Raw genomic sequence first — 385,155 nt, 5'->3', positions numbered from 1 at the left:
GGCCCCACAGTGCACTGGGCTATCGCCCGCCAGCGCCCGAAACCATCATACCAATGGATCGCAGGCCGACAATGCACTAACAATCAATTTGGACCAGTCAGATGAGGCTGCTCAGGGCACTCCTTTTGGGTAAGCCAGCGACATGGACATCGCGCTGATTATGAAAAACAGCGGCACCCCCATCGAAAAATAGTCGACACCCCAGTCTGTGTAATCGACACCAAGCGGATGAATTTTCACCGCGTGTACAAACACGACCGCAGACGCCGCGATACCGCGCAGTGAATCAAGGCCATGCGCCCTTTGATCTTTGAGATTGCCTGTCATGATCCACTCGAGATGCCGCGCCTGTGCTGCCAAATGACTTCGACAGCGGCGAATGCCAGCGATAGATGGTTGGCGCGCGATGGTAATCCGAATGACGGTTTCAAGGCGGAGACACGCTGGGGGATCGCTGCCCACGGGGCTGCGATCGTCCGCGGAATTTGGAGTTGGCAGACGTTGAACCGGCGGGCTCGTCCACTTGCAATGCATTTCCGGGGCCCGTAACAAAGCCGCAGGCAGGGATACGCGCTATACATCTGCAAAGATGCGTTTTTTCCCGCTATCCTGAATTTGCGGGCCACGGGTACAGGTAGACGCGATGAGACTTGTCATATCCACGATGAAAGACGAAGGGCCGTTCATCCTGGAATGGATTGCATACTATCTTTCGATCGGCTTCACCCGTTTTATCGTCAATTCGAACGATTGTTCCGATGGCACCGACGCGATCCTCCAGCGATGCCAGGAACTGGGGTTTCTGGCGCATATAGACAATCCCGGCCCGTGGGAATTTGGACCCCAGGCTTCAGCTTATGCAAACGCCATGGAACACCCCTGGTGCAAAGAAGCCGAATGGATATTGGTCTGCGACGTGGATGAATTTCTTGATATTCGCGTCGGCGACGGAACACTGGACGATTTGTTTCGTGCATTGCCGCATGCGGACGGATTTGCCGCAATCTGGCAGCTGTTCGGGCACAGCGGAATCGTCGAGTTCGAAGACAGGTTCGTTGTCGAGCAATTCACCCGTGCGGGCGAGCTTGGCGCCGTCAGTCCTCACAACTTGCGGGCGTTCAAATCGCTCTTTCGCAACAACGGATCGTATCGCACAATCAGCACGCATCGACCGCGCGGCCCGATACCCAACAAGGCGGATCGATTTGCCTGGGTCGACGGGGACGGTGATCCGTTGCCGCCGGCCATGCGAAGAAGAGGGTGGGCGTATTCGTCAACGGGCGCCGGGTTTGGGCGCAGGCTTTTTCGGATGAACCACTATGCGGTGAGGTCCGTGGAAAGCTATCTGATGAAGCGGTTGCGTGGGGATGTGAATACCTCGAGTTTTCATCCGAAGATGGAGGCAACAGGTCAGGCCTACTGGAAGCTGCATTGCTATAACGACATCGAAGAAACCTCGATCCTGTCCAAAGTTGCGCGACATCGAAAGGTTTATGAGAAACTGCGATCCGATCCTGTTCTGGGGCAATTGCATCATCAGGCAGTTGAATTTCACAAGGAACGTATCGCAAGCCTCAGAAAAACTGAGGTGGCGCAGGATTTCGTTGCAAAGTTCAGCCGCTTTCGCAGCGGGCGCTATGTCAAGGCGCTGGACCTCGGCGTGATGGAAGACGGCGATCTGTCCTTCAACGCCGAAATGTACAAGGACCCGGAAATCACATTTGCCCAGGTCGCGAAATGGACGCGGCTTGGCAAGATGTCCAAGCCCGAGAACTCCAGGCCATACAATTTCCCCTGGTTTGTTCGGCTCGACTCCCTCGAAACCTCGTTCGATTACGAAGAGGCCGCCGCGCAGCACGCGCAAATCACGGATGCCAAACAAGTTTCGGTGCCGTTTGATCCAAAGGATCCTGTCTACCTGCCTGCTGTCCCCCCGGAAGTTGAAAGAACAAAAGACCAGCGGCAGAGTTTTCTTCGATCGATCAGTGGCAAGAAGAACTGGGTGCTGATCGGACATGTTGAGACTGAAATCATCGAAGAAGTACTTGATCTGGACGCTGTCGAGAAATTGACGGTCATAGGACCGTGGGGGCTGTCTTGGGACGGTTTTACATGTCCGGATGCAACTCAGGATCCCGAGCTACAGGCGTTGGATCGCACGTTTTATGCATTGCTGGAATATTTCCGCGACCCCATTCTTGCCGGGCGATTGCATATCTACCGGGCGCTGCCCCCCTTGATGCTGAAGCTGTTTGAAGACGAAAGCGTCGGCGTCGTCATCATCCGCGGGGTGCGGGCAGAGCAGGTGATGACCCAGCTGTTGCGCCGTATCGACCGGGTTCTTGCCCCCGGGGGCAGTATCGCGTTCACATCCTATCGCCGTCACGGAGGCGGGTCGTATACGGGTATGAATGCGGCGATAAACAGTTTCCTCGGGCGCAATGCTGCACGATACCGGATAACCAGCTTGCAGCCACCGTGGCTTGGCATCGACAAGTTGCCACCGCTTGGCAAAAAGGACACATAGCTTCTGGTTCTTGAGGCTGTGGCGTGGTAGCCATGGCGCAATGAACAAAACGGGTTTTGAGTGAATGGGATACCCGTCTGCAAGTGAGGTCGAGATGTCGAACGAACCCAAGGTTATCGGTGTTGCGCCCGGCAGCCAGAAGAAACCGAAGGCTGACAAGGCGACCAAACGCAAAAACAGCAAAGAAGCAATCCGCCGAACATTCCTTTCGCGTTTGCCAAAGGGGGGCTTGGCTGTTGAAATCGGTGTCTGGCAGGGTGAGTTCTCTCCGACCATCTTGAAACTGATCGAGCCCAGTCAGCTTTTTCTGATCGACCCGTGGAAGCATATTGGTGTTGAGTCGCACACAACCGCGTTTGTGGGTCGGACCGAAGACGAAAAGATGGAGGCCATCTTCCAGAAGGTCGTAAAGACTTTCGAGGCCGAGATCGAAGAGGGCAAGGTCGGTATTATCCGCGATTTTTCGGTGCCTGCGTTGGAGCTTTTTGATCATGAAAGCATCTCGTTCGCCTATGTCGACGGAGACCATTCGTATGAAGGCGTGACCGCTGATCTGGCCGCTTTGTTTCCCAAGATCAAACCCGGTGGGATCATGGCATTCGACGACTACCACCGCCGCGGCTGGTGGGGCGACGGCGTGATCCGTGCGGTCAACGAGTTTCTGGGTCAGCACCCCCGAGAGTTGCGCATCCGCGCGATTGCCGGCGCGCAGATCGCCATCGAAAAAATTGTCCCGCAAGATGACAGCAAAGGTCAGAACAACTAGGCGGCGGGGATAAGTGGCAGCGATGGAAAAGCCTGAAAAAGTCCTCATCACCGCGATGAAGAACGAGGGTCCCTATATTCTGGAATGGGTGGCCCATCACAAAGTGCTGGGGTTTGACCGGATCATTGTCTACACCAATGATTGTACAGACGGCACCAACCAGATTCTGAGACGGTTGCAGGACTTGGGCCATGTGGAGTTTCACAGAAACCGGGTTGGAACCGGAGGCATTCACCGGTCTGCGCTGAGGCAGGCACGGCGTTTGCCGGTGGTGAAAGACGCAAAGTGGATATACGTCGGGGACGCGGATGAGTTCCTGAATATTCACGTTGGAAATCACAGAGTTGATGATCTGATCGAGGCAACGCCCGGCGTTGACGTCATCTCCATCCCCTGGAAGATTTTCTCGAACAGTGGTCGGCATGTTATGCGCGATACGCTGGTGACGCGGCAGTTCTTCGATTGTGAACTGGATTTCGAACAAGGCGGGGCAGGGCGCCGGTTTGTCAAATCCCTGTTCAGGCAGGGCGATTTCTATCTTCGTTTCGGGTTGCACAACCCGCACCCCCGTCCCGAACTTCAGACCGGCGTGTTCCGGTCCGTGCCCGGAGGGCACGCCACGGAACCTGCGCCCTTCGGCAACCATGTCTCGCCTCCGTTTGGTTTTGAAGTCGCACAGATCAACCACTATGCCGTCAGATCCACGCAGGCCTATCTGGCAAAGCGCAGCCGAGGTCGGGCAAATCATTCCTCGCAGACACTTGGAACCGAATATTGGGACCGTTGGAACCGTGGCGGTGCCAAGGATGAAACAATCCTGCGGTACAAGGACGAAGTGGATGCGGTGCTGGAAGAGTTTCGCGCTGACGACAGGCTTCGACGGCTACATAGAAGAGCGTTCCGCTGGCACAAGGCCCTGATCAACGATCTGCTGAAACTGCCAGAGTATGATGAGCTGTACCAGAAACTTCTTGAAAAACCGGCTGTGGATTTTGTCGCAAAGGACCGTGGCGTAAGGGAACGCCTGTCGGCCAGCGCGCCGTCTTCGACCGACGAAAACCGGACAGAGTCCTGACAAAACGGCCCCTGGAGAAATAGACGAATGGTTGCGGATCACTCTCTTCCGACGATTGGGATGCTGTGGATGGAAGGCAGCCTGAGCTTTCTGGAGCAGATGTGCATGCTGTCATTCGCCGAATGCGGTCACAGAGTCGTTTTGTTCCACTATGGGCAAGTCGACAACGTTCCGGATGGTATCGAACTGGTGTCGGCAAACGAAATCCACGAACCCAGGCAGTTCATCGTGAACAACCAGTTCAAGACGCCGGTGCCCCAATCCGATATCTTCAGATTGCACCTGATGAAGAAAACGGATTTTCTGTGGTGCGACACGGATGTTTTGGCGCTTGCCCCGATCCCAAGGGCCGATCATGTTTTTGGGTATTTCAACCGCGATACCATCTGCAATGCCGTTATGCGGTTGCCCTTCGACAGCCCCACGTTGAACGCGTATTCCGAATACTGCCAGGACCCCTATCCGATCCGCCCTTGGGTTGAAGGGGAGGAACGGAAAGAACTGGAACGCCTTAAACAGGCTGGAGAGTTGCCTCATGCGTCAGATCAGGAACACAGTGTCTACGGCCCCGGCGTCATGACATGGTTTCTGCGCCATTTCGACGAGTTGAAGCATGCCAGCCCCATACCGGTCTTTTATCCTTTGCCGTTCAGACGGGCAGGGCAGGCCAATGACATTCACGTCCGAGAGTTCAGGGACGCGTATATCAAAGAGGAAACGCTTGCCGTGCATCTGTGGGGGCGCCGGATGCGGTGGTGGATTGCAAACGGGATCAAACGGCATTCGTTTCTGGATCGACGTTTGCGGAACCTGGGTGTGAGACCGGGCGACGCGCCTTTGCCGCGCCACGGCCGTGGGGGCCTCAAACCGGTGGAGTTTCCGGCAAACCTGCCCACCTTGCGCGCTACGACCGAAGAAATCCACGACGCCACCGGCGGCGTTGTTTCCGTTGCTCTGCTCTCTGACAGGGAAGACTATCTCAAGGCGGCACAGGCTGATCTCGACGCAATTGCAGCTGACAATCTGTACGGTGCCAACACCCCGCCACGCGTCGGTTTTTCGCGCGGTTGGGAACACTATGGCAGTGATCCTGCTCGGCTGAATGCGCTTGGTATGTCTTTGTACAACTATGCGGATAGCCATCGGTCATTACCCGATCTGCGCGCGCCAAAGACATTCGCCGAAAAGCTGGTGGTCATGAAGCTGTTTGGCGAAGTCCCTGATGCGTTGATTTCTGACCGGTCCAAATACGTGGGCAGCGCCTCGGAACTGCTTGCCTGCCCACAGCGCATGTGGGAGGCGCACATTCCGGAATTGCCCGAAACACTCGACCTCGGGCCCGGCCAGTATTGGTTGAAAGGAACGATGAGCCATGGTCACAAGCTGGCCCTGTCGTTCCCGCTGGATGGCCCGCAGCGCGACGATGCCAACCAGAAACTGGCAGCGTGGCACAAGACAAAAACGCCCGAAGGGTTCTGGACAGGCGAATGGTGGCGCGCCACGCAAAAGCCCCTCTATTACATCGAAGAAGACTTGTCCGCCGGGGATCGACAGGCCGGCACCTGGAAATTCTGGGTAATCGCCGGACGCGTGCAGTTGGTGCAGGTTGACCGTGACCGGGGGCGAGGGCGCATCCAGATGCTCTATGATCGCGACTACAATTACCTTGCAGATGAGCTGTATTCACCAACCAGCAGCACTGTTGAACCCCGGCCCGAACGTTTTGAAGACATGATCCGGATCGCTGAAACCCTGGGGCAAGACCTTGAATGCGCAAGCGTAGAGCTTTTCCCGGTTGGTGACAGGATTTGCTTGGGTGACATCATGATGGCGCCGGTGTCGGGCAAGCACAAGATGCGGTCGGATGCGCTGGATCAGCGTCTGGGTGCTGCGTGGACCGGAACTCGGCTGTTTCCCGGCTGAGGCTGGACGATTCCCGGATCTTTCATGCCGCCGGAACAGGTGGCAGGGCCTATTCGACCGCGATTTCCTGGCGCAGTTTTCCAGTTGTTTTGTCAAAGATCAGAATGCGATTGTCATCGGTTGCGACGGCATACCAGTTTGCCCCGATGGTCAGGGCCTGCGCCCGGGCGCCGTCGGGCAGCGCGATCTGATCCGGCAAGGTCGGTGTGCGGTCCGATAGGCGGATGACAATCAGGGCGAATGTCACTAGAACCCCGCCAATCATCACCGCGGTCAACAGCATGACCATCCGCCGCAGCAATCGCAGTTGCGGAGTTTCCTGCGGTTCTTGAGGTTCGGAAGGGACAGTCATGGGCACCCGCCAGATTGAGTTTCAGATCGCGGCCGATCCGCCGCCTCGCCTTGATAAGGCGCTTTCCCGGGATGTGCCAGACGGGGAAAACCTGTCGCGCACCCGACTTGCGCGTCTGATCGAAGGGGGCGCGGTGCAGATCGACGGTGCCGAGATACGCGACCCCAAGGCCAAGGTGGCCGAAGGGGCACGGGTCACGATTGCCGTGGCCGAGGCCGAAGACAGCCATATCGGTCCCGAGGACATCCCGCTCGAGATCGTCTTCGAGGATGCGGACGTAATCATTGTCAACAAACCCGCAGGCATGGTCGTGCACCCTGCGCCGGGATCACCCAGCGGGACATTGGTGAATGCTTTGCTCCACCATTGCGGAGACGATCTGTCGGGCGTCGGCGGGGTGAAACGCCCCGGTATCGTGCATCGCATCGACAAGGAAACCAGCGGCCTTCTGGTGGTCGCAAAGTCAGACGCGGCGCATCACGGGCTGGCCGAGCAATTCGCGGCGCATAGCGTCGAACGGTATTACCGTGCGGTGTGTTACGGGGTGCCGGATGCCAACGATCCTCGGTTGCGCGGTGTCAAAGGGATCAGCTTTGAACCCGGCAACATCATGCGCGTCACGACGCAACTTGCGCGACACAAGACCGACCGTCAGAAACAGGCGGTTCTGTTCCATGGCGGGCGGCATGCCGTGACACGCGCACGCGTTGTCGAGACATTTGGTGTGCCGGCGGGTCTTGCCCTGATCGAATGCTGGCTTGAAACCGGCCGAACGCATCAGATCCGCGTTCATATGGCCCACGCAGGGCACGGGCTGGTGGGCGACCCGGTTTATGGCGGCAAGCGCAAGCTGTCCGCAAAAGCGTTCTCCGCCGCCGCCGCCGCTTTTGTAGGCGCTTTTCCCCGTCAGGCGCTTCATGCCGCCGTTTTGGGATTCGAGCACCCTGTCACCGGTGAATCCCTGCGGTTTGAGGCTGACTTGCCGCAAGATATGCAATGCCTTGTCGAACGTCTGCGCGCACCGCTGTCATAATAAGCAAACTCCTGTGAAAAAGGGCTTTTTACCTTTCCTTAACGTAAGATTAATTCCAGACTGTTAGCAGCACCTCTTGAATGGGAAGGGTTCCTTACCCATATCCTATGTTAAACATCTAAACATTTGTCGGAGGGACACAATAATGGCAAACTACGCAAATCTTCCCGCACCGACGCCCGAGGGCGGCCTGAATCGCTATATGCAGGAAATCCGCAAGTTTCCTCTGCTGGAGCCGGAAGAAGAATACATGCTGGCCAAACGCTGGGTCGAAGAGCAGGACACCGAAGCCGCGCACAAGATGGTGACGTCTCACCTGCGTCTGGCGGCCAAGATCGCCATGGGCTATCGCGGCTATGGTCTGCCGCAGGCCGAAGTGATTTCCGAGGCCAATGTGGGCCTGATGCAGGCGGTCAAACGGTTTGACCCTGAAAAAGGCTTCCGTCTGGCGACCTATGCCATGTGGTGGATACGTGCCTCGATCCAGGAATACATCCTGCGGTCCTGGTCTCTGGTGAAACTGGGCACAACCTCGGCGCAGAAAAAGCTGTTCTTCAATCTGCGCAAGGCCAAGGCCCGCATCGGTGCATTGGAAGAGGGCGACCTGCGCCCTGAAAACGTCAAGAAGATCGCCACTGATCTGGGTGTGACCGAAGAAGAAGTGATCAGCATGAACCGCCGGATGTCCGGTGGCGATGCGTCCCTGAACGCCACGGTCGGGTCCGAAGGCGAAGGCACCATGCAATGGCAGGACTGGCTTGAGGATGAGGATGCCGATCAGGCCGGTGATTACGAAGCACGCGATGAACTGGAAGCACGTCGGGAATTGCTGGCGGCGGCTTTGGATGTGCTAAATGATCGGGAAAAGGATATCTTGACCCAGCGCCGTCTGATGGATCAGCCTGTCACGCTCGAGGAGTTGAGCACTCAGTACAACGTAAGCCGAGAGCGCATTCGCCAGATCGAAGTGCGCGCGTTCGAGAAGCTGCAAAAGAAAATGCGGGATCTGGCGCGGGAAAAAGGCATGCTGGGCGTCAGCTAACAGTTGCGCCCCTGCTTGCCTCGCAGGAAGATTCTTTGCGTTCAAGCAATAACGGAAAACGCCCTCTGATGATCAGGGGGCGTTTTTTGCGAATGTTGGCGGAAACTGAATCAAAGCCCTAAATCAATGGCTGAAGGTCGAAAGCTGTGTTAGGAAAAGACGTGTTTTGTCTTTGATTTCGCAGCAGAACGAGCGCTGGTGCCCCCTCGGGAAGCGCGTAATTTGAAACAAGCCGAGTACGGAGGGTGCAATGCAAAGACCGGTTCAATTTGGTGTATTGGGTGCAGCGAAATTTGCGCGCGAATACATGGCCCCGGCGATACATGCCGCCAATGGCGCGCGCTTGGCCGCGCTGGCAACCTCGGATACCGCAAAGGTAGAACCGTTTCAGTCCTTTTGCCCGGATTTGCAAGTATTTGACAGCTATGATGCGTTGTTGGCAGACGCCGGAATCGACGCAATCTACATCCCGTTGCCCAACCATATGCATGCGGAATGGAGCCTTAAGGCTTTAAAGGCTGGCAAGCATGTTCTGTGCGAAAAGCCCATGACCATGAAGGCGGATGAATTCGACGCATTGATCCAAAAGCGAGACCAAAGCGGCCTGTTGGCCGCCGAGGCATACATGATCGTCCATCACCCTCAATGGCAGCTTGCAAGGAAACTGATCGCTGATGGTGCCATCGGCAATTTGGTACATGTGACCGGTGCATTCAGTTTCGACAATCGCTCTGACACTCGGAACATTCGAAACCGTGCGGAAACGGGCGGTGGAGGATTGCGTGACATCGGGGTCTACGTGATCGGTGGAGCACGCTTTGCAACCGGGCAAGAGCCTGTGTCGGTGCAATCCGCGATCCGTTGGCAGGATGATATCGACATCTTCACTGAAATACGCGCCCAGTTCCCCGGATTTACCTATTCCAGCTATGTGTCCATACGGATGCATCCCCATCAAGAGATGGTATTTCACGGCGAGAGCGGTTTGATCCGCCTGACGACCCCGTTCAATGCGCGTGTGTTCGGAGAGGCGCGGGTCGAGCTGCACCGGCCGGGGCTTGAAGTTCAGGTCACCCGCTTCCCCGGAGCAGACCATTACAAGTTGCAGGTCGAGGCCTTTTGCCGATCAATCAGGGATGGGGCGGAATATCCTTGCCCTTTGGAATTCTCACGCGGGACGCAAGAGGTGATTGATCGTGTATTCGAGGGCGCGGTTTCACTGTAACTTGCGTTGCGGCCAACGGCTCAGCTATCCTGAGTGTCACAGTTTCAGGAGATGACCGATGGCCGGAGGTTGGGCACGCGACGGCGCTGTAAGCGAACAGATCGAAGCGTCGATCTCAGATGAACTGGCGCGGATGCAGGCGCAAAAGCGGCCCCAGGGCGAAAGCCTGACCCATTGTGCCGAATGCGAGGAACCTATCCCGGAAAAGCGTCGCGTCGCGTTGCCGGGAGTAAAGCTCTGCCTGGATTGCCAGCAAGAGCGGGACGGCGCGTTCAAGGCGCGCGGCGGCGTCAATCGGCGTGGATCGAAAGACAGTCAGTTGAAGTGATCTTGGTATGGCCGCGATGAGCCCATTGTGTCGGATGCGCCACTGGTTATGAATGTCCGAAGTCGGGAACGCAAATAAGTCATATGAAGAATCTCATACTCTTCTTGTTTTGTTCAGTCGGAGTATTGATAACCTTGCCAATAGTTCTGGTTATGGTTTGGTGGAGTTGGATTCACTTTGTTCAAAGCCCGCGATTTGCTTCTACGTTCTTTGAGGACTTGCTAGATATCGAAGCCGTAGTCGAAAGCCGCAGGTGGCATTGGGGCAGTCATCCATGGGCTGACAACGTATTTGGTTGTTCCTATGCAATTGCAAGTATTTCAGGGAACGCTGCATCAACCCCACCAGCGAACTGGCACGCCGATTGGGTCGAAACACCAGTTGCCGTCCCTGAAGGTCGCCACGATATCCTTGGCGCATGCACCTATCTTTGGCCAGAAGAGCTCAACGCTCGACTAATCCGAGCGCATGACGAACCAGGTTCATATTATTCCTCCAACTCAGAGACTTTGTTGCTTTATTCACCCAAAGAGAGAATCGCCGCAAGTATACGCTTCGGGGATTAAGCCGCCATTGGAACAAGCATACCAAATGGCGGTAATGTCCCACGTAGCGGACGCTTGCATTCAACAGCCCCTTGGGCGCGACAGTGCCGAGGAAGGAGGATTTCCACAAGGCAGATGTCGCCACCCTCTGTTACGGGCGTCTCAGCCCTCCATCGCCTCCAGCTCGTCAATGAAGCCCGAGATCATCGACAGGCCCTTGTCCCAGAATTTCGGGTCGCTGGCATCTAGCCCGAACGGGGCCAGCAGTTCTTTGTGGTGCTTTGATCCACCTGCGCGCAGCATTTCGAAATACTTGTCCTCGAAACCTTCGGCGCCGCTTTCATAGACCGAGTATAGCGCGTTCACCAACCCGTCGCCGAAGGCATAGGCGTAAACGTAGAAGGGCGAATGAACAAAGTGCGGGATATAAGCCCAGAAGGTCTCGTACCCGTCCATGAATTCGAATGCCGGGCCAAGACTTTCGGCCTGAACGCTCATCCACAGGGCATTGATGTCGTCTGGGGTCAGCTCCCCCTCGCGGCGGGCGGCGTGCAGTTTGCATTCAAAGTCGTAGAAGGCGATCTGGCGGACCACCGTGTTGATCATGTCCTCGACCTTGCCGGCCAGCAGAACCTTGCGCTGTTCGGGCGTTTCGGCCTGGTCCAGCATCTTGCGGAAAGTTAGCATCTCGCCGAAGACGCTGGCGGTTTCGGCCAGCGTCAGCGGCGTCGAGGACAGCATCTCGCCCTGATCGGCAGCCAGCACCTGATGCACGCCGTGGCCCAGCTCGTGCGCAAGCGTCATCACGTCGCGCGGTTTGCCCAGATAGTTGAGCATCACGTAAGGATGCACCTCGGTCACGGTGGGATGCGCGAAGGCGCCCGGAGCCTTGCCGGGCTTCACCGCCGCGTCGATCCAGCCTTTCGAGAAGAACGGCGCCGCGATGTCGGCCATGCGGGGATCGAAGGCGGCGTAGGCTTCCATCACGGTTTTCTCGGCGTCCTCCCACGACACGGTGCGGGTGTCTTCCATCGGCAGCGGCGCGTTGCGGTCCCAGACCTGCATCACATCCAGCCCCAGCCACTTTCGCTTGAGATCATAGTACCGATGGCTGAGTTTGGGATAGGCGGCCACGACCGCCTCGCGCAGGGCTTCGACCACTTCGGGTTCGACATCGTTCGACAAGTGACGCCCTGTTTGCGCGGTCGGCATCTTGCGCCAGCGATCGACGATTTCTTTCTCTTTGGCCTGCGTGTTGTGGACACGGGCAAATGTTTTGATGTTCTCCTGAAACACGCGGGCCAGTTCGCGCGCCGCGGCCTCGCGCTTGGAGCGGTCCTGTTCGGTCAGCAGGTTCAGGGTGCCTTCGATGTTCAGTTCGTCGCCGTCCACCGTAAAGGTCAGTCCGGCGATGGTTTCGTCGAAAAGACGCTCCCACGCGTCGCCGACAACGCCCAGATCGTGCAGGAATTTTTCCAGCTCGTCAGACAGCTGATAGGGCTTCATCGCGCGGATGCGCCGGAACACGGGCTCGTATCGGGCAAGATCCGGGTTGGCAGCAAAATGCGCCCCAAGCACATCATCTTCGATCCGGTTGATCTCGAGCGTGAAAAACACCAGAGGCGTTGTGAACACGGTGATCTTTTCCTGCATGTCCGACAGGAACTTGGCCCGCTCTGCGTCGGTGGTCAGTTGGTAATAGCGCAGACCGGCAAAGGACATGATACGGCCTGCGACGGCGTTGATCTTTTCATTGCGCTGAACGCAGGCCAAAAGGGCCGCAGCGTCCAGCTCTGCCAGCTTGCCTTCATAGTCTGCCGCAAAGGCGGCACATTCGCCTTCCAGCCAGTCCAAGTCGCGCGCCAGTTCGGGCGCCTCTTCCGAGGCGTAGAGATCCGTCAGATCCCATTCGGGAAGATTGCCCAGATTGTCGGCACCGCCCATTGCGTTTGCGTCACGGACGGGAAAGGGAAGGTCGCGCATGGATCACCTTTTGTAGACTGCTTTGCAAACATCTAGGGTTGGCGCGCGCGGATCACAAGCGGCCAATCCCAAGGTGAAAAGGTTTACGTGGAAACCAGCTTGGACGCCCCATTTGATTGGTTGGCCCGGAAATGACTGGCAAGCTGGTCCAGAACCGGGCCCCGAACGTCCGGTGCTTCCATCAGCACCTCATGTTCACCGTTCGGGATTTCGATCAATGTACCATTCGGCCAATTGGCCATGCGCGCCCGTATGGCCTTGCGATCGACGATCTGTTCGTGGCTGCCCAGAAAAGTCAGACAGGGTGTCTTTGGGGCGGGCTGTTCCATCAACCATTCGCATTCGTCCAGCGACTCGCGCAGCCAGCGGTTGGAAGGGGCACCAAGAGCCAGTTCGGGATGCGCATTCAGCTGATTTTGCATCATCCGGTACATGTCCGGGTCGCGGGTCAGCATATTCCCGTCGAAAGGTTGCGACAGGACATAGCTTTCAAGCGTCGTGGTCGGGGGGGTGCGTTCGCCAAGGCCAAGCGCGGTGCCCCAATACGCTGTAACGCGGCTCAGAGGTTTCATGACCGGAGTGAAGAAAATTCCCCACATCGGGCCGGTGAACGCGCACGCGGCAAAGCACCCTTTTTCGATGACGGCACGCAACCCGATGGCACCGCCCATCGAATGCCCGACGACATACCACGGCTTGGGCAAATCCAGAGCGTTGGCAAGGTCCAGGGTTGACTGAACATCATATTGGTAATCGGTGAAATGATCGACATGGCCGATGCGTGGGTTGTCCAGCAACCGATCCGCAAGACCCTGACCGCGCCAGTCCACGGCCAGCATCGCAAAGCCGCGCTTCGCGAATTCACCGGCGGTACTGCCATATTTTTCGATATATTCGGTGCGTCCGGGGAACATCATGACGGTGCCATGTGCGCCATCATCCGGAAGCCAGTGACCCACGCGAATGCGTTTTTGGTCAGACATCGTCAACCAATGGGCCTTTCCACCGGCAGGTCCGCCGGCCACGTCTTCAAAAAAGGGGGCCGGCGACAACTCCATCAGGCCAGCACCGAGGCAAGCTTCATGGCAACACCCATGTCGCCGTCAATGCTCAGCTTTCCGGACATGAACGCGCCGGTCGGATTCAGCTCACCGCTGAGGATCTGTTCGAATGTCTCTGCATCAGCGCTCATGGTGACACTGGCCTCTTCATCGCTGACCCGCGCACCGTTTTCGTCCAGAACGATCGAACCCAGATCGGTGATGGCGAACTTGGCCGTGTCATCAAACGCGCCGCCATCAAGTTTTTCGTTCAGTGCGGCAGCCGCCTTTTCAAGAGTCTCGCTCATGCTTTTCCTCATATTGTTAGTGCGCCGTGAATGGACATCCCCGGTCGCAACGCTACACTGACTACTGTTATGAGCATTGCAATTCACAATCTCAAAGGTACCGTTGCGGCACTTTTTGTCCTAGTCACGTTTTCCACCAATTGTTTCGCGCAGCAGGCGGATTCACGGGACGAGGATGAGTTGCTGCAAAAACTGGCGCAGTCGACCCCGGAACAGGCAATTGCACTGGATCGGCAGTTGCAGGCGCTGTGGTCGCAATCGGGGTCTGCGTCGGCTGATCTGCTGCTGGAGCGGGGACGCGAGGCCTTGGATGAGGGCGACGTCGACGCTGCTCTGGATCATCTGACCGCGCTGACGGATCACGCGCCTGATTTTGCCGAAGGCTGGCATCTGCGCGCATCTGCCTTTTTCGGGGTCGAGCGATTTGGTATGGCGGCCGCCGATCTGGAACATGTGCTGACGCTGAATCCAAATCACTATGAGGCGATTTACGGTCTGGGTCTGATCTTTGAAGTTATCGGGGAACCTCGGAAAGCCTACGAGGCTTATTCTCGGGCGTTGTCTATACATCCTCATCACGAAGAAGTAACCAATGCCGTGAATCGGCTGAAGCCTCAGGTTGAAGGCAAGGCGCTGTAAGGCTCGGGGCAGGGGGCGAATGTGAGCGGGTCATCCCGAATCGTGGCCGTACTTGGCCCGACCAACACTGGTAAAACCCATTACGCTATCGAACGCATGCTGGGCCATCGGACCGGCGTGATCGGTCTGCCGCTGCGCCTGCTGGCGCGCGAGGTCTATGACAAGATCGTTGCGATCCGTGGGCCGTCGGTGGTGGCGCTGGTCACGGGTGAAGAACGGATCGTACCGCCCCGCGCCCAGTATTGGGTGTGCACGGTTGAGGCGATGCCGGAAGGCATGGGCGCTGATTTTGTTGCCATCGATGAGATCCAGCTCTGTGCCGATCCGGAACGGGGTCACGTCTTCACCGACCGTCTGCTTAGGTCTCGCGGCACGAACGAGACATTGTTCCTGGGCTCGGACACAATGCGTGGCCCGATTTCGGCGCTGGTCCCCCAGGCGCAGTTCGTGCGGCGAGAGCGGATGTCACAGCTGGTTTACTCGGGCTCCAGAAAGATCAGCCGGATGCCTGCGCGCAGCGCCATCGTGGGGTTCTCGGTTGAAAACGTCTATGCCATCGCCGAATTGCTGCGCCGCCAGAAAGGTGGTGCCGCGGTGGTCATGGGGGCGCTCAGCCCGCGGACCCGGAATGCACAGGTGGACCTGTATCAAAACGGCGAGGTTGATTACCTGGTTGCCACGGACGCTATCGGGATGGGGTTGAACCTGGATGTGAACCACGTTGCGTTTTCATCCCTGTCCAAATTCGATGGGCGCAGGATGCGTCCGCTTGCGCCGAACGAGCTGGCGCAGATCGCAGGCCGGGCAGGTCGCGGGATGTCGGATGGCACCTTCGGCGTAACCGGAGAGGCCCCGCCGCTGGACGAGGGCGTGGCACAGGCGATAATGGACAGCCGGTTTACGCCGATGAAAAAGCTGAACTGGCGGAACGCCGCCCTTCGGTTCGGCTCGATTGAAGCGCTGATCGACTCGCTTGAGGTCAGCCCGGATGATGAACACCTGATCAAGGCCCGCCCTGCTGATGACCTGAACGCGTTGAAATCGCTGTCGCAAGTGACCGAGGTTGTCGCCCGGGCAAGCGACGGCCCGTCCGTCCGGTTGCTGTGGGATGTGTGCAGAATCCCTGATTTTCGCGGTATCAGCCACGCGGAACACGCCAGCTTGCTGGAGGTGATCTATGGCCATCTGCATGAACGGGGATCTATTCCCGACGAGTTCATGGCGCGGCAGATCAGACGGATCGATCAGACCCACGGCGATATCGACGCTTTATCTAAAAGATTGGCATATATTCGCACGTGGACATATGTTGCGCAGCGGAAAGGGTGGGTTCGTGACGAATCACATTGGCGTGACGAAACCCGCACTGTAGAAGACAGACTGTCCGACGCTCTGCATGAGCGTCTCACGCAAAGATTTGTGGATCGGCGCACATCCGTTTTGTTGCGCCGGCTCAAACAGAAGGAGGCCCTTTTGGCCGAAGTAAATGACAAGGGTGAAGTGACCGTCGAAGGCGAATTCGTCGGTCGTCTGGAAGGGTTCCGGTTCATCCCGGACAAAAGCGCGCAGGGAACCGAGGCGAAAGCTCTGAAATCGGCGTCTCTGCAAGCACTCGCGCCGCAATTCCATCTGCGCGCCGATCGCTTCTACAACGCGCCCGATACTGAAATTGATTTCACTGATCAGGGTGGCCTGATGTGGGGTGAATACGCCGTTGGCAAGCTGGTTGCCGGGGCCGAACCTCTCAAACCCATGGTCGAAGTGTTTGTTGACGAAGCGGCTGGGCCGGATGTCGAGCAGAAAGTGCAGCGCCGTTTGCAGCACTTCATTGACCGCAAGGTGGCCGCTCTGTTCGAGCCGCTGCTGAACCTGTCCCGCGATGAGGAACTCAGTGGCCTTGCCAAAGGATTTGCTTTCCGCATGGTCGAAGCGCTGGGTATCCTGCCCCGCGCCCAGGTCGCACAAGAGGTCAAGGATCTTGATCAGGACGCCCGCGGTGCCTTGCGCAAGCATGGTATCCGGTTCGGCCAGTTCACCATTTTCATGCCGCTGCTGTTGAAACCGGCCCCCACGCGTCTGCGTCTCGTGCTTTGGGCGCTGTCCAGCGGGTTGCAGGAATTCCCCGAAGCGCCACCTCCGGGCCTGGTGACCGTGCCGGTCGCCAAGGATGCACCGCAGGGCTATGACACCATGTGTGGCTACCGCGATGCAGGCGAGCGTTCGATCCGTATCGACATGTTGGAACGTTTGGCGGACATGCTGCGCGCTGAAGACAGCCGCGGGGGATTCGAAGCCAAACCCGATATGCTGTCGATCACCGGTATGACCCTGGATCAGTTCGCAGACCTGATGCAGGGGCTGGGATACAAGGCGGAACGCGGCGAGCGGCCGAAAGTCAAACCTGCACCGGTCGAACAGCCGGCGGCAGCTGAAGCGGACAAACCGACCGCCGAAGAAGCCCCGGCAAGTGAAGTCGCGGCAGAAGAGGTCGCCGCACCCGCCGAGGCGGCAGCCGAGGCCACCGACGGCACCGAGGCGGCAGCCGAGGCTGGCGCGGACAGCCTTCCCGCAGAACCAGTGTCAGACGAACCCGAGGTTGAAGTGTTCTACACCTTCACCTGGGCCCGTCAGCGACAGCCCAACCGAGGCCCGCGCCGCGAGCAGGGGCAGGGCAAGGGCAAACCGCGCGGCAAACCGCAGGATGGCCGTGGCAAACCGCACGGCAAGAAGGGCGGCAAGCCTCAGGGCGCCAAGACCTTCTCGTCGCGGCCGCCGAAAAAGGAAAAGGCGATTGATCCTGACAACCCGTTTGCAGCCGCGCTGATGGGTTTGAAGGACGGCAACTGATCCGAAATGGCCGAGGCCAAGCTGCGGATTGACAAATGGTTGTGGCAGGCGCGGTTCTTCAAGACCCGCAGCCTGGCCGCCAAACAGGTCAGCGGCGGCCATGTCAGGTTGAACGGAAACCGGGTGCAAAAACCGGCGCAGGCCGTGGCCCCGGGCGACGTTCTGACCTTTCCTCAGGGCCGTATCGTCCGCGTTGTGCGCATCGAAAAAATCGGGGATCGCCGTGGTCCGGCCCCCGAAGCGCAAACGCTGTATTTCGATATGACCGAAAAACAGGACGTTCCGCCCAAAAATCCGGGGTTTGAGGGAAAAGGTCGCCCGACAAAGAAAGATCGCCGTTCACTTGATCTTTCTCGCACCGAAGATCGCTGATCATATCTTGAAGAGTAGGCCAGACTGAATTAGCTAAACGCTCAAACCGCAAACGGGAATCCGATCATGACCTATGTTGTCACCGAAAACTGTATCGCCTGCAAATATACCGACTGTGTCGAAGTATGTCCGGTGGACTGTTTCTATGAAGGTGAGAACACGTTGGTCATCCATCCCGACGAATGCATCGACTGCGGTGTTTGCGAACCGGAATGCCCGGCCGACGCGATCCGCCCCGATACTGAACCGGGCATGGATCAATGGGTCGAATTCAATCGCAAGTACTCGGAAATGTGGCCTGTGATCGTCACCAAGAAAGATCCGCTTCCCGATGCGGAAGAACGCGACGGTGAAGAAGGCAAGATGGAGAAGTATTTCTCGGAAGCACCGGGCGAGGGTGGTTGAACGATTCGCGCTCAAACCCCTGTTTGATGCGAAAAGAACGCGGCACAACCTGTTGAAAACAGGTTGAATATGAAGATTTACCGTAGGGTAAACTTTCGGGTGTCGTATTTTTGTGATATACTTGGTTCTTGTATGATGACCGAGATTGGGATGCGCTCCACAAGTATGCTCGCTTTGGAGATTTGAATTTGTGACAATATCGCCGCCTGTCGGGGCTGAAAAAGTCCCCGCATGTGGTGCTTTTGTTGTCTGTGTCCCGTCCGCAAGCAAGGAAAAAACTGAATGACAAAGTCGAAAAAGCTCGAGTTCCGCCCGAACGACTATGTTGTCTACCCCGCCCACGGCGTAGGCCAGATCATCTCGATCGAAGAACAGGAAGTCGCGGGATTCTCTCTGGAGCTGTTCGTCATCTCATTTGAGAAAGACAAGATGACTCTACGCGTGCCGACCAACAAGGTTACCGAATCCGGACTGCGGTCGCTCAGCTCGCCCGACGTGATCAGTCAGGCGATGAAAACGCTGAAGGGAAAGGCAAAGGTCAAACGCGCCATGTGGTCGCGCCGTGCTCAGGAATACGAACAGAAAATCAACTCGGGCGATCTGATCTCGATTGCGGAAGTGGTCCGCGATCTGCATCGCACGGACGACCAGCGCGAGCAGAGCTATTCCGAGCGTCAGCTGTACGAAGCTGCCCTGGAACGTCTGACCCGCGAGGTCGCGGCGGTTTCCGGCACCGGCGAAGTATCCGCTGCCAAACAGGTGGACGAAGTTCTGACCTCTCGCGCTGCCTGACAGCGAGTTCAATATGACAACAGGCCGCTCCACCATCGGGGCGGCCTTTTTCGTGGCTTGGTGAATTCCGCAAGTACCGCTAATTTCACTGTATATGCAGCAAGCTACAGGGCGGACATGAAGCAGGCAGTTAGATATCTGTATATCGGACATGACCCGATTTCGGTCTGGTTTCGGTACGCTCTGATCCTGTTCGATGTTGCGACAATCATTTTCTTTGTCGCAACGGCTCACGTCCCTCATGGTCCCGGCTTGGTCCTTGCAAGCCAGTTGATCGGTTTTTTGATTTTCTTGGACTTCTCTGCGCGGCTTTGGATTTCAAAGGATCGTTGGAAGCTGCTGCGCCAGATTTATACGCTGGCGGATATTGTCGTCATCGTCTCGCTGGTTCTGGATCCGTTCCTGACGGGCAACCTGGCTTTCCTGAGGATTCTGCGGGCCTTGCGCCTGATCCATTCATACCACCTGCTCAGGGACTTGCGACGCGACAGTACCTTTTTTCGCACCCATGAAGACGCGGTGATTGCAGCAATCAATCTGATGGTATTTGTCTTTGCCACCTCTACGGCGGTTTTGGTGTTCTTCATTCCGGAAGACGCCCAGACGCCTTACATAGACGCGCTGTATTTCACCATGGCCACCCTGACCACAACCGGGTTCGGCGACATCACGCTGAGCACCCCTTGGGGCAAGCTGTTCTCGGTGTTCATCATGGTCGTGGGTGTCGCGTTGTTTGTCCGTTTGGCGCAGGCGATATTCATGCCGCAGAAGGTACGTCACAAATGCCCAAGCTGCGGGTTGTATCGGCATGATCCCGATGCCGTGCATTGCAAGCATTGCGGTGGAACACTGCGGATCGAAACAGGCGGCGTGTCCTAGATCTGCGCGCTGATGGCAAGCAGAAACGCGATCTCGGCCAGTTGTTGCGATGCCCCAAGTATGTCCCCGGTCTGGCCGCCGATCTTCTTGCGCGCTGTCAGCGCCAAGATGGCAGCAACCGAGGCGGCAGAGAAGATGGCGGTGATCGCCGCACCCCCGCACAGGAAAACGGCGATTGGAGCGGCCAGGCCCAAGGACATGCTGACCGAAATCGCGCCGGGGGTTCCCACCGAATGGCTCAGCCCCGATTTTCTGGCGTTTGGCAGGGATGCCATCAAAACCGGCATCAAGGCGCGTGAGAACATGCAGGCTGCCAGAATCGCCCAAATCGACCCGGTTGCCAAAATCGCGGCAACTGCCGAAACCCGAGCAAGCTGAGAAAAAACCAAAGCGAGAACACCATAGGTTCCGATCTGGCTGTCTTTCATGATTTCAAGTCGACGTTCAGCGGTGAACCCGCCCCAGAGGCCGTCGAACGTATCGGCCAGACCGTCTTCGTGCATCGCGCCCGTCGTCATGATCAACGTTGCAACCAATAGGGCCGCGGCAACAAAAGGGGGCAGATGAAAGACCATTGCCAACCATCCGACCAGACAGGCAATCGCTCCGACGGCCAGCCCGGCGATGGGGAAGGCCCATGCCGCCTGTGCCTGCCGTTTGAACACAGGTTCGGGCAATCGGGGCAGAGGCAGGCGGGTCAACAGTACCAGAGCCAGCGGAATATCCCACAGGGAAAAGGGATTGGTGTCGTTTTTTTGCACGCCCGTGCCTTTCGGGGTCTTGTTGGATTCAATGCTTCGGTTAAACACACAGGACCACTCTGATGCAATGAGGCTTTCATGTTGCCTGAACTGAATGATTTGAACGCGTTCCGCGCTGCGCTTGCAGCGGCTCCGGGGCCGGATGCCACCGCGGCACAGGGCGCGGCAGAGCGAAACGGACAACTGACGAAACCCCCGGGTGCGCTGGGGCGACTTGAAGACTTGGCAATCTGGTACGCTGGATGGCGAGGAGATGCCCGGCCACAGATCACGGCGCCACAGGTCATCGTCTTTGCCGGAAACCACGGAGTCACCGCACAGGGGGTCTCGGCTTTTCCGTCGGAAGTGACCGTGCAAATGGTGATGAACTTCGAACATGGCGGTGCGGCGATCAACCAACTGGCCCGGGCGGCGGGTGCGGCGATGGATGTACACGCACTGGATCTGGACAACCCGACCGCAGATTTCACCCAGGCACCGGCCATGACGGAAGCCGAACTGCTGGATGCGCTGCGCACCGGCTGGCAGGCCGTGGACCCGCAGGCAGATCTTTTGGTCGTGGGCGAGATGGGCATTGGCAACACGACCCCGGCAGCCGCCATTGCCTGCGCGCTGTTCGGCGGTGACGCGGCCGATTGGACAGGTCGCGGGACAGGCGTCGATGATGCAGGGCTGACCAACAAGACCCGCGTTGTGGCCGAAGGTGTAGCGTTGCACAAGTCAGAGGACGGCCTTGAAATCCTGCGCTGCCTCGGAGGTCGTGAGATCGCGGCGATGGCAGGGGCGATTGCCGCCGCGCGGATATTGCGCATTCCTGTGATCCTTGACGGTTTTATCTGTACCGCCGCCGCTGCCTGCCTGTGGAGGCTGTCGGACACCGCGCTGGATCACGCCGTGGCCGGCCACCAAAGCGCCGAGGCCGCACACGGTGCCGTATTGGCGAAGCTGGGCAAGGAACCGCTGCTGAGTCTTGGTCTTCGGCTGGGCGAAGGGTCGGGCGGGGCACTGGCGATCAATATTCTCAAAAGCGCCGTGGCCTGCCATTCCGGTATGGCAACCTTTGCCGAGGCAGGAGTGTCTGACGGTTGATTCATTGCCTGACCCGGGCACAGGCTTGGGTCAGGCGGACTTCTTGGCGTGTTTTTCGGCCAGCTCCAGCAGCGCGGTTTCCAAATCTTTTTCCAGCTGCTGTGCACGCTCGATGTATTTCTTGTTTTCGGCAGTTGGCAGACCCGGGACCCATAGTTCGGCGAGATCGCGAACAGACATCCGGTCATGGTGATAAAAGGTCTGTTCCGCCTGTGCGGCCTCGTACTCACTTAGCCCGACATTCTCCAGAACATAGCGGCCTGCGCGCAATGAGCTGTCGAAAAGTTCCCGCACGATGTCGTTGGCGCCAGCCTGATAGAGCTCGTACACATGCGTCCGGTCGCGGGCGCGGGCGATGATGTGAAGGTCAGGGCGCTGCCGTCTGGCATACCCGACAAGCCGCGTGACTTGCTTGTGGTCATCCATGGCGGCGACAAGGACCGACGCTTTTTCCAACCCCGCAGCGCGCAGCAATTCAGGGCGTGTAGGATCGCCCAGAAACCCTTTGACGCCGAAACGGCGCATCAACTGAATGGTTTCGATATCATGGTCCAGTACAACCGTCTTGAACCCGCTGGCCCGCACCAGCCGGTTTACAATCTGCCCGAACCGACCAATCCCGGCGATGATGACGGGGCCTTTTTCGTCAATTTCGTCCGGCACAGGTTCTTTGGAAGTGTCGCCGATCTTTCGCGACAGAAGATCGTAGATGATAAACAGAAGCGGTGTGATCAGCATCGTCAAAGCGATGATCATCAGCAGTTTTTGGGACAGGTCGGGGGGGATGACATTCTGTTGCGTGGAAAATGCCAGCAGAACAAAACCAAACTCACCCGCTTGCGCCAAGCCCAAGGTAAACAGCCAGTGATCGCGCCCACGCAACTTGAAGGCCTTGCCCACAAGATACAGGATGATCCCTTTTGCAAGGATCAAAAGAAGCGCCAGACCGATCAGGTCAAGGGGATCATCAAAGAAATAGGCAACATCGATCCCGGCACCGACCGTGATGAAGAAAAGCCCAAGCAAAAGCCCTTTGAATGGCTCAAGGTCGCTTTCCATTTCATGTCTGAACTCGGAACTAGCCAGAACAACGCCCGCCAGGAAGGCGCCCAGGGCAGGGGAAAGCCCGACGAGGGTCATCAGGAAGGAAATCCCGACCACGATCATAAGCGCCAGGGCGGTATACATCTCGCGCAGGCGGGTCGCGTGGATGAAGCGAAACAGCGGGCGGGTCAGGTAGACACCGGCCAGAATGACAAACACCACTGCCCCGATCGTAACCAGCGTGACGGCCCAACCCGGCAGACCTTCGACCAGAGAAAGGCTGTGATGGTCCGCGCCGTGAAGTTCTCCGGCCCCGCGGTCAATCGAACCATCCGATTCGATATGAGGCATGGCCGGCAAGGCCAGAAGTGGAAGCAAGGCCAAGATCGGAATGACCGCTATGTCCTGCGTCAGCAGCACCGAAAACGTAGCTCGACCGCCATTTGTTCGCATCAGGCCCTTTTCCGAAAGAGTCTGAAGAACGATTGCCGTGGATGACAGCGACAAGGTCAGCCCTACGGCCAGGGCGACCGACCAAGGGTGGTTGGCGTACATTGCCACGGCAGCGATCGCAGCCGTCGACAACGCAACCTGCAACCCGCCCAACCCCAGCAACTTGTCGCGCATATCCCACAGGGCGCGTGGCTCCAGTTCCAGACCGATCAGGAACAGCATCATCACCACACCGAATTCGGCAACGTGTTGAAGGTTTTCCGTTTCCGCGCCGACAAGCCCAAGAACAGGTCCAATGATGATCCCGGCGGCCAGGTATCCAAGCACCGACCCCAGCCCCAGCCGTGCAGACAGGGGAACGGCGATGACCGCCGCTGCCAGATAGATCGAAGCCTGATATAGGAATACGTCCATAGGTGTCCTCTCGGGCCCGTTCAGGTGGGCAGGGGGGCGTCGCGTTTCAGTTGGTCCATTACGATCTGGCTATGGACCCTTGCAACGGCAGGATGCGGCAGGATGACCGAATGTAGCAAGCTGTTGAGCGCGGAAAGATCGTCACAATAGATGTGCAGCAGGTAATCTGCCTCTCCGGTCATCGTCCATGCGCTGGTAATTTCGGGGCGGGTGTCGACCATGCGGGCGAAGCTTGCAGATTGTTCAGGGCCATGAGTCCCCAGATGGACCTGAACAAAGCCTTGCACTTGCAGACCCAGTTTCAACGGGTCCAGCCGGGCGGCATACCCGGTGATGTACCCTTCGGCCTCAAGCCGCTGGCGGCGACGTCCTGCCTGACTGGGCGACAGGTTCAGCATTTCGCCCAGTTGGTGCGCGGTCAGGTGTGCGTCCTTTTGCAGGGCGGAAAGCAATCGCTTGTCGGTCGCGTCCAGCATGTGCGGAAAAATCCTGCCTTTGTTAACTTTTATGCGCGTTTTGCGCGCCTATCGGCAGTTTACACGAAAACAATGCGCAGAAACAGCGTCATAAAAGTCATATTTTTGAATCAGCAAAGAAATTCCTGTTTTCGAAGGAGACGCGCCATGGGTCCTTTCCCACACAACGCCCCGAAATCTGTTATCAACGAAGAAAACCCTGCCGGTACCGATGGGTTTGAATTCGTCGAGTTTGCCCATCCTGAACCGCAGGAGCTGCGTGATCTGTTCGCGAAGATGGGGTTTGATCTGGTGGCCCGCCACAAAGAAAAACCCGCCGTCGAGCTCTGGCAGCAAGGGGATGTCACCTATATCCTGAACGCGGATCCCGACAGCTTTGCCGCGAGGTTCGTGGAAGAGCACGGCCCTTGCGCGCCATCCATGGGGTGGCGCGTTGTTGACGCGCAAAAGGCCTATGACCATGCGGTGTCGAAAGGTGCAGAACCTTACGACGGCGCTGACAAAACCATGAATGTGCCTGCGATCAAGGGCATCGGCGGATCATTGATCTATTTCATCGATCAATATTACGACACATCGCCCTACAATCAGGAATTCGAGTGGATCAAGGAATCCAAACCACGGGGTGTGGGCTTCTTCTATCTCGATCACCTGACGCACAACGTCTACAAGGGCAACATGGACAAGTGGTTCAAGTTCTACGGCGACCTGTTCAACTTCCGTGAAATTCGTTTCTTTGACATTCAGGGCAAGTTCACCGGGTTGTACAGCCGGGCGCTGACGTCTCCTTGTGGTCGTATCCGCATCCCGATCAACGAAGACCGCGGTGAGACGGGGCAAATCGTGTCTTACCTGAAGAAATACAAAGGTGAAGGCATCCAGCATATTGCTGTCGGCAGTGACGATATTTACGCCTCGACCGATGCAATTGCGGAAAACGGTCTGAAATTCATGCCGGGCCCGAACAAGGCATATTACGAGATGTCCAAGACCCGTGTGGCCGGCCACGAGGAGCCGTTGGACCGGATGATGAAACACGGCATCCTGATCGATGGTGAAGGCGTTGTTGACGGTGGTGAGACCCGGATTCTGCTACAGATTTTCTCGAAAACCGTCATCGGACCGATCTTCTTCGAGTTCATTCAGCGCAAGGGCGACGACGGTTTCGGCGAGGGAAATTTCCAGGCGCTATTCGAATCCATCGAACGCGAACAGATCGAAAGCGGCGAGATTTCCGCAGCCTGATTGCAACGCACTGACACGCCGGGGGCAGTTCATCTGCCTTCGGCGCTTTCATGTGACGGTTGGTGCGTCAGAAGATCGATTGCCGGTTTTCAGCTGCGCGGCATCGCCAGGGTCACGTTGCGGCCCTTTTTCTGATATCGAAGCTCACTGTCGCTGATCGCGATCACTTTCCCGCCATCAAGGCGGTCTCCGACTTTCAGCTTTTTGTAACGCCCGCTGGGAAGCCGCACCAACGCGCGTCTGTTGGCTGGCGTTCCGTAGACCCCGATCAGGTTCAATCTGCGTAGGTTGATTGCGTTGTCGATCGTGGCTTGTCGTGCGACCGAGGCAGTCGAAGGGATTTTGGGTGCGACGGTTTTTGGTTGGAACGATCCTGCTTCATCGGATTTCTGATCCAATGCTGCTGTGGACCCAAGATTCGAACTGTTTGAAGCAGCTGATTTGGCAGGGGCCAATCCGGCAGGGCGGGATTTGGGGCGCGGGACTCTTACGACAGCCAAGGCCGTTGGTGCATCATCGACCTGTGGCTTGGTCTGAAGGCTTTCCGGGCGCGTTTTCGGTCGCTTGGATGCCAATTCCTCCAATGACCGGCCACCCAGTTGACCGCGCTCGAAATTCTCGACCAGATCAGCAGGGCGTGGCTTGGGCCGAATGCCTGCCAATCTGTCGTCGACCTCGTCGACCACCGGTTCTTCTTCGAAACGAACCGGAGTTTCAGGCGGAACCTTGGATGGGCGCCCCAGATAAACAACGATCCCTTCCGGATTCACTGTGCCTTCCGGTGTTGGCACGACCAAGCCGTTCTCATCCAGATCAAACCGAGTGCCCGCAATGTTGGGGGATAGGTCGGGTTCAAAAGGAGCGTCGGTGTCAAAACTGGGGTCGGGGGGCAAGGCTACTGCATCCTCGAACAGATCGGCGTTGTCGAGCGATGCCAGATACAATTCCTGCGGTTCAACAGTTTCTGGTGTTTCCGGTGCCGCTGGCGCTGTCGTGCTTATGCCCGTAACGGCCTCAACATCTCTTTGCGTCTCGGGGTCCTGAGCGACGGATTCCACCGCGGTAGGGGCTACTTTGAGGGCCTCCAGAATGGCTGCATCTGTGGCAGTCAGATCCGACTGCGTGCCGGTCTCGGTTTCTGAGGCCTCGTTCGCAGGCTCTTCGGCGTCATCGGTCGCAAGGTCCGGAACGACTTGTTGCGGGGTTTCCAGCGCAGCAGTGTCCAACTCTGGTTCAGGCAGGGGCTCTGCGGCCGGTTCAGAAGTCGAAACCGCAACCTGCGCCGGGCTCTGTTCCGCCTGATCCTGTTCAGTGTCGGACCCCGATGCCAGCCATACGCCAACAAGCCCACCAACGAGAAGCACAGCGGCAGAGACCGGAATGGCAGACCGGTTTACCCTTGAAGATGCATCAAGGCTGTTTGCTGTTTCCCGGGGTGCACGGAAAGCCTCGGGCGCGACGGTGCCGGCAATCGGATGGGTTGGCAGGCCGGAATCATCAGCCTGTTCAACTGCACCCGTTTCCACCGGAGATGGCTGGTTTTCCGGGCGTGACAGATCGGAAGCGACCGAGGTTTCGCGAAACAACGCCTCGCGCGGGAACGCGCCCTCTTTGTCTTCGGCAGTGAACGCCACCACCACAAAACCATGTTCCGAGGCAAAGGTCCGTGCTTCGGCCAGAGTTTCAACCGCCACGGCAGCAACATAGGTCGTGTCACCTTCGGTGTGACTGTCATAACTTAGTTCCGACAGGGCGTAAGGCGTGGCCTCAGTCAGAGCACTTTCGATACGTTCCGTCCGGCCTTCCGGCGGCAGCCCATCGGTCGAAAGCTTTAGAAACCGAACCTGATCTTCTGGCAGCACGAGCTTGCAGCTCAGATCATTTTCCAGCGCAAATGCCTTTTCCCGCAATGCCTTTATCTGTGCAGACAAGTCCGGAACATCCAGCGGAATTGTACCGATAACAAACCAGTCGTCATCGGAACGGTGGTGCAGTGTTATTCCGGTCGCAGAAAAAGACAGCGCAAAGGCGGGTTTCATATTCCGGAGGAACCATAATTATCAATGTCAATGCAAACGACTTTGCGTTTGCAGACCGACATTAAAGCAGGAACCCGCCGAGGGAAAGAAAAAGGCGGTATCCCCTCTTGTATCGCAAGGACCCGTCAACCCATCTAAAAGCAGAGTAATTTGGAGTGATAACCTTGAAGACATTCGCTTTTCTGGCCGCGATGATGGCGGCTACGGCTGCCGGGGCCGCTCATGCGGAAGAACGTCGCATCAACGTTGATGCAACCGGAACAGTGCAGATTGCGCCTGATATGGCGACGATAACCCTGGGCGTGACCAACGAAAACGCCGAAGCCTCGGCTGCGATGCAGGCGACGTCGGATGCCGTATCCAAAGTCCTGGCGCGTCTGACCGAGATGGGTATCGAAGATCGTGACGTCCAGACACGGGATCTGTCATTGTCCCCCGTCTGGTCGGGTCGTCATGGACAGAATGGGGAGACACCGGAAATCACCGGCTTTACTGCGTCCAATCGCGTGTTTGTGCGTGTGCGCGACCTGACCCAACTGGGGAAGATCATGGACGCGGTCATTCAGGACGGCGCCAATGATTTCGGGGGCTTGAGCTTTGGCGTGCAGGACCCCAAACCGATCGAGGCGCAGGCGCGTGCCAAGGCCGTTGGCGAAGCCACGGTCAAAGCACAGCAATTGGCGCAGGCAGCGGGCGTGACGCTTGGTCCGGTTCAGTCGATCTCGGAACAAACAGCTGGCATTCGTCCGATGGCAGAAATGCGCGCGCTGAGCATGGCGGATGCGGGTGGTGTTCCCGTCGCGGGAGGCGAGGTCTCGGTTTCCGTCAGTGTCTCGATGGAATTCGAGATTTCAGACTAAGATCTCGCTTTCGCACGGGCCATCAGCGGTTTGCGCTGCTGGCCCTTGTTGTCAAAATTGTCGGGCGCCAGCCAGGCTTCGAATGCATCGCGAATGCGCGGCCATTCAGTGTCGATGATCGCGTACCATGCCGTGTCCCTGTTGCGGCCTTTGTAGTGGTTCGCCTGCCGAAACACTCCTTCGAAAGTAAATCCCAGCCGTTCAGCGGCATTGCGTGACGGTGCATTCAGTGCGTCGCATTTCCACTCGTACCGGCGATAGCCAAGCTCGTCGAAAACCCGCTTCATCATGAGGTACATGACCTCGGTCGATTGCGGCTTGCGTTGCAGCAGCGGCGAAAAGTGGATGTGGCCGACTTCGATGGCACCCGCTGCGGGTTCGATCCGAAGATAAGAGGCCATGCCCACCGGCACTTCGTCCGCATCCAATACGGTATGAAACATCGGGTCCGCATCCATGCAGTTGGTGCGGGCCCAGTCTTCAAATTCCGGTTCGCTGTCAAACGGGCCATAGGGCAGGTATGTCCAGTTTCGGCCATCCCTGTCATTTGCAAACGCCCGAAAAAGCCCGGGCGCATGGCGATTCACATCCAGTGGCACGACAGAACAGTACCGGCCTTCCATCGGTGTATAAGGCGGTGTCGGGCGCGGAAAGTCACCCGACACCGGCAAACCGATGGGCTGGCCCAGTGCGTTTGTGGCGTGCCCGGCCATTGTCAGGCGCTGGCCTTGGCGAGGGCCTGATCTAGGTCCGCGATCAGGTCGTTCACGTCTTCGATGCCGATAGACACCCGCACGACACCCGGACCTGCACCGGCAGCCTCTTGCTGTTCCGGCGTTAGTTGACGGTGGGTGGTCGAGGCCGAATGGATGATCAACGAGCGGGCATCGCCCAGATTGGCCACATGGCTGAAAATCTCAAGAGCGTTGACCAGTTTGATACAGGCGTCATAACCGCCCTTCACCGCAAAGGTGAACAGTGCACCGGCGCCACGCGGATACTGTGATTTGACCCGGTCCTTGTAAGGTGATGACGGCAATCCCGCATAGGTGACGTATTCCACGCGGTCATCCGCTTCCAGCCACGCTGCGATTTTCTGGGCGTTTTCGACGTGACGCTCCATCCGCAGCGACAGTGTTTCGATCCCCATCAGCGTGTAATGGGCTGCCTGCGGGTTCATGGTCATGCCCAGATCACGCAGACCGATGGCAATGCCGTGGAAGGTGAAGGCCAGCGGGCCAAAGGTCTCGTGGAACTTCAGGCCGTGATAGGCAGGCTCGGGTTCGCTCAGTGACGGGAATTTGTCATTCGCGGACCAGTCGAACTTGCCAGAATCCACGATGCACCCGCCTGTGACGGTGCCGTTGCCGGTCAGGTACTTGGTGGTAGAATGCACAACCAGCGTTGCGCCGTGCTCGATCGGACGGCACAGGTAGGGCGTGGCCGAGGTGTTGTCGACAATAAGCGGGATGCCCGCCGCATCAGCAACATCCGCCAACGCACGGATATCAGACACATAACCGCCCGGATTGGCGATGGATTCGCAGAACACGGCGCGGGTGTTTTCGTCGATGGCATCCTTCACGGCGTCCAGATCATCGGTATCTACGAATTTGGCGGACCAGCCAAAGCGTTTGATCGTCTGGCTGAACTGCGTGACCGTGCCGCCATACAAACGGGTCGAGGCGACAACGTTGCAGCCGGGGCCCATCAGCGGAAACAGCGCCATGATCTGTGCCGCATGCCCGGACGAGCAGCACACCGCCCCGACGCCGCCTTCAAGCGTCGCCACGCGTTCCTGTAGAACGGCGACGGTTGGGTTGGTCAGGCGGGAATAGATAAAGCCCACCTCTTGCAGGTTGAACAGGGCCGCTGCGTGGTCCGCATCCCGGAACACATAGGCCGTGGTCTGATAAATCGGTGTCTGGCGTGCTCCGGTCGCCGGGTCGGGGCGGGCACCCGCATGAATTTGCAATGTGTCGAAACCGTAGGTCGGGCCGTCAGACATCGTGAAAATCTCCTGTTGGTATCTGTCTTGCGGAATCTGTAGGCCATTGCCCGCCTGCGCACAACGATCCTGTCAGCGCAGCCAGAGGCCTTTGCTTTTGATCGCGTTGCGCAGCGCCTGTTCCCGCCGCGGCAGATTGTCCTGATCAAAGAGCGCACGGATTTTTTCGCCTTTGCCCTGAAGAACCAGCTTTTTCAGCGGATCATACTGTTTGAGCACTTTTTTGACCTTGTTGGGGGCCACGACGGTTTCCAGCACATCGATCACGTGATCGCTTTCGCGTGCATAAAGCAAAGGGAACAGGCGATAGTGGCAGCTGACGGACCCATCCAGAAGCCCGTCCGGCAAAGCATCCCGCCCGCCGCCGAAAGAATGAATGACCAGCGGCAGGGCTGCCTGATCCAGCCATGGGTCAAGGTTCTGGCCCGTCAGTTCGGGAATGTTTTCATCCAGGATCGTTCTTGCGTAGTCCAGGTAACGTTCACCGAACATCCTGGGGCATTTGTAAAAGAAGTAACCTGCGTTGAAGTAAAGGTATCGCCGCCAGTAACCATCGGGTTGGTCCGGATCCACGGAGCTTTCGAAATCCAGCCCGAAGCGTGCATAAAGCGACCGCCAGATACCGTCAAAGCCGGGGCCGTACAGCGTCGGCTTTGGCCACGTGCCCTCGACCTTCAGTGAGGCTCCGGGGCGGTCGAAATCGAACGGAACGCTTGTGATGTCGCCAGTGATCAGCGTGTCCGTATCGAAGAACACAAAGGGTTCACCTTCCGGCAGAGCCAACAAAGCCTCGATCTTGTTGCCATAAGGGTAGCTTTCGCCAAAAACATGCGAGTCGAAGGGCAGGATTTCGGCATCCAACTGTTTCAGGGCTTTCAAAACGTCTTCGTCCTGGATGCTGGGGTTGTGGGTCCAGCGCGGGCCCGGGTTGGGTGTGGCGACAAACAGCCTGCCTTTGAACCCGGGCGAACAATGGCGAAGCGAGGCCGCGAACAACAGGGCCTCATATTGCAGGCGGTTGTTTTGCCCGACAACCGCGATGTTGAATTTCCGAGAACTTGCCTGCATCTATGCCCATTCCTGAAAGCTGCCGGACCCGGCACCCTTTGATCCGGGTTACAGCAAGCGGGGTGGGGCGTCAAAAGCCGAAAGTTTGATTTCTTGTTATCTATGGCATTCCTCTCATCGCGCCGAGGAAGGGCTGAGCAAGGTCATTTTGCGGTTTTTCCGAGGTTGACCCGGTTCATGTCGAAAGGTGAAATCGGTGGCGTGCGATGCTGACCGAACCTTGTTTGCCAATACCCGCACAGCCCTTTCCTGGGTAAATCCTGCCTTCGGACCCAATGATTCAACGCTTTTCGTGCTTAATCGCTAAGCGAAGTGCCCAAAAACATGGTTGTTTTTGCAAGGCTTTTTATTTTTTGACCATTTGGCAAATTTTACCAATTGATAAAAAAATTATTTGTGGCAAGCTGAAAGCATAACAAACATATCTACAGGGAGTAGAGTGATGGCACAGGGCCAGATGGCACCCGGTATCGTAGCCGGGCGGCTTTCAAGCGATGAGCTGACCTCGAATTTCACCGATCTGCATCCGCCACTTGCGCAGCATGAGGCCGCAGTAGCCGCAGATCGCTGTTATTTCTGCTATGACGCGCCATGCGTGACGGCCTGTCCAACGGATATCGATATCCCGTTGTTCATTCGCCAGATTCAAGCCGGTCAACCGCAATCAGCAGGGCGCACGATTCTGGAACAGAATATTCTGGGCGGAATGTGCGCTCGGGTCTGTCCAACCGAAACGCTGTGCGAAGAGGCCTGCGTTCGCGAAGCCGCCGAAGGCAAGCCGGTTGAGATCGGGCGCCTGCAACGTTTCGCCACCGATGAAATCATGGCCTCGGGTGTGCATCCGTTTGAACGTGCGCCTTCGACCGGCAAGACAGTTGCCGTTGTGGGGGCCGGGCCTGCGGGTCTGGCCTGTGCCCATCGGCTGGCGATGCTGGGCCATGACGTGGTGATCCATGAAAGCAAGCCCAAACCCGGCGGCCTGAATGAATATGGTATTGCAGCCTACAAATCGACCAACGATTTTGCTCAGGCCGAGGTGGACTGGCTGCTGAAAATCGGAGGGATTGCAATCGAGACCGGTTCGGTTTTGGGCGAAAGCATCTCGTTGGATGGGCTGGTCGAAAACTACGACGCGGTGTTTCTGTCCATTGGTCTTGCCGGTGTCAACGCCTTGCGTGCAGGCGGTGTCGACAAGGACGGTGTGCGGGCCGCGGTCGATTTCATATCGGACGTGCGGCAGGCCAGCGACCTTGCCGATCTGCCCGTTGGACGGAATGTGGTCGTCATCGGCGGGGGCATGACAGCTGTGGATGCCGCCGTGAAATCCAAGCTTCTGGGCGCCGAAAACGTCACGATTGCCTATCGCCGCGGCCGGGATGCCATGGGGGCCAGCCGGTACGAGCGGGACCTGGCAGCGTCGCATGGCGTTCGGATCATGACCAATGTTCAGCCGGTGGCCATCCACGGCAATGGTACCGCGACCGAGATCGAGCTGGAATATACATCCAGCCAGAACGGTCAGCTCATCGGCACCGGAGAAACGATCCGCTTGCCGGCCGATCAGGTTCTCAAGGCTATTGGGCAGACCTTGGAGGGCGCACCCGAAGGCCTGACGCTGGATGGCAACAAGATCGCCGTCAGCGGTGCTGGCCGAACCTCCTTGGCTGGTGTCTGGGCTGGTGGTGACTGCGCTGCGGGCGGTGAAGATCTGACCGTAACGGCCGTTGCCGAAGGTCGGGACGCGGCGATGGACATCCACGCAACGCTCGTTTCGTGATAGGGTGGGGTATTCACCCCATTCCTTTCGCTGCTGAGGTATTCCCATGTCCCAGATCGAACAAGCCGTTGCTCAACACTATACCACCGGTGCACTGACCGAACGCGTCCGCGCGGCGCTGAAGGCCAGCGGCATCGACCCGGATGCGGCCACGGTCGCTGATCTGAAGGCGGGGGATGAATTCCATACAGGCGGCGTTCTTGCGACCGACAACCTGTTTGCGCAACTTTCCCCGACCCATGCGACACGCGTCCTGGATATCGGATGCGGCATCGGAGGCACATCCCGGTACATAGTGGACAAATATGACTCAACGGTTACAGGGGTCGATCTGACGCCCGAGTTCGTGGAAACCGCAACTGCGCTCAGCGATTTGGTCGGGCATTCCGAAAAGACCAGCTTTCACGTTGGCAGTGCTCTGGACATGCCTGTGCCGGATGCCGGGTTCGACCTTGCCGTCATGATGCATGTGGGCATGAATATCGAAGACAAAGCGGGGCTGTTCGCTGAAGTGTCACGCGTACTGGCCACCGGTGGCACCTTTGCCCTGTTCGACGTCATGGGCGGAGAGGTGGATGAGCCGCTGGATTTTCCGCTTCCCTGGTCCACTTTGCCGGAAACCTCCTTTGTTCACGCGCCAGAGGTATACAAAGACGCCGCGGCTGCGGCCGGTCTTGAGCTGGTTGCCGAAACAGAACGCACCGCGTTTGCGATCCAGTTCTTCGAAGATGTGTTTGCCAAGATAGCCGAGACCGGACCAGCGCCGCTGGGGATCCACCTGATGATGGGCGAAACGGCGCCCGAAAAGTTCCAAAACTACGTCAAAAACCTCAAGGCCGGGCGTATTCGCCCGACCGAAATGATATTCAAAAAATCCGGCTGAGCCGGGAAGGGAGAAGCCATGGCCGATCTGACGACAAACTTTCTGGGCATTTCCAGCCCTAATCCCTACTGGCTGGCCTCTGCGCCGCCGACCGACAAGGAATACAACGTTCGCCGCGCCTTCGAGGCCGGATGGGGCGGTGTGGTTTGGAAAACGTTAGGGTCCGAGGGCCCTCCGGTCGTGAACGTGAACGGTCCGCGCTATGGAGCGATTTACGGCGCGGATCGGCGGTTGCTTGGCCTGAACAACATCGAGTTGATCACGGACCGGCCATTGGAAGTGAACCTTGAAGAAATGGCGCGGGTCAAAGCGGATTACCCGGATCGCGCGCTGATCGCTTCGATCATGGTGCCGTGCGAGGAAGAAGCATGGAAGGCCATTCTGCCACGCGTGGCAGAAACCGGTGCGGACGGGATCGAACTGAACTTCGGCTGCCCTCATGGGATGAGTGAACGTGGTATGGGCTCGGCCGTGGGGCAGGTTCCGGAATATATCGAGATGGTCACGCGCTGGTGCAAACAGTATTACGACCGTCCGGTCATCGTAAAGCTTACGCCGAACATCACTGACATCCGCAAACCGGCTGCGGCAGCCAGAAACGGTGGTGCGGATGCGGTGTCGCTGATCAACACCATCAATTCGATCACCAGCGTCAATCTGGACACGTTCAGCCCTGAACCGTCCATTGACGGCAAAGGCAGCCACGGTGGGTATTGTGGCCCCGCCGTCAAGCCCATTGCATTGTCGATGGTGTCCGAGATCGCGCGGGCCGACGCGACGCGGGGCCTGCCGATTTCCGGCATCGGCGGCGTCACCACATGGCGTGACGCGGCCGAGTTCATCTCGTTGGGTTGCGGCAACGTTCAGGTGTGCACCGCTGCGATGACCTATGGCTTCAAGATCATCGACGAACTGACGGCAGGGCTGTCGGAATGGATGGATGAGAAGGGTTATTCCAGCATAGATGAAGTGATCGGACGTGCGGTGCCCAATGTCACCGACTGGCAGTATCTGAACCTCAACTACGTCGCCAAGGCGAAGATCGATCAGGATCAGTGCATCAAGTGTGGCCGGTGTTATGCGGCCTGCGAAGACACCAGCCACCAGGCGATTTCCATGTCCGAGGACCGCGTCTTTGAGGTGATGGATGACGAATGCGTCGCCTGCAACCTATGCGTCGATGTTTGTCCGATCGAAGGCTGCATCGATATGGTGCCGATGGCAGCGGGCGAGGTTGATCCCAGGACCGGAAAAGAAGTTCAGCCAACCTATGCGAACTGGACGACGCATCCGAACAACCCGATGGCCAAGGCGGCCGAATGACGGGATTGCGACAGATCGTCAAGGGGCCGTTTTTTCGGCCCCTTTTTTCAGGGGCTCAGAAGTTTGCGGTACAACGTGTCAACAAAAGTTTCTGCACCCTCGAACGCATCTTCGTTGCCCAGAATTGCACGAACCTGAACATCGAAATCTGCATAGTGCTGCGTCAAGGCCCAGATCGAGAACACCAGGTGGTAGGGGTGCACCCGCGCGATTTTTCCTTGATCCATCCAGCCGGTAAGGATCGTGACCTTTTCGTCGACCAGTGTCTTGAGATCATTGGACAATGCATCGTGAATACGCGGCGCGCCCTGTACAAGCTCGTTGGCAAAAAGGCGGCTTTCCCGTGGTAGCTCCTGACTCATCTGCAACTTGCGCCGAATGTATGCCAGGATTTCCTCCATCGGATCGCCATTGGCGTCCAGATCATGCAGCGGAGCCAGCCAGGTATCCAGCAGGCCGGACAGCAATTCAGTATGGATCGCTTCTTTTGATGGGAAATAGTACAGCAGGTTCGGCTTGCTCAAACCTGCTTCTGCCGCGATCTGGTCTACGGTTGCGCCGCGAAACCCGTGGGCTGAAAACACGTTCAGAGCAGCCTCTAGAATCGCGGCGCGGTTCTTTTTCTGAATACGGGTTGGTGCGCGGTCTTTTGGCATGTTTTCAGCGTGTCTCTTTTTTCGTCGAACAGGTGCGGGACGTACTGAAAATTTCAGCTGAACCGCGCAAATTCTTGACTGATACCGAACCCGTGATAGCGTGAGTTTGACCATATGGTCAAATCAAGACATCAAAAGCGAGCCAACTCGCCAGCAAACAGGGAAGATGAACATGGCAGCTCCGGCGCAGAATCTCAGGATCAATGGCGACAGGTTGTGGGACAGCCTGATGGAGATGGCCAAGATCGGCCCGGGTGTCGCTGGTGGCAACAATCGCCAGACCTTGACGGATGAGGACGCGGAAGGCCGCGCCTTGTTCCAGAAATGGTGCGAGGAAGCAGGGTGCACCATGGGGCTTGACCAGATGGGCAACATGTTTGCCCGCCGCGAAGGCACTGACCCGGACGCGCTGCCGGTTTACGTGGGATCGCATCTGGATACGCAGCCGACAGGCGGTAAGTTTGACGGCGTGCTGGGTGTCCTGGGAGGGCTGGAACTGATCCGGACGCTGAACGACCTGGGGATCAAGACGAAACATCCGATCGTCGCCACCAACTGGACGAATGAAGAAGGCACGCGTTACGCGCCGGCGATGCTGTCTTCGGGCGTATTTGCCGGGATGCACACGCAAGACTGGGCATACAACCGCGAAGATGCTGAGGGCAAAAAGTTCGGGGATGAACTGAACCGGATCGGCTGGCGTGGTGATGAAGAGGTGGGCGCCCGCAAGATGCACGCGTTCTTTGAACTGCATATCGAACAGGGCCCGATCCTTGAAGCCGAAGGCAAGGATATCGGCGTCGTCACCCATGGTCAGGGGCTGAGTTGGACGCAGATCACGGTAACAGGCAAGGACGCGCATACCGGATCGACACCGATGCCGATGCGCAAGAATGCCGGGCTGGCCATGGCGCGGATCCTGGAGAAAGTCGACGAGATCGCATGGTCTCATGCTCCGCATGCGGTGGGCGCGGCGGGGCATATCGATGTCTACCCGAACTCACGCAATGTGATCCCGGGCAAGGTGGTGTTTACGGTCGATTTCCGCTCGCCCGAGCTGGAGGTGATCACCGACATGGAAAACCGCCTGCGGGTGGCTGCCGAGGACATCGTTGACGAAATGGGTCTTCAGATCGAATTCGAGAAAGTCGGCGGGTTCGATCCGGTGAAATTTGACGATGCTTGCGTATCGGCCGTGCGAAACGCAGCTGAACGGCTGGGCTATTCGCATACCGATATCATCTCGGGCGCGGGGCATGATGCCTGCTGGATCAACCGGGTTGCGCCGACCGCGATGATCATGTGCCCTTGTGTTGACGGGCTGAGCCACAATGAAGCCGAAGAAATCAGCAAGGAATGGGCCGCAGCCGGGGCGGATGTTCTGCTGCACGCCGTGGTCGAGACTGCCGAAATCGTGGAATAGGGGGCGCTGCCCCCGTCGCCCCGAGGGCGACTCCCCCGGGATATTTTTGGCCAGATGAAGCAAGCGGCGCAGACCGCATCAGGGAGTTCAAAATGAGTACTGTCATCAAAAACGGAACCGTTGTCACCGCGGATTTGACTTACAAGGCGGATGTATTGGTCGAGGGCGGCGTGATCACCGAAATCGGTATGAACCTGACGGGGGACAAGGAACTGGACGCAACCGGCTGTTTTGTGATGCCGGGCGGGATTGATCCTCATACCCATCTCGAAATGCCGTTCATGGGCACCTATTCCAGCGATGACTTTGAAAGCGGGACGCGGGCGGCCCTGGCGGGCGGCACCACCATGGTTGTCGATTTTGCACTTCCCAATCCGGGTGAAAGCCTGCTGGATGCGCTTAAACGTTGGGACAACAAGTCGACACGGGCCAATTGTGACTATTCGTTCCACATGGCGGTGACCTGGTGGGGGGAACAGGTGTTCGACGACATCAAAACCGTGATCGAGACGCGCGGTATCAACACCTTCAAGCATTTCATGGCCTACAAGGGCGCGCTGATGGTGAATGATGATGAGCTGTTCGCCTCGTTCAAGCGTCTTGCCGAGCTTGGCGGTACCGCCCTGGTGCATGCCGAGAATGGGGATGTGGTGGCAGAGCTGAGTGCCAAGCTGCTTGCCGAAGGCAATACCGGCCCCGAGGCACATGCGTATTCGCGCCCGCCGCAGGTGGAAGGCGAAGCCACCAACCGGGCGATCATGATCGCGGACATGGCGGGTGTCCCGCTGTATGTTGTACACACCTCGTGTGAAGAGGCGCATGAAGCCATCCGTCGGGCAAAAATGCAGGGTAAACGGGTGTGGGGAGAACCCCTGATCCAGCACCTGACATTGGACGAAAGTGAATATTTCAATCAGGATTGGGACCACGCGGCGCGACGGGTCATGAGCCCTCCGTTCCGCAACAAACAGCATCAGGACAGCCTGTGGAATGGCCTGCAATCGGGAACGCTGAGCGTGGTTGCAACTGATCATTGCGCCTTTACAACCGAACAGAAACGCTTTGGCGTCGGGGATTTCACCAAGATCCCAAACGGCACCGGCGGGCTGGAAGACCGGATGCCGATGCTGTGGACACATGGGGTCAACACTGGGCGTCTGACACCGAACGAATTCGTGGCTGTCACTTCAACAAACATTGCCAAGATATTGAATTGCTATCCTAAAAAGGGTGCGGTTCTGGTCGGGGCGGATGCTGATCTTGTTGTCTGGGATCCTGAGAAAAGCAAGACAATCAGCGCCGCGTCGCAGCAATCTTCGATCGACTACAATGTGTTCGAGGGCAAAGAGGTCAAAGGTCTGCCGCGCTTTATTCTGACGCGGGGTCAGGTGGCGGTGCATGACGGTGAAATCCGGACGCAGGAAGGTCATGGGGACTTTGTCGCGCGTGAGGCGAACACCACCGTCAACAAGGCGCTGAGCACCTGGAAAGAGCTGACCGCCCCAAGACCCGTCGAGCGGACAGGAATTCCGGCGACCGGTGTTTGATCAGTTGGGGCCGCTTTGCTGGCGGCCCTGACACCACTCTTTTCAAGGCAATAAAATGAACACTGAAAGCACGACCCAGCCCGTCATCGAGGCAAGGCAGCTGGACCTGACATTCCAGACCAATGATGGGCCAGTACACGCGCTTAAAGACGTGAACCTGACTATCGACAAGGGCGATTTCGTCAGTTTCATCGGGCCGTCCGGCTGTGGCAAAACCACCTTTCTGCGCTGTATTGCAGCCCTTGAGACACCTACGGGCGGGACGCTGACCGTCAATGGCATGACGCCTGATGAGGCGCGTCGAAAACGGGCGTACGGGTATGTCTTTCAGGCGGCGGGCCTATATCCCTGGCGTACCATTGCAAAGAACATAAAACTGCCTCTTGAGATCATGGGATACCGTGCTGCCGAACAGGATGAACGAGTGAGAAAGGTCCTGGAACTAGTTGATTTGGAAGGGTTTGGCGGCAAGTTTCCCTGGCAGTTGTCCGGTGGGATGCAGCAGAGGGCCAGTATTGCTCGGGCCCTTGCGTTCGACGCGGATATCCTGCTGATGGACGAGCCGTTCGGGGCGCTGGATGAGATTGTGCGGGACCATCTGAACGAGCAGCTTCTTGAGCTTTGGGCGCGAACGGAAAAGACGATCGGATTTGTGACGCATTCCATTCCCGAGGCGGTTTATCTGAGTACAAAGATCGTGGTGATGAGCCCACGGCCCGGGCGGATCGCCGATGTGATTGACAGCCCGCTGCCCAAGGAACGGCCGCTGGACATTCGCGACACTCCGGAATTCATCGAGGTCGCGCACCGTGTGCGCGAAGGTTTGCGGGGTGGGCATTCCAATGACGGCTGAGTTGAATGCGGATAAGATTCGGCGCGCGGCGCCAAACGATGTGCCAGCCTGCGCCAGGGTTGTTCATGACTGGGCCACGCAAACAAGCTGGATGCCCGACGAACTGCCGGTCGATGAACTGGCGAAACTGATCAGCGACGCATTCGACAACCGCGAAATGTGGGTCGCAGGTGATCCGGTCGATTGCTACATGTCAGTGGACCCGGCACAGAATAAAATCGGCGCGCTGTATTGCAGCCGGACGGGGCAGGGTATCGGCAAGCGCCTTGTCGACAAAGCAAAAGAGGGCCGAAATTTTCTCTGGCTGACGACGCACCGGCCCAATACGGCGGCGCAACGTTTTTATCGCCGTGAAGGGTTTGAAGTGACGGCCGAGGAACCCCCTGTGCCGCCGGATACCGTGCCCGTCTATCGGATGGAGTGGCGTGCATGAAGCAGGTCATCGCCGTATTCACAGTCATCGCCGCAATTGTTCTGTTCTGGTACGTGGCCTGTATTCCGATGAACATAAAGGGCGTGTTGACCGAACAGGAACGCGCGGGGGCCATCGTGCAGCCGCCATCCGCCAAGGACCGGCGGGACATGTCTGAGGTTGGTCTTGTTTTGAACAACACATTCGCCATCCCGGCCACGTGGGAACAGGACCGGCCTCGACTGCCGGCCCCGCATCAGGTCGCCGTGGAAATGTGGGAAACGACGGTCCAGAAAAAGATCACTTCGAAACGGTCGCTGATCTATCATGGCTGGGTCACGCTCAGCGCGACGATGCTGGGATTTGCGATTGGCACCGGCCTGGGGATCCTTCTGGCCGTGGGTATCGTGCATAGCCGCGTGATGGACCTGTCGGTCATGCCATGGGCCATTGTCAGTCAAACCATTCCGATCATCGCGCTGGCGCCGATGATCATTGTGGTGCTGTATTCCGTTGGTATTCAAGGGATCATTCCCAAGGCGATCATATCGGCCTATCTGAGTTTCTTTCCGGTTGTCGTCGGCATGGTCAAAGGATTGCGCAGTCCTGATGCGATGCAGCTGGATTTGTTGCGGACGTATAACGCCAGCCGGTCTCAGGGTTTCTGGAAGCTGCGCCTGCCGGCATCCATGCCGTATCTGTTCACCTCGCTGAAAATCGGGATCGCTGCGTCGCTGGTCGGTGCCATTGTTGGTGAGCTTCCGACAGGGGCTGTTGCCGGTCTGGGCGCGCGGTTGCTTGCTGGCAGCTATTACGGTCAGACGGTACAAATCTGGTCGGCCCTGTTCGCGGCAGCCATTCTGGCGGCGTGCCTGGTCGGGCTGCTGGGGCTGATTGAACGGGCCGTACTGAAACGAATGGGGATGGCGCAATGATACTGGTTTTCTGTGCTGTCCTGCTTTGGCTCTTTGGCTGGTGGTTGAACAGCCGGTTGGCCAGCGGGCCTTACGCCGACACCCGAATGGTGCGGCTTCTGGCCCCGCTGATCTTTGGCCTGACGGTCATCGGGATCTGGGAACTTCTGGTGCGCGGGCTTGAGGTTCCACTGGTCATCCTGCCTGCGCCATCGGTGATTGCGGTGCGGTTTGCGGACAGCCTTCCGATCCTGTGGGCTGACTTTGTGCAGACCATCATCAAGGGCGCGCTCAGCGGCTATGTCATCGGGTGCATTGCCGCCTTTCTGATGGCGATTGCCGTGGATCGCTGGGATTTCCTGCGCCTGGGCCTGTTGCCGGTCGGCAATTTCGTGGCCGCCCTGCCGATTGTCGGAACCGCCCCCATCCTGGTGATGTGGTTCGGGTTCGACTGGCACTCCAAGGCGGCGGTGGTGGTTGTGATGGTGTTCTTTCCGATGCTCGTGAACACCGTGGCCGGGCTACGTGAAGCCACCTCGATGCAACGCGATCTGATGGAGACCTATGCCGCAACCTATTGGCAGAGCTTTTTGAAGCTGCGACTGCCTGCGGCGATGCCCTTCATTTTCAACGGACTGAAGATTTCCACCACGCTGGCGCTGATCGGCGCTATCGTGGCCGAGTTCTTCGGCTCGCCGACACTTGGTATGGGGTTCCGGATCTCAACCAGTGTCGGGCAACTGTCGTTGGACATGGTCTGGGCCGAAATCGTTGTTGCGGCACTCGCAGGTACAGCCTTTTATGGTCTGGTGGCGGGGATCGAAAAAGTGGTGACCTTCTGGCACCCGTCACAGCGCGGATAAAACAAAGAAATCAACAGACCCCGTAATTGGGGCACAACAAGCAACTAGGAGAAATGAAGATGAACAAGCTACTCAGCGGGGCGGTTGCCGCCTTTGGTCTGGCAGCCAGTGCGGCGCTGGCGGCGGATGAGGTGACATTGCAACTGAAATGGGTCACGCAAGCACAATTCGCGGGCTATTACGTTGCCAAGGACAAGGGCTTTTATGAAGAAGAGGGGCTGGACGTCACCATTCTGCCCGGCGGGCCTGATATCGCTCCGACACAGGTGATTGCAGGCGGTGGCGCCGATGTCACCGTCGAATGGATGCCCGCCGCGCTTGCTGCCCGTGAAAAAGGGCTGCCGCTGGTGAATATCGCGCAACCTTTCAAAAGTTCTGGCATGATGCTGACCTGCTGGAAAGACGCCGGGATCTCGTCGCCCGAGGACCTCAAGAACCGCACGCTGGGTGTCTGGTTCTTTGGCAACGAGTTTCCCTTCATGAGCTGGATGAGCCAGTTGGGCATCAGCACCGATGGCAAAAGCGAAAACGGAGTGGAAGTTCTGAAGCAGGGCTTCAACGTCGACCCGTTGCTTCAGCGTCAGGCGGATTGCATCAGCACCATGACCTACAATGAATACTGGCAGGTCATCGATGCCGGTGTCAGCCCGGATGAGCTGGTGACCTTCAAATACGAAGACCAGGGCGTGGCAACGCTGGAAGACGGTCTCTATGTGCTGGAAGAGAACCTGAGCGATGCGGCTTTCGCCGACAAGATGGAGCGGTTCGTGCGCGCGTCGATGAAGGGCTGGAAATATGCCGAGGAGAACCCGGACGAAGCGGCGGAAATCGTTCTGGAAAACGATGCAACCGGTGCCCAGACGGAAGAGCACCAAAAGCGTATGATGGGTGAGATCGCCAAGTTGACCGCAGGGTCGAACGGCGCGCTGGACCCGGCTGATTTCGACCGCACCGTCAACACATTGCTGGCAGGCGGGTCTGATCCGGTTATTACCAAAAAGCCCGAAGGGGCCTGGACACATCAGATCACCGATGCTGCACTGAATTGATCTCAGCCTTTCCTTAGGGAATTGAAGCGCGGTCCCAAGCGGGGCCGCGTTTTTCATTCTAAATGCCGGATATGTGTCTGTACTCGACCTGAAATCAGAGTAGTATTTACCTGTAAACGAACGCATTTCATACGAAATGTGAACTTCACGGGATAAAATGCAGGGATTTGCATCAGAATTCAGCTCTGCCATCGCGCTGATCTTTGAGGGAGACTCAGAGCTTTGGGCGATTGTGCTGTTGTCCCTAAAAGTATCCGTGTTTGCGGTTCTGATTTCTGCCCTGATCGGCATGCCCGTCGGTGCCGCCCTGGCTGTGGCCAGGTTTCCGGGGCGGCGGATGCTGATCGTTCTGATGAATGCCCTGATGGGGTTCCCGCCCGTGGTCGTGGGGCTGCTGGTCTATCTGATGCTGTCCCGTTCCGGCCCGTTGGGTGTGCTAGAGCTTTTATATACCCCGACGGCCATGATCATTGCGCAGGTCGTGTTGGTCACTCCCATTATCGCGGCATTGACCAGGCAGGTGGTCGAAATGCTGGCCGAGGAATATTCTGAACAGCTGCGATCACTGGGCGTGTCGCGGCTGGCATCGGTTCCCGTGTTTCTCTGGGATGCGCGGCTGGCACTGGTTACGGCCTTGCTTGCGGGGTTTGGGCGCGCCATTGCCGAGGTCGGCGCGGTGATCATCGTGGGCGGCAACATCAATCATGTGACGCGCGTGATGACGACAACGATCGCGTTGGAGACGTCAAAGGGAAATCTGGCGCTGGCTCTGGCGCTGGGGGCAATCCTGATTGGGATCGCGGTGGCCGTGAACGCGATGGTCAGCGCGGTCAGCCTGCGGGCCGAACGGGAAGGGGTACGTCATGCGTGACCTGTTCTGCGACGCGGTGAATTGCCTGAAAGTCGAGAACCTGCAAATCCGCAGTAACGGCAAGGCGTTGTTGGACGTCTCGTCATTGGTTCTGGATGGGCCGGGGCCAACCTTGATTCTTGGCCCCAACGGTGCAGGCAAAAGCCTGTTGCTGCGCTGCCTGCACGGTTTGATCACGCCGGATCGGGGGCAGGTCGTCCAGGATGGAAAACCGCTGGGCGCGGCACAGAAAGCCCGCCAGGCGATGGTGTTTCAGAAACCGGTTCTGCTGCGTCGATCAGTTGCGGCAAACCTTGACTTCGTTCTCAAGCGTCAAGGCATGGGGCGAAGCGCCCGTAAGGCCCGTATCGCCGAATTGCTGGCCGAAGGCGGGCTGGACGGCAAGGCCAGACAACCCGCGCGGTCATTGTCCGGGGGAGAGGCGCAGCGATTGGCGATTCTCCGTGCGCTGGCGCTGGACCCCGAGACCTTGTTTCTGGACGAGCCCACCAGCGCGCTGGATCCAAGCGCGACCCAGATGATCGAACGAATGATATTGCGGGCATCGGCTCGGGCCGTGCGGATCGTAATGGTGACGCATGATATCGGTCAGGCACGTCGTTTGGCCTCGGACGTGGTCATGATGCAGGGCGGGCATGTCGTGGAACATGGTGTGGCAAAACAGGTTTTGGATTCACCCGAAAGCGATGCGTCGCGCCGCTATTTGGCGGGCGGATTGGTTACTTGAAACTGAGAAAGCGGAGAGAGTGATGTTCCGAAAAGCAATTCGGGCAGCGGCGGTGGCTTTGGGCCTGTTGACCAGCGCGGTTTCGGCGGAAGAGCCGTTTATTGTGGTGCAGTCGACCACGTCCACACAGAACTCGGGACTGTTGGAATACATCCTTCCGTGGTTCGAAGCCGATTCAGGTATCGATGTTCGTGTCGTGGCGGTTGGAACCGGTCAGGCCATTCGCAACGCCATCAACGGGGACGGGGATGTTCTTTTGGTTCACTCCAAACCGGCCGAGGAGAAATTTGTTGCTGACGGTTGGGGCGTAGAGCGGAAGGATCTGATGTACAATGATTTCGTTCTGGTCGGCCCCAAGTCTGACCCTGCCGGAATTCGCGGCGGTACCGATGTGTTGGCCGCGCTGTCGAAAATCGCCGAGGCCGAAGCGCCGTTTGCATCACGCGGTGACGACAGCGGAACACACAAGGCTGAACTGGGCTATTGGTCCGCGGCCGGGCTGGACCCTGCCGAGGCTTCGGGTGCGTGGTATCGCGAGACCGGATCTGGTATGGGGGCGACGCTGAACGTGGCCAGTGGAATGGATGCCTATACGCTGACGGATCGGGCCACGTGGCTGTCTTTTGGGAACCGCGGAAATCTTGAGGTATTGGTCGAAGGGGATCCACGCCTGTTCAATCAATACGGCGTGATTCTCGTGAGTCCCGACAAGCACGCGCATGTGCGCGCGGCGGCCGGCCAACGTTTCATCGACTGGCTGACGGGGCCGGACGGGCAGGAGGCGATTGCGTCGTTCAGGCTGGACGGGCAGCAGGTGTTCTTTCCGAACGCCGACTAAGCCGGCCTGCGGCGGGCGTATCCTTACAAGGTAAAAGGCGGGTGAGGGCTCAACCGCTGGCACCGTTGTGGTGTATCGTGCCCAGGCCCGACAGGTCGTAGCCACCGAATTCACGGGCCCTTTGCGCAAATTGATCCGAGCGCAGCAGCGTTATCAGTTTCTGCATTGGCGGATCAAAATATGACCTGCGCCAAATCGCCAGATCCAGCCTCTCGGAATGGGTGGGGACGAAACCCAGGTTGTAAAGCCCTGCCAAAGCCCCCAGCCCAAAGCCGGCCTCGGCCTTTTCGCCGTGAAGGGCGATGGCCAGTTCCTCTTCGGTGCGTGCGCAGCCGGGGGTTGCGTCCAGATCGTCTCGGCTCATGCCATGGGCTTCCAGCTGGCTATCGAACAGGTGTTGGCTGGCCGCACTGTCCTGACGCATGATCACGCGGCGCGATTTGAGATCCTTGAACGATTTGATATCCGATATGCCCGGGGCAAGAAGCAGCCCGCGCTTGCGCCGGGCGACTTCGTACAACACCACCGGCCCTTCGCCCAAGGCGTCCCGCAGGGATATTTCGTTGAACCCTCCGTCTTCGTGGATGTGCAACACGGCCGCCTGTGCGCTGCGTTCGCTCAGCCGTGTCAGCCCGTCAAAAGAGCCGTCGTAATAGGTGGCAAGCCCCGATCCGCTTTCACGCAGCGCCCAGTCCAACAGAGGATCATGGCTGCCTGCTACAATCGGAGGCAGAGGCGGTTCGGCCACCTGCGGACCGGATCGCGACGCGTTGAGCCAGGCAATGATTTCGGCCCGCGGGAACAGCAGTTTGCCCATGGCGCGAACACAGGGCACCTCGCCCGAAGAGGCAAGATCATAGGCTTTGCGCTCGCCGATGCGCAGCAGATCGGCCAGTTCGCGGGTGGTCAGGTATTGCGACATTCAGTCGAGGCGCACGGCAGAGCCGGACGTGGCGTCGGCGGCGGTGAAACCGATCCGATCCAGCACGGCAGGGGCTGCCACTGCAATGACGACCATCGCGGCGACCGCGGCAAGAAAAGCTTTCATGGTCTCCTCCAGTTCAGTTCCGGGCACCCGTTGCGCGGCGCAGAAAAGCAATAAGATCCTGACGATCCTGAGCTTGTGTAATTCGCTGCATCGGCATCTTGGACCCCGGAATGTAATGGTCAGGCCCTTCGTCGAAAAGAGCATTTATCGTTTCGTCATTCCAAATGATATCAGAGCCTTGCAGCGTATCCGAGTACAAATATCCCGGTAACGTGCCCGCGCGTCTGCCGAAAACCCCGTGCAAGGAGGGACCTGCGCGGCGTTGGCTGTCGGGTGTCAGGCTGTGACAGATCGAGCATTTCCGCGCGAATTGACGCTCACCATTGTCCATCTCGTCGGGGTTTTGCAGAAAACTCGGCTCGGCAGAAGCCATCTGTTGCCGGTCGGACAAGGTGGTGACTGGCCAACTGTACATGGCCTCGTCAATTCCGCCCGCATGGATGTTTTCACCATCGACCGAAAAGGCCAGGGCCCAGACTGGCCCCCGCAACGTTGCGCGAAAGTCCTGCGCGATGCGCCAGTCCGAGGTATCGATGACCATGATATAGCCTTCGCCGTCGCCCACGGCCAGAAACCGACGATCCGGGCTGAGCGCCATGGCAAGGATCGGGCGACGATCCAGAGTGAAATCGCGTTCTTCACCGGTGGAAAGGTCCAGTATTCGGGTCACTCCATCAACAGCACCGTAAGCGATCCAGTTGTCCTGTTCATTCAGGACCAATTCGTTGATGCCGAACCCGTGTTCGATGAGCCGGTTGATCTCTTGCCCGTTCGAGATGTCCCAAATGCGCAGCGACCCATCCATGCCTGCGGAATAAAGCCGTGTGCCGTCAGAAGAAAACACCACCGCGTTCACACCGCTTCCGGTCGGTCCAAGAGTTGTGGGCGCGGCTCCGTTCACGGGCCAAATCCCAATCGTTCCGTCCCAACTGGCGGTTGCGACGTGGGTCTTGGATGCTGCCAGACCCACGATCTTGCCCTGATGTCGCCCAACCACGTCGCCGCCGGGCCACTTGCGCAGGGTGAAATCATCTCCGGCCGAGTAGATGGCCGTGCCATTGAAGGCAACGGCGTTCACGGCGGCTTCGTGACCTTCCAGCCATTCGGGGGTCCGATCAGCCCAGAGCCCGACGGAATTGTCGAAACTGGCTGTTGCGATCCGCCCGTCCGGGGCTGTGGCGATTCCCATGATTGGGCCGCCGTGTCCCTTGAGCGTGAAGAATTCGGCCAAGGCGGGCAGAGGGATCAGCGCCAGGGCCAGAACCAGCCCCCGCATCTATTCAGCAGGCGAGGTGGCGGTCTTGCCAGCCTCTTTTTCCTGAACTTCCTCCAGCCACAAAGAGTGGTGTTCACGGGCCCATTGTTCTTCGACCTCGCCGGTGCCCATGGCGTCAAAGGCGCCCTCCATTCCAACGGAGCCGAGATAGATATGCGCCACGATGATCGCAATGAACACATAAGCAACCATCACGTGCCAGACTTGGGCATATTGCATTTCTTCCTGCGGCGACATCTGCTCCGGCAGGTTCAAGCCCATCATTTGTGGAATACCGGTCGCATTGGCGATCTGGAAGGTTTTGGCAAACAAGGGCATCTCGAATGGGAACAACAGCGACAGACCCGACAGGCTGATGGAGACGCCCAGCAGGATGCAGGCCCAGAATATGATCTTTTGTCCCGCGTTGAACTTCTTTGCCGGTGGGTGGCTGTTCTTGGTGAACAACCCGCCACCTGCGGCCAGCCATTTCAGATCGACGCGGTTGGGGATGTTATGGGCAATCCAGTTTACCGTGACGATGATCAGGCCCAGCATGAAGGCCCAAGCCAGATTGTTGTGCAACCACTTGCAGCCCTGTGCGAGGGCCGCAAAGCCCTCTTTCCCGAAAACCGGGATCAGGAAGTCGCGCCCATAAAGCGTCAGCAGGCCCGTGACGCCAAGGATCAGGAACGACCCGGCAAACAGCCAATGGCCGAACCGCTCGAATCCGTTGAAACGCGTGACCGTGCGGCCGGTTTTCTCACCATCGATGCGAATTTTGCCTCGGATCAGGAAAAATAACAGGATGATGCCCAGCATCCCGGCAACGATATAGGTGCCGTATTCGCGCAGCGGTCCGGTGCGGAAGGTCAGCCACCACATGCCGCCATCCTGAATCAGCACGCTGTCTGCCGGACCATGAGAAGACACCGTCACATCAGCCGAGCCATAGCGCAAAGCGCGATACACGTCACTGTCCGAGGCCACACCACGCGTGCCAAGCTGCCCCAGCAACCCCTCGGCATTGCCCTGACCAGTGTTCTCGGAACGATAGCTGTTGTCGACGGTTTCACCACGCTGCCGGGCGAGAATGTCTTCCAGCGTTGTCGCTCCGCCGGTCGAGGTGCGCTCATCTGCCGTGGGTTCAGAGGTCTCTTGCGCCCATGCGGCTCCGGTCAGAAAAATCGAAACCAGCAGATACTGGATCAGACGCATAGGGGTATCCTCCTGTGCAATTTCATATCAGCGGTCAAACCCGCCAATTTGCTGGTGAAAGACGGCGCCGACCGGTGCGAGCGCTTCGCGAAGATCATCCTTGGCCGGACCATACACGTCCAACCCTACTGGCGTCAGAAGGGCCAGAAACCGTTCAGCAAAACTGGCACCGAAATTCTGCATATGTATCATGGCATCTTCGGAACTGGCGTAGCGTTCATAGATATGAACAGCCGAACCGGTCATGTGCCATTCATAGCTTCTGGCGCCGGTCTCCTGCTGCGTGGCCGTGACCATTTCTGCCATAAGCGCTTCGAACTCATCCTTTTTATCCAGATCGAGGTCAAGCTTCAGCAGCCAGTAAACATCATTGGTCATGCGCGCCTCTCAAATTTGTTTGCTGTGACGTTGCAGGAAACGGATCCCCGATCACATCACTTGAAAAGCCCCCCGCAAAGGGCGGGAGGCTGCTTTGTCAAAAGCCGGATTTCAACCGTCCTTCTGGTCGTAGGCCGTGCCCCAGCCCCAGGCGCCCGAGCCGAAACCGCGCGCCACGACGCGTTCACGGTAAACTGCGGAAACCACGTCGCCGTCACCGGCGAGCAGGGCCTTGGTGGAACACATTTCGGCGCAGATGGGCAGCTTGCCCTCGGCGATCCGGTTGCGACCGTATTTGGCGAACTCTGCGGTCGAGTGCGTTTCCTCGGGGCCGCCGGCGCAGAAGGTACATTTGTCCATCTTGCCGCGCGATCCGAAGTTACCCGCCTGTGGATATTGCGGCGCGCCGAAGGGGCACGCATAGAAGCAATAGCCGCAGCCAATGCACAGGTCCTTGGAGTGCAGGACGACCCCTTCTTCGTTCTGATAGAAGCAGTCGACCGGGCACACCGCCATGCAGGGCGCATCCGAACAATGCATACAGGCGACCGAGATCGAGCGTTCGCCCGGGTTGCCGTCATTGATCGTCACCACCCTGCGGCGGTTGATGCCCCACGGCACCTCGTGTTCGTTCTTACACGCGGTTACGCAGGCGTTGCACTCGATGCAGCGTTCAGCGTCGCAGAGAAACTTTGCTCTAGCCATTTATCGTCCTCCTTACGCTGCCCAGATCTTGCAGAGAGTCGCCTTGGTCTCTTGCATCTGGGTCACTGAATCATAGCCATAGGTCTGGGCGGTGTTGGTGCTTTCACCCAGCACATAGGGGTCTGCACCTTTGGGGTATTTCTCCCTCAGGTCCTCGCCCTGGAAATGGCCGCCGAAGTGGAACGGCATGAAGGCCACGCCGGCACCGACCCTGTTGGTCAGCATCGCCATCACCTTGACCTTGCCGCCCTCGGGACCTTCGACCCAGACCTGTGATCCGTCTCGAATGCCAAGGTTGTTGGCATCGCGCGGGTTGATCTCGACGAACATGTCCTGCTGAAGCTCGGCCAGCCACGGATTCGACCGGGTTTCGTCACCGCCGCCTTCATATTCGACCAGACGACCAGACGTAAGGATTATCGGGTAATCCTTTGAAAAGTCGTTCTTCTGGATCGATGCATAAAGGGTGGGCAGGCGATAGGCCTGACGGTCCTCGTAGGTGGGATAGTCCGCCACCAGATCGCGCCGGTTGGTATAGAGTGGCTCGCGATGCAGTGGGATCGGATCCGGGAAGGTCCAGACAACCGCACGGGCCTTGGCGTTCCCGAAGGGCGCACAGCCATGTGCGATCGCGACCCGCTGGATACCACCGGACAGGTCGGTTTTCCAGTTGGTCTTTGGTCCGGCCACGGCGTCGATGGCCGCGCGTTCCTCGGCCGTCAGATCACCGTCCCAGCCAAGATCCATCAGCATCTGCATCGTAAACTCTGGATAGCCATCCTGAATTTCCGATCCAACGCTATAGACCCCTTCGGCCAGCAGGTTGTCGCCGTCGCGTTCCACGCCGAAACGGGCACGGAAGGTCAGGCCGCCTTCGGCCACCGGTTTGGACATGTCATAGAGGTTTGGTGTCCCCGTATGGCCCATTTCCGGTGTGCCCCAGCAGGGCCACGGTAGACCGTAATACTCGCCGTCGTTTGGTCCACCAATGGCTTGCAGCGTGGTTCTGTCGAACGTGTGCTGGTTGGCCATATGGCTTTTCAGACGTTCCGGCGACTGACCGGTATAGCCGATGGTCCAGAGGCCCGAGTTGAACTCACGCGTGATGCTTTCAACATTCGGGGTTTCGGGATCTTCCATCTCGATATTGCGGAAGAACCGGTCCGCCCAGCCGAATTTGTTGGCGAACTTGGCCATGATGACCTCGTCCGGCAGACTTTCGAACAGCGGATCGACCACCTTGTCGCGCCATTGCAGAGACCGGTTCGAGGCCGTGACAGAACCACGGGTTTCGAACTGCGTACAGGCGGGCAACAGGTAGACGCCATCGGTACGGTCATGCAGAACGGCGGAAACGGTGGGATACGGGTCGATCACGACCAGCATGTCCAGCTTTTCCATCGCCGTCTTCATTTCCGTCATCCGGGTCTGCGAGTTGGGCGCGTGGCCCCACAGAACCATGGCGCGGACATTGTTGTCCTGATCCATGTTGGCCGGGTCTTCCAGAACACCGTCGATCCAGCGGGAAACAGGAATGCCGCGCTCGTTCTGCAGCGGTTTGTCCTTGCCGTCCTTGTCCTTGATCGTGGCGAATTGACCGGCCAGCCATTCAGGTTCTTCGCCCCAGACACGGGCCCAGTGACCCCATGCGCCTGCGGACAGGCCATAATAGCCGGGCAGGGTATGGGAAAGAACACCAAGGTCCGTTGCGCCCTGAACGTTGTCATGACCGCGGAAGATGTTGGTGCCACCACCCGAGGTTCCCATGTTGCCCAGTGCAAGCTGAAGGACGCAATACGCGCGGGTGTTGTTGTTGCCGTTGGTGTGCTGCGTTCCGCCCATGCACCAGACAACCGTTCCGGGACGGTTGTTGGCCATCGTGCGGGCAACCCGCTTCAACTGCGACCCCGGAGTGCCGGTGACACGTTCCACCTCATCCGGGTTCCACTTGGCAACTTCTTCGCGGATCTGATCCATGCCCCAGACACGGGTGCGGATGAACTCTTTGTCTTCCCAACCGTTGTCGAAGATGTGCCAGAGGATACCCCAGATCAGCGCAACGTCCGTGCCGGGGCGGAAACGGACATATTCATCCGCGTGCGCCGCAGTGCGCGTAAAGCGCGGGTCGCAGACGATCAGCGGGGCGTTGTTCTGCTCTTTTGCGCGCAGAATATGCAGCAGCGAGACGGGATGCGCCTCGGCCGGGTTGCCGCCGATGATGAAGATCGCCTTGCTGTTGTGCATGTCGTTGTAGCTGTTGGTCATGGCGCCGTAGCCCCATGTATTCGCAACGCCCGCAACAGTGGTCGAGTGGCAGATCCGGGCCTGATGGTCCACGTTGTTCGTGCCCCAGTAGGCGGCGAACTTGCGGAACAGATAGGCCTGTTCGTTGTTGTGCTTGGCGGAACCCAGCCAGTACACGCTGTCAGGCCCGGATTCTTCGCGGATGCTCATCATGCCGTCGCCGATCTCGTTGATCGCCTCTTCCCAGCTGATGCGCTTCCACTCTCCGCCTTCCTTTTTCATCGGATATTTCAGGCGGCGCTCGCCATGGGCGTGCTCGCGAACGGCGGCACCCTTGGCGCAATGGGCGCCCAGGTTGAACGGACTGTCCCAGCCGGGCTCCTGCCCGATCCAGACGCCGTTCTGAACTTCGGCAACCACCGTGCAACCGACCGAACAATGCGTGCAGACGGACTTGATGTTCTCGACAGCCGTGTTGGCTGCGGTCTGGGCGCTGGCTGGCGTCACGGTTCCACCCGTGGCGCTGATCGCGGCAAGGCCGCCGATCGTCAGGCCCGATCCACGCAGGAATGCGCGGCGATCGACGGTTTTCTCGCCGACCTGGGACAGGATACTTGTCCGCTGGGGGCGTCTCGCAACCCCGTTGGTCTTTTTCCTAAGCATTTGTTTCCTCCCTTGCGCGCCGTGTATGCCACGGCTGGCTTGGTACTGCTGAAGCCGACGTCGGGGCCAATCGCAACCGTCAGTCGGGTGTGAAAACGTCCGATCCTAGAACCGGGTGCTTTCGATGTAGGCGCGTGTATGCGCGGTATCCTGGATGCGGGTATCGTCTGTCGGCGCTTCGGCCGCTTCGGCTTTCCCGGTCAGGCTGGCGGCGGCAACAGCAGCAGGCGCTGCGGTTCCGGCCAGTTTGAGGAAGTCGCGGCGTGTGGCGCCTTCTTCCTTGGTCTTGCTCATGGGCTCCTCCTGTCCCAATTGCGGTTTGGTGCCCACAGGGCACCGGCGATGTGCGGGCTACCCCGCTGTCATCCGGAACGCTTCGCGCTCGATCTCCATGAATACCCGACCGGCGGTGCCGACGGATGCATAGAGAACAGAGTTTTCAGCAGCTTCCAAATCCGAATAGAAATGTGCGGCCCATGGGCCGATATGTTTGCTCCAGAATGCTTTCTGGTCTTCAAGCGATGCCGGGCTGCCAAAACGCCCAACGATCATGCCTGCCATCATCTCCATCAATGAGGCGATGTTGTCCTCGGGCTCAAACACGTTCTGGGCGCGTGTGATCCCGCGCACCGCCATGTCATTGCGGAGCTGCGCCAGAGGTTTCTCGTTCAGAAAACCCGTGAGATAGAAGCTGGCATAGGGCAGCAATTCGCCCCGACCCAAACCGATGAACAATGCGTTGAATTCCCGTTCCGCGGCGGCGGGCTTGGTGACTTTTGCAACCCGCGCCATGGCTTGGATGGCCTGACCAAGATCAGTGTCATCCCCGCTAAGGCTCGCCATTTGATCCAGCAGCATCTGGTCGGGTGGACCGGCCAGCAGCAAGCCCAGAAAGTTGTAGAAATCCGCGCGCAGGCGATCCTCGGCTGAAACGTCCAGAGTGTGCGCGTCACTTGCGGTCATTCGGTCATCCTTCAAATTCAAATGTCATTCGACGTGGCGCCGGGGGAAGGTCGATTTCTTCCGGCTCGTCCGCGCGGGCGACGGAAACCGGTTCGGGCCCGGTATCGGGTTCGACCGGCTCGGCCTCGGGTTCAGCGCGCGTATCGGCTTCGCTTTCAGCAGCATCGTCTTTGGCCTCTTCCGCGTCGGCCGCCAGTGCTTCGATATGTGCCAGCATGCCCTTTCCAACCTGATAGGCGGTTTGCATGTTTTCGATCACGCAGGCCGCATCGGTGTAGTCCTCGCCGTAATCAACCAGCCCGTCGACATTGGCCAGAACCGGGTTCAGCCGCCACAGCCGACGCAAAGCCCGACGGCGCAGGCGATCAGGCACGGCCTTGGCCATGAAGCCCGAAACATCGTCGCCGGGTTGCAGGGTCTCTGGGTCGGGAAGGTTGAACTCGGCGAGGATCTCGGCGTCATCCTTTTCTTCCAGCTCCGCTTGCCGTTCTGCGATCGCCTGTTCTTCAAGCGCCAGTGCCTCGGCCTCGGCTTCGGCGTGAACGGCGGCCTTTCGGCGAGACCAGAAATCATCGGGCCGGTTCATTGCAGCGCCTTTCTCGGGGCGCGATACACGTCCGACGTCTGCCGGATACGAGCATCACCCTTGCCGTCTTCAACCAGATCTGTCCGCTTCTTGTCGCGGCGGCGCTTGACGAAAACTTCGTGCTGATGATGTTTCAGAGTAAAATCGCGAACCCAGGCAATCAGCCCTACAGTCATCGGGATCTTCTCGACAATTTCTTCACCGGTATCCGCGTAATCCTGCCCCTCGAACGGAGAGGCGGTGATCAGAACTGCATTCAGGGGAGTTTCGCCTTTCAGTTCGTCCCGCAGCACAAGGTACAGCGAAGGCTGCTCATCCGACAAATTGACCATGTAGGCTTCGGTTTCATCTGCCCAGAGCGTCAGGGGCAAGGTGGCCGCGTGATACTCGACGGCATCGCCTTCGCGGCGCAGTTCCTGCCAGTCGGCCGGCCCCGCGCCGGGTAAAAGGGCCACAGCGCGCCAGTTCCACCGGGCCCACCGTGTGACCCCGGGTGTCTTGCGCACGATGACGCCAACCGGCATTTCAGTCTGGCTTGCGGCCTTGGCCACTGGCTCCTCCCCGAAAGGCTCTCCCCTGCCTTTCCAAGTCCACTATGGTACACAAACTGGCTGTGTGCCAAGCCTAAGCTCTACGACTTTGGTCGTAGTCCAGGGTAGCAACTGCGTGAGCAGGTCCTGTGAATGCTTGTATTTCGTGGCATTTATTGCCGAAATTCAACCCTATGCAGGAAACGCGGCAAGGGGTTGAAGTTGCTTTCCCGGGGGTACAGCCTAGTGTGCATGGAACCGGGGCGGTTGCCCGAGGAGAGGATATGGCCACGAAACTACTGCTATGTGATTGCGCCGGAACACAGGCATTCGATCCGGACAAGATCGAAAGCGCCTGCGGCGTTGCCTGTTCCAGGTTGCATACCGCGCTTTGTACCGATGAGTTGCAGTCCGCCGCGGACTTGATGAAAGAAGGTGATACCGTCATCGCTTGTGCGCAAGAGCATGACGTTTTCAGGTCACTGGCCGAAGACCTGAATATCGACGTGCCCGGATTTGTCGATCTGCGCGATCGGGCCGGGTGGTCAGACCAAGGTGCGGATGCGACCCCCAAGATGGCGGCATTGGCGGCCGAGGCCGTTCTGGCGCAACCGGTCACACCCAGCGTGGATGTCTTCAGTGAAGGCACCTGTTTCATCATCGGGCCCGGTGCGGTGGCCTTTGATCTGGCAGAGCGTCTGGCGGATTCGTTGGCAGTGACCGTCATGACGACCGATTTGTCAGAGCCTCTCTCGCGCGCCTATGACGTGGTACGGGGGCGGCTGCGTTCGGTTTCCGGTGCGCTCGGTGGGTTTTCGTTGCGTCTGGACGCGCTTCAGCAGGTCGTGCCCGGTGGGCGCGGCGCGTTTGCTTGGACCGATCCAAAGGACGGTGCGCTTTCATCGTGTGACATTGTCATCGATCTGGCAGGAGAAACGCCCTTTGTTCAGGCCCCGGACAAGCGCGAAGGCTATCTGCGGGCTGATCCCAGGGATGCGGTTTCCGTGGAACGTCTGGCTTTTGAAGCCGCGCAATTGGTGGGGACATTCGAAAAGCCACTTTATGTGCGGGTGGAAGAAACCCTGTGTGCCCATTCCCGGGCCGAGCAGGTGGGCTGTACCAACTGTTTGGATATCTGCCCAACCGGTGCGATTTCCCCGGCGGGCGAGCATGTGGCGATTGACCCGATGGTATGTGCAGGCTGTGGTGCTTGCGCCGCGCTGTGCCCTTCAACGGCCATAACCTACGAAGACCCACCTGTTTCGGCGCTGTTGTCGCGGATGCATATTCTGGCCCGTACCTATCGACGGGCCGGCGGCACCGCGCCTCGGTTGCTTGTCCATGACGCCGACGGGGCCGAAATGATCCGGTTGGCGGCGCGTTTCGGGCGTGGATTACCTTCGGATGTGATTCCATTGGAATTGAACGTGATATCTGGCTTTGGCCATGCCGAGATGCTGGCGGCTCTGGCGCATGGGTTCGCGCGGGTGGTTGTGCTGTTGGCGCCGACGACTGAACGCGAGGCGTTGAACCGGGAGCTTGAATTGGCACATGCCATTGCTGGCCCCGAGGGTATAGGCCTGATTGACGAAACAGACCCCGATGCGATGTCCGATCTGCTGTACGGGCAGGCGGTGCCCCGGCCTTTGTCCGATCCGGTCTTGCCTATGGGCAATCGCCGGCAAATCGCGCGGCTGGCAGCACAGGCGCTGAACCCGCAGGCTGAATCGCCTTTGCCGCTGCCTGAAAATGCGCCTTACGGGGCGGTTGCAGTGAATACCGACAGCTGCACCCTGTGCCTCAGCTGTGTGTCGCTGTGCCCATCCGGTGCGTTGATCGACAATCCGGATATGCCGCAATTGAACTTCCAACAAGATGCCTGTCTGCAATGCGGGATGTGCAAGACCATATGCCCCGAGGATGCGATCACGCTTGTTCCACAACTTGATCTCAGCGATGCGGCCCTGTCACAGCAGGTTCTGAACGAAGAAGAACCTTTTGCCTGCGTGGAATGCGGGGCATTGTTCGGCGTGAAATCCACCGTTGAGCGGATCATGGAGAAGCTGTCGGGCACGCATCCGATGTTCGCGACGTCGGATCAGGCGCGGATGATCCAGATGTGTGACAATTGCCGGGTGAACGTGCAGTTCCAACAGCAAGACAATCCTTTCCAGTCAAAGCCCAAGCCTCGGGTCGTCACGACCGAGGATTACTATTCAGACAGAAAGGATCACTGAAGTTTCAGAGGTGCACCCAGATCCGCAGCGTCGATGCGCGATACGAACGCCAGGATCGCGTCAAGATCGTCCAATGTCATCTCAACCGGGTGAATAGGAGACGGGCGTTCGGGATCGAAAGGCGGTGTCAGACCGTCGATCTGTGTGAATGCGGGGTGGGGGTTCAGGGCGAAAAACGCTTCGAATCGCTGCGACCAGTCGGGCATTGCGCGCAGAACGGCGAAAGAGGGCGTCGACCCCAGGCCATTCATGCGGTTCCTTGGCCCGATGACATGACAGCGCCCGCAATGGGTCATCGAAAGTTCTTCGCCAAGTTGGGTGTCGCCTTCAACGATGTCACCGGACTCAACCACGGCAATATCAAAACTGGCAGAGTAGGGCCCTCCGTCTGCCGGGGCAAAGCTTTCCACCGTGCGCTTGCCGATATCCGATTTCAGCCATTCAAGAAAACGGGTCTGGCGGTCGTTGTCTTCGATACGCAGGTGATAGATCACGTTGTTGCGGGCAAAGACCGGATCACCGGGCGGCGCGGTTTCCAGCACCATGACCCCGGCGTCGTCTGCAATAACACGGATCCCGGTCTTGAGAGAGAAGCGAGGAAGGATATGTTGCAACAGGCCGGAGTCTTTAACCTCTGCCGGGGCCGCAAGGCCAATCGCCTCTTGTGACCAAGAGGGGGTGGCAGAGAGCGTCAGGCTCAGGCACAAGAGGACAAAGCGCATGGCTCAACGTAACTTCGCGGGGCGGGATGCGTCAAATGTACAGACAAAGACGGAGACACGTGCAATGAGCGGCGAGTCGATACGCACGCCCCTGTCAGCAGGGCGGATCAAGGGGAACAAGCATGAGTGTTCGTGACGCGGTTCTGGCGAACCTGAAAAAGATCACCGACCCGGTATCCGGGCAGGACATCGTAAGCGCAGGCATCGTGCGCGCCTTGAATGTGGAAGGCGACACGGTACGCTTCGTGCTTGAGGTCGACCCGAAATATGCGGAAAAGATGGAACCCGTCCGCGCCACGGCTGAAAAGGCCGCTCAGATGGTGGAAGGCGTGGCAAATGTTTCGGCCTTGATGACCGCGCATTCCGACAAGGCACCGCCGGATCTGAAACCGAAACCCAAGCCATCGCAAACCGGGCCGCAGGCAGTGCCGGGTGTGGATCGGATCATCGCCGTTGCCTCCGGCAAGGGTGGGGTTGGCAAATCCACCGTTTCGGCCAACCTTGCCTGCGCATTGGCTGCGGAAGGCCGGCGTGTAGGTCTGCTGGATGCGGATGTTTACGGGCCGTCGCAACCCCGGATGTTGGGTGTCTCGGGTCGTCCGGCCAGCCCTGACGGCAAGACAATCCTGCCGCTGCGCAACCACGGGGTCACCATGATGTCGATGGGTTTGATGACCAACGAAGGTCAGGCGGTTGTCTGGCGCGGGCCGATGCTGATGGGTGCGCTGCAACAAATGATGAGCCAGGTGCAATGGGGCGCGCTGGATGTTCTGATCGTCGATCTGCCGCCCGGCACCGGTGACGTGCAACTGACGCTGAGCCAGAAGTTCCAGGTGGATGGTGCCATTGTCGTTTCAACGCCGCAGGACGTGGCCCTGATTGATGCCCGAAAAGGGATCGACATGTTCAACCAGCTCAAGACACCCATTGTCGGGATGATCGAAAACATGTCCACGCATATCTGTTCGAACTGTGGGCACGAAGAACATGTTTTCGGTCATGGTGGTGTCAAGTCCGAGGCAGAGGCGCTGGGCGTGCCGCTGCTGGGTGAAATCCCCTTGCATCTGGACATCCGCGTCGCCGCCGACGGAGGCGCGCCCATCGTGGTCAGCAAACCTGACAGCCCGCAGGCCGAGGCATTCCGCAAGATCGCCCGCGACATGATCGCCAAAGGCAACGCATGAGCCAGCCGGTTTTCCCACCCTTGCTGACGGGCCACCCGGTTCAGGGTGGGGAAGACCCGTTCGAGCGCGCGCAGGCCATGGCTGCGCTAGGCTGTGATGCGGGGACGGTTGTCTACAATATTCAGGCGGATTTCCTGCGCGTGGCAATTGTTTTTGCCCCCGAGGTACCGTTGCAGGATGCCGTGGCGATGCTGCCGCTTTGTGCTGTGGGATTTCAGAACGCGCTGGGCGCTTTGGCCCCGCCAGAGGTTGCGGTGCATCTGGGTTGGGATGGTCTGATTTGCGTGAACGGGGCGCGGTGCGGCCGGTTCCGCGCGGCTGCGTCAACATCAATGCCCGAGGAAGAGCCGGACTGGCTGATCGTCGGTTGGGAGCTGACGCTGTTGCAAACAAGTGATGCGCCGGGTGAAACCCCTGATATCACCGCGCTGTACGATGAAGGCTGTGCCGAGGTTTCTGCAACGCAGTTGGTGGAAAGCTGGTCACGACACATGTTGACCTGGCTCAACCGTTGGCAGGAGGATGGCAACGCGTCCTTGCACGCCGAATGGATGGGCCTGCTGCGCGGCGTGGGCGAACCGCTGATCGACGGTGGCGTATTCCTTGGAACGGATGAACGTTTCGGGATGCTGATCCGCGACGGGGTCGATACGTATCTGCGCCCCCTGACTGACTTGTTGGAGAACCGAGAATGAAACTGGCCCGAGCGATCCATTTCGACGAAAGCGACATGAACGTGTTTCATTCCCCGGCGCGCACCGGAGAGTGGTGCGTTTCGGGCGGGTTTGAGTTTTCCAACTGGGGGCAGGGCGATATTGAAGGCAAGGCTCGACAGGCCTTTGCGAATGGCTGGCTGGGGTTGGAAACCTTTGGTCGGGTGACTTTTGTCGCCGTGACGCAGATCGAAGCCGCAGAGAAAAATCAGATTGCGCATAACCTGGCCGAACATTTTGTGCAGTTCTATGGCGCACCCTCGGTCGAGGCCGCATTGGGCGTTGCGCAAGCTGAAATCGACCACATGTTAGAGTTGTGCGAAGACCATCCGGCCAACACGTTGTTGACCGTCGCAAGGGAATTGACAGAGACAGGCGTTCACGAAGCCTTTCGCGTGATCACTCCTCAGGACGCGGAACTGGAGGCGTTGGCGGTTCACGGGTCGTTGGACGATTAGATCAGGTCGACAAACCCGCCGAACTGCCCGCGTTTGAAGATCAGCCCTTTGCCGGTGCGATACATGACCTGCTCTACCTGACCCACGATGATCAGATGATCCCCTGCGTCATGACGGGCATTAAGGCGGCAATCGAACCGGGCCAGACACTGGGCCAGATGTGGACGCCCGACCGTATCCTCGGTCCAGTTTGCATGTGAGAAATCCGCCCCATCGCGTGCAAACCGCAACGCCTGATCCTGCTGATCCTGCGCCATGACGTGGATAGAATAGAGATCACAGGTACTGAACGTATCAAATCGGAATGATTCCTTGGCCAGACACCACAGGACCAGTGGCGGATCCAATGAGACTGAGGCAAATGAATTCACCGTTATGGCACGCGGGCCCTTGTCGGATTGCGCGGTAATCACCGTGACACCGGTGCCAAAGCATCCCAGCGCTTCCCGAAAGGCGGGGCTTTGATCCGGGGTCGGTCTGAAGGTCTTTTCGGTCATTGCGCGCTTAATCCTTGGCCGCGCATCAGGTGCCATGCGTGGCCCGGATTGTCCATGAAAAGCTGACTGCCGGGTGCAATTTATGCCGTCAGTTCAGATCTTCCAGCAAACGACCATGTTTGCGGGTTTCCATGATCACCTCGCCAAAAGTCGTCAGGCCGCGTGCTTGCAGGATCGGCAGCATCTTGATCAATGCCTCGGCCGTGGCAACCGCGTCGCCCAGTGCGGTATGGCGCAACGTTTCGGGGATCGTGATTTCCAGCCGTTCACACAAGGCGTCCAGTGTGTGCGTATCGCTTGCCCCGAACAACACTGCGGACAGCAAAACCGTGTCGAGTATCGGATGATCCCACTCGACACCCATCCGTTTGGCATGGCGGCGCAGGAACGCCATGTCGAACGGGGCATTGTGCGCCACGATCACCGCGTCGCGCGAAAACTGATGGAATACGCGTCCGGCTTCGGCGATATCGGGCGCCCCCTGAACCATACGATCGCTGATCTTGTGTACTTTGGTCGAGGCCGGGGGAATCGGAATGCCGGGATCAACCAGCATGTCCAGATGCTCACCCTGAACGATTTTACCATTCAGAACGCGCACTGCGCCGATCTGCACGATCTCATCCTTGTGAGGTAGCAAACCGGTTGTTTCCGTGTCGAAAACCACGAAACACAGATCCGATAGGGGGCGGTTCTCGAACGCATCATCCCCCGGTGTATTGAGAAGTTCGAAATCATAGACCAGCGGGCGGGCATCGTCCGGTGACATATGTGTCGCGCTGTCTTCGAAGACAAGCATATATCCGGGTGCATCCCCCAAGGGTTTCATCCTGGCGGAATAGGTCTGCCGCCCGTCCACGCTGGACAGGGTGCAATAGACGTCCTTTCCGGTTTTGCACATCTTGGCATATGCGTCCGTCAGGCCGGTGGCTTCGAGATATTCGAAAAGAGATGCGTTCAGACGAGGATGCGCGATTTGTGCGAGAACCTCGGCGGCCTGCCCGTCGTACAGAACGATCTGATGTTTCGGACTGGCCAGCAGCATGGCCACAGGGATTTCCGTCAGCAGCGCGGTCAGGCGCTGTTTTTCGGCGGCCAGATGCGCGGTTTCGGCGGCCACGGCCTCGGCCGTGCGCATGGCGTTCGAGGCCAGTTGTTCTGCCAATCCCGCCGCTGCCGGGGCAAGATCACCCAGATACCGCGCGGCCTGCATGTCCAGGTCGGTGCTTACACCGGCATGTGCACGGGCACGCAGCTGGGCGGAAAGCCGTTCGATCGGTTTGGCGACGTTGTCGTCGAACAGCAGCCAAACACCCGCGACCAGTGCCAGAAATCCAAATCCGATCAGGATTTCGGCGAAGACGAAATCATTCAGCAGACCGGGGTTTCCCGCACGGGAATAGGTGATCCAGAGAGCGGTGGCGCTGATGGCAACCCCGCCCAGGGCGAGGAGGCAGAAGAACAGAAAGATCCTGAGCCTCAAACTCAATCCAGTCAGCATGATTACACCCCGCAAGTGGCTGCGATGACGGGGTCATTGGTTCCGGCTGCAATCCAGTCAGCGTTCACCAGACGCCCGTCCTCGGCAAATTCGGCACCATCCGCCAGGTTTGCGCGGCGGCCTTCTGCACAATTCACGGCCACCGGCAGTTTCGAAACCGGAGCCCAGCGGCCAAAGAAGTAAAGATCGACAAGCCGTTGTTCCGGAACGTTTTCGTTTGTGCGCACCGATACGGTGTCGATTGCGGCAAACCGGTCAACGAACGGCACCGCGTAGGTCCAGGGACGATAAAACGCGCGGCTTTCGACCTCTTGCACGATGGTCATCTCTTCCGGCAGTTGGTCGCGCGTGCGATCGTACCAGGAATATTCGCTGTTGATGGTCATCGCGATCATTCCAAGGCCGGCCGCAACCGGCGTTGTCCATTTTGGCAAACGCCCTCCGGTCAGCTTGTTCAGCAGAAGAACGATGCCGGCACATGCGACCCCTGCGAAAATCGTGCCGATCAGTTCCAGAAACATGTGGTCTCTCCGTTGGTCAGTCGCATGTCAGCCCAGCATTCCCTTGCCGTGGCCAACTGCCGATTGCATCGTTTTTACCACCACGAAAGCATCACGCAGATGACTTCGCTCAAAGTCCGACAATTCAGACGGTGGCAGGTAGTTGTCGGGCATCGCTCCGGATTTAACCAGCCGCACCTGATGCTCCAGCCGGGTTTCAGCGATCAGATCATAGGCGTCCAGCAAGTCACGCGCACCAGAAGGGCTGAGCACGCCACTGGCCTCGGCTGCTTTCAGGCGGGCGCGGGTGTTGGCTTCGGTCAGTTCGCCTTGCAGTGCGTAGATGCGCGCCAGATCGACGACGGGCACAACTCCGTTGTGTTTCAGATCCAGCGTATTGCGATGCTCGCCCGAGCGGATCGTCGCGAAACCGCGCAGCAGGCCCAGGGGGGGCGTGTGCTTCAGCGAGTTCGAAATCATGTGTGCGACGAAGATCGAGTTTGCCCTGGCCACTGCCAGAGTGTCCGCTTGCAGATCGCCAAACAACTCAAATGCACCGCCGATGGGGCGCAGGTCGAACATGACCGAGGCCAGCATTTGCGCCTCGGGGTTTGGCTTGGCAATCCAGCCTTTGAAATAGTCGCGCCAGACACGAACCGGCTGGCACCAGCGCGGATTGGTCGCCATCATGTCGCCGGGGCAGTAGAAGTACCCGCAGACGTCCAGCCCGTCAGAGACGAATTTGGCCAGTTTGGTGAAATAGGACATATCGGCGTCGGTGACGCTATCGTCCAGCATCAGGCAATTGTCCTGATCCGATACGCCGGTTTGTTCTTGCCGTCCCTGTGAGCCGCAGGCCAGCCACAAATAGGGTACAGGCGGCGGCCCCAGTTCAGATTCGGCCAATTTCAGCAGGCGGCGGGTAACCGTGTCTGCAATATCGGTGATCAGCCGCGTGACGATCTCGTGCCGGTTCCCGCCGGCAACCAACTGAACCAGCAACTGCGGAATTTCCGCCGTCACCCTCGCCATCTCTTCGGCACTGTCAGCCTTTGCGATCCGACCAACCAATTCGGCCGAGTTGACGGCCTGATAGTGGGTCAGATCGGTCTGCGTCACGATCCCGACCAGACGACCGCCTTCGGAAACCGGGATGTGGCCAATGCCGCGCTCCATCATGATATGCAGAACGTCCGAGCCGATATCGCTGGGCGACAGGGTTACGGGATTTGCAGTCATGATTTCGGAAATCCGTGTGGTTTCGGGCAACCCGTTGGCAACATATTTGCCCGAAATGTCCCGCAGGGTGGCGATACCTTTCAACTTCTCTCCATCTGTCACGCATAGCGACGAGATGTGTTTGTCGCGCATGATCTGTGCCGCTTCCTGAACTGTCGTGTCCGCAGGGCAGGTGGCGGGATCGCGCGCCATCAAAACGTCAATCGAACTGGTCGCAAGGCTTTGCGGGCCACTGCGATCTCCACGGGTTCGATTGAAGAATTTGGCAACGACGTCGTGGTTGTCGATCAAACTGCGCACCAAATCCGGTGGCAGAACCATCAGGACCGACGGCGTATGAGCACGGGCTTTGGTGGCGGCTTTGCCGTCTTTCAGCAGGCCCCTCTCGCCGAAGGAGTTGCGCAGCCCCAGATGAGAGACGATGGCCCCGTTCTCATCGGTAATCTCAACCTGTCCTTCGTAGATCAAGAAAACCCCGGGCAACTTGTGACCCAGCTCATAGACAGAAGCGTCCTCCTCAACTTCCCATACCTCGATCTGTTTGACGATCTGATCCAGGGCGTCGGAAGGCAACACGTCATAGGGGTGAACGGATTTCAGAAACCGGGCAATTTCATCATGGGACAGGGGCATGTGTTGTCTCCGGTGTTCTGGTTAAAAAATCCCGCCCAGTGGTGTGCCGGGCGGGAACAGTGGATCGAAAGACGCGGTCGAAGGCAAGAACCAACGACCGCATCAAGCTCACTTATTCTGAGCTGCGCCCGCACCACGGGGAATGCGCACACTTTCGACCAGATCTTTGATCTCCTGCGGGGTCTCTTTGGTCATACCGGCAACGACGTAAGCAACGCCGAAGTTGATCATTGCACCGATAGCGCCGAACGAAGTCGACTTGATCGGACCCAGCAGCGGGTCAGCATCGGTGAACGAGTTGGTGCCCGGAATGAACAGCCAGCCCTTGTGCAGGAAGATGTAGACCAAGGTCACAACCAGACCAGCCAGCATACCCGCAACCGCGCCGGTGTTGTTGATGCGGGTCGAGAAGATCCCCATCATCAGCGCCGGGAAGATCGAGGCCGCCGCCAGACCGAAGGCCAAAGCCACGGTTTGCGCCGCAAATCCGGGTGGGTTCAGACCAAGGTAGGTTGCAACAACGATGGCTACGGCCATTGCGATACGCGCAGCCAGCAGTTCACCCTTTTCAGAGATTTGCGGGTTGATCGCACCTTTGACAAGGTCGTGGGACACCGCTGACGAGATCGCCAGCAACAAGCCCGCAGCGGTTGACAGAGCAGCCGCAAGACCACCGGCAGCGACCAAACCGATCACCCAACCCGGCAGGTTGGCGATTTCGGGGTTGGCCAGAACCAGGATGTCACGGTTGAACTTGGTCAGCTCGTTACCGACCCAGCCTTTTTCTTCCGCAATGGTGGCCATCGCTTCGGACTTGTCGTTGTAGTACTGGATCTTGCCGTCGCCGTTCTTGTCTTCCCAATCCAGAAGACCGGTTTTCTGCCAGGTTTTCATCCAGTCATAGCGCGGATCGGTGTCGATTTCCTCGACTGAGACAGCGCCACCTTCGATGCCACCATTGGGCCACATCATGTCGGTGATGTTCAGACGCGCCATTGCGCCAACCGCAGGGGCGGTCAGGTACAGCAGAGCGATGAAGACCAGAGTCCAGCCAGCCGACCAGCGTGCGTCAGACACTTTCGGCACGGTGAAGAAGCGCATGATGACGTGCGGCAGACCCGCAGTACCGATCATCAGCGACAGCGTGAACAGCACCATGTTCAGCGTGTTCGAGTGGTGGGCTGTGTATTCATTGAAACCCAGCTCGGTCACGATGGCGTCCAGCTTGGTCAGAAGGGGCTCACCACCGGCGGTATCACCAAACAGACCCAGTGCAGGGATGGGCGTGCCGGTCAGCTGCAACGAGATGAAGATCGCCGGGATGGTGTAGGCCGTAATCAGCACGCAGTACTGAGCAACCTGGGTGTAGGTCACACCTTTCATCCCGCCAAACACCGCATAGGCAAAGACCACACATGCACCGATCAGCAGACCGGACGTGTTAGACACCTCGAGGAAGCGGCCAAAGGCCACACCCACACCGGTCATCTGACCGATCACGTAAGTCACCGACGCAACGATCAGGCAGATCACCGCAACGACACGCGCGGTCTGGCTGTAGAAACGGTCGCCGATGAATTCCGAGACGGTGTATTTGCCGAACTTACGCAGGTAGGGCGCAAGCAGCAGTGCCAGCAGCACATAGCCACCGGTCCACCCCATCAGGAAGGTCGAGTTGTCATAGCCGGTAAAGGCAATTAGGCCCGCCATCGAGATGAACGAGGCCGCAGACATCCAGTCTGCCGCTGTCGCCATACCGTTGGTGACCGGGTGAACGCCGCGACCGGCGGCGTAGAACTCCGATGTGGAACCCGCGCGGGCCCAGATCGCGATGCCGATGTATAGCGCGAATGATGCGCCAACAAACAGCAGGTTGATGGTAAACTGATCCATAGTCCCCGCTCTCCCTTATTGTTCGTCCACGCCGAATTCGGCGTCCAGCTTGTTCATGCGCCAGGCGTAGTTGAAGATCAGCACCAGAAACACCAGGATCGATCCCTGTTGTGCGAACCAAAAGCCCAGATCGGTTCCGCCTACGGCAATCCCCGACAGCAACGGACGCAGCAGAATGCCGAATCCAAACGACACCAGCGCCCAGATCGCGAGGCTGATGTAGATGAGGCGCAGGTTGGCCTGCCAATAGCCCTTGTCGGACTCGGCAGTCTGCGCGGAGTTTGTTGAATGATCCGCCATCGCGGGTTCCTCCTTCGCTTCCTCGTTGGACGGCCCGATGCCCACATCCTCCAGTGCGTCGGGCCGCTTCTCACTTGCGCCAGACGCCATGTGACGTCAGGCAAAACTCCTCCAGTCCGCCAAAGCGGTCTTTTGAAGTATTCTGTTTGGGATCAGAGCCTTGCGGCCCTAAATCCACCCCCTATTTCATGACTTCGTCAACGATCCCTTCAAGGTCATTGGCAATGTCTTCGATCCTGCCCATGGCGTTTGTACGCTGCAGCACGCCCTGACCGTCATAGTAGGCGATCAGTGGTGCCGTCTGCGCGTGGTACGCTGCAAGGCGCGAGGCCACCGTTTCGGCATTGTCGTCGGCGCGGCGCTTGAATTCGGTATGGCCACACTTGTCGCATTTGCCTTCTTCGGCAGGCTTCTTGAACTGGTCATGGTAGCCTTCACCACAGCCGGCGCAGGTGTAGCGGCCCGAAATACGGGTCACCATCTCCGCGTCTTCCACCTCAAGGCTGATCGCGGCGTTGATCTTCTGGTTGTTCGATGCCAGCAGGCTGTCCAGCGCTTCGGCCTGAACCGTCGTGCGCGGGAAACCGTCCAGAATGACGCCTTTGGCGCAATCCGGCTGTGCCATGCGGTCGCGCAAGATGGCGATGACGATCTCGTCGCTTACCAGATCGCCGGCTTCCATAACGGCTTTTGCCGCTTTGCCGGCTTCGGTTCCGGCCGCGACCGCTTCGCGCAGCAGGTCACCGGTGCTGAGTTGTACAAGTCCGAATTTCTCTTCCAGCATCCGGGCCTGTGTGCCCTTCCCGGCACCCGGAGGGCCGAGAAGGATGAGAACGGCGGGCGTGGTGATCGTGGCAGCGTCCATCATACCCTCACTTGTTCGCACGGTTTTCGATCAGGTCTTCGACCACCGACGGATCGGCCAGTGTCGAAATGTCGCCCAAGGATCCGAAATCGTTCTCGGCGATCTTGCGCAGGATACGGCGCATGATCTTGCCCGAGCGCGTTTTCGGCAGGCCGGGTGCCCACTGGATCACATCCGGGGATGCAATTGGACCGATCTCGGTGCGGACCCATGTGCGCAGCTCTTTCATCAACTCGTCCGAAGGCTCGCGATCATTCATCAACGTGACATAGCAATAGATGCCTTGCCCTTTGATTTCATGAGGGTATCCAACCACCGCAGCCTCGGCAACAGCAGCATGTGCAACCAGCGCGCTTTCCACCTCGGCCGTACCCATGCGGTGACCGGACACGTTGATCACGTCGTCTACACGACCGGTGATCCAATAGTCGCCATCTTCGTCGCGACGGCAGCCGTCACCCGTGAAATAGTAGCCTTTGTAATCCGAGAAATAGGTTTTCTCGAACCGCTCATGATCGCCCCAGACGGTGCGCATCTGGCCGGGCCAGCTGTCTTTGATACACAGAACGCCCTCGACACCGTTGCCTTCGATTTCGACACCGGATTGCGGGTCCAGAACCACCGGTTCGATGCCAAAGAACGGTTTCATGGCCGATCCGGGTTTCATCGCATGTGCACCGGGCAGCGGCGTCATCAGGTGGCCGCCGGTTTCGGTCTGCCACCAAGTATCGACGATGGGGCATTTGCCCTTGCCGACAACCTCGTTGTACCAGGTCCAGGCTTCGGGGTTGATCGGTTCACCCACGGTGCCCAGAATGCGAAGATCGCTGAGGTCGCATTTTTCGACAAACTCATTGCCCTGACCCATCAGAGCGCGGATCGCAGTGGGGGCGGTGTAGAATTGGTTGACCTTGTGCTTTTCGCAGACCTGCCAGAAGCGCGAGGCGTCGGGATAAGTGGGCACGCCTTCGAACATCAGCGTGGTTGCGCCATTGGCCAGCGGGCCATAGACGATATAGCTGTGCCCGGTGACCCAGCCCACGTCAGCGGTGCACCAGTACACGTCACCTTCGTGATAATCGAATGTGATCTCTTGCGTCATCGAGGCGTAAACAAGATACCCCCCCGTGGTGTGCACAACGCCCTTGGGCTGACCGGTCGAACCGGACGTGTAAAGAATGAACAAAGGATCTTCGGCGTTCATTTCGGCTGGGGCGCAGTAGTCGTCAGCCTCAAGCGCCATTTCGTTGTAGTCAAAGTCGCGACCGTCGATCCAGGTGGTCTGACCGCCGGTGCGCTTGACCACAAGGCATTTTACCGTGTCTTTGCAGTGCAGCAGGGCGGCGTCTGCGTTGGATTTCAGCGGCGTTTTGCGGCCGCCACGCGGCGCTTCATCCGCAGTGATCACAACCTTGGCGTCGCACCCGTTGATGCGCGCGGCCAGAGCATCGGGCGAGAAGCCCGCAAAAACGATGGAATGAATTGCGCCGATCCGCGCACAGGCCAGCATGGCGTAAGCGGCTTCGGGGATCATCGGCAAATAGATGACTACGCGATCGCCCTTGCGCACGCCAAGGGATTCCAGAATGTTGGCCATCCGGCAGGTGCGGCGGTGCAATTCTGCGTAAGAGATATGCTGGGCCGGGTCATTTGGATCATCCGGCTCCCAGATGATCGCGGTCTGGTCGCCGCGGGTTTTCAGATGACGATCCAGGCAGTTGGCCGACACATTCAACGTGCCATCGGCATACCAGTTGATCTTGACCGAGCCAAACTCGTAACTGACGTCCTTGACCTGGGTGAAGGGCTTGATCCAGTCGATGCGCTTGCCTTGCTCGCCCCAGAACGCGTCGGGGTCGCTGATTGAGGCTGCGTACATGTCAGCATACTTTGCCGCATCGACATGCGCACGAGCGACAGTTTCTGCGGATGGCGGATAAGTCTTGGCATCTGCCTGGGCAGCGGTGGTCATCTTTGAGGCTCCTCCCTCTGGACTGGATTGCTTTTGGATTTTTTGCCTGTCATTCAGGCGATGTCGATCCTGTTCCTCCCCAAGTTTGAATATTACCGCGTTCTGAAAATAAATAAATAAATTGGTGTAATCCTTGGATTTCTTTGTAAAGAAATTTTAACAATGCGGCCAAATCTGTAAAAAAATCGGCAAAAGAATCACTAAAATAGAACAAAAACAGTCACTTAAAGGTAACGAGAATTGAGGGCGCTGTGTGTCAATTGTGGTTGCAACGACAGGTGACCGCAAGGCTTCTGTCGTCTTGGGTCGTTTCTGGGGCTTATTCTGCAAAATACGCAAATCCCGGTTAGGGTTGGCACAATCGAATGTTGGCGCTAGCTTGATCGGCAAGCGCCTCGGTAGGGGGCGCACCTATGGGAGACGATACTATGAAAAAGATGTTGAGCGGTGCCGCAGTCGCCGCCCTTGGCGTTGCTTTTGTGACCGAAGCCGCGGCGACAGAATGGAACGCATCCGTCTGGGGCAAGCGCCGCGCCTTTACGGAACATGTTGAAAAGCTGGCCGAACTGGTCAGCGAAAAAACCGGTGGCGAATTCACAATCAATGTCAGCTATGGCGGGTTGTCCAAACCCAGGGAAAACCTGGACGGGATCGAAATCGGCGCCTTTGAGATGGCGCAGTTCTGTGCCGGCTATCACCGCGACAAGAACCGGGCGATCACCGTTTTGGAACTGCCGTTCCTGGGTGTGAACAACCTGCAGGAAGAAGTTGCGGTAAGCCATGCGGTATACGACCATCCGGCGGTCAAGGAAGAGATGGCGCAATGGAACGCCCGCATCATCATGACCTCGCCAATGCCGCAGTATAACCTTGTCGGAACGGGCGAGCCGCGGGATGAACTGGCTGAATTTGACGGAATGCGGGTCCGGGCGACCGGTGGCCTTGGTCAGGCCTTCGAGGCGGTCGGAGGGGTGCCGACATCGGTTCCGGCGACCGAAGCCTTCAATGCGATGGAATCGGGCGTCGTCGACACCGTGGCCTTTGCCCAGCACGCGCACCTGTCATTCGGAACGATCAACGAAGCGGACTGGTGGACCGCGAACCTGAATCCGGGAACGGTGAACTGCCCGGTTGTCGTCAACATCGATGCCTACGAGGCCCTGCCAGCCGAACATCGTGAAGCCCTGGACAGCTCGATTGACGAGGCGATCGATCACTACCTGGCGAATTACGGCGGCTTGCTCGAACAATGGGACAGTGTCCTGGAAGAAAAGGGTGTCCAGAAGGTCATGATCGACGACGCGGTAATTGAAGAGTTCCGCACAAAGGCCGCTGATCCGATCCGTGAAAAATGGATTGCGGACATGACCGCACAGGGCCTGCCGGCGCAGGACCTTTACGATCTTGTCCAGACGACGCTGAAGCAACAGCGCGGCGGCAACTGATCCACACGACCGGGTGCTTTCAAGGCGCCCGGCAACAAACAACAAGGAAACACCGGAATGGCAGGACAAGCCACGGTTCTGGTAGACGGCAGCCGTCTGAGCCAGTTGGATCAGCGTTTGCTCGTGCTCGAACGGTTTCTGGCACTGATCAGCGGATTGGCGGTTTTTTCACTGATGGTATTGGCCGTTGTGTCGGTCAGTGGTCGAAATGCGCTGAATGCTCCTTTGCCGGGCTACGTGGACTGGATCGAACAGGCGATGCCTCTCATCGCTTTTCTGGGCATTTCATATGTTCAGCGTGATGGGGGGCATATCCGGATGGATATCGTCATATCCCGCTTGCACGGTCGGGCTTTGTGGCTGTTCGAACTGCTCTCGGTGGTTCTGATCCTGATCCTGATGCTGGCTCTGGTTTGGGGCAGTTGGTCTCATTTCGACCGGTCCTTTGATTTTGGCGCCCCAATGTGGAGCCGGGACAGTTCGATCGACATCGGCATACCCTTGTGGCCGGCCAAGCTGCTGGCACCCGTTGCATTTTCCGTTCTCTGCCTGCGCCTTGCGCTGCAAGTCTGGGGGTATGGTCGGGCGTTCTGGCTGGGGCTGGGCGCTCCGGCGGCCGTTCCGTTGATACAGGATGCAGCGGCGCAGGCGGCGGCCGAGGCCGAACAGTTCGAAGGGCAGGACTGATAGATGGACACGATTGAGATTGGCCTCTGGGTCACTGGCGGCCTTCTGGTCCTTGTCGTGGCGGGCATGCGGGTTGCCTTTGCAGCCGGTTTGGCAGGGCTTGTCGGACTGGTTTGGATTTTCTGGGCCAAGTTCGGTTACGATCCGGAACGGTTTGGCAAGGCGCTGACAGTGGCGGTCAAGACCGCGGGGCAGGTGCCACATTCCAAGGTCGCGTCCCACACTCTCAGCCTGATTCCGACCTTTATCCTGATTGGATATCTGGCGTATTACGCGGGGCTTACCCGCGCTTTGTTCGAGGCCGCAAAACGCTGGGTCGCATGGGTGCCCGGCGGGTTGGCGGTTTCGACCGTTTTCGCCACGGCCGGCTTCGCTGCGGTGTCCGGAGCTTCGGTTGCGACGTCCGCCGTCTTCGCCCGTATCGCGATTCCGGAAATGCTGAAGGTGGGCTATAACAAACGCTTTGCAGCAGGTGTGGTTGCCGCGGGCGGGACGCTGGCCTCCCTGATCCCGCCTTCGGCCATTCTGGTGATCTACGCGATCATCGTCGAGCAGGATGTCGGGAAACTGCTGTTGGCGGGTTTCATTCCGGGTGCGTTTTCCGCAATCGTGTACGGCCTTCTGATCATTGGGATTGCAGTGATCTTCAAATCCGTTGGCCCGCCGGTCACGGGGTTTTCCTGGAAACAGCGCTTTGCAGCACTTCCCGGTGCCATTCCGATTGTCGCCGTCATTCTGATTATCATTTGCTTTGTCTATAACCCGTTTGGTGAAAAAGCATGGGGCACTCCGACGGAAGGCGGTGCCATTGGCGCCTTCATCGTATTCTGTTTCGCCTTGTTCCACGGAATGCGCTGGGCCGAGTTCAAATCCGCACTTTTGGAAACCGCCAAACTGACGGCGATGATTTTTTCGATCATCTGGGGCGTTCTGATCTATGTGCGGTTTCTTGGGTTCGCCGACCTTCCGGGTGCCTTCTCGGATTGGATTACGGGGCTCGAGATGTCGCCCATGATGATCCTGATCTGCATTCTGCTGGCATATGCGGTGTTGGGCATGTTCATGGACGCGATCGGGATGCTGCTTTTGACTTTGCCCGTCGTCTATCCAGCGGTAATGGCCTTGAATGGTGGTGAGACCGTCAGTGCCGCCGACAGCGCTTTTGGAATGTCCGGCCCGATGTGCGCGATCTGGTTTGGCATTCTGGTGGTCAAGATGGCCGAGTTTTGCCTGATTACACCGCCCATCGGGCTGAACTGCTTTGTCGTTGCCGGTGTGCGCCCGGACCTGAGCGTTCAAGATGTGTTCAAAGGCGTCACGCCCTTTTTCATCGCGGACGCCCTGACCATCGCGATGCTTGTGGCATTCCCGGGTATTGTCCTCTACCTGCCATCGCTTGCGGGATAGCTCGGAAGCGAGGCTCTGCCTCGCGCTCCGGGATATTTGTGGCCAGATGAAGTTCGGATCCCTTGCTTCATCTGGCTGAAAATATCCCGGGGGAGGCGCGCGCAGCGCGACGGGGGCAGAGCCCCCAAGATCGCGCGCTATCCAGCTCGCATCAACATTCCGAACAGATCGCGCGGATCGTCCGGGTCGGCCAACATGTCCAGAGGTTCAAAGAAGGTTGTGCCTTCAATCGCCTGTTTCACAAAGCGCAGGGCCGAGAAATCCTCGATGGCAAAGCCTACACTGTCGAACAAAGTGATCTGCCGCTCATCGATGCGCCCCTTGGCGGCGCCGGTGATGACCTGCCACATCTCGGTCACAGGGTGATCGGCGTCCAGCGCCTGAATTTCGCCTTCGATCCGGGTTTGTTCGGGGTACTCGACGAAGATGTCCGAACGAAACAGGATGTCGCGATGCAACTCGGTCTTGCCGGGGCAATCGCCTCCGATGGCGTTGATGTGCACGCCGGGCCCGACCATGTTGTCGGTCAGGATCGTTGCGTATTTCTTGTCTGCCGTGCAGGTGGTGATGATCTGGGCACCTTCAATGGCGTCTTCCGGCGTCTTGCAAGGGATGACGGTCAGGCCCTTGCCCTGCAAGTTCGCAGCGCATTTCGACGTGGCATTCGGATCGATATCATAAAGCCGAACGGTGTCGATCCCGCACATTGCCTTGAAGGCCAGGCACTGGAATTCGGACTGTGCGCCATTGCCGATCATGGCCATTGTCTTGGCATTTTTCGGGGCCAGATAGCGCCCGACCAGAGCCGAAGTCGCCGCCGTGCGCAGCGCGGTCAGCATTGTCATTTCGGTCAACAGCGTCGGATATCCGGTGTAGACATCCGCCAGCAGGCCGAATGCAGTAACGGTTTGCAGCCCTTCGGAGGTGTTCTTGGGATGGCCGTTTACGTATTTGAACCCGTACGCCTCGCCATCCGAAGTTGGCATCAGCTCAATCACGCCATGAGGAGAATGCGCCGGAATGCGAGGTGTCTTGTCGAAGCTTTCCCATCGTTTGAAATCGGCCTCGATCTGAGCGGCAATCTGCGTGATCATCTGTTCGACGCCAATGTGGTGTACCAGTCGCATCATGTTGTCGACGGAAACGAATGGTACCAGGGCCTTGTCTGAAGGTTGCATGGTGCTCTCCTATCGGCGGGCAAGGTGAACGCCTGCAATCATGCAGCGCACGGACCCACCGGCGGTTTCAATTGTTGGAACGGACAGCGGCAACGGTGTTGAACTGTCCTGGATTGTTGCGATTTGGTCTGGTGTGAGGGCGGCAAGTGCCCTGCTGGACAGGGCCAGAACCAACCCATCCCGTCCGGTCAGTTCAATGGCGTTGCCTGCGAACTCGGCAATTTGGTCGTGCGTCAGGTCAATGACCGTTCGACCGGATTCTTCCAGCCGATTGCGAACGGTCATGCGGCGGGCCGGGTCCGAAATCATGTCGAGGCAAATCAGGGCGTAATGCGTGCCGATACCCATCAAAACGTTGGTGTGATAAACGTCCCGGCCCTTGGCATCGCGGGCTTCGAAGGCGATTGGTTCATAGTTGAAATGTGTGCAAAACCGTTCCAACAGGACCGGATCGGCGCGATTGGACGTCACCGTGTAAGCGATGCGGGCCACATGATCCAACACCATCGCGCCGGTCCCTTCCAGGGCCAGGTTGTCTTGTTCCAGCCCGGAATAGTCGATGACATCCTGCACACGGTATTCCTGTTTGAGCAGTTCGATTACATCGGTCCGGCGTTCGCGTCTGCGCGATGGCACGAACATCGGGTAGATCGCCACATGGCCGCCGGGATGCGTCGAGAACCAGTTGTTTGGAAAAACGCTGTCAGGTGTGTTGAGGTCGCCGAAATCGTCAAACACATGAACAGTGACTCCGGCGTCGCGCAATTGCTGCACCGCCCGATCATGTTCATCCCTGGCCGCTTCCGACGTGGCCTGGGCGGATGCGGTGCTCAGCGTTTGAAAGGCATTGTCATCGCGTGTTTCCGGATTGGACGCAAAAGCGTGCGGCCGGATCATGACGGCGGCAGATGGCGCTTGAAGAGACAGCATCAGAAACTCCGGGTGGGACGGTCGAAGATACGGCGACCCATCAACGAGGCGGCCAGATCGACCATCAGTTTTGCGGTTCGGCCCCGGTCATCCAGAAACGGGTTCAATTCGACTAGGTCCAGCGAGCAGACAAGTCCGCTTTCATGCAGCAGTTCCATTACCAGGTGAGCTTCGCGCTCGGTTGCACCGCCGGGCACGGTCGTGCCGACCGCGGGGGCCACTGCCGGGTCGAGGAAATCGACATCCAAAGAAACATGTAGCAGAGCGTTTTCTGCCTTCACGCGATCAAGAAAGGCCAAAAGGGGGGCTTTGATACCGTTTTCATCAATGCTGCGCATATCCGCCAGCATGGCGCGGTCTTGCTCCAGCGCCGCCCGTTCCGCCGGGTCGACAGAACGCAATCCGATCATGCCGACGCGATCCGTCGGTATGACGGCCGGCAAAGGGGGGAAATCCTCGAATCCGGGTCTGCCGGTGAAATACGCCACCGGCGTGCCGTGCAGATTGCCGCTGCCGGTACTGTCCGGAGTGTGAAAGTCGCTGTGGGCGTCAAGCCATAGCACAAAGAGAGGGCGGTCGATCCGAGCGGCATGGGCGGCCATCCCGGCCACCGTACCCATGGACAGGGCGTGATCACCCCCCATGAAAATCGGAATGCCCTGACCCGCCGCGTCTTGCGCAGCTTTGCTGAGAGCGTGCGTCCACCCCACGCATTCGGGCAGGGCGAACAGGTGCGGGTGTTGGGGAATGTCGACGTTTTCGGCCTGCACGTCGCCCCAATCGTGAACGGTGTGACCAAGATCAGACAGCGCTTGATCCAACCCTGCCACGCGATACGCATCAGGTCCCATCCGGCATCCCTGACGACGCTTCCCGGCGTCCATTGGGGCGCCAACCAGTATGATATCCTTGATTTCCATGTGTTCATTTAGGCCGTCCGACTGTCTTGCGTGAAGTCGGCAAAATGCTCAAAATGGTCTCGGAAAATTCTTTATGAGAAAGCGCTATGGACGAATTGGACAATCGACTGCTCAATGCGTTGCAGCGGGATGCTCGGGCAAGCCTGTCAGAGCTGTCGGAAACACTGGGCGTGACCCGCACCACGGTCCGCAGCAGGTTGCAGCGGCTGAAACAGTCCGGTGAAATCGTCGGCTTTACCGTCCTGACGCGTCGCGATCTGGCGCAAAGCCCGGTGCGCGGGTTGATGATGCTCGAGATTGAGGGGCGCGGGACGGAACGCGTCATGGCCCGGATCGGTGCCATGCGTCAGGTGACGGCAGTTCATTCGACAAATGGCAGTTGGGATCTGATCGCCGAGATCAGTACGGAAACCCTGGCTGAACTGGATGAGGTTCTGTTTCAGATCCGAAGGATCGACGGCGTGACGCGTTCGGAAACGAACCTTTTGCTGTCAACACGCAAGGGGCGGCTCTAGCGCTTTGAGATAAAACCAAAATGTGCCAGAGTCCGTTGGCAGATGATGTCTGAATCGTCGACGGGCGGGTGAGCCGCGCGTGGTATCTGCGATCAGAAACTGGCAGGGACGTGCAGCATGACCAATGCGAAAAGTGACGGTGAACCTCTGGCCGTGCACTGGGCCGAAAAGCTTACGGCCATGTTGGAAAAACCCTGGCTGCGGATTGCAATACCGGTTCTTGTGACCGGGATCGCGCTGACGGTTCTGCATGATTTGTCGGCGCATGTGAAATGGTCAGATGTCCAGACCGATATCGCAACGACGTCGTGGAAACTGATGTTTTTCGCCTTGTGCTGGACCGCGTTCAGTTTCCTGTCGCTGTCGCTCTATGATGTGTTTGCCGTGCAAAGTGTAGCTGGCGGCAAAGTGCCATTGCCTGTTGCCGGAATGGCAGGGGCCAGCGGCTATGCCGTGTCGAACTGTCTGGGTTTTTCCTACATTACCGGAACTGCGATCCGGTATCGGATATATGCGTCGCTGGGATTGGATCTGGGGCGGGTGGCCGGGGTTATCGCGACATCCTGGGTCGCGTTCTGGATGGGGCTTGTTCTGGTTCTGGGTGTGTTGCTGACCGTGCATCCGGACGGAATTTCCAAAGTGATGCCTGTCAGCGAAACGGTGGAAACCGTCATCGGGCTGTGCCTATTGGGGGCATTGGTTGCGATGTTCATATGGTTGTCCAGCGGCGGCAGGCGGTTGGCCGTCGCCGGTATCGGGTTTGACTTGCCGGGTGGCAAACTGGCCAGCCTTCTGACACTGGCCGCCATCGGAGATCTGGTTGGCGCGTCCATGGCGCTCTATGTCCTGATGCCGGACGATCTGGGCGTTGGCTATCCCTATTTCTTCACGATCTACATCGCCGCCATCGCCGTTGGAATTCTCAGCCACGCACCGGGCGGGCTTGGGGTATTCGAAGCCACGCTGATCGCAGGGCTTGGGTTGTCGGGACGTTCGGATGTAATCGCAGCCTTGTTGCTGTATCGCGTCGTTTACACCTTCTTGCCGTTCGGTATCGCCAGCGTGTCCATTGCGATCGCGTCCGCACTGACGCAAAGGCACAGGATCGGTGGCGCCGCGACATGGGTCTATCGGGTCATCCGTCCCATTGTTCCGATGGTGGCAGCCGGGGTTGCGGCCGTGGCGGGGGTGGTCCTGCTGGTGTCCGGCGCATTGCCAGCGGGCACGCAGAACCTTGGCGTTCTGAGAGAGGTCTTGCCGCTGTCGTTTGTCGAGGCATCGCACCTTGCCGGCAGTGCTGTCGGCGTGCTGCTTTTGCTGGTGTCCCGCGGTTTGTTTCGAAAGCTCTACCGCGCATGGGTGGTGGCAATGTTGTTGATGGTGGCCGGGTTCTTTGCCTCGCTGGCAAAGGGGCTGGACACTCACGAAGCGCTGTCGATGCTGGGCACGATTGGCCTTCTGGCGATGTTCCGCGGGGCGTTTTATCGGGTCAGTGGCGCGTCGATCTTCAGGCTGAATATTCCTTGGTTGGTCAGTGTCGTGGCGCTGTTGGCGGTGATATTCTGGATCGGACTGTTCGCCTATTCCCATGTCGAGTACCAGAACGCCCTGTGGTGGGAGTTTGCCTGGAACGGTGACGCTTCGCGCTTTTTGCGCTCCAGCCTCATCGTGGCGGTGATCGTGGGCGTCGTGGCCGTGAACTCTCTGTTCGGGCGAGAGATTCCGACGCCTGTGCGCACGGAAATCCCCGAGGTCGTTGAACAGCTTGTGATGGAGTGCGAAGATACCGAATCCCAAATCTCGCTTACCGGTGACAAGCAGTTCCTCATCTCACCGGATCAGACCGCATTCATTGCGTATGCAGACACGGGCAACGCTCTGATCTCGAAGGGAGAGCCGGTTGGCGATGAAACGGCGGGGCGGCAGTTGATCTGGCAACTCAGGGAAATGGCGGACCGAGAAGGAAAACTGTGTGCCTTCTACAGTGTTTCAACCAAGTACCTGCCGACATTTCTGGATCTGGGCCTGTCGATCCTGAAGATTGGTGAGGTCGCGCGGGTTCCGCTCAAGGATTTCTCGCTGGACGGAAAGTCACGCAAGCGGTTCAGACAGGCCAGAAACCGGGCCGAGCGGGAGGGCTATGTATTCGAGATCATCCCGAAAGAAGACCTGGCCCCGGTTTTGCCGGAACTGCGCGCGATTTCAGACCATTGGCTGGCGCAAAAGGCGGGTGCCGAAAAGGGCTTTGCGTTGGGGGGCTTTGACGATCAGTACCTGTCATATTTCGATCATGCGGTTCTGCGTGACGGTAAGACAGGCAAGATCATGGCCTTTGCCAACCTGTTTCAGGGCGGCAACAAATCCGAACTGTCGCTGGATCTGATGCGCTATGAGCCTGACAGCCCGAGCTTTGTCATGGATGCGCTTTTTGCCGAGATGATGAACTGGGGATCGCAGCAGGGGTTCCACTGGTTCTCATTGGGTGCGGCGCCGTTCTCAGGCATCGAAAACCGTCAGCTTGCATCACTTTGGAACCGCATCGGCGGCTTTGTCTATGAACATGGTGAGCAGTTCTATCATTTTGAAGGTTTGCGCGCCTTCAAACAGAAATTCGATCCGGAATGGAGCCCCAACTATCTGGCTAGCCCCGGCGGGCTGGCTGCGCCCCGCATCCTTTACGAGGTCAATATTTTGATCTCGGGTGGGCTGCGCGGGTTGACCAAGTAGCGCCTAGTTCAGGCTGGCCCGGGTCGGGGTTTTTTCAAGCAGATCGCCCCAATCGGTGCGATAGGCCATTTCCGCCAGCACGGTTTCAGGCAGGAATTCCTGGTTTTGCCGGATCTGCCATCCGCCGCCCAGACCCTTGTAAACGGCAACCAGATTGCTGGACACCTGCTGCCGCGCTTCGATCAGATTTGCCTGCGACCGCAAAAGCGCGGTCTGCGTGTTCAGAATGCGAGAATAGCTGGCGATTCCGTCCCTGTACTGGCTTACGGCGATATCTGCGGCCTTGCGCGAAGCTTCGACGCTTTTCTGATAGAACCCAACCTGTTTTCGCGCTTGCGCATAGGCGACCATTGCGCTTTCCACCTCGGAATACGCGGTCAGAACGGTATTCTGATAATTGGCAATCAGCGCTTGATAGGCTGCATCCTGCGCACGGACGTTGTTTTTGATGCGGCCATAGTTGAGCACGTTCCAGACCACGCCGGCACTTGCCAGACCGGTGGAGCTGTTGCCGCTGAACAGATCGCGCCCTCCCGATGCCTGCAAACCGATCGCGCCCGACAGCACGAACTGAGGATACAGGTCAGCCATCGCGATACCCACCTGCGCCGATTGAGTCGCAGCAGCCAGTTCCGCCGCGCGGACATCCGGGCGGCGGCGCAGCAATTCTGCCGGCACCCCAACGGCCACATTTGTTCGCGCTGACGGGATACGGCCGGAATTCCCCAGCAGGTTGGTCATCCGGGACGGCGTGGCCCCCAGCAGCACGGCCAGCGCATTCTTGGTCTGTTGCAGGTCGCTTTCCAACTCGGGCACCAAGGCCTTGGTATTGTTGAGCAGGGCAGTGGATTCCTGAACATCCAGTTCGGTCGTGACCCCGTTGTTGAACCGCAGCTGGGTCAGGTCCGCCGATTCCTGCTGCAATTTGATGTTTTCCCGGGCGACCGCCAACGATTCCTGCAACGCGCGGATATTGACGTAGAGCGCGGCCACGTCGCCGGTCAGTGTCACCAATGCGTCATCATAGTTTGCGACCTGCAAAGCCAGATTCGACCGCGCCGCCTGCACGCCGCGCCGTTGTGCGCCCCAGACATCCAGCTCCCATTGGGCGTCGAACCCAACCTGAGACGTCGAGAATTCGGTATCCAGGGGGATGATCCGGTTGATATCGGCAACTGGCCCAAGATTGTCGCTGATTTGCCGCCGCTGCAAAGACGCGCCTATGGCCTGGGATTGCGGGTACAATTCGCCGAAAGCGATCCCCAACTGTGCCCGCGCTTGAAGCACCCGCGCTCCCGCGACCTGAAGCGTCAGGTTCTGGGCATAAGCTTTGGCAATCAGACGGTTGAGGGTCGGGTCATTGAATGTCTCCCACCATTTGACCACGGGTGCGCTGCGCGATGTCAGGCCGCTTTGGCCGACGCTGGGGCTGTTTACCTCGATCCATTGCTTGACGACCGGAGAGTTCGGGCGCACGAAATCGGGCCCCACGGGCGTGCAGGCCGCGAAAATGGCGGCGCAAAGTGCAGTTCCCATCAACCGGCGGAGTGTCATGGCGCGCATCCTCAAATATCCAGCGGTCGGATGAAGTTGGCGAAGGAATAGAGACGGATGTTGATGCGTCTCAGGAATTCAAAGCTTTTGCCCTGTCCGGTGTAGATCGCCACTGCGGCGTGGCCGCCGGCCGGGAAAGTGTGCCCTTCCGGGATATCGACGGTGATCTGCACGGCAATTCGACCGGGCAGTTTCGGCAGTTCAAAGCCGGGCAGGCGGCCTGAAGGGATCAGTTGCCCCTGGCGCGTGGCCCACCAGATCGCCTCGACCTTGCCCGTCAGGATTTCGCCCGGGTAAAGATCCAGCGCCACTTCGACCTCTTGCCCCGATTCCACGAATTTCAGGTTCTGCTGGCGAAAGGTCGCAAGAATATAGGGGCTGTCCTCGGTCACGAAACTGGCAATCGCGCCCAGTCGAACATCGCCGACGACCAGACCGGGGCGGGCTTGTTGCGATACGATCATGCCGTTTTCAGGCGCGTAGATTGTTGTGTTTTCAAGAAAATACTCAGCCTCGGCCAACTGCGCCCTTGCCTGGAGAATACCCGTGTTCACGCCGTCTATCTGGGACTCCACGGCCAGTTGCGCCTTTTCCAGATTTGCTTCGGCCTGTTTGACAGCAGCAAGGTCTTCGGTCACCTGCTCGTTCCAGCGGTCCAGTTCGTCTTGCCGCGCTCCGCCGGCGGGCACAAGGGTTTCGTACCGGGCTTGCTGAGTCTGCGCATAGGCCAGCTGCGCGTTTGCGCGTTCAACAGCTTCGGTCGACGCGATCACATCCTGTTCCAGAATCTTGGAATTCTGTTCAGCGGCGACCAATTGCGCCTGCGCATTGTCTACCGCCAGTGAAAATACTGTGTCATCAAAGCGGTAGAGTGGATCGCCCTTGGTGACCGGTGTGTTCGGTTCCACAAGAACTTCAGTCAGGATCGTCGGCTGTGTCAGTTTGGGAATGATCTGTATGGTCGAACGCACCACGTGGCTGTCGGCCGAGAAGGGCTGGAAGAACCGCAATGCGACCAGAAAAATCAGCAACAGGTGCGCGCCAACCCAAAAGGATACGATGCCCCAGGCGATGTTGAATTTCAGCAGTTCCAGCTTGAAGAAAATAAGCCAGACGAAAATGATGTAAAATAGCGTGATGCCAAGGGCGACAAACATGTTTTGTGACTTCCTCTGGCCTTAGCTTTGCTGCGGATCGTCTGTGTCCAGACGACCTTGATATTCAGGCCGGACATCACCACCCAGACGTTTGATTTCATCACGAATGGCGTCTTTTTCCTCGTCAGGGCCACGGCGAATGTCGACCGTAACGCCATCATGGAACGCCCACATGAAGGCATGGACCCAGGGCACCACGGCCAGAAATCCCATCCAGCCCATTATCTTTACGGCCTCGGCATGGGGATGGTTGCGCTTGATGGCGATCCGACCCGGAAGGCCCATGAGAAAGAGAAACAGTGCCATCACCGCCGCCAGAAGCAGGATCAATGCCACAAAAGTCAGATAGTCATAATAGCCAAGCGGCTGTCCCAGTAATCCCATGCTCGCGCCTCCTTTTGGGGAAGGTTACGGTATCTTCAGTTGCCGGCGTCCAATTCGTCAATCAACTTGTAGCTTGTCGGCGGGTCGGCGCAGATACCCGGCCCGCATTCCAACAAGGTCGAACCCGCGTTCAGCACCGCCAAAGCCAGCATGACGAAAAACGCGATCTTGGCCAGAGCATTTCCGCCGAACCTTGGTTCCTGACCAGACGGGTCGGCGTATTGGCGATCAAACAACAGCATGATCGACGTGCCCAGCAACACAAGGAAAAAGGCGATCCCGGCCCAGGTATAGTAGTGCAGGCCCAAAACAGGAGAGCCGTAGTGCCCGGTGCCGGGTACGATATGCAGAAGAATTTGGCGGATCGATACAGTGCCGCCATACAAGGCCGCAATCAGCACGATGGCATAGTGTTGCGGCCGTGGACCGTAGAGCAGGTTCAAACCAAGCCCCACACCGACGGCAACGAACCCAACACGTTGCAGCAGGCAAAGCGGGCAGGGCAGTTCATAGAGGACGAGCTGATAGAAAAACGCCAGGGCCAGTACAAGGCAGACGGCAAGCATACCGATCGCGTTGAGGGTGCGGGACAGTTCAGGTGTCATGACAAGCCCCTCAGAGTTGAATAGTCAGCGGTGTGGTGGCGTGGAATTTCAGCCAGTAGATACACATGGCCAACGTGACGAAAAACAAAGCGTTGCCAGCCTTGGTCAACTTGAAATAGTTCAGCCCCATCGTGGCGATAAACAACGAAAATAAAAGCGCAATCATGGCCCGGTCCTCCCCTCCCGTGCACAAATTCTTGTATTAAGGATAGTGTCAGGCCAAGTTCGATCTGGCAAGCCGCGCAACTCGCGCGGACGTTGTTATTTGCCCGCCTCTAGTCGCAGATGATGACATCTGTCTGCCACTCGCGACAGTGCTCTGGCAGCTTGCCGGGCAGGGGCAGGTCGCTATAGACCGTGTCAAGCTCGGCAATTGATCCTATCCGCGCCGGGGCCGAGCGTTGAAACTTCGAATGATCGGCAACCAGAAAAGTGCGGCGCGCCTTCTCGATGATGGCCTGGCTGACCTGAACCTCCTGAAAGTCGAAATCCAAAAGATCGCCATCCGTGTCCAGGGCCGAACATCCTATGACGGCGATGTCGAATTTGAACTGCCGGATGGCCGATACGGTCAGGTTGCCGATCAGCCCCCCGTCTGTCCGACGCAAAACGCCGCCGGCCATGATGATTTCGCACTCCGGGTTTTCGACAAGAATGTTTGCAACGTTCATGTTGTTGGTCACCACCAGCAGGTTCTTGTGGTTCAGCAACTGCCTTGCCACGGCCTCGGTCGAGGTTCCGATATTCATGAAAATTGATGCGCCATCCGGGATATCAGCTGCGCAGGTTTGAGCGATGCGGGTCTTGGCATCCGCGTTCAGCGCGCGGCGGTCCTCGTATCCGATATTTGAAACACCCGAGCGGAGAACAGCGCCCCCGTGAACCCGGTCCAGCTTGCCCGCATCTGCAAGTTCGGTCAGGTCGCGCCGGATCGTCTGAACGGTGACGCCAAAGCGTTCAGCCAGCCCCTCGACGGTAACGCGCCCTTCGGTGCTGGCGATTTCCAGAATGTCGGATTGGCGAAAGGACAAGGACATGGGCAGTTCCGGTGCAAAGGATTGATTTTCGTTTTTGTTCTTTTTGTCGATTTTGGCAAGCCAACTTGCTTGAAAATCATACCTGTGTTGCAAAAAGAAAATAAACGAACATAAACATTGACGAAGCGAAAGTCATTCTGGCTAATGCCCGCAACCGTGTCAGGCAGGGAATCAATGGATATGCAGTCAACGGACAACCAGATCACAGACCTTTTCATCATCGGTGGCGGGATCAATGGCTGTGGAATAGCGCGGGACGCCGCCGGGCGAGGTCTTTCGGTGACGCTGGCCGAGATGAACGATCTCGCTTCTGCCACGTCCTCTGCCTCGACCAAGTTGTTTCACGGCGGATTGCGGTATCTTGAGTACTTTGAAATTCGCCTGGTGCGTGAGGCCCTGATCGAGCGTGAAACCCTGCTGCGCGCGATGCCGCATATCAGCTGGCCCATGCGTTTTGTGCTGCCCTACCACAAGGATATGCGGTTTGATTCCGAAACGCCGACCTCGCGGTTGCTCAGCACGGTCATGCCGTGGATGCGCGGGCGGCGTCCGGCCTGGCTGATCCGGTTGGGCCTGTTCATGTATGACAATCTGGGCGGGCGCAAAATCCTGCCGGGCACGACGTCATTGAACCTGCGGTCAGCACCCGAGGGGGCCCCGTTGCAGGACAAGTTCGAAACAGCTTATGAATATTCCGACTGCTGGATCGAAGACTCGCGATTGGTGGTCCTGAATGCGCGTGACGCCGAGTCGCGCGGCGCGCAGATCATGGTCCGAACCGAAGTGACCTCGGCCGAGCGGGTCAGTGATCTTTGGGAAGTGTCCGTTCGGGATCGAAACAACGGTGAGACCCGTTTGGTCCGGGCCAAGATGCTGATCAATGCAGGTGGGCCCTGGGTGGGCGACATCATTCAATCTAAGATCCGCGTGAACTCTCGCGAGGGCGTGCGGCTTGTTCGGGGCAGTCATATCGTGACGCCCAGGCTTTACGATCACGACAAGTGTTATTTTTTCCAGGGCGAAGATGGCCGCATCATTTTCGCTATACCATACGAGCAGGATTTTACCTTGATTGGGACAACGGATCAGGATCATCCGGACCCGTCGACCAAACCGGTCTGCACCGAGGCCGAGCAGGATTACCTGTGCGCCTTCGCATCAAAGTACTTCAAAAAAAGCATAACGCGCGACGATGTCGTGTGGACCTATTCCGGCGTGCGGCCTCTTTATGATGACGGCGCAAGCAGTGCCACTGCTGCAACGCGGGATTACACGTTGAAAGTCGATGCGCAGGGCGGGGCGCCTGTTTTGAATGTGTTCGGCGGTAAGATCACGACCTATCGCAGGCTTGCAGAAAGCGCGCTTGAGAAGGTCGGTGAGTTTTTTCCGAACCTGCCCGGCCCCTGGACCGCTGGTGTCGCACTGCCGGGGGGGGATTTTCCGGTGGATGCCGTCGAAACCCTGAAAAGCGATCTTTTGGCGGCCTATCCCTTTTTGACCCAAAGCTGGGCTGCCCGCCTGATCAGAGCTTACGGGACCGAAGCAAGGGATGTTTTGGGTGATGCAAAACAGGTATCCGATCTGGGAGAGGATTTTGGCGCAACCCTGACAGCGAAAGAGGTCGCGTGGCTGATGGACAAGGAATATGCCCGTTCAGCCGAAGATGTGGTTTGGCGCCGCAACAAGCTGGGCTTGCGGCTGAGTGCCGAACAGATTTCGCGGATCGATCAATGGTTGTCCGAACGGTCCGCGGATAAGGGGTAGCCTGAAAACGCCTCGAGGCTGTCAGCGTATCTGCAAAAAAGCCCCATCAGTTCAGATGGGGCTTTCTGTGTTCAGGCGGCTTTTTCTGTAGGGTCGGGGTCGCTCTTGCTGCCCTTCAACCATTCCCGCATGCCTTGCATCAGGGCATAGAGCACGGGCACCACGATCACACCAACCAGTGTTGCGGCCAGCATCCCGCCGAACACCGCGACACCAATCGCCTTCTGGCTGGCGGCACCGGCTCCGTTCGCGGCCAGCAGGGGGACAACGCCAAGCAGGAAGGACAGCGCAGTCATCATTACAGCGCGAAAACGCTGATACGCAGCCTCTGCGGCGGCCTCTTTGATGGAAAGCCCCTTGGCGCGTTGCTCCATGGCGAACTCGACGATCAGAATACCGTTCTTCGAGGCCAGCCCGACAAGCATGATCATACCGATCTGCGTATAGAGGTTGATGTCACTGCCCACGATGGCCACGGCTGCCACGGCACCAAACAAAGCCACGACAACGGAAAGCAGGATTGAAACAGGCAAGGTCCAACTTTCGTACTGACCCACCAGGAACAAGTAACCGAACAGGATGGCAAGCCCGAGGATGATGATCACCAGACTGCCCGAAGCCAGCTGCTGCTGCGCTGTCCCCGTCCATTCGAACGCATAGCCCGGGGGCAGGGCGGTTGCGGATTCTTCGGTCATCACGCTGATTGCATCGCCGCTGGACAAGCCGGGTGCAGGGACCGCCGTCACCGTGGCCGACCGGAACAGGTTGTGGCGCTTCAGAAGGACCGGACCCAGCACGTTTTCAACGTCGATCAGTGTCCCCAGCGGCACCATGTCTCCGTTTTGAGAACGGACATAGAGGTTCGCGATATCTTCGACATTGTCCCGATAGGTCCCATCGGCCTGAATCATCACGCGATAGACACGGCCGAACAGGTTGAAGTCATTGACATAGTAAGACCCCAGCTGCGCCTGCATGGTCTGAAAAATCTCGGCGACCGAGACATTAAGCGTTTTGGCCTTTTCGCGGTCCAGATCAACGAACAGCTGCGGGACGTTGGCGCGGAAGGTTGTATAGGCCTGCCCGATCTCGGGTCTCTGATTGGCCGAATACACGAACGAACCCACGGCCGAGGCCAGATCCTGCGGTGTGCCACCGCCGGTTTGCTGAACTTCCATCTCGACACCGGCGGACATACCAAGGCCCTGGATGGGCGGTGGGTTGAAAGCAAGGACCGAAGCCGCTGATTCACCGTTCGCGATCGCCAGCACTTTGGCCAGAATGGCGTCCGCGCTCAGATCGTCTTCCTGCCGTTCGCTCCAGTTTTCGAGGTTGACGAAAATCGCAGCGCCGTTGGTGATCGTGCCGTTCAGCATCGAAAAACCGTTGACCAGAACCGTGCTCGCGACGCCCGGGATTTCACTTATCTGTTCATCCAGACGTGCGGTCACCGCCTCGGTCCGTTCCAATGTTGCGGCATCAGGCAACTGTACATCAACGAACAGATACCCGTTGTCTTCAAGCGGAATGAATCCGGCTGAGGTGTTGGACATGATTGTTCCGGTTCCCATGCCAAGCCCAACCACGATGGCCAGCGCAATGGCCGGAAAAACCAACAGCTTTCGTACAATGGCCACATAGCCGTTGCGTACGGTGCCGATGAAGTTTTCGAACATCGCAAGCACCCCTTTGGGAGGGCCGGACCGGGGGCGAAGAACCAAGCCGCACAGGGCAGGCGAAAGGGTCAGCGCGTTGATGGACGAGATTACGACAGCGGTCGAGATCGTGACCGCAAATTGTGAATACAACCGCCCCGAGATGCCGGGCATGAACGTCACCGGCACGAACACCGCCAAAAGAACCAGTGTGGTCGCGATGACCGGACCCGTGATCTGGCCCATGGCTTTTCGGGTCGCTTCAGCAGGGGGCAACCCTTCATCCGCAATGATGCGCTCCACGTTCTCGACGACGACGATGGCGTCATCCACCACGATACCGATGGCCAGCACCAAGGCGAACAGCGAGATGGTGTTCAGCGACATCCCGAACGCTAGCAGGAAGGCAAAAGTACCGATCAGGGATACCGGGATTGCCACGGCTGGAATGATCGTTGCGCGCCAACTTCCCAGGAACACGAACACAACCGAAATAACCAGAATGAAGGTCAGGATCAGGGTCGAGACCACGTCGTTCAAAGATGCCTCGACAAAGTCGGTCGTGTTGAAGGGGACATCATATTCGACATCCGTCGGAAAGGCGCGGGACAGCCGCGCCAATTCCGCCTGCACACGTTCCGAAACCGCCAAAGCGTTTGCACCGGGGGCCTGATAGATGCCGATGACCGTGGCTGGAACCGCCTGAAAATAGCCCGAAGCCGCATAATATTCTGCGCCAAGCTCTACCCGGGCGATGTCTTTGACGCGGACGATGGCACCGGCGTCACCTGTTCGGATCACGATGTCACCGAATTCCTCTGCGGATGTCAGGCGGCCTTTGGATTTGATCGTGTATTGAAACGTCTGCCCCTCGGGAACGGGTGGCGCACCGATCGAACCGGCGGACACTTCGATATTCTGTTCCCGGATCGCATTGATGACATCCCCCGGTGTGATGGACAGTGCCGCCATCTTGTCCGGATCCATCCAGATCCGCATGGCGTATTCAAGGTTGGTCAGAACATCGGCTTTGCCGACGCCCTGCACCCGCGCCAGCGCATCGCGCAGATTGATCGAGGCATAGTTCGACAGGAACACACTGTCATAGGTCCCATTGGGTGAGGTCAGAGTGACCAGCATCAGCATGTTGGTCGAAGATTTCTGTGTCACCACACCGGACGAAGTCACTTCGGCTGGCAGCGATGACATGGCCTGCGCCACCCGGTTTTGAACGTTGACCGATGCGATGTCGGGATCGGTGCCGACCTCAAAGGTCACATCCAGCGAATAGGACCCGTTGTCCGATGATCTGGACGTCATGTAAATCATGTCGTCCACACCGTTGACCTGCGCCTCAATCGGCGCGGCAACAGTGTTTTCAACGGTCTCGGCGTTTGCGCCTGTATAGGTGGTCGAGACGTTGACCACAGGCGGCGTGATATCGGGGAACTGCGCGACCGGCAGCACCAGGTATCCGATACCGCCCATGATGGTCAGCACCAGCGAAATGACGAGCGCCAGCTTGGGCCGGCTGATGAACAGGGCTGAGAACATCTGTTACTCTCCCGGTTGCTCAGAGGCGACGACTGCGTCAACAGCGACGCCGGGGCGAACCCGTTGCAGGCCCTCGACAATTACGCTTTCGCCTTCGCGCAGCCCGTCCAGCACAATAATCGCGGTTCCAACCGTGTCACCGGTGGTGATGTAACGCTGTTCAACCATCTGCTTGTCGTTGACGACCAGGACAAACTCGCCCCGCTGATCGCGCTGCAAGGCGGCTTGAGGCACCAGAACCTGCAAGGTCGGTTCCAGCGCTTCGATCTGCACATTCACAAAGGCGCCGTCCAGAATCAGCCGGTCCGCGTTGTCGAACTGGGCGCGAATGGTAATTGCGCCGGTCAATGGGTCGATACGGTTGTCAACGAATACAATTCTGCCGACTTCATCCATCTCGGTGCCGTTGGGCAGGATGACGTGCACGTTCGGGCTTTGCGGGCTTTCCGCCAGCGATGCCGAGTTTTCACCATAAGTCTGTAAGACTGAGGTGAAGAGCTTTTCGTTCAACGAGAAATTCACATATATGGGCGTCTCGCTGACGATATTGACCAGAGGAGGGTTGTTTGGCCCGACCACATCTCCGACGCTGGTCGTGATCCTGCCGATACGGCCGTCGAATGGCGCATGTATCTGCGTGTAGCTCAGGTCAAGCTCGGCCTGCTGGATCGCAGCATTGGCCGCCTTCACCTCTGCCTCGGCGACCAGTTCGTTGGCGCGGGCAATGTCGCGTTCTGACTCTGGCGTCGCGTCGCGTTTGTAGAGCTCTTCTTTACGCGCCAGATCGACCTTTGCCAGTTCAAGATTTGCTTCGGCCCGGTTCAGATCGGCCTTTCGGGCCTCAAGCGTCGCCTCGTACAGGTCGGGTTCGATGGTGAACAGCAGATCGCCTTCTTTGACAGTCGCCCCATCCTCGACCTCGCGGCTGTTGAGAAACCCGTTCACCCGCGCCACGATATCGACCTTGTTGATTGCCTCGGCACGTCCGATGAACGTGGCTTCGTCGGTGATTTCCTCGGTATAGGCCGCCGCTATGGAAACCTTTGGTGGTGCCCCTTCTTCCTGCGCGGTCGCCGGATGCGCCAAACCCAAGGACATCAGCATGAATGCGGCGGCCAAATGCCTGCTGATCTTGTTGGGTGAAAGGAATGCTGGGGACATGGCGAAAGCCTCGTTCGATGCAGAAACAAAAGATGCCGACCCAGTCGCCACGGCGACGTGAGTCGGAGGAACCTTGTCTCAGGATGACTTTTTTGTGCCGATATCTCAAGCGTGATGAGTCCCGCGCCGGTCGGGACGGATGTCAAAAGTTCAAGCACTTATGCTGGCTTAGGCACTGACGTGGCCGCGGGGCTTGAGCAAGAGAGGCCCGAAATGGGCCCCCTGCGTCCAATGCGCCGGACCGATCAGTCGCGGGTTCCCGCGAACCTGTCCTGCCATTCTTCGCGCTGTTCATCCGTTATCTTGGCGAACAGAACGTCTGGCACGGTAAAGTCGTGGCCGGACGGCAAGGCGTTCAACGCGGTGGCAACATCTTCGGGCCAGCTGGTATCCAGCGTGTTCATCACGCTCAGCATGCGGGCCGAGGTTTCGGGGATGAACGGTGCGCTGAGAACGGCGTAAAGCCGGATCAGGTTCAGGCCAAGACGTACCTGTGCGGCGGCCTGCTCGGGGTCTTCTTTAAATGTGGACCACGGAGCTGCGGCCTGTAGATATTCATTTCCTGCGACCCAGATTGCCCGCAGCTCCTGCGCGGATTTGCGAACCTCCATCGCCTCCATATGGCCTTCATAGGCGCGGACACGTTTGGTGAGCTCTTCGATCAAAGCCTGTTCGCGGGGGCCGAACTGTCCACCTTCGGGCACGGTTTCACCAAATTTCGAGCGGCAGAATTTGGTGATCCGGCTGACAAAGTTGCCCAGAACGTCTGCAAGGTCCTTGTTCACCGATTGCTGGAAGTTCTCCCAGGTGAATTCGCTGTCGCTGCTTTCGGGCGCATGGCTCAGCAGCCACCAGCGCCAATAATCGGCAGGCAGAATATCCAGCGCCTGATCCATGAAAACGCCACGGCCCTGGCTGGTCGAAAACTGGCCGCCGTCATAATTCAGATAGTTGAACGACTTGATGTAATCCACCAGCTTCCAGCGTTCGGGTGATCCGGTCTCTTCATTATGCGCGTTGGTGCCCAGGATGGTGGCCGGGAAGGACAGCGTATGGAACGGCACATTGTCCTTGCCCATGAACTGGACGTAGCGCACGTCGTCCGCGCCCTTATCGGTGCGCCACCAGCGTTCCCAATCCGCATCGGTCCTGCCGTTGGCATCCGCCCATTCCTTGGCGCAGGCGATGTATTCAATGGGGGCGTCGAACCAGACGTAAAAGACCTTGCCTTCCATCCCCGGCCAATCCTGATCGCCTTTCTTGACCGGTACACCCCAGTCCAGATCGCGGGTAATGCCACGGTCCTGCAAGCCGTCGCCGTCATGCAGCCACTTCTTGGCAATCGAAGTGGTCAGGACCGGCCAGTCCGTCTTGCTGTCGATCCACGCATCCAGCTTGTCCTTCATCGCGGATTGACGCAGATACAGGTGCTTGGTCTCGCGCACTTCCAGGTCGGTCGATCCGGAAATGGCCGAACGCGGCTCGATCAGGTCCGTCGGATCCAACTGCTTTGTGCAGTTTTCGCACTGGTCGCCGCGCGCGCGATCATAGCCGCAATTGGGGCAGGTGCCTTCGATATAGCGGTCAGGCAGAAAGCGACCATCGGCGTTGGAATACACCTGTTTCTCGCTGACTTCGCGGATCAGGCCCGCGTCATCCAGCTTGCCCGCAAAATGCTGGGTCAGGCGCTTGTTCTGCTCGCTGGACGAATGGCCGAAGTGATCGAAGCTGAGGCCAAACCGGTTGGCGATATCAGCCTGAATCGCATACATGTCGGCGCAATACTCCGCCACCGGCTTGCCGGCCTTGGCGGCGGCCAGCTCGGCGGGTGTGCCGTGTTCATCCGTGGCGCACAGGAACATGACCTCGTTCCCCCGGCCACGCTGGTAACGCGCGTACAAATCAGCCGGCAATTGCGAGCCGATCAGATTGCCGAGGTGTTTGATCCCGTTGATGTAGGGGATCGCCGAGGTGATGAGAATCCGAGCCATGATCCGTTTCCGCGTAACTGTCTGCGCGCCCGTCTACATGATGTGATCGCCTAGCAAAAGCCCGGCATTGACCTGCTTGTCGATTTAGACCCCGAAGGCAACGAAAATCGTGCTGCCGCAACGATCTGGATCGCGTTCCGGGGACATGCCCAAAGCTTTTGGGGCAAGCAGAGGGACTTCACCTCTTTGAATCCGAGTCGCAGTGCCCCGTACTTGTTCCATACCGAGCCGACCGAAAAGGTCGGGGTGATCACAAAAGACATTCAAAGAACACGGGGGTGCCCAGTTTTTCACTCTTCCCGCGACCGTTTCAGAAGGCGACCAATCGTGAATGAAGTGCGCGGGGCGTAAACATAATTCGTGCGCTCCTCGGGGGTTGGGCGTGACCGCATCCGCGCCAGACCAAACACGATCAGGAAGACATGTCCGAACGCCACGAAGGCAAAAAGGGCACCCGGGCCAAATTGCTGGATCAGGGTCGAGGTTATGTAGGGCGATGCAATTGCCCCCAAGGCAAACCAGAACATCAGGGCAGCCGAGAGTTCCACCCGTTCCTCGGTCGTGGCAAAGTCGTTTGCGTGGGCGGATGAGACCGAGAAGATCGGAAAGGTTGTCAGGCCAAAGAACACGGCCGCCGACATGACCCCGATCGTTCCGGTGCCGCTGGCTGCCATGGTGACGCCGCAGCTGAGTACCGCGGCAGCCGACAGCCAGATAAGGACCCAGCGCCGGTCATATTTGTCAGCCAGCCAGCCGACGGGGTATTGAGCAAGCGCTCCACCAAGTACGAAAGAGGCCAGGAAGAATGCGATCTGATCGACGCCAAGTCCGACCTCTTGCCCGTAAACCGGACCCACCATTCGGAACGAGGCCGAACTGAGCGCGGCCACGATCACGCCAGCCACGGCCAAGGGTGAGCTGCGCCAAGCCAGCTTGGGTTTCAGGCGGGGCGCGTCAGGTGTCTTGGGTTGGCTTGCTTTGGTCAGCGTCAGCGGCAGCAGTGACGCACAGCACAGGATCGCCAGCAGGTTATACGAGACGTAAGAGGCCGGGGGCAGAACGGCGATAATCAACTGGGCGCACAGGGACGCGCCCATATCCGCGATCCGGTACGTTCCCATTGCACGCCCTCGGGTTTCATTGGTGACCTTCGCGTTCAGCCAGGCCTCGATCACCGTGTATGCGCCTGCCACGCAGGTGCCCGAGGCCACACGCAGGGCGGCCCAGATATATGGGTTTTCGGTCAGCGTATGTCCGATGAGGCCCATCGCGCCCAACGCGGTGCAAACTGCAAATGCGCGCGAATGACCGACATTGCCCATCAGACGTGGTGCCCACCAGCAGCCGATGAAAAACCCCAGAAAGTGCGAAGACCCCAAAAGACCGATCTGTTCGGTCGTGAAATCCAGCGTGATGCCGGATATGGCATCGAGTGGCCCGACGCCTCCTGTCGAAAGCTGAAGCAGAATGACCGAAAGAAACAGGGCTGCAAATGAAATGATCGTGCGCATGGTGGTCTCAGATTGGCAGGGTCGCCGCACAATGCGCGCATCAATTCGACTTTAGCGAGTCGTTTTTTGCCGTTCGGCGATCAGGTCGCGCGTATGATCTCGGCGCGGATGTCCAGGCCGACGGTGTCGTCAACCAGGTCAGGATAGCCCGAAGCTCCGAAGTCGTGCCGGTTCAAAGCGCCCTTCAGGCCAATGGTCAGGCGGCTCAGATCGTTCACTGCACTTCCTACCTGCCGGTACAGATTGGCCTCCAACGTGATCGGGCGGGTCACGCCGCGGACCGTCAGATCACCCGTGATCCGAGCGCCATCTGATATCCGCCCTTCCGCGCCCAGTTGTATGTCCGTTGACACAAACCGGATCGTTGGGTGCTGCTTCGCGTCCAAAACGCTGGGGCTGAGCATGGGCATACGGGCAAAGGGAAGCCGCGTTCTGGCTTTGCTGACGTCCAGTGTCACCGTGACCTGGCTGTTCTGTAGCCGACCTGTGTCAATCTGAACATTGGCGGTCCGGATCGGCATCGTCCCTGACTGTGTCACCCCCGCAAGATCAAACGTGAACCCGACCCGGGTGCCTTCATCCGACAGGATGTATGGCCGCAATGCGGCTTGTGCCGCCTGGGTCAGGGGCAGGGTTGCCAGCCCGGCAAGCAGGCTGCGACGGGTCAGAAGGATCATGCCATGACGCTTTCCCGTGTGGGGCGGGATCTTCTGAGCAGCATCAGAATGATCGCAATGTTCAGACCATTCCAAAAGATGCCATTCACGAACGCCAGTTGGTAGCTTCCGGTGAGGTCGTAGATCCATCCTGACATCCAGCCACCGAGTGCCATGCCAAGAATGGTCATCATCATGACGAACCCGACCCGCGCACCAGCTTCTTGCGGCGGCATGTATTCGCGGACAATCAACGCATAGCTGGGCACGATGCCGCCCTGTGCCAGACCAAAGAGCAGGCTGATGGCATAAAGCGACACCATTCCATCGTAGGGCAGGAACAGGAACAGGGCGATGCATTGCAGGAGCGAACCGATCAAAAGCGTCATGACTCCGCCCAGCCGGTCAGCCAGCAGACCCGAGATGATCCGGCTGACAACACCACCCAATAACATCAGTGACAGCATCTCGGCCCCGACCGCGGGCCCATATCCCAGCCCGACGCAATAGGAGACGATATGAACCTGTGGCATCGACATGGCGACGCAACAACCGATCCCGGCCAGGCCCAGAATATATTGCAGCGCGCGCGGTGACACACCGACACTTCGTGCATTGATTTGGGCGGATGCTGCGGCGGTGCTGTGTGCCTCGACCGGAACCCTGCGGCGTAGCAGCAGCGACAGGGGAATGACGACGACAAGCGTCAGCACGGCGAGCGTCAGATAGACCTGTTGCCATCCATCCCGCGCCAGAATTCCGGACAGCATGGTGGGCCAGATGGCGCCGGACAGGTAATTCCCACTGGCGACCAACGCGACGGCAATGCCGCGCCGTTTCATGAACCAATGTGAGATATCTGCGATCAGCGGGCCAAACCCAATCGATGTGCCCAGCCCCAGCAGGAGATGCGCCGCGGATAGCAACATTATGCTCGGTGCCAGCGTTGCCAGCACATAGCTCAGCGCACTCAAGACGGCTGCTCCGATCAGGGCGCTGGTGACGCCCAGCCGGTCCACCACCTGCCCCAGCCACATGTTGCCCAGGGCAAAACCGATCATCGCCAAAGTGTACGGCATCGAGGCTTCGGCACGACCGGCCCCGAATTCGGTTTCGACTGCGGGCATGACCACGATCACGGCCCACATGCCCACATTCGCCACTGTTGCAATGGCGAGCGTGATCAGAAGGCGAAGCCAGGAATAGCGGCTGTCATGGATCGGATGGCTCATGTGGTGACGCTAGGGCGCGGCCCGCGTTTTGACCAGTCACATCTTGCGTGATCCGTGTGGCTTTATGCCGGTGTGTCTTTGGTTTCGATCCGTTCCAGATGCAACCCGGCACGGGCGGCGGTCATGGTGGCCTGCCATGTGACCGGGGGCAGGGCACGGGCGCGGCGGCGTGTCAGAGCCCAGATCCGAGCCTCATCCCGATGGGTGGCCGCCATGTGCCAGCGCGTTTCAACCCCTTGCGCGCCGCCATCTCCGGGTGTCAGCAGCAAACCAAGCGGAGCCCGCCCCATCGCACCCCCCTGTTCGGCGGCCAGATGCATCCGGCGTATCGGCGTGAGCCCCGGTGCGCCGGGCAGGTCGCCGATGATCAGCGGAATGGCCCCGCTGCGCAGCGCCTCCTCCAGGCACCACAGCAGATCTTCGGCACGGGTGGGATGAACAAAAATGAACCGGGCCGGATCGGCAAAGGCCATCATCCCATCGGGGTTCAGCTGGCCGGGTTCCCAGGCGGGGGAAATCCACAAGACCGGCCCCTGCGTCTGACCGGCCAGCCACATGGCAAAGCTGCGCCGGGCGGGGCCGCATGCCTCGTGCACGCGGCCCAGTTCCAGGGTGATCTGCGGATGGAGCTTTACCCCCGGCGCCTGACGCGCAGTTTTGTGGCCAAGAAGTTGAGTGGACATGCCGGAATGCTAGCATGTTCTATTTTTGTTCTCAAGTGATCAGGGCCGTCAACGAGACAGGATCAACTTGCCATTTGCAAATTGGACGCTCGAGAAACGATGCAGATATTCCATCCCCAAAAGCGATTTATCCAGCTCGCCCTCATTGACCCAGGCCGATACGTTCTGGTCGGTAATGGGGCCTGCGGTCAGGGTGTCAAGCCGCACCGGCGCCGTGCGCACCTCGCCGTTGGCGGTCAGGGCGCGGCCGAAATAGTTCAGTTGATCGGGATCGATGCCTACACGTTCTGCGTCCCGGGCACTGAGAACGATCTGGCTGGCGCCGGTGTCGACAAGAAAGTTGATCGGCTCACCATTCACCAAAACCGGAAGGTAATAATGACCATCATAGGCACGAGGCACCTCGATCGCGTTGCCGGTGACGGTCATCTGCGGGGCAGGGCCAACCGAAGACCGGATGTCTTCCCACAGGCCGATGACGGCGATGACGCCAACAAAAATGAACACCCAGGCCATCACCTGCTGCAACGTCTTGTTCAGGGACTGGCGGTTTTGCGAAACGAACCAGAACGCGACGGCCAGCCCAAGCACGACCAGATAGACCAGTTGTCCGATATCGACGCTGTCCACAGGGTTCACCCCACTCAAATTGCACGTCACATATATGGGGGTTTAAGACGCAAAACCAAAGGCCTTGAGGCCATCGAGAATGAACTGCACCGACAAGGCCGCAAGCAACATCCCCAGCAGCCGGGTCAACACGTTCAGCCCGGTCTTGCCCAAAACCCGCGCGACCGCGCCAGAGGTCAGATACATCACGAAGACCATTGCCAGCACAACCAGCATCACACCGATGACAATAGCAAGGCCCTGAATGCCCGGCTGCTGGCCCGCAAGCAGAATCATCGTTGCAATCGATCCGGGGCCTGCAATCAGCGGGATGCCCAGGGGAAAGACGGACGGATCCGGGTGTTCCTCTTCCTCGGCGCTGCTTTCGCGTCGCTTGGTGCGGCGTTCAAACAGCATATCCAGCGCGGTCAGGAACAGCAGGACACCTCCTGCAACGCGGAACGCTTCCATCGAGATGCCAACAAACCCCAGAAGGGCTTCGCCAAAGGCGGCAAACAGGGCCAGGATGAAACCCGCCGTCAGGCAGGCCCGAATGGCAATGGACCGGCGCGTGTGCCAGTCCATACCCTGTGTCAGCGCCACGAAGATCGGCGTTTGCGCGGGCGGATCAAGGACCACGAAAAGCGTTGTGAACGCGGTAATCAGAAATGCACTGTCCATTGCTATCTGCTGCTCCGTTGCAGGTCTTGCAGGATACGCATGGCATCTTGCGAACAACCTGATGGGACATAGACGTGATCGTGATGATACCCCGCGACCATGTTCGCGGGAATGCCGGCCCGTGCCAGCGCGCTGGAAACGGCGGCGGTCAAACCAACACCTTCCAGCGAGGAATGAACCTGCAACGTGATGCACCGCATCGCGACAGCATCTTGCGGAGCCGCCGCGATCGGGACGACAAGAGACTGCCCTTCGGCCTCGGCGCAGCTGGCCCGCGTGCCCTGTGGCCAAGGTTTGTCTTCAGGCCATACGACAAAGGCAAATTCACCGGGCTGCAAGTCGGGATGCATACCCGCAATCATGGCGTCGGTGTCCGTGATGGGCGTGCTCATGCGGTTTCTGCCTGTTCAAGCCGTTCGGCGGCCGCGACCCACAATGCCTCGGCTTTTTGCATGGCCTCAGTGACTTCGGTGAACTTGCGGTTCCAGGTTTCCAGATCGTTGATCCTGTCGTCCTCGTACAGCGCCGGATCGGCCAGTTTGGTCGAAAGCTTGTCATGCATTTCCGTCAGCTTTTCGATCCGGTCCTCGCATTTGCGCAGATCCGCACGCAAGGCCAGTATCGTCTCGCGCGGGGGGCGTTTCGATTTGACCGCCCGGGGCTTTTCCCTGACGGGTCTGTCGCGCGCCAGCAGCAGGGACCGATAGGCTTCAAGGTCGCCGTCGAAAGGTTTGACGGTACCGTCCGAAACCAGCCAGAGTCGATCCGCGACAAGGCTCAGCAGGTGCATGTCGTGACTGACCAGAACCACCGCGCCGGAATAAGCCGTCAGCGCCTCGACCAGCGCCTCGCGGCTTTCGATGTCAAGGTGGTTGGTCGGCTCGTCAAGGATCAGCATATGGGGCGCGTCGATCGTGGCGAGCAGCAGTGAAAGCCGCGCTTTCTGTCCGCCCGACAGGCGCCCGACCTCGGTTTCCGCCTGATCCGCATTCAACCCGAACCCGGCCAGTCGCGATCGCCACTTGCCCGGCGCTTCGTCAGGGCGCAGACGGCGCAGGTGGTCCAGCGGCGTTTCGTCCACGTAAAGCTCATCCACCTGATGCTGTGCGAAATACCCGATGCGCAGCTTGTTGCTGCGGTTCATCTTACCCGCCATAAGGGGCAGCCGGTCCGACAGCAGCTTGGACAAGGTCGACTTGCCCTGTCCGTTCTTGCCCAACAGCGCGATACGGTCATCCTGATCGATACGCAGGTTCAGGCGGCGCAGCACTTCGGTTTCGCCATAGCCGGTGACGCCGCCTTCGATCTGGATGATCGGTGGAGACAGTTCCTCGGGTTCCGGAAAGCTGAAGGCGCGCAGGGCGGCCTCTTGCGGGGTCGAGACCAGTTGGATGCGTTCGATCATCTTCAGGCGCGACTGGGCCTGAACGGCCTTCGAGGCCTTGTAGCGGAACCGATCCACAAAGCTTTGCAGATGTGCGATGCGGGCCTTGGCCTTGGCGTTTTCCGATTCCGCCTGTGCCAGCCGTTCCGCACGGCGTTCCGCGAACTTATCGTAGGGCACGGCGTAATAGGTCAGCTTGCGGTCTTCCAGATGCAGGATCGAACCCACGGCGCGGTTCAGAAGGCCGCGGTCGTGGCTGATGGTGATCACAGTGTGCGGATATTTGGCCAAATAGCTTTCCAGCCACAGCGCGCCTTCGAGGTCCAGATAGTTGGTCGGTTCGTCCAGCAGCAGCAGATCGGGCTGAGAAAACAGCACCGCCGCCAGCGCAACGCGCATCCGCCAGCCGCCCGAGAAATCCGAACAGGGGCGCTGCTGGTCTTCGTCGTCAAAGCCCAACCCCTTGAGGATCGAAGCCGCGCGGGCCTCGGCGGACCAGGCGTCGATATCGGCCAGACGTGTCTGAATTTCAGCGATACGTGTCGGGTCTTCGGCGCTTTCGGCCTCGGCCATCAACGCACTGCGTTCGGTATCGGCAGCCAGGACCGTGTTGATCAGCGAAACGTCAGAAGAGGGCACCTCTTGCGCCACGCCACCGATCCGAGCGCGTTTCGGGACCGAGATATTACCCGATTCCAAAGCCAACTCGCCCCGGATCAGGCGGAACAGCGTGGTCTTTCCGGTTCCGTTCCGACCGACAAGGCCAACCTTGTGACCATCGGGAATCGTCGCGGTTGCGCCGTCAAACAACGGGCGACCTTCAACGGCATAAGTGATGTCTTCGATCCGTAACATGGGGCGCTCTTAGCAGAGCTGTGTAGCCACCGCCAGCGGCTCGGCATGTTCAAGCTTTCAGCAATGTGATAGCGCTGTGTCGTTTGCTATTCAGAACGGTTTTCACATGCGCGCGGCCCGGACACCTCCGCACTTGGTCACTCTGATTTTTGCCACGGCACTGTCGGTTTTGTCACTGAACATGTTCCTGCCGTCTTTGGCCCACATGAGTACGGATTTCGGTGTAGATTATGGCTTGGTTAACCTGTCGGTTGCCGGGTATCTGGCGGTCTCAGCCGTGTTGCAACTAATCATGGGTCCGCTTTCCGATCGTTACGGGCGCAGACCGATACTATTGATGTGCATCACCATCTTCGTCATCGCCTCAATCGGATGCTTTCTGGCCGAGGCCATTTGGACGTTCCTAGGCTTTCGTCTTTTGCAGGCCGCGGTGGTGGCTGGGTCAGTTCTGTCCAGCGCATCGATCAGAGATCGGTATCCGCCGAACGAGGCTGCAAGCAAACTGGGGTATGTGGCGATGGCCATGGCTTTGGCCCCAATGCTTGGCCCTATGCTAGGTGGGACACTCGACATGCTCTTTGGCTGGCGCTCGGGGTTTGTTCTTTACACTGTGCTGGGGGCAGGGCTGCTGGTTTTGCTTTGGTTCGACATGGGCGAGACCAATACAAACCGCTCTTCAACCTTTACAGCCCAATTGCGCGAGTATCCGGATCTGTTCCGCGCCCGCCGATTCTGGGGCTATGCCTTATGCGCATCGTTTTCGATTGGTGGGTTCTACAGCTTCATCACCGGCGCGCCATTGGTTGCTGCCGCATGGTTTGATCTGAGCCCTGCCATGTTGGGACTTGGGATTGGTATCATAACAGGCGGGTTCATGGTCGGTAACTTCGTTACTGGTCGGATCGCGGCACGGACACGTCTGACCACAATGATCCTGATCGGCCGCGTTGTGGCTTCGACCGGGCCATTCTGCGGATTGCTTCTGTTCATCGCCGGGCTGGGGTCAGTCTGGGTATTCTTCGGTTCGGCCATCTGCGTTGGGTTCGGCAATGGGCTGACCAATGCAAACGCTTCGGCAGGGGTCATGTCCGTGCGACCCAAACTGGCAGGCAGCGCGGCAGGGTTGTCTGGGGCGATGGTGGTCGGGCTTGGCGCGATCCTGACCTCGATGACGGGTGCGTTTGTCAGCCCTGAAAACGGGCCGTTTCTGGTTCTGGGCATGATGTGGGCCAGCAGCTTTGCAGGTTTGCTTGCAGTGCTTTACGTTCGGCGTCTGGACCGGGTAGACCCTTTGCCGGATACATTCTGAGCGCCAAAGCGGCAGGCAAACCATCATAACACTTTTCATGAGCGAAAGACCGTGGTACGCGGCGCGCGATGGATTTCGGCGCGGACCCGCGCCACATTGTAAGGAGAGGCCGACATGGCACTGGAACGTACATTCTCGATCATCAAACCCGACGCAACGCGCCGCAACCTGACTGGCAAGATCAACGCCAAGTTCGAAGAAGCCGGGCTGCGTATCGTTGCGCAGAAGCGCATCCACATGACCAAGGAACAAGCCGGCAAGTTCTACGAAGTACATGCCGAGCGTCCGTTCTATGACGAACTGTGCGAATTCATGTCGTCGGCTCCGGTCGTTGTTCAGGTTCTGGAAGGCGAAGGTGCCATTGCGAAGAACCGTGAAGTCATGGGTGCAACCAACCCGGCGGACGCAGCACCGGGCACCATCCGCGCGGAATTTGCTGAATCGGTTGGCGAAAACTCGGTCCATGGTTCGGATGCACCGGAAACAGCGGCTGTTGAGATCGCATATTTCTTCTCGGGCATCGAACTGGTCGGCTAAACCGGTTTTTTGCCGAAAGATCGGGCCGCTCCGCCAGGAGCGGCCTTTTTTTGTTCAGACCTGCTTTAGATCTTTGGGTTCAACCCGAACCCCGACGGCATCCAGATCGGCAACCATCCGGTTTTCCGGCGCGGCGCTGTTGCCGGCCTTGATCGCGTCGAAACGTTGTCGCAGCTTCTTTTTCTCTTCACCCTTGCAATCATTCCAGGGGCGTCCCTGAAGCCCCATCACCAAAACATAGTAGCCGATGAAATGTGCTTTGGTACCAGCCCGCAAAAGCCGGGCATAGGCTTCATCCGGTCCCAGCTGTCGCAGTTCATCAGCCGAGTGGATGCCGGCGCGCGCGCAGGCCTGCTCGAAAGCCGGGCCAAGGTTGCGGATCGAAGAAACTGGATCGCTCATGAGCCTGTCTTAATTGCACCTCTGGGGTCTGTCACCCATGTTTGCGCGTTGGCGAAACATAATGCCTTGCTGTCTTCTGGTGTTTCCGCTCTCATGAAGTCATGCTGCCTCGGCGGTCCGGGTTTCAAAAGCCAACAGATACCAAACGCGGGTCGGTCCAGGGCCAGACAAACTGCTGACCAAGGTAAAAGCCGAATACGCTGAACGTGATGAAGGATCAGAACCGTCGAAGAAGGAACCAGCGTGCAGAAGATCGTTGAGACAAATGTCATTGAACACCTGAAAACGCCCCGGATTGGTGGATCATGACCGAACCTTCAGGTGTTCAGTGCATTCTGTCCCGATCCATTGACAAAGCGCATGTTGAAAAGCTCATTCCCGGGTTCACGATCAGGATCGGCCCATCAACGGAATCGAGATCTTTCGTGCTTTTGGATTGCCACGATCAATCGTTGCGGAATTCAGGTCGTGTTCTGGTCGAGGTCGCAGAAACACTGTGGCTTTTCCAGAATGGCCGTGCGCCGCTGTCTCAACGCTGCAAGGGGCAGGGGCGGTTTGTTCAAGACCTGCCGCAGGGTCCAGTGACAAGGGCTTTGAAGGGTTTCCCCAAACTGCGTGCGCTGATGCAGATCGGAACCGGAGAGATTCAGACGAAACCCCTCGTCATATTGGATGAGCTTGAGAAAACGTTGGTCAGGGGAACGGTTTGGTGCCTGTCTTCGCAGACGGGTCAGGCAGCAATCGTTCAGCTTCAGCGGCTGCGGGGGTATGAGAAAGAATTTCAAAAAGTGAACACCGCGATATCCGCCTTGTCCGGGGGCGGGCCGGGTGTCGAAGCGCTTTGTGCCGGACTTTTCCCGGGCATGGCCGCCTATCGGGCCAAGCCAGAGATCAAGTTGGGAAAAGCTGAGCCATCTATTCAGGTCGCGGCAGATATCATTCAAACATACCTGCAAGTTGCCCGGCAAAACGAATATGGGGTGATTGCCGATATCGACACAGAGTTTCTGCATGATTACCGGGTGTCATTGCGAAAGGTCCGATCCGTGATCAGCCTGTTCAAAGGCGTATTTTCCGACGCGCAGACAGTGCAATTGAAGCGTGTCTTTTCCGATCTCATGGCCGCCACCGGGCGTATGCGTGATCTGGATGTCTACCTTCTGGAAAAAGATAAATACTTCAGTCTGGTACCGCCCAGTCTTCACGCGGGCCTGCAAGAGATGTTCGACCTTTTCGAGAAGGAGCGCGCCAAGGAACTGTCACGCTTGTCCCGCCGGTTGCGCAGTGACGAATACGACGCCCGTATGTCCGATCTGACGGCGATGTTCAACGGAACGGATCACCTGACGCCCGGATCAAACGCGAAACGGGCAGCACATGAATACGCGTGCACATTGATCTGGAAACGGTATCGCAAGGTCTGCAAAATCGCACGCGGTATCACCGACGAAACTCCGGACGAAACCGTGCATGACCTTCGTATCGATTGCAAGAAACTGCGCTATCTGATGGAGATTTTTGGGCCTCTGTTCGATGAAAAGAGCTTCAAGAACATCATCAAGCCGTTGAAAAAGCTACAGGACAATCTGGGCGTGTTCAACGACTGCTCTGTTCAGCAAAAGTCCTTGTTGGCTTTTGTCGCGCAGCACAGCGACACGCGGGGTCATGTGGATGCGCGGATGGGTCTGGCCGTGGGGGGATTGATTGCGATTCTGGATCAACGCCAAAAGGCCGAGCGGAGCCGCGTGATTGCCAGCTTTCAGAAATTCGACGGGCCGGAAACCCGGCACTTGTTCCGGACCTTGTTTCACCGACAAAAGGAGTGAGGAATGAAGATCATTGCCTGTTACAGCAACAAGGGCGGTGTCGGCAAAACCGCAACTTCGGTGAACCTTGCTTATTCCTATGCGCAGGCGGGGCAACAGGTGCTGTTGTGTGATCTCGACCCCCAGGGCGCATCGGGGTTCTACTTTCGGGTGAAGCCTTCGAAAAAGCTGACGGATGCGCGGTTTTTCGAAGATGTGGAACGGTTTACCAAGGCAATCCGGGCCAGCGATTTCGAAGGGCTGGACGTGCTTCCGGCGAACCTGACCTTCCGCGACTTCGACGTGTTCCTGTCGCGGATGCGAAACAAACGCTCGCGGCTGAAAAAAGCTTTGATTGCCGCGGGCAGCGACTATGACGTGATCATTCTGGATTGCCCGCCCAATTTTTCGACCCTGTCCGAGAATATCTTCAAAGCTGCCGATGAAATCGTCGTGCCGGTCATTCCGACGCCCCTGTCCGAGCGGAGTTTCGATCAGCTGGTGCGCTTTTTTGAACAACACAAGCTGCGCAAGAAAAAACTGCGGGCCTTTTTTTCGATGGTACAACACCGGAAGGTTTTGCATCAGGAAACCATGAAGGCGATGCGCAAGCTGTATCCAAAACGCTTTTTGCAGACGGTGGTTCCTTTCGCTGCGGATATCGAAAAGATGGGTCAGTATCGTGCCCCGGTCTGTACCTATGCCGGGCGCAGTGCGTCTTGTGCGTCTTACAGGGCGCTGTTTGAAGAGCTGGAAAACGGAGTGATTTCGAACCAATGAGCAAGGAAATCGAGCGCAAGTTTCTGGTTTCAAGCCTGCCGGACCTGAGCAAAGCGAAAAAAGCCGTTGTACGACAGGGTTATCTGACGGCCCCCGACGATTCCACCGAGCTGCGGCTGAGGCAAAAGAACGATGCGTATTTCCTGACCTTGAAAGGGGTTGGTGGCCTGGTCCGGGTAGAGCGCGAGGCCGAGATCACCGCGGATCAGTTCGAAACCTTCTGGCCGGAAACGGAAGGGCGCAGGGTTGAAAAAGAGCGCTACACCGGCCATTTGCCCGATGGTCTGCTGTTCGAGCTGGACGTCTTTTCAGGCGATCTGGCGCCGTTGCGTCTGGTCGAGGTGGAGTTCACTTCGGAGGAGCAGGCCAAAGGATACGTGCCACCGGATTGGTTCGGCGCGGATGTCACCGCCGACACGCGTTACAAGAACAAGACCATGGCGATACACGGTGTTCCGGATTAACGCTGTTGTGCCAGATTGATCGTGGTTTCCAGCCCGGGATCGCAGTTCCGGGCGGCAAATTTCCCACCGTGCATATGTGAAATTGCGGCCACCAGCGCCAGGCCCAAACCCGCATTGCGTTCCGTCCGCGCGGGGTCAAGTGTCACGAAGGGAAGCTGAAGGCGATCCAGTTCTTCAGGCGGAACGCCGGGGCCACGATCCCTGACGCTCAGTTGGGTGAAACCGTCGCGAGTACCGATCGAGATCGTGATTGCAGTATGTTCCGGCGCGTAACGCATTGCGTTTTCCAACAGATTGGAAAGAGCTTGCGACAGAAGGGGCCGGTGCCCCTGAATGGCAGGGGCGGAACCCTTGACTTCAAGCTGCACGCCTTGATCGGCGGCGACCGGGTCATAAAGCTCGACAACATCACCAACAAGTTGCTGCAAATCGATGGTTTCGAATTGCTCGCGCCCCAGGCCGGCCTCGGCCCGAGAAATTTCGGTGAGCTGCCCCAGAACCCGCAGGACGTGATCGATTTCACCCGTCGCCCGCGCAATGTCGATCTCGCGATCCAAGTCGCTTTTGTCGGGTTCAGAGAGGGCCTCGACCCTTTGCCGCAGGCGAGACAAAGGTGAGCGGAGATCATGAGCAATCGAATTAGATGTGGTCCGAAGGTTGCTTATCAACTCCTCGATCCGGTCAAGCATGTTGTTCAATGTGCCTGAAACCTGATCGAATTCGTCCCCGGTTCCGCGCAGCGGCATCCGTTTTGACAGATCGCCTGAAACGATATTCTCGGCCGTACTGGCGATATCCGAAAGGCGCGAAAACACCAAACGCGTGAACAACCAGCCGGTGATGACGCTCAGAACCAAAGCAATCCCAAGCGCCAACGCAACCGAGCGAAACAAAACCCTGTCGAATTGCTGGCGCGACGCTGCATCCCGTCCAACCAGCAGGCGCTCGCCGCCCGGAAGGCGGATGGATGCAGCTGAAACCGGCACAAGCTGATCATTGTCGGCCCGGCGCAATTCCAAGTCCACCCAACCGCTTCCAGCGGCAATGTTCACCGGCCAAGACTTGAGATTGCCGACAAGTTTGACCCCCAACCTGTCTGTCAAAAGATACAGCGCGTCCCGCTCGGCGGCACTTGGCAAACGGCGCTCAATTGCAGTGATCAAACCTATCAGCCCACGCCTTTCGTATTCATCCGCAAGCCCTGTCAACTCGGCTGACACGACCGAGCGGGTTTCGGCCTCGATGCTTCGATTGGCGGTCACATAGACGATGGCGAGTACAGACGCCGTCAGAATCGTGCTCAGAAACATGCTGGTTGCAACCAGCCTTGTGCGGGAATTGTTCAGGGAAAGCCGAAGGTTATCCATCGGACATCATGTAACCCGCTCCGCGGACAGTTTCAATCAATGGCGCGTCACCGCCTTCGTCCAATTGGCGCCGCAACTTCGAAATATGCACGTCCACGACGTTGGTGTTTGGGTCAAAATGATAATCCCAAACGCCTTCAAGCAACATGGTGCGCGACACCACGCGGTTTTTGCGGCGCAGGAAAAATTCGAGAATCTGAAACTCACGCGGTGTCAGGGTGATCTCGTGCCCGTCGCGTGTGACCTTGCGGGTCAGCAAATCCATCTGAAGGTCTTTGCAAGTCAATGTCGGCGACTCTTCGGATTCCTGAGGGCGACGCAAAAGGGCTTCGATTCTGGCGTGCAATTCCTGAAACGAGAACGGCTTGACCAGATAATCGTCAGCGCCCGAGCGCAGCCCTTTGACCCTTTCGTCCACGGCGCTCATCGCCGTCAGCATCAAAACCGGAGTTTTCAAACCGGCGGCCCGCATCGACTTGATCAGCGACAGCCCATCCAGACCGGGCAGCATCCTGTCCAGAACAATGGCGTCAAACCCACCGTCCGTGGCATGGTACAACCCCTCACGACCGTCAGCCGCGGTTTCGACCACATACCCCTCTTCGCCAAAACCTTTGGCGATGAAGTCCCTGGTGTCAGCATCATCTTCGACGATCAACAGACGGCGGCTCATGGTCGGGATCCTTTCTTTTGATATTTAAACACAAATTTTAACTAAAGCATATGGTTAGAAGAAGTTCTTGCCGGGTGCTGGGCCGGCACCCGGCAAGCCCGGCGGATAGTGGACAACTCTGATCCGCCGGGTGAGGCGTGCGCCGAAAATCCCCATCAAGCGGCGCACGCATGTTCAAGGTCAGGCCAGTTCGACCGCGACAAAAATCTGGCTGCCGCCACGGTTGATCAGCACCAGGGCAGGATCGGTTTTCTCACTGTCAAGCGCAGCCTTCAGCGCATCCGGAGTGACAGTGTCCTGATTGCCGAGCTTGACGATCACATCGCCGCGCTGCAGGCCAGCCTTTGCCGCAGGGCTGTCGGGCTTCAGGTCGGTGACGACGACGCCCTCGACGGTTTCAGCAACACCGGTTTCTGCCCGAACCGCTTCGGTCAGGGGGGCCACGGTCACACCCAGAGTTGTTCCCGCAACTTCCGCCTCGACTGGTTTGTCGGCCTCGGCCGATGCGGCCTGATGCTGGCCAACCGTCAAGGTCACCGTTTCCATCTTGCCGTCACGCAAAACGGTCAGAGTGCTGTCGGTGCCGACCTTGGTCGTACCCACAAGGATGGGAAGGTCACCGCTGGACTCCACGGCATCGTCGTTGAAGGTCAGGATAACGTCTCCCTGCTTCAAGGCACCGTCTGCCGGGCTGCCGGCAACCACGTCAGACACCAGCGCACCCGAGGAAGCCTCGATTCCCAACGCTGCCGCAAGTTGTGGGCTTACGTTCTGGATCGACACGCCCAGCCAGCCGCGGCTCACCTGTCCGTCATCCCGCAGATCGGCCGCGATGTGTTCAACGATGTTCGACGTGACGGCAAATCCAAGCCCCACAGAACCACCGCTGGGTGAATAGATGGCCGAGTTCACACCGACCACTTCGCCATCCATGTTGAACAGGGGACCGCCCGAGTTGCCTTTGTTGATCGCTGCATCTGTCTGGATGAACTCGGCATAAGGGCCTTCCGAGATGTTGCGGCCTTTTGCCGAAACGATGCCTGTGGTCACGGTCGAGCTCAGGCCGAAGGGGTTGCCGATGGCGACCACATCTTCACCTACGCGGATCTCGTCACTGTCGCCAAGCTCCACGGCTTGCAGGTCAGTTCCTGCATCAATTTTCAGAACCGCGATATCCGTCAGCGGGTCCGTTCCGACCACTTCGGCTTCGAAGGTACGGTCATCGCTGAGCCTTACGGTCACGGTCGAGGCATTGTCGACGACATGGTGATTGGTGACAATGTATCCGGCTTCGTCCAGAACAAATCCCGAACCCAGGCCCTGAGACGGGCCGCGTTGCGGCATGTTGAACCCTTCGGGGCCGCCGAAGCGTTTGAAGAATTCACCAAAAGGGTGACCTTCGAAGTCAAAGTTTTGCCCCTGGGTTGGGGTCGGCGCTGTATCTTGTTCAGCGATGATGGTTACGACCGAGGGTGAAACGGTCTCAACCAGATCGGCCAATGCCTCGTCCGCCATGGACGGTATAGCCGTCGTTGCCAGTAGGGCCGCGCCGAGCGCGCTGACACCCACCCAGTTGGAAGTGCGGGGAAGTAGAAGCGAGGATTTGCGGATGCTCATTTGTGTCTCCTGATTATCGTCACGCAGTTGCGGCTGCGCGTTGAGACAACAGTTGCATGCTCAGAATTGGCGTTTCCTGACTGATCAATTAATAAATCTTAATTTTGCCACAAAGCCGGTGTTGGGTTGCGGTCGACGTCGATCGGGATTCGCGGAATTTCACCGATCCGCACCAGAGCGAATCGGAGGATTGTTGCTAAAAATGGCGTCAAACTTTCAAAAATATTGAATTTGTTTTGTTTTGTTGACAATCATCCTTCCGAATGATGGAGAAAAAAGCTGCTCTTCCAATGGTTGTGGGTGGGTCTGTGTGAGGCATGGCTTGACACACCAAAAATCTTATTGAGTGCGGATATCGGTGAATAAGTTTGCGCTTAATCACGAATCGCTACCCCTTCCGAATTTGAGCAGTCTCCTTTAAGTTGATCCTGGTCTCGCGCGATGTTGCGTAAAAGCCATTCGCAGAAGACCCAAATTAACCATTCCTTCCAATTTTACGTTGTTTCGAGCGATCGGATAAGTGAGGATGAAGATGCCCAAGTGAGGGGAGCCAAAAGCGCTAGGGGGCGCTGGCGGCTAACTCGATCACCAAAAGTGATAGCGGCGTGTTAACGAGGGGGTCTTGTTTAGGTTTGGCTGTTTGGGAGTCGGAGTGTTTCTGAAAGCACACTGGCCACACTTTGGAGATTGAGCAAAGTGGTAGTCCTGTTTTGGGCACCGGCCCGGTCGATAAGACCGGGCCGTGTTTGTTCAAGGGGCATGTTTTTTGCGCCAAGCCTTCCAGTCACCCGGGGTATCCAGATCCAAAAGTGCGTTTCGGCCAGGCAGCGGATGCAGATGAACAAAGTCTTTATGCTTCCGCACGATCTCTTGTGCACCGTCGTCCCCCTGCAACTGTGACAGTTGACCAAAAAGGGATCTGTCAAACACCACCGGATGACCGGGTTTTCCATCCTCGGTTGTACCACGCCAGATCAGGTAGTCGGGATGGGTTAGTCGCGCTTTCAGGATTGTTGCCAGGTCAGCCTGAGTCAGATCGGGCAGATCGGCCAGCAAAACCATCGCGGCGGATGCATCCGGCGGCAGTTTTTGGATTGCGGCGCGCAAACTGGCGTTCATGCCTTCTGCCGCATCCCGGACCGGAACGATCTGGACATCCATGTCATCAAGTGCGCCATATCTGGGATTTGGTTCAGGGGGCAGGGCGACAATCACAGGACCCACGGCGGAGGCTGTGCGTGCCGAGCGGGCTAGTAACGGAATGCCGTTGATCGGCTGCATCAATTTGTCGATGCCGCCCATGCGGCTGGATTGACCCGCTGCCAAAAGGATAATGGGTATTTCGGTCATTTCGGTACAATGCCGTGGGCCCGAGCGCGAGTCATCCCCTCATTCGGGCGCCATCTGCGTCAAACAAGGGCGTCGAGATGACCTTTGCCTTGCGCATCTGGCCCAGTATTTCGATCTTGACTTCAAGCCCTTCTGCTGCGCGTTCGGTTGGCAGAAAACCGATGGCGACGGACTTGCGGGCATAATGCGAATAACCGCCCGAGGTGCAGAAGCCCACGACAGTGCCATCCAGCCAGATCGGTTCATAGGCGTTCACGTCGGCGTCGTCTGCGTCGACCTCGAAGGCCACCAGCCTGCGCGCGGGGCCGTCGGCACGTTCCGTCTCGGCGGCGGCTCGGCCGATGAAATCAGCGGGCTTGTTGAAGGCGATGAAGCGGTCGAGCCCGGTTTCGGCGGGGGTGTAGTCGGGTGAGAATTCGCGCATCCACGAGCCGAAGAACTTGTCGAGCCGCAGGCTCATCATCGCGCGCATGCCGAAGGGCACCATGCCGTGCGATTGGCCGGCCTGCCATAGGGTCCACCAAAGCTGGCGCTGCGCCATCGGATCGCAGTAGATCTCGAACCCTAGGTCGCCGGTATAGCTGACCCGCTGCACGATGCAGTCGGTCATGCCAACGACCATGCGGCGCACGTCCATGAAGCGCATGCCGCTGATATCGGCGCGGGTGCAGGCGGCCAGAACCTCGCGGGCCTTGGGGCCGGCGATCTGGAAGCCGTTGCGGCGGTCAGAGATGTTTTCAACGGTTGCGCCGTCTTGCTGATGCTGCCGGAACCAGCGCATGTGGAAGTTCTGTGCCCCGTAGGAGGCGGTGAGCTGGAAGTCTTCCTCGCCCAGGTACGACACGGTGAAATCGCCGATCAGCTTGCCCTTGGGCGACAGCATCGGGGTCAGTGACAGGCGGCCCGGGGCGGGGATGCGCCCGGCCATGATCCGATCCAGCCAGTCGCGGGCGCGCGGACCTGTCACAAGGTATTTGCCGAAATTGTGCACCTCGTTGATACCCACGCCCCCGCGCACGGCACGCACCTCGCGGTCCGTTGCGTCGAAGGAGTCCGAGCGGCGGAAGGACGGGGTTTCATAGCTCGGTTCGCCCGCTTGCGCGAAAAAGTTGGCGACCTCGAGCCCGTATTGCTGGCCAAAGACGGCGCCCAGATCGCTGAATATGTCATACATCGGCGTGGTGCGGTTGGGCCGCGCGGCGGGCACTTCCTCGTTGGGGTAGGCGACGGAGAATCGTTTCTGATAGTTCTCGATCACCTTGGGGCGGGTGTAGCCGGGGGTGATCCAGTCGCCGAAGCGGGCCACGTCCATGGCAAAGACGTCGCGCTCGGGCTCGCCCTCGATCATCCATTGCGCCAGCGTCAGGCCGACGCCGCCGCCCTGGCTGAACCCGGCCATCACGCCGCAGGCCGACCAGTAGTTGCGCACGCCCGGCACCGGCCCGACCAGCGGGTTGCCGTCGGGGGCAAAGGTGAAGGGGCCGTGGATCACCGATTTCACTCCGGCCTCGGCCAGAACCGGGAAGCGGCGATAGGCGAATTCGATACTGTCGGTGATCTTGTCGAAATCGTCGGGCAGCAGCTCGTGGCCGAACTCCCACGGCGTGCCGTCCACCGCCCAAGGCTTGCAGGGTTGTTCGTAGAAGCCGATGCACAGGCCGCGCCCTTCCTGCCGCAGATAGCTCTCGCCGGCCGGGTCCATGACGTGCGGATGCTCGCCGCCTGCGTCGATGATCGCCTCGATTTCGGGGATGTTGTCGGTGACCAGGTATTGGTGTTCCATCGGGTGTAGCGGGAAGTAGATGCCCGCCATCGCGCCCACCTCGCGCGCCCAGAGGCCGCCGGCGTTGACGATATGCTCGGCGTGGATGGTGCCTTTGTCGGTGACCACGTCCCATGTGCCGTCAGGCCGCTGGTTGGTTTCGCGCACCATGCAGTGGGTCTCGATCGTGGCTCCGCCCATGCGCGCGGCCTTGGCATAGGCGTGGGTCGTGCCCGAGGGGTCGAGGTGCCCGTCCAAAGGGTCATAGAGCGCGCCGATGATGCCGTCGGTGTTGGTGATGGGGGCGATCTTCTTGATCTCGTCGGGGCCGACGATCTCGGTCTCCAGCCCCATAAAGCGATGCTTGGCGCGTTCGGCCAGCAGCATGTCGAACCGGTCCTGGTTGTCGGCCAGCGTAATGCCGCCCACATGGTGCAGCCCGCAGGACATGCCAGTGATCTCTTCCAGCTCTTTATACAGCCGGATGGTATAGCCCTGCAGCGCGGCCATGTTGGTGTCGCCGTTGAGCGTATGAAACCCACCCGCCGCGTGCCAGGTCGATCCGCTGGTCAGTTCGGACCGCTCCAGCAGCATCACGTCGGACCAGCCCAGCTTGGTCAGGTGATAGAGCACCGAACAACCGACGACGCCGCCCCCGATGACGGCAACCTGACAGGTGGTTTTCACAGTGTTCCTCCCTATGATTATGGAAAAAACTGTCGAGCCGATGGGGATATTACTCGTCTGTTAGCGACAACAAGTGTCGCATGTCACCTATTGCACCAGCTTTGGATTTGCACAGCCTTCTCGCGCAGCCAAAGTGCGTCGAAACCTGTAACCGAGGGCAAACAAACAGACGGCCTGCGCCTCGTTCAGCACGACATCGCCCGGTGGGTTTTCGGCCGGAAAGGCCGCTTTTTCACTTTATTGCACGGCGGCAACAAAGTCGGGGTGATCAAACTGGCCCATCTCGCCCAGCTCCGTGCTTGGGCCGAACTTTGCGATGATCGGAGTATCCGCGCCCGGTTCAGCGCAATGGGGTCGTTCGGTTGACGACAGGCGCTTGGGCAGCGCGCGGAACATTTCAGAAAAATCGCAAGAGCTACAGGGGGCGCACTTTCAGTCCGGTGATGCGGTTGCCTTCACGCGCCGTGACCTCGAACCGGAAACCGTGGAACGAAAACACCTGACCGACGTCAGGGATCATCTGGGCCTCGTGAATCACCAGACCGGCCAGCGTGTTCGCCTCGTCATCCGGCAGAGACCAGTCCAGTGCCCTGTTGGCATCCCGGATTGTCATGGAACCTTCAACCAGATACTGGCCATCTTCGGTGCGTGTTACCGGCACCTCTTCATCTATGTCGAACTCATCGGCAATCTCGCCCACGATTTCTTCAAGAATATCTTCAAGCGTGATCAGGCCTCGCAGTGACCCATATTCATCCACAACCAATGCAAAATGGCTGTGCATCCGCAGGAATTCCCGCATCTGGTCGTCCAGCGTCGTGGTTTCGGGCACAAAGTAAGGGTCGTTTGCCACCTTTCCGATGTCAAAGCTTGCCAAACGGTCGGTCCCGCCGTCGCTGCTGCCTGCCTGCGCATACATGGCGCGAAATAGGTCCTTGGCGTGGACAACACCCACGATGTTTTCCGGCTCGTCCCGGAACACAGGCAGACGGGTGTGGGGGCTTTGCAGACATTGTTTCAGGATTGCCTCGGGGGCGGCGTTGGCGTCGATCATCTCGATATTCGATCGGTGCAGCATGATCTCTTCCACCGTTCGGTCGCCCAAATCCAGCGCACCCAAGATGCGGTCGCGGTCTTCCTTTTCGACCACGCCTTCGGAATGACCAAGTTGCAAGGCGCCGGCAATCTCTTCGCGTACAGCCAGAATGTTGCTGTCGGGATCGATCTGCACGCCGAACAGGCGCAACACACCGCGCACTAGCAGCCGCACCGCGGCCACAATGGGTGAAAACACCGTCACGACGACGCTAATGATCGGCGCGACAGCCGCCGCGGCCTTTTCGGAATTGGTGATGGCGTAGGTCTTGGGCAGCACTTCGGCAAAGATCAGCACCAGCAAAGTCATGACCAGGGTCGCCAACGCCACGCCGCTTTCGCCGAACAAACGGGTGAACAAGGCCGTCGCCAGCGAGGCCGCCAGGATGTTGACAAGGTTGTTGCCCAGAAGAACTGAGCCGATCAGGCGTTCATTGTCATCGGTGATTTCCAGCGCCTTTTTTGCGCCCCGTGATCCCTTGTCGGCCTGCGCCCGCAGTTTTCCGCGAGAAGAGGCTGTAAGCGCCGTTTCCGAACCCGAGAAAAAGCCGGACAAAACGAGCAACAAGAGGATCGCGCCTGACGTAAACCAGAATGCGCTGTCGATCAGAGAAGATGAGGGTTCCATTGGTCCTTGGTGGGTTAGGGTGACGCATCCGTTATGGGGATGCCGCGCTGCTGGATCAAGGGCTTAGCCCCGGTCTTCGTCAGGGTCTTTGCTCAGCGGGTGGTGTTGCAACACCAGTTCCGACAGCCGTTCATCCAGAACATGAGTATAAATCTCGGTCGTTGCAACGTCGGCGTGACCCAACAAGGTCTGGATCGAACGCAGATCAGCGCCGTTGGCCAGCAGATGCGTTGCAAAGGCATGGCGCAGGGTATGCGGGGTTACTTTCTCGGGTGAAACGCCACCCTGAACGGCCAGTTCCTTGACCAGCAGAAAAAACCTGTGCCGTGTCAGGTGGCCGGACTTGCCGCGCGACGGAAACAGAAAACGAGACCTTTGACCGCCTTTCTCGACGGTCTGGTCTTCGGCTTCGTCCCGCGCGGTCAACCAGGCAGCCAAAGCATCCCGCGCCGGTGGGGACAGGGGCACCATGCGTTCCTTGCCGCCTTTGCCCATCACCAACAGCATACGCGGATCGCCACGGGCCGAGGAAACAGGCAGAGAGACAAGTTCGGTCACACGCATCCCGGTGGCGTAGAGCACTTCCATCAAACAGGTATTGCGTACGCGATCAGCCTTGCTGCGCCCGGTTTGTCGGGCGGCTGCCAGAAGACGGTCGACTTCGGGCACGTCCAGCGTTTTGGGCAGTCGCTTCTGTCGCCCCGGACCTTTGATCTGGATGGCGGGGTTCGTCTCGCTCCAGCCTTCCTCGAACGCAAAGCGGTACAGCTGTTTTATCGCCGACAATCGCCGCGCGCGGGTGGAACGTGACAAGCCCTGTGCCTGGCAGTCGATCAGATAGGCCTCGATCTGATCACGATCTGCCTGATCGAATCCGGATCCCATGCGCTGCAACCAGGACGCAAAGTCTTTCAGATCGCGCCCATAGGCCAGCAAGGTATTTGTCGCCGCGCCAAGTTCCGCTGCTTGGGCCTGTAGAAAGGTCGAAATCCATAGCTCATTTGTCGCCGGAATTGCCATCTTCAACGCTCTTGCAGGATCAACAGGCTCAGCGCAGCACGCCGCGCGGTGTCTTCCAGGCCCACGCGTCGGAAGGTTGCAATTGCTGCGGTCAGATCCACCAGATTGCCCCGTGCACCATGCGCAAACAGCTGCATGGCTTCCAGTATGGCTTCACCAAGCTGACCGTTGTTCAGTAAGGCGTCAATGTCGTTGGGTACGGGTGCCGCCCATGCAAACCCCTGAGAAACCGCGTCCGCCAACGGAGAAGGAGAAACCGCCCGCCCCGGATCACCCTGCGCCAGCGCCGCAAGAAACAGGGTATCGATCGAGTTGTCCGGTGCTGATTGCGCAGCCTGTTCGTACAGGCCAGACAGCATCAGAATGCGCCAGCGCAGGTTTTCAGTCGCCGGCACCGACAGCGAAACCTTCGACAGACGCTCGGCGAACAATTCGGCGAAGGGCACTTCAAGCCCGACGCTGCGCATCTGCTGCCAGACCGGTGGCAGCGTTTTTCCGATAGCTTCAGCGTTTCGCGTATCCAACGCGCTTTCAAATCGTTGGATGGCCGCGACCCGGTCCCAAACTGCGCCGGACGCTGCCGGGGACCTTTCGGTATAAAGGCCAAGCAATTGATTGGGCGTCAAAGCGCCAATGCGTGTAAGCCGTTCGGCGGCTTCGATCTGCGCTTTCCATCCGGCCACATCCCGAAGATCCGCGTTGGCGAAAGCGCGTGGCAACGAGGCGGAAGGAAGCCGCTCTCCGATCGCTTCGAACAGTCGGAAACTCAATGGATCCGGGTTTTCAGGTTGGGGCAGATAAGCCGCGCCTTCATAGAGTTCAGGGCTTAGAAAACGATCCAGAACCGCCAGCTCTTCCGGCGGCAGGATGTCCAGGGCATGCGCTGCCTCAAGCGTCAACGCTGCCGATGCCCAATCTCCGCGTCGGGCTTTGCAGAACACTTGCGCGGCGTAGTCTTTTGACAGATGCGGTTCGGCGATAAGGGCGGTGCAGCTGCGATCCTCATCACCGGTCAGCAGCGTTGCGTCAAACCAGCGCTGAAACCGATCCTGTGTATCGGTCGGCCCGGCCAGTTGAACCAGCGATTGCACGGGATCAGCCGCGCCCAGTTGCATCAGACGGTCCAGCCGCGCCAGCAGCATAATCTCTTGCGCATCAGGGCCCGCCGGTGCCCGGGTTTCCGACAGAAGCAATGTAAACAACAGGCGTTGCATGGCCGGGTTGTCGCGCACGGGCGTCTTCGCGATCAGCTCCGCCAGCCGGTTCGCATCGCTGCCTTGCCACAAATCCACGGGCAACCCAGTGACGGATGATGCGACCAGGCCCAAAGGTTGCGACAACGCTTCAAGCGGCGTGACCTCAATTTCGGGCAATCCGCCGTTCTGTGCCACCGGCGGTTCCAACAATACGGTTCCGGGCAGGTTTTCCGGCGGATCCGCAAGCCACTCGATCGCGGATAACGGGGTCTGCGCATGTGCCGATCCCGCCAGAAAGACCGCCAACAGCGCCTGTTTAGTTGACATCCAATACGACCGGTTCGCGGATTTCACTTTGAGGCGCAGAAAAATCCGCGCCAAAGAATGGGCCAACATAGGCGTAGGCGACCAGCCCAATGAATACCAGGCAAAGAACATATATCAGGAATTTGATCAGTCGGCCCATGGCCCCACGCTGCCTCAATTTTTGATTTTGGCCAAGTTATAACTGGCATTTTTCCCAAGATCACGTCATTCACGTTTAAATGAGCGAAATTAAGCATAACACACATTCAACAGACACACAGGGTGGTTTTGATCTGCACAAAACCGTGGTTCTGGTGGGGATGATGGGGGCTGGCAAAACTGCGGTGGGTCGCGCGTTGGCCGCACGTCTGGGTGTTCCGTTTCTGGACAGCGATGCCGAGATCGAATCAGCCGCCAACATGACCATTCCTGAAATCTTTGAGCGTGACGGCGAACCTTTCTTTCGCACCAAGGAATCGCAGGTCATCGGGCGCTTGCTGGATGAACAAAAAGGCATTCTTTCAACGGGTGGGGGGGCGTTTCTCCAGCCGGAAAACCGTCGCATCATCGCCGAAAAGGGCGCTGCCGTCTGGCTGCGCGCGGATCTGAATGTTCTGTGGACCCGTGTGCGCCACAAAGACACCCGTCCTTTGCTGCGCACCGCCGATCCCTATGCGACGCTGAAATCCCTCTACGAGGCCCGCGTGCCGGTTTATGCTCAGGCCGATCTGACAGTGGATTCGGATGGCGAGACCTCGATCGAAAATATGGTAGGCCGCGTTGTCGACGCTCTGTTGGCGCGCCCTGATGTTTTGGAACTCAAATAAATGCACCAAACAGTACATGTGGACCTGGGTGACCGATCCTATGATGTTGAAATCGGTCCGGATCTTCTGACGCGAGCAGGGGGCTGGATATCACCACTTCTGGCCCGGCCAAAAGTCGCGGTTCTGACGGATGAAAACGTGGCCGGTCTGCATCTTAAGGCAATGCGCGCCGGGCTGAATGCCGCGGGGATCGAGATGACCGCGCTGGCGCTGCCCGCCGGAGAGGCAACCAAAAGCTGGCCGCATTTCGAGCGCGCCGTCGAGTGGCTGCTCGCAGAAAAAGTCGAACGCCGGGATGTCGTCGTGGCCTTGGGGGGCGGCGTCATCGGAGATCTGGCAGGCTTTGCAGCGGCGGTTCTGCGGCGCGGTGTTCGCTTTGTGCAGATTCCAACGTCCTTGCTGGCGCAAGTGGACAGTTCGGTCGGTGGAAAGACCGGGATCAACGCACCACAGGGCAAAAACCTGATCGGCGCGTTTCATCAACCGTCTCTGGTTCTGGCGGATACCTCTGTTCTGGGGACCATGACCCAAAGAGACTTCTTGTCAGGCTATGGCGAGGTCGTGAAATACGGATTGCTTGGCGATGCGAAATTCTTTGATTGGCTTGAGGCGCACGGGCCAAGCGTTTCTTCGGGTGACATGGCGGCCCGTGTGCATGCGGTGACGCGCTCGGTGCAAATGAAGGCCGACATCGTCGCGCGGGATGAAACCGAACAAGGTGACAGGGCTCTTCTCAATCTGGGTCACACGTTCTGCCACGCCCTGGAGGCCGCGACGGGCTATTCCGACCGCCTTCTGCATGGCGAAGGTGTGGCAATTGGCTGCGCGCTGGCGTTTGAATTGTCGTCGCGGCTGGGTTTGTGTTCGCAAGAGGACCCAAGCCGGGTGCGCGCGCATTTGCGCGCGATGGGGATGAAGACGGATCTGGCCGATATTCCGGGCGAATTGCCAAGCGCCGAGGCGCTGGTGGATCTTATGGGACAGGACAAGAAAGTCGTGGATGGCCAGCTTCGGTTTATTCTGGCGCGTGGGATCGGAGAGGCGTTCGTGACCTCAGATGTACCGAAAGATGCGGTTCTTTCGGTCCTGTCGGATGCGCTTGCCACGGCTTGACCTGAAGGCCTAGCGCCCCTGAATGACCATCAGTTCACCGATGTTTTCGCGCGTGATGTAACCCATCATGCGACCACCCCGAGTGACCACAGCGATGGCCGGAGCGCCGTTGTGCAAGTGCTCCAGAACGGTCTCGAGCCCGGTGGTAAGCGAAACCGAGGGGACCGCCGCGTCCATGATCGACGTGGCGGGTGCTGATCTGGATTGGTCACTTGCCAGCGCAGCAAACAGCCGTTCACGCGTGACGAATCCCAGCAGGGCCTGGCTTGAGTCCAATACAGGGAATTCGTGTTGAGTGGTGTGGATCACGGCTTGCGCCGCCGTTCTCAGCGTATCGTCGGGGGAAAGCGCGTGAAACTCGGTGATCATCGCGTCCCGGGCCAAAACCCGGCGCGCTGCGGATCGCAGGGCGACGTCCTGGCTTTCGGCGTTGGCGGCGATGAACACGAATACGGCGATGAGCACCAGAAACGGGTTGCCTGAACTCAGCCCCAAAAAACCCAGACCCACCGCAACGATCTGACCTCCGACCGCAGCCACGCGTGTTGCTTTGACGCGGTCCATGCGCAGGCACAGAAGCGCGCGGAATACGCGCCCTCCGTCCATGGGGAAGGCCGGAATCATGTTGAATACGGCCAGCAGCAGGTTGATGTAGGCCAGCCTGTTCAGAAACCCGATACCCGGTGAATCGATCTGGGAAAGCGTCTCGATCGGCACTCCTGCTCCGAAGGCGACCAGTATGACCCAGATCACGATGTTCACCGCCGGACCTGCAAGTGCCACAAGCACTTCTTGCATCGGTTTTTCCGGCATCCTTTCAAGCCGGGCCAACCCACCGATCGGCAACAATGTTATGTCTGGGGTCTTGATTCCAAAGCGCCGCGCCATGAGGGCATGACCGAATTCATGCGCGACCACACAGGCAAACAAGGCCAGAACAAACAACAGGTTGTCTATGGCGGCCGGCAGGCCACCGGCGGAATAGGCCGCAAAGCCCACCCAGGCCAGAAGCAGGAAAAACGTGACATGGACCCTCAGTTCGGACCCGAGCAACCGGCCGAGAGAAAAGGACCATGTCATGTCGTGTCTCCGAATTTTCTAGAACGGAATCTCGTCGTCGTCGATTCCACCCGATGCCGGTGCCGGGGAACTGGACGGACCGCCGTAAGGATCTCCGTACCCGCTGCCACCGGCTTGGCCGCCGCCGTAACCACCGCCGCTGCCGCCGCCTTCGCCGCGGCTGTCGAGCAAGGTCAATTCACCGCGGTAGGGGCGCAGAACAACCTCGGTTGTATAACGGTCTTGCCCGGACTGATCCTGCCATTTTCGGGTTTCCAGCTGGCCTTCGATATAAACCTTGCTGCCTTTGCGCAGGTATTGCTCTGCAATACGGGCCAGCGGTTCCGAGAAGATTGCGACCGAGTGCCATTCCGTGCGTTCGCGGCGTTCGCCCGTGTTGCGGTCTTTCCAGTTCTCTGACGTGGCAATGCGCAGATTGCAAACCTTTCCGCCGTTCTGGAACGACCGGACCTCGGGGTCGCGGCCAAGATTACCTACCAGAATGACCTTGTTGACTGAACCCGCCATGTAATTCCTCGTTCTGTTTTCGCGTATGTGCGCCGAATCTGGCGCGACTTGTTTCGTGAGACCCTATACGGCCTGCATCATGGATGAAAACAGTAGATACAACAGTGTTGGGCAAGAGTCTTACTTTGGTCTTTACCAAGCTTTCATTTTTTGTGGGAATACCTATAATCCGACTGGTTTCTTATCGAGCAGGATAGGCATTGATGCGTTCTTGGGTTGCTGGGTTTTCTGTTGTCTGCCTTGTGCTGGCCGTTTTGCCTGTGCAGGCGCAGACTCTGTCTACCAAAAGCCGCAAGGATATCTTCCTCAAGCAGTCCAAGATACTGGATTCCCGTGCGGCGACGCAGTATCGCGACTCCGCGAGGTTGAAACCCAAAACATCCCGTGCGCATACCGGCAAGCGATATACTGGCAAGTATCGCGGCCAGTATCTGGATCTGGCGAAACAGGCTGCCCGCCTTCACAACATTCCCGAAGACTTGTTCCTGCGCCTTGTTCAGCAGGAAAGCGGATGGAACCCGCATGCGAAGTCTCACAAGGGTGCTCTGGGATTGGCGCAATTGATGCCTCAGACCGCCGAGCTTCTGGGGGTCAACCCGCATGACCCCAAGCAGAATCTCGAAGGTGGGGCCAGATACCTGTCCTGGCAGTATCGCAAGTTCAAATCCTGGCCACTGGCTTTGGCCGCCTACAATGCCGGCCCAAAAGCGGTGGAAAAGCATGGCGGCATACCGCCATACAAGGAAACCCAGAACTACGTGAAGGTAATCTGGGGCGGTTAAACCCGATGCCGCGGCGCAGAACGTCCGGTTCTTGATCAGGCTCAACTAGTCCAACTAATCTTAAAGGGTATCGTCCAGTAACTGGTGAGGTCTCCTCATGCCTGCTGACCACCCTGAGATTCCGCAAGAAACGCTGGCCAACTGGCAGCAACTGGTTGATCTGGTCGCGGAATTGGCGGATGTCCCCGCAAGCCTGATCATGAAAACCGACGCACCGGATCACGCGGTGCTGATCACTTCGGATCATCCCGAAAACCCGTATCCGGTTGGTTTGAGTTTCCAGTTGAATCCCAAACTTTATTGTCAGGGCGTCCTGCAGCGGGACGGAGAGCTGGTGGTTGAGGATGCAGCCTGCGATCCGGATTGGGCCGACAATGACGATCTGGAACATGGGATGACATTTTACATCGGCCTGCCGCTGAAATGGCCCGATGGATCGGTGTTCGGAACGATTTGTGTTCTGGATCGAAAGCAGAACCGGCGTGCCTTGTTGTTCCGCGAAGGGTTGGCGCAGTTCGCACGCATGGTCGAGTCGGATTTGGCTTTGTTGCAAGAGGTTTACCTGCGCCGCGTGCTGGAAGAGAAGCTCAACGAAACCCTGGCGCAGCTTGAAACCCGTGTCGCGGATCGTACCCGTGAGTTGCAGGAAACCAACACGGCGCTGCGCGTCCTACTGTCCAGTCTGGATGACGAACGCAAAAACCGCGATCACGAAATTGTCGAACAGGTGCGCGGCCGAGTTCTGCCCTATCTGGAAAAGGCTCGAACGCAGCTTTCAGGGGACGAAGCAAAGTATGTCTATCTTGAGTTGGCCGAGAAGAACCTGAACGAGATCACGTCTTCATTGTCGGACAAACTGACGGATGCGTTTGCAGCAATGACCCCGACCGAGATCGAGATTGCGCAGATGGTCATGTTTGGAAAAACAACCAAGGACATCGCCAAGGCCCTGTCCCGAGAAACATCGACAATCGATTTTCACCGCAACAACATTCGCCGCAAGCTGGGCCTTGAAGGGCGCAGCCAGAACCTGCGCAGTCATTTGCTCTCGATTTCGTGAACACGGAATATGGGGTTTTCCCCCATATTCCGCCCCCATTTTTTCGGTCTGAGCCAAGATGCCTTGGCTTGTTACCTTTGGTTGGGACGTGCGGAAAACCTGCACATGTCCAACAGAGAGGTACACAAAAATGGATCGCAAAGATCTGAAACCAACCATCCTGAACGGGGACAAGGATCATCTGGCGCCGGGGCTGTCTCGCCGGTCTTTCTTTATGGCGGCGGGGGCTGTCGGTGTCGGCGCGACTGCTTCCGTACTGGGCGCAAGATCGGCTCAGGCGCAGTCTCAGGCGTGGCTACAGCCGGGCAACAACAACCATGTGATCGATCTGCAAGGCGCAACGGGTCAGGCCAGCACCGGGACGGTTGGCATCGACTATTATGGTCATTGTGCGATCAAGATCACCTCGCCCAATGGCTCAACAGCGCTGTTTGATCCCTGGCGCGATGATCCGTCGGGCGCATGGGGGCTTTGGTTCCGCAACGAATTCCCGCAAATCCCGGTGGATATCACCCTGTCGACCCATGCCCATTTTGATCACGATGCGATTGAACGCCCAAGTTCGACCATGGTGCTGGATCGCATGGTGGGCAATTTCGAGTTTGCAGACATCAAGATCACCGGTTTTGCCGACAAGCACGCCTGTGTCGCGCCGGGATGGTATGATTGGACCAATGCGCTGGCCGAGTTCGGCGTGGAAGCCTGCCCGCCGAACAACGTGGGCCACATGGATATGGTCGTCTATCTGGTCGAGACCGGCGGCATTCGAGCGCTGATCTGGGGCGACAACCGCCACAACCCGCCGCAGGAGTTCTGGGACGCGATCGGACGGGTGGATGTTCTGACGCTGCCGGTTGATGGCTCGGAACATATCCTCAGCTTCGATCATGGCAACGACATCGTATCCAAGCTCAAGCCCAAGGTGATCATCCCCACACATTACCTGAATGAGGTCACATCCTACACGCTGACCACTCTGCAATCCGCCGACGACTGGGTGAAGGGGCAGCAGAGCTACAAGATGCTTGACAGTGCCAGCCTTCAGCTTGAAGCCGGTGACATTGCCGGAATGAACCAGGAATTCATGCATTTCGGCAACAACGTCATGACCGGCTGACGAATTACCGGGGTCGCCACTCACGCCACTCCCAAGCGCCGCCTGTCTCCCCAAGAAAACTTGGCGCCAAAAGAAAGGGCCGGTCCCTGACCGGCCCTTTTTCAAGGTTCAGAAATGGGTTTACTCCGCCGCGACTTTGATCACCGGCTCCATCCGGGCCAGAATGTCTTCGGCCAGGTGGCATTTGATCTGGTGCCCATCCGCCAGCGTCTGCACCGGCGGCACATGGGATTCGCACCGACCGTCAGGCACCTCGGATTTCCATCGGCAACGCGTCTGGAACGGACAGCCTGGTGGCGGGTTCATGGCCGAGGGAATATCGCCTTCCAGAACGATATGCTGCTTTTCGATCGAGGTATCCGCAATCGGAACCGCGCTCAGCAGCGCCTCGGTGTAGGGGTGATAGGGCGGGGCAAAGACCTGATCCGTGGTGCCCAACTCTACGACATGGCCCAGATACATCACCATGACCCGGTCACTGAGGTAACGCACGATGGACAGATCGTGGCTGATGAACAGCAGCGTGGTCTTGTGCTGTCGCTGTATCTCCATCAACAGATCCGTCACGGCAGCCTGAACCGACACATCCAGCGCCGAGACGGGTTCGTCCGCCACAACGATACGTGCATCGCCGGCAAAGGCGCGCGCGATACCCACGCGCTGTTTCTGACCACCGGACAGCTGTCGCGGCATCCTGTCTGCAAAGGCGCGCGGCAGCTTCACCAGATCAAGCAGTTCCAGCATCCGCTTCTTTCGCTCGGCTTCAGAGTTTCCGACACCGAAGATTTCAAGCGCCCGGATGATCTGACGGCCAACGGTCATCGACGGATTCAGCGTGTCGAACGGGTTCTGGAAAACCATCTGAACTTCGCCGATCGTCTTGGCATCGCGTTCTTCGATGGGCACCTGTTCGATGTTGCGGTTGTCCAGCAGGATCTGCCCGTCTGTGGCCGTCTCCAATCCCATAAGGACCTTGGCGAAGGTGGACTTGCCGCAGCCGGATTCCCCCACGATGGCCAGTGTCTCGGACTCGTGCGCCTCGAAGCTGAGCGTTTCGTTGGCCTTCACCACCTTCTTCTCACCGCCGCCAAACAAGGCATTTGCCGCAACCTCGTAATATTTCTTGAGGTTGTCCATTTTCAGAACCGTTCGGCCGATTTCACCCTTTTCTTTCTGATCGGCCAGCGCAAGTGGGGCGTTCCAGTCGATTTCCTGGAATTTAAGGCAGCGGGTGTGGTGCCGGTCATTTCCCGGAACGGCCTCCATCAGGATTTCCTTCGCGTCACAGCGCCCCTCTTCGAAATAGTCGCACCGCGGTCCAAAGTTGCAACCCGGAGGCCGCTCGTGGGGCAATGGGAAGTTCCCCGGAATAGCCACCAGCGGACGCGTGTTCTTGTCAGCCCCCGGCAGCGGGATCGAACGGAACAGCGCCTGTGTATAAGGGTGCTGCATCTCGTCGAACACATCCTTGATCGAGCCACGCTCGACCGCTTCACCCGAATACATCACGCACAGACGGTCGCAGGTTTCCAGAACCAACCCGAGATTGTGCGAGATGAACAGCATTGAGGTGCCGTATTTCTTGCCCAGATCCTTGACCAGTTCGACCACGGCGGCCTCGACGGTCACGTCCAAAGCCGTTGTCGGCTCGTCCAGGATCAACAGCGCCGGTTTCGACATCAACGCCATTGCAATCACGATCCGCTGTTGCTGACCACCCGACAGTTGGTGCGGAAACGAATTCAACATCCGCTCGGGGTCTGGCAGGCGAACATCCGTCACCACTTCCAGCGCGCGGGAATAAGCCTCTTCCTGACTTACCCCCTCGTGGATCATCGGCACTTCCATCAATTGTTTGCCGATCTTCATCGCCGGATTCAGCGATGCCATCGGTTCCTGATAGATCATCGCGATTTCATTGCCGCGAATGTCGCGCAACTCTTCGGCCGACATCTCTGCCAGATCGCGGCCCTTGAATTTTATCGTGCCTCCGACGATGCGACCGTTCTTGCCAAGATCCTGCATCACGCCCAGTGCCACGGTCGATTTGCCACAACCGGATTCACCAACCAGCCCCACGGCTTCGCCGGGCTCTACGCTGACCGAGAAATCCATCACGGCGGGGATTTCCCGCAGGCGGGTAAAGAATGAGATGGACAGCTTGTCGATCTCCAGGATCGGGCCGTCATAATCCGCCATTTTGCTCATTTTGCTTACTCCTCACCAAATGCGGGGATCCCCTTCATCTGGCCAAAAATATCCCGGGGGGTCCGGGGGGCTGGCCCCCCGGCCTCGATCACATCAGTCCTTCAGGCTTTCCTCGCGAAGACCGTCAGCCAGCAGGTTCAGACCAAGAACCAGCGACAGCAGGGCAAAGGCAGGAGGAAGGGCAGGGTGCAGGTAGATCGACAGCAGCTTGCGCCCCTCGTTGATCGTGGATCCCCAGTCCGGGCTTTCCGGCGGAAGGCCCAGTCCGAAGAAGCCCAAAGTCCCCAGAAGAATGGTGGTGTACCCGATGCGCAGACAGAAATCGACGATCAGAGGGCCACGGGCGTTGGGCAGGATTTCCCAAAGCATGATGTACCACGGCCCTTCGCCGCGTGTCTGGGCCGCAGCCACGTAATCGCGGGTTTTGATGTCCAGCGCCAGGCCGCGCACGATACGGAAGACCGTGGGCGAGTTGACGAACACCACCGAGACGAACACCACCAGAATACCGCCGGGGATATCGAACAGGTCCAGATAGGTCGGCAGACCCCAGATCCGGTAGGCCTCGGTATTGATGATGTAGCCACCGGTCGAAATCAGCGACAGATATAGCCAGATCGCAACACCCAGAACACCGATCAGCAACGGTGTACGGAAATTCGGGCGTGTGTAATAGCGCGAATTCAGCAATACGCCGATGAACAGGATCGGGAACACGAACAGCACGGCCGCCATGTAGTTCGGTACCCCGGTCGCCACGATCTCCGGTGTCACCAGCAGGTAGAACAGCAGGATCACCGGGAAGGCGAGGATCAGGTTGGCGAGGAAGGACAGGAACGTATCAAAACGGCCCCCATAGTAACCGGCGGGAAGCCCCAGCGTAATGCCGACCATGAAGGCGAACATCGTTGCCAGCGGTGCAATTTGCACCACAACCCAGGCCCCCTTGACCATCCGGCTGAATACGTCGCGCGCCAGATTGTCACCGCCCAGAAGATACCAAGCATACTCGCCGTCCTCCAGATTTGGCAGAGGCGTTCCCGGCACTTTGTTCTTCATGCCAGAGATCTGTGTCAGCGGGTCATGGGTCACGATCAGATCAAGCGCGCCGAAGATGCCGGTAAAGACCCAGAACATCACAAGGCCAAAGCCGATCATTCCGATGGGACTGTCATACAGTTTGCCGTACAACCCCAACCGTCGTTTGAAGGCGATGGACATGGCGAACATGATGATCAGCGCGACCCATACAGGCAGGAATTGCTGGGAAATGGCGCCGATGATCCCTGCGCCAGTGCCCATCAGGACGCCCAGCACCAGATAAGCCACGGCCAATCCCACGCTGGCAAGGAAACTGTAATGCAGCGCAAGCTGGATCAATCCACGGACACCGCCGCCAGAACTGACGGATCCATCCGGATTCACGACAATCTGCTGTTCAGGCAAAAAGATACTGGCGATGATCCAGACCATGATCGACAGCAAAAGTGCAGCCAGTGCGATCATCAGAAGCGGGTTCAGGAAGGCGATAGAGCCGGTCCAGGTTAGTGGTTCCATAATCTCACCCTCCTTATGAAATGCGAATGCGCGGGTTGAGGTAAACGTAGCCGATATCCGAGATCAGCTGCGTTATCAGAACCACGAAGACCGACACGACCGAGATCGCCAGCAGAAGCTGGATGTCGTTGTTGCCAGCGGCCTGAACCAGCGCCCAGCCGAAACCCTTGTAGTTGAACAGGGTTTCAACAATCACCACGCCGTTCAGCAGCCATGGGAACTGCAGCATGATAACTGTGAACGGCGCGATCAACGCGTTGCGCAAGGCGTGTTTCATGACGATGTTCGGGAACGAGACACCCTTCAGCCGTGCGGTCCGGATGTATTGCGCCGTCATCACTTCGGTCATCGAAGCGCGGGTCATCCGGGCGATATAGCCCATACCGTACAGCGCAATGGTGAGAACCGGCAGGAAGAAGTTCTCGAATGTCGGGTTCTCCATCGCTTGCGTCGCGGTTCCCTTGAACCATTTCAGCCCCACGGTGGACGAGGTGAAAATCGCGATGAAGATAACGCCCGATACGTATTCCGGTGTCGCTGTCGTGATGATTGAGAAGGTCGACAATGATCGATCCAGGGCTGATCCCTCTCGCATCCCGGCGAGTACACCAACGATCAGTGCAGATGGCACCATCAGGACCAAAACCCAGAACATCAGGTAACCTGTATTGCCCAAGCGCTTGCCAACGATGGTTCCGACTTCTTCCTTGAAAACGGTTGAGTATCCCCAATCGCCCTGAAGAACACCACAATATCTTGCCGTGTCCTCTGCCGTCGAACCGGGTCTTGTGCAGGTTCCCACGAACTGGCCATCTTCCAGTGTATTCTGGAACCCGGGCATCACGCCCAACCATTGGCCGTATTTAACGAGTGTCGGCTGCAAGTAGCCGCGGTTTTCCAACCAGGCTTCGACCTGCTCATCCGACATACGCTGGTTGCCCTGCGTTTTCGCCAGCTTTTCAAGGTTCGGGTATAGGTTGGTCAGGAAAAAGACGACGAATGTCAGACATAATGCCGTAAGCAGCATTACTCCGAACCGTCGTAGGATAAATAGTCCCATGGTGGCCCCTGTTGTTCAGGTATTCCGCAGATCATTGGACCATTTTCTGGCCTCGGACGTCCGACCCCGCGTCGGCAAGTCTGCGGCTGGAAAGGGGCGCCCGTGTCAGGCGCCCCTCGTGTGTGGATTGCAGTGCTTAGGCAGCCCAGCCCCACTTGTAGTGATGGTGTTCGAAGGTCACATGCATGTCGGTTCCAACAAGACCCTCTTTCATGTGGCGATAGAGCGAGCGCCAATAGGGCTGAATAGTAACCCCATCTTCCTGAAGCAGTGCTTCGCCACGCGCCATGACTTCGCGACGCTTGTCCGCGTCGGCAATGGCCAGCGCCTCTTCCAGAATGGCGTCAAACTCGGGGCTCGCATAGCCGAACTCGTTCCAGGCTTCGCCCGTACGATAAGCAAGCGCCCAAATCTGAACACCCAACGGACGCGGGTTCCAGTTGGTCGAGCTGAACGGGTACTTGGCCCAGTCGTTCCAGAAGGTATTGCCCGGCAGAACGGTCCGCTTGACTTTGATCCCGGCATCGCGCAGCTGCGCGGCAACGGCATCTGTGGTGTTGCGACGCCAGTCATCGTCGATCGAGATGATCTCGTGCTCGAAATCTCCGAAACCGGCTTCGTCCATCAACGCCTTGGCTGCTGCGGGATCAACCTTTTGCGGCGGAAGCTCGGCATATTCCGGATGCAGCGGCGCCACGTGATGGTTTTCCGCCGGCGCTCCGCGACCGCCATAGCCCAGTTCCAAACAAACTGAATTGTCTACGGCCATCTGAAGGGCCTGCCGGACACGTTTGTCCGCATAAGGCTTTTGCCCGTCGATCTCGGCCAGCTGGTTGGGACGAATAACGATGGTCGCGGCGGTTACCACTTCTGACTTCACATAGCCAAGCCCGTCCATCACATCGATGAATTCACCCACCGATTCATACAGCATGTCGACTTCGTCGGATTCCAGCGCCGCCAACCAGGCAGAAGGGTCGGTTCCGTAGTCGATGTACTCGATACGATCCAGGGCAGGGCGGCCATACACTTCTTCGCCCCACCAGGTGTGATCCGGGTTGCGAACCAGAACGGCTTTAACGCCAACCTCAAGTTCGTCCATCAGATATGGGCCGGTTCCCACATTGTTCAGCAGGTCAGTCTCGCTGAACGAGCTGTGAACAATCGCGCCGGGATAGTCGGCCATGCCCGGAATAAGGGTGATATCCGGCTTTGGCAGGTTGAGTTTGACCGTGGTTGCGTCGACGACTTCGATGACACCCTCACCGGCCTGACCGGTATCCGCGTCAATCAGGGTTGCAAAGCGGCCCGCCATCGAGTTGGTTTCCGAGCTCTTGTCACACCAGCGCGCGATGTTGCGGGCAACGTCGTCAGCCGTGAAATCGTCGCCATTGTTCCACTTGACGCCCGGACGGACATTCAGAGTGTAAACGGTCGCGTCGTCGTTGACTTCCCAGCTTTCCAGCAGCATGCCACGGAACGATCCGTCCGAGTTGTACTCGACCAGATATTCCAGCGTGCCGCGCGTCACGTTTGCGATCTGCGACCAGTCATAGGTTCTGGGATCTTTGAGGGCGCGGACTTCCTGCTGCACACGCAGCGTGCCGCCTTCCTGCTTTGCTGTTTCGGCCAAAGCAGGTGTCGGCAATCCGATCATGCCATAGGCCGCTGCGGCAGTAACCCCAAGACTGGTTGCGCGTGTCATGAATTCCCTTCGGCTTAGCTTGCCGTCGCGGTATTCCTGAGCGTGCATCGCTGCCGCCCAGTGCACCTTGTCTTCGGTGGATACGGTATTCGTCATGGATGTCTCCCTGTGACACTGATTTTGTTGATTGATTATGGCTCTACGCGACCCGGATTTTCACGGTCGCCAGAGCGAAGGATTTTGTTTTTTGGACTCTGGTCATCCCCATGTCGTTATTCGGCACCAGATTTCTGATAAGGTCAATGTTCGAAATCGTCATAAGTAGTACAAAAACGACATTCGCGATCTGTTGAAGTCGTTGAGACGCATTTCTTCAGGCCGTCCAAAACGATGCCGACTTCCCCATTCTTTTCCCGGTTTGTTAAGGGAAACCGCAGCAAATCATTAAGTTCTCTTAAGCTTTGAGACTTGGCGGGCGCCTTGTTCGTGCAACGTCAGACGTGCCGGGTATCACACAGAGGGATCGACGTGATTCCAGGCCTTCATACGGGCGCGGAACCAGGTGCGCTGACGCTTGGCGAATTGCCGCGTCGCAATGGTTGCGCGCTCTCGCGCCTGATCCAAAGTCATCGCGCCGTCCAGATATGCCCTGAGTTCCGGCACGCCTATGGCCTTGCAGGCCGGAAGGGTGGGATCGAACCGGTCCTGCATGGCACGCACTTCCTCGATCGCGCCCTGTTCCAGCATCTGGTCAAAGCGGCGTTCTATTCTGTTCAGCAGCCATGCTTTATCAACGTCAAAAACGACCGGTAGGGTCTCGTTCAGCCGAAGTGCCGGTGGGGGCGTTTCGGCTTGCCAGGACAACAGGCTGCGACCTGTGGCGCGCTGCACCTCCCATGCGCGTTGCACGCGGGCACGGTTGTGTATGTCCAGCTTTGCAAGCGTGTCTGCATCGACCCCCTCCAGAAGGTCTGCCATGGGCATCTGATCGGCCTCGGCCCGAACTTCGGGTGGCGTCGCAGGGATTTGGGCCATGCCTTCGGTCAGGGCCGAGAAATACAATCCTGTCCCACCGACAATGATCGGGCGTTGATGCCCCGTTAGCAGGGGCAGGACCTCGCGCAGCCAATGGCCGGTGGAATAATCCTGATCATAGGCGACGTGCCCGTACAACAGATGCGGCGCGCGGGCTTCTTCCTGGGCGGATGGCCGGGCCGAGATGACGCGCCAGCAGTCATAAACCTGGCTTGCATCCGCATTGACGATAACCCCGCCATGGCGTTCGGCGATCTCCAGCGCCAGCGCTGATTTCCCGGATGCCGTAGGCCCCGCGATCAGAACCGGCTTGTCGTCCGGAACAGGCGGCAGTTGCCGAAAAAGCAGGTCTGTTGATCGCCGGGTCATGCGCGGTTGCCTCTATCCTCACCAACCGCATTGAACCTGCGGAGCTTTTGCTTCATTTTGCGCCGGAAATTAACCCCGTGCCAGCCCGGAGCGCAACATGAGCCTTTCCCCTTCTTCTGAAACAGCCGAGACCCCGAAAACAAAGTACAATCGGGTCATGTTGAAAATCTCAGGCGAGGCGTTGATGGGGGATCAGGGATTCGGCTTGCACCCGCCAACCGTTCAACGCATCGCGCAAGAAGTGAAATCGGTTCACGATCTGGGCGTTGAGATTTGCATGGTCATCGGTGGCGGAAACATTTTTCGCGGCCTGAGCGGTTCAGCCCAAGGCATGGAGCGGACAACGGCGGATTATATGGGTATGTTGGCCACGGTGATGAACGCGCTGGGAATGCAATCCGCACTGGAAGAGATCGGAGTGTTCACCCGCGTGATCTCGGCCATTCGCATGGACGAGGTGTGCGAACCCTATATCCGCCGCCGTGCTGTTCGGCACCTCGAGAAAAAGCGGGTCTGTATTTTCGCCGCCGGTACTGGCAACCCGTATTTCACGACAGACACCGCAGCCACCCTGCGCGCCAACGAAATGGCGTGCGAGGCGATCTTCATGGGCAAGAACGGAGTGGATGGCGTGTATGACAAAGACCCAGCGGAACATGCTGACGCCGTACGCTATGATACCGTGACCTATGATGACGTGCTGGCCAAACGTTTGCGGGTCATGGATGCTTCGGCCATTGCCTTGGCACGCGACAACAATCTGCCCCTGATCGTCTTCGGACTTGATGAGCCCGGCGGCTTCCGAGGAATTCTCGCGGGCGAAGGGACCTATACCAAGGTTCAGGGTTGAGGCGAGAGGAATCGCCGGACAATTCCGCAAGCTTTCAAAGCCCCGGCGTCGAGCCGGGGCTTTTGCGTTTTGCTTTCGCTTGACGGTTGTGGGCGGCCCTGTCTAAGTATCGGTGTCCTTCCAAGGCGAAGGGCTGCCCCGTGTTTCGTCGGCCAAAGGCCCAAGCACAGGCTGGGCTGGAAGACCTGCCATGATTTCTGAGATGTCCGGAAACATGCGCGGGCATCTCATTGATCTGACTGCACAACTAAGGAGCAATGAGGCATGAGCTCTCTGGATATCGATTTCGTTCGGGCGCAGTTCCCGGCCTTTTCAGAACCCAGCCTGCAAGGGCAGGCGTTCTTCGAAAATGCAGGTGGGTCTTACACCTGCAAACCAGTGATCGACCGGCTGACGCGGTTCTACACGCAGCGCAAGGTTCAGCCTTACGCCCCATATGAGGCCAGCCGCCTTGCGGGCGCCGAAATGGACGAGGCGCGTGCGCGTATGGCTGCCATTCTGGGCGTCGACACGGATGAACTGAGTTTTGGTCCTTCAACCACCCAGAACACCTATGTCCTGGCGCAGGCGTTCCGGCAATGGATGAAGCCCGGCGAGGCAATCGTCGTGACCAATCAGGATCACGAAGCCAACTCTGGCCCATGGCGTCGTCTGGTCGAGGCCGGGATAGAGGTGAGGGAATGGCAGATCGACCCCGAAACCGGGTCGCTGAACCCTCAGGATCTGGAAAACATGCTGGACGAAAAAGTGCGTCTGGTCTGTTTCCCGCATTGCTCAAATGTCGTTGGCGAGATCAATCCGGTCACCGAGATCACTGCTATTGCGCATGCGGCGGGTGCGTTTGTCTGCGTTGATGGCGTATCCTACGCCCCGCACGGATTTCCGAATGTTGGCGATCTGGGGCCGGATATCTATTTGTTTTCTGCGTACAAGACCTATGGCCCGCACCAGGGGTGCATGGTCATCCGCCGCACATTGGGTGAGCTGTTGCCCAACCAGGCGCATTATTTCAACGGTGACGTCCTGTACAAGCGGTTCACCCCGGCGGGACCCGATCACGCGCAGATTTCGGCCAGTGCAGGTATGGCGGATTATGTTGAGCTGCTTTGCGCCCACCATGGCGGGCCTGAGGCGGGCGCGGCGGAGCAGGGCGTATTTGTCCACGATCTGATGCAATCACACGAAGAGTCATTGCTGCAACCGGTTCTGGATGCGGTAAAGGATCGAAACGCTGTGCGCCTGATCGGTCCTTCCGACGCCAGTCGGCGCGCGCCCACCGTCGCGCTTTCGTTGAACTGTCCGGCTGAACCGGTTGCGGCGGAACTGGCGCAATATGGTGTCATGGCTGGTGGCGGAGACTTCTATGCGGTGCGCCCCTTGCAGGCGATGGGCGTCGACCCAGCGCAGGGTGTTTTGAGGGTCAGCTTCACCCACTACACCACGAAGCAGGAAATTGATCAGCTTTTAGAGGCTCTTGAGCGCGTTTTGTGATCCACTACTCTTGAGGGTGCGTAGAAATCAAAAAACCTCAAGGGCGTATTGTGAAGCAACAGCAGGCTCCGATCATTTTGTGGTTTCGACGGGACTTGCGTCTGTCGGACCACCCCGCGTTGACTGCAGCGGCCGAAAGTGGCCGTCCGGTCATTCCTTTGTTTATTCATGACCACCTTGTCGAACAGATGGGGGCCGCGCCGAAGTGGCGGTTGGGCTTGGGGTTGGAGGCTTTCACAGCGTCACTGGCCAATATGGGCAGCCGACTGATTTTCCGACGCGGCGACGCACTTGAACAGGTGCAACAGGTCATGGCCGAGACCGGCGCAACCTCAGTCTTCTGGTCTCGCGCTTACGATCCGGCCTCAATCGAACGCGACAAGACGATCAAGACTGTGCTTACAAAAGAAGGAGTGACGGCAAAGTCATTTGCCGGGCATCTTCTTTTCGAACCCTGGACTGTCGCTACAAAAACAGGAAACCCGTTTCGGGTCTACACGCCCATGTGGCGTGCGGTTCAGGGGCGGGATGTACAATTTCCCGACGCGCGGGTTGCCGATTTGCAGGCCCCGTTGTCGTGGCCCGCTTCTGACAAATTGAGCGATTGGCAGATGGGGGATGCCATGAACAGGGGCGCGGCTGTCGTTCGCCCTCAAGTAAAACCCGGCGAACAGGCCGCTCTGGATCACCTCCAGGCGTTTCTTGGGCGACTTTCCCACTATTCCAGCAACCGGGACAGGTTGGATCAGGACGGAACGTCTAACCTGTCGGAATACCTGTCTTTGGGTGAAATCGGGCCGCGTACAGTCTGGCATATGGTCCAAAGGGCCGCGTTGACCGGTACACCCGGTGCCGATGCCTATCTACGTCAACTCGTCTGGCGCGAGTTTGCCTATCACCTGATGTATCACACGCCCCAACTGGTGGCTTCCAACTGGAAGCCGGAATGGGACAGTTTTCCTTGGAATACCGATCCGGACCATCCCGAAGTCACCGCGTGGCGGCAGGCCAGAACTGGAATACCTGTTGTCGATGCTGGGCTGCGGCAAATGTATGTGACGGGTCGAATGCATAACCGGGCTCGGATGATTGTCGCAAGCTATCTGACCAAGCATCTTATGACCCACTGGAAAATAGGGATGAAATGGTTTGAGGATTGCCTGATCGACTGGGATCCGGCCTGCAATGCCATGGGTTGGCAATGGGTTGCTGGATCTGGGCCCGATGCATCCCCGTTTTTCCGGATTTTCAATCCCAAGACGCAAGCCGAGAAATTCGATCCCGACGGCAATTATACGCATCGCTGGATTGCCGAAGGTTATTCCGAACCCAGCAAGACCGCCCTGTCGTATTTTGATGCCGTCCCGCGTTCATGGGGGCTGCGTCCGGATGCGGAATACCCCAAACCCATAGTCGAATTGCCCGAAGGGCGGACTCGCGCGTTGCGCGCATATGAAAGCCGAAAATCCCACTAAGGAACTGAAAACTTGCCAGAAACAATTTCGCCGCCTAGCTTTGTACGCGTACCGCAGAGGGGAGAGCGGATGATCCTGACGACGACCGAAGGGCAAAAAGACCTGCCCAGATATTTCGCCCAAGTCTTTAAAATGTTGAACCGGATGGAATCCGGGCGTCTTGATATCAGACTACCCGACGGTCGCACGTTTCGCGCAGAAGGCGCAAAGGCCGGGCCGGTGGCACAGGTCGATATTCACGACGACGATGTCTTTGCGCGCCTGATCCGCGAAGGTGAACTGGGTTTCTCCGATGCGTATCTGGACGGCCATTGGAGTACACCCGATCTGCGGTCTTTCATGGATCTTGTGCATCTTGGAACCGAGACCGTTTATGACGGGTTTACGGGCCAGTTTCTGGTTCAGGCTTACGAACGGCTGCGGTTCTGGCTGCACAGAAACAACAGGGCCCAAGCCAAAAAGAACATCTCGTATCACTACGATCTGGGTAACGAATTTTACAGTTCTTGGCTGGATGACACGATGACCTATTCCAGCGCGATTTTTGAGTCTGGGCAGGAAAGCCTCGAGAAGGCCCAGATAGCCAAATACGCAAGTCTTGTGGATGAGATGGGTGCCAAACCGGGTGACCATGTACTGGAGATCGGATGTGGCTGGGGCGGCTTCGCGGAATATGCCGCAAAGGAACGAGGTTTGCGTGTCACCGGCCTGACCATCAGTGAGGAGCAATTCAAGTACGCCAAGGAACGTATTGAAAAAGCAGGTTTATCAGATCGGGTTGAATTCAAGCTTCAAGACTATCGGGATGAACGCGGGGTCTATGACGGCATCGCATCCATCGAAATGTTCGAGGCCGTGGGTCAGAAATACTGGCCGGTCTATTTCGAAACCGTTCGTGAGCGGTTGAAGCCCGGTGCCCAGGCAACCTTGCAAATCATCACGGTGGGTGATCATCGCTGGGATTTTTACAAGAATGGCGTTGATTTCATTCAGAAATATATCTTTCCCGGCGGGATGCTACCGTCGCCGACCATCCTGCGTCAGCAGATCGATCAGGCCGGGTTGAAAGTCGTGCATTCGAAGGAATTCGGGAAAAGCTATGATCTGACTCTGCGCCGTTGGTATGAAACGTTCAACGACAAATGGGATCAGATCTCGGACATGGGGTTTGATGAGCGTTTCCGCCGCATGTGGAATTATTATTTGACTGCGTGCGGTGCGGCCTTTGACACGGGCAATTGCGATGTGACACAGATCACAATAGCAAAACCAAGTTAACTCACGGACCGTCACATGCCCACTGCCTCGCGTCTCGTCGCCGCTGTTTGTCTCGTCGTGCTGGCCTTTCTTGTTTCAAGCATGGTTATCGAAAACGGCGAAGAGGGTAAGGACTATGGCTACTTCACCTATGTGAATATGGCTCTTGGTGCGATCTGTGGTTGGAAAATCATGGGCAAGCGCGCTGGGCGTGGTTGGACAGCGGGTATTAATAACGGCCTGACCGGCGTTGCTTCGCTGCTTTTCTGGGCGCTGTTTGTGCAGGGGTGCTACCGTATGTTCGACCTTGCGATGCGCAATCGATATGGCGGCCCGTTCGAAGCTGTGATGGCCATTTTTTCGATCGGTATCGATTATGGTAAGCAGCTTATCTATCCCGAAATTCTGGTTGCACTCGCAATTGGCGCCGTTGTCGCCGGTCTGGCCACCGAACAGGCCAGCCGCAAATGGCGCTGAACCGTTTCGTCACAAGAGAGATTAAATTTGTCTGATTTGTTCTTCTATGGAACGTTGCGGTATCTGCCGTTGTTGCAGCGTGTCCTGGGCCGTCCGCTGAGCGAAATAACGTTTCACGCTGCCAAGCTGTGCGATCACGCGGTTCACGCGGTCCAGGGGCAAGATTTCCCGATGATCCTGCCCGCCAAGGGTGCCGCTGCCGAAGGTCTGCTGGTGCAGGGCCTGTCCTCCGATGATCTGGCCAGACTGGCTTATTACGAAGGATCCTTCGACTATGACCTGAAATCGTTGAATGTCATTCTGGAGGACGGGGGCGAAGCACAGGCGCAGGTCTTTTTTCCGACCCCGGGCGCGTGGCAACCCGGTGAGTTGTGGTCGTTGCAGGGCTGGGCAGACAAATTGGGCGAGGTTACGGCGCTCGCTGCCGAAGAAGAAATGGCCTATTTCGGCAAAGTCGATCCCAAAACCATGGCGCGCAGCGTCCGCGCCATTCAAACCCGCGCCTGGGCAAAGATCATGGCCAAGCAACGACGAACCGGCGATCCGCGGAACATAGCCGAAGACGTGATCGTCCACCGGCACGAACGCGTTTACGTCGACTATTTCGGGATGGAGGAAATAGATCTTCAACACCGGCAGCATGACGGCAGCATGGGTCCCGTGCTGCACCGGGGCGGTTTGATGCAGGGCAGCGCGGTGTCCGTTCTGCCATATGACCCGATCCGCGACACCGTGCTTCTGGTCGAGCAGTTCAGACCGCCGGTGTTTTTGATCGACGATCCAGAGCCCTGGCTTTGGGAAGCGGTTGCCGGGATGATCGACCCCGGCGAAACGCCGGAACAGACGGCACATCGCGAAGCCATGGAAGAAGCCGGAGTTCGATTTGACAGGCTGGAATATGCGGGCGGGGCGTATTCCTCCAGCGGGTCGTCGACGGGTTTCATGTATCTCTATGTCGGGCTTGGCAACTTGACCCAGACAACCATCACCGGTGGCCTGGACACAGAAGGCGAAGATATTCGCAGTCGGATTCTGCCGTTCGACGAATTCATCGATATGACAGACCGTCATCTTTTCAAGGATTTGCAGCTGGTGTCCCTGGCTTACTGGCTGGCCCGCCATCGGGATCGTTTGCGCGCGTGACTATCGCGCTTGTGGTCCCGGCAGTGCGCCTGTAAATCTTCGAAGATACCAAATGACAAGAGGCGACCATGCGCATTGCACGAGATCTTGCTGACGCAGTAGGAAAAACACCGTTGATCCGGCTGCGCCGCATCAGCGAAGAGACCGGATGCGAGATTCTTGGCAAAGCCGAGTTCATGAACCCGGGACAGTCGGTAAAGGATCGTGCTGCTCTTTTTATCATCAAAGATGCCATCGCACGCGGGGATCTGAAACCGGGCGGCACCATCGTGGAAGGCACCGCCGGCAACACCGGTATTGGTCTGGCTTTGGTCGGTGCGTCGATGGGGTTCAAAACGGTTATCGTTATCCCCGAGACCCAATCGGAAGAAAAGAAGGATATGCTGCGTCTGGCGGGCGCACAGTTGGTTCAGGTACCCGCGGCCCCGTATCGCAACCCCAACAATTTCGTGCACTATTCCCGCCGTCTGGCCGAGGAATTGGCGCAGACAGAACCCAATGGCGCAATCTGGGCCAACCAGTTCGACAATGTGGCGAATCGTCAGGCACATGTGGAAACCACAGGCCCCGAGATCTGGGACCAGACAGACGGCGAAGTTGACGGGTTCGTCAGCGCGGTCGGGTCGGGTGGGACATTGGCAGGCGTTGCCGAAGTTTTGCAACCCAAGGGCGTCAAGATCGGTCTTGCAGATCCCATGGGGGCTGGCCTGTATTCGTATTACACAACAGGCGAGATCGCGATGGAAGGTGGGTCAATCGCCGAAGGTATCGGGCAGGTGCGTATCACCAAAAACCTTGAGGGGTTCACGCCGGATTTTTCTTATCAGATCACCGATAACGAAGCGCTGCCCTACATCTTTGATCTTCTGCGTGACGAAGGCCTGGTCATGGGCGGCTCGACCGCGATCAACATGGCAGGGGCGGTGCGCATGGCCAAGGAAATGGGGCCCGGCCATACCATTGTGACCATCCTGTGCGATTATGGCACACGCTATCAATCAAAGCTGTTCAACCCCGAGTTCCTGCGTGAAAAAGAGCTTCCGGTTCCGGATTGGATGACCGAGGCACCGCGCAGCATTCCCGGCGTTTTCGAGGACGTGTGATGCTTGGACAGGTCCGCCTGTTTCTGACCCTGCTATTCCTGTGCTTTGTCGGGTTTTCGAATAGCGCTGTTGCACAGCTGACGGATCGTCAAAGTGAGTATTACCAAGGCTGGGTCAAAACCGCGAGCCGGGCCGAAGCCGTCATCGAGGCGAACCGGGCATCTGACGCTGCGCTGGAGAATTTACGTTCTGAAATAAATGGTTACAGGGACGACTTCAATCGAGCTCGTGGTGCAAATACCGACCGAATAACGACGCTGGAAAGCCAGATAAAAGCGTTGGGGCCCAAACCCGAAGGGGACACGACTGAACCTGAAGACATAGCAAATCTTCGCGTGCATCTTGAAGAACAGCTCAACAGCCTGCGTGTTCCGCGCATCATATCCGAAGAGGCGTATAGCCGTGCGAACGGGCTGATCAGCGAAATTGATCAGATTCTTCGCGCACGCCAGAAAAAAGAGTTCTTTGAACAGGGCCCGTCGCCGATCAACCCGGCGTATTGGGGTCCGGCATGGGTGGATGTCAAAGAGGCCGTTCAAGGCCTGGTAAACGAAACGATCACAAATTTGCGTTCAGATGTCGTGCGCGAGCAAATTCGCGCTCGTGGGCTCGCAATTTTCATACTTCTGGTCATTTCAGCCGTGCTGCTGATCTTTGGCAAACGGTGGTCTGAACTTGGAGGCGACTACCTGAGGTTACTCGGCGGGGCCGGGACGGGGGTTTGGTCGTTCGTAATCTCACTATTGCGAATTCTGTTGCCATGGATCGGTGTGGTGGCCGTGGTCACGGCGATCAGTCTCACAGGCGTTCCGGGTCTGCGGGGCAGTCTTTTGCTTCAGAATGTTCCGTATTGGGCGGCGATCGTGTTTTTCTATGACTGGATTGGTCGCCAAGTATACGTGATCGGCGCGTCGCAAGGGTTCAAACGTCTGTCCGCTGCGCGCATCACTGAACTGCGCGTGTATATCGATCTGCTTGCCCTGATGCTGGTTTTGCACGAATTGGCGTTTTTGTTCGAACGGATCGAAAACATTTCCGACGCGACTCGCGCCGTAGTCAGTTTCCCGGTCATTGTCGCGACGGCTTTGTTGTTGTTGCGAGTACGTCAGATTCGAACAACCGACGGGCCTCCGGATCAAGCTGGCTCGACCCGTTCCGCGGGTTTCAGCCAACTGGTCGAGTTCCTGCGCCGGGCTTTGTTCCTTTTGGGGATCATGTCTCCTTTACTGGCGATTTTCGGATACACCAATGCGGCCGAAGCAATCGTGTTTCCTGCCGTCAAGACATTGGTGCTGATCGGGGCCTTGGTCATCCTGCAACGGTTCATCAGTCAGATTTACGGTTGGGTCACCGGGCAGGGCGAAGCCGCAGGGGATTCGCTTTTTTCCGTGCTGGTCGGGTTTGCATTGGCCATCTTGGCGCTTCCCATTCTGGCGATCTATTGGGGTGCGCGGGAAACAGACCTGCTGGAAGCATGGTCGCGCCTGCTGCTTGGTTTTGATATCGGTGGTGTCACAATTTCGCCCAGCAACTTTCTGACCTTTGTTGCCGTGTTTGCAATCGGTTATACGCTGACGCGTCTGTTGCAAAGCGGGCTGCGCAATTCGCTTCTGCCGAAAACCAACATAGATCCGGGTGGCCAAAACGCGATTGTCGCTGGTTCGGGATACGTTGGCATATTCCTTGCCGCGTTGGTGGCAATCATGGTGGCCGGTTTTGATCTGTCATCGCTGGCGATCGTCGCTGGTGCGCTGTCTGTTGGCATCGGCTTTGGTTTGCAGACAATCGTGTCGAACTTCGTTTCTGGCATCATCCTTTTGGTCGAGCGTCCGATTTCCAAGGGGGATTGGATCGATGTTAACGGCATGATGGGATATGTTAAGGACATTTCCGTTCGTTCGACCCGGGTCGAGACGTTCGACAGGACGGATGTTATCGTTCCGAACTCTGACCTGATCAGCGGTGTCGTAACGAACTATACCCGCGGCAATACGATCGGGCGGGTGATCGTTCCGGTGGGTGTTGCATACGGAACTGATACGCGTCTGGTAGAAACCATTCTGGGCGAAATTGCCAACAGCCATCCGATGGTTTTGGCCAACCCGGCACCAAGCGTTGTGTTCCAGGGGTTTGGAGCAGATTCCTTGGATTTTGAAATACGGGCGATCCTGCGGGATGTGAATTGGGTTCTGTCGGTGAAATCTGACATGAACCATGAAATCAACCGCAGATTTTCGGAAGCAGGGATCGAGATCCCGTTCGCACAACGTGATGTCTGGCTGCGAAATCCCGAAACCCTGCGGGCATCTGACCCGAGCAAGCAGGAGCCTTCCGCACCTGTGCAGGATAAGCCACGCAAAGTTGCAGAGGCTCCGGCGGATTTGACCGAGGCGGATATGGACCCGGATGCCGGTGATGAGATCTGAGGGGCCAGATCGCGGCACGTGTTGACCTGAGATCACCCGTCGGTGGGTGCATTGATTAAATTGCGCTATTCCCCTGAATTCGTCGAATTGGGGCCTTGCAAATCCGACGGCATTCGTCCAAATATCGCCGGCACGGAGAGGTGGCCGAGTGGTCGAAGGCGCACGCCTGGAAAGTGTGTAGGCGGGAAACCGTCTCCAGGGTTCGAATCCCTGTCTCTCCGCCAACATCACCATTGCGAAACTTGAACTGAACCTGTCCGCGAACGCGATGCACGATTACAAGCTGTCCTGCTGCGCTTCGACCCAGCCGGTGCCTGACCTGCCGCCGAGTTTTTCGACGAGAAAATCCATGAAGATTCGCGTCTTGGGCGTCAGCACGTTCGAGCGCGGATAGATCAGCCACAGCCCTGCATGATCATTCAGCCGCCAGTCAGGCAATACCTGCCTGAGCCGCCCGGAGCGCAGTTCATGGGCCACGCTCCAGAGTGAGTTGATCGAAAGCCCCGCTCCGGCAAGCGTTGCCTCGCGTTGCGCGGTGCCATCATCGACGATGGTTCGGCTGATCATCGCGCGCGGGTTCAGGACCGCCTTCTGACCAGCAGGATCAACCAGTTCGCGCCGGTCGAGATTGGCCCACGCGATGAAGCGATGCGCCGTCAGTTCCTCGGGTGTCGAAGGCACTCCGTGCTGCTTGAGATATTCCGGCGCAGCGCAGAGCAGGCGGATGTCATCTGAAAGTTTGCGCCCCTTGAGGCTGCTATCGGCCAGCGGCGCGTTGCGCAGGGCTAGGTCGAAACTGCCCTCGATGGCGTCGAAGGGCTTGTCCGACAGTCGTAGGTCCAGCGTCAGGTCGGGATAGCGTTGATGAAACTCGGGCAACAGCGGCATGATGTGCAACTGGGCAAAACTGCTGGGGGCCGCGAAACGCAAGGTGCCTGTGGGGCCGGTATCCGTGCCTCCGAGGGCAGCGCGCGCTGCATCCGTCTGGGCGAGAATTTCACGCGCATAAGGCAGAAACTCCGACCCTTCCAATGACAACGACACCTTGCGCGTGGTGCGGTGCAAAAGCTCGACGCCAAGTTCGTTCTCAAGCTTGGCCAGCCTGGCACTCGAGACCGCCGGTGCAAGGCCAAGCTCGCGCCCGGCGGCGCTGATATTGAGCCGTTCGGCCGCCATGACGAACAGGCGCAGGCTGTCGGTATCCATATTGATTATATCCAAAATGCGAAAACTGAACTTATTTTTGACCATCTTTTTCTTGTTCTTGCAAGTGATAAGTCAGGTGCACACCGACACACACCCCAACGGAGACATAAAATGAACGCGATCACCGAGGTGAAGACCGATATCAACGCGCAGATCATTGAGGCCTTCAATTCTCGCCATGCCACCAAGATCTTCGACCCTGAACGCAAGGTGAGCGACGCTGACTTCGAGACGATCCTAGAGGCTGCACGCCTTTCGCCCACTTCGTTCGGGCACGAGCCCTTCCGCATCCTGATGATCCAGTCGCCCGACAAGCGCGAGCTGTTCCGCGAGTTTTCATGGGGTGCCAACGGGATGATGAACGGGTCGACCGGCCAGCTTGGCACCGCCAGCCATTTCGGCATCATCCTTGCGGCGACGGGCGAACTGATGCGCGCCGGATCGGATTATCTGCAAGACCACTACCGGCAAGTGAAGCAGCTGCCCGAGGAAGTGATCGAGATCTTCAACGGCGCATACGGCAAGTTCCAGGCCGAGGATCACAAGATCACCTCTGACCGCGAGATCACCGACTGGTCGGGCAAGCAGGCCTATATCGTGCTGGCCAACATGATGACCGCCGGTGCGCTGATGGGGATCGACAGCTGCCCGATCGAGGGCTTCGACATGGAGCGGACGACGCAGACGCTGGCCGAACATTTCGGCGTCGATACCGCGAAATGGAAACCGGCGGTGATGTTCGCCTTTGGTCATCGCGCGAAAGATCCTGAATTCCCCAAGACCCGCCGCACGATGCAAGACACCGTCGCTTGGTTCTGACCCCGAAGGAGATACACGATGACCTATTATTCCGTTCTGGACGTCACCCCCACCGCCGAGGACTGGATCCCCGGCTACCTGCCCACCGCCAACGAACGCGTGGCGGCACATGGCGGCAAGTATCTTGCGCGTACCGCGACCCACGCGCAGATGGAAGGCGAGGATCAGCCCGCCGGGCTGAGGATCATCATCGAGTGGCCTTCGGAAGAGGCGGCCCGCGCCTTCATGGCGGACCCGGCCTATGCACCGCACCTGGCCTCCCGCACCAAGGGCTCGGTCAGCCATCACTACCTGATCGCGGGGCAGGACGACCTCGCCTGAATGCAGCACTGGCCCGGTATGCCGGGCCGGCACCCCCAAGGAGGCTTTCATGACCCGGACCGGAACCGTCAATTATCATGTTCACAAGCCCGCGCCGCAGGCATTCGTGCTGGACGCGGACAGCATCGCTGGCAATCTGGTCTCGCCCGAACTGGCCGCGACCGAGGTGGCGCTGACCGATCTGCGTGCCGGGCGGGCAGGGGCCAGCTTTGTCTCTGACGGGTTCGAATTTGGTGTGGCACCGACGCGGGTGACCAGTTTCGAATCCCCCGGCTGGCAGGAGGTCTACGACCGCGAACTGGCCGAGCTGCTGTGCGACCGGATCGGCGCGCGCGAGGTGCTGTTCTTCGACCACACATTGCGCATTGACGACCCGGCAGCCAACCGCCGCCCCGCGCGCAACGTGCACAGCGACCTGAGCCCGCAAGGTGCGCACCAGCGGCTGGTGGACATCCTCGGGCCCGAGCGGGCGCGCGATTGGGCGGCGGGGCATTACGCCTTCGTTAACCTGTGGCGGCCGGTGGAAAACCCGATCAACACCGCCCCGCTGGGTTTCGTACGCCCTGCAACCGTGGACGACGCGGACTGGATCAACATCGACCTGATCTATCCCGACCGGCGCGGTCGTATCCTCGGTCTGGCGGCCAATCCGCGTCATGATTGGGTGTATCTGTCGCGCATGACGCCGGACGAGATCGTCTGGTTCAACATCTACGACAATCGCGGCCGTCCAACGGTGGGCCACAGCGCGATTGATCTTGCCGAAGATCCCGATCGGCACACCATCCGCAAAAGCCTGGAAAGCCGGGCGCTGGTGCGGTTCTGAGAAAGGCAGAAAATGCTGGACAAATCCAACACGCCAAACTTCGCGCCGCTCAACCGCGCGTTCAACGCGGTGTTCCGCCCTGGCAGGCTGAGCATTGGGCTTGTGGTCCCGCTCGAGGCAAACCGCAACGATCCGGTACCTACTATGACGCGCCATCTGGAGCGCGCCGCGCTGGCCGACGAACTGGGCTTTGCCGCGCTTTGGCTGCGAGACGTGCCCTTCAACGTGCCCTCGTTTGGCGATGCGGGGCAGGTTTTCGATCCTTTCGTCTATCTCGGCGCGCTGGGTGTTGCGACGCGCGACATCGCGCTTGGCGTGGCTTCGATCGTGCTGCCATTACGGCACCCGGCCCATGTGGCCAAGGCGGCAGCCTCGGCCGACCAGCTGTCGGGCGGGCGGCTGCTTCTGGGGGTGGCCTCGGGGGATCGTCCCGAGGAATATCCGGCGCTGAACAAGAATTTCTCTGATCGCGGGGCACGCTTCCGTGACAGCCTCGCCTATATCCGCGCCATGGCGCAGGATTACCCGCGACTGGATAACCCGCAGGGCGACCTCTCGGGCGGTATCGACATGTTGCCTAAGCCTGCCGCCGGGCGCCTGCCGCTGCTTATCACCGGTGGCAGCCAGAGGACGCCAGAGTGGGTGGCGCGCCACGGTGACGGCTGGATGACCTATCCGCGTGGTACGGCGGCGCAGTCCCGCGTTGTGGCCGACTATCGAGCGCGCGTGGCACAGGCCGGCTTGCCCGACAAACCGGTGATGCAGTCGCTCTATGTTGATCTGGTGGACCAAGCCGACGCTCCGCCGCGCCCGATCCATCTTGGGTTCAGTGCCGGCACCGATTACCTGCGCCGCTACCTGCACGAGATCCGCGATTTGGGCATCAACCACGTGGCACTGAACCTGCGCTTTAACGTGGCCGGGATCGAACCCACCCTGCACCGGCTGGCCGACGAGGTCCTGCCCGAGTTTCACGACTGATTTCATCCCCAAGGAGGCCTCAATGCCCAAGACTATACTGATCACCGGCGCGACCGACGGCATCGGCCTGTTGACCGCCAATACACTGGCGGCCGAAGGCCACCGCGTGCTGCTGCACGGACGCAGCTCTGACAAGCTGAAGGCCGCCGCGCAGACGGTTGGCGGCAACCCCGAGACCTTCCGCGCCGATCTTTCCGATCTGGACGAAGCCGCCGCGCTTGCTGACGCCGTGCGCGCCCGGCACGACCGGCTGGACGTTCTGATCAACAATGCCGGTGTCTACAAGACTCCGCACCCACGCCGGGCCGACGGGATGGATGTTCGGTTCGTGGTAAACGCGCTGACGCCCCATGTGCTGACCCGACGGCTGTTGCCGATCATCCCAGCCGAAGGGCGCGTGGTGAACCTTTCATCGGCCGCGCAGGCGCCGGTGGATGTAGAAGCGATGCACGGTAAGCGGCAATTGAGTGACATGGAGGCCTATGCGCAAAGCAAGCTGGCGATCACGATCTGGTCACGGGAAATGGCGCGCGCGCACCCAAAAGGCCCAGTCTTCGTCGCGGTCAACCCTGGCTCGCTTCTGGCCTCAAAGATGGTTCGAGAGGGTTTTGGAATGGCCGGCAATGACTTGGCGATCGGCGCTGATATCCTGCGACGGGCCGCGCTGTCGGACGAATTTGCCAATGCCTCGGGGCTGTATTTCGACAATGACAGCGGACATTTTTCTGATCCACACTCAGCGGCGGCCGACCGCGATCACGCGGCGCGGGTCAAGGATGCTATCGCGACGCTGACCGGCGGCGGAGTTTAGATCCGCGATATGCCCGTTGCTCTTGCGCCGGCTTTGAGGTGTTCGGTCCCGCTTGGGCCAGGCACAGTGCTTCGACCTCAGTGGCCATGCCTCCGGCAAGCCAAAGTGGCAGGTGGGCGTCTGGGACCTGCGTGTCGCGCAGTTGGGATTACCGGAGCAGGTTTTCGACACCAGACCCACCGCCTTCGTCACTACACCTGATGGGCACCAGATATTATTATCTCTTTGCAGAAATTCCCTCGTTCGCCCGCAAAACTCTGAGGACGAGATTGGTGAAAAGATGCTGGCTCAAAACTCGGACTTTATTGCGTGCACGAGATTTGAAGACGCAGCTATTTGGTTGGAACAGTTGCAAGAAGGCTTTGTAGGTGACCCTAAACGCTAAAGTCCGGCGCCTTTGACAAAACAATGCTACAAGATCTTGTCACCGCATGACGAATGGGTTCGACATTGGCTGTTCCGACGTATTCAACCATACGGTTTTGGTCCTTGTGTAGTCGTGAATGGCCTCGATCCCGGCTTCCCTACCATAGCCGGATTGATTGTAGCCACCAAACGGAGCAATCGGGGACACTGCGCGGTATGTGTTGATCCAACAAATTCCCGATTTCAGGCGGGATGAAACCCGATGGGCGCGGGCAACATTTTCAGTGAAAACGCCGGACCCAAGCCCGAACTGCGAGTCGTTGGCCAATGCGATCGCTTCTTCTTCCGTATCGAATGGCAGCAGAGACATCACGGGGCCGAACATTTCGACCTTCAGCGTCTCGGTCTCTGGGCTCGAACACTCCACCAGCGTAGGGGCCATGAAGTTGCCCGGCCGGTCCAGAGGTTTTCCCCCGAAGCGGGTGCGTGCGCCTTGTTCTGTGGCTTTCGCCAAAGTCGCCTGAATTCTTTCCACCTGAGCTGCGGTGCAGAGCGGGCCAATATGGGTGGCCGTTTCCAATGGGTCGCCGATTGCGACGCCCTTCATCTTCTCTTCGATCTTGTCAACAAGCGCTTCCAGTACCGGGCGATGTATCAACCCGCGCGAGCCGGCCACGCAGCTTTGACCCGAGGCGCCGAAATTTCCAGCAATCAAACCATTGGCGGCGCCATCCAGATTGGCATCCTCAAAGACGATGATCGGGGATTTCCCGCCCAGTTCCAAAGTGGTCACCGCAAAGTTCTCAGCCGAATTGCGCACGACATGGCGCGCTGTTTCCGGGCCGCCGGTGAATGCGATCCGGTCCACGTCCGGGTGCCGGGTAAGCGGGATGGCGCAGTTTTCGGCATCCCCCGTAATGACAGAGATGACACCGGGCGGAAAGCCGGCTTCATCGATCAGCCGTGCGAATTCCAGCATCGGAGCGGGCGCAATTTCAGAGGCCTTCAGCACGACCGAACAGCCTGCTGCTATCGCGGGGCCAAGCTTGGTCGCGGTCAGGAACATCTGTGCGTTCCAGGGGACGATTGCGACCACCACGCCAATCGGTTCGCGTTTGGTGAAGACGTGCATGTCCGGTTTGTCGATCGGCAGAACCGCCCCTTCGATCTTGTCCGCGAGCCCTGCATAATATCGATAATAGTCACCGACATAGGCTGTTTGGCTTGCGGTTTCGGCAAGCAGCTTTCCGCTGTCTGTGGTCTCAAGCTGGCCCAGGTGTCCGGCGTTTTCCTCGATCAGTTCGGCAAGTTTGAACAACAATTTGCCGCGTGCGGTTTGCGTCATGTCGCGCCACGCGGGATCATCAAGTGACCGACGCGCGGCGGACACGGCGCGGTCAACGTCTTCGGGTGCGGCGCAGGCGAAACTGGACCAGTCTTGGCCCGTCGCCGGGTTTTGCGAATGCATCACTTGCCCGCGTGCCCCTTCGGTCCACGCGCCGTCGATATAAAGCTGGAAGTGTGGTTTCTGATGCATCATCGATCCTTACTAAAACTTTGGCATGACGTCGTCGATGAAACGGGCCAGCGATGCGCGTTTGCGTTCGAAACTCATACCGCTGTCTATCCAAAACGAATACTCATCATAGCCCAGATCTTCGTATCGTTTCAGACGTTCCGTGACCCCATCCGGGGTGCCGACAGTCAGATCGCGCGCCAGGTTTTCCGGTGCCATCATCGTGTTGGCCGCCATCTCTTCATCCGTCAACGTCTGGATCGAGCCTTGCCGGACTGGTCGCTTGTTTTGAAACCAGGCCCCAAAGTAGTTGTAGAAGAGGGACAATTCCCGCGCGGCCTGACCCAGATCATCATCGTCGCTGCCGACGTAAGTGTGATGCAGCAGCATGATCTTGGGGCGCGGCCCCTCATGGTTTGCACACGCATCTTCAAAGCGGCCCATCAGCGCTTCAATCTCTTGCATGCCCTGCCAGAGCGGCGTGACCTGAATGTTAAAGCCGTTCTGCACACCGAATTCATGACTGTTCGGATCCCGCGCCGCGATCCAGATCGGTGGTCCGCCGGGTTGCACCGGTTTAGGGGCCGAGGTGGTGGCGGGGAATTTGAAATACTCTCCATCATGGGCACAGTCACCCTCCCACAGCCGGGGCAAAAGCGGCGCGATTTCCCGCATGCGCTGGCCAGCGTCCCAGGCATCCATTCCCGGCATCATCCGTTCATATTCATACGAATAGGCGCCGCGGGCGATGCCCAGCTCGATACGGCCGCCTGTCATCAGGTCCGCCGCAGCCGTTTCGCCCGCCAGTTTGATCGGATGCCAGAACGGTGCAACAACTGTACCCGTGCCAAGCCGCACGTTCTTGGTGTGATGTGCGATATCTACCAAAGACATCAAGGGGTTGGGCGCGATCGTAAAGTCCATCCCGTGGTGCTCGCCGGTCCAGACGGCACGCATTCCCGCCTCATCGGCCATTTTACACAGCGCGATGAATTCTTCATACAGTTTCTCATGGGGTTGATCGGGGCTCAGCCGTTCCATGTGTGCAAAAAGGGAAAACTCCATCCATCAGGTCCTTTCAGAAAAGCTGTGCACGTCGCCTTGCTGCGCACTGCCCAGATACAGTGAGAAGTCGCGGGTTCGGCTTTCCAGCGCGAAACGAGAAATCATGGTGGTGATTGGCGCCGTCGAGTAGCTAAGGGTTGCCAGGTCTTCAATCGCGACGGCCTCAAGCTTGCCATGTTTGGGAAGTTCCGGCGCATTTCCCAATATGTAGACATGATGCGCTGTGGCATCGTCATAGACCGAGTAGACCACGCCGAGACGTGCGTCGATGCCACGATCATGCAGATCCTGCCAAAGGCTGTCGCGCAACTGTCGACGGTCGGACAATGTGACCTGCGGCGGCCTGAAACCGGCATCCGTTTTCTCAAGCAGCACGCGGCCTTCGTGTTCGATGATTGCGCCACAGACGATCCTGCGCCCCGTCGGTTCAAGCGCGCCCCGTTCCAGCCCAAGGCTGAAGTACCGCCCGTTCGCGTAGCCCAGCGCCGGGCGGTCGTTGTGGGAATAGGTTTCGACCTGTCCGATCAGAACGCAATGGTCTCCTGCCTCGATCACCCGATGGGTCCGGCAGGAAAATGTCGCGACCGCGCCGTTGATCAAAGGGATCTCTCGCGCGTCGAGGTCATGGTCGGTTTTGGCGAACCGGTCACCTTTGAAGCCGGCGAAAGTGTTGGACACATCCTCTTGCCCCTCGGCCAGAACACTCACCGTGAAATGGGTGCAGGTCGAGAATTCGCCGTATGAAGACAAGTTCTTGCCGGGGCAAACGATCAACAGCGGCGGGTCGAGCGAAACCGAAGTGAAGGAATTTGCCGTGAAGCCCAGTGCCATGCCAGAGGCGTTGCGCGTGGTAACTACGGTCACGCCGGTCATGAATTTGCCAAATGCCCGCCGGAGGTCGCGGGGGTCGAGATCGGTCATGATTGCACCTCGCTTTGAAAGTTGGAGATGGCGGCGTTGACCTGAATTGCATGTGTCATCGGCATCATATGGGCCGCCCCATCGATGATCAGCGCGCGTCCGTTCGGGGTGACTTCGGCCATTCTACGCGACATGTGTGGGGTGGAGTTCGGCTCCTGACTGCCGGTTATGAACAGCGCGGGGCAGGCGAGTTTCTCCAGCGCGTCGCGCCGCGGATTTTGGCTTTGGGCAAAAACCGTATAGGCCAGCTTGTAAGCCGCCGGATCCATGGCCGTCAGCCAGTCGCGGCAGGCATCACGTTCAGGCGAACCGATGTCACCAAACCACCGGCGCAGCGTGCTGGTTGGATCAACCGGTGTTTCACCATCCAGTCCCGCAGCACGTTCCTGAACGGCCTGCGCTGCCTTTGCACTGCGTTCAAAAACGGCATTCATTGCCACGACGCCGCAAATCCGATCTGGCGCCTTGGCGGCAAGGTCCAACGCCATCATCGCGCCCATCGAGTGGCCGACAACAAGGACCGGCCCGTTCAGACTGCCCAGCACATTCCTTGCGGCTTCACTGTATTCCGACAGTTCCGTGCCGAAAAAACTCAGCGGGCTTTCTCCGTGACCGGGCATGTCCGGCGCTGTCAGGCGAGCTTCAGACGCCAACCCGTCCAGCTGCGCGCTCCAGGCTTCGGCCCGCAGGCCAACCCCGTGAAGCAACAGGATGTCCGGACCTGCGCCAGTTTGGATCGCGGCCAGCCCGCCGATTTCAGACCGCGGCCGGGTTGTCCACGTCATGGCCCAAATCCTTGAGATCCTGATACCGGTCGCCGATGCGGTGATGCGGTCTGCCCGAGGTTGCGGCCCCCAGCACGACGACAATTTCGTCGTCGCGCGGTGCGTCCGGGATCGAGAATTGAACGGTCAGGTAGTGAGAACGCCGCCCGGCATCGTTTTTGTCCATCAACGGCACCATGATCGGCGCATTTGCGGGGCCGCGCGTGTTCGTGAAAGCCAGATAGGATTTCGCGCTGACCGCCTGCCGGTAATGGTTGCCGAAGCGAAGGGTATGAATAATGCCCGAGGCGTGCTCGACCTCGCCATTCAGCCCGACGACGGCTGCCTTGCCATAGGCTTCGATTGCGTCGCCACTGCCGGCCAACGCGATCATGCGGTCCGTCATCATCTTTCCCAGTACGGGGCCATATGCGTGGATTTCCGGTTTAAGGTCTTCGACATATCGACCCGCCCAGGGATTGGCAATCACTGCGGCCACGGCAAACATGCGCCATGGGATTTCCGCAGGGCGAAATCCCTCGACAAGAACTTCCTCGTCGTAGGTAACAATCTTGCGTATTTCCGGCTTCATCACACCTCTCCTGTCGCGCAGGGAGAAAGTAGAAACGGGTGTGGTTTTTGACAAATGATTGAATTATGTGCTTTCGCATTAGAAAGATTAATGGCTAACTTGATCAATGGGAAAATCACTTCCTCCGCTGACCTGGTTCCGATCCTTCGAGGCAGCAGCCCGGACCCTGAGTTTTACTGCGGCTGCCGAGGAAATAGGCCTGACTCAGTCAGCCGTCAGTCAGCAGGTGAAATCCCTTGAGATGCGTCTGGGGACAGCACTTTTTGTAAGGCATCCGCGCAGTCTGGCCCTGACGGATGCCGGGCGAAAACTGTTACCCGAAGTCGGCAGCGCGCTTGAGGCGCTTGCCGCCGCCGCCGGAAGGGCCGACGCAAGCGCGCCAGGAGATGTCCTGACGGTGGCCACATCTGTCAGCGTCGCGCAATGGGTCATCGCCCCAAACCTCGCGGACTTCACCGCACGCAATCCAGAGATCAGCGTGCGGCTGCTCAGTGCAATCTGGCCTGACGATTTTCACGCGTCGCAAGCTGATGTTCAGGTCAGGTTCGGGTCAGAAAAACAAGTGGGCAGGGGGGCCGAGCGCCTGAGACCTGACAGGCTTGTCGCTGTCAAGGCGCCGACGCTTGCCGGGGATCCGTTTGACCTTCCCCTGATAGAAGCAGTCGGCACGTCCAGTGGATGGAAGACGTGGCTCGACAAGCAGGGCGTGCAGCGGCAGCCTGCTGTTTTCGTCGATACGTTCGGCATGGCGCTTCATTTGGCCGTTCATGGCAGCGGGGTTGCCCTGATCAGCGAGTTTCTGGCGAAACATGCGATGGCAACCGGTCTTGTCGAAAGCGCACATGACAGTACTGTCGAATGCAACGAAGGGTATTATCTTTCCGCCGATGCCAGCAATCCGGCGGCCGCATTGTTTCGTGACTGGTTGATTGAACAGATACGGGTTTGATCCGGCGCGGGCCTGCAATCGTTCGTGCACCTGTCAGGGCTTGACGAATATTTTGCGTGGTCGTTTGCACAGACACTCGGCCGGACCGTTTTCATCGATCAGGATGGTCTCGGTGATCGCAAGCCCCCAATCATCCATCCATAGCCCGGGCATAAAGTGAAATGTCATGCCAGCTTCGAGGATCGTATTGTCTTCGTCCCGCAACGAGATCGTGCGCTCGCCCCAGTCCGGAGGATAGCTGAGGCCGACAGGATAGCCGCAGCGGGCACCGCGTTCGATCCCCGCACGTTCGAGAGGCGCCGCCAGCGCTTTGGCGATATCTTTTGCGCGATTGCCGGGGCGCGCAGCCTCCAGACCCGCCTCCAACCCCTCGACCAAGGCCGCCTCGGCCCTTCTAAGATGATCAGGCGGTTGACCCAGAAATACCGACCGGCAGAACGGAGCATGATATCGGCGATAGCAGCCGGAGAGTTCGAAGAAGGTGCATTCACCCGATTTGAACACATCTCCATTCCAGGTCAAATGCGGCGCGGCGGCGTCTGAGCCGGACGGCAAAAGTGGTACGATGGCCGCGTAATCCCCCCAGTCATCCCCGACGCCCGTTATTGCGTCATGGTATATCTGTGCGACCAGCTCGTTCTTGCGCAGGCCGGGTTCAACGCGTTCAAGCACGCCGTCAGTCACGAATTCTGAAATTCGGGCCGCCTTGCGCATCAGGGCGATTTCTTCGTCGGATTTCACGACCCGTTGCCAGTTGACCAAGGCCGTTGCATCCATCAGCGTCGCCTCGGGCAGTTCCGTTGTTAGTGTAATATGGGCTTTGGCCGAGTAATAATAATTGTCCAGCTCCACCCCAATTCGGCTTTGGCCGTGTCCGCAGTCCGCAATAAGCTGGGCCAGATCCTGCATTGGATGCCGTGTGGTCGACTGCACGAAGTGATCCGCGTATCCGAAAACCCGATCGTCCCCCATCCACACCGTGCGCAGCGCACCGTTTGCATCCTGCCGGCGCCCCCACCAGATCGGGTCCGCGTCAAGAAAGATCAAGGCACCTTGGTGAACGTAAAAAGACCAGCCCTCATAACCGGTGAGCCATCCGATGTTCGAAGGGTCTTCGACAAAAAGGCAGTCAATTCCATTTGCGGCCATCGCCTTTCGGGTCTTGGCAAGACGGCGATCATATTCCACCCGGCTGAAGGCTGGATCAGAGTGGGTCATTGGCGCCTCCGGTCAACAAAAGACTTTGGTTGACAGAACCCTACCGATCCGCTCACGTCAACGAACGAAAATTCAGGGGGCTGCATGAAAGCCGATATCAATCTACACCGAACAGGCCATAGCACCGGGCCATTCAAGCGGTGTCGTTTCAACGGTTCAGCCTGCATGCGGCGCCCCACCTCTGAGGTCGCCGGATGAGAGGGTTCGAGCCAGCAGAGTTCGCAGCGCGCACCGAACGCGCACAGGTGATGATGAATGCCGCTGGCCTGTCGGCGCTGCTGCTGACCACGGAAACCGACGTGCGTTACTTTACCGGATACCTGACCAGATTCTGGGAAAGCCCGACCCGCCCGTGGTTCCTGATCCTGCCTGTGGCCGGTAAACCGGTTGCGGTTATCCCCTCGATCGGCGCCTCGTTGATGGGGCAAACCTGGATCGACGACATCCGAACGTGGAGCTCACCCGACCTTCAGGATGACGGCGTCTCGCTTTTGACGGATGCCCTGACGGAATTGACACCCCTCACAGGCCGTATTGGAATGCCCGATGGTCACGAGACGCACGCGCGTATGCCCATGTCGGATATTGAACGCCTGCGAAACAGGCTCGGTTCGCGCCACATCACCGGAGATCACGGTGTTTTGCGCCAACTTCGCATAGTCAAATCCGAGGCGGAAATCGCCAAGATCGAAACCGCATGCGCCATAGCCGGTCGGGCCTTCGCCCGAGTTCCCGAGATTGCTCGGGCAGGCGTGCCTTTGGATGAAGTATTTCGCGGTTTCCAGATACTCTGTCTGGAAGAGGGTGCCGACTGGGTGCCGTATCTCGCAGGTGGGGCAGAGCAGGGCGGTTACTCTGACGTAATATCGCCGGCGTCTTCGTCCCCCTTGGAGGATGGCGATGTACTGATGCTTGATACCGGCTTGGTCTGGGATGGCTATTTCAGTGACTTCGACCGCAACTGGTCGGTCGGCCCAGCAAATCCGGACGTGAAATCTGCTTACGCTAGGCTGATTGAGGCGTCTGACGCTGCTTTCGAAATCGCCCGCCCCGGCGCCACCGCAGCAGAGCTGTTTCATGCCATGAACACCGTGCTGACCAAGGCATCCGAAAGCACAGATGCCGGTCGGTTGGGGCACGGGTTGGGAATGTCGCTGACCGAATGGCCGTCGCTCATCCCGACGGACCAGACAGTTCTTGAGCCAGGCATGGTGCTGACCTTGGAGCCGGGCATTGCCGTTGGTGGCAAGATCTTGGTTCACGAAGAAAACATCGTCGTAACAGACGATGTTCCGCGCTTTATCAGCCCGCGTATCGGGCCGGAGATGATCCAGCTATGACCTACGTGCCGTACACGCTTGACAAGGACGACCCGCAAGCCCCGCCGCTTGGATTGATTGTTCTTCAGGTCGACGAGACGATTGAGCCGGAATTCAGCACGATTTTCTCGGACCGGAAAAACCCGTTGTATGTAACACGGATACCCAGCGGCATTGAAGTGACACCGGAAACCCTGGCCGAGATGGAAGAGGCCCTGCCGGCGGCGGCGGGATTGCTGCCCAGCGCGCGTCCTTTCCGGGTGGTGGGTTATGGCTGCACGTCCGCAAGTTCCGTCATTGGATCAGAACGTGTGGAGGAACTTGTCAAACAGTCGTGCAATACAAAAGAGGTTACGAACCCTTTGCGCGCGGCCACGGCCTGCGCCGCGGATCTTGGCGTGTCCAGGTTTGCGCTGCTGTCGCCTTATGTCGAAGAGGTCAACGCACCGCTGCGTGCCGCGTTTTCAGAAAACGGAATAACCATGGATGTTTTCGGGACATTCGGGCAGGCCGAAGAGGCAAAGGTTGCTCGGATTTCGGTGCAGTCCGTGATCGAAGCTGCGACAGAATTGGGATCTGATCCGTCGGTAGAAGCGGTATTCATTAGCTGCACCAACCTTCGGACCATTGAAGCAATCCCTGAGATTCGCAAACGGATTGGTAAGCCTGTTCTTTCAAGCAATCAAAGTCTTGCATGGCATATGGGTCGCCTCAATCTTGCTGATTGAAACAGCAAATATGATATGAATATTCGCAAAAGCGTCATCTAATGTTGCCAAGTGCCTACTGCATGGTCTTAACTGCTGACTACAGATCAATGAAATCCGCAACTCTCGGATAATCATTTGACGCAACAGGGGGTCTTGTGACCGACACAAATACTGATGCCGCGTTTGTTGAATTCCAACGCGTACAAAAATCTTATGATGGCGAGAATCTCGTTGTCAAAGATCTCAACCTTGCAATGCCTAAAGGCGAATTCCTGACCATGCTCGGGCCGTCCGGGTCTGGAAAGACTACCTGCCTTATGATGCTTGCCGGATTCGAAACCGCCACACATGGCGAAATCCTTCTTGACGGGAAGCCAATCAACAATATCCCTCCACACAAGCGTGGGATTGGCATGGTCTTCCAGAACTACGCCCTGTTTCCGCATATGACGGTGGCCGAAAACCTTTCATTCCCCTTGGAAGTCCGCAAATTGGGCAAGTCTGAACGGGATGAAAAGGTTCAGCGCGCCCTGGACATGGTTCAGATGGGTGCGTTTGGTGGGCGACGCCCGGCTCAGTTGTCTGGCGGTCAGCAACAACGAATAGCCTTGGCGCGCGCCTTGGTTTTCGAACCCGAACTGGTGTTGATGGATGAACCCCTGGGCGCACTGGACAAACAGCTGCGCGAGCATATGCAGTTTGAAATCACGCGTCTTGCGCATGAGCTTGGAATTACCACGGTCTATGTGACGCATGACCAGACCGAAGCGTTGACTATGTCGGATCGTGTCGCTGTGTTCGACGACGGCCGTATTCAGCAGCTTGCACCGCCTGATCAACTTTATGAAGAACCAGAAAACAGCTTTGTTGCCCAATTCATCGGGGAAAACAACACCTTGGAAGGTGTCATTAAATCGATTGATGGCGACACATGCCTTGTCCAAATTGATGATGGCTCTGAAATTGACGCGGTTCCGATCAATGTTCGCAATCCGGGCGAAAGGACAAAGGTGTCAATCCGGCCTGAGCGGGTGGAATTCAACAAGGATCGCTTGCACGCCGATGCTCATACGCTGAAAGCGACTGTCAAAGAGTTCATCTACATGGGTGACGTATTCCGTTTCCGCATGTCCGTTGCCGGAAATGATGAGTTCATCGTCAAGACCCGGAACGCGCCAGACGCAATCCGCCTGTCCCCGGGGCAGGAGATCGAGATCGGCTGGCTGGCTCAGGATTGTCGTGCGCTCGACGCATAGGCCAAGTCGCGCGGAACAAGCGCGACCTCACTGAGGGACCGGCTGGTGAAAACCCGTGCATCAGTCGACCACACACATAAACGGGAAGAACTGGGAGTAATTCATGAAGAAAACCAAAACATTGTTGACAGCAGCTGCAGTTGGGGCGGTTGCCGGCGGTGCGTTCGCCGAGGAGATGACGATCGTTTCCTGGGGCGGCGCTTATTCCAAATCGCAGCTGAAGGCGTATCACGAGCCCTATTCTGAAAAGACAGGTGTCACCATCCTGAATGATGACAGCTCAGCCGAAGCGGTTGCAAAACTGCGCGCGATGAACGAAGCCGGCAATATCACCTGGGACGTGGTCGATGTTGTGGCCGCAGACGCAATTCGTCTGTGTGACGAAGGGCTTGCGCTGGAAATCGACTTTGACACCCAGCTTGCCCCCGCGCCGGATGGCACACCTGCCTCCGAAGATTTCGGCGACCTGTTGGTCAGCGACTGCTTTATTCCGCAGATCGTGTACTCAACCACCTTCGGTTACCGTACTGACCTGGTCGGCGATACACCCCCAACCGATATCTGCGCTGTGTTCGATCTGGAAGCTTACCCCGGCAAGCGCTCGTTGGAAAAACGCCCGATCAACAATATGGAATGGGCCCTTTTGTGCGATGGCGTCGCGAAGGATGATGTCTATGACGTTCTGGCCACTCCGGAAGGTCAGGATCAGGCGCTGGCCAAGCTGGACACCATCAAAGACAGCGTTGTCTGGTGGTCTGCGGGTGCCGACACGCCGCAGCTGCTGGCCGATGGAGAGGTTGTCATGGGTTCTACCTATAACGGCCGTTTGTTCAGCGTAATCGAAGAGCAGAAGCAGCCGGTCGCCATGCTTTGGGACGCTCAGGTGTTCGATCTGGATGGTTGGATCATTCCCGCTGGTCTGAGCGAAGAGCGTCAGAAGCGCGCGCTGGACTACATCATGTTCGCGACCGATACCCAGCGTCTGGCGGATCAGGCCAAGTACATCTCGTACGGCCCGGCCCGTGCATCGTCGGCTCCGCTGGTGGGTAAGCATGCCGAACTGGGTATCGATATGGCACCCCATATGCCAACCGATCCGGAAAACGCCAAGAACACGTTCCTGTACAACTATGAGTTCTGGGCGGACTACCGTGACGACATCGACGCCAAATTCCAGGCGTGGCTGGCGCAATAATCCAGTTTTGAATTGGTGACACTGTCAGGGGCGGGAAACTGCCCCTGACCCCAAAAAAGCCAAGGGGCAACAATGACCGACGCCACCCAAAACGCGGGCCCTATGCTGGCCGCTGATGGAACACCGCTCAAGCAGTCGCTGGCGCGGTCGCTACGCAGGCAAAAGCTCCGGGCGTTGCTGTTGGTTGCTCCGCTTCTCCTCTTTGTCCTGTTTTCATTCATCGTTCCCATTGCATCGATGCTGTTCAGGTCCGTTGAAAACAGTATCGTGTCCGACACGCTTCCCTTGACCGTAGAAGCCCTGAACAACTGGGACGAGCAGTCAGGTGAGTTGCCGGGTGAGGATGTATACGAGGCCTTTGTCCGCGACATGATTGTTGCGATTGACAACAAAGAGCACACAAGGCTCGGTTCGCGTTTGAACTACGAAGAGACTGGCATGTCTTCGATGTTCCGCAGATCCGGGCGCCAGATCAAAAAACTGGACCCTGAAACGGATGGGCCGTTCAAGGAAAAATTGATCGAGATTCATGACGGATGGGGAGATCCGCAAACCTGGCGAGTGATCAAGACCCACTCACCAGCGATTACCAATGGTTACTTCCTGAATGCCGTCGATATGCGCAGAACCCCGGAAGGCGCACAGGCCCAACCCGAAGACAAGCAGATCCTGATCAAGCTTTTTGGACGTACTCTGTTCATGTCGCTCGTAATAACAGGTGCTTGTATCCTGCTTGCTTATCCTGTCAGTTATTTGTTGGCGACACTTCCAATGCGGGTATCGAACCTGTTGATGATACTTGTCCTTTTGCCCTTCTGGACGTCCCTTCTGGTTCGAACGTCAGCCTGGAAGGTCATGTTGCAGCAACAGGGGGTTATTAACGATACCCTCGTTTGGTTAGGACTGGTCGCTGATGACGCTCGCCTGATCATAATCAACAACCAGATCGGCACCATCATCGCGATGACACACATCCTTTTGCCGTTCATGATCCTGCCAATGTATTCGGTGATGCAGACCATTCCGCCGTCTTACACGCGTGCGGCCAAATCCATGGGTGCAACGAACTGGACGACGTTCTGGCGCATCTACTTCCCGCAATCCGTGCCCGGAATCGGTGCCGGTTCGATCCTCGTGTTCATTCTGGCGATTGGGTACTACATCACGCCCGAGATCGTGGGCGGCACCAAGGGCGTCTTCATCTCGAACCGGATTGCCTATCACATCTCGTCCTCACTGAACTGGGGGCTGGCTGCGGCCTTGGGTACGATCCTTCTGGCGGTCGTGCTGTTGCTCTACTGGGTCTACGACAAGATCGTGGGCATCGATAACGTGAAGTTGGGATAATCAAGATGGCAGCACTGACACCGATATCCCGCAAACCCATGTCCATGGTTTTGCCCAGTGTCGCACTAGCCGGGGCATTTGCCGGCATTTTCGTCGGGGCCGGAAATGGTTCGGTCCTTCTGGGCATACTGGGTGGAGCCGTCCTGATCGCGGGGCTGGCCTGGGTCTACATAAATATCGTGAAGAACGAAAACCTCGCACGCTTGATCAATATCATCGGATTCGGTGTCGTGGGTTTTTTAGTGGCCGGGTTGATGGGCGGTGTATTGGGGCTGCTCGGCGGCTGGTTTTTCGCCTGGTTTATCTATTGGTTGTACGAGGGGCGGTATAGGCGCAAGCTGCTGCCGTATCTCACGGCACAACAGGTTTTCTATCACTACCTGTTTCGCGTGATCTGTGGTGCGATCTTCGTTTTTCTGATCACGCCGATTCTGGTGGTGTTGCCGTTGTCTTTCAACGCGCAGGACTTCTTTACCTTCACGCCCGAGATGCTGCGGCTTGATCCGGAAGGCTATTCGCTGAAGCATTACCGAGATTTCTTCACCAACAACGAATGGCAACGCAGCTTCAAGAATTCGCTGATCATCGCGCCGATTGCGACGGTTATCTCGGTAACGTTAGGAACGCTGGCCGCGATCGGGCTCAGCCAGTCTCACGTTCCAGGACGCCGTGCGATCATGGGAATTCTGATTTCGCCGATGATTGTTCCGCTGATCATCTCGGCGACGGGTATGTTCTTTTTCTACAGTGATATCGGACGTTTCCTCGAAGGTACACTTGGCATGAACAAGAACTTCGTAGGCTATCTGAAAGTTATCCTGGCCCACGCAGTGCTAGGTATTCCCTTTGTGATCATCACCGTGACGGCGACCCTGGTGGGCTTTGATCGATCTCTGACACGGGCGGCGGCCAATATGGGCGCAGGGCCCGTTAGGACCTTCTTCAAGATACAAATGCCGTTGATATTACCGGGCGTAATCTCGGGCGGCCTGTTTGCCTTCATCACATCGTTCGACGAAGTGGTCGTGGTCTTGTTTGTGGGCTCCGCCTCGCAAAAGACATTGCCGTGGCAGATGTTCACCGGCCTGCGGGAACAGATCAGTCCAACCATTCTGGCGGTCGCGACAATCCTTGTGGTCCTATCCATTGCCCTGCTGACGACGGTTGAACTGTTGCGGCGTCGGTCGGAGCGTCTGCGGGGCCTTTCGCCCGCTTGACGCAGCAAATCGTCTGATCTAACGATTCACCTGTTCATCTCTGCCGCGATGGCGTCGCGGCGACTACCGAGGTGATCGGCTCTCGGACCCCGAGACCGCCTGTCCTGAACGCCGGGACATGTGGCCGGGAAAATGCATGCCCGGCATAGATGAGAGACCAAGGATGACTGACATTTCTAACCGCCCTCAGTTCTTCACCTGCCATAATGGCGACAAGGCCCCGTTGCCGTTCAGCAAAGCCGAATATGACCGCCGTCTTGGCAAGCTGCGCGCGATCATGGCCCAGCGGGATATACCGGTAGTGCTGCTGACATCGATGCAGAACATCGCCTATTATTCAGGCTTTCTGTACTGTGCGTTCGGGCGCCCCTATGGCTGTGTTGTGACCCAGGACAAATGCACCACCGTTTCTGCCAATATTGATGCCGGGCAACCCTGGCGCCGGTCGGTTGAAGACAATGTGATCTATACGGACTGGAAACGCGACAACTACTGGCGGGCAGTTGCAAGTCTGATCGGGAATGCAAAGCGGATCGGCATCGAAGGCGACCACATGACGCTTGCAGCGCGCGACACGGCGCTGAACACGCTGGACAAGCCAGAGTTGGTTGACATCGCGGCCGACACCATGGCCGCGCGGATGATCAAATCCGCTGAAGAGATCGAATTGATCAAGGGTGGAGCGCGCACGGCCGATGTGGGTGGTGCTGCGATCCATGCCGCAATCCGCGAAGGCGCAACCGAAATCGAAATCGCGATGGCTGGTCGAGACGCGATGGAAGTGGAAATCGCGCGGGCCTATCCGGATGCCGAATACCGCGACACATGGGTTTGGTTTCAGTCGGGTTTGAACACCGACGGCGCGCATAACCCGGTCACCAAACGCGCGTTGCAAAAAGGTGATATCCTGTCGCTGAACACCTTTCCGATGATCTCGGGCTATTACACCGCCCTGGAGCGGACCCTGTTTCTGGGCGAGCCGGATGCCGACAGCCTGCGCCTGTGGAAGGCCAATGTGGCCGCGCATGAACTTGGATTGAGCCTGATCAAACCCGGTGCCACATGTTCCGGTATCACCGCCGAGATCAACCGGTTCTTTGCCGACGAAGGCCTGCTTCAATATCGTTCCTTCGGCTATGGGCACTCGTTTGGTGTTCTGAGCCACTACTATGGTCGCGAAGCCGGTCTGGAACTCCGCGAAGACATCGACACAGTGCTGGAACCCGGCATGGTGGTCTCGATCGAGCCGATGCTGTGGATCCCCGAAGGCCAGCCCGGTGCAGGCGGTTACAGGGAACACGATATTTTGGTGGTGGGCGAAGACGGAGCCGAAAACATCACAGGCTTCCCCTACGGGCCGGGACACAACATTATCGACGCCTGAGGTTTGGGGTGGAGCTTCCGCTCCACCCGCTTTTCACGCGCGTCGGGCACGTTCGTGAAAAATGAAACCCAGAAAATTCAACAGCAGCTGCGCCGCCAGAATCTGAGTGCTTTCAGTGGGGTCGTAAGCGGGGGCCACCTCGACCAGATCGATGCCCACCACGTCACCCCTTTTCGCCAGCCCCTGAAGGATTTCCAGAATGTCGTAATACAAAAAACCTCCATGGCTCGGAGTTCCGGTTCCGGGCGCGATCGAGGGGCAGAACGCATCGATATCGATCGTTACATAGTACCGTTTGCCTTCGGGAATGCGGTCAAGAACAGCCTCTGTTCCCAATCTGCGAACCTGCCGCACGGACAGGATGTCCGATCCGCGCGCACGCGCGTCGTCATACCCTTCCTTGGCGGTGGACGATACGTTTCGAATGCCCAGCTGGGTCATCCCTGAAACATAGTCTTTCTCGATCGCGCGGCGCATGGGATTTCCGTGCCCGTTGGTGACGCCGTGACGTTCATCTACAAAGTCCAAATGCGCATCGATTTGAACAACATGGATCGGGCCGTTTTCGGCGCAGTCGCTTTCAAATGCGGAAATGCAGGGGATGTTGATCGAGTGATCACCGCCAATCACCAGCGGAAGTGCCCCGGCCTCGAGAATTTTTTGCACGCCAAAGGCTATGTTCTTGTGGCTCGTCTCGGTCTTGGTGTGGACAATATCCGCATCGCCCAGGTCGACGATCCGAACCGAGCTGTCCAGATAGGTCGCGTCATCCTCATGATCATAGGCGCCGGCATGGCCAAAACTGAAAAGTGTCGATGCCTCTCGCACGGCCCGAGGACCAAAACGCGCGCCGGGGCGCCACTGAGTTCCAAAGTCGAACGGCGCGCCGAGCGCGCAAACGTCGGCGTCAATTTTGTCCCAGTTCTCGACATATGGAGATTTTGCGAAGGTCGATATTCCGACAAAAGGAAGATTCAGTCGCCCGGACGCATATCCATGTTCCTGCACTTTTGGTCCTTTCGATGGTTAAGCCATTTTTTGCATGTGAACATGAGGACACGCCGTATTGAAACCAAATTCTCTTTGAACGGCTACTTCTGGGGGGACCAGAGGAAAATTTCCTCCAGAAGGGCGGGCTGTTTGCGTTCAAAGCTGATCCGGCCCAGCCCATCAGAGCGCTTTAAGATCAGTCAATAGATAATCCCGCTTGGTGTAACTTTCCTTCGTTTCCCATTCTCAAAGAACGTATGAAGGGTCCTCTTCGGCCTCAGCGATGCTCTGGCAGGTTTTCCTGTGCGGAAAGACGGTTTTGGATCCTTCCGGGCCAGAAAATCATAAGCGTTAACAAAAATATCGATTTGATATAATGTTGTGGGGTTATTGATTGTTAACGCGCGGGTATTCGTGTGGCACAGACACTTTATGAAAAATATGGCGGTTTTAAAACGATCAGCCGGGTCGTGATGACCTTCTATGAAATGGCGTTGGATTCGGATGAGATCGGCCATCATTTCGAAGACATTGATATGCCGCGCCTGATCGACCATCAAACCAAGTTCGTTTCGTCCTTGATCGGCGGGCCGGCATCCTTCAGTGATGACAGGATCGAAGCAGTTCATCGGCATCTAAACATTTCGCACAACGAGTTCGACGTCATGGCCGAGCTGTTTGGCGACGCGCTGAGTCAGCATGGCATGTCCGATGGAGACATCAAAACTGCGCTGACCGCAATCGAAGGCAAACGTTCGATCATAGTCACTCGGAACGCGGCATGAGCATTCTGGCGATAAACGAGCAATTGCTCCGTGCGATCGGAGTCGGCGTCGCCGTGGTGCGCGCATCCGACCTGCAATTCGTTTTTCACAACGGGCCTTTCACGGAGTGGTTCGGCACTCCTGAAAAAGGGAGTACCCTAAGCGACGTTCTGTCGGATCTCGACCCCAAAGAACTGGAGGATGTAAAGCAGTCCGGCCTTCGGTACTCGGTCGAATTGCAGATAAAGCCGAAACGCAGGACCTTGATTTTTGCTGTCACGGTCTCACTGGCAAATGGCTTGTCCGAGCAGGTGCTGATTGTGGAATGTCAGAACATCACCCGCATTCGCGAATTGGAAAGCATGATCGACAGCTATTCCACCATGGTCGAGCGCAACACCCGAGAGCTTGAGCGCGAAAAGGAAAGAGTGGAACGCCTGTTGCTGAACCTGATGCCCCGAGCCGTGTATGAAGAGTTCAAGACGTTCGGCGTTGTCACACCGCAGCTGTATCAGCAGGTTTCGGTAGTGATGCTGGATTTTGTCGGGTTCACGGATTTTGCGGCCAAGACCGACCCGACGGTCACCTTGAGTGAACTGAACGACATCTTCACGGCCTTTGACCGGATCGTGGAACAATTCGGGTGTGAGCGGATCAAAACGATCGGAGATGCTTATCTGGCCGTGTCAGGTATGCCAGATCCAACACCGGATCATGCGACCGCCGTGGCGCATTGTGCGGTAAGGTTCCTGCGCTATCTCGAACGCCGCAACGAAAGCCATCCGCATAAGTGGCAGGCGCGGATCGGATTGGGGATGGGTGCGGCGGTCGGATCGGTCGTGGGCATTCAGAAATATGTCTATGACGTGTTTGGCCCTGCCGTAAACATCGCGTCCCGGTTGCAGGTCTTTGCCAACCCCATGAACATCGTGGCCCCGGAAGAGATGAAATATGCCCTGATTGACGAGTTTCAGGTCTCGGAGCTTGGGTGCGTTGATATCAAGGGCATGGGTGAGATGGATCTGATCAATGTGACATCGGGCTTGAGTATGCCTCAGGGCAGTCGTTCGTTCTGACCGCGTCACTCGTCCTGGGGGATCAGGCCCAAACCGCGCAGGTAGATGCCGATACCGCTTTCCAGCAAATCTTCGGGAGGAAAAGGCGAAGTTGCGCCGGTATTTCGGGCATACAGCTCGACGACTCCGTGGCTCATCGCCCAGATATGGGCGCTGAACATCGACGCGGGCGGGCGCTTGTCAGGCGGAATATGTTGGGACAAGTCCGCTGCCGCTTTTTCAAGAACGGCCTTCGCCCGGTTGGCTGCCAGGGACAGTTCGGGTGTCCGGTTCAGGGAAATTCCGCTTTCGAACATGGCGATGTAATGCCCGGGATTTTTGCGCGCAAAGGCCAGATATGCACGCCCCGTTGCTTCAAAAGCGGCAAGGGCTGAAGGCTGTCCCTCGTCATAGGCGTATTGCATCAGGTCTGCGAACATCTCAAACCCCTGCCGTGCGGCTTCGGCAATCAGGTCCTCGCGCCCTTGAAAATGACGATAGACGGCGGCAGGCGTGACACCGGCCGTTTTGGCCGCCTCGGACAGCGTGAAACCGGTCGGGCCCTTGTCTTCGATCAGGGACAAGGCAGCCTCGATCAGGGCTTGCTTCAGGTTTCCGTGGTGATAACCGCGTTTCGTCATCCCGGCCTCAGTTGCATTGATTGCGTGTTGGAAGACAAGGACATAGACCACCGACGCATTGTCGTCCAATACATGATCGTGAAGCCATCGACGGGGCAGGGCAGAGAGACAATTTATGCCTCCCACATATCCGGGCCACCGCAGATACGGGTATCAATCTCGCCGATACTGTTCTTGTCGTTCTCAACATAGTCCAAGGCATGCAGAACCGTTCGGATGGCCGCAAGGCGCGCGCGTTTTTTGTCGTCAGAACGCACAATTGTCCACGGGCAGGCATCAGAATGCGACCGGGTCAGGGTTTCCGAGATCGACTGCGTGTATTCATCCCATTTGTTCAGCCCTGCGACGTCGATCGCGCTGAGCTTCCAATGCTTCAAAGGGTCGTTTTCGCGCGCCAGAAAACGGTTCAGTTGTTCTGCGCGCCCGACATTGAGCCAGAACTTGAACAAATGGATGCCGTCATTCACCAGGCCCGTTTCAAGCGGCAGGACCTGACGGAAGAACCTCTCACGCTGTTCCTGAGTGCAGAAGCCAAAGACATTCTCGACGACACCTCGATTGTACCAGCTGCGATCAAAGAACACGATCTCTCCAGCGGCGGGAAGATGCGGGATGTAGCGCTGAAAATACCATTGGCTGCGTTCGGCGTCTGATGGTTTGGCCAGCGCAACGTTGCGCGCGCCGCGCGGGTTCAGGTTTTCGCGAAACCGTTTGATGGTGCCACCTTTGCCGGCGGCATCGCGACCTTCGAATATGATGGCAACCCGCTGGTCGGTTTCCTTGACCCAGGATTGCATTTTGACCAATTCAATCTGAAGCAGGTCCATCTGCTCATCATAATCTTTGGTCTTCATTTTTTCGGAATACGGGTAGGTCGGGTTCAGAATATCGCCCTTTTTCGCGTTTTGAATCTCTTCCCGTACAGATTTGGGCGCGTCTTTCTGAAAATACTTCTCGATAGAGCCTTTTCCTGACCGGGCCATATGTCACCTCGCGATAAAATCCATATCTGACTATGGATTAGAGCGTGGGTTAACGCAAACCCGCGCGCTGCGCCGCGCGATCAATCGCGGCGGCAACCTCGGGCGCTGCGACCACCTGTGGCATATGGCCGACACCCGGTAGCTCGATCAACTCGGCCCCGGGGATCTGTTCGATCAGGCGTTCAGAATGCCATTCAAGACCAACGGTGTCGTCGGCCGTTCCGTGGATGATTTCCGTCGGAACGGAGATTTCGCTATATCTGGGTTGCAGTCGGGTAATTTCGTCCAGCAGGTTGGCGCGCTGCTTGGCGTTTGCATGCATCGAGCCACGCCGGATCGTCAGCCCGGGCCCGAAATGTTCCGCATAACCTTCGGGCGCCGTTTGCGGTGCAAAAACTTTGTCCAACGCCTGTGTGACGTACCATTCGGGCACGAAAGAGCTGATCAAGGGCAAGGCCAGCAGATTGCCCGCCGTGGTTGACGCAAGCCGGTTGAACCCATCCAAGGGCGTTTCCCATGGGATAGCGGCTGGGGCGATCAGAACCAGAGCCGAGATATTCTCGGGTCGGGTCACGGCCCAGGCCAGCGAGACCGATCCGCCATAGCTCTGCCCGGCCACGATGGGTTTTTCCGCACCAAGCTGAGCCGCCGCCCGTTGCAGGATATCCGCCTGTTCAATGATGGTTTCGCCATCCGGATTGAAGCTTTCGGAATAGCCCAGGCCCGGTCGGTCAAAAACGATCACGCGGTATGACTTGGCCAGAATGGGGGCCAGCGCAAAGGTCATGTCGCGCGTGTTCCCGCTGGAACCGTGGATCAGAACGACATCAGGGCCGTCCCCCATGACCACGGCGTGCACGGCGATGCCGCCCACATCCAGAAACCGACCCTCGGGGGGGAAAGCCGCCTCGGCCAGCGCTTCGTTCCGGGCGCTGCGCCAGGTTGTCAGTATGACAAGGCCCAGAACGGCCAAGCCAAGGGATATCAGGGCTTTAGTGGCCAATTTTCGTTATGTCGAAAGGCGTGGTCTGATAGATTTCGTTGATCCAGTTGCCGTACAGCAGATGTGCATGACTGCGCCACCGGTTCTGCGGCGTTTTGGATGGATCATCATCAGGGTAATAGTTTATCGGCACGTTGATAGGCGTGCCGTTGCTGACGTCCCGATCATATTCCTGTTTCAGCGTATCACTGTCGTATTCGAAGTGATTGAATATATACAGCGCGCGATGGCCGGGATCTTCGACCAGACAGGGGCCGACATCGTCGCTGCCCAACAGGGTCCTCAGCCCGGGTGCGCGATCGATTTCATCCTGTTTCATTTCCGTCCATCGACTGACCGGAACTACGCAGTCATCCGAGAAACCGCGCAGGAACGGAGACGCCGGATCCAGGTTGCGATGCCGGAAACACCCAAAGGCTTTTGCGTCCAGCATGTGTTTTTTGACACCGTGAAAATGGTTGATCATCGCCATCCCGCCCCAGCACACACCAAAGGTGGAATGTACGTTGGTTTGGGTCCAGTCGAAGATCTCGCTGATTTCGTCCCAATAGGTGACATCATGAAATTCCAGATGTTCGATCGGGGCACCGGTGATGATCAGGCCGTCGAGTTTCTGATCCTTGATCTCCTGAAACGGGCGATAGAACTCGGACATATGCTCGGCGGCGGTGTTCTTGGTCCGGTGTTCGGTCATGCGGATCAAAGACAGATCGATCTGCAACGGGGTCGCCCCGATCAGACGCGCGAACTGGTTTTCGGTCTGGATTTTCTTGGGCATCAGGTTCAGCAAACCGATGCGCAGCGGGCGGATGTCCTGACGCATTGCCTGATCTTCGTCCATGACCATGACGCCCTCTTTGGTCAAGACGTCAAAAGCAGGCAGTTCCGATGGGATTTTGATGGGCATGTGTCAGGCTTCTAAGAGATCAGTGAAAACTGATAGTTAGGCGTTGTTGCGCGTGGTCTCAAGTGTGTGTTCGATCAACTCATCGAAATCGGCGGCATCGCGAATTTTTCCGATGTCGTTGGCGGCAATCGTCACGCCCCAGTTATTCGCCATGGCTTCGTAACGCGGCTGGCGGTGTGCCAAGGCCTGTGCATAGGTCCAACGGACGAAATCATCGGGATCCACATCCGCTTCTGAACAGCCTTGCAGGTCCAGATAATCTGTCCACGCCTTGGTCAGGAATTCGGCCTGATAGGACATCGGCTTTGGGGCTTTGTCAAAACGGCGTACAAGCTCTGCCGTGTGTTCCTCATCCCCCTTCAGCCAGATCATCAGGGTGTGTTGCGAAAGTTGGGACAGTACCCGATCGTTCGGATCTTCGGGGTCTACCCATTCGCAGATCGATCCACCGGTGTCGCAGATGAAATGGGGGTATTTGTACAAACGCTCGGCCCGGTCGATGAAATACTCGGTATCCAGCAGCGCGTGTATTTCGGCCAGCCGAAACTGTTCCTGCCTGCGGCGGTATTCCGGCATCTCCAATCCGCCAAGGGCAGGGTTGCCCGGTTTGCCCAGATAGGCTGCGACCGGAGTCAGATTCGCGAACGAGATATTAGAGCCGATGTAAATGGAATCCGACAGGAGCAGGTCACGCAAGAACGGGACTTTCATCGCCTCGGCCTTCGCATTGTCGGTGATGTACTCGCCCATGTACCGGGTGCCGATGCGATAGTCGATCGAGTAGTGAAACCAGTTCCCCGAGTCCCGAAGTATGTTCGAGACATATGTCTTGCCCAGACCGGACATGCCAAAGAACAGCACCTTCTTGCGGCTTGCCGTGCGCCAGTCTTTGGCTGAATTGTAGATCATCTTGTGCTGTCCCTTTTTTGCCTTTGCTAAATCGGGCAGCGCACGGCGTCAATCACGGCGGCCAGCTCGGTTCAATACCAGAAGACCCATGGCAAGGATGACAAAGCCGAAATAGGCATTCGGCGGCAGCGCTTCGTTCCGCAGAATTGCGCCAAGCACGATGGCGACAGGAGGGATAACAAGCGTCACCAGCATCAGGTTGCCGCTGCCCGCCATTGCCAGGACTCGATAGTACAAAAGATATGCCCCCGCTGTTGCCACAATGGCGTAATAGCCAATCGCAACCCAGGTAATCGCGGGTAGGGCAAGTGTTGGCACCCCGTCCGTCATGAGCGCCAGCGGCAGGATCAGCACAGTCGAACCGGTCAGCATTCCTGCTGCCGCGACTACGGGATGAAGGTCAGACAGATGATGCCGCGCCCAAGCCGCCGCAAAAGCATACGACAGCGTTCCGGCCAACACGGCAAGCTGCGCTGTGTTTTGCAGGCTGAAAGACGTGAAGGTCTTTAGTCCGATCGTGATCGAGACACCGAGAAAACCCAAAACGACTCCGATAACCCGGGCTTGTGTCAAACGCTCATCTTTGAAAAACAGCGCCGCAACCAGAACGCCAAAGATGGCTGTGGTCGCGTTCAGAATGGCCGTAAGACCAGAATCGATGTAAAGCTGACCCCATGCCATCAAGCTGAACGGGATGACATTGTTCAGCAATCCCATGATCAGAAATGCACCCCAGATGCGCACAGAGCGGGGCAGCGAAAGCCCCTTGCCCCAAGCCACCAGCCACAGCACCAGCATCGCCCAGAACGTGCGGTGCAGAACCGATGTCATAACGGGAATGGAGTCCAGAGCGATCCGGATGGCTACAAAGGATGCGCCCCAGATGACGGCCAGAAGAAGAAGCTCGACCCAGGCGCGCCGAGAAAGGTGTTTTTGCGTGTTCATGGCCGCACAATTTCATTCATTCGACAGATATACGACCCGAAACCTGCGCATAAAAAAGGCCCCGCTGATACAGCGGAGCCTAAGATGAAAACACCTTGGATTTAGTTCAGAGCGTAAGTGATCTGAAACCCAACACTCCAGGCGCTATTGCCGCTGAAGGTGGCTGTTTGCCCAAAGGCGCCATCTGCCGTTGCATCACCGATGTCAGTGTAGCGTACGCCACCGGAAATTTTGGCATTCTCCAACGAATATGTTCCGCCCAGACCAACGCTCCAGAACCCGTCGGTCGGGCCGAGGTTGGATACAGGAGTACCCTGAGAAGACTCATAGCCTAGTGTTACAGCACCGCTGAACTCTTCCGAGAATTGATACCCCAAGCCCAACGAATAGGTGAAGGTCGCATCGTCGTAGTCAACAAGGTTGCTGGTCGGCGGGTAGTTTGGCGGGTTGTACACCAGCTGTGGCCAGTCGACCCAACGAACGGAACCAAACAACAGCGTTTTAGGCGCGACGCCCGTCTGGAAGTCCAGGTTGATCGACTGGGGCGTCTCAATTTCGCTGTTTGTGTTGAAGGTGGCCACGGTCCCGGGTGGAATCGGAGGGAACGGTGGTGGGTTCAGAGATTCTGTTTGCGATAGATCGTGGCTGATCTTGGAGTTGTATGTCAGTGACACACGTGCTGCGATTTCCGGTTTCTCCCATGCAACCCCGATAACGTAGCCGAATGCAGTGTCGGCATTGGTGTCAACCTGGTACCCTGCTGCAAGCGGGACGGTGACAGAAGCCTTCACACGCTGTGCTCGAATACCGCCGATTGCGCTGAACCCGCCATCGAATTTGTAACGCAGCAATGCCGTAATGGCGTCCGTGTCTGCTGTAGCCCTCAAAACATCGGTACGACCACCCGGAATAGGGTTGATCGAAAGAGGGTAGGTGTTTGCGTATTCAATGTCGGCCCCAAAGGGCTGGTCATACATGATCGCGAAATCGAGCTTTTCGGTCAGTGACGTTTTATAACCCAGATGCGGTGTGAAAAAGTCGTTCGCAACTTCTCCGGAATCGACCGGCTGCCCGATGTTTGGTCCAGCCAAAGCAGGCATGGTGCCCGTTACGCTGGGGTTGGTGTATCCCAACCGGAACTGGACTGCTGACCCTTCTTCGAAGATCAGGTTGATGCCCTGACCACTTCGATCCAGGCCGCCTGCGTATCCTGCCGTCGCTCCAACACACAAAGCGCAGGTCGCGAGTAGTGTTTTTTTCATTCTGTCCTCCCTAACAATCTCAGGCGGGTTTCAATGGCGTTTGGCTGAGTGTTACGAACGCCTATCCCGTGTATGATGAGCGATACTCTCTTTTTGGTTACTTTAAGGTCAACTGGTGACGGTGCGTTACGTATTGCGACTACTGTTTTCAACTGTTGCTAAACTGTTACGGCTTTCAGACCAGATATTCAGGAATATTCCTGAAAAGATGATCGCCGCACCGATCAGAACCCAATGGTCAATGGGTTCGTGGTACAGGATCATTCCGACCACAGCGATGGTCGGAAGCCTCGCAAAATCAAATGGGATCACAACTGTCGCCGGGGCGATCGCCAGCGCGTTGGTAATGCAGAAATGTGCCAGCAGCCCCGCCAGACCGACCAGAACCAAAAACGGAGCGGTTTGCGCCGTGGGCAAGGCAATCTGCCCATCAAAACCGGCTGCGATGGCCCCAAGCACCGCCTGCATGGAAGTAAGCCAGAAAACGATGCACCCGATGCTGGCAAAACGAGTGAGGTTTTTTGTTGTAATCGTTGTAAATGCGAAGAAAATCGCAGACGCGGCTGCGGTAGCAAGGCCAGGGCTTAAAGGCGCACTGCCTGGGCGCGTGACAATCAGAACACCAGCAAAACCGATAAGTGCTGCCGTTATTTTGAGGGGCGTCAGACGTTCGTTCAGCAGCAGCGGCGACAGCAGGATCACCCAAAGCGGCTGTGTGAATTCCAGCGCGAATACCTGCGCCAGAGGCGCAACAGCGACCGCATAGAACCAAAGATTCTGCCCTGTGAAATGCAGGGTGTTTCGCAGGGCGTGCAACCCCAGGCGTTGCGTGGAAACCTGAATCCAACCTCCTGTGGCCGTGAGTACGAGGGCGACAACAAGAAACCCGACGAGGCTTCGATACATCATGATCTCGAAGGTGTCGTGCACGAGGCTCAATTCGCGACCGGCAACCGCCATCGAGGAGAAGGACGCGATGGCTCCGGTCATCCACAAGGCGGCCTTGAATGTGTTTTTTTGTGTCTGATTCACGTACCGCACCCCGGCCTGGCCGCGCGGTCGCGGCCCCGGTACCGGGGCTTTCGCTACGCGATCAATAAGATTGAATTCGTTGAATCATTGAAACGCTTATGAAGCGTCAGGTTCAAGGCCGTGCCCGGCTTTTTCAGGCACGACTAGGGCAGATTTCCCGGGATCGGGTCGTTTTGGCGTCGACCGAGGTTGCGTTTTACCGGATCATTCCCACTCGATGGTTCCGGGGGGTTTCGAGGTGACGTCATATGTGCACCGGTTGATGCCTTTGACCTCGTTGATGATCCGGGTTGCCGTTTCGCCAAGGAACTCATGGCTGAACGGATAGTAATCCGCCGTCATCCCATCGACCGAGGTGACGGCCCGCAACGCACAGGCATAGTCATAGGTGCGCCCGTCGCCCATCACGCCGACGGTGCGGACGGGAAGGATGGCGACGAAAGCCTGCCAGATGTCATCATAAAGCCCGTGTTTGCGGATCTGATCGATGTAGATCGCGTCGGCCTCGCGCAGAATCTCCAGCTTTTCGCGGGTGATCTCGCCTGGGCAGCGAATGGCCAGACCCGGTCCGGGGAAGGGGTGGCGCCCGATGAAGCTCTGCGGCAGACCAAGCTCGCGACCCAAGGCGCGGACCTCATCCTTGAACAATTCACGCAGCGGTTCGACCAGTTTCAAGCCCATCTTTTCCGGCAGGCCACCCACGTTGTGGTGGGACTTGATCGTTACGGAAGGCCCGCCCGAGAACGACACCGATTCGATCACATCGGGATAGAGAGTGCCCTGAGCCAGGAATTCGGCGCCGTCGATGGTATCGGCGTGTTTCTGGAACACATCGATGAACAGTTTTCCGATGATTTTGCGTTTGGTCTCGGGGTCGCTCTGACCTTCCAGTTCGCCAAGGAACAACTCGGATTCGTCGGCGTGGATCAACTGAATGTTGTAGTTGTCCCGGAACATGCCAACGACTTCTTCGGCTTCATTCTTGCGCAGCAGCCCATGGTCGACAAAGACGCAAGTCAGCTGATCCCCGATTGCTTCGTGAATAAGGATCGCGGCAACCGAGCTGTCGACGCCACCGGACAATCCGCAAATGACCTTTTTGTCTCCAACTTGTTCGCGGATCTTGCGGATCATCTCTTCGCGATAGGCACCCATGGTCCAGTCGCCCTTGAACCCGGCCAGCTTTACGAAGTTCTCATACAGTTTCGCGCCTTTTGGCGTATGGTGTACCTCGGGGTGAAACTGCACGGCATAGAAGTGCCGCGATGGATCGGCCGTGATCGCATAAGGTGCGTTGGGCGAGGTTCCGAATACCTCGAACCCCGGTGCGATTTCACTGACATGGTCGCCATGGCTCATCCAGACTTGTTCATCGCCGTCCGCGAACCAGCCTTCCAGGATATCCAGTTTGTCTTTCGGTGTAACAAAGGCCCGACCAAACTCGGCTGTGCCATGGCCGCTTTCGACCTTGCCGCCAAGCTGATGCATCATCACCTGCTGGCCATAGCAGATGCCCAGAATCGGAACGCCGTAATCAAAAATCTCTTGCGGGGCGCGGGGCGAGCCCTCGCGCGTCACGCTGTCCGGGCCGCCCGAGAAAATCACGGCGCGTGGCGCCATTTCCCGCACGAAACCCATCGTGACATTCTGGTAAGGGTGAATTTCACAATAGACATTCAGCTCGCGCAGGCGGCGGGCGATAAGCTGCGTAACCTGGCTGCCGAAGTCGATGATCAGAAGGCGGTCGTGGGATGTCTGGGTCATAACCGGCTCATAAGTTGCAAGCCTTGCATGTGCAAGCGGTATGGCGTCATTTGGAGCAAAAGCTGAGTCAAACCGGCGGAAAGATCAGGTGCCATGTCAAAGATCGAGTTCAGAACGGCTGCTGTGGTGGATGCGGATGAGGTAACGCGGTGCCTGGAAAGGGCTTATGCAAATGCAATAAGCCGGATCGAAGATCTGCCGGACGTTACTGCCGGAATCGCGGATGACATCAAGACCCACCGCGTCGTGCTTGCGATATCCGGCGGTATAGTCGGGGTCATCGTTTTTGACCAGGTTGACGACGCAATCATGGTGTTCAACCTTGCGGTTGCGCCCGAAGCCCAAGGGCAGGGGGTTGCGCGGCGATTGATGCAGTTTGCCGAAGAAGAGGCAATGTTGCGCAAACTATCCAAGTTGAAGTTGCGAACTCATAAAATGATGAAAGACACGATTGCGATGTATCGGCACATGGGCTGGAAAGTGACGGATCAGGCGGGCAGCGGCCTTACCATGGAGAAAGCGTTGGCGGTCGATCCTGACTGACCGGTTGCTTCTTGGTGGGGCGGCAATGTCGCTTTTCCCCCCAGAGCGCCGCAATCCCTATGCTTGAGTTCCGGCAAACCTGTATCAAAACGCTCAATCTAACCAATCAGACGGGATTTTCTCATGGCAGAGGCAAACACCCGGCGCAGGGCGAGAGGTGGCGGTGGCGCTGCCCGCCGTGCCGAGCGTACCGCAGTTCGTATCGAGACTGCGAAATACATCGAACGCAACATTCCGAATTTCGAGATCCTCAACGAAGAGGCGCTTGAGATTATCGAAAACAACGCTGAAACCGTGTTGGAAGAAATCGGCGTCAACTTTGTCGACAATCCAACAGCTTTGGAACGGTGGCGTGACGCGGGCGCAGATATTGACGGAGAGCGTGTGCGCATCCCGCGTGGTCTGGCGCGTGAACTGATCAAGACAGCTCCCAGCCAGTTTACCCAGCACGCCCGCAACCCCGAAAAATCGGTTGTGATCGGTGGCCGCAACATGGTTCTGGCCCCGGTTTACGGTCCTCCGTTCGTGCGTGATGCACAGGGTGGTCGACGCTATGCAACCATGGACGATTTCAACAAGTTCGTGAAACTTGCCTACATGTCCAAGTGGTTGCACCACTCGGGCGGTACGGTGTGCGAGCCGACCGACATTCCGGTGAACAAGCGCCATCTGGACATGTTGAAGGCGCATATGACCCTGTCGGACAAACCATTCATGGGCTCGGTGACCGATCCCAGCCGGGCACAGGATTCAGTTGAAATGTGCGAAATCCTGTTCGGCAAGGAGTTCGTGCAGGAAAACACCGTGATGACCTCGCTGACCAACATCAACTCGCCGATGACATTCGACGATGTGATGATGGGGTCGTTGGAAGTTTATGCGCGCAACAATCAGGCCTGCATCATCTCGCCCTTCATCGTGGGTGGAGCGATGGCGCCGGTCTCGGTGGCCGGTACTTTGACCCAGGTTCTGGCCGAGGTCATGGCCGGTGTTGCCTACAGCCAGATCATCCGTCCGGGTGCTCCTGCGATTTTCGGCGCGTTCGTGACGTCGATCGATATGAACTCGGGCGCACCCACCTTCGGCACACCAGAAGCCGCGCATATCACGTATGGTGCAGGCCAGCTGGCGCGTCGTCTGAACCTGCCATACCGCTCGGCAGGGTCGTTCTGCGGCTCGAAACTGCCGGATGCGCAGGCGGCCTACGAAACAGCGAATTCGCTGAACATGGGTCTGCTTTCGGGCGTGAACTTCATGCTGCATTCCTGCGGCTGGCTGGAAGGCGGTCTGGTCGCCGATTTCGAGAAGTTCGTCATGGATGCGGATCAGTTGGGAGTGCTGCATTCACTGGCCAAGGGCGTGGCCTATGATGAAAACGCGCAGGCCATGGACGCAATCCGCGAAGTAGGGCCGGGTGGTCACTATCTCGGCTGTGCCCATACGCAGGCCAACTTCAAGGAATCCTTCTGGAAATCCGAAGTGCTGGACTACAAGCCATATGAAACCTGGCAGGAAGAGGGTGCGCGTGACACGCGGGCTTTGGCCACGGCGCGAGTAGAACATTTGCTGGCCAATTATCAGCAACCACAGATGGACCCGGATACCGCGGCGGCGCTGGAAGCCTATATCGCCGAGAAAAAGGCCTCCATGCCGGATGCTTTCGCCTGATTATTGAAGAACCGAGGCGCGGCTGGCCTGATACAGCTGCGCCTCACCCAACAGCGCAATAAGCAGATCCAGATGCCGCACCAATGAGTAGGCGGCATCATCTTCTTTTCGCAGTTCATTTACCTCTTTCTCCATCTCGAGCAAACGCAGCAGCGCCTGACCTGAACCGGGCAGCGAGCCGTATCCCAGAATGCGTTGCAGATGCCTGTCCCGATTGTAATCCCGCGCCCCGAATCTGGCAGCACGCGCCAACATGCGTGGGCGGCGGAGGGTTGCGATCATTGTCATCAGGTCCTGCATGTTATGTGTCCTTTTTTCGGAAATTGATGGATCCTGTTTTTGCACAACTTAAGCGGGTGTTGCCTTGGTCAGAGTCTCCCCGAACGATGGTTTCACGACTGTTTATCTTTTTGAATCAAATCTGGTTCTTGCCTTGTGTGGTTAACGAACGAGTAACGAATGGACCTCTAGTTAGATTTGGTTAACCCACATTCCGAGGGCGAAAAGTGGCAGTTTGTTTTGTCGACGAGGGCAAATAATTATGGAAAACAACATGGCTTTCACCATTCCGGCATGGGTTCCAGAAGGGGCGCAAAGATACCTTGCTCATACCGAGACCGGTCGCTCGATCCGCGATATCGCGCGATCAGCCGGGTGCCATGCGTCGACTATCCTCAGGCAAATTCGACGCATCGAAATGCGCCGCGACGATCCATTGGTGGATGCGGCCTTGCAATCGCTCGCAGAGACACATTTTTCCGCTTCGGAGTGCGCCGACGGCCCGGCAAGCGGGTCAGAAAACGCGGCTGAAGAAGAATTTGAAAATGAGGCACTGCGTGTGTTGCGCCGCCTGAGCGAGACGGGTTCGGTCCTTGCCGTGGCCGAGGAAATGGACAAGGCGGTCGTCGTACGCGACACCGGCAATGCCGGGGCTACAAGAACCGCAGTCGTAGAATGCAGGATCGCGCAGGCCTTGGCTTTGAAAGACTGGATCACCTGCGACAATCCCGGACGCATTTCGCGATATCGGATTTCCGCAGCGGGACGAACGGCGCTAAGCCATTTGATCGCCAAGGCAGAAAACAAGGCACGTGCCGGGACTGACTTTGGTTTTGCCGAAGCTCAGAGTAGCTTTCAGGGCAAGCCTTCGGGCGGGTCCGCCGAGCGGGTCAAACGCATTCGGTACAGTGCTGCGGAAAGCCCGCTGATAGCATTGTCGCGCAGACGGGATCGTGACGGAAAACCGTTTCTGGATGACTCACTCGTCAGCGCCGGCGAGCGCTTGCGCGAAGATTTTGAGCTGGCACAGATCGGCCCTCAGGTTTCGCAGAACTGGGATCGTTTTCTGACGACAGGTGGTCGAAGCAGCTTTGACAGTGAAAGCCATGGAGGAAAGGGGGCTTCTGATGCGAAGGACCGCGTTGCACGGGCCTTGTCCGACCTGGGACCGGGTCTGAGTGATGTTGCGTTGCGATGCTGTTGCTATCTGGAAGGGTTGGAGCTGGCGGAAAAGCGAATGGGTTGGTCAGCGCGGTCCGGCAAAATCGTCCTGAGGATCGCCCTGCAACGGCTGAAACGGCATTATCAGGAACAGGCGGAACGAGATCGGATGATCGGCTGATCAGAAAAAAGGCCCGGTGTATACGGGCCTTTTCTTTGGATTTGAGGCTTAGGCCATTTCAGGTTCTGCTGACGCCTTCAGGTGTTTCATCAGGTTTTCCGGCGAGGACACGCCATAGGGATCTTCCGGGCAATTATCCATCAGGCCGGGCTCTTCGAACCACGCCTCGACAACGCCATCATTGACGATGGCCGCATAGCGCCACGAGCGCATTCCGAAACCCAGATTGTCCTTGTCGACCAACATGCCCATTTTCCGGGTGAACTCCCCCGATCCGTCGGGGATGACTTTCACGTTCTTCAGGTCCTGATCCTGGGCCCATTTGTTCATCACGAAACTGTCGTTGACGGACATGCAGTATATTTCGTCGATCCCCATGGCCTTGAAATCGGCATAGCCGTTCTCAAACCCAGGCAGCTGATAAGTCGAACAGGTCGGGGTGAACGCACCCGGCAATGAGAACAGGATTACGCGCTTACCGGCGAAATAGTCAGCTGTCGTCTTGTCTTCCCAACGGAATGGGTTTGGTCCTTCGATGGAATCGTCACGGACACGGGTGTGAAAGGTCACGTCGGGCAGTTTTGCGCCGGTTTTCATAGTCAAACTCCTGTGATTCACATGTGATTTAGGTGTGAATTAAAACAGTTCTAAACCGCATTCAATCGCGTAAACGCTGCGATTGCGAATAAGGCCAACGTCTTGCTAGATGTTGAAATTAAATTGCAAATACGAATACGCGCATGATGTATTTCTGCGCTTGCGAGGGTACAACGCATAGCGGCTATGCGCCGCTGGTCTAACACCGCGCTTCTGACTATGTTATGAGCAAGAAGAGTTGACCCAAAGTCAGGAAAACGACCGTGCGAGATCTGAAGATCCCCGAAGAGCGCCATCCGGAAAAAGCCCATCGTCCGGACAATGCACAGCCCAAAAAGCCGAACTGGATCAGGGTCAAGGCACCCGGTGGCAAGGGCTATGCGGATACGCGGCGGATCATGCGCGACAACAATCTGGTGACGGTCTGCGAAGAAGCGGGGTGCCCCAACGTAGGAGAATGCTGGAGCCAAGGTCATGCCACCATGATGATCATGGGCGAGATTTGTACGCGCGGCTGCACCTTCTGCAACATCGCAACCGGTCGCCCCGACGATCTTGACGCGTTTGAACCCGGTCGCGTGGCCCATGCGGTCGAAAAACTTGGCCTGAACCACGTGGTGATCACCTCGGTGGACCGTGACGACCTGCAAGACGGCGGGGCCGAGCACTTTGCGCAGACAATTCGCGCGGTACGTCATCGTTCTCCGAAAACCACGATCGAGATTCTGACGCCGGACTTCCTGAAATGCGACAGCACGGTCCTTGAGATTGTGGTCGAAGCGAAACCGGATGTGTTCAACCACAATCTGGAAACGGTGCCGGGTCTCTACCCCGAAGTGCGCCCGGGTGCGCGGTACTTTCATTCCCTGCGCCTGCTACAGCGGGTGAAAGAGCTTGATCCGTCGATCTTCACCAAATCGGGCATCATGGTCGGGTTGGGCGAAAACGAACAGCAAGTGCGCCAGGTCATGGATGACATGCGCGCGGCGGATATCGATTTCCTGACCATCGGCCAGTATCTGCAACCGACTCCGAAACATCACGGAGTGGATCGGTTCGTAACCCCGGAAGAATTCGCATCTTACGAAAAGGCGGCCTATGGCAAGGGGTTCCTGATGGTATCCGCAACGCCTCTGACCCGGTCTTCGTACCACGCGGGTGACGATTTCGCTCGGCTTCGCGCGGCCCGGCAAGCAAAGCTACAGCAAGCGTGACGCCAGAGCGGATCGCGCAGCTCATCCGCCTGCGCCACGAGTTTCATCAACAGCCAGAGCTTTCGGGGCAGGAGGAGAATACCGCGGCGCGGGTTGCGGATCTTTTGCGCCAAGCGGGTGCGGACAGGGTTTTGTGTGGCATCGGCGGGCACGGTGTTGCGGCCGTTTACGAAAGCGGTGTTCCCGGCCCCACAGTTGGAATTCGATGCGAACTGGATGGGCTGCCAATTCAGGAACTCTCGGATCTGGAATATACATCTCGGATTGCAGGCAAGGGGCATCTGTGCGGCCATGATGGCCACATGGTGATGGTTCTCGGGCTGGCGGAGGCGTTGAAGGAACAGCGCCCAAAATCTGGCCGCGTGGTTCTGATCTTCCAACCCGCCGAGGAAACCGGACATGGTGCGATTGCTTATCGGGCCGATCCTCAGTTCGCTGAGGTTTCCCCTGACATCGTGCTGTCTCTGCATAATTTGCCGGGGCTGGAACTGGGGGCGGTGGAACTGTGTGAAGGTCCCGCGAATTGTGCTTCGCGCGGGATGCAAATCGTTCTGACAGGCAAAACCTCACACGCAGCCGCCCCTCAGGACGGCGTGTCACCGGCAGGTGCTTTGTCCACGTTGATTCCGGCATTGGCCAACTTGGGGGCGGGTGGCGACTTGGATGACACCTACGCTTTGACCACGGTCACCCACGCCACACTGGGCGAGCGCACAGTCGGTGTCGCACCGGGGCAAGCCGAACTGTGGGTAACCCTGCGCACGGTTTCGGACGCGCGGATGGAAAGCCTGATGGCAGAGGCCGAAACTCTGGTCAGAAAGACGGCGGAGGCCGAAGGTCTGGCGTTCGAAATCAGCTATGACGAGGTGTTCGGAGCCTGCGTCAATGACCGTGAAACCGTTTCGGTTTTGGCCAAAGCCTGTGCCGATCGGGGCGTCGCGTGCAGGCTGGTCGATCAGCCACAGCGTTTTTCCGAAGACTTCGGCCAATTTGGCAAAGGCGCGCAGGCGGCCATGTTCTGGTTGGGGGCGGGGCAGGACCATCCGCAACTGCACAACCCGGATTACGATTTCCCGGATGCGCTTATTCCGATTGGAACCGGGATTTTCCTGAGCGCGATTGATGCCGTGCTTGGCAAAACCTGCTAGTCACGATCCACTTATTTGACCAGATCACCAACGATTCCAACGGCTTCTATAACTGTCTTTGTATCATCAGATATCGAGAGTATTTCATCATCCACCCGGATATAGCGCTGGCCGGGCCCCAAAGGCTTGAGCTTCCAGTTGTCGAGATCGTCGATATAGTCAAAACTCAGATCACCCGGCAGCTTCTGCCCGCGCGTGTATCTTTTGATTTGACCGGGCGGTACGGCTTTGCCGTTTGACTTGATGGATTTCTCTACCTTGTTTTTATTGGCACCTTGCCCTTTGCCCTTGTTGTCTTTTGCAGCACCCGAACTTGCAAGTGCCACGATCGCCATAACGACAACAGCTGTCGCAACTACACGCTTCATCCATAATCCTCCCGTGCTGACAGAAAGAGTAAGGGCGCGCGAATAAGTTTGTCTATTATTATTCGGTGTTTTGAATTTGAGGCGCTGGGTAGCCACTCAAATTGCCTGGGTAAAGTGCGGCTAGTCCTCGGTGAACCGGACTTTACCGATAAACGGCAGGTTGCGGTTGCGCTGAGCGTAATCGATCCCGTAACCCACGACGAATTCATCCGGAATTTCAAAGCCTATCCAGTCTGACCGGAAATCAACTTCGCGACGGCTGGGTTTGTCGAGCAGGGCAATCGACTTGAGCCGTTTCGGCTTGCGGCTGCGCAGCAGGTTGGTGACGTGGTTCAGCGTGTGCCCGGTGTCGACGATGTCTTCGACCACCAGCACGTCGCGGCCTTCGATGGCGCCGCGCAAGTCCTTGAGAATGCGCACTTCCCGGCTGCTCTCCATCGAATCGCCATACGAGGACGCCTCAAGGAAATCCACTTCGATCGGCAGGTCCAGTTCCCGCACCAGATCGGCGATGAAAACGAAACTGCCGCGCAGCAATCCCACGACGACAAGCTTGTCGGTATCGCCGAACTCATCCGTGATTTCGCGGCATAACTCTTCGATCCGCGCCGCGATGGCCTTGGCCGAGATCATCTCATCTATCACATATGCGCGGTTAGTCATCGCAGCCCCCTTGATCTTTGGCGCGCAACATACGACATGACGCGCCATTGTCACCTGCAAATACCGGACATCATGCCAATCCATTCGGAAACCCGCCACCTGCCATACACAGCCCAGCAGATGTATGATCTTGTTGCGGATGTGGGCAGCTACCCAAAGTTTCTGCCCTGGTGCGCCGCGGCCCGGATCCGCAAGACCTATGCGGTTGGTGAGGCCGAGGTGATGGAGGCCGATCTGGTCATCTCGTTCAAAGTGTTCCGCGAACGGTTCGGCAGCCGGGTGACCCTGTTTTCCGATCAGAAAAAGATCGATACCGAGTATCTGGACGGGCCTTTCAAATACATGAAATCCGACTGGCAGTTCGAGGACGCGCCCGACGGGGGGTGCAACATCTCGTTCCATGTGGATTTCGAATTCAAGAACGCCATCCTTCAGGGGATCATCGGCGTTGTGTTCAACGAAGCCATGCAGCGGATCGTCCGCGCATTCGAGGCGCGTGCGAAAGAACTCTACGGCTAGGTCTTTACGCGGCAAGGGCGCACGCTAGACTGCGCTCATGACGGATTTCACAGCAGCATTGGCCACCTTCGCGGCGGGCCCGGTTTCAACGACGGCTCAAGCGCGGATTGTCACGTCGCTGTCCGTTCTGGATTGGATGGCGGTTGGTCGTGCAGGGGCGTCCGAGCCGGTATCCTGCATAGTACGCGATATGGTTCTGGCCGAGGGCGGGAACGCTCAGGCCCATCTGTTCGGAGGGGGCGCGGCCCCATTGCGCGGCGCAGCTTTGGTGAATGGAACCATATCCCACGCGCTGGATTACGATGACACGCATTTCGCGCATATCGGGCATCCGTCAGTCGCCATCCTGCCTGCGACCCTTGCCGTTGCCGAGTGGGATGACCGCATTCTGGTTGATCTGCTCGAAGCCGCGCTGGTCGGTATGGAAACGTCAATCCGTGTCGGCCTGTGGCTGGGCAGGGGGCATTATCAGGCCGGGTTTCACCAGACAGCGACATCCGGTGCATTCGGAGCCGCTGTCGCCGCGGGGCGGTTGCTTGGATTCGACAAGGTTCAAATGCGGTCCGTATTGGGTTTGACGGCAACGCGCGCGGCCGGGCTGAAGGCCCAGTTCGGAACAATGGGCAAGCCTTACAATGCTGGGCTTGCCGCTTCGGCAGGGGTCGAGGCGACTGTGCTTGTTCAGCGTGGATTTCAACCCAACGCCGACGCGCTGGAAGGCACGTATGGATTTGGCGCGACCCATCAGGGTGCAGCGGATCAAGGCGCGCTGGATGGTTTGGGTGATGAATGGTTGTTCGAAACAGTCAGCCACAAATTCCACGCCTGTTGTCACGGCCTGCACGCGGCGTTGGAGGCGGCGCGCGCGCTAGACATCGCGGAACCCGAAGTGGCCGAGATCAAAATCAAAACCCATCCCCGTTGGATGAGTGTGTGCAATCAGCTTTCGCCCACAACCGGGCTGGGGGCCAAGTTCTCTTACCGGACGGTCATCGCGATGCAGGCGCTGGGGTATGATACGGCTTTGCCGGGCAGCTACACCGACAAGGTCTGCGCGGACCCGCGCATTACGTCTCTGCAAGATCGCATCACGGTCGAAGCGGATGAAAACCTGTCGGAAACGCAGGCGCATCTGGCCTTGTTGCGTCGCGACGGTATCCGCCGCGAGGCGACGCATGACCTGCTGACCCCAATGTCGCGGTCTGACCGCGAGGATCGTGTGCGCGCCAAAGCGTCGAAGCTGATCGGAACGGATGAGGCGGACGCGATCTGGTCGATGCTGCGCACCGGCGGTCGCGCCCGTGATCTGGCCGAACGTATGGCGGGTTAAGCCACGCGCCAGTGCAGCGGAAAACCGGGGTCGAACAACGTGACAGGTCCATCGCCCGTGTCGATCTTTGACGGGTATGCAACCGGCTCGCCTTTGGTCAGGGTAATCGTCTCTTCGTTCACAGGCAGGCGGTAAAAGCCCGGCCCGTTGAGCGAGACGAACGCCTCGAGCTTGTCCAGTGCACCTTCGCGGTCGAACATCTCGGCCACCAGAGACATGGTATTCGTCGCGGTGAAACACCCCGCACAGCCGCAGGCCATTTCTTTGTTTGCATCCGTGTGCGGAGCGCTGTCCGTGCCCAGGAAGAACCTCGGGTCGCCCGAGGTGGCGGCAGCCAGCAAAGCCTGGCGATGTTCCTCGCGCTTGGCGACCGGCAGGCAATAGTAATGCGGTTTGATCCCGCCCACCAGAATATGGTTGCGGTTGATGATCAGGTGGTGCGCGGTGATCGTCGCACCCAGATCCGTTTCGTTGGCTTTGACATAGTCCACGCCATTGGACGTGGTGATATGTTCCATCACCACGCGCAGACCCGGCGTCGATTTTCGGATTGGGTCCAGAACGCGGTCGATGAACACGGCCTCGCGGTCAAAGATGTCGATCTCGGCGTCAGTCACTTCACCATGGACACACATGGGCAGGCCGATCTCGGCCATTTTCTCCAGAACCGGGCGCACTTTGTCAAAGTCACGCACGCCCGAGGCCGAATTGGTCGTGGCCCCTGCGGGGTACAGCTTGACCGCTTTTATCAGCCCGCTGGCATGGGCGGCGGCGACGTCCTGCGCATCTGTATCCTCGGTCAGGTACAGGGTCATCAGTGGCTCGAACACCATGCCGTCGGGCAGGGCGGCCAGGATTCTGTCGCGATAAGTGGCGGCCTGATCCCCGCGCACAACCGGCGGCACGAGGTTCGGCATTATGATTGCACGGGCGAAATGACGTGCAGTTTCGGGCAGAACGGCCTGCAACATGGCGCCATCGCGCAGATGCAGATGCCAATCGTCGGGGCGGCGGATCGTGAGGGTATCAGTCATGGCCTTCCGCTAGCATAGCTGCTCCGAAAGACCAACCAGCCCGGTACGAGTTGCCGAAAAAACTTGTCAACCAACCGGAACGTCGTAGCCCTGACAGGGGCTAGGGCCTTGACGCAAAGGCGCTTGCGTGACCTGTTTGTCGGCGAAGTAGAGAGGATTTCCATGACGCAGCCAAATTCCATCGATGCCGTGCAGCAGATGCTGGGACGTCAGGGCTATGTCTGCGGGCGGGCCCTTGCCACGGTTGTGTTCCTGTCGCTCAAGCTTGGACGCCCGTTGTTTCTGGAAGGCGAAGCCGGAGTTGGAAAGACGGAAATCGCCAAGGCGCTGGCATCCGGTCTGAACCGCCGTTTGATCCGGTTGCAGTGCTACGAAGGTCTGGACGCGTCCTCGGCCGTTTACGAATGGAACTTTCCGGCGCAGATGGTTGCGATCCGAACGGCCGAAGCTTCGGGCGGGGCCGACCGGGGCGCGTTGCAGGCGGAACTGTTTTCGGATGAATACCTGATCGAACGCCCCTTGCTGCAAGCAATGCGCCCCGACGAAAACGGAGCACCGGTTCTTCTGATCGACGAACTGGACCGGACCGATGAACCGTTCGAAGCCTTTCTGCTGGAAGCTCTCAGTGATTTTCAGGTCACGATCCCTGAACTGGGCACCGTTGCAGCACCCCAACCACCCATTGTGATTGTCACGTCGAACCGGACCCGCGAAGTGCACGATGCCCTCAAGCGTCGCTGCCTGTATCACTGGGTCGATTATCCCGATTTCGAACGCGAGATCGAAATTCTGCACGCGCGCGCGCCCGAGGCCGCCGATGCGCTCAGCCGCGAAGTCGTGGCTTTCGTTCAGCGTCTGCGCACCGAGGATCTGTTCAAGAAACCCGGCGTGGCCGAAACCATTGACTGGGCCAAATGTCTGCTGGCGCTGGACGTGATGAACCTTAGCCCCGAGGTGATCGGTGACACGCTGGGGGCGATTCTGAAATATCAGGACGACATCCAGAAGCTGCAAGGGTCTGAGGCCAAGCGCATTCTGGATGAGGCCAAAGCGACGCTTGAACCGGCCTGACGCGCTATGGCCGAGCAAATCCCGCTGGAGATTCCCGACAACCCGAAGCTGGCGCAGAACATCACCCATTTTGCCCGCGCGCTGCGGAAGGCGGGGCTGCCGATTGGTCCAGGGCGGGTGATCGATGCAATTCGTGCGGTACAAGCCGCGGGTTTTACCCAGAAACGGGATTTCTACTGGACGCTGCACGCCTGTTTCGTGAACCGCCCCGAACATCGCACGGTGTTTGCGCAGGTCTTCCGAATGTACTGGCGCGACCCGCGATACATGGAACACATGATGGCCATGATGCTTCCTGCCATTCGGGGCGTGCAAGAGGAGCGCAAGGCGGATGCCGGTGAAAAGCGCGCAGCCGAGGCCCTGCTGGATGGAGTCGAACGTGACGCGCCCCAGCCGGCTGCGCAAGATGAAGGCGAAACCGAAATCGAGATTGACGCCACGCAAACGGCATCGTCCGAAGAGCGTCTTCGCAACCTGGACTTCGAACAGATGAGCACCGCAGAAATCGCGCAAGCCAAACGCGTATTGGCGCGGATGACCCTGCCGGTCAAACCCATTGAATCGCGCCGCGGACAGGCCAGCCATCTGGGGCACCGTATCGATCGTGCCCGCACCTTGCGCGCTGCCATGCGGCAAGGGGGCGAATTGCGTGATATCGCCCGACTACAGCCTAAACCTCGGTGGCCAAATCTTGTTGCGCTTTCCGATATTTCGGGTTCGATGAGCCAATACAGCCGAGTCATTCTGCATTTCCTGCACGCGGTCTCGAACGCCAAGGGGGCAGGTTGGGCCAAGGTTCATGCCTTCACGTTCGGCACGCGCCTGACCAACATAACCCGCCATTTGCATCATCGGGATGTTGACGCAGCGCTCGCCGCTGCCGGGGCCGAGGCACAGGATTGGGAGGGGGGCACGCGCATCGGCGACTGTCTGCATCAGTTCAACAGAGACTGGTCAAGACGTGTTATGGGGCAAGGTGCGGTTGTTCTTTTGATCACCGACGGTTTGGAACGGGGTGACTCTGAGAGCCTTGAGAAAGAGATCGAGCGGCTGCACCTGTCCTCCAAACGCCTGATCTGGCTGAACCCTCTGCTGCGCTGGGACGGGTTTGCCCCCAAGGCCCAGGGGGTGGCGGCCATGCTGCCCCATGTCGACAGTTTCAGGGCAGGGCACTCGATTGCCTCGCTCGAGGATCTGGCCGCCGTGATTTCACAACCTGACGACCAGGGGCAGAAAGCACGGCTGATGGCCGCGCTTTCCGAATAGACCGTTACGACAACTGTTCTTCGTTGCACTTCCGGGCCATTTCCATGGCCTTGTAGGTGCCGGTCAGATCGACGGTAAATGCATAGGATGTCTCGGGGAACACGATCATGACCTTTTTCTTGGCTAGATCATCCGCGAATTGAGGGTTGTCTGACAGAACATAGCCGCCGGAATAACCCTTGGTGATGTTGCCTTTCATACCTGTGGCTTCACCCAGATAGATGTTGTCCCCGATCAGGATGGCCACTTCTTGGGTTTCGCCACGTTTGATGTCGGTATCGGCTTTGGTGAATACCCCCACATACCCCACGCCGCGATCTTCGGTCAGGCCCATCTGAACGACGTTTTCCGCATCGTCCACGGCCTCGATCAGGCAGGATTTCTTTTCGTTGTCGATGAAGACTTTCCAGCCCTCGACCTCTCCATAACGTTCGAATGTGTCAGCCCACGCTGCGGTCGAAGTCAAAAGGCCAACCACTGCGCCCAGTGCAAGATAATGTTTCAACTGCTTGTCTCCGAAAAAATGTGTTTGGTATGCAGCTTGGGCAACTGGCCCGCTGCCCGCACAAGCTAAAACCCGGGCCCATAACAATCAATACTATGATTTATTGAATATTGTTCAGGCTTTAGCATCGGCTTGCAGGGTTCAACATAGACGTTTTGACAAGGGCGTTGCGCTTTTCATCCCGCCAATCCTGCCTATGTTGGAGACAGATGACGTCTGGAGGTCCTGATGGAACGATTCGACAACAGCCCGGAAACGGCATTGAAGTGGCACCGCAATGGCAGCGGCGCCGCGCTTGCCACGGTTGTCGAAACCTGGGGCAGCGCTCCACGCCGGGTGGGTTCTCAGCTGGTTATCGGCGGCGATGGCCGGATCGAAGGCTCTGTGTCGGGCGGCTGTGTCGAAGGCGCGGTGATCGTCGAGGCGCTTGAGGCCATTGACGAAGGCGAGGCCCGCTTGCTGGAATTCGGAGTGAGCGACGAAGATGCATTTGCGGTCGGGCTGGCCTGTGGCGGGACCATTCGCGTTCTTGTCGAACCCGTTGGAAAGGTGCTGCCTGAACCGATGCTTGCGGAACTGGTTGCAGCCCGCGCAGCGCGTGAACCAATCGCTTACGAAGTCAATATCGATACCGGGCACAGAGCCTTGCGTCGAAACGCCTATGCGGAACGGCTGCGCATGGATCGGTCTGGTTTTGAAGAAGATGGTCAGACCTTTGTGGCTGTTCACAACCCGCCGCTGCGATTGATCGTTGTTGGTGCGGTGCATATCGCACAGGCATTGGTGCCGATGGCGCGAATTGCCGGGTATGATCCGGCCATAATAGACCCGCGCGACGCGTTTGCATCCAGCGCCCGTTTTCCAGGCGAAACGATCCTTGCGGATTGGCCGGATGTGGCCGTTGCAAAACTCGGGTTGGATGCGCGCACCGCAATTGTCCTGCTGACACATGATCCAAAGCTGGATGATCCGGCATTGCAAGCTGCACTGGATGCGGGTGTGTTTTACATTGGTGCATTGGGATCGACACGTACCCACGCCAAACGCGTCGAGCGTATGAAAGCAGCCGGTTTCAGCCAACAGCAAATCTCGAGGATTCATGGGCCAATCGGGTTGGATATCGGGGCTGCCGGCCCATCCGAGATTGCCGTTGCAATTCTGGCGCAGATGACGGCCGTTCTGCGAGGTAAGGCATGAGGTTTGGTCCGGTACCCGTCTCCGAAGCAAAAGGCGCCATTCTGGCCCATTCGGTGACAGCTGACGGTCAAAAGCTGCGCAAGGGGCTGTCACTGCAGGCAGAGCATATAGCGCAGTTGACGCAGGCGGACATCCGCGAAGTGATCGTTGCGCGCCTTGAACCCGGCGATTGTCACGAAGACGAGGCCGCACGTCGTTTGGCCGCGGCACTTGCGCCAGATGCGGCGTCGGCCAATCTGCGCGTGACAGACGCGTTCACCGGCCGGGTCAACCTGTTGGCGGACGGGCCGGGCGTGGCGGTTCTGGATGTGGATGCGCTGGAAATGTTCAATCAGGTCAACCCGATGATCACGGTTGCGACGGTTCCGCAATACCAGCAGATGGGCCCGAAGGGCATGGTCGCCACCATCAAGGTCATCTCATATGCCGTGCCAGAGGCTGATGTTCGGCGGGCCGCCAATTTGGCGCAAGGGGCCGTGCGCCTGGTAAGACCCGTTCACAAGACGGCAGGTTTGATCGTCACGGATATCCCCGGCGGCCCGCCCAACGACAAGGGGATCGCCGCCATTCGCGGACGGACCGAAGCCCTGGGTCTGGATTTGTGTGATGTGCAGATCGTGCCGCATCGCGTGGATGCGCTGGCCAAGGCGGTTACCAGAGCGACCGGTGATCTGCTCATGATCCTGACCGGATCCGCGACCTCGGATCCGGACGATGTTGCCCCGTCTGCTGTTCGGCTTGCCGGCGGGCGGGTGGATCGGTTCGGGATGCCGGTTGATCCGGGAAACCTGCTGTTTCTGGGTGCGATGCAGGATCGACCGGTGATCGGGTTGCCCGGGTGCGCACGATCTCCGGCGCTGAACGGGGCGGATTGGGTTCTGTCACGGGTTGCCTGCGGGATCGAAACGACCGGATCGGATATTGCCGGAATGGGGGTCGGAGGATTGTTGAAAGAAATCCCGACCAGACCTCAGCCGCGCGCCAAACGAAAAGAATGATCCGCCGCTGATCCTGAGCGGGGCTGAATTCTGAGGTTGACCCCAGAGGATTTTGGCGGAACCGGTTTATGGTTTTCTGAGCTTTGGCAATACGCCGGGTCGCCAATACGCACCGGTATCTTCCCGCGCTTTCTGATAGGCATCCACTCTTTCTCTGGCGGTCTCTCCGCCCGCGTCAAACAAATGGCCCAGCAGGCATTCAAGAACAGCCATTGCCCCCGAAAAACTGGAAAACGGGTGCAAGGTTCGCGTGCTGACAGGCAGGACGACATCCGGTTCAACCCCCGGCGCGATGACCTCGCTATCCGACAACAGGACGATGCGCATCGACCGGTCACGAGCATACCGCATCGCCTGAATCGTGTCGGCGGAATAGGGGTGAACCGTGATGGCAAACAGACAATCCTCGGCGGTGGCTTCGACCAGATCGTCGATGGCCGAACCCATGTGGCGGGGCACCAGCTGAAGCCCGGGATGGGCCATGCGTGCAGCGTAGTGAAAATAATAGGCCAGCGCGTGGCTGGATCGTGTGGCCGTCACATAGCAGCGGCGCGCCGACCTGATGTGCGCGACGGCCTGTTCCGTCAATTGGGGGGCCATGAGGCGCAGCGATCTGGCCACGACATTTATTTCGTTCTGCGCAAATCGTGCCTGCGCCGCACCAAACTGTCCTTGTTCCTTTAGGTGTTCCAGCCAATCCTGCCCAAACCTGTCCTCACCATCGGTTGTCAGAGCGTTTCGAAATGGGCGCCGAAAAGCGTCAAAGCTGTCATACCCCATGCGTTGCGCCAGCCGGATCAGAACGTTCGAGCTGATGCCGATGCGATCGGTGGTGGTGCGGATCGAATTCAACGCGAAATCGGCGGGATGATCGATGATGTACTTTACAGCGACCTGCATTTGCGCAGGCATTTCATCGATCTCGCGGCGCATTTGCGTAACGATGGCAGTTAGAGCGCGGGTCATGTGGCAAGCAAAACATATGTTTTCTAATTGGTAAATTGAAAACGAAACTTGAGCTCATTAGCTGAGGACAGACGAACACGAGGGCGCAATGACCGAGAGCACAGTGAAAACCATCGGAGAACCATATATTCTGGTTGCTCCGAACGGGGCCCGGCGGGGCCGCGCGGATCACCCGGCCTTGCCAGTCACGACGGATCAGATCGTCGCAACGGCGCGGGGCTGCCACGAGGCTGGGGCGAATGGCATACACCTGCATGTACGGGATGCCGACGGACACCACACGTTGGATGCCGGATTGTATCGCGAAACAATCGCGGAACTGAAAAGGGTGGTGCCGGGCATGGATGTTCAGATCACCACCGAGGCAGCAGGCGTGTTCGACGTATCGTCGCAGTTTGAATGTCTGCAACGGGTCCGGCCTGAATGGGCCTCGATTTCAGTCCGGGAAATCGCCCGGGCCCTTGATCTTGCGCCTCGGGTCTATGCGCTATGTGCGGCTCAGGGCACGCGGGTTCAGCATATTCTCTACGACTTGGAAGATGTGAAGCTGCTGGAAGACTGGCAGTCAAAAGGTATCGTCCAGCCGGACCAGACAGACCGATTGCTTGTGTTGGGACGCTACAGTCAGAACCAGCAATCCGTGCCAGCGGATCTGGATGCGTTTCCGTCCAGCCCGGCCAATTGGATGGTGTGCGCCTTTGGGACGCAGGAACATGATTGTCTTGCCGAAACAGCGCGGCGCGGCGGTGACTTGCGTGTTGGATTCGAAAACAGCCTGACGGCACCGGATGGCACGCTCTGGACGGACAACGCGGCCTCGGTCGCGGCTTTGGTTGAAACACTTGGAAGGACCGGAACATGAGTCATGTTTTCCCACGCCACACCAAATCTGAACTTCCCGTCGCAGCGGGTGGCGACGGCGCTTACCTGATCGATGCCGACGGCAAGCGATATCTGGATTGCGGCGATGCGGCCGTGTCCTGTCTGGGGCATTCCAACCCGGCAGTGATCCGGGCCGTGCAACAGCAGGTGGAACAGGTCGCATTTGCCCATACCGGGTTCATGACCTCGGAACCGGCCGAGGCATTGGCCGATCTGCTGATCCAGCACGCGCCGGGGGATTTGGACCGGGTGTATTTCGTATCGGGCGGGTCCGAGGCGACCGAAGCGGCCATCAAATTGGCGCGCCAGTATTTTCTGGAAATCGGGCAGCCCGAGCGCCGCCACGTGATCGCGCGCAAGCAAAGCTATCATGGCAACACTCTGGGGGCCTTGTCTGCCGGGGGAAACGCCTGGAGACGGGCCCAATTCGCACCGATGCTGATCGAAATGACCCATATCTCGGCCTGCTATGAATATGCCGAAAAGCCCGAGGGTGAGAGCAGCTTTGACTATGGTCAGCGCGTCGCCAACGAGCTGGAGGCGGAAATTCTGCGCCTTGGTCCCGAAACGGTTATGGCTTTCATGGCCGAGCCGGTTGTCGGTGCTACGCTTGGCGCGGTTCCGGCGGTTGAGGGGTATTTCAAACGCATCCGGGAAATCTGCGACCAATATGGCGTGCTGCTGATTCTGGATGAGGTGATGTGTGGCATGGGGCGCACCGGTCATCTGTTCGCCTGCGATCACGACGGAGTTGCACCGGATATTCTGTGCATCGCCAAAGGGTTGGGCGCAGGCTATCAACCGATCGGGGCGATGCTGTGCACCGATATAATTTTCGGTGCGATTCGCGATGGGTCAGGGTTTTTCCAACATGGGCACACCTATATCGGCCATCCTGTCGCCACGGCTGCGGCTCTTGCGGTGGTCCGTGAACTGACAGAGGGTGATTTACCGGCGCGCGCCGGACGCATGGGCAGCAAACTGCATTCCGCACTGGAAGCCGCGTTTGGACAGCACCCGAACGTGGGCGATTTGCGTGGCCGCGGCCTGTTCCGGGGCGTGGAATTGGTGGCGGATCGCGAGACGAAGACCCCCTTTGATCCATCGTTGGGCATTGCCGGAAAGATAAAGAAGGCGGCGCTGTCCGAAGGGTTGATCTGCTATCCCATGGCGGGCACCCGGGATGGCCAGAACGGAGACCATATACTTCTTGCGCCGCCTTTCATCATAGATGACAAGCAGATAGGCGAACTTGTCAGCAAACTGGAACGCTCTTTTTCAGCCGTTCTCTGACAATACCGTGAGCACCCTGTTTGCCTGGGACGCGTTTGCTATGTGTCGTGGGCAATGGAATTGGAAAAGGCGACGTCCATGGTGCTGGATATCTGGCGCAGTTTCCGAACGCTCCCTGTGTGGGTGCAGGTCTGGGTAGCCTTCATTTTAGTACCGGTAAACCTGCTTCCGTTGGCATTTCTGGATCAGCCACAGGGGCACCTGATTGCATTGCTTGCAATTTCAGGCATGGCGCTGAACGTGCCTATCATGTTGGGTGCACGCGGGATGAGCGGTGCGATGGCCTTGCCGCACATTCTGTGCTGGGTGCCGTTGGTCATCATCGCGACGCTTCTGCTTTTTTCCGAAGACCCCCTGAGCCCAGCCTTTGCCGGCTTTCTCCGGGTGCTTCTGATCGTCGATATCACCTCGCTGGTATTCGATTTCCGGGATGCGGCCCGTTGGTTGCGCAGCAGGCGGGCGCCGTGAACAAAAGAAGCCCCTTCAAGAGAGAAGGGGCTTGGACCGTTTCGATCTTTGTACCGGATTATTTCTGCGGCAGCGGGCCGATCATCATGATCATCTGACGGCCTTCCATCTTGGGCATGTTTTCGATCTTGCCCAAGTCTTTGACGTCCTCGGCAACGCGCTCCAGCAATTCGCGGCCCAGGTTCTGGTGTGCCATTTCGCGACCGCGAAAACGCAGGGTAACTTTGACCTTGTCGCCGTTTTCCAGAAACTTGAAGACGTTGCGCATCTTGACGTCATAATCATGTGTGTCGGTGTTGGGTCGGAACTTGACCTCTTTCACCTCGATGATCTTTTGCTTCTTGCGGGCTTCGGCTTCGCGTTTCTGCGTTTCATATTTGAATTTGCCGAAGTCCATGATCTTGCAGACCGGTGGATTCGCATTGGGCGAAATTTCGACCAGATCAAGACCTGCATCAGCGGCCATCTGCATGGCTTTGGCGGGATGAACCACCCCGACATTTTCACCTTCGGCGCCAATCAGGCGAATTTCGGGGGCACGGATCTTATCATTGACGCGCGGGCCGGTGTCTCGTTGTGGCGGCGCGTTGTGAGGTCTGCGAGCTATGGGTTCATTCCTTTGATAATTGCAGAATTTCGAGCCCGGAATTTAAACCGGGCCGGGCCACACTTCAAGCGGCATAAACACCGGCAGTTGCGAAAAAACAGTGTTTTGTCCGCTGATTTTTGCGTTCGGGGCTGCAAAGCTCCGAACGCATGGTGCCTTTAGCCGACAAAGGCCTTTTCGATCACGAACTCTTTGGGTTCGGAATTCGCGCCCTCACGCAGACCAAAACCTTCAAGGATTTCCTTGATGTCCAGGTTGAAAGCCAGCGAACCGCAGACCATGGCGCGATCGGTTTCGGGCTTGATTCCGCCTTCGATGCCCAGATCGCTGAACACGGTGCCATCCTTCAGCAGGTCGGTGATCCGGCCCATCTTGGGGCTCTCTTCGCGCGTGGTTGTCGGGTAGTAGCGGATCTTGTCAGCAAAGCCTTCGCCAATAAGTTCGGCCAGCATTTCATCCTGACGGATACTGTCGATCAATTGGCGGCCATATTCCAACTCGGCCACTTCGCGGCAGGTATGGGTGATGATCACCTCGTCATAGTCTTCATATGTTTGCGGTTCACGCAACAACGAAGCAAACGGGGCAAAGCCGGTGCCGGTGGCAAAAAACCACAAACGCTTGCCCGGCAACAGTGCGTCATGCACCAACGTGCCAACCGGCTTGGGGCGCAGGATGATCTGGTCGCCGGGCTTGATATGCTGAAGCTTCGACGTCAACGGGCCGTTCTGAACCTTGATCGAATAGAACTCCAGCTCATCGTCCCACGACGGCGAAGCGATTGAATAGGCGCGCAGCAATGGCTTGCCATTGTCGCCCAGCAGACCAATCATCACGAATTCGCCCGAGCGGAAACGCAGCGTGGCGGGGCGCGTCACCTTGAAAGAGAACAGGCTGTCGGTCCAATGCTTGACCTCGGTTACAGTTTGCGCGTCCGGCAGGACCGGGGCCTTCACGGCAGTTGCTTCGCTCACGGGCTTCATCTCTGTCATCGTTTACCTGCCGGTCTGCTAAACCGACATCTCCGTTTAATCTTTGATCCAAGTCAGGAAAAGGGGACAGATTGCCCCCTTTGCGTTTCAAGCTGGCGATGGGCGGCTTTTAACCGCGCAAACGCGCCTGATAGTTGTTCTCTTTCCAGTTGGCCCGGGAAAGCCACTGATCTTCGGGCTGGCGATCTGCCAGGTCTCCGTCAATCTCAACTTCGTCAAAGCCGCAGCGACGTGCCATGGCATATTGGTCTGCCAGAACATGACCCTTGGCGCGCAAGCGTCCCGTATAGCCCTTAAGGCGCAGGGTGCGGGCGATGGTAAAGCCTCGACCGTCGGCAAAGGATGGAAAATCCACCCGGACCAGCTTGGCACTGCCCAAGCGGTCAAAAAGCTCATCCGGGTCCGTGTCCGAGCTGACGTCCAGCGCAACCACGTCATTTGCGGCATCATCCAGAGTGACAAAGCCGTCGGTCCAGTCATCGGGCGAAAAGCCCTCATCCGTTACGATTACGTTCATGTTTTCTCTCCGATGCGCACCATCTTGCCATCGACAAAATGAATGCCGCATTCTTCCTTGTTCTGATCGCGCCAGCGCCCGGCGCGGGGGTCTTCGCCTTCTTTGACCGGCGAGGTGCAGGGCGCACAGCCGATCGATGGGTATCCCTTGGCCACCAGCGGATGCCGGGGCAGGTTGTTTTCTTCCATATAGGCGCGCACATCGTCCGGCGCCCAATGGGCCAGCGGATTGACCTTGATCCGGCCCGTGCCATCTTCGACCTCGAAGAACTCGAGCGCGGCGCGCGTGCCGGACTGGAACCGTTTCCGGCCGGTAATCCAACCGCAATAGCCTGTCAGGGCTTGTTGCAACGGAAAGGTCTTGCGCAGGTTGCAGCACGCATCCGTATCCCGCAGGCGTAGCGCGCCATAGGGGTCTTCGCGTTGCAGTTCTTCGTCATCCGCCCGAATGATCTTGATGTTCCTGAGCCCCAGACGCTCGCTGACTTCCTGTTGGTATTCCAGCGTTTCGGTAAACAGCAGTTGAGTATCCACGAACAACACCGGTGTCATCTTGTCGACCACCGCAGCCATATGCAGCAACACCACCGATTCCGCACCGAAGCTTGAGACCAGAGCAAGTTCGTCGATCTCTTCAAGGGCGCCATGCATCACGTCATGGGCGCTGTGGTGACGGAACCGGGCATTCAATGCGTTGACCTTCTCAGTCAGGTCGCTGCGGTCTTTGCCCAGTTCCGTTTGGATCAGGTCAAGCGGCATTCGCCCGAGCCTCGGGGTAGAGGGCGGCCTTGAACGGCTCCATGCCGACGCGGCGATAGGTCATCAGAAAGGTCTCTTCAGCACTCTCGCGCAGATCCAGGTAGGTGTCGACGATGCGTTCCACGGCCGGCACGATCTCGTCATAGGCAAAGCCTGGGCCGGTGCGGTCGCCGATCGCGGCCGTCTCGGTGGCGTCACCACCCAGGGTGATCTGGTAGTTTTCGACGCCTGCACGATCCAGACCCAGGATGCCGATATGGCCCACATGGTGGTGGCCACAGGCGTTGATGCAGCCCGAGATCTTGATCTTCAGGTGCCCGATATCATGCTCCAGCTTCAAATCCTCAAAGCGGGCCGCGATTTCCTGAGCAACCGGGATCGAGCGGGCCGTCGCCAGCGCGCAGTAATCCATGCCGGGGCAGGCGATGATATCGCTGATCAGGCCGATATTGGCGGTGGCCAGTTCGTGTTCCTTCAGCTTCGCATGAATGGCAGGCAGGTCCGATTTGTGGACATGCGGCAGGATCACGTTCTGCTCATGGCTGATACGCAGCTCGTCATAGGCGAACTCTTCGGCCAGATCGGCCATCACGCGCATCTGCTCGGCGGTCGCATCACCCGGCGTTGCCCCGTGCTTCTTGATCGAGATCGTGACGATCGCGTGGTCCGCCTGCTTGTGCGGCGCGATGTTGGTATCGACCCACGACCGGAAAACCGGATCGTTGGTATAGGCGCTTTCAAACGACGCAACCGAACCTTGACGGAAAGCCGGAGGCGCAAAGTGGCCTTTGATCTCATCCAGAAGCGCCATGTCGGCGCCCTTGAACTGTGGGCGAACCTGCAAGAAACGCGCGTTCACCTTGGCGCGGATGGCGTCGATGCCGTGTTCATGCACGGTGATCTTGATGCGCGCCTTGTACTTGTTGTCGCGGCGACCGATCTGGTTCCAGACCGAGACGGTGGCTTCCAGATAGGCCAGCAGATCATCGAATGCGACGAATTCGGACAGTTCCTTGCCGATCATGGGCGTCCGGCCCAGGCCGCCACCGACGATGACGCGCGCGCCCAGAACGCCGTCACGTTCGACCAGTTGCAGGCCGATGTCATGCGCTTTGATCACGGCGCGGTCGTTTTCCGAACCGGTAATCGCGATCTTGAACTTGCGCGGCATGAACTGGAATTCAGGGTGGTCGGTCGACCACTGGCGCAGAAGCTCAGCATAGGGGCGCGGGTCGGCGACCTCATCCGCTGCGGCACCGGCGAAATGGTCGGCGGTCACGTTGCGGATGGTGTTGCCCGAGGTCTGGATGGCATGCATGCCGACCTCGGCCAGTGCGTCCAGCATGTCCGGCACATCTTTCAGTTTCGGCCAGTTGTACTGGATGTTCTGACGGGTGGTGAAATGGCCATAGCCCTTGTCCCACTTTTCAGCCAGCAGGGCCAATTGGCGCATCTGAGCGCTGTTCAGCGTGCCGTAGGGAATGGCCACCCGCAGCATGTATGCGTGCAGTTGCAGATACAGGCCGTTCATCAGGCGCAGCGGCTTGAATTCGTCTTCGGTCAGCGAGCCGTCAATGCGGCGCTCGACCTGAGCACGGAACTGCGCGTTACGCTCTGCCAGAAAATCTTTGTCAAACTCGGAGTAGCGATACATGTCTAGCTGTCCTTGGTTGCAGCCCCGAACCCGGGGCCTTGAAGGGGAGAGAGAAGGGCCAGAGGTCAGGCCCGGGGCTGCGGGGAAGCTTCCTGTTTGCCGTGGGCATAGTTGGACGGACCAGTGCGGCGGAAGTCTTCCCGGAAATGGGTGGGCTCGGGGCCGTTTTCGCCAGCAACGGCATCGGCCAGATAGGCGCCCACGATTTTGTTTGCCTGACGCGCGGCATCCAGCAGGCGAACCTGCGCATGCGCCTCGTCGGTGATCAGTTCTGCTTCGCTCAGGTCACGAGACCAGCGGTCATCTTCCGTCAGATAAATCACGTCACCTTCGAGCAAGTCATTTGCAGTGACGATTTTGGGGGTAAAAGCGCGGGCCATCAGGCAAGCTCCTTGTTGAATTCGGTTACAGCCTGCGCCGCTTCGCGCGGGGCAAGGCCATAGAAGGTCAGGGCCGGTCCATCCATTTCGGCGGCGGCCAGATCGGTGGGCAATTGGTCCAAGGTGGTGGCCAAAATCCGTTGGTCGGGGCGCGATGCATTCTCGACCAAGGTAATGGGGGTGGTGCGATCGGCGCCGTGCATGATCAGACGGCCCTGAATGAACCGAGCGGATTTCTTGCCCATGTAGATTGCCGCCACGGAACCGGCCTGAGCCAGAGCGTTCCAATCGTGATCCGCGAATCCTTGCATGTCGTGCCCGGTCAAAAAACGCACCGATGAGTTGCGTCCGCGGCGGGTCAAGCTTTGACCGATGCCAGCCACTGAGGCAGAGGCCGCCGTGATGCCGGGAATGATCTGCCAGGAAATACCGGCCGCATCGACGGCCTCGATTTCTTCGTCCAGGCGGCCAAAGATTGTGGGATCCCCCGATTTGAGACGCACCACACGGTTGCCATTCAGGGCGTGTTCAACCAGAAGCGCGTCGATATCGCTTTGCTTCCACGAGGGGCCGAACCCGGCCTTGCCGACATCGACCAAAGCGGCGCTCTGGGCGGCAATGTCCAGCACAGGCTTGCTGATCAGGCGATCATGCAGCACCACATCCGCACGCTCGAATGCGGCCAACGCCTTGAGCGTCAGCAATTCGGGGTCACCGGGTCCGGCGCCGACAAAGTCGACATGACCTTTGGGCTTGGTTGTGTGAAAATCCTGCATCGGATCGTCTCGGACATTGTTTGACTTGACCCTCAATATAGGAAATATTCCCACCAAAGCGCCATATCGCCGCTGAAATAAGGACAAATGTTCCGATTTTCGGGAAAACCGGAACAGGGATGTCGAAACAGAAGGAAAATTGGAATGTCGGTGCGGATAGATGACACGGATCGAAAAATTCTGGCCGAGCTGCAACGGGACGCAGGCCAATCATTGGACGAAATTGCGGCTCGGGTCGGTAGTTCAAAGACGCCTGTCTGGAATCGCATTCGCAAGCTCAAGGGGGCGGGAATCATCGGCCAGCAAACGGTGCTGCTGGATGCCGAGGCACTTGGGTTCGAAGCCACCTTTTTTGTTTTGATCCGCACCTCGGAACATGAGGCGGACTGGCAACGTAAATTCCTGAAAGCATTGAAGGATCACCCCGAAGTGCAAGAGGCGCACCGGTTGGCGGGTGATATCGACTATATCCTGAAAGTCCGGGTCAAGAACGCACGTGCCTATGATCAGTTCTATCAGTCGCTCATCTCGGAGGTGCGCGTGCACAATGTCACGGCGTTGTTGTCCATGGAAGAGATCAAGTCCACGACGATGTTGCCGCTGAATGCGTTGGCAGAGGGGGCCTAGAACACTCGACCGTGGCTCCTCCGCCAGTGTCTTTCAGGGGGCTTTGAGCCAGATGAACTGATGGGTGTTTTCATCCGGCCGGAAGCAAAATCGCCGGAAGCGTCGTGTAGATATGCGAAATGTGATGGCTAACGTCTGACCAGCAGCTGATTCAGCCCGTGAAAGTGATAGCTGTCCGAGTAAAGCGGCGGCGCAGCCAGTTTCAGGTTTGGGCAGCTTTCGAACAGGATCGGCAAAGCAATCCGCATTTCAAGACGCGCCAGAGGTGCGCCGACGCAGAAATGAATTCCGCCCCCAAAGCTTGTGTTGACTTCAATCGGACGGCTCGGCTGAAACGTGTTCGGTTCAGCCCAGACAGCGGGGTCGCGGTTGGCCGCGCCAAGCAACAGTGCCACTTGATCGCCACGTTTGAATGAATGGCCGAACAGATCCACGTCCTCATACGCGTAACGTGTGAACATGTGCAGAGGCGGGTCATAGCGCAGGATTTCTTCGATGGTTGCGTCGAGTCCATCCGGTGCCAGGGCGTCGGGGGCGGTACGGGTCTGCAACAGGGTTTTCACCCCGTTCCCCAGTGAATGCACGGTGGCCTCATGGCCTGCGTTGAGCAGCAGGATGCAGGTGGCAACCAGCTCGTCCAGTGACAGTTTCTGGCCTTCTTCCTCGGCGCTTATCAACCGGGTTATCAGGTGGTCCCGTGGATCATTGCGCCGCAGCTCTATGTATTCCTTCAGGAATTCGGTGAACTCCCGAGATGATTTGGCGGCCGTGTCTTCGGTGTCCTGCGTGCGATTGGCCTGATACATGGCAACCATATCGTGAGACCACCGTAGCAGATCGGGCGCCATGGCTTCGGGGACGCCCAGAAGCCGGCAGATCGTGACCACCGGAACCTGAGTGCAATAGGCTTCCAACAGGTCGAACGTGTTCCGAGGGAAGTCCTTTATCAGGCCGTGGCACAGATCTTCGATGGAAGGTTGCAGCGCAGAAATCGCCCGTGACGTGAAGGCGCGCATCACCAATGATCGAAGGCGTGTGTGCCTTGGCGGTTCTGCCTCAAGCAGTGAATGGGCCTCGATGGCCAGCCAGGGCGCCAGATGGGCGGGACCTTGCTCTGCCAGTTCGGGCGGTACCTCGCGGCCAAATCGGCGGTCCCGAAACAGGGCGCGAACCGCGCGGTATGAAACCGCGGCGACCATACCGTAGTCCTGCCAATGGAACAGATCGCCCGAGCCTCGCGCCTTGTCGTAGAACGGGTAGGGGTTTTGGACGAAACCCGGGTCTGTCGGTGATTGCGAAAAAGACTTCATGCGCCGCACACTTGCCATGCGGCGCATTGAATGCAAGACCCTGTCTATGCACAGGGTTTGGTTCATTTCCGGTTTCTTGCTCGCCGTTGGGCTAATGTCGGGGTTTGTCTGGTCTTATGGATATCGACAGGCCCTGTCTCAGCTGAGCGAGAAGGCAGAGGCAGATCTTGAGCTGGCGGCTGACCGGCTGAGCACGCAGATGCAAGTGTATCAGGAACTTGCCGTGCTGATGGCAACTCATCCCGTTTTGCATGAACTGGATACGCAGGCCGGTATTCGCCAAGCCCGGGCAACGCTGCTGGACGTCGCTGACAAAACGGCCGCCGTAAACATGATGTATCTGGATACGAACGGAAAGGTGCTGGTATCGGCGCAGCCTGTGTCCCAGCGCAACATGGCCCATCATCCGGCTTTCCGCCGTGCGATGCAGGGCGCCTTGGGCAGTGCGCATGAGGTTGTACTTTCGGGCGAAGACCGGATCTATTCCTATGCCGCCCCCACTTTTGGCCCGTCTGGCCAGATCGAAGGCGCGTTGATGGTCGTTGCTGATGTTCAGGACGTTGAACAAACGTGGCGTGGCAGTACCGAGGCGGTTTTCTTTGTCGATTCAGATGGTGTCGTTTTCATTTCCAACAGATCCGACCTGCTGTTCTGGCGCCGGGCGGACGGTGAGGCGGGATTGACGCCGCCAGATGGTGCGGCTGTCGATTTTTCTTCGAAACAGGTCGGCAGGCACGAGTTGTGGCACTTGAACTGGGGGCGTTACCTACCGCGCGATGCGCTGCATCTGACCCTTGATTTGCCGGTGATCGACATGACTGCCGAGGTTCTGGTGGATGTGGCGCCGGCCCTTCAGCTTGCCAGGCTTCAGGCGGCGGCCGTCGCAGCGATCTGTTTGGCCTTTGGGGCCATGCTCTTTCTAGCCATGGAGCGGCGGCGGGCATTGGCAGAAGCGAATGCCGTTCTGGAAAGCCGTGTGGCCAAACGCACCCATGACCTGACAGTGGCAAATGCCAGTTTGCGCAAGGAAGTAACGGAACGGGAAGAAGCCGAGGCGGCGCTGCGGCGGGCCCAGGCGGACCTGGTTCAGGCGGGGAAGCTCAGCGCTTTGGGACAAATGTCGGCGGGGATCAGTCATGAACTGAACCAGCCGCTTATGGCCATACAGCAATTTGCGGATAACGGCTCAGCGTTCATGACGCGGGGAAAACCTGAAATGGCCGCCGAGAATCTGGGCCGGATCTCGGAAATGGCGGCGCGGATGGCGCGGATCATCAAGAACCTTCGCGCCTTTGCCCGCAACGAAAGCGAACCAATGGGGCGTGTTGACCTGATACAGGTTCTCAACACCGCTGTTGAACTGACAGAGGCCCGCCTGCGAGACGACGACGTAACCCTGAACTGGGCCCCCCCGAACAGCGCTGTGTATGTTTGGGGGGGGGAAGTACGTTTGGTGCAGGTGTTCGTGAATTTGATCAACAATGCGGCGGATGCAATGCTGGGGCGACCAAAGCGGATTATAACGATAACGCTGCGAAAAGGTGCCCGGCTGAGTGTTTCCCTACAGGACACAGGCCCCGGCATTGAAGACCCCGATCGGATGTTCGAGCCCTTCTATTCGACGAAAAGCGTTGGATCGTCGGAAGGTTTGGGGCTGGGGCTTTCGATTTCATACGGGCTGGTTCAAAGTTTCGGTGGTGATATTCGGGGCGCGAACACGGCGGATGGGGCCATGTTCACCGTCGAACTGGAACCTTGCGACGAGGAAGAGGCCGCATGATGCGCAGGGTTTTGTTGGTCGATGATGATGCAGCCGTACGCGAGGCCCTGTCTCAGACTCTGGAATTGGCGGACTATCTGCCAACGACCGCGGGGTCTTTTGTGGCGGCCAAGGATCACATCAGTCGCGATTTTCCCGGTGTCATCATCTCGGATATCCGCATGCCGGGGCGGGACGGGTTCCACCTTTTGTCTTATGCACGGGAAATCGATCCGGATCTTCCCGTCGTGCTTTTGACGGGTGAGGGCGATATTCCCATGGCCGTCGACGCCATGGGAAAGGGTGCGTTCGATTTTCTGGAAAAGCCGTGCGCCGCGTCCGACCTTCTGGAGGTGCTTGAACGCGCCTTTGCAGCCCGTTCGCAGGTATTGGAGCAAAGGGCGGCGAAATCCGAGCTGGAACGAGGAGACCCCGCCGCGCGTTTGCTGTTCGGTCTGTCGCCGCAGGCCGAGGCCCTGCGCGAGCGGGTTCGGACCGTCGCTCCGACAGGTGCCGAAGTTCTTGTGACGGGACCGCCGGGCAGCGGCATCTCCAAGGTCGCCGAGGTCGTGCATCTGATGTCGCCAGCAGGGCAGGGACCATTTGTCAAACGCACGGCCTCAAGCCTCAGCCCCGACGATTTGGCCAAGAGCTGTGAAGATGCGGCAGGTGGGTCATTGTTTCTGGATGAAGTCTCGGCCATGCCCCATGCCACGCAATTTGCGGCTTTGGAGATCATCGAGCGGGGGCCGGGAGGGCGTATCATTGCGGGAACGACCGCTGATCTGTTGGCGCTGAGTTCCGAAGGCCGGTTCAATGCTGACCTGTTTTACAGGCTGGATGTCATGCGGGTGCGTATTCCATCGCTGGCAGAACGTCCCGACGACATTCCGGTGATCTTCCGCCATTACGTTGCACAGGCCGCGGAACAGGCGGGGATCGTGGCGCCGGACATCTCGTCCGAGCATCTGGCGTCGCTTATGGCCAGCGACTGGCCGGGGAATGCGCGATCCTTGATGTCAGCCGCGATGCGCTTCGTGCTGGGAATGCCGGAAGAAGTCGCGCAGGCAACAGACCTGGGCCTCAGCGAACAGATGGCGCGGGTGGAGCGGTCGCTGCTCATCGCGGCGCTGGGTCGTCACAACGGCAAGGCATCAGATGCGGCGAAGGCGTTGAAACTGCCGCGCAAGACATTTTACGACAAACTGGCACGGTACCAGATTCGGGCCGAAGATTATCGGCGGTAACGGCCGGGCTCCCGCCACCTTTTCCGCATTAACATGCGTCTAAAGCTGTTGGGCCGGGCAGCCCGCAGATGCGGGCTGCGGATTCGCCTCGGTTGATTCGGGGGTTTTGATTCGCAGGGTGTGCGGATTTTCGCACAAACTGGAAAAATGCTGTGCGGAATCTCGCACTCGGGGTTTTGAGTGCGTCGACGGTGCATTGCAAAGTGCTTTTTAAGTTCTTGAAACAAAATATATAAATAGAAAATCGAGGGGCAAAAAACAAAACGTTGAGTGGATTGTGCCGATTCGTTTCACTTCGCTGCATCTGATACCGAATTGGTGTCGAAGAACAGTTTCAAGGAAGTCTGGGAGGAAAAGACAGATGAAATTCCTGACAACAGCCGCAACCGCTCTGGCGCTGACAGTCACAGCCACCGCAGGGATGGCAGCCTGTGACGATGGTGAAATCGTCGTCAAGTTCGCGCATGTGACCAACACTGACAAACACCCCAAGGGCATTGCCGCATCGCTGCTGGAACAGCGCGTCAATGATGAGATGAACGGCGTGATGTGCATGGAGGTCTATCCGAACTCGACCCTGTACAACGACGACAAGGTGCTGGAGGCGATGTTGCAGGGCGACGTTCAGCTGGCCGCACCGTCGCTGTCAAAGTTCGAGAAGTTCACCAAGCAGTTCCGCCTGTTTGACCTGCCGTTCATGTTCAAGAACATCGATGCTGTGGATGCGTTCCAGGCTTCGGCTGATGGTCAGGCGATGAAGGACAGCATGCAGCGCCGTGGCCTTCAGGGGCTGGCCTTCTGGCACAACGGCATGAAGCAGATGTCGGCCAACAAGCCGCTGGTCGATCCGTCGGATGCAAACGGTCTGAAGTTCCGCGTGCAGTCTTCGGACGTTCTGGTGGCACAGATGGAGGCCATTGGTGGCAGCCCGCAGAAAATGGCGTTCTCGGAAGTTTACGGCGCGCTGCAACAGGGGGTTGTGGATGGTCAGGAAAACACCTGGTCGAACATCTATGGCAAGAAGTTCTTCGAAGTACAGGACGGCATCACCGAGACCAACCACGGCATCATCGACTATCTGGTCGTAACCTCTGTGGATTGGCTGGACAGCCTGGATCCGGACGTGCGTGATCAGTTCCAGACCATTCTGGCTGAAGTCACGGAAACACGGAACAAAGAAGCCTTTGCCGTGAACGAAGCAGCCAAAGCCTCGATCGTTGAAGCAGGCGGTGTCATCCGCGAATTGACCCCGGAACAGCGTCAGGCCTGGGTTGATGCGATGAAGCCTGTTTGGGACCAGTTCGCAGGTGACGTGGGTCAGGACAAGATCGACGCGGCTCAGGCCATCAACGCCGGCTTCTGAATCTGGCTAAAGGCAGCGCGTCCGGGGACTGGGGAGTATTCGACGCGCTGGCCGGGCGGGCTGAACAAGCCCGCCCAACACTCTCTCATCACAAAAAATGCGGGGACAGAAAGATGTCTGGTGCGAATTCCGGCCAAGGCGGGCTGGTCGACCATATCGAAGAAACCCTGATCGCGTGTCTGTTGGGCCTGATGACGGTCGTGACATTTGCCAACGTGATCGCGCGGTTTGTTTTCAATTCCAATATCCTGTGGGCGCTTGAACTGACGGTGTTCACTTTTGGCTGGCTGGTGCTGCTTGGTGCCTCTTACGCGGTCAAGAAACACTCTCATCTGGGTGTTGACGCGATCCTAAACATGCTGGCCCCGGCGCCGCGTCGCATTCTGGCGCTCATCGCTGTGGGGTGCTGTCTGGTGTTTTCGCTGCTGTTGCTGAAAGGCGCCTATGACTATTGGGCGGTCTTCGCGGATCTGCCGCCGACATCCGGACGCTGGTTCCCGACCGGGCTCAACTTCGACGCCCGCAGCCAGAGCTTCTATGAGGTTGACGATATCCCGATGGTCGCTCCGCTGCGGTTTCTGGAAGACCTGATCAACTATGGCGAAGGATACGAGAAGCTTCCCAAGGTGGTGCCCTATCTGGTGCTGCCGGTATCGATGCTGCTGCTGGTGATCCGGTTCGCCCAGGTTGCCGTTCAGATCTGGCGTGGTGAAACGGATCGCCTTGTCGCCAGCCACGAAGTCGAGGACGAGATCGAAGAAGTCCGCGCTCAGCAAGGAGAGCACAACTGATGGACGTCGTACTTCTTTTCTCGATGGTCGTCGGCCTGCTGCTGATCGGTGTGCCGATTGCGGTTGCGCTTGGCCTCAGCTCGACCCTGTTTCTGCTGATCTACTCAGACAGTTCACTCGCTTCTGTCGCGGGCACGCTGTTCGAGGCTTTTGAAGGGCATTTTACCCTGCTTGCGATCCCGTTCTTCATTCTGGCGTCGTCCTTCATGACAACAGGTGGTGTCGCACGACGGATCATCCGGTTCTCGATCGCCTGTGTCGGGCATTTGCCCGGCGGGCTGGCGATTGCGGGCGTCTTTGCCTGTATGCTGTTCGCAGCCCTGTCCGGGTCGTCTCCGGCGACCGTGGTCGCCATTGGCTCGATCGTCATCGCGGGGATGCGTCAGGTGGGCTATTCCAAGGAATTTGCCGCCGGTGTGATCTGCAACGCGGGGACGCTGGGTATTCTGATCCCTCCGTCCATCGTCATGGTCGTATATGCCGCCGCTGTTGAAGTCTCGGTTGGGCGCATGTTCCTTGCAGGTGTTATTCCCGGTCTGATGGCCGGTTTGATGCTGATGATCACCATCTATGTCATGGCCAAGGTCAAGAACCTGCCCAAGGGCGAATGGAAAGGCTGGGGAGAGATCTTTACCTCGGCCCGTGAGGCCGGTTGGGGTCTTTTCCTGATCGTCATCATTCTGGGTGGTATCTATGGTGGCATCTTCACCCCGACCGAGGCCGCCGCAGTCGCCGCAGTCTACGCGTTCTTCATTGCCAGCTTTGTGTACAAGGACATGGGCCCGCTGAGCACGGAAGAAGGCACCCAGAACCTGCCGCTGCTGAAAAAACCCTATGCGCTGATCACGGCTTTCTTTCACCCGGACACCAAGCATACGCTGTTCGAGGCTGGCAAGTTGACTGTCACTCTGCTGTTCGTGATCGCCAACGCGCTGATCCTCAAGCATGTTCTGACCGACGAACAGGTGCCGCAGCATATCGCCGAAGCGATGCTGTCGGCGGGCCTTGGCCCGGTCGCATTCCTGATCGTGGTGAACGTGATCCTGCTGATCGGCGGTCAGTTCATGGAACCGTCTGGCCTGCTGGTCATCGTAGCGCCCCTGGTGTTCCCGATCGCTATCGAGCTGGGCATCGACCCGATCCATCTGGGTATCATCATGGTGGTCAACATGGAGATCGGGATGATCACACCTCCGGTCGGTCTGAACCTGTTCGTGACTTCGGGTGTTGCGGGTATGCCGATGATGAGCGTTGTGAAGGCGGCGCTGCCGTTCCTGGCGGTGCTGTTCGTCTTCCTGATCACGGTGACGTATATTCCGTGGATATCGACCTTCCTGCCCAACACGTTCATGGGGCCGGAAATAATAACCAACTAGACTGTCTGAAAACTGAACAAAGCCGGGTGGTGTCAACTGCCCGGCTTTTTCGTGTCTTGAAACCGCGCGATGGGTTCTTATTTGAGGCACAGAGGACGACCTCTGCTTTCTGGAACATCATTCGGGACGACCCGTACGGCTATGAGGTTGTCTTATGCCCTGGATCTTTCTTCTGTTTGCTGGCCTTTTGGAAATTGTCTGGGCGGTTGCCATGAAGCAGTCGGCCGGTTTTACCCGATTGTGGCCGACGGCCGTGATGGGCGTTTCGATGTTGGGCTCATTTGGTCTGCTGGCGCTTGCAATGCGGGACTTGCCGTTGGGGACCGCATACACGATCTGGACTGGGATCGGTGCGGTGGGGGCGTTCAGTGTCGGTATTCTGTTTCTTGGCGAAGCCCTGACACCTGCGCGGATCGCAGCTGCGGTTCTGATCGTGACAGGCCTTGTGGTGATGAAGCTGGCCTGATGCGCTTGACTTGCCAAGCCAAAGTACTTCGGCAGTTTATAGTACACACACGCGGCTCGGAATTTTGACCGGCTCTGACAGACGCATTTTGCGTGGCTCCTGAAAAGGCGGAGGCCGGATTTGACGACGGCGGATGTCGCATCGGATCGGTTCTGGCGCGGGATGGCGGAGTTGTCTCACAAGGTCGCAATCATCCTGTACAGGGCGGCAACCCGACCGTGCTGGAAGAGCTGGATGCCCTGCCCAAGGCGGGGCGTCAGAAAACATATCGCGCCATTACCCAGTTTAGTTTTGTTCGCTTCCCATCGCTCAGTTCGGAATCCCGCGTATCTTCGTCAACTCACGGAGTTTCGTGCGCAAGGCAGGATTTTTGTACGATAAAAGGGGACGGGCCTGTTGTAGTGAACAACCCTGACCGCAACGCGTTGAAGCGACGATCTATTGAATAACCGATCCTTGAGCCGAAGAAACTGTGGGACGAAGTCTGGAACTAGGCGCCTTCCAGCGCTTGAATAATATCCGAGAAATCAGACGCTTTCAGGCTGGCCCCGCCCACAAGTGCGCCATCGACGTTGGAAACTGAAAATATATCCGCCGCGTTGCTGGGTTTCACCGAACCGCCATAAAGCAGGCGGACAGAACGGCCCACGCCTTCGCCAAAGCGGCGCTCCAGCCGGGCGCGCATGAAGTCGTGAACTTCCCCGATTTCTTCCAGGGTGGGAACTTTGCCGGTGCCAATTGCCCAGATCGGTTCATACGCGACGATCAGGTTCTCGCCGGTCGACTGATCCGGGATCGACCCGGACATCTGGCCGCCGATGATGTCGAGCGTATTGGCCGCTTCGCGCTGCTCAAGGCTTTCGCCGACGCAAATGATCGCCTTCAGACCTGCATCCATCGCTGCGCGCGCCTTGGCCCGCACATCTTCATCATGTTCACCGTGGTCCACGCGGCGTTCGGAATGGCCCAGGATGACCGATGTTGCACCGGCATCCACCAGCATATCCGCACTGATATCTCCGGTGTGTGCGCCTGATTTTGCGGCATGACAGTCCTGACCACCGACAGAGATGGCGGTGCCCTGAACGGCAATTGATGCGCGGCTGAGCAATGTTGCCGGTGGGCAAATCAGGATATCCACCGATGCCGCCGGGTGGATCTGAGACAGCGCCTTCAACTCGGTCAACTCAGCGCCGGTCCCATTCATTTTCCAGTTTCCAGCCGCCAGCTTCTGCCGCATTTCGGTATCTCCCTGATCATCCGATGATTTTAGCATGCGGATAGCATTGTCGGCATCATCTTACAATTCTGCTCGCATGCTGATCCCGGACGGAAACATCGAAGATGGGTCCGCATGCGACGTTCAAATGAAAAGTGATGAGGCGGGCTTAGCCTTGTTGGGCGATGTTTTCGTCAAATTTGATCGACTCACCGCAGCCGCAGGCGTCGACGACGTTCGGGTTCTTGAATTTGAATCCGGAATCCAACAACGACACTTCGTAATCGATTTCGGTTCCAAACAGAAACATCTGGGCCATTGGCGCAATCATGATGCGCGCGCCGTCCTGTTCGACCACTTCGTCATGAGGATCTGCCTGATCGACATATTCCATGGTGTATTCCATGCCTGCACAGCCGCCTTTTTTGACGCCGATGCGCAAACCAGCGTGACCGCCCGAATTCATCAGGCGGGTAATCTGCTCTGCGGCTTTGGGCGTTATGGTCACAGCCTGTTTGCCGGGGATGCCGAACATGTAAATCTCCGTTGTCGCGCGTTACACCCAATCTAGGGGCCAAGGCTCTTTTGCTCAAGGCAATGTCGTGTAAAGAAATTGAATTCGCTGGAAAGCTTAGTGTTTCTGCGTCGCCGCTCTGCCAACTTGCTTTGATACGGGAGGCGGGGTTAGCATCGGTCTTATGAAGTTTTGGAACCCCGTCCGAATAGATGGCATGACATGAAGTGGTAAAAATATGAATTACTTAGAGTCGAAAGTTAAAGTAGCTTTGCTTGCGCCCGCACTTTTTTTCGTAAGCGTGTGTGCGATGTCCGACGAAGCTTGGGCGGCCACGGGATCCGAACGGCACCCGGTGAATTGTGCAACGGCGGAAGGGGATCTGCGCGCAATTGCATCGGAAAAGAAACATGCGGAAGACAAACAACTGGAAAGCATTGCTGCCATAACACCTGCCGGGGCTCTGTTGGGGCTGGTCACGGGAACCGAGCAAAAAAGGCTGCAAATGCTGTCAGGTGACTACATCAAGCAGCTGGACGCCAGAGCGGCAGAGATCAAGGAAACCTGCAATCTGAATTGATCGTCGTTGTCGGAACAAAAAAGGACCGTTCTCGGGCAAGAACGGCCCATATTCTTGAGCTGGGAAGCGGGGGGCGGTCATGGCGTGCCCAGCCGACGGCACCGCATACGCGAATGCCACCTTCAGATGTTATCCGTCAGGAGTGTGACAGGGGCTGCACGACAAGGTGACGAAAATGCCAAGCTTTCGTGACAGTTGGCAGGGCAAGTGCCTGATGGCTACATAAAGCCCAATTCCAGGCGCGCCTCATCTGACATCATTTCCATGCCCCAGGGCGGTTCCCAGGTCAGTTCGACATCGACTTCCTTGACGCCTGCAACAGGTTCAATCGCCTCGACAATCCAGCCAGGCATGTCGCCCGCGACCGGGCATCCGGGTGCCGTCAGGGTCATGATAACTTTCACTGCGTTGTCCGGAGAAATGTCGATCGTATAGATCAGGCCCAGGTCATAGATGTTGACTGGAATTTCCGGATCGTAAACCGTGCGGCACGCTTCGACGACTGCCTCGTACAGCGGGTGTTCAATCGTTGACGGCGCAATCAGCGGGGTGCCTTCAAACTGTTCGCTCGGGTGGGTCATCTTTGCCTCGGGTCAGTTGCCTGAGTGATTATATAGGGAATACCTGCAACAGCGTCCAGTAGGGGCGTGACGCTCGGGTGAGCGTCACTGTGTCTTAGTCATTGATGTCATGCGTGAAGGTTTTGACCTGACCGTGCGGCAAGGCAAAAAGCCGGCGCAGAACAAGCCATGCGATCAACGAAAGAACTGCGAAGATCAGCGCGATCACATGCAATGACAGTGTCAGGCCGGGGATGACAAGGATGAGACCGGTGATCGCGGCCCCGATTGCAAAGCCCAGAAAGATGAATCCGGGCAGAACGATTTCCAGGATCCCCAGAGCCAGCGCGGCGGCCAGCCAGATCCACCAGGTCAGCCAAAAGGGATCAGCCATCATCTACCTCCTTTGAGCATCTTGAACGCGTCACCAAAGGCTTCGAGCGCATTGGCAGGCACAACTATGGTCTGCTTGCCGGAACCGTTGCCCAGTGCATTAAGGGCTTCAACCTGTTTCAGCGCAACCTGATACTGCGCAGCCTCGATGCCATTGTCCTGAATGGCCTTGGCGACGACGCCTGTAGCGTAGGCCTCGGCCTCGGCCTGAATGCGTCGCGCCTTGGCGGTTTGCTCCGCTGCGTACAGCTCGGCATCGGCGTGCAGCTCGACGGCGCGTTTTTGGCCTTCGGCTTCGGTCACCTGCGCACGGCGGGCGCGTTCAGCGTTCAGCTGTTGCAGCATGGCATCGCGGGTGGCCTGATCCAGATTCACATCCAGAATCTCGGCCCGGGTTACTTCGATTCCCCAATCATCCACTGCGGTTTCAACGCTTTCCTGAATGCGTGTGATCAACTGTGCACGGTTCGACTGCACTTCGTCCAGATCCATCTTGCCGATCTCGGCACGAACGATACCGGCAACCGTGGTGGCAATCGCTCCGTCAACGTCGCGGATACGATAGACCGTCTTTTCCGGTTCGAGAATGCGGTAGAAGACAGAGGTGTCGATTTGCACCAGCACGTTGTCCTTGGTGATCGCGTCCTGTGTCGCGTTCGGCAACTGGCGTTCAAGGATCGAGATTTTGTGGCGGGCAACGTCCAGTAACGGAACAATGAAATTGATGCCGGGGCCAAGCACCGAATGCAGTCTTCCAAACCGTTCAACCACGTATTTTTCGGATTGCGGAACGATCTTGATGCCCTTGAAAATAACGATGACCACCAGCACGGCGGCCAGCAGGTAAATGATGTTTGATGAAAGCAGTCCGATGATCTGATCTTCGGTCATTCTGTCCTCTTTTTATTGTGTACTATGGTATACATATGGGGATCGAGTCGCTCGATTTCAACTCTGGTATGGAGGGAAAACCGGCAGATGCAAACGCCTCACTACGGGAATTCAGCATTGAGCCGAACTGCTGTGACTGCTTTGCATCCCGGCTTGTTTGCGGTATCGGGCGGGGATGAAATTGATAATCGATACAGACCCCGGCATCGACGATGCCATGGCGATTGCCTATGCCGCCGCTGCGCCTGAATTTGACCTGATCGGCCTGACCACGGTGTTCGGCAATACGTATGTTCATCAGTCCAGCCGCAATGCCCGTTTTCTGCTGGACAAGCTGGGCCTGGACCTTCCGGTGGCGGAGGGTGCGCCTTTCCCTCTGGGGGCTGACATGCACGTCCCATCGGACCATGTCCATGGTCCCGAAGGGTTTGGCGATCTGACCGAGATTCCCGAGATCGGACGGAACCATGATCTTCCCGCCGCAGAGTTTCTGGCCGAGATGGCCCGGATGCACAAAAACGAGTTGGTTGTTTGTGCGGTCGGACCGCTGACCAACATTGCCAACGCCATGCGATTGGACCCGGAATTTGCCGGTAATCTCGGCCGTTTGGTGATCATGGGCGGTGCCGTCTACTGCAAAGGCAACGTTACCGACCATGCAGAAGCCAACATCTATCACGATGCGGTTGCCGCAGATGCGGTCTTTTCCGCACCGCCCGAGACCGTGCTGGTTGGTTTGGACGTTACCCTGAAAACACTTTACGAGACCGCGGATTTCGACGCGCTGGCTCAAAAATCGCCCGGCATGGGATCTTTTCTGCGTGATATCTCTCGATTTTACCTGAGATTCTATAAAGAAATCGGCGGATTGGAAGGGTGCGGCCTGCATGATTCAACCGCCGTGATCGCCTGTTCGCACGGGGCCATGTTCGACATGGTCGAAACCGGGCTGCGTGTTGTGACGGAAGGCGACCGGATAGGTGCGACGCAACCTGACCGGGATCGTCCCGCAGTTCATGTTTGTCGTGATGTGGATGGGGCGGGTGTCGTGCGTCTGTTTACTGACCGCGTTGCATCCTTGCCCTGACGGGTTGCAAAGACCGATCGGATCGGGCAAATCCTGCCCGGTTCGGCGATCCGAGGCGATGACATGACCCAGCAATTCTCTTTCAAGCTCAAGGCCACAGACGGCAAGGCGCGCACCGGTGTTATAAGCACTCCGCGTGGCGAGGTGCGGACACCTGCCTTCATGCCGGTTGGTACCGCCGCGACGGTCAAGGCGATGATGCCGGAAAGCGTCCGGGCCACCGGGGCCGACATCCTGCTGGGCAACACCTATCACCTGATGCTGCGCCCCACGGCCGAGCGGATTGATCGCCTGGGCGGGTTGCACAAGTTCATGAACTGGGACCGACCGATCCTGACGGACTCGGGGGGGTTTCAGGTCATGTCGCTGGCCGGTTTGCGCAAGCTGACCGAAAAGGGTGTGACCTTCAAATCCCATATTGACGGATCGAAACACGAGCTGACGCCAGAAAGATCAATGGAAATTCAGCTCCTTCTGGGTTCCGACATTGTGATGTGCTTTGACGAATGCCCTGCATTGCCTGCAAATCGCGACCGGATCGCCGAGTCCATGCGTTTGTCGATGCGTTGGGCCGAGAGATCCCGTGACGCATTCGGGGATCGTCCGGGGCATGCTCTGTTCGGAATCATGCAGGGCGGTCTGGAGCGGGATCTGCGGGAAGAAAGCGCCGAGGCGTTGAAGAAGATTGGTTTCGAAGGCTACGCCGTTGGCGGTCTGGCAGTGGGTGAGGGGCAGGAAGCCATGTTCGACTGTCTCGATTATGCGCCTGATTTCCTGCCCATGGACAAGCCGCGTTACCTGATGGGCGTTGGCAAGCCGGATGACATAGTCGGAGCAGTGGCGCGCGGGATCGACATGATGGATTGCGTTCTGCCCTCGCGCTCGGGCCGTACCGGTCAGGTGTTCACGCGCCATGGCGTGGTGAACATCAAGAACGCGCGTCATGCGGATGATCCACGCCCGCTGGATGAAAACTGTTCTTGCCCGGCCTGTTCGAACTATTCACGTGCCTACCTGCACCATGTGTTCCGCGCCAACGAGATGATCTCGGGCATGTTGCTGACCTGGCACAACCTGCATTACTTTCAGGAAATCATGCAGGGCATGCGGGACGCGATCGCTCAAGGCTCATTCGAGGCGTGGCAGGCCGCGTTCCACGCGCAACGCGCACAGGGCGATATCGAGCCCTTGTAACCTGTCCGTTCAGGTGACAATTGCGGGGTTTTCCGGTATTCTGAAACCACTTTGTTCAAAGTTGTTTTGTTTGTTACCCGGAGAATTTTTGATGTTCCGCTTTTTCCTCGGCGCAGTCATTTTTTGCGCATCCCCTTCCGTTGCTGACGTCTGGACCTTTGAAACCCCATCCGAAAACATTCAGTGTTCGGTGGGTGAAAGCGCCGAGTCCTCGGACATTCGGTGTACGATCATAGAAAGATACGGCCCTACGGCGTTGCCGCGCCCCGCGAACTGTCAATCTGACTGGGGGCATGATTTTCATATGTTCGCCACCGGTGCCGTGGAAATGCTGTGCCAGCCGCTGAATCGGAACCGGGACGGATTTGACCTTGCGGAATATGGTATCACCGGTCGGTTCGGAGGATTCACCTGCACCTCCTCCACGAAAGGTCTGGAATGTCGCAACCTGGATGGCCACGGGTTTTTTCTGTCCCGGGCGGTGCAGCAGGTGTTCTGACCCCGAAATTGCGCATTGCATATGCATGCTACACTAATTTCGGTGGATATGTTCCCGGGACATCTTGCAGTCCCGAAAACCTCGGTTCATGCTGCGACACGATACATGGCGATAAGGTTGAAAAAGGGCGATGAGGCCCCACCTTTATCGTCCAAGACAGGAGATGGCCGGATGTTGCCTCCATGAGGGACAAGCGCCATCTTGCCAACGATAAGGATAGAGCATGCAAGAGCCTCTGAATTCCTCATACCCCGTCCTGCCGCTGCGCGATATCGTGGTGTTCCCACATATGATCGTGCCGCTTTTCGTGGGCCGAGACAAATCGGTCCGCGCGCTGGAAGAGGTGATGCAGGATGACAAACAAATTCTGCTGTCCAGCCAGATTGACCCCAGCGTCGACGACCCGGATGAGAACGGTATTTACCAGTCCGGTGTTCTGGCCAATGTGTTGCAGCTGCTGAAACTGCCCGACGGCACCGTCAAGGTGCTTGTCGAAGGGCAGGCGCGCGTGCAGATCACCGAGTTTCTTGAAAACGAAGAGTTTTTCGAGGCGCGGGCGGAATATCTGACCGAAATCCCGGGTGACGTCACCACGACCGAAGCCCTGTTGCGCACCGTCGCGGACGAGTTCGAGCGCTATGCCAAGGTGCGCAAGAACATCCCCGAAGAAGCGCTGACGGCCGTGGGTGAAACCACCGAGCCGGCAAAGCTGGCCGACCTTGTGTCGGGCCATCTGGGCATCGAGGTCGAACAAAAGCAGGACCTGCTGGAAACACTCAGCGTCAGCGAGCGGCTTGAAAAAGTCTATGGCCTGATGCAGGGCGAAATGTCGGTTCTGCAGGTCGAGAAAAAGATAAAGACCCGCGTCAAATCCCAGATGGAGAAGACCCAGCGCGAGTATTATCTGAATGAGCAGATGAAGGCCATTCAGAAAGAGCTTGGCGATGGCGAGGACGGCGCGAACGAGATCGCCGAACTGGAAGCCAAGATCGCCGAGACCAAGCTGTCGAAGGAAGCGCGCGAGAAGGCGGAAGGCGAGCTGAAGAAGCTCAAGAACATGTCGCCCATGTCAGCCGAAGCAACCGTGGTGCGCAATTATCTGGACTGGATTCTGTCTTTGCCGTGGGGCACCAAATCCCGCGTCAAAAAGGATCTGGGTCGTGCGCAGGATATACTGGACGCCGATCACTATGGCCTTGAAAAGGTCAAGGAGCGGATCGTCGAATATCTCGCCGTTCAGCAGCGTTCGAAAAAGCTGAAAGGCCCGATCCTGTGCCTTGTCGGCCCTCCGGGCGTGGGCAAGACCAGCTTGGGTAAATCCGTCGCCAAGGCCACGGGGCGCGAGTTCATTCGCATTAGCTTGGGTGGGGTGCGCGACGAATCCGAGATCCGCGGCCACCGCCGGACCTATATCGGTTCGATGCCCGGCAAGATCATTCAGGCGCTGAAAAAGGCGAAAACCACGAACCCGCTCATCCTGCTCGATGAAATCGACAAGATGGGGCAGGACTTCCGTGGTGACCCGGCCTCGGCGATGCTCGAGGTGTTGGACCCGGAACAGAACAACACGTTCATGGATCACTATCTTGAGGTCGAATATGACCTGTCCAACGTGATGTTCCTGACCACGTCCAACAGCTATAACATGCCCGGGCCGTTGCTGGACCGGATGGAGATCATCCCACTGGCCGGCTATACCGAGGATGAAAAGCGCGAGATCGCCAAACAGCACCTGATCGCCAAGCAGGTCAAAAACCATGGTCTGAAAACCAAGGAATTTGAGCTGACCGATGACGCGCTGCAAAAGATAATCCGCACCTACACCCGCGAGGCCGGTGTGCGGAACCTCGAGCGCGAAATCGCCAAGGTGGCACGGAAAGCGCTGACCAAGATCATCAAGAAAGAGGCGGAAACCGTTACGGTCACGCCAGAAAACCTGGATGAATTCCTGGGCGTGCCAAAGTTCCGTTACGGTCTGGCCGAGCAGGACGATCAGGTCGGTGTCGTGACCGGTTTGGCCTGGACCTCGGTCGGGGGCGATCTGCTGCATATCGAGGCGTTGAAGCTGCCCGGCAAAGGTCGGATGAAGACGACAGGCAAGCTGGGCGATGTGATGAAAGAATCCATCGATGCGGCGTCGTCATATGTGCGGTCGATTTCTCCCAAGATCGGAGTGAAGCCGCCTCAGTTCGACAAGATCGACATCCATGTGCACGTGCCGGATGGCGCAACGCCCAAGGATGGTCCGTCAGCGGGTCTGGCGATGGTGACATCGATCGTATCGGTTCTGACGGGCATTCCCGTTCGCAAGGATATCGCTATGACGGGCGAGGTTTCGTTGCGCGGGAACGCAATGCCGATCGGCGGCTTGAAGGAGAAACTGCTGGCTGCGTTGCGCGGTGGTATCAAGACGGTCCTGATCCCAGAGGAAAACGAAAAGGACCTGGCGGATATCCCGGACAATGTGAAGGAAGGGCTGGAAATCATCCCGGTCAAGCACGTCTCGGAGGTTCTTGAGCATGCTCTCGTTCGTACACCGGAGCCGGTTGAATGGGACGAAGCCGCCGAGGAGGCCGCCGCAGCCGCAGCAGCCTCGTCAGAGGCGACGGGGCCATCGGCCACGGCACACTAAGCAGATTGAGCGAATGAAAAAGGCGGGGCGAATGCCTTGCCTTTTTTACAATCCAATGACCGGTTGTTTTGGATCAAGTATTTCTTCTTCGGCTATGTATTTATTGAATTTTTTCGATGGTAGCGCCGAGCGGACGGCAAGAACGAAAATGATCGACGAAAACAGGATGCAAAGCAGAAGGTCCCACCCAAACGGGATCTGCTTCAACGAACCGGCTCCGAATTGCCCAAGGAATGAGATCAGCCCAAGGCCTGAGAAATAAGGCACAAGCCACAGGGCCTCGGTAACGTCCATTTCATCCAAACGTCCCCGGAACCGGATCAGCAACAGAATTTTCCCGACAATCAGCGCGATGCCAAGCCGCCAGACCGTGTCCCATCCGCTCCAATACACGATCAGCGTGGCGATGGCGAAAGCGGACAGTGCGACAAGGCGTACGGCCGGTATTCGGATCGATCTGGGATGATCTGGCATAAGGTTTCTCAGGCATACCACGGCTATGGGCCCGACGGCGAATGACAAGACGATGGCCGCACCGTTCAGGGCAATGACGGTGGTAAAGGGTACTGTCAGCAGGAAAACCGTTCCGATCAGAAAGTTCAGCCCCAGCGCCCACAGCGGAACCCCGAATGACGACAAAACCTGCAACCGTTTGGGCAGGAAACCGTTTTTTGAAAGGGCGAGGGCGATACGGGCGTTCGACCCGGTTGCGACCAGCCCGTTTCCAAAGGGGCCTATCACGGATCCGATATTCAGCAGGCTCAGAAACCAGACCAGCCCAACAGACATGATGATGGCGTCCAGTGGTCCTTCGCCCCCAAAGCTCAACTGTGCCCATCCTTTGGACAGCATGGATGGGTCCAGCGCACCGATGAAGGCCACTTGCAAGCCAAGGTAGATGAAGGCGCAAAGAACTATCGACAACACCAATGCGGCCGGAATTGCAAATTTTGGATTTCGAACTTCGCCAGCCATATCAACCACATGGCGAAAGCCGATGAATGAAAAAATAATGCCCCCGGTGGAAACGGCGGCCATGATACCCTGCGCGCCGTAGGGCGCAAAACTATCCGGTTGGGTGAAGTTCTCGATGTTGAACCGGCTTGCGACAAGCAGAATGGACAGGACAACTGGTATGGCGATCTTGGCCCAGGTCAGCGCAGCATTGACGCGCGTGAAGAACTTGACCCCAAGCGCATTCACCGCGACGAACAGCAGCATGAAAACCAGCGCAACGAAAATACCCGCCCCGGTCAAATCACCTGTCTCGGCCGTATGCAGCCAGGGCGCATACGGCGCCAGGTACTTCAGCATGGCCTCGACTTCGATTGGCGCTGTGGTGTTGTAGCCGATCCAGGCGGTCCATCCCATGGCCATCGATACGATGTTGCCATGCGAAAACTGAGGCACGCGCGCGATCCCTCCGGGAATGGGCAGCATGGCGGAAATCTCTGCGAAGGTGATGGCCAATATGAACATGGCAACCGCGCCGACTATCCACGAGATCGTGGCCGCAGGCCCTGCATGCTGAACGGCCAGAAGGGGGCCGAATAACCAGCCCGAGCCGATGATTCCTCCGACTGAAATGAAGGTCAGTCCCAGAAGGCCAATGTCGCGCTTTAACCCCGTCATGGTGACCTCAGCCTTTGTGTGTGTGGCCTGTTGTCAGGCCAAATAGGGCACGATAGCCACCGAACGCGCGACATGGCAAGCCCGCTGGTTTCAAGCGAAAATCCGAAAAGGGGGTGGTGGGTGATAAGAGATTTGAACTCCTGACATCTTCGATGTGAACGAAGCGCTCTACCACTGAGCTAATCACCCATGACACGCGGTCATATCTTCCCCGGGGGTGCGCTGCAAGCGAAATTGAACAATTCGCGAGGGCAAAAAACAGCGGGTAAACAAAAAACTGGATTCTGACAAAAAACTGCAAAACGCCGCTTGACGCTGCCCGACCGTGGCCATAATACACCCAAACGTTCAGCAATGAACATGCAGCGGGCGGTTGTAGCTCAGTTGGTTAGAGTACCGGCCTGTCACGCCGGGGGTCGCGGGTTCGAGCCCCGTCAACCGCGCCATCGCTGCCAACCTTGGTCCAGGGCAAAGGCCATGAAATAGATGCGCGGTTGTAGCTCAGTTGGTTAGAGTACCGGCCTGTCACGCCGGGGGTCGCGGGTTCGAGCCCCGTCAACCGCGCCATTTTCTTCTCAAAATCATAAGTTCGCCAGATAGCCAGGCATTGAGCTGTTCGATTCCATGCCCATCGTTTGATTTGGTCGGCGAAAACCTGTACGTTCACTAAATGTTCTAACTTTTCTGTTGGAGACTCGGGCAAGCTCGCCTATCTCTAAACCACTTGTTTGTTGGGGGCCGGAAATGGCTGAGCTGAAGAATATAGAGGTGCGCGGCGCGCGCGAGCACAACCTCAAAGGCATCGATGTCGACATCCCTCGGGATCAGTTGGTGGTGATCACCGGGCTGTCCGGTTCGGGCAAGTCGTCGCTGGCGTTCGACACGATTTATGCCGAAGGTCAGCGCCGTTATGTCGAAAGCCTGTCCGCCTATGCGCGGCAGTTTCTCGACATGATGGAAAAGCCTGATGTCGACCATATCAGTGGACTGTCTCCGGCGATCTCCATTGAACAGAAAACGACCTCGAAGAACCCGCGTTCGACTGTGGGAACCGTAACCGAGATCTATGACTATCTGCGTCTGTTGTTCGCGCGCGCAGGTACGCCGTACAGCCCGGCCACCGGCCAGCCGATCGAGGCGCAACAGGTGCAGGACATGGTCGACCGCATCATGGCGATGGAGGAGGGCACGCGGGGTTATCTGCTGGCTCCGATCGTGCGCGACCGCAAAGGTGAGTACCGGAAGGAATTTCTGGAACTGCGCAAGCAGGGGTTCCAGCGCGTGAAGGTGGATGGTGAGTTCCATGAGCTGGATCAGCCCCCGACATTGGACAAGAAGTTCCGTCACGATATTGACGTTGTGGTCGACCGCCTGGTTGTTCGTGAAGGCATGGAAACGCGTTTGGCCGATAGCCTGCGCACCGCTTTGGATCTGGCGGACGGAATCGCGATTCTGGAAACCGCCCCACGAGAAGGAGAGCCGGAACGGATTACCTTCAGCGAAAACTTCGCCTGCCCGGTCAGCGGTTTCACCATCCCCGAGATTGAACCGCGCCTGTTTTCGTTCAATGCGCCATTCGGAGCCTGCCCGGATTGTGACGGATTGGGGGTCGAGCTGTTCTTTGACGAGCGTCTCGTGGTGCCGGATCAGACGCTGAAACTGTATGACGGGGCCCTGGCACCATGGAGGAAAGGCAAGTCGCCGTATTTCCTTCAGACCATCGAGGCCATCGCGCGTCATTATGAGTTTGACAAGAACACGCCTTGGAAAGACCTGCCCAGCAAAGTGCAGCAGGTGTTCCTGCGGGGCTCGGGCGATGAGGAGATCCAGTTCCGCTATGACGAGGGCGGACGGGTGTACCAGGTGACACGCAGCTTCGAAGGCGTGATTCCAAATATGGAACGGCGTTATCGCGAAACTGATAGCGCGTGGATACGCGAGGAATTCGAACGGTACCAAAACAACCGCCCATGCGGCACCTGCGAAGGGTATCGTCTGCGCGCCGAAGCCTTGGCCGTGAAGATTGCGGGGCTGCATGTCGGTCAGGTGGTGCAAATGTCCATCCGCGAAGCGCTTGCCTGGATCGAGGATGCTCCGAACCATCTGAGCGCTCAGAAGAATGAGATCGCCCGGGCCATTCTGAAGGAAATCCGCGAGCGGCTGGGTTTCCTGAATAATGTTGGTTTGGAATACCTTACGCTATCTCGTTCAAGTGGAACCCTGTCAGGCGGCGAAAGTCAGCGTATTCGTCTGGCAAGCCAGATTGGATCGGGCCTGACCGGGGTGCTTTATGTATTGGACGAGCCCTCGATCGGCTTGCACCAGCGTGACAATGACCGGTTGCTTGGTACGCTCAAGAATCTGCGGGATCAGGGCAACACCGTGATTGTTGTCGAACATGACGAGGAAGCCATCCGCGAAGCCGATTATGTGTTCGACATTGGCCCCGGCGCCGGCGTTCATGGCGGGCAGGTGGTCAGCCACGGCACGCCCGAGCAGATCGCAGCGGATGCGGCCTCGATCACGGGGCAGTACCTGTCGGGCGTACGCGAGATTCCGGTGCCCGCCGAGCGGCGCAAGGGGAACAAGAAAAAGGTAACGGTGGTAAAGGCTTCGGGCAACAACCTCAAGAACGTGACGGCCGAATTTCCCTTGGGCAAGTTTGTTTGTGTCACGGGTGTATCTGGCGGCGGTAAGTCGACCCTGACGATTGAGACGTTGTTCAAGACCGCCTCGATGCGCCTGAATGGCGCGCGGCAGACGCCTGCGCCGTGTGAGACGATCAAGGGTTTGGAGCATCTGGACAAGGTCATCGATATCGACCAACGCCCGATCGGGCGGACTCCGCGGTCGAATCCGGCAACCTATACTGGGGCCTTCACCCCGATCCGCGACTGGTTCGCCGGGCTGCCCGAGGCGAAAGCGCGGGGATACAAGCCGGGTCGTTTCAGCTTCAACGTGAAGGGCGGCCGCTGTGAGGCCTGTCAGGGGGACGGCGTCATCAAGATCGAGATGCACTTCCTTCCCGACGTCTATGTCACCTGCGAAACCTGCAAGGGCGCGCGGTACAATCGCGAGACGCTCGAGATCAAGTTCAAGGGCAAGTCCATTGCGGATGTGCTTGATATGACGGTGGAAGACGCGCAGGAGTTCTTCAAGGCCGTGCCCTCGATCCGAGACAAGATGGATGCGCTTGCCCGCGTTGGTCTTGGCTATATCAAGGTGGGTCAACAGGCGACCACGCTGTCGGGTGGTGAGGCGCAGCGTGTCAAACTGTCCAAGGAACTGTCGAAACGATCAACCGGGCGGACGCTCTATATTCTGGACGAACCGACCACGGGTCTGCATTTCGAAGATGTACGCAAGCTGTTGGAAGTGCTGCATGAATTGGTCGATCAGGGGAATACCGTCGTGGTGATCGAACACAATCTGGACGTGGTGAAAACCGCCGACCATATCATCGACATCGGGCCTGAAGGCGGTGACGGCGGTGGAGAGATCGTAGCCGTCGGAGCGCCCGAAGAGATCGCTCAAGTCGAACGCAGTCATACCGGTAGGTATCTGAAAACCATGCTCAACCCGGATCGGGTGGCGGCGGAGTAGGCGGCTTCAGGCTGCCTTCACTCCACCGCCTGCTCAATCTAGTTTTTCTTGGTTGGGCAGGTGCTGATGCCCAACACAGAGTATATCGGGCATGAATTCAGCAGACCGGTGACCAACGGCACGATGCCGATCCACATCCAGGTTCCGTATCCCAATAGGGCGCCCAGAATAAGCGCGGCGCCTAATGCGATCCGAAGCGATTTGTCGAGCCCGCCCATGTTTTTGGTCATCACGTAAGAGTCCTTTCCAAAAGGTTGCACCCTTTGGGTATCAAACATTCCGTGGGCGGAATATGACTTGGATCAACTTCGCCCACGCTTTTCAAACCGAGGCAGCATGGCGCTGAAATCGCGGCCCAGACCGTCCTCGTTTTCGACGAATTGCTCGTAAAGAGCAGTCGCGGCCTGTCCCATCGGTGTATCCGCATCCGCACTGGATGCGGCCTGTTGGCTGAGGCGCAGGTCCTTCAGCATCAACTCGGCTGCAAATCCAGGAGTATAGTCATTATCGGCTGGGCTTTGCGGACCAACGCCCGGGGCAGGGCAATAGGCGTTCATCGTCCAGCTGTACCCGGATGAGGTGCTGACCACATCGAACATCTTTTGGCGGTCCAGACCCAGTTTGTCGGCCAAGGCAAAGGCTTCGCACGTGGCGATCATGGTCACGCCGAGGATCATGTTGTTGCAGATCTTGGCGGCCTGGCCGGCTCCGGCTTCGCCGCAGTGAACCGCTTTCTGCCCCATGATGTCGAACAGAGGAGCAGCCTTTGCAAATGCGTCGTCTGACCCGCCGGCCATGAATGTCAGGGTGCCACCTGCCGCGCCGCCGACACCCCCCGAAACCGGAGCGTCCACGAACAGCAGACCGGCGCCGCTGGCCTGTTCCGCGACTGCGCGCGCGCTGTCCACGTCAACTGTCGAGCAATCGATCAGCACGGCACCCTTTGCCATGGCGGGAATGATCTGATCTGCAACGGCCCGCAGGATGGCGCCATTCGGCAGCATGGTTATGACTGCATCGGCAGAGGCGACGGCTTCGGTCGCGGTTTCGGCTTGAGTCACCCCGTCAACGGCAACGCCGGCCGTGTCGAATCCGAGAACCTGATGGCCGGCCTTTGGCAGATTGGCCGCCATGGGCGCCCCCATGTTTCCCAGCCCTATGAACCCGATCTGCATCTCTCAGTCCTCCTCGAATGTCAGGGTGTCCGCGCCCAATGGCTGCAACATTTTCGAGACGGCCACCAGGGGGACGTCCATATCGGAAAACTGCCAGTTCGGGTTGCGGTCTTTGTCTATGATCTGCGCGCGGATACCTTCCAGAAAGTCACCATGCTCCATCGCCCGGTGGGTAAAGCGGTATTCCATCTCCAACGCGCGCCGCATGGTAAGCGAGGGGCCACGCAGACGGTGCAGCATCTCGATCGTGCAGGCCACGGAAAGCGGTGCGTTTTTCGTTATTTTTTCCAGAGTTTTGTCTGCAAATTCCTGACCGTCATTGCGCAGGCTGATCAGGATGTCGCCCAGAGTTTCACCGGAAAAATGATTGTCGATATCCGTCAGCACCCCTGCCAATTCACCATTGGGTGGCGTTTCGGAATGTTCGGCCACCAGTTCGGCATTTCCAGACGCTTCCAGAATTTCGATCAGGTCAGACCATTGCGACTGGGGGATGAAATGGTCGGCAAACCCCGCAAAGATCGCGTCCGCAGGCCCCATCCTGAAGCCCGTGGTCCCAAGGAATTCACCCAGTCGCCCCGGTGCAAGGGCCAGCATCAATGACCCGCCGACATCCGGAATCAAGCCAATCGAGCATTCGGGCATGGCAATCCTGGAGCTTTCTCCGACGACACGGTGGCTGCCATGGCAGCCGATGCCGACACCCCCGCCCATGGTAAACCCCTGAAGAAAACTGATGACTGGTTTGGGATATTCGAAGATAAGGGCATTCAGACGATATTCATCACGCCAGAACTTCTGACCATACGCATAATTGCCCTTGGTGCCCGTTTCATAAAGTTCGGCAATGTCACCCCCTGCACAAAAGGCTTTTTCTCCTTCAGCGTCCAGAACGATCAGGTCAACGGCATCGTCTTCCCGCCAGTTGCGCATCGCCGTGTCGATGGCCATGCACATGTCATAGCTCAACGCGTTCAGCGCATGGGGACGGGTCAGGGTGATGCGACCGGCACGGCCTGTGGTGCGGATTTCAATGTCTGACATCGGGGCCTCAGCGATTGGCGAGCAGTTGGCGCGCGACGATCACGCGCATAATCTCGTTCGTGCCTTCCAAAATCTGATGCACGCGAAGATCGCGCACAAGCTTTTCGATGCCGTAATCCGCAAGATATCCGTACCCGCCATGCAGTTGCAGGCACTGATCCACCACCTTCGACCCGGTTTCGGTTACGAATTTCTTCGCCATCGCACAGAATTTCGTGGCATCGGGCGCGCCGTTGTCCAGTTTCCATGCCGCCTGACGCAGGAAGGTGCGTGCCGCCTGTAATTCGATCTCCATATCCGCCAGACGGAACTGAAGGGCCTGGAACTGATCGATGGATTGGCCGAACGCCTTGCGCTCGGACATGTATTGCAGGGTCATATCCAGCCCGGCCTGTGCAGCCCCAAGAGAACAGGCCGCGATATTGAGCCGCCCGCCATCGAGGCCCATCATCGCGTATTTGAAGCCGTCGCCTTCGGTGCCCACCAGGTTGCCTGCGGGAATTTTGCAGTCGTCGAACTGAACCTGCGCAGTGGGTTGGCTTTTCCAACCCATTTTCTGTTCCAGCGCCCCAAAGCTGAGCCCCGGCGTGCCGTCCTCGACATATACGGTCGAGATCCCCTTGGGCCCGTCCTGACCGGTGCGTACCATGCAAACATAGGCATCCGAATAGCCACCGCCCGAAATGAACGCCTTGGTACCGTTCAACGTATATCCTTCGTTGGTGCGTTCGGCGCGGGTTTTCAAGGCCGCCGCGTCAGAGCCGGAACCGGGTTCCGTCAGGCAATAGCTCAGAACCGTATTCAGGCTCAGAACATCCGGCATGATGCGCGCCTTTAGGTCATCATCTGCGAAATTGTCCAACATCTTGGCGCACATGTTGTGGATCGACAGGAAGGCGGCGACCGAGGGGCAGGCCATCGACAGCGCCTCGAAAACCAGCGTGGCATCCAAGCGGGTCAGATTTGACCCTCCGCTTTCCTCGGATACGTACAGCGCGCCGAAACCAAGCTCGCCTATCTGGGGCCACAGGGTTTTGGGAATGGTTCCGTCCGCTTCCCACTGGCGCGCAAAGGGGGCGATGTTTTCCTGCCCGAACGCGTGCGCCATGTCGAATATGGCTGTTTGCTCCTCGCTGAGTGCGAAATCCATGACGCTCCCTCCCGTCGGCAATGAATTGAACGGTTGTTTATTTCTGAATTCTTACAGAAATTTTGCAGGCGCAACAATGAGTCGGTTGAAACGGGTCACAAGCCGGAAACGTTCAGAGATCGGCGTGAAATTCCTCGATCAGGTGGCGCACGACGGCTTGGCCGGGATCATCACCGCGCGCTGATGCCTCGGCATGAATACGGCGTTGGCGCGTGGCGGAAGTGCCGTTTTCAGCAATCTGCCTGAGCCGTGCAAGCTCGGTCATCGTGCCAAGTGCTTCGGTGTCTTCTGCCAACAACCCCATGAGATCGCCGATCAGTTCGGACATGGGCTTGACCGAACGGTCGCCGAAATCGATCAGCCCTTCACCCACTCCGTAGCGCTGTGCGCGCCAGCGGTTTTCACCGATCAGGAAACGATCATATTGCCGCCAGCGCAGGTTGCGGTCTTTCAGGCGGCACAGCATCCGGGTCAAGGCCTGCACCAGTGCCGCCAACGACAACGTGTGCTCCAGCCGGGGCTGAACATCCATGATCCGTGTTTCCAAAGTCGGGAAACGATGCGAAGGGCGCAGATCCCACCAGATCTTGGTGGTGTCTTCTATGACGCCAAGCTCGACCAGAATACCCGTGGTCCGTTCATACTCGCTCCAACTGGCAAAAACTGGCGGTAGCCCGGTGCGGGGCAGGTTGTCGAACACCGTCAGCCGGTATGAAGACAGGCCGGTATCCTCGCCGTTCCAGTAAGGCGAAGAAGTGGACAGCGCCAGGAGATGCGGCAGAAAGTATGACAGTTGCGGCATCAGGTCGGCCCGAAGCGCAGGGTCTTCGACCCCAACATGAACATGCATCCCGCAGATCAGCATCCGCCGGGCAACGCCGCCGAGTGCGTGTTGCAACGCGTCATACCGTTCTTTCCGGGTGTGGTGTTGATCTTTCCAGTTGGCGAAGGGATGGCACGAGACGGCGATAGGGGACAGGTTGTATTCGGTGGCCCGTTTGGAAACGCATGACCGCAGCCGCTTCAGGTCTTCGCGCGCCGAAGCGACCGTGGCGTGCGGTCTGGTTCCAACCTCGATTTGACATTGCAGGAACTCGGGGCTGACCTGACCTTCGAAATCGCTTTGGCAGGCCGCCATCAGCGCTTCGGGGGCTTCGGACAATTGCAGGCTGTCACGATCCACCAACAGGTATTCTTCTTCGATCCCGAGTGTAAATTCCTGCTGCATGGGGCCCCTCGCAGTTGTCAGTCCCATCAGTGAATACGGAAATTTACGTTTTGCCAAGGGTTTGACAGGCTTGCCCTTGCAGAGAAACGGTTCGCAACGGTAAGGAACATTGCATCACAGATCGCGGAGCCAGCGCCTTGAAACCCAGAAAATTCCCGAAGATCAACGCCGCCCTTGAAGAATTGGGGGTGAAACTGGTCGACAGAGTTGCGGAACAGGATGAACGGGCGCGGCTGGAAGCCTTCGAAGCGGCGGGAGGGTTGACGCGCCCCGCCTATGCGTTGTCGCCAGGGATGGAAGGGTTCGACATCTCTCAACTTGTGGCGGAATACGGGCGTCACAAAGCTGCCCTGGAGGCGCTGAAAGATTCCGCACGCAACCAGACCGGTTATCGTACCGGCAATGGTTACTATGACAGCCCGGATGCGGATGCGTTGTATCTGATGATCCGCCGTTTTCAGCCCAAACGCGTGATCGAGGTCGGATGTGGCAATTCCACCCGTGTGACCCGTCAGGCAATCATCGATGGCAATCTGGATACCACCATTACCGCGGTTGATCCGTACCCGCGCGCCGATATCGCCCATGTGGTTGACCGGTTCGAACAAAAACGTCTTGAAGAAACAGACCCGGCATTGTTCGCAGAGCTGGAGGCCGGAGACATTCTGTTCATCGACTCCAGCCATGTTGTGCGGATGAGCAATGATGTCGCCCATCTGTTCTGCCGCATTATACCGTCGCTGAACCCCGGGGTGGTGATCCACGTTCACGATGTTTTTTTGCCCTACGAATATCCCAAGCGCTTCTTCTATGATTGCCCGGGCTGGGGAGAGCAGTACGTATTGCACAGCTTGCTGCAATCTGGCGCGTATTCAATGCTTTGGCCGGGATATTACCTGCAACAGGATCGGGCTGATGCCGTTGTTGCCTTGCCGTTTCTGGCCGAGGGGCGGGCGCAAAGCATCTGGGTGCAGTTCAAAGAAAACTGAAACCAAAGTGATCCATTGCGGCAAAAGGTCCGTAACCCTTTCCATAACACGCTGGAGAGGAGAAGACAGCTATGTTCCGTCGTACATTCATGGGCGCAGCCGCCGCACTTGCATTCGCTATGCCGCTCAAGGCTCAGGCCGCTGATATCGTCGACACCGCCGTTGCCGCCGGGTCGTTCAACACTCTGGTCGCCGCCGTTCAGGCTGCAGGCTTGGTTGACACCCTGAAAGGTGACGGTCCGTTCACAGTATTTGCACCCACAGACGAAGCCTTTGCTGCGCTTCCTGAAGGCACTGTCGAGACGCTTTTGAAACCAGAAAACAAAGATCAGTTGGTCGCGATTCTGACCTATCACGTGGTACCAGCCAAGGTTATGTCCGGTGATATCGCGGGCAAACGCGCCAAGGTTCTGACTGTTCAGGGCGACCGGCTGAGCGTCAACGCCAAAAACGGCGTGAAAGTGAACGACGCCAAGGTCGTACAGGCCGACATCGAAGCCAGCAATGGCGTCATCCACGTCGTCGATGCAGTGATCCTGCCGGAATAAACGCCGTCTTCCAAAGACAAGAAAGCCCCGGCGACCGACTGGGGCTTTTGCTTTTCAGCCCGGGTGGATCAGACCAGTCGAACCTGTGTGCCAACTTTTACTAGCGGATACAGCTCTTCGACATGCTGGTTGTACAGGCCAATGCAACCTGACGAGCTCTGACGACCGATCTTGCGCGTGTCGTGTGTGCCATGAACAAGATAGGCAGGCCAACCCAGATACATGGCGCGGGTTCCCAGTGGGTTGCCGGGATCGCCACCTTCCATCCGAAGCGGCAGCGAAGGATCACGTTCGCGCATTGATGCCGTAGGTGTCCAGCTTGGGAATTCCGTCTTACGCACAACTTTCGTGTACCCGCGTTTGGTAAGCTCTTCGCTCATGGGTACGGAACTTGGGTACAGTTTGTATGTGCCGTCAGGCCCCCAGTAATGGACTGCGCGGCTGGTGATATCGGCCAACAGGCAACCAACGCCCAATTCATCGAAATGGTCCTGCCAGTTCTGCTGCGAGAAGGACGATATATTGCGTCGGACTGGCAATTGCGTACTGATCGCGTCTTCCGTTTCAGGGAAAGCATCCGTGCTTTGTGCCCGAACAAGGGCAGGTGTTGCCACCAAAGAAGCCACGCCCAGCAAGGCAGAGCGACGGGTCATACGGGATTGGGACAAGGTTGCCTCCGATAAGTTCACTGCTCAGTACATCGTTCACGCCAAAATATGGGTGTTGGTTGAATTTTTCCAGAGTGAACCACTTGAATTTCCTGTGACCGAGCGGACGAAAGCTGGTTTTCGGCGGAAAGATGCAAAAAGCCCGGCCATTGAACGGGCCGGGCTTCAAGCGTCAGGAAACTGTGGGATCAGTCCATTGCTTTGAAGTTGAACTCGCCACCTTCCTTGATGCCCGACGGCCAGCGTGCGGTCACGGTTTTGGTGCGGGTGTAGAACTTGAAGCTGTCTGGGCCGTGCTGGTTCAGATCGCCGAACATGGATTTCTTCCAACCGCCGAAGGTGTGATAGGCCAGCGGAACCGGAATCGGAACATTGATGCCGACCATTCCGATGTTCACACGGCTGGCAAAGTCACGTGCGGTATCGCCATCGCGGGTAAAGATCGCGGTGCCGTTGCCGTATTCGTGATCCATGGCCAGTTTAAGGGCCTCTTCGTACGAACCCGCGCGCACGGTGGACAGAACCGGGCCAAAGATTTCCTGTTTGTAGATGTCCATCTCGGGCGTCACGTGGTCGAACAGGTGCGGGCCGACAAAGAAGCCGTCCTCATAGCCTTGCAGGCTGAAGTCGCGGTTGTCGACAACCAGTTTCGCACCCTGTTCGACGCCTGAATTGATCAGGCCCAGAATGCGCTGTTTGGCGGCGGCGGTCACAACCGGGCCCATGTCGACATCATCGCCGGCAGTGTAGGGGCCAACCTTCAGCTTTTCGATGCGCGGCACCAGTTTTTCGATCAGTGCGTCCGCGGTCTCTTCACCCACGGGAACAGCAACCGAAACGGCCATGCAACGTTCGCCAGCCGCACCGAAACCGGCGCCAACCAGCGCGTCCGCCGCCTGATCCAGATCGGCGTCGGGCATGACGATCATGTGGTTCTTGGCACCGCCGAAGCACTGTGCTCGTTTCCCATTCGCGGTTGCGCGGCTGTAGATATACTGTGCGATCGGGGTTGAACCCACAAAGCTGACGCCCTGAATGATCTCGCTGTCGAGGATGGTGTCGACCGCTTCCTTGTCGCCGTTCACGACCTGGAAAACGCCTTTGGGCAGGCCTGCTTCGACGAACAGTTCAGCCAGCATCAGCGGCACGGACGGGTCGCGTTCGGACGGTTTCAGAACAACGGCGTTACCGCAGGCCAGGGCAGGGCCAACGTGCCAGAGCGGCATCATGGCCGGAAAGTTGAACGGCATGATCGAGCCGACAACACCCAAAGGCTGGCGCATGGAATACATGTCAATGCCGGGGCCCGCGCTGTCGGTAAACTCACCCTTCAGCATCTGCGGTGCGCCAATGCAGTATTCGATCACTTCCAGACCACGCTGCAAATCACCCTTGGCGTCGGGGATGGTTTTGCCGTGCTCGCGGCTCAGCGCTTCGGCCAGTTTGTCCATGTCGCGGTTCATCAGGCCGACCATGGCCATCATGACGCGCGCGCGCTTCTGCGGGTTGGTTGCGCCCCATGCGGGCTGGGCGGCGGCGGCGGCCTCAATCGCGGAGGTGGTTTCCGCCGCACTGGCCATCGGGCACTTGTATTGAACTTCGCCAGTTGCCGGGTTGTAGACGTCGTCGAAACGACCGGACGTTCCGGCGACCATTTCGCCGTTCAGGAAATGGGTCAGGTCTTGCATCAATAGCTCCTCCGATAAATTTGCGCGCAGAATAGGCTTGCAGAAATCCCGCGAACAGAGGCAATGTCTCAAAAGAGTTTTGCAAAAATGCAAAAGGGATCAAAATGACCCCAAATTGGGATGATATGCGGATTTTCCTGGCTGTTGCGCGCGAGGAAAGCCTGTCTTCCGCTGGTCGCATCCTGAAGATCGACCCTGCCACCGTCGGTCGGCGCATTGCGCGCCTGGAGGCGACGCTGGATTCCACATTGTTCACCAAGTCGCAGCAAGGCTATGTTCTGACCCCGGCGGGACAGCGGCTGTTGGAACACGGGCTGCACGCAGAAGAGGCGATGCGCGCGGCGGCCGGGGCGGTAACAGGGCCAACAAAAACGCTAAGCGGGCAAATCAGAATTGGCGCGCCGGACGGCAGTGCCAACTATCTGCTGCCGCAGGTGTGTGCCAAAATCAGCGACGCAAACCCTGATCTGGACATTCAGATCCTTGCGCTTCCGCGTGTGATCAACCTGTCCCGTCGCGAGGCGGATATGGCGGTTACGGTCAGTGCGCCGACCGCCGGACAGCTGTTGGTGAAGAAGGTCAGCGACTACAAGCTGCACATGGTCGCGACCGAAGAGTATCTGAAGCGACATGATCCGATCCGGAGCATAGCTGACCTGAAGGGCCACAGGTTGATCGGCTATATCCCTGACATGATCTTTGACCGGGAACTCGACTACCTGAATGACATTGGCGTTGACCGTGTCGCTCTTGCATCGAATTCGGTATCGGTTCAACTGCGGCAGGTCTGCCTGGGAACAGGGGTTTGCGTGGCGCATGATTTCACGTTGCCGTTCCACCCGGGGCTTCGGAAAATCCTGACGGATCAAGTGAGTTTGACGCGCAGCTTCTATCTGGTCAGGCATCAAGGTGACCAGCGCAACGAGCGGTTGAACCGCTTTGCGGATGCCCTGACACGCGGTATTCGCGATGAAGTGCTTCGTTTGGAAGCAGGTCCCGACGCTTGACAGGTCGCGGCAATCGCGCAACGCTTTGGAATAAGTGTTATTATTCCGGAGGTATTCTTCATGCTAGTCCAGGCCATCCTGAAGTCCAAAGCGACAGATGGTGTCGTGACCGTGGCGTCAACGGCGACAATCTCAGAGGCCTCGAAGATTCTTGCGGACAAGCGGATCGGAACGGTCGTTGTTTCCGACGACGGTGGCGAAACCGCGGCCGGCATCCTGTCGGAACGAGACATCGTCCGGGAACTGGCGGCCAGCGGCAGTGGTTGTCTGAACCAACCGGTAAAGTCTTATATGACCCAAGACCTCGTCACGGCGACGCGCCAGACCACCGTGGAAGACATTATGTCCCGTATGACAGAGGGGCGCTTTCGCCACATGCCGGTGGTTGAAGATGGAAAACTCGTAGGCATTGTCACTTTGGGTGATGTGGTGAAGGCTCAGCTTTCCGAACTCGCGATGGAAAAAGACGCCCTTGAAGGCATGATAATGGGGCACTGACGACAAGGGTTGCCCAAGCAATCACTTGCACCTGCAGCAAAGTTATGTTTGCTTGCGCAGAAATTTTGTTGCGCAGGAGGGCGCGATGCGGGTTGGATTGTATCCTGGAACCTTTGATCCCATCACCATGGGGCACATCGATATCATCCGTCGAGCGGCAGCTTTGGTGGACAAACTAGTTATCGGTGTGGCCATCAACCGGGACAAGGGCCCTCTGTTCTCGCTGGAAGAGCGCGTGGCCATGATCGAAGCGGAATGCGCCAGGCTGTCCGAGCAGACCGGAACCGAAATCATCGCGCATCCCTTCGAAAACCTGCTGATTGATTGTGCGCGGGATGTAGGCGCGCAAATCATCGTGCGCGGCCTGCGTGCGGTTGCCGATTTCGAATACGAATTTCAGATGGTCGGCATGAACCGGGCTCTGGACGATTCGATCGAGACCGTGTTCCTGATGGCCGAAGCGCGCCATCAGGCGATCGCGTCCAAGCTGGTGAAGGAAATCGCCCGGCTGAACGGGGACGTGTCGAAATTCGTCACGCCCCGTGTCAATGATGCGCTGAAAAAAAGGTTAGGCTAAGGCACCCATTGCGGCCGCAGTATCCAGCATCCGGTTCGAAAAGCCCCATTCATTGTCATACCACGCCAGCACACGAACCAGCGTGCCATCAGTGACTTTGGTTTCAGCCAGTGACACGGTCGAGCTGTGCGGGTCGTGATTGAAGTCGATGGAAACCAGAGGACGGCTTTCCGCGGCAAGAACGCCGGGGATTTTGGCAGCCGCATCGACGAACAGTTGGTTGACCTCTTCTTCGGTCGTGGGGCGTGAAACCTCGGCCACAAGATCAACGACCGAGACATTCGGGGTTGGAACGCGGATGGCCTGACCGGTCAGTTTTCCTTTGAGTTGCGGCAGCACCAGGCCCACGGCAGCGGCCGCACCGGTTGTCGTAGGGATCATCGACAGCGCCGCCGCTCGGGACAGGTAGGGATCTTTTCCCACTGTATCATGCACCGGCTGGCTGGCAGTGTAAGCGTGAACAGTGGTCATATTGCCGTGCTTGATACCAAGGCCGGCATCCAGAGCCGCAGCAACAGGAGACAGGCAGTTGGTGGTGCAGGATGCGTTTGAGACCACCAGATCATCGGCGGTCAGTTCGCCATCGTTGACACCAAAGACGATGGTTTTCACACCGCCGTCACCTCTGGCCGGAGCAGAGATCAGAACTTTCCGGGATCCGTTCTTGAAGTGACGTTCCGCCGCTTCGCGCGTACGAAACACACCCGTACATTCCAGAACGACGTCTATATCCGACCAGGGCAGATCCTCGGGGTTGCGCTCGCTGCTCAGCCGAATTGGTCCACGACCCACGTCCAGACCTGCATCGCTGAGCGTAACCGGGTTGGGGTAGCGGCCGTGAACGCTGTCAAATTCAAACAGGTGCGCGTTCATCTCGGGTTTGCCAAGATCGTTGATCGCGACGATCTCAACGTCCGTACGTCCGCTTTCCATCACCGCGCGCAGAACCCCGCGCCCGATCCGTCCAAATCCGTTGATCGCCAGTTTCAAGGTCATGGTCTGCTCCGTCCAAATGTCTCAGTAACATGAGTTAGCGCTAACAATGACAGATCAAGCGAAATGTCAAGGAAAACCTCTGTCACCGCCAGAAAGCGAGCCAGTCCAGAAAGTCGTAAAGCTTCTTTCCGAGGAAAAGCAGATGTTCGGTGCCGTACAGCGCCACATCCAGCATGATACCGCCGAGAAGAAGAAGGCCGAGCCAGATAGCGATTTGGTTGGTCATGGCTGTCCCGAACGTAAAATGCCCGCTCAGATAACCTGAGCGGGCATCAAGGTACAAGCGAAGTCCGAAGGGTCAGTTAAGGCGGCCCATCGCAACAGCTACGTCGGCCATACGGACCGAGAAGCCCCATTCATTGTCATACCAGGCCAAAACGCGGACCATGCGGTCATCGACAACGCGGGTCTGATCCGGTGCAAAGATCGAGCTTTCCTCGGTGTGGTTGAAGTCGGTCGACACCAGCGGAGCGGGCTCATATCCCAGAACGCGCTGCATCGGGCCTTTGGCGGCCTCTTCGACGATGGCGTTGATTTCCGCCGTGCTTGTGTCGCGCGAGGCACGGAACGTCAGGTCCACCGCTGAAACATTCGGGGTAGGGACGCGAATGGCGGAACCGTCAAGACGGCCTTTCAGGTTTGGCAGAACTTCACCCAGCGCCTTGGCGGCGCCGGTCGAGGTCGGGATCATCGACATTGCAGCAGCGCGGGCGCGGTAGAGGTCGCTGTGGCGACGGTCCAGTGTCGGCTGGTCGCCTGTGTAGGCGTGGATTGTCGTCATGATGCCGTGTTCGATGCCGACGCCCTCGTCCAGCACCTTGGCCAGCGGGGCGAGGCAGTTGGTCGTGCACGAACCGTTCGAAACCATGTTGTCATTGGCGGCCAGCGTGTTGTGATTGACGCCGAAAACGATGGTCTTGTCCACGTTCTTGCCCGGAGCCGACAGAAGAACCTTGCCGGCGCCACGTTCCAGATGCGTTTTGGCCTTCAGGCCATCGTTGAACTTGCCGGTGCATTCAAGAACGACGTCACAGCCTTCCCAGTCCAACTCGGTCATGTCGTAGGTCGAGAACATCTGCATCGGGCCGCGACCCAGATCCATGGTATTGCCGTCAATGGTGATGTCGCGCGGAAAACGCCCGTGAACACTGTCATATTTCAGCAGATGCGCCGAGGTTTCCAACGGGCCAGTTGCGTTGACTTTGATCACTTCGATGTCGTTGCGCCCGGACGCGGCGATGTGCGACAGGGTGCAGCGGCCAATACGGCCAAAACCATTGATACCGACCTTGATGGTCATATGACGTCTCCAGATGCGCTTGCTTTGAGGGCCATATAACGGCGAAAAGGGAATCTCAAAAGGGCAAAAACGGCATATTTTTAAGGTGTTAGCGCAAACCTGCGCCGGTTGCGCTAACGCTTGCGCTAGCCGTTGGATCAGGTAGGGTCCGGTTGGCGACAGCAGATTGAAGGGAAACGCGATGAGTGGTCTTTTGGCCCTGTTGGATGATGTGGCAGGCATTGCCAAAGTTGCGGCGACATCAGTGGATGATGTGGTCGCGGCGGCAGGCAAAGCGGGGGCCAAAACCGCCGGTGTGATCATTGATGACGCAGCAGTGACGCCGAAATACGTGCAAGGTTTCGCCCCGGCGCGCGAGTTGCCGATCATCTGGCGCATTGCGCGCGGGTCGATCTTTAACAAGATCATACTCTTGCTGCCCGTCGCCTTGTTGCTGGCCAATTTTGCGCCGTGGCTGATCACGCCCTTGTTGATGCTTGGCGGGTCATATTTATGTTTTGAAGGGGCCGAGAAGATTTTTCATGTGCTGTTTCCTCATGGCAGCCATGTGATTGAGAACGATATGAAAAACCGCGATCCGGGCCACCTGGAGGAGCAAAAGGTCAAGGGCGCTATCAAGACCGATTTCATTCTGTCTGCCGAGATCATGACCATTGCATTGGCGGCGATCGAAGCCCCGAACCTGTGGATGCAGGCCGCGACGCTGGCCGTTGTCGGGATCGGCGTGACGGTGGCCGTCTATGGGTCCGTCGCGCTGATCGTGAAAATGGATGATGTGGGGCTTTATCTGGCGCAGAACGCGCCGACACCTATCGGTCGCGGTTTGGGCCGAGGGTTGGTCAAGGCAATGCCCGGGGTGATGAAAACCCTGTCGATTGTGGGAACTGCGGCGATGCTGTGGGTGGGGGGCTCGATCGTCATCCACGGGATGGAGGTTCTGGGCTTTGGCTGGCTGGGCCATCATATCCATGATTGGGCCTATGCCATTGGGCATTCCGTCTCTGGTCAATGGGTTGGTGCGGTTGAGTGGGTATCCAAGGCCACGATGGATGGCGTATTTGGTTTGGCCTGGGGATTGGTTTTGATCCCGGTGGCGACCAAGATAATCATGCCGCTGTTCAGCAAATCCGAAACGCATTGAAACCAAAATGAAAAGGGCGGCCAAGGCCGCCCTTTACTCGATCAGAAGGGACTGTCTTACAGTCCCAACAATTCCTTGACCTTGGCCACGGTTGCTTCGGCCGTGATGCCGAAATGCTTGTACAGCTCACCGGCAGGGGCCGAGGCACCAAAGCTGGACATGCCGATGAAGCCTGCCTTGGCTTCGCGGCCACGCTCGCCCAGCAGCCAGCGATCCCAGCCACCGGCGCGCACGGCGGCCTCGATGCCGACGCGGACCGGACCGGCAGGCAGTACCCGCTTGCGATAGGCTTCGTCCTGCTGTGCGAACAGCTCCATGCAGGGCATCGAGACGACGCGGGTGCCGATGCCTTCGGCTTCGAGCATCGCTTTGGCTTCCATGGCCAGCGAAACCTCTGACCCGGTGGCAATCAGGATCGCCTGACGCTTGCCCTCGGCCTCGGCCAGAACATAGGCGCCTTGTGCGGTCAGGTTCTTGGTCTTGTGATCCTTGCGCACGGTCGGCACGCCCTGGCGGGTCAGCGACAGGACCGAGGGGCTGTCCTTGAAGGTCAGCGCCAGTTCCCAGGCTTCGGCGGTTTCGATCGTATCGGCGGGGCGGAACACATAGGTGTTCGGCGTCGCGCGCGAGATGGCCAGATGTTCCACCGGCTGGTGGGTCGGACCGTCCTCGCCCAGACCGATCGAGTCATGGGTCATTACGAAAACCGACGGGATCTTCATCAGTGCCGCCAGCCGCATGGATGGGCGGGCATAATCGGTGAAGGCCATGAAGGTGCCGCCATAGGGGCGGATACCGCCGTGCAGCGCCATACCGTTCATCGCTGCGGCCATGCCGTGTTCGCGAATGCCGTAGTGGATATAGCGGCCCTTGCGGTTTTCCGGCAGGAACACGCCCATATCAGCCGATTTTGTGTTGTTCGATCCGGTCAGGTCGGCCGAGCCGCCAACAGTCTCGGTCATGATCGGGTTCACGACGTTCAGAACTTTTTCGGACGAGGCACGGGTGGCCAGTTTCGGCTGTTCTTCAGACATCTGTTTTTTGAACGCACGAATGGCGCCAGCCAACCGCTTGGGGGCCTCAAATGCATAGGCGCGTTTGAATTCGGCCTGCTTCCTCTCGGAAAGCTGGGCAAAACGTTCTTCCCAAGCAGCACGTTCGTCTGTGCCGCGTGCACCAATGGCTTCCCAAGCGGATTTGACGTTGGCTGGAACTTCGAATGTGTCGTGCGGCCAGCCATAGGCCTCTTTCGCGGCTTTCAGCTGTTCCTGATCCGTCAGTGCGCCATGACCTTTCGAGGTGTCCTGCGCAGCATGACCCAGGGCGATATGGGTTTCACAGGCGATCATGGTTGGTTTCTTGGACTTTTTCGCCTGAACTATGGCCGCATCGATGGCTTTGGGGTCATGACCGTCGATCTCAATCACGTGCCAGCCAGAGGCCGCAAACCGGCGGACCTGATCGGTGCGATCGGCGATATCGACAGTGCCGTCGATTGTGATGTTGTTGTTGTCCCAGAAGACGATCAGTTTGCTCAGCTCATGACGGCCGGCCAATGTGATCGCTTCCTGACTGACACCTTCCATCAGACAGCCGTCGCCCGCGATCACATAAGTATAGTGATCCACGACCTTCTTGCCGTAATGCGCGCGCTGGATTTCCTCGGCCATGGCAAAGCCCACCGCGTTGGAAATGCCCTGCCCAAGAGGCCCGGTGGTGGTTTCAACACCGTCGATCAGAAAGTTTTCGGGGTGACCCGCGGTCTTTGCGCCCAACTGGCGGAAATTCTTGATCTCGTCCAGCGTCACATCGGCGTGACCGGTGAGATAGAGCAGCGAATAGACCAGCATCGAACCATGGCCAGCCGACAGGATGAACCGGTCGCGGTCCGGCCAGTTCGGGGCCGAGGCATCAAATTTCAGGTGCTTTTCGAACAGAACGGTCGCAACATCGGCCATGCCCATGGGCATTCCGGAATGGCCGGAATTTGCGGCGGCGACGGCGTCAAGGGTCAGGGTGCGGATTGCCGCAGCTTTGTCCCAGTGTTCGGGGTTGGCTTTGCGCAGCGCAGTCAGGTCCACGGGCGTTGTTCCTTTGGATAAAAAGCAGATTGCGGGCTCAATACCATTCAGCACCCAAAGTGCAAGCGGAACTGGGCCTTGATTGCACTGGGCGGGTGAAGAGTGCGGCCCAAGTGGTTGAAACCAAACAGTGGGTATTTTCTGTCGCATTCCGTTAGACTGTCAGCAGGCGGGATTCGGTTTTGATTCGGATCACTTCGCGACAGAATGAACCTTGATAAAGAGGTGACAGGGGCATGAGCCAGTTAGAGGAACTACAGCACCGCATTGTTGCGGCGATGGACCGTATCAGTGCGGGCGTCGAGGGGTTGGGCGGTGCGTCCCGGAATGCTGAGGCAAGTGAGAGGCTTCAAGCCGAACTTGAAGACGAAAGAGTCGCCAATGCACAGCTTCAGGAACGACTGAAAACCCTGAAAGAGCAGCACGAAAAACAAGTGGACGCGCTGCGTGCCGATCTGGAAGAGCTGCGCACGGAACTAGCGGATGCCCCAGACGCGGATGCGCTGCGCGCAGAGCTGGAGGAAGCCCGGGCGAAAATCGCGTCTGTCGAAGCGGCCCGCGCCGAGCTGGCCGAGGCCAAGGCGGCCTTGGACAACAGTGCCGAACTGGACGCGTTGAAGGCCGAGAACGAAAGGCTGCGTGCCGAACTTGACGGCATCGAAGATCCTTCGGCGTTGAAGGCCGAGCTTGAGCAAATGCGTGAATTGCTTGCTCAGGCAAAAGAAGTTGAAGCGGAAAACAGCCGCCTCAAGGCCGAACTTGAAGATACGGAACGGGTCAATGAACTGAGCGCAGAGCTTGAGATGCTGCGGGCCGAACGGGCCAGCCATGGCGCTGCGATGTCCCGGCTGGATGACGATCTGCAACGTATGCGCAAGGCGAACGAACAGTTGCGGAATTCGGTCGAAGAATTGCGTTCTGCGGCCGCAGAAGGGTTGACGGACGCTGAATTGCTGAACCGCGCCACCGTCGCCGAGTTGGAGGCGACACGTGCCGCGCAGGCTTCGGATGCCGCCGAAGCCCAGGCCGTGTTGGCACGGTTGGAACCTCTGCTGTCGCAGGCAAAACTTGTAGAAGGTGAGGTAGAGTAATGCCCGAGGTAACCATTCATATTGGCGGGCGGGGTTTTGACGTGTCCTGCCGGGACGGGGAAGAACCCTTTCTGCACGCGGCCGCCAAAATGCTGGATGACGAAGCGCAGGTACTGTCCGATCAGATCGGGCGGATGCCGGAAGCGCGCATGTTGCTGATGGCCGGTCTGCTGCTGGCTGACAAGACGGCGGCAACGGAAGACAAGGTCAAGGCGTTAGAGGCCAAGCTGGCCGAGGCAGAGGCCGAGCTTCAATCGCTGCGAAACGCGCCTGCGCCGGAGCCCGAGCGCATTGAAGTCGCGGTCGTCCCGCCATCCGTCACGGATACGCTGGCAGAACTGGCGGCACGTGCAGAAGCGCTGGCTTCGGTCGTCGAGGAGAAGAAGGCAGAATGACATATCTGCGCAATTTCTTCTGCGGTGCTTTGCTTGTTTTCCCGGCAACAGCGGCACTCGCCGAAATCGACATTCTGTCTGTCACCTTTACCTGCGAGAACGGCGTGCCGTTGCCGGTGACCTATTTCAACGCGCCCGACGGTTCAGGCGCGGCGGCGACGATGGTGGACAATACTCTGGTCGCGATGCGCCAGGTCGAAAGCGGATCGGGCATCCGCTATGAGTCTCTCGGAGCCGAAGGAACCTATATCCTGCGCTCAAAAGGCTGGAACGCGTCAATCAGCTATTTGGCGGCGGGTGCCGCCAATGAGCAGGCGATTTATCGGGACTGTTCCAGCCGGTAGGCAGGATTACGCGTTTGCTTCGCGGATTTTGTCGGCTGCTTCCTTGTTGTAGCCGACACCGTTTTCATCAAAAAGCGTGTCCAGCTCACCCGAAAGGGTCATCTCGGTGATGATGTCGCAACCGCCTACGAATTCGCCTTTGACATACAGCTGCGGCACGGTTGGCCAGTCGGAATAATCCTTGATGCCCTGACGCACGTTTTCGTCGGCCAGCACGTTAACGTCGGTGTATTCGACGCCCATATAGTTCAGAACGCCGGCCACGCGGGACGAGAAACCACATTGTGGCATCTCCTTGGTGCCTTTCATGTACAGCACCACGTCATTGGCTTTGACGGTTTCGTCGATCTGGGTTTTCACATCGGTCATTTTGCGTTTCCTGTTCGTTTCTCCAACGGGAGAGTCATGTGTTCGCCTCGAAAGAAGCCGAGAAGCTTATTCCGGCACTTTGGTGGTGAGCGCCAGCGCGTGCAATTCTCCGTCCGGGCCGTCCATCTTGCCCTTCAGAGCTGCGTAAACAGCGCGCTGTTGCTGAACCCGGTTTTTGCCGCGAAAGCTTTCATCCACCACCATGGCAGACATATGAACACCGTCACTTCCGCCGACCTGAATCTCGGCGTCGGGAAAGGCTTCACGCAGCAGGTGTTCGATTTCGTGGGCGCTCATCGGCATGTAGGTAACTCCAGAAGGTCTTTCCCAAGATGTAGAGCGCATGAACCGGGCGTGCAAGAGCACTGGCACATGCAAAAACAACCAAACCCGCACCGGGTCACGACGCGGGTTTCGATTGGCATTCGCGTGGCGTTGTCAGGCGACAGCCTCGGCAAAGCTGTTGCGGTAAATCGCGGCAAGTTCATCAAGCGAGGCTTCCGAGCTGCCGATCTTCACCGTATCGCCGGTGAAACGACCAACCGCATTCAGCGGAACACCGGCCTGACCGGCCGCAATCATCAATGCCTCGGCCTGATCGAAGTTGCAGGCAACAAGATAGCGGGCCTGATCTTCACCGAACAGGAATTCAGTCGGGGCGTCGTCCAGACATACGCCAACGCCGGCGGCTTCTGCCAGTTCGAAGGCAGCCAGAGCGATACCGCCATCGCTGAGGTCGGTGCAGGCCTTGATCATCTCGCGGTTGGCGCGGATGAAATCACCGTTGCGCTTTTCGGCATCCAGATCGACATGAGGTGCATCGCCGTCTTCGCGGTTGAAGACCTCTGCCAACAGGGCGGACTGACCCAGATGCCCCTTGGTTTCACCGATCACCAGCGCGACATGACCTTCGCGCACCTCGTTGCCGATGACTTCGTCCGAGTGCTGCAACAGGCCGACTGCACCAATGGTGGGGGTCGGCAGAATGGCCTGTCCGTCGGTCTCATTGTACAGAGAGACGTTGCCCGACACGATCGGCATATCCAACGCGCCGACTGCGGCGCCGATGCCCTGAATGGCACCGACAAACTGGCCCATGATCTCGGGCTTTTCGGGGTTGCCGAAGTTCAGGTTGTCCGTGGTGGCCAGCGGCTTGGCTCCGACGGCGGTGAGGTTGCGATAGGCCTCGGCCACGGCTTGTTTGCCGCCCTCAAAAGGGTTTGCGCGCACATAGCGCGGGGTCACGTCGGATGTGAAGGCAAGCACCTTGTCGGTCCCGTGGACGCGGACCATGCCCGCACCCAGACCCGGCGTGCGGACGGAATCCGCCATCACCATGGTGTCGTACTGTTCATAGACCCACTGCTTGCCTGCGTAGTTGGGCGAAGCGAGCAGGGCGCGCAGCCCGTCAATCGGGTCGATCTGAGGCACTTCGGCCAGTTCTTCTGCCTCTGGCGTAGGCTCCCATGGGCGGTCATACTCCGGCGCGGTAGAAGACAATTTGGACAGAACCAGATCGGCTTTGACTTCACCGTTATGCATGATCAGGAAGCGGTCTTCGGCAATGGTTTCGCCGACGATCGCGAAATCGAGATCCCATTTTTCGAACACGGCGCGGGCCTCGGCCTCAAGCTCGGGCTTGAGGACCATCAGCATACGCTCCTGAGATTCGGACAGCATCATTTCATAGGCTGTCATGTTTTCTTCGCGCTGTGGGACGTTTTCCAGATCAAGGCGCACGCCAAGGCCACCCTTGTCGCCCATTTCAACGGCCGAGCAGGTCAGGCCCGCCGCGCCCATGTCCTGGATCGAGATCACCGCACCGGTCTGCATCAGTTCCAGCGTCGCCTCCATCAGGCGTTTTTCGGTAAAGGGGTCGCCGACCTGAACGGTGGGACGCTTTTCCTCGATTGTGTCGTCGAATTCGGCAGATGCCATGGTTGCGCCGCCCACGCCGTCGCGACCGGTTTTTGCACCCAGGTAGACGACGGGCATACCCACGCCCGAGGCTGCCGAGTAGAAGATCTTGTCACTGTCGGCCAGACCGGCTGCAAATGCATTCACCAGGCAGTTACCGTTGTAGGCAGGGTGGAAGCGGACTTCGCCGCCGACGCAAGGCACGCCGAAGCAGTTGCCATAGCCGCCGATACCCTCGACCACGCCGTTGACCAGTTGACGGGTCTTGTGGTGGCCGGGTTCGCCAAAGGACAATGCGTTCATGGACGCGATGGGGCGTGCGCCCATGGTGAAGACGTCGCGCAGGATGCCCCCCACGCCGGTCGCCGCACCCTGATAGGGTTCGATGTAAGACGGGTGGTTGTGGCTTTCCATCTTGAAAACCACGGCCTGACCGTCGCCAATGTCCACCACGCCTGCGTTTTCACCGGGTCCGCAGATCACCTGGGGCCCAGAGGTGGGCAGGGTGCGCAGCCATTTCTTCGAAGATTTGTAGGAACAGTGCTCGTTCCACATGGCCGAGAAAATGCCGAGCTCGGTGAAAGTAGGTTCACGCCCGATGATCTCGAGGATCATGTCATATTCCTCGGGCTTGAGCCCGTGTGCGGCAATCAGATCGGGTGTGATGGCGGGCTCTTGCATCTTCTGTCCTGTGTCCAAGTGGGCCGAGATTGCGCGCCTTGTAGGGCAAGCGCGCGCGTGTGGAAAGGGTCAAGACGGCGCAGGTTGCGTCTTTCAAAGAAAAACGGAACCGGCATCACTGCCGGTTCCGGATGAATGCGCCCCGAAATGGGTGCATGCAGCTGGCGTGGGCCGCGAGGGTTACGCCGATCCCTGATCCTTGTTGAGCTGCGCTGCGGCCGCGGCACCAACAGCCGTCTTCTGTTCCGGGGTCAGGTTTTCATTGTCGTCCAGACCCGGAATTGCAACGCGCACCTCGCGGCGGGCAAAGTCGATGCCGTTTTCCTTGAAGGCCGCCTTGACCCGGTTGAAGATCTCTTTGCGCAATGTGAACTGCTTGCCGGGCTTGGCCATGAACTTGCCACGGATGATCATGCCGACATCGTCAAAATCGAACACACCTTGCGATTTGAACGGTTGCAGGAAGCCATCCTTGTGGGTCTCGTCCTCCATCATCTCAGCGCCGATCTTCTTGAAGATCTTCTTGACCTTGTTGGGATCGGTGTCGAACGGCACGGTGAATTTCAGCTTCATGATCACCCAGTCGCGGCTGAAATTTGTCAGCTTCTGAATCTCACCGTAGGGAATCGTGTGTACGGGGCCGCGATGGTGACGCAACTGCATCGAGCGAACCGAGATCTTCTCGACAGTTCCCATCGTGCCGCCGACGTCGACATATTCTCCGACGCGGAAGGCATCGTCGATCAGGAAGAAAACCCCGCCCACGATGTCAGCAACCAGCTTCTGCGCACCAAAGCCGATCGCCAATCCCAGAACACCGGCACCGGCCAAAAGCGGCGTAATATTGATGCCCAATGCGCCCAGCGCCAGCAGGCCAAAAATCACGGCAATCGTAATCTGGGCCGTGATCCGCATCAGAGGCAGAACCGTCGCCAGACGAGAGCCGCCGGCACCGCCGCCTTCACCGCCTGCCTCTTCGTCCAGGGCCTCGGCCGCAGTCTGTTCCCTGGCCAGTCGGCGGTTGATCCAGAGCGAGACGACCTCGTTCAGGATATAGCCGATGGCGATGATCAGCAGGAATTCGATCACAGCCCCGCCGACTTCGGCACCGACACCGGCCGAAGCGACGTTGCGCAGGTCAAGATGCCATGCGCGTGCAATCATGAAAACCACGACCAAGCCGGCGATAACGCGACCAATCCGGATATAGCTGCGTTTCGCGGAACGGTAGGCGCGTTCGGCAAGAGGGCCTTCGCCCGACATTGGCGGTTGCAAATGCCGCACAAGACCGCGGATCAGCGTATCCAGCGCAGGGGCAATCAACAACCAGAACATCGTCGTGAAATGCGCACCGCTGGTCAGCAATCTCAGTGTTGCCGGATCACGCTGCGCGACCAGGAACTCGACCAGCAGCCAGATTGCCACCGAAACGCCGATGGCAAAATAGGGGTAATAATGCGCAACTTCTTCATCGAATTTCGTGTGATCCGGGTCTGTCCCAAGCATCATCTGCGACAGTCCTTCGCGCGCGGTCCACGCGATTACGGCGATATAGACGTGAATTGCAGCGTTCAGCCAGAAGCCGATGCGGGTATCGTCACCCGTGATGCCATTGAGCGCGTTGAACCGAACGACGAACAGCGTGAACCCGATCAGGATCAACAGGCCGATCAGGTTGCGGTGCAGGTACTTTGCCCAGTGGTCGTCGATATTGACCAGCCGAAATTGCGGCTTTTCCGGTGCCAGAACAAACCGGGACGCTGCTGCACCCAATCGCGGCACCCAGATAAGATAGAATACAAACGGTGCAGCATAGGTGATCTGTTCCGTGGTCAGAAGACCGCGGCCAACCGCGCGGATCACGACATAGAAAATGATCAGCCCGGCGATTTCGCGGCAGAACCGACGAAACAGGTATCTGACGGCGCCCCAAAGGTCGGCCTCGTCCGCCGCTTCGGTCGCTTCATGCCAGCGACGTGTCAGGAAGATGAACAGCTTTTCCGCAATGAACCCGACAACAAGCACAGAAAGGACAAGTCCCATAAGTGTAAAGACACCGGTCGTTCCGAATGTATCGCTAAAATTGCTGAACGCGGTAATCTGCGCGGTGATAATGTTGGGAGCGGTAGTCAGAACATGTGTCCAGGATGCGACCATGGCTGCCCAAATCTCGCTTATCTCGGTCAACGGGTCTTCTACGTCCGCCTTTTCGGCGGCTTGTTTTTCCGCCACGGCATCAAGACGCTCCAATAGAATTGCGCGAACCTGATCATCGGACATGCGTGCAACAAGATCGTCGACCTGTTCGGGTGTCAGGTCTTCCGGAATGGCCACTGTAGAAGTTGAACCGGAGTCCTGTGCATATAGTGGCACTGCCATGAACAATGCGGAGACGAGCGCCAAAACCAGGCGGAGTGGGTGGAACATGTATTTTCCCTCAAACACGAAATTGTATCGTTTTTTGGGGATCATATGCCTGTGCGTGTATTTTTCCCAGAGCTTTCGCTGACTTAATGCAGGGTCCAGCCAAAAAAAAGGCCGAGCTATGAGCTCGGCCGTAGTCCAACAGGGAGGTATGAAGATGATGAGCGTTTCAGCATCACCGCCTTCGAGTGCTCATTTAGGGGTCAGTTTGTGAACGTTCAAGGCAATTAACTCTGTGATCACTTCATGTCCGTTATGCTATTTGCGCATAGCTACAGTTTTCCCATCTGTTTCAGCTGCTTACGCTGTGCGATGATTTCGTCCTGCACGAAGTCGCGAAACGCGCCAACGCGTTTTGAATGCCGTAATTCTTCCGGGTAGGCCAGATAAACCGGAACATCTGCGGTTTCGATGTCTGACAGGATGGGCACGAGGTGCGGAAAATCCTGAGTGACATAATCGGGCAGAACACCGATGCCCAGATTGTGCAAAACGCCCTGAAGCACACCAAAATAGTTGTTCACAGTCAGCAAGGACCCGGGATTATAGGTCATCAGGTGGCGCACCATAGCGGCACTGGCCCCAACCTGCGGCGCCGCAGGGGTCTGACAAATCAGACGGTGGTCCTTGATCTCTTCCAGGGACTGCAACATGCCGCCGTGGTTTTCGATATAATCCTGGGTTGCATACAACATCATCTGAACGGTCATAAGGCGCTTGCGCACCAGATCAGCCTGGCTGGGCTCTTTCATGCGGATGGCGACGTCCGCTTCGCGCATCGGAAGATCCAGAACGCGTTCTTCAAGCATCAGGTCGATGTTCAGGTCCGGGTATTGCTCATAAAGTTTCGGCAAGCGCGGTGCCAGCCAGAGTGTTCCAAAGCCGAAGGTCGTCGTGACACGCAAAACACCAAAGACTTCTTCCTCGCTGTCGCGAATACGTGCAGCTGCGGCATCCAACCGTTTCGACATGGCGGATGTGGCGTCAAACAACAACTCGCCCTGTTCGGTGAGAATCAGCCCCCGCGCGTGACGGTGGAACAGGGTGGCATCCAGAGACTCTTCCAATGCGCGGATCTGTCGGCTTACGGCGGATTGAGACAGGTTCAGCTTGTCTCCGGCGTGCGTAAGGCTGCCTGCATCGGCCACCGCGTGAAATATTCTAAGCTTGTCCCAATCCATCACCGCAACTTTCGTTATCTTTCAGAAGCCCTATATGAAATAGGTAACAAGTTCTACATTCAAAGGACGAAATCGTTACATATCAGTGGATAAATTCTATACAGGTCAGAAATTATGACCTAAAATGAACCCAAGTAAAGCACACTGATCTGACGAGGGGAGACGTCTGATGAGCCAGCCACAGATAACGCTGAACGACCGGTTCGATCTTGAGAAAAACCCGGTTCTTCTGAATGGAACGCAGGCGCTTGTGCGCTTGATGCTGATGCAAAAGGCCAGAGACCGGCAAGCGGGCCTTAACACCGCGGGATTGGTCACCGGATATCGCGGGTCGCCTTTGGGGGCAGTGGATCAGCAAATGATGCGGGCCCAAAAGCCTCTGGCCGAAAGCGATATCACGTTTCAGTTCGGTTTGAACGAAGACCTGGCGGCTACCGCGCTTTGGGGCAGCCAGCAGGCGGGTCTGCGCGGCGACGGCAAATTCGATGGGGTCTTCGGGCTTTGGTATGGCAAGGGACCGGGCGTTGACCGGTCCGGTGACGTCATGCGCCACGCAAACATGGCAGGGACAGCCAAACATGGCGGTGTGCTCATGGCGATGGGCGATGACCATACCGGCGAAAGCTCGACGGTGCTGCATCAGTCGGAATGGTCGCTGGTCGACATGTACATGCCGATCGTCAGCCCCGCTGGCGTTCAGGAAATCCTCGACTATGGAATTTATGGATTTGCACTCAGCCGTTTCGCGGGGGTCTGGGTGGGTCTGAAGACGATGAAAGACACGATCGAAGTCACTTCGGTCGTGGATGGAAGTCCGGACCGGATGCAAATGGTCATCCCTGAATTCGACATGCCGGAAGGGGGGGTGAACATCCGGTTGGGCGACACGCCGCACATGCAGGAAACGCGTGTCATCGATTACAAAAGGTTCGCGGCCGAAACGTTTTCACACGCCAACAAGCTGGACAAACGGATGTGGGGCAAACCCGGCGCCAAGATCGGTTTTGTCGCGGCGGGCAAAAACTGGCTGGACCTGACACATGCGCTTTCGCTTCTGAATATTGACGAAGCCGAGGCCGAGCGTCTGGGGATTACCACGTACAAGGTGGGGCAGACTTTCCCGCTGGATATGGCCGGATTCCACGACTGGGCCGAGGGGCTGGACCTGATCGTGATCGTCGAGGAAAAGCGCAAGCTGATCGAGGTTCAGGTCAAAGAGGCCATCTTTGACGACCGGCGCGGACGCCGGGTCTATGGCTGGTACAAAGGCGGTGCCGGGACATTGCACCGCGAAGAACTGTTCCCGACGCGCGGTGCGCTTGACCCGATCATGATCGCTGAAAAGCTGGGCGAGATCCTGATTGAAGAGGGGCGCGAGACCGATGGTATCCGGGCCGGGCTGGCGTCTTTGTCAGAAGCGCGCCGGGCCGACAACGCACAGGAAATAGCAACGCGGCTTCCGTATTTCTGTTCCGGCTGCCCGCATAACAGCTCGACAAGGGTACCGGAAGGCAGCCGCGCCTATGCCGGCATCGGCTGTCACTACATGGTTCAATGGATGGATCGCGAGACGACCGGTTTCACTCAGATGGGTGGGGAAGGCGCCAACTGGATCGGCGAGGCGCCGTTTTCGACGACCAAGCACGTGTTCCAGAACCTCGGCGATGGCACGTACAACCATTCGGGCGTTCAGGCGATCCGGGCTGCGTTGTCCGCAGGAACGAACATCACCTTCAAGATCCTGTTCAACGACGCGGTTGCCATGACCGGCGGGCAGGAGAATGAGGGCGACCTGACCGCCGAACGGATCGTTGCCGAGGTCAAGGCAATGGGTGTCCGAGAGGTGGCTCTGGTTTACGATGAAAAAGAGGACGTCAACTTCAAGGCTCTGCCCGCCAGCGTTCAGACATACGAGCGTGCCGACCTCATGCAGGTGCAGGAGAAGTTTCGCGAGATCGAGGGCGTATCGGTCATCGTCTATGTACAAACCTGCGCTGCCGAAAAGCGCCGCCGCCGCAAGCGCGGGACATTCCCCGATCCCGACAAGCGTGTGTTCATCAACACCGATGTCTGTGAAGGCTGCGGCGATTGCGGTGTACAGTCAAACTGCGTGTCGATCGTTCCCAAACAGACCGAGCTAGGCCGCAAGCGGGCCATTGATCAATCGAGCTGCAACAAGGATTACTCGTGCTTGAACGGTTTCTGCCCGTCTTTCGTGACGCTTGAGGGCGCGAAAATTCGCAAAGAGGCGACGACCGAAATTGATCTGCCAGATTTGCCAACACCAGATCTGCCGAAGATCACCGGCACGCACAACGTCGTGATTACCGGCGTTGGCGGTACGGGTGTCGTCACCATTGGCGCCATCCTTGCGCAGGCGGCGCAGATTGACGGAAAAGGCGCGGGCATGATGGAAATGGCGGGGCTGGCGCAGAAAGGCGGCGCAGTCCACATCCACTGTAGATTGGCCAACCGCCCCGAGGATATCAGCGCGATTCGCGTCGCCACTGGCGAGGCCCACGCGCTGATCGGCGGCGATCTGGTGGTCTCGGCCGGCGCAAAGACGTTGGGCCTGACGCGCACTGGACGTACGGGGGCCGTCGTGAACAGCCATGAAACGGTGACGGGCGACTTCACGCGTGATACCGAGTTCCGCATTCCGGCGGATCAGCTGGAACTGGCCCTGCAAGCGCGGCTGAAAGAAGATGTCTCGCTGTTTGATGCGACCGAACTGGCGCGCGCGGTGATGGGGGATTCAATCTATTCCAACATGATGATCTTCGGCGCGACCTGGCAGCGCGGGCTGTTGCCGGTCAGCCATCAGGCGATCTTTGAGGCCATCGAATTGAACGGCACGGCGGTCGAACGCAACAAACGTGCGTTTGATATTGGACGTTGGGCGGTTCTGCACCCGGAAGACGTGCAATCCATCCTTGCGCCGACCGTGGCTGAGATGCCTAAGACACTGGATCAGATCATCGCGTTTCGCGCGCAGCACCTGACGGAATATCAAAGCGCCCGGCTGGCCAGGCGGTACCGCAAGCTGGTGGACAGTGTCGAGGACGCGGATTTGCGCGAAGCGGTGGCAAAAGGGTATCACAAGCTGTTGTCGTACAAGGACGAATACGAGGTTGCGCGCCTTCTGCTGACCAGTCGGGAAAAAGCGGCGGCCGAGTTTGACGGTGATTTCAAGATGACCTTTCACCTTGCCCCGCCGATATTCGGCGGATCAGGCAGCAATGGCAGGCCGAAAAAGCGTGCCTTCAGCGAATCCATCCTGACTGCATTGAAGCTGTTGACCAAACTCAAGGCATTGCGCGGCACACCACTGGACATTTTTGGGTATTCATCCGAACGCAAGATGGAGCGCGCCCTTATCCGACAGTATGAAAAGGACATGCGCGAGGTTCTGCCCCTGGTGTCACAGGACACCCGTGATGCGATTGCCGCCCTGGCCCGTTTGCCGCTGGATATCCGCGGATTTGGGCCGGTACTGCGGGAAAATGAGGCCAAGGCTGCGAAACGGCGAGAAGAGCTGCTGGCCGTCATCCGCAGCGGTGGGCCTGAATTGCAAGCTGCGGCAGAGTAATTCGTCACAAGGGTGTCACGATAGCTGGTCAAACCTGTTGCTTGTACTTATTTTGCGGGCAGCAAAACGGAGCCCTTCATGTCTTCTCGTCGTCATGTCGTTCGTGACATCTCGTATGCGCATTCCGCCGAAACCAAGGGGGGGCGGTTGGTCATCAGGCTGATGGAGAACACCACGGGACGGTTGCGTCTGATCAAACGGGCCGACGGATACGAACAAGAAGTCGCAAAGGGTCGGGATTTTTGGTCGGTCATGGTCGATCGCTATGGATTGACCTTGGATGTCGTTGGTGGCGCACTGGCGAATATCCCCAAGGAAGGTCCGCTTATCCTGATTGCAAACCATCCATATGGAATTCTGGATGGGCTGATGATGGGGCATATATTGTCCCAGACCCGTGGTGATTTCCGGATTCTCGCAAATCGCGTTTTCCGCAAGGCCGAAGACCTGAACCGTATCGTTTTGCCTGTTTCGTTTGATGAAACGAAAGAAGCGGTGAAACTGAATCTGGATACGCGGAAGACCGCATTGAATTACCTTGGCGATGGCGGCGCGATCGGGATTTTCCCTGGGGGTACGGTCAGCACCGGCGTCAATCCGTTCGCGCATCCCATGGATCCGGGTTGGCGCGGTTTCACGGCCCGAATGGTGGCCAAATCCAATGCCACCGTCGTTCCGGTGTTCTTCGACGGGCACACGTCACGTCTGTTTCAGATTGCTAGCCATATGCACAACACCCTGCGCATGGGGTTGCTGATCAAGGAATTCAAAAAACGTGTCGATACTCCGGTCAAAGTGGTGATTGGCATGCCTATCGGGCGCGACATTCTGGATCCGCTGGGCAAGGATACGCGCAAGATGATGGATTTCCTGCGCAAAGCGACGTATGAGCTGTCTCCGACACCGCTGAAGTCTTATGACTATGGCTATGAATTTGAGGAACGGCATCGCGCCTGAAGGGGCTAATGGCAGTAGGTATCTTTGATTCCGGATTGGGCGGTCTTACCGTCCTGAGCGCCGCGCAGACACGTCTGCCTGACGTTGATTTCCTGTATTACGCGGACAGCGCGCATGCCCCGTACGGTGTGCGCGATGCCGAGGACATCTATCAGCTGACCCGAAAGGCCGTGCAGGACCTTTGGGATCGCGGCTGCAACTTGGTGATTCTGGCCTGCAACACCGCCAGCGCGGCGGCGCTGCGCCGGATGCAGGAAGAGGGCGTGCCCGAAGGCAAACGTGTGCTTGGTGTCTTTGTTCCCTTGATCGAGGCCCTGACCGAACGGCAATGGGGCGACAATTCCCCCCCACGCGAAGTGGCGGTCAAGCATGTCGCCTTGTTCGCCACGCCAGCCACTGTATCCAGCCGGGCCTTTCAGCGCGAGCTGGCGTTCCGGGCAATTGGCGTGGATGTTGAGGCGCAGGCATGTGGTGGCGTCGTGGATGCCATTGAAGACGGTGACATGATCCTGGCCGAGGCGCTGGTGCGCAGCCATGTGGAAGCCCTCAAGCGCAAGATGCCTGAACCGCAGGCGGCCATTCTGGGCTGTACGCATTACCCGCTTATGGCTGACGTGTTTCAGGCGGCATTGGGACCTGACGTGCAGGTCTATAGCCAGGGGGAACTGGTTGCGGAAAGCCTTGCGGATTATCTCCATCGCCACCCCAACATGCTGGGTAACGGCCCGGGAGGGTTCCTGACGACGGGGAAACCCAATGTGGTGAGCGATCGGGCGACACAGTTCCTCCGACGACAAATCACATTCGAGGCCGCCTGACTTCGGTCAAGGACGCGGCCGCTCTGCTTTCATTAATTCAAGACCGTCGCATCGGCGGTCGTAACATGTGACACACGTTGAGAAGAGGTCTGACATGACCCATAAAATCGCAATTCTGGGCGCTTCGGGTTATACCGGTGCGGAACTGGTGCGGCTGATCGCCGAACACCCCAACATGGAAATCGCCGCGCTGGCCGCCGAACGCAAGGCGGGGATGACCATGGCGCAGGTTTTCCCGCATCTGCGCCACATGGATCTGCCGGACCTGTGCAAGATTTCCGAGATCGATTTTTCCCGGATCGATCTGTGCTTTTGTGCCCTTCCGCACAAGACAAGCCAGGAAGTGATCAGTGCGCTGCCCAAGGATCTGAAGATCATCGATCTATCTGCTGACTTCCGGCTGACTGACCCGGATGAATATGAAAAGTGGTACGGAAACCCGCATACCGCGCTCGAGCAGCAGGAAGAGGCCGTTTATGGCCTGACCGAGTTCTATCGCGACGAAATCCGGGGCGCACGGCTGGTGGCGGGTACGGGGTGCAACGCGGCAACCGGTCAATACGTTCTGCGGCCGCTTGTTTCTGCCGGGGTGATTGATCTGGACGATATCGTGCTGGATCTGAAATGTGCTGTATCCGGGGCAGGGCGGTCGCTGAAGGAAAACCTGCTGCACGCCGAACTGAGTGAGGGCACCAACGCCTATGCCGTCGGCGGGACCCACAGGCATCTGGGCGAGTTCGATCAGGAGTTTTCCAAGCTGGCCGGTCGTACGGTTCATGTGCAGTTCACTCCGCACCTGATCCCTGCAAACCGGGGTATTCTGGCCACCACCTACGTGAAAGGGGACCCGAATAGCATCTATGAAACGCTTGCAAAGGCCTACGCGGATGAGCCTTTCATTCAGATGCTGCCGATGGGCGAGACACCGTCGACCCACCATGTGCGCGGGTCCAACTTCTGTCATATCGGTGTTGTGGCAGACCGGATCGAACGGCGCGCGATCGTGATCGCAGCGCTGGATAACCTGACAAAAGGTAGCAGTGGCCAAGCCTTGCAGAACGCAAATCTGATGTTAGGTGAAATTGAAACCCGGGGCCTGATGATGGCACCGTTATTTCCGTGAGGACGGTATGAAAACGCTCAAGAAACGTCGCCGAGTACAAGTCATTCTGGTAGCTGTCGTTGCCTTGGTGGCATCGACGGCGTTGATTGGCTATGCCATGCGCGACGGGATCAACTTTTTCCGCTCGCCAAGCCAGGTGATTGCCGAACCACCCAAGCCGACCGAGGTCTTTCGGATTGGCGGCCTGGTCGAAGAAGGTTCAATCATCCGTGGGCAGGGCGAAACCGTACATTTTGTCGTCACCGACGGCGGCGAAAGCGTAAAGGTATCTTTCACTGGGGTTCTGCCTGATCTGTTTTCGGAAAATCAGGGCATGGTCGGCACCGGGCGTTACGTGAACGGTGTGTTTGAAGCCACTGAAATTCTTGCCAAACATGACGAAACCTATATGCCGAAAGAAGTCGTGGACGCGTTGAAAGAGCAGGGCGTGTACAAAGAGGCTGAAGAAAGCTGACCTGACCCACATTCGTGTTGAGGGCGTTGCGCGCGGGATGCGGGCAGCGCCCTCGGTCGTTCAGGCTTGTTAATTCTTTTTCGGGATCGTCAGCGCCATTCAACGAAATGAGGGCGCTATGCAAACGGTTCGGCAGATTGCCAATGAAATTGTGCGCCGGGAAGGCGGGTACGTGAATGACCCGGACGATCCGGGCGGGGCAACCAAGTTCGGTGTCACGATCCATACGATGCGCCGGCTTGGATTGGATCTGACGGGGGATGGGCTGGTTGACGTGGCGGATGTCCGGGCGCTTACTCAGCGCGAGGCGGTCGATATCTTTGTTCAGCACTACTTTGAAAAGCCACGCATCGCGCTGTTGCCGGATGTTATGCATGCCTCTGTTTTTGACATGTATGTCAACGCCGGTGCGCAAGCAGTAATAATCCTGCAACGGCTTTTGCGTGATATGGGGTTTGACGTGGTGGCAGATGGCGTGATCGGCGCGCAAACGGCGCACGCATGCACAGACGCGGCCCAACCAGATCCCAACGCGTTGCGCGATGCGTACGGCGTGGCGCGGCGGAACTATTACTTTCGGCTGGCCGACAAACGACCGGCATCCAGAAAATACGCGCGCACCCGATCCGGTGGCAAAGGAGGCTGGATCAAACGGGCCGAAGAGTTTCTGTCGCCACGCTATCGTCTTACGGAAAGTGAATTCAAGGAAAGGGTTGCGGCATGGGGTTGATCTCGGGGGTATTGGCGCTGCTGTTCGGGGGCGGTCGCAACGCTGTGCGTGAGACGGTTGAAATATACCGGGAAAACGCCGAGTCCCGTGCCGAGCGCGCGACAGAGTTGCAAAGTCAGGCAATGACGCAGTTCGGCCGAGAGTTCGTGGTTCCTCAAAAAGGCCTGTTCGACCGCGTCATGGATGGTGTCAACCGGTTGCCGCGCCCGGCTTTGGCGCTTGGAACGCTGGGATTGTTTGTTGCCGCGATGGTGGATCCGCTGTGGTTCGCTGAATGCATGCAGGGCATTGCGCTGGTGCCGGAACCTCTTTGGTGGTTGCTGGGCGTGATTGTCTCTTTCTATTTTGGCGCGCGCCATCAGAGCAAAATGCAGGATTTTCAGCGGGATATAGGCGCAGCCATGCAGCGGTTGCCGACGGTCATGGGGAACATAGAAACGGTGCGGGCCATGCGCAGCGACAGCCCGGGCGTCGCCGACCCCGGCCCTGATGCCAACCTGATACAGAACGCCTCGCGTCCTGATGCGAATCCAGCATTGACCGATTGGCGCAAGCTTCGGGGGCTTTGACCCGCGACACTATGTGCCCTCGGATCGTGCGAAAGTTAATGGCCCCCGGTTCGGCCTCGCAGTATATTCCGGGGCATGATTACAGAGCTTGGCCACTTCGCCCTCATCCTCGCCTTTTTCGTCGCCATCGTGCAAAGCGTGGTGCCTCTGGTCGGTGCGTCAAAAAACTGGACCGGCTGGATGGCTTTTGCCGAGCCTGCGGCCATCGTCCAGTTTCTGCTGACTGCATTTTCCTTCGGTGCGCTGATCTGGGCTTTCATCGTGTCGGACTTTTCGCTGCGGATCGTGGTCGAAAACAGTCATTCGGCCAAGCCGATGATCTACAAGATCAGCGGGACGTGGGGAAACCACGAAGGATCGATGCTGCTTTGGGTGCTGATTGTCACGCTGTTCGGAGCGATGGCGGCATTCTTTGGGGGCGGGTTGCCCCCAAGCCTGAAGGCGCGTGTGCTTGCGGTTCAATCTGCCATTGCCGTGGCGTTTTTTGCTTTCATTCTGTTTACCTCGAACCCGTTTGACCGGCTGGCAATTGCGCCGTTTGACGGGCGAGATCTGAACCCGCTGTTGCAGGATCCCGGTTTGGCCTTCCACCCGCCATTTCTGTATCTCGGCTATGTGGGGCTGAGCATGGCGTTCAGTTTTGCCATCGCCGCGCTGATCGAAGGGCGTATCGATGCGGCATGGGGGCGCTGGGTTCGCCCATGGACGCTGGCCGCCTGGGTGTTTTTGACGATCGGCATCGCACTGGGGTCCTGGTGGGCCTATTACGAGCTGGGCTGGGGCGGTTTCTGGTTCTGGGATCCGGTTGAGAACGCCTCTTTCATGCCGTGGCTCCTGGCGGCAGCGCTGCTGCATTCGGCAATCGTTGTTGAAAAGCGCGAGGCGCTGAAAAGCTGGACCATCCTGCTGGCAATCATTGCCTTCGGTTTTTCGCTGATCGGAACATTCATCGTTCGTTCGGGGCTGCTGACCTCGGTTCACGCCTTTGCCAATGACCCGGAACGCGGGGTGTTCATCCTGTTCATTCTGGTGGTTTTCATCGGTGGGGCGCTGACTTTGTTTGCCGCGCGGGCGCAGGCGATGGAGGCCAAGGGTGTTTTCGGCATTGTCAGCCGCGAAAGCGCGCTGATCGTAAACAACGTCCTGCTGGCGGTCAGTTGTTTCGTGGTCTTTGTCGGTACGATGTGGCCGATGGTGGCCGAGATGATGTTTGATCGCAAACTCTCGGTCGGGGCGCCGTTTTTCAACGCTGCATTCTCTCCTTTCATGGTTTTGCTGGGATTGATCCTTCCCATCGGGGCCATGTTGCCGTGGAAACGCGGGCGGATTGGAAAAACGGCCTGGTCGCTGCGCTATGCCTTTGGTCTGGCCTTGGCGATTGCCTTGCTGGTTTGGGCGATGCAGACCGGCCGCAGCGCTTTGGGGCCGGTGGGTCTGTTCCTTGGGGCGTGGATTACATTTGGCGCCATCGTTGATTTGTGGAGCCGTACGGGGCGCAACGGCAGCCTGAAACGCTTGTTCCGCCTGCCAGGTGCGGATTGGGGTAAAGCCGTCGCTCATACCGGGCTGGGTGTTACCATCTTTGCCATTGCAGGCCTGACTGCATGGGAGGACGAGGATATTCGCGTCGCCCAACCCAACCAACCTTTCGAAGTGGCACAGTTCACGCTGACGCTGCAAGATGTCCGTCGGGTCGAGGGGCCGAACTATTTTTCGACCACGGCGGATGTTCTGGTTGAAAAGAATGGTCGTCCGATCGGGACATTGCACCCGGAAAAACGGGATTACCCCGTTGCGCGGATGCCCACGACCGAAGCGGCGATCGATTATCGTTTCCTCGGGGACCTTTACGTCGTGATCGGCGATCAACAGGCAGATGGTGGCTGGGTGATGCGAACCTATATCAAGCCGCTTGCAAACTGGATCTGGGGCGGCTGTATCCTGATGGCGCTTGGCGGTGTCCTGAGCCTGTGTGACAGGCGCTTCCGTGTGGCCGCAGGCGCAAGAAAAACCCCGGTCGGCGGAGTACCTGCGGAATGAAACGCCTTGTTCTGATTCTGATGATGCTCGCAACACCCGTCTTTGCGGTGCAGCCTGACGAGGTTCTGGATGATCCGGTACTGGAACAGCGTGCGCGGGATCTCAGCGCCGGACTGCGTTGCCTCGTGTGCCGCAATGAGAGCATCGACGAAAGCAACGCGGATCTCGCGCGTGATCTGCGCGTGTTGTTGCGGGAACGGTTGGTGGCTGGGGATACGGACGAACAGGCGATCGCGTTTATCGTTGATAGGTATGGCGAATACGTACTTCTGAAACCGACTGCCAGCGGCTCGAACCTGTTTTTGTGGCTGGCCGGGCCAATCATGCTGTTGATCGCTGCCGCGGTTGGGTTGAACTTTCTCCGTACCCGGGCCAAGGCCCGTGCTTCGGTGGACTCTGCCGCGTTGAGTGAGGACGAAAAAGAACGTCTGCGTCAAATTCTTGAAGACTGACGCGTGGTTCTGCTTTTCCCGTCCCGTCCGGGCCAGTAAGTGTGCAAAAACACATGGCGCGACGGGAGGGTTTTCATGAATTACGAAACGGTTGCTCTGGAGATTGCAGACGGTCTGGCGGTTCTGACGCTGAACAGGCCGGACAAGATGAACGCGCTGACCACCCAGATGCGGGCAGAGATTACGCACGCCATGAAAGATGCAGCGATCAAGGCGCGCTGTGTCGTCATCACCGGTTCGGGCCCTGCGTTTTGTTCCGGGCAGGATCTGGGCGATGCGTCTTCAACCGGCAAGATCGATCTGGAACGGTCGCTGCGCGATGAATATGAACCGATGCTGGAGACGATCCACAATTGCCCGGTGCCCACGATTGCCGCGGTGAACGGACCGGCGGCCGGGGCAGGCGCGAACCTTGCCCTTTGTGCCGATGTGGTGATTGCCACCGAAAGCGCCTACTTCCTACAGGCATTTGCCCGTATCGGTCTGCTTCCCGATGCCGGTGGAACATGGTTCATGCCCCGTCAGATGGGGTTGGCCAAAGCAATGGGCGCGGCCTTGTTTGCCGAAAAGATCACGGCAAAGCAGGCGGATGAATGGGGCATGATCTGGGAAGCCGTGCCGGATGACGCTTTCGCCGATCATTGGCGCAAGAGGGCAGAGTATCTGGCAAAAGGCCCCACGGCCGCCTATGGCGCGATCAAGCAAGCCATTCGCCGAACGTATGAAAACACTCTGCAACAGCAGCTTGCGACCGAGGCGCACCTGCAAGGCGAATGTGGCCGTTCGAGGGACTTTGCCGAAGGTGTCGTGGCCTTCATGGAAAAACGCCCTCCGAAATTCGAAGGGCGCTGATCAGGCTGACATCATGCGCGGCGGCGGCGGCGTGTGCGACGTTCCGGTGCCGCATCGTCATCCGTCCCGTCCGAGGCGGATGTGAACGGACCCAGCGCATCAGTGATCTGATCGAGCGTCGGGCGTTCACCACGCGGCGTGCTGTCCAGCGCCTCACGCATCTTGCGCAGGTGGTCGGGCATGGTTCCGCAGCACCCGCCAATGATGGTCGCGCCGGCATCCCGCGCCATGGCGGCATACTGCCCCATCAGTTCGGGCGTTCCGTCATAATGGATGTGACCATCCACGTATTTCGGAATGCCTGCGTTGCCCTTCGAGATCAGCGGGCGTTCAGTGCCTTGCGCGGCAAATCCCAGTACTGTGCGCAGAATGTCGGATGCGCCGGTGCCGCAGTTCGCACCGAAAGCGATGGGAGGATTCGGCAGAGTTTCGACCAGCTGGGCCAGATCGGCCGATGTGACACCCATCATCGTGCGTCCGGCAGTGTCAAAGCTCATTGTGCCGCACCAGGGCATGTCGGTCAGGGCAAAGGCTTCGGCGGCGGCGCGAAACTCTTCGGGGGCGCTGATGGTTTCCACCCACAGAACATCCACCCCACCTTCTTTCAGCGCTTCCGCCTGTTCATGGAACATTTCCACGGCTTCGGCGTGCGACAGGCTGCCGACCGGCTCCATGATTTCACCAGTCGGGCCGACCGATCCTGCAACGACGACAGGTCGTCCGGCCTTGTCGGCGATTTCGCGCCCCAGCTCGGCGCCGATGCGGTTCAGCTCGCCCACGCGGTTGTGCGCGTCATGAAGTTTCAGCCGTGCCGCTGTGCCGCCGAACGTGTTGGTCAGGAACAGATCGCTGCCTGCATCAACCGACCCCTGATACAGAGCCAGGATCTTGTCCGGGGCATCCACGTTCCAGAGTTCGGGAGCGTCACCAGATTGCAGGCCCATGTTGAACAGATTCGTTCCCGTGGCACCATCGGCCAGAATGGCGTCATTGGATTCCAGAAGCTTGCTCAGCGCGTTTGTCATAGGGTTGTTCCAGGAAAAGGCGCAAAACGCCGTTAAAAAAAGAGACGCCCCGTGTCTCATGACCAAGGCGTCAAATCAAATTCATAAAACTCATGAAGATCATGAGTCGGACGCCCTAGGCTCAGTTGGTCTCGCTCAGGACCTGCGCCTTGGCTTCCGGCAGAAGCTCGGCCATTTTTGCGCGGATTTCCTCGTCCGAGGACAGGTTGCCCAGATCGCCCGAAACCTTGCGAACGACATCTTCGTGCCCGGCTTCCTCGAAGTCGGAAATCACGACCGTCTTTGCATATTCTTCGGCGTCGGCACCGGATTTACCCAGTTTTTCAGCAGCCCACAGACCCAAAAGCTTGTTGCAGCGGGCTTGTGCCTTGAACTGCATCTCTTCGTCATGGGCAAACTTGGCTTCAAAGGCGTTTTCGCGTTCGTCGAACGTCGTCATAGGGCAAGGACCTCTTGGGTTATGTCTTCTTTCCTGATGATATGACTATACGACGTCCCATGCGCAAGGGATTTGCGCTGCGTCAAAGCCTCTCGGGTACATGAACTTGCGGGAAATGGGTGCTTGGACTATGAGGACGCCAACGTGAGGGGACTCAATCCCTCTGTGCAGAGTGGAAAGGTCGCTTATGGCGCGTCGCAAGAAAATCTATGAAGGCAAGGCCAAGATTCTGTACGAAGGCCCCGAACCGGGAACGATCGTCCAGTATTTCAAGGATGACGCCACCGCCTTCAACGCGGAAAAGAAGGACGTGATCGACGGCAAGGGTGTGCTCAACAACCGCCTGTCGGAATTCTTCATGACCGGCCTGACCCAGATTGGCATTCCGAACCACTTCATTCGCCGCCTGAACATGCGTGAACAGCTGGTTCGCAACTGCGAAATCGTTCCGCTGGAAGTGATCGTGCGCAATTATGCCGCCGGATCGATGTCCAAGCGCCTGGGCATTGCAGAGGGCACGCAACTGCCGCGCCCGATCGTCGAGTACTGCTACAAGGACGATTCGCTGGGTGATCCGTTGGTCACCGAAGAACACATCGCCGCGTTTGGCTGGGCCAGCCAGCAGGACATGGACGATATCCTCAGCCTTGCCTTGCGCGTGAACGATTTCATGAGCGGTGTGATGCTGGCGGTGGGCATTCGTCTGGTCGACTTCAAGATCGAGATCGGCCGCGTGTTTGAAGGCGATTATCAGCGCCTGATCGTTGCTGACGAAATCAGCCCCGACAGCTGCCGCCTGTGGGATATCGAAACCGGTCAGAAGCTGGACAAGGACGTGTTCCGCCGTGATTTGGGCAGTTTGACCGACGCCTATTCCGAAGTTGCACGCCGACTGGGTGTCCTGCCCAGCAACAATGTCACCAAGCCGACGCTGATCAACTAGGAACGGCCGGACCTCAAGTTTGCCAAAGCGCCGCAACCGTGTTTGCGGCGCTTTTTCGTTCGCGGTTGAAATTGACAGTTTCTCGTTTCCCCAGCATGTTTGCCTCGGGCAGGCACAAAAGGTTCAGGATGGGTGTCAAATGGCGGAACTATTTGATCAGACAGTGTTTCTGAAGTTTCTGGCCGCCGTGCTTGCAATCTTCAATCCGCTTTACAACATCCCGATTTTTCTGAGCATGACGAAAAACTGCACCGCGGCAGAACGGCGGCATGTTGCGGTTGTTGTCATGATCTCGGTTACGGTTATTGCGCTGACCGCTGTCGTGATCGGGGAAGAGGTGCTTGGGGTTTTTGGCATTGATGTGCCGGCTTTCCGGATTGCCGGAGGGATCATCATCTTCGGAATCGGGATGTCGATGTTGAAGGCCGAGGACCGGCCGCCGGGCGATCAGGCCGCGATGGATGACGGGCACGAGCGGAAACTGAATTTTGCCGTCGTACCGCTGGCGATACCTTTGACCATCGGGCCGGGCACGATTGCCATCACGATTGTTTTTTCGCACCAACTTTCGAACGGCGCCGAACTCGTGACGCTGGGTTCGGCGATCCTGATTGCCTGCGCGATCGTGGGGCTGGGATTGTTGTTCGCAGATCAGATCTCGCGCCTGTTGGGTGAGACAATGATCAACGTCCTGACCCGGATCATGGCCATCCTGCTGGTCGCTGTCGCGGTCGAGATGGTTCTGACTGGCACGTTCCATGCAATTGACGCGCATTACCCGGGATTGGCCAAAGAAGGCGGATAGTTGGATTGCTGCGGCAAACTGCTTTGCAAACAGGGTTGTCGAAAGCCATTTGGCGCGCTATCCCCCGCGCAACGAAATGGGCCTCGGATTGCGGCCCGCAGGTGGAGTTGCCAAAATGAAAGCACGGGTTCATGTGATGCTCAAGAACGGGGTGCTGGACCCGCAGGGCGAAGCGGTTCGGCACGCATTGGGCGCAATGGGCTTTGATCAGGTCGAAGGTGTGCGTCAGGGCAAGGTGATCGACCTTGAACTGGCCGACGGCGCGACCGAAGCAGATGTGACCGAGATGTGCGAAAAGCTTTTGGCCAACACTGTTATCGAACGCTACGAGATCGAACTGGTCTGATGGAATGCGGGCCGCGCGTCTGATCACCTACCGTCAGCCGCTTGAGGTAACGACGATCCCGGATCCCGCACCGGCGGAAGACGGCGTGGTCGTGCGGGTGCTGGCCTGCGGCGTGTGCCGGTCTGACTGGCACGCGTGGTCTGGTTCGGACCCGGACGTCATCCTGCCCATGACGCCAGGGCACGAGTATTGCGGCGAGGTGGTTTCCGTCGGCGCGCGCGTCACCCGGTGGCGTGTCGGGGATCGGGTGATTGCGCCTTTCATTCTGGCCTGTGGCCGGTGTCCGGATTGTGCGCAGGGTCATCAGACGATCTGCGCGGATCAGGTTGTGCCGGGGTTCACCTGTGACGGCGCTTTTGCGGAATATGTCGCGGTGGCCCATGCTGACGCGAACCTGACATCCTTACCGGACAGCATCGCGCCGGACATCGCGGCCGCTTTGGGATGCCGCGTGACGACGTCGTGGCAGGCATTGGTCGGTCGGGCACAGGTTCAGGGTGGTGATTGGATTGCCGTCTTCGGCGGCGGCGGTGTCGGAATATCCACTTTGCTGCTGGGCAAGGCGCTTGGCGCACGTGTGGTAATTGTCGACATCACGGATGACAAACTGAACTATGCCAAGGCTCTGGGCGCTGACGCGGTGGTCAATGCGGCAACCTGCGATGCGCCCCAGGCGGTGAAGGATATCACCGGTGGCGGTGCCCATGTCGCGATCGAGGCGCTTGGCGTCGAAGCTACGACCGTTTCCGCGATGCGTTCCCTGCGCAAAATGGGGCGCATGGTGCAGATCGGGATGCCTGCCGGAGATCACACCCAGATGGCGTTGCCGATGGATGTGCTTTACTCTGGCCAGCTTTCCGTCTTTGGCACACGCGGAATGCCAAGCTGGCGCTATCCGTCTTTGTTGTCGCTGATCGCGGGCGGTGGAATTGACCTGAGCCCGTTGGTCACGCGAAAAATATCTCTCAACCAGGTGAGCGCCGAGCTTGCCGCCTTTGACCATCCAACTCCTCCGGGCGTTGCGGTCGTCACCGATTTTGTCTCGTAGGAGGGCCCGCCATGCGCGCAGCCGTAATCGTTTTCCCCGGATCAAACTGTGACCGAGACCTCGCGGTCGCCTTTGAGCAGGCCGGTTTTCAGGTCGACATGGTCTGGCACAAAGATGCAGCGCTGCCGGACGGTATTGATATCGTGGGCGTTCCGGGCGGGTTTTCTTACGGTGACTATCTGCGGTGCGGTGCAATCGCTGCGCAGTCGCCGATCTGCAAGGCCGTGGTCAACCACACCGAACGCGGCGGCTATGCGGTCGGGATCTGCAACGGATTTCAGGTTCTGACGGAAACAGGTATCCTGCCGGGGGCGCTGCTGCGCAATGCCGGGCTGAAATACATCTGCAAGACTGTGGGCCTGAAAGTTGAAACCAGCGACAGCGTCTTTACCGGTGGCTATAACGCAGGCGACGTGATCGGTATTCCGATTGCGCATCACGACGGCAACTATTTCGCGGATGACGCAACGCTGGCAGTGTTGAGAGATCAGGACAGGATCGCATTCACCTATACCGAGAACCCCAACGGCTCGGTCGGTGATATCGCGGGGATCCTTTCCGAAAACCGTCGTGTTCTGGGTATGATGCCGCATCCCGAGCGCGCGGCCGATCAAGGGCATGGCGGCACCGACGGGGCGGCGCTGTTCCGCGCATTGTCAGGTGTGTTTGAAGCGGCGTGACTTGAGGTCACGCGCGCCCGCGCGTAACGTCTGATCATGAACTCGGACGTGCGATCAGGCTGGTCAAAGCTGCTGAAACCCTTTCGCGGCGCCCCGTTGGGGTGGCGGCTGCGGCTGGCTGTTATTGTATTGATGGTGGCAACAATCGCAACGGTTTGGATCACCAACCGCTTGTTGACCGACAGGTTCACCGAATCCACCCGCAACCGGGCCGAGCTGCGCCTTGCGCTGTATTCCGGCAATTTGCTGAGCGAACTGCGCCGCAACTCGATCGTGCCCCAGTTGCTGGCGCGGGACCCGACACTGATTTCGGCGCTGCAATCCAGGGACTATTCGTTGTCGACGCAGCGTTTGATTTCGTTCGTGGAGGAAATCGGTGCGGCGTCGTTGATGCTGTTGGATGGTGACGGGCGAACGGTTGCGGCGACGGATCGGAACAGACTGGGCGAGGCGCACAGGAATATTCCGTATTTTGTGGACGCGATCCGGTCAAATGCGACGATCTTTTCCGTTATTCCCAAGGAATCCGGCGGATACAGCTTTGTCTATTCGCGCCGGCTTGAAAACAGCGCGGAAATACTGGGCGTGATCGTTGTCGAAGTTGATCTGCAAAAGTTTGAACAGGCATGGGCCGGTATTTCGGATGCGGTGATGGTCACTGACAGTACCGGAACCATCATTCTGTCCACCGAACCGCGCTGGCGGGGTCTGGATGAGGGGGCGGCCCTGCTGCGTCAACCGCCGCAAGGGGCGATCCAGCGGGCCATTCGGGCGACGACCGATTGGACCGCTTTGCCACCTGACGCCTACCTGCAAGGCGAGGCCGTGATGCGTCTGGAAACGCGAATCCCGTTCCGCGGCTGGCAAATGACTTCATTCACGACCTATGCCTCGATCCGCGAGAAAGTGAACAGCGTTCTGGCGCTCGAGATCATGGGCTTTGCGATTCTTCTGGCGCTGGCGTTCTACGCGCTGAGCCGACGCGCGACGCTGCGCATGACCCTGTTTCAGCGCGAGTCGGCAGAGCTTCGCGCATTGAACGCCAGGCTACAGCGGGAAATCGCTGAACGCGAACGGGTTGAAAAGACGTTGGATTTGGCGGAACAGACCCTTGCCCAAAGCTCGAAACTTGCAGCTCTGGGTGAGATGTCAGCGGCGGTCAGTCACGAGCTGAATCAACCTCTGGCTGCAATGAAAACCTATCTGGCCGGCGCCCGTCTGCTGTTGCGTCGAAACCGGCCGGAAGAGGCATTGGCCAGCTTTGGCCGGATCGATGGCCTGATCGAGCGGATGGGCGCGATTACGCGGCAGCTCAAATCATACGCGCGCAAGGGGGCTGATGCGTTTTCACCTGTAAATCTTGGCGAAGCGCTGGCCTCGGCCTTGTCGATGATGGAGCCGCAGTTGCGTCAGCGCCATGTGAAGATCACCCAGATCCTGCCGGAAGAACCGGTGGTGGTGATGGGGGACCGGATGCGGATCGAGCAAGTGATGGTCAACCTCTTGCGCAATGCGCTGGACGCCACCAAATCAGTGGCAGAGCCGGATGTGGAAATCATCCTGGCGGCGGGTGACACGGCTGTCCTGACGGTACGCGACAACGGGCATGGGATCGAGGATATCGAGAACCTGTTCGAGCCGTTCTATACCACCAAACAGCCCGGAGACGGGGTGGGCCTGGGGCTTGCCATCTCGTCGGGGATCGTGAACGACCATGGGGGACGGCTGACTGCGCGCAACGGCCAATACGGTGGCGCGGTGTTTGAAATGCAGTTGCCAGCACTGGGAAGCGACGGCCTTGAGGCCGCGGAATAACGAGGAATCACTATGGCACAGGCCATGAAAATCGCCATTGTGGATGACGAACAGGACATGCGCCAATCGATCAGCCAATGGCTTGCTTTGTCCGGATATGACACGGAAACCTTTGCCAGCGCCGAGGACGCGCTCAAGGTTCTGGGGCCGGATTATCCGGGAATCGTGATCTCGGACATCAAGATGCCGGGAATGGACGGCATTCAGCTTCTGAAAAAGTTGATGGGGGCCGACAGCACCTTGCCGGTGATCATGATCACCGGGCACGGCGACGTGCCGATGGCGGTTGAAGCGATGCGCGTTGGCGCGTTCGACTTCCTTGAAAAACCGTTCAACCCCGACAAGATGTCCGAACTGGCCAAACGCGCCAGCAATGCGCGCCGTCTGACTCTGGACAACCGTGCCCTGCGGCGCGAGCTGTCCGGCGGCACCCAGATCATGAACAAGCTGATCGGTGCCAGCCCGGTCATGGAGCGGCTGCGTGAGGATATTCTGGATCTCGGCCAGGCTGACGGCCATGTGTTGATCGACGGTGAAACCGGTACCGGGAAAACGCTTGTGGCTCACGCGCTTCATGCCGTTGGCAGCCGTGCCGGCAAGAAGTTTGTTCTGGTGTCCTGCGCCGCGCTTGAAGAAGACGCACTGGCCAAGCGCCTGTTTGGCCCCATGATGCCCGAAGATGCGCAACTGCCCGCCATCGAAGAGGCGCGTGGCGGCACGCTGGTTCTGGAAGATGTGGAAGCGTTGAGCGATACGTTGCAGGCCAAGCTGCTGAGCGTGATGAACGAGCAGGGCACACCTGCGGAGACCCGGATCGTTGCCATCTCGAACCTGCAGGAGGCGGGCAAGACGTCGGAAGACGTGCTGCGCCCGGACCTGTTCTATCGCCTGGCCGCGCTGCGCATCACTATGCCGCCGTTGCGGCAGCGGGGCGAAGATATCCTGACCCTGTTTACCCGTCTCAGTGAGCAGTTTGCCGAAGAATACGGTTGCGATGCCCCCCAGGTGAGCGCGCAGGAAGCTGCGCAATTGTTGCAGGCGCCATGGCCCGGCAATGTGCGTCAGTTGATCAATATTGCCGAACGGGCGGTGCTGCAATCGCGCCGTGGCTCGGGCACCATCGCGTCTCTGTTGATGTCCGATCACGAAGAGATGCAGCCGGTGATGACCACCGAGGGCAAGCCGCTGAAGGAATATGTCGAAGCGTTTGAACGAATGCTGATTGATAATACGATGCGCAGGCACAAAGGCTCTATCGCGTCAGTCATGGACGAGCTTTGCCTTCCTCGCCGGACGCTGAACGAGAAGATGGCCAAATACGGCCTTCAGCGTTCGGACTATCTGTAAGCGATGCGATTTGGGGGCTCTGCTCCCGTCGCATATGGCGCCTCCCCCGGGATATTTTTGGCCAGATGAAGGGGGCGGCGACGCTGGTTTGGGCACGGAATGAAGTTTGCCCATTGTCTTTTCCACAGGGTTGCTTTTATTGTGTCGGAACGGGCCGGGCGATTTTGACGCCTGCAAGTCCCGAATCTTTGAGTTTCGCTGCTGATCCGTTGGTGAGGGTCAAGACCTCGCGGTTCAGCAGACCGATTATGCCCCTCAAGGGGCAGTGGAGTACCTGAGCCCGGGATCACTGGGCGAAAGGAATAAATGGGCAGGCTGCGTTCAGACGCGTCTGTCGGAGAAGAACCGCGATGACGCGCGCGCAACGATTGAGAGAACGGGCAGGGGGCCACAGCGCCAGACCCTGCCGCGCGCCGTCTGATATCGCCCTGACAAGACACCTCCCCAAAAGCGCCTGTCCGCCTGGACAGGTCAGGACAACGCGTTTGGCGCGGTGCACCAAGGACAAATGGCTAAGAAAATGCTTATCGATGCCACCCACGCGGAGGAAACCCGCGTCGTGGTGGTTGACGGAAACAAGGTCGAGGAGTTCGATTTTGAATCCGAAAACAAACGCCAGCTTGCCGGCAACATCTATCTTGCAAAAGTAACGCGGGTTGAGCCGTCGCTTCAGGCGGCCTTTGTGGATTATGGCGGGAACCGGCATGGCTTCCTGGCATTCTCTGAAATTCATCCGGATTATTACCAGATCCCCGTCGCCGACCGTGAGGCGTTGATGGAGGAAGAGCGCGCCTACGCCGAGGCCATGAAGGCGCGTGATGAGGCTGAAGAGACCAAACCCAAGAAGCGGCGGACCCGGTCTCGCGCGAAGGCCGCTGACGTGAAATCGGATGATCCGGTTGAAACGATGGAGGTTTCGACCGAACCAACCGGCATGGAAACCATCGATCTGGACGAGGGTGAAGAAGCAGGCGTTGAGGTTCCGGAAGGAACGTCGCCGATGGAAGTCGTCGCTGAAACTCCGGTAGAGGAGCCGGTTGACGATGACGCGCCGGCCACTGAAGAAGCAACCGAAACCGCATCGGATGAGGCAGCACTAGACGACGTTGCCGAGGAAGCCACTGAACAGGCTGTCGAGGTGTCGGACGACGACGCGGAGGATCAGGCCGAAGAGCCAGTGGAAGCCGTTGAAGACATTCAATCGGAAGGGCATGAAGCCCAATCCGAGCCGGAGCAAGCAGAAGAACCTGTTGAAGCTGCGGATGATGAACAAGACCCTGATGAGGACGTTGACGAAACCAAAAGCACAGACGCTGCATCAAAAGACGCATCGATTGAATCGGTTGCTGATGATGATGACAGCGAAGACATTCGTCCGCCGCGCAAACCGCGCCCGCGTCGTTACAAGATTCAGGAAGTCATCAAAGTACGTCAGGTCCTTCTGGTGCAGGTTGTCAAGGAAGAGCGCGGAAACAAGGGTGCTGCGCTGACGACCTATCTTTCGCTGGCAGGACGGTATTGCGTTCTGATGCCCAATACCGCACGTGGTGGTGGCATCAGCCGCAAGATTACCAACGCGGCGGACAGGAAAAAGCTGAAAGAGATCGCAACGGATATCGATGTTCCGACCGGGGCGGGTTTGATCATTCGAACCGCCGGAGCCAAGCGAACCAAATCCGAGATCAAGCGCGACTATGAATACCTCCAGCGCTTGTGGGAGCAGATCCGGGCGCTGACACTGGAATCCATCGCGCCGGCAAAAATCTATGAAGAAGGTGATCTGATCAAACGGTCGATCCGTGATCTTTATAACCGTGATATCGACGAGGTCTTGGTCGAAGGCGAGGGCGGGTACCGCATCGCCAAGGACTTCATGAAGATGATCATGCCGTCGCACGCCAAGAACGTGAGACGGTACGAAGATGCGCTGCCTCTGTTCGCGCGCTATCAGGTGGAAAGCTATCTGGCCGGGATGTTCAATCCTACCGTACAGCTGAAATCCGGTGGCTATATCGTGATCGGCGTGACGGAAGCACTGGTGGCGATCGACGTGAACTCGGGCCGGGCCACCAAGGAAGGTTCGATCGAGGAAACCGCACTCAAGACCAACCTCGAGGCCGCTGAAGAGGTTGCGCGTCAGCTGCGCCTGCGCGATCTCGCCGGTCTGATCGTCATCGACTTCATCGACATGGACGAGCGCAAGAACAACTCGGCTGTCGAAAAGCGTTTGAAAGACAAACTGAAAACGGACCGCGCCCGCATCCAGGTTGGTCGTATTTCGGGTTTTGGTCTGCTGGAGATGAGCCGTCAGCGTCTGCGCCCCGGCATGATCGAGGCAACGACACAGCCGTGCCCGGCCTGTCACGGCACCGGTCTGATCCGCTCGGACGACAACATGGCCTTGTCGATCCTGCGTCAGATCGAAGAAGAAGGTACCCGCCGCCGTTCGCGCGAAGTCCTGGTGCGCTGCCCTGTCAGCATCGCCAACTTCCTGATGAACCAGAAGCGAGAGCATATTGCGCAGATCGAGGCGCGTTATGGGCTTTCGGTGAGGATCGAAGGGGATATCCATCTGGTCAGCCCGGACTTCTCGATGGAGAAGTTCAAGACGGCCAGCCGGATTGTTCCCGAGGCCACGGCGCCTGTTGTTTCTGTCGATGCGTCGCTGATGGATCTTGTCGATTCATCGGACGCGGAAGAGGCCGAAGAGGAAATCGCTCAGACCGAAGAAGAGACAAAGCCCAAGCGCAAGCGCCGTCGTCGTCGTCGCAAGAAAGGTTCGGGCAATGGCGATGCGCCGGAGCAGGCTGCGGAAGAGGGTGAAGCGCCAGCACAAGAAGACGCAGAGAGCGATACGCCTGACGTCGAAAGTGCTGAGCCGGCTGAAGCTGAGGCTTCGGAGGAAGAAAAACCGGCAAAGCCCAAGCGCAAACGCGCCCCGCGCCGTCGCAAGAAAGATGCGGTTGCCGAAGAAGTTGCGGATCAGCCTGAAGAGCCATCCGCCACGACGGCCGACGCTGCAACGGAAGAGCCGGCAACCGAGGAAACCGGCGAGAGCATCGCGGGCGAAAGCGCAGAGGTCGTGGCAGAGCCGGTTGAGGAGGCCGCTGAACCAGCCGAAGCCCAGGCTGACGCTCCTCCGTCGGAAGAGCAACCTGCAAACGGTGTGGATGCGGCACAAGCGGTTGAAGAAGCGGATGAGGCGGAAAAGCAATCTGCGGAAGCCTTAGAAGCCGCTGACGTTGCAGAAACCAAAGATCCTGCCGAAGCCGGGCCAGCGGAAGCAACGCCCGAGCCGGTGCTTGAAAGCGTGGCGGAAGAGCCTGAACCCGTACCCGCCAAGCCCAAACGACGCGGTTGGTGGTCGCTGGGAAGTTAATGAAAAAGGCGGGCTGATCGGCCCGCCTTTTTTTGACTTGCAACGAAGGTCAGCTGGATTTTTGGATCAGATAGATCTGATGTGCGCCGTCAGTGTCCTGCGAAAGCAGTGTATGCCCGGCCTCGGCACAAAAATGCGGAACATCCACGATGGCCGCAGGATCATCGGCCAGCACCCGCAGAACGGCACCCTCCGGCATGGATTTCAGTCGTTTGCGGGCTTTCAGGACGGGCAAGGGGCACAACAGGCCCAAAGCGTCCAGGGTATCTGTAATCTCTGACATGATTTTCGGGATAGGGCGCAGTTGTAATATTGTCCAGATTCCGAGCACGAGGATGTGACTGTTTGGCCCCGTGACGGATCGCTCTTCATCACATATGTGCAGAAACATGTTCGGAATCGAAATCATAGACGCGGGACTGCTGCCCGCCATGTTCGTAGCGCTGCTGGGTGGCCTGATCAGCTTTCTGTCGCCTTGCGTATTGCCAATCGTACCGCCTTATCTGGCGTATATGAGCGGCGTTACCATACATGAGATGCAGGACGAGGCCCGCGCGCGGCGCAAGGCGACCATGTCGGCGCTGTTCTTTGTCATGGGCCTGTCGACCGTGTTTCTGCTGCTTGGCTTTACCGCATCGGCCTTTGGCGCGTTTGTGCTGCAAAACCAGGTGCTGTTCGCCAAGTTGTCCGGTGCCGTTGTCATCGTCTTTGGCCTTCACTTTCTAAATGTCTTCCGGATTCCTTTTCTGGATCGCGAAGCACGGATTGAAACCGGTGATTCCGGTGGGTCGGTCTTTGGCGCTTACATCCTTGGCCTGGCTTTTGCATTCGGTTGGACCCCGTGCATTGGGCCTCAACTGGGTGCGATCCTGTCACTGGCGGCGAACGAAGCGTCTGTCGCGCGTGGCACGTTTCTGCTGGGGGTTTACGCTGCGGGTTTGGGTATTCCGTTTTTGTTGGCAGCCATGTTCCTGAATCGCTCCATGACCGTGATGAACCGGATCAAACCGTATATGGGCACGATCGAAAAGATCATGGGTGGATTGTTGCTGTTTGTGGGCATTATGCTGATAACCGGGCTTTTCACCCGTTTCAGCTGGTGGTTGCTGGAAACTTTTCCGGCGCTGGCAAATTTCGGGTGATCAACTGACCCTCTTACCTTGGCTTCAAGCCTGCGTTAACCTGCGCATCAGAAGGTAAGGGCATGAGCAGTCACACAAATCAGCCGCAGGTGCGCAGACGTCGGGTGTTCTATATACCCGGCTATGATCCGATGCCGCCCCGGCGATATCGCGAGCTGTATCGCAGTGAATCGCAGAAGCAGGCCCGGATCTCGGGGTACGAGATCGCCATATCCCAAAAGACAACGGAGGGACGTTTCGGCTGGCGGGTGACCTCGGAACAAGATGGCCTGACTGTTGAAACGGAATTCGAGGTTCTGGTGTGGTCCGACATCGTGCGCGACAGCATGTCGGTCTCGATCTCGGCGACCTATTGGCAATTGGCCCGCACGGCGTGGATCTACATATCAACCGGTACGTTGTGGCGTCTGATGCGATTGCGCAAGGGCCCGGTGATCGCTGCGTTGTATCCAGTGGCGATGTTGGTGTCTCAGCTGCTGATCGCGCTTGCGTTGGCATGGGCGTGCATAGCCATGGCTGGTTGGTGGGGGGTATTCCCCGGAGCGGCCATCGCCGTCGCGTTACTGCTGTGGTTTCGCAAGGTCGATAACCGGCTGTTTGCGTATTACCTGATGCATGATTACGCCTATTCAGCGCAGTTGAGCGGGCAAATGCCGGTCGAGCTGCGGGAAAGGTTGTCTTCGTTTCGTGAAGCGATCCAAGACGCGTTGAATTCCGATGTGGATGAGGTGCTGGTCGTTGGCCACAGCTCGGGGGCGCATCTGGGGGTGTCTGTTCTGGCCGAACTGGTCCGAAAAACGAAAGTGCACGAGCAAGGCGCGGTGCTGTCGTTTCTAAGTCTGGGACAGGTGGTTCCCATGGTCTCGTTTCTGCCCCAGGCACACGATTTGCGGTCCGATCTGCATTTCCTGTCCACGCGGTCCGAGCTCAGCTGGATCGATGTCTCGGCCCCCGGTGATGGCTGCGCCTTTGCGCTTTGCGATCCGGTTGCGGTCACGGGGGTGGCCGATGCTGATAAACGCTGGCCGCTGGTCCTGTCGGCGGCTTTTTCGCAAACCTTGTCTCCGGAACGCTGGAAAGCTTTGCGATGGCGTTTTTTTCGCCTTCATTTTCAGTATCTTTGCGCCTTCGACAAGCCGGAAAGCTATGATTATTTCCGGATAACGGCTGGCCCGTTGACGCTGGGGCAAAGGTTTGCGGATCGTGAGGCTTCTCGCAGCCGTATCGAGACGCCTGTCTCCAAGTTCACCTCGGTACAGCCATGACCATGACCCCGCCCAAGCCAGACCCGCGCCCCGAGAAGGTTTCGTTGCTGCGCTATGTGAAACTGTTCAGGCAAGACCTGCTGTCGGCGCAGCCAGCCCGGCTGTATCGCGCGTGGATGGCAGAATTCAAAACTCCGTTCTTCCGGTCGTTCCTGATCAATCAACCGGATCTGGTTCAAACCGTCCTCAAGAAACGGCCTGACGATTTTCCCAAATCCGGCAGGATCAGCGAAGGCCTGCGCCCGTTGCTTGGCAATTCGGTATTTCTGACCAATGGCGAGACCTGGAAACGACAGCGGCGGATTATCGATCCCGCGTTCGAAGGGGGGCGTCTGAAGGATACATTCCCGGCCATGCTGGCCGCTGCCGAGGCGTGTGTGGAACGGCTGCGGCCTCATGTCGGAGGGGAACTCGAATTCGAAGAACAGACAAGCCATGCAGCGGCGGACGTGATATTTCGCACCCTGTTTTCCGTTCCTATCGACAACGCTATCGCCAGCCAAGTGTTCGAAAAGTTCCGGGCCTATCAACGCGCGCAACCTTTGCTGAATCTGGCAGCTTTTGTTCCCTTGCCAAAGTGGCTGCCCCGGCTTCATTCCGGGGCGACCAAACAGAACGCGCGGGATATCAGGGCGCTGATTGCCGAACTGACCAGAACACGCGCAAAGGCCATTAAGGACGGAACGGCACCTGACGATCTTGCGACCAAGATCATGACGACGGCTGATCCCGAAACCGGGCAGTTCTTCGACCCCGAGGAAATGGTTGATCAGGTGGCGATCTTTTTTCTTGCCGGGCATGAAACCAGTGCGTCAGCCTTGGCCTGGACGCTGTACCTGATGGCGCTTTATCCGGAATGGCAGCAGAAGGTTGCAGAGGAGGCCGCTGTTCTGGATGATCCTTCATTTGCCTCTGTTTCAAAACTCCGGATCAGCCGGGATGTGTTTCGCGAAGCGCTGCGCCTTTATCCTCCGGTGCCCATGATGGTCCGCGAGACCACGTGCCTCGAACGGTTCCGTAACCGGGATGTACCGGTTGGCGCGCAGATCGTGATCAGCCCGTGGCATTTGCACCGTCAGGCGCGTTTGTGGGACGATCCGGACGGTTTTGAACCCAACCGTTGGGTCACGGAAAACGGCAAGCGGTGTCAGCGCGACGCTTACATCCCGTTCTCAGCAGGCCCCCGAGTGTGCACTGGGGCCGGGTTTGCAATGGTCGAAGGGCCGCTGATCCTGTCGATGCTCTTGCGCCGCTACAGGTTCGAAACAATCCCGGGAAAAACACCTGTTCCGGTCGCTCACCTGACGGTTCGATCCAAAGATGGCATATGGTTACGCCTGTTTGAGCGCTAACAACCTACCATCGGTTCACGCCCTGTTGTATGCGGGGAAGAACATCGGAATCATCATTGAACGGGAAAACAACATGTCCAAAGCAGAACAGCGCGCGCAGATGATCAACGGCACGGGCTTTATCGCGGCACTGGATCAAAGCGGCGGATCAACCCCGAAAGCGCTTGCGTTGTATGGCGTCGAGGCATCCGACTACAGCTCGGAGGAAGAGATGTTCGGTGAAATCCAGAAGATGCGTGCCCGCATCATTCTGGCCGACGATTTCACAAAGGACAAAGTGATTGGCGCAATCCTGTTCGAACGTACCCTGGGCGAAGAGATCGAAGGCCGCAAGGTTGCCGATTACCTTTGGTCGGTCAAAGGTATCGTTCCTTTCCTGAAGATCGACAAAGGCCTGGAAGACCAGGCAAATGGCGTTCAGATGATGAAACCGATCCCCGGTCTGGCCGAGACCCTGGCCAAGGCCGATGGTGTGTTCGGCACCAAGGAACGCTCGGTCATTCACGAAGCGAATGCCGATGGCATCGCGGCGGTGGTTGCCCAACAGTTCGACGTCGCCCGCGAAGTCACCGATGCCGGTATGGTTCCGATCGTGGAGCCCGAAGTGAACATCCATTCGGCAACCAAGGCCGAGGCGGAAGACATCCTGAAGGCTGAAATCCTCAAGAACCTCGATCAACTGGCCGAGGGTCAGGAAGTGATGCTGAAGCTTACGATCCCGACAAAGGCAAACCTGTATGACGCGCTGGCTGACCACCCGCGGGTCTTGCGCGTTGTGGCCCTGTCGGGCGGTTATTCGACGGAAGAAGCCTGTGATCTGTTGGGCCGGAATGGCAAGATGATTGCATCCTTCTCGCGGGCCTTGACCGAAGGCCTGTCGAAGCAGCAGTCAGATGCCGAATTCAACGCGGCGCTGGGTGGCAACATCGACAAGATTTACAAAGCCTCGGTCTAACCTTTCAGACAGGTTTGACGAAAGAGCGGCGCAACTGTGCCGCTTTTTTTCTGCCGATGCAGGTCTCGGCGTGATCATTGACCAGCCCCATGGCCTGCATGAACGCAAACACGGTTGTAGGGCCAACGAACTTCCATCCCCGTTTCTTGAGATCTTTCGACATGGCCACCGACTCGGGCGATGTGGACGCCGTTTGCGGAGGCGGAGGCGTTTCAGCCTCGTAACGCCAGACATAGGCCGCCAGAGATCCTTCGGCCGCCACAAGGTCCTGCGCGCAACGCGCATTGTTGATCACCGCTTCAATCTTGCCGCGATGACGGATGATCCCGGAATCCTGTAGTAGGCGTTCTACATCTGCATCAGAAAACGTGGCCATCCTGTTGAAATCAAACCCGTAAAACGCCTTCCTAAAATTTTCGCGCTTGTTCAGGATCGTTCGCCAGCTAAGGCCTGACTGAAAGCTTTCGAGGCACAGTTTTTCAAACAGCCGTTGGTCGTCGCCGACAGGGTAACCCCATTCATTGTCGTGATATTCAAAGAATTCGAGCGCGGCCTGACACCATGCGCATCTTTGCTGCCCATCCGGCCCGGTAATGGTGTCGCTCATGGTTGTACCCTTTTTGTTCCCGCTCACGTTACACTTCGAGGCGAGGGCGTGACAAGTCTCAATCAGGGTTGCGGAACCAGTTCAGCACAAAGACGCGTATGGCCGATGCAAGACCCGTTTCCGGGTCGCGGGCCACATCTATTTCGGCCGCCAAGACATTGATTGGCTTGCCTTGTTCCTGAGCGATCTCGCGAAAAGCACGCCAGAATTCATCCTCGAGTGATACCGAGGTTCGGTGTCCTTGCAGGGTCAAAGAGCGTTTGACAGGACGGCCGCTCATTCGTCCAGCTCATGATCGTCGAGGTCGCGCTTTTGTTTTTTCTGTTGAAGCTTCACGACTTCTTTTTCAGCTTTTGTACGCCCAAACGCGACGGCGTTCCGGTCAGCGCGGGCCTTTCTTTCGGTCCGCGCTTTTTCTTTTCGATACCGGTTCAGATTGACCGGCTTGCCCATCAGTCTCTTGGGCCGATCATCTGTTCGGGACGGACGACGGCATCAAAGGTCGCTTCGTCCACAAAGCCCAGCGCGATGGCTTCTTCCTTGAGCGTGGTACCGTTCTTGTGGGCGGTTTTCGCAACGGTGGTCGCATTGTCATAACCGATGGTAGGGGCAAGCGCCGTGACCAGCATCAGCGATTCCTTCATCAGCTTGTCGATGCGCGGCTCGTTCGCTTTGATGCCCATCAGCATCCGCTCGGTAAAGCTGTCGGTGGCATCCCCCAACAGCTGGATCGATTGCAGCAGGTTGTAGGACATCATCGGATTGTAGACGTTCAATTCGAAATGCCCTTGCGACCCGGCAAAATTCATCGCTGCATTGTTGCCCATCACATGCGCGGCGACCTGCGTCAGCGCTTCGGCCTGCGTCGGGTTTACCTTGCCGGGCATGATCGACGAGCCGGGCTCATTTTCCGGCAGGATCAGTTCACCCAGGCCGGAACGAGGCCCGGAGCCCAGGAAACGAATGTCGTTTGCGATCTTGTAGCAGCTGCCGGCAATCGTCGCCAAAGCGCCCGAAAGGAAGACCATAGCATCATGGGCGGCCAGCGCTTCGAACTTGTTCGGCGCCGTCACGAAGGGCAGGTCGGTGATTTGGGCCATATGGCCTGCGACGGCTTTGTCCCAGCCGCGCTGGGTGTTCAGGCCGGTGCCAACGGCCGTTCCGCCCTGGGCCAGTTCATAAATCCCCGGCATCGCCGCATGTACGCGTGCGATTCCCTGACGAATCTGGTGGGCATAGCCACTGAACTCCTGACCCAAGGTCAGCGGTGTCGCGTCCTGTGTATGGGTTCGGCCGATCTTGATGATGTCCTTGAACTCCTCGGCCTTCTGCTCGAGCCCGGACGCCAGTTTTTCAAGGCCGGGAAGCAGCACGTCGCGTACGCTCATCGCTGTTGCGATATGCATGGCGGTTGGGAAAGTATCGTTCGACGATTGCCCCATGTTGCAGTGGTCATTCGGGTGTACCGGGTCTTTGGATCCGATCTTGCCGCCCAGAATCTCGATGGCTCGGTTGGCGATGACCTCGTTCGCATTCATGTTCGACTGGGTGCCGGAACCCGTCTGCCACACGACCAACGGAAAGTTGTCGTCGAACTTGCCCTCGATCACCTCGCCTGCGGCCTGGATGATCGCATCTGCTATCTTTGCGTCCAGCTTGCCCGTTGCCTTGTTTTCCATGGCGCAGGCTTTCTTGATTACGCCCAGCGCGCGCACGATGGCGACCGGCTGTTTTTCCCAGCCGATGGGAAAATTCATGATCGAGCGCTGCGTTTGGGCGCCCCAATACTTGTCGGCAGGAACCTCGAGCGGGCCAAAGCTGTCGGATTCTGTGCGGGTTTGAGACATCGGTCACTCCGTCTGGTATGCAGTTGTATGCCGTTTAGCCGCAGCCACGCCGTGACGCAATCGGCCAGTTGCGCGCACCTTAAACTTAAGGGCGTCAAAGGTATAGGCGCGGGGTGCGTCACTTTAATCGTTATTGGCGGGGAATGTGCATTGTTTGCGGATACCTCTGGGCTACAATGGAGCAATAGACGCCATGGAGGACAAAATGCCAAATTTCCATCGCTTTACGCTTGAAAAAGCAGTCGCGATACTTGCAGTTTGCGCTTTGTGGCTGTCGGTTCTGAGCGCAGCGGCTCGCGCGGCAGACATTACACCGTTCATAGGAGATTATATCGGTTCAGCCGAAGTCGTGGACGCGGATGGCACGACAACGCCCCGCGACATGAGCGTTTCCATCGTCGAGACCAAGAACGGTTTCAACGTCAGTTGGCGGACGACGACATACAAGCTGGATGGACGCGTAAAGGAACAGAAGTTCTCGATTGATTTTGTTCCGTCAGACCGCCCGGATGTGTTTTCGGCGGCGATGAAACGCAATGTCTTTGGTCACGAAGTCCCGCTGGACCCGATGAAGGGCGAGCCATTTGTATGGGGCCGCATCGTCGGCGAAACACTGACCGTGTTTTCTTTGTTCATTGACGAGGACGGAGGATATGAGTTGCAGCAATTCGACCGCACGCTTGCCCAAGGCGGGCTGAACCTCGCGTTTTCACGATTCATAGATGGTCAAAAATCACGATCGGTCGAGACTTTCCTGATGAAACGATAAACCCCGCGCCGGGCGGGGTTTGAAGGTTCATTTCCGAAAGCTGTCCAGCGATACGATATCCGCATCGTGATGTATTTCTTCTTCTTCGACTTCGATGTCGTCTTCGATGATTTGATCTTCTTCGATTTCGTCTTCCGGGCTTTCGAAGCGAAGGCCGAATTCCACGGATGGGTCCACGAAAGTCTTGATTGCAGAATAAGGGACGTACAGCGGTTCCGGGGCATCGCCAAAGTTCAAAGTGATGCCAAAGCCGAGGTCACCAACTTCGAGGTTCTCGAACCAGTGCTGCATGACGATGGTCATTTCTTCGGGATATCGTTCACGCAGCCAGTCGGCGATTTCCACACCATCTTCACGTGTGTCGAAAGTGATGAAAAAGTGATGCGCCCCGGGTAGACCGGTTTCAGAAACGTCCTTCAGCACTGTTTTGATCAGGCCGCGCATGGCGGTGTGCATCAGGTTTCCATAATCGATGCCTTGCGACATGTGTGATCCTCAAAAGTGGTTATGCTCAGCATAGGGGTTTTGTTCGGAAACGAAAGGGCGGGTACGACCGGATTGATCAGATATTGTGTGCAGCCAGGCCGGCAATCGACATCAGGGCAAGCACGGTTCCCATCCCTAATTTCAGTCGAAAAATCAAGGCCCCAGCAAGGATAGTTAGACCGAATGCGGTAAAATTCAACGCGGAAATCTGCGGCATGGGGATTGCCAGAGGACCCCATGATTTTTCAGACACCGATTCGAAAAGAACATTCAGGGCGAACCACACGGAAAGGTTGAGAATCACCCCGACGACGGCCGCGGTGATTCCATGCAGGGCCGCAGACAGGCGGGGACGCGCGGCCAGACGGTCGAGATATGGGGCCGCAAGAAAAATCCAAAGAAAGCACGGAACGAACGTCGCCCACAATGCAACTGCACCGGCTGCAAGCGCCAGCGTGAACCCGCCGGTCAGTTGCCCGGTCAGCATGGCGACAAACTGTGTGACAAGTATGAGCGGCCCCGGAGTCGTTTCCGCCAGACCCAGCCCATCAATCATCTGATCCGTGCTGATCCAGTGGTACTGGTCAACAACCGTTTGAGTCATATAGGCCAATACGGCATATGCGCCGCCAAAGGTCACAACGGCGAGTCGGGCAAAAAACCACCCCAGATCGCTCAGCAGTTGATGGCCTGTGACGCTCAGAGCGACAAGCGGGCCCAACCAAAGGGGCAACCAGACAGCAATCGTTCGCAGAGACCGCGCCAGATGTGGTGTTCCTTCTCGCGTGGGAGTTTCTACGGGTCCTTTGAAGGTCACGTACCCCCAGGCTGCGGCAACGAATATGATCGCCGGAAAAGGAAGGTTCAGCAGAAAAATGGCCAGGAAGGACAGAATTGCGATTGTTCGATGCTCGCGATCATTCAATGCTTTGCGCGAAAGATTGCGGAGCGCCTGCAAAACGATGACGATGACGGTTGCCTTGATGCCCGTGAAGGCCGACTGCACCAAGGGAACATCGCCAAATGCTGAATAGAGCGCGACCAGAACCGCAATCACCAACGCGCCGGGCAACACGAACAAGCTGCCGGCAATCAGCCCGCCGGCAACGCCGCGCAGACGCCACCCCGCATAAGTTGCCAGCTGCATCGCCTCGGGGCCCGGCAGCAACATGCACAGAGACAGGGCGCGCAGGTAAGTCTTTTCATCCAGCCAGGGTCGGCGTTCTACCAATTCCTGATGCATCAAGGAGATCTGAGCCGCAGGGCCGCCGAAAGACAGCAAACCGATCCTGCCAAAGACCTTGGTAATCTCGGCCAGTGTCGGTGTCATGACGTTCGCCCGGTGGGCCAGTCATGGCTTTCGTCAAATCCATCGCGCGCCCAGCGATACATCGCGTCGTAAAGATTCATCCCGGCTTTCAGGTTTTCATGGTCATCGCGATACTGCCTTGAAAGCCCGACGGACACCGCCAACAATCCGGCCGCTTCAGGCGCAAGCGCGTGCCGGTTCGTGTCCGCTGCCCGGATGACTGTCGCCAACCGGTCCAGCGCAGGGGAGTGAAGCCCGAATTCATCCAGCATGGTGTCAAACGTGCAATTGTCGCCTCGGTGGCTCCAGAACGTGTTCTCGATATCAAAAGGTGACGCCCCGAAAACAGTCGCAACGCTTTCGACTTCGCCGGGTGCCACAAACAGGAACTTGGCGTCGGGATCAACAAACCTGCGTATCAGCCAGGGACATGCGATTCTGTCGATCTTTGGCCGGTGACGCGTGACCCACAGCGTATGGCCACCAATTCGATCAGGAATGCGTGCTGCGGGCACACGTGGTGCATCGGCCATGTCGCGCCAGGCATGCATTCCACCTTCCAGATATTCGGCTTGATGCCCTTCGCTGCGCAACCAGGAGACAACGCCCTGGCTCAGCTTTTTGCCTTTCTGACAGATAATCACGGCTGGGCGATCGGAGATCTTGCACGAAAGCTCCCGAAGATCTGCGGCCGGGTGCCGGATTGATGCGGGGATCAGATAGGGATCTTCTTCAAAATCGTCATTCAGGCAGACGTCGAATAGAACGGGCACGTTCGGAGTACCAATCAGACGCAGGAGCTGTTTGGGAGAAATAGAGTTGGGCGATGCCATAGCATGTTTCCTTGTGACCGCGGATACATGCGAAACTTGGGCTGTCGCCTCACGGGGCGTTCGCAATCTTACCCCATGGCAATTGCTAGCGCGCAAGGGTCATGGGGGTCAAGATTGCTTTGGGTTCACGCCCAGTCCAGACGTTGCCCGGTCATGCATACGGGCAGGGTGTCCGATGGAAACTGGCCCAGTTCTTCAAAAAACGAGATGAAGTCAAAATGGTTGTAGGCTTCAACCATCTTTTCGTCCTTGAACCGCGCCATGACCTGGCCGGTGACTTCCATTGGCGCGCCATTGTCAGCCCGAAAAGTACGCACATGCAGAATGGCGGACACCCAGTCGCCGTTTTCGATGATCTTGGGCAATTCGACCTTGATGTCCCCCAGAATATGGCGGAACGCCATGACCAGATCCCGGAAATCGTCCGCACCGACCTGCATTTCCGGAATCAGCCCTTCGGCCATCGTTTCGGGTGCGAAGAACTGATCAATTGCTTCGGTGTTTCCATTTTCCCAAACCTCGGAGTACCACTTTCTGAGTATCTCTGAATTCGTCATCCCAGTTCTCCTGTCCAAGTGCTGGCAAGATGGCAAAAAGGAATGAATAAACTCTGAATCCGCCTAAGGGCGGGTAAATAAAATCAGACATGTAGGGGATTAATGCAGGTTTCTGTTGCCAGGTACCTGCGAACCCCGCCTTACGCGGCTAGGCGCAAGGGCTTAAGTTTCGGTCTTGCTACTGCTTACGCAGCAACTGCAACCGGAGCACGATTGTCGTTTGCAATTGTACTGTTTTCGCCGGTAACGGTGGCAGACAGCCGAGACAAAGCTAACCCCTTTAGACGTTCGTCGATCCTGTTTCGGCCCCAAAATCCCCAAACGAAGGATGGTTGGTGGAGCCGCCGGGTACCGCCCCCGGGTCCGATCCGCTTATTACGAGCGCGTTTATGTCCATAGTCCCGAAGGACGACTCTTATATAGGTGAGGTAATGGGTGGATGCAAACTCAGAATGAACGCAACCGTGTTTAACATTTCCAATCTGTTAGGTGGCTTTGTTGAAGTTTGCAGCAATCAGCCAGACGGCCAGAACCAGTTCGATTCCCCCAAAGATCAACGCCTTGGCAAAGGGGGGATTGTCCAGCGCGACCGACACAAACCGGCCCAGCGCTGCACCGGAATAGACAATGCCCAGCATGACATAGGCCATTGGGTTGTTCAGCCAGATAACGGCAATCCCCGTCACAACAAACAAACCACCGACCGAGGCGCGCATCTCGGACAACCCCATCGTGCTGTTGGTCGGGGCCAGATCCAGGGCCGACGCGGTGTGGGCCGGCGCCAGAAACCCGAATGCGCCGAACCCGATGGTCAGCAATGCCGCGATGACGTTCAGAGTTGCGACCATTCCGGCCCCCTTATGGTTCAGGCCGCGTAGGCGGCGTCAAAGAAATCACGTTCCAGTTCGACAGCGCGATGGAACAGTCGCGTGACCTCGGCCTGTTCGGCCGCATCCAGCGTCGGCCAGACGTTGTCCAGCTGACTGCGCAGATAATCCACGACGCTTTCGAACCCTTCGCCCGCATGTAGCGTGATCCATTCCGCAAACCAGAACGGCAAGCCGTCCTTGGGCGGGTTTTCCGGGCTGGCCCAGCTCAGGTAAACCCATTCCGCCACGACGAGCACCGCCAGCATGTTCTGATAACGGCCAGAGGCTGCGGCTTCGGCCATCAGATCCTGAAACGCGCGTGTGGCGGGCGCGGGCTCGGTGCTGGGCTCAGTGCCCAAAGCGTCCATCGCGCGCAGGAAATAGGTGTTCTCGGGGCCTGTGACCACCGCCAGAAACTGTGCGGCCGGTACGCTGTCTGCAAGGGTCGGCGCATGCGCGATGGCGCTGGCCAAAAGACGCACGAAACCGTCGACGAACTGATAATCCTGTTGCAGATACCAGCGCATCTTGTTCTCGGGCAGGGTGCCGTCAGACAACTCGCGGGTAAAGGCATGGATTGTGGCGGCCGTCCAGTCGTCGATTTTGCCCTGACGCAGCACTTCGGTTGGGCGGGTTTGGTCCTGCATTCGGAAGCTCCAGTTTTGTTTCGATGCAGACAAAGCGCGTTTCAAAACAAAGTACAAGGTCAGCCAAGTGCGGACCAAAGACCCAGACCACCGACCAGAATGAGGCTCAGTGCCCAGATGAGCTCCAGGTTGAACCAGCTGCGCGACAGGAATTGCAGACCGAGCCAACGATAGACCGCATAGGCCAAAAAACCGCCACCCAGAACCATGGCGGCCGTATGCAGTGCGGCGACGCCCAGAACCAAAATGGTGTTCGTGGTCATGATCTGAGAAATCGCTTGATGGCCCGCGTCCAGTTCATCCACGGCACACAGGCCCAGATAGATTGGAACCAGCATCAGGGCGGCCCCGTGGGCAAGCGCCACAAGAAAAGACCAAAGCGCGAGCCTGCTTGGCGGGATCCGCGAAAGAAAGCGGGGATGACGGCGGGTTATCGCGATGTACAGGCCCATGCCAATCACGACCAGAGCCGCGCCGATGCGGATTTCATTTTGATAATCGACCAGTACGGCCATCAGGGCAAAAGGAAGAAGTACGCCGAGCATGGCTACGAAATGCCCGCCAGCCAAAGCCGCGAGTGCACCCCAAAGCGCGGATTGGCGTTGTTCCATCAAAGCCGAAGACACCGCCAGTGGCCAGCCCATGCCGGGGTTCAGGCCGTGATAGGCGCCGCTCAGAACAACGGCCAGCCACAGGCCAGCCGTTGATGACATCAAAAATTCCAACTCAGACCGACGGATAGCAGAAGCTGTCGGTTGAACAGTCTCCGCCCTCCAACCGGATCTGGTGGCTGCGATAGCCCTTAGGAAACTCTACCCAGAACTTCGGATCCAATGTCAGACCACCATTCTCGCCGACATCAGCCTTGACCATGGCCGCACCACCTTCCTCGGGGTAGAACTGATCGTCCCACGTGGAATAGAGCGAATTGGTCCAATAGACGCGTTTGCCGTCGCGGCTGATTTCGACCATCTGTGGACCATAGCCAAAGGTTTGACCATTTGGATGCTTTGTCTTTTTGACGATTCCGCCGATCTCGACCTTGCCTGCCAGGGTTGGGTTCATCGGGTCGGATACATCGTATTGATGCATCTCGCCGGTTCCCCAGCACGCGACATAGAGGTACTTGTCGTCCAGGCTCAGGTCGATATCAGTGACCAGCGGCGGAACGGCTGAGAAGCCCTTCAGAAGGTCAGGAAGATCATCAGGATCAGCGGGTTGCGGATCGATTGTTATGGTCTTCTTGGCTTCGAACGTGCCGTCATCATTGCGCCACCAGGTGAAGATCGCACCTTGCAGGTTGGTCGTATCGACGACAACGCCGCAGAACCCGTATTGTTTTACGGGATCATGCGCGGGGCGGATTTCCAGGGCCATCTGATGGTTTTCGCCCAGATCGATGGTTTGAATATTCGTCCGGTTCCGAAGGTTCCAGAAATGGATCCGGTGGCCGTATTTGTTGGACAACAAATCCTCGGCCACCAGCCCGTTTTCGAATTGCGGCGGCAGGCCCCATTCGGAACTGACCATGTAGTCACGCGGCAGGTTCCACCAGAAATCATAATGCTTGTCCTGCACGCCGCGCTCGATCTCATAGCGCCCGATGATATCGAAGGTCTCGCAATCCATGATGAATATGCCCGGAGGGCCATCTGTGCCGTCGGGGCCGCCGCCACCAAGGGTGCTGACATAGATGCCCTCAGGCCCGCAATGGATCGTGTGCGGACGGGAATACCCTGTCTTTGCAAAGACTTCTTCGGGTTCGATGATCTTGTGAATCTTGGCCTCAAGCGGGTTTTTCACGTCAATGACATAAATCCGGCTGGATCGGATGCCCGGAATGATAAGATAGCGCCGCTCCAGAAACGCATGACCGCTCAGCGGCGACAGGGAAGAAGAACACGCGTTCCAGCCGAAATGGTGAAATTCGTCACCCTTTTCGGGCATGATCACCTGATGCACGATCTTTCCGAAATCGTCCGAGCTTGGATCGACATTCACAATCGCCAGCCCGTCAGGTTGAGAAAAGTCAGGGCTGAGCATCAGCGTGAATGCAAGCGTCTCAGCGGGGCCCTCCATCGCTAGTTTCGCGGATGGATAAAAACTTGGGTCCGGTCTTTGGTTCATAACGTCCTCCCGTAAGTCATTGAACTTCAATTCATATTGAGAGTTCCGATCTTGGCGCCGGATGACAATCTGCCCGCTTTTTTGCCCCTTGTTCTGATCTTGTTTCGAATGCGGCCCTCAGGTCGGTTTACGTTTGCTTTCGGCCACGTCATGGGCCAGCCGTCGTGTGTAATGTTCCAGATCAATAAGTGCGGTGTCTACGGTGTCTGCGTCTTTTGCCTCAAGCGCGTCCACTATTCTGCTGTGCAGTCCGATGATCTCTTCGCGGGATCGCGCCGTGAACGTGATCATGTTCATCAGCGGTTGCATCGCTTCCACGGCGCCTGCCAGCTGATAGGACAGGACCGGGTTGCCAGCCCCATCCACCAGCGCGCGATGGAAAGTCACGTCCGAGGCGCAAAATGCTTCGTCCGTCAGGCCCGGTTGGGACTGGCGGAATATTTCTGCCCGCATGGTCGCCAGGTGATCTGCCGTGCGCCGCTGCGCTGACAAAGGCGCACAGGCCCTTTCCAAGGCATATCGCGCCTCGCATGCGGTATCGAAGCTGACCGCATTCATCGACAGCAGCAATGTCGAAGTCGTGACTTGCTGAGAATAGGCATCCTCAAAGCTCAGGCGATTCACGAACGCTCCGCCAGAAGCGCCGCGTTGCGTGCGGATCAGGGATTGCGCGGCCAGCCGTTTCAATGCCTCACGCACGGTCGGGCGAGAGACCTGGAACTGATCCGACAACTCGGCTTCGGATGGCAGGCGCGCGTCCACGATCAGTTCACCCGATACGATCGCATCCCGAATGGCCTGGGCGATCTGGGCAGACAGGTCTGCGGTTTTCCGGGGCGCGGTTTTCATCTTCAAACGACCTTGGGCAAATTTTTATTTGTCTGACATTTAAAAGTCTGACATTTGAAAAGCAAGGGAGTTGAGTCGGGAGGCCGAAGTGAGTCGTACGTGGCTGCGCAGCGGAATGTGGCTGGGCTTTTATGTTCTGATCTTGTGGGCGTGGTGGGTCATGTTCTCGATGAGCCGGGACATGGACCTTGATCTGATCGGCCGTCCGGGGCCGATGGGGCAGGCGATGGCCGCGATGGATCCGCGCATGGATATGTACATGCCCATGGCCGAGTTCGGGCCGCTGTTTTCAATGTGGGCGATCATGATGGCGGCCATGATGCTGCCAACCCTGATCCCGACCCTGCGCAGTTACGATGACCTGATCCGCAGCGCAAATGGCAGCCGCGCCGGCTGGCTGGGGGTTCTGGCCGGGTATTCCATCGTCTGGGTCGGGTTTGCGGCCGTGATCGCAGGAATTCAGTTGGTTCTGCTGTTTGGCGGTGTTGTCGATATGCTGGGAATTGCCAAATCCGGATGGGTCGCGGGCGGCTTGATGATTGCCGTGGGCGCCTTTCAGTTTTCCCGCGCCAAAGAGGTGTGCCACGGTGTCTGCCATGCCCCGATGACCTATTTCCTGGGACATTGGAGAACCGGTTTTGCAGGTGGCGTGCGCATGGGCCTGGGTCTTGGCGCCTTTTGCGTCGGCTGTTGCTGGGGCTTTATGGCACTCGGCTTTGTCGGCGGTGTTATGAGCCTGTTGTGGATGGGGCTCGCGACCCTGTTCATGGTTTTGGAGAAACTTCCTCAGATCGGGCACGCCGTGACCCGTCCAATGGGGTTTGTGTTGATTGCGGGCGGTCTTGTCCTGCTCGTGTATCCAATTAGCTACGGAGGATAAGCCAATGGCTAAAAACAGAAAACCAGACGCCGACCGGCTGCCCGTCAGCCAGCGCATCGACAGCCGCATGCCCAATCCCAAGCGGCGAGAGATGAGCCCGACGGAATGGGCCATCAAGGGCGAGTTGATCCTGAATTGTTCATGCGACGTGTTCTGCCCCTGCGTGGTGTCGCTGGGCGCACATCCCCCGACGGAAGGTCACTGCCATGCTTGGATGGGCATCATCGTTGATGAAGGCCATTATGAAGGCGAGGATCTGTCGGGTCTGAATGTCGGCTTGCTGGTCGATATTCCGGGCCGGATGGGGGAAGGCCAGTGGAAAGTCGCCGCTTATGTCGACGAGCGCGCAAGCGGCAAAGCTTATAACGGTTTGTTGCAAATCTTCAGCGGTCAGGCGGGCGGCACGACCGGTCTGTTTACCATGCTGGTCAGCGAGATCATTGGTGCGGAACGGGCGCCGGTCCAGATTGAGCGCGACGGAAACAAACGTCGGATCGCGATTGGTCGCAAAATCCAGGGAGAGATCGAGATGCTTGCGGGCAAGGACCCGGAGCATCCGGTGATGGTCTCAAATTCCAAATACTGGATGGGACCTGACATCATCGTGGCGCGTGGCACCAAATCGAAGGTGCGCGACTATGGCCGGGTCTGGGACTTTGGCGGCAAGTCCGCAGAGATCTGCCCGATCGACTGGCACGGGCCCAAATGATGATCACGGGTGGGTATGCGCAGGAAATGGCGCGTTACAATCACTGGCAGAACAAACAGTTGGCAGAGTTTTTGCAATCTCTGACACCGAAGGAGCTGACCCTTGAACGCGGGGCGTTCTTTGGCTCGATCATGGGCACGGTGAACCATCTGCTATGGGGCGACTGGATGTGGATGTCGCGTTTCGAAAAGCGCGACGGGCCAGATGGCAATATTCTCAAGGCAGGCGGAGGTATCCATGAAAGCGTATACCTGTGCCCGGATCTGCAAAGCTGGTTGGCGTTACGCGAAAAGATCGATGCGCGTATCCTGAACTGGGCAGAAGGGCTGGGGGATGATCCGCTGACCGGATCGTTCACGTGGTATTCCGCCGCAAAAGAGGCTGATGTCACAATGCCTTACGCGCTGTGCGTGATCCATTTCTTCAATCATCAGACCCATCACAGGGGACAAGTGCACAAAATGCTGACCGAGACGGGCTCGGAAGCGCCTGTCAGTGATATCGTCTTTATGCCGCAGGAGGTATGAATGCCGCAGATTTCCGCCTCACGCCGCTTGCGGCGCACTCCGTTCTCTGAAGGAGTCGAAGCTGCCGGGGTCAAGGGCTATACGGTTTACAACCGCATGTTGTTGCCGACGGTATTTGAAAGTGTTGAAGCCGATTACCGGCATCTGAAGACCCATGTTCAGGTCTGGGATGTGTCGTGCGAGCGGCAGGTTGAATTGCGTGGCCCTGATGCTGCGCGTCTCATGCAGATGCTGACCCCGCGCGATCTGCGCGGTATGCTGCCGGGGCAATGTTTCTATGTGCCGATCGTTGACGAAACCGGCGGCATGCTGAACGACCCGGTGGCGGTGAAGTTGTCCGAAGACCGATGGTGGATCTCGATTGCCGACAGTGATCTGTTGCTGTGGGTCAAGGGTATCGCCGTTGGCTACCGTCTGGATGTGCTGGTGGACGAACCGGACGTGTCGCCGCTTGCCGTTCAGGGCCCGAAAGCGGACGAGCTGATGGCCCGTGTCTTCGGGGACCGTGTGCGCGACATCCGGTTTTTCAAATTTGATATGTTCGAGTTCGAGGGGCGCGATCTGGCCGTCGCGCGATCCGGTTATTCGAAACAGGGTGGTTTCGAGATATACGTGGAAGGTGGCGATATCGGCATGCCTTTGTGGAACGCCCTGTTTGCCGCCGGCGAAGACCTGCACGTGCGCGCAGGCTGCCCGAACCTGATCGAACGCATTGAGGGCGGGTTGTTGTCCTATGGGAACGACATGACCGACGACAATACCCCGCATGAATGCGGTCTGGGAAAGTTCTGCAACACGCATACTGCGATTGGCTGTATCGGTCGGGATGCCCTGTTGCGTGTCGCCAAGGAAGGGCCGGTGCAGCAAATCCGGCCAATCGCCATCGCCGGTGATCCGGTTCCGGGCTGCGATCGTCCCTGGGACCTGTTTGCAAGCGGCAAGCGCGTGGGGCAGGTGACATCGGCGGCCTGGTCTCCGGATTTTGAAACCAATGTGGCGATCGGTATGGTGCGCCTGAGCCATTGGGATGCCGGGACGGAACTGGAAGTGGAAACACCGGCCGGGATGCGCCGCGCGACCGTGCAATCGCATTTCTGGATCTAGCAGAATCAAGGACGCTGCCGCGTCGACCTCGGGATATTTTGAACCAGCTGACGACATGGGCTGGTCGCTGAACACGAAAGGAATGACAAATGTTCAATGCACTTGTGATGGACAAGGATGAAGAGAGCGGACTCGCCACCGGCTCGATCAAACAATTGTCGGTGGATGATCTGCCGCATGGTGATGTCACGGTTGCGGTCGAGTATTCCACGGTGAACTACAAGGACGGCCTGTGCCTGTCTCCGAAAGGGGGCGGGCTGGTGCGGGCCTATCCGCATGTCCCGGGCATTGACTACGCCGGCACGGTCGAGGCCTCATCGGATGACCGCTACAAACCCGGTGACAAGGTTGTTCTGACCGGATGGCGCGTTGGCGAGGCACACTGGGGCGGCTATTCGCAAAAAGCCAACGCGCGGGCCGATTGGCTGGTGCCGCTGCCCGATGGGCTGACAACGCGTCAGGCAATGGCTGTGGGCACCGCCGGGTTTACTGCGATGCTGGCGGTTATGGCGCTGGAGGATCATAGGCTGACCCCGGATCGAGGACCGGTATTGGTGACCGGGGCCGCGGGCGGTGTAGGGTCGGTGGCCACGGCCATTCTTGGTAACTTGGGCTATGAGGTCGCCGCGGTCACCGGACGGCCCGAAACCGGTGACTATCTGAAATCACTTGGTGCGACGACCATCGTGCCGCGCGACGACCTGAACGAGACTACAAAACGTCCCCTGGAAAGCGAAACATGGGCGGGCTGCGTTGATGCTGTGGGCGGCGCCATGCTGGCGCGTGTTCTGGGCCAGATGAAATACGGATGTTCAGTTGCTGCGGTTGGTTTGGCAGGGGGCGCTTCTTTGCCAGCGACGGTGATTCCGTTCCTGCTGCGCGGCGTGAACCTTTTGGGCATCGATAGCGTGATGCAGCCCTATGACAACAGGGTGCGCGCGTGGAAACGGATCGCCACGGATCTGCCGATGGACAAGCTTGAGGCGATGGTTCAACCGGCCGGTCTGTCCGATCTGCCGCAACTGGGCGCCGACATTCTGAAAGGTCAGGTCAAGGGGCGCGTCGTGGTGGACGTGAACGCCTGAGGCTGACCCATGAACTCAACCTGGCCGAAGAAACTCGGCCAGGTTCCGGAAAAGATGTTTGCCCAAATTGGTCGCAACACCTCTGGCCATTGATACAATTCCCGATCATGATTGCTATACATCCCAATTGCGATGGCGTAAGACCCATCCAAAGATTACCTGAAGACGGGGAGTGAGCAGAATGTCTGACGACTTCGAACTGGACACCGATGATCTGCAGCGCCGCATGGATGGCGCAATGGCCAATCTGAAAACCGAATTTGCATCATTGCGAACAGGGCGTGCTTCGGCCTCGATGCTGGAACCTGTCATGGTTGACGCTTACGGTTCGATGACACCGATCAACCAGGTGGGCACCGTGAACGTGCCCGAACCGCGAATGGTCACTGTAAACGTCTGGGACAAGTCACTGGTGGGTAAGGTGGAAAAGGCCATCCGCGAAAGCGGCCTTGGGATCAATCCGCAATTGAACGGCACCATCATAATGCTGCCGATACCCGAGTTGAACGAAGAACGTCGCCGCGAGTTGAGCAAGGTCGCCGGTCACTACGCGGAAAACGCGCGCATTGCGATCCGGAACGTGCGTCGCGATGGCATGGATCAGATCAAGAAGGCCAAGGCGGACGGCATGTCGGAAGATGACCAGAAGCTTTGGGAAAGTGAAGTTCAGGACATGACGGATGAGATGATCAAGGCCGTAGATGCTGCGCTCGAAACCAAGCAAGCCGAAATCATGCAGGTCTGAGCCGAACTGATGCCAAAAGACCCGCAAACCGAGCTGGAGTCCGGCCCGCGCCATGTGGCCATCATCATGGATGGCAATGGTCGTTGGGCGCAGGCACGCGGCCGTCCCCGGCTGTTCGGCCACCATGCAGGGGCGCGGCGCGTGCGCGAGGTTGTCGAGGCCTGCCCTGGTTTGGGGATCAAGTACCTGACGGTGTTCGCTTTTTCGACCGAAAACTGGAAGCGGACCCAGGTCGAGGTGGCCGGCCTGATGAACCTGTTCCGCCGCTATATCATCAAGGAAACCCGGACACTTGCGGATAATGGCATCCGCGTTCGGTTCATCGGAGATCGGGTCCGGCTGGATTCCAAGTTGATCGAGTTGATGGACTCGCTGGAAGAAGAAACCAAGAACAACGATCTGGTTCATTTGACCGTCGCGCTGAATTACGGTGGGCGCGACGAGGTCGCTCGCGCCACAAAGCGTCTGGCACGGGATGTGGCTGAAGGGCGGCTGAAACCCGAAGAGGTGGATGAAGAAACTCTTCCTAAGTATCTGGATACGCGTGTTCTTCCTGATCCCGACCTTGTTATTCGAACCAGCGGTGAAGCACGGATTTCAAACTTTCTTCTGTGGCAATCGGCTTACTCGGAATATGAATTCATCGACACCCTCTGGCCGGACTTCACTGCTGCTGAACTGGCCCGTCTGTGCCAGAATTACGGCACCAGAGATCGGCGGTTCGGAGCGGTTCTGGCATGAGAGACGGCCGATGGTCTGACCTGACAACACGGGTTCTTTCTGCTGCAGTTCTGGTCGTGATCGGATCAATCGAAGTCTGGCTTGGCGGGTGGTGGTTCGAAACCTTCATTGCCGCAGCCTGTGGTCTGATGACGTGGGAATTGGTTCGGATGATCGACCCGCAAGCCCGCGGCGTGGCCGTTCAATTGGGGATTCTGACAAGCATCACCGTGGTTCTCAGCTATCATCTGCCTCCGATTTACACTTTGCCGGTCGTGCTTGCGCCTGCGCTTGTGGGAGTGGGGCAGATCAGTCGTTCGAAGGTTCTGTTCGGGATGTTCGTGGTCTGGATCGTCGGGGCCGGGCTGGGTTTCATTTCGATCCGCGAAAATTCCGGTTTTGGCTGGATGGTTTGGCTGATTGCTGTCGTGGTCGCCACGGATGTCGCGGGCTATTTCGTGGGCAAGGCGGTCGGCGGCCCGAAATTCTGGCCCAAAGTCAGCCCGAAGAAGACGTGGTCGGGAACCGCCGGCGGGTGGGCCGCCGCGGCATGTGTCGGCGCGGTTTTTGCAAGCCTGGCCGGCTTTGGATTCGCTTTTGTCGTTGTTTCCGTTTTGGCTTCAATGGCAAGTCAGGCCGGTGATATTGTCGAAAGCGCGGTCAAGCGCAAGTTCGGTGTCAAAGACAGTTCGAACCTGATACCGGGCCATGGCGGCTTTCTGGATCGGTTCGATGGCATGATGGGGGCCGCGCTGTTCGTTCTGATCGCGGGGCTGATCTATTCGCCGGGTGAAATGTAATGCGAAAGGTATCTGTTTTTGGAGCCACCGGGTCGATCGGGCAGAACACGATTGATCTGATTTCGCGCGCACCGTCCGAGTATGACGTCGTGGCCTTGACCGGTGGTGCCAACATTCAAAGGCTTGCGGATGACGCGCGTCGGCTCGGTGCCGATATTGCCGTCACCGCTCATGAAGACCGGCTTGATGACCTGCGTTCCGCTTTGGCCGGCAGTGACGTCGAGGCGGCTGCGGGCCGGCGCGCCATCGTCGAGGCTGCGGCACGTCCGGCGGATTGGATCATGTCGGCCATTGTCGGCTCGGCCGGGTTGGCGCCGGGCATCGAGGCGTTGAAACAGGGCACAACCCTTGCACTGGCAAACAAAGAGACATTGGTCTGCGCAGGATCATTGGTTCTGGAAACGGCCAAACAGCATGGCGCGCGATTGCTGCCGGTCGACAGCGAACATTCGGCGGTGTTTCAGGCTTTGGTCGGTGAAGACGTCGAAACAGTCGAGCGTGTGATCATCACCGCCAGCGGCGGGGCGTTCCGAGATTGGCCCCTGAGAGAACTGGTGAACGCGACTGTTGAACAAGCCTCCAGCCATCCGAATTGGGATATGGGGCAGCGTATCACCATCGACAGCGCATCGATGTTCAACAAAGCGTTGGAAGTCATCGAAACAAAAGAATATTTCGGTGTCGAACCGGATCAGATCGAAGTGCTGGTGCATCCGGAATCCATAGTACACGCCCTGGTTGGCTATCGTGATGGTGCGATGATGGCCCATATGGGGGCACCCGATATGCGCCACGCCATCGGTTACGCGCTGCATTGGCCCGAAAGACGGGAATTGCCGATACAGCGCCTTGATTTGGCCAAGCTGGGTCAGTTGCGTTTCAACGCGCCGGATCTGGCACGTTATCCCGCATTGAAACTGGCACGGGACGTGATGGCGCGTGGCGGTCTGGCGGGTGCTGTTTTCAACGCCGCGAAGGAACGTGCGCTGGATCATTTCATCGCGCGCCGGACCGGATTTCTGGATATGGCTGATGCCGTCGCCGCGGTTCTCGACAGGTTCGACGCGTCAGACAGCCTTATTGATGCCCCGATGACCCTTGATAACGTACAGCAAACAGACCATCTGGCACGTCAGTGGGTCGATGACGCTGTGGTGGAACGAGCAGGATAGAATTTTGGACGTACTTTCCCTAATCCCGCAATTTGGCAATCTTCTCTGGACGATTGTCGCGTTTGTCATCGCATTGTCGGTCATCGTCGCGGTGCACGAATACGGCCACTACATTGTGGGGCGTTGGTCCGGTATCCATGCCGAAGTGTTCTCGATCGGGTTTGGCCCGGTTCTCTGGAGCCGTGTCGACAAACGGGGGACCAGATGGCAGATCGCGTTGCTGCCTTTTGGGGGGTATGTGAAGTTCCTGGGCGATGCCAATGCAGCATCGGGCAAGGATGAAAAGGCGATGGAAGGCATCGCTACCCAAAGCCCGGAAGAGCTGCGCCGCACCATGCACGGTGCCCCTTTGTGGGCACGGGCCGCAACGGTCGCGGCCGGACCTGTCTTCAACTTCGTCATGTCCATTCTGGTGTTTGGCCTGATTTTCTGGTCACAAGGCGTATCGAAAGAGCCGCTGACAGTCGGATCGTTGCAACCCTTGCCGGGCACTGTGCAGGAGCTGAGAGAAGGTGATGTGATCACGGCCATCGCCGGTGTTCCGACGCCTGACTATGATGAAGAGGGCGCCTGGCAGGACTTTATTGAGGCGCTGCCTGTGGAACCGGTTCTGGATTACACGGTGATCCGGGACGGTGAAACGCTGGATGTACAAGCACCATGGATGTTTCCACCCCTGATCCGCCAAGTGGCCCCACGCAGCGCGGCGATGGATATCCAACTGAAACAAGGCGATGTCATCACGGCGGTGAACGGGGAACCGATCTTTGCCTTCGAGCAGCTGAAGGATTTTGTCGAAGGGTCCGATGGCCGGGTTCTGCTGTTGGACGTCTGGCGGGAAGGGTCCGAGCTGGAATTCGCATTGGCCCCCCGACGCACGGATGAACCTCAGCCGGATGGCGGATTCGTCACCCATTGGCGGATTGGGATCATCGGGGGCATGATGCTGGAGCCGGCAACTGAACCGGCTGGTATTCTGGATTCACTGACCGGCGGTGTCAGACAGACGGGCCGCATTATCGAAGGGTCGCTGTCGGGTATTTGGCACATGGTGACAGGGGCAATCAGCACCTGCAACATCTCGGGGCCGATCGGAATTGCCGAAACCTCGGGGGCAATGGCCAGCCAGGGGGCGCAGAACTTCATTTTCTTCATCGCGGTTCTGTCGACGGCGGTCGGATTGCTGAACCTGTTTCCGATCCCGGCATTGGATGGCGGGCATCTCGTGTTCTACGCTTATGAAGCCATTGCAGGGAAACCACCCAGTGACGGGGCCTTGCGGGTGCTCATGGGGGTAGGGATCACCTTAATTCTCACCCTCATGCTGTTTTCAGTGAGCAACGATCTGTTTTGCTGATTGTGGCGCGCGGCGCAAGATTGGGCCGCAATATTGCCTCATTCTGACGTTATGATTTTTGCGTCTGAGGGAAAAGCCATGACCAAAACGCTGAAAAAATCGTATCAGAGCTTTAGCTTCCTGTTCGTGCTGAATTGGGACGTTCTGCTGAGCTTTGCGGTTACGGCTTTGGCTATGGCAGGTGCCGCCTATCTGGCGGCCATGTGATTCTTACCGAAATTAACGTCGTCAATTTGAATGGCAGTCTTCGCGGCTGCTTCTATTTCGCCTTTTGACAAGCTCATTCAATCCCGCTACTCAGCATTAAAGTCTTAAATTCTGGGTAGAGCATAAAATGACTGACAGGCGAGGGGCGGGCACATCCTGCGGGCAGCAAATGCCAACAAACAATATTTTGTGGCAGGCGCTAGCGGTTCTTTTCCTTTTTGTTGCTGCAAGCTTAATGACTTTTCCGCATGCAGCACTGGCGCAAAATTTCACGATCAATTCGTTTGACGTTGAGGGCAATCGCCGGATTGAAACCGGTACGATCATCGCCCGAACGGGAATCGAACCTGGCCAGACCGTAACTGCTGGCCAGCTCAATGATGCCTATCAGCGTTTGCTTGACAGTGGTGTATTTGAAACAGTTGAGCTGACGCCGCGGGGGTCTACGCTGGTCATCACGGTTCAGGAATATCCGACGATCAATCAGATCAGCATCGAGGGTAACGCCCGTGTCAAAGACGACGTGTTGTTGGACGTTATCGAATCTCAGCCGCGCCGCGTCTTTACCCCGCAGTTGGCCGAGTCTGACGCTGACATGATTGCTGAAGTGTATTCAGCCCAAGGCCGAGTTGCCGCGACCGTAATCCCTCGGATTATCCGCCGTAGCGACAACCGAGTTGATCTGGTTTTTGAAGTGGCAGAAGGCACGACCATTGAAGTGGAACGTGTCAGTTTTGTTGGCAACCGTGCCTTTTCGGACCGTCGTTTGCGCCGCGTTCTGGAAACCAAGCAGGCAACGTTTCTGCGGACGTTCTTCCGGAACGACACGTTCATCGGCGATCGTATCGAGTTCGACAAGCAGGTCATCCGGGACTTCTACCTTTCACGAGGCTATGTCGACTTCCGCGTGAACAGCGCCAACGTCGAATTTACCCGTGAACGGGATGCGTTTTTCCTGGTGATGAATGTAACCGAAGGCCAAAAATTCTCGTTCGGTAAGATCACGACCGTCAGTGAGATTCCGGGCGTGGATCCGGCCCCTTATCAGGACGCGCTGAAGATCAAGCCCGGCGTAACCTATACACCGTCTCTGGTTGAAAACTCCATTACACGCCAGGAACGTCTGGGTCTGAAACAAGGCGTGGATTTCCTTCGGGTGGAACCACGTGTCACACGCAATGACCGCGATCTGACTTTGGATATCGAATTTGTTCTGACAAAAGGTCCTCGGATCTTTGTCGAGCGGATCGATATTGAAGGTAACACAACCACCCTGGACCGGGTGATCCGCCGTCAGTTCGACACCGTCGAAGGAGACCCGTTCAATCCCCGCGAAATCCGTCAAGCCGCCGAGCGCATCAATGCCTTGGGTTTCTTCGCTGTCGCGGAAGTCGAACCGCGCGAAGGATCGTCGCCCAGCCAGGTCATTCTGGATGTGGACGTTGAAGAACAACCTACCGGCTCGCTGAGCCTTGGCGGCAGCTACTCGGTTACGGACGGTTTCGGGATTGCGGTCGGTCTGAACGAATCCAACTTTCTGGGTCGTGGCCAGAACCTCGGTGTGTCGATCTCGACCGCGCAGGACTCGGAACAATACACGCTCAGCTTTACAGAGCCCTATCTGCTGGGCCGCAAGCTGCGCTTTGACCTTGGTCTGGGGCTGTCGGCTACCAATTCCGGGTTTGCAAGCTACGACACAAGCAGTCTTTTCTTTGCACCTCAACTGACCTACGCGATTGGTGAATTGTCGGCTCTGCGGGTTCGCTATGGTTGGGACCGCAGCGAGATGACGCAGCAGGACAATGAAGTTAACGGTGCGGTGATTTCTTCTGAAATTGCGCAGGGCAAACGGACGTCCAGTTCATTGGGACTGTCCTACATTTATGACAGCCGTCTCGGCGGCCTGGACCCCAACACTGGCGTTCTGTTTGAAGTAGGTGTTGATGCCGCCGGACTTGGTGGGGACAACAAATTCTTCAAGACCACGGCACGTGGCATCGCGCAAACCCGGGTTTGGAACGAAGAGGTGGTGCTTCGGGCAACGATGGAACTGGGCGCTCTGCACTGGCGCGGAAACGATTTCAGCCGTACCGTTGACCGGTTTGTGCTGGGCCCCAATACTTTCCGGGGTTTCGAACCTGCGGGTATCGGACCGCGTGACCTGTCCAACGGTCAGGATGACGCGATCGGGGGCAACTACTACTGGGTTGCCCGTTTCGAAACCGACTTCCCGCTGGGTCTTCCCGAGGAACTCGGTCTGCGCGGTGGCTTGTTCTATGATGTTGGCAACCTCTACAACATCGACAACGTCAATACGGCAGGTGCAACTATTGTCGGTGCAAACGGATCGATCCGGCACGTGATTGGGATTTCGGTGCTCTGGGAAACTCCATTCGGGCCGTTGCAGTTCAACTTCTCGCAGCCTCTCAAGAAAGAATCTTTCGACAAGGAGCAGAACTTTGACTTCACGATCCAGGCCCGGTTCTGATCCGCGATGCTGAACAGATTGCTTGGCAGAACACGGGGCCCGCTTTGGGCCCTGTGTGCATTTGTGACGATGGTCTCGGCGCCTTTGGCAAATGCACAGCAGCTTGGTGTGCCACAAGCCAGTGTTGTCACCCTGTCCAGTGAAGAGCTGTTTGCCAAGTCCGCCTTTGGACAGCGCGTTTTTCGCGAAATTGAAAAGGAAAGCGCCTTACTGGCCGAAGAAAACCAACGGATTGTCGCGGAACTGAGCCGCGAAGAAAAGGAACTCACCGAGCAGCGCGCCACCATGTCGGCCGACGAGTTCCGCCCCCTGGCCGAGGCGTTTGATCTCAAGGTTCAGTCCCATCGCGAGGGGCAAAGGGCAAAGCTGGATGTTCTGGCCCGTCGCAGCGAAGAAGCCCAGCAGACCTTTTCCGAAATTGTGCGCCCGGTGCTTGTCGATCTGTTGCGCGAAATTGGGGCCAGCGTGATGATCGAGCGATCCAATGTCGTCGTCAGCACGTCCGACATCACCGAAGCCGCAATCATCCGAATAAACGCCGCGATTGGTGACGGAAGCGATTTGCAAGAGGGTCAGGGCGAATAGGTTCGCTTGCCCTTGCAGTGCTGTATTGCTAACCACGCAAAAAAAGAAACATCCAAAACGGGATATCTGCATCATGAGCACTGAAACCAAAAGCGCAGACATTCAGCTGATCCAGAGGATCCTGCCGCACCGCTATCCGTTTTTGCTGGTCGACAAGGTGGTAGATATCTCGGGCTATCAGTCGGCGCGTGGAATCAAGAATGTCACCATGAACGAACCGCATTTTCAGGGGCATTTCCCCGGTACGCCGATCATGCCGGGTGTCACGATTGTCGAGGCAATGGCGCAGACCGCCGGTGTGATGCTGGGTGTGGGAATGGACGTCATCGACACCGAACTGTTGATTTACTTCATGAGCATCGACAAGTGCAAATTCCGCCGCAAGGTTGTGCCCGGTGATGTGCTGGAAATGCATGTGGAAACCGTACGTGGGAAAAAAGGCGGAAAGCTGTTCAAATTCAGCGGCCGTGCAACTGTCGAAGGCGAAGTCGCCGCCGAGGCGGAATTCTCGGCCTATGTCGACTGGGATATGGAAAAAACAACATGAACGGAGTCCATCCCAGCGCAATTATTGAAGATGGTGCGCAGATTGGACAGGATTGTATCATCGGTCCCTTCTGCCACGTGGGCCCACAGGTGAAACTGGGCGATCGGGTCGAGTTGAAATCGCATGTGGTCGTGACGGGCGACACCTCGATCGGCGACGATACCGTCGTGTTCAATTTCTCGGTGATTGGTGAGATCCCTCAGGATCTGAAATTCAGCGGTGAAAACACTCGGCTTGAGATTGGCAAACGCAACCGCATTCGCGAGCATGTGACAATCAATACTGGTACGGAAGGTGGCGGAGGGGTCACGCGGATCGGTGACGACTGCCTGTTGATGGCGGGTGTTCACGTGGCCCATGACGTTCAGATCGGCAACCGTGTGATCATGGTGAACCATGCCGGCGCGGCGGGGCATTGCATCGTCGAAGACGACGTGATCGTCGGTGGCATTTCGGGGTTGCATCAATGGGTGCGCGTTGGACGCGGGGCCATTATTGGCGCGCTGACCATGGTGCCGAAAGATGTTATTCCTTACGGTCTGGTACAGGCGTCGAGGGGTGAGCTGGATGGCCTAAACCTCGTCGGTCTCAAGCGCAAGGGTGTATCGCGTGAAGATATCTCGGCGCTGCGCGCGGCCTTCAAGGAATTGTCCGACGGCGAAGGCACCTTTATGGATCGCGCCAGCCGGATCGGTGAAGGCAACGAAAGCGACTATGTGCAGCAGATCGTGGATTTCGTCACCGGCCACAGTGACCGATCCTTCCTGACCCCGAGGAAATAGGGTCATGCTTGCGTTGATTGCGGGAACCGGGGCACTGCCGACCGAAGTTGTTGCGCAGTTGGCAGAACGCCCTTTGATCTGCGCGATGGAGGGGTTTCTGCCGGACACCCTGAGCGCGGATGTCGTATTTCCTCTGGAACAGCTGGGCAGTTTCATTGCTGACCTGAAGGCGCAGGGCGTGACCGATATCTGTCTGGCTGGCGCTGTTCGGCGCCCGCCAATCGACCCCTCGCGCATTGACGCCGCGACGCTGCCATTGGTTCCGATCATCCAAAAGGCCATCCTGTCCGGGGATGACGGAGCTTTGCGCGCCGTGATCGGAATTCTTGAAGGGGCCGGCCTCACCCTCAGGGCCGCGCATGAGATCGCGCCCGGTTTGTTGCCGCCTGTGGGATGTCTGACCGAGGCCCAGCCCTCGGACGCCGACATGGCCGACGCTGACCGCGCCGCCGGGATTCTTCGGGCAATGGGGGCGGCGGATACCGGGCAGGCCTGTGCCGTGTCAAAAGGGCAGGCGCTGGCCATCGAGGGGGTGTTCGGCACCGCGTGGATGCTGCACTCCCTGACCCAACGCCCCGACGCTGGCGGCGGCATTCTGTTCAAAGGTCCCAAACCCGATCAGGATCGGCGCGCCGATTTGCCCGCCATCGGGCCGGAAACTGTTGCGGACACGGTTGCGGCAGGTTTGTCCGGGATCGTTTTGGAAAAAGGCGGTGTACTGGTTCTGGAAAAAGAGCGTGTCATCGCTGAATGCAACCGTCTGGGTCTGTTTCTCTATATTCGCGAGCGGGCGGTCTGATGCGTGTCTTTCTGGTCGCCGGTGAACCTTCGGGCGACCGGTTGGGCGGCGCGCTGATGGAGGGGTTGAAAACCCTGGTGCCTGATGTTGAATTCGACGGGGTCGGTGGCCCGTTGATGCAAGCGCAGGGCCTGAGCAGCCGGTTTCCCATGTCCGAGCTTTCGGTCATGGGGCTTGTTGAAGTTCTGCCGAAGTTTTTCCACCTGAAACGGCGGATTTCCGAGACAGCACAGGCGGTGCTGGACACGAAACCGGATGTATTGATCACCATAGACAGCCCTGATTTCAGCTTGCGCGTCGCCAAGATGGTCAAAGCCAACAGCAAAATCCGAACCGTGCATTATGTCGCGCCCAGTGTCTGGGCCTGGCGCCCCGGGCGTGCAGGCAAGATGGCAAAGGTCATCGACCATGTGCTGGCGCTTCTTCCTTTTGAACCTCCGTATATGGAGCGGGCAGGGATGGAATGCGACTTTGTCGGCCATCCAGTGGTTGGCGAACCGATTGCAACACCTGACGAGATCGCCGCCTTCCGCCACCGCTTTGATCTGGGCAATGCGCCGATCTTGCTGGCCTTGCCCGGGTCTCGGCGGGGTGAGATCGAACGTCTGGCAGAGTCTTTCGGCGGTGCGTTGCGGTTGTTTGTCGATGACCACCCGAATTACCGCGTGGTGATCCCGACCGTAGGTGCGACAACCGATCTGATAAACGACCTGGTGCCAGAATGGCCAGGCACTCCCGTGGTGCTGGACCCCCGCCAGGTGGGGGCAGAGCAAGCCACGGCCGACAAACGAGCAGCCTTTGGCGCCGCAGATCTTGCGCTTGCTGCTTCGGGAACGGTCTCGCTGGAACTTGCGGCGCAGAATACACCGATGGTCATTGCGTACAAACTCAACTGGCTGACGCAGAAAATGGCGGAACGGATGGTCAAGCTGGACACCGTTACACTGGTCAATCTGGTCTCGGACACGCGCGCCGTGCCGGAATGCCTGCTGGATGATTGTCAGCCTGAAAAGATCGCCGAAGCCTTGCGAAAGGTAGCCGACGCACCCGACGCGCAACAGCACGCCATGAACCTGACAATGGACAGGTTGGGGCGAGGGGGCGAAGCACCCGGCTTGCGCGCGGCGCGGGCGGTTTTGAACAGAATGCAGCCACGCAATGCTTGATCACGCGCTGTTTGCAGTCTCTGCGGGGATCGCGATGATCTCTACCAATCTGGACAATTTGGCTGTCTTGTTGGGCTTGATTCTGGTGATGGAACAGCGCCGTGCGATCGTGGGCTTTGCGGTCGCTCAGACGATCGTACTTTCCCTGGCCATGACCGTGGCCGTGGGCCTGAACCAGAGCGGCCTTCCGTTTTGGATCGGCTACCTTGGCCTTGTCCCATTGGTGTTTGGCTTGCGCGGAATCTGGCATCAGTTTCGCGAGGCGGACAACGAAGGTGCTGTGTCAAAAGGGGCCGTGACTTCGGTGGTGACGCTTTTCCTGAGCCTCTCGATAGACAGTTTTGCGGTAATGACCCCTCTGCTTGCGGATTCGGCGCCGTCCTATCGGGTCGTGGCGTTGATCGGTGCCGCCAGCGCGGCCGCCTTGCTGGTTGTTGTTGCGGCATGGGGGGCCCCCCACGCCAAAAGCCTTGGCCCGCGCGTTGCCCGGCTGGATCGGATTGCGCCATATATCATGGTCTGCGTCGGGCTCTATATTCTCTTCAACTCTCCCACCGACATGCTGTGACCCGGCAAAGAGAGCGCTTCGTCTCGCATATGTGACCTGCAAAGGTCTGTTGCAGTGATGCAGGTCCAAGGTATCGTGATCCAGAAAAAGGAGCTTTCGACATGACCCGCATTCCCCCTTTGTCGGATCAGGACATGACCGCCGACGCGCGCGCATCCCACGCAGCATTGGGCGCGTATGGTCCGTTTGACAACTGGGCCCGCGTTGCGGCGTATTGCCCTCCGGTTCTGAACCATGTCACGGGAATGCTGACAACCTTGCGAGAGCAGGAGAACCTGCCGCGCCGTGCGTTGGAACTGGCCATGGTGACGGTTTCGAAATTGAATTCCTGCGATTATTGCGTCTCGCATCACACACCGCTGCTGACCGTGGCGGGGCTGAGCCCCGAAGGGGCGGCGCGTCTGCCAGACGTCGCAGATCATCCGGAACTGGATGCCTGTGACAAGGCGGTCGTTCGCTATGCCAAAGCCGTGACGATCCGGTCGGGCCGCATGCGGGATGCCGAAGTGGCGGAGCTGAGGGAATGGTTCACGGATGCTCAGATCGTCGAACTGACCTGGCGCATCGCCTTGTGCGGTGCGTTCAATCGGTTCAACGATGCATTGCAGATTCAGATCGAACCCGAGGTCAAACCGGTTTCAGCTTAATACCCGCGCCAGATCCAGCCGCCGCCGAACACGCGGCTGCCCTCGTTCGCGTAAAACACACAGGCCTGCCCTGGCGAGATACCTTCCTCGGGGGTCAGCAGTTCGACCTCGGCCGTGGTGTCCGACAGCGGCCGAATGATCGCCTCGCGCGGCGGGCGGGTCGAGCGGACCTTGACGGACAGGTGCCATTCATCGCGTGACGTGAAGGGTTCATCGCCCAGCCAGTTGATCTCGCGCACCGGAACGACACGCGTTGCCAGCATCTCTTTCGGGCCGACAACGACCTGCTTTTTGTCGACGTCCAGTTTGACGACGTAAAGCGGCTCGCTGAGGCCGCCGATGCCAAGACCGCGACGCTGCCCGATCGTATAGTGGATTACACCGTTGTGCTGCGCCAGAACGCGGCCATCGGCGTGAACGATCTCGCCGGGTTCCGCAGCTCCGGGGCGCAGTTTTTCGATGACGCTGGCATAGTTGCCGTCAGGTACGAAGCAGATATCCTGACTGTCGGGCTTGTCCGCCACGGACAGCCCATACTGCGCCGCCATCTCACGGGTTGCATCTTTTGACGGCAGGTGGCCCAGCGGGAAACGCAGGAAGTTCAGTTGCTCGGGCGTGGTCGAGAACAGGAAATAGGACTGATCGCGATTGGCGTCTTCGGCGCTGTGCAGTTCCGGACCGTTGGCGCCCATCTTGCGCTGAATGTAGTGGCCGGTAGCCATGCAGTCTGCCTCAAGATCCTTGGCGGTTTCCAGAAGGTCCTTGAATTTCACGCGCTCGTTGCAGCGGATGCAGGGAACCGGCGTCGCGCCTGCCAGATAGCTGTCGGCGAACTCGTCGATCACGGCATCCTTGAAGATGTTCTCGTAATCCAGAACGTAATGTGGAAATCCACGCTCTTCCGCCACGCGGCGCGCATCATGAATATCGATTCCAGCGCAACAGGCACCTTTCTTGGCCAACGCCGCGCCGTGGTCATAAAGCTGCAACGTCACACCGACCACATCATAGCCCTGATCGGCCAGATAGGCCGCGACAACGGAACTGTCGACGCCCCCCGACATCGCCACAACGACCCGCGTTTCCGAGGGCGGTTTGGCAAAGCCAAGCGAGTTCAGCGGGGTCTCGGTATCGAGGGCCATTGCAGATTCCAGTCCGGGTTAAGAAAGACCGGCAGAATATAAGAAAATTCTACACACTCTCAAGGGGCGGTTTCACACGACTTTAAGTAGGCTGAGGTCAGCTTTGGTGCAGCAAGAAGGGTAAAGCGATGTATTTGCACAAAGTTGAAGGGCCAAGGTCTGTTGCTCTGCCGGATGGATCCATTTTGACGCATGCGGATTTACCGCCGGCGAACACAAGGCGATGGGTGGCGTCACGCAAAATTCTTGTCGTGCGCGGCGTGCTTTACGGGCTGATCAGCCTGTCTGACGCAAAAAAGAAATACGGCCTGAGCGACGAAGAATTCAACGGTTGGGTTTCTTTGGTCGCGGAACACGGCGCCGAGGCGTTGAAGGCGACGGCGCTAAAAAAGTATCGACAACCTAAAGGAGAGCGTGAATAAATAATTCAACGGTAACGTCAGATTAACCATTCTTGGTCAGGTTTAAATTTAATTGGAATTATTGACCCGAATTGGAGCAGTGAAAAATGCGCATACTTCTTGTCGAGGATGATCCGACCACGTCCAAAAGCATCGAACTGATGCTGACGCATGCGAACCTGAACGTCTATGCGACGGATCTTGGCGAAGAAGGAATCGATCTGGCGAAACTCTATGATTACGACCTGATCTTGCTTGATTTGAACCTGCCGGACATGAACGGGCACGAGGTTCTGCGCCAGTTGCGGATCGCCAGGGTGGAAACGCCGATTCTGATTTTGTCCGGTGCTGATGATACCGAAAGCAAGATCAAGGGATTCGGCTTTGGCGCGGATGATTATCTGACCAAGCCCTTCCATCGCGAAGAACTGGTGGCACGCATCCATGCCATCATCCGCCGTTCCAAAGGGCATTCGCAATCGATCATTCATACAGGGCGAATTGCGGTGAACCTTGATGCAAAAACCGTGGAAGTGGATGGCAAGACGGTTCATTTGACCGGCAAGGAATACCAGATGCTCGAGCTGCTCAGCCTGCGCAAGGGGACGACTTTGACCAAGGAAATGTTTCTGAACCACCTGTATGGCGGCATGGATGAACCTGAACTGAAAATCATTGATGTGTTCATCTGCAAACTGCGCAAAAAGCTCAGCAATGCGACCGGCGGAGAGAACTATATCGAAACCGTCTGGGGCCGTGGCTATGTGCTGCGAGATCCGCAAAGCAACACGCTGGACGAAACACGGATGGCGGTCGGGCTTTGATTTGAACCACCTGTGCCGCCGGTGGTCCAGGGCGGCACATTGCACTCACGGCTCAGCACGTCTGGACCTGGCCATGGCCTCGCCCTATCACTGAGGTCCAAGTACGCGTGACAGGGCGAGGCCATGAGCAACTTAATTTCCATATCCGAGCTGACGGAAGATGAGGCGCGTGCCGAGCTTGCACGTCTGGCCGAAATATTGTCGAAAGCAAACACGCTGTATCACACGGCTGATGCGCCTGACATGTCGGATGCCGACTATGACGCTCTCAAACGGCGCAATGCCGAGATAGAAGCGCGCTTCCCTCATCTCAAGCGTCCCGACAGCCCGACGGATCAAGTGGGTGCAAAGCCTGCTGATGGTTTTTCGAAAGTCACGCACGCCGTGCGCATGATGTCGCTGGGCAACGCTTTCGATGATGACGACGTGGCTGATTTCGACAGGTCGATCCGGAAATACCTGGGTCTTGGGGCGGGTGAAAGTTTGGCCTACACCGCCGAACCCAAGATTGATGGCCTGTCGTTGTCATTGCGGTATGAAAACGGACAGCTTGTTCAGGCTGCCACGCGCGGAGATGGTGAAGTCGGTGAAAACGTAACGGCCAATGCCCGCACGGTATCCGATATCCCGCAGCACCTGAAAAACGCGCCAGAGGTTCTGGAAGTCAGGGGTGAGGTTTACATGTCTCACGCGGATTTCGAGGCGTTGAACGCGCGGCAGGCAGAGCGCGGCGGAAAACCCTTTGCCAATCCAAGAAACGCGGCGGCGGGGTCTTTGCGACAACTGGATCCGGAAATCACGCGCTCGCGCCCGTTGCGTTTCTTTGCTTACGCCTGGGGAGAGGTTTCAGAGCCATTGTCCGACTCGCAGATAGGGGCGATCGAGCGGTTGAAATCACTTGGATTTTCGACGAATCCCCTGACCCGCCTGTGCAAAACGACGCAAGAGATGCTGGAGCATTACCGGGATATCGAAGCGCAACGTTCCACCTTGGGCTATGACATCGACGGGGTCGTCTACAAGGTGAATGATCTGTCGCTTCAGGCGCGTTTGGGGTTCCGCTCAACTACGCCGCGATGGGCGATTGCTCACAAGTTCCCGGCCGAACTGGCCTGGACGAGGCTGGAGGCGATCGACATTCAGGTCGGTCGTACAGGCGCGCTTAGCCCGGTTGCACGGTTGCATCCGCTGACGGTGGGCGGCGTTGTTGTGTCCAACGCCACATTGCACAACGAAGACTATATCGCGGGGCGCGATGCCAAGGGCGGCACGATCCGCGATGGCAAGGATATTCGTGTCGGCGATTGGGTTCAGGTATACCGCGCCGGGGATGTGATTCCGAAACTGTCAGATGTTGATCTGTCCAAGCGCCCGGCCGGTTCGCAGCCGTTTATCTTTCCGACGCGCTGTCCGGAATGTCAAAGCGAGGCGATCCGTGAAGAAGGTGATGCGGTCCGCCGCTGCACCGGTGGCTTGATTTGCCCTGCGCAGGCCGTTGAAAAACTGAAACATTTCGTCTCGCGCAAGGCGTTTGACATAGAAGGCCTTGGTGCAAAACAGATCGAGATGTTCTATGATGATCCGATCCTTCCGATAAAGACTCCGGCGGATATCTTTACACTGGAGCAGCGTGACAGGGCCAATCTGGCACGGCTGAAAAACCGGGATGGGTGGGGAGAAACCTCGGCCAGAAACCTGTTTGCCGCGATCGACGAAAAGCGGACCATTCCGTTTGCGCGCCTGTTGTTCGCTTTGGGCATTCGACATGTCGGCGAGGTCGGAGCGCGCGATCTGGCGCTGTTTTACCGCGATTGGGAGGCCATGACGCAGGCCCTGGACGCCGCCCGCCCTGCGGCTTTGGCTCAGCGGCAAGCGGATGAGGCCGAGGATGCCGAACGGGCAGCCGCGCTGGCAGAAGGTCGTCGGGCACGTGTCAAGGAAGTGCGGGATGCGGCCATAACCGCGGCGCGTGTTCCGCCGGATGCCAATGCCGCCTGGGCTGAGTTGATTGGAATAGACGGGATCGGCGCAACGCTGGGTCTGTCCCTGTCCGATGCATTTTCGAACGTGGAAGAGAGGCGCGCGTTCGATACGTTGCGCAAGGAACTGACAATCTTCGCTCCTGATGCGCCCGCCTCAGACAGCCCGGTGGCTGGCAAGACGGTTGTGTTCACCGGTACTTTGGAAAAGATGACCCGCGCCGAGGCAAAGGCACGGGCCGAGGCGTTGGGTGCGAAGGTTTCTGGTTCCGTCAGCAAGAAAACCGACATTCTGGTCGCCGGGCCCGGTGCGGGTTCGAAAGCCAGGAAAGCGGCAGAGCTGGGTATCGAAACCCTGGATGAGGATGGCTGGTTGCAGCTGATCGAAGGCGCATGAGCGGGAGGCCGGAACAGCTGTTCCCGCTGTTTGCGGGGCTTGAAACACTCGAGGGCGTCGGCCCCAAGACCGCGCAGGTCCTGCAACAGGCCGGCGTTGAGAGCCCACGCGACGTTCTGTTCGGCTTGCCCTATGCCGTCGTCGACCGACGTCGGCGAGAGACGATTCAGGGCGTCGATCTGCCCGCCACGTTGACCGTCGAAGTGACGGTCGGCCCACACAGGCCGCCGCGCAACAAGGGGGGCGCATACCGCGTGCATGTCGAAGACAGCCAGGCCGATTTCCAGCTGGTTTTCTTTCACGCGCGCGGGGAGTATCTGAAGAAAGTACTGCCTCAGGGCGCGCGCCGTGTGATCTCGGGCAAGCTGGAGCTGTTCGACGGCATGGCTCAGATGGTGCATCCGGATCATATGTTGCCGGTCGAGCAAGCCAGTGAAATTCCGGAATTCGAACCGGTATATCATCTGACACAGGGGCTGACTCAAAAGACGGCCTTCAAGGCCACCCGCAGCGCATTGGCGCGGGCGCCAAAGCTGGCGGAATGGATCGACCCGGCGCAGATGGCACAGCAAAACTGGCCGGATTGGATCTCGGCAATTCGTGCCGGTCACAATCCTCAGGGGGCTGATGATGTCTCACCATTTGCGCCCGCGCGTCAGCGTCTGGCCTATGACGAGCTGTTCGCCCATCAGATGACGCTGGCTCTGGCGCGTCAGCGAGAGCGGAAGTCCCGTGGTGTCGTCAGCGTAGGGACAGGCGAGTTGCAATCCAGGGTGTTGGCCAGCCTTCCTTATCGTCCGACCAGCGCACAAAGCCGCGCGATCGAGGAAATCGCCGCCGATATGGCATCGGATTCCCGCATGAACCGATTGTTGCAGGGTGATGTGGGGGCCGGCAAGACATTGGTGGCCTTCATGGCCCTTCTGATTGCAGTCGAGGCCAAAGGGCAGGGCGTGATGATGGCCCCGACCGAGATACTCGCCCGCCAGCACCTAGAAGGGTTGCGACCGCTGGCGGAAGAGGCCGGAGTGGTGCTGGAGCTGCTCACTGGGCGTGACAAGGGCGCAGAGCGGCGCGCCAAGCTTGAGGCTTTGAAAAATGGCAATATCCAAATTCTGGTCGGCACCCATGCCGTGTTTCAGAGTGATGTTGAATTCAAAGCGCTGCGCTTGGCCATAGTTGATGAACAGCACCGGTTTGGCGTGCGCCAGAGGATGGAGTTGTCGGAAAAAGGGCAGGGCGCGGATGTATTGGTGATGACCGCCACCCCGATTCCACGCAGTCTGGCGTTGGCGCAATATGGCGATATGGATGTCTCGGTGCTGGACGAAAAGCCGCCGGGGCGCAAACCGATCAAGACAGCGATTGTCAGTACGCAGCGCATGGACGAGGTCGTGTCGCATCTGCGTCGGGCGATTGATGAGGGGCGGCAATGCTATTGGGTCTGCCCCTTGGTCGATGAATCCGAGGTTTCAGACCTGACGGCTGCTGAAGAACGGTTCAAACGCTTGCGTGCCATATTGGGCGAAGGTGTGGTCGGGCTGGTTCACGGGCAAATGCCGCCGTCGGAAAAAGACGCGGCAATGTCCGCATTCCAGAACGGGGACACCAAAGTTCTTGTGGCCACGACCGTCATTGAAGTGGGGGTCAATGTGCCCAATGCCACGATCATGGTCATCGAACGGGCCGAAATCTTTGGTCTGGCCCAACTGCATCAATTGCGCGGCCGCGTGGGCCGGGGTGATGCGGAATCGACGTGTTTGTTGATGTATCAACCGCCGCTCAGCGAGGGGGGGCGCAAAAGGCTGGAGGTTCTGCGTGAAACCGAAGACGGATTCCGTATTTCTGAAACCGATCTGGAGATGCGCGGTGCCGGGGATCTGATCGGAACTGCGCAGTCCGGTCTGCCAAAGTTCCGCATTGCGGACCTCGAGCGTCAGGCCGGCTTGATGGCCGTGGCCCAATCCGATGCCCGGGCATTGCTGAATGCGGATCCCAAGCTGACCTCGGACCGGGGGCGCGCGGCACGCGTGCTTTTGTGGCTGATGAAGCAGGATCAGGCGATCCGTTTGATTTCAGTGGGTTAGGCAAAAAGATCCAGAAAGTTCACAAATGTTCTCAAAAAGTTCTTTACCGACTCGGGTAAATATGAGAACAAAAGGTCAACAAAGGATTAAAGCTCTGACCGGAGGTGACCCTATGCTGACCCAGATCAAGACCGTATTCAGCCGCTCACAATCGACGATCCTACAGGATGCCGTGGGCGTGATATCTCTGGTCGTGATCCTGATGGTCGCCTTGCACCTGCCGGTTGGCTTCTGAACCTTTCTGCCTGCGATCTCGTGCCGAAAAAACCGCGCTGTCATCCCCATTTCAGTCAAGGGTGACCTGCCTGTCCCAAACCCCTTGAGGGGCCTTGCCTCGGCCCCGTGCGGTAATCCGGACCCCACGCGAGACACGCAATGCCTGCCGCCGCCCTTTCGCCCGGAAGGTGCGGCGGTTTTTTTTACAACTGGCCGGTTTTGAAAATCTCAAGCAATGCGGACAGCACTGAATTGACCGCGACCGAGGCTAGGATCATCCCCATGATACGGCTGATGATCGCTGCTCCTGAATGGCCAATCAGGCGGATGATCGGTTCGGCCAGAAGCATGAGAACGAAGGCAACTACTAAAACCGACAGCATGACCAATGCGGTAATCCCCTGATCGGCTGCACTGTATCTATGGTTGTCCGTCAGGATCACCACTGCAAGCATCGCGCCGGGCGAGGCCAGAGACGGAACCGCAAGAGGAAATATCGCGGGATTCTGCTTGTGATACTTATCTTCCTGATCCTCTTCGGCCTGACGCTGTTCTATGTCTTGTTTGCTTTCGCCAAAGATCATGGTCAGAGCGAACAGAAACAAGATGATGCCGCCTGCGACCTGAAATGAATTCAGTCCAATATCCAGCGCTTCGATCAGCAATTGCCCAAACACGAGAAAGAACAAAAGGACACCGGCGCTTATTATCGATGCCAACAGCGCTGTTTTGCGACGCGCGGCGGCCTCTAGCCCCGCAGTGACGGCAATGAAAACGGGAATAGTTCCAATCGGGTCTATTACGACCCAAAGAGTTACAAAATGCTCGAGTAGATTTTCCAAAACCCATCCCTCCTTAAATTTAAGCGGAAGGTAAACGGGTTTACATCAAATAGCTATGATCAGGCGCAATCTGCCTGTTCGGCCTGCGCCATGGCTTCGGCGGCGGCATCCAGCGCCAGCAGAATTGACGCGTGGCGGTTCTTGTAGTCCCGCGCCGGCATCAGGACCTCAAGGCCGTCAAACGGCGCATCCGGGGCGGGGCCGTCCTTTTTCAACATGGCCGCAAGCTGATCGCGCGCTGCTTCGACCTGCGCACGCGTGGCACCAATGATCGCGTCGCCAACCACCGAAGCAGAGGCCTGTCCCAGCGCGCAGGCTTTGACGTCCTGCCCGAAGGCGCTGACACGTCCATCCTGAACCTTCAAATCAACCGTTACGGTAGAGCCACAAAGAGGCGAGCGTTTCTTGACTGTTGCATCCGCGTTTTCCAACCGATCCAGATGCGGGATGTCGGCCGCCAACGCCAGAATGCGTCCGGAATACAGCTTGATCAAGTCGTTCTCGCCGCTCATGGCTTTCCCTCGTCGTGTGTTCCTCATACATAGTGGCCAGCCCAACGGATGCAAAAGGTTTTTGTCATGTCTCACCCCGTCGCGTTTGAACCATCGACTCTGAAATATAACGAGGCGGGACTGATTCCGGCAATTGCGCAGGATGAGGTGTCGGGCGAAGTTCTGATGATGGCATGGATGAACGCACAGGCCATTGAAAAGACGCTGGAAACGGGCAGGGTGACCTATTGGTCGCGCTCGCGTCAGTCTTTCTGGATCAAGGGTGAAACTTCGGGCCATGTGCAGGAACTGGTGGATTTCCGCATCGACTGTGACCGCGATTGCCTGTTGGTTCTGGTGCGTCAAACCGGTGCTGCCTGTCACACCAACCGCCGGACGTGCTTTTATACTGCGGTGCGGGACGGGGCCGAGACCGAACTGATGGCCCCGATGGAGTAACCGAGTCAGATCAAAGCCCCACCATATGCCGGATGTCTGCCGGGCTGGCACCATCGGCCCGGTATTTCGCGATGGCACGCGCATCGTCGCGTTTCGCCAGCCGTTTGCCGGCGTCATCGCGGATCAGATCGTGATGATAATACACAGGCGTCGGCAAATCCAACAGCACCTGAAGCAGCACATGGATGCGTGTGGCTTCGAACAGATCCTGACCTCGGACCACATGGGTGATCCCCTGGGCCGCGTCGTCAAGAACGACGGATAAATGGTAGGACGTGCCCATGTCGCGGCGGGCCAGAACGATATCGCCGACACTGGTTTCCAACTCATCCGGGGTAAAAGAAATTGTTCCTGTTTCGCCACCGGGGCCGGAGCCCAGTTCCAAGAATTGGAATTTGGCCGGATCTTGGATTGTTTGACAGGCCTTGGCAACATCCAGTCGCAACACCTGGTCCCTCGGGTGAGGGTTTTGACTTAAGTCTATACCCTGGTTTATTTTTCGACACGTTCCGGGATAGATAATTCCGTCTGGCCCAAGCAAGGGCGCGCCTTCCTGGGGCGCGCTTGCGGCGGCGGCAATATCCTTGCGATTGCACAGGCAGGGATACAGAAGACCTTTCATCCACAACCGCTCCAACGCGAGATCATAGATACTCAGCCGATCTGATTGACGCAGCACTGGTTCCGGCCATGTCAGCCCCAACCAATTGAGGTCATCATAGATCTGGTCCTCCCAATGCGAGCGCGAGCGGGACCGATCGATATCTTCGATGCGAAGCAAGAACCGGCCGCGTTCAGATCTGGCCATATCACTGGCGATCATCGCAGAATACGCGTGACCAAGGTGAAGCGGGCCAGTCGGGGATGGCGCGAAACGCGTTACGAAAGTCACGCTTTTTCTATAACATACACGTCAGAGTTAAGGTTGATGCCGGGCAAGTGCGGCCCGTGTTCACGAAATAGCAAACGTGCGGCACCCATGTCGACCCAATCCGTCAGTCGGCAGGTGAATTTGTGATCTGACAGCGCATGGTCGTTCAGGGAAAACGCCAGCAACCCACCTTTGGGCAAGGCGTGCATCAACTGGTCGAATGTCTCGGGCGGGGCCGCGCCCTGACCGATGACGCCGATGGCGGTGATCACCGAATACGCGCCGCGCCTGAGGGGGGCCGGTTTGGTGATGTCAAACCCGGTCAGGGTTCGGTAAACACCCTTGGCCTCTGCCTCTTCCAGCATTTTGGGGGTGGGATCGATACCATCGATGACCTCAAATCCCGCTGCCCGCAAGGCGAGACCGGAAAGCCCCGTTCCGCAGCCGAAGTCCAGAATCGGCGTTTGGGGGTGAGGGTGGAATTGCCACAAAGCCGCGGCCACCCGTCCCGGGGTTGCATATCCCTGTTCCGCGACCTCTTCTTCATAGGTCGCGGCCCAGTTCTGGTAATGCGTTTCAGTGTCTTCAGGCGTGTCGAGATCGTAGGTGCTGTCCAGGAACTTGTCGCTCATCCCGTCATGCTAGGCCGAGATCACGCCGCGCGTCCAGTCAGCATTGATCCAACCAGGTTTGCCATTCTGTCTTGGCACGATCGGTATAGGCCTTGTACCGGTCCTTCCGGCCGCGCCGCCCGCCTTTCAGGCCGTCCACGGGGCGGAACAGGCCAAAGTTTACGTTCATCGGCTGAAACGTCTTGGCTTCGGCCCCGCCCGTAATGTGATGGATCAACGCACCCATTGCACTGTCTTTCGGCACTTCGGGCAAGTCACGCCCCAGTATTTCCGCGGCGGCCATGCGACCGGCAAGCAATCCCATAGCGGCGCTTTCAACATAGCCTTCGACGCCCGTAATCTGGCCGGCAAAGCGGATGTTGGGCTTGGATTTCAAGCGCATCTGTGCATCGAGCAGGGTGGGAGAGTTGATGAACGTGTTGCGGTGGATGCCGCCCAGCCGGGCAAAGCTGGCGTTTTCCAGGCCGGGGATCATGCGGAACACGTCGGTCTGGGCGCCGTATTTCATCTTGGTCTGAAACCCCACGATATTGAACAATGTGCCCAACGCGTTATCGCGCCGCAACTGAACCACGGCATGGGGTTTGACGTCAGGTGCATGGGGGTTTGTCAGCCCAACAGGCTTCATCGGACCATGGCGCAGTGTCTCGCGCCCGCGTTCGGCCATGACTTCAATGGGAAGGCAGCCATCAAAATAGCCTGCAGTCTCACCTTCGTGAAACTCGGTTTTGTCCGCTGCCAGAAGGGCGTCGATGAAAGCCTCGTATTGATCACGGTCCATCGGGCAGTTCAGGTAAGCCGTGCGTTCTTCCTCGGTCTCGCCTTTGTCATACCGGGATTGCATCCACGCTTTGCTCATGTCGATGCTGTCGGCATAGACAATGGGCGCGATTGCATCGAAGAACGCCAGCGCGTCCGATCCCGTTTCCGCCCGGATGGCTTCCCCCAATGCGGGTGAGGTCAACGGGCCGGTCGCAAATATCCAATGGCCGTCATCAGGCAGCGAGGTGACTTCCTGATCGGTGACGCTCACGCGTGGGTGGGCGCGCAGTTTTGCGGTGACCGTCTCGGCAAACGGGTCGCGATCCACGGCCAGAGCCCCCCCTGCAGGAAGCCTGTGCGCGTCGGCGGTTGTCATGATCAGCCCATTGGCTGCCCGCATTTCCCAGTGCAGCAGGCCGACGGCATTCTGTTCATCATCATCCGATCGGAACGAGTTCGAACACACCATTTCCGCCAGGTTTCCTGTCTGATGTGCGAAGGTGCCAACGTTGGGGCGCATTTCATGAATGACCACGTCAACGCCCATTTCAGCGGCTTGCCAGGCCGCTTCGGACCCGGCCATTCCACCGCCGACGATATGCAAAACTTGTGTCATGTGCAGCCACATAGGGCACCGCACACACAGGCGCAACTGCCGTATTGTACGTGACTGATTTGGTGGAGGGGTCTTGGGGTCGCCGCTGCGGGAATGTCAGCGCTGGTGAGAGAGACCAGCTGGAGGGACCTTCCGCCCACGGCGACCCAAAAGTGTCTTGAGGCCTTGGCCTCGACCCAGCTTTGCCACAGAGTTGCCCTTTTGGAAAGTGCAAAAATGAAAACAGTGGCAAAAAATGTTCAAAACAATTGCGTCATTGGGTCCAATTCGGGGGGCGCTTTTCAATAAAGGCGGAAATGCCTTCTTCCGTATCGCGGTACAACATATTCTGCGCCATTGCGTCTCCGGTATAGGCATAAGCTTGGTCCAAAGGCATTTGCAGCTGTTGATAGAACGCTTCTTTGCCGATCTTCACGGCGACGCCAAGCTTGGATGCGACCAGTTCCGCAAGCCCGTTGGCTTCTTGTTCCAGCAGCGCTTCTGGAACGACGCGATTTACCAGCCCCAATTCGGCGGCGCGCTCTGCTGAAATGAATTCGCCGGTGGTCAGCATTTCAAATGCCTGCTTTCTGGGGATGTTGCGGCTGAGAGCCACCATCGGCGTGGAACAGAACAGGCCGATATTGACCCCGTTGACGCCAAACCGTGTTCCTTCTGCGGCCACCGCCATATCGCAGGTCGCTACCAACTGACACCCGGCGGCAGTCGCAATGCCATGGACTTGCGCGATAACGGGTTGCGGCAGGGACTGGATCGACATCATCATCCGGGCGCAACGGGAAAAGAGATCTTGAAAGTAGGCCTTGCCACCATCTTCGGATTGGCGTCCGGCTGTCATCTGCTTCAGGTCATGCCCGGCGCAAAACGCCTTTCCCGCCCCCGACAGGACCACGGCCCGGATCGAGCCGTCGTCGCGCAGCGCATCAAGTTCGGCTTGCAGCGCAGCCAGCATCTCATCACTCAGTGCGTTCAGCCGGTCCGGGGCGTTCAGTGTCAGCCGTGCCACCGCGCCCGTGTCGTAACGTTCCAGAATTGCCATCTTGCCCTCCGTTCCCAAGTTGGGCCAACTCTAGGTCGGCAAGAGCAGGAGGGGAAGTATGGCTTTGGCAATGAATCGGGACGAACTGTCACAATACCTCAAAGAGGTGTTCCCGCAGGTGCACAAGGATTTCGTCGTTGAAGATTTGACCGAAGACTCGATCACCATGCGCCTTGTGGTTCAGGATCAACATCTGCGTCCCGGGGGCACGGTTTCCGGCCCGTCGATGTTCGGGCTTGCCGATGTCAGTGTCTATGCGATGGTTCTGGCACGGAAAGGGCGCCAGTCACTGGCTGTTACCACCAACAGTTCTTTTGATTTCCTGCGCAAGCCGGAAGGCGGCGCCGATATGATTGCGGCCTGTCGTTTGTTGAAGCTGGGAAAAACACTGGCCGTTGGGGATGTGCTTTTATACTCGGAAGGCAGTGATCTTCCGGTTGCACGGGCAACGATGACCTATTCCCTGCCGCCAGCAGGGTCCGCTGCCGCGAATTTCGGATAAAAAAGGCCGGGGACAGGCCCCGGCCCAGGAAAAGGTCCCAATAATTGGGACTGGGGATCAGTCAGGGCTGCCAGAAAAAGCGCTTTGTTTCCCGACCAGCCTGATGGCGGGTCAGCCCGACGTCCTGAAGCAGACGGTCATCCAGATAGCTCAGATTGACGCGACTGCGGCGACGGCGTTCCCATTGAGTGACCGCCGCCGCAAACCGCACGGCCAGAGCAGCGAGCAGAGGCAGCCGTGGGCTGTCGTTCAGCAGCAGAAGGGCGGGGGTGTGCATTGTGCGTGTCATCTCGGAATTCCTTTCAAATTGTATTGACACAAAACAGTATTGCTTGGTACATAAGTTTGATACATTTGAAATTGTGTCAAAGGCAAAGGAAGAATTGTAATGGATACAATTTGGCCAAGCGCGCTGCCAAAGTCCAAGGGGCCAAAGTATACTTTGGTTGCCGACACAATACGAAAAGCTATTGATAACAAAACTTTGGATATCGGCACCAAACTGCCACCGGTGCGGGAGCTGGCGTATCGATTGCAAATTACACCCGGCACTGTCGCGCGCGCCTATACGATTCTCACCGATGAGGGGTTGCTACAAGCCGAGGTCGGACGTGGTACATTCGTAGCCCCGCCAAAATCTCCGATTCTGGATGATGTCTGGTCCCGGCAGCTTCATCTGGCCGAGGCGCAGAACACCCACCATGTCAGCCTGTTCAGCCCCAGGCTGGTGGATATGGGGCAGGTGTCCTTGATCCGCGAGTGCTTGCAGAAAGTCTCTCAATCCGATCCTGCATTATTCATGAACTACCCCACACGCGATGCGTATCAGCCCATGCGACAGGCTGTGGTTGACTGGCTGTCGGATCTTCCGCTGGGCCCACTGAACGATGATGACATTGTCCTGACCCATGGGGGGCAGAATGGGCTATGCTTGGTGTTTCAAACCATCCTGCAAGGGCCCAAGCCGGTCGTTTTGGTTGAAGACCTGTCTTACGCCGGTTTCCGTCGTGCCGGAGAGTTGATGCGCGCCGAGGTGGTCGGAATTCGGATGGACAAATGGGGTATCGATCCCGAAGCAATGGAACATGTTCTGCGCCAAACCCCGGCGCAGGCGGTATGCGTGTCACCCGAAGTTCAAAACCCGACCGCAACACACACGCCTTTGGAAAGACGCAAAGAAATCGTTGAGATCGCACGGAAATTTGATGTCCAGATCGTTGAGGATGATTGCTATCGAATGGGGGACGCCAAAGAACCCAGCTTTCGCGCCCTTGCACCCGAGCGAGGGTGGCACGTGTCGTCCATTTCAAAGATACTCACACCGGCGCTGCGCGTGGGTTTCGCCATTGCTCCAAAGGATCGCAGTGTCGATCTGCGTCGATCTGCCGAATATGGGTATTTTGGCTTGGCTCAACCCCTGGCCGAACTCACGCGGTTGCTGCTGTCGGACCCGCGTACCCGCCAAATTGCCCAGGATGTGCGCAAGCGGATGGGTGACTATGTCCGGATTGCCGTCAATGCGCTGGGGGGGTTCGATCTGAACTGGGCTCCGGACGTGCCTTTCGTCTGGCTGAACCTGCCATCGGGGTGGCGCTCTGCCGCGTTCAGCCGCGCGGCCGAACGAGAAGGTATTCAACTCAGATCAGCGGATGAATTTGCCCTGCGCGATGGGCGCGCGCCGAATGCAGTACGCATCGCCATGAATGGTCACGTTTCTTTGGAACGGTTCGAAGACGCAATGCTGAGGCTGCGCGCGTTGCTGGACAATCCACCGGAACAGATCAGCGTCTAGCATTCAGGTCAGCGGGGGCGGATCGCCAAAAAATCCGGCTAGATGAGCGATCTTTCCATCTTCGTCCAATCGAATGAAATCATGCCCGGCCACCATGATTGCGCCGTCGGGCGCCACCATATGCCAAGTGAAATGAACGACATCGTGGTGCGAAACCGGACTGCTGGTGATTTCAACGCGCCCATTCGAGCTTTCAAGAATCTCTCCAATATGAGCATTCAAACGCTCACGCCCCGAAACATCAGCTGTTGGATCCACATATCGACCGTTTTCCGCAAAACAATGCGTCAAGAACTCAAACCGTTTTCCTGAGGACTTTTCCTGCCAGGCGGCACCGTAACTTTCAATTGTGTACATCAAATCCTGCATGCAACTCTCCGTGGCTGGACGCGATCAATTCCTATCTAGTGTATCAGAGTGTTGAAATTGGGAGAATTCCACATCAGAATTATGGGGTAAAATAATACCTATTTTGTAAGTTATTGTTTTAAATATATTTAATTAGCATTGGGTCGCTTGACGTGTCAATCGTAGGTGTCTAGATACGCATCCATCGAATTCGGGCCGCCTCGCTTGGGGCGGTCTTTCACATCAAACAGGACTATCCTGCCATGAAAACCTTTTCTGCAACACCTGCAGACATCGACAAGAAATGGATCCTGATCGACGCCGAGGGCGTTGTTCTGGGCCGTCTTGCCTCGATCGTCGCCATGCGTCTGCGTGGCAAGCACAAAGCGTCGTTCACCCCGAACATGGACATGGGCGACAACGTCATCGTGATCAACGCTGACAAGATCCAGATGACCGGCAAGAAGCGCGAAGAGAACTTCTACTGGCACACTGGCCACCCGGGCGGCATCAAGTCGCGCACCAAACAGCAGATTCTGGAAGGTGCACACCCCGAGCGCGTCGTCACCCAGGCGGTCAAGCGCATGCTGCCGGGCAACCGCCTGTCGCGCAAGCAGATGACCAACCTGCGCGTTTATGCCGGTGCCGAGCATCCCCACGAGGCGCAAGCGCCCGAAGTTCTGGACGTCAAGTCCATGAACAAGAAAAACACCCGGAGCTAATGACCGATGGCTGATCAGATCAATACTCTCGAAGAGCTGAGCGCCGTCGCAGGCGTTGAAACCGTGGCCGAAGAAGTCATCGTGCGTGAACCCGTACGTGACGAGCTGGGCCGTTCCTACGCCACCGGCAAGCGTAAAGACGCTGTTGCCCGCGTCTGGATCAAGCCGGGTTCCGGCAAGGTCACCGTGAACGGCAAGGATCAGGACGTCTATTTCGCACGTCCCGTTCTGCAACTGATCCTGCGCCAGCCGTTCCAGGTTGCTGGTGTCGAAGGCGAGTTCGACGTTGTCGCCACCGTCAAAGGTGGTGGCCTGACCGGTCAGGCCGGTGCGGTCAAGCACGGCATCTCGAAAGCGCTGCAACTGTACGATCCCAACCTGCGCGGCGCCCTGAAAGCCGCTGGCTTCCTGACCCGTGACAGCCGCGTTGTGGAACGTAAGAAATTCGGTAAGCGCAAAGCCCGCCGTTCGTTCCAGTTCTCCAAGCGTTAATTCGCCGGGAAAACCCAACAAAGAAAGGGCTCGCAATTGCGAGCCCTTTTGCATTGTTTTTGCGGGAAATCTTATTCTTCGTAAACCAGCTTCCACGCGCCGTTTTCAACGACGTTGACGAAAACCGTATCCGCCCCCTGGTGATCGTCCGGGCCATAGGAAATATGGTTGCCGACCAGATCATCCTGATAGTCCAGTGACTCCATCGCCTCGATAAAGCTGTCATGCGTCAGGTCAGGGCCTGCGGCCTCAAGCGCCTTGACCATCATTTCCGCAGCGGAATAGCCCAACATGGCAAATCCAACCGGATCTTCGCCTATTGCGGCCTTGTATTCTTCGATAAATGCCGCTGGGGCAGGTTGGTCCGCACGCGCCCAAAGATCCTGCCACGAAGCTGCTGCATAGAACCCGTCAGTCACCCCACCGGGAACCTGCGCCACGACAGTCAGGAAACTGGCCGAAGTGCCGAGGAACTTCATGTCCGTCAGGCCCATCTTCTTGGCGGTGCCTACTACGGTGATCGCCTGGCGCACGCCGAGCGCCATGGTGACGATATCGCAGCCCTCTTCCTTGAGCTTGCTGAGCGACCCGACAAAATCCGTCTCATCCGGTTTGTGGGTCGTTTCAGATCCAAAAGCGATCCCGGCTTCTTCGGCGCCGGCCTTGCTGCCTTCAAGAATTTCCTCACCGAAATCTGTCGGCAGATACATGGTGCAAACCGTCTTTGATCCAAATTCGCCGGCCAGATATTTCACACCGACACGCGCCTGATCATAGTAGGTCGAGAAAGACGTGAACTTGTTTCGCATCGGCTCTTGCAACATCTGACGCGCAGCGGTCAGAGGTGCCACGTTGGGAATGCCCTTGGGATCCAACAACTTGAACCCAGCCATGTTCATCGGCGTGCCAAGCGATTGCAGCATGGCGAACACCTTGTCGCGGTTCAGCAGCTTGTTGTAGCCCTGCATCGCACGCGGCATCTGGTATCCGTTGTCCTCGACCACATAGCGGATTTTGCGCCCGTGTATGCCACCGGCTTCGTTCACCCGGTCGAATACCACGTTGGCACCTTTGGTCGCCGGGACACCCACCGCGGCAAAGATGCCGCTCAGGTCGTTGACGGACCCGATGACAATCTCATCATCCGTCACGCCCTGCGTCTGAGCCCAACCGATGCTTGCCGAGGCGGTCAACGCCGTGGCGGTGGCCAGCCATTTGAATGACTTCTTCATCTTTCTCCTCCCGAAAACTCTTTGGCTAAGTGTACATGTCTTCAATCAGATGTCCGTGTTTCTTTTCGACCAGGCCGCGTTTCAGCTTCATTGTGGCGGTAAGCTCATCATCCTCGGCGGTCAGCAGAACGTCGATCAGGCGAAAATCCTTGATCTGCTCGACCCGTGCGAATTCCTTGTTCACCGCGGCCACTTCGGCGCCGATCAGCTCCTTGACTTCGGCCGCGGCGCAAAGCGAGGCAAAGTTCGAGAAAGGGATTTTCTGGTCTTGCGCATATTTTTCGACATTTTCCTGATCGATCATGATCAGCGCCGTGAGGTATTTGCGCCGGTCGCCGATGATCACCGCGTCCGAGATGTAATGGCTGAACTTCAGCCGGCTTTCGATTTCGGCCGGGGTTATGTTCTTGCCACCGGCGGTGATGATGATGTCTTTCAACCTGCCGGTGATGGTAACGTACCCGTCCTTGTCGATACGTCCCATATCGCCGGAGCGCAGCCAGCCATCGGCAGTAAAGCTTTCCGCCGTCTTTGCGTTGTTGCGCCAATAGCCCTGAAAGATGTTCATGCCTTTGAGTTGAATTTCACCTTCATCCGAGATGCGGATGTCGCACCCCGGGACGACCTTGCCGATGGTTCCGATCTTGTTGCTTTCCACGGTGTTGAGTGTGGCAAGGCCGGACGTTTCGGTCATGCCGAAGCCCTCGACGATCGGCACACCGATGGCCCAGTACCATTTCAACAAATCCGCCGAGATAGGCGCAGCACCCGTGCCACCCCGGCGCAGCTTGTCCAAGCCCAGCATCCGGCGCAGATTCTTCAGAACCAACTGATCCCAAAACCAGAACCGGGCCGCGATGGCGGCGGGAACGGGTTTTCCCGAACTCACGTACTCGGCCCGCCGTGCGCCGGCCTTCAGGGCAAGACCGTATGCCATTCGACCCAACGGCGTTGCATCCTGCGCCAGGATTTGCACATGCGCATAGATCTTTTCCCAAACTCTCGGCACCGCCGTGAAGGTCGAAGGCGAGACCTCTTGCAGATTTGCAAAGACCGTCTCGGGGCTTTCCGCGAAATTCACGGTGCAGCGGGCGGCCAGTGGGAAATAGACGGATACGTCGCGTTCCAAGATATGGCAGAGGGGCAGGAAACACAGTTGTTCGTCACTGGCCTGCGTCGGCAATGACCAGGCACCGGCCTCGATGCCGGCCAGGATGTTTTCATGGCTTAACATCGCACCCTTGGGCTGGCCGGTGGTGCCGGATGTATAAACCAGCAAGGCTGTATCCTGAGGTTTGGCCAATGCGATTTCGGCTTCGAACCGTCCCGGATCTTCCTGTTCGGCCTGCTGGCCCAAAGCGTAAAGATCGTCGATCATCATGCAGCGCGGATGGGTCAGGTCATGCAAGCCTTCGTCTTCCAGAATGATCACCTTGATCAGATCCGGAACTTGATTTTCGACTTCCAGAAACTTGTCCAGATGCTCTTCGTCCTCGACGATGAGGAACTTGCTGCCACTGTTGTTGACCAGATATTGCAGTTGATTGGCCGAATCCGTCGTGTAGACGCCAGAAGAAATACCCCCGACGCACTGAATACCCATATCGAACCACATCCATTCCTTGCGGCCCTCGGACAGGATCGAAACAACGTCGCCGCGTTCCAGGCCCAGCTTGCGCAGAGCAAGCCCGATCCACTTGGCGTGCTGCCAGTAGTCGGCCCAGGAATATGACTTCCAGATGCCCAAATCCTTTTCGCGATGGGCTGTACGATCCCCCAGTTCCGCGCAACGTTGTTGAAACAGCATGCTGATGGTGGTGCACCCATCCACGCGCAACGGGCGTTGTCCGGGGGTTGCATTCAGTTCAACGCCGTTGATCTTGACCTGCGAGGCGAGGGGCGTGGCATCCATCTTGCTTACCTCCACGTCTTCTTGCGTTTCCACCGGCGGCTTTCGCGTGCGCCTTCTTCCTGCACGCCAAGATAGAAGTTCTGGATGTCTTCGGATTTCAGCAACGTATCCGCAGCGCCGTCCATGACAATGCGGCCTACCTCCATCACGTATCCATGATGCGCCAGCCGCAACGCCGCATTGGCGTTCTGTTCGACCAGCAGCATCGTCATATGCTGTTCTTCGTTCAGACGTTTCAGAATGGCGAATATTTCCTGCACCAAAAGCGGTGACAGACCCAGCGACGGCTCATCCAGCAGCATGATGCGGGGACGGGCCATCAGCCCACGTCCGATTGCCAGCATTTGTTGCTGCCCGCCCGAAAGGGTGCCGGCCTCTTGCGTGTGACGATCTTTCAGAACGGGAAAGTAACTGAAAACAAGCTCGCGATCCTGGTCGATCTGCACTTTGTCCGTTCGGGTATACGCGCCGAGGCTCAGGTTTTCATCGACGGTGAGCAGAGGAAACACCTCGCGCCCTTCGGGTACATGCACGATCCCGCGCTGGACGACGGTATGCGGCTCGGCCCCCTGAATGTCGTCTCCATCAAAGGTGATCGTGCCTTTTTCCGGGTCCATCACCCCCGAGACGGTTTTCATCAACGTCGTCTTGCCGGCACCGTTTGCGCCAAGGATCGAGACTATCGTGCCTTCGTGAACGTCCAGCGAAACACCGCGAATGGCCATTATCGGGCCATAAAAGCTTTCGACATTTCGGATTTTCAGGATTGGCGCACTCATGAAGCCTTCCCGAGATAGGCTTCGATCACTGCCGGGTGCGATTGAACTTCGGCCGGGGTCCCAAGCGCCAGTTTTGCGCCGTCTGCCATGGCCAGAACCCGGTCAGACACGCCCGAGACCAGGCCCATGTCATGTTCTACCATCAAAACGGTGATGCCCATCTGCCGACGGATATCATCGATCCACCAACGCATGTCCGTTGTTTCTTCCACGGACAACCCCGAGGCCGGCTCATCCAGCAGCAAGAGTTTTGGGTCAGTTGCCAAAGCCCGTGCAACTTCGACCACTTTGCGCACGCCGTAGGGCAGCCCCGATATCATCTTGTCGCGATAGGCTTGCAGGTCGAGAAAGTCGATGATCCGTTCCACTTTCTCGCGGTTTGCCAGTTCCTGTCGCTTTGCCGACGGGGTGAAAAGAATCTCGGAAATCAAGTTTGTCCTGCGGTGGCGGTGGCGTCCGACCAGCAGGTTTTGCAGAACGGTTGCGTGTTCGAACAGCTCGATGTTCTGAAATGTCCGCGCCACGCCATAGGCGGCGACACCGGACGGTTTGACCCGAAGCAGATCATGACCGTCATACCGGATCGCCCCGTCAATAGGATCGTAGAACCGGGAAATCAGGTTGAAAACAGTGGACTTGCCCGCACCGTTTGGACCGACGATAGCAAAGATTTCACCTGCCCGAACGTCGAATGACAGGTCATCCACCGCCGTCAGGCCGCCGAACTTGAGGGTGACATTTTCGAACTCCAGCAAGCTCATCTCAGACGCTCCGTCTTGAGATAGGATTTCTGCCGTTTGAACATGTCTTTTCGATAGAAGGGGAACAGCTCGAACCACGTGCGGATTTTCAGCCAGCGGCCATAGATTCCCATGGGTTCGAACAGGATGAAAGCGATCAGGATCATGCCAAAGATGCCGAACTCCAACCCCGGAATGGCGACTGTATTGCCGCCGAACAGGGCGCCGGCATATTCTTTTGAGATTGACAGAAACTGCGGCAGGAACCCGATCACGATCGCGCCCAGAAAGGCGCCATGGATCGATCCCAGCCCACCGATGACGATCATCATAAGAAGTTGGATCGAGATCAGAACACTGAAGGTTTCGTTGTTGAACGCTCCGGCGAACAATCCCATCAGCGCCCCGGCCCAGCCCGTCACCGCGCAGGATAACGCGAATGAGATCATCTTTGTCCGCGCGATGTCGATGCCCATCGCCTGTGCCGAAACCTCAGAGTCGCGCACCGCGATGAAGCTGCGCCCCAACGGCGCGCGCAGCAGGTTGATATATCCCAGTGTGACCAGCACGGCGACGGTCAGGACCAGCCAGAAAAACTGATCGGGCGTTCCCCAGCGGTCCACCAGATGGCCGAAGATTTCGACCCCGCCGACATATTTGCCCGCAACGCCGCCAGTGATGGGTTCGGACAGAACGATGATGTCGTCCATCAGGATCGAAAGAGCCATGGTGAAGATGGCCAGATAGATGCCATGCAGGCGCAGGGCAGGGATCGCAACGGTCACGCCCGCGATCCCCGTCAGGATGCCGGCCAGCGGAAAAGCGAGAAGAAAGGGCACCCCGGCTTCAATCAGGGCAACGTTGGCATAGCAGCCAAAAGCCAGAAAGGCTGCGTGGCCCAGACTGACTTGACCTGTATGCCCGGTCAGGACCATCAGACCCAATCCGGCAATGGCCCAGATCAGCACGTTTGTCAGCTCGCCCAGATAAAACTCATCCAGCCACCAGGGGGCTGCGGCAACCACCGTCAGAAGGATCAGATACAGGACAAGCTGGTAACGGTCTTTCCACGGGCGGATATCCTGCATGTAGTCGGTTTTGAAGATGATCCGCATGGCTCAGACCTTTTTGACCCGAACCTGACTGAACAACCCGTTGGGGCGAAAGATCAGCACGGCAAGTAGCAGGGCGTATGGCGCGATCTGGCTGTAACCCGCCGCGATATAGCGGCTGGCGAAAGGCTCGATCACCCCGACGACAAGACCACCGGCCAGCGCCCCGGGCAGGCTTCCGAACCCGCCGATGACGGCGGCGGCAAATGCCTTGATGCCCAGCAATCCCGTTGTCGGATCCACGGCGCCCTTGGCGGCGAACAGAATGCCTGCAATCCCCGCCACGATCCCGGCCAGCGCCCAGATGAACCCCTGAACCCGCTTGACAGGCACGCCCATGTAATACGCCGCCAGCTGGTTTTGCGACGCCCCCTGCATCGCCAGCCCGAGCTTGGAACGGTTGAAAAAGACGTAAAGGCCCCATGTCAGCAGGATGGTGACGACGATCACGGCGACATCCTCCAGCCCCAGCACAAGGCCGCCAAAGCGCAGCTCTTTCCCCGCAAGCGGGTTTTGCAGCGTTTGCGGTTCGTGCCCCCAGATCAATCCGGCCACGAAACGGATCACGAAGCCCAGTGCGATGGTCAGGATAACGACGGCGGTCTGACTTTCGCCAAACAGGCGACGGATGATCAGGCGATCCAGAAGATATCCCAATGCCCCCATGATCCCCAGCGAGATCGGCAGGGCCAGCCAGAACGGCAGGCCCATATATTCGGTATTGGTCAGGCCGATGGTGACAAAGGCCCCCAGCATCATGAAATCGCCCTGCGCGAAATTTACCGCTTCGGTCGCCTTGTAGATCAGAACAAAGCCAAGCGCGATCAGGCCATAGACACACCCGTTTGCCAGTCCGCTGATCAGCAGCTGCGCGTTATCCAAACTGTCCTCCCTCGACCGGTTTGCCGGTGTCGCGTTCCGCCCGCGCGCATCCTCCGGTGACGCGGGTTTGTTCTACTATGGCGTTATTATCACCTTGCCGTCACTCTTTTTCAGCGCATCAGCCAGGTTTGGCACAAGATTTCTGAGTGTAAGGTGTTCAGAAACATCCGTTTTCCAGCGCCTGTCGGCAAACCGGGCCTGAACCTCGGCCACGACACGCATCTGATCGGCGGGCGGGGTCGACATCATCCAGCTTGTCAGCCAGAACCCTTCGATCCGCTTTCCCATGAAAATCAACTGCCCTGTCTGAGTCAGCGACGGCGCCTCGGTAGACAGCTTGCCATAACTGATCCAGCGCGCCCGGTTGGGCATGGCACAGAACAATTGTTCGGACAATTGGTCCGTCACGGCATCCAGAAACACGCGCGGTTTCAGCTGCGCGCTCAGATCCGCAAACTTTGCGACAATGTCTTCGTCGGTTGTCACAAGCACTTCGGCAGCGCCAAGGTCTTTCAACATCTCTGCGGTCTCGGCCCGACGCACCAAAGCGATCGGCTTCAAACCCAGATCCCGTCCAAGGCTGCACATCAGCTTGCCCAACTGGCTGGTCGCGGCCGATACGACAAAGGCATCGCCGTCGGCCTTGGCCATATCCACCATGGCCATCGCCGTCATTGGATTGACGATCTGGGCGGCCCCGTCATCGTCCGAGATATCAGGGCGCAGAGGGATGCACATCTGCATCTGCGTGACGACATATTCCGCCCAGGCCCCCGATCCGGCGGCGACGAACGCGACGCGTTGCCCTTGCAGGGCCTCGGCGCCCTTTCCTGCGGCCACGACGTCTCCGCATCCTTCAAATCCGGCGGGGAATCCCTTGACCCTTGGCTGCCCGTATTCACCTTTGATGAAATGCAGATCGGACGGATTGACCGAAGCCGCGCGCAAACGGATCAGCACCTGGCCCGGGCCGGGTTCCGGCGTGGGAACCTCGGCTTCTTCCAACCAGTCGGCGGCGTTTTCAATGGCTGGTCCGGTGGCCGTACTGGAATACCCGTCATGCTTAAGGATTGCGGCGAACATAGTCTGGGGCAGGTCGGTCATCGGTTGATCCTCGTATTTGGCTGAATCAAAGCGCGCCCCTTGTCCGAAAAGCCTCAGACCAGTCGCGCAGGGCGCGGGCTTTTTGTCAGACACAGCCAATCAAAAGCCGCGCAAGAGGTCAATTCAACGACACCGTAACGTAGGGGCAGCGCAGATGCGCCCCGGGGCAAAGGCCGACCCGTGGATCGGCCTTCAACACTTTACTGTTGGGTCAGCAGGTTGGTCAGTTCCTGAATTTTCTGAACGATCGTTTCAGGCGAATCCTTGATATCATTCACAATCTTGATCGCCTGATCTTTCAGATCGGTGGCCAGAGTGCTGTCCTGAAGAGATGTCATAATACCATCATAGTCGAAGTTGGTCGGGTCCAGCTTGCCTTCCTGAATCCATGAGTTCAGCAACTCCTGCCCTTGACCGGCCAGCGCGGCCACCTGATCGCTGGCCTCCTGAGCCGCATCAGAGGCCTGATCCGCCACCGATGACGCCGCTTCGCTTGCCTGATCTGCAACCGATGACGCCGCTTCTGTAGCTTGGTCCGTCAGCGACGAAGCTGCTTCGGCGGCTTGTTCGGTCGCTGCATCGACAGCGTCAGAGGCAGCGTCCTGTACAGATGAAGCTGCGTCTGTCACCGCTTCGGCGGCTTCTTCTGCCGCGGTTTCCAAACGTTCGGCGGGTGTGGGTTCGGGTTGATTCAGGTAATAGTATCCGCCGGCGCCAATTGCGGCGATGACGATGGCAAGAATAAGAGTACGCGACATGTGTGTCTCCTTTGGAAATTGTGTCGCCGGAATGCGCTAAAAATAACTCAGGTACAAAGGGGAATTCCCGATAATTCTCAGCAGAATAGAGTATAAGCCGGGCTATGCTCATTGTCCTTTGAAACGCGGCAAGAACACGCCGGCACAAAGATGTCGCGCCCTGTTTTGGCGGCGATCCGCCGGGAATGGCCCGCAGGCGCAACCAATTTTCGGGCGTTTCTAGTGGGCCAAAAGGCAGCATTGGGCCAGCATTGGAAAAGTGGCGGAGAGACAGGGATTCGAACCCTGGGTGGGCTTGCACCCACAACGGTTTTCGAGACCGCCCCGTTCGACCACTCCGGCACCTCTCCGCGGGGGTCTGTGAGGGGGGGATTTAGTGAGGAACGGGCAGGGGTGCAAGCAGAAAATTCGGGATTTGAAGAAACCCGGGATTTTCCGTTGCCTGCCAGCGCAAAACTCCTAGTCTGATATCCATGATACAGTTTGTACGCCGCTCCGCCTTTTGGTTTCTGGCCCCGCTCTTTGCGCTTGTTCTGATCCCCTTGGAACTTTCCGCCGCCAGCCGCGATCGGATAGAGGCCTTTCTGACCACAACCGGGTTTGACGTCGCCCTGGAAAGCATCGCGCTGAGCTCGAGGTCCGCCCCTCAGATGCTGGGGATTGATCCGGATGGCTTTGGATCGGATTGGACGCGTCTGGCAGACGAAGTCTTTGACGTCGGCGCCATGCACGAAACCGCAGTTTCCATCCTCGAACAAACCCTGAGTGATGAGGCCCTGACACACGCGGTTGACTTTTATGCATCGGATCTGGGGCAGCGCCTGGTTGAGGCCGAAAACGCCTCGCATATGCTCGAGGACGATGAGGCCAAGCAGCTGGAAGGCCAAAAAATCATTGCAGACCTGATCAAGGACGGATCGCAACGGGTCGAAAGTTTCAAACGTATGAACAAGGCGATCGATTCGACCGGTACCGCAGTGCGGGCCCTGCAAGAAATTCAGGTGCGTTTTCTTCTGGCAGCCAGCGCATCAGGTGTCATTGACCTGCAACTTGATGCGGATGAATTGCGTGCGCTGATGAAGCGGAACGAAGCCGGTATGCGCCAGTCGCTGCAACTGTCCAGCCTTGCGGGGGCAGCGTATACCTATCAGGACTTTTCCGATGCGGATGTCGACTCGTATGTCGAGGCGCTGGAACAACCCCTGATGCAGGAAGTGTATGAACTGCTGAACGCGATCCAATACGAAATCATGGCCATGCGGTTCGAAGTACTTGCGGCCCGAATGGCCGAACTGCATCCCGCGCAGGATATTTGATGCACCGCGTTTTTCTGGCGATTGCGTTTGTTCTGTGGGGCGCTCAATTGCTGGCCGATCAAAGGGTCGACCGGCTGGCGCAGGCCATGCATCTTTCGCATGTGATGGAAATTCTCGTACAGGAAGGTCAAGGGCACCGCGAGGAACTTGACGAAACGCTGTTGGACAATACCGGCGGCGCGTATTTTGAAGCGCAGGTCAAAGATATTTACGATCCGGTCTGGATGCAGAAATTCCTGACGGATGCCTTTGAGGCGGGTCTGTCCGTTGCGCAGCTTGATCAGGCGATCCTGTTTTTCGAAAGCGATCTTGGTCAGACGATCGTGTCGCTGGAAAACTCGGCCCGTCAGGCGATGTCGGACCCGGCCATTGAGGACATGGCCCGCGAAGCTTATGAGTCCGTTGAGCGCGACTCGACTCGTTTCGAGTTGGTCGATGAGTACATCCAGGCAAATGACCTTGTCGAAAAGAACGTTCATGGGGCGCTGAGTTCCGACTACAGCTTCTTTCAGGGTCTTGATGTCGACGCGCAAGGCGACGATCAGGAATTGCTGGCCGAACTTCTGTCACAGAAAGAAAGCCGCGCAGCGGAAACCGAGGCGTGGCTTTATTCCTTTCTTCTGATGGCCTATCGGCCGTTGGACGAGACCCAGATGCGTGAGAATATTGCGTTCTCCAGAACCGAAACCGGGCGCGCCCTGAACGAGGCGCTTTTCGACGGCTTTGACCGGATGTTCAACGATATCTCTTTCCGGTTGGGGCGGGCGGTCGCACAGACACTCAGGGCGTCTGATCTCTGACGACGCTTTGGTGTTGACTTTTCCCGGCGATCTATGGATAAGCGCGCATCCCGGCCGGTTTTCCGTGCCGGGTATCGTTATTATTTGACCCTTGGGATGTCCTGATGGTCATTCACACAGCCCGAAAAGGGCGCGCTGTTCGAGGTGGCTTTCAAGTGTCTTGGAGCCGGAAACTCCCGAAAGGGGACCACAGAACGCGGTTAGACAAAGGAAAGACGCATGTTTGCGGTCCTCAAGACTGGCGGCAAGCAGTACAAGGTTCAGGCGGGTGATATCCTCCGCGTTGAAAAGTTGGCTGCCGACGCAGGTGAAAAAGTTCAATTCAACGATGTTCTGATGCTGGGTGGCGACGCTCCGGTTGTTGGCGCACCGTTCATCGAAGGCGCAGGCGTTCAGGCCGAAGTTATCGAACAGATCAAAGGTGACAAGGTCATCAAGTTCGTCAAGCGTCGTCGTAAGCACAGCTCGAAGCGTACCGTTGGCCACCGTCAGAAGCTGACACTGGTCAAGATCACCGACATCCTGTCGTCGGGCGCTGACAAGTCGGGCATCAAGGCTGCAACCGGTTCGGCTCCGGCTGGCGAAGCGGCACCTGCTGCAAAGCCTGCCAAGAAAGCCGAAGCCAAGGCAGAGGCACCTGCCGCTGCTGCTGCGGACGATCTGACCAAGCTGAACGGCGTCGGCCCTGCCGCTGCCAAGAAGCTTGCCGAAGCCGGAATCGAGAGCTTTGCCGCTCTGGCCGCCTTGTCGGACGAGCAGATTGCTGCTATCGAAACGGTCAAAGTGAAACCCGAATGGGTTGAGCAGGCCAAAGAGCTGGCCAAAGGCTAAGGAGAGAGAGAATGGCACATAAAAAAGCTGGCGGTTCCTCCCGTAACGGCCGCGACTCAGCGGGTCGTCGCCTTGGCGTGAAACTGTATGGTGGTCAGGCCGCCATCGCAGGCAACATCATCGTGCGTCAGCGCGGCACCAAGTTCTGGCCGGGCGAAGGCGTAGGCATGGGCAAGGATCACACCATCTTTGCAACTACTGATGGCGCCGTGAAGTTCCACAAGGGGCTCAAAAACCGCACCTTCATTTCGGTCCTGCCAGTGGCGGAGGCCGCAGAGTAAGCCGAAACCCAGAAGGTTTAAGAAAAATTCATGGGGGACCGGCACAAAGTGCCGGTCCCTTTTTCGTTTTAACGCAGTCGTGATCAAACAAACCGATGACAGTTGCAACCACCAGTTTCCTGATCTTTGCCGCCAGCCAGGTCGGCACGCCGGGACCGGCCAACATGGTCCTGCTGGGTACTGGTGCGCGTTTTGGATTTCGCGCCGCGTTGCCTTTTGTCGGGGGTGTTATCCTTGGGAAGCAGTTGATCATTTGGCCGGTCGGCTTTGGATTGCTGCATCTCGCGGATCAGGCACCCGCGGTGTTTACGGTGCTTAAATACGCGTCAGCGGCCTATATTTTTTGGCTGGCGTGGAAGATCGCCAACACGCGTTTGTCGCGACAACAGGCTGAAGGGAACGCCCCCGGCTTTCTGGCCGGGCTGATTGTTCATCCGCTCAACCCCAAGGCCTGGGCCATGATCATTGCCGGGTTCACCGGGTTCGTGGCTGCGGGCACCCCCAGTTTCGAAGCGACGGTTACGATTGCTCTGTGTTTGTTGTTTTGCCAGGTGATCCTTCATCCGATCTGGACTTTTGCGGGCGATAGAATTGCCCATGCGGTTGAAGGACGACCCGTTGAAAAATATCTGATGTGGACGTTGGCAGGCCTTACGGTTGCGTCCGTACTTTTCGTGTTGTTCGGAGGAGGAACACACCCATGAAACTTGAAACAATAATAAATCAGCCGGTCATAGAAACCGAGCGGTTCGATCTGCGCCCTCTGCGTCGGTCGGATATGGGGCTGATCGAGCACTATGCCGGTGATGAGCGTGTGGCGCGCATGACGACGAGTATCGCGCATCCTTTGGCCCCCGGCTCGACCGAGGCCTTTGTGACGCGCTCAATGGCCGAGGACCGGGACGAGGACGTCTGGGTCATGGATGCCACCAAGGACGGCGGTCCGGAACTGATTGGTCTGATCACGCTTAAGCGGCTGGATCGGAACCAGTCCGAAGTGGGCTATTGGGTGGCGCCGATCTACTGGAACACCGGCATTGCGTCGATGGCTGTCGAAGCACTGGTAAATGCCAACCCGCTGAAAAACGCGACGATGTTTGCCAGCGTGTTTCAGGACAATCCGGCCTCGGCCCGGGTCCTGACTCATTGCGGGTTCCAGTATCTTGGCGATGCAGAAAGCTATTCGGTGGCGCGTGATGCGAATGTGCCCACCTGGACATACAGTAAAAAACTCTGACTTGTGGCCGATGGGGCCTTTGCAGTAGGGGACAGACCATGAAATTTCTCGATCTTGCAAAGGTCTACATCCGGTCCGGGGCCGGCGGTAGCGGCTGCGTCAGCTTCCGACGCGAAAAATACATCGAATACGGCGGCCCTGACGGTGGGGACGGCGGTAAGGGCGGGTCTGTCTGGGCCGAGGTCGTGGACGGGCTGAACACCCTGATCGACTTCCGGTTTCAGCAGCATTTCTTTGCCAAGAACGGCCAGCCGGGCAGGGGCCAGCAACGTACCGGCAAGGATGGCGATGACATTGTCCTGCGCGTGCCTGTCGGCACCGAGATCCTGGATGAGGATGAAGAAACCGTCATCTGCGATCTGACCGAGGTGGGGCAGCGCGTTCTACTTGCAAAAGGGGGCAATGGCGGTTTCGGCAATCTGCACTTCAAATCGGCCACCAACCAGGCCCCCCGGCGTGCAAATCCGGGGCAGGCTGGCATTGACCGCACGATCTGGCTGCGTCTGAAACTGATTGCCGATGTGGGTCTGCTGGGCATGCCAAATGCAGGCAAATCGACCTTTCTTGCAGCCACGTCAAACGCGCGGCCCAAGATCGCGGATTATCCGTTTACCACGCTGCACCCAAATCTGGGTGTCGTGGGGGTCGACAACGTGGAATTCGTGGTGGCCGACATCCCCGGCCTGATCGAAGGCGCGCATGAAGGACGCGGGATCGGAGACCGCTTTCTTGGTCATGTTGAGCGCTGCGCCGTGCTGCTGCATCTTGTCGATGGTACCTCGGAAACGGTTGCCGATGACTACCGCACGATTATCAACGAGCTTGAGGCCTATGGCGGCGAACTGGCCCAGAAACCCCGGATCACCGTCCTGAACAAGGTCGATGCGCTGGATGACGAAGAACGTGATTTGGCCAAAGCCGAGCTTGAAGAGGCCGTTGGCGGCCCGGTGATGATGATGTCCGGTGTTGCTCATCAAGGTGTAACCGAGGTTTTGCGCGCGCTGCGCGGCCAGATCGATGACAGTCGTGTGCGTCAGAAACCCGCTGAGGAGGCGCAGCCTTGGCAACCCTGACTTCAGCGCGCCGATTGGTTGTCAAAATCGGGTCGGCTTTGCTGGTTGATCGCGAAACCGGCCTGTTGCGCAAGGAATGGTTGTTTTCGTTGGCGCAGGATGTCGCATGGCTCAAGGGGCAGGGGACAGATGTAATCCTCGTCTCGTCCGGGTCGATTGCACTGGGCCGCGGCGTTTTGGGTCTGCCCATGGCGACATTGCCGTTGGAAAAGTCGCAAGCTGCGGCCGCCGTCGGGCAAATTCGTCTGGCGCGCGCATATGAAGAGGCGTTGACACCTCATGGGATCACCACGGCGCAGGTTTTGGTGACATTGGAGGACAGCGAGGATCGCCGCCGCTATTTGAATTCACGCGCGACCCTGGAAACTCTGCTGGGTTTGGGTGTCGTGCCGATCGTCAACGAAAACGATACCGTGGCAACGGATGAGATCCGGTATGGCGACAATGATCGTCTGGCCGCGCAAATTGCCGTGACCGTGGGGGCGGATCAGTTGATCCTGCTGTCGGATGTCGATGGCTTCTATTCGGGCAACCCCAACGAGGACGCCTCGGCCACGCGTTTCGAAACGATCGACAAGATCACGCCCGAGATCGAAGCCATGGCGGGCGATGCGGGCTCTGGCCTGTCTAAGGGCGGAATGAAGACAAAGCTGCTGGCCGCCAAGATGGCCACCGCGGGCGGATGTGCGATGGCGATCACGGAAGGATCGGTTCTGAACCCTTTGCAAACGCTGGAAAATGGAGCGAATTCGACGTGGTTTACCGCAACGCTGGATCCGCATGCTGCGCGCAAACGTTGGATTTCAGCCATGAAGCCGCGTGGCGAAATCACCATCGATGAAGGGGCTGCCAACGCGCTGGCAAATGGCAAAAGCCTGTTGCCCGCGGGTATTGTCGAAGTGACCGGCGATTTCGGGCGCGGCGACCCCGTTGCGATCCTTGACCCCAAGGCCCGCCGGCTGGCGCAGGGGATCAGCCGTTACACCGCGCAGGAGGCTGACGCGATCAAGGGGCGCAAGTCGTCCGAGATCGAGGCGACACTTGGATATCCCGGTCGTGCGGCTTTGATTCACCGGGATGATCTGGCCCTGTAAATACTGAAAAGACGACCTGAAAGGCACGCGACATGAAAGATTTCGACAGCATTCCCGCTCTGATGGCTGATCTTGGGAAACGTGCCAAAGCGGCATCGCGCGATCTGGCTTTTGCAAACCCAGAACGCAAACATGCCGCCCTGATTGCAGCGGCCGACGCGGTTTGGGCCAATCGGGCGCAGATCATCGAAGCCAACCGGAAGGATCTGGAGTTCGGCCGAGAGAAAGGTCTGAGCCCGGCGATGATGGATCGGCTGATGCTGGATGAGGCGCGTGTTCAGGGCATGGTCGATGGTCTGCGCGCAGTGGCTGATCAGACCGATCCGGTGGGCGAAGTGCTGGCCGAATGGGACCGCCCGACAGGATTGAAAATCCAACGCGTACGCACCCCGCTGGGTGTGATCGGCGTGATCTATGAAAGCCGCCCCAATGTCACGGCCGACGCAGGTGCGCTGTGTCTGAAATCCGGAAATGCGGTCATTCTGCGCGGCGGCTCCGAGAGCTTTCATTCTTCGACAGCGATTCATGCCTGCCTGGTCGAGGGGCTGAAGGCCGCCGATCTGCCGGAAGATGCGATTCAACTGGTGCCGACACGTGACCGTGCGGCGGTTCAGGAATTGCTGACCATGACCGACTATGTCGACGTCATCGTTCCGCGCGGCGGCAAGGGGTTGGTCGGGCTGGTCCAGCGTGAGGCCCGTGTGCCTGTTTTTGCCCATCTTGAAGGCATCGTGCACATCTATGTCGACAAGGCCGCTGATCCGCAGAAAACGCTGGACGTGGTGTTGAACGCCAAGACACGCCGTACCGGGATCTGCGGCGCTGCCGAATGCCTGCTGATCCATCAGGACATCGCCGAAACGCTGGGGCGTGACGTGATTGCCGCGTTGCTGAAAGCAGGGGTCGAGGTTCACGCCGAAGGCGCACTTGCGGTCGAGGGTACAATTCCCGCGACGGCGGAGGATTGGGGAAAAGAGTTTCTGGACAGCGTGATCGCGGCCAAGCCCGTCGCCGATATCGATGCTGCCATTGCGCATATCCAGCATTACGGGTCGAACCATACAGATTGTATCATGACCGAGGATGACACGGCCGTGGCCCGTTTCTTTGAGCGTTTGGATAGCGCGATCCTTATGCACAACGCTTCGACTCAGTTCGCCGATGGTGGTGAATTCGGGATGGGCGCCGAGATCGGTATCGCCACGGGCAAAATGCATGCCCGCGGCCCGGTGGGGGCCGCACAGTTGACCAGTTTCAAATATCTGGTGCGCGGGAACGGAACAATTCGGAATTAAAAACGCAGCACAAGGCGGGTCGCGGCGGTTTCCACGGAAACGCGTCGACCCATCGCATTTGCCGTTTCCGGCAGCAGAGCGAACTGGACCTGCGCGGGGGTAATCTTGTTGGGAAACCGGCCGGTTGCAACGTGTTTCCATAAGGTATCGTCTACGTTCAACTTGTCGGCAGTTCCGGTCACTGTCCAATTGGTGCCTTGGTTCTCGATCTCAACCTCTCCGCCCATCGGCATGGCACTTTCGCAGCACATGAGCGCAAGGAACGCCAGCTTGATTTGGTTGCGCGGCATGGGCTCGGTCATAAACCAGTTTACCCGCACCCGTCCGGTGCGTTCGATGTCCTTGAGCAGTTCGGCCACTTCGGCCCGGCCCAGCGGCTGTTCTCCTGCTGATCCGAAGGCAACCCGAAAAAACCGGATACGCGCGCCCGCACTGCCGACGCTGCCCGAGATCAACTCCATCTCGGGGCCCTGGACAGCGCCAACCATGTCCAACAGTTCCAGCCCGTTGGTGATTGCCCCGATCGGGCTGATCAGATCGTGGCAGATCCGTGAGCCGATCAATTCAGCCAGGTTGACGTTCGTGTTGCCCATGCGTACCTCCTGCGGTATCTGCCGCTGGAACCGGAAGCCCCAAATGACAGACATGAATGCTATTCTTGCACCGGGCATGTTTGTTCGCCACCCGGATTTCCCCGAATGGGGTGTCGGACAGGTTCAGTCCAACATCGCAGGCAAGATCACCGTTAACTTTCGCGAGCAGGGGAAAGTGGTAATCGACGGAACACGCATCGCCCTGATGCCGGTCTTTGATCCGTGAAACTGGTTTAAGAAGAGTTAACGGAAAAGACCAGATCTCCACTTGTTGCCTTCCCCCGAAGAACTGAGGTATCAGCCGCGTTGATAAAACAGGATTGATAAATCTGACATGCCGGACGCTGGCCTCTCGTTCACGATCAAACTGGCGGAAACCCAGGACGAACTGCGCGCAGCGCAGCGGTTGCGTTATGACGTATTTGTGCGCGAACTCGGCGGCGGAGGGGCGCTGGTCGATCATGTGGCCGGGCTGGAACGGGACCGGTTTGATCCTTATTTCGATCACATGCTGGCCATTGATGATGCGACCGGAGAAGTTGTCGGCGTTTACAGGCTGTTACCGGGTGATCGCGCCGCTGAATTGGGGCAGTTTTATTCCGAAGACGAATACGATCTGAGCGTTCTCAAGCAAAGTGGCCGTAAGTTGCTAGAACTGGGCCGGTCGTGCCTGCACAGGGACTACCGGGGCGGTACGGCCATGTATCATCTCTGGAATGGTCTCTCTCGCTATGTGGCCGAACGCCAGATCGAAGTTCTGTTTGGCGTCGCCAGCTTTCACGGCACGGATGTTCAGGAACTGGCCCAGCCGCTGTCGATGCTGCATCACAATCATCTGGCGCCGGCAGACCTGCGGGTGCGCGCCCAGCCGAGCGTGTTTCAGACCATGGATCTTGTCGCACCGGACGCGCTGGATCGTCGCCGTGCCATGGTACAGGTTCCGGCCCTGATCAAAGCCTATCTGAGGCTTGGCGGGTTTGTGGGTGAGGGGGCGTTCATCGATCATTCCTTCAACACCACCGATGTGTGCCTGATCCTGGATACGAGCCGTATGAACGAGCGGCAGAAGCGCATCTATGGCGGGGCTTGATCCGGTGAATGATCCGCTTTGGAACAGTGAGGATGCACCGGATCCGATCGAACTGGGTTTTGTCGGCTGGATTCTGGTGATCCTGAGGGGTTTGCCCTTGGCCATCCTTGTGTTCGGTGGGCTCCTTGTTCTGTTGACCATTCGACTGATCGAGTTGCCACTTTGTGGTGTTCGTCGCCCCGTTACACCGTTCATCAGCCAGTTCGTGTGCCGAAACGCGTTCCGAATCCTGGGAATCGGATTTCGCTGCTCGGGCGCGTTGATGAAGGAACACGGTGCCGTTGTCGCCAATCACACATCCTGGCTGGATATCTTTGCCCTGAACGCCCGCAAAAGGGTCTACTTCGTGTCCAAGGCAGAAGTTGCGAACTGGCCGGGTATCGGATGGTTGGCACGGGCCACCGGGACCGTATTCATCGAAAGGGATCGCAAAAAGGCGCGCGAGCAGACGGCGATCTTCGAAGAACGCCTGAAGGCCGGACATAAGCTGTTGTTTTTCCCCGAGGGTACCTCGACCGACGGATTGCGTGTTTTGCCATTTAAAACAACGCTCTTTGCCGCTTTCTTCGCAGACGAGCTGCGGGATTTCATGTATGTTCAACCGGTCTCGGTGGTGTTTCACGCGCCGAAAGGTCAGCCTGACCGGTTCTATGGCTGGTGGGGCGATATGGATTTCGCGCCCCATCTGCTCAAGACATTGGGCGCGCGCAGGCAGGGGTCCGTTGAGCTGATCTATCACGCTCCCGCCCGGGTCAGGGATTTCGCCAACCGCAAGGAACTGGCGGCCCATTGCGAGGCGGCAGTGCGCCACGCGCATGCATTGGCGCGGCTTGAAAAATAAGGCTTTGACCCTTGCGCTGCCTTCAAACCTGCCGTATACGCGCGCCATTCAAACCCGCAGGCGGGGTTTGGGCCTTGTGGGGGAGACATCCCTATCTGGCCCGCCGGTTGGAGCATTCGCTTCTTTCACCCCCGCCGAGGCGTAAACCGGAAAAGGAAAACATAGCATGGCTCTTCCCGAGTTCACCATGCGTCAGCTGCTGGAAGCTGGCGTTCACTTCGGCCACCAGACACAGCGTTGGAATCCCCGCATGGGCCCGTTCATCTACGGCTCGCGCAATGGCATCCACATCATGGACTTGACCCAGACCGTTCCGATGCTGGACCAGGCTTTGCAGGCCGTTCGTGACACCGTTGCCAAAGGTGGCCGCGTTTTGTTCGTTGGTACCAAGCGTCAGGCTGCTGGCCCGATCGCAGAAGCCGCTGAAAAGTCGGCTCAGTACTACATGAACCACCGCTGGCTGGGCGGCACGCTGACCAACTGGAAAACCGTTTCCCAGTCGATCAACCGTCTGAACCAGATCGACGAAGCGATGGAATCGGGCGCCGAAGGCCTGACCAAGAAAGAGCGTCTGGGCATGGAACGCGACCAGGCCAAGCTGCAAGCATCGCTGGGCGGTATCCGCGAGATGGGCGGCGTACCTGACCTGCTGTTCGTCATCGACGTCAAGAAAGAAGCACTGGCCATCGCCGAAGCCAACAAGCTGGGTATCCCGGTCGTGGCTGTTGTCGACACCAACTGCTCGCCCGACGGTGTTGATTACATCATCCCCGGCAACGACGACGCAGCACGCGCGATCTCGCTGTACTGCGATCTGGCCGCACGTGCCGCTCTGGACGGTATGACCGCTCAGCTGGGTGCCGCTGGCGTTGATTTGGGTGAATTCGAAGAAGCGCCGGTTGAAGAAGCCGTTGCGGAAGAAGCACCCGCTGAAGAAGCTGCTCCGGAAGCCAAAGCCGAAGCGTAAGCTGCCCGTCACGTAAATGACATATGGGGCAGGGTAGACCTGCCCCAATTCCATTTGAATTGAGGAGAGCCTAAAGATGGCAATCACAGCAGCAATGGTTAAAGAACTGCGCGACTCGACCGGCGCAGGCATGATGGACGCGAAAAAAGCGCTGACTGAAACCGGCGGCAACATGGATGAAGCCGTTGACTGGCTGCGCACCAAAGGTCTGGCCAAGGCGGCCAAGAAATCGGGCCGTACCGCAGCTGAAGGTCTGGTTGCAGTTCACGTCGATGGCGGCAGCGGTGTTGCTGTTGAGGTGAACTCGGAAACCGACTTTGTCGCGAAAAACGCCGAGTTCCAGGAAATGGTCGGCAAGATTGCATATGCGGCTGAAGGCGTCGACAATGTAGAGGAACTGCTGGCAGCAGATCTGGGCGGTAAGTCCGTTGCGGACACCCTGACCGACAAAATCGCCACCATCGGTGAAAACATGTCGGTGCGTCGCATGGCGAAACTGTCGGGCGACACCGTTGTGTCCTATGTCCACAATGCGGCCACCAACGGCATGGGCAAAATCGGCGTTCTGGTTGCTTTGACCGGTGGCGACGAAGCGATTGGCAAGCAGGTTGCAATGCACATCGCGGCTGTGAACCCGGCGGCCCTGTCCGAAGCAGACATGGACCCGGCAGTTGTCGAGAAAGAAAAGCAAGTCCAGATGGACATCGCCCGCGAATCCGGCAAGCCGGAGCAGGTGATCGAAAAGATGATCGAAGGCCGCATGAAGAAATTCGTCGCGGAATCGACTCTGCTGAACCAGCAATTTGTCGTGAACCCTGACCTGACCGTCGAAGCAGCGGCCAAGGAAGCAGGCGCGACCATCACTGGCTTCATCCGTCTGGAAGTTGGCGAAGGCATCGTGGTTGAAAAAGAAGATTTCGCCGCCGAAGTCGCCAAAGCCGCGCAAGGCTAAAAGGGCACAGGGAAAGTACCAGCAACGGCCTTTCCCAACAAATCTAAAGGGTTACGCACTGCGTAACCCTTTTTTCTGCCATCGGCGGATTTCAAAATTCTGAAATGTAGAGAAGAATTGGAGGGCCCCGCATGATGGGGATGGTCGAGGCCCCCCAAATTTCCGACACCGGTACGCGGACAAATAGGCGCCCCCTTGTCAGAGTGATCGGAGAGCTTTGTTATTGCAAAGATCCAATCCAATGTTCCCTGGCTAAAGCCACCACTCACGGAACACTCTCACTTTGCAACTTTTCCGATTGGTTTGAAAAGTAGTGATTTCCTTACCTAGGGTAAACTGACGCGGGATAGCGTCAAAATATTGCGGTTATGCTTCCATAATGAACATCTGGTTGTGCAGTGACGCCTTGAGAACCGCTTGCGCCGTCGTTTCGACCGAAAGCGCCTCGCGCGCGAGTCGCAGGTGCTTTTCCACCGTTGCAGATGTCAGACCCATCAGCAGCGCGATGTCCTGAGTGGTTTTCCCGTCACCAACCCACTGCAAAGCTTCGCGTTGGCGTTTGGTAAGTGCCCGGTTCGGCGGATGGAACGGCAATGTCAGGATTTTCAGGTGGGCGACATTGTTCATAAGTAGAATGTCGTCGCCGTGCTCTTCCCAGACCGCATCCACATCCTCCTGGCTCAACCCATTATTGGCCGACAGGGAAATCGCCCCTTTCGAGCGCATGGAAACCGAGTTGAAGCTGACGGTATAACCGGAAACCACGCCCATGGATTTGTTGAACTCGAAAACTTCGCGTTCCTTCGCGGTCATCGTCCCGCCCGAGTTCATGTCCTGCAACATTTTCCAGCTGGCGGCGCCTTCGTTGTCCAAGGCCCACTTCAACATAGGAGCGTGAAAATACAGACCATCCTTGATGAACCCGTCCACATAGGCCCGTTTGTGGTTCGTCAAGATTACGAAATCTTCTGGATCACCCAGAGACGTGGCCGTCCGGAATTGCGTGTACCCATAGATCAGGCGGGTAAAACCAAATTCAGCCATTTGGCGGCAATGTGCATCCCACAGGTCTTCCAGGGTTTTGGCGTAGCTGACAAACCGAAGATATTCCTTGAGCTTCATGTCGTGCTGCCTGCTTTCAGATGAGCCGCGAGCGCATCCAGCGCGAGGATATAGCTGTGGGCACCGAATCCACAGATCTGACCCAGTGCGACAGGGGCTATGTAGGACCTGTGCCGAAACGTTTCCCGGGCATGAATGTTGGAAAGATGCACTTCGACAACCGGCAGTTCCACCGATGCAATCGCATCCATAAGGGCAATCGACGTATGCGTGAACGCGCCTGCGTTCAGTATCAGCCCGCTTTGTACACCGCGGGCCGCGTGAATGGCGTCAAGCAGCACACCTTCGTGATTGGATTGCAGGTGGGTGACGTCCAGCCCAATGGAGGCGCCATGCTGAACGCAACGATCCTCGATCATATGTAGTGTCGTACTGCCGTAAACCTCGGGCTGCCGTGTTCCAAGCAGGTTGAGGTTTGGGCCATTCAATACCAAAACGTTATGCATGTTTTCACGATCCCCATAGTTGGTTCATAGACGCGATAAGGCCGGGTTGTCTACCTGACTTTGGTGGATTGAATACAGAGAGTTGCCCTGAAAACAGACCTTGAGATGGAAGAGGAAACCAAGTTCAGTCCTTCGACACGACGACACCGCGCGTCCGTTTGGACTTGGGCCGTACATTTACGTCCGTTTTTCGATTGCCGGAAAACAGGTTTTCGGGCGCATCGTCGTCGGTATCAGTATCGGAACATTGGAACTATCCGGGCTTACCAGCCGGCGCTTTGCGACGCTGAGTAATCCTTGCAAACCGTCTCTGATGCGATTGAAGATTGTCATGTGGAGTTTTGGTGCAACCCGGTTTCGTGCCAACGCAGCGGGCGGCTAATTGCCGTAAAGACAACGAGGCTTTGAACCGGGTCGGAATGCAACCGAAATCAGATTTAGCAGAGGAACACGACAATGACCCCCGATACCCTTTTCTCGCTGCCCGGCAAAACCGCATTGGTCACCGGAGGCGCCACGGGTATCGGTCGGATGGCCGCAGAGGCGTTGGTCAGGGCCGGCGCGCGCGTGTTGATCGCTTCTCGAAACGGGGACGCCTGTGTCGCGGCCGCCGCCGAGTTGAATGCGCTGGAGGCACCGGGAAGTGCCGAAGGGTTTGCCGGAGACATCGGCAGCGAGGCAAATATCGCCAAACTGGTTTCGGACATTCAGAACCGGACGGAAGGGCTTGATATTCTTATGAATAACTCTGGCGTGACCTGGGGGGCACCCTTGGGCCAGTTTCCTTATGACGCGTGGGACAAGGTGATGTCGGTCAACGTGGCCGGGGTATTCGAGCTTACCCAGAGGCTGCTGCCGATGTTGATGCAATCCGGAACCGCAGACGATCCGGCCCGGGTCGTGAATGTTGGATCCGTGATGGGAGAGGTTCCCATGGGGGATGGCGCCTATAGCTATTCAGCCTCGAAAGCTGCGGTTCTGCATCTGACAAAAATCATGGCCAAGGAACTGTCGCCCTACCACGTGACGGTCAACGCGCTGGCTCCGGGGCCGTTCGTATCGCGGATGACAGCCTTTGCTACGGCGGATGAGGACAAGCGTGAAAAGGTCGGCAAGTCAGTGCCTCTTGGGCGCGTCGGCTGTGATGAAGATATAGCGGGGTGCGTGCTGTTTCTGTGTGGACGCGGGGGCAGTTATGTAACCGGTTCGATCATCCCGGTTTCTGGTGGGATCAACGTTGTAACGTCGGGCAATATCTTTGCCGAAGCTTTCTAAGTCGCGCTGCGATCAAAACCGATCCCGTTCACAACGTGTTGGATTTGTGTCGTTTCTTGTTTTTCGACAGTTCAATTTCCAGGTTCGGCAAGCTGTTCTTGCCAAAGAACATTTCAGAGCCGTAAAACAGGCTGGGAACGCCAAAAACGCCGCGGCGCACGAACGATTTGGTCTGATCCTTCAGATCCTGTTTGATTTCAGGGCTTGTCATGGCCTCGCGCAGCTTGCGAACCGGCAGTTCATTTTCCTGTAGAATGTCAATCAGAACGGCCAGTTCATCCGCCTTTTGGCCATGCACCCATATGGCATCAAAGATGGCGTTTATGTATTTGATTTCCCATGATTTACCACTAGCGAACCGGGCGCCGCGCATCGCAAATTTCGTATTGATCGGAAAATGCGGGCTCATGTGAAAGCTCAGCCCGCGACGCCGCGCGAACCGATGCAAGTCATGAGTAAGATAGGCGGTTTTCTGGCGGTTTTCGGAAAACGCCTGAAACGGGCTCTGGTTGTGCGTTGCCTTGAAAACAACGGGCAGAAGGACAGGGGAATACCTGATCTTGGCATTATGCCGCGCGGCCAGCTCTGGCAGCATCTTGTGGGCCAGAAAGGCATTTGGGCTGCAAAAATCGTAAACGAAATCTATGCTTTGCGTCATGCTATTCCTCCAGGCCAATCCGGCACGTCGCCGTCCAACAATTTACAAGCGAATCTGTGACGGTTTCACTGTATCACTTGGATTTAAGGCGTGCCTCTTGGCTCTGCTTGTATAACCATTCATTTCAGCCCGGGTTTTGCTGTTGTTTCAGGCCCTACGCGTACACGATGTTAGTCAACTTCTGGTGGAACTCAAAAATGCTTCGAAAACAAGTCATGTTCGATGAAACGCGCCTGAACTGGATTCGCATCTGGATGGACCGCTATGTTGAGCAGCGCAAATACGCGGGCTCTTCCTTTTTGCTGAAGCACAAGGGGGATGAGGTCTTTTTCCACTCCAGCGGCCTGCGAAATCTTGAAGAGGACTTGCCGTTCCAACGCGATACGCTGGTGCGCATCTACTCGATGACCAAACCCGTTACGTCTGTTGCCTTGATGATGCTGGCGGAACGTGGGCTGTTTCACCTCGACGCACCGCTGTCGGATTTCCTTCCCGAGTTCAAACAGATGCAGGCTCTGGTAACCGGCGCGGACAAGCTGGATCAAACCGAGGACGCGGCAAGCCCGACCCTTCATCAGTTGCTGACCCATACCAGCGGTTTCAGCTATCCGTTCAACCCCGGGGTCCTGCCGGAGGCGATGGATGAAAAGGACCTTATATTCAAACCAAATCAGGGCCTTCTGAAAGATCGCGTACGTGAACTGGCAGAGTTTCCCTTGGCTTTCCAGCCCGGAACACGGTGGGAATATTCGGTTGGAACCGATGTGCTTGGGCGCGTTGTCGAGGTCGTCTCGGGACAGACCCTGGAACAATTCTTCCGGCAGGAAATCTTGGCGCCCCTCGAGATGCGCGAAACCGGGTTTTCCGTGCCCGACGGGGCAGGGGGCCGGTTCGCCTCGCTTTATACGCCGCTGGCCGGCGACGCGATGGCGTTGAATTCCGCAGATCAGGGAGGCGATACCTTGCGGCTGGTGGATGCCCACGAAGCTTCTCCATTTGTGAATGCGACAACGTTCTCGGGCGGCGGCGGGCTGGTTTCCACAATCGATGACTATGTCAAATTCGTCGACATGCTTCGCAATCGCGGGTCCGGCAACGGGCATCAACTGCTTGGCCCGAAAACGGTGGACTTCATGATGCGCAACCACTTGCCGGGCGATATAGCTTCGATGGGACCAAAGAGCTTTGCAGAACAGCCCATGGAAGGCATGGGATTTGGCCTTGCAGGGTCGATTGTCCTCAACCCGGGTCGGGTGCGCGTGCCCGGATCCGTTGGTGATTTCAGCTGGGGTGGCATGGCCTCGACCTATTTCTGGATCGACTGGCAGAACGATCTGACGGCTGTGTTCTTCACGCAATTGTCGCCGTCCAGTTCCTATCCATCCCGGGCTGAACTCAAGGCCTTAGTGCACGCCGCCATGATTGAATGATTTTGCTCAGGCTGATACCCGGGTTTCGATCAATTAGCCCATGAGCAGACAATGACCGAAGCGGAACGCATCTTACTGGACCTTCTGGATATCGAACGACTTGAAGTCGATCTTTTCCGCGGCACAGGATCGGGTGGAGAAACACCAACCCGAATTTTCGGCGGTCAGGTCATTGCGCAGGCCCTGGCCGCGGCGTACAGAACCGTGGAAGACCGGTTGTGCCATTCCCTGCACGCCTATTTCATCCGCCCCGGGGATCCAGGTAAACCTGTTATTTATCAGGTGGATAGGGCGCGTGACGGTGGGTCGTTCACAACCCGTCGCGTTGTTGCCATTCAAAATGGCAAGCAGATCCTGAATATGTCAGCTTCCTTTCACGTTCAGGATGAAGGTTGGGATCATCAGCATCCGATGCCACCCGTGAATCCTCCACAGACATACCCGTCGCGTTCCGAGCTTCGACACGCATATGTGGATCGTGTGCCCGAAGGTTTTCGCGGTGAGCTTCTGCGTGAACGCCCGATCGAAGTGCGGGAGGTGGATCATCTGGATCCGTTCAACCCCGAAGTGTCGGACGACCGCAATAAAACCTGGTTTCGCATGGCGGCTGCCGCGTCTGCGGACGCGAAAACTCAACATCTGCTTTTGGCCTATGCGTCTGATATGAACCTGATGTCGTCAGGTTTGCGACCGCACGGGCTGAGCTGGTTTTCCGGAGAGTTCAACGGCGCCAGTCTGGACCATGCTTTGTGGTTTCATGCACCTGTGAAATTTCAGAACTGGCATCTGTATGTGATGGATTCTCCGTGGACGGGGCAGGGACGCAGCTTCAATCGCGGATCGATCTATTCAGAAGACGGAACCCTGGTCGCGTCGGTGGCTCAGGAAGGTCTTATGAGGAAGGTTCAGAGAAAACGTTAAGTATCTGGCGTAAACTGTTGATTCAACTTTCGCATCCCGCCCAGCCAGCGATCGTAGTCAGCCGCTTTGAGTTGCAGATAATCCAAAACCTGCGGATGCGGAAGAACCAGAAATCGTTCTTCCCGGATGGCTTGTACGCAGGTTTCAGCGACGTCATCGGGCTCCAGCATTCCGTCGATCGATGCCACTGAAACCTCATGTCCTTCAGTCATTTTTGACCGAACCGCCTGAGGACAAAGAACCGAAACCCGCAGACCTTTGGCGCCATATGTCAGCGACAGCCACTCGGCAAATCCGACCGCCGCGTGTTTCGTGACACCGTATGGCGCTGCACCCGGTTGGTTCAGCAAACCCGCCGCAGAGGCCGTCGTCAGAATATATCCGCCGCCGCGACCGATCATACGAGGCACCAAATGGCGCGCGGTCCACACGTGCGACATCACGTTGATTTTCCAAATTTTTTCCCATTGATCATCGGGAACATCCAGACCGCCAAGCGTCAGGATGCCGGCATTTGCGCAGAACAGATCAATTGGGCCAACAGTATCTTCAGTGAAATCAATCAACGCCTTGATCTGTTCCTCATCCGAGACGTCACACGTGAAGGCAACGCCGCCAGTTTGGGTTGCGACTTCACGGGCTCCGGCTTCGTCAATATCCGAACAGATGACGCGCGCACCTTCCTGAGCAAAACGTTCCGCCAAACCCCGGCCAATGCCATCTGCGGCACCGGTCACGATGACAGTTCTATTTCTGAGCTCCATGGCGCATTCCAAAACAAGTCTTATGTGTTCTGGGCAGAGTGTTCACTTTGCTGCCAAGTTACAAGCGGCCATTAATTACCATAATACCGATTATACGAACACTCGAATGCCGCCACGGAGGCGCCACCCACAAATACGGCTCCTGTCAAAATTCAAACGATTTTGGCGCCATATACGCAGGATGTGGTTATCCCAAGGCGTATCCAGCGCCTCGGACGGTTCGTACTGGATCGGTCCCGCCATATTGCGTCAGAGCTTTGCGCAATCGCCCGATATGCACATCAACGGTTCGGGTATCGACATAGATGTCGCGACCCCAAACCCGGTCCAGCAATTGCTCGCGGCTCCAGACCCTGCCCGGCTTTTCCATGAATGTGCTGAGAAGACGGAACTCGGTCGGCCCGAGTTTCAGGGGTTTGTTGTCCCGGCTGACCTTGTGCGTCTCGGAGTCAAGAATGATGTCATCGAATTCCAGGCGCAAACCAACGGTCGAAGGACGGACGCGGCGCAATTGCGTGCGAACGCGCGCCATCAGCTCGACCACGGAATATGGCTTGACCACGTAATCATCTGCGCCGGTTTCAAGACCGCGAACTTTGTCGACTTCCTCGGTCCGCGCAGACAACATGATAATCGGGATTGAACGCGTGTCCGGGCGGCTTTTCAGGCGTCGGCAGACTTCGATACCGCTCAGATTGGGCATCATCCAGTCCAGAACAATGATGTCCGGGCAGTCTTCGTCAACCAACAGCATGGCTTCTTCGCCGTTGCCAGCCTTGGAAACCCGAAACCCTTCAGCTTCAAGGTTGTAAGCCAAAACCTCACGCTGGGCCATTTCATCCTCTACAACCAAAACGGTAGGTTGATCTGCGGACATCTCGCTCGTCTCCTAAACGGTTTGCGACGTGTTGTCAGCCTTGGGCCGGGCTTCGGCCGGGCGGTCGCCGGTTACCAGATACACGACCTGTTCAGCGATCGAGGTTACGTGATCGCCCATGCGTTCGATGTTCTTGGCGATGAAATGCAGGTGCATGCAGGCCGAGATATTGCGCGGGTCTTCGGCCATGAAAGTCAGAAACTCCCGGAACAGGCCGTTATACATCTGGTCAACCTCTTCATCGCGGTTGATGACGTCTGTGGCCAGTTCCGCATCGCGCTGAATGTAGGCATCCAGCGCATCACGCAGCATCCGTTCGACCTCGCGTGCCATACGGCGCAGGGCCGCAGCGCTTCCGTTGATCTCGCTGGCATTGACCAGAACCGTGGTTCGTTTGGCGATATTCTTGGCATAGTCGCCAATGCGCTCAAGGTTGCCGGATACCTTCAGAACCGACAGGATCAGACGCAAGTCACTGGCCGTGGGTGCCCGCAGCGCAATCAACCTGGCCGTTTCTTCGTTGATCAGCTCTTCAAGCGCGTCGATAGCTTTGTCGCCTTTTCGCACCTCTTGCGCCAACTCTTCGTCACGGGTTTCCAGCGAGCGGGCCGCGCCTATGATGGCGGCCTCGACCAGACCGCCCATCTTCATGATATGCGCTTGGATCGCCTCGAGGTCGCGGTCAAAAGCAGTTGCAATATGTTGTTCGCTCATTGTCAGATACCTGTGCTTAGCCGATACGGCCTGTAATGTAGCTTTCCGTGCGCGGATCTATCGGATTGGTAAAGATCTGGCCGGTTTCACCGAATTCAACCAGATTGCCCAAGTGGAAAAAGGCCGTTTTCTGACTGACCCGTGCCGCCTGCTGCATCGAGTGGGTGACGATCACAACAGAAAACCGCGACCTCAGTTCATCGATCAACTCTTCGACCTGTGCGGTCGCAATCGGATCAAGGGCCGAACACGGCTCGTCCATCAACAGAACTTCGGGTTGGGTGGCGACGGCCCGGGCGATGCACAAACGCTGCTGCTGGCCGCCGGAAAGGCCGGTGCCCGGTGCATCCAGACGATCCTTGACCTCATCCCAGATCGCGCCGCGGCGCAGGGATTTTTCCACGATTTCATCCAGTTCCGCCTTGTTGCGGGCCATGCCGTGAATGCGCGGGCCATAGGCCACGTTGTCATAGATCGATTTCGGGAACGGGTTGGGTTTTTGGAACACCATTCCGACCTTGGCGCGCAACTGGACCGGATCGACACGCTTGTCATAGATGTCTTCACCATCCAGCAGGATGTCGCCTTCGACGCGGCAGATATCGATGGTGTCATTCATTCGGTTCAGGCAGCGCAGGAAGGTGGACTTGCCACAACCAGATGGCCCGATGAATGCCGTGACGGTCTTGTCTTCGATCTCAACGCTCACGTCCTTGATGGCATGGGTTTCACCGTAGAAAACCTGTACGTTCTTGGCGTTGATCTTGATGTCTTTGGAGTCCACGGTTCTCTCCACTCGTGTCATGTCGTTCATTCCAGCCCCCATTTACCAGCGGCGTTCAAAGCGGCGGCGCAAGATGATTGCGATGATATTCATGGTCAGCAGGAACATCAAAAGTATGATGATCCCACCCCACGCCTTCTCGTAAAAGCCAACGTCAGCACGTGCGGCCCATGTATAGATCTGGGCGGGCATGGCTGAATTCGGCTCGGTAAAGCCTGCAAGAAAGCCGTCGGGATATCCGCGTGCGACAAACCCCACCATGCCGATCAGCAAAAGAGGTGCGGTTTCACCCAAGGCTTGCGCCAGACCGATGATGGTACCTGTCAGAATGCCCGGCGCAGCCAGCGGCAGCACGTGGTGAAACACCGCCTGCATTTTCGACGCTCCTACCCCAAGCGCCGCGTCGCGTATCGACGGAGGCACGGCCTTCAAGGACGCGCGGGTCGAGATGATGATCGTCGGAAGCGTCATCAGGGTAAGAACCAGACCGCCGACCAGCGGTGCCGATTGCGGCAGATGCATGAACTGAATGAAAACGGCCAGGCCCAGAATACCGAAGACGATGGACGGAACCGCGGCCAGGTTCGAAATGTTCACTTCGATCAGGTCAGTCAACTTGTTCTGCGGCGCAAATTCTTCGAGATAGATCGAAGCTGCAACGCCAATCGGCAGAGACAGACAAAGAACGACCAGCATCATGAAGAATGATCCCACAACCGAGACACCGATGCCTGCGCCGCCGGGGTTGTCCACGCCTGCGTCCGCGCCGGTGATGAAGGGCCAGTTGAATGCCTGCTTGATGATGCCAGCCTGTTCCAGCGCATCGACCAGATCCAGATCGCTTTTTTGCAGAAACCGGCTGTCCTGTATCGTGTCGCGGGAAACGCGGCCTTTGAAGTATCCGTCCACCCGGCTGGATGCCGCCAGATCGAAACTGACCGCCTCACCCAGCTTGTCGGGGTTTTCGGTGTAAAAGGTCCGGATCGTCCCGCCGACTTTACCCAAAAGACGCTCGATCGCGGCCTCATCAAAATCAACGCTGATCCCGCGTTCAGCAAGTTCACTGTTCAACTGAGCGACGAACAGGTTGGAATAGACTTTTGTCTTGAACAGGGCCCCTTCGGCCTCGTCCCGCTGCGGTTCGGTCAGTGTGAAATCAATGCTGACGACCGTGCGCTGGAAGGCCGGAATCCCCTGCGACAGGATCGAAGCGAACAGAACAACCAGAAAGAACAGACCGGTTGCGATTGCGGCGATGCCATAAGCACGGAACCGTTTCTCGGCTTTGGCACGTTTTTTCGTGCGTTCATCCGAAGCCGTAAGCGAGATCGTATGGCGACCGGATTGGGGGCTTTGCATACTGGTGTCGGTCATTCGTACTGCTCCCGGTATTTGCGCACGATATACAGGGCACACACGTTGAGCCCCAAGGTTAGAATGAAAAGGGTCATGCCAAGTGCGAAGGCGACCAGCGCCTCGGGCGAGGCAAAGTCGGCGTCCCCCGTCAACTGGCTGACGATCTTGGCTGTCACGGTTGTCATGGCTTCGAACGGGTTCAGGCTGAGGCGGGCCGCGGCCCCTGCCCCGAGAACCACGATCATGGTCTCGCCGATGGCGCGCGATGCCGCCAGAAGGATCGCGCCGACGATACCGGGCAACGCGGCGGGCAGAACGACCTGACGGATGGTCTCCGATTGCGTGGCGCCAAGACCGTAGGAACCGTCACGCATGGCCTGAGGCACCGCGTTGATGATGTCGTCAGACAGTGATGAGACAAACGGGATCAACATGATCCCCATCACCAGACCCGCAGTCATGACGGCGGTGCCGGCTTTCATCCAGCCCAGGCCGCTTTCACCAAAAACATCCAACAGCAGCGGGCCAACGGTCAACAAAGCGAAGAGACCGTAAACGATGGTCGGAATCCCCGCCAGCACCTCAAGCAGCGGCTTGGCGACAGACCGCAAGCGGGACGAAGCGTATTCGCTGAGATAGATCGCGGCGAACAACCCGATCGGCACCGCAACCAGCAATGCCACGACAGAGATGTAGAGCGTCCCCCACAGCAGCGGCAAGATACCAAGTTCGGACAACCCGCCTCGGCCCGAAAAGCTGGGCGCCCAGGTCATGCCGAAAAAGAAATCTGACGCCGGGTATAGTTTGAAGAACTCCCAGGTGTTGAACACAAGAGACAGGACAATGCCCACCGTTGTGAGGATTGCAACCGACGCGGCCGCCAGAAGCAGGACACGAACCCCCTGTTCCACAACGTTGCGCGCACGGTATTCGGCGTTGGTTTGCAACCAGCCCGCTACGGCACCGATCAAGGCAACCGCGACAACGGCAATGGACATGATCGCATACCCGGTCGAGCTCATGGCGCGATAGCTCTGCGCAGCGCGCAATACCGGTTGAGTGATGTCCGAGGTCACCACCTGCCCCGCATCCTTCAAAAGCTGTGTGATCTCGGCGATATTTGCATCGGCATCACTGGCGGCGTTCTCGGTCAGGTTTCCTTGCGCGACCGCATTGTCCAGCCCGGCGGCGGTGCGGCGTACTTCGGCCATCACCAGGCTGCGGGAGGAACCTTCCTTTATCACGGAGTCCGGTATCATGTCCGACACCTGCGCATTGAGGAAGAAAGGCTGCGCCAACAGCCACACGATCAAGAGACCGAAGGCCGGAACAAGTGTCTTCAGCGCAACGTTTGCGCCGTAAAATGATGGCAGGGAATGCAGATTCCGACTGTCACCATCTGCGTTTTGCAGTGCGCGTGTGCGTCCCAACAGATAGCCGACAGCCGCGATCGCCGAAACGATCAGAAAGAGCCAAAGTATCGGCATGACACCCCCATTGCCTTCGATTGCGAGTAGTAAAAAGACAGTGAAGGGGCGACTGATCCGTCGCCCCTATTTGCATTAGAACAGTGTCAGGCTCAGCTGCCCGAACCCATGGTGACTTCGTTGGCGATCGCGTCCTGAGTTTTTGCCAGCTCAGGATCGGCGACCAGGCCATAGTTGGCAAGCGGGCCCGAGGGACCGGCGATTTCGTCATGGGTGAAGAACTGCGCGTATTCCTTCAGGCCCGGGATCACGCCGATATGAGCTTTCTTCACGTAGAAGAACAGCGGGCGAGAAACCGGATATTCGCCGGTCGAGATGGTTTCGGTCGACGGCGCGACACCCGACATGGTGGCAACCTTCAACTTGTCGGTGTTGTTCTCGTAGAACGCCAGACCAAACACGCCGATACCGTTGGGGTTGGTGTCGATGCGCGCCAGGGTTTCGGTGTAGTCACCGTCGATATCAACCGATTTGCCATCGGTGCGAACCGCCAGACAGGCATCTTCAGCGTCGTCTTCGCTCATGCCGCCCGCGATCATGGCTTCCATGGCGCCGGTTTCTTCACAACCGATCAGCAGAACTTTTTCTTCGAACACTTCGCGGGTGCCGTGCTTGGTGCCCGGGATGAAGCTTGCGATTTCAACATCGGGCAGTTCTGGGTTGAACTCGGCCCAGGTGTTGTACGGGTTGTCAACGATCTCGCCGTCTTTCAGAACTTTTGCACCCAGAGCGTTGAAAATGTCGGACGGTTCGAACGCGGTGAAGGCAGGCCCGGTCTGCTGGCTAGCGAATACGATGCCGTCATAACCGATGCGGATTTCCATGATGTCGGTCACGCCGTTTTCGGCACAGGCTTTGATCTCTTTTTCACGGATCGCGCGCGACGCGTTTGCAACGTCGATGGTGTTTTCGCCGACGCCTTCGCAGAAACGCTTCAGACCAGCCGACGAACCGCCGGATTCAACAACCGGAGTTGGAAAGTCTGTGTTTTCACCGAACAGTTCGGCTACGATCGAGGCATAAGGCAGAACGGTCGACGAACCGGCGATCTGAACATTGTCACGCGCCGCAGCAGTGGTCGCCGAGACGGCAGCGATAGCCAGCGCAGATGCCGACAGTTTTACAAAGGACATTTCAGTCTCCCTGAAAAGGTGTACTTGATCACCACCATGATGATCCTGCGGGGACCCCTATGGGGCGTGCGTAAGCCTTTTGTGACACATGCGTAACGGTTTTATGACAGCAGGGCATTTTTTTGCGTTTGACCCCTGGAACAGCCAATGCCCCGTGGGGTCAGATTAAAAGCAAACTTGCATTCCAAGTTGTTTCAACGGGGCAAAATGACCGTAAAAACAGAACCTTTTCCCAATTCGCTTTCGACACGAAGTCTTCCACGATGGCGATTGACGATGTGCTTCACGATCGCAAGGCCAAGCCCGGTTCCACCCAGCTGCCGCGACCTGTGGCTGTCGGCGCGATAGAATCGCTCTGTCAGGCGCGGCAGGTGAACGGCATCTATGCCGGGCCCTTTGTCTATGAACTGGATTCGGACAGCCGGGCCGCGCATCGCCGGATCCCTGTCCGCCGGCAGGACACGTACCGTAACACTACCACCACTGGCGCCATACTTGATCCCGTTCTCGATAAGATTGGTGAAAACCTGCCGCAACTGGTCGCCGTCACCGGTGACTGAAAGCGGGCCGTTTTTCACATCCAGCGACAAAACCACGCCAGCATCCTCCGCAAGGGGCCGCAGCGAGTTTATCGTGGATTGAAGAAGTCCGGTAAGTTCCAGCTGTTGCCTGGGTCGCACACGTTCTTCGCTTTCGACCCGGTTCAACGACAACAGATCCCCGACCAGACGGTTCATCCGGTTGGCCTCGTCGGCCATGATCTTGAGGAACCGGTCACGCGCGGCGGGGTCATCCCGGGCCGGACCGCGCAGGGTTTCGATAAACCCCATCAAGGCAGTCAACGGCGTGCGCAATTCATGGCTGACATTGGCCACGAAGTCCCTCCGCATCTGGCTGGCGTGCTCCAGATGGGTGGTATCCTGAAACGTGACCATGACGGCCCCTTCGGAAGCGACCCCGTTCATGTATCTGCATTCAACTGTGTATGTTGTGTCCTGCGCACCGTCATTTGACAGATGACGTGCTTTCTTTGCGCTTCTGCTTGTCAGGCTTTGCTCAATCGCGTCCAGAACCTGTGGCTGTCGCAATATGGTCGCAAAATGACGTCCAACAATGTTCTGGCCCAGAAGGGACGTTGCATCTGTGTTCGCGGCAATGATCCGTTCGGTCTGATCCACCATCAGCGCCGGCAGCGGGATCGCAAGAACAATGTCCTCAAGAACGTCTTCGGTCATGCGTCAAAACCCACTCATTCCGTGGCGTCAAAGCACAGGTTTCAGGGTTTCGCGGAATTTGCGCATGTTTTCCTGATAGTGCAGCGCACTGAACGTGATCCTTTGGGCTGCGGCCTCATCCAGCTGGCGCACGACCTTGCCCGGCGATCCCATGACAAGCGAATTGTCGGGGATTTCCTTGCCCTCGGTGATCAGGGCCCCTGCTCCGATCAGGCAGTTCCGACCGATCTTTGCCCCGTTCAGGACGATTGCGCCCATTCCGACCAACGTGTTTTCGCCTATGGTGCAGCCATGCAGCATCACCTTGTGCCCGATGGTGCAATTTCGACCAATCGTCAGGGGAAAGCCGGCGTCGATATGCATCACGCAGTTTTCCTGAACGTTGCTGCCCTCGCCGATCCGGATTTCTTCGTGATCCGCGCGAATCGTACAGCCGAACCAGACCGAGGCCCCCTGCTCCAGCACAACCTTGCCAATCAGATTGGCATCCGGCGCGACCCAGGTGTCCTCGTGAATGTGCGGAGCTTGCTCTCCCAAAGCATAAATGGTCATGACAGTCCCTCGAATTCTCTCTGCAACTTGCGGACGTGCTGTTGCAACCTGGGTTGCTGAATGCGGCGCATCCGTTCCGCGCTGACGATGGTTTTCAGCTTTTCTTCGGTTGCCTCGAGGTCATCGTTGATCAGGACGTAGTCGTAATAGCCCCAGTGGCTGATTTCATCCCAGCTTTTGAGCATTCGACGGGCGATGACGTCATCACTGTCCTGCCCGCGTGTTTCCAGCCGGCGGCGCAGCTCGGGGATGGACGGCGGCAGAATGAAGATCGACAACGCGTGTTTGCCCAGATCCGAGTTTCGGATCTGCACTTCACCCTGCCAGTCGACGTCGAACAATACGTCCTTACCGGCATTGATCGAATTTTTGACCGGCTCGGCAGGCGAACCATAGAAGTTTCCGAATACATGGGCGTGTTCCAGCATCTGCCCATCAGCGACCTGCTGTTTGAACTCGTCCTCGGACAGGAAGAAATACTCGCGCCCATGCTCTTCCCCGGGGCGCGGGGCACGGGTCGTCGCCGAGATCGAGAATTCCAGATCCGTATCCCAGGCCATCAGCCGTCTGGCCAGGGTCGATTTGCCCGCTCCGGACGGAGAAGACAGGATGATTAGTAGGCCTCGGCGGTCCGCCATGTCAGTCGTTCCCATTCTTATTCCACATTCTGCACTTGCTCGCGCATCTGATCGATCACCGCTTTCAGTTCCAGCCCGACCGATGTCAGGTCCGAGCTTTGCGCCTTGGAACACAGCGTGTTGGCTTCGCGATTGAACTCTTGCATCAGGAAATCCAGCTTGCGGCCCACGGCCCCGTCCTGTGCCAACAACTCACGAGCGGCCGCCGCATGCGCGGTCAGGCGGTCGATTTCTTCGGTGATATCCGCCTTGACCGCGATCATCGCAAGCTCTTGCGCGACACGATCGGGATCCGCGCCCTGCGTATTCTCCAGCACCCGCGCGAGATTCTCGCGCAGCCCCTCGGTCATCTTGTCCTTGCGTTGCTCGGCAATCTCTGCGGCCTGCGCCGTCAGCTCCGCGACCTGATCCAGTTGCGTGTTCAAGACAGCGGCCAAAGCTGCCCCTTCGGCTTTGCGCATATCTATGAACGCCGCCAGAAGATCTTTGAATTCGGACGTTAGATGAGCAACAAGCGGAGCCGGATCGTCGGCCTCGGTTCCTGCATCCATCATCCCCTTGAGCGCCAAAAGATCTGACGCACGCGACGGCGCAAGCGTGATGCCGCGCGCAGCTGCCCGCGCTTCAGTTCGCTCAAGAGCCGTCAGGGCCGCAGCCATCGCGGTTTCGTTCAAGGCCAGTTCCGGGGGAGAATCCTCGCGGTTCAAGCGCATCGACAGGGTCACGTTTCCCCGGCTCAGGGATTTGGACAGGGACGCCCGCAACGCGACTTCGAGGCCGGTCAACCAGTCGGGCACGCGCAGACGCATGTCCAGCCCCTTGCCATTTACGCTGCGAAGTTCCCACGACCAACTGTGCGGGCCGAAAGTTCCCTTCCCCGAGGCAAACCCGGTCATGGATCTGATCATGATGGCCCTTTCCTGTTCCCCTGCTGTTTCGAGCATGTGCCGCACCTAATGCTATTGACTGGTGCAGAGCAAGAGTTTGCTGACGACGCAATTGTTTGGCGCAAGTTAACCATTCGTTAAAGAATTGCTCCAAAATTGAATTAACCCGAGTCAAAATGCCTATAGCAATGGTTTGCGGGCCGCAGATGCTTCCAATGTGTTGCATTTTATGAAAAAGGCGGCCAATTGACGGTAGGGTAATGAAAATGAAAACCTTTTTCGGGATAGGTTCCGGGTCAGAATTTGGAAAGATCGTCGCAATGGATCGCTTTGACAGTGGGCGCAGCCTATCGCCGATCCGCCAGGCCGAGGCGTATTGGACCGCATTGTTGAGCGGCGACAGCGTGCCGATGCGGTCTCAAATCGACCCGCGCGGTCTTGAGAATGTTCTTGAATACACTTTCATCCTGGAACGCATCGCACCCGGCCTGGCCCGTTTTCGTCTGGCAGGCAGCCATCTGAACGCGCTTGCAGGTATGGAAGTGCGGGGAATGCCGTTGACCGCGTTCTTTCAACCCGATGCCCGCGCGCAGACCAAGGATGTACTGGAGCAGGTGTTTGCGTCCCCGGCTGTTGCCGAATTGAGTCTGAACTCGGGCGGGGTGTTGGGACGTACCCGGATGCAGGCCCGGATGATCCTTCTGCCGCTGAAAAGTGACCTTGGGGATGTCAGTCGTGTTTTGGGGGTCATGATCGCCGATGGCGCAATCGGCAAGACACCGCGCCGGTTTTCACTGACCGATACGCGGATCAAACCGGTTTCTGAAATTCAGGTGCCCGCGCCCACACAGCGCCGCCCTGTGGACGGTTTTGCCGAGGAACAACGCGAATTCAAACGCTCTGCCAGCCATCTTCATCTGGTGGTGTCTCGCGACGACTGAGACCTGCCGATTGCTGTGATCAGAAACAGCGGGCCGATGGCCCGCTGTTGTCATTGTTACAGATGCGCTCAGCTTACCGCGCGTTTCGAACCGTTGCGGCGCAGGTTGGTCAACTCTTCCGCCACCAGGAACGCAAGTTCCAGCGACTGCGACGCGTTCAAGCGCGGATCGCAAGCGGTGTGGTAGCGGTCCGACAGGTCCTCTTCAGTCACGGCACGTACACCGCCGGTGCATTCGGTCACATCTAGCCCGGTCATTTCGAAATGCACGCCACCGGGGATGGTTCCCTCGGCCTGATGCACTCCGAAAAAGTCACGCACCTCGCGCAGAACAGAATCGAACGGGCGGGTTTTATAGCCCGTGGCCGATTTGATCGTATTTCCGTGCATCGGGTCGCAGACCCAGGTGACCTTGGCACCCTCTTCCTTGACCGCCTTGATCAGACGCGGCAGATGCTCGCCCGCCTTGCCCGCACCGAAGCGCGCGATCAGGGTCAGACGCCCCTCTTCGTTGTCGGGGTTCAGCTTGGACATCAGAACTTTGAGGTCCTCGGCCGTGGTGGTCGGGCCGCATTTCAGACCGATCGGATTCAGAACCCCGCGGCAGAACTCGACATGCGCGCCGTCGGGCTGACGGGTGCGGTCGCCGATCCAGATCATGTGACCAGAGCCAGCCAGCCAGTTGCCCGAGGTGGAATCCAGACGCGTTAGTGCCTCTTCGTATTCAAGCAGCAGCCCTTCGTGGCTGGTGTAGAATTCGACGGTCGAGAATTCATGGGTTGTTTCCGCAGTGATTCCAGCGGCTTCCATGAAGTCGATGGTGTCCTGAATGCGATCGGCAACCTCGGAATATTTCTGAACGTCCTGTTCATCCGCGAAACCCAAAGTCCAGGCATGCACGCGGCTCATATCCGCGAAGCCGCCGGTCGAGAACGCACGCAGCAGGTTCAGCGTCGCCGCCGCTTGCGTGTAGGCCTGCAACATCTTGTTGGGATTCGGAATCCGGGCTTCGGGCGTGAAGGCCAATTCGTTGATGATATCGCCGCGGTAGCTTGGCAGTTCCACACCATTCACGACTTCGGTCGGGGCACTGCGTGGTTTGGCAAATTGCCCGGCCATACGACCGACTTTGACCACTGGCACCTTGGCGCCATAAGTCAAAACCATCGCCATTTGCAGCATCACCTTGAACGTGTCACGGATCGCATCAGCGCTGAATTGTTCAAAGCTTTCAGCGCAATCCCCACCTTGCAGAAGGAAGGCCTCGCCGCGCCCGGCGGCACCCAGATGCTGTTTGAGACGCCGCGCCTCGCCGGCAAAGACCAGCGGGGGATACTTTGAAAGCTGAGCCTCGACCTTGGCCAGCGCGGCCGCGTCGGTATAATCTGGCATCTGAACCCGGGGCTTGTTGCGCCAGTTCGATTTTTGCCATTCGGTCATAGCTTTGATCTCCGCTGAAGTTTTCAGGTGGTCTCTATACAAAATGCAATGAAGAGTGACCATATCCCATTTGCGCCTCTTGACGACGTAAACAAGCTTTGATCATGGTGGCTGTCAAATCTGCTGCTGGATAATCAACTGACCAGCAGCGAAGTAAGGACATCTCGCCATGCAAGAGCAACGCCAAGTTGTCACGGTGGAAGACACTGCGGCCCCACCCCGGAATTTCGTGTTTGTCCTTTTGGACAAATTCTCGCTTCTGTCCTTTGCTTCGGCGCTTGACAGTCTGCGCATCGCCAACCGCATGGCGAACAGACAGCTTTACACCTGGAAGCTGATGGGAGAAGGCGGAGAGACGGTAACCTGCTCGGCCGGGACCGAGTTCAAGCTTGACAGTGATCTGGTAGAGCTGCAGCGAGACGACGTTGTTCTGATTTGCGGTGGTGTGGACGTTCAGGCGGCCACCAGCAAGCGCGTGCTGAACTGGCTGCGGCGCGAAGCCCGAAGGGGATTGCGGATCGGTGGCCTCTGCACTGCGGCCTATACTCTGGCAAAGGCCGGGTTGCTGGACAACAAGAAGGCAACGATCCATTGGGAGAACTCTGACAGTTTCATCGAGGAATTCGATGAGGTCGAACTGACCAAAGCCGTCTTTCAGATCGATGGCAGCCGCATGACGACTGCGGGCGGCACCTCGTCGATTGACCTGATGCTCAAGCTGATTGCAGATGACTATGGCGAGGATCTGGCCAACGCGGTGGCGGATCAGATGATCTATTCCTCGATTCGAACCGACCAGGACACGCAGCGCCTGTCAACTCCGACCCGAATCGGTGTGCGGCATCCGAAGTTGAGCCAGGTTATCCTGATGATGGAGAAAAACATCGAAGAGCCGATCTCGCCCTCGATCCTTGCCAAGGACGTGGGTATGTCAACCCGCCAGCTGGAGCGTCTGTTCCGCCGGTATCTCAGCCGTTCCCCCAAGCGCTATTACATGGAACTGCGCCTGCACAAGGCCCGCAACCTGCTGATGCAGACAGACATGAGCGTCATCAACGTGGCGCTGGCCTGTGGTTTCGCCTCGCCCAGCCATTTCTCGAAATGCTACCGGGCGCATTACAACACCACGCCCTATCGCGAGCGTGGTGCGCAAAGTGGAAGACTGTCAGTCTAAGGCTCAGCGTCAAAGCTCTTTGACGAAATAGTGCAAGTACGGTCGGAGCATGGGCTGATCTTTGTAGGTTGTTGTCTCGATCGGAGAGTCCAGTTCCACAAACCCGAGCTTGGGATACAAAGACCTCATTTCCACATTTGGGGTGAGTGTATCTGCGATTAACCGCTTCAGCCCCATAGCTCTGGCGGCTTGTTCTCGTGCTTGAATCAATGCGCGCCCGACTCCGGTACCCCGAGCGTCTTCGGTTACAAATACACGTTTCAACTCGCCGGTAGACTGATCAAACCGTTTCATCATTCCACACCCCACGATTTTGCCACCTCGGTTTCTTGCGACGATTAGGCATCCGTTCGGAGGCATGTAGTCATCCGTGTTCGCCCAGAATTCCTCAAGTGCGCTTTGCGGTGCGGAAGGATCCAATTCGAACCCCATACCCTGCATTCTTTGAGCGATAAGAGCATAATATTGCTCCAAAATAATATTCAGCTCGGTTCTTGGCGGGATACTTGTGCACAATTCAATGTCGAAATCACTCATTGATATCCCCTTAACCGTGTAACCTGTTGGACAGAGTGACTGCGACGATGGAAACGCGCAAACGGAATTGTAAAGTCTGCTGGCATGCCTTGTATGTCACTGTTTGACAGACATCCTGTAAACTGCGCCCTGCCCGACTGAAATGAACCAGATCGCCCCATCCGGGGCCTGCACGATGTCGCGGACCCGTTCGGTCTCGGGGCCCTTGATCTGCTCGACCTCGCGCAGCGGGTCTCCGGACAGCCGCGCGATATAGTCGAATTTCAGCGAGCCCACGAAAATGTCGCCCCGCCATTCAGGAAACATATCGCCGGAATAAACCATCAACCCCGACGGCGCGATCGACGGGTCCCAGTACAGGCGCGGCTGTTCCATACCGGGCTTGCTGGTGCCCTCGCCGATCTTCTCTCCGGAATAATGCGTGCCGTACGAGATGACCGGCCAGCCGAAATTGGCGCCGGGTTTGACAAGGTTCACCTCGTCACCGCCGCGCGCACCGTGTTCAGACACCCACAATCGGCCGCGCGCATCCAGATCGGCCCCCTGTGGGTTGCGGTGCCCATAGGTCCAGATTTCAGGTCGGATATCTGCCTTCCCGATGAAAGGATTGTCCGACGGCACCGAGCCGTCGCGGTTGATACGGATCACGGACCCTATGGCGTTCGAGCGATCTTGCGCCTGTGGCGCATCTCCTCGGTCTCCGATGGTTACAAAAAGCGTGCCGTCATTGGCTTCTACAACGCGCGAGCCGAAATGCCGCCCGCCTGATCCGCCGGGGGAAGCCTCGAAAATGACCCGCAGATTCGTCAGACGCGTGCCGTTCTTAGACAGGCGCGCGACGGTGACAGCCGTGCCTGCGCCACCTTTTTGCGGTTTTGAAAAGGTCAGAAAGACCTCGCGGCTTTGATTGAAATCGCGCGGGATCGTGATGTCCAGCAATCCGCCCTGCCCCGAAGCTGCAACCTTGGGAACGCCGGATATGGCTTTCGCCTCTCCGTCCTTAACATACAGCAGGTTTCCGTCCCGTTCGGTGACAAGAAAACTGCCGTCAGGCAGGATGCCTACGGCCCAGGGCGTATCCAGCCCGCCTGCCATTTCGACAAGTTCAATATTCCCGACCGAGGTCGACAACGCCTGTGCCAAGGCGCTTTGAGTGCAAAAAGTGAAGAACAGAATCGCGGCAGCTCTGAGCATGTTGACCCCTCTCCGGACAATCTTGGGCAAACCCTAACAAAACAGATAGATTTCCGATCGATAAAGGCACGATTGCGTTAGGACTTTTCTTTTCCGGGCAGCTTGCCTAGGTTCGTGGCCAGAACGAATACGTTCACAATAGGGAGTAACCATATGAAAAAGCTGCTTACAGCAACTGCAGCATCCGCTTTGCTGGCCGGTCCTGCGCTGGCCGAAGACATTACGCTTGGTGTTTTGTTCGGTTTCACCGGCCCAATTGAATCGCTGGCACCCGCAATGGGTTCGGGCGCTGAATTGGCGATGGCGGAAGTCACCGAATCCGGAAAACTGCTGGATGGATCCAAAGTGACCGCATCGCGCGCCGACACCGGCTGCATTGATAACGGTCTGGCCACTTCGAACGGCGAACGCATGATTGCCGACGGTGTTGCCGGCATCATAGGCGGCGATTGCTCGGGCGTGACCGGTGCGATCCTTCAGAACGTCGCGATTCCGAATGGCATGGTCATGATCTCACCCTCGGCGACCTCGCCGGGCCTGTCGACCATGGAAGACAACGGCCTGTTCTTCCGCACCGCGCCTTCAGATGCGCGCGAAGGCCAGGTGATGGCGGATATCCTGAAGGATCGCGGCATCAACTCGATCGCTCTGACCTATACCAACAACGACTACGGCAAGGGTCTGGCGGACGCGATCCAAACCTCTTTCGAGGCAGCAGGTGGTGAAGTGACCATCGTTGCAGCGCACGAGGATGGCAAGGCCGACTATTCGGCCGAAGTTGGTGCTCTGGCCTCGGCCGGTGGCGACATTCTGGTTGTTGCGGGCTATCTGGATCAGGGCGGTTTGGGCATCATCCAGTCGGCGCTGGACAGCGGTGCGTTTGACACCTTTGGCCTGCCCGGCGGCATGATCGGTGACTCGCTGCCGGCCAATGTCGGCCCCGACCTGAACGGTTCGTTCGGTCAGATCGCCGGTTCGGGCGGTGAAGGCGCCGAAAAGTATTTCGCCATGGCCGAGGCAGCAGGCTTCGACGGTTCGTCGCCCTATTCGCCCGAATCCTATGACGCTGCGGCTCTGTTCATGCTGGCCATGCAGGCTGCCGGATCGACCAATCCGGCCGACTATGGCGGCAAGATCATGGACGTTGCCAACGCTCCGGGCGAAAAGATCTATCCCGGCGAACTGGCCAAGGGTCTGGAATTGCTGGCAAACGGTCAGGACATCGACTATGTCGGTGCGTCCGGTGTTGAGCTGATCGGCCCCGGCGAAAGCGCGGGTTCCTATCGTGAGATCGAAGTGACCGACGGTGAAAACAAGACCGTCAACTTCCGTTGATTGATCGCCAAAAGCTATGAATGCAAGCAGCCCGGGCCTTGTGTCCGGGCTGTTTCAATGAAAAAAGACCGCACCCGGCAAACGGGGTCGAGACAACAGCGCCGAACAGGCGGCAAGGGGAAAAGATGATCGTCGTCGAGGACGTGCACAAGCATTTCGGCGGATTTCATGCGGTGGACGGGGCATCGCTGGAAATCCAGAAAGGGTCGATCACCGGCCTGATCGGGCCCAACGGGGCAGGAAAAACCACTCTGTTCAATGTGATCGCAGGTGTTCTGCCGCCGACCAGCGGCAAGGTGGTGATGGACGGCGAGGATATCACCGGTCTGCCCCCGCATGAACTGTTCCACAAGGGTCTGTTGCGCACGTTTCAGATTGCACATGAATTCCCGTCTATGACCTGCCGCGAAAACCTGATGATGGTGCCCGGCGCGCAATCAGGCGAGTCGCTGTGGAACACGTGGTTTGGCCGCAAGCGCATCGCTGATGAAGAACGCGCGTTGAAGGCCAAGGCCGATGAGGTGCTGGAGTTTCTGACGATTGAACATCTGGCCGATCACAAGGCGGGTCAGGTCTCGGGTGGTCAGAAAAAGCTGCTGGAGCTGGGCCGCACGATGATGGTGGATGCCAAGATCGTGTTTCTGGACGAGGTCGGCGCGGGTGTGAACCGCACCCTGTTGATGACCATTGCCGACACGATCCTGCGGCTGAACAAGGAACGCGGCTATACCTTCGTTGTCATCGAACATGACATGGATTTCATCGGCAAGATCTGTGATCCGGTCATCTGCATGGCTGAAGGCAAGGTTCTGGCCGAGGGTACCTTGGACGAGATCAAGGCGAACGAGCACGTGATCGAAGCCTATCTGGGCACCGGCCTGAAGAACAAAGACAAACTGGAGGCAGGCGCGTGAGCGACAACCCCTATCAGGATGACAAGGGCAACAAGGACGCTTCGATCACCAATCCGCACGGTGTCGGCACCATGACGCCGGCCCATCGCAAAAGTGGTGCGACGCATAAGGTCGAGGGCGGCCCTTTTCTGATCGGCGACACCATGACGGGTGGCTACGGCAAAGGGCCGGACATCCTGCATGATTGCACCATCGCGGTGGACAAGGGTGAAATCGCAGTCATCGTCGGCCCCAACGGTGCGGGAAAGTCTACGGCGATGAAAGCTGTGTTCGGGATGCTGGATGTCCGTTCAGGGTCTGTGCGTCTGGACGGCGAGGATATTACAAACCTCACCCCGCAGGATCGGGTCATGCGTGGCATGGGCTTTGTGCCGCAGACACAGAACATCTTTACCTCGATGACGGTGGAGGAAAACCTGGAAATGGGCGCCTTCATCCGTCGCGACGACATCGGCCAGACGATGGAGCAGGTCTATGACCTGTTCCCCATCCTCCGCGACAAGCGCAATCAGGCCGCCGGAGAACTGTCGGGCGGACAACGCCAACAGGTCGCCGTGGGCCGCGCCCTGATGACCCAGCCCAAGGTGCTGATGCTCGACGAGCCTACGGCAGGTGTTTCGCCGATCGTGATGGATGAACTTTTCGACCGGATCATCGAAGTGTCCCGCACCGGCCTGCCGATCCTGATGGTGGAACAGAACGCCCGCCAGGCCTTGGAGATTGCCGACAAGGGATATGTTCTGGTTCAGGGGCGCAATGCCTATACCGGAACGGGCAAGGAACTGCTGGCCGACCCCGAGGTGCGAAAGTCGTTTTTGGGCGGCTGATCGACGCTTTTCAATGGCAGATTTTCATGTGGGGCCAGTCGAGATTCTCGGCTGGTCCTTTTGCTTGATCGCAATGCGCAAAATTGAAGGCCAGAACATGGCAACCGGTGCTTCAAACCGAGGCTCAGGACATGAGAACCTTTATTAGGTATCTGAAAAATATCAATTAATCTCCTGCGGGCCGTTGCGGAAAAAAGACATTGAAAACGCGCCGAATGCCAATCTGCTGCTTTAATCAGGCCCAATTTCAAAAATATCGCTGCGCCCGAACACCTAAACCAATCCCCGAAACGCGCCCCGGTTGGGGACACAAGAATTGGAAGTCAAAATGAAAAAATGGATGATCGCCGCCCTGGCCGCACAACTGGCAACCGGTGCCGCCGCTCAGCAGCGCGAATTTGTGTGTACATCGGAAATTGATGGAACCGAGTATCGGTTGACGCGGTTCGAAGGTGCGCAAAAGGGATCGGTCAAATTCGGTGACACGACCGGGGACGCGCAGGTGTTTCCGGGGCTGAACAACTTGACGTTCATCCTGACGACCGAACAGCATGTCATGACGTTCTTCGTCAAAAGCCCGGATCTGTCCTACAACCTGTCCATCCGCCGCCCGGTTCTGCACAATGACCGCGGCCAATGCACGGAAACCGGTGCCTAGCCCCGCGATCTTTCACGATTTCGGACCGCGCCCCTCAGTGGGGCGCGGTCTTTTTCTTTGGGGAAGAACCAAGGGGCCTCTGCCAGCGTGTCCGAAGCCTGCCAAGCGGCATAAAAACATGCATAAAGCCCTAAAAATCATGTTCCAAATTGTTGTGTCTTTCGTCGGCGTCGTGCCATAAAGCCGCACCCGGACAGTGAGAAGAAATAATGGATCTACTCAACGCGCTTGTTGCGCTTGCGAATTTTGTGTTGGTGCCAGCGGTCGCTTATGGCAGCCAACTGGCATTGGGCGCGCTTGGCGTGACCCTGATCTACGGCATCCTGCGGTTTTCGAACTTTGCCCATGGTGACACCATGGCCTTTGGCGCGATGGTCGCTGTACTGGTCACATGGGGGTTGCAGGCCGCCGGAATCAGCTTTGGACCGTTGCCAACCGCCCTGCTTGCCCTGCCCTTTGCCATCCTGGGCTGTATCGTGCTGGTGCTGATCACCGACAGGCTGGTCTACAAATTCTACCGTGAACAAAAGGCAAAGCCCGTTATTCTGGTGATCGTCTCCATGGGCGTGATGTTCATCATGAACGGCCTTGTCCGGTTTATCATCGGGCCGGATGACCAACGGTTCTCGGATGGGGCTCGGTTCATTGTTTCGGCACGCGATTTCAAGGCGATGACCGGTCTGCGCGAGGGTCTGGCCATCAAGACGTCGCAAGGTATCACGGTGATCATGGCCGTTGTTGCCGTGGCGCTGCTGTTCTGGTTTCTGAACAAGACGCGCACGGGCAAGTCGATGCGGGCCTATTCGGACAACGAGGATCTGGCGCTGTTGTCAGGCATCAACCCGGAACGTGTGGTGATGATCACATGGATCATCGTTGCGGCACTGGCCACAACTGCTGGCGTTCTTTACGGGCTGGACAAAAGCTTCAAACCCTTCGTCTATTTCCAGCTTCTGCTGCCGATCTTTGCCTCGGCCATCGTGGGTGGTTTGGGCAATCCTCTGGGCGCCATCGCAGGCGGGTTTATCATCGCGTTTTCCGAAGTGACGATAACATACGCTTGGAAGAAGGTGCTGACCTATGTGTCGCCTGAAAGTCTGGCGCCGTCAGGTTTGGTCCAGCTCCTCTCGACCGATTACAAGTTCGCGGTCAGCTTTGTCATCCTGCTGATTGTGCTTCTGTTCAAGCCCACGGGACTTTTCAAGGGAAAGGCCGTATGACCGACTCTGTCAAAAACACGCTGCTGTTCGCAATTGTCGGCGGCCTGATCCTGTTGACCGGTTTCACGCAAAGCTGGAACACCGCGATCCTGATCCTGAATATGGGGCTGATTTCCGCCATCATGGCGATCGGTGTAAACCTGCAATGGGGTTTTGCCGGTCTGTTCAATGTGGGCGTGATGGGCTTTGTCGCCTTGGGCGGTCTGGCCGTCGTACTGGTTTCAACGCCGCCCACGCCCGGTGCTTGGGCTGCCGGAGGTTATGGCATCGTTCTGTCTTTGCTGCTGGGTGCCGCGACAGTGGTTGCCGCCGTTCTGGTGGCAACAAAGCTGCCGAAAGGCAGTGTGCAAACCCTGACGATCATCGCCGTTCTTGTCGTGGGCTTTTTTGTCTATCGCGCGGTGTTCGATCCCAGCATTGCGGCGGTCGAGGCCATCGACCCGGCAATTGCCGGCAATATCGGAGGTTTGAATCTGCCGGTTCTGCTGGCCTGGCCGGCGGGTGGTTTGCTGGCGGCGGGTGCTGCGTGGCTGATCGGTAAAACGGCGCTGGGCCTTCGCTCGGATTATCTGGCGATTGCCACATTGGGGATCGCCGAAATCATCATCGCCGTCATGAAAAACGAAGACTGGCTGGCCCGGGGCGTCAAGAATGTCTACGGCATTCCTCGCCCGTCCCCCGTTGTGGGCTACGAAGTGGATTTGCAGAACGACCCGGCCTTTCTGGCGCGGGCCGAATGGTTGGGGTTGGACCCCGTCACCGCGTCCACCCTCTCGGTCAAACTCGGCTATTCGCTGCTGTTCATGATAGTACTTCTGGTTCTGCTCTGGATGGCACAGATGGCGCTGAAAAGCCCGTGGGGCCGGATGATGCGCGCAATCCGTGACAATGAAGTGGCGGCTGAGGCCATGGGCAAGGATGTCACCCGTCGTCATCTGCAAATATTCGTACTGGGTTCGGCCGTTTGCGGTATCGCGGGTGCGATGATGACAACGCTGGACGGCCAGTTGACGCCAAGCGCGTATCAACCGCTGCGCTTTACCTTTCTGGTGTGGGTGATGGTGATCGTGGGTGGTTCGGGCAACAACTTCGGGGCCGTTCTGGGCGCATTCCTGATCTGGTTCCTGTGGGTTCAGGTTGAACCGATCGGCTTGTGGCTGATGAATGTCATTACCGCCGGCTTGCCGGACGGAAGTGCATTGAAAGCCCACCTGCTGGACAGCGCCGCACATATGCGCCTGTTCACGATGGGTCTGATCTTGTTGATTGTTCTCAGATTCAGCCCAAGAGGGCTGATCCCAGAGAAATAGATCACTTCCACCTTCAATAAGCGAAACCGCGCCTCTTATCCGGCGCGGTTTCTTGATTCTTAACGATTTTTTGAATAAACGGACACACCGCAGTGTTTTCTTTTTGCGGTATGTCGCCGGCACTCACATCCGTCTACGCCGATCTGTAACGATCATTTACACGTTTTGAAAAGAGTCAAAAATGAAAGCACCACGGTTCAAGACACTGCTTCTGTTTCCGGTTGTTGCCATCGTAACAACCGCCTGCATTCCCACACCGGAAGAACTTGAGACAACTCCCGTCAAGGTTCAAACGCCCAAAGGTGTCGTAACCTGTCAGCTATACCGTCACGACCGGGTGACCTGGGACCGGGCGATTGACTTCCCGGCTTCAAAAATGTCCGTGCCGGAGGCTGACGCCTACTGCCGTCAGGAAGGCCAGCGTCGTCTGAAGTAAACATTGCGGCGCCCGTGATGGGCGCCGTTCCGTCATCTGTTGCGGAACAATCCACCCAGAATACCACGAACGATCCGGCGTCCGGTCGTTCCTTTCAGTTCTTTGATAACCGCGTCGGTCATCGCCGATGCAAACGTGTCTTTCCTCCGTTGCACCCGGGACGAGGATCTGCCAACCCGGCTTCCTGAATATCTGCGAGCTGAAGAATACTCTCGTTCCATCGGTGATTGTGCCTCCAGCAATTCATCGGCCTCTGCCTGTTCAGCGGCCTTGGCGGCGGCCTCAGCCCGAGCCTGGAGGATTTCAAAGGCCGATTTTCGATCAATTTCATGATCATATTTCGACGCCATTGGCGAGGCATCGAGAATGGTCCGCCGCTGCGCATCAGATATGGGCCCCAACTGGGAACCCGGCGGACGAATCAATGTGCGCTCGACAATTCCGGGAACACCTTTTTTCTGCAGCATCGACGTGACAGCCTCACCAACGCCCACCTCACGAATTGCGGCTTCGGTGTCGAAGGCGGGGTTTTCGCGATAGGTTTCCGCCGCCAGACGCAGGTTCTTTCGGTCACGCGCCGTGAAGGCTCGCAAAGCGTGCTGAACGCGATTGCCCAACTGCCCCAGAATATCCTCGGGAATATCGGCGGGATTCTGGGTGATGAAATAGACTCCCACGCCTTTGGACCGGATCAGGCGCGCAACCTGTTCGACCTTGTCCACCAGCACTTTCGGAGCACCGTCAAACAACAGATGCGCTTCGTCGAAGAAGAACACCAGCTTGGGTTTGTCAGGATCACCGACTTCGGGAAGTTCCTCAAACAATTCGCTCAGCAGCCACAGCAGGAATGTCGCATAAAGCCGTGGCGCGGCCATCAGTTTGTCCGAAGCAAGGATGTTCACCATCCCCTGCCCGTTTTCATCGGTGCACATCAAATCGGACAGATCCAGCGCAGGTTCGCCAAACAGCTTTGTTCCGCCCTGATTTTCCAACACCAGCAATCGCCGCTGGATCGCGCCGATCGAGGATGTCGATACATTGCCATATCGCAATGAAAGCTGGGCCCGGTTCTCGCCGATCCAGACCAGCAGCGCCTGAAGGTCCTTGAGATCCAGAAGAGGCATTCCCTCTTCATCGGCCACGCGGAACGCGATGTTCAGGATGCCTTCCTGCGCTTCGCTCAATTCCATCAACCGGGACAGCAGCAAAGGGCCCATTTCAGTGACCGTCGTCCGCACCGGATGGCCTTGTTCGCCAAAAAGATCCCAGAACGTAACCGGGCAGGCGGAATAGGCAAAATCGTCGAACCCAATGCGTTTGGCACGATCCATAAATGCCTGATGCAGTTTATGCGCGTCGCTTCCGGGCAAAGCCAGGCCCGACAGATCGCCTTTGACATCGGACAAAAACACCGGAACTCCGGCTTGGGAAAAGCCTTCCGCGAGGATTTGCAACGTTACGGTCTTACCGGTCCCGGTGGCGCCGGCAATCAGCCCATGGCGGTTCGCATATTTCAGCGCCAGTTCCTGCGGCTGGCCATAGCCTTCGCCTCCGCCACCCAAAAATATATTCTTGCCCATTAACATTGCCTTATGTTTCACCGATCCGTGACCAGCATACAAAGTTAACCTTTGACTGCGATAGTCAATTTGCCCCGCGTTTGTTTTCCTCACGTGGGGCAGACTTCCTCCCTGTCGACTGGCCGTGCCTTCGGGCACGGCTTTTTTGCAGGTTCGAATTTGGTTTCAAAGTTCTGACCGTAATATTAAAATTTGAGGATAGCTGTTGACCCGTCTGCGCCCCTTTCGTAGGGTTTGCGCATAAATAAGTCGGCCAGTCCGACGGGGAGAACCTTTTGGAAAAGAGAGCTGGCTTATACAGCTCTCTTTTTCTGTCTCAGGGCAGTTGGTTTCTGGTGTTCTGGCAAGAATCCGTTCACGTTCAGACATGGCGTTCTGTTAGTGCCTGACACCAGTTCAGAAGAGTGTTAAACGAAGCAAAAAGCTCAAGCATCAAGTCGAGGCATTCATGATCAAGAAAATCCTCTCGCTAAGTACAGTGGCGGCAATTCTTCTATGTGGCGCAGGATATGCGCAGGACACAACGACATCCGAACCGGACAACGGTCTCGATTTGGGTCAGGAAGGCCCGCGCCCCGGAGAACAGTTCGTCAAGGAAAAGTTCGGCGACTGGGACTTGTCCTGCATCAAGGCGCAGCAAGGCGAAGACCCGTGCGCCATCGTCCAGATTCTGAAGGGCAACCAGGGTGACCCGATAGCTGAGGTGTCGATTGGAAGACTGCCCGAGGGCGGCGCGGCAGTTGCATGGGCGAATGTGATCGTTCCGTTGGAAACACTGCTGCAAGCTCAGCTCGCCCTGTCCATCGATGGTGCGCCCCGCAAGTTGTACAACTATCATCATTGCCTGCCTGTTGGCTGCGTCGCACAGCTGGGCCTAAGCCAAGGCGATATCGATGCAATGAAAGCTGGCACCAAGGCGATCTTCTCGCTGGTTCCGGCCCGCTTCCCTGATCAGGTACTGGAGATGGAGATGTCGTTGTCCGGCTTTACGTCCGGCTATGACACTCTGACCGTCAACGCGAACTGAGGGTGCGTTTACGATTGTGCCGCCGCACCGATTGCGGCGGCGCTTCGCTGATTAAATTCGCTTCAACGCCAAAACCGCATTTAGCCCGCCGAAAGCAAACGCATTGCTGAGCGCGACGTCAACTTTGGCTTCCCGAGCCTCGTTCGGCACAACATCAAGCGCGCATTCCGGATCGGGTTCCTCGTATCCGATGGTGGGTGCAATCACACCGTCCCGCAGCGCCATGATACATGCCAAGAGTTCCACCGCGCCGGTTCCACCAATCAGGTGACCATGCATGGATTTGGTCGACGATATCATCAGGTCGTCAGCATGGGGCCCAAAAACATCCGCAACGGCGGCGCATTCGGTTTTGTCATTCGCGGCCGTCCCGGTGCCGTGTGCGTTGATATAGCCCACATCGCTTGCATTCAATCTGGCGTCGGCCAAGGCACCTGACATGGCCCTTGAAGCCCCTTGCTTGCTGGGCATCACGATATCGGCCGCATCCGACGACATGGCAAAACCAACGACTTCGCACATGATCTCGGCGCCACGGGCGCGGGCGTGCTCGTACTCCTCGAAAACAAAGATACCGGCCCCTTCGCCCTGTACCATTCCGTTGCGGTTGGCGCTGAACGGTCGGCACGCATCCTTGGACATGACGCGCAACCCTTCCCAGGCCTTGACGCCTCCAAAGCACAACATGGATTCAGATCCGCCAGTGATCATGACCGGGGCCATGCCGCTTCGGACCATCTGAAAGGCCTGAGCCATGGCATGGTTCGACGACGCGCAGGCGGTCGACACGGTGAAGCTGGGGCCTTTGAGATTGTGTTCCATAGAAACATGGCTGGCCGCCGCATTGTTCATGAGTTTGGGAACAACAAACGGGTGTACCCGGTTCTTTCCGTCCTCATAAACCGAGCGATAATTGTCATCCCAGGTCGATACGCCACCGCCGGCGGTCCCCAAAACAACACCTGATTTTGCGGCCAACTCTCCGTGAAACTCGATGCCGGACTGATCGATGGCCTCTTTGGCGGCGGTCAGAGTGAACTGAGTGAACCGGTCATACAACGACATCTGCTGACGGTTGAACCGACCTTCAGCCTCAAAGCCGCGAACCTGCCCGCCGATTTTGATGGCCAACCGATCAACATCCCGAAATTCCAGTTCCGAGATGCCGCAACGGCCTTCGCGCATGGCTTCCAGGGTGTCAGGAACCGAATGGCCCAGTGAATTGATCGTACCTGCGCCGGTAATGACAACACGTTTCATGAGCGTCAGTCAGACCTTTTCCGACACGAGCTTTTCGATCCCGGCAATGATCGCAGCGACATTGGATATGTCAAAATCGTTGGCCTCGGGTTCGTTGGCGTTGAACGGAATTGAAATGTCGAACTCTTCCTCGATGGCGAAAATACTTTCGACCAGACCAAGGCTGTCGATTCCCAGATCTTCCAGCGTGCTTTCGGGCGTCACATCCGATGGCTCCAGCACGGCCTGCTCTGCAATGATTGCGATGACGCGGTCGCTGATGCTCATGTCGATCCCCTGATTTTCAGTTTGACGATGATTTAATCGCTTGGGGTCTGTTTGAAAACAGCCTTTTTCAGTGCCTCAACGTCGCGTGCCATTCGGGGCAGTCGCCGCTGCGCCTTGTAGACATCGGTATGGGTCTCCATTTTGATGCCCGGATACCCCATTATGACGCGCCCGGCGGGCACATTTGACAGAATCTTCGTGCCCCCACCCGAAATGACGCCGTCCCCTATGAAGATATTGTCGACCACTCCGGTCTGGCCACCCAGAACAACGTTGTTGCCGATCTCGACCGAGCCGGACACACCCGTCTGACCGCACAACAGACAATCCCGCCCGACGCGGGTGTTGTGCCCGACATGGACAAGATTATCCAGCTTGGTGCCGTTACCGATCCGCGTGTTGCGGATGGTTCCATTATCGACGGTGCAATTGGCGCCAACCTCGACATCGTCACCGATCTCAACCGCGCCCAAAGAGTGAATACGAAGCCAGCTTTGCGCCTTGGCGTCCCCTTGATCACCCAACGTTTCGCGGGCGCGCTCAGCGCCAGAGACCTCGGGCGTTACGAAACTGAACCCGTCGCCGCCAATCCTTGCACCGGGTTGCGCGATGAATCGATCCCCGATTTGTGCGCGCGCGCCAATACTAACCATTTCGCGCAACAGGGCCTGTTCGCCAAGAATGGCGTCCATTCCCACCACGCAGTGTGCACCGATGACCGAGCCCGAACCTATTCGCGCCCGAGCACCAACAACAGTCAGAGGTCCTATCGCCACATCTGGTCCAATTTCGGCCGTTGGATCGATCACTGCGGAAGGGTGAATGCCCGGTTCAATCCCTTGCCCGCGATCCAGCATTGCGGTGATCCCCGCCATCGCCATGCGCGGACGCTTCACGAAAATGGCCGCTCGCAACCCCATGGCCTGCCAATCCGCGCCTTCCCACAGAACGGCGGCGCGCGCGTCCCCTTTCGAAAGCGCTTCGGCGAATTTCGGTGACATGGCCATGGCCAGATCTGTTGGTCCGGCATCGCCCGGCTCGGCCGCCCGCACGATCGTCAGGCCACCATCGCCTTGGCATTCGGCACCCAAAGCGTCGGCGATTTGCTGAATGGTAAACTGCATCTCGGGCTTCCTTTTGGCAGGATTTGCCCTGTGCTTAACCCTGAACGTCCGGCAGGGCCACCCCTGCCTTTTGTAGGGCCTCCCAAATCTTGCGGTCCCGGCCATAGACATCGCGGCGATACTGCACCTCGCCTTTTGGACCGACATATGCCGTTCGATAGATCAGGTGGACCGGAACTTTTTGCTCCAAATCGACCTTGGTTTCCTTTCCTGTGTTCAGAACACGATGAAAGAATGCTTTGGGGTCCTCTTCCTGTTTGGCCAGCAATGCATAAGCAAACTCGAAAGGCTGAGCCAGTCGGATGCAGCCGTGCGAGAACGCCCGCACCTCACGCGCGAACAGGCTTTTCTGAGGCGTATCATGCAGATAGATATTGTACTTGTTGGGGAACATGAACTTGACCAGCCCCAAAGCATTGCTTTTGCTGGGCGGCTGGCGCATCGCAAAAGGAAAGCTTCGCGCGGTGAACTGATTGAAATCAACCGCCCCGCGATTGACCTGCCGCCCCCTGCTGTCCGTGATCTGGATATGACCGACCGCGTTGGGGTTGGCTTTCAGCTTCGGCAGGTATTCCTTGGTGATGATCGAGCGCGGAACATACCAGCTGGGGTTTATCACCATATGTTCCATCACATCCGAGAACTCTGGGCTGCGGCGATCATGCGTGTTCTTGCCGATCACCGCACGGGTTTCAAACGTGACTTGCCCGTCATCCACGATCTTTGCCGAAAAATCTGTCTGGTTGACAAGAATATGACGCGCGCCGCGTTCCCGAGGCAACCAGCGTTCCCGTTCCAGAGCGACATAAACAGCCTTGAGCCGGTCCACGGCCGGGCGATTCAACTCGGCAATCGTGCCCTTACCTGCAACGCCATCGGGTTCCAATCCATGCGCGATTTGAAAGGCCCTGACACCTTCCAGCAGCACGGCGTCGAAAGACGGGCTGGCCGATGGTTTCATGTAGCCCATCAACACCAGCCGATTGCGAAGCTTCACGACATTGGGCCCGGTATCACCGTATTCTAGCTTGGTTTCCGGGACAGTTGCCCCCCAACCGCCTTGATCTACCAAATCCTGTAGCGCCAGTTTCTGCTTCATAAGAGCCCGGTACTGAAGGGTTTGAGGAGCCAATTGCGCAAAATACGCGGCGCCATGTGTGTTCAGGGCGTTCAGATGCTCGGCCGCGCTGCGACGATCCACCGACCGAACAAGTCCGTCGTCGATGTTTCCGGGCCGAAGAAAACCCGAGTACAATGCGTCGGCAAACTCTACGAAAACCCTGCTCAGTTCAGCCTCAACGGCGCCAAGGTCGCGTGTCGAGCGTGCATCCTGCATTTTCTGAATCAAGGATGAAACAGTGGCATCAGCCTGCGGCAGACCGTGCAGATGCGCATGTGACAGTGCCTGGATCAATGCGGCCCGGCGTTGCATATGCTCATCGGATTCACCCACCCAAATCGGCGAAAACCCGTTTGTCCGGTAAAACTCTGCGATCTGCGAGTCCCGTGGGGTATGTTCTGCAACGGCCATCTGAAACGCCGTGTTGTGCGCAGGTTCAGAAGTGGTGTTTGCCATACTGGCAGTGGCCGCAAAACAGGCGGCAAGCAGGATACTGGTACGGGTTCGGAAAACAGAAAGCATTGGATGGCCTTAGAATCAATGGCTTGGTTGGTGATACGTGCGTCGAACAACTATGAGTTTGACTGCGCAGACTTGTCTATTCACAAATTCCTTACCGAATTGCTTCTATTGTCGCCTGATGCGCGTTTGCATCGGCCCGGTGATGCGCAGTTCACACCTGCAACTATTCTGCGCTCGGCTGTGACATTTGCGCAAAAATCTGCCGAAAATTCCCCCTTGAAAAGGTGACTATGAAACACTTCTTGGCCGTCGAATCCGATTGTGTCATAAATTCCGCATCTGGGATGGGAAAAAATTAAGACAGCGCGCGTAACATCGTGCGCAGGCAGGAACAGTACGGGACGAACCAAAATGACCAAGAGCAGTTCCTCGGGCTTGACCCGACGTGCCCTATTGGGTGCGTTTGCAGCAACAGCAGTCGCAGCAGCACCCACCTACTCCAAAGCAGCAGGCTTTTTGCGCGGCGGCGGCGATATCCGTCGCATTCGCATGTATTCCGGTCGCACGGGCGAACGGTTGGACATGATTTATTGGGTCGATGGTAAATATATCAAGGACGCTGTCAAAGAAGTGAACCATTTCATGCGCGATTGGCGTACGGATCACGTTAAGTCCATCGATTTACGCACGATTGATATCATGGCGGCATCACACAACCTTCTGGATGTCAACGAACCTTACATGTTGCTGTCGGGCTATCGCTCCCCCCAGACCAACGCCATGCTCCGCGCCCGCTCTCGCGGCGTCGCCCGGAAGTCGCTTCATATGAAGGGACAAGCGGCAGACCTGCGCCTGTCTTCCCGCTCCGTCTCGCAGATGGCTAAGGCTGCTATGTCATGCCGGGCCGGCGGTGTCGGTCAATATTACAGGTCCAATTTCGTGCATATGGACTGCGGTGTCGTCCGCACCTGGCGCGGGTAAGACAGCGACTTCACGCTCTCCGCTTATATGACAGGGGTTTGACTGGGGCGGCCAGTTACATCCCCGCGTCTCCCCCTCCGCCACCGGCATCACCGCCTCCGGTGTCATTGCTGGATGCTGTCGCCGCAGTGGAATTGCTGGTCTCACGAGACTTTTCATCACCGACGTCAGTGGGAACACTGGAACCGGAAGCATTGTCGCTTTCTGAATCATCATCGCTTTCGAGTTCTTCATCATCGGTCAGCTTTCCAAGGATAAACGCCAGAATTACGGCGACCACGATCCATCCTAAAACGCTTGAAGCCGAAACCCCGGTAATCGCGCTACCCAATAGTGCTACAATCACGACAACGATTATCAGCTTCTTATTTGAAGAGATGACTTTCACATTCCTTCCTCCATTTGAGCTGACGCGCGCCAGCCTCGTTCGGAAAGTGTACATCAAAAAAAACACTGCTTGAGGGGTTAAGCCTCAAAATGATTGTCAGGATTAATAGGGCGGTGGCAGGCGGGCGAAAAACGAAGGCGTGCAGACACTGTCCATGGCCCGAAAGGGTATTCGCGTTGAAAATATCCCGAGAGGGGATCAGCCAGGACACCTTTCGTAGTTTCAACAGCAGATGCGGGTTGGAACTGTTGGAAGCAAAGATGCTTCGGGCGCTGGAAACCGAGAACGCGAAAGCAAAAGAATTCCTGGCCGGTCAGATGTTGAATGACGCTATTCTGCGGCATATCCTCGGACCAGCGCAGGACCCTTGTCCTTCATTAGCGACGGCCATGTGGCCCGCGAACTTCTGCCAATTCGGCGCAGAAGTTCCTGTTTTGCCAAAAAGCCTTAGAAATATGGCGATGGTGGCGCGCTCTGTAGGAGAATGTTCGAACTCTCTGTTCGACGTTCTTGAAGAGTGGGAGCGCCATCTCCGCGCAATTGAAAACTCCAACACCGTAACTCAGGACAACGATCCGGGGTGCGGTGATGAGCATTTCGGAACGTGGTTTCAATGCGGTAGCAGCCGCCTCCCCCAAGAAACGGGATGCCCCCTTCTCGCTGCATCTGAGCTTCGAGGAAAAGACCGCGCTCAAAAACATGGCAGCGGGCGAGCCTCTTGGCGCGTATATCAAGGCTGTGCTCTTCGATGAGGCGCGAACTGGTGTGCGCCGCAGCAAAACGCCTGCCTGCGATGGACAAGCTGTTGGCCGTGCTCTGGGTGAACTTGGCAAGAGCCGCCTTTCGCAGAACCTGAACCAGCTTGCCAGAGCGGTGAACATGGGCGCTCTGCCTGTGACCCCCGAAACCGAAGCCGAGATTCAAGATGCTTGCCGCGCTGTTAAAGACATGCGCGATGCGTTGATGGATGCCCTCAAGGATGGAGGCGCGCCATGATTCTCAAAGCCAAAGAACGCGGCAATGCACGCCAACTCGCAAGCTATCTGCTTTCGATGCGGGATAACGAACATGTCGAGCTGTATGATCTGCGCGGGTTCGTCAGCGATGATCTGAATGAGGCCTTCGAAGAGCTGGATGCCATCGCAGGTCAAACCAAGTGCAAAAAGCATCTATTCTCCATGAGTCTGAATCCGCCCGAAGGCGCACAAGTCAGCCGCGAAGATTTCGAGCGGGCTATCGGTCAAATCGAGCGTAAGCTCGAACTGGGCGATCACGCCCGTGCCCTGGTTTTCCATGAGAAGGACGGACGGCGACACGCACACGCCGTCTGGAGCCGCATCGACACCGATGAGATGCGAGCGAAGAACATGAGTTTCTACAAGCAGAAGCTTATGGATGTGTCTCGCGATCTGTACCTTCAGCACGGATGGGACATGCCCAAGGGCATGATCGACCGTTCCATGCGCAATCCGTTGAACTATTCGCGGAGCGAATGGCAACAAGCGCAGCGCTCCAAGCAAGACCCCAAGCTTATTAAGGCGGCTATTCAGGAGTGCTGGAAGAGCTCTGACGGCACCGATGCTCTGAAGGCTGCTCTCGAAGAAAAAGGCTTCTTTCTTGCGCAAGGTGATCGGCGCGGCGTGGTTGCGGTCGATGTGCGCGGCGAGATTTTCTCGCTTTCACGTTGGTCGGGCGTGAAGGCCAAGGACGTGCGCGAGCGCATCCCCGATGCCGACTTTCTGCCATCTGTGCAGGAGACAAAGACGCATATCGCCAGCCGCATGACCGATAAGCTCAAGACCTACATTCGGGAGGTCGATGACGGCTACAAACGCGCCTCGCCTGCTATTGAGCATAAGCGCCAGCAAATGAAGGCGCGACATGGCGCAGAGCGCAATGCTGAATATTCACGTATTGCCGCGCGCGAAAAGCGCGAGCAATTGGTGCGTACGGCACGTCTGCCGAAAGGATTCAGCGGCATTTGGAGCCGCCTCACGGGCAAGCTTTCCAAGATCAAGGATCAGAACGAAATGGAGGCGCTGCGCTCATGGCAGCGTGACCGCGCCGAGAAAGATGCACTTGTGGCGCGTCAGCTTGATGAGCGCCAGCGCCTGCAAGACGCTGTTCGAAAGATGCGCGAGACCCGCGCTCAAGAAATCATGCAAATCCGCAAGGAGATTGCGGCCTACGTCGCCATGAAGCGAGGCGATGTCCCCAGCCTCGCCAAACGCAACCAGAGCGAAGAGCAAGCCAAGACGAAGATGCGCGAGCGCTCCCGCCAGGGCGGAAACCGTCAGCGCCAGCGGCAACGCGAACGCACCCGAGGGCGCGGCAATGATCGGAGCCGAGAGTTTTAACCCAAACGATAAGGAGGTCGCCCATGCGACAAGAACTACGACAAACCTTCATGCTGAATCTAGATGAGAAACACGCTCATCTTCTCAATGATTTGCGCGAGCATTTCAGGTTGAAGGCGGAAGATACCCTCCGCCTCACAATCAGGCTGGCTCATGCACGCTTGAAAAAGCCCGATGTACTTGTGCCGAAATTCAAGCCATCGGCGCACCGCGAAGATTGGTATGATGATGACGACAATGGCCCACTCTAGATCAAGTAGTGCTAGGCATTTGAAAAAACAGCAAAATATGCCGAAAATTTGCTCTGTTTTCTCCAAAGTTATATAATTATTCTTTGGAGAATTGTAATGAGTGACAGTGATTTTGAAGGTGTAACGGATTTAGACTTGATAGCCGAAGAATTTGATATTCCGGTTCTGCCACAGCTGGTTGAGAATAATGAGAAGGTGGCGATTAATACCGCACACCTAACCGGATGGATTGATGAAGGCGGCGAACGCTTTTTTGTTCTGCCTTGTTTGGATTTCATTCCTCTTGAAAATGGAAGTGGTTTTCAAATCAGACAGATTCACGCTGAAGTCGATACCAACGGAAATACAGTGGCGACAGTGAGCACCTTCTACAAAGGCGACGAAGAAGGGGAATATCGCGCCATACTCGATGACGAAGGGTGCGTCTTGGAAGAGAAAGTCATACTTTCCAAAGATGAAGCAAGTGAAGAACTTCCCGAGTTCCCACCGCGAAAATCTATATTTACCTATACTTTTCAATAGCTTGATCTAGACTAGCGCACAATGAGCCAGTCCAGATCGAAGAAAGCGCCGCGTGTTTCTGCGGCGCTTTTTTCTAGAGCGCATCAAATAAGTCGGCTTATTTGAGCATCTCACTATCCTTCTTCGGCAGAAATATTGCTTTCGGTCCGACAAGAACGCAGCCTTGTTTTCCATGACGGACACGCATGCCGTGATAAAAGCCCTCGGGTTTGATACGTTGTTCGTTGGGCACATTGCAACTTCACTGTAGGTCGTAAGTACGCCATCAAAGAAGCGCTCAGGCATGAGCTGATAAGCTTCGGCGGATTTTCCATCGCCTTGGTAGTGAGTGCCAGTGCAGACCCAAAGTGAATTCTGCCAGACAAACGGTTTCCGTACTTTTCCTTCCAGACCGATCTTGTCGGCGCTGTAGGATGCCGCGATATCGCCTTCGCCGACACAGCGATCCCGCGTATGGCACCATGTTCCAGAAGCAAGGCGTGAAGGATCGACGCGGTACTCCTTGGGCTCGATGGGGGCGCTCATGAACGCCCCGCGTCGTTTGATGTTTCGGGGGCATCTTCCAGCGGGAGACGAAGGACGATGCGGCCATTGATCGGGCAGGTTTCGAGTTGGATTGTGTAGCCTCGCCCGTCTTTGTGCTGCCAAGGGGCTCCGACTTTGTTCCAGTAAGATTTTTCGCCTTTCTGCGTGACGTGCCACGCCAGATAGTCAGGCGCGTTCAGGTTCAGACTTTGGTTCGTGTTTTCGCGTGCCATGGTTTTCTCCTTTGCTTCTAAGTTGGCTTGCTAACGCCCTCCCGTTCGGACGAAGGCAAAGGATCAGGGTTCATGTTCAACACGGCTGGCGAAGCCAGGTGGTGCGGGCAGGACATTGAAGACTGAGCCGCATTCGGTCAGGGATTTTGGGGCAATCAGCGCAAGCCACTTCGATGCGAAGGGGACCAGACAGCCAAGAAATGAGCGGCCAGACCTGACTTGGCCGCGCTCGTTAGAGCGTGCCGATCTATGCCCGACTTCGACAATCCACATCTAAAGTAAAGCGACGCTGGCATCACTCGCGGGCGGGCAAACACCTCCGAAGCCTGCTGCCATCGAGCCGTATTAATACCGCCTTCGCGGTGATCCCATTCAAACCGATGACGCCGCATTTCATGCGCTTCTTTCCATCGCTCCAAGTCGTTCCCCGACCCATCAGCGCCTTCATTGGCCAATGATGGTGTGCGTGGGGCCGAAAGGCCCTGAACGGTTCGGGGCCTCCTTGAAACAAAGGAGGATGGTTATGAAACTCGTCTCACGATTTGAAGCGGCATCCCGCAGCACGGCGGAATTGCACGGACTTCTGAGCGAAGCCTTCAATGCCTTCGCCGCCGCTCCGCGCGGAAGCCAGCAGCGCCAAGATGCTCTGTTGAGTATGCGCAATATCGAAGATGAGCTGGCGGTTCGAACACCCAAGCTCTAACGCACGCGGTCAGCCGTCAGGCTGGCCGCTTCTTCACAGAGCGCCGCACTTGGAGCAATTCAAACTTTCGAAATAGCTATTCATCAGAAATGCGTCTAGATAGTGGAATCTTTCAAATATAGTTATACGCTTATCACGTTGACTTTAAATAGAATTTCTTTTACTATCCTCACTTCAAGCGAGGAAAGATGAACATTAAATTGAAGATTAGCGGACTATTTGCCGGAGCGGTTGCTTTTGCTGCAATTGTTGAATTTACCAATGAACCTATACGCCCTAACTGGATTTTTCAAAAAGAAAGCGACTGCGCAGTAGAAACACCCGGAAGCATGACCGCAGATGAATTTAAAGAATGCTTAATCGAACCGAGTTCGCAAGAGCCCAATTAGAACTTACTAATTATGAATTCTGCACCGTGTTTGTAGCCAAAGTAAATTAGTACCCCTATTGCTATATGGCCAATAAAGTAAGGAGCTGCTTCAGCGACCTCCATGAAAATAGTTGGCGTGCCTACATATGTGAGTATCGGGAAGTATATACATGCCGAGACGAAGACTACTCCAAGGGAACACAAATTAATCATACCTTCGCTCATCCCTGTGAATGCCCTTCCTTTTGCATGCATGCTGCCAAGCAGGAAACCTCCCAACACACCTATAGCGGCAAATAGTGCAAATGGTAGCACTACGCCAATCGGAGCGGTGAATTTTGGCGCTAGCCATGCCACTAACAACGAGATTAGCCAGCCGATCTGTTCAAAGTATTTTTCGAGAAAATCTTTCATGAGTTTACCGTGGAGGTCGCGAAAGTATGGATGCTATTGCTGCATCAACAATTAAATTTCCTTGTGCATCAATTATGTTGATGAAGTTTTCAGCTGAACCAAAGACTTCTTGTACGGTTCTAAACTGGAGAGGCCCACCAGCATCCTCTCTGCGGGTTATCGACAATACTGGCGCATTTCTTCTACCGTCATCAATATAGCTCAAACTCTCTTCTGTCAGCACTTCGGCTGGCACCGTTAGCGTCGCGTCATACCGGTTTTCCTTAGCAAATTCGATAAACCTTGATATTGCTTCTTCATCCATGTGATCTACTCCATAGAGGATCTGAACTGCTGGCTCCAATCCAAAGTTAATATGATAGAAAACTCCTTCTCCAGTGGACGCCTCAATTATCGTCAAGTCTGCAAGAGAAGGTTGTTCATATCCCTCCCTGAAGAAAAATACTTGCGCCGTCGATCTTATTACTCGCGGCCAATCGGCTATTTGGTCCGGTATCGAAACGTAAGCAGAAGCCCTATGAGTAAAGCCCGCTTGTGTGAACAAGATACTGCCCTCAGTGTCCTCAGCGAAGGCCGCTGTTCTTGATATCGCATGGCACCGAAATGGAGGAATTGCACCACGCGGACCCGAGGCTATTCGCGGTTCAGGCCACTGATAAATCAGTGCTTCATCACTGTCATGATTGCAGATTGCATATTTGAGCGTTGCGCCACCGCCTTCACCTTCAGTCCGACTGGACCAATGCGAAAAATGAGCGTCATTGCCACGATAGGCGTCCTGGAAAGGCTCGTAACTCGTGGCTTGCCCATGGACAGCAACTGAGCCCATGAAAAATAGGAGTAGGGAAAAGACGCTTCTTTCTGTAATCTGTCTATTCAAATACTTCGGCATACGAGCACCATGCGATCAACTTTTTCCTTAGGTAGCGTTGCGTGCGAAGGAGCATGAGTCAATCTGATAACTCTTCATTGGTGGCACGTTTTTTTCTGACTTTGCAGATGTCTCCAAGCGCGTATTGATCAATCCTTCCTGCCCTCTGCGCCAAAAGGATCAGTTGGCCGAGAGGCCAGCAAGTATTTTAGATTGGCTTGGAGCCGCTGCTATGCGGCGACTCCTACCACTCGGCTTTCCTCGGTGACAGGCTGTAAGCCATGTAGAAAGCGCGCTGCGCATGAGCGGCGGCGCTGAAGATTGCCCGATTGTCTTCCTTCAAGACCTTGAGCCAGCTTTGAATGTAAGCGGCGTGATCGGTGCCGGGCTCGGGCGTCAATTCCAGATCGGCACAAAGAAATGCCGCGCCAAGTTCAGCAACCAGTTCTTCGCGGGCGTAACCTTCATCGTCCCATTTCTTGCGCCCGAATTCGCGATCAAGTCGGCTCTCGTGCTTCGTCCAGTGTGTCAGCTCGTGGGCAAGCGTGGCGTAGTAACTTTCGGGGCTTTTGAACGTCTCGAAATGCGGCATCTGCACATGATCGCTCCCACCAGCATAATGGGCGCTGTTGCCGCCATGACGGATATCTGCGCGAGTGTTTGCGAAGAATTCTTCCGCGTGGCTGATCCGTGCGGCGGGATCAATAATCAGCTCGGGCTTTGAATAGTAATGCTCGGGCAAGCCTTCGATCTGCTCGACGTTGAACACGCTGTATCCCTTCATGAAGGGGGTTTTTCGCTCTTCCTCTGACCCGTCGCCCTGCGACTCTAGCTTGGTGATCGTGTTGGCATAAACGACCAGATTTCCGCGC

The 385,155-nt window shown here is 57.7% G+C and carries 384 protein-coding genes, 5 tRNA genes and 1 other RNA gene (1 of these 390 only partly in view); 200 read left to right on the top strand and 190 right to left on the bottom strand.

Annotated elements, in window-relative coordinates; genetic code table 11:
- Window positions 1–111: 111 nt before the first annotated feature.
- Complete coding sequence (locus tag GOW31_RS06190; RefSeq protein WP_171116457.1) at window positions 112–327, bottom strand: acyltransferase family protein; 216 nt, start codon at window positions 325–327, stop codon at window positions 112–114.
- A gap of 316 nt (window positions 328–643) precedes the next feature.
- On the opposite strand from GOW31_RS06190, the gene GOW31_RS06185 reads away from it, so the two are divergent.
- The 4 genes from GOW31_RS06185 (at window position 644) to GOW31_RS06170 (ending at window position 6,291) form a co-directional block, all read left to right on the top strand.
- Window positions 644–2,527, top strand: coding sequence for a glycosyltransferase family 2 protein (locus GOW31_RS06185; RefSeq protein ID WP_171168597.1), 1,884 nt, complete (start codon window positions 644–646; stop codon window positions 2,525–2,527).
- A 64-nt stretch (window positions 2,528–2,591) separates the two neighbouring features.
- Window positions 2,592–3,293: a class I SAM-dependent methyltransferase gene (locus GOW31_RS06180; RefSeq protein WP_254441637.1), complete on the top strand. Its 702-nt coding sequence runs from the start codon at window positions 2,592–2,594 to the stop codon at window positions 3,291–3,293.
- A 22-nt stretch (window positions 3,294–3,315) separates the two neighbouring features.
- A complete protein-coding gene (locus GOW31_RS06175; RefSeq protein ID WP_171168595.1) occupies window positions 3,316–4,368 on the top strand; it encodes a glycosyltransferase family 2 protein in 1,053 nt (350 codons plus the stop codon).
- Window positions 4,369–4,395: 27 nt separating this feature from the next.
- Window positions 4,396–6,291, top strand: coding sequence for an ATP-grasp fold amidoligase family protein (locus GOW31_RS06170; RefSeq protein ID WP_171168593.1), 1,896 nt, complete (start codon window positions 4,396–4,398; stop codon window positions 6,289–6,291).
- A gap of 49 nt (window positions 6,292–6,340) precedes the next feature.
- On the opposite strand, the gene GOW31_RS06165 is transcribed toward GOW31_RS06170, so the two are convergent.
- Entirely contained in the window at window positions 6,341–6,643 is a 303-nt protein-coding gene (locus GOW31_RS06165; RefSeq protein ID WP_152457651.1) for a DUF6476 family protein, read from the bottom strand.
- On the opposite strand from GOW31_RS06165, the gene GOW31_RS06160 reads away from it, so the two are divergent.
- The 4 genes from GOW31_RS06160 to GOW31_RS06145 all read left to right on the top strand — a co-directional run bounded on the left by GOW31_RS06160 (window position 6,642) and on the right by GOW31_RS06145 (window position 10,271).
- On the top strand, window positions 6,642–7,676 hold the full coding sequence (locus GOW31_RS06160; RefSeq protein WP_171168591.1) for an RluA family pseudouridine synthase: 1,035 nt from the start codon (window positions 6,642–6,644) through the stop codon (window positions 7,674–7,676). The genes GOW31_RS06165 and GOW31_RS06160 overlap by 2 nt on opposite strands.
- Before the next feature lie 145 nt (window positions 7,677–7,821).
- On the top strand, window positions 7,822–8,718 hold the full coding sequence (gene rpoH / locus GOW31_RS06155; RefSeq protein WP_171116444.1) for an RNA polymerase sigma factor RpoH: 897 nt from the start codon (window positions 7,822–7,824) through the stop codon (window positions 8,716–8,718).
- A 250-nt stretch (window positions 8,719–8,968) separates the two neighbouring features.
- The gene (locus GOW31_RS06150) at window positions 8,969–9,943 is read left to right on the top strand and encodes a Gfo/Idh/MocA family protein (protein ID WP_171168589.1); all 975 of its coding nucleotides are present in this window, start codon (window positions 8,969–8,971) and stop codon (window positions 9,941–9,943) included.
- 58 nt (window positions 9,944–10,001) lie between these two features.
- The gene (locus tag GOW31_RS06145) at window positions 10,002–10,271 is read left to right on the top strand and encodes a DksA/TraR family C4-type zinc finger protein (protein WP_170346639.1); all 270 of its coding nucleotides are present in this window, start codon (window positions 10,002–10,004) and stop codon (window positions 10,269–10,271) included.
- Between the two features lie 707 nt (window positions 10,272–10,978).
- Here GOW31_RS06145 and GOW31_RS06140 read toward each other — a convergent pair.
- From GOW31_RS06140 to GOW31_RS06130, 3 genes are all read right to left on the bottom strand, one after another.
- The gene (locus tag GOW31_RS06140) at window positions 10,979–12,799 is read right to left on the bottom strand and encodes a M3 family oligoendopeptidase (protein ID WP_171168587.1); all 1,821 of its coding nucleotides are present in this window, start codon (window positions 12,797–12,799) and stop codon (window positions 10,979–10,981) included.
- Window positions 12,800–12,882: 83 nt separating this feature from the next.
- Entirely contained in the window at window positions 12,883–13,857 is a 975-nt protein-coding gene (locus tag GOW31_RS06135) for an alpha/beta fold hydrolase (RefSeq protein ID WP_171168585.1), read from the bottom strand.
- The gene (locus tag GOW31_RS06130; protein ID WP_152457676.1) at window positions 13,857–14,147 is read right to left on the bottom strand and encodes an SCP2 sterol-binding domain-containing protein; all 291 of its coding nucleotides are present in this window, start codon (window positions 14,145–14,147) and stop codon (window positions 13,857–13,859) included. Before GOW31_RS06130 ends, GOW31_RS06135 begins: the two co-directional genes overlap by 1 nt.
- Window positions 14,148–14,177: 30 nt before the next feature.
- On the opposite strand from GOW31_RS06130, the gene GOW31_RS06125 reads away from it, so the two are divergent.
- From GOW31_RS06125 to GOW31_RS06100, 6 genes are all read left to right on the top strand, one after another.
- Window positions 14,178–14,786: a tetratricopeptide repeat protein gene (locus GOW31_RS06125; RefSeq protein ID WP_171168583.1), complete on the top strand. Its 609-nt coding sequence runs from the start codon at window positions 14,178–14,180 to the stop codon at window positions 14,784–14,786.
- A gap of 21 nt (window positions 14,787–14,807) precedes the next feature.
- Window positions 14,808–17,633, top strand: a complete 2,826-nt coding sequence (locus GOW31_RS06120) for a helicase-related protein (RefSeq protein WP_171168581.1) — start codon at window positions 14,808–14,810, stop codon at window positions 17,631–17,633.
- Window positions 17,634–17,639: 6 nt separating this feature from the next.
- Window positions 17,640–18,005, top strand: a complete 366-nt coding sequence (locus GOW31_RS06115; RefSeq protein WP_171168579.1) for an RNA-binding S4 domain-containing protein — start codon at window positions 17,640–17,642, stop codon at window positions 18,003–18,005.
- 66 nt (window positions 18,006–18,071) lie between these two features.
- Window positions 18,072–18,410: a ferredoxin FdxA gene (fdxA, locus tag GOW31_RS06110; protein WP_152457680.1), complete on the top strand. Its 339-nt coding sequence runs from the start codon at window positions 18,072–18,074 to the stop codon at window positions 18,408–18,410.
- A gap of 282 nt (window positions 18,411–18,692) precedes the next feature.
- Window positions 18,693–19,202: a CarD family transcriptional regulator gene (locus GOW31_RS06105; RefSeq protein ID WP_171116428.1), complete on the top strand. Its 510-nt coding sequence runs from the start codon at window positions 18,693–18,695 to the stop codon at window positions 19,200–19,202.
- Between the two features lie 117 nt (window positions 19,203–19,319).
- A complete protein-coding gene (locus GOW31_RS06100) occupies window positions 19,320–20,081 on the top strand; it encodes an ion channel (RefSeq protein ID WP_171168577.1) in 762 nt (253 codons plus the stop codon).
- Here GOW31_RS06100 and cobS read toward each other — a convergent pair.
- Window positions 20,078–20,842, bottom strand: a complete 765-nt coding sequence (gene cobS / locus GOW31_RS06095; protein ID WP_171168575.1) for an adenosylcobinamide-GDP ribazoletransferase — start codon at window positions 20,840–20,842, stop codon at window positions 20,078–20,080. The two genes, GOW31_RS06100 and cobS, sit on opposite strands and share 4 nt — an antisense overlap.
- 78 nt (window positions 20,843–20,920) lie before the next feature.
- Between cobS and cobT the strand changes: the two genes are divergently transcribed.
- Window positions 20,921–21,931, top strand: a complete 1,011-nt coding sequence (gene cobT / locus GOW31_RS06090) for a nicotinate-nucleotide--dimethylbenzimidazole phosphoribosyltransferase (RefSeq protein WP_152457684.1) — start codon at window positions 20,921–20,923, stop codon at window positions 21,929–21,931.
- 30 nt (window positions 21,932–21,961) lie between these two features.
- Here cobT and GOW31_RS06085 read toward each other — a convergent pair whose 3' ends face one another.
- A complete protein-coding gene (locus GOW31_RS06085) occupies window positions 21,962–23,842 on the bottom strand; it encodes a monovalent cation:proton antiporter-2 (CPA2) family protein (protein WP_152457685.1) in 1,881 nt (626 codons plus the stop codon).
- Between the two features lie 20 nt (window positions 23,843–23,862).
- The gene (locus GOW31_RS06080; protein ID WP_152457686.1) at window positions 23,863–24,318 is read right to left on the bottom strand and encodes an Lrp/AsnC family transcriptional regulator; all 456 of its coding nucleotides are present in this window, start codon (window positions 24,316–24,318) and stop codon (window positions 23,863–23,865) included.
- A gap of 147 nt (window positions 24,319–24,465) precedes the next feature.
- Between GOW31_RS06080 and hppD the strand changes: the two genes are divergently transcribed.
- Entirely contained in the window at window positions 24,466–25,563 is a 1,098-nt protein-coding gene (gene hppD / locus GOW31_RS06075; RefSeq protein ID WP_171168573.1) for a 4-hydroxyphenylpyruvate dioxygenase, read from the top strand.
- 89 nt (window positions 25,564–25,652) lie between these two features.
- Here hppD and GOW31_RS06070 read toward each other — a convergent pair whose 3' ends face one another.
- Window positions 25,653–27,602, bottom strand: a complete 1,950-nt coding sequence (locus tag GOW31_RS06070) for a hypothetical protein (protein WP_171168572.1) — start codon at window positions 27,600–27,602, stop codon at window positions 25,653–25,655.
- 155 nt (window positions 27,603–27,757) lie between these two features.
- Here GOW31_RS06070 and GOW31_RS06065 point away from each other — a divergent pair, with 155 nt between their 5' ends.
- Window positions 27,758–28,462, top strand: coding sequence for an SIMPL domain-containing protein (locus GOW31_RS06065; protein ID WP_371809369.1), 705 nt, complete (start codon window positions 27,758–27,760; stop codon window positions 28,460–28,462).
- On the opposite strand, the gene GOW31_RS06060 is transcribed toward GOW31_RS06065, so the two are convergent.
- The 3 genes from GOW31_RS06060 to GOW31_RS06050 form a co-directional block, all read right to left on the bottom strand.
- Window positions 28,459–29,175, bottom strand: a complete 717-nt coding sequence (locus tag GOW31_RS06060) for a GNAT family N-acetyltransferase (protein WP_171168568.1) — start codon at window positions 29,173–29,175, stop codon at window positions 28,459–28,461. The genes GOW31_RS06065 and GOW31_RS06060 overlap by 4 nt on opposite strands.
- Before the next feature lie 2 nt (window positions 29,176–29,177).
- Window positions 29,178–30,470, bottom strand: coding sequence for an O-acetylhomoserine aminocarboxypropyltransferase/cysteine synthase family protein (locus GOW31_RS06055; RefSeq protein WP_152457691.1), 1,293 nt, complete (start codon window positions 30,468–30,470; stop codon window positions 29,178–29,180).
- Window positions 30,471–30,542: 72 nt separating this feature from the next.
- Window positions 30,543–31,538, bottom strand: a complete 996-nt coding sequence (locus GOW31_RS06050; protein WP_171168566.1) for a hypothetical protein — start codon at window positions 31,536–31,538, stop codon at window positions 30,543–30,545.
- A 442-nt stretch (window positions 31,539–31,980) separates the two neighbouring features.
- Between GOW31_RS06050 and GOW31_RS06045 the strand changes: the two genes are divergently transcribed.
- Genes GOW31_RS06045 through preA form a run of 3 tightly spaced genes read left to right on the top strand, consistent with a single transcriptional unit; the run spans window position 31,981 to window position 35,521 of the window.
- Window positions 31,981–33,315: an NAD(P)-dependent oxidoreductase gene (locus GOW31_RS06045; protein WP_171168565.1), complete on the top strand. Its 1,335-nt coding sequence runs from the start codon at window positions 31,981–31,983 to the stop codon at window positions 33,313–33,315.
- Window positions 33,316–33,361: 46 nt separating this feature from the next.
- Window positions 33,362–34,198, top strand: a complete 837-nt coding sequence (locus GOW31_RS06040; protein ID WP_171168562.1) for a methyltransferase domain-containing protein — start codon at window positions 33,362–33,364, stop codon at window positions 34,196–34,198.
- Window positions 34,199–34,216: 18 nt separating this feature from the next.
- The gene (preA, locus tag GOW31_RS06035; RefSeq protein WP_171168560.1) at window positions 34,217–35,521 is read left to right on the top strand and encodes an NAD-dependent dihydropyrimidine dehydrogenase subunit PreA; all 1,305 of its coding nucleotides are present in this window, start codon (window positions 34,217–34,219) and stop codon (window positions 35,519–35,521) included.
- Between the two features lie 47 nt (window positions 35,522–35,568).
- Here preA and GOW31_RS06030 read toward each other — a convergent pair whose 3' ends face one another.
- Window positions 35,569–36,177, bottom strand: coding sequence for a TetR family transcriptional regulator C-terminal domain-containing protein (locus GOW31_RS06030; protein ID WP_171168558.1), 609 nt, complete (start codon window positions 36,175–36,177; stop codon window positions 35,569–35,571).
- A gap of 172 nt (window positions 36,178–36,349) precedes the next feature.
- Between GOW31_RS06030 and GOW31_RS06025 the strand changes: the two genes are divergently transcribed.
- From GOW31_RS06025 to GOW31_RS05980, 10 genes are all read left to right on the top strand, one after another.
- Window positions 36,350–37,600, top strand: coding sequence for a Zn-dependent hydrolase (locus GOW31_RS06025; protein ID WP_152457697.1), 1,251 nt, complete (start codon window positions 36,350–36,352; stop codon window positions 37,598–37,600).
- Between the two features lie 92 nt (window positions 37,601–37,692).
- Window positions 37,693–39,147: a dihydropyrimidinase gene (gene hydA, locus GOW31_RS06020; protein WP_171168557.1), complete on the top strand. Its 1,455-nt coding sequence runs from the start codon at window positions 37,693–37,695 to the stop codon at window positions 39,145–39,147.
- Between the two features lie 55 nt (window positions 39,148–39,202).
- On the top strand, window positions 39,203–40,000 hold the full coding sequence (locus tag GOW31_RS06015; protein ID WP_171168555.1) for an ABC transporter ATP-binding protein: 798 nt from the start codon (window positions 39,203–39,205) through the stop codon (window positions 39,998–40,000).
- Entirely contained in the window at window positions 39,990–40,433 is a 444-nt protein-coding gene (locus GOW31_RS06010) for a GNAT family N-acetyltransferase (RefSeq protein ID WP_254441636.1), read from the top strand. Before GOW31_RS06015 ends, GOW31_RS06010 begins: the two co-directional genes overlap by 11 nt.
- Complete coding sequence (locus GOW31_RS06005) at window positions 40,430–41,347, top strand: ABC transporter permease (RefSeq protein WP_171116397.1); 918 nt, start codon at window positions 40,430–40,432, stop codon at window positions 41,345–41,347. Before GOW31_RS06010 ends, GOW31_RS06005 begins: the two co-directional genes overlap by 4 nt.
- Entirely contained in the window at window positions 41,344–42,189 is an 846-nt protein-coding gene (locus tag GOW31_RS06000; RefSeq protein WP_171168553.1) for an ABC transporter permease, read from the top strand. The genes GOW31_RS06005 and GOW31_RS06000 overlap by 4 nt, the downstream gene beginning before the upstream one ends.
- A gap of 59 nt (window positions 42,190–42,248) precedes the next feature.
- Window positions 42,249–43,238: an ABC transporter substrate-binding protein gene (locus GOW31_RS05995; RefSeq protein WP_171168551.1), complete on the top strand. Its 990-nt coding sequence runs from the start codon at window positions 42,249–42,251 to the stop codon at window positions 43,236–43,238.
- A gap of 157 nt (window positions 43,239–43,395) precedes the next feature.
- Window positions 43,396–44,109 carry an ABC transporter permease gene (locus GOW31_RS05990; RefSeq protein WP_171168549.1) on the top strand — a complete coding sequence of 238 codons (714 nt, stop codon included), beginning with the start codon at window positions 43,396–43,398 and terminating at the stop codon, window positions 44,107–44,109.
- The gene (locus GOW31_RS05985; RefSeq protein WP_171168546.1) at window positions 44,102–44,836 is read left to right on the top strand and encodes an ATP-binding cassette domain-containing protein; all 735 of its coding nucleotides are present in this window, start codon (window positions 44,102–44,104) and stop codon (window positions 44,834–44,836) included. Before GOW31_RS05990 ends, GOW31_RS05985 begins: the two co-directional genes overlap by 8 nt.
- Window positions 44,837–44,858: 22 nt before the next feature.
- Window positions 44,859–45,674, top strand: coding sequence for a substrate-binding domain-containing protein (locus GOW31_RS05980; RefSeq protein ID WP_171168545.1), 816 nt, complete (start codon window positions 44,859–44,861; stop codon window positions 45,672–45,674).
- A gap of 49 nt (window positions 45,675–45,723) precedes the next feature.
- Here GOW31_RS05980 and GOW31_RS05975 read toward each other — a convergent pair whose 3' ends face one another.
- The 11 genes from GOW31_RS05975 to GOW31_RS05930 all read right to left on the bottom strand — a co-directional run bounded on the left by GOW31_RS05975 (window position 45,724) and on the right by GOW31_RS05930 (window position 55,285).
- Window positions 45,724–46,596 carry a helix-turn-helix transcriptional regulator gene (locus GOW31_RS05975; protein WP_171168543.1) on the bottom strand — a complete coding sequence of 291 codons (873 nt, stop codon included), beginning with the start codon at window positions 46,594–46,596 and terminating at the stop codon, window positions 45,724–45,726.
- Window positions 46,597–46,722 (bottom strand): hypothetical protein, encoded by a 126-nt coding sequence (locus GOW31_RS22175; RefSeq protein ID WP_256367494.1) that lies wholly within the window; start codon window positions 46,720–46,722, stop codon window positions 46,597–46,599.
- Window positions 46,723–46,735: 13 nt separating this feature from the next.
- Window positions 46,736–47,998 (bottom strand): c-type cytochrome, encoded by a 1,263-nt coding sequence (locus GOW31_RS05970; RefSeq protein ID WP_171168541.1) that lies wholly within the window; start codon window positions 47,996–47,998, stop codon window positions 46,736–46,738.
- Complete coding sequence (locus GOW31_RS05965; protein WP_171168539.1) at window positions 47,999–49,195, bottom strand: formate dehydrogenase subunit gamma; 1,197 nt, start codon at window positions 49,193–49,195, stop codon at window positions 47,999–48,001.
- Between the two features lie 27 nt (window positions 49,196–49,222).
- Window positions 49,223–49,573, bottom strand: a complete 351-nt coding sequence (locus GOW31_RS05960) for a putative quinol monooxygenase (protein ID WP_171168537.1) — start codon at window positions 49,571–49,573, stop codon at window positions 49,223–49,225.
- Window positions 49,574–49,684: 111 nt separating this feature from the next.
- Window positions 49,685–50,278, bottom strand: a complete 594-nt coding sequence (fdh3B, locus tag GOW31_RS05955) for a formate dehydrogenase FDH3 subunit beta (protein ID WP_010439472.1) — start codon at window positions 50,276–50,278, stop codon at window positions 49,685–49,687.
- 12 nt (window positions 50,279–50,290) lie between these two features.
- Window positions 50,291–53,185 carry a formate dehydrogenase subunit alpha gene (locus tag GOW31_RS05950; RefSeq protein ID WP_152457710.1) on the bottom strand — a complete coding sequence of 965 codons (2,895 nt, stop codon included), beginning with the start codon at window positions 53,183–53,185 and terminating at the stop codon, window positions 50,291–50,293.
- Window positions 53,186–53,290: 105 nt separating this feature from the next.
- On the bottom strand, window positions 53,291–53,479 hold the full coding sequence (locus GOW31_RS05945) for a ubiquinol-cytochrome c reductase iron-sulfur subunit N-terminal domain-containing protein (RefSeq protein ID WP_171116379.1): 189 nt from the start codon (window positions 53,477–53,479) through the stop codon (window positions 53,291–53,293).
- A 57-nt stretch (window positions 53,480–53,536) separates the two neighbouring features.
- Entirely contained in the window at window positions 53,537–54,148 is a 612-nt protein-coding gene (locus GOW31_RS05940) for a molecular chaperone (RefSeq protein WP_171116377.1), read from the bottom strand.
- Between the two features lie 4 nt (window positions 54,149–54,152).
- Complete coding sequence (locus GOW31_RS05935; RefSeq protein WP_171168535.1) at window positions 54,153–54,734, bottom strand: DUF3306 domain-containing protein; 582 nt, start codon at window positions 54,732–54,734, stop codon at window positions 54,153–54,155.
- Complete coding sequence (locus GOW31_RS05930; RefSeq protein ID WP_171168533.1) at window positions 54,731–55,285, bottom strand: DUF3305 domain-containing protein; 555 nt, start codon at window positions 55,283–55,285, stop codon at window positions 54,731–54,733. The genes GOW31_RS05935 and GOW31_RS05930 overlap by 4 nt, the downstream gene beginning before the upstream one ends.
- 263 nt (window positions 55,286–55,548) lie before the next feature.
- Here GOW31_RS05930 and GOW31_RS05925 point away from each other — a divergent pair, with 263 nt between their 5' ends.
- Window positions 55,549–57,501 (top strand): 4Fe-4S binding protein, encoded by a 1,953-nt coding sequence (locus GOW31_RS05925; RefSeq protein WP_171168531.1) that lies wholly within the window; start codon window positions 55,549–55,551, stop codon window positions 57,499–57,501.
- Here the strand turns inward: GOW31_RS05925 and GOW31_RS05920 are convergent.
- Complete coding sequence (locus tag GOW31_RS05920; protein WP_171168529.1) at window positions 57,495–58,223, bottom strand: cytochrome c; 729 nt, start codon at window positions 58,221–58,223, stop codon at window positions 57,495–57,497. The genes GOW31_RS05925 and GOW31_RS05920 overlap by 7 nt on opposite strands.
- Window positions 58,224–58,345: 122 nt before the next feature.
- On the opposite strand from GOW31_RS05920, the gene GOW31_RS05915 reads away from it, so the two are divergent.
- From GOW31_RS05915 to GOW31_RS05905, 3 genes are read left to right on the top strand one after another with little or no spacing between them, the layout of a single operon-like run.
- Window positions 58,346–59,407: an Mrp/NBP35 family ATP-binding protein gene (locus GOW31_RS05915; RefSeq protein WP_152457717.1), complete on the top strand. Its 1,062-nt coding sequence runs from the start codon at window positions 58,346–58,348 to the stop codon at window positions 59,405–59,407.
- Window positions 59,404–60,102 carry a biotin/lipoate--protein ligase family protein gene (locus tag GOW31_RS05910; protein ID WP_171168527.1) on the top strand — a complete coding sequence of 233 codons (699 nt, stop codon included), beginning with the start codon at window positions 59,404–59,406 and terminating at the stop codon, window positions 60,100–60,102. Before GOW31_RS05915 ends, GOW31_RS05910 begins: the two co-directional genes overlap by 4 nt.
- On the top strand, window positions 60,099–60,578 hold the full coding sequence (locus GOW31_RS05905) for a DUF6505 family protein (RefSeq protein ID WP_171168525.1): 480 nt from the start codon (window positions 60,099–60,101) through the stop codon (window positions 60,576–60,578). Before GOW31_RS05910 ends, GOW31_RS05905 begins: the two co-directional genes overlap by 4 nt.
- Here GOW31_RS05905 and GOW31_RS05900 read toward each other — a convergent pair.
- The 8 genes from GOW31_RS05900 to acs form a co-directional block, all read right to left on the bottom strand.
- Window positions 60,575–61,075, bottom strand: a complete 501-nt coding sequence (locus tag GOW31_RS05900) for a flavin reductase family protein (protein ID WP_171168523.1) — start codon at window positions 61,073–61,075, stop codon at window positions 60,575–60,577. The genes GOW31_RS05905 and GOW31_RS05900 overlap by 4 nt on opposite strands.
- Before the next feature lie 88 nt (window positions 61,076–61,163).
- Entirely contained in the window at window positions 61,164–62,576 is a 1,413-nt protein-coding gene (locus GOW31_RS05895; RefSeq protein ID WP_171168521.1) for a PolC-type DNA polymerase III, read from the bottom strand.
- A gap of 2 nt (window positions 62,577–62,578) precedes the next feature.
- The gene (locus GOW31_RS05890; protein WP_171116357.1) at window positions 62,579–63,097 is read right to left on the bottom strand and encodes a hypothetical protein; all 519 of its coding nucleotides are present in this window, start codon (window positions 63,095–63,097) and stop codon (window positions 62,579–62,581) included.
- A gap of 27 nt (window positions 63,098–63,124) precedes the next feature.
- The gene (locus GOW31_RS05885) at window positions 63,125–64,948 is read right to left on the bottom strand and encodes a DUF294 nucleotidyltransferase-like domain-containing protein (protein ID WP_171116355.1); all 1,824 of its coding nucleotides are present in this window, start codon (window positions 64,946–64,948) and stop codon (window positions 63,125–63,127) included.
- A 108-nt stretch (window positions 64,949–65,056) separates the two neighbouring features.
- Window positions 65,057–66,841 (bottom strand): sodium:solute symporter family protein, encoded by a 1,785-nt coding sequence (locus GOW31_RS05880; RefSeq protein ID WP_171168519.1) that lies wholly within the window; start codon window positions 66,839–66,841, stop codon window positions 65,057–65,059.
- A gap of 15 nt (window positions 66,842–66,856) precedes the next feature.
- Window positions 66,857–67,141, bottom strand: coding sequence for a DUF4212 domain-containing protein (locus tag GOW31_RS05875; protein ID WP_171168693.1), 285 nt, complete (start codon window positions 67,139–67,141; stop codon window positions 66,857–66,859).
- A gap of 181 nt (window positions 67,142–67,322) precedes the next feature.
- On the bottom strand, window positions 67,323–68,006 hold the full coding sequence (locus GOW31_RS05870; protein WP_152459846.1) for an adenylate kinase: 684 nt from the start codon (window positions 68,004–68,006) through the stop codon (window positions 67,323–67,325).
- Between the two features lie 7 nt (window positions 68,007–68,013).
- Window positions 68,014–69,978, bottom strand: coding sequence for an acetate--CoA ligase (gene acs, locus GOW31_RS05865; protein WP_171168517.1), 1,965 nt, complete (start codon window positions 69,976–69,978; stop codon window positions 68,014–68,016).
- Window positions 69,979–70,406: 428 nt separating this feature from the next.
- On the opposite strand from acs, the gene GOW31_RS05860 reads away from it, so the two are divergent.
- Genes GOW31_RS05860 through GOW31_RS05850 form a run of 3 tightly spaced genes read left to right on the top strand, consistent with a single transcriptional unit; the run spans window position 70,407 to window position 73,517 of the window.
- The gene (locus GOW31_RS05860; protein WP_171168515.1) at window positions 70,407–71,423 is read left to right on the top strand and encodes a C4-dicarboxylate TRAP transporter substrate-binding protein; all 1,017 of its coding nucleotides are present in this window, start codon (window positions 70,407–70,409) and stop codon (window positions 71,421–71,423) included.
- A 57-nt stretch (window positions 71,424–71,480) separates the two neighbouring features.
- Window positions 71,481–72,110: a TRAP transporter small permease gene (locus GOW31_RS05855; protein WP_171168513.1), complete on the top strand. Its 630-nt coding sequence runs from the start codon at window positions 71,481–71,483 to the stop codon at window positions 72,108–72,110.
- A 3-nt stretch (window positions 72,111–72,113) separates the two neighbouring features.
- The gene (locus GOW31_RS05850) at window positions 72,114–73,517 is read left to right on the top strand and encodes a TRAP transporter large permease (protein WP_171168511.1); all 1,404 of its coding nucleotides are present in this window, start codon (window positions 72,114–72,116) and stop codon (window positions 73,515–73,517) included.
- A gap of 137 nt (window positions 73,518–73,654) precedes the next feature.
- Here GOW31_RS05850 and GOW31_RS05845 read toward each other — a convergent pair whose 3' ends face one another.
- Genes GOW31_RS05845 through rocF form a run of 3 tightly spaced genes read right to left on the bottom strand, consistent with a single transcriptional unit; the run spans window position 73,655 to window position 76,545 of the window.
- The gene (locus GOW31_RS05845) at window positions 73,655–74,695 is read right to left on the bottom strand and encodes an ornithine cyclodeaminase (RefSeq protein ID WP_171168510.1); all 1,041 of its coding nucleotides are present in this window, start codon (window positions 74,693–74,695) and stop codon (window positions 73,655–73,657) included.
- Window positions 74,696–74,704: 9 nt separating this feature from the next.
- Entirely contained in the window at window positions 74,705–75,625 is a 921-nt protein-coding gene (ctlX, locus tag GOW31_RS05840; protein ID WP_171168508.1) for a citrulline utilization hydrolase CtlX, read from the bottom strand.
- A complete protein-coding gene (gene rocF / locus GOW31_RS05835) occupies window positions 75,625–76,545 on the bottom strand; it encodes an arginase (protein WP_171168506.1) in 921 nt (306 codons plus the stop codon). The genes ctlX and rocF overlap by 1 nt, the downstream gene beginning before the upstream one ends.
- A gap of 86 nt (window positions 76,546–76,631) precedes the next feature.
- On the opposite strand from rocF, the gene GOW31_RS05830 reads away from it, so the two are divergent.
- Entirely contained in the window at window positions 76,632–77,060 is a 429-nt protein-coding gene (locus tag GOW31_RS05830; protein WP_152457732.1) for an Lrp/AsnC family transcriptional regulator, read from the top strand.
- Window positions 77,061–77,177: 117 nt separating this feature from the next.
- The gene (gene mprF, locus GOW31_RS05825) at window positions 77,178–79,787 is read left to right on the top strand and encodes a bifunctional lysylphosphatidylglycerol flippase/synthetase MprF (protein WP_371813710.1); all 2,610 of its coding nucleotides are present in this window, start codon (window positions 77,178–77,180) and stop codon (window positions 79,785–79,787) included.
- Window positions 79,788–79,790: 3 nt separating this feature from the next.
- On the opposite strand, the gene GOW31_RS05820 is transcribed toward mprF, so the two are convergent.
- The 6 genes from GOW31_RS05820 to GOW31_RS05795 all read right to left on the bottom strand — a co-directional run bounded on the left by GOW31_RS05820 (window position 79,791) and on the right by GOW31_RS05795 (window position 84,524).
- Window positions 79,791–81,341 carry an efflux transporter outer membrane subunit gene (locus GOW31_RS05820; protein ID WP_254441635.1) on the bottom strand — a complete coding sequence of 517 codons (1,551 nt, stop codon included), beginning with the start codon at window positions 81,339–81,341 and terminating at the stop codon, window positions 79,791–79,793.
- 11 nt (window positions 81,342–81,352) lie between these two features.
- Complete coding sequence (locus GOW31_RS05815; RefSeq protein ID WP_171168502.1) at window positions 81,353–82,498, bottom strand: HlyD family secretion protein; 1,146 nt, start codon at window positions 82,496–82,498, stop codon at window positions 81,353–81,355.
- 21 nt (window positions 82,499–82,519) lie between these two features.
- Complete coding sequence (locus GOW31_RS05810; RefSeq protein WP_152457735.1) at window positions 82,520–82,882, bottom strand: DUF3302 domain-containing protein; 363 nt, start codon at window positions 82,880–82,882, stop codon at window positions 82,520–82,522.
- 35 nt (window positions 82,883–82,917) lie between these two features.
- On the bottom strand, window positions 82,918–83,487 hold the full coding sequence (locus GOW31_RS05805; RefSeq protein WP_152457736.1) for a disulfide bond formation protein B: 570 nt from the start codon (window positions 83,485–83,487) through the stop codon (window positions 82,918–82,920).
- 10 nt (window positions 83,488–83,497) lie between these two features.
- Entirely contained in the window at window positions 83,498–83,653 is a 156-nt protein-coding gene (locus GOW31_RS05800; RefSeq protein WP_171116330.1) for a DUF5993 family protein, read from the bottom strand.
- A 109-nt stretch (window positions 83,654–83,762) separates the two neighbouring features.
- Window positions 83,763–84,524 (bottom strand): DeoR/GlpR family DNA-binding transcription regulator, encoded by a 762-nt coding sequence (locus GOW31_RS05795; RefSeq protein ID WP_171168500.1) that lies wholly within the window; start codon window positions 84,522–84,524, stop codon window positions 83,763–83,765.
- Between the two features lie 180 nt (window positions 84,525–84,704).
- Here GOW31_RS05795 and glpD point away from each other — a divergent pair, with 180 nt between their 5' ends.
- Window positions 84,705–86,288 (top strand): glycerol-3-phosphate dehydrogenase, encoded by a 1,584-nt coding sequence (gene glpD / locus GOW31_RS05790; protein ID WP_171168689.1) that lies wholly within the window; start codon window positions 84,705–84,707, stop codon window positions 86,286–86,288.
- Between the two features lie 71 nt (window positions 86,289–86,359).
- Here the strand turns inward: glpD and GOW31_RS05785 are convergent, their stop codons facing one another.
- From GOW31_RS05785 to GOW31_RS05735, 11 genes are all read right to left on the bottom strand, one after another.
- Window positions 86,360–89,497, bottom strand: a complete 3,138-nt coding sequence (locus tag GOW31_RS05785; protein WP_171168498.1) for an efflux RND transporter permease subunit — start codon at window positions 89,495–89,497, stop codon at window positions 86,360–86,362.
- 3 nt (window positions 89,498–89,500) lie between these two features.
- Window positions 89,501–90,601, bottom strand: a complete 1,101-nt coding sequence (locus GOW31_RS05780; protein ID WP_171116571.1) for an efflux RND transporter periplasmic adaptor subunit — start codon at window positions 90,599–90,601, stop codon at window positions 89,501–89,503.
- Window positions 90,602–90,903: 302 nt separating this feature from the next.
- Complete coding sequence (metG, locus tag GOW31_RS05775) at window positions 90,904–92,649, bottom strand: methionine--tRNA ligase (RefSeq protein WP_171168496.1); 1,746 nt, start codon at window positions 92,647–92,649, stop codon at window positions 90,904–90,906.
- A 290-nt stretch (window positions 92,650–92,939) separates the two neighbouring features.
- Window positions 92,940–94,160, bottom strand: coding sequence for an MFS transporter (locus GOW31_RS05770; RefSeq protein ID WP_171116322.1), 1,221 nt, complete (start codon window positions 94,158–94,160; stop codon window positions 92,940–92,942).
- Between the two features lie 80 nt (window positions 94,161–94,240).
- On the bottom strand, window positions 94,241–94,837 hold the full coding sequence (locus tag GOW31_RS05765; protein ID WP_171168493.1) for a YceI family protein: 597 nt from the start codon (window positions 94,835–94,837) through the stop codon (window positions 94,241–94,243).
- Window positions 94,834–96,048: a CynX/NimT family MFS transporter gene (locus GOW31_RS05760; RefSeq protein WP_171168491.1), complete on the bottom strand. Its 1,215-nt coding sequence runs from the start codon at window positions 96,046–96,048 to the stop codon at window positions 94,834–94,836. The genes GOW31_RS05765 and GOW31_RS05760 overlap by 4 nt, the downstream gene beginning before the upstream one ends.
- A 62-nt stretch (window positions 96,049–96,110) precedes the next feature.
- Window positions 96,111–96,731 carry an ImuA family protein gene (locus GOW31_RS05755; RefSeq protein WP_171116317.1) on the bottom strand — a complete coding sequence of 207 codons (621 nt, stop codon included), beginning with the start codon at window positions 96,729–96,731 and terminating at the stop codon, window positions 96,111–96,113.
- Window positions 96,732–96,779: 48 nt separating this feature from the next.
- Window positions 96,780–97,361 (bottom strand): TIGR02281 family clan AA aspartic protease, encoded by a 582-nt coding sequence (locus GOW31_RS05750; RefSeq protein WP_152457745.1) that lies wholly within the window; start codon window positions 97,359–97,361, stop codon window positions 96,780–96,782.
- Between the two features lie 42 nt (window positions 97,362–97,403).
- Entirely contained in the window at window positions 97,404–98,021 is a 618-nt protein-coding gene (locus GOW31_RS05745) for a MarC family protein (RefSeq protein WP_152457746.1), read from the bottom strand.
- Window positions 98,022–98,023: 2 nt separating this feature from the next.
- The gene (locus tag GOW31_RS05740) at window positions 98,024–98,413 is read right to left on the bottom strand and encodes an ACT domain-containing protein (RefSeq protein WP_171168490.1); all 390 of its coding nucleotides are present in this window, start codon (window positions 98,411–98,413) and stop codon (window positions 98,024–98,026) included.
- Window positions 98,410–100,260 carry an ABC-F family ATP-binding cassette domain-containing protein gene (locus tag GOW31_RS05735; protein WP_171168489.1) on the bottom strand — a complete coding sequence of 617 codons (1,851 nt, stop codon included), beginning with the start codon at window positions 100,258–100,260 and terminating at the stop codon, window positions 98,410–98,412. The genes GOW31_RS05740 and GOW31_RS05735 overlap by 4 nt, the downstream gene beginning before the upstream one ends.
- 106 nt (window positions 100,261–100,366) lie before the next feature.
- Here GOW31_RS05735 and GOW31_RS05730 point away from each other — a divergent pair, with 106 nt between their 5' ends.
- Both GOW31_RS05730 and ndk read left to right on the top strand, forming a co-directional pair.
- Window positions 100,367–101,569 carry a multidrug effflux MFS transporter gene (locus GOW31_RS05730; protein ID WP_171168687.1) on the top strand — a complete coding sequence of 401 codons (1,203 nt, stop codon included), beginning with the start codon at window positions 100,367–100,369 and terminating at the stop codon, window positions 101,567–101,569.
- 114 nt (window positions 101,570–101,683) lie between these two features.
- Window positions 101,684–102,106 carry a nucleoside-diphosphate kinase gene (gene ndk, locus GOW31_RS05725; RefSeq protein WP_068334875.1) on the top strand — a complete coding sequence of 141 codons (423 nt, stop codon included), beginning with the start codon at window positions 101,684–101,686 and terminating at the stop codon, window positions 102,104–102,106.
- A 54-nt stretch (window positions 102,107–102,160) separates the two neighbouring features.
- Here ndk and GOW31_RS05720 read toward each other — a convergent pair whose 3' ends face one another.
- A complete protein-coding gene (locus GOW31_RS05720; RefSeq protein WP_171168488.1) occupies window positions 102,161–102,508 on the bottom strand; it encodes a TfoX/Sxy family protein in 348 nt (115 codons plus the stop codon).
- A 305-nt stretch (window positions 102,509–102,813) separates the two neighbouring features.
- Between GOW31_RS05720 and GOW31_RS05715 the strand changes: the two genes are divergently transcribed.
- Genes GOW31_RS05715 through GOW31_RS05705 form a run of 3 tightly spaced genes read left to right on the top strand, consistent with a single transcriptional unit; the run spans window position 102,814 to window position 105,557 of the window.
- Entirely contained in the window at window positions 102,814–104,334 is a 1,521-nt protein-coding gene (locus GOW31_RS05715) for a CHAD domain-containing protein (protein ID WP_171168487.1), read from the top strand.
- Window positions 104,335–104,337: 3 nt separating this feature from the next.
- Window positions 104,338–105,093, top strand: a complete 756-nt coding sequence (locus GOW31_RS05710; protein WP_171168486.1) for a ParA family protein — start codon at window positions 104,338–104,340, stop codon at window positions 105,091–105,093.
- Window positions 105,090–105,557, top strand: a complete 468-nt coding sequence (locus tag GOW31_RS05705; protein WP_171168484.1) for a CYTH domain-containing protein — start codon at window positions 105,090–105,092, stop codon at window positions 105,555–105,557. Before GOW31_RS05710 ends, GOW31_RS05705 begins: the two co-directional genes overlap by 4 nt.
- On the opposite strand, the gene GOW31_RS05700 is transcribed toward GOW31_RS05705, so the two are convergent.
- The 10 genes from GOW31_RS05700 to GOW31_RS05655 form a co-directional block, all read right to left on the bottom strand.
- Complete coding sequence (locus tag GOW31_RS05700) at window positions 105,554–106,924, bottom strand: ATP-binding protein (protein ID WP_171168482.1); 1,371 nt, start codon at window positions 106,922–106,924, stop codon at window positions 105,554–105,556. The two genes, GOW31_RS05705 and GOW31_RS05700, sit on opposite strands and share 4 nt — an antisense overlap.
- Entirely contained in the window at window positions 106,917–107,597 is a 681-nt protein-coding gene (locus tag GOW31_RS05695) for a response regulator transcription factor (protein ID WP_171168480.1), read from the bottom strand. The genes GOW31_RS05700 and GOW31_RS05695 overlap by 8 nt, the downstream gene beginning before the upstream one ends.
- A gap of 180 nt (window positions 107,598–107,777) precedes the next feature.
- Window positions 107,778–109,214, bottom strand: coding sequence for a DegQ family serine endoprotease (locus GOW31_RS05690; RefSeq protein WP_171168479.1), 1,437 nt, complete (start codon window positions 109,212–109,214; stop codon window positions 107,778–107,780).
- A 750-nt stretch (window positions 109,215–109,964) separates the two neighbouring features.
- Complete coding sequence (locus GOW31_RS05685) at window positions 109,965–110,564, bottom strand: NTP transferase domain-containing protein (RefSeq protein ID WP_171168477.1); 600 nt, start codon at window positions 110,562–110,564, stop codon at window positions 109,965–109,967.
- A 31-nt stretch (window positions 110,565–110,595) separates the two neighbouring features.
- Window positions 110,596–113,013 carry an FAD-dependent oxidoreductase gene (locus GOW31_RS05680; RefSeq protein WP_171168475.1) on the bottom strand — a complete coding sequence of 806 codons (2,418 nt, stop codon included), beginning with the start codon at window positions 113,011–113,013 and terminating at the stop codon, window positions 110,596–110,598.
- Window positions 113,014–113,250: 237 nt separating this feature from the next.
- Complete coding sequence (locus GOW31_RS05675) at window positions 113,251–113,409, bottom strand: hypothetical protein (protein ID WP_171168473.1); 159 nt, start codon at window positions 113,407–113,409, stop codon at window positions 113,251–113,253.
- Window positions 113,410–113,428: 19 nt separating this feature from the next.
- Window positions 113,429–114,736, bottom strand: coding sequence for an HlyC/CorC family transporter (locus GOW31_RS05670; protein WP_171168472.1), 1,308 nt, complete (start codon window positions 114,734–114,736; stop codon window positions 113,429–113,431).
- A gap of 63 nt (window positions 114,737–114,799) precedes the next feature.
- Window positions 114,800–115,756 (bottom strand): site-specific tyrosine recombinase XerD, encoded by a 957-nt coding sequence (locus GOW31_RS05665; RefSeq protein ID WP_171168470.1) that lies wholly within the window; start codon window positions 115,754–115,756, stop codon window positions 114,800–114,802.
- Between the two features lie 2 nt (window positions 115,757–115,758).
- Window positions 115,759–117,279, bottom strand: a complete 1,521-nt coding sequence (locus GOW31_RS05660; RefSeq protein WP_171168468.1) for a hypothetical protein — start codon at window positions 117,277–117,279, stop codon at window positions 115,759–115,761.
- On the bottom strand, window positions 117,269–117,418 hold the full coding sequence (locus GOW31_RS05655) for a hypothetical protein (protein ID WP_171168466.1): 150 nt from the start codon (window positions 117,416–117,418) through the stop codon (window positions 117,269–117,271). Before GOW31_RS05655 ends, GOW31_RS05660 begins: the two co-directional genes overlap by 11 nt.
- A gap of 79 nt (window positions 117,419–117,497) precedes the next feature.
- Between GOW31_RS05655 and GOW31_RS05650 the strand changes: the two genes are divergently transcribed.
- The gene (locus tag GOW31_RS05650) at window positions 117,498–118,085 is read left to right on the top strand and encodes a shikimate kinase (protein WP_171168464.1); all 588 of its coding nucleotides are present in this window, start codon (window positions 117,498–117,500) and stop codon (window positions 118,083–118,085) included.
- Window positions 118,086–119,198 (top strand): 3-dehydroquinate synthase, encoded by a 1,113-nt coding sequence (gene aroB, locus GOW31_RS05645; RefSeq protein WP_171168462.1) that lies wholly within the window; start codon window positions 118,086–118,088, stop codon window positions 119,196–119,198.
- A 9-nt stretch (window positions 119,199–119,207) separates the two neighbouring features.
- On the opposite strand, the gene GOW31_RS05640 is transcribed toward aroB, so the two are convergent.
- Complete coding sequence (locus GOW31_RS05640) at window positions 119,208–120,278, bottom strand: site-2 protease family protein (protein ID WP_171168460.1); 1,071 nt, start codon at window positions 120,276–120,278, stop codon at window positions 119,208–119,210.
- Between the two features lie 18 nt (window positions 120,279–120,296).
- Complete coding sequence (gene ssb / locus GOW31_RS05635) at window positions 120,297–120,785, bottom strand: single-stranded DNA-binding protein (RefSeq protein WP_152457764.1); 489 nt, start codon at window positions 120,783–120,785, stop codon at window positions 120,297–120,299.
- Window positions 120,786–120,988: 203 nt separating this feature from the next.
- Between ssb and GOW31_RS05630 the strand changes: the two genes are divergently transcribed.
- From GOW31_RS05630 to GOW31_RS05620, 3 genes are all read left to right on the top strand, one after another.
- On the top strand, window positions 120,989–121,567 hold the full coding sequence (locus tag GOW31_RS05630) for a lytic transglycosylase domain-containing protein (RefSeq protein WP_152457765.1): 579 nt from the start codon (window positions 120,989–120,991) through the stop codon (window positions 121,565–121,567).
- 97 nt (window positions 121,568–121,664) lie between these two features.
- The gene (locus GOW31_RS05625; protein WP_171168458.1) at window positions 121,665–122,627 is read left to right on the top strand and encodes a LuxR C-terminal-related transcriptional regulator; all 963 of its coding nucleotides are present in this window, start codon (window positions 121,665–121,667) and stop codon (window positions 122,625–122,627) included.
- 130 nt (window positions 122,628–122,757) lie between these two features.
- Window positions 122,758–123,744, top strand: a complete 987-nt coding sequence (locus GOW31_RS05620; protein ID WP_171168455.1) for an MBL fold metallo-hydrolase — start codon at window positions 122,758–122,760, stop codon at window positions 123,742–123,744.
- A 120-nt stretch (window positions 123,745–123,864) separates the two neighbouring features.
- On the opposite strand, the gene GOW31_RS05615 is transcribed toward GOW31_RS05620, so the two are convergent.
- The 5 genes from GOW31_RS05615 to miaA form a co-directional block, all read right to left on the bottom strand.
- Window positions 123,865–125,952, bottom strand: coding sequence for an ABC transporter ATP-binding protein (locus tag GOW31_RS05615; RefSeq protein ID WP_152457768.1), 2,088 nt, complete (start codon window positions 125,950–125,952; stop codon window positions 123,865–123,867).
- A 93-nt stretch (window positions 125,953–126,045) separates the two neighbouring features.
- Entirely contained in the window at window positions 126,046–127,509 is a 1,464-nt protein-coding gene (locus GOW31_RS05610) for an ABC transporter permease (protein WP_171168453.1), read from the bottom strand.
- A gap of 13 nt (window positions 127,510–127,522) precedes the next feature.
- Complete coding sequence (locus tag GOW31_RS05605; protein ID WP_152457770.1) at window positions 127,523–128,569, bottom strand: ABC transporter permease; 1,047 nt, start codon at window positions 128,567–128,569, stop codon at window positions 127,523–127,525.
- Window positions 128,570–128,705: 136 nt separating this feature from the next.
- Window positions 128,706–130,370 carry an ABC transporter substrate-binding protein gene (locus GOW31_RS05600; protein ID WP_152457771.1) on the bottom strand — a complete coding sequence of 555 codons (1,665 nt, stop codon included), beginning with the start codon at window positions 130,368–130,370 and terminating at the stop codon, window positions 128,706–128,708.
- Window positions 130,371–130,724: 354 nt separating this feature from the next.
- Complete coding sequence (miaA, locus tag GOW31_RS05595) at window positions 130,725–131,618, bottom strand: tRNA (adenosine(37)-N6)-dimethylallyltransferase MiaA (protein WP_171168451.1); 894 nt, start codon at window positions 131,616–131,618, stop codon at window positions 130,725–130,727.
- Between the two features lie 97 nt (window positions 131,619–131,715).
- On the opposite strand from miaA, the gene pyrH reads away from it, so the two are divergent.
- The 9 genes from pyrH to GOW31_RS05550 all read left to right on the top strand — a co-directional run bounded on the left by pyrH (window position 131,716) and on the right by GOW31_RS05550 (window position 142,064).
- Window positions 131,716–132,468 carry a UMP kinase gene (gene pyrH / locus GOW31_RS05590; protein ID WP_152457773.1) on the top strand — a complete coding sequence of 251 codons (753 nt, stop codon included), beginning with the start codon at window positions 131,716–131,718 and terminating at the stop codon, window positions 132,466–132,468.
- A 264-nt stretch (window positions 132,469–132,732) separates the two neighbouring features.
- Complete coding sequence (locus GOW31_RS05585; RefSeq protein ID WP_171168448.1) at window positions 132,733–133,959, top strand: aminotransferase class V-fold PLP-dependent enzyme; 1,227 nt, start codon at window positions 132,733–132,735, stop codon at window positions 133,957–133,959.
- A gap of 50 nt (window positions 133,960–134,009) precedes the next feature.
- Window positions 134,010–135,434: a deoxyribodipyrimidine photo-lyase gene (locus GOW31_RS05580; protein ID WP_171168446.1), complete on the top strand. Its 1,425-nt coding sequence runs from the start codon at window positions 134,010–134,012 to the stop codon at window positions 135,432–135,434.
- A 69-nt stretch (window positions 135,435–135,503) separates the two neighbouring features.
- Window positions 135,504–136,712 carry a cyclopropane-fatty-acyl-phospholipid synthase family protein gene (locus GOW31_RS05575; RefSeq protein ID WP_171168444.1) on the top strand — a complete coding sequence of 403 codons (1,209 nt, stop codon included), beginning with the start codon at window positions 135,504–135,506 and terminating at the stop codon, window positions 136,710–136,712.
- Window positions 136,713–136,727: 15 nt separating this feature from the next.
- On the top strand, window positions 136,728–137,168 hold the full coding sequence (locus GOW31_RS05570) for a TrgA family protein (RefSeq protein ID WP_171168442.1): 441 nt from the start codon (window positions 136,728–136,730) through the stop codon (window positions 137,166–137,168).
- A 27-nt stretch (window positions 137,169–137,195) separates the two neighbouring features.
- Window positions 137,196–138,311 carry an NUDIX domain-containing protein gene (locus GOW31_RS05565; RefSeq protein ID WP_171116260.1) on the top strand — a complete coding sequence of 372 codons (1,116 nt, stop codon included), beginning with the start codon at window positions 137,196–137,198 and terminating at the stop codon, window positions 138,309–138,311.
- 68 nt (window positions 138,312–138,379) lie between these two features.
- Complete coding sequence (locus GOW31_RS05560) at window positions 138,380–139,414, top strand: cysteine synthase A (RefSeq protein ID WP_171168440.1); 1,035 nt, start codon at window positions 138,380–138,382, stop codon at window positions 139,412–139,414.
- Entirely contained in the window at window positions 139,414–141,840 is a 2,427-nt protein-coding gene (locus tag GOW31_RS05555) for a DUF3772 domain-containing protein (protein ID WP_171168437.1), read from the top strand. Before GOW31_RS05560 ends, GOW31_RS05555 begins: the two co-directional genes overlap by 1 nt.
- Window positions 141,841–141,974: 134 nt before the next feature.
- Window positions 141,975–142,064: transfer RNA gene (locus tag GOW31_RS05550), tRNA-Ser, on the top strand.
- Between the two features lie 52 nt (window positions 142,065–142,116).
- Here GOW31_RS05550 and GOW31_RS05545 read toward each other — a convergent pair.
- A complete protein-coding gene (locus GOW31_RS05545) occupies window positions 142,117–143,046 on the bottom strand; it encodes a LysR family transcriptional regulator (RefSeq protein WP_171168435.1) in 930 nt (309 codons plus the stop codon).
- A gap of 111 nt (window positions 143,047–143,157) precedes the next feature.
- Here GOW31_RS05545 and GOW31_RS05540 point away from each other — a divergent pair, with 111 nt between their 5' ends.
- From GOW31_RS05540 to GOW31_RS05515, 6 genes are read left to right on the top strand one after another with little or no spacing between them, the layout of a single operon-like run.
- Complete coding sequence (locus GOW31_RS05540; RefSeq protein WP_152457782.1) at window positions 143,158–143,865, top strand: NAD(P)H-dependent oxidoreductase; 708 nt, start codon at window positions 143,158–143,160, stop codon at window positions 143,863–143,865.
- 18 nt (window positions 143,866–143,883) lie between these two features.
- On the top strand, window positions 143,884–144,186 hold the full coding sequence (locus tag GOW31_RS05535) for a DUF1330 domain-containing protein (RefSeq protein WP_171116251.1): 303 nt from the start codon (window positions 143,884–143,886) through the stop codon (window positions 144,184–144,186).
- Between the two features lie 49 nt (window positions 144,187–144,235).
- A complete protein-coding gene (locus GOW31_RS05530; protein ID WP_171168433.1) occupies window positions 144,236–145,012 on the top strand; it encodes a CmcJ/NvfI family oxidoreductase in 777 nt (258 codons plus the stop codon).
- A gap of 12 nt (window positions 145,013–145,024) precedes the next feature.
- Window positions 145,025–145,993 carry an LLM class oxidoreductase gene (locus tag GOW31_RS05525; protein ID WP_171168431.1) on the top strand — a complete coding sequence of 323 codons (969 nt, stop codon included), beginning with the start codon at window positions 145,025–145,027 and terminating at the stop codon, window positions 145,991–145,993.
- Window positions 145,994–146,015: 22 nt separating this feature from the next.
- The gene (locus GOW31_RS05520) at window positions 146,016–146,804 is read left to right on the top strand and encodes an SDR family NAD(P)-dependent oxidoreductase (RefSeq protein WP_171168429.1); all 789 of its coding nucleotides are present in this window, start codon (window positions 146,016–146,018) and stop codon (window positions 146,802–146,804) included.
- A gap of 52 nt (window positions 146,805–146,856) precedes the next feature.
- Complete coding sequence (locus tag GOW31_RS05515; RefSeq protein WP_171168427.1) at window positions 146,857–147,189, top strand: hypothetical protein; 333 nt, start codon at window positions 146,857–146,859, stop codon at window positions 147,187–147,189.
- A 39-nt stretch (window positions 147,190–147,228) separates the two neighbouring features.
- Here the strand turns inward: GOW31_RS05515 and GOW31_RS05510 are convergent, their stop codons facing one another.
- From GOW31_RS05510 to GOW31_RS05490, 5 genes are read right to left on the bottom strand one after another with little or no spacing between them, the layout of a single operon-like run.
- Window positions 147,229–148,707 carry an aldehyde dehydrogenase gene (locus GOW31_RS05510; protein ID WP_171168425.1) on the bottom strand — a complete coding sequence of 493 codons (1,479 nt, stop codon included), beginning with the start codon at window positions 148,705–148,707 and terminating at the stop codon, window positions 147,229–147,231.
- Between the two features lie 12 nt (window positions 148,708–148,719).
- Window positions 148,720–149,751: an LLM class flavin-dependent oxidoreductase gene (locus GOW31_RS05505; RefSeq protein WP_171168423.1), complete on the bottom strand. Its 1,032-nt coding sequence runs from the start codon at window positions 149,749–149,751 to the stop codon at window positions 148,720–148,722.
- Window positions 149,752–149,754: 3 nt separating this feature from the next.
- Entirely contained in the window at window positions 149,755–150,672 is a 918-nt protein-coding gene (locus tag GOW31_RS05500) for a flavin reductase family protein (RefSeq protein ID WP_171168421.1), read from the bottom strand.
- Window positions 150,669–151,457 (bottom strand): alpha/beta fold hydrolase, encoded by a 789-nt coding sequence (locus GOW31_RS05495; protein WP_171168419.1) that lies wholly within the window; start codon window positions 151,455–151,457, stop codon window positions 150,669–150,671. Before GOW31_RS05495 ends, GOW31_RS05500 begins: the two co-directional genes overlap by 4 nt.
- A complete protein-coding gene (locus tag GOW31_RS05490; RefSeq protein WP_171168417.1) occupies window positions 151,429–152,028 on the bottom strand; it encodes an amino acid synthesis family protein in 600 nt (199 codons plus the stop codon). The genes GOW31_RS05495 and GOW31_RS05490 overlap by 29 nt, the downstream gene beginning before the upstream one ends.
- A 106-nt stretch (window positions 152,029–152,134) precedes the next feature.
- Here GOW31_RS05490 and GOW31_RS05485 point away from each other — a divergent pair, with 106 nt between their 5' ends.
- Window positions 152,135–152,977, top strand: a complete 843-nt coding sequence (locus GOW31_RS05485; RefSeq protein ID WP_171168415.1) for a LysR family transcriptional regulator — start codon at window positions 152,135–152,137, stop codon at window positions 152,975–152,977.
- A 33-nt stretch (window positions 152,978–153,010) separates the two neighbouring features.
- Here the strand turns inward: GOW31_RS05485 and GOW31_RS05480 are convergent, their stop codons facing one another.
- Window positions 153,011–154,195: a M24 family metallopeptidase gene (locus tag GOW31_RS05480; protein WP_171168413.1), complete on the bottom strand. Its 1,185-nt coding sequence runs from the start codon at window positions 154,193–154,195 to the stop codon at window positions 153,011–153,013.
- Between the two features lie 194 nt (window positions 154,196–154,389).
- On the opposite strand from GOW31_RS05480, the gene GOW31_RS05475 reads away from it, so the two are divergent.
- The 7 genes from GOW31_RS05475 (at window position 154,390) to GOW31_RS05445 (ending at window position 162,623) form a co-directional block, all read left to right on the top strand.
- Entirely contained in the window at window positions 154,390–155,535 is a 1,146-nt protein-coding gene (locus tag GOW31_RS05475) for a Xaa-Pro peptidase family protein (protein ID WP_171168411.1), read from the top strand.
- A complete protein-coding gene (locus GOW31_RS05470) occupies window positions 155,532–156,242 on the top strand; it encodes an aspartate/glutamate racemase family protein (protein WP_171168409.1) in 711 nt (236 codons plus the stop codon). Before GOW31_RS05475 ends, GOW31_RS05470 begins: the two co-directional genes overlap by 4 nt.
- A 137-nt stretch (window positions 156,243–156,379) precedes the next feature.
- Window positions 156,380–157,480: an ABC transporter ATP-binding protein gene (locus tag GOW31_RS05465; protein WP_171168407.1), complete on the top strand. Its 1,101-nt coding sequence runs from the start codon at window positions 156,380–156,382 to the stop codon at window positions 157,478–157,480.
- A gap of 103 nt (window positions 157,481–157,583) precedes the next feature.
- Window positions 157,584–158,675: an extracellular solute-binding protein gene (locus tag GOW31_RS05460; RefSeq protein WP_171168405.1), complete on the top strand. Its 1,092-nt coding sequence runs from the start codon at window positions 157,584–157,586 to the stop codon at window positions 158,673–158,675.
- A gap of 72 nt (window positions 158,676–158,747) precedes the next feature.
- Entirely contained in the window at window positions 158,748–160,022 is a 1,275-nt protein-coding gene (locus tag GOW31_RS05455) for an ABC transporter permease (RefSeq protein WP_152457798.1), read from the top strand.
- Window positions 160,023–160,027: 5 nt separating this feature from the next.
- Window positions 160,028–161,239, top strand: coding sequence for an ABC transporter permease (locus tag GOW31_RS05450; protein WP_152457799.1), 1,212 nt, complete (start codon window positions 160,028–160,030; stop codon window positions 161,237–161,239).
- Between the two features lie 163 nt (window positions 161,240–161,402).
- Entirely contained in the window at window positions 161,403–162,623 is a 1,221-nt protein-coding gene (locus GOW31_RS05445; RefSeq protein ID WP_171168403.1) for an aminopeptidase P family protein, read from the top strand.
- A 33-nt stretch (window positions 162,624–162,656) separates the two neighbouring features.
- Here the strand turns inward: GOW31_RS05445 and speB are convergent, their stop codons facing one another.
- Window positions 162,657–163,631 carry an agmatinase gene (gene speB / locus GOW31_RS05440; protein WP_171168401.1) on the bottom strand — a complete coding sequence of 325 codons (975 nt, stop codon included), beginning with the start codon at window positions 163,629–163,631 and terminating at the stop codon, window positions 162,657–162,659.
- A 398-nt stretch (window positions 163,632–164,029) separates the two neighbouring features.
- Between speB and GOW31_RS05435 the strand changes: the two genes are divergently transcribed.
- Both GOW31_RS05435 and GOW31_RS05430 read left to right on the top strand, forming a co-directional pair.
- Window positions 164,030–164,398 (top strand): group 1 truncated hemoglobin, encoded by a 369-nt coding sequence (locus GOW31_RS05435; RefSeq protein WP_152457802.1) that lies wholly within the window; start codon window positions 164,030–164,032, stop codon window positions 164,396–164,398.
- The gene (locus GOW31_RS05430; RefSeq protein ID WP_171116220.1) at window positions 164,395–165,453 is read left to right on the top strand and encodes an adenylate/guanylate cyclase domain-containing protein; all 1,059 of its coding nucleotides are present in this window, start codon (window positions 164,395–164,397) and stop codon (window positions 165,451–165,453) included. Before GOW31_RS05435 ends, GOW31_RS05430 begins: the two co-directional genes overlap by 4 nt.
- 5 nt (window positions 165,454–165,458) lie before the next feature.
- On the opposite strand, the gene GOW31_RS05425 is transcribed toward GOW31_RS05430, so the two are convergent.
- From GOW31_RS05425 to guaA, 9 genes are all read right to left on the bottom strand, one after another.
- A complete protein-coding gene (locus tag GOW31_RS05425; RefSeq protein ID WP_152457804.1) occupies window positions 165,459–166,073 on the bottom strand; it encodes a TetR/AcrR family transcriptional regulator in 615 nt (204 codons plus the stop codon).
- A gap of 113 nt (window positions 166,074–166,186) precedes the next feature.
- Window positions 166,187–167,056 (bottom strand): polyphosphate kinase 2, encoded by an 870-nt coding sequence (ppk2, locus tag GOW31_RS05420; RefSeq protein WP_171168399.1) that lies wholly within the window; start codon window positions 167,054–167,056, stop codon window positions 166,187–166,189.
- A 49-nt stretch (window positions 167,057–167,105) separates the two neighbouring features.
- Window positions 167,106–168,059 carry an alpha/beta fold hydrolase gene (locus GOW31_RS05415; protein ID WP_171168397.1) on the bottom strand — a complete coding sequence of 318 codons (954 nt, stop codon included), beginning with the start codon at window positions 168,057–168,059 and terminating at the stop codon, window positions 167,106–167,108.
- A complete protein-coding gene (metA, locus tag GOW31_RS05410) occupies window positions 168,049–168,966 on the bottom strand; it encodes a homoserine O-succinyltransferase (protein ID WP_171168395.1) in 918 nt (305 codons plus the stop codon). Before metA ends, GOW31_RS05415 begins: the two co-directional genes overlap by 11 nt.
- 36 nt (window positions 168,967–169,002) lie before the next feature.
- Complete coding sequence (locus GOW31_RS05405; protein ID WP_171116212.1) at window positions 169,003–169,875, bottom strand: ATPase; 873 nt, start codon at window positions 169,873–169,875, stop codon at window positions 169,003–169,005.
- A 48-nt stretch (window positions 169,876–169,923) separates the two neighbouring features.
- Window positions 169,924–170,820, bottom strand: coding sequence for a DMT family transporter (locus tag GOW31_RS05400; protein ID WP_171116209.1), 897 nt, complete (start codon window positions 170,818–170,820; stop codon window positions 169,924–169,926).
- Between the two features lie 101 nt (window positions 170,821–170,921).
- Entirely contained in the window at window positions 170,922–172,082 is a 1,161-nt protein-coding gene (locus tag GOW31_RS05395; RefSeq protein WP_171116207.1) for an OmpP1/FadL family transporter, read from the bottom strand.
- A gap of 126 nt (window positions 172,083–172,208) precedes the next feature.
- Complete coding sequence (locus tag GOW31_RS05390) at window positions 172,209–173,072, bottom strand: DMT family transporter (protein ID WP_171168686.1); 864 nt, start codon at window positions 173,070–173,072, stop codon at window positions 172,209–172,211.
- Window positions 173,073–173,318: 246 nt separating this feature from the next.
- Entirely contained in the window at window positions 173,319–174,878 is a 1,560-nt protein-coding gene (gene guaA, locus GOW31_RS05385; RefSeq protein WP_171168393.1) for a glutamine-hydrolyzing GMP synthase, read from the bottom strand.
- Between the two features lie 93 nt (window positions 174,879–174,971).
- Between guaA and GOW31_RS05380 the strand changes: the two genes are divergently transcribed.
- Together GOW31_RS05380 and GOW31_RS05375 are read left to right on the top strand one after the other, a co-directional pair.
- Window positions 174,972–175,421, top strand: coding sequence for an N-acetyltransferase (locus GOW31_RS05380; RefSeq protein ID WP_171168391.1), 450 nt, complete (start codon window positions 174,972–174,974; stop codon window positions 175,419–175,421).
- A 123-nt stretch (window positions 175,422–175,544) separates the two neighbouring features.
- Entirely contained in the window at window positions 175,545–177,089 is a 1,545-nt protein-coding gene (locus GOW31_RS05375; protein WP_171168389.1) for a trimethylamine methyltransferase family protein, read from the top strand.
- On the opposite strand, the gene GOW31_RS05370 is transcribed toward GOW31_RS05375, so the two are convergent.
- Window positions 177,090–177,389 (bottom strand): DUF6477 family protein, encoded by a 300-nt coding sequence (locus tag GOW31_RS05370; protein ID WP_152457814.1) that lies wholly within the window; start codon window positions 177,387–177,389, stop codon window positions 177,090–177,092.
- Window positions 177,390–177,630: 241 nt separating this feature from the next.
- Between GOW31_RS05370 and GOW31_RS05365 the strand changes: the two genes are divergently transcribed.
- Window positions 177,631–178,710 (top strand): DUF6456 domain-containing protein, encoded by a 1,080-nt coding sequence (locus GOW31_RS05365; protein ID WP_152457815.1) that lies wholly within the window; start codon window positions 177,631–177,633, stop codon window positions 178,708–178,710.
- A gap of 48 nt (window positions 178,711–178,758) precedes the next feature.
- Here the strand turns inward: GOW31_RS05365 and GOW31_RS05360 are convergent, their stop codons facing one another.
- Window positions 178,759–179,307 carry a peroxiredoxin gene (locus GOW31_RS05360; RefSeq protein ID WP_171168387.1) on the bottom strand — a complete coding sequence of 183 codons (549 nt, stop codon included), beginning with the start codon at window positions 179,305–179,307 and terminating at the stop codon, window positions 178,759–178,761.
- Between the two features lie 263 nt (window positions 179,308–179,570).
- Here GOW31_RS05360 and lipA point away from each other — a divergent pair, with 263 nt between their 5' ends.
- Both lipA and GOW31_RS05350 read left to right on the top strand, forming a co-directional pair.
- On the top strand, window positions 179,571–180,521 hold the full coding sequence (lipA, locus tag GOW31_RS05355) for a lipoyl synthase (protein ID WP_171116194.1): 951 nt from the start codon (window positions 179,571–179,573) through the stop codon (window positions 180,519–180,521).
- On the top strand, window positions 180,518–181,669 hold the full coding sequence (locus GOW31_RS05350; RefSeq protein WP_171168385.1) for an amidohydrolase: 1,152 nt from the start codon (window positions 180,518–180,520) through the stop codon (window positions 181,667–181,669). The genes lipA and GOW31_RS05350 overlap by 4 nt, the downstream gene beginning before the upstream one ends.
- A gap of 11 nt (window positions 181,670–181,680) precedes the next feature.
- Here GOW31_RS05350 and GOW31_RS05345 read toward each other — a convergent pair whose 3' ends face one another.
- Both GOW31_RS05345 and hpt read right to left on the bottom strand, forming a co-directional pair.
- Window positions 181,681–182,133, bottom strand: a complete 453-nt coding sequence (locus GOW31_RS05345) for a hypothetical protein (protein WP_171168383.1) — start codon at window positions 182,131–182,133, stop codon at window positions 181,681–181,683.
- Between the two features lie 24 nt (window positions 182,134–182,157).
- Entirely contained in the window at window positions 182,158–182,700 is a 543-nt protein-coding gene (gene hpt / locus GOW31_RS05340) for a hypoxanthine phosphoribosyltransferase (RefSeq protein ID WP_152457820.1), read from the bottom strand.
- A gap of 72 nt (window positions 182,701–182,772) precedes the next feature.
- Between hpt and GOW31_RS05335 the strand changes: the two genes are divergently transcribed.
- Window positions 182,773–183,219: a type II toxin-antitoxin system RatA family toxin gene (locus GOW31_RS05335; RefSeq protein WP_117869114.1), complete on the top strand. Its 447-nt coding sequence runs from the start codon at window positions 182,773–182,775 to the stop codon at window positions 183,217–183,219.
- A gap of 37 nt (window positions 183,220–183,256) precedes the next feature.
- Window positions 183,257–184,549: an MmgE/PrpD family protein gene (locus GOW31_RS05330; RefSeq protein ID WP_171168381.1), complete on the top strand. Its 1,293-nt coding sequence runs from the start codon at window positions 183,257–183,259 to the stop codon at window positions 184,547–184,549.
- On the opposite strand, the gene pyrC is transcribed toward GOW31_RS05330, so the two are convergent.
- Complete coding sequence (gene pyrC / locus GOW31_RS05325) at window positions 184,546–185,583, bottom strand: dihydroorotase (protein WP_171168379.1); 1,038 nt, start codon at window positions 185,581–185,583, stop codon at window positions 184,546–184,548. The genes GOW31_RS05330 and pyrC overlap by 4 nt on opposite strands.
- Before the next feature lie 162 nt (window positions 185,584–185,745).
- On the opposite strand from pyrC, the gene GOW31_RS05320 reads away from it, so the two are divergent.
- A complete protein-coding gene (locus GOW31_RS05320) occupies window positions 185,746–186,654 on the top strand; it encodes a MoxR family ATPase (protein ID WP_152457823.1) in 909 nt (302 codons plus the stop codon).
- Between the two features lie 6 nt (window positions 186,655–186,660).
- Window positions 186,661–187,920, top strand: a complete 1,260-nt coding sequence (locus GOW31_RS05315) for a VWA domain-containing protein (protein WP_171168378.1) — start codon at window positions 186,661–186,663, stop codon at window positions 187,918–187,920.
- A gap of 4 nt (window positions 187,921–187,924) precedes the next feature.
- Here the strand turns inward: GOW31_RS05315 and GOW31_RS05310 are convergent, their stop codons facing one another.
- Window positions 187,925–188,425, bottom strand: a complete 501-nt coding sequence (locus GOW31_RS05310; RefSeq protein WP_152457825.1) for a hypothetical protein — start codon at window positions 188,423–188,425, stop codon at window positions 187,925–187,927.
- A 228-nt stretch (window positions 188,426–188,653) separates the two neighbouring features.
- Here GOW31_RS05310 and GOW31_RS05305 point away from each other — a divergent pair, with 228 nt between their 5' ends.
- Together GOW31_RS05305 and GOW31_RS05300 are read left to right on the top strand one after the other, a co-directional pair.
- Window positions 188,654–189,622, top strand: a complete 969-nt coding sequence (locus GOW31_RS05305) for an XdhC family protein (protein ID WP_171168376.1) — start codon at window positions 188,654–188,656, stop codon at window positions 189,620–189,622.
- The gene (locus GOW31_RS05300; protein WP_171168375.1) at window positions 189,619–190,620 is read left to right on the top strand and encodes a molybdopterin-binding protein; all 1,002 of its coding nucleotides are present in this window, start codon (window positions 189,619–189,621) and stop codon (window positions 190,618–190,620) included. Before GOW31_RS05305 ends, GOW31_RS05300 begins: the two co-directional genes overlap by 4 nt.
- A 66-nt stretch (window positions 190,621–190,686) precedes the next feature.
- Here the strand turns inward: GOW31_RS05300 and GOW31_RS05295 are convergent, their stop codons facing one another.
- On the bottom strand, window positions 190,687–191,586 hold the full coding sequence (locus tag GOW31_RS05295; protein ID WP_171168373.1) for a MurR/RpiR family transcriptional regulator: 900 nt from the start codon (window positions 191,584–191,586) through the stop codon (window positions 190,687–190,689).
- 88 nt (window positions 191,587–191,674) lie between these two features.
- On the opposite strand from GOW31_RS05295, the gene GOW31_RS05290 reads away from it, so the two are divergent.
- The 3 genes from GOW31_RS05290 to GOW31_RS05280 are packed head-to-tail and all read left to right on the top strand — an operon-like array spanning window position 191,675 to window position 194,229.
- The gene (locus GOW31_RS05290) at window positions 191,675–192,448 is read left to right on the top strand and encodes a 3-keto-5-aminohexanoate cleavage protein (RefSeq protein WP_171168371.1); all 774 of its coding nucleotides are present in this window, start codon (window positions 191,675–191,677) and stop codon (window positions 192,446–192,448) included.
- Window positions 192,445–193,761 carry an aspartate aminotransferase family protein gene (locus GOW31_RS05285; protein WP_171168369.1) on the top strand — a complete coding sequence of 439 codons (1,317 nt, stop codon included), beginning with the start codon at window positions 192,445–192,447 and terminating at the stop codon, window positions 193,759–193,761. Before GOW31_RS05290 ends, GOW31_RS05285 begins: the two co-directional genes overlap by 4 nt.
- Before the next feature lie 54 nt (window positions 193,762–193,815).
- A complete protein-coding gene (locus tag GOW31_RS05280; RefSeq protein ID WP_171168367.1) occupies window positions 193,816–194,229 on the top strand; it encodes a hypothetical protein in 414 nt (137 codons plus the stop codon).
- Window positions 194,230–194,287: 58 nt separating this feature from the next.
- On the opposite strand, the gene infC is transcribed toward GOW31_RS05280, so the two are convergent.
- The 7 genes from infC to cobA form a co-directional block, all read right to left on the bottom strand.
- The gene (infC, locus tag GOW31_RS05275) at window positions 194,288–194,836 is read right to left on the bottom strand and encodes a translation initiation factor IF-3 (RefSeq protein WP_152457832.1); all 549 of its coding nucleotides are present in this window, start codon (window positions 194,834–194,836) and stop codon (window positions 194,288–194,290) included.
- A gap of 158 nt (window positions 194,837–194,994) precedes the next feature.
- Window positions 194,995–195,828: a ferredoxin--NADP reductase gene (locus GOW31_RS05270; RefSeq protein WP_152457833.1), complete on the bottom strand. Its 834-nt coding sequence runs from the start codon at window positions 195,826–195,828 to the stop codon at window positions 194,995–194,997.
- Between the two features lie 109 nt (window positions 195,829–195,937).
- A complete protein-coding gene (locus GOW31_RS05265; RefSeq protein ID WP_171116164.1) occupies window positions 195,938–196,345 on the bottom strand; it encodes a DUF934 domain-containing protein in 408 nt (135 codons plus the stop codon).
- Window positions 196,342–197,103: a phosphoadenylyl-sulfate reductase gene (locus GOW31_RS05260; protein ID WP_171168364.1), complete on the bottom strand. Its 762-nt coding sequence runs from the start codon at window positions 197,101–197,103 to the stop codon at window positions 196,342–196,344. Before GOW31_RS05260 ends, GOW31_RS05265 begins: the two co-directional genes overlap by 4 nt.
- Window positions 197,093–198,757 carry a nitrite/sulfite reductase gene (locus GOW31_RS05255; RefSeq protein ID WP_171168362.1) on the bottom strand — a complete coding sequence of 555 codons (1,665 nt, stop codon included), beginning with the start codon at window positions 198,755–198,757 and terminating at the stop codon, window positions 197,093–197,095. Before GOW31_RS05255 ends, GOW31_RS05260 begins: the two co-directional genes overlap by 11 nt.
- 65 nt (window positions 198,758–198,822) lie before the next feature.
- On the bottom strand, window positions 198,823–199,137 hold the full coding sequence (locus GOW31_RS05250; protein WP_171168360.1) for a DUF2849 domain-containing protein: 315 nt from the start codon (window positions 199,135–199,137) through the stop codon (window positions 198,823–198,825).
- Entirely contained in the window at window positions 199,137–199,913 is a 777-nt protein-coding gene (gene cobA / locus GOW31_RS05245; protein WP_171168358.1) for a uroporphyrinogen-III C-methyltransferase, read from the bottom strand. The genes GOW31_RS05250 and cobA overlap by 1 nt, the downstream gene beginning before the upstream one ends.
- Before the next feature lie 144 nt (window positions 199,914–200,057).
- Between cobA and GOW31_RS05240 the strand changes: the two genes are divergently transcribed.
- A complete protein-coding gene (locus GOW31_RS05240) occupies window positions 200,058–200,540 on the top strand; it encodes an Lrp/AsnC family transcriptional regulator (protein WP_117869097.1) in 483 nt (160 codons plus the stop codon).
- 128 nt (window positions 200,541–200,668) lie between these two features.
- Here the strand turns inward: GOW31_RS05240 and GOW31_RS05235 are convergent, their stop codons facing one another.
- Window positions 200,669–201,850, bottom strand: a complete 1,182-nt coding sequence (locus tag GOW31_RS05235; RefSeq protein WP_171168356.1) for a cytochrome P450 — start codon at window positions 201,848–201,850, stop codon at window positions 200,669–200,671.
- Here GOW31_RS05235 and GOW31_RS05230 point away from each other — a divergent pair.
- The 7 genes from GOW31_RS05230 (at window position 201,849) to GOW31_RS05200 (ending at window position 209,301) form a co-directional block, all read left to right on the top strand.
- Entirely contained in the window at window positions 201,849–203,630 is a 1,782-nt protein-coding gene (locus tag GOW31_RS05230; RefSeq protein WP_171168354.1) for an ATP-binding protein, read from the top strand. The two genes, GOW31_RS05235 and GOW31_RS05230, sit on opposite strands and share 2 nt — an antisense overlap.
- Complete coding sequence (locus tag GOW31_RS05225; protein WP_171168352.1) at window positions 203,627–204,856, top strand: sigma-54 dependent transcriptional regulator; 1,230 nt, start codon at window positions 203,627–203,629, stop codon at window positions 204,854–204,856. Before GOW31_RS05230 ends, GOW31_RS05225 begins: the two co-directional genes overlap by 4 nt.
- Window positions 204,857–205,217: 361 nt before the next feature.
- The gene (locus tag GOW31_RS05220) at window positions 205,218–206,219 is read left to right on the top strand and encodes a DctP family TRAP transporter solute-binding subunit (RefSeq protein ID WP_171116152.1); all 1,002 of its coding nucleotides are present in this window, start codon (window positions 205,218–205,220) and stop codon (window positions 206,217–206,219) included.
- 113 nt (window positions 206,220–206,332) lie between these two features.
- Entirely contained in the window at window positions 206,333–207,010 is a 678-nt protein-coding gene (locus tag GOW31_RS05215) for a TRAP transporter small permease (protein WP_171116150.1), read from the top strand.
- Window positions 207,010–208,386: a TRAP transporter large permease gene (locus GOW31_RS05210; RefSeq protein ID WP_171168350.1), complete on the top strand. Its 1,377-nt coding sequence runs from the start codon at window positions 207,010–207,012 to the stop codon at window positions 208,384–208,386. The genes GOW31_RS05215 and GOW31_RS05210 overlap by 1 nt, the downstream gene beginning before the upstream one ends.
- A 154-nt stretch (window positions 208,387–208,540) precedes the next feature.
- On the top strand, window positions 208,541–208,852 hold the full coding sequence (locus GOW31_RS05205; protein WP_171116148.1) for a multidrug efflux SMR transporter: 312 nt from the start codon (window positions 208,541–208,543) through the stop codon (window positions 208,850–208,852).
- A 92-nt stretch (window positions 208,853–208,944) separates the two neighbouring features.
- Window positions 208,945–209,301 carry a nucleoside deaminase gene (locus GOW31_RS05200; RefSeq protein ID WP_171168348.1) on the top strand — a complete coding sequence of 119 codons (357 nt, stop codon included), beginning with the start codon at window positions 208,945–208,947 and terminating at the stop codon, window positions 209,299–209,301.
- 41 nt (window positions 209,302–209,342) lie between these two features.
- Here GOW31_RS05200 and tpiA read toward each other — a convergent pair whose 3' ends face one another.
- On the bottom strand, window positions 209,343–210,092 hold the full coding sequence (tpiA, locus tag GOW31_RS05195) for a triose-phosphate isomerase (protein WP_171168346.1): 750 nt from the start codon (window positions 210,090–210,092) through the stop codon (window positions 209,343–209,345).
- A gap of 148 nt (window positions 210,093–210,240) precedes the next feature.
- Window positions 210,241–210,606 (bottom strand): iron-sulfur cluster assembly accessory protein, encoded by a 366-nt coding sequence (locus GOW31_RS05190; RefSeq protein WP_171168344.1) that lies wholly within the window; start codon window positions 210,604–210,606, stop codon window positions 210,241–210,243.
- 289 nt (window positions 210,607–210,895) lie between these two features.
- Here GOW31_RS05190 and GOW31_RS05185 point away from each other — a divergent pair, with 289 nt between their 5' ends.
- Window positions 210,896–211,165: a hypothetical protein gene (locus GOW31_RS05185; protein ID WP_171168342.1), complete on the top strand. Its 270-nt coding sequence runs from the start codon at window positions 210,896–210,898 to the stop codon at window positions 211,163–211,165.
- Window positions 211,166–211,383: 218 nt separating this feature from the next.
- Here the strand turns inward: GOW31_RS05185 and GOW31_RS05180 are convergent, their stop codons facing one another.
- The 3 genes from GOW31_RS05180 to GOW31_RS05170 all read right to left on the bottom strand — a co-directional run bounded on the left by GOW31_RS05180 (window position 211,384) and on the right by GOW31_RS05170 (window position 213,009).
- Window positions 211,384–211,746, bottom strand: a complete 363-nt coding sequence (locus GOW31_RS05180; RefSeq protein WP_152457849.1) for an SUF system Fe-S cluster assembly protein — start codon at window positions 211,744–211,746, stop codon at window positions 211,384–211,386.
- Window positions 211,747–211,840: 94 nt separating this feature from the next.
- Window positions 211,841–212,119: an NfeD family protein gene (locus GOW31_RS05175; RefSeq protein WP_171168340.1), complete on the bottom strand. Its 279-nt coding sequence runs from the start codon at window positions 212,117–212,119 to the stop codon at window positions 211,841–211,843.
- Window positions 212,119–213,009: an SPFH domain-containing protein gene (locus GOW31_RS05170; RefSeq protein WP_171168338.1), complete on the bottom strand. Its 891-nt coding sequence runs from the start codon at window positions 213,007–213,009 to the stop codon at window positions 212,119–212,121. The genes GOW31_RS05175 and GOW31_RS05170 overlap by 1 nt, the downstream gene beginning before the upstream one ends.
- A 175-nt stretch (window positions 213,010–213,184) precedes the next feature.
- Between GOW31_RS05170 and GOW31_RS05165 the strand changes: the two genes are divergently transcribed.
- The 4 genes from GOW31_RS05165 (at window position 213,185) to lon (ending at window position 218,421) form a co-directional block, all read left to right on the top strand.
- Entirely contained in the window at window positions 213,185–214,096 is a 912-nt protein-coding gene (locus GOW31_RS05165; protein WP_171168336.1) for a nucleoside hydrolase, read from the top strand.
- 63 nt (window positions 214,097–214,159) lie between these two features.
- Window positions 214,160–215,290 carry a tRNA guanosine(34) transglycosylase Tgt gene (gene tgt, locus GOW31_RS05160; protein ID WP_171168333.1) on the top strand — a complete coding sequence of 377 codons (1,131 nt, stop codon included), beginning with the start codon at window positions 214,160–214,162 and terminating at the stop codon, window positions 215,288–215,290.
- 91 nt (window positions 215,291–215,381) lie between these two features.
- Window positions 215,382–215,789 (top strand): DUF6636 domain-containing protein, encoded by a 408-nt coding sequence (locus GOW31_RS05155; RefSeq protein ID WP_171168331.1) that lies wholly within the window; start codon window positions 215,382–215,384, stop codon window positions 215,787–215,789.
- 223 nt (window positions 215,790–216,012) lie between these two features.
- Window positions 216,013–218,421: an endopeptidase La gene (lon, locus tag GOW31_RS05150; protein ID WP_171168329.1), complete on the top strand. Its 2,409-nt coding sequence runs from the start codon at window positions 216,013–216,015 to the stop codon at window positions 218,419–218,421.
- A gap of 45 nt (window positions 218,422–218,466) precedes the next feature.
- Here lon and GOW31_RS05145 read toward each other — a convergent pair whose 3' ends face one another.
- Both GOW31_RS05145 and GOW31_RS05140 read right to left on the bottom strand, forming a co-directional pair.
- Window positions 218,467–220,053: an APC family permease gene (locus GOW31_RS05145; RefSeq protein ID WP_171168328.1), complete on the bottom strand. Its 1,587-nt coding sequence runs from the start codon at window positions 220,051–220,053 to the stop codon at window positions 218,467–218,469.
- A gap of 114 nt (window positions 220,054–220,167) precedes the next feature.
- Window positions 220,168–220,242 (bottom strand) — tRNA-Val (locus GOW31_RS05140).
- A 180-nt stretch (window positions 220,243–220,422) separates the two neighbouring features.
- On the opposite strand from GOW31_RS05140, the gene GOW31_RS05135 reads away from it, so the two are divergent.
- The 3 genes from GOW31_RS05135 (at window position 220,423) to uvrA (ending at window position 223,656) form a co-directional block, all read left to right on the top strand.
- Window positions 220,423–220,499: transfer RNA gene (locus GOW31_RS05135), tRNA-Asp, on the top strand.
- Window positions 220,500–220,543: 44 nt separating this feature from the next.
- Window positions 220,544–220,620 (top strand) — tRNA-Asp (locus tag GOW31_RS05130).
- 177 nt (window positions 220,621–220,797) lie between these two features.
- The gene (uvrA, locus tag GOW31_RS05125; RefSeq protein ID WP_152457857.1) at window positions 220,798–223,656 is read left to right on the top strand and encodes an excinuclease ABC subunit UvrA; all 2,859 of its coding nucleotides are present in this window, start codon (window positions 220,798–220,800) and stop codon (window positions 223,654–223,656) included.
- A 38-nt stretch (window positions 223,657–223,694) separates the two neighbouring features.
- Here uvrA and GOW31_RS05120 read toward each other — a convergent pair whose 3' ends face one another.
- The 5 genes from GOW31_RS05120 to GOW31_RS05100 all read right to left on the bottom strand — a co-directional run bounded on the left by GOW31_RS05120 (window position 223,695) and on the right by GOW31_RS05100 (window position 228,253).
- Complete coding sequence (locus GOW31_RS05120) at window positions 223,695–223,886, bottom strand: DUF2892 domain-containing protein (RefSeq protein ID WP_171168325.1); 192 nt, start codon at window positions 223,884–223,886, stop codon at window positions 223,695–223,697.
- A 72-nt stretch (window positions 223,887–223,958) separates the two neighbouring features.
- Window positions 223,959–224,831, bottom strand: coding sequence for a 3-hydroxyisobutyrate dehydrogenase (mmsB, locus tag GOW31_RS05115; RefSeq protein ID WP_171168323.1), 873 nt, complete (start codon window positions 224,829–224,831; stop codon window positions 223,959–223,961).
- Window positions 224,832–224,834: 3 nt separating this feature from the next.
- Complete coding sequence (locus tag GOW31_RS05110) at window positions 224,835–225,875, bottom strand: enoyl-CoA hydratase/isomerase family protein (protein WP_171168321.1); 1,041 nt, start codon at window positions 225,873–225,875, stop codon at window positions 224,835–224,837.
- A gap of 7 nt (window positions 225,876–225,882) precedes the next feature.
- Window positions 225,883–227,025: an acyl-CoA dehydrogenase family protein gene (locus GOW31_RS05105; RefSeq protein WP_152457861.1), complete on the bottom strand. Its 1,143-nt coding sequence runs from the start codon at window positions 227,023–227,025 to the stop codon at window positions 225,883–225,885.
- A gap of 112 nt (window positions 227,026–227,137) precedes the next feature.
- Entirely contained in the window at window positions 227,138–228,253 is a 1,116-nt protein-coding gene (locus GOW31_RS05100) for a carboxylate-amine ligase (RefSeq protein WP_171168319.1), read from the bottom strand.
- Between the two features lie 137 nt (window positions 228,254–228,390).
- Here GOW31_RS05100 and GOW31_RS05095 point away from each other — a divergent pair, with 137 nt between their 5' ends.
- Entirely contained in the window at window positions 228,391–229,242 is an 852-nt protein-coding gene (locus GOW31_RS05095; protein WP_171168317.1) for a class I SAM-dependent methyltransferase, read from the top strand.
- A 71-nt stretch (window positions 229,243–229,313) separates the two neighbouring features.
- Window positions 229,314–229,790: a fasciclin domain-containing protein gene (locus GOW31_RS05090; protein WP_152457864.1), complete on the top strand. Its 477-nt coding sequence runs from the start codon at window positions 229,314–229,316 to the stop codon at window positions 229,788–229,790.
- A gap of 68 nt (window positions 229,791–229,858) precedes the next feature.
- On the opposite strand, the gene GOW31_RS05085 is transcribed toward GOW31_RS05090, so the two are convergent.
- Both GOW31_RS05085 and GOW31_RS05080 read right to left on the bottom strand, forming a co-directional pair.
- Window positions 229,859–230,443, bottom strand: coding sequence for a L,D-transpeptidase (locus GOW31_RS05085; protein WP_171116564.1), 585 nt, complete (start codon window positions 230,441–230,443; stop codon window positions 229,859–229,861).
- A 203-nt stretch (window positions 230,444–230,646) separates the two neighbouring features.
- On the bottom strand, window positions 230,647–232,146 hold the full coding sequence (locus tag GOW31_RS05080) for a CoA-acylating methylmalonate-semialdehyde dehydrogenase (protein WP_171168316.1): 1,500 nt from the start codon (window positions 232,144–232,146) through the stop codon (window positions 230,647–230,649).
- 104 nt (window positions 232,147–232,250) lie between these two features.
- Between GOW31_RS05080 and GOW31_RS05075 the strand changes: the two genes are divergently transcribed.
- The 3 genes from GOW31_RS05075 to coaD all read left to right on the top strand — a co-directional run bounded on the left by GOW31_RS05075 (window position 232,251) and on the right by coaD (window position 234,228).
- Complete coding sequence (locus GOW31_RS05075) at window positions 232,251–233,153, top strand: LysR family transcriptional regulator (protein ID WP_171168314.1); 903 nt, start codon at window positions 232,251–232,253, stop codon at window positions 233,151–233,153.
- Between the two features lie 60 nt (window positions 233,154–233,213).
- Window positions 233,214–233,651 carry a CBS domain-containing protein gene (locus GOW31_RS05070; RefSeq protein WP_171168312.1) on the top strand — a complete coding sequence of 146 codons (438 nt, stop codon included), beginning with the start codon at window positions 233,214–233,216 and terminating at the stop codon, window positions 233,649–233,651.
- Window positions 233,652–233,736: 85 nt separating this feature from the next.
- The gene (gene coaD / locus GOW31_RS05065; RefSeq protein ID WP_152457869.1) at window positions 233,737–234,228 is read left to right on the top strand and encodes a pantetheine-phosphate adenylyltransferase; all 492 of its coding nucleotides are present in this window, start codon (window positions 233,737–233,739) and stop codon (window positions 234,226–234,228) included.
- Here coaD and gap (GOW31_RS05060) read toward each other — a convergent pair.
- The 3 genes from gap (GOW31_RS05060) to gap (GOW31_RS05050) form a co-directional block, all read right to left on the bottom strand.
- Window positions 234,220–235,224 carry a type I glyceraldehyde-3-phosphate dehydrogenase gene (gene gap / locus GOW31_RS05060; protein WP_152457870.1) on the bottom strand — a complete coding sequence of 335 codons (1,005 nt, stop codon included), beginning with the start codon at window positions 235,222–235,224 and terminating at the stop codon, window positions 234,220–234,222. The two genes, coaD and gap (GOW31_RS05060), sit on opposite strands and share 9 nt — an antisense overlap.
- Window positions 235,225–235,306: 82 nt before the next feature.
- The gene (locus tag GOW31_RS05055) at window positions 235,307–235,450 is read right to left on the bottom strand and encodes a hypothetical protein (RefSeq protein WP_171116107.1); all 144 of its coding nucleotides are present in this window, start codon (window positions 235,448–235,450) and stop codon (window positions 235,307–235,309) included.
- Window positions 235,451–235,522: 72 nt separating this feature from the next.
- Entirely contained in the window at window positions 235,523–236,524 is a 1,002-nt protein-coding gene (gene gap / locus GOW31_RS05050; RefSeq protein WP_171116104.1) for a type I glyceraldehyde-3-phosphate dehydrogenase, read from the bottom strand.
- A gap of 181 nt (window positions 236,525–236,705) precedes the next feature.
- On the opposite strand from gap (GOW31_RS05050), the gene GOW31_RS05045 reads away from it, so the two are divergent.
- A complete protein-coding gene (locus tag GOW31_RS05045) occupies window positions 236,706–237,665 on the top strand; it encodes a DUF808 domain-containing protein (RefSeq protein WP_171168310.1) in 960 nt (319 codons plus the stop codon).
- Between the two features lie 56 nt (window positions 237,666–237,721).
- Here the strand turns inward: GOW31_RS05045 and tkt are convergent, their stop codons facing one another.
- Window positions 237,722–239,746, bottom strand: coding sequence for a transketolase (tkt, locus tag GOW31_RS05040; RefSeq protein WP_171168308.1), 2,025 nt, complete (start codon window positions 239,744–239,746; stop codon window positions 237,722–237,724).
- A 236-nt stretch (window positions 239,747–239,982) separates the two neighbouring features.
- On the opposite strand from tkt, the gene GOW31_RS05035 reads away from it, so the two are divergent.
- Genes GOW31_RS05035 through GOW31_RS05025 form a run of 3 tightly spaced genes read left to right on the top strand, consistent with a single transcriptional unit; the run spans window position 239,983 to window position 241,576 of the window.
- Window positions 239,983–240,837, top strand: a complete 855-nt coding sequence (locus GOW31_RS05035) for a hypothetical protein (RefSeq protein WP_171168306.1) — start codon at window positions 239,983–239,985, stop codon at window positions 240,835–240,837.
- A complete protein-coding gene (locus tag GOW31_RS05030; protein WP_171168304.1) occupies window positions 240,837–241,232 on the top strand; it encodes a cell division protein ZapA in 396 nt (131 codons plus the stop codon). Before GOW31_RS05035 ends, GOW31_RS05030 begins: the two co-directional genes overlap by 1 nt.
- On the top strand, window positions 241,229–241,576 hold the full coding sequence (locus GOW31_RS05025; RefSeq protein ID WP_152457876.1) for an MliC family protein: 348 nt from the start codon (window positions 241,229–241,231) through the stop codon (window positions 241,574–241,576). Before GOW31_RS05030 ends, GOW31_RS05025 begins: the two co-directional genes overlap by 4 nt.
- A gap of 6 nt (window positions 241,577–241,582) precedes the next feature.
- Here the strand turns inward: GOW31_RS05025 and grxD are convergent, their stop codons facing one another.
- The 5 genes from grxD to GOW31_RS05000 all read right to left on the bottom strand — a co-directional run bounded on the left by grxD (window position 241,583) and on the right by GOW31_RS05000 (window position 248,148).
- Window positions 241,583–241,945, bottom strand: coding sequence for a Grx4 family monothiol glutaredoxin (gene grxD / locus GOW31_RS05020; protein ID WP_152457877.1), 363 nt, complete (start codon window positions 241,943–241,945; stop codon window positions 241,583–241,585).
- Window positions 241,946–242,011: 66 nt separating this feature from the next.
- Window positions 242,012–242,248, bottom strand: a complete 237-nt coding sequence (locus GOW31_RS05015) for a BolA/IbaG family iron-sulfur metabolism protein (protein ID WP_170354080.1) — start codon at window positions 242,246–242,248, stop codon at window positions 242,012–242,014.
- A gap of 135 nt (window positions 242,249–242,383) precedes the next feature.
- On the bottom strand, window positions 242,384–244,543 hold the full coding sequence (gene purL, locus GOW31_RS05010) for a phosphoribosylformylglycinamidine synthase subunit PurL (protein ID WP_171168302.1): 2,160 nt from the start codon (window positions 244,541–244,543) through the stop codon (window positions 242,384–242,386).
- 180 nt (window positions 244,544–244,723) lie between these two features.
- Entirely contained in the window at window positions 244,724–246,970 is a 2,247-nt protein-coding gene (locus GOW31_RS05005; protein ID WP_171168300.1) for a mechanosensitive ion channel domain-containing protein, read from the bottom strand.
- A 269-nt stretch (window positions 246,971–247,239) separates the two neighbouring features.
- Window positions 247,240–248,148 (bottom strand): LysR family transcriptional regulator, encoded by a 909-nt coding sequence (locus GOW31_RS05000; RefSeq protein ID WP_171116088.1) that lies wholly within the window; start codon window positions 248,146–248,148, stop codon window positions 247,240–247,242.
- A 169-nt stretch (window positions 248,149–248,317) separates the two neighbouring features.
- Here GOW31_RS05000 and GOW31_RS04995 point away from each other — a divergent pair, with 169 nt between their 5' ends.
- From GOW31_RS04995 to GOW31_RS04950, 10 genes are all read left to right on the top strand, one after another.
- Window positions 248,318–251,737 (top strand): indolepyruvate ferredoxin oxidoreductase family protein, encoded by a 3,420-nt coding sequence (locus GOW31_RS04995; RefSeq protein ID WP_171168298.1) that lies wholly within the window; start codon window positions 248,318–248,320, stop codon window positions 251,735–251,737.
- A 78-nt stretch (window positions 251,738–251,815) separates the two neighbouring features.
- Entirely contained in the window at window positions 251,816–252,694 is an 879-nt protein-coding gene (locus GOW31_RS04990; RefSeq protein ID WP_171168296.1) for a lysophospholipid acyltransferase family protein, read from the top strand.
- An 8-nt stretch (window positions 252,695–252,702) separates the two neighbouring features.
- The gene (locus GOW31_RS04985; RefSeq protein ID WP_171168294.1) at window positions 252,703–253,512 is read left to right on the top strand and encodes a glutamate racemase; all 810 of its coding nucleotides are present in this window, start codon (window positions 252,703–252,705) and stop codon (window positions 253,510–253,512) included.
- Between the two features lie 94 nt (window positions 253,513–253,606).
- Window positions 253,607–254,635: an N-acetyl-gamma-glutamyl-phosphate reductase gene (argC, locus tag GOW31_RS04980; protein ID WP_171168292.1), complete on the top strand. Its 1,029-nt coding sequence runs from the start codon at window positions 253,607–253,609 to the stop codon at window positions 254,633–254,635.
- Between the two features lie 7 nt (window positions 254,636–254,642).
- A complete protein-coding gene (gene ccmE, locus GOW31_RS04975; RefSeq protein WP_171116077.1) occupies window positions 254,643–255,089 on the top strand; it encodes a cytochrome c maturation protein CcmE in 447 nt (148 codons plus the stop codon).
- Window positions 255,090–255,207: 118 nt separating this feature from the next.
- The gene (locus GOW31_RS04970; protein ID WP_171168290.1) at window positions 255,208–255,819 is read left to right on the top strand and encodes a holin-associated N-acetylmuramidase; all 612 of its coding nucleotides are present in this window, start codon (window positions 255,208–255,210) and stop codon (window positions 255,817–255,819) included.
- Window positions 255,810–256,388 (top strand): holin family protein, encoded by a 579-nt coding sequence (locus tag GOW31_RS04965; protein ID WP_171168288.1) that lies wholly within the window; start codon window positions 255,810–255,812, stop codon window positions 256,386–256,388. The genes GOW31_RS04970 and GOW31_RS04965 overlap by 10 nt, the downstream gene beginning before the upstream one ends.
- 75 nt (window positions 256,389–256,463) lie before the next feature.
- Window positions 256,464–258,428 (top strand): heme lyase CcmF/NrfE family subunit, encoded by a 1,965-nt coding sequence (locus tag GOW31_RS04960; protein ID WP_171168286.1) that lies wholly within the window; start codon window positions 256,464–256,466, stop codon window positions 258,426–258,428.
- Window positions 258,425–258,880 carry a cytochrome c-type biogenesis protein gene (locus GOW31_RS04955; RefSeq protein ID WP_171116069.1) on the top strand — a complete coding sequence of 152 codons (456 nt, stop codon included), beginning with the start codon at window positions 258,425–258,427 and terminating at the stop codon, window positions 258,878–258,880. The genes GOW31_RS04960 and GOW31_RS04955 overlap by 4 nt, the downstream gene beginning before the upstream one ends.
- Window positions 258,881–258,955: 75 nt before the next feature.
- Window positions 258,956–259,732 carry an enoyl-CoA hydratase-related protein gene (locus GOW31_RS04950; RefSeq protein WP_171116067.1) on the top strand — a complete coding sequence of 259 codons (777 nt, stop codon included), beginning with the start codon at window positions 258,956–258,958 and terminating at the stop codon, window positions 259,730–259,732.
- 11 nt (window positions 259,733–259,743) lie between these two features.
- Here the strand turns inward: GOW31_RS04950 and bmt are convergent, their stop codons facing one another.
- Both bmt and GOW31_RS04940 read right to left on the bottom strand, forming a co-directional pair.
- Window positions 259,744–260,757 carry a betaine--homocysteine S-methyltransferase gene (gene bmt / locus GOW31_RS04945; RefSeq protein WP_171168284.1) on the bottom strand — a complete coding sequence of 338 codons (1,014 nt, stop codon included), beginning with the start codon at window positions 260,755–260,757 and terminating at the stop codon, window positions 259,744–259,746.
- A gap of 121 nt (window positions 260,758–260,878) precedes the next feature.
- Window positions 260,879–261,196, bottom strand: a complete 318-nt coding sequence (locus tag GOW31_RS04940) for a DUF1476 domain-containing protein (RefSeq protein ID WP_152457893.1) — start codon at window positions 261,194–261,196, stop codon at window positions 260,879–260,881.
- Between the two features lie 187 nt (window positions 261,197–261,383).
- Here GOW31_RS04940 and purC point away from each other — a divergent pair, with 187 nt between their 5' ends.
- The 8 genes from purC to GOW31_RS04900 all read left to right on the top strand — a co-directional run bounded on the left by purC (window position 261,384) and on the right by GOW31_RS04900 (window position 271,559).
- Window positions 261,384–262,139 carry a phosphoribosylaminoimidazolesuccinocarboxamide synthase gene (gene purC, locus GOW31_RS04935; RefSeq protein ID WP_117869044.1) on the top strand — a complete coding sequence of 252 codons (756 nt, stop codon included), beginning with the start codon at window positions 261,384–261,386 and terminating at the stop codon, window positions 262,137–262,139.
- Window positions 262,140–262,278: 139 nt separating this feature from the next.
- A complete protein-coding gene (locus GOW31_RS04930; protein WP_171168282.1) occupies window positions 262,279–262,944 on the top strand; it encodes a MarC family protein in 666 nt (221 codons plus the stop codon).
- 115 nt (window positions 262,945–263,059) lie between these two features.
- On the top strand, window positions 263,060–263,290 hold the full coding sequence (gene purS, locus GOW31_RS04925; protein ID WP_117872765.1) for a phosphoribosylformylglycinamidine synthase subunit PurS: 231 nt from the start codon (window positions 263,060–263,062) through the stop codon (window positions 263,288–263,290).
- A gap of 4 nt (window positions 263,291–263,294) precedes the next feature.
- A complete protein-coding gene (locus GOW31_RS04920) occupies window positions 263,295–264,338 on the top strand; it encodes a zinc-dependent alcohol dehydrogenase family protein (protein WP_171168280.1) in 1,044 nt (347 codons plus the stop codon).
- 11 nt (window positions 264,339–264,349) lie between these two features.
- Window positions 264,350–265,018 (top strand): phosphoribosylformylglycinamidine synthase subunit PurQ, encoded by a 669-nt coding sequence (gene purQ / locus GOW31_RS04915; RefSeq protein WP_171168278.1) that lies wholly within the window; start codon window positions 264,350–264,352, stop codon window positions 265,016–265,018.
- Between the two features lie 132 nt (window positions 265,019–265,150).
- Window positions 265,151–266,833: an ATP-binding protein gene (locus GOW31_RS04910; protein ID WP_371807735.1), complete on the top strand. Its 1,683-nt coding sequence runs from the start codon at window positions 265,151–265,153 to the stop codon at window positions 266,831–266,833.
- Window positions 266,834–266,845: 12 nt separating this feature from the next.
- Window positions 266,846–268,180 (top strand): sigma-54 dependent transcriptional regulator, encoded by a 1,335-nt coding sequence (locus GOW31_RS04905; protein ID WP_171168276.1) that lies wholly within the window; start codon window positions 266,846–266,848, stop codon window positions 268,178–268,180.
- 508 nt (window positions 268,181–268,688) lie between these two features.
- Window positions 268,689–271,559 (top strand): ribonuclease E/G, encoded by a 2,871-nt coding sequence (locus tag GOW31_RS04900; protein WP_171168274.1) that lies wholly within the window; start codon window positions 268,689–268,691, stop codon window positions 271,557–271,559.
- A gap of 49 nt (window positions 271,560–271,608) precedes the next feature.
- Here the strand turns inward: GOW31_RS04900 and GOW31_RS04895 are convergent, their stop codons facing one another.
- Window positions 271,609–271,842: a sulfurtransferase TusA family protein gene (locus tag GOW31_RS04895; RefSeq protein ID WP_152457900.1), complete on the bottom strand. Its 234-nt coding sequence runs from the start codon at window positions 271,840–271,842 to the stop codon at window positions 271,609–271,611.
- A gap of 106 nt (window positions 271,843–271,948) precedes the next feature.
- On the opposite strand from GOW31_RS04895, the gene GOW31_RS04890 reads away from it, so the two are divergent.
- From GOW31_RS04890 to GOW31_RS04875, 4 genes are all read left to right on the top strand, one after another.
- Window positions 271,949–272,701 carry a cytochrome c biogenesis CcdA family protein gene (locus GOW31_RS04890; RefSeq protein ID WP_152457901.1) on the top strand — a complete coding sequence of 251 codons (753 nt, stop codon included), beginning with the start codon at window positions 271,949–271,951 and terminating at the stop codon, window positions 272,699–272,701.
- A 62-nt stretch (window positions 272,702–272,763) separates the two neighbouring features.
- A complete protein-coding gene (locus GOW31_RS04885; protein WP_171168272.1) occupies window positions 272,764–273,966 on the top strand; it encodes a hypothetical protein in 1,203 nt (400 codons plus the stop codon).
- Between the two features lie 2 nt (window positions 273,967–273,968).
- A complete protein-coding gene (locus GOW31_RS04880) occupies window positions 273,969–275,318 on the top strand; it encodes a cytochrome P450 (RefSeq protein WP_171168685.1) in 1,350 nt (449 codons plus the stop codon).
- A 73-nt stretch (window positions 275,319–275,391) separates the two neighbouring features.
- On the top strand, window positions 275,392–276,273 hold the full coding sequence (locus tag GOW31_RS04875) for a fructose bisphosphate aldolase (RefSeq protein ID WP_171168270.1): 882 nt from the start codon (window positions 275,392–275,394) through the stop codon (window positions 276,271–276,273).
- Window positions 276,274–276,277: 4 nt separating this feature from the next.
- On the opposite strand, the gene GOW31_RS04870 is transcribed toward GOW31_RS04875, so the two are convergent.
- The 4 genes from GOW31_RS04870 to fumC are packed head-to-tail and all read right to left on the bottom strand — an operon-like array spanning window position 276,278 to window position 278,727.
- Window positions 276,278–276,880, bottom strand: coding sequence for a DNA-3-methyladenine glycosylase I (locus GOW31_RS04870; RefSeq protein WP_171168268.1), 603 nt, complete (start codon window positions 276,878–276,880; stop codon window positions 276,278–276,280).
- A 58-nt stretch (window positions 276,881–276,938) separates the two neighbouring features.
- Window positions 276,939–277,160 (bottom strand): ribbon-helix-helix domain-containing protein, encoded by a 222-nt coding sequence (locus tag GOW31_RS04865; RefSeq protein ID WP_171116045.1) that lies wholly within the window; start codon window positions 277,158–277,160, stop codon window positions 276,939–276,941.
- Window positions 277,157–277,333 (bottom strand): DUF4169 family protein, encoded by a 177-nt coding sequence (locus GOW31_RS04860; protein WP_171116043.1) that lies wholly within the window; start codon window positions 277,331–277,333, stop codon window positions 277,157–277,159. Before GOW31_RS04860 ends, GOW31_RS04865 begins: the two co-directional genes overlap by 4 nt.
- On the bottom strand, window positions 277,333–278,727 hold the full coding sequence (gene fumC, locus GOW31_RS04855) for a class II fumarate hydratase (RefSeq protein WP_171168266.1): 1,395 nt from the start codon (window positions 278,725–278,727) through the stop codon (window positions 277,333–277,335). The genes GOW31_RS04860 and fumC overlap by 1 nt, the downstream gene beginning before the upstream one ends.
- A 205-nt stretch (window positions 278,728–278,932) precedes the next feature.
- Here fumC and GOW31_RS04850 point away from each other — a divergent pair, with 205 nt between their 5' ends.
- Window positions 278,933–279,496 (top strand): hypothetical protein, encoded by a 564-nt coding sequence (locus GOW31_RS04850; RefSeq protein ID WP_171168264.1) that lies wholly within the window; start codon window positions 278,933–278,935, stop codon window positions 279,494–279,496.
- A gap of 27 nt (window positions 279,497–279,523) precedes the next feature.
- Here GOW31_RS04850 and GOW31_RS04845 read toward each other — a convergent pair whose 3' ends face one another.
- The 10 genes from GOW31_RS04845 to GOW31_RS04800 all read right to left on the bottom strand — a co-directional run bounded on the left by GOW31_RS04845 (window position 279,524) and on the right by GOW31_RS04800 (window position 287,173).
- Window positions 279,524–279,982, bottom strand: a complete 459-nt coding sequence (locus GOW31_RS04845; RefSeq protein ID WP_171168262.1) for an SspB family protein — start codon at window positions 279,980–279,982, stop codon at window positions 279,524–279,526.
- A gap of 76 nt (window positions 279,983–280,058) precedes the next feature.
- Entirely contained in the window at window positions 280,059–281,312 is a 1,254-nt protein-coding gene (gene chrA, locus GOW31_RS04840) for a chromate efflux transporter (RefSeq protein ID WP_171168260.1), read from the bottom strand.
- Window positions 281,309–282,124, bottom strand: coding sequence for a sulfurtransferase/chromate resistance protein (locus GOW31_RS04835; RefSeq protein ID WP_171116033.1), 816 nt, complete (start codon window positions 282,122–282,124; stop codon window positions 281,309–281,311). The genes chrA and GOW31_RS04835 overlap by 4 nt, the downstream gene beginning before the upstream one ends.
- Before the next feature lie 125 nt (window positions 282,125–282,249).
- Complete coding sequence (locus GOW31_RS04830) at window positions 282,250–282,681, bottom strand: ester cyclase (protein WP_171116031.1); 432 nt, start codon at window positions 282,679–282,681, stop codon at window positions 282,250–282,252.
- A 101-nt stretch (window positions 282,682–282,782) separates the two neighbouring features.
- Window positions 282,783–283,130, bottom strand: a transfer-messenger RNA (tmRNA) gene (gene ssrA / locus GOW31_RS04825).
- A gap of 36 nt (window positions 283,131–283,166) precedes the next feature.
- Entirely contained in the window at window positions 283,167–283,529 is a 363-nt protein-coding gene (locus GOW31_RS04820; protein WP_171168258.1) for a DUF4345 family protein, read from the bottom strand.
- A gap of 17 nt (window positions 283,530–283,546) precedes the next feature.
- Window positions 283,547–284,197 (bottom strand): TenA family protein, encoded by a 651-nt coding sequence (locus GOW31_RS04815; protein ID WP_171168256.1) that lies wholly within the window; start codon window positions 284,195–284,197, stop codon window positions 283,547–283,549.
- A gap of 59 nt (window positions 284,198–284,256) precedes the next feature.
- The gene (locus GOW31_RS04810) at window positions 284,257–284,910 is read right to left on the bottom strand and encodes a hypothetical protein (protein ID WP_171168254.1); all 654 of its coding nucleotides are present in this window, start codon (window positions 284,908–284,910) and stop codon (window positions 284,257–284,259) included.
- A 13-nt stretch (window positions 284,911–284,923) separates the two neighbouring features.
- Window positions 284,924–286,324 carry a selenium-binding protein SBP56-related protein gene (locus GOW31_RS04805; RefSeq protein WP_171168252.1) on the bottom strand — a complete coding sequence of 467 codons (1,401 nt, stop codon included), beginning with the start codon at window positions 286,322–286,324 and terminating at the stop codon, window positions 284,924–284,926.
- 117 nt (window positions 286,325–286,441) lie between these two features.
- Entirely contained in the window at window positions 286,442–287,173 is a 732-nt protein-coding gene (locus tag GOW31_RS04800) for a FadR/GntR family transcriptional regulator (RefSeq protein ID WP_171116021.1), read from the bottom strand.
- A gap of 115 nt (window positions 287,174–287,288) precedes the next feature.
- Here GOW31_RS04800 and GOW31_RS04795 point away from each other — a divergent pair, with 115 nt between their 5' ends.
- The 19 genes from GOW31_RS04795 to GOW31_RS04710 all read left to right on the top strand — a co-directional run bounded on the left by GOW31_RS04795 (window position 287,289) and on the right by GOW31_RS04710 (window position 304,061).
- On the top strand, window positions 287,289–288,053 hold the full coding sequence (locus tag GOW31_RS04795; protein ID WP_171168684.1) for a DUF2182 domain-containing protein: 765 nt from the start codon (window positions 287,289–287,291) through the stop codon (window positions 288,051–288,053).
- A gap of 4 nt (window positions 288,054–288,057) precedes the next feature.
- Complete coding sequence (locus GOW31_RS04790; protein WP_152457918.1) at window positions 288,058–288,762, top strand: DUF1326 domain-containing protein; 705 nt, start codon at window positions 288,058–288,060, stop codon at window positions 288,760–288,762.
- The gene (locus tag GOW31_RS04785) at window positions 288,762–289,289 is read left to right on the top strand and encodes a DinB family protein (protein ID WP_171168250.1); all 528 of its coding nucleotides are present in this window, start codon (window positions 288,762–288,764) and stop codon (window positions 289,287–289,289) included. The genes GOW31_RS04790 and GOW31_RS04785 overlap by 1 nt, the downstream gene beginning before the upstream one ends.
- On the top strand, window positions 289,290–290,393 hold the full coding sequence (locus GOW31_RS04780; protein WP_171168248.1) for a dimethylsulfoniopropionate demethylase: 1,104 nt from the start codon (window positions 289,290–289,292) through the stop codon (window positions 290,391–290,393). It begins immediately after the preceding gene.
- Between the two features lie 89 nt (window positions 290,394–290,482).
- Complete coding sequence (gene acuI, locus GOW31_RS04775) at window positions 290,483–291,478, top strand: acryloyl-CoA reductase (RefSeq protein WP_171168247.1); 996 nt, start codon at window positions 290,483–290,485, stop codon at window positions 291,476–291,478.
- Between the two features lie 181 nt (window positions 291,479–291,659).
- Window positions 291,660–292,223: a ribosome recycling factor gene (frr, locus tag GOW31_RS04770; protein WP_171116013.1), complete on the top strand. Its 564-nt coding sequence runs from the start codon at window positions 291,660–291,662 to the stop codon at window positions 292,221–292,223.
- A gap of 9 nt (window positions 292,224–292,232) precedes the next feature.
- Window positions 292,233–292,964, top strand: a complete 732-nt coding sequence (locus GOW31_RS04765) for an isoprenyl transferase (protein ID WP_171116012.1) — start codon at window positions 292,233–292,235, stop codon at window positions 292,962–292,964.
- The gene (locus GOW31_RS04760) at window positions 292,961–293,743 is read left to right on the top strand and encodes a phosphatidate cytidylyltransferase (RefSeq protein WP_152457923.1); all 783 of its coding nucleotides are present in this window, start codon (window positions 292,961–292,963) and stop codon (window positions 293,741–293,743) included. The genes GOW31_RS04765 and GOW31_RS04760 overlap by 4 nt, the downstream gene beginning before the upstream one ends.
- Window positions 293,743–294,915 (top strand): 1-deoxy-D-xylulose-5-phosphate reductoisomerase, encoded by a 1,173-nt coding sequence (gene dxr / locus GOW31_RS04755; RefSeq protein WP_171168244.1) that lies wholly within the window; start codon window positions 293,743–293,745, stop codon window positions 294,913–294,915. The genes GOW31_RS04760 and dxr overlap by 1 nt, the downstream gene beginning before the upstream one ends.
- A 4-nt stretch (window positions 294,916–294,919) precedes the next feature.
- Window positions 294,920–296,272, top strand: coding sequence for an RIP metalloprotease RseP (rseP, locus tag GOW31_RS04750; RefSeq protein ID WP_171168242.1), 1,353 nt, complete (start codon window positions 294,920–294,922; stop codon window positions 296,270–296,272).
- A 78-nt stretch (window positions 296,273–296,350) separates the two neighbouring features.
- Window positions 296,351–296,479, top strand: coding sequence for a hypothetical protein (locus GOW31_RS22170; RefSeq protein ID WP_256367495.1), 129 nt, complete (start codon window positions 296,351–296,353; stop codon window positions 296,477–296,479).
- A 235-nt stretch (window positions 296,480–296,714) separates the two neighbouring features.
- On the top strand, window positions 296,715–298,967 hold the full coding sequence (gene bamA / locus GOW31_RS04745) for an outer membrane protein assembly factor BamA (protein WP_371813705.1): 2,253 nt from the start codon (window positions 296,715–296,717) through the stop codon (window positions 298,965–298,967).
- 6 nt (window positions 298,968–298,973) lie between these two features.
- Window positions 298,974–299,552 carry an OmpH family outer membrane protein gene (locus GOW31_RS04740; RefSeq protein WP_152457927.1) on the top strand — a complete coding sequence of 193 codons (579 nt, stop codon included), beginning with the start codon at window positions 298,974–298,976 and terminating at the stop codon, window positions 299,550–299,552.
- A gap of 73 nt (window positions 299,553–299,625) precedes the next feature.
- Entirely contained in the window at window positions 299,626–300,099 is a 474-nt protein-coding gene (fabZ, locus tag GOW31_RS04735; protein ID WP_152457928.1) for a 3-hydroxyacyl-ACP dehydratase FabZ, read from the top strand.
- Window positions 300,096–300,881 (top strand): acyl-ACP--UDP-N-acetylglucosamine O-acyltransferase, encoded by a 786-nt coding sequence (gene lpxA, locus GOW31_RS04730; protein ID WP_171168239.1) that lies wholly within the window; start codon window positions 300,096–300,098, stop codon window positions 300,879–300,881. The genes fabZ and lpxA overlap by 4 nt, the downstream gene beginning before the upstream one ends.
- A gap of 4 nt (window positions 300,882–300,885) precedes the next feature.
- Window positions 300,886–301,680 carry an LpxI family protein gene (locus GOW31_RS04725; protein ID WP_171168237.1) on the top strand — a complete coding sequence of 265 codons (795 nt, stop codon included), beginning with the start codon at window positions 300,886–300,888 and terminating at the stop codon, window positions 301,678–301,680.
- Window positions 301,680–302,846: a lipid-A-disaccharide synthase gene (gene lpxB, locus GOW31_RS04720; protein ID WP_171168235.1), complete on the top strand. Its 1,167-nt coding sequence runs from the start codon at window positions 301,680–301,682 to the stop codon at window positions 302,844–302,846. The genes GOW31_RS04725 and lpxB overlap by 1 nt, the downstream gene beginning before the upstream one ends.
- Window positions 302,839–303,414, top strand: a complete 576-nt coding sequence (locus tag GOW31_RS04715) for a hypothetical protein (protein ID WP_171168233.1) — start codon at window positions 302,839–302,841, stop codon at window positions 303,412–303,414. The genes lpxB and GOW31_RS04715 overlap by 8 nt, the downstream gene beginning before the upstream one ends.
- Before the next feature lie 101 nt (window positions 303,415–303,515).
- A complete protein-coding gene (locus GOW31_RS04710; RefSeq protein WP_171168230.1) occupies window positions 303,516–304,061 on the top strand; it encodes a carboxymuconolactone decarboxylase family protein in 546 nt (181 codons plus the stop codon).
- Here the strand turns inward: GOW31_RS04710 and mnmA are convergent.
- Window positions 304,058–305,203, bottom strand: a complete 1,146-nt coding sequence (gene mnmA, locus GOW31_RS04705) for a tRNA 2-thiouridine(34) synthase MnmA (protein WP_170344352.1) — start codon at window positions 305,201–305,203, stop codon at window positions 304,058–304,060. The two genes, GOW31_RS04710 and mnmA, sit on opposite strands and share 4 nt — an antisense overlap.
- Before the next feature lie 128 nt (window positions 305,204–305,331).
- On the opposite strand from mnmA, the gene GOW31_RS04700 reads away from it, so the two are divergent.
- The 5 genes from GOW31_RS04700 (at window position 305,332) to GOW31_RS22165 (ending at window position 311,126) form a co-directional block, all read left to right on the top strand.
- Window positions 305,332–305,625 carry a DUF1153 domain-containing protein gene (locus tag GOW31_RS04700; protein WP_171168228.1) on the top strand — a complete coding sequence of 98 codons (294 nt, stop codon included), beginning with the start codon at window positions 305,332–305,334 and terminating at the stop codon, window positions 305,623–305,625.
- An 86-nt stretch (window positions 305,626–305,711) separates the two neighbouring features.
- Complete coding sequence (ctrA, locus tag GOW31_RS04695) at window positions 305,712–306,428, top strand: response regulator transcription factor CtrA (RefSeq protein WP_152457936.1); 717 nt, start codon at window positions 305,712–305,714, stop codon at window positions 306,426–306,428.
- A gap of 123 nt (window positions 306,429–306,551) precedes the next feature.
- Window positions 306,552–308,804, top strand: coding sequence for an NAD-dependent DNA ligase LigA (gene ligA, locus GOW31_RS04690; protein ID WP_171168226.1), 2,253 nt, complete (start codon window positions 306,552–306,554; stop codon window positions 308,802–308,804).
- Window positions 308,801–310,891, top strand: coding sequence for an ATP-dependent DNA helicase RecG (gene recG / locus GOW31_RS04685; protein WP_171168224.1), 2,091 nt, complete (start codon window positions 308,801–308,803; stop codon window positions 310,889–310,891). Before ligA ends, recG begins: the two co-directional genes overlap by 4 nt.
- 112 nt (window positions 310,892–311,003) lie before the next feature.
- On the top strand, window positions 311,004–311,126 hold the full coding sequence (locus GOW31_RS22165) for a hypothetical protein (protein WP_256368775.1): 123 nt from the start codon (window positions 311,004–311,006) through the stop codon (window positions 311,124–311,126).
- Window positions 311,127–311,310: 184 nt separating this feature from the next.
- Here GOW31_RS22165 and GOW31_RS04680 read toward each other — a convergent pair whose 3' ends face one another.
- The gene (locus GOW31_RS04680; RefSeq protein ID WP_152457939.1) at window positions 311,311–311,949 is read right to left on the bottom strand and encodes a MarC family protein; all 639 of its coding nucleotides are present in this window, start codon (window positions 311,947–311,949) and stop codon (window positions 311,311–311,313) included.
- 59 nt (window positions 311,950–312,008) lie between these two features.
- Window positions 312,009–312,461, bottom strand: a complete 453-nt coding sequence (locus GOW31_RS04675) for an iron-sulfur cluster assembly scaffold protein (protein ID WP_171168222.1) — start codon at window positions 312,459–312,461, stop codon at window positions 312,009–312,011.
- Window positions 312,462–312,509: 48 nt separating this feature from the next.
- Between GOW31_RS04675 and hisI the strand changes: the two genes are divergently transcribed.
- Window positions 312,510–312,899 (top strand): phosphoribosyl-AMP cyclohydrolase, encoded by a 390-nt coding sequence (hisI, locus tag GOW31_RS04670; protein ID WP_171168220.1) that lies wholly within the window; start codon window positions 312,510–312,512, stop codon window positions 312,897–312,899.
- Window positions 312,900–312,909: 10 nt separating this feature from the next.
- On the opposite strand, the gene gluQRS is transcribed toward hisI, so the two are convergent.
- From gluQRS to GOW31_RS04650, 4 genes are all read right to left on the bottom strand, one after another.
- A complete protein-coding gene (gene gluQRS / locus GOW31_RS04665) occupies window positions 312,910–313,791 on the bottom strand; it encodes a tRNA glutamyl-Q(34) synthetase GluQRS (RefSeq protein WP_171168219.1) in 882 nt (293 codons plus the stop codon).
- On the bottom strand, window positions 313,788–314,402 hold the full coding sequence (locus GOW31_RS04660; protein WP_171168217.1) for a class I SAM-dependent methyltransferase: 615 nt from the start codon (window positions 314,400–314,402) through the stop codon (window positions 313,788–313,790). The genes gluQRS and GOW31_RS04660 overlap by 4 nt, the downstream gene beginning before the upstream one ends.
- Window positions 314,403–314,439: 37 nt before the next feature.
- Window positions 314,440–315,780 (bottom strand): methylenetetrahydrofolate--tRNA-(uracil(54)-C(5))-methyltransferase (FADH(2)-oxidizing) TrmFO, encoded by a 1,341-nt coding sequence (trmFO, locus tag GOW31_RS04655; protein ID WP_171168215.1) that lies wholly within the window; start codon window positions 315,778–315,780, stop codon window positions 314,440–314,442.
- Between the two features lie 253 nt (window positions 315,781–316,033).
- Complete coding sequence (locus GOW31_RS04650) at window positions 316,034–316,819, bottom strand: enoyl-CoA hydratase (RefSeq protein ID WP_171168213.1); 786 nt, start codon at window positions 316,817–316,819, stop codon at window positions 316,034–316,036.
- A 58-nt stretch (window positions 316,820–316,877) separates the two neighbouring features.
- Between GOW31_RS04650 and GOW31_RS04645 the strand changes: the two genes are divergently transcribed.
- Window positions 316,878–317,321: a PaaI family thioesterase gene (locus GOW31_RS04645; protein WP_171115971.1), complete on the top strand. Its 444-nt coding sequence runs from the start codon at window positions 316,878–316,880 to the stop codon at window positions 317,319–317,321.
- Between the two features lie 61 nt (window positions 317,322–317,382).
- Here GOW31_RS04645 and GOW31_RS04640 read toward each other — a convergent pair whose 3' ends face one another.
- On the bottom strand, window positions 317,383–317,610 hold the full coding sequence (locus GOW31_RS04640) for a DUF1127 domain-containing protein (protein ID WP_152457947.1): 228 nt from the start codon (window positions 317,608–317,610) through the stop codon (window positions 317,383–317,385).
- A 99-nt stretch (window positions 317,611–317,709) separates the two neighbouring features.
- On the opposite strand from GOW31_RS04640, the gene GOW31_RS04635 reads away from it, so the two are divergent.
- Window positions 317,710–319,113: a PLP-dependent aminotransferase family protein gene (locus tag GOW31_RS04635; protein WP_171168210.1), complete on the top strand. Its 1,404-nt coding sequence runs from the start codon at window positions 317,710–317,712 to the stop codon at window positions 319,111–319,113.
- A gap of 3 nt (window positions 319,114–319,116) precedes the next feature.
- Here GOW31_RS04635 and GOW31_RS04630 read toward each other — a convergent pair whose 3' ends face one another.
- Window positions 319,117–319,482, bottom strand: coding sequence for a nuclear transport factor 2 family protein (locus GOW31_RS04630; RefSeq protein ID WP_171168208.1), 366 nt, complete (start codon window positions 319,480–319,482; stop codon window positions 319,117–319,119).
- A gap of 242 nt (window positions 319,483–319,724) precedes the next feature.
- Between GOW31_RS04630 and rplM the strand changes: the two genes are divergently transcribed.
- Together rplM and rpsI are read left to right on the top strand one after the other, a co-directional pair.
- Window positions 319,725–320,183: a 50S ribosomal protein L13 gene (rplM, locus tag GOW31_RS04625; RefSeq protein WP_152457950.1), complete on the top strand. Its 459-nt coding sequence runs from the start codon at window positions 319,725–319,727 to the stop codon at window positions 320,181–320,183.
- 6 nt (window positions 320,184–320,189) lie between these two features.
- Window positions 320,190–320,675: a 30S ribosomal protein S9 gene (gene rpsI, locus GOW31_RS04620; RefSeq protein WP_152457951.1), complete on the top strand. Its 486-nt coding sequence runs from the start codon at window positions 320,190–320,192 to the stop codon at window positions 320,673–320,675.
- A gap of 71 nt (window positions 320,676–320,746) precedes the next feature.
- On the opposite strand, the gene GOW31_RS04615 is transcribed toward rpsI, so the two are convergent.
- The 9 genes from GOW31_RS04615 to GOW31_RS04575 form a co-directional block, all read right to left on the bottom strand.
- Entirely contained in the window at window positions 320,747–321,907 is a 1,161-nt protein-coding gene (locus tag GOW31_RS04615; RefSeq protein ID WP_171168205.1) for an ABC transporter substrate-binding protein, read from the bottom strand.
- A gap of 25 nt (window positions 321,908–321,932) precedes the next feature.
- Entirely contained in the window at window positions 321,933–323,819 is a 1,887-nt protein-coding gene (locus tag GOW31_RS04610; RefSeq protein ID WP_171168203.1) for a long-chain fatty acid--CoA ligase, read from the bottom strand.
- A gap of 5 nt (window positions 323,820–323,824) precedes the next feature.
- Window positions 323,825–324,598: an ABC transporter ATP-binding protein gene (locus tag GOW31_RS04605; RefSeq protein ID WP_171115958.1), complete on the bottom strand. Its 774-nt coding sequence runs from the start codon at window positions 324,596–324,598 to the stop codon at window positions 323,825–323,827.
- Window positions 324,595–325,359 carry an ABC transporter ATP-binding protein gene (locus GOW31_RS04600; RefSeq protein WP_171168201.1) on the bottom strand — a complete coding sequence of 255 codons (765 nt, stop codon included), beginning with the start codon at window positions 325,357–325,359 and terminating at the stop codon, window positions 324,595–324,597. Before GOW31_RS04600 ends, GOW31_RS04605 begins: the two co-directional genes overlap by 4 nt.
- Window positions 325,356–326,453 (bottom strand): branched-chain amino acid ABC transporter permease, encoded by a 1,098-nt coding sequence (locus GOW31_RS04595; protein WP_152457956.1) that lies wholly within the window; start codon window positions 326,451–326,453, stop codon window positions 325,356–325,358. Before GOW31_RS04595 ends, GOW31_RS04600 begins: the two co-directional genes overlap by 4 nt.
- A 3-nt stretch (window positions 326,454–326,456) precedes the next feature.
- Window positions 326,457–327,332, bottom strand: coding sequence for a branched-chain amino acid ABC transporter permease (locus tag GOW31_RS04590; protein WP_171168199.1), 876 nt, complete (start codon window positions 327,330–327,332; stop codon window positions 326,457–326,459).
- A 75-nt stretch (window positions 327,333–327,407) separates the two neighbouring features.
- A complete protein-coding gene (locus GOW31_RS04585; protein ID WP_171168197.1) occupies window positions 327,408–328,436 on the bottom strand; it encodes a zinc-binding dehydrogenase in 1,029 nt (342 codons plus the stop codon).
- Between the two features lie 200 nt (window positions 328,437–328,636).
- Window positions 328,637–329,194 carry a hypothetical protein gene (locus tag GOW31_RS04580; RefSeq protein ID WP_152457959.1) on the bottom strand — a complete coding sequence of 186 codons (558 nt, stop codon included), beginning with the start codon at window positions 329,192–329,194 and terminating at the stop codon, window positions 328,637–328,639.
- Between the two features lie 260 nt (window positions 329,195–329,454).
- Window positions 329,455–329,544, bottom strand: a tRNA-Ser gene (locus GOW31_RS04575).
- Window positions 329,545–329,667: 123 nt separating this feature from the next.
- On the opposite strand from GOW31_RS04575, the gene GOW31_RS04570 reads away from it, so the two are divergent.
- The 9 genes from GOW31_RS04570 to GOW31_RS04530 all read left to right on the top strand — a co-directional run bounded on the left by GOW31_RS04570 (window position 329,668) and on the right by GOW31_RS04530 (window position 337,121).
- A complete protein-coding gene (locus GOW31_RS04570) occupies window positions 329,668–330,510 on the top strand; it encodes a DUF2059 domain-containing protein (protein WP_171168195.1) in 843 nt (280 codons plus the stop codon).
- Window positions 330,510–331,310 carry a DUF2059 domain-containing protein gene (locus GOW31_RS04565; protein ID WP_171168193.1) on the top strand — a complete coding sequence of 267 codons (801 nt, stop codon included), beginning with the start codon at window positions 330,510–330,512 and terminating at the stop codon, window positions 331,308–331,310. The genes GOW31_RS04570 and GOW31_RS04565 overlap by 1 nt, the downstream gene beginning before the upstream one ends.
- A 219-nt stretch (window positions 331,311–331,529) precedes the next feature.
- A complete protein-coding gene (locus tag GOW31_RS04560) occupies window positions 331,530–332,141 on the top strand; it encodes a 50S ribosomal protein L21 (RefSeq protein ID WP_152457962.1) in 612 nt (203 codons plus the stop codon).
- 11 nt (window positions 332,142–332,152) lie between these two features.
- The gene (gene rpmA / locus GOW31_RS04555; RefSeq protein WP_039535512.1) at window positions 332,153–332,422 is read left to right on the top strand and encodes a 50S ribosomal protein L27; all 270 of its coding nucleotides are present in this window, start codon (window positions 332,153–332,155) and stop codon (window positions 332,420–332,422) included.
- A 95-nt stretch (window positions 332,423–332,517) separates the two neighbouring features.
- The gene (locus GOW31_RS04550) at window positions 332,518–333,126 is read left to right on the top strand and encodes a LysE family translocator (protein WP_152457963.1); all 609 of its coding nucleotides are present in this window, start codon (window positions 332,518–332,520) and stop codon (window positions 333,124–333,126) included.
- Entirely contained in the window at window positions 333,123–333,659 is a 537-nt protein-coding gene (locus tag GOW31_RS04545; protein WP_152457964.1) for a GNAT family N-acetyltransferase, read from the top strand. The genes GOW31_RS04550 and GOW31_RS04545 overlap by 4 nt, the downstream gene beginning before the upstream one ends.
- 38 nt (window positions 333,660–333,697) lie before the next feature.
- Window positions 333,698–334,732 carry a GTPase ObgE gene (obgE, locus tag GOW31_RS04540; RefSeq protein WP_171168191.1) on the top strand — a complete coding sequence of 345 codons (1,035 nt, stop codon included), beginning with the start codon at window positions 333,698–333,700 and terminating at the stop codon, window positions 334,730–334,732.
- The gene (proB, locus tag GOW31_RS04535; RefSeq protein ID WP_171168189.1) at window positions 334,720–335,826 is read left to right on the top strand and encodes a glutamate 5-kinase; all 1,107 of its coding nucleotides are present in this window, start codon (window positions 334,720–334,722) and stop codon (window positions 335,824–335,826) included. Before obgE ends, proB begins: the two co-directional genes overlap by 13 nt.
- Before the next feature lie 32 nt (window positions 335,827–335,858).
- Entirely contained in the window at window positions 335,859–337,121 is a 1,263-nt protein-coding gene (locus GOW31_RS04530; RefSeq protein ID WP_171168187.1) for a glutamate-5-semialdehyde dehydrogenase, read from the top strand.
- On the opposite strand, the gene GOW31_RS04525 is transcribed toward GOW31_RS04530, so the two are convergent.
- Window positions 337,118–337,714: a histidine phosphotransferase family protein gene (locus GOW31_RS04525; RefSeq protein WP_171168185.1), complete on the bottom strand. Its 597-nt coding sequence runs from the start codon at window positions 337,712–337,714 to the stop codon at window positions 337,118–337,120. The genes GOW31_RS04530 and GOW31_RS04525 overlap by 4 nt on opposite strands.
- A gap of 43 nt (window positions 337,715–337,757) precedes the next feature.
- Here GOW31_RS04525 and GOW31_RS04520 point away from each other — a divergent pair, with 43 nt between their 5' ends.
- From GOW31_RS04520 to tsf, 5 genes are all read left to right on the top strand, one after another.
- On the top strand, window positions 337,758–337,940 hold the full coding sequence (locus GOW31_RS04520) for a DUF3553 domain-containing protein (protein ID WP_050602459.1): 183 nt from the start codon (window positions 337,758–337,760) through the stop codon (window positions 337,938–337,940).
- A 108-nt stretch (window positions 337,941–338,048) separates the two neighbouring features.
- Entirely contained in the window at window positions 338,049–338,804 is a 756-nt protein-coding gene (locus GOW31_RS04515) for a GNAT family N-acetyltransferase (protein ID WP_171168182.1), read from the top strand.
- Window positions 338,791–339,645: a 1-acyl-sn-glycerol-3-phosphate acyltransferase gene (locus GOW31_RS04510; protein ID WP_171168180.1), complete on the top strand. Its 855-nt coding sequence runs from the start codon at window positions 338,791–338,793 to the stop codon at window positions 339,643–339,645. Before GOW31_RS04515 ends, GOW31_RS04510 begins: the two co-directional genes overlap by 14 nt.
- A 166-nt stretch (window positions 339,646–339,811) precedes the next feature.
- Window positions 339,812–340,612, top strand: a complete 801-nt coding sequence (rpsB, locus tag GOW31_RS04505) for a 30S ribosomal protein S2 (RefSeq protein WP_152457971.1) — start codon at window positions 339,812–339,814, stop codon at window positions 340,610–340,612.
- A 76-nt stretch (window positions 340,613–340,688) separates the two neighbouring features.
- Window positions 340,689–341,564, top strand: coding sequence for a translation elongation factor Ts (gene tsf, locus GOW31_RS04500; RefSeq protein ID WP_171115937.1), 876 nt, complete (start codon window positions 340,689–340,691; stop codon window positions 341,562–341,564).
- Between the two features lie 366 nt (window positions 341,565–341,930).
- On the opposite strand, the gene GOW31_RS04495 is transcribed toward tsf, so the two are convergent.
- Window positions 341,931–342,686 carry an autoinducer binding domain-containing protein gene (locus tag GOW31_RS04495; RefSeq protein ID WP_152457973.1) on the bottom strand — a complete coding sequence of 252 codons (756 nt, stop codon included), beginning with the start codon at window positions 342,684–342,686 and terminating at the stop codon, window positions 341,931–341,933.
- Window positions 342,683–343,132: a type II 3-dehydroquinate dehydratase gene (gene aroQ, locus GOW31_RS04490; protein ID WP_152457974.1), complete on the bottom strand. Its 450-nt coding sequence runs from the start codon at window positions 343,130–343,132 to the stop codon at window positions 342,683–342,685. The genes GOW31_RS04495 and aroQ overlap by 4 nt, the downstream gene beginning before the upstream one ends.
- A 456-nt stretch (window positions 343,133–343,588) precedes the next feature.
- Here aroQ and GOW31_RS04485 point away from each other — a divergent pair, with 456 nt between their 5' ends.
- Window positions 343,589–344,407 (top strand): SDR family oxidoreductase, encoded by an 819-nt coding sequence (locus tag GOW31_RS04485; RefSeq protein ID WP_171168178.1) that lies wholly within the window; start codon window positions 343,589–343,591, stop codon window positions 344,405–344,407.
- 28 nt (window positions 344,408–344,435) lie between these two features.
- Here the strand turns inward: GOW31_RS04485 and GOW31_RS04480 are convergent, their stop codons facing one another.
- Window positions 344,436–345,065, bottom strand: coding sequence for a 2-hydroxychromene-2-carboxylate isomerase (locus GOW31_RS04480; RefSeq protein ID WP_152457975.1), 630 nt, complete (start codon window positions 345,063–345,065; stop codon window positions 344,436–344,438).
- Window positions 345,066–345,262: 197 nt separating this feature from the next.
- On the opposite strand from GOW31_RS04480, the gene GOW31_RS04475 reads away from it, so the two are divergent.
- Both GOW31_RS04475 and GOW31_RS04470 read left to right on the top strand, forming a co-directional pair.
- Entirely contained in the window at window positions 345,263–346,495 is a 1,233-nt protein-coding gene (locus tag GOW31_RS04475) for a serine hydrolase (RefSeq protein ID WP_171168176.1), read from the top strand.
- A 51-nt stretch (window positions 346,496–346,546) separates the two neighbouring features.
- Window positions 346,547–347,416, top strand: a complete 870-nt coding sequence (locus GOW31_RS04470; protein ID WP_171168174.1) for an acyl-CoA thioesterase II — start codon at window positions 346,547–346,549, stop codon at window positions 347,414–347,416.
- Here GOW31_RS04470 and GOW31_RS04465 read toward each other — a convergent pair.
- The 11 genes from GOW31_RS04465 to GOW31_RS04415 form a co-directional block, all read right to left on the bottom strand.
- Complete coding sequence (locus tag GOW31_RS04465) at window positions 347,413–348,180, bottom strand: SDR family oxidoreductase (RefSeq protein WP_171168171.1); 768 nt, start codon at window positions 348,178–348,180, stop codon at window positions 347,413–347,415. The two genes, GOW31_RS04470 and GOW31_RS04465, sit on opposite strands and share 4 nt — an antisense overlap.
- 187 nt (window positions 348,181–348,367) lie before the next feature.
- Window positions 348,368–349,057 carry a phosphate regulon transcriptional regulator PhoB gene (gene phoB / locus GOW31_RS04460; protein WP_152457978.1) on the bottom strand — a complete coding sequence of 230 codons (690 nt, stop codon included), beginning with the start codon at window positions 349,055–349,057 and terminating at the stop codon, window positions 348,368–348,370.
- Between the two features lie 12 nt (window positions 349,058–349,069).
- Window positions 349,070–349,771: a phosphate signaling complex protein PhoU gene (gene phoU / locus GOW31_RS04455; protein ID WP_171115921.1), complete on the bottom strand. Its 702-nt coding sequence runs from the start codon at window positions 349,769–349,771 to the stop codon at window positions 349,070–349,072.
- A 16-nt stretch (window positions 349,772–349,787) separates the two neighbouring features.
- A complete protein-coding gene (pstB, locus tag GOW31_RS04450) occupies window positions 349,788–350,585 on the bottom strand; it encodes a phosphate ABC transporter ATP-binding protein PstB (RefSeq protein ID WP_171168168.1) in 798 nt (265 codons plus the stop codon).
- A gap of 12 nt (window positions 350,586–350,597) precedes the next feature.
- Entirely contained in the window at window positions 350,598–351,929 is a 1,332-nt protein-coding gene (pstA, locus tag GOW31_RS04445; RefSeq protein ID WP_171168166.1) for a phosphate ABC transporter permease PstA, read from the bottom strand.
- A complete protein-coding gene (pstC, locus tag GOW31_RS04440; RefSeq protein ID WP_171115917.1) occupies window positions 351,926–353,398 on the bottom strand; it encodes a phosphate ABC transporter permease subunit PstC in 1,473 nt (490 codons plus the stop codon). The genes pstA and pstC overlap by 4 nt, the downstream gene beginning before the upstream one ends.
- Window positions 353,399–353,490: 92 nt before the next feature.
- Window positions 353,491–354,531, bottom strand: a complete 1,041-nt coding sequence (locus tag GOW31_RS04435) for a substrate-binding domain-containing protein (protein WP_171168163.1) — start codon at window positions 354,529–354,531, stop codon at window positions 353,491–353,493.
- 194 nt (window positions 354,532–354,725) lie between these two features.
- Complete coding sequence (locus GOW31_RS04430; RefSeq protein WP_171168162.1) at window positions 354,726–355,766, bottom strand: cell wall metabolism sensor histidine kinase WalK; 1,041 nt, start codon at window positions 355,764–355,766, stop codon at window positions 354,726–354,728.
- A 27-nt stretch (window positions 355,767–355,793) separates the two neighbouring features.
- Complete coding sequence (locus GOW31_RS04425) at window positions 355,794–356,318, bottom strand: gamma carbonic anhydrase family protein (RefSeq protein WP_171168160.1); 525 nt, start codon at window positions 356,316–356,318, stop codon at window positions 355,794–355,796.
- Entirely contained in the window at window positions 356,315–356,956 is a 642-nt protein-coding gene (gene gmk, locus GOW31_RS04420; RefSeq protein ID WP_152457986.1) for a guanylate kinase, read from the bottom strand. Before gmk ends, GOW31_RS04425 begins: the two co-directional genes overlap by 4 nt.
- Window positions 356,957–356,973: 17 nt before the next feature.
- On the bottom strand, window positions 356,974–357,864 hold the full coding sequence (locus GOW31_RS04415; RefSeq protein ID WP_171168683.1) for a YicC/YloC family endoribonuclease: 891 nt from the start codon (window positions 357,862–357,864) through the stop codon (window positions 356,974–356,976).
- Between the two features lie 245 nt (window positions 357,865–358,109).
- Between GOW31_RS04415 and GOW31_RS04410 the strand changes: the two genes are divergently transcribed.
- Entirely contained in the window at window positions 358,110–358,784 is a 675-nt protein-coding gene (locus tag GOW31_RS04410; protein ID WP_171168158.1) for a PAS domain-containing protein, read from the top strand.
- Window positions 358,785–358,852: 68 nt separating this feature from the next.
- Here the strand turns inward: GOW31_RS04410 and GOW31_RS04405 are convergent, their stop codons facing one another.
- Complete coding sequence (locus GOW31_RS04405; protein ID WP_171115908.1) at window positions 358,853–360,223, bottom strand: class II 3-deoxy-7-phosphoheptulonate synthase; 1,371 nt, start codon at window positions 360,221–360,223, stop codon at window positions 358,853–358,855.
- Window positions 360,224–360,392: 169 nt separating this feature from the next.
- Between GOW31_RS04405 and GOW31_RS04400 the strand changes: the two genes are divergently transcribed.
- The gene (locus tag GOW31_RS04400) at window positions 360,393–361,397 is read left to right on the top strand and encodes a GlxA family transcriptional regulator (protein ID WP_171168156.1); all 1,005 of its coding nucleotides are present in this window, start codon (window positions 360,393–360,395) and stop codon (window positions 361,395–361,397) included.
- A 9-nt stretch (window positions 361,398–361,406) separates the two neighbouring features.
- On the opposite strand, the gene GOW31_RS04395 is transcribed toward GOW31_RS04400, so the two are convergent.
- Window positions 361,407–361,934, bottom strand: coding sequence for a GNAT family N-acetyltransferase (locus GOW31_RS04395; protein WP_171115904.1), 528 nt, complete (start codon window positions 361,932–361,934; stop codon window positions 361,407–361,409).
- A gap of 96 nt (window positions 361,935–362,030) precedes the next feature.
- Window positions 362,031–363,128, bottom strand: a complete 1,098-nt coding sequence (locus GOW31_RS04390; protein ID WP_171168154.1) for a PQQ-dependent sugar dehydrogenase — start codon at window positions 363,126–363,128, stop codon at window positions 362,031–362,033.
- 153 nt (window positions 363,129–363,281) lie between these two features.
- Between GOW31_RS04390 and GOW31_RS04385 the strand changes: the two genes are divergently transcribed.
- From GOW31_RS04385 to GOW31_RS04355, 7 genes are all read left to right on the top strand, one after another.
- Entirely contained in the window at window positions 363,282–364,463 is a 1,182-nt protein-coding gene (locus GOW31_RS04385) for an ABC transporter substrate-binding protein (protein WP_152457993.1), read from the top strand.
- A 125-nt stretch (window positions 364,464–364,588) separates the two neighbouring features.
- Entirely contained in the window at window positions 364,589–365,377 is a 789-nt protein-coding gene (locus tag GOW31_RS04380; protein ID WP_152457994.1) for an ABC transporter ATP-binding protein, read from the top strand.
- Window positions 365,374–366,204, top strand: coding sequence for an ABC transporter ATP-binding protein (locus tag GOW31_RS04375; protein WP_171168152.1), 831 nt, complete (start codon window positions 365,374–365,376; stop codon window positions 366,202–366,204). The genes GOW31_RS04380 and GOW31_RS04375 overlap by 4 nt, the downstream gene beginning before the upstream one ends.
- 328 nt (window positions 366,205–366,532) lie before the next feature.
- Window positions 366,533–366,862 carry a hypothetical protein gene (locus tag GOW31_RS04370; protein ID WP_171168150.1) on the top strand — a complete coding sequence of 110 codons (330 nt, stop codon included), beginning with the start codon at window positions 366,533–366,535 and terminating at the stop codon, window positions 366,860–366,862.
- A gap of 209 nt (window positions 366,863–367,071) precedes the next feature.
- On the top strand, window positions 367,072–368,082 hold the full coding sequence (locus GOW31_RS04365) for a branched-chain amino acid ABC transporter permease (RefSeq protein ID WP_171168148.1): 1,011 nt from the start codon (window positions 367,072–367,074) through the stop codon (window positions 368,080–368,082).
- On the top strand, window positions 368,079–369,392 hold the full coding sequence (locus GOW31_RS04360) for a branched-chain amino acid ABC transporter permease (RefSeq protein WP_171168146.1): 1,314 nt from the start codon (window positions 368,079–368,081) through the stop codon (window positions 369,390–369,392). The genes GOW31_RS04365 and GOW31_RS04360 overlap by 4 nt, the downstream gene beginning before the upstream one ends.
- A gap of 181 nt (window positions 369,393–369,573) precedes the next feature.
- Window positions 369,574–369,828, top strand: a complete 255-nt coding sequence (locus GOW31_RS04355; RefSeq protein ID WP_171115893.1) for a hypothetical protein — start codon at window positions 369,574–369,576, stop codon at window positions 369,826–369,828.
- Between the two features lie 32 nt (window positions 369,829–369,860).
- Here GOW31_RS04355 and GOW31_RS04350 read toward each other — a convergent pair whose 3' ends face one another.
- Window positions 369,861–371,408 carry a helicase HerA-like domain-containing protein gene (locus GOW31_RS04350; RefSeq protein WP_171168144.1) on the bottom strand — a complete coding sequence of 516 codons (1,548 nt, stop codon included), beginning with the start codon at window positions 371,406–371,408 and terminating at the stop codon, window positions 369,861–369,863.
- Window positions 371,409–371,856: 448 nt separating this feature from the next.
- Here GOW31_RS04350 and GOW31_RS04345 point away from each other — a divergent pair, with 448 nt between their 5' ends.
- Complete coding sequence (locus GOW31_RS04345; protein WP_171115889.1) at window positions 371,857–372,435, top strand: invasion associated locus B family protein; 579 nt, start codon at window positions 371,857–371,859, stop codon at window positions 372,433–372,435.
- A 51-nt stretch (window positions 372,436–372,486) separates the two neighbouring features.
- Here GOW31_RS04345 and GOW31_RS04340 read toward each other — a convergent pair whose 3' ends face one another.
- From GOW31_RS04340 to GOW31_RS04325, 4 genes are read right to left on the bottom strand one after another with little or no spacing between them, the layout of a single operon-like run.
- On the bottom strand, window positions 372,487–373,695 hold the full coding sequence (locus GOW31_RS04340) for a beta-ketoacyl synthase (RefSeq protein WP_152458002.1): 1,209 nt from the start codon (window positions 373,693–373,695) through the stop codon (window positions 372,487–372,489).
- Window positions 373,696–373,704: 9 nt separating this feature from the next.
- A complete protein-coding gene (locus tag GOW31_RS04335) occupies window positions 373,705–373,962 on the bottom strand; it encodes an acyl carrier protein (protein WP_152458003.1) in 258 nt (85 codons plus the stop codon).
- A 32-nt stretch (window positions 373,963–373,994) separates the two neighbouring features.
- Window positions 373,995–375,086, bottom strand: coding sequence for a UDP-3-O-(3-hydroxymyristoyl)glucosamine N-acyltransferase (lpxD, locus tag GOW31_RS04330; RefSeq protein WP_171168141.1), 1,092 nt, complete (start codon window positions 375,084–375,086; stop codon window positions 373,995–373,997).
- A 34-nt stretch (window positions 375,087–375,120) separates the two neighbouring features.
- Window positions 375,121–376,728, bottom strand: coding sequence for a L,D-transpeptidase family protein (locus tag GOW31_RS04325; protein ID WP_171168139.1), 1,608 nt, complete (start codon window positions 376,726–376,728; stop codon window positions 375,121–375,123).
- A gap of 351 nt (window positions 376,729–377,079) precedes the next feature.
- Here GOW31_RS04325 and GOW31_RS04320 point away from each other — a divergent pair, with 351 nt between their 5' ends.
- The gene (locus tag GOW31_RS04320) at window positions 377,080–377,649 is read left to right on the top strand and encodes a DUF882 domain-containing protein (RefSeq protein WP_171168137.1); all 570 of its coding nucleotides are present in this window, start codon (window positions 377,080–377,082) and stop codon (window positions 377,647–377,649) included.
- A gap of 55 nt (window positions 377,650–377,704) precedes the next feature.
- Here GOW31_RS04320 and GOW31_RS04315 read toward each other — a convergent pair whose 3' ends face one another.
- A complete protein-coding gene (locus tag GOW31_RS04315; protein WP_171168135.1) occupies window positions 377,705–378,037 on the bottom strand; it encodes a hypothetical protein in 333 nt (110 codons plus the stop codon).
- A 588-nt stretch (window positions 378,038–378,625) separates the two neighbouring features.
- On the opposite strand from GOW31_RS04315, the gene GOW31_RS04310 reads away from it, so the two are divergent.
- From GOW31_RS04310 to GOW31_RS04295, 4 genes are all read left to right on the top strand, one after another.
- On the top strand, window positions 378,626–379,033 hold the full coding sequence (locus GOW31_RS04310; RefSeq protein ID WP_217356609.1) for a hypothetical protein: 408 nt from the start codon (window positions 378,626–378,628) through the stop codon (window positions 379,031–379,033).
- A complete protein-coding gene (locus GOW31_RS04305) occupies window positions 379,030–380,394 on the top strand; it encodes a relaxase/mobilization nuclease domain-containing protein (RefSeq protein WP_174834726.1) in 1,365 nt (454 codons plus the stop codon). The genes GOW31_RS04310 and GOW31_RS04305 overlap by 4 nt, the downstream gene beginning before the upstream one ends.
- Before the next feature lie 23 nt (window positions 380,395–380,417).
- Entirely contained in the window at window positions 380,418–380,645 is a 228-nt protein-coding gene (locus tag GOW31_RS04300; RefSeq protein ID WP_171168133.1) for a hypothetical protein, read from the top strand.
- Between the two features lie 96 nt (window positions 380,646–380,741).
- Window positions 380,742–381,167, top strand: a complete 426-nt coding sequence (locus GOW31_RS04295) for a hypothetical protein (RefSeq protein ID WP_171168131.1) — start codon at window positions 380,742–380,744, stop codon at window positions 381,165–381,167.
- Window positions 381,168–381,173: 6 nt separating this feature from the next.
- On the opposite strand, the gene GOW31_RS04290 is transcribed toward GOW31_RS04295, so the two are convergent.
- Both GOW31_RS04290 and GOW31_RS04285 read right to left on the bottom strand, forming a co-directional pair.
- Complete coding sequence (locus GOW31_RS04290) at window positions 381,174–381,692, bottom strand: hypothetical protein (protein WP_171168129.1); 519 nt, start codon at window positions 381,690–381,692, stop codon at window positions 381,174–381,176.
- On the bottom strand, window positions 381,689–381,925 hold the full coding sequence (locus GOW31_RS04285) for a hypothetical protein (protein WP_171168127.1): 237 nt from the start codon (window positions 381,923–381,925) through the stop codon (window positions 381,689–381,691). Before GOW31_RS04285 ends, GOW31_RS04290 begins: the two co-directional genes overlap by 4 nt.
- 523 nt (window positions 381,926–382,448) lie before the next feature.
- Between GOW31_RS04285 and GOW31_RS04280 the strand changes: the two genes are divergently transcribed.
- On the top strand, window positions 382,449–382,628 hold the full coding sequence (locus tag GOW31_RS04280) for a hypothetical protein (RefSeq protein WP_171168125.1): 180 nt from the start codon (window positions 382,449–382,451) through the stop codon (window positions 382,626–382,628).
- 188 nt (window positions 382,629–382,816) lie between these two features.
- The gene (locus GOW31_RS04275) at window positions 382,817–383,017 is read left to right on the top strand and encodes a hypothetical protein (RefSeq protein WP_171168123.1); all 201 of its coding nucleotides are present in this window, start codon (window positions 382,817–382,819) and stop codon (window positions 383,015–383,017) included.
- Here GOW31_RS04275 and GOW31_RS04270 read toward each other — a convergent pair.
- The 3 genes from GOW31_RS04270 to GOW31_RS04260 form a co-directional block, all read right to left on the bottom strand.
- The gene (locus tag GOW31_RS04270; protein ID WP_171168121.1) at window positions 383,014–383,412 is read right to left on the bottom strand and encodes a hypothetical protein; all 399 of its coding nucleotides are present in this window, start codon (window positions 383,410–383,412) and stop codon (window positions 383,014–383,016) included. The genes GOW31_RS04275 and GOW31_RS04270 overlap by 4 nt on opposite strands.
- 4 nt (window positions 383,413–383,416) lie before the next feature.
- Complete coding sequence (locus tag GOW31_RS04265; RefSeq protein WP_171168119.1) at window positions 383,417–383,716, bottom strand: hypothetical protein; 300 nt, start codon at window positions 383,714–383,716, stop codon at window positions 383,417–383,419.
- 811 nt (window positions 383,717–384,527) lie between these two features.
- Window positions 384,528–385,155: the 3' portion of an ArdC family protein gene (locus tag GOW31_RS04260; RefSeq protein ID WP_254441633.1), read on the bottom strand. 296 nt of this gene lie beyond the right edge of the window; the window shows 628 of its 924 coding nt (coding positions 297–924); its start codon lies beyond the right edge, outside the window; its stop codon occupies window positions 384,528–384,530.

The sequence above is a fragment of the Ruegeria sp. HKCCA0370 genome, assembly GCF_013033705.1.
Classification (GTDB): domain Bacteria; phylum Pseudomonadota; class Alphaproteobacteria; order Rhodobacterales; family Rhodobacteraceae; genus Ruegeria.
The sequence above is the reverse complement of the archived record's forward strand: the minus strand, read 5'-3'. Positions and strand labels throughout refer to the sequence as shown.

What these genes read in the sequence shown, in the direction of transcription:
- GOW31_RS05575 (WP_171168444.1), top strand. Translation starts at nt 135,504, where the DNA reads ATGATCCTGACGACGACCGAAGGGCAAAAAGACCTGCCCAGATATTTC.
- mprF (WP_371813710.1), top strand. Translation starts at nt 77,178, where the DNA reads ATGACCAATGCGAAAAGTGACGGTGAACCTCTGGCCGTGCACTGGGCC.
- argC (WP_171168292.1), top strand. Translation starts at nt 253,607, where the DNA reads ATGACCCATAAAATCGCAATTCTGGGCGCTTCGGGTTATACCGGTGCG.
- ctlX (WP_171168508.1), bottom strand. Translation starts at nt 75,625, where the DNA reads ATGCTGTCTCTTCAAGCGCCATCTGCCGCCGTCATGATCCGGCCGCAC.
- GOW31_RS06055 (WP_152457691.1), bottom strand. Translation starts at nt 30,470, where the DNA reads ATGTCTGACGGCCCGACCTACGGTTTCGACACATTGCAAATTCATGCG.
- GOW31_RS05820 (WP_254441635.1), bottom strand. Translation starts at nt 81,341, where the DNA reads ATGACACTCCGCCGGTTGATGGGAACTGCACTTTGCGCCGCCATTTTC.
- GOW31_RS04895 (WP_152457900.1), bottom strand. Translation starts at nt 271,842, where the DNA reads ATGTCAGAGATTACAGATACCCTGGACGCTTTGGGCCTGTTGTGCCCC.
- GOW31_RS04280 (WP_171168125.1), top strand. Translation starts at nt 382,449, where the DNA reads ATGAAACTCGTCTCACGATTTGAAGCGGCATCCCGCAGCACGGCGGAA.
- purC (WP_117869044.1), top strand. Translation starts at nt 261,384, where the DNA reads ATGGCGCGTCGCAAGAAAATCTATGAAGGCAAGGCCAAGATTCTGTAC.
- GOW31_RS05365 (WP_152457815.1), top strand. Translation starts at nt 177,631, where the DNA reads ATGGAAAACAACATGGCTTTCACCATTCCGGCATGGGTTCCAGAAGGG.
- GOW31_RS05870 (WP_152459846.1), bottom strand. Translation starts at nt 68,006, where the DNA reads ATGGACGCTGCCACGATCACCACGCCCGCCGTTCTCATCCTTCTCGGC.
- GOW31_RS04790 (WP_152457918.1), top strand. Translation starts at nt 288,058, where the DNA reads ATGGCTAAAAACAGAAAACCAGACGCCGACCGGCTGCCCGTCAGCCAG.
- GOW31_RS05695 (WP_171168480.1), bottom strand. Translation starts at nt 107,597, where the DNA reads ATGAGCCGCCGTCTGTTGATCGTCGAAGATGATGCTGACACCAGGGAC.
- GOW31_RS06185 (WP_171168597.1), top strand. Translation starts at nt 644, where the DNA reads ATGAGACTTGTCATATCCACGATGAAAGACGAAGGGCCGTTCATCCTG.
- GOW31_RS05305 (WP_171168376.1), top strand. Translation starts at nt 188,654, where the DNA reads ATGGAACGATTCGACAACAGCCCGGAAACGGCATTGAAGTGGCACCGC.
- GOW31_RS05470 (WP_171168409.1), top strand. Translation starts at nt 155,532, where the DNA reads ATGACCTACGTGCCGTACACGCTTGACAAGGACGACCCGCAAGCCCCG.
- GOW31_RS04415 (WP_171168683.1), bottom strand. Translation starts at nt 357,864, where the DNA reads ATGATCAGATCCATGACCGGGTTTGCCTCGGGGAAGGGAACTTTCGGC.
- GOW31_RS05430 (WP_171116220.1), top strand. Translation starts at nt 164,395, where the DNA reads ATGAGCATTCTGGCGATAAACGAGCAATTGCTCCGTGCGATCGGAGTC.
- lpxA (WP_171168239.1), top strand. Translation starts at nt 300,096, where the DNA reads ATGAACGGAGTCCATCCCAGCGCAATTATTGAAGATGGTGCGCAGATT.
- GOW31_RS05785 (WP_171168498.1), bottom strand. Translation starts at nt 89,497, where the DNA reads ATGTTCTCAGCCCTGTTCATCAGCCGGCCCAAGCTGGCGCTCGTCATT.
- GOW31_RS04570 (WP_171168195.1), top strand. Translation starts at nt 329,668, where the DNA reads ATGATACAGTTTGTACGCCGCTCCGCCTTTTGGTTTCTGGCCCCGCTC.
- GOW31_RS05800 (WP_171116330.1), bottom strand. Translation starts at nt 83,653, where the DNA reads ATGATTGCGCTTTTATTTTCGTTGTTTATCGCCACGATGGGGCTGAAC.
- GOW31_RS05620 (WP_171168455.1), top strand. Translation starts at nt 122,758, where the DNA reads ATGGATCGCAAAGATCTGAAACCAACCATCCTGAACGGGGACAAGGAT.
- GOW31_RS05860 (WP_171168515.1), top strand. Translation starts at nt 70,407, where the DNA reads ATGAAAAAGATGTTGAGCGGTGCCGCAGTCGCCGCCCTTGGCGTTGCT.
- GOW31_RS05765 (WP_171168493.1), bottom strand. Translation starts at nt 94,837, where the DNA reads ATGATCCTTCTGACCCGTCGCAGCCTGCTTGCCGGGCTGGCAACCCTG.
- GOW31_RS05055 (WP_171116107.1), bottom strand. Translation starts at nt 235,450, where the DNA reads ATGACCAACCAAATCGCTATCTGGCTCGGCCTTCTTCTTCTCGGCGGT.
- GOW31_RS04320 (WP_171168137.1), top strand. Translation starts at nt 377,080, where the DNA reads ATGACCAAGAGCAGTTCCTCGGGCTTGACCCGACGTGCCCTATTGGGT.
- GOW31_RS06050 (WP_171168566.1), bottom strand. Translation starts at nt 31,538, where the DNA reads ATGCAGGCAAGTTCTCGGAAATTCAACATCGCGGTTGTCGGGCAAAAC.
- GOW31_RS05175 (WP_171168340.1), bottom strand. Translation starts at nt 212,119, where the DNA reads ATGGCTGATCCCTTTTGGCTGACCTGGTGGATCTGGCTGGCCGCCGCG.
- GOW31_RS06085 (WP_152457685.1), bottom strand. Translation starts at nt 23,842, where the DNA reads ATGGACGTATTCCTATATCAGGCTTCGATCTATCTGGCAGCGGCGGTC.
- GOW31_RS05570 (WP_171168442.1), top strand. Translation starts at nt 136,728, where the DNA reads ATGCCCACTGCCTCGCGTCTCGTCGCCGCTGTTTGTCTCGTCGTGCTG.
- GOW31_RS05890 (WP_171116357.1), bottom strand. Translation starts at nt 63,097, where the DNA reads ATGTTTCTGGAACTGATCGGCACGATTTTCGCAGGGGTCGCATGTGCC.
- GOW31_RS05090 (WP_152457864.1), top strand. Translation starts at nt 229,314, where the DNA reads ATGTTCCGTCGTACATTCATGGGCGCAGCCGCCGCACTTGCATTCGCT.
- rpsI (WP_152457951.1), top strand. Translation starts at nt 320,190, where the DNA reads ATGGCTGATCAGATCAATACTCTCGAAGAGCTGAGCGCCGTCGCAGGC.
- GOW31_RS04860 (WP_171116043.1), bottom strand. Translation starts at nt 277,333, where the DNA reads ATGGGCAAGCCGGTCAATCTGAACCGGTATCGAAAAGAAAAAGCGCGG.
- GOW31_RS04350 (WP_171168144.1), bottom strand. Translation starts at nt 371,408, where the DNA reads ATGGGCAAGAATATATTTTTGGGTGGCGGAGGCGAAGGCTATGGCCAG.
- GOW31_RS05455 (WP_152457798.1), top strand. Translation starts at nt 158,748, where the DNA reads ATGACCGACGCCACCCAAAACGCGGGCCCTATGCTGGCCGCTGATGGA.
- GOW31_RS05475 (WP_171168411.1), top strand. Translation starts at nt 154,390, where the DNA reads ATGAGAGGGTTCGAGCCAGCAGAGTTCGCAGCGCGCACCGAACGCGCA.
- coaD (WP_152457869.1), top strand. Translation starts at nt 233,737, where the DNA reads ATGCGGGTTGGATTGTATCCTGGAACCTTTGATCCCATCACCATGGGG.
- GOW31_RS05400 (WP_171116209.1), bottom strand. Translation starts at nt 170,820, where the DNA reads ATGAACACGCAAAAACACCTTTCTCGGCGCGCCTGGGTCGAGCTTCTT.
- GOW31_RS05105 (WP_152457861.1), bottom strand. Translation starts at nt 227,025, where the DNA reads ATGGATTTCGCACTCAGCGAGGAGCAAACAGCCATATTCGACATGGCG.
- GOW31_RS05005 (WP_171168300.1), bottom strand. Translation starts at nt 246,970, where the DNA reads ATGTTCCACCCACTCCGCCTGGTTTTGGCGCTCGTCTCCGCATTGTTC.
- GOW31_RS04515 (WP_171168182.1), top strand. Translation starts at nt 338,049, where the DNA reads ATGCCGGACGCTGGCCTCTCGTTCACGATCAAACTGGCGGAAACCCAG.
- GOW31_RS05390 (WP_171168686.1), bottom strand. Translation starts at nt 173,072, where the DNA reads ATGACCGGAGCCATCGCGTCCTTCTCCTCGATGGCGGTTGCCGGTCGC.
- GOW31_RS05070 (WP_171168312.1), top strand. Translation starts at nt 233,214, where the DNA reads ATGCTAGTCCAGGCCATCCTGAAGTCCAAAGCGACAGATGGTGTCGTG.
- GOW31_RS04905 (WP_171168276.1), top strand. Translation starts at nt 266,846, where the DNA reads ATGGCACAGGCCATGAAAATCGCCATTGTGGATGACGAACAGGACATG.
- GOW31_RS04820 (WP_171168258.1), bottom strand. Translation starts at nt 283,529, where the DNA reads ATGGTCGCAACTCTGAACGTCATCGCGGCATTGCTGACCATCGGGTTC.
- GOW31_RS04495 (WP_152457973.1), bottom strand. Translation starts at nt 342,686, where the DNA reads ATGAAGCTCAAGGAATATCTTCGGTTTGTCAGCTACGCCAAAACCCTG.
- glpD (WP_171168689.1), top strand. Translation starts at nt 84,705, where the DNA reads ATGCAGTCAACGGACAACCAGATCACAGACCTTTTCATCATCGGTGGC.
- GOW31_RS05720 (WP_171168488.1), bottom strand. Translation starts at nt 102,508, where the DNA reads ATGAGCGATCCAGTTTCTTCGATCCGCAACCTTGGCCCGGCTTTCGAG.
- GOW31_RS05445 (WP_171168403.1), top strand. Translation starts at nt 161,403, where the DNA reads ATGACTGACATTTCTAACCGCCCTCAGTTCTTCACCTGCCATAATGGC.
- GOW31_RS05395 (WP_171116207.1), bottom strand. Translation starts at nt 172,082, where the DNA reads ATGAAAAAAACACTACTCGCGACCTGCGCTTTGTGTGTTGGAGCGACG.
- ppk2 (WP_171168399.1), bottom strand. Translation starts at nt 167,056, where the DNA reads ATGGCCCGGTCAGGAAAAGGCTCTATCGAGAAGTATTTTCAGAAAGAC.
- GOW31_RS04435 (WP_171168163.1), bottom strand. Translation starts at nt 354,531, where the DNA reads ATGTCCTTTGTAAAACTGTCGGCATCTGCGCTGGCTATCGCTGCCGTC.
- tsf (WP_171115937.1), top strand. Translation starts at nt 340,689, where the DNA reads ATGGCAATCACAGCAGCAATGGTTAAAGAACTGCGCGACTCGACCGGC.
- GOW31_RS05615 (WP_152457768.1), bottom strand. Translation starts at nt 125,952, where the DNA reads ATGAGCAAAATGGCGGATTATGACGGCCCGATCCTGGAGATCGACAAG.
- GOW31_RS04845 (WP_171168262.1), bottom strand. Translation starts at nt 279,982, where the DNA reads ATGTCGCAAGGCATCGATTATGGAAACCTGATGCACACCGCCATGCGC.
- GOW31_RS05510 (WP_171168425.1), bottom strand. Translation starts at nt 148,707, where the DNA reads ATGCATCAGAAACCACACTTCCAGCTTTATATCGACGGCGCGTGGACC.
- GOW31_RS04340 (WP_152458002.1), bottom strand. Translation starts at nt 373,695, where the DNA reads ATGAAACGTGTTGTCATTACCGGCGCAGGTACGATCAATTCACTGGGC.
- GOW31_RS04920 (WP_171168280.1), top strand. Translation starts at nt 263,295, where the DNA reads ATGCGGGCCGCGCGTCTGATCACCTACCGTCAGCCGCTTGAGGTAACG.
- GOW31_RS04765 (WP_171116012.1), top strand. Translation starts at nt 292,233, where the DNA reads ATGCCAAAAGACCCGCAAACCGAGCTGGAGTCCGGCCCGCGCCATGTG.
- GOW31_RS04715 (WP_171168233.1), top strand. Translation starts at nt 302,839, where the DNA reads ATGCTTGATCACGCGCTGTTTGCAGTCTCTGCGGGGATCGCGATGATC.
- GOW31_RS06145 (WP_170346639.1), top strand. Translation starts at nt 10,002, where the DNA reads ATGGCCGGAGGTTGGGCACGCGACGGCGCTGTAAGCGAACAGATCGAA.
- GOW31_RS05985 (WP_171168546.1), top strand. Translation starts at nt 44,102, where the DNA reads ATGCGTGACCTGTTCTGCGACGCGGTGAATTGCCTGAAAGTCGAGAAC.
- GOW31_RS04360 (WP_171168146.1), top strand. Translation starts at nt 368,079, where the DNA reads ATGACCGACTCTGTCAAAAACACGCTGCTGTTCGCAATTGTCGGCGGC.
- GOW31_RS05250 (WP_171168360.1), bottom strand. Translation starts at nt 199,137, where the DNA reads ATGGCCCGCGCTTTTACCCCCAAAATCGTCACTGCAAATGACTTGCTC.
- GOW31_RS04410 (WP_171168158.1), top strand. Translation starts at nt 358,110, where the DNA reads ATGAAAACCTTTTTCGGGATAGGTTCCGGGTCAGAATTTGGAAAGATC.
- GOW31_RS06180 (WP_254441637.1), top strand. Translation starts at nt 2,592, where the DNA reads ATGGGATACCCGTCTGCAAGTGAGGTCGAGATGTCGAACGAACCCAAG.
- GOW31_RS04940 (WP_152457893.1), bottom strand. Translation starts at nt 261,196, where the DNA reads ATGACGACGTTCGACGAACGCGAAAACGCCTTTGAAGCCAAGTTTGCC.
- GOW31_RS04300 (WP_171168133.1), top strand. Translation starts at nt 380,418, where the DNA reads ATGCGACAAGAACTACGACAAACCTTCATGCTGAATCTAGATGAGAAA.
- GOW31_RS05665 (WP_171168470.1), bottom strand. Translation starts at nt 115,756, where the DNA reads ATGGCAATTCCGGCGACAAATGAGCTATGGATTTCGACCTTTCTACAG.
- phoU (WP_171115921.1), bottom strand. Translation starts at nt 349,771, where the DNA reads ATGAGCGAACAACATATTGCAACTGCTTTTGACCGCGACCTCGAGGCG.
- GOW31_RS05035 (WP_171168306.1), top strand. Translation starts at nt 239,983, where the DNA reads ATGAGCCAGTTAGAGGAACTACAGCACCGCATTGTTGCGGCGATGGAC.
- GOW31_RS05600 (WP_152457771.1), bottom strand. Translation starts at nt 130,370, where the DNA reads ATGACGAATACCGTATCCACCGAAGACAAGGTGCACTGGGCGGCAGCG.
- GOW31_RS04560 (WP_152457962.1), top strand. Translation starts at nt 331,530, where the DNA reads ATGTTTGCGGTCCTCAAGACTGGCGGCAAGCAGTACAAGGTTCAGGCG.
- GOW31_RS05610 (WP_171168453.1), bottom strand. Translation starts at nt 127,509, where the DNA reads ATGGAACCACTAACCTGGACCGGCTCTATCGCCTTCCTGAACCCGCTT.
- GOW31_RS05885 (WP_171116355.1), bottom strand. Translation starts at nt 64,948, where the DNA reads ATGCCCCTGTCCCATGATGAAATTGCCCGGTTTCTGAAATCCGTTCAC.
- GOW31_RS05380 (WP_171168391.1), top strand. Translation starts at nt 174,972, where the DNA reads ATGTCAAAGATCGAGTTCAGAACGGCTGCTGTGGTGGATGCGGATGAG.
- fumC (WP_171168266.1), bottom strand. Translation starts at nt 278,727, where the DNA reads ATGTCTCAAACCCGCACAGAATCCGACAGCTTTGGCCCGCTCGAGGTT.
- GOW31_RS05935 (WP_171168535.1), bottom strand. Translation starts at nt 54,734, where the DNA reads ATGAACCGGCCCGATGATTTCTGGTCTCGCCGAAAGGCCGCCGTTCAC.
- GOW31_RS06070 (WP_171168572.1), bottom strand. Translation starts at nt 27,602, where the DNA reads ATGAAACCCGCCTTTGCGCTGTCTTTTTCTGCGACCGGAATAACACTG.
- GOW31_RS04525 (WP_171168185.1), bottom strand. Translation starts at nt 337,714, where the DNA reads ATGGGCAACACGAACGTCAACCTGGCTGAATTGATCGGCTCACGGATC.
- GOW31_RS05810 (WP_152457735.1), bottom strand. Translation starts at nt 82,882, where the DNA reads ATGGGATTACTGGGACAGCCGCTTGGCTATTATGACTATCTGACTTTT.
- GOW31_RS04370 (WP_171168150.1), top strand. Translation starts at nt 366,533, where the DNA reads ATGAAAAAATGGATGATCGCCGCCCTGGCCGCACAACTGGCAACCGGT.
- gap (WP_152457870.1), bottom strand. Translation starts at nt 235,224, where the DNA reads ATGACCTTGAAACTGGCGATCAACGGATTTGGACGGATCGGGCGCGGG.
- GOW31_RS05315 (WP_171168378.1), top strand. Translation starts at nt 186,661, where the DNA reads ATGGCCGAGCAAATCCCGCTGGAGATTCCCGACAACCCGAAGCTGGCG.
- GOW31_RS04295 (WP_171168131.1), top strand. Translation starts at nt 380,742, where the DNA reads ATGAGTGACAGTGATTTTGAAGGTGTAACGGATTTAGACTTGATAGCC.
- GOW31_RS05795 (WP_171168500.1), bottom strand. Translation starts at nt 84,524, where the DNA reads ATGTCCTTGTCCTTTCGCCAATCCGACATTCTGGAAATCGCCAGCACC.
- GOW31_RS06165 (WP_152457651.1), bottom strand. Translation starts at nt 6,643, where the DNA reads ATGACTGTCCCTTCCGAACCTCAAGAACCGCAGGAAACTCCGCAACTG.
- grxD (WP_152457877.1), bottom strand. Translation starts at nt 241,945, where the DNA reads ATGACCGATGTGAAAACCCAGATCGACGAAACCGTCAAAGCCAATGAC.
- GOW31_RS04475 (WP_171168176.1), top strand. Translation starts at nt 345,263, where the DNA reads ATGCTTCGAAAACAAGTCATGTTCGATGAAACGCGCCTGAACTGGATT.
- GOW31_RS05960 (WP_171168537.1), bottom strand. Translation starts at nt 49,573, where the DNA reads ATGACCAATGATGTTTACTGGCTGCTGAAGCTTGACCTCGATCTGGAT.
- GOW31_RS05480 (WP_171168413.1), bottom strand. Translation starts at nt 154,195, where the DNA reads ATGACCCACTCTGATCCAGCCTTCAGCCGGGTGGAATATGATCGCCGT.
- GOW31_RS05630 (WP_152457765.1), top strand. Translation starts at nt 120,989, where the DNA reads ATGCGTTCTTGGGTTGCTGGGTTTTCTGTTGTCTGCCTTGTGCTGGCC.
- lpxD (WP_171168141.1), bottom strand. Translation starts at nt 375,086, where the DNA reads ATGCAGTTTACCATTCAGCAAATCGCCGACGCTTTGGGTGCCGAATGC.
- GOW31_RS05670 (WP_171168472.1), bottom strand. Translation starts at nt 114,736, where the DNA reads ATGGAACCCTCATCTTCTCTGATCGACAGCGCATTCTGGTTTACGTCA.
- GOW31_RS06175 (WP_171168595.1), top strand. Translation starts at nt 3,316, where the DNA reads ATGGAAAAGCCTGAAAAAGTCCTCATCACCGCGATGAAGAACGAGGGT.
- GOW31_RS05270 (WP_152457833.1), bottom strand. Translation starts at nt 195,828, where the DNA reads ATGACAGAGATGAAGCCCGTGAGCGAAGCAACTGCCGTGAAGGCCCCG.
- GOW31_RS05705 (WP_171168484.1), top strand. Translation starts at nt 105,090, where the DNA reads ATGAGCAAGGAAATCGAGCGCAAGTTTCTGGTTTCAAGCCTGCCGGAC.
- GOW31_RS05225 (WP_171168352.1), top strand. Translation starts at nt 203,627, where the DNA reads ATGATGCGCAGGGTTTTGTTGGTCGATGATGATGCAGCCGTACGCGAG.
- GOW31_RS06030 (WP_171168558.1), bottom strand. Translation starts at nt 36,177, where the DNA reads ATGCCAAAAGACCGCGCACCAACCCGTATTCAGAAAAAGAACCGCGCC.
- fdxA (WP_152457680.1), top strand. Translation starts at nt 18,072, where the DNA reads ATGACCTATGTTGTCACCGAAAACTGTATCGCCTGCAAATATACCGAC.
- GOW31_RS04430 (WP_171168162.1), bottom strand. Translation starts at nt 355,766, where the DNA reads ATGACCGAAGACGTTCTTGAGGACATTGTTCTTGCGATCCCGCTGCCG.
- GOW31_RS04760 (WP_152457923.1), top strand. Translation starts at nt 292,961, where the DNA reads ATGAGAGACGGCCGATGGTCTGACCTGACAACACGGGTTCTTTCTGCT.
- GOW31_RS06010 (WP_254441636.1), top strand. Translation starts at nt 39,990, where the DNA reads ATGACGGCTGAGTTGAATGCGGATAAGATTCGGCGCGCGGCGCCAAAC.
- rpmA (WP_039535512.1), top strand. Translation starts at nt 332,153, where the DNA reads ATGGCACATAAAAAAGCTGGCGGTTCCTCCCGTAACGGCCGCGACTCA.
- GOW31_RS05045 (WP_171168310.1), top strand. Translation starts at nt 236,706, where the DNA reads ATGAGTGGTCTTTTGGCCCTGTTGGATGATGTGGCAGGCATTGCCAAA.
- GOW31_RS05640 (WP_171168460.1), bottom strand. Translation starts at nt 120,278, where the DNA reads ATGACATGGTCCTTTTCTCTCGGCCGGTTGCTCGGGTCCGAACTGAGG.
- GOW31_RS04310 (WP_217356609.1), top strand. Translation starts at nt 378,626, where the DNA reads ATGAGCATTTCGGAACGTGGTTTCAATGCGGTAGCAGCCGCCTCCCCC.
- GOW31_RS04960 (WP_171168286.1), top strand. Translation starts at nt 256,464, where the DNA reads ATGATTACAGAGCTTGGCCACTTCGCCCTCATCCTCGCCTTTTTCGTC.
- GOW31_RS05650 (WP_171168464.1), top strand. Translation starts at nt 117,498, where the DNA reads ATGAGCGAAATTAAGCATAACACACATTCAACAGACACACAGGGTGGT.
- GOW31_RS05240 (WP_117869097.1), top strand. Translation starts at nt 200,058, where the DNA reads ATGTCGGTGCGGATAGATGACACGGATCGAAAAATTCTGGCCGAGCTG.
- GOW31_RS05710 (WP_171168486.1), top strand. Translation starts at nt 104,338, where the DNA reads ATGAAGATCATTGCCTGTTACAGCAACAAGGGCGGTGTCGGCAAAACC.
- GOW31_RS05585 (WP_171168448.1), top strand. Translation starts at nt 132,733, where the DNA reads ATGAGCTCTCTGGATATCGATTTCGTTCGGGCGCAGTTCCCGGCCTTT.
- GOW31_RS05230 (WP_171168354.1), top strand. Translation starts at nt 201,849, where the DNA reads ATGCGCCGCACACTTGCCATGCGGCGCATTGAATGCAAGACCCTGTCT.
- GOW31_RS06045 (WP_171168565.1), top strand. Translation starts at nt 31,981, where the DNA reads ATGGCACAGGGCCAGATGGCACCCGGTATCGTAGCCGGGCGGCTTTCA.
- GOW31_RS04890 (WP_152457901.1), top strand. Translation starts at nt 271,949, where the DNA reads ATGTTCGGAATCGAAATCATAGACGCGGGACTGCTGCCCGCCATGTTC.
- GOW31_RS05970 (WP_171168541.1), bottom strand. Translation starts at nt 47,998, where the DNA reads ATGCGGGGGCTGGTTCTGGCCCTGGCGCTGATCCCTCTGCCCGCCTTG.
- GOW31_RS05520 (WP_171168429.1), top strand. Translation starts at nt 146,016, where the DNA reads ATGCCCAAGACTATACTGATCACCGGCGCGACCGACGGCATCGGCCTG.
- rocF (WP_171168506.1), bottom strand. Translation starts at nt 76,545, where the DNA reads ATGGAAATCAAGGATATCATACTGGTTGGCGCCCCAATGGACGCCGGG.
- rpsB (WP_152457971.1), top strand. Translation starts at nt 339,812, where the DNA reads ATGGCTCTTCCCGAGTTCACCATGCGTCAGCTGCTGGAAGCTGGCGTT.
- GOW31_RS05675 (WP_171168473.1), bottom strand. Translation starts at nt 113,409, where the DNA reads ATGTTCCGCGCGCTGCCCAAGCGCCTGTCGTCAACCGAACGACCCCAT.
- hisI (WP_171168220.1), top strand. Translation starts at nt 312,510, where the DNA reads ATGCAAAAGGTTTTTGTCATGTCTCACCCCGTCGCGTTTGAACCATCG.
- GOW31_RS04995 (WP_171168298.1), top strand. Translation starts at nt 248,318, where the DNA reads ATGAGCCAGCCACAGATAACGCTGAACGACCGGTTCGATCTTGAGAAA.
- pstC (WP_171115917.1), bottom strand. Translation starts at nt 353,398, where the DNA reads ATGCCGATACTTTGGCTCTTTCTGATCGTTTCGGCGATCGCGGCTGTC.
- fabZ (WP_152457928.1), top strand. Translation starts at nt 299,626, where the DNA reads ATGAGCACTGAAACCAAAAGCGCAGACATTCAGCTGATCCAGAGGATC.
- GOW31_RS04645 (WP_171115971.1), top strand. Translation starts at nt 316,878, where the DNA reads ATGGCTTTGGCAATGAATCGGGACGAACTGTCACAATACCTCAAAGAG.
- mnmA (WP_170344352.1), bottom strand. Translation starts at nt 305,203, where the DNA reads ATGGCCCTCGATACCGAGACCCCGCTGAACTCGCTTGGCTTTGCCAAA.
- GOW31_RS05745 (WP_152457746.1), bottom strand. Translation starts at nt 98,021, where the DNA reads ATGGACAGTGCATTTCTGATTACCGCGTTCACAACGCTTTTCGTGGTC.
- GOW31_RS04725 (WP_171168237.1), top strand. Translation starts at nt 300,886, where the DNA reads ATGCTTGCGTTGATTGCGGGAACCGGGGCACTGCCGACCGAAGTTGTT.
- GOW31_RS04870 (WP_171168268.1), bottom strand. Translation starts at nt 276,880, where the DNA reads ATGAGCGACACCATTACCGGGCCGGATGGGCAGCAAAGATGCGCATGG.
- GOW31_RS05990 (WP_171168549.1), top strand. Translation starts at nt 43,396, where the DNA reads ATGCAGGGATTTGCATCAGAATTCAGCTCTGCCATCGCGCTGATCTTT.
- pyrC (WP_171168379.1), bottom strand. Translation starts at nt 185,583, where the DNA reads ATGACTGATACCCTCACGATCCGCCGCCCCGACGATTGGCATCTGCAT.
- GOW31_RS05545 (WP_171168435.1), bottom strand. Translation starts at nt 143,046, where the DNA reads ATGGATACCGACAGCCTGCGCCTGTTCGTCATGGCGGCCGAACGGCTC.
- GOW31_RS06080 (WP_152457686.1), bottom strand. Translation starts at nt 24,318, where the DNA reads ATGCTGGACGCGACCGACAAGCGATTGCTTTCCGCCCTGCAAAAGGAC.
- GOW31_RS05920 (WP_171168529.1), bottom strand. Translation starts at nt 58,223, where the DNA reads ATGCGCTTTGTCCTCTTGTGCCTGAGCCTGACGCTCTCTGCCACCCCC.
- GOW31_RS05770 (WP_171116322.1), bottom strand. Translation starts at nt 94,160, where the DNA reads ATGCGCACGATCATTTCATTTGCAGCCCTGTTTCTTTCGGTCATTCTG.
- GOW31_RS06150 (WP_171168589.1), top strand. Translation starts at nt 8,969, where the DNA reads ATGCAAAGACCGGTTCAATTTGGTGTATTGGGTGCAGCGAAATTTGCG.
- GOW31_RS05925 (WP_171168531.1), top strand. Translation starts at nt 55,549, where the DNA reads ATGGCCACGAAACTACTGCTATGTGATTGCGCCGGAACACAGGCATTC.
- rpoH (WP_171116444.1), top strand. Translation starts at nt 7,822, where the DNA reads ATGGCAAACTACGCAAATCTTCCCGCACCGACGCCCGAGGGCGGCCTG.
- trmFO (WP_171168215.1), bottom strand. Translation starts at nt 315,780, where the DNA reads ATGACACAAGTTTTGCATATCGTCGGCGGTGGAATGGCCGGGTCCGAA.
- metG (WP_171168496.1), bottom strand. Translation starts at nt 92,649, where the DNA reads ATGGCTCGGATTCTCATCACCTCGGCGATCCCCTACATCAACGGGATC.
- GOW31_RS05015 (WP_170354080.1), bottom strand. Translation starts at nt 242,248, where the DNA reads ATGCCGATGAGCGCCCACGAAATCGAACACCTGCTGCGTGAAGCCTTT.
- lpxB (WP_171168235.1), top strand. Translation starts at nt 301,680, where the DNA reads ATGCGTGTCTTTCTGGTCGCCGGTGAACCTTCGGGCGACCGGTTGGGC.
- GOW31_RS05815 (WP_171168502.1), bottom strand. Translation starts at nt 82,498, where the DNA reads ATGTTTGTCGCCCTTGGCATCACGCTATTTTACATCATTTTCGTCTGG.
- GOW31_RS04910 (WP_371807735.1), top strand. Translation starts at nt 265,151, where the DNA reads ATGGTGGCAACAATCGCAACGGTTTGGATCACCAACCGCTTGTTGACC.
- GOW31_RS05000 (WP_171116088.1), bottom strand. Translation starts at nt 248,148, where the DNA reads ATGGATTGGGACAAGCTTAGAATATTTCACGCGGTGGCCGATGCAGGC.
- GOW31_RS04325 (WP_171168139.1), bottom strand. Translation starts at nt 376,728, where the DNA reads ATGCTTTCTGTTTTCCGAACCCGTACCAGTATCCTGCTTGCCGCCTGT.
- GOW31_RS05080 (WP_171168316.1), bottom strand. Translation starts at nt 232,146, where the DNA reads ATGCAAGACCTGACCCATTTCCTGAACGGCGAAATGGTCGCCGGAACG.
- GOW31_RS05940 (WP_171116377.1), bottom strand. Translation starts at nt 54,148, where the DNA reads ATGACCGCAAGTGACGCGCACACTCTGGACGTTTCAGCCGAGGATCGC.
- GOW31_RS04865 (WP_171116045.1), bottom strand. Translation starts at nt 277,160, where the DNA reads ATGAGCGGCCGTCCTGTCAAACGCTCTTTGACCCTGCAAGGACACCGA.
- GOW31_RS05625 (WP_171168458.1), top strand. Translation starts at nt 121,665, where the DNA reads ATGCCTGCTGACCACCCTGAGATTCCGCAAGAAACGCTGGCCAACTGG.
- GOW31_RS05260 (WP_171168364.1), bottom strand. Translation starts at nt 197,103, where the DNA reads ATGCCGCTTGACCTGATCCAAACGGAACTGGGCAAAGACCGCAGCGAC.
- GOW31_RS05145 (WP_171168328.1), bottom strand. Translation starts at nt 220,053, where the DNA reads ATGACGGGGTTAAAGCGCGACATTGGCCTTCTGGGACTGACCTTCATT.
- hydA (WP_171168557.1), top strand. Translation starts at nt 37,693, where the DNA reads ATGAGTACTGTCATCAAAAACGGAACCGTTGTCACCGCGGATTTGACT.
- cobT (WP_152457684.1), top strand. Translation starts at nt 20,921, where the DNA reads ATGTTGCCTGAACTGAATGATTTGAACGCGTTCCGCGCTGCGCTTGCA.
- GOW31_RS04285 (WP_171168127.1), bottom strand. Translation starts at nt 381,925, where the DNA reads ATGGCACGCGAAAACACGAACCAAAGTCTGAACCTGAACGCGCCTGAC.
- GOW31_RS04740 (WP_152457927.1), top strand. Translation starts at nt 298,974, where the DNA reads ATGCTGAACAGATTGCTTGGCAGAACACGGGGCCCGCTTTGGGCCCTG.
- GOW31_RS04305 (WP_174834726.1), top strand. Translation starts at nt 379,030, where the DNA reads ATGATTCTCAAAGCCAAAGAACGCGGCAATGCACGCCAACTCGCAAGC.
- GOW31_RS04985 (WP_171168294.1), top strand. Translation starts at nt 252,703, where the DNA reads ATGGCAGTAGGTATCTTTGATTCCGGATTGGGCGGTCTTACCGTCCTG.
- GOW31_RS04355 (WP_171115893.1), top strand. Translation starts at nt 369,574, where the DNA reads ATGAAAGCACCACGGTTCAAGACACTGCTTCTGTTTCCGGTTGTTGCC.
- GOW31_RS05485 (WP_171168415.1), top strand. Translation starts at nt 152,135, where the DNA reads ATGGGAAAATCACTTCCTCCGCTGACCTGGTTCCGATCCTTCGAGGCA.
- GOW31_RS05685 (WP_171168477.1), bottom strand. Translation starts at nt 110,564, where the DNA reads ATGACCGAAATACCCATTATCCTTTTGGCAGCGGGTCAATCCAGCCGC.
- GOW31_RS04395 (WP_171115904.1), bottom strand. Translation starts at nt 361,934, where the DNA reads ATGAGTGATTTCGACATTGAATTGTGCACAAGTATCCCGCCAAGAACC.
- GOW31_RS05235 (WP_171168356.1), bottom strand. Translation starts at nt 201,850, where the DNA reads ATGAAGTCTTTTTCGCAATCACCGACAGACCCGGGTTTCGTCCAAAAC.
- GOW31_RS05605 (WP_152457770.1), bottom strand. Translation starts at nt 128,569, where the DNA reads ATGGGACTATTTATCCTACGACGGTTCGGAGTAATGCTGCTTACGGCA.
- GOW31_RS05700 (WP_171168482.1), bottom strand. Translation starts at nt 106,924, where the DNA reads ATGGATAACCTTCGGCTTTCCCTGAACAATTCCCGCACAAGGCTGGTT.
- GOW31_RS05110 (WP_171168321.1), bottom strand. Translation starts at nt 225,875, where the DNA reads ATGTCAGACATTGAAATCCGCACCACAGGCCGTGCCGGTCGCATCACC.
- GOW31_RS04470 (WP_171168174.1), top strand. Translation starts at nt 346,547, where the DNA reads ATGACCGAAGCGGAACGCATCTTACTGGACCTTCTGGATATCGAACGA.
- hppD (WP_171168573.1), top strand. Translation starts at nt 24,466, where the DNA reads ATGGGTCCTTTCCCACACAACGCCCCGAAATCTGTTATCAACGAAGAA.
- GOW31_RS05995 (WP_171168551.1), top strand. Translation starts at nt 42,249, where the DNA reads ATGAACAAGCTACTCAGCGGGGCGGTTGCCGCCTTTGGTCTGGCAGCC.
- GOW31_RS04485 (WP_171168178.1), top strand. Translation starts at nt 343,589, where the DNA reads ATGACCCCCGATACCCTTTTCTCGCTGCCCGGCAAAACCGCATTGGTC.
- GOW31_RS04600 (WP_171168201.1), bottom strand. Translation starts at nt 325,359, where the DNA reads ATGAGCTTGCTGGAGTTCGAAAATGTCACCCTCAAGTTCGGCGGCCTG.
- GOW31_RS04880 (WP_171168685.1), top strand. Translation starts at nt 273,969, where the DNA reads ATGACCCCGCCCAAGCCAGACCCGCGCCCCGAGAAGGTTTCGTTGCTG.
- GOW31_RS06040 (WP_171168562.1), top strand. Translation starts at nt 33,362, where the DNA reads ATGTCCCAGATCGAACAAGCCGTTGCTCAACACTATACCACCGGTGCA.
- GOW31_RS05490 (WP_171168417.1), bottom strand. Translation starts at nt 152,028, where the DNA reads ATGAAGCCGGAAATACGCAAGATTGTTACCTACGACGAGGAAGTTCTT.
- ligA (WP_171168226.1), top strand. Translation starts at nt 306,552, where the DNA reads ATGAGCAACTTAATTTCCATATCCGAGCTGACGGAAGATGAGGCGCGT.
- GOW31_RS05660 (WP_171168468.1), bottom strand. Translation starts at nt 117,279, where the DNA reads ATGTCAACTAAACAGGCGCTGTTGGCGGTCTTTCTGGCGGGATCGGCA.
- GOW31_RS04630 (WP_171168208.1), bottom strand. Translation starts at nt 319,482, where the DNA reads ATGCAGGATTTGATGTACACAATTGAAAGTTACGGTGCCGCCTGGCAG.
- GOW31_RS04850 (WP_171168264.1), top strand. Translation starts at nt 278,933, where the DNA reads ATGCCAAATTTCCATCGCTTTACGCTTGAAAAAGCAGTCGCGATACTT.
- GOW31_RS04950 (WP_171116067.1), top strand. Translation starts at nt 258,956, where the DNA reads ATGAATTACGAAACGGTTGCTCTGGAGATTGCAGACGGTCTGGCGGTT.
- GOW31_RS05755 (WP_171116317.1), bottom strand. Translation starts at nt 96,731, where the DNA reads ATGTCCACTCAACTTCTTGGCCACAAAACTGCGCGTCAGGCGCCGGGG.
- GOW31_RS05405 (WP_171116212.1), bottom strand. Translation starts at nt 169,875, where the DNA reads ATGATCTACAATTCAGCCAAAGACTGGCGCACGGCAAGCCGCAAGAAG.
- frr (WP_171116013.1), top strand. Translation starts at nt 291,660, where the DNA reads ATGTCTGACGACTTCGAACTGGACACCGATGATCTGCAGCGCCGCATG.
- GOW31_RS04425 (WP_171168160.1), bottom strand. Translation starts at nt 356,318, where the DNA reads ATGACCATTTATGCTTTGGGAGAGCAAGCTCCGCACATTCACGAGGAC.
- rplM (WP_152457950.1), top strand. Translation starts at nt 319,725, where the DNA reads ATGAAAACCTTTTCTGCAACACCTGCAGACATCGACAAGAAATGGATC.
- GOW31_RS05735 (WP_171168489.1), bottom strand. Translation starts at nt 100,260, where the DNA reads ATGTTACGGATCGAAGACATCACTTATGCCGTTGAAGGTCGCCCGTTG.
- GOW31_RS04530 (WP_171168187.1), top strand. Translation starts at nt 335,859, where the DNA reads ATGAAAGATTTCGACAGCATTCCCGCTCTGATGGCTGATCTTGGGAAA.
- GOW31_RS05210 (WP_171168350.1), top strand. Translation starts at nt 207,010, where the DNA reads ATGGACGTCGTACTTCTTTTCTCGATGGTCGTCGGCCTGCTGCTGATC.
- GOW31_RS05295 (WP_171168373.1), bottom strand. Translation starts at nt 191,586, where the DNA reads ATGACCCGCGCTCTAACTGCCATCGTTACGCAAATGCGCCGCGAGATC.
- GOW31_RS06005 (WP_171116397.1), top strand. Translation starts at nt 40,430, where the DNA reads ATGAAGCAGGTCATCGCCGTATTCACAGTCATCGCCGCAATTGTTCTG.
- GOW31_RS05170 (WP_171168338.1), bottom strand. Translation starts at nt 213,009, where the DNA reads ATGACCGAAGATCAGATCATCGGACTGCTTTCATCAAACATCATTTAC.
- GOW31_RS05740 (WP_171168490.1), bottom strand. Translation starts at nt 98,413, where the DNA reads ATGAGCACGCCCATCACGGACACCGACGCCATGATTGCGGGTATGCAT.
- GOW31_RS04660 (WP_171168217.1), bottom strand. Translation starts at nt 314,402, where the DNA reads ATGAGCGACAAGTTCCTGGACAGCACCTACGATCTCGACACGCCTGAA.
- GOW31_RS04875 (WP_171168270.1), top strand. Translation starts at nt 275,392, where the DNA reads ATGTCCAAAGCAGAACAGCGCGCGCAGATGATCAACGGCACGGGCTTT.
- GOW31_RS06125 (WP_171168583.1), top strand. Translation starts at nt 14,178, where the DNA reads ATGGACATCCCCGGTCGCAACGCTACACTGACTACTGTTATGAGCATT.
- GOW31_RS04580 (WP_152457959.1), bottom strand. Translation starts at nt 329,194, where the DNA reads ATGTCGCGTACTCTTATTCTTGCCATCGTCATCGCCGCAATTGGCGCC.
- GOW31_RS05335 (WP_117869114.1), top strand. Translation starts at nt 182,773, where the DNA reads ATGCCAATCCATTCGGAAACCCGCCACCTGCCATACACAGCCCAGCAG.
- GOW31_RS05155 (WP_171168331.1), top strand. Translation starts at nt 215,382, where the DNA reads ATGTTCCGCTTTTTCCTCGGCGCAGTCATTTTTTGCGCATCCCCTTCC.
- cobA (WP_171168358.1), bottom strand. Translation starts at nt 199,913, where the DNA reads ATGCAGGATTTTCACACAACCAAGCCCAAAGGTCATGTCGACTTTGTC.
- GOW31_RS05715 (WP_171168487.1), top strand. Translation starts at nt 102,814, where the DNA reads ATGACCGAACCTTCAGGTGTTCAGTGCATTCTGTCCCGATCCATTGAC.
- ccmE (WP_171116077.1), top strand. Translation starts at nt 254,643, where the DNA reads ATGAAAACGCTCAAGAAACGTCGCCGAGTACAAGTCATTCTGGTAGCT.
- GOW31_RS05980 (WP_171168545.1), top strand. Translation starts at nt 44,859, where the DNA reads ATGTTCCGAAAAGCAATTCGGGCAGCGGCGGTGGCTTTGGGCCTGTTG.
- GOW31_RS04785 (WP_171168250.1), top strand. Translation starts at nt 288,762, where the DNA reads ATGATCACGGGTGGGTATGCGCAGGAAATGGCGCGTTACAATCACTGG.
- GOW31_RS05900 (WP_171168523.1), bottom strand. Translation starts at nt 61,075, where the DNA reads ATGACCGAAAAGACCTTCAGACCGACCCCGGATCAAAGCCCCGCCTTT.
- fdh3B (WP_010439472.1), bottom strand. Translation starts at nt 50,278, where the DNA reads ATGGCTAGAGCAAAGTTTCTCTGCGACGCTGAACGCTGCATCGAGTGC.
- GOW31_RS05025 (WP_152457876.1), top strand. Translation starts at nt 241,229, where the DNA reads ATGACATATCTGCGCAATTTCTTCTGCGGTGCTTTGCTTGTTTTCCCG.
- GOW31_RS05555 (WP_171168437.1), top strand. Translation starts at nt 139,414, where the DNA reads ATGCTTGGACAGGTCCGCCTGTTTCTGACCCTGCTATTCCTGTGCTTT.
- GOW31_RS04800 (WP_171116021.1), bottom strand. Translation starts at nt 287,173, where the DNA reads ATGAAAACCGCGCCCCGGAAAACCGCAGACCTGTCTGCCCAGATCGCC.
- GOW31_RS04965 (WP_171168288.1), top strand. Translation starts at nt 255,810, where the DNA reads ATGGGGTTGATCTCGGGGGTATTGGCGCTGCTGTTCGGGGGCGGTCGC.
- GOW31_RS05285 (WP_171168369.1), top strand. Translation starts at nt 192,445, where the DNA reads ATGAGTCATGTTTTCCCACGCCACACCAAATCTGAACTTCCCGTCGCA.
- GOW31_RS05690 (WP_171168479.1), bottom strand. Translation starts at nt 109,214, where the DNA reads ATGAGCATCCGCAAATCCTCGCTTCTACTTCCCCGCACTTCCAACTGG.
- GOW31_RS04405 (WP_171115908.1), bottom strand. Translation starts at nt 360,223, where the DNA reads ATGACCGAATGGCAAAAATCGAACTGGCGCAACAAGCCCCGGGTTCAG.
- GOW31_RS04585 (WP_171168197.1), bottom strand. Translation starts at nt 328,436, where the DNA reads ATGACCGACCTGCCCCAGACTATGTTCGCCGCAATCCTTAAGCATGAC.
- GOW31_RS06170 (WP_171168593.1), top strand. Translation starts at nt 4,396, where the DNA reads ATGGTTGCGGATCACTCTCTTCCGACGATTGGGATGCTGTGGATGGAA.
- tpiA (WP_171168346.1), bottom strand. Translation starts at nt 210,092, where the DNA reads ATGCGGCAGAAGCTGGCGGCTGGAAACTGGAAAATGAATGGGACCGGC.
- GOW31_RS05540 (WP_152457782.1), top strand. Translation starts at nt 143,158, where the DNA reads ATGAACGCGATCACCGAGGTGAAGACCGATATCAACGCGCAGATCATT.
- GOW31_RS05320 (WP_152457823.1), top strand. Translation starts at nt 185,746, where the DNA reads ATGACGCAGCCAAATTCCATCGATGCCGTGCAGCAGATGCTGGGACGT.
- GOW31_RS05330 (WP_171168381.1), top strand. Translation starts at nt 183,257, where the DNA reads ATGACGGATTTCACAGCAGCATTGGCCACCTTCGCGGCGGGCCCGGTT.
- miaA (WP_171168451.1), bottom strand. Translation starts at nt 131,618, where the DNA reads ATGACCCGGCGATCAACAGACCTGCTTTTTCGGCAACTGCCGCCTGTT.
- pyrH (WP_152457773.1), top strand. Translation starts at nt 131,716, where the DNA reads ATGAGCCTTTCCCCTTCTTCTGAAACAGCCGAGACCCCGAAAACAAAG.
- GOW31_RS04290 (WP_171168129.1), bottom strand. Translation starts at nt 381,692, where the DNA reads ATGAGCGCCCCCATCGAGCCCAAGGAGTACCGCGTCGATCCTTCACGC.
- GOW31_RS05425 (WP_152457804.1), bottom strand. Translation starts at nt 166,073, where the DNA reads ATGACGAAACGCGGTTATCACCACGGAAACCTGAAGCAAGCCCTGATC.
- metA (WP_171168395.1), bottom strand. Translation starts at nt 168,966, where the DNA reads ATGCCCATCAAAATCCCATCGGAACTGCCTGCTTTTGACGTCTTGACC.
- GOW31_RS04365 (WP_171168148.1), top strand. Translation starts at nt 367,072, where the DNA reads ATGGATCTACTCAACGCGCTTGTTGCGCTTGCGAATTTTGTGTTGGTG.
- GOW31_RS05100 (WP_171168319.1), bottom strand. Translation starts at nt 228,253, where the DNA reads ATGCAGCAGGAATTTACACTCGGGATCGAAGAAGAATACCTGTTGGTG.
- GOW31_RS04675 (WP_171168222.1), bottom strand. Translation starts at nt 312,461, where the DNA reads ATGAGCGGCGAGAACGACTTGATCAAGCTGTATTCCGGACGCATTCTG.
- GOW31_RS05265 (WP_171116164.1), bottom strand. Translation starts at nt 196,345, where the DNA reads ATGAACGTAATCGTAACGGATGAGGGCTTTTCGCCCGATGACTGGACC.
- preA (WP_171168560.1), top strand. Translation starts at nt 34,217, where the DNA reads ATGGCCGATCTGACGACAAACTTTCTGGGCATTTCCAGCCCTAATCCC.
- guaA (WP_171168393.1), bottom strand. Translation starts at nt 174,878, where the DNA reads ATGACCCAGACATCCCACGACCGCCTTCTGATCATCGACTTCGGCAGC.
- GOW31_RS04780 (WP_171168248.1), top strand. Translation starts at nt 289,290, where the DNA reads ATGCCGCAGATTTCCGCCTCACGCCGCTTGCGGCGCACTCCGTTCTCT.
- GOW31_RS04990 (WP_171168296.1), top strand. Translation starts at nt 251,816, where the DNA reads ATGTCTTCTCGTCGTCATGTCGTTCGTGACATCTCGTATGCGCATTCC.
- ctrA (WP_152457936.1), top strand. Translation starts at nt 305,712, where the DNA reads ATGCGCATACTTCTTGTCGAGGATGATCCGACCACGTCCAAAAGCATC.
- recG (WP_171168224.1), top strand. Translation starts at nt 308,801, where the DNA reads ATGAGCGGGAGGCCGGAACAGCTGTTCCCGCTGTTTGCGGGGCTTGAA.
- GOW31_RS05280 (WP_171168367.1), top strand. Translation starts at nt 193,816, where the DNA reads ATGGAATTGGAAAAGGCGACGTCCATGGTGCTGGATATCTGGCGCAGT.
- gap (WP_171116104.1), bottom strand. Translation starts at nt 236,524, where the DNA reads ATGACCATCAAGGTCGGTATCAATGGTTTTGGCCGTATTGGCCGCTGC.
- GOW31_RS04550 (WP_152457963.1), top strand. Translation starts at nt 332,518, where the DNA reads ATGACAGTTGCAACCACCAGTTTCCTGATCTTTGCCGCCAGCCAGGTC.
- GOW31_RS05450 (WP_152457799.1), top strand. Translation starts at nt 160,028, where the DNA reads ATGGCAGCACTGACACCGATATCCCGCAAACCCATGTCCATGGTTTTG.
- GOW31_RS05370 (WP_152457814.1), bottom strand. Translation starts at nt 177,389, where the DNA reads ATGCAGGACCTGATGACAATGATCGCAACCCTCCGCCGCCCACGCATG.
- GOW31_RS05975 (WP_171168543.1), bottom strand. Translation starts at nt 46,596, where the DNA reads ATGTCGCAATACCTGACCACCCGCGAACTGGCCGATCTGCTGCGCATC.
- GOW31_RS04510 (WP_171168180.1), top strand. Translation starts at nt 338,791, where the DNA reads ATGGCGGGGCTTGATCCGGTGAATGATCCGCTTTGGAACAGTGAGGAT.
- GOW31_RS04805 (WP_171168252.1), bottom strand. Translation starts at nt 286,324, where the DNA reads ATGAACCAAAGACCGGACCCAAGTTTTTATCCATCCGCGAAACTAGCG.
- ndk (WP_068334875.1), top strand. Translation starts at nt 101,684, where the DNA reads ATGGCACTGGAACGTACATTCTCGATCATCAAACCCGACGCAACGCGC.
- GOW31_RS22175 (WP_256367494.1), bottom strand. Translation starts at nt 46,722, where the DNA reads ATGAAAGCTTTTCTTGCCGCGGTCGCCGCGATGGTCGTCATTGCAGTG.
- GOW31_RS06190 (WP_171116457.1), bottom strand. Translation starts at nt 327, where the DNA reads ATGACAGGCAATCTCAAAGATCAAAGGGCGCATGGCCTTGATTCACTG.
- purS (WP_117872765.1), top strand. Translation starts at nt 263,060, where the DNA reads ATGAAAGCACGGGTTCATGTGATGCTCAAGAACGGGGTGCTGGACCCG.
- GOW31_RS05730 (WP_171168687.1), top strand. Translation starts at nt 100,367, where the DNA reads ATGCGCGCGGCCCGGACACCTCCGCACTTGGTCACTCTGATTTTTGCC.
- GOW31_RS06100 (WP_171168577.1), top strand. Translation starts at nt 19,320, where the DNA reads ATGAAGCAGGCAGTTAGATATCTGTATATCGGACATGACCCGATTTCG.
- GOW31_RS06025 (WP_152457697.1), top strand. Translation starts at nt 36,350, where the DNA reads ATGGCAGCTCCGGCGCAGAATCTCAGGATCAATGGCGACAGGTTGTGG.
- GOW31_RS05085 (WP_171116564.1), bottom strand. Translation starts at nt 230,443, where the DNA reads ATGACCCGTCGCTCTGCCTTGCTGGGCGTGGCTTCTTTGGTGGCAACA.
- GOW31_RS04615 (WP_171168205.1), bottom strand. Translation starts at nt 321,907, where the DNA reads ATGAAGAAGTCATTCAAATGGCTGGCCACCGCCACGGCGTTGACCGCC.
- GOW31_RS04810 (WP_171168254.1), bottom strand. Translation starts at nt 284,910, where the DNA reads ATGTCATCAACGGCTGGCCTGTGGCTGGCCGTTGTTCTGAGCGGCGCC.
- GOW31_RS04545 (WP_152457964.1), top strand. Translation starts at nt 333,123, where the DNA reads ATGAAACTTGAAACAATAATAAATCAGCCGGTCATAGAAACCGAGCGG.
- GOW31_RS04465 (WP_171168171.1), bottom strand. Translation starts at nt 348,180, where the DNA reads ATGGAGCTCAGAAATAGAACTGTCATCGTGACCGGTGCCGCAGATGGC.
- GOW31_RS22165 (WP_256368775.1), top strand. Translation starts at nt 311,004, where the DNA reads ATGCTGACCCAGATCAAGACCGTATTCAGCCGCTCACAATCGACGATC.
- GOW31_RS06135 (WP_171168585.1), bottom strand. Translation starts at nt 13,857, where the DNA reads ATGGAGTTGTCGCCGGCCCCCTTTTTTGAAGACGTGGCCGGCGGACCT.
- GOW31_RS05915 (WP_152457717.1), top strand. Translation starts at nt 58,346, where the DNA reads ATGAGTGTTCGTGACGCGGTTCTGGCGAACCTGAAAAAGATCACCGAC.
- GOW31_RS05965 (WP_171168539.1), bottom strand. Translation starts at nt 49,195, where the DNA reads ATGCGTCTGATCCAGTATCTGCTGGTTTCGATTTTTCTGACCGGAGCC.
- GOW31_RS04400 (WP_171168156.1), top strand. Translation starts at nt 360,393, where the DNA reads ATGCAAGAGCAACGCCAAGTTGTCACGGTGGAAGACACTGCGGCCCCA.
- GOW31_RS05190 (WP_171168344.1), bottom strand. Translation starts at nt 210,606, where the DNA reads ATGTTCGGCATCCCCGGCAAACAGGCTGTGACCATAACGCCCAAAGCC.
- GOW31_RS06160 (WP_171168591.1), top strand. Translation starts at nt 6,642, where the DNA reads ATGGGCACCCGCCAGATTGAGTTTCAGATCGCGGCCGATCCGCCGCCT.
- GOW31_RS04640 (WP_152457947.1), bottom strand. Translation starts at nt 317,610, where the DNA reads ATGACACGCACAATGCACACCCCCGCCCTTCTGCTGCTGAACGACAGC.
- GOW31_RS05875 (WP_171168693.1), bottom strand. Translation starts at nt 67,141, where the DNA reads ATGGCGGATCATTCAACAAACTCCGCGCAGACTGCCGAGTCCGACAAG.
- pstB (WP_171168168.1), bottom strand. Translation starts at nt 350,585, where the DNA reads ATGAACGACATGACACGAGTGGAGAGAACCGTGGACTCCAAAGACATC.
- GOW31_RS05290 (WP_171168371.1), top strand. Translation starts at nt 191,675, where the DNA reads ATGACCGAGAGCACAGTGAAAACCATCGGAGAACCATATATTCTGGTT.
- mmsB (WP_171168323.1), bottom strand. Translation starts at nt 224,831, where the DNA reads ATGCAGATCGGGTTCATAGGGCTGGGAAACATGGGGGCGCCCATGGCG.
- GOW31_RS05495 (WP_171168419.1), bottom strand. Translation starts at nt 151,457, where the DNA reads ATGACGTGGACAACCCGGCCGCGGTCTGAAATCGGCGGGCTGGCCGCG.
- GOW31_RS05950 (WP_152457710.1), bottom strand. Translation starts at nt 53,185, where the DNA reads ATGCTTAGGAAAAAGACCAACGGGGTTGCGAGACGCCCCCAGCGGACA.
- GOW31_RS05855 (WP_171168513.1), top strand. Translation starts at nt 71,481, where the DNA reads ATGGCAGGACAAGCCACGGTTCTGGTAGACGGCAGCCGTCTGAGCCAG.
- GOW31_RS04900 (WP_171168274.1), top strand. Translation starts at nt 268,689, where the DNA reads ATGGCTAAGAAAATGCTTATCGATGCCACCCACGCGGAGGAAACCCGC.
- GOW31_RS06115 (WP_171168579.1), top strand. Translation starts at nt 17,640, where the DNA reads ATGGCCGAGGCCAAGCTGCGGATTGACAAATGGTTGTGGCAGGCGCGG.
- GOW31_RS04345 (WP_171115889.1), top strand. Translation starts at nt 371,857, where the DNA reads ATGATCAAGAAAATCCTCTCGCTAAGTACAGTGGCGGCAATTCTTCTA.
- GOW31_RS05505 (WP_171168423.1), bottom strand. Translation starts at nt 149,751, where the DNA reads ATGGAGTTTTCCCTTTTTGCACACATGGAACGGCTGAGCCCCGATCAA.
- purL (WP_171168302.1), bottom strand. Translation starts at nt 244,543, where the DNA reads ATGCAAGAGCCCGCCATCACACCCGATCTGATTGCCGCACACGGGCTC.
- GOW31_RS05165 (WP_171168336.1), top strand. Translation starts at nt 213,185, where the DNA reads ATGAAATTGATAATCGATACAGACCCCGGCATCGACGATGCCATGGCG.
- GOW31_RS04275 (WP_171168123.1), top strand. Translation starts at nt 382,817, where the DNA reads ATGAACATTAAATTGAAGATTAGCGGACTATTTGCCGGAGCGGTTGCT.
- GOW31_RS05460 (WP_171168405.1), top strand. Translation starts at nt 157,584, where the DNA reads ATGAAGAAAACCAAAACATTGTTGACAGCAGCTGCAGTTGGGGCGGTT.
- GOW31_RS04710 (WP_171168230.1), top strand. Translation starts at nt 303,516, where the DNA reads ATGACCCGCATTCCCCCTTTGTCGGATCAGGACATGACCGCCGACGCG.
- GOW31_RS06060 (WP_171168568.1), bottom strand. Translation starts at nt 29,175, where the DNA reads ATGGCCGGGCACGCCACAAACGCACTGGGCCAGCCCATCGGTTTGCCG.
- phoB (WP_152457978.1), bottom strand. Translation starts at nt 349,057, where the DNA reads ATGTCCGCAGATCAACCTACCGTTTTGGTTGTAGAGGATGAAATGGCC.
- GOW31_RS05780 (WP_171116571.1), bottom strand. Translation starts at nt 90,601, where the DNA reads ATGCTGATGTCCTTGGGTTTGGCGCATCCGGCGACCGCGCAGGAAGAA.
- GOW31_RS04520 (WP_050602459.1), top strand. Translation starts at nt 337,758, where the DNA reads ATGACAGACATGAATGCTATTCTTGCACCGGGCATGTTTGTTCGCCAC.
- GOW31_RS05805 (WP_152457736.1), bottom strand. Translation starts at nt 83,487, where the DNA reads ATGACACCTGAACTGTCCCGCACCCTCAACGCGATCGGTATGCTTGCC.
- GOW31_RS04605 (WP_171115958.1), bottom strand. Translation starts at nt 324,598, where the DNA reads ATGAGTGCGCCAATCCTGAAAATCCGAAATGTCGAAAGCTTTTATGGC.
- GOW31_RS05300 (WP_171168375.1), top strand. Translation starts at nt 189,619, where the DNA reads ATGAGGTTTGGTCCGGTACCCGTCTCCGAAGCAAAAGGCGCCATTCTG.
- GOW31_RS05180 (WP_152457849.1), bottom strand. Translation starts at nt 211,746, where the DNA reads ATGACCCACCCGAGCGAACAGTTTGAAGGCACCCCGCTGATTGCGCCG.
- GOW31_RS05655 (WP_171168466.1), bottom strand. Translation starts at nt 117,418, where the DNA reads ATGGGCCGACTGATCAAATTCCTGATATATGTTCTTTGCCTGGTATTC.
- acuI (WP_171168247.1), top strand. Translation starts at nt 290,483, where the DNA reads ATGTTCAATGCACTTGTGATGGACAAGGATGAAGAGAGCGGACTCGCC.
- GOW31_RS05530 (WP_171168433.1), top strand. Translation starts at nt 144,236, where the DNA reads ATGACCCGGACCGGAACCGTCAATTATCATGTTCACAAGCCCGCGCCG.
- aroB (WP_171168462.1), top strand. Translation starts at nt 118,086, where the DNA reads ATGCACCAAACAGTACATGTGGACCTGGGTGACCGATCCTATGATGTT.
- GOW31_RS05910 (WP_171168527.1), top strand. Translation starts at nt 59,404, where the DNA reads ATGAGCCAGCCGGTTTTCCCACCCTTGCTGACGGGCCACCCGGTTCAG.
- GOW31_RS04650 (WP_171168213.1), bottom strand. Translation starts at nt 316,819, where the DNA reads ATGGCAATTCTGGAACGTTACGACACGGGCGCGGTGGCACGGCTGACA.
- GOW31_RS05535 (WP_171116251.1), top strand. Translation starts at nt 143,884, where the DNA reads ATGACCTATTATTCCGTTCTGGACGTCACCCCCACCGCCGAGGACTGG.
- GOW31_RS05845 (WP_171168510.1), bottom strand. Translation starts at nt 74,695, where the DNA reads ATGCAACCTTCAGACAAGGCCCTGGTACCATTCGTTTCCGTCGACAAC.
- GOW31_RS05120 (WP_171168325.1), bottom strand. Translation starts at nt 223,886, where the DNA reads ATGACCAAAAACATGGGCGGGCTCGACAAATCGCTTCGGATCGCATTA.
- GOW31_RS05360 (WP_171168387.1), bottom strand. Translation starts at nt 179,307, where the DNA reads ATGAAAACCGGCGCAAAACTGCCCGACGTGACCTTTCACACCCGTGTC.
- GOW31_RS05255 (WP_171168362.1), bottom strand. Translation starts at nt 198,757, where the DNA reads ATGTATCGCTACTCCGAGTTTGACAAAGATTTTCTGGCAGAGCGTAAC.
- GOW31_RS06140 (WP_171168587.1), bottom strand. Translation starts at nt 12,799, where the DNA reads ATGCGCGACCTTCCCTTTCCCGTCCGTGACGCAAACGCAATGGGCGGT.
- chrA (WP_171168260.1), bottom strand. Translation starts at nt 281,312, where the DNA reads ATGACACCGACACTGGCCGAGATTACCAAGGTCTTTGGCAGGATCGGT.
- GOW31_RS04835 (WP_171116033.1), bottom strand. Translation starts at nt 282,124, where the DNA reads ATGGCATCGCCCAACTCTATTTCTCCCAAACAGCTCCTGCGTCTGATT.
- bmt (WP_171168284.1), bottom strand. Translation starts at nt 260,757, where the DNA reads ATGACAAACGCGCTGAGCAAGCTTCTGGAATCCAATGACGCCATTCTG.
- GOW31_RS04480 (WP_152457975.1), bottom strand. Translation starts at nt 345,065, where the DNA reads ATGACGCAAAGCATAGATTTCGTTTACGATTTTTGCAGCCCAAATGCC.
- dxr (WP_171168244.1), top strand. Translation starts at nt 293,743, where the DNA reads ATGCGAAAGGTATCTGTTTTTGGAGCCACCGGGTCGATCGGGCAGAAC.
- GOW31_RS05945 (WP_171116379.1), bottom strand. Translation starts at nt 53,479, where the DNA reads ATGAGCAAGACCAAGGAAGAAGGCGCCACACGCCGCGACTTCCTCAAA.
- GOW31_RS05075 (WP_171168314.1), top strand. Translation starts at nt 232,251, where the DNA reads ATGACCCCAAATTGGGATGATATGCGGATTTTCCTGGCTGTTGCGCGC.
- GOW31_RS04595 (WP_152457956.1), bottom strand. Translation starts at nt 326,453, where the DNA reads ATGCGGATCATCTTCAAAACCGACTACATGCAGGATATCCGCCCGTGG.
- GOW31_RS05880 (WP_171168519.1), bottom strand. Translation starts at nt 66,841, where the DNA reads ATGGATCAGTTTACCATCAACCTGCTGTTTGTTGGCGCATCATTCGCG.
- GOW31_RS05905 (WP_171168525.1), top strand. Translation starts at nt 60,099, where the DNA reads ATGAAACTGGCCCGAGCGATCCATTTCGACGAAAGCGACATGAACGTG.
- GOW31_RS05375 (WP_171168389.1), top strand. Translation starts at nt 175,545, where the DNA reads ATGGCAGAGGCAAACACCCGGCGCAGGGCGAGAGGTGGCGGTGGCGCT.
- GOW31_RS04700 (WP_171168228.1), top strand. Translation starts at nt 305,332, where the DNA reads ATGTATTTGCACAAAGTTGAAGGGCCAAGGTCTGTTGCTCTGCCGGAT.
- GOW31_RS04335 (WP_152458003.1), bottom strand. Translation starts at nt 373,962, where the DNA reads ATGAGCATCAGCGACCGCGTCATCGCAATCATTGCAGAGCAGGCCGTG.
- uvrA (WP_152457857.1), top strand. Translation starts at nt 220,798, where the DNA reads ATGGCTGAGCTGAAGAATATAGAGGTGCGCGGCGCGCGCGAGCACAAC.
- GOW31_RS05030 (WP_171168304.1), top strand. Translation starts at nt 240,837, where the DNA reads ATGCCCGAGGTAACCATTCATATTGGCGGGCGGGGTTTTGACGTGTCC.
- GOW31_RS22170 (WP_256367495.1), top strand. Translation starts at nt 296,351, where the DNA reads ATGACCAAAACGCTGAAAAAATCGTATCAGAGCTTTAGCTTCCTGTTC.
- GOW31_RS06105 (WP_171116428.1), top strand. Translation starts at nt 18,693, where the DNA reads ATGACAAAGTCGAAAAAGCTCGAGTTCCGCCCGAACGACTATGTTGTC.
- GOW31_RS04930 (WP_171168282.1), top strand. Translation starts at nt 262,279, where the DNA reads ATGGCGGAACTATTTGATCAGACAGTGTTTCTGAAGTTTCTGGCCGCC.
- lon (WP_171168329.1), top strand. Translation starts at nt 216,013, where the DNA reads ATGCAAGAGCCTCTGAATTCCTCATACCCCGTCCTGCCGCTGCGCGAT.
- GOW31_RS04970 (WP_171168290.1), top strand. Translation starts at nt 255,208, where the DNA reads ATGCAAACGGTTCGGCAGATTGCCAATGAAATTGTGCGCCGGGAAGGC.
- GOW31_RS05850 (WP_171168511.1), top strand. Translation starts at nt 72,114, where the DNA reads ATGGACACGATTGAGATTGGCCTCTGGGTCACTGGCGGCCTTCTGGTC.
- obgE (WP_171168191.1), top strand. Translation starts at nt 333,698, where the DNA reads ATGAAATTTCTCGATCTTGCAAAGGTCTACATCCGGTCCGGGGCCGGC.
- pstA (WP_171168166.1), bottom strand. Translation starts at nt 351,929, where the DNA reads ATGACCGACACCAGTATGCAAAGCCCCCAATCCGGTCGCCATACGATC.
- GOW31_RS04565 (WP_171168193.1), top strand. Translation starts at nt 330,510, where the DNA reads ATGCACCGCGTTTTTCTGGCGATTGCGTTTGTTCTGTGGGGCGCTCAA.
- GOW31_RS05525 (WP_171168431.1), top strand. Translation starts at nt 145,025, where the DNA reads ATGCTGGACAAATCCAACACGCCAAACTTCGCGCCGCTCAACCGCGCG.
- gmk (WP_152457986.1), bottom strand. Translation starts at nt 356,956, where the DNA reads ATGGCGGACCGCCGAGGCCTACTAATCATCCTGTCTTCTCCGTCCGGA.
- GOW31_RS04955 (WP_171116069.1), top strand. Translation starts at nt 258,425, where the DNA reads ATGAAACGCCTTGTTCTGATTCTGATGATGCTCGCAACACCCGTCTTT.
- GOW31_RS04380 (WP_152457994.1), top strand. Translation starts at nt 364,589, where the DNA reads ATGATCGTCGTCGAGGACGTGCACAAGCATTTCGGCGGATTTCATGCG.
- purQ (WP_171168278.1), top strand. Translation starts at nt 264,350, where the DNA reads ATGCGCGCAGCCGTAATCGTTTTCCCCGGATCAAACTGTGACCGAGAC.
- GOW31_RS04610 (WP_171168203.1), bottom strand. Translation starts at nt 323,819, where the DNA reads ATGGATGCCACGCCCCTCGCCTCGCAGGTCAAGATCAACGGCGTTGAA.
- GOW31_RS05215 (WP_171116150.1), top strand. Translation starts at nt 206,333, where the DNA reads ATGTCTGGTGCGAATTCCGGCCAAGGCGGGCTGGTCGACCATATCGAA.
- GOW31_RS04885 (WP_171168272.1), top strand. Translation starts at nt 272,764, where the DNA reads ATGAGCAGTCACACAAATCAGCCGCAGGTGCGCAGACGTCGGGTGTTC.
- GOW31_RS06000 (WP_171168553.1), top strand. Translation starts at nt 41,344, where the DNA reads ATGATACTGGTTTTCTGTGCTGTCCTGCTTTGGCTCTTTGGCTGGTGG.
- GOW31_RS05220 (WP_171116152.1), top strand. Translation starts at nt 205,218, where the DNA reads ATGAAATTCCTGACAACAGCCGCAACCGCTCTGGCGCTGACAGTCACA.
- GOW31_RS05830 (WP_152457732.1), top strand. Translation starts at nt 76,632, where the DNA reads ATGGACGAATTGGACAATCGACTGCTCAATGCGTTGCAGCGGGATGCT.
- aroQ (WP_152457974.1), bottom strand. Translation starts at nt 343,132, where the DNA reads ATGCATAACGTTTTGGTATTGAATGGCCCAAACCTCAACCTGCTTGGA.
- tgt (WP_171168333.1), top strand. Translation starts at nt 214,160, where the DNA reads ATGACCCAGCAATTCTCTTTCAAGCTCAAGGCCACAGACGGCAAGGCG.
- GOW31_RS04265 (WP_171168119.1), bottom strand. Translation starts at nt 383,716, where the DNA reads ATGGATGAAGAAGCAATATCAAGGTTTATCGAATTTGCTAAGGAAAAC.
- bamA (WP_371813705.1), top strand. Translation starts at nt 296,715, where the DNA reads ATGACTTTTCCGCATGCAGCACTGGCGCAAAATTTCACGATCAATTCG.
- GOW31_RS05185 (WP_171168342.1), top strand. Translation starts at nt 210,896, where the DNA reads ATGTCCGACGAAGCTTGGGCGGCCACGGGATCCGAACGGCACCCGGTG.
- GOW31_RS06015 (WP_171168555.1), top strand. Translation starts at nt 39,203, where the DNA reads ATGAACACTGAAAGCACGACCCAGCCCGTCATCGAGGCAAGGCAGCTG.
- GOW31_RS04270 (WP_171168121.1), bottom strand. Translation starts at nt 383,412, where the DNA reads ATGAAAGATTTTCTCGAAAAATACTTTGAACAGATCGGCTGGCTAATC.
- GOW31_RS04815 (WP_171168256.1), bottom strand. Translation starts at nt 284,197, where the DNA reads ATGCAGGACCAAACCCGCCCAACCGAAGTGCTGCGTCAGGGCAAAATC.
- GOW31_RS04635 (WP_171168210.1), top strand. Translation starts at nt 317,710, where the DNA reads ATGGATACAATTTGGCCAAGCGCGCTGCCAAAGTCCAAGGGGCCAAAG.
- GOW31_RS05560 (WP_171168440.1), top strand. Translation starts at nt 138,380, where the DNA reads ATGCGCATTGCACGAGATCTTGCTGACGCAGTAGGAAAAACACCGTTG.
- acs (WP_171168517.1), bottom strand. Translation starts at nt 69,978, where the DNA reads ATGACCACCGCTGCCCAGGCAGATGCCAAGACTTATCCGCCATCCGCA.
- GOW31_RS04385 (WP_152457993.1), top strand. Translation starts at nt 363,282, where the DNA reads ATGAAAAAGCTGCTTACAGCAACTGCAGCATCCGCTTTGCTGGCCGGT.
- GOW31_RS04830 (WP_171116031.1), bottom strand. Translation starts at nt 282,681, where the DNA reads ATGACGAATTCAGAGATACTCAGAAAGTGGTACTCCGAGGTTTGGGAA.
- GOW31_RS05760 (WP_171168491.1), bottom strand. Translation starts at nt 96,048, where the DNA reads ATGAGCCATCCGATCCATGACAGCCGCTATTCCTGGCTTCGCCTTCTG.
- ssb (WP_152457764.1), bottom strand. Translation starts at nt 120,785, where the DNA reads ATGGCGGGTTCAGTCAACAAGGTCATTCTGGTAGGTAATCTTGGCCGC.
- GOW31_RS05895 (WP_171168521.1), bottom strand. Translation starts at nt 62,576, where the DNA reads ATGCTGACTGGATTGAGTTTGAGGCTCAGGATCTTTCTGTTCTTCTGC.
- hpt (WP_152457820.1), bottom strand. Translation starts at nt 182,700, where the DNA reads ATGACTAACCGCGCATATGTGATAGATGAGATGATCTCGGCCAAGGCC.
- GOW31_RS04795 (WP_171168684.1), top strand. Translation starts at nt 287,289, where the DNA reads ATGTGGCTGGGCTTTTATGTTCTGATCTTGTGGGCGTGGTGGGTCATG.
- GOW31_RS05500 (WP_171168421.1), bottom strand. Translation starts at nt 150,672, where the DNA reads ATGACCGATCTCGACCCCCGCGACCTCCGGCGGGCATTTGGCAAATTC.
- GOW31_RS04390 (WP_171168154.1), bottom strand. Translation starts at nt 363,128, where the DNA reads ATGCTCAGAGCTGCCGCGATTCTGTTCTTCACTTTTTGCACTCAAAGC.
- GOW31_RS05205 (WP_171116148.1), top strand. Translation starts at nt 208,541, where the DNA reads ATGCCCTGGATCTTTCTTCTGTTTGCTGGCCTTTTGGAAATTGTCTGG.
- GOW31_RS06130 (WP_152457676.1), bottom strand. Translation starts at nt 14,147, where the DNA reads ATGAGCGAGACTCTTGAAAAGGCGGCTGCCGCACTGAACGAAAAACTT.